The sequence below is a fragment of the Burkholderia sp. 4NA327C6 genome (assembly GCF_005502655.1).
In the GTDB taxonomy this organism is placed as follows: domain Bacteria; phylum Pseudomonadota; class Gammaproteobacteria; order Burkholderiales; family Burkholderiaceae; genus Burkholderia; species Burkholderia contaminans.
Window position 1 is genome coordinate 1 of the sequence record NZ_SCNZ01000001.1, and the last position, 386,265, is coordinate 386,265.

Here is a 386,265-nt window from a genome sequence, read left to right on the forward strand (position 1 = left end):
AGCCCGTGTTCGCGCACCGCAGCGAGCACCTGCGTCATGACGCGATCGCCGCCCGGGTGTTTCAGCAGATGCCGCTGCAGCAGTTGCAGCGGCTGCGGCATCGTGATGAACGGTGCGCCGTTGCGCAGTGCGCCGGGTTTGCGCTCGACCAGCGTGACGTAGTGGCGCCAATCGTAGAAGGTCATGTGCCGCTCGAAGCTGCGTTCGTGGCGTGCGATCTCCTGGGCGTTGGCGACGACGCTGAGATATGCCGGATAGCAGCGCACGCTCACCAACTGGTTCGTGTACTCGGTGGGCACGCTGTAGCGGTTGCGTTGGAAGTGAATCAGGCTGGTCGACGAGACTCGCAGGGTCTGCTCGATGTAGCCGTCGAACGGCCGTGGATTGGGCATCAGCCGGGTACGCTCGTCCTGCAGCACATCCTCGACTGTCAGCTCAGGCCACTGCGGGTGCCGCATGTGCCACGCCTCACGACACTGACCAGCGACCCATTCGTTCAGGATCTCCAGCGTTTCCCAGCGCCGTAGCGCTGCTTCGTGCCAAATCTGACGTCGCCGGTCCTGAACGTTCTTCTCGACGATGCCTTTCTCCCAGCCTGCAGCCCGGTTGCAGAACTCCGGCTCGAACAGGTAGTGACTGCACATCGCTTCGAAGCGCGCGTTGACCGCACGCTCCTTGCCGCGGCCAACCTTGTCCACGGCGGTCTTCATGTTGTCGTAGATGCCGCGCCGCGGCACGCCGCCGAACGCGGCGAACGCGCGGGCGTGCGCATCGAACAGCATCTCGTGACTCTGTGTGGGATAGGCGACGAGCCAGAACGCGCGGCTGGAGTTAAGTTTGACGTGGGCGACCTCCAGGCGTCGCCGCAGCCCGCCAATAAAAGCGTATTCGCAGCTCCAGTCAAACTGGAAGGCTTCGCCGGGTTCGAAGGCGAGCGGCACGAAGGCCTGCCTGCGAGGCGCCTCAGCCTGCTCCTCGTGCCAACGCCTCACGAACGCGCTCACCCGGCCGTAGCTGCCGGCGTAACCCTCGGCGCGGATCGCCTCGAACATGAACCGGGCGGTGCGCCGGTCACGCTTCGGGCGATGACTGTCGGCACGCAGCCAACCTGTCAGCTGTGCGGCCCAGTCGTCGATGACGCTCGGGCTGACGCGCTTCGGATACTTCGGCTCGACGGCATCAGTCTGCCGCAGCCAGCGGCGCACCGTGTTTCGGGACAGGCCCGTACGCCGCGCAATCTCGCGCAACGGGACCTTCTCGCGGAAATACATCCGCCTGATCTTGGCCAATATACCCACCGTGATCACCTTTGTATCCCCTGCTCAAAGATTGAGCAGGGCATTCAATCACGTGGGTCAAAATTCGATGAAAATTTTCAGCTCTAGTGGGTCAGTTCTGTGCGGACATCAACACCCATGGTATTCATCGACGAAATGCAAGACACATCCTGGGACCAAGAATCCTTCCTGAATCGCATTTTCGATGGAAAGTCGGTGATGCAACGGTTCGGAGATATCGACCAGAAAATCCTCCTGGATGAAGAGAATGCAGACCGGCTCACGTTCCCTCGTCAGGGCCACGGATGCATCAGCACGAGCAAAAGATTCGGTGACGCGATTGCGCAAGCTGTGGGCAGCGTTCGCATGAGTGGCGAGGCGGTTATCGGCGAAGGTAACAGCGCACACGCGCCCATCCTGCTTTTGTATGCGACTAATGATGCACCAAAGGTTATCCAACACTTTGGAAAACTTATCATCAGTCGCCTGAGCGAAACCGAGGTCAGCACTCACGACGTGAAGGCTATGTGTGCTCGGAAGTCGGGCGAAGGCGACGTCGACGCTGGACGCCATTTGCGCGATTACTGGCCGGCCTATGGCGTTGGCCTGCCAACTACTGGCATGCGTTCAGAGAACTTCTGGAGCCTTGTCAGGGATACTGGAACCGCTCTTCAAGAGGGAATACTCAGCGCACGCGTTTCAGACGTCCGCCGGAGCTTACTGCTCGTGCTTCGTAATGCCGGCTCACCGCTGGCGAAGGACATTCGAGACGGGCGCGCGCTGCCTCGAGCCGCGAACGCATTTGCGCCCACTGGTCGAATCGAACTGCTGACCCGCAAACTGGCACTTTCTGGCGAGCAGTTCTGTTCACTCGACCAGCGCGCCACGTTTTTCCAGATTTTGTACGAAGAACTCAAGCCATATCTCCCTGAAGAGCTTGAGATTGAAGCGTTCAAGGCGTTGAGCGTGTTCGACGAACCGGCGAACGTCGGGAACGCTGCGACCGCTCCCGCCGTCACCACGTGCCACGCGCTTGACCACGGAAGGTCGATTCAGTTTGACCTTGGTACTGTCGCGAGCATGAAGGGGGAAACGCACTCGGCCTCGCTCGTACTCGAGTCCTACGGTGGCAACAGTCGCAAGTTCGACGTTGCTCTCGGGCTCGAGTACATCGCTGGCATGCCATCTAAGGCGCTGGCGAAGCTTCCGAAGACCCAGCAGGCGCAGATGAGGAACCTCTACGTTGCGATGTCACGTCCAACGACCCTGCTATGCCTTGCGGCAAACGAAAACCGTGTCCCGCAGAAGATACGCGATGCCCTTGCTAAAAAGGGCTGGCACATCCAAACGATGCCTTGATCTCCTCGTCGGACAGGCACATCTTCGGCATGGCCCAGGGGAACCAGTCCGACGCAAAAAGATTCCTCACCCCATCTCTGCCTCCGTTGCACCTCTCACCGCATGGTGAAAAGTCCACGAAGCCGATGCAGCCGTGGTCATGAACCGATCTATTTGCAAAGAACGGACGAATTGGGATCCGCGCGATGCCAACGCGTAAATAGCTTCGATCTATTAATTTCGGAAATCAATATGTGAGAAAAAGCTCACATTCATTGAGAACCTACAAGCCGCCAGTCCCCCTCGCCCCACCATCCAGCCCCAATAAATCTCCTTGACGACCTATCTTTCGATATATATCTTTAGATATGTTTTACGACATATAGGACTCGATCATGCGACACAACCCTTTCCGCGGCCATGCCCGATGCGACGGTCATGGTGCGCATGGCCGCCCTGAGTGGTTCACCGGTCTCTGGTACGCGATCGGCCGCCATCGTCGCGGCCACGATCCGTTCGGTGGCGGCCCGTTCGGCGGCCGTGGCGGGCGCGGCGGCTTTGGCGATTTCGGCGACGACGGCATGCCGCGCGGCCGCCAGTTCAGCTCCGACGATCTCCAGCTGCTGTTGCTCGCGCTGGTCGCCGAGCAACCGAGCCACGGCTACGAGCTGATCAAGGCGCTCGACACGCGTTCGAACGGTTTCTACAGCCCGAGCCCCGGCATGGTGTATCCGGCGCTCACGTATCTCGAAGAAGTCGGCTTCGTCGCATCGCAGGCGGAAGGCAACCGCAAGCGCTATGCGCTGACCGACGCCGGCCGCGCGCATCTCGACGCGCAGCGCGAACGCGTCGATACGCTGTTCGCGCGCCTCACGCACCTCGCGCGCAAGATGGAGTTCATGCGCCGCGCGTTCGCCGGGGAGTCGGCGGGCAACGAAACGCCGGACGAAGCGCAAGCAGGCTGGCTGCCGGAGTTCGTCGAGGCACGTCTCGCACTCAAGCGGGCGCTGCTGCACAAGAGCGCGGCCGACGCCGACGAACAGCGTCGCATCGCGGCCATCATGCGCCGCGCGACGGCTGAAATCGAAGGCGGCACCAGCGCGTAATCCGCGCCGCCCCTGCAAACCCTAAGGAGAACGGATTGATGCAGAACACATCCGAGCGCACCGTGACCCGCGTGCGCCACACCCTCAAGTTCCGCTTGCTGCAAGTCCTGCGCGTACACGCCGTGACGCCGCACCTGCTGCGCGTCACGCTCGGCGGCCCCGATCTCGCGGATTTCGAATCCGCGTCGTTCGACGATCACGTGAAGGTATTTTTCCCGCCGCCCGGCGCTGAACGGCCCGTGCTGCCGACGCTCGGCGCGAATGGCCCCGAGTTTCCGGAAGGCGAGCCGAAGCCGGTCGCGCGCGACTTCACGCCGCGCCGTTTCGACCGCGCCGCCGGCGAACTCGATCTGGAATTCGTGCTGAACCACCCGGGCCCCGCGTCGCAGTGGGCCGCCCAGGCACGTGTCGGCCAATGGCTCGGCATCGGCGGCCCGCGCGGTTCGTTCGTCGTCCCGACCGGTTTCGACTGGCACCTGCTGATCGGCGACGATACGGCGCTGCCGGCGGTCGCGCGGCGTCTCGAGGAATTGCCGGCCGGCGCGCGCGTAGCCGTCGTGATGGAAGTCGCGGATCGTACCGCGCAGATCGCGTTCGACACGCGTGCCGACGTGCATGAAATCTGGCGCTTCCGCGCCGAAGCCGACGCGGCGGACGGCGACGTGCTGCTGAATGCCGTGCGCGAGCTGCCGCTGCCGCCGTCCGGCGACGGCTATGTGTGGGCGGCGGGTGAAGCGCTGTCGATGCGCGCGGTACGCCAGCACCTGACCGGCGAGCGCGGCGTCGACAAGTCGCGCATCCGCGCGGCGGCCTACTGGAAGCGCGGCGCGGCGGCCGTGCACGAAACGCTGGAAGACTGATGGATGCGGGTGCCCGGCAAACGGGTACCCGATCGAGGTTGAGCGCCACGACGACACAATCGTGGCGTCGGCGCACCAGCGGGCTTGGCACCGCTATCGCGACTGGTATATATCTGTGGATGCGACGCCGCTGTCGGGCGACAGCCGCCGCAGCCCGCCCAGGAGCGCCCGGTCATGACAAAAGAAAGCCACGCTTCGCCGTTCCTTCGCAACCTGAAGATCGTCGGCTATTGCGGCCTTGCCGCGGTGGTACTCGCGCTGTTCGTCGCGATGTGCGCGATCCTGAAGGAAAGCGCACTCGAGCGCGACGCCGCGCAACACCCGGCCGATACCCCTGAACTGCACGATGCGGGAGGTGGCCCGTCCGCATCGGCCGAATCGGCCAAGACACCCGGCTGACGGCGTCCTGCCCGACCTCCTGCCGCTTACGGCGCGTGCCGGCGGCCCGTCACTGCGGCATGCACCGAATCGCCGAGCCGTTCGAGCAGTGCGGTCACGCGTTGCCCGTACAGGTGCGCGGCCAGCGCGCCGGCCGTGCCGACCAGCACGCCGCCCGCCATGTCGAACGGCCAGTGCACGCCCGCATAGATCCGCCCCCATGCAATCACCGCGGCCATCGCGGCCATCACGAACCCGGTGAACCGGGTCGTGCCGCCGAGCATCAACCCGACCGCCATGCTCCACGCGAACGTCATGTGATCGCTCGGAAACGAGCTGTCCGGCGCGTGCGGAATCAGCTGCGTGCCGACGCCCGCCATGAACGGGCGCGGCGAGAACCAGAAATGTCCGATGACCTGCGCGAGCGCGAGCGCCACGCACACGCCGAGGCCGGCTTCGATCGCCTGACGCCGCGTCGGGCGCGCGCCGAAGATCCAGGTGAGCAGCAACATCGCGGGCAACGCATAGACGAGCCAGTCGGCGGCGAAGATGGCGAGGCGGGCCACGCCCGGCTGCGGCGCAACCCCGGCGTTGATGGCGGAAAAGAGGGTGAGATTGAGGGTCTGCATGAATCCGGTTGCGTGGGGCGTAAAAATTCGGCCGGTTGCCCGGCCTGATACGAACGATGCTATGGCGCATCCGCTTAAGTGATGCTTAACAAGACGGCCGCGCGCGTGCGGCAAAGCCCGCCGCGACGAACGCACTTAGAGCCTGCACTGCAACACAAGTTCACACAATTGTCATATTCCCGCGCGCCCGTCCCCCGTAAAGGCTCACCCAGCTTCCCGTAAAGACTCACCTTTTTCACATCGCGGCGTCATCGATACGTGCAAATATCGGGACGCCGGATGCCATCCAGGCCGTTTATGCCATTCATCTCAATATTTATGTTGCAACTGCTTCGAAATCGGCAACAATTAATTCCACATGCGGCATCGCACAACGGCAACGCACAGGCATAGGATTACGAGCTTACGAGCACTCATCCACGAAGCGATCAACAACAAGGAGTCCGCATGAAACCCAGCGATGTCCGATCGAAAGCGTTTGCGATGCCGTTGACCAGCCCCGCCTTCCCGATGGGCCCTTACCGTTTCGTCGATCGTGAGTTCCTGATCATCACGTATCGCACCGATCCGGACCGTCTCCGCGAAATCGTCCCCGAGCCGCTGCAGGTCACCGAGCCGCTCGTGCATTACGAATTCATCCGCATGGCCGATTCGACCGGCTTCGGCGACTACACCGAAAGCGGCCAGGTGATTCCCGTCGAATACAACGGCCAGCCGGGCGGCTATACGCTCGCGATGTATCTCGACGATCACCCGCCGATCGCCGGCGGCCGCGAACTGTGGGGCTTCCCGAAGAAACTCGCGTCGCCCACGCTGCACGTGAACACCGACCACCTCCTCGGCACGCTCGACTACGGCAAGGTGCGCGTCGCCACCGGCACGATGGGCTACAAGCACAAGGAACTCGACATCGACGAGCAGACCAGGCGTCTCGCCGGCCCCAATTTCCTGCTGAAGATCATCCCGCACGTCGACGGCACCGCGCGCGTCTGCGAACTGGTGCGCTACTACATGCAGGACATCAAGATGAAGGGTGCATGGACGGGCCCCGCATCGCTCGAGCTGGCGCCGCATGCGCTCGCGCCCGTGGCCGACCTGCCCGTGCTCGAAATCGTCGAAGCCCGCCACATCGTCGCGGATTTGACACTGGGTCTCGGCGAAGTCGTCTACGATTACCTGGCTCAGTAACACGTCCGCAGTCCTTTCTCCCTGTCAATCCTTTCACCACGGGAATTCGAACATGAGCAACCTGAATGGCAAGACCGCAGTCGTCACGGGCGCCGCGAGCGGCATCGGCAAGGAAATCGCACTCGAGCTCGCGAAAGCGGGCGCGGCCGTCGCGATCGCCGACCTGAACCAGGACGGCGCGAACGCGGTCGCCGACGAAATCGTCAAGGCGGGCGGCAAGGCGATCGGCGTCGCGATGGACGTGACGAACGAGGAAGCCGTGAACAGCGGTATCGACAAGGTGGCCGAAACGTTCGGCTCGGTCGACATCCTCGTGTCGAACGCGGGCATCCAGATCGTCAACCCGATCGAGAACTATTCGTTCGCCGACTGGAAGAAGATGCAGGCAATCCACGTCGACGGCGCGTTCCTCACGACCAAGGCGGCGCTCAAGCACATGTACAAGGACGATCGCGGCGGTGTCGTGATCTACATGGGTTCGGTGCACTCGCACGAAGCGTCGCCGCTGAAGTCGGCGTACGTGACGGCCAAGCACGGCCTGCTCGGCCTGGCCCGCGTGCTGGCGAAGGAAGGCGCGAAGCACAACGTGCGCTCGCACGTCGTGTGTCCGGGCTTCGTGCGCACGCCGCTGGTCGACAAGCAGATTCCGGAGCAGGCGAAGGAGCTCGGCATCAGCGAAGAGGAAGTGGTGAAGAAGGTGATGCTCGGCAATACGGTCGACGGCGTGTTCACGACCGTTCAGGACGTCGCGCAGACGGTGCTGTTCCTGTCGGCCTTCCCGAGCGCAGCGCTCACGGGCCAGTCGTTCATCGTCAGCCACGGCTGGTTCATGCAATGAAGCCGCACGCCCGCACCGAAAAGCAGGCCGTCGATGCGGCGGACCTGCATCACGAGGCCGGCGCACCGGCCGCCGCGCGCACGCTGCCGTACGAGACGATCGCGCTCGTGCTGCAAGGCGGCGGCGCGCTCGGCGCGTATCAGGCCGGCGTATTCGAAGGGCTGCACGAGGCGGGCATCCCGCTCGACTGGATCGCGGGCATCTCGATCGGCGCGCTCAACACCGCGCTGATCGCGGGCAATGCGCCCGAGCATCGTGTCGAGCGGCTGCGCGAATTCTGGGAAACGATCTGCAAGCCGGCGTTCTTCCCGACGATTCCGGCCGCATTCGAGTTCGCGCTGTTCAACAGCATCGACCAGGTCCGCACGTTCTTCACCGCGTCGCAGGCCGCGAGCGCGATGATGCAGGGCCAGCAGGGCTTCTTCGTGCCGCGCTTCCCGCCGCCGCTGCCGGGCGTGTCGGATCACCCGGAGAAGATCAGTTGGTACGACACGTCGCAACTGCGCGCGACGCTGCTGAAGCTGTGCGATTTCGACCGGATCAATTCGGGCGAAACGCGCGTGTCGGTCGGCGCGGTCAACGTCGGTACCGGCAACTTCGTGTACTTCGACAACTCGCGCATCCGTCTCGCGCCCGAACACTTCATGGCGTCCGGCGCGCTGCCGCCCGCATTCCCGCCGGTCGAGATTGACGGCGAGTACTACTGGGACGGCGGTGTGGTGTCGAATACGCCGCTGATGGAAGTGCTCCGCGCACGGCCGCGCCGCGACACGCTCGCGTTCCAGGTCGATCTGTGGAGCGCGCGCGGGCCGCTGCCGCGCACGATGGCCGACGTCGCCGAGCGCACGAAGGACGTGCAGTATTCGAGCCGCACGCGTTTCGTCACCGACACGCTGCAGCGCGAACAGCGCTACCGCAACGTGCTGCGCCACGTGCTCGACCAGGTGCCGGAAGAGCAGCGCAAGGCGGATCCGTGGTGCATCGAGGCCGATGCGATGTCGTGCAGCAAGAAGTACAACATCCAGCACCTGATCTACCAGCAGAAGGCGTACGAGCATCACTACAAGGACTATCAGTTCGGTCTGTCGACGATGCGCGACCACTGGTCCGCGGGTCTCGACGACATCCGCAAGACGCTCGCAGTCAAGGACGGCCTCGCGCTGCCCAACAACGACGCGGGCTTCGTGACGCACGACATTCACCGCAAACGGTAATGCCGCGCGCGACGGACTGGCGCGACGCATGCGCCGGTCCGTCCTCTTCTCCGTTCAGACATGCCGATTTTCATTGCACTATTCGCGCTCATCGCTCTCGGATGGGGCGCAGTTCACCTGTTTCACGTCATCGCCGCACAGTTCGGCCAGCCGGTCGCGATCGCGGCCGCCGTGCTCGCCGCCGCGATCCTGATCGCGCTGGTCGCGTGGTGGATCAAACGCCGCCGCGACATCGCACCGAATACGAAGGAAGAAGGCTGGACCCACGTCGTGCATCGCGCGTGGGGCGAGCTGCGCGTGTCCGCGACGCAGGGGTTGCTGTGGCTGTCGCACGACGGCGCGGACGGCCGCTATACGCTGTCGCAGCTCGACGGCTGCCAGGCCGCGCCGATCGGCGGCCGCTGGCATCTCGTCGTGCGCGTGCGCGATGCGGTGCGCAGCGAATGGAAGCTGCCGATGACGGACAAGCGCGATGCGCAACGCTGGGCGCGCGTGCTGACGCTCGCGAAGGACAACCGGCTTTGAAGCGCCAGGCCGCGGATGTGCAGGTACTGCCGGCACGAACGACCGGCCGCACCGACGTTCCCGAATGCCGGCGCGCTATCGTGCCTTCAGCGCCCACAACGCATCGAGCACGTGCTGCGTCGCCCGCTCGACCGCCCCCGCCCGATGGGCGATACCCAGTTCCCGCCACAGCGCCGGGCGCAACGCCCGCATGACGATGCGTGCGTCGGGTAGCGGCGCGCCCGCCTCGTGCGGCAGCAGCGTCGCGCCGTAACCCGCCGCGACCAGGCTCTTGATCGCGTCGTTGTAGTTGAGTTCGATCCGCGGCTCCGGCCGATGGCCGCCCAGCGCGAACCATTCCGTCGTGAGCCGCGACAGGCGGGTGGTCGCATCGTTGAGAATCAGCGGGCGGCCAGCCAGATAGCCGGGCGTCACGCGCGCCGGGAGCGGCCAGTCCGCCGGCAGGAACGCCATCACCGGATCACGCCGCCACGCGCGGATCGACAACCCCGCGACCGCCGTCTGCGGCAGCGCCACCAGTCCGATATCGAGCGTGCCCTGCGCAATGCGCGCCAGCGTATCGTGCGACGTGAGCACCGCGATCTGGACATCGATGTCCGGATGCTGCTCGCGCAGCCCGGCCACCGCCTGCGGCAGCAGGTGCGCGATCGCTCCGGTCGAAGCGCCGAGGCGTACGCGCCCGGTCAACCCCTGCACCTGCCGCTGCACATCGTCCAGCGTGGATTCGACCTCGGCCAGCAGGCGACGCGCCCGCTCCACCAGCACTTCACCGATAGGCGAAGGCCGCACGTTTCCACGCGTGCGGGACAGCAACGGCGCGCCGATCCGGCTTTCCAGTTCGGCAATGTGAAGACTGACGGTCGGCGGCGCGAGATGCAGCCATTGCGCGGCGGCGACAAAGGACCCGTGGTCCGCGATCGCGACCAGCGTGCGCAGGCGGTCCAGGCTGATCTCTCGCATCCTTCACCTCTCGTTCAAGAAAACTGAATCTCGTAGTCAGCAAATTCAACTTTTCCTATTCTAGGTGTTCGGCGGACGATACGGCTTTCCCGACGACCGAACCGAAGGCGCGCGACCATCATGAGCCAGCCCACTGTCTACATCGACGGCGACCAAGGCACGACCGGATTGCTGATCCACGAACGCTTGCGCGGGCGTGACGACCTGCAGCTCGTCACGCTGCCGGACGCCGAGCGCAAGGATCCCGTGCGCCGCGCCGAGGCAATCAACGCAGCCGACATCGCGATCCTGTGCCTGCCCGATGCGGCCGCGCGCGAAGCGGTCGGCTTCATCCGGAATCCGGCGGTGCGCGTGATCGATGCGAGTTCGGCCCATCGCACGCAGCCGGATTGGGTTTACGGCTTTCCCGAAATGGCGAACGGGCATGCGCAGACGATCGCGCACGCGCGGCGCGTCACCAATCCCGGCTGCTATCCGACCGGCGCGATCGCGCTGCTGCGCCCCTTGCAACAGGCCGGCCTGCTGCCGCGCGACTACCCGGTGGCCATCCATGCCGTCTCCGGGTACTCGGGCGGCGGACGGGCTGCCGTCGACGCATTCGAGTCGAACGATGCGTCGCAAGCGAAACCGCTACAGGTCTACGGCCTCGCACTCGCGCACAAGCACGTGCCGGAGATCCAGCTGCACGCCGGTCTGACGAATCGCCCGATGTTCGTGCCGGCCTACGGTGCCTATCGGCAAGGCATCGTGCTCACCGTGCCGATCGAGCTGCGCCTGCTTCCTGCCGGCGTGACCGGTGAGCAGTTGCATGCGTGTCTTGCGCACCATTACGCCGGCGCGCGTCACGTCGACGTCACGCCGCTCGCGGCGACGCAAGCGATCACGCATCTCGATCCGCAAGCGCTGAACGGCACCAATGACCTGCGGCTCGGCGTGTTCGTCAATGCCGATCACGGCCAGGTGCTGCTGTCCGCCGTGTTCGACAATCTCGGCAAAGGGGCATCCGGCGCGGCCGTGCAGAACCTCGACCTGATGCTCGGCGCGGCAGACGTGGCGAAAGCGGCATAAGGCACATGCAGGCGCCATCGTCGGCCGGCCCTGCACATTGCGGCCGCCTATGCGTGGGTGCAAGGTGGACGTTACCGGCTCGCGACGTGATTGCGAGCCGGAACCGAGGGCCTGCCGACGTTCCGCACAGCCCCCCGTAAAAGCTCACCTTTAGGAGGTTTCAGGCCGTCTCGTCACCCGCGGCGGCATTCAAGCCGGCCAGCGTCTCCACCAGGAAATCCACGCACACGCGCACTTTCGCCGACGCCGCGACGCGTTCCGGATACACGGCCCAGATGTTCGCGGGCTGGATTGCCTCCGGCAGCACGCGACACAGTGCGCCGCGTTCGATCAGCGGCGCTGCTTCCCAGATCGAGCGCAACACGATTCCACGCCCGGCCAGTGCCCACTGCACCGCCACCTCGCCATGGTTCGTCGACAGCGCGCCGCCGACCTTCACCGTTGCCGTTTCGCCGCGCACGTTCAGCCGCCACACGCCGAACGGGTGATCGCGCTCCTTGATGGCCAGACAGTCGTGCGACGCGAGATCCGCGAGCGAGCGCGGCGTGCCGCGCCGTGCGAGATAGTCGGGCGATGCACACAGCACGCGGTAGTTCGCGGCGAGGCGGCGCGCGATCAGGTGATCTGCGATCTCGTCGCCGATGCGCACGTCGAGGTCGTAGCCTTCGCCCGCGACATCGACGAGCCGGTCGAACAGATCGAGCCGAACGTTCAGCTGCGGAAAGCGCACGGTGAAGTCGAGCAACGCCGGCGCGACGATGTGCCGGCCGAAGCCGAAGCTGCTCGAAATGCGCAGCGTCCCGCGCGGCACCGTGCGCGTGGTCGACACGTCCTCGACGAGATGATCGACGTCGTCGAGGATCTTCTCGGCGCGCGCGTACACGCGTTCGCCGGCTTCCGTCACCGTCACGCGGCGCGTCGAGCGATGCAGCAGGCGCGTGCCGAGCTGCGCCTCGAGCAGCGCGATGCGCTTGCTGACATAGGCGGGCGATACCGCGAGCTGCTCGGCGGCCGCGCTGAAGCTGGTCAGGCGGACGACCAGGCTGAACACGCGCAGGTCGTCCAGATTCGGCGATTTGTTCACGATTCGTGGAAAGTCGATTAACCTTTCGCACGATTTTAATCTGAATGGAAATAAATAAAATGTCGTAACGCGCCGCTACCGCCCCAGGCAGCCGGCCGCCCAGCCAAGGAGATTTGCATGACCGACAGGACTTACAAGATTGCCGTGATTCCCGGCGACGGCATCGGCCGCGAAGTGATGCCCGAGGGCCTGCGCGCACTCGAGGCCGTGACCGCGCGCTTCGGCGTGCGCTTCGACTTCGTCCAGATCGACTGGGCGAGCTGTGACTACTACGCGCAGCACGGCAAGATGATGCCGGACGACTGGAAGGCGCAGCTGTCGGGCATGGACGCAATCCTGTTCGGTGCGGTCGGCTGGCCGGCGACGGTGCCCGATCACATTTCGCTGTGGGGCTCGTTGCTGAAATTCCGCCGCGAGTTCGACCAGTACATCAACCTGCGGCCCGCACGCCTGTTCGACGGCGTGCCGTCGCCGCTCGCCGGCCGCCGCGCGGGCGACATCGACTTCATGATCGTGCGCGAGAACACCGAGGGCGAGTATTCGTCGGTCGGCGGCACGATGTTCGAAGGCACCGAACGCGAGATCGTGATGCAGCAGTCGATCTTCACGCGTCACGGCACCGAGCGCGTGCTGAAATTCGCGTTCGACCTCGCACAGCGGCGCGCGAAGCGCCTCACCGTCGCGACGAAGAGCAACGGCATCGCGATCAGCATGCCGTGGTGGGACGCGCGCACGGCCGAGATGGCCGAACGCTATCCCGACATCGCCGTCGACAAGCAGCACATCGACATCCTGTGTGCGCGCTTCGTGCTGCAGCCTGACCGCTTCGACGTCGTCGTTGCGTCAAACCTGTTCGGCGACATCCTGTCGGATCTCGGGCCGGCCTGTACGGGCACGATCGGCATCGCACCGTCGGCGAACCTGAACCCCGACCGCAAGTTTCCGTCGCTGTTCGAACCCGTGCACGGCTCCGCGCCCGACATCGCGGGGCAATACATCGCGAACCCCGTTGCGATGATCTGGTCGGCAGCGTTGATGCTCGACTTCCTCGGCAATGGCGCCGGCCGCGAACGCGAAGCGCACGATGCGATCGTCGCCGCGATCGAGGATGTGCTGCGCACGGGGCCGCATTCGCGCGATCTCGGCGGCAATGCGGGCACGCAGGAAGTCGGCGAGGCGATCGCCGCGCGCATCGCGGGCTGACGATCATGCCCGGCGCGTTCGCACGCGCCGGATAGTGACTGCGTGAAGCGGTGAGCGGTGAGCGGTGAGCGACACGCAACGCATTTGCGCACTCGTGCGGATTCCGTCGCCAGCACGGTGACGTCGAGTGATGAACGACACCGCACCGCCACGCGCGCGGCTCCCGCCATCCGTCTTCGAAGTCGTCACGATCGGTGAGCTGCACATCGCGTGCGTGCACACCGATCGTCAATTCACTGCCGGCCCTGTGCGATCGGTGAGATGCATCGCGCAATAAGGCACACCGTTGCGTGCAAACACGTGCATCACGCGATGCCAACGTGTGCGGCACGCCCGGTTTGCCCGATGCGCCGCCGCGTCGAACGGCTCGTTGCACACAGCCTGACGCGACGTTTCACCTCGTCCCGAAAAATCTCACCTTCAGCGCACCGACTCCCGAATTTCCTCACCGTTGCATGCCGGTGACGTGTTCGTCGATCCGTCGAGTCGAGCCGACGCGCGCATCACAGCCCGAGATCGGACAGCCCCGGATGATCGTCCGGACGGCGACCGAGCGGCCAGTGATAGAGACGATCCTGCTCGCGAATCGGCAGGTCGTTGATGCTCGCGTGACGATGTGCCATCAGGCCGTTCTCGTCGAACTCCCAGTTCTCGTTGCCGTACGAACGGAACCAGTTGCCGGCATCGTCATGCCATTCGTATGCAAAGCGCACCGCGATGCGATTGCCGTCGAACGCCCACACCTCCTTGATCAACCGGTAGTCGAGCTCGCGCGCCCACTTGCGCTGCAGCAGCCCGACGATCTCGTCGCGGCCGGTCACGAATTCCGCACGATTGCGCCATCGGCTTTGCGGCGTGTAGGCGAGCGACACGCGCTGCGGGTCGCGCGTGTTCCATCCGTCCTCGGCGGCGCGCACCTTCTGGCGCGCCGTTTCGAGCGTGAAGGGCGGAACGGGCGGACGGACTTCGGGGGAAGCGGACATGGATTGCTCCTGTTCAGGTTCTGGCCGCGGACAATCGCGGCCGGTTCGGGATCGCTGCTTCGACTAGCGGGACACCGCGTCGAGCAGCAGTTCGGCCGTTGCGCGCGCGTCGCGCGCGGCGTTTGCATCGCCGGATACGAGTGCCACGCCGATTGCACCGTCGATCAGCACGAGCCACTGGCGCGCCAGTCGCGCAAGCCCGCGGCGCTCGACGCCGGTTTCGTCGGCATACGCATCGAACCGCTCGCGTACGAATGCCAACAGGCGTGCCTTGTGCTCACGTGCGACGACGCGCACGGGATCATCCGCATCGGGAATCTCACCCGATGCGTTCAGGAACGCGCAGCCGTGGAAGTCGGGCTGCCCGAACCAGTCGCGCAGCACGTCGAACATGCCGAGCAACTGCACGCGCGGCGCCTTGCCGCGCGCCAGCGTTGCATCGACGAACCAGCGCATCCAGCGTTCGTCGCGACGTTCGAGCGCGGCCACGACCAGCGCCTCTTTCGATTCGAAATGCGAATAAAAGCTCTTTCGGGCCGCGCCGGATCGCTTGACGATCGCATCGACGCCGGTTGCATGGATGCCGCCCGAATAGATCAATGCTTCGGCTGCATCGAGCAGCCGGTCGCGAACGCCCAGTTCGGCGGAGGAGTCGTGAGGTGTGTTCATGCGCTTACGGTAGAACGATCGTTCTCCGCCGTCAACTCCCGGATGCAAAAGCCCTGTCGGCGAGAGGGCTGAATCACAGCCTGGACGGGCGACGTGGGCCGCCCCGTTTACGACATTTTTTCTTGAAGCAGATGCGTGACGCTCACTACACTTCGGTCACCCCGTCTGGGCGAAAGGACATCATGCAGCGACCGGAATCCGCGCGCCCCGTGCGCGCCTATGCGGCTTATGCGAAGCGGCTCGACGGCCGCGTCGTCGTGCGGCGCTTCGACCCGTGCAGCGATTCGTACGACACGTTGACCGCGCTGCTGCATCGCGCGTTCGCACCGCTCGGCGCACTGGGCTTCAACTGCCCGGGCGTCGATCAGCCGCCCGCGACGACGCGCGAACGCGTGCTCACCGGCGAGTGCTTCGTCGCGCTCGGCAACGCCCACCTGGTCGCGACGATGACGATGCGGTCGCACGATCCCGATTCCCGCTGCGATCCGTACCGCAGCCGGCACGTCGCGACACTCGGCCAACTGGCCGTCGATCCTGTCTGGCAGGATCGCGGCATCGGCCGTTCGCTGCTCGCGTTCGCGCAGCGGCGGGCCGCCGCGCGCGGCGCGACGCATCTCGCACTCGACGCACCGTATGCGGCAGTCCGGCTCATCGATTTCTATCGACGCGAAGGATTTCAACCGGTCGACGTGATGCGCTTTCCGGGACACAACTACGACAGCACGATCCTGTGCAAATCCGTCAGCGTCGGGAGCGGTCGCATCGTTGCCGGCAATACGGCGCAGTTCGACATCGCGCGGCACGTCGGAGCAGTGTCATGAAACACGATATGCCGAAGCGCGAGGGCAGCGACGATCACACCCGGCTTGACGTCCGGCATGCACGCGTGCGCGCGGCGCAGCGGCTGCGCGGTGTGCTGAAGCTGACGTTTCTCACGATCGCGGTCGCCCAGGCGCTGGCGTTCGCGTTCGAAAGCCTGCTGGTGATGGCCGGCTTCGCGCCGGATGCCGCGACGGTGCTGCTGTTCCGCTTCGTCACGTGTGCGCTCGTCAGCTTCTGGCTGCAGGCGGACGCGTTGCGCGCATATCAATACGCGGCGCAACACGGGTTCGTCACCGTTCCCGGCGCGCACGGCGATCCGGCCGACATCGCGCCACAGTGCCCGAAGCGCTGGCTCGTCGTGTTGAGTCTTCAGCTCGAACCGCGAGGGTTGAATGGTGAACGGATCAAGTAGCGGCCTGCGCACCGGTCGATTTCCATCGATGTCGATCGCTTCACGCATGAGTGAGCCGCAACCACGCATGAAGGCTCACGGTTGACGGTGCGGTTCGGCATGGCATCGCATGGCGTGCGTGGCGAACGATCACGCGGGCAGTCAAGAGGGAAGTGCCTGGAAGAGGGGGAAGTGCCGAACGGCGTGACGGCGGGAAGCGGGACGACTGCCGACAGGTGAAGTGAACGTGCGATTGCAGGTCACCGATGTGCGATCTTGTCGCGATTCGGCGCGCAAACACAGCTCCCGAATAATCTCACCTTGAGCGCAGATTCGCGTGTTTCGACTCGAAAACGCAGACGTCAAACAAACACGGGGCAGGCGGCAAACATGCCGCACCGCCCCTTGTCGGCACTCAGGCCGTCCAGTCGAGAATCACCTTGCCGCTTTCACCAGACAACATCGCGGCGAAGCCTTTCTCGTAATCGTCGGCCGCAAAGCGGTGCGTGATGATCGGCGACAGGTCGAGGCCGCTCTGCAGCATCGCGACCATCTTGTACCAGGTCTCGAACATCTCGCGGCCGTAGATGCCCTTGATCTCGAGCCCCTTGAAGATCACCTGGTTCCAGTCGATCGCCGTCTGCGCGGGTGGAATGCCGAGCAGCGCGACCTTGCCCCCGTGGTTCATCGCCTCGAGCATGCTCGTGAACGCGCTCGGCACACCCGACATTTCGAGGCCGACGTCGAAGCCTTCGGTCATGTGCAGGTCGGACATCACGTCGCGCAGCGACTCGCGCGCGACGTTGACCGCGCGCGTCGCGCCCATCTTGCGCGCGAGTTCGAGCCGGTAGTCGTTGATGTCGGTGATGACGACGTTGCGCGCGCCGACATGCTTCGCGATCGCGACGGCCATGATGCCGATCGGGCCCGCGCCGGTGATCAGCACGTCTTCGCCGACGAGGTTGAACGACAGGGCCGTGTGCGTCGCGTTGCCGAACGGATCGAAGATCGATGCGAGATCGTCGGAGATCTCCGGCGGAATCTTGAATGCGTTGAACGCGGGAATCGCCAGATACTCGGCGAACGCGCCTTCGCGGTTCACGCCGACGCCGACCGTGTTGCGGCACAGATGCCGGCGCCCCGCGCGACAGTTGCGGCAGAAACCGCACGTGATGTGGCCTTCGCCGGACACGCGATCGCCGATCGCGAAGCCGCGCACTTCCTGCCCCATCTCGACGATCTCGCCGACATACTCGTGACCGACGTGCATCGGCACGGGAATCGTCTTCTGCGCCCAGTCGTCCCACTTCCAGATATGGATGTCGGTGCCGCAGATCGCCGTGCGGCGGATCTTGATCAGCACGTCGTTGTGGCCGACTTCGGGGCGCTTCACGCGCGTGAGCGTGAGGCCGGGGCCGCGCTCGAGCTTTGCCAGTGCTTTCATGATCGCGCCTCCGTCAGATGATGCCGAGCGACTTGCCGACGCGCACGAACGCGGCGACCGCCTGGTCGATCTGCTCGGGTGTATGCGCGGCGCTCATCTGCGTACGGATGCGCGCGCGGCCGCGCGGCACGACGGGGAACGAGAAGCCGATCACGTAGACACCTTCGTCGAGCAGCTTGTCAGCCATGTTCGTCGCGAGCTGCGCGTCGCCGAGCATCACCGGAATGATCGGATGTGCACCCGGCACGAGCGTGAAGCCGGCCTCGGTCATCTGCTTGCGGAACCGCGCGCCGTTTTCGCGCACGCGCTCGCGCAGCTTCGCGCCTTCGTCGCTGCCGAGCAGCGCCAGCACCGTCAGCGAGGCCGCGGCGATGCTCGGCGTGAGCGTGTTCGAGAACAGGTACGGGCGCGAGCGTTGGCGCAGGAGTTCGATGACCTCGCGACGCGCGGCGACATAGCCGCCCGATGCACCGCCGAGCGCCTTGCCGAGCGTGCCCGTGATGATGTCGACGCGGCCTTCGACGCCGCAGTGCTCGGGCGTTCCGCGGCCGTGCGTGCCGATGAAGCCGACCGCGTGCGAATCGTCGACCATCACGATCGCGCCGTAACGATCGGCGAGATCGCAGATGCCTTTGAGATCGGCGATGATGCCGTCCATCGAGAACACGCCGTCGGTCGCGATCAGCTTGTGGCGCGCGCCCGCCGCGTCGGCTTCCTTGAGCTTCGCCTCGAGATCGGCCAGGTCGTTGTTCTTGTAGCGGAAGCGCTTCGCCTTGCAGAGGCGAACGCCGTCGATGATGCTTGCGTGGTTCAGTTCGTCGCTGATCACCGCGTCGTTCTCGTCGAGCAGCGTCTCGAACAGCCCGCCGTTCGCGTCGAAGCAGCTCGAATAGAGGATGCTGTCCTCGGTGCCGAGAAACGCGGCCAGCGCGCTTTCCAGTTGCTTGTGCACGGTTTGCGTGCCGCAGATGAAGCGCACCGATGCCATGCCGAAGCCGTCCTGGTCGAGGCCGGCCTTCGCCGCGTCGATCAGGCGCGAATCGTTCGCCAGACCCAGATAGTTGTTTGCGCAGAAATTGAGCACGCCGGCACCACCGGCGAGCCGCACGTCCGCCGCCTGGGGACTCGCGATCTCGCGCTCGGTCTTGTAAAAACCGTCCGCGCGGATCTGGTCCAGCGTCCCGCGCACCTGGGCGAGAAAGGCATCACGCATCGCAAAGCTCCTGACAGGGTTTCGCATTCCGCAACGCGCCACTCGTGGCGGCGGCGCAACGGCCTGCTACTGTTATAGTCGGTCGTTCGGTTGACCGCATTTATCCGATATTCCGAACTAGAATTCGAAATATCGAACAACTCTAAGCGAACGGAATCCAAATGGCAAGTTCCTCCGGTTCGCGGCGCACGCCTGCCAGCGCCGCGCCGCAACAGCCGGCCGCAACGCCGCCGCGTGTTGGCGAGCAGATCCAGCGGCTGCGCAACGAACGCAAGCTGACGCTCGACGACCTGTCGCGCGCGGCCGGCGTATCGAAATCGATGCTCTCCGAGATCGAGCGCGACAAGGCCAACCCGACGATCGCCGTGGCGTGGCGGCTGACGAACGCGCTCGGCATCACGCTCGACGAGCTGTTCTCGCAGCCGAAGGCACCCGAGACCATCCGGGTAGACGGCCCGCACGACATCCCGACGCTCGCCGGCCATGACGGCCGCTACCAGTTGCGTGTGTGGGGCCCGATCGACCTCGCCGGCAAGTTCGAGTGGTACGAGCTCACGCTGCCGGGCGGCGGCGCACTGATATCGAACGCCCACGAGCCCGGCACGCGCGAACACCTCACCGTGCTGCAAGGCGCGATGGAAATCGAAGCCGCGGCAGCCAGCCGGCGCCTGAAGGTGGGCGACACCGCGCGCTACCCGGCCGATGAGCCGCACGCAATCCGCAATCCCGGCAAGGCCGAGGCGCGGGCATTGCTGATCGTGATCCATCGCTGACGGCGCGAACAGCTGGCCAAACGGCCAATTGCAGGCCAGTTGCGGAAAGTACTGTATGTTTGTACAGTATACGGACATTCCGCCATGCATGGGCCGGAGCCGGCGCACCGAGGCGCCTGCCCGGTCGACAGGAGCCTGCAATGACAGAAGAACAAGATTTGGCCGCGCTCAGCTTCAAGGCTGCCGCGCACGACCTCGAGCTGATCGTCCGGCATATCGCCGGGCGCTACATCCACCAGCGCGTTCCGCTGACGTGGCGGCTACTGCACGCCATCGAGGCCGAGGCGCTTGCCGATCTCGGCTTTGCCAGCCGGCACGACGCCGGCATGCGCCAATTGTTCGAACGACAGTTGGACATGACCTTTCCCGAAACGGACGATCCGATCGACTTCGGGCGCTCGAATGCGCTGCCCGCCGTATTTTCGTTTGCGGTTCTCGCCTATGAAGCAGCGTCAACTGCGTCGAACGACACGGCGTCGCACGCGCGCGTTCATCGCCCGTCCAAGGCATGGGGCGACTGACTCCGAGCCCGGGCCGCTGCGTATGGCGGCCTTGATCAGCCTCTTGCTGCCCGAGACGTTGCGGAAAGGGCTACCATATACGCAACTAACGGAATAAATCACATGTCTCTTCCCGCCTCTCCCGACACGCCGGCACGCCCGGAAGAAACAGATCTGTTCGACCGCGGCGCATCCGACTGGATCGTCTCGCCGGAAGCCGCATTCGATGCCTGGCTCGCCATGCAGGACTATCGCCGCTCGTCAGCCGACGTCTACCGCGCGCAATGGGGCGCGTTTCTCACATGGATGCGCGCGCACCAGAAGAATCTGGCCACGGTCGATACCGCAACCATCGCGAATTTCGTCGGCGAACTGCCGATCCGGAAAACCCAGAGAATGCGCTATTTGCGGCTGATCGAGCGCGTGCTCGACCACATCCGGCGCACCGAATACGCGTCGACCAACCCGGCCCGATTCATTGCTCAGGATGGCGAAGCGAACTGGCGCAAGGCGCGCGACAACGAACCGACCGGTTTCCTCACGCCGGCCGAGCGCGCAACATTGCTCGCGTATCTTTTTTCGCCGATCGGCGTATCCGGTTCCGCATACTGGAAAGAGCGGCGCGACCGCGCACTCGTTGCCGCCTTTCTCGGTGCGGGCATCAAAACCGGCGAAGCGCGAGCACTCACGATTAGTTGCATCAATACAAGCGGAACATCACTGCGGATCGAGTCGACGCATCCGGATTTCGCACGCGAAACCCACCTGGCATCGTTCGCGATCGCGCTGCTGGAAGCCTGGCTCACCGAGCGCAAGCGCCAGGAGATTCCGGGAGAGCTCGTGTTCCCCGCATCCCATGCCGGGCGGCCGATGCACAAGGCGACGATGCTGCGCGCGATCGATGCGATCGTCGAATCCGCGGGGCTCACGTCGTCGCGCACCGCGCGCGCGAGCCCGCAAACGCTGCGCAATACCTATGCGGCTGAACTGTTCGAACACGACGTGCCGCCCGAGCGGGTCGGCAAATGGCTGGGCTTCATGCGGCCGATCTCGTCGAACCGCCTGCACCGCGCCTGGAAGAACTGGCGCGATGGTCTGGCCGACAGCAACGGTGACGCGTCCGATAGCGACGAAACTCACTGATCACGAATGGGCTGCTCACGCGAAGCGATCCGTGAGCAGCCTTGTGTGGCGTAGCCTCACCGTTTCACAGCTCCCGAAAAACCTCACCCCAAGCTCCCCGGATCGTCTCACCTGTGCGGCGCGGCTATGCTGGCGTCATGTGTGCGCGAATCGCGAGACCGCTTCGAATCGGGACGGCCAAGCGCCCGAAGCATGCTCGCACTCGGGGCAGGCCACTTCGAAACCTTCTTCGCTGTGTGACAGCTCAGGCTCACCGTCGCAATGCGGACAATGGGCCGGCACCGGAATATCCTGATCCAGCGAGGTGCCGATCGCGGCAAACGCGTCCGCATCCAGTTGCCCGGCATCGGCCAGGCGGCGAATCAGCGCGGCGATTTCCGGATTCATGCCGCGGCTCGCGCGCAGCGAACTCACATCGCGCGTCGCACGTTCCAGTTCATCACCCTGGCTGCGCAACTGTTCTTCGAGCCGGTCGGCACGTGCCTTGGCCGAACTCAGTTGCTGCAGGAAATCGAATTCCTTGCGTTGAACGTCGCGCAAACCACTCTGGTAGGTCGACGCCATGCTGCGCAACGAATCCAGCTCGACCAGCATCGGCTTCACGCGGCGTTCGGCTTCGGCCACGGCATCCTTGATTTGCTGAGCGTAGTGCTCGGTGCGCTGCTGGAGTTCGGCCTGCAGCGCATCGATGCGGTCACGCAGCGTCGCATTTTGCGTCTGCTCGGCTTCGATGCGGCCGGCGGCCGCGGCCAGTTCCTTCTCCAGTCGGGCGACTGTGGTGAGCAACGACGCTTCACTGGCCGAACCGTGCGTCGTTTGCGACGCAAGCTGGACCTCGAGCTCAGTCACGCGAGCCTGCAACTGCTCGTTTTTCGCTTCGCTCCGCGCGAGCGCGCCTTCGAGCGTCTCCTGGCGGATGGTTGCGTCGCGCAGCCGCTGTTCGGCGTCGGCAACGCCGGCGCGAACCTGCTCGCGATCTTCATCGAGACTGTCCCGCGCGGCTTTCAACGCTTCTTCATAGAGTGCGCCGAGCAACGCCCCCGCCTTTTCCTCGACGGCTTTCGGGATTGCGGCGCCGTCGAGCCTGATTTTGGAGGCGGAACGGATGCGCTCCCAGAAATGGTCGATGTCTTTCGGGATATCGCTGGCGCTGCCGGTCTGGGTGAGATCGCGGACGTTAGCAGCCGACGGCCTGATGCCGAGATCGAAGAACAACCGCTTGCACGCGTGCAGCGACAATTCCTGCCGTCGTGCACCGTTTGCACGCAGCGATTCCAGTTCGTCCCGAATGGCTTGGCGTATTTCGTCCAGGGTCATCGCTGTGCTCACAGACATTGAAATGTGGCAATCATAACGAAATACGTATCTATCGATACCTTTTTCGGCTTGTCGTTGTGAATTTACGTCGCTTTGCACAGAAATCGGGCCTGTGAGCCAATCCGGACGATTGTGGTCCAGGATTCCGTGAAACAAAGCGAAGAAAATTAGCCAAGTCCTTGTCTCACAAGCATTTTCCTGCAGGCCCCGAATTTCGGCATTTGTTTCACATGACGGCGGTTCCGATTGCTCGTGGGTGTTCAGGGGTTGGGGTGTCTGTGGAAAACTCGGCAGCCCGATGTCTTGAGAGTATTAGAAGTAAACACCCTTGAACCCTTAGTTAAAAACGTTAACGCCACGGCACAGCCTTATGCTGCAAGGCTTTCCGGCCGACAAGGTGAAGTTTTACGGGAGCCAAGGTGATCTTCTGCGGGAGCTGAAGTGATGGGGTTCAGGGAGCTGCGTGAGCCGTTGCGGGAAAGGTCGTGAGCGGATTCGGGATCACAGTGAAACACGAGATTTACCAAAGGTGAGGCTTTTCGGGGCCTCACAGCCACAGAACCCGCGCGGTGCCTGACTGCACAGTTTTCTGCCTGTGCAGACATAGGTGAGAATTTGCGGGACCTTCTTCGCGCCCCGATTCTGCCCATCTTTTGGGCAGTTTTTTGAAAGGTGAGATTCCACGGGACTCCACGGGTCTTTGGTGTGAGGATTTCCGGGAAACGACCGCCATTTTGCACAGCAAAAGCGCTCATGGGGGCCTGTGAAGCCCCAAAGGTGAGGCTTTTCGGGAGGGAAATCCGGGTTTTCCTGCCCGGATCCCCTTGAGGTGAGATTTTTCGGGGCCCCGATCACAGGCTGTGATTCCGGCCACAGGTGAGACTTTTCGGGAATGGAATTTGCCCGAAAAATGGTCAAAGGTGAGGCTTTTCGGGACCTGTGAACGGCTGAATTCGTCGAAAAGCCCGCCAGGACTGGGAGAAATCTCGTTTTTGCTGTGCCACTTTTTGGCACAGGTGAGATTTTTCGGGGCCCGACACGAGGTTGTCGTATGAAGGATTTCCGTCGAAAGGTGAGGCTTTTCGGGGGCTGTCAGCGACGCACAGCCAAATGCATTCTGTGCATAAGTATCGGAACGCATTGGGATTTTTGATACCGAGGCGGTTACGGTGAGATTTTTCGGGAGTCGTTTCCTTGCCTCGGGACGCACAGCGATTTTTCGGTAAGGTGAGCGTTTTCGGGAGACCTTGATAGCGAATCCCGCGTGTGTCGGGCATTCGCCGATATTCGGACGAATGAAGACTCTGTGCTCAAGGTGAGTATTTTCGGGACCCGATACGGTTTGTGCGCTGTACAATGCGCGCCCGGGCCGGCAAAGCACGGCTGATCGGGTCGCACGGTCCGGTTTCGCAGGCGTCTTTCGGGATGCCGGATCCGATTCCGATCTCTCGGTAAGTCGCGCCTGTACATGCATACAGGCCGATGGAGGGTGATCGGGAGGCACGCCCTCATGGGATCGCAACCCTGTGCCGACTGCACGGCCGCGCAGTCGTAAAATTACGACAAATCGAAAGGTGAGCCGATACGGGAGGTCATTTCGCACGTGTCGCGCACAGGTGAAATTCTGTGAATCGGCGCATCCCGCAGCACGTCTGGACGAGTCCGGAACGCTGCAAATCCGGAGCGGTGAGGGTTTTCGGGAGCGCCTGGGGTGAGTGCCGTTTTGCACGCGCACTTCACCCGCTATGGTGAGCATGTCGTTCTGGACGCACTTCACCGCAGGCGCTATCCTTCCGGAAAACTTCTCCTCCGACCCGACGTATGGCCACGACGAAGCGCGCCAAGAAAACCGATGTGGATGTGGTGAGTGCCAGTTCAGCCGAATTGCGGAAGGCCGTCGAGGCGATCGCAATTCAGCCGAAGAGCGGCAAGATCACGCTCCTCACTCGCAAGCTGTTCAATGTCCTGCTGGCCGTGGCGCAGCAGGCCGACGACTCGGGCGATACGTATCGCGCGCTGCTGTCGGACATCGTCGCCAACTCCGCCTTCGATTCGAACGACACCGCGCTGGTGAAGGAACACCTGCGCCGCATGGTGTCGGTGCAGGTCGAATGGAGCACGGGGACGTCGAGCCAGAAGCCGGGCCGCAAGTGGGGGATCTCGACGCTGATCGCCGACGCGGAAATTCTCGAGGATCCGGCGACCCGCCGCGTGTGGGTCGAATTCTCGTTCGCGCCGAAGATCAAGAAGAAGCTGCTCGACCCGGTCCAGTATGCGCGTCTGAGCCTGCAGTTTCAGAGCCAGCTGCGCAGCAGCGCCGGTCTCGCGCTGTACGAAATCTGCGTGCGCTACCTGACGAACCCGAGCCACCTGACGATGCGCGAGCCGTGGGAATGGTGGCGGCCGATCCTGTCGGGCACGCCCGACACGGAAGCCGGCGACGAGGCGAAGCGCGAGTACAAGTACTTCAAGCGCGACTATCTGCGTCCCGCGATCGCGGAAGTCAATGCGGTCACCAACATCTTCGTCGAGCTGATCGAGCACCGTGAAGGGCGCCGGGTCGCGGAGATCCAGTTCCGCGTGACCGAACGCAAGCAGCCGATGCTCGCGCTCGACGAACACCCGAACGTGTTCGACAGCACGCTGGTCGACCGGATGGTGAAGCTCGGGATCCCGCTGAAGGAAGCGCAGACGCTCTATGCGGATAGCGAGGAGAACCGCATTCGTGCCGCGCTGCAGATGACCGAGCAGCGGATGCGCAGCACGACGCTGCCGCCGGTGCGCAGCGCGCCGGCGTTGTTCAAGGATGCATTGAAGAAGGGTTATGCGCCGCCGGTCGAGTCGGTCGACGCGCTGCCTGCCGGCACGCCGTCCCCGAAGATTGCAGCAGCCCAGCCGGACGATCTGAAGGCACGCCTGCTGAGCGAGTTCGCGGCGTTCCGCCGCAAGGAAGCAAAGGTGCTGTACGAGGAGCAGGGCGACGCGGAGCGCGAAGTGGCCCGCGAGTCGTTCGAATCGGAGGCGCTGCCGACGATGGGCACGCATCTGCGCGATGACTGGCGCAAGCGCGGCCTCGATTCCAAGCTGGCCGAGACGGCCTTTTTCGACTGGCTGGCCCAGAGGACCTGGGGCGAGCCGACGGACGGCGACCTGCTGTCGTTCACGCTGAACCAGTCGCGGGCCGCCTGAGGCCCGCTCAGGCCCGCTGACGGGCCGCCGCCGGCCCCGCCCTCGATTTGGCGGGCCCGGCGTCCTCACCAGGCCCTGCCGGCCGTTTCCATTACTCCGACAACAGCATCCGCTCGAGCTGCTCGAGGATCGCGTCGCGCTTGTCCTTCGGGAGACCGCGCAGGCGCAATTCGATGCGATCTTCGCCATACGACTTCAGGTCGCCGACCGACTTGCCGCCGAGCTTGATCTCGAGACGCTGCGCATAGCGCTGACGGCCCGCGGCCTTCGGCGTTTCCTGCGCCGCGACGCGGCCCTTGACGATGTCCGACACCTGGCGTGTGCTGAGATCGTCCGACACGATCTTGTTGATCAGTCGCAGCGTGGCCTCGGTGCCGCGCGCGTTGTGATAGCGGCCGACCTGATACGCCATGTTCGAACCGAAGCGATCAGGGCGCGCGACCATTTCCTGCATGATCGCTTCCGGCAGCTTGCCGATCGACAGCGCGACGGCCACCGTCGATTCGTCGAGGCCGAGGTGCTCGGAGAGCTCCTTTTGGCTCTGGAAATGCTTGTCGTCGAGGAAGCGGCGCCACACGACGGCGTTGTCGAACACCGTCTGCGAATCGCGCTGGACGTTGAGATCGTAGCCGAGCTTGTAGCTCTGGATGCCGATCGGCACGTCGATCACGATTGCCTTGACGGATTCCTTGTTCGCTTCCTTCAGTGCCCGCACGCGACGGCCGCCGTCGCTGACGAAATACGTGCCCGGGTTCTCGTAGTCCGGAATCACGTGGATCGCCTGCTGCTGACCTTGCTTCGCGAGGTTGACCGCGAGTTCGGCAATCGACGACTTCAGATAGAAGTGCCGCGGATTGAACGGGCTATGCTTGATCGCCTTCAGCGGCAGTTCGATCACCTGCCCCGGCGCATAGCGGTTCTCGAGACGCCACGCGCGATATTGCGCCGATTCATCGATCGACGGATCGAGCGTGAAGTCGGGAGCGGGCGGCGGCGCGATGTCTTTCTTCGCGGATTTGGTCGGCGCCGGCGTGGGCGTCTCGGACTTGACGATGCCGTCGATCGCATTGAGTCGATCGAGCGCAGTGCGCTTCTCGCTCGTCGTGATATCCGGGCGCGCTTGGAATCCTTTGGCGAATTGGGAGGGTTTCATGTGACTCCTTTGTGCGCATAAAGTCAGGGCAGCATGGCGACGATTTCGTCGGCGCATGCGCGAATTTCTGCGGCGGCCAGCTTGCCGCCACGATCGTTCATCTGCAGCACGGTCTGACCGAGCGCCATCGCCTGCTTGTACGCCTCCCGGGTCGGGATCTGCGTTTTCAGCAACGGGAAGCCGAGTTCCTCGAGCGCACGCTTGAGCTCGCGGGTCAGCATGCGCTTCTCTTCGGTCTTGTTCAGCAGGAAGACGGCGCGGAGGTCTTCGTTCATGACCTGCGCCTGCTGGATCAGCTTGACCAGCCCGACGCTCGACCAGTAATCGGCCGGCGACGACGACGTCGGGATCACGGCAATCGATGCGGCCAGCAGGACCACACCCGAAACCTTCTCGGTGATCGACGGCGGGCAGTCCACGACGATGATGTCGTAGTCGTTGATGAACTTCTTGATCTCGCGATGGATCTGGCCATCGGCTTCGGCCAGGTTGACGACCGGAAACGGAATGCCGGTGTCGCTGTCGCCGGATGCGCTCGACCAGTGAACCAGTGTGTTTTGACGGTCTGCGTCGATGACGAGGACGCGCTTCCCTTTTTCATGGAACGCGGCACCGAGGTGCATGGCAATCGTGCTTTTGCCGACGCCACCTTTTTGTTGAGTGACTGCAATGATTTCCGCGGCCAATTTTCACTCCTATTTTGGTCGTTGGAATTCTACAGGACGATATTTGAATTTCAATGAAATTGTCGTTCGACAACTACGCATTGGCCATATGGGCTATCGGTTTATGCGCATAAACGACGCGACGATGGCAGATGACTCGATCGGATGGTGTGGCGGATGCCCGAGCGGTCGGTGCGCGACTCGGTGGCGTCGCGTATGTCGTCGTCGGCGAGGGTAGCGAGTTGTCGCGCGTGCCGCGTGCACTGCCTTATCGTTCGACGGGGGGGGGCGCCTCAGCTGAGAGCTGGAGAGTTTGTGCGCATAAGCTCTCCGCGGAAAGCGTGGCGCGCGATCGTATCGGGGGAGTAGGTGCTTCTGATCGTCGGTTGTGAGTGGTACACCCCGGCTGGGTATGCAGCATCGAAGTATCCCACTTGCCCTGCGTACGTCGATCCAACGCGCTATCCAGGCGCGACGTTTATGCGCATAAACCGTGATCGATCGGGGCGAGTAACGAAGGTCACCTCCCGACCGCCGGAATCCAGTACAGGGCGACCTACTTGCGAGGCAGCATACCGACGCAGCAATCACCCCGGAGCAGGCGTCACACCGACGCGCCGAAGCGTCTGCATTCGCCGCGCCGCGAATCGCGAGGCCCCCGTGATCGGCAATCGCCCGCTTTATGCGCATAAACCAACCGGCCTGCGACGCCACCTGCGGCCCCCTTTGCAGACCAAACCCCATCGTATTGGCCAAGCGCGCGCACCTTCATTCACCGTCCCGTGAAAGAATCCCGCTAGCCTTTATGCGCATAAACCTACCAATTCACTGAAGCGCGGCCCGACCAGCACTCGCCTCTCGCGGTCCATCGCATTGCCTCATTCACCTGCCTCTGCGAAGCAGCGAATCCGCGCCCGATCTCCCGATTCCTCGCCGCTCGCCCCGCCAATCCCCCAATACAGACTGGCTACAATACAGGGCTCTACCCTCCAGGCCTGAATGATGATCACGATCTACCACAACCCCCGATGCTCGAAGTCGCGCGAGACGCTTGCGTTGGTCGAGTCGCTGAATACCACCGGCGCGCCGTTGAATGTCGTCGAGTATCTGAAGACGCCGCCGACGGTCGAGGAACTGGAAGCGCTGCATCGGCAGCTTGGTCGCCCGGTTCGCGACATGCTTCGCGACGGCGAGGAGCCGTACAAGGCGCTGAATCTTGCCCGTGTCGATCTGACTGATGCGGATGCCTATGCGGCAATTGCCGCTCATCCGATTCTGCTGCAGCGGCCCATCGTCGTTTACCGCGGCAAGGCCGCCATCGGCCGGCCGCCCGAATCGGTGCAGGCACTGTTCGAATAATTCTTGTCCGCCGTATTTTTCTGATTGCGTCAGCCTGGCGCAAGCACTCGCACGAGCATCGGCAATCGAAGCCAGCCCGATCACCGGGCAGCATGCGACCACGGCCCTGACGATCGCCGTCAACGCGATCCGGGCCTAGCCTTCCCCGGGCGACGCCCCGTCATCATCCGGGGCAGGCCCCCGCCCCGCCGCCGCTTTCGCGGCCGTCCGCAGCAGCGCGATCTGCCCGCGATAGGCTCTGCAGCCACTGCAGGTCGGCAGGTGTATGCGCACCTGCAGGCGCTCATGCAGGGTCAGATGCCGGTCGAGCGCATCCGACAGCAGTCGCGTCACGTCAGTACATTTCCCCGGCAGCATCTTCGGTCGTCAGTCCTTGTTCGCTCAGGCAGGTTCGCAGGCGCGTGCGCGCCCGGTAAAGCAGCACGCTGCAATGATTCGTCGTCAGCGTCAATTCGCTGCAGATGTCCGTCATTTCGAAGTCGAGGAATTCGCGCATCATGAACACGCGCCCGATCTGCTCCGGCAGGTGATCGAGGCACGCCTCGAACAGCGTCCAGAACTGCTGCTGCTGCAACAGCGTGTCGGGGCGCGGCCACGGTCGCGGCTTCGCATGCGCGGCCCAGTGCCCGTTTTCCTTGAACAGCTCGCGATCGAGTACCGATTCGCCGTCGAGCTCGGCATCGAGCGCGGACAGGCTCACCGTCCGCTGCCGCGCGCGCAGCACGTCGATCAGCTTGTTGCGCAGGATGCCGAACACCCAGGTCTTGTGCGCCGACAGCCCCGCGAAATCGCCCGCATGGGACCAGGCGGCGGCAAGCGCTTCCTGAACGGCGTCCTCGGCCGCGTCGGCATCACGGAGCTGGAGCCGCGCGAAGCGCAGCAGGTCGCGCCGCAGTTGCGCGAGATAAACGGGATCGTCGTAGGCGGACGGCATGGATGGGTTGCAAGTGTCTCGAAGCGATCGCGCGTGCGCCACAGGCGAGCGTATCGCAGTGCCAGCAGCTTACTGGGCGCAGTGCCGGCCTGCAATGCATGTTCCGTCACGAATTCACGAAACCGGCCGACGCGCTGCGCTATGCTTGCCGAACCCTGTGTCGCGTGTCGGCAACGATCCGCGATAGGCAATCTGTAACGTCGGAACATAACGGCCGAGTTATCCACAATTTCTGTGGAAAACCTTGTGGAAAGTCGGCCGTACGGCCCCGTGGGGCGGTTCGCGGGCTGGCTTGCCTATAAACAGAACTTTGTCGCTCGATCGGAAGCAATCGATCCGATTCCTTACTCACCGGAAGGAGAATGCCATGTCCTATCGCATCGCTGTGGTCGTCGGCAGCCTGCGTCGCGCTTCGTCGAACCGCGCGCTCGCACACGCCGTGATCTCGCTCGCCCCCGCGGATTTCTCGTTCGAGTTCGTCGAGATCGGCGAGCTGCCGCTATACAGCCAGGACTATGACGCGGATTTCCCGGAAGTCGCGAAGCGCTTCAAGCAATCGATCGAGGCCGCCGACGCGCTGCTGTTCTTCACGCCCGAGTACAACCGCTCGATTCCGGGCGTGCTGAAGAACGCGCTGGACTGGGGCTCGCGCCCGTGGGGTTCCAACTCGTGGTCGGGCAAGCCGGGTGCCGTGCTCGGCACGTCGCCGGGTGCGACGGGCACCGCGCTCGCGCAGCAGCACCTGCGCAACGTGCTCGCGTATCTCGACGTGAAGACGCTCGGGCAGCCCGAGATGTTCATCAAGCACGATCCGGCGCGCATCGACGACCAGGGCCAGATCGTCAGCGAAGACACCCGCAAGTTCCTGCAGGGCTTCGTCGATCGCTACACGGGCTGGGTGCGCTTGCTGAAGTCGGCCTGAGCGCCACGCCCGATCACGCCGCCGGCACCGGCCCGCTCGCAGCCGGTCACGTGCCGGCGTGCCGCGCGTGTCGAGCATCGCGCGCTTCACGGATGCCCAGCAGGATCTCGTCGAGCAGCGCGATGTCGAACGGCTTCGACAGCACGCGGACGTTGACGGTGCGCGTGCGGTCGAGTTCCTCCGCGTAACCCGTGACGAGTATCACGGGCAGTTTCTCCGGCCGCTGTTCGACCGCTTCGGCGAGGTCGATGCCGTTCAGGCGGCCCGGCATGTGGATATCCGAAATCACCAGGTCGAACGCGTCGTTCGCGGCCGCGCTTTCGATCAGGCGCAATGCGTCGTCGGCGGTGGGCGCGTAGGTCACGCGGTGCCCGAGCAGCGACAGCAGCGCTTCGGTGCCGGCCGCGACTTCGCTGTTGTCCTCGACGAGCAGCACGTGCAGCCCGGCGAGCGCCCCCGCCCCCGCATCGTGCACGGCCGCCGGCGGCCGCGCGACGACATCCTCGACGCGTGCGCGCGGCAGGTAGAGGCGCACCGACGTGCCGGCGCCGACCGCGCTGTCGATCGTCGCGAGGCCGCCCGAGCGTTCGCAGAACGCGAACACCTGCGGCAGGCCGAGCCCCGTCCCCATCCCCTGCGCCTTCGTCGTGAACAGCGGTTCGAACGCGCGCGCGAGCACGTCGGGCGCCATGCCCGAACCCGTATCGTCGAGCGAGATCTGCACGAAATCGCCGGTGAGCGGAAAGCCGTCCTCGCGACGCAGCGTCACGTTGCGCGCGCCGACCGTGAAGCGCCCGCCCGTCACCATCGCGTCGCGCGCGTTGACCGCGAGGTTGATCACCGCGAGTTCGAGCTCCGCGACGTCGACGCGGATCGGCCAGACACCCGGCTCGATCGCGACGACCAGCGACGATTTCGAACCGAGCGAAGTCTTCAGCAGTTCGTGGCACGTGCCGATCCAGTGCCCGACGTCGATCGTTTCGTTGTGCAACGGCTGCTTGCGCGCGACACCGAGGAGCTGGCGCGTGAGCGACTGCCCGTTCTTCAGCGCGCGTTCGATCGCGCCGAGCTCCTTGTCGAGATGCTGGACCCCGCGCCGCCGCGCGATCTGCACGTTGCTCGAGATGATCATCAGCAGGTTGTTGAAGTCGTGCGCGACGCTGCCGACGAGGTTGCCGAGCGCCTGCATCTTGCGCGACTGCCGGTACGCCGATTCGATCGAGCGCCGCATCGACGCTTCGGCCTGCCAGCGGTCCCACGCTTCCTCTTCCGCCTTCAGCCGCTTGAGTGACAGCCAGATCACGGACCACAGCGCGACCGACGGTGCGAACATCGAGATGAACAGCACGCTCAGGTGTTCGTACCATTCATGCCAGATCGCCGACGTGCGGTACGAGCATGTCACGTAGACGGGATAGCTGCCGACCTGGCGATACGCGACGATCTCGCTGCTCGCGCCGTCGTGGCGCACGTGCACGACGCCGGCGCGCGGATCGTTGCGCGCGTCGCCGAACGTGACGGCGCGATCGGTGTGCGCGAGTGCCGGCGGCGGCGGATACGATGCGATCACCGCGCCGTCCGAGCGCGCGAGCGCCATCGTCATCTGCGTGCTCGCGCCGCCGAGCAGGTCTCGGTAGAACGCGTTGAAATACGACGACTTCAGCGCGATCGACACCATCCCGGCGAACGAACCGTCGCTATGGCGCCGCGCGACGCCCGTGTTGAACACGGGAATGTTCTCGAGCTTGAGCGGCCCCATCATCAGCCGCGAGATGTGTTCGATGACCTTGCCGTCGCGGATGCCGGCGAAGTCGTCGCGGTTCGCGATCGACGCATAGGGCGCCGGATAGTAGAGGCTGTTCGCGAGCAGCATCCCGCTCGCGCCGAAGATCGACACGGCAGCCACCTGCGGATAGCCGCCGCCGATCGTGTTCAGCGCTTCGTGGATGTCGGACTCCCGGTTGCGCACGGTCGCGTCGTCCATGTCCTGCACGAGATCGACGATGCGCGCATCGAGCGTCTCGCTCAGGTCGAACACCTTGAGCGCGTGCTCCTCGGCCACCCGCACGGTGCGCATCGTCACGTCGCTCGCGGCGGCCTCGCGCGTCTTCAGGTCGTTGTACGCCATCACCACGACGTAGATGCACGGCAGCACGATCGCCGCGACGAGCAGCACGATCAGCGTCACGCGGCGCACCGCGAAATCGTGCTCGGGCGCACCGGACGCATAGTTGCCGTCGTCCTGCCAGTCGTCGGCAGGTGGGGAGGCGGGAGCGTGGGAGTCGGCAGGCCGGTCGGACGTCATCGAGGAAGCGGGTGAGGCAGAGGTGCCTGCCATCATAAACGAGTTGCGACGGCCCGCCGCACGGCCCCTGACGCCAGCCATCCTGTCGATTTCGACAGGGGGAAATTGTCAGATTGAAAACGCGACGAATCCGGCAGCGCAAACGTACACAAGGAAAAATTTTGCGTGCTTATCTCGAAAATGATCGTGGCTGTTTTCGGAATGGCGCGTGTTCGGATCGATTCTGTTCGAAATGGTGAAAATGGCGAGTTGCATCGCCTCCGGTTTACTCAGAGAATCGCGCCTTGCTTTCCCTATGACAGATATATGCGCCCGCCGGCGTTCGCCGTGCGGTGCGTCGCGCGCACCCGCGTCGCGGCGCCCGCGCGTGGCCGCCAGACGGTTGCCCGCACCCGAACGCATGGCGCCTAAAGAAGTGCGCCGCGCGGTCGTTAACGCGAGAGAGACCATTCCGTATACCGCATCGCCCCATGCCTTTGCCGATTGTAATTGCCGACGATTCGCTGCTCGCTCGCAAACTTCTGACAAAGGCGCTGCCGGGAGGCTGGGACGTCGAAGTCGCGTATGCCGCGAATGGTCGAGAGGCCCTGGCGCTCTATCGTGACGGCAAAGCTTCCGTGATGTTTCTGGACCTGACGATGCCCGACATGAGCGGATATCAGGTGCTCGAGACACTGCGCCACGAAGATCTGAACACGTTCGTGATCGTGGTATCCGCCGATATTCAGCCGCAGGCGCAAGCACGCGTGCGCGAATTGGGCGCGATCGCATTCGTAGCCAAGCCCGTGACGTCGGAGGCATTGCTGCCCATTCTCAAGGAGTATGGGTTGTATGCCTGACTCGGTGTTCACGGCGGAGCAACGCGACGCGTTGCAGGAAATCGCCAACCTCGCTATGGGCCGCGCCGCCGCGCGGCTCGCGTTGTTGCTCGGGCACTTCATCGAGCTGTCGGTGCCGCGCGTGCGGGTCGTGAAAGCGACCGACGCGGGTGACGCGCTGCGCGAGATGACGGGCATTCACGACAACGTGACCGCCGTGCGCCAGGGCTTTCGTTCCGACATCAAGGGCGAAGCGATCGTGTTGTGCCGCACTGCGAGCATCGCGCGGCTCATGTCGGTCGTCGACCGCACGTTCGGCGATGGCGTGTACGGCGGGATGGCGACCCCCGACGAAGTCGTGTTCGACGTCGCGAACGTGCTGATGGGCGCGTGCGTCGCGTCGATCCTCGACGAGCTCGGCCGCAAGCCCGTGTTCTTTCCGCCGGGGCTGCTCGGCGCGAACGTGTCGTTCGACGACGTATTCCAGCCGACCGAGCTGGCATGGAGCGTGGCATTGCTGCTGGAAGTGAACTTCGGGCTCGAGGACCACGCGTTCCGGGCTCATTTCGTGATGCTGATGGCCGAGGATTCGATCCGGCTGATGGGCGACGCGCTCGACGCGTTGCTGTCCGCGCTATGACGGCCGCCACCTCGTCGCTGAGCGACCTCGTGATCGAGCGGGTGGGCTTCGGCCTGTTCGTGCTCGACCGCGCGATGACCGTGCTGATGTGGAATCGCTTCATGCAGGACCACAGCGGCATCCCCGCCGCGGACGTGATCGGCCGCAACCTGTTCGACTGTTTTCCCGACCTGCCGCGCGCGTGGCTGTCGCGCAAGCTCGAGAGCGTGTTCCAGCTCGGCAGCTTCGCGTTCAGCTCGTGGGAGCAGCGGCCCTACCTGTTTCGCTTCGAGCACGACCGGCCGATCACGGGCGGCGTCGACTACATGCAGCAGGACTGCACGTTCATGCCGCTCACGCGCGGCCGCGACGTCGAAGCCGTGTGCGTGACGATCTCGGATGTCACGCACGTGAGCGTGATGCAGCGCGAGCGCGAGGAAGCGGTCGCGAAGCTGCGCGAACATGCGAATCGCGACGGCCTGACCGGCATCGCGAACCGGCGCTTCTTCGAGGCGCGGCTCGGCGACGAATTCGCGCGCTGGCAGCGCTATGGCGGCGACCTGTCGGTGCTGCTGTTCGATCTCGACCACTTCAAGACGATCAACGACCGTTTCGGGCATGCGGCCGGCGATGCCGTGCTGCGCGAGACCGCGCGCCGCGTCGCGTCGATCGTGCGCGCGCAGGATACGTTCGGCCGCTTCGGAGGCGAGGAATTCGCGCTGCTGCTGCCGTGCACGAATCTCGACGAGGCGATGCTGGTGGCCGACAAGGTGCGCGATGCGATCGGCAGCGTGCCGGTCGATGCAGAAGGAGTCAGCGTGCCGGTGACGGCGAGCGTCGGCGGTGCGTGTGCGAAGGCGGGCGCGCCGACCTGCGACGTGCTCGTCAACGAGGCCGACGCCGCGCTCTATCGCGCGAAGCGGCTCGGGCGCGACCGGTCGGTCGCGTATGCATAGGTAGCGCATCCGCCCCGCCGTGCGGGGAGCGGATGCCCTGGGCGCGTGCCGCGCTCAGCTTTTCGCGATGTCCGCCAGCACGCCGGCGAGCACGGCCGGCTGCGACATGAACGGCGAATGGCTGCTGTCGAGCTGATGCACGTGGGTCGGGTTGCCGGGCACGAACGCGTCGGCTTCGTCGATGAAGCGCTGCTGCAGCGCGGGTAGGACCACGCGATCCTGCAGGCACTTGATGTAGTGACGATCGATCGCGCCCCAGCGCGCGGCGGTCGTCGGGATCGCGGTCGCGAACGGCGCGGCCGGCACGTCGCAGCTCATCAGGTTCGCGACGGCCTCGAAGTCGGCCTGCGGCACGTCTTCGTACAGCGCGCGCTTCGCGAGCTCGCGATACGCGGCGTCGCCGCTGCGCGGATCGATGCGCAGCGCACCGGCAACGCGCGGGCTCGCCAGCATCAGCGGGGCGAGCATTTCCCCCTTGTTTTCAGGTGCGCGCACGTAATCGAGGCCCGGCACGCCCGACGCGGGCATGAAGGCCGCGAGATAGACGATCTTCGCGATCTTGTCCGGCGCGCGCTCGGCGGCCGCCGTGATCGCAAGGCCGCCCATGCTGTGCCCGACGAGCACGACCTTGCCGTGGCCGAGCGCGTACGCGTCGTCGACCGCCTGCATCACCTGCGTGGCGTAATCGTCGAGCGTCGTGTTCGCGACCGGCGACGGCTCGGCGCCGAACGCGTCCTTGTCGAGCGGGCGTGCGAAGTAGGAGGCGGGAAAGCGGGCATGGATCCCGTGCGCGGGCAGGTCACGCGCGATCGACAGGTGGCCGCGCGCGGCCAGCGCGGCCGCGACGTGCGCGTAACACCACGCGCCGTGCCAGGCGCCGTGCACGAGCACGAAAACGGGATGATCGGACTGCGGGGTGGCGCTTGCGTTCGTCTCCATGATGTCCGGCTCTTCAGATTTTGGGAAAGGTGTCATCTTAGACGAACCCGTGCGCCCGGACGGGCCGGCTTCGATCTGTCCTCTTGTCTCGTACAGGCCACATTTCGTGCGTATCTGATTTGAATTTATCGCGAACCACGCTAATTTGTTGCTTTGCTTCCGATTGCGCCCCATGAACGTCGACTATCTCTTCTACCGGAGGCCGGACAAGCCGGGCCCCTATTCGCTCGACGATCTCGGCGACATCGCGCCGCCGATCGGCCCGGGCGACCTGGTGCGTGCGGGCATCGCACGCGTGTTCGCGCAGATCGACTGGCACGAATCGCCTGATGTGCCGGGTGCGTGGTTCGGCACGGGCGGCGCGACCTTCCAGTTCACCGCGGAGCCCGACGGCCGCGTGACGAGCTTCATGGGCTCGCGCCTCGAGCGCCGCTCGATGCTGCAGCTCACCCGCGAAATGGGGCTCATTGCGCTCGACCTGCAACGCGACATCGTTTACGGCTGACGCGCGGCCGGCGCCGGGGCCCGCCCGCGCCGGCCGCGCTTGCCGGCCAACGGCTTCCGGCATGCCGCCGCCCGTGGCGCGTGTCCGCCATCGAACTTCAAAGATTGCTATACTTTCGCCCAATTCCGGCTTCCGGCCGGTAATTTGTGCATGTCTGCGTCGATCGTTCGCACATCTCGCATGCATTTGACACCCTGACCATCCCCGCCGGGCATGGCTTCTTCAATCGCCCCGCGTGGGTGTCTCCGTGGAGCTCGTCTTGGCCGTTTCCCATTCCGTCGTGGACGAACAAGAAACCGACGCCGCTGCCGTCACATCGGGCAGTTCTTTCTATCTGGCGATGCGCATCCTGCCGGCCGTGCAGCGCGATGCGATGTTCCAGGTCTACGCGTTTTGCCGCGCGGTCGACGACATCGCCGACAGCGACCTGCCGCGCGCCGAGCGCAACGCGGGCCTCGATCGCTGGCGCGCGGACATCGACGCGTGCTTCGCCGGCCGCCCGCCGCGCCACCTGGCCGCGCTCGACCGCGAGATCCGCGCATTCAACCTGCAGCGCGACGACTTCCACGCGATGATCGACGGGATGGCGATGGATGCAGTCGAAGACATCTGCGCACCCGATGAACCGACGCTCGACCTCTTCTGCGACCGCGTGGCGAGCGCGGCCGGCCGTCTGTCGGTGAGGATTTTCGGGATGCCGGAAGCCGAAGGGATCAAGCTGTCGCATCACCTCGGCCGCGCGCTGCAACTGACGAACATCCTGCGCGACATCGACGACGATGCCGCGATCAACCGTTGCTACCTGCCGCGCGAACTGCTCGCGCGCGAAGGCATCGCGATCACCGACCCGGCGACGATCGTGCGTGATCCGGCGCTGCCGCGCGTGTGCGCGACGCTCGTCGAGCGCGCGCTCGAGCACTTCCGCCAGGCCGATGCGGTGATGGATACCTGCCCGCGTGCGCAGGTGAAGGCGCCGCGCATCATGTCGGGCGCGTATCGCTGCATCCTCGAAGCCGCGATCGCACGCGGCTTTGCCTTCCCGCGCGCGCCGCTGCGCAAGCCGAAAGCGCGCATGCTGATGATCGCGGCGCGCTACGCGCTGTTCTGAGCCGACCGAGTCGATGCCCAGAACCGTCCACGTGATCGGCGCCGGCGTTGCCGGCCTGTCGGCCGCGGTCGAACTGCAACGCCGCGGGCGGCGCATCGTGCTGCACGACGCGCACGCGCACGCGGGCGGCCGCTGCCGCTCCTGGTTCGACGGGACACTGAACACGACGCTCGACAGCGGGCTGCACACGGTGTTCGCGGGACAGCCCGCGACGCAGCGCTACCTGCGCGCGATCGGCGCGGCCGACCAGCTCGCGGGGCCGGCGCTGCCTGAATTCCCGGTCGTCGACGTCGCGTCGCAGCAGCGCTGGACGCTGCGCTTCGGCAACGGGCGCTGGCCGTCGTGGCTGTTCGATGCCGCGTCGCGCGCGCCGGACACGACGCCGCTCGACTACCTCGCGCTCGCCCCGCTCGCGTTCGCGCGCATGGGCCGCTCACTCGCACAGACGATGCGATGCGACGGCATGTTGTGGGAACGTTGGCTGCGGCCGTATTTCCTCGGTGTGCTGAACGTCGAGCCGCGCCATGCGAGCGCCGAACTCGCGCGCGCGGCGCTGTGCAGCACGTTTTCCGCGGGCGGCGCCGCTTGCCGTCCGCTCGTCGCGCGACACGGCCTCGGCAGCGCATTCGTCGAACCCGCGCTGCGGATGCTGCAGCATGGCGGCGCGCAGATCCGGCTGAACTCGCGGCTCGACGCGTTCGAATTCGGCGCGCACGGCAACGCGGTCGATGCGGTTTCGGTCGGCGGCGAGCGGATCGATCTCGCACCGGGCGACGCCGTCGTGCTGGCCGTGCCGCCCGAGGTCGCGCAGCCGCTGGTACCGGAACTCACCGCGCCCGACACGTTCAGCGCGGTCGTGACCGCGTATTTTGCGGCTGAAGCGCCGGCCGGCAATCCGCTGCAGACCACCGTCATCAACGGCGTCGTCGATGCGGTGCGCACCGGCGGCGGCCAGCTCGCGGCGACGATCCGCGACGCGGGCCGCTGGCTCGACACGCCGCGCGATACGCTCGCGCGGCGCATCTGGGAAGACGTCGCGCGCGTGACCGGCGCGAACCCGGAAGCCATCCCCGCGTGGCAGCTCGTCGTCGAGCCGCGCGCGGGCTTTGCGGCGGTGCCGTCGCAGGAAATGAAACGGCCGGCCGTACGTACGCGCTGGACCAATCTTGTGCTGGCGGGCGACTGGATTGCCACCGGCTTGCCCGCCACGATCGAGGGTGCGATCCGCTCCGGCCAGCTGGCCGCGGACGTGCTCCAGACACAGTAAGTAAAAGAGGGACCGATGAACGATCTCACCGAAATGGCTACCCTGTCCGCCGGCGCCGTGCCGGCCGGCGTCGATACGGCCGTCGCGCGTGCGACCGACGCGCTGCTGGCCGCGCAGAACGCGGATGGCCACTGGGTCTACGAACTCGAAGCCGATTCGACGATTCCCGCCGAATACGTGCTGCTCGTCCACTATCTCGGCGAGACGCCGAACCTCGAGCTCGAACAGAAGATCGGCAAGTATCTGCGCCGCATCCAGCAGGCCGACGGCGGCTGGCCGCTGTTCACCGACGGCGCGCCGAACATCAGCGCGAGCGTGAAGGCGTATTTCGCGCTGAAGGTGATCGGCGACGACGAGAACGCCGAGCACATGCAACGTGCGCGCCGTGCCATCCACGCGATGGGCGGCGCCGAGATGTCGAACGTGTTCACGCGCATCCAGCTCGCGCTGTACGGCGCGATTCCGTGGCGCGCGGTGCCGATGATGCCGGTCGAGATCATGCTGCTGCCGCAGTGGTTCCCGTTTCATCTGTCGAAGGTGTCGTACTGGGCGCGCACGGTGATCGTGCCGCTGCTCGTGCTGAACGCGAAGCGCCCGCTCGCGAAGAACCCGCGCGGCGTGCGCATCGACGAACTGTTCATCGATCCGCCCGTCAACGCCGGGCTGCTGCCGCGCCAGGGCCACCAGAGCCCGGGCTGGTTCGCGTTCTTCCGCGTGGTCGACCATGCGCTGCGCGCGGTCGACGGGTTGTTCCCGAACTACACGCGCGAACGCGCGATCCGCCAGGCCGTGTCGTTCGTCGACGAGCGCCTGAATGGCGAGGACGGCCTCGGCGCGATCTATCCGGCGATGGCCAACGCGGTGATGATGTACGACGTGCTCGGCTACGCGGAAGATCACCCGAACCGTGCGATCGCGCGCAAGTCGATCGAGAAGCTGCTTGTCGTGCACGACGACGAAGCGTATTGCCAGCCGTGCCTGTCGCCGGTGTGGGACACGTCGCTCGCCGCGCACGCGCTGCTCGAAACGCGCGAGCCGCGCGCCGAGGATGCCGCGATCCGCGGCCTCGAATGGCTGCGCCCGCTGCAGATCCTCGACGTGCGCGGCGACTGGATTTCGCGCCGCCCGCACGTGCGGCCCGGCGGCTGGGCGTTCCAGTACGCGAACGCGCACTACCCGGACGTCGACGATACGGCGGTGGTCGCGGTGGCGATGGAGCGCGCGCAGCAACTCAAGCAGAACGATGCGTATCGCGATTCGATCGCGCGTGCGCGCGAGTGGGTCGTCGGGATGCAGAGCAGCGACGGCGGCTGGGGCGCGTTCGAACCGGAAAACACGCAGTACTACCTGAACAACATCCCGTTTTCGGATCACGGCGCACTGCTCGATCCGCCGACGGCCGACGTGTCAGGCCGCTGCCTGTCGATGCTGTCGCAGCTCGGCGAGACGCCGCTGAACAGCGAGCCGGCGCGTCGCGCACTCGACTACATGCTCAAGGAGCAGGAACCGGACGGCAGCTGGTATGGCCGCTGGGGGATGAACTACGTGTACGGCACGTGGACGGCCCTGTGCTCGCTGAACGCGGCCGGCCTGACGCCGGACGATCCGCGCATGAAGCGCGGCGCGCAGTGGCTGCTGTCGATCCAGAACAAGGACGGCGGCTGGGGCGAGGACGGCGACAGCTACAAGCTGAACTATCGCGGCTTCGAGCAGGCGCCGAGCACCGCGTCGCAAACCGCGTGGGCGCTGCTCGGCCTGATGGCGGCCGGCGAGGTGAACAACCCGGCGGTGGCGCGCGGTATCGACTACCTGATCGCCGAGCAGAACGAAGAAGGCCTGTGGGACGAGGCGCGCTTCACGGCGACCGGCTTCCCGCGCGTGTTCTATCTGCGCTACCACGGCTATCGCAAGTTCTTCCCGCTGTGGGCGCTGGCCCGCTATCGCAACCTGAAGCGCGACAACACGACGCGCGTGACGGTCGGGCTGTAACGCGTGGCGCCGCAATCCACCGGGTCGTTGCCCGTCATCGCCGTGACGGGGATGGCGTTCGAGGCGCGCATCGCGCGCGGCGACGGCGTCGAAGCCGTTTTTGCCGCACGGGCCGACCGCCTCGAACGCGCGTTGACCGAGGCGACCGCACGCGGTTGCGCGGGCATCGTGAGCTTCGGCACGGCAGGCGGGCTCGCGCCCGACCTGGCACCCGGCGCGCTGGTGGTCGCGAACGCGATCGACGGGCCGTTCGGCCGCGTCGAGACCGACGTGGGCTGGAGCGCACGGCTCGTCGCCGCGCTGCACGACACGCCGGTCTGGGCGCGCGTCACGCGCGGCACGATCGCGGCCGTCGGCGCACCGGTCATCAGCGAACAGGACAAGTCGTCGCTGTATCGCGCGAAGGACGCGCTCGCCGTCGACATGGAGTCGCATATCGCGGCGGCCTTCGCGGCCGCGCGCGGCGTACCGTTCGCGGTGTGCCGCGCGATCGTCGATCCGGCGTGGCGCACGCTCCCGAGCGCGGCGACGGCCGGCCTGCGTGACGACGGCAGCACGGCGATCCTGCCGATCCTGCGCGAACTGCTGAAGCAGCCGTCGCAGCTCGGCCCGCTGCTGCAGGTCGCGAGCGACGCGCGCGCGGCGCGCACGACGCTGATCCAGGCGCGGCATGCGTTCGAGCGTGCCGGCGCGATGCGGATCGCCTGAGCGGCGCGCGCCGCCTGTCTCGCTCTTCTCCCCCGGTCTTCCGTTTCTCGCGGACAAAAAAATAGCGCTGCAGATGCAGCGCTCTTTGTCTTGGCGGCGACGGCCGGTGCAGCGTTACTGCGGCACGGCCGACGCGCTCGCAGGCGTCGCCGGTGCGGCCGCCGATGCCGCCGCCGGCGCAGCGGCCGAAGCAGCGGCAGGCGCGCTCGCCGGCATCGCGTTGTCCGCGCCCGGATCGTCGTACTGCGGCAGCCCCGGCGCGGCCGGCGCGTTGTTCGGCGTAGCGCCCGATGCACCGCCCGACTCGCCCGGATCCTCGTAGTTCGGCAGCCCCGGCACGGCCGGCGTTGCGGCCGGCACGGCGCCCGCTTCACCCGGCTCGTTGTAGGTCGGCAGCGCGGCCGACGACGACTGGCTGCGATACGTCAGCGACTTGCGCTGCTGCAGGTAGGCGTCGCGCACGAACGAATACGGATCGAGCGCGGCCTGCTTCAGCAGGTCGGTCGCACCGAGCAGGTCCGAGCGCGCGCTGATGAACTGCGCGATGTACATCGGGTTGCGCGCGGCCGGCTCGATGTAGTTCAGCAGGTTGAAGCGCACGTCCACCGCGCGGCCGACGCCGTCGCGGATCGTGCTCGGCCCGAACACGGGCAGCACGAGATACGGGCCCGACGGCACGCCCCAGCGCGCCATCGTCAGGCCGAAGTCCTGGTGATGCTTCGGCAGCCCGGCCGGCGTCGCGATGTCGATCAGGCCGGCCACGCCGAACACCGAGTTCATCGCCACGCGCATCAGATCCTCGGTGGCATCGGTGATGCGAAGCTGCAGCAGGTTGTTCGCGATGTTGCCGAGATCGCCGAGGTTCGAGAAGAAGTTGCTGATCGCGGTGCGCACGGGCGTCGGCGTGACCTTCTGGTACCCCTTCGCGATCGGCTGCGCGATGTTCGTGTCGACGGTGTCGTTGAACTTGTACATCGCCCGGTTCATCGGCTCGAGCGGGTCGTTGGGGTTGCGGTCCGGTCCCGTCGCGCAGCCCGACAGCACTGCGCTGGCGGCAACGGTCGCCGCAATGATTCGCACCTTATTCATTGATTCCTTGCGATTGGTTCTTGGCGCGTTTGACGCGCGGTTTGCCCATCAGGACGGGCTGGAACACCACGGCGCCGATCAGCGTGCAGGTCAGGGCCAGCGCGAGCAGCTTGCCCATGCTCGACGTGCCCGGGTGGTGCGACAGCCACAGGCTGCCGAATGCGGTCGCCGTCGTCGCGGCGCTGAACAGGACGGCATGCGTGAGGCTCGAGTGCAGCAACCCGGTTTGCCCCGCGCGCCACGCCATCACGAAATACACCTTGAATGCAACGCCGACGCCGAGCATCAGCGGCAGCGCGATGATGTTCGCGAAGTTGAGCGGCATGCCGAGCACGACGCACAGCTCGAGCGTCACGACGCCCGACACGAGCAGCGGCACCAGCGTGCGCAGCACGTCGCCGAAGCGGCGCAGCGTGACCCACAGCAGGACCGTGATCGAGATGATCGACCACAGCGCCGCATGCAGGAACGCGTTGATGATCGTGTCGGCCGAATGCAGGATCGAGATCGGCCCGCCGGTCGTGCCCGGCTCCGCGGCCTTCACGGTCTTCGCGAAGCGGCGCAGCATCGTGTCGTCGTTCGGGTCGACGCCCTTCGGCACCTTCGGCGAGATCTGCACGAGCGCATGGCCGTCCGGCGCGACCCAGTCGCGCACGAGCTGCGGCGGCAGCGATTCGCGCGTGACGTCCTGCGGCTGCAGCAGCGACGCGAGCTGGTTGAGCGCGATGCGCAGCGTGTCGGAGAACGCACGCTCGGCGCGGTCGCGCGTGGCGGCATCCGCGGCGGCGAGCTTCGCGAGCGACGCCGACAGGTGCTGCGCGGCGGCCGCACCTGGGCCCGGGTGATCCTCGGCCGCGTAGCTCAGCAGGTCCGACACACGCTTGAGCGCGGCGACGCGCTGCGCGTCGGTCGCGGGCGGCGCGGGCGGTTGAGTCAGCGCGGGCAGCAGGTCGCTCGCGGCGGCGGCGATCGCCGCGCGCTTGGCCGGCTGGTCGGCGGGGATGAAGGTCGACAGCGTGGTCGTGCGGCCGACCTCGGGCAGTGCGTCGAGGCGCTTCGCGGCCGCGTCGGCGTCCGCGAGCGTCGGCGCGAGCAGCGTGACGTCGTTGACAGCCGCTTCCGGCGAATCCTTCAGGGCGAGCAGCGTCGCCATCGATTCGCTGTTCGGATCCTTCAGGTGCAGCGGGTTGAAGTCGAAGCGCAGGAACGCGAGCAGCGGCAGCGCGCCGACCACGACCACGAGCGTGCCGATCAGGATCGGCTTGCGATGGCGGTCGAGGTAATCGTCGACCGGCGCGAGCCACGGGAAGCCCGGCGTCTTCGATTCGCCCGGCGGCGCGAACAGGCGCAGCAGCGCGGGCAGCAGCGTGAGCGTGGTGAGCAGCGCGACGAACATCCCGACGCCCGCGATCAGGCCGAGTTCGGACACGCCTCGATAGGCGGTGGGGATGAACGAGAAGAAGCTCGCCGCGACGGCCGCGGTGGCCAGCGCGAGCGGCATGCCCATCGAGTGCGCGGCGCCGATCAGCGCGTGATCGATGCGCGGATCGCGGAAGCGCTCCTCGCGGTACTTCACGCCGTACTGGATCGAGAAATCGACGCCGAGACCGACGAACAGCACCATGAACGCGACCGAGATCATGTTCAGCGAGCCGACCATCGCGAGGCCGAGCGCGGCGGTCACGACGAGGCCGACGAACAGCGTGACGAGCACCGAGCCGATCATCCGCTTCGAGCGCAGCGCGAGCCACAGGATGACGAGCACGGCAAGCAGCGTGAAGACGCCGTTGAGCGCCGCGCCATCCTCGACCGACGCGAATTCGTCGTCGGCGAGCGGCTGTTCGCCGGTCAGGCGCACGACGGCGCCGTAGCGCTTCTCGAGGTCGATCGAACGGGCCGCGTCGCGGATCACCTGGCTGGTTGCCGCGCCGGCCTTCAGCGCGCCGTAGTTGACCACCGGCTGCACGGTGACGAACGCGCGCGCGGGCTGACGCGCGGCATCGTTGTCGACCAGTGCGCGCCACGAGAACGCGGCCGGCTTGCCGGCAAGCACGTCGTCGACCGTCGCGGCGCTGCGGGCGAGCAGCTTCGCCATCGTGGGCAGCTTCACCTGGCCGGTCAGCAGCGGCTGGCCGAGCGTGGTGGACAGCGTCGTGGCGAGCCCGGTGAGGCTGGGGTTCTTCGCGAGTTCGTTGACGAGCGGGCGCGCGCTCGCGAGCTGCGAAGTCGTATCGGTGACTTCCTGCGGCGACAGGAACAGCAGCCCGTTGTGCTCGAAGAACGGCCCGCCGCCGGGCTCGGCGACGTGGCCGATGCGGCCGGCGTCGGCATCCTTCTGCAGCGCGTCGGTCAGCGCCTGCGCGGCGGCGGTCGCGAATTCGGGTGCGGGCGCCTCGACGACCGCGAGGATCGTGCCGTTGCGTTGCGGGAACGCCTTGTCGACGGCCTGGCCGAGCGCGGCGAATTGCGGTTCCGCATCGACGAGCTTGCTGATGTCGGTGTTGATCTTGAAATGCTGCGCGACATAGACGCCGCTGAGCGCGGCGATGACGAGCGACAGCACGACGACCCAGACGGGGCGGCGTACCGACCATGCAACGAGTCGGACGATGAGAGATGTCACCATGTGGCGGTGGGGAGCGGCTGGCAAGGGCAAAGTAGCCAAGTATACCGGCGCAGCGTGGCGGCGGTCGTGACGTTGGGGGTTTCGGGGAGGGAAGGAGATTTGTTCGCGGCGGCGGAATCGATACCGGTGGCCGGCCGGTTTGTAAGGGGATATTTACATAATCGGCGCGGCGCTGCTTCGACGCGCCGCTGCACGCCTGTGACAAAGGAGGCTGAAAGGTAACAGTCGGTCACGTCGGCACACCGAGGCGCCGGGCCCGGTATACTTTGCTTCGTCGGCCGGTGCAATGAACCGGTCGTTTTTTCTCATCGAGCGATATTCGTATGGAACGTCATCTGTTTGCTTTCGTCGCGGCGGCCGCCGTGTCGGTTTCCGCTTTCGCGCAGAGCGCGCCGGTCGACATCGTCCGCAATGCGGTCGAGGGCACCGTCAACGCGATGAAGGCCGATCCGGCCGCACGCGGCGGTGACATGGCGAAGGTCTCGGCAGTCGTCGAGCAGCGCTTCCTGCCCGCGACCAACTTCGAGCGCACGACCCGCATCGCGGTCGGCGACGCGTGGAAGCAGGCCACGCCGCAACAGCAGCAGGAGCTGTACAAACAGTTCAAGCTGCTGATGACGCGCACCTACGCCGCATCGCTCGCGCAGCTCGGCGGCCAGGATGCGAAGTTCTCGTTCAAGGCCGGCGGTGCGTCGGGCGCCGACGCGCTCGTCCAGTCGACGGTCACGACGCCGGGCGACAGCCAGTCGGTCGGCTATCGTCTCGGCAAGGTCGGCAACGACTGGAAGATCTACGACATCGACATGTCGGGCGCGTGGCTGATCCAGGTCTACCAGGGGCAGTTCAAGAGCCAGCTCGCATCGGGCGGGATCGATGGGCTGATCGCGTATCTGCAGAAGCATAATTCGCGGACGAACTGACGGCCGCCGGCAAAGCGGTCGGGATGGACGAAGGGCGCCCTCGGGCGCCCTTTTTCATGGCTGGGCGCCGACGGCGCGTTACGCGCGGGCGCCGAGCATCCGCATGCAAGCGTCGATAACCGCATCGACGCACGCGGCACCATCCGTTTCCGGCCATCCGACGAAGAGCGCATTCTCACCGTTGTTCATTCGATCAAGCTATCGAATGACATATGTACCGATGTACATGAGCATCGTGGGAACTGCCAAGGCCATCAAAGAAGATCCCAATTTTTTTACTGTGACGCGGTGGCGACTGATTCTCCAACCCGCGAAGGCGAATGCAAGTGATGGCCCGATCAGAAACGCAATGAGCAGAATGGTAATCGGCCACGGCGGAGAGCAGAGGTCGATTTCATGGCAAGAATTCCGATCGGAAGGCCACCGCAAACCGGTATGAATGCGCCAGTCGATTCGGCTCCCGATCCAGCATGCAAACCAGGTCGTGATCAGGCCCGCGACCCAGTACGCAAGCGAAAATCCTGCACGTTTCACCTGATCTCCCAGAAAAGGATGGTTTTCGATTTTGCCAGATCGGAGTAGCCGAGATCCGTGAGCGGAATCTGCAGGCTGGATATTCCGATGCGTCGGCCTATCGAGGCGAAGATACCTCTCGTACTGGATATCGGGAGGCGAGAACCGTTCCAGAGGTCGATATGTCCACCGCTAAAGTCGTCGGCAGCGTCGCCCTGTTGTTGCCAGTACCCGAAGAAAAAAATGATGCCGGTGCGATTTCTGACCCGGCTTTCCCAATCGGGGCCGGTCACGTTCTCCGGAGCGGGTAGTCCTGCGATCGGGCGCAGCTTCAACCATTCCGCAAACTCGTATGCGCGTGTAGCCGTCGATTTGCCGTTGAGCATGAGGCGGCCCAGTGTCGGCTTGCCTGGCATTGGCCGGACCCGCTTCTGCGAAAACGACTTCATCTCGATGCCGACGTTGTGCAGCGTTACACTCATCCGGATGGCGCACTGGTTCTGGTACTGTCCGTTTGGGTCAGCGTACGGATTTCCGTGAGCATAGTTGTTCCAGAGTTCGGAAAACGTCACCGACTTCAGCTGGACTTCCTTGTGCGAGTTTTGCACGGTGGTCGTCCTCACGACTGTTTTTGCGTTTGGCATTACGCATCCCCGCTCAGTCGTGCGAGCGCTTCGTCGCCCCAATAGACCGTGTACGTGCCCTCAAGGCTCGTATGAACACGCGGCAGGTATCCGGTGGCATCGAGTCGGCCCGAGTGAACACGCCCGTCCGACGTTTCGATGATGTACGGATAATCCGGCACTGCGCCGTTTCCGACGGCGCGAACGCATTCGTCATAGACGCCCGCGGCTACGGCCGCCATATTGCGTTGCGGATTCGATCCGGAAGAAGCGATGCCTTCCGTTTCCGCTTCATCATCGCACCATGAATTGCCGGAGAGCACCGCGACGATGCGTGGCGGTGTCGGGCACCGGCACAAAACGATGTCGCCATCGACTGCCGTTTCGCCCATGAATTCGATACGCTTCGGTCCGCCGGCCTTGGCAATCTGTCCAGTACTTCCGCATGCTTCGCAGAACGCGAGGCCGCCGATTAGCGCAACCTGATGGGCAGCGTCGCCAAACGTGAATGGCGGCCCTGCATACGCAACGATGTGTCCCCCGGTTTCCAACTCGTCGCCGACAACGGCGATACGGCGCATCATGATTTCGCTCCTCGGCCTGGATCACCGATATCTGCCGGTGATGCCGGTTGCCGCACGACGAGTTCATGCAGGCGTCATGCGAAACACGAGCACGATGCCCGCTCCGGCAAGCGAAAGGATTCCATCGTCCTTGGGGTGAGGTCGATTGGACAAGTATGAAATTGGAAGCTGACCTGCGCGTGACTCGCGCAACCGGGATGGTGCCCTACCTCCGCCGATGCTCGACCGCGAACTTGATCAGCTCCGCCTGCCCTTCGATTTCCAGCTTGCGCTTCAGATTGAGCCGGTGCGTCTCGACCGTGCGCACCGACAGCCCCGTCTGCTGCGCGATCTGCTTGCTCGACAGCCCTTCCGCCAGCGCGTCGAGGATGTCGCGTTCGCGCGGCGTGAGCCGGTCGAGCGGCGACGCGGTCGCGCTCGCTTGGATCATCCGTGCGGCGAGCCCTTCGCTGAAGAACGTCTGGCCGGCCAGCACCGCGCCGATCGCGCGCACGATCTCGCTCGCGGGCGAATCCTTCAGCAGGTACCCGCTCGCACCGGCACGCACGGCCTGCGTCACGTATTCGACGTTGTCGTGCATCGACAGCATCAGCACGCGGATGCCCGGAAAGCGCTCGTGGAACACGCCCGCGAGCGTGATGCCGTTCATCCCGTTCATGCCGACGTCCATCAGCGCGAGATCGGGTTCGAGCGACGCGGCGAGCGCGAGCGCCTCGTCGGCGTTGCCGGCTTCGCCGACCACGGACAGGTCGGCCGCTTCGAGCCGCATCCGCAAGCCGTCGCGCACGAGCGGGTGATCGTCGACGAGCAACAGTCGGGCGACGGGCCGGGCGGTGTCGGGGGCGCTCATGCGTGAAAGGTCTCCTGTTATGGGGCGCGTCATGACGCGGCGCCGGGCAGCGGTACGTGCGCGGCGACGATCGTGTGGCCGACCTGCGACGTGATCGTCAGCATGCCGCCGAGCGCGTCGAGGCGCTCGCGCATGTTGCGCAGGCCGATGCCGCGGCGCGCGTCGGCCTGCGAGCGTTCGGCGTCGAAGCCGCAGCCGTTGTCGGCGATGGTCAGCGTGACGGATTGCGCGCCGACGTCGAGCGTGACGGCCGCGCGCGATGCCTGCGCATGATGCACGATGTTGCTGAGCGCTTCCTGCGCGATCCGGAACAGCGCGGTGTTGACGGCTTCCGGCAGCGGCCGGGTGCCGCTGTGCGCGACCTGCGTATAGCCGATGTCGATGCCGCTTTCGGCGCCGAGCTCGCGCACCAGCTGCTCGAGCGCGGCCGCGAGACCGAGGTCGTCGAGCATGGACGGACGCAGCGCATGCGAGATGCGTCGTACTTCGCGCAGCGTGTCGCCGAGCCGCCCGACGCCCGACGCCAGCGCCTGCTCGGCTTCGGGCATGCGCGCCGAGCCGCGTTCGAAGCGTGCGAGCGCGGATTCGAGCATCAGCTTCGCGGACACCATCATCTGGCTGATCCCGTCATGCAGCTCGCGTGACAGCCTCGCCCGCTCCTGCTCCTGCGATTCGACGACGCGCTGGGCGAGCAGCTTGAGCTTCGCGTCGGCGCTGCGCGACTCGCTGACGTTCAGCACCAGCGCGCACACGGCGATCGCCGCCGCGCCGGTGAGCGCGATCGCGGTGAGCCAGCTCATCGTGCGCTCGATGTTCGCGGACGCGCGTGCGTCGATGCGCTGCAGCGCGGTGTCGACATCGTCGAGATAGATGCCGGTGCCGACCATCCAGCCCCAGCGCTCGAGCGCGACGACGTAGCCGAGCTTCGGCGCGACGCGGCCCGTCGACGGCCGCTGCCATGCGTAGCGCACGTAGCCGCCGCCGCTTGACGCGGCGCCGATCAGCTTCTGGATCGTCAGCGCGCCCTGCGGGTCGCGCATCGACCAGTAGTTGTGGCCGACGCGCTCGGGCTCGCGCGGATGCATCAGCGAATTGCCGTGCAGGTCGTACACGAAGAAATAGCCGTCGGGGCCGAAATCCATCTTCTGCAGCATCGCGAGCGCCTGCGTGCGCAGCATCGCGTCGTCGCGCGCGTTGCGGCCGCTCGCGTCGTAGAGCGGCATGATCGCGCTCGTCGCCAGCTCGACATAGTGCTTGAGCTCGACTTCCTTGCTCGACAGGTACGCGGCCTGGATCGTCGCGTGCTGCGTGCGCGCGAGGGACGTCGCCTGCTGGCGCACGCCGAAGCCGATGCCGGCGATCGCGAGCAGGAACGGCACGATGGCCAGAAGGAAGATCTTTGCCTTGAGTCTCATGGTGGTGCGAAGCAGTCGCGCACCCGCGCGGGCCGCGCCGGGCGCGCCAGCCGTGCGGCGGCGTGTCGAGGCGACATTGTCGGCGATTTTGCGCGCGGGCGGCGACGGCGGCCCGGCGGCTGCCCGGCGGTCGCTCGGCGGCGTGGCGTGTCCGGCCGCTCAGGCCTGCCGCGCCGCGAGGCCGCCGGAAGCGGCCGGGTGCACGACGATGCGGTTGCGCCCGCCTTCCTTCGCGCAATACAGCGCGTCGTCGGCCAGCTTCAGCGCGCCCTGCAAGTCGTCGTCGTGTTCGGGATAGCTGGTCGTCACGCCGATGCTCACCGTCAGGCGGCCGGACGCACCGGCGTCGTGCCGGATGCCGAGATCGAGGATGCCGGTACGGATCGTCTCGGCAATCGACACCGCGCCGTCCGTGTCGACGTCGGGCAGCACGACGACGAACTCTTCGCCGCCGTAGCGTGCCGCATAGTCGGCCGGGCGGCGCAGGCAGCCGGCGATGCAGTGGCCGACCGCGGCAAGCGCGTCGTCCCCGGCCTGGTGCCCTTGCGTGTCGTTGTAGCGCTTGAAGTAATCGACGTCGATGAACAGCAGCGACAGCGCGTGCTGCGAGCGCGCGGCACGGCGCCATTCACGCGCGAGCGTGACGTCGAGCATCCGCCGGTTGTCGAGGCCCGTGAGGCCGTCGGTGCGCGCGAGCGCCTGCAGCTCGGTTTCCGCGCGGTGGCGCTTGCGCAATTGCACGTCGAGCAGCAGCGACAGGCCGACGAAGCCGATCGCGAGCGCGACCATCGCGGAGCCGATCGGAATCGCGCGGTCGTACCACGCGGCGTAGGTATCGGCTTCCGAGCGCGCGACCATGATGATGAGCGGCAGGTGCTCGAGATGCCGGAACACGTACAGGCGCCGCACGCCGTCGATCGACGCGGTGTCGGCGAAGCTGCCTTCATTGGCCGTCATGAACCGCCGGAACGTGCTGGCACGGCTGATGTCGCGGCCGACGATCTTCGGGTCGTACGGCTCGCGCGCGAGCATCCTGCCGTCCGTGTTGATCAGCGCGATCGAGCCGCGATCGCCCAGCGACAGGCGCGAGAACAGGTTCTGGAAATATTCGAGCCGGATCGACATCACGGCGACGCCGCCGAACGAGCCGTCGGGCTTCGTGATCCGCCGGCTGAGCGCGATGCTCGGGGAGCCGCCGCGCAGCCGCGAGTGATACGGGGGGCTGACGTACAGGCCGGCGTCGGGGTGATCGCGGTGCACGACGAAGTACGGCTCGTTGCTGAAGTTGGCCGTGCGCGGCACGTCGCTCTTGCCGTCGACCGCAATGTCGCCCTTCGCGTCGAGCAAGTAGATCCCGCCGAGGTACTTGGCGGTCGTCGCACGGTCGAACAGCACCTGGCGGCGCAACGGCATCGGCAGCTTGACGACGTCGGGGTCGCTCGCGCCTTCGACGACGGCCTGCAGCGACAGCGAATAGATCTCGATGTTGCGCTCGATGTCCCACGACGCCATCAGCGCCAGATTCTGCTGCATCGCGATCGAGCGCTCGCGCGCATCGATGCGGCCTTCGTACAGCACGACCCCGCACAGGAGGAGCAGGACCAGCGCGATCAGCAGCCCGGTGTAGAAGATCAGGTGCGGCAGCAGGAACCGGCGCAGATGTGCGGCGACACGGCTCGTCAGGCCGGATTCGCTGGGCATTGCGTAGTCGGTTTCTGCCATGATCTGTGGATCGGTGGGCATTGCCGCCGGGAGGCGGGCCGATGCGATTGTTCGTATGTCGTGCCGGCGGCGATCCGTGACGCGGCCATTCCGACGCCTTCCTGCCGGCCGGCGGGAAATTGGGCGCCGATTATCGGTAATCGCGGCCAGATATGCCGGTAAATCAAGCATTTACTGGTGACATCTGCACCGATTCAACGATCCGACGAATCAGGCAACGCGAATTCAACGGAGTATAACGCGCGCGTCCACGCACGCGAAAAATGTTGCAGGCGGTTGATCCGGATCAAATTACCGGGTATTGCCATCCTTCCGAATCCCGTGCAAAGCGTTGTGGCGCAAGGCTTCGAGGCACGAAGGGCCGGAGCGGGCGGCATGCCGCTGTCGATTCCAGCCGGTTATCGGCAAACGCATGCGAAAAATGAAGGCGGGCGATATGCGCCGATTATCCGTTTCAACGGCCGGGCGAACTCGAAAATGAAAAACGGGCGGCCGTGGCGGCCGCCCGTTTCGTGAAGCCCGCCGACGCTTAACCGCCGTGCTGCTGCGCCTTGAACGCGAGGCGGAACCGGTGCAGCAGCGGCTCGGTATAGCCGCTCGGCTGCGACGTGCCCTGCAGCGCGAGCGCGCACGCGGCCTTGAACGCGGTCGACTGGTCGTAGCCGGGCGCCATCGGGCGATAGTTCGGGTCACCGGCGTTCTGCTGGTCGACGACGCGCGCCATCCGCTTGAACACGTCGAGCACGAACGCCTCGGTGATCACGCCGTGGCGCAGCCAGTTCGCGATGTGCTGGCTCGAGATGCGCAGCGTCGCGCGGTCTTCCATCAGGCCGACGTCGTGGATGTCGGGCACCTTCGAGCAGCCGACGCCCTGTTCGACCCAGCGCACGACGTAGCCGAGGATGCCCTGTGCGTTGTTCTCGACTTCGCTCAGGATCTCGGCCTCGCTCCACGCGGCGCGCTCGACGACCGGCACGGTCAGCAGGCCTTCGAGCAGCGCGTCGCGTTCGCTTGCGTACGGCGTCTTCTCGAGTTCCTGCTGGACGGCCTGCACGTCGACGAGGTGGTAGTGCAGCGCGTGCAACGTCGCGGCGGTCGGCGACGGCACCCACGCGGTGTTCGCGCCGGCGCGCGGATGCGCGATCTTCTGCTCGAGCATCGCGTGCATCAGGTCCGGCATCGCCCACATGCCCTTGCCGATCTGCGCGCGGCCACGCAGGCCGGCCGACAGGCCCGCGAGCACGTTGTTGCGCTCGTACGACTGGATCCACGCGGACGACTTCATGTCGCCCTTGCGGATCATCGGGCCCGCTTCCATCGCGGTGTGCATCTCGTCGCCAGTGCGGTCGAGGAAGCCGGTGTTGATGAACGCCACGCGAGCGGCAGCCGCGGCGATGCACGCGGCGAGGTTCACGCTGGTGCGGCGCTCCTCGTCCATGATGCCCATCTTCAGCGTGTTGCGCGGCAGGCCGTACAGATCCTCGATGCGCGCGAACAGCGTATCGGCGAATGCGACTTCGGCCGGGCCGTGCATCTTCGGCTTCACGATGTAGATCGAGCCGGTGCGCGAGTTGCGCTTCGCCTTCAGGTCGTGCAGCGAGCACAGCACCGTGACGACGCCGTCGAGGATCCCTTCCGGAATCTCGTTGCCGTCGCGGTCGAGCACCGCGCCGTTGGTCATCAGGTGGCCGACGTTGCGCACGAACAGCAGCGAGCGGCCGTGCAGCGACAGCGTGCCGCCGGCGGGCGTGGTGTACTCGCGATCGGCGTTCAGGCGGCGCGTGAAGGTCTTGCCGCCCTTCGCGACTTCCTCGACCAGCGTGCCCTGCATCAGGCCGAGCCAGTTGCGGTAGAGCTGGACCTTGTCTTCCGCGTCCACCGCCGCGACCGAATCCTCGCAGTCGATGATCGTGCTGACCGCGGCTTCGAGCACGACGTCCTTCACGTTCGCGAGATCGGCGCGGCCGATCGGCGTCGATGCGTCGATCTGGATCTCGAGGTGCAGGCCGTTGTGTTTCAGCAGGATCGCGGACGGCGCGTCGGCCGCGCCCTGGTAGCCGACGAACTGCGCCGGCTGCGCGAGATGCACGACGCCCTTCGCGGTTTCGACGGCGAGCTGGCCGTCCTGCACGCGGTAGCGCAGCGCGTCGCGATGCGAGCCGCTCGCGAGCGGCGCCGCGTTGTCGAGCACGTTGCGCGCGTAGTCGATCACGCGCTGGCCGCGCGTCGGGTTGTAGGCCGTGGTGCGTTCGGCGCCGCCGTCTTCAGGCAGCGCATCGGTGCCGTACAGCGCGTCGTACAGGCTGCCCCAGCGGGCGTTCGCGGCGTTCAGCGCATAGCGCGCATTCGACAGCGGCACGACGAGCTGCGGGCCGGCCTGCGTGGCGATCTCGCTGTCGACGTTCGCGGTGGCTGCCGCGACGCTCGACGGGACCGGCACGAGGTAGCCGATTTGTTCGAGGAAAGCGCGATACGCGGCGTGGTCGCGCACGGGGCCGGGGTGCGCGCGGTGCCAGGTGTCGAGTTCCTGCTGCAGGCGGTCGCGTTCGGCGAGCAGCTCGCGGTTGCGCGGCGCCAGGTCGTGCACCAGGGCCGAGAAACCGCTCCAGAACGCGGCCTTGTCGATGCCGGTGCCCGGCAGCGCTTCGTTTTCAATGAACTGGCTCAGCGCTGGCGCGACTTGCAGTCCTGCTTGGTCGATCATCGTGATTCCTCCCGGGGAATGAAAAACGCGCGCGCGTTGGCTGGCTATGCCACGACGCTTTGTGTACCGGCGCGGGCGATCTGCGCGTCCTGTTCGGACTTTACGCCAGACACGCCGATCGCGCCTGCGATCCGGCCGCCGACCGTGACCGGCACGCCGCCTTCGAGCAACCCCGTCAGCGGCGCGCTCAGGAACGCGGTGCGGCCACCGTTGATCATATCCTCATACGCCTTCGTCTCGCGACGGCCGAGCGCCGCCGCGCGCGCCTTGTCCTGCGCGATGGCGGCGCTGGCCGGCGATGCACCGTCCAGGCGTGCAAAAGCGAGCAGGTGGCCGCCGTCGTCGACGACGGCGATCGACACGGCCCAGCCGTGACGCTCCGCTTCCGCGCGGGCGGCGGCGAGCATGCGGTCGGCATCGGCGAGTTCGAGTTCGGGTTTCGTCTGCATGGCATTCCTCCGGAATCTGGTCAGTTGACGAGGCGGTTGTCGACGAGCTCGATCCAGTGGCGCACAGGCGTGCGGCCCGCGCCGTTCAGGTGAGTCTGGCAGCCGACGTTGGCCGTGACAATCAGGTCCGGCCGCGCGGCTTCGAGTGCGTCGAGCCGGTTGTCGCGCAGTTTCGTCGCGAGTTCGGGCTGTGTCAGCGAATACGTGCCGGCCGAGCCGCAGCACAGATGGCCGTCGGCGACATTCGTCAGATCGAAGCCGAGCTGCGTCAGGATGCGCTCGACCGCGCCGCCGAGGCGCTGTGCGTGCTGCAGCGTGCACGGGCAATGCACCGCGATGCGGCGTGGCGTCGACCCGGCCAGCGCGTCGAGAGGCTCGGCCGCGATCACTTCGGCGAGATCGCGCGCGAGCGCGCTGACGCGTTGCGCTTTCTCCGCATAGACGGGGTCGGAGCGCAGCAGGTCGCCGTATTCCTTGACGAACGCGCCGCAGCCGCTCGCCGTCAGCACGATCGCTTCCGCGCCCGCTTCGATCGCGGGCCACCATGCGTCGATATTGCGGCGTGCACGGGCGAGGCCGGCCTCCTGCGCGTTCAGGTGATATTCGGTCGCGCCGCAGCAGCCGGCTTCGCGCGCCGGACTCACGCTGATGCCGAGCCGGTCGAGCACGCGCGCGGCGGCCGCATTGGTGTTCGGCGACAGCGAAGGCTGCACGCAGCCTTCGAGCATCAGCACGCGCCGAGCGTGGCGCACGGGCGGGCGCGGTGCGGCCGCGGAGACGGCGGCCGGGATCTTGGCCTGCAGCGTGCCGGGCAGCAGCGGGCGCAGCGCGCGGCCGGCCTTCAGCAACGCGGCGAACGTCGCCGGGCGCGGTATGACGTGGCGCAGCCCCGCGCGCAGCAGGCGCTCGCGCGCGGGCCGCTGCACACGCTTCTCGGCTTCCGCGCGGCCGATGTCGAGCAGCGTGTGATAGCGCACGCCGGACGGGCACGTCGTCTCGCAGTTGCGGCACGTGAGGCAGCGGTCGAGATGCTGCTGCGTGCGCTCGCCGCACGGCTCGCCTTCGAGCAGCTGCTTGATCAGGTAGATGCGCCCGCGCGGCCCGTCGAGCTCGTTGCCGAGCACCTGGTAGGTCGGGCAGGTCGCATTGCAGAAGCCGCAGTGCACGCACGCGCGCAGGATCGCTTCCGCTTCGTCGGCCCGGGCGAGGGCCTTGCTTGCTTCGCTGAGATTGGTTTGCATCGGCGGGTCGGGATCGGGTTCGCGTCAGAAGTCGGCGTACAGGCGGCCGGGATTGAAAATCGCGTGCGGGTCGAGCTGCGCCTTGAGCTGCCGGTGCACGCGCAGCAGCGCGGGCGGCAGCGGCTGGAACGGCTCGCGCGTCGCGCCCGGCGTGCAGCAGGTCGCGTGGCCGCCCCATTGCGCGGCGAACCGCTGCACGTCGGCCGGCACCGCGTCGCTCTTTATCCAGCGCTGTGCGCCGCCCCAGTCGGCAAGCAGCGCGCCGGGCAGTGCGTCGAGCGGCGCGGAGGCCGGCACCGATACGCGCCACAGCGGGCGCGGATCGTCGAAGAACGGCAGCGCCAGGTCGCGCAGCCGGGCCCAGAACGCATCGTCGCGATCGTCCATGCGCTCGCCGCCGATCGTGTCGCGCGCGGCTTTCACCGAGCCCTCGCCGCCTTCGATCCGCACGCGCAGCACACCGTCCGCATGGCAGGCGCCCGCGAGCGGCAGCCCTGCGCGTCGCCATGCGGCGACGCGCTGCACGGCTTCGTCCACGGCAAGCTGTAATGCGAGATCGCCCGTCGCGCGCGGCTTCGGCAGCACCTTCAACGACACCTCGGTCACGACGCCGAGACAGCCGAAACTGCCCGCGAGCAGCCGCGATACGTCGTAGCCCGCGACGTTCTTCATCACCTCGCCGCCGAAGCGCAGGTGCTTCGCGTGGCCGGTGATCACGCGGCAGCCGAGCACGAAGTCGCGCACCGCGCCGGCCCACGGGCGGCGCGGGCCCGACAGCGCCGCCGCGAACATGCCGCCGACCGTTGCCGCGCCGCCGAACGTCGGCGGCTCGCACGGCAGCATCTGGCCGGCTGCGTCGAGCATCGCGTCGAGATCGGCGAGCGGCGTGCCCGCGCGCGCGGTGACGACGAGTTCGGTCGGGTCGTACGACACGACGCCGCGATGCGTGCGCACGTCGAGCGTGCGGCCTTCGACGGGGCGGCCGAGGAACGCCTTCGTGCCGGCGCCGCGGATGTGCAGCGGCTGGCGGTCGTGGATCGCCGCGTCGACCTGCGCGACGAGCGCCGCGCTGTCGTCGATCGATTCGATGTCGCGTCGCATCAGAAGCGCTCCAGTTCGGGAAACGGCAGCTTGCCGTGATGGACGTGCATCGCGCCGAATTCGGCGCAGCGGTGCAGCGTCGGGATGTTCTTGCCGGGATTGAGCAGCCCTTGCGGATCGAACGCGGCCTTCACCGCGTGGAAGAACGTGATTTCGTCGGCGTTGAACTGCACGCACATCTGGTTGATCTTCTCGCGGCCGACGCCGTGCTCGCCGGTGATGCTGCCGCCCGCCGCGACGCACAGCTCGAGGATCTTGCCGCCGAGCGCTTCCGCGCGGTCGAGTTCGCCGGGCCGGTTCGCGTCGAAGAGGATCAGCGGGTGCATGTTGCCGTCGCCCGCGTGGAACACGTTCGCGACTGGCAGCCCGTATTCGGCGGACAGCGCGGCAATGCCTTCGAGCACGCGCGGCAGCTCGCGGCGCGGAATCGTGCCGTCCATGCAGTAGTAGTCGGGCGACATGCGGCCGACCGCCGGGAATGCGTTCTTGCGGCCGGCCCAGAAGCGCTGGCGCTCGGCCTCGTCGCGTGCGACGCGGATCTCGGTTGCGCCCGCGTCGCGCAACAGCGCGGCGACGCGTTCGGTGTCTTCGTCGACGTCGGTCGGCGAGCCGTCGAGCTCGCACAGCAGGATTGCCTGCGCGTCGACCGGGTAGCCCGCGTGGATGAAATCCTCCGCCGCGCGGATCGCGAGGTTGTCCATCATCTCGAGGCCGCCGGGGATCACGCCCGCGCCGATGATCCGGGCGACCGCCGCGCCGGCTTCCGCGACGTCGTCGAAACTCGCCATCAGCACTTTCACGCTCGGCGGCTTCGGCAGCAGCTTCACGGTGACTTCCGTGACGATGCCGAGCATTCCTTCCGAGCCGGTGAACAGGGCGAGCAGGTCGAAGCCGGGCGCGTCGAGCGCGTCGGCGCCGAGCGTGAGCGTATCGCCGTCGATCGTCAGGATCTCGACCTTCAGGATGTTGTGCACCGTGAGCCCGTATTTCAGGCAGTGCACGCCGCCCGCGTTCTCGGCGACGTTGCCGCCGATCGAGCACGCGATCTGCGACGACGGATCGGGCGCGTAGTACAGGCCATGCGGCGCGGCCGCCTGCGAGATCGCGAGGTTGCGCACGCCGGGCTGCACGCGCGCGATGCCGGCATCGGGATCGATGTCGAGAATCCTGTTGAACTTCGCCATCACGAGCAGGAGGCCTTTTTCGAGCGGCATCGCGCCGCCCGACAGGCCGGTGCCCGCGCCGCGCGCGACCACCGGCACGCCGAGCGCGGCCGCGACGCGCAGCACCGCGCGCACTTGCTCGACCGTATCGGGCAATACGACCGCGAGCGGCACCGTGCGGTATGCGGCGAGGCCGTCGCATTCGAACGGCTTGAGCGCCTCGCGTTCGTGCAGCACGTCGAGGCCGGGCGCCGCCGCGTGCAGCGCGGCGACGAGTGTGTCGCGGCCGACGGTCGCCAGCGGGCCGTCGATCCGTTCGTCGTAGGTGAAACTCATCGGGGTTGTCTCCACCATGCAGGCGGCTGCGCGAGGCGCGGCACGCCGGAAGGGAGGAATTCTTGGCGGGCGACGCGCGCGTGTCCAGACGTGTCGAGCGTGGTCATACCAGTTTTTGTGAGGCGGCCGGAAAGCAGCTGTGTCGATCGCCATGAAACTGAATGCCTAAAAGGGTTTGTGGGAAAATCGCCGATATCCTTCCGAAGTGGTCATACCAGTATGGGAATGCAGGAACAGGCGGGCCCGGCGCGGAACGTGGCCGACGTCGTTGCAGAGCGCATCGAGCAGCTGATCGTCGACGGCGTGCTGAAGGCCGGGCAGGCATTGCCGTCCGAACGGCGGCTGACCGAGAAGCTCGGCGTGTCGCGCACCGCCGTGCGTGAAGGGATGAAGTTGCTGCGCGCGCGCGGCATCATCGACACCACGCACGGCAAGGGCTCGTTCGTTGCGAGCCTGACCCCGCAACGCGAGATCACGCCGATGATGCATCTGCTCGGCTCGCAGCCGCGCACGCTATACGACCTGTTCGAGGTGCGCGGGATGCTCGAGACGGAGGCCGCGCGGCTCGCGGCGCTGCGCGGCACGCCGGCCGATTTCATCCTGATCAAGCGTCGCTATGAGGAGATGACCGCGGCCGATGCGCAGGATCTCGACCCGGCCGCGCGCGCGAAGCTCGATCACGCGTTTCATCTCGCGATCTGCGAGGCTTCGCATAACCCGGTGCTGGTGAATACGCTGCAGTCGCTGACGGATCTGCTGCTGAGTTCGGTGTTTGCGTCGGTGAACAATCTCTATCACCGCGAGCCATTGAAAAAGCAGATCGACCGGCAGCATGCGCGGCTTTATAACGCGGTGACGGGGCGGTTGCCCGAGCAGGCGCGCAAGGCAGCTAGCGAGCATATTCGCCAGTGTGTCGAGTATCTGCGGGAGATCGAGCAGGAGGAGCAGCGGCTGGTGCGGTCGACGTTGAGGCTTGAAGGGTGGACGTGATGTCGGCTGTGCGTGGCGGTGTGGCTTGAGGTGCATCATGCGCGACGGGCCGCCTGGCAACGCGTGTCACAGGGCTATGTCAGACTTGTGAGCCATTCTTTGTTTGGCCGCGCTGTCGTCTGCGTGATGCGTGGACGCTGTCATGTAGGCAGCGCCTGACGGAACCACGTTGGACGAACCGGTGCGCCACGCTTCCTGAACGGAGGACATCGCATGTCGAACCGGACCCGCGACGACGGGCGCGACGCCCGCCCCGCCACATCGGCGGACGATTACGCCGATGCGCAGCGCGACGCGTTGCTCGCGTTGCTGAATGAGCTGCTGGAAGCCGAGCGCGCAGGTGCGCGGGTTGCATCGGAGACGGCGGCGGAAATCGACGATCCCGAACTTCATCGGCTTGTGGCCGGGATTCGCCAGGATGAGGCGCACTGGTGTGCGGTGCTGGTCGACGCGATTCGGTCGCTCGATGCGGCGCCGACGCATGCTACCGGGGCGTTCTATGAGAAGGCGATGGCGATCGATGAACTGGCCGAGCGGCTGGCGTTTTTGAATCGTGGGCAGCGGTGGGTCGTGCGGAAGCTGCAGGCGTTGCTACCGACGCTCATGCAGCCCGACATGCACCATGCGCTTACGCAGATGCTTGTGGCGCATGAGAAGAACATCGGGTCGGTCGACGCATTGCTGCGGCTCAAGGGCTGCGGCCCGAACTCAGCGTCGCAGTAGCGGCCAGGGGAATCGTTCATCGCAGATTTCCGTGGATGTCGTTTCTCGACCCTGAACGGACTACTGACGTGCCGAATCGTCAATGACTCGTTCCGGGAGAAATGGGACATAGGCGCGGGCGCTAAAGTACTTTGAACTGCTAAACGTAGCTGGACAGAAGCACTCAGCCCATTCGCCATCCTCCATTGACGGCAATAACAGTGCCGGTTACGAAGCTCGCGGCCTCCGAGGCAAGCCAGAGCACCGCAGCGGCCACGTCGTCCGGGGTGCCGGGGCGACCGACAGGCGTTTCTGCGACGATGGCGGTAACGCGTTCTTCGGACCACCCGCCGGTGAATCCCGTCCCGGCGATGAAGCCTGGCGCGATAACGTTAGCAGTGCAGCCGTGTGGCGCCAGTTCTCGCGCGAGCGCAAAGGTAAGGCCGTGTAAGCCCGCCTTCGCTGCGGCATAGGCCAGCCCCCCCGGCCTGTTGCCGCCAGTTTGTGCACCAATCGAACTGATATTGATAACTCGCCCCCCAGGACGGGGCAACAGTGGCGCGACGCAGTGCGCCATCAAAAAGCTGCCTTTGAGGTTGGTTTCGATGACCGCGTCCCAATCCGGCTCGACCTGGTCGAGCGCAGCATCGAGACTCACGGAACGTACGAATCCCGCGGCATTGACCAGCAGATCTACGCGCTCGACGTTCGCGAGTGCGGACTCGACATCCGCGCGCTGGCCTACGTCAGCGCGTTGGCAGGTGGCCGCAGGCCCCAGCTTCGCAACGGCGTCTCGTAACCGTTGGTCGTTTCGACCGACAATTGTCACGCGATAGCCCGCGTTGATGCATGCGCGCGCGATGCCGAAGCCGATGCCGCTCGCGCCACCGGTTACAACTGCATGTTTTTTCTCCGTCAATTTCCGGCTCCACTCGTTTGCGTTGGATGCAGGTTAAAACCGGAAATACGATACGTCTAATACGATTGAACAGCTGTTCTGATACTCTTGTCGTATGGCAACCCTCACTCTTCGGCAGTTCGAACAGTTTCTCGTCGTCGCAGAGACGATGAATTTCCGTCGTGCTGCAGAGCAACTCAACATGGCTCAGCCGCCACTGACGGCGGCGATCCGACAGATCGAATTGCTGTTGGGCGTGCGCTTGCTGGAACGCGGCAATCGCGTGACGTCTTTAACCGCGGCCGGCAAGGTTTTGCGCGAAGAGGCGCGCAGGACACTGGAACAGTCTCAGCGCGCCGTTGAGCTCACCCGGCGTGCGGGCCAGGGGCTTATGGGTTCTCTCAGAGTCGGTTTTGTGGCGAGCGCCACGCGGCACGTCTTGCCTCCTTTGATTGCGCGCTTTCGACAGACGCATCCCGATGTCGCGCTTGACCTGGCTGAGGCGACCACTAGTCAGCAGCTCGCTGCGCTCGACGAAGACCGTCTCGACGTCGCCATTGTCGTGCTGCCCCTTGACGTCAACGTCGACCGGCGCATTGCAAAGCGCAAGCTGTTGAAGAGTCGCATGGTCGCTGTCATGTCTGCGAAGCACGCGCTCGCTACTTCGCCTGGTCGCTCCGTGCCGCTTGCGGCGCTCGCGCGCGAGCCATGGATTCTGTTTCCGCCGACGGAAGGGCCCGGCTTGTACGCGACAATCCTCGACGCGTGTGCTGCGGCCGGATTTGTCCCGCGGGTGGTACAGCACGCAATGCAAATGGACACAATCATCGGACTTGCGGCTGCGAACCTAGGCGTTGGGCTCGTACCGGAACCGCTTGCGTCGAAGGAGGTGTCGGACGTGAAATTCACGCGACTTGCCGGACGAGGGACGCCGGTGCCATATGAAGTCGCGCTTGCGTGGCGGCGTACAGACAGCAATCCAACAGTGGCGGCATTAGTCGATTCGTGCGCGGGTTGAGGGCGTTAATCGACCAGTGCAGCCTTCGGAAGCTAGAGATCGGCACGCATGTCAAAATACTTCGAACGAGCACCAGTCGGGCACAAGCCCTTCGAAGACGAAAAAGTCGTCGATGTATGTCAGCCCAAGCCGCTCCAATGACCTTGTACATTCGTCGGCCGCATCGCCGCCAAAGAACGGGCCAAGCGATATAAGGCTATTGGATTCGTCAAAGTCACAGATGACCTGTACCTCCCCCCGGCCAATCCCCGACAATAAAAAAAGCCCGCCGAAGCGGGCAACCTCACGATGCGGAGGGGGAGATACGAATACGCGAAGCTGCGCGTTCAGCCTTTGGTCGCACCAAACGTCAGCCCCGCCACGAAATGCTTCTGCATCGCGAAGAACATCGCGACGGACGGCAACGCCGCCAGAATCGACCCGGCGGACACGAGATTCCACGACGTCGTCCATTGCCCCTTCAACGCGGCGACGCCCGCCGTGATCGGCGCGGCCTCATCCCCTTGCGTGAGACACAGCGCCCAGAAGTAGTCGTTCCACACGAACGTAAAAACGAGAATCGCCAGCGCGGCCAACGCGGGCCGGATCAACGGCAGCACGATCCGGTAAAACACCGTCCACTCCCCGGCCCCCTCGATCCGCGCCGCCTCGATCAACTCGAACGGCAGCTGCTTGATGAAGTTGCGCAAAAACAGCGTGCAGAACCCCGTCTGGAACGCGACGTGAAAAAGAATCAGCGCCTCGACCGTATTGAACACACCGAGCCTGAGCGACAGATCCCGCACCGGAATCATCAACACCTGCACGGGCACGAAGTTACCGGCAACGAACGTCCCGAACAGCGCCGTACTCCCGCGAAACTTGTAGGTCGCCAGCGCAAAGCCCGCCATTGCCGCCAGCGCAATCGACCCGACAACGGAAGGCACCGTGATCTGCACGCTATTCCAGAAGTAATGCAGCATCGGCGACGTCGTGAGCGCGTCGCGATAGTTCTCGATCATCGAGAAGTGCCGTGGCCAGCCCCAGTAGTGGCCTTCGACCAGTTCCTCGGTCGAGCGCACCGACGTGACGAACACCGCGATCATCGGCAGCAGCCAGATCAGCAGCGCAACCGGCAACGACAGCTTGTACAGCCTGCGCGAGACAGGCTTCCATTGAGCAACGGGAGTCGGAAACATGATGGCCACCGGTCAGGTTATTGCTCGTTGCGCAGAAGGCGGCGCAACTGGAACACGATGTAGACGAGCATGATCGCGAACAGCACGACCGCAATCGACGCGGAATAGCCGAGCCGGTAGTACTTGATCGCCTGGTCGTACATGTAATACGCGAGCACGGTCGAGCTTTCGAACGGGCCGCCGCTCGTCATCACCGAGATCAGGTCGAAGCTGCGCAGCGCGCCGATCACCGTGACGACGATCGCCATGAAGGTGGTCGGCCGCAACTGCGGCAGCACCACGTGCCACAGCAGCGCGAATCCGCGCGCGCCGTCCATCCGGGCGGCTTCGATCTGTTCCGGGTTGAGCGACGTGAGGCCGGTGAGGTACAGGATCATGCAGTACGCGGTCTGCGGCCACAGCGCGGCGAACACGATGCCGAACGTCGCGTAGCGCGCATCGCCGAGCACCGGGATGCCGTGTCCGGCGATCAGCGCGAGCAGGCCGAACGTCGGATCGTAGAACCACGAAAAGATCAGCCCGACGACCACGCCGGACAACACGAACGGCGCGAAGAACAGCGACTTCACGAGCCGGATGCCGGCCACCGCCTGGTTCAGGTACAACGCGAGCGCGAGGCCGAGCGGCGGCGCGAGCATGAAGAGCGCGAGCCAGATCACGTTGTTGCGCAGCGCGGTGTAGAACGTCGGCGCATGCAGCAGCTCCGCGTAGTTCGCGAGACCGACGAAGGTGCGCTCGGTCATTCCGTCCCAGTTGTACAGGCTCAGCCACAGCGTCGACAGGATCGGCCAGATCACATAGACGGCAACCATCGCGCAGGCCGGCGCGAGAAAGAGCCACGCGGCGCGCTGCTGGCGCCGCAAGGCGGGCGACGGGCGACGCGCGGGCAGGGCGGTGGCGGCGGATGCGCCGCGTGGCGGCGGCGCGGCGCCTGCGCCGGCGGGCGGGGGGGACGTGATCGGACTGGACACGGCAAGCCTCCTGAACGGGCACGGCGGCGCGGGGCCGCCGGTTGGGTCACGCGGTTACTTCTTGTAGATGCGCTTGCGGGTCTGTTCGAGTTGCGCGAGCACCGTATCGAGCTGCGCGGGATTCGCGAGGAACTGCTGCATTCCCTTCATCCCCTCGTCCGCCATTTCCTTCGTCATGTCGCGGTCGTAGAACTGCGCGACGCCGCCCTTCGTGTCGGCAAGGATCCGGAACCCGACGCGCGAGATCGGATCGGCCGGCTCGGGCGACTTGCTGTTGGCCGACAGCGAGCCGAGCCCTTCCGCGAGCTTCGCGCCCATCTCGGGCGTTTCGACGAATGCGAGGAACGTGTGCGCGTCGGCCTTGTTCTTCGCCTTCGTCGGGATGTGCAGCGATTCCACCGGGCCGTCCTCGGCGGTCGGCACCTTCGGGTCGATGATCGGGAAGCGGTAGTAGCCCATTTCCGGCTTCACGTTCGGCGGAAAGCCCGCCGCGATGAAGGTGCCCATCAGCATCATCGCGGCCTTGCCCTGGAACAGGAACGGCTGCGCGCCGTCGAGATCGTAGGACAGCGCGTTGTCGATGAAGTAGCCTGCGTCGATCAGCGATTTCCACGTCGTGTAGACCTTCTTCACGCGCGGGTCGGTGTACGGCACGTCGCCGGCCATCAGCTGCTGGTGGAACGCGTTGCCGTTCACGCGCAGGTCGAGATAGTCGAACCAGCCGGCGAGGGTCCACGCGTCGCGGCCGCCGACCGCGATCGGCGTGATGCCGGCCGCCTTCAGCTTCTTGCACGCGTCGAGAAACTGGTCCCACGTCTTCGGCTCGTCGGCGATGCCGACCTTGCGGAACAGGTCCTTGCGATAGAACAGCCCCCACGAGTAGTAGACGGTCGGCGCCGCGTACTGCTTGCCGTTGTACGACGATGCGTCGCGCGTCGACGCATACATCGCGCCCCAGCCGTTCTTCGTCCAGTCGCCGCTCAGGTCCTCGAACAGCCCGCGCTTCGCGTAGTACGCCATCCGTTCGCCCGCGTGCCAGTTCACGACGTCCGGTGCGATGGTCGTGAGCCAGGCGGGGAGCTGCACCTTGTACGCTTCCTCGTCGACGAAGGTCGCCTTCACGTCGATGTCGGGATGCGCCTTGCGGAACGCTTCGAGCGTCGACTGCCAGACCGCGCGCTGGCTGGCGCCCTTGAACGCGATGTTGATCGTCAGCGTGCCGGCATCGGCGGGCGCCGTCATGCCGAGCGATGCCAGTGCGACAGCGGCGGCCGTGGCGAGCCGGGCGGCGGCGCGAAGGGGGCGATGGGTCATACGTGTCTCCAGTTCTGGGTGTCGTTGTACGTGACCGGCGTGTCGTGGCGCCGGTAGCGGGTGCTACGAACGGCTTCGATACACGGCCACGTCTTGCGGCCCGACTTGCGCCGTGCCGAGCACGAACGCCGACGGCGGCACCGCGTCGATCGTGTGCGGCGCGTCGCCGTAGTTGAAAACGTAGGTCAGGCCGCCGCGCCGGCTCACGCGCACGCCGTCGCCGAGCGGGGCGGGCGCGAGGCCGGCTTCGGCCGCGACGTCGGCGAACAGCCGGACGGTAGTCGCGTCGTCGAACAGCGCGGCCCAGTAGTGCAGCATGCCGTGCGACACGCAAGCCGGATGGCCGTCGGCGAAGCGTGCGCGCACGACACTGTGGGTGTCGTCGTGCAGTTCGACGAAGTCGCGCCAGTGGCGTGCGTTGCCGGCGAGCGGCGCGCCGTCGCGCAGCGTGCCGTCGATCTGCTCGGTCACGTTCGGCCGCAGCGATTCGACGCGCCACACGCGCACCGGCAGGATCGACGCAAGCGGGCCGGGCGGCAGCGTCGGCGGGATCTGCAGGTCGACGGTCTTCGAACCGGTGCGCGGGCCGAGCACGACATGCGCGCCGGACGTCGCGAGCCGCGCGGCGAAATCGTCCGGGACGACCGGCAGCGGCGGCACGACGACGAGGCGGTAGCCGTCGAGCGGCGCGTGCGCGGAAACGATGTCGACGTCGAAGCCGAGCGAGCGCAGCGCCGAGTAGTACTCGAACGCGAAGCGCGGGTAATGGAAATCGGCGCCCTGCGGCTGCACTTCGAACAGCCACTTCGCGTCGTAGTCGAAGACCAGTGCAACGGGGGCGCGCACGGTGCCGTCCGCATCCGCGCCGGCGTCGTGCACGGCCGCGATCTCGTTCGCGACGCGTTGCGCCTCGCGGCCGCCTTCGTCGAGTTGGTCGTCGGGGGTGTGCAGGCCCGCATGCATCTGCTCCTGCGCGAACGGCGCCTGCCGCCAGCGGAAATACGACACGCAGCCGGCACCGTGCGCGAACGCTTCCCAGCTCCACAGGCGCACCATGCCCGGCAACGGCGCGGGGTTCCATTGCGCCCAGTTCACGGGGCCCGGCTGCTGCTCCATCACCCAGAACGGCAGTTTCGACATGCCGCGATAGAGGTCGTGATTGAACGACGCGAAATCGGGATGGCCGGTGCGCAGCCAGCGCGCCTTCACGTCGGGTGCGAACCATTGCTCCTCGAGCGCGCCGAGCGGATAGCTGTCCCAGGTCGCGACGTCGAGGTCGCGTGCCACTTTGTAGTGATCGAACTCGGTGAACAGCTGCATGAAGTTGTGCGCGACCGGGCGGCCCGGCGAGTGCGCGCGAATCACGTCGACCTGCATCCGGTGATAGCGCGCAACTTCGTCCGACGCGAAGCGCCGGTAGTCGAGGCGGTGCGACGGGTGAGCCTCGGTCACGGTGCCGACGGGCGCGTCGATCTCGTCGAAATCGCGATATTCCATGCTCCAGAACACGGTGCCCCACGCGCGGTTCAGCGCGTCGATCGTGCCGTAGCGCGCCTTCAGCCACGCACGGAAGCGCACGAGCGCGGCCGGCGAGTAGCTGACGACGGTCTGGTGGCAGCCGAGTTCGTTGTCGGTCTGCCAGTAGCGCACGGCCGGGTGGCGGCCGTAGCGTTCGGCAACCGCCGTGCAGATCTGGCGCGACGCGTCGAGATAGGTCGGCGACGAGAAGTCGTAGTGGCGGCGCGAGCCGAACTTGCGCGGCCGTCCGTCCGCGCCGATCGCGAGGATGTCGGGATGACGGTCGACCAGCCATTTCGGCGGCGTGGCGGTTGGCGTGCACATCACGATCTCGAGGCCGGCCGCACCGAGCACGTCGATCGCGCGATCGAGCCAGCCCCAGTCGTATTCGCCCGGCGACGGCTCGATCCGGCTCCACGCGAATTCGGCGATCCGCACCTGCTCGATGCCAAGCGCTTTCATCCGGCGGGCATCGTCGGCCCACATCGTTTCCGGCCAGTGTTCCGGGTAATAACAGACTCCGAGGCGCATGCCCGATCCTTATGCGTAGTGGTGAACGTGGACGTCGGCGCACGCGGGCACCGCGCGGCCGTCTTCGGTGAAGAGATGGCAGGCCGCGGCCGGCGCATGCACGAGCACGCGCTCGCCGCTGCGCACCTGCGCGTCGCCGGGCACCTTCGCGATGAGCGAGTGGCCGCCGGGCTGCTCGAGATGCACGTAGGTCTGTTCGCCGAGGCGTTCGACAAGTACGACGTCGCGTGCGAGCGACGTCGCGTCGTGCGCGGCGCCGAGCGTCAGGTGTTCGGGGCGAATGCCGAGCGTTACGGTGGCGCCTGCACCGAGCGCCGAGCCGTCGCGTGGCAGTACGAAGGTTTCGCCGGACGGTGTGAGCGTGACGGTCGTGCGATGCGCATCGCAGGCGGTCACGACGGCCGGCAGGAAGTTCATGCGCGGCGAGCCGATGAAGCCTGCGACGAAGCGGCTGGCCGGGTGGTGGTAGAGGTCGAGCGGCGCACCGACCTGCGCGATGCTGCCGTGCTGCGCGGTATCGGCGCCGGCATGCAGCAGCACGATCTTGTCGGCGAGCGTCATCGCTTCGGTCTGGTCGTGCGTCACATAGACGACGCTCGCGCGTTCGAACTGGCGGTGCAGCTTCGCGATTTCGATGCGGGTCTGGCCGCGCAGCGCCGCGTCGAGGTTCGACAGCGGTTCGTCGAACAGGAACACGCCGGGCTCGCGCACGATCGCGCGGCCGATCGCGACGCGCTGCCGTTGCCCGCCCGACAGCGCCTTCGGCTTGCGATCGAGCAGCGTATCGAGTTGCAGGATGCGCGCGGCATCGCGTACCTTCCGGTCGATCTCGGCCCTCGGCACGCGCGCGAGCTTCAGCCCGAACGCCATGTTCTCGTAGACCGTCATGTGCGGAAACAGCGCGTAGCTCTGGAACACCATCGCGACACCGCGCTCGGCGGCGGGCACGTCGTCGACGCGGCGGCCATCGATCGACAGCTCGCCCGCGCTCAGGTCCTCGAGCCCGGCGATCATCCGCAGCAACGTCGACTTGCCGCATCCGGACGGCCCGAGGAACACGCAGAACTCGTGCGCGCCGATCTCCAGATCGACGTCGCGAATGACCGGCGCGTGATCGCCGTAGGCTTTCTGCACGCGCCGCATCGAGATGCTCGCCATTGTCTCCGCTCCATGTTCTAATGCGCTTTCATCAGTGATTAAGCGCTTAATCATCGCGATCAAAAAAAGAGGCGATGCGATCGCGGCCGAGTCGCGCCCGTCGGTCGGGCGGCAGGGTGTGCGGCGATAGTGCGCCGCTTCGGTGAGCGAAGCAAATATTGAATAGACGTCTCATATAGTGAGCAAGTGATGGCAACCCTGGATGAAGTGGCGCGCCGCGCCGGCGTGACGGCCGCAACCGTGTCGAACGTGCTGCGCGATCGCGGCCGGGTGGGCGAGGCGACGCGCGCGCGGGTGCTGGAAGCCGTGGAGGCGCTCGGGTATCGGCCGCATCTCGCCGCGCGGGCGCTGGCGGAGGGGCGCGCGCCGACGGTCGCGCTGATGGTGTCGAGCATCGCGAACCCGTTCTACCCGGAGTTCGCGCTGGCGGTCGAGCGCGCGGTGCGGCGTAACGGGCAGTTCCTGATCGTCTGCAACACGAACGAAGATCCGTTGCAGGGGCGTGCGTATCTCGACCAGATCGCCGGCACGATCTCCGAAGGGATTCTCGTGACGAATGCGAACCTGCATCTGCCGGATCTTCTCGATGTGGCAGCGCGTGGCGTGCCGGTCGTGCTGTGCCTGTGGGAGCGGCCGGAGGCGCCGCCCGATGGATTGCCGTGCGTGGCGGTGGATTTCCGCGAGGCGGGGCGGATCGCGACGCGACATCTGATCGAGCTCGGCCATCGCGAGATCGGCGTGATCGTCGGCGGGTCGGCGAGCGGCGTGCAGGCGGCGCGCTATGACGGCTTCGTCGACGTGATGCGCGAAGCGGGGCTCGATGCGTCGATCGTCGCGGCCGAGCCCGATTCGATCGAAGGCGGCGTGCGCGCGGCGGGGTGGTTGCTCGACGAGCACCCGCAGTTGACCGCGCTGGTCGCGACCAACGACCTGCCGGCGATCGGCGCGATGCATGCGGCGGCCGATCGCGGCCGGCGAGTGCCGGATGATCTGTCGATCGTCGGGATCACCGACATTCACCTGGCGAGCGACACGCGGCCCACGCTGACGACCGTCGCGATCCCGACCGCCGAGGCCGCCAGGTTGGCGGTCGAGCTGCTCAATGCGCTGCGCGAGGCGGGGGGCCAGCGCGACGCGGCGTCGAGCGTGCGTGTCGCGTCGCTACCGAGGCTGGTGGTGCGGGGTACGACTGGCCGCGTGCCGGGCGGGGGCGCGAAGCCGCCGGTTTGATGCGAGGCTGCATCGAGTGCCTCGAGGTTGTCGCCGCAACCGGCGCGACCCGGTTCGGAGCCGCGCGCCGTGTTGAAAGCGGTAATCGCAGCGCGCCGGCCTCACCCGCCTTCGACGAGCCGCATCACGATGCGCCTGGCCGATTCGAGATGCGCGACCGTCATCGAGCGCGCCGCGCGTGCATTGCGTTCGCGGCACGCCTGCAGGATCTCCTCGTGCTCGACCTGGAACGACGGCGTATCGGCGAGCAGCGTGGCCTGCAGGCGCTCGTACCGTTCGACCTGGCTGCGCAGCTCCGCGATCGTCTTCAACTGCCGCGCGTTGCCGCAGCATGAATACAGCAGTGCGTGGAATTCGCGGTTCAGTTCGCCTTGCCGGCGCGGCACGGCCGCATCGCCGAGCAAACGATGGACGAGCTCGGCGCGCGCCAGCGTCTCGTCGTCGAGCCGCTTCACGCTCCGGTAGATCGCGTCGCCTTCGAGCAGCGCGCGCAAGTCGTAGATTTCCTGCACGTCCGATGCACTCAGCATGCGCACGACGGCGCCGCGATTCCTGAAGATGTCCAGCAAGCCTTCGCGCTCGAGGCGTTGAATCGCCTCGCGCATCGGAATCCGGCTGATGCCGAACCGGTCGGCCAGGTCGCGCTCGACGAGCCGTTCGCCGGCTTCCAGCTCGCCGTTGATGATCATGTCCCGCAACGAGGCGGCGACCGCGTCCGCCGTGGAATCGAGTTTGGCTTCCATGCCTGCATGTTCCGTCAGTTTGGAATAATGGTATACCAAATGGGAATCCGGTGCCAAAATGGCGATCGCAGGCGGGCTTCGTCAAACGACATCCGGCCCGGCCGAAGCAACCCACATCCATGGAGAGCGAGATGGCATCTGGCGAACACAAGTATCGCGTCGCAGTAGAGTGGACCGGCAATCGCGGCACCGGCACGTCGGGGTATCGCGAGTACGGCCGGGACCATGTGATCCGGGCCGGTTCCAAGCCGGATATCCCGGGTTCGTCGGACGCGGCGTTTCGCGGCGATGCCGCGCGCTGGAACCCGGAAGACCTGCTGCTGGCGTCGGCATCGGCGTGCCACAAGCTCTGGTACCTGCATCTGTGCTCGGAAGCCGGTATTCGCGTGCTCGCCTATGTCGACAACGCGGAAGGCACGATGCTCGACAGCGCCGATGAAGGCCGCTTCACCGAAATCGTGCTGCGCCCGCATGTGACGATTCAGGCCGGCGACGATCGCGAACGGGCCGCGCATCTGCATCACGATGCGCACGCGAAGTGCTATGTCGCGAATTCGGTCAACTTCCCGATTCGTTGTGAGCCGGTGGTCGAGTATGCCGCCGCGTAGTCGGCCGGAACCGCCGCGACGACGTCACAGCGCGACACCGTAAACCTCCCGCGCCGCCCCACGAATCGCATCGGCCATCATCGCGACGGCCGGCGAATGCAGCCGGTCGGTGCGCGTGATGATCCCGAAATCGTCCATCCGGCAATCCATCTCCAGCGGCAGCACCGTGACGATCCCGTGCCGCGCGTAGTAGCGCGCGACGTCCTCGGCCAGCACCGCGATCATGTCGCTCTGTTCGAGCAGCTGCGTGATGAACAGCAGCGCGGACGTCTCGACGAGGTTCGCCGGCGGCGCGAGGCTCGCGCGCTGGAACACGAGATCGAAGCGGTGGCGCAGCACGCTGCCGGCCGGCGGCACGACCCACGCGGCGCGCTGCACGTCCGCGAGCGACAGCGGCGCGTGCGCGAGCAGCGGATGGCCGGGCCGCACGACGGCGGCCACCGGCTCGCCCGTCAGCGGCTCGTAGCGCAGCCGCAGCTTGTCGTGTTCGGCGGAGAGCCGGCCGATCACGATGTCGATTTTTTCCTGCGCGAGATGTTCGAGCAGCACGTTGCTGGTGTCGATCTCGACCGACACGTGCAGGCCGGCATGCGTGCCCTTCACCGCGGCGACGGCCGGCGGCACGAGCCGCAGGCCCGGTGACGTGATCGCCCCCACCGCCACATGGCCCAGGTGGCCGGCCTTCAGCGCGGCCAGCTCCTCGTGCGCCTGATCGAGGCTGCCGAGCGCCGCGCGCGCATGGCGGATCAGCGCGTCGCCGTAGAGCGTCGGCCGCATCCCGCGCGGCAGGCGCTCGAACAGCACCGCGCCGATCGATTCCTCGAGTTCGCGCAGCAGCTTCGACGCGGCCGGCTGCGTCATGTTCAGCGCGGCCGCCGCGCGGTGAATGCTGCCTTCGTCCGCGAGCGCGACGACCAGCAGAAGCTGGCGCGTCTTCAGGCGGCCACGGTTTCCCCACGGGCTGGCTTCGGTCATCGTACGGGTTTATATCGATATCGGAATCGATATCGTAATCGCCAAAAACGTCATTAGCCAGTTATCAAAATTCTGCCTAGACTGCGCCGGTATCCCGTCACCACAGGACTGACGATGTCGGCAACGAAACCCAGGCTGCGCTCTACCCAATGGTTCGGCACGAACGACAAGAACGGCTTCATGTACCGGAGCTGGATGAAGAACCAGGGCATCCCCGATCACGAGTTCGACGGCCGGCCGATCATCGGCATCTGCAATACGTGGTCCGAACTGACGCCGTGCAACGCGCACTTCCGCAAGCTCGCCGAGCACGTGAAGCGCGGGATCTCCGAGGCGGGCGGCTTCCCGGTCGAGTTCCCGGTGTTCTCGAACGGCGAATCGAATCTGCGGCCGTCGGCGATGCTCACGCGCAACCTCGCGTCGATGGACGTCGAGGAAGCGATCCGCGGCAACCCGATCGACGCGGTCGTGCTGCTCGCCGGCTGCGACAAGACGACGCCCGCGCTGCTGATGGGCGCGGCGAGCTGCGACGTGCCGGCGATCGTCGTGTCCGGCGGCCCGATGCTGAACGGCAAGCTGGAGGGCAAGAACATCGGCTCCGGCACCGCCGTGTGGCAGCTGCATGAAGCGCTGAAAGCCGGCGAGATCGATGTCCATCACTTCCTGTCGGCCGAAGCCGGGATGTCGCGCTCGGCCGGCACCTGCAACACGATGGGCACCGCGTCGACGATGGCGTGCATGGCCGAGGCGCTCGGTGTCGCGCTGCCGCACAACGCGGCGATTCCAGCCGTCGATTCGCGCCGCTACGTGCTCGCGCACATGTCGGGCATCCGCATCGTCGAAATGGCGCTCGAAGGGCTGGTGCTGTCGAAGATCCTGACGCGCGCGGCGTTCGAGAACGCGATCCGCGCGAACGCGGCGATCGGCGGCTCGACCAACGCGGTGATCCACCTGAAGGCGATCGCGGGCCGCATCGGCGTGCCGCTCGAACTGGAAGACTGGATGCGCATCGGCCGCGACACGCCGACGATCGTCGATCTGATGCCGTCAGGGCGCTTCCTGATGGAAGAGTTCTATTACGCAGGCGGCCTGCCGGCGGTGTTGCGCCGGCTCGGCGAAGGCGGGCTGCTGCCGAACCCGGATGCGCTGACGGTGAACGGCAAGTCGCTGTGGGACAACGTGCGCGAAGCGCCGAACTACGACGAAGAAGTAATCCGCCCGCTCGACCGGCCGCTGATCGCGGACGGCGGCATCCGCATCCTGCGCGGCAATCTCGCGCCGCGCGGCGCGGTGCTGAAGCCGTCGGCGGCGAGCCCCGAGTTGCTGAAGCATCGCGGTCGCGCGGTCGTGTTCGAGAACCTTGATCACTACAAGGCGACGATCAACGACGAGGCGCTCGACATCGACGCAAGCTCGGTGATGGTGCTGAAGAACTGCGGGCCGCGCGGTTATCCGGGGATGGCCGAGGTCGGCAACATGGGGCTGCCGCCGAAGCTGTTGCGCCAGGGCGTGAAGGACATGGTGCGGATTTCCGACGCGCGGATGAGCGGCACCGCGTACGGCACGGTCGTGCTGCACGTCGCGCCGGAAGCCGCTGCCGGCGGGCCGCTCGCGGCCGTGCGCAACGGCGACTGGATCGAGCTCGACTGCGAGGCCGGCACACTGCATCTCGACATTACGGATGACGAACTGCAGCGCCGCCTGTCGGACGTCGATCCGACCGCGGCGCCGGGTGTTGCCGGCCAGCTCGGCAAGGGCGGCTACGCACGGCTGTACATCGATCATGTGCTGCAGGCCGACGAGGGGTGCGACCTCGACTTCCTGGTCGGCACGCGCGGCGCTGACGTGCCGAGCCATTCGCATTGAGCGGCTGCGCGGCAGCCGGTCGCGGGCCTTCCGGGCCCGTGCAACGTGAAACCGTAAACGCATGACGGCCGGTCGTGACCGAGGCCGAAGCAGGACGCGAACCATGACATCGAGCAGCACGCCGCGCCATCGCGGCATTTTCCCCGTCGTTCCGACGACGTTTGCCGATACCGGCGAGCTGGACCTTGCAAGCCAGAAGCGCGCGGTCGATTTCATGATCGACGCGGGCTCGGACGGGCTGTGCATTCTCGCGAACTTCTCCGAGCAGTTCGCGATCACCGACGACGAGCGCGACGTGCTCACGCGCACGATCCTCGAGCACGTCGCCGGCCGCGTGCCGGTGATCGTCACGACGTCGCACTACAGCACGCAGGCGTGCGCGGCGCGCAGCCTGCGCGCGCAGCAGCTCGGCGCGGCGATGGTGATGGCGATGCCGCCGTATCACGGCGCGACGTTCCGCGTGCCCGAAGCGCAGATTTTCGAGTTCTATGCGCGCGTGTCCGACGCGATCGCGATTCCGATCATGGTCCAGGACGCGCCCGCGAGCGGCACCGCGCTATCCGCTCCGTTCCTCGCGCGGATGGCGCGCGAGATCGAGCAGGTCGCGTACTTCAAGATCGAGACGCCGGGCGCCGCGAACAAGCTGCGCGAGCTGATCCGGCTCGGCGGCGATGCCATCGAAGGGCCGTGGGACGGCGAGGAGGCGATCACGCTGCTCGCCGATCTGCATGCGGGCGCGACCGGCGCGATGACGGGCGGCGGGTTTCCGGACGGCATCCGGCCGATCCTCGAAGCGTGGCGCGAAGGGCGCCATGACGACGCCTACGCGCGCTACCAGGCATGGCTGCCGCTGATCAACCACGAGAACCGCCAGTCCGGGATCCTCACCGCGAAGGCGCTGATGCGCGAAGGCGGCGTGATCGCGAGCGAGCGGCCGCGGCATCCGATGCCGGAACTGCATCCGGACACGCGCGCGGAACTGCTCGCGATCGCGCGCCGGCTCGATCCGCTCGTGCTGCGCTGGGCGCACTGAACGGTCACCGAACGATTCGCGAAGGAGGCATGCACGATGAGTGATCAGGTTTCGCTGGGTGTCGTCGGCATCGGCAAGATCGCACGCGACCAGCATCTGCCGGCGATCGACGCCGAACCGGGTTTCAAGTTGACCGCGTGCGCGAGCCGTCACGCGGAAGTCACCGGCGTACGCAACTATCGCGACCTGCGCGCGCTGCTGGCCGCCGAGCGCGAGCTCGACGCCGTGTCGCTGTGCGCGCCCCCGCAGGTGCGCTACGCGCAGGCGCGCGCTGCGCTCGAAGCCGGCAAGCACGTGATGCTCGAGAAGCCGCCGGGTGCGACGCTCGGCGAAGTGGCCGTGCTGGAGGCGCTTGCGCGCGAGCGCGGCCTCACGCTGTTCGCGACCTGGCATTCGCGCTGCGCGAGTGCGGTGGAGCCCGCCCGTGAATGGCTCGCGACGCGCGCGATCCGCGCGGTGCAGGTGCGCTGGAAAGAGGATGTGCGGCGCTGGCATCCGGGGCAGCAATGGATCTGGGAGCCGGGTGGCCTCGGCGTGTTCGATCCGGGCATCAACGCGTTGTCGATCGTCACGCGGATCCTGCCGCGTGAGCTCGTGCTGCGCGAGGCGACGCTCATCGTGCCGAGCGACGTGCAGACGCCGATCGCCGCCGAGCTCGATTGCGCGGATACCGACGGCGTGCCGGTGCGTGCGGAATTCGACTGGCGGCACGGCCCGGTCGAGCAATGGGAGATCGCGGTCGACACGGCCGACGGCGTGCTCGCGATCAGCCGCGGCGGCGCGCAGTTGTCGATTGCAGGCGAGCCGGTCGAGCTCGGGCCCGAACGCGAATACCCGGCGCTGTATGCGCACTTCCATGCGCTGATCGCGCGTGGCGAAAGCGACGTCGACGTACGGCCGTTGCGGCTCGTCGCCGATGCATTCCTGTTCGGCCGGCGCGTGCAGACCGACGCGTTCGGCCGCTGATCACGCGGTCGCGCCGAGGCGCGATCGCACACGACGAACCATTACGGCACAAGCCGATATCAAGGAGACACCGCATGAACCGCACGACTCACACGATTCGCCGCCATACCCTGCGCGCGCTGCTGGCCGCACTCTGCATTGCACCGCTCGGCATGCAGGGCGCCGCGCGCGCCGACGCGCCGCTGAAGATCGGCTTCCTGGTGAAGATGCCCGAGCAGGCCTGGTTCATCAACGAGCAGAACGCGGCCTCCGCGCTCGGCCAGAAGGAGAATTTCTCGGTCGTGAAGATCGGCACGCCCGACGGCGAGAAGGTGCTGGCCGCGATCGACAACCTCGGCTCGCAGGGCGCGCAGGGCTTCGTGATCTGCGCGCCGGACGTCCGCCTCGGCCCGGCGATCGCCGCACGCGCGAAGCGCTACAACATGAAGTTCGTGACCGTCGACGACCAGCTCGTCGATTCGACCGGCAAGCCGCTGCCGAACGTGCCGCACCTCGGAATGTCGGCGACCAAGATCGGCAACCAGGTCGGCCAGGCGATTTCCGACGAGATGAAACGGCGCGGCTGGAAGCCCGAGGAAGTTGGCGCGCTGCGGATCACGAACTACGAGCTGCCGACCGCGAAGCTGCGCACCGACGGCGCGACGCAGGCGCTGCTCGCGAACGGCTTCCGAAAGGAGAACATCTTCGACGCGCCGCAGAAGACGACCGACGACGAAGGCGGCTTCAGCGCTGCCGCGCCCGTGCTCGCGCGCCATCCGAACGTGAAGAAGTGGGTGGTCTACGCGCTGAACGAGGAAACCGTGCTCGGCGCGGTGCGCGCGACCGAGCAGCTGCATATCCCGGCGGCCGACGTGATCGGCGTGGGCATCAACGGCGCGGGCGAGGCGTTCGCCGAATTCCAGAAGAAGGAGCCGACCGGCTTCTACGGGACGATTGCGGTCAGCTCGACGAACCACGGCAAGGACAGCACGCAGAACCTCGTCGAATGGATTCGCGACGGCAAGACGCCGCCGGCCGACACGCAGACGAGCGGCAAGCTGATGACGCGCGCGAACTGGCAGGCCGTGCGCGCCGAACTCGGCATCTGAGCGCACGAGGCGAGAACGCGATGACGACGCAGACGATGACGGCCGTATCCGGCAACGATGGCGACACCCGCGGCGATGCCGCCGAGTCGCCGCCGGGCGGCCCGCTGCTCGCGCTCGACGGCATCACGGTGACGTTCCCGGGCGTGCGTGCGCTCGACGCCGTGTCGCTGTCGGTGCGCGCGGGCGAAGTGCACGGGCTGATGGGCGAGAACGGCGCGGGGAAGTCGACGCTGCTGAAGGTGCTGTCCGGCGTGAACCAGCCGCAGGCCGGCACGCTGACGCTGAACGGCACCGAGCAGCGCTTCGCGTCGACGCGCGCGGCGCTCGAGGCCGGCATCGCGATCATCTACCAGGAACTGCATCTGGTGCCCGAGTTGACGGTGGCCGAGAACCTGATGCTCGGGCAGCTGCCGAGCCGGCTCGGCGTGGTCGACGAACGCACGCTTGCCGCGCGCGCGCTCGATGCGCTGGAGCGGCTCGGCGAGCACATCGATCCGGGCATCCCGGTGAAATACTTGTCGATCGGCCAGCGCCAGATGATCGAGATCGGCAAGGCGCTGATGCGCGACGCGCGCGTGATCGCGTTCGACGAGCCGACGAGTTCGCTGTCCGCGCGCGAAACGACGCAATTGTTCCGGATCATCCGGGCGCTGCGCGCGGAAGGCCGCGCGATCATCTACGTCACGCACCGGATGGAGGAAGTGTACGAACTGTGCGACCGCGTGACGGTGTTCCGCGACGGCCGCCGCATCGACACGTTCGATTCCGTCACCGATCTCGACCGCGACCGGTTGATCGGCTGCATGGTCGGACGCTCGATCGAGGACGTGTACGGCTACCGGCCGCGCACGGCCGGCGACGTGCTGATCGAGGCGAAGGGGCTCGCGGGGCCCGGGTTGTCCGAGCCCGTGTCGTTCACCGCGCGGCGCGGCGAGATCGTCGGCTTCTTCGGGCTCGTGGGCGCGGGCCGCTCGGAGTTGATGAAGCTGCTGTACGGCGCCGCGCGCCCGAGCGCGGGGCACGTCGAACTGAACGGCAAGCGCGTGGCGTTCGGGAGCCCGCGCGACGCAGTGCGCGCCGGCCTCGCGCTGTGCCCGGAAGACCGCAAGCAGGAAGGCATCGTCGCGATCGCGTCGGTGGCCGACAACCTGAACATCAGCGCGCGCCGGCATTTCAGCCCGGCGCGGGTGCTGCTCGACGGGCGGCGCGAACGCGAGCTCGCGCAGCGCTACATCGAGCGGCTCGCGATCAAGACCCGCGACGGCGACACGCCGATCGGCGCGCTGTCCGGCGGCAACCAGCAGAAAGTCGTGCTCGCGCGCTGGCTGGCCGAGCGCATCGACGTGTTCCTGATGGACGAACCGACGCGCGGCATCGACGTCGGTGCACGCGCGGAAATCTACAACCTGTTCTACGAACTCGCGGAAGCGGGCCGCACGGTGATCCTCGTGTCGAGCGACCTGGCCGAGGTGATCGGCGTGTCGGACCGGATCATCGTGATGAAGGAAGGGCGGATCGCGGGCGAGGTCGCGAAGGCGCACGCGACGCCCGACGCGCTGATCAAGCTCGCGCTGCCGCGCTAGCGCCCCGCAACGATCAACCGGATGCAAACGACATGAGCCAGGCAATGCAACCCCAACGCACTTCCCCGTCCCCCGATGCCGCCATCGCACCCGCGCGAGCGCGCGGCGGCGTGTGGCAGCTGATCAACCGCTCCGGCATCGTGATGGTGTTTCTCGTGCTGTTCGCGACGCTGTCGCTGACGGTCCCGGACTTCCTCACGCCGCGCAACATCCAGGGCCTGCTGCTGTCGGTCACGCTGATCGGCTCGATCGCGGTGACGATGATGTTCGTGCTCGCGCTCGGCGAGGTCGACCTGTCGGTCGCGTCGATCGTCGCGTTCTCGGGCGTCGTCGCGTCGACGCTGATCACCGCGACGCACAGCGTCGTGCTCGGCATCGCGGGCGGCGTGCTCGCGGGCGGTGCGGTCGGGCTCGTCAACGGCGTGCTGATCGCGCGCTGGCGGATCAACTCGCTGATCGTCACGCTCGCGATGATGGAAGTCGTGCGCGGGCTCGCGTTCATCACGTCGAACGGCGACGCGGTGATGATCTCCGAGGAACGCTTCTTCGATCTCGGTGGCGGCTCGTTCCTCGGCATCTCGTATCCGATCTGGAGCAACATCGTCGGCTTCGTCGTGTTCGGCTTCCTGCTGCGCAAGACGGTGTTCGGCAAGAACGTGCTTGCAGTGGGCGGCAATGGCGAGGCCGCGCTGCTCGCCGGGCTGCCGGTGATGCGCATCAAGATCACCGTGTTCGTGCTGCAGGGGCTCGTGACGGGTTTTGCCGGCGTGATGCTCGCGTCGCGGATGAGCCTTGGCGACCCGAAGACGTCGGTCGGCCTCGAACTCGGCGTGATTTCCGCATGCGTGTTGGGCGGCGTGTCGCTGACGGGCGGCGTCGCGACGATCTCCGGCGTGCTGGTCGGCGTGCTGATCATGGGCTCCGTGCAGGACGCGATGAGCCTGCTGAACGTGCCGACGTTTTACCAATATCTGATACGCGGCGGAATTCTGTTGCTCGCGGTGCTGTTCGACCAGTATCGTCGCAACCAGCGGCGCGCGATGAAGATCTGACCCTGGCGAACGCGCGGCCGCCCGCATAAGCGACAGATATCGGGAGACGGCATGCAACAGATTCATCCGGCCGGGCAGGCGACGCTGCTGGCCGACACCCGCAACACGCTCGGCGAAGGCGCGACGTGGTGCGACAGGACGCGCGCGCTGTATTGGGTGGACATCGAAGGCGCCCAGCTGTGGCGCTGTCGCGCGGATGGCTCCGACCTCACGCCATGGGCGATGCCCGAGCGGCTCGCGTGCTTTGCGCTGACCGACGATCCGGACGTGCTGCTCGTCGGACTCGCGACGCATCTCGCGTTCTTCGACCTGCGCAGCGGCGCGTTCACGCGGATCGTCGAAGTCGAGCCCGACCTGCCGACGCGGCTGAACGACGGGCGCTGCGACGGTTCCGGCGCGTTCGTGTTCGGGATGAAGGACGAAGGCGCCCAGCCGCCGCGCGCGGTCGGCGGGTTCTATCGGCTCAATGCCGATCTCACGCTCGAACGGCTCGCGTTGCCTGCGGCCGCGATTGCGAACAGCATCGGGTTCTCGCCGGATGGCACGAAGATGTACTTTTGCGATTCGCTGGTGCGCGAGATTTTCGTGTGCGATTACCGTGCAGGCGGCGATGTCGCGAACGTGCGGCCGTTCGCGCGCCTGACCGATCCCGACGGCGATCCGGACGGCTCGATCGTCGATCGCGACGGCGGCCTGTGGAATGCGCAGTGGGGCGGCAGGCGGGTGGTGCGCTACGGGCAGGACGGCGTCGAGACGGATCGCGTGGCGGTGCCGACCGCGCAGCCGAGTTGCACGGCGCTCGACGGTGAGGGCCGCCTCTACGTGACGAGCGCGCGCATCGGGTTGAGCGACGATGCGTTGGCCGACGACCCGCATGCGGGCGGCGTGTTCGTCGCGCAGACGCGGCACGCGGGGATGGCGACGGCGCGGTTTGCGGGGACACCGCGCGGCTGATCGCGTACGGGATGCCGTTCATCGGATGTCGCTGACGCAGCGGGTTTCGCGGCCAGGCCGGCAGTTCGCCATGCGCGCGGGAGTGCGCTGCGGCTGCCCGGTATGCCTGGAACCGCCCATTCGCCTCCCGACGTGCTGGTAAGATGGCCCGCAATTCCATCCCGCCCGCACCATGAGTTCCGCACCGACCAAACCCGCGAATCCGAAGAACGCCACGAAGCCCGCCACCCGCGCGACCGGCGACAAGCCGAAGGCGCGCGTGCAGCAGCGCCTGACCTACGTGATCGGCGGTCTCGACCGGCTGCTGCGCCGCCACATGACCGACGCGCTCGCACCGCTTGGCATCACGCTCGCGCAATACACTGCGCTGTCGGTGCTCGAGGCGCGCGGCGCGTCGTCGAACGCGCAACTGGCCGAGCGCTCGTGGATCACGCCGCAATCGGCGAATGAAGTGATGACCGTGATGGCCGCCCGCGGCTTCGTCACGCGTGAAGCGGACCCGTCGCACGGCCGCATCATCCTGCTCAAGCTGACCGACGAAGGCGCGGCGATGCTGCGCGAATGCGAAGCCGTGCTGCGCCCGCTCGAAAAGCGCATGCTCGGCGACATATCCGCCGACGACGCCGCGCACGTGCAGCGCGCGCTCGAACTGTTCTCGCGCAACCTGCGGGGCTGACCCGTTCCGAACCCTCATCACGCGGGCCTGTGCGGCCCGCGTTCGCTCTGCCGGTCGCCTGACCGTTCCCCGATTCCATCGCTTTCACCGCTTTCCGATCCGGGTTTACACCGGCGCTCGTGCCGCTTGCAATATCAGGTAGCCTGATATTAAATGAAGCCGTCCGCAGCAGGAATGCTGCGCACCGAATCGCACAGGAACGAACGACAGGAAACGATATGAGCAAGTACGACAACCGCTGGCAGACCGTTGAAGTGAAGGTGGAGGCCGGCATCGCGTGGGTCACGCTGAACCGCCCCGAGAAGCGCAACGCAATGAGCCCGACGCTGAACCGGGAGATGCTGGAAGTCCTCGATGCGGTCGAGTTCGACGACGAGGCGAAGGTGCTGGTGCTGACCGGCGCGGGCGCGGCATGGACCGCCGGCATGGACCTGAAGGAGTACTTCCGCGAGATCGACGGCGGCTCCGACGCGCTGCAGGAAAAAGTGCGCCGCGACGCATCGGAATGGCAATGGCGCCGCCTGCGGATGTACAACAAGCCGACCATCGCGATGGTGAACGGCTGGTGTTTCGGCGGCGGTTTCTCGCCGCTCGTCGCGTGCGATCTCGCGATCGCGGCCGACGAAGCGGTGTTCGGGCTGTCGGAAATCAACTGGGGGATCCCGCCGGGCAACCTCGTGAGCAAGGCGATGGCGGATACGGTCGGGCACCGCCGCGCGCTGCACTACATCATGACGGGCGATACGTTCACCGGCGTGGAAGCGGCCGAGATGGGCCTCGTGAACAGCAGCGTGCCGCTGGCCGAACTGCGTGACGCGACGATCGCGCTCGCGGGCCGCCTGATGGACAAGAACCCGGTCGTGCTGCGCGCGGCGAAGCATGGCTTCAAGCGCGCGCGTGAACTCACCTGGGAGCAGTGCGAGGATTACCTGTACGCGAAGCTCGACCAGGCGCAGCTGCGCGATCCGGAACGCGGCCGCGAACAGGGGTTGAAGCAGTTCCTCGACGACAAGACGATCAAGCCGGGCCTGCAGGCATACAAGCGCTGATACAAGCGCGGACGCAGCCGCCGGCATCACCGCCGGCGTAATCGCAAGAAACAGGCAAGGCAGGAGACAACATGACCGACAGACGGATGCTGATCGCCGGCGAGTGGTGCACCGCCCGCGATGGGCGCACCTTCGACCGATTCAATCCCGCGACGGGCGCGCTGGCGTCACGCGCGCCGGCGGCCGGCGCAGCCGACGCCGACGCGGCGATCGACGCCGCGCACCGCGCGTTTCCGGCATGGTCGGCGCTTGCGCCGACCGAGCGCCGCCGGCTGCTGCTGAAGGCGGCCGACCTGATGGACGCGCGCATCGACGCGTTCATCGCGACGGGCGTAGCCGAAACCGGCGCGACGCCGGGCTGGATCGGCTTCAACGTGACGCTCGCGGCGAACATGCTGCGCGAGGCCGCGTCGATGACGACGCAGATCGCCGGCGACGTGATCCCGTCCGACGTGCCCGGCAATCTCGCGCTGGCGATGCGCGTGCCGTGCGGCGTCGTGCTCGGCATCGCGCCGTGGAACGCGCCGGTGATCCTCGGCACGCGCGCGCTGGCGATGCCGCTCGCATGCGGCAACACGGTCGTGCTGAAGGCCTCCGAAGCGTGCCCCGGCGTGCATGCGCTGATCGGCGCGGTGCTGGACGAAGCAGGGCTCGGCGCGGGCGTGGTCAACGTGGTCACGCACGCGGCGGCCGACGCACCCGAACTCGTCGAGCGGCTGATCGCGCATCCGCACGTGAAGCGCATCAACTTCACCGGGTCGACGCATGTCGGGCGCATCATCGCGCGCCACGCGGCCGCTCACCTGAAACCGGTGCTGCTCGAACTCGGCGGCAAGGCGCCCGTGCTCGTGCTGGACGATGCCGATCTCGACGCGGCCGTCGACGCGATCGCGTTCGGCGCGTTCTTCAACCAGGGGCAGATCTGTATGTCGACCGAGCGTGTGATCGCCGCGCGGCCGATTGCCGATGCGCTCGTCGAACGCCTTGCAGCGAAGGCGCGCACGCTGGTCGCGGGCGATCCGCTGGCCGGCCATCCGCTCGGCACGATGGTCGACGCGTCGGCCGCCGTGCGTGCGGCGTCGCTGGTCGAGGATGCGCGGGCGCTTGGCGCGCAACTGCCGCTCGGGTGCCGCGTGGAAGGCGCGACGATGCAGCCGGCAATCGTCGATGGCGTGACGCGCGACATGCGGCTGTATCGCGAGGAGTCGTTCGCGCCGGTCGTCGCGATCCTGCGCGCGGACAGCGACGACGAAGCGGTCGCGCTCGCGAACGACAGCGAGTTCGGGCTGTCGGCGAGCGTGTTCAGCCGCGATGTCGCGCGCGCGATGGCGGTCGCGCGCCGGATCGAATCGGGAATCTGCCACATCAACGGGCCGACCGTGCACGACGAGGCGCAGATGCCGTTCGGCGGCACCAAGGCGAGCGGCTACGGCCGCTTCGGCAGCCGTGCGTCGATCGCCGAATTCACCGAGCTGCGCTGGATCACCGTGCAAACCACGCCGCGGCATTACCCCATATGAGCGAGGCGACGATGAATGTAGCGAAGCCTCCGGGCGAGGTCGCACACGACACGGGCGGCGTGCGCTATCGCGCAGCGGCCGTCGCCGTGGGCGCGGCCGAGATTCGTCGCGCGGAAAACGGCGCGTGGTACCTGCGTTCGCGCGAACCGCTCGGCGACTACCCGACGCGCCTGACCGATTGCCTCGTGAACGGCGCGCAAGCACACCCCGACCGCGTGCTGGCCGCGAGGCGCGGCGCCGACGGCCGCTGGGTCGAGATCACCTACGCGCAGATGCTTGAACGTGCGCGTGCAATCGGCCAGGGCCTCGTCGATCTCGGGCTGTCGGTCGAGCGTCCGCTCGCGGTGCTGTCCGGCAACGATCTCGAGCATCTGCAGTTGATGTTCGCGGCGATGCTGGCCGGGGTGCCGTACTCGCCGATCTCGCCCGCGTATTCGCTGGTGTCGACCGACTACGGCAAGCTGCGTCACACGCTCGGCGTGCTGAAGCCGGGTGCGGTGTTCGTCGCCGAACGTGCGCCGTTCGCACGTGCGCTCGACGTCACGTTGCCGGCCGATGCGGCGCTGATCGTCGCACGCGACGACGATGCCGATGCGAACGGGAAGGTCGGCGCGGTGCCGCTGTCGCAGCTTCTTGCGACCGTCCCGCGCACGATCGACGCACTCCACGAAGCGGTCGGCCCCGATCATCTCGCGAAGATCCTGTTCACGTCCGGCTCGACGAAGCAGCCGAAGGCCGTGCCGACCACGCACCGGATGCTGTGCAGCAACCAGCAGATGCTGCGCCAGACGATGCCCGAACTGACGCGCGAGCCGCCGGTGCTGGTCGACTGGCTGCCGTGGAATCACACGTTCGGCGGCAGTCACAACCTCGGCATCGCGCTGTACAACGGCGGCTCGCTGTACATCGACGACGGCCGCCCGGTGCCGGGCCGCTTCGACGAAACCGTGCGCAACCTGCGCGAGATCGCGCCGACGATCTACTTCAACGTGCCGAAGGGCTGGGAAGAGCTGACCGTCGCGCTGGAACGCGATGCCGAGTTGCGCGCGACGTTCTTCTCGCGCGTGAAGCTGTATTTCTTCGGCGGCGCGGGCCTGTCGCAGGCTGCATGGGACCGGCTCGACCGCGTGACCGAAGCGCATTGCGGCGAGCGGATCCGGATCATGGCGGGCCTCGGGATGACGGAGGCGTCGCCGTCGTGCCTGTTCACGACGGGGCCGCTGATGCGCGCCGGCTATATCGGGCTGCCCGCGCCCGGCTGCGACGCGAAGCTCGTGCCGTGCGGCGGCAAGCACGAACTGCGCTTCAAGGGGCCGAACGTGATGCGCGGCTACTGGCATGCGGACGTCGATCCGCGTGACGTATTCGACGACGAAGGCTATTACCGCAGCGGCGATGCGGGGGTCTTTGCCGATCCGCAGCGGCCGGAGCTCGGGCTGCTGTTCGACGGGCGGCTGACCGAGGATTTCAAGCTGAGCAGCGGCACCTTCGTCAGCGTCGGGCCGCTGCGCGCGAACGCGGTGTCGAGCGGTGCGCCGTACGTGCAGGACGTGGTCGTCACCGGGATCAATCGCGACGACATCGGGCTGCTGGTGTTTCCGCGCGTCGACGCGTGCCGTGCGTTGGCGGGGCTCGCCGCCGATGCGTCCGTGACCGACGTGCTGCGCGCGCCGGCCGTGCGTGCGGTGTTCGAGCAATGGCTCGTCGAGCTGAACCGGCATGCGAGCGGCGGTTCGACGTTCGTCGCGCGCATCCGGCTGATCGACACGCCGCCGTCGCTCGACCTCGGTGAAGTGACCGACAAGGGTTCGCTGAACCAGGCGGCCGTGCAGCAGCATCGCGCGGCGACGATCGACGCGCTGTACGACCCGGCGCGACGCGATCCCGACGTGATTTACGCGTAACCGGAAGCGCAGCGCATCAAGCAGACACAACGACCTGCCGGCCACGATACCGGCAGGCATGCTTGCGGCCAGTGAATCAGGTTGCCTGATAAAGGCGGCCGTTCAGACGACACCTTGCGCGCTGCTTCGCCACTGGCCGGCGACGGCGCGCGGCGGCCGTCAGCGGCCGACCGACTACAAGACATGGGACTGGAGACAGGATGAACACTTACGTTGCAGAAAAACCCACGGTCGCGACCACGCTCGCGCTGTGTTTCGCGATTGCTCTCCTCGAGGGGCTCGACCTGCAGTCGGTCGGTGTCGCCGCGCCGCGCATGGCGCGCGAATTCGGGCTGAGCGTGTCGCAGATGGGGATCGCATTCAGCGCGGGCACCTTCGGGCTGCTGCCGGGCGCGATGCTCGGCGGGCGGCTCGCCGACCGGATCGGCCGCAAGCGCGTGCTGATCGCATCGGTCGTGCTGTTCGGGCTGCTGTCGATCGCGACCGCGCAGGTCTCGACGTTCGCGATGCTCGTCGTCGTGCGCGTGCTGACCGGCATCGGCCTCGGCGGCGCGATGCCGAACCTGATCGCGCTGTCGTCCGAAGCGGTCGAGCCGCGCTCGCGCAGCAGCGCGGTGGCGACGATGTACTGCGGCATCCCGTTCGGCGGCGTGATCGCGTCGCTGATCGGCGTGCTGCTGGCCGGCGACACCGAATGGCGACACATCTTCTACGTCGGCGGCGTGGGGCCGCTGCTGCTCGTGCCGCTGCTCGTGTGGTTCCTGCCGGAATCGCGTGCGTATCTCGACGTCGCCGGCACGCAGGCCGCGCGCACGAGCGTCGCACGCACGCTGTTCGGCGACGGCCGCACGACGTCCACGGTCGCGCTGTGGGTCAGCTACTTCTGCACGCTGATCGTCCTCTACTTCCTGCTGAACTGGCTGCCGTCGCTGATGGCCTCGCGCGGGCTCGATCGCGCACACGTCGGCCTCGTGCAGATCGCGTTCAACGTCGGCGCGGGGCTCGGCGCGCTCGGCATCGGCGCGGCGCTCGACCGGATGCGCGCGTCGCGCGTGGTGGGCGGCATGTATATCGGGATCGTGCTGTCGCTCGCCGCGCTCGCGGCCGCGCCCGGTTTCGCGTCGCTCGCGGCGGCTGCGTTCGCGGCCGGGATGTTCGTGGTCGGCGGCCAGTCGGTGCTGTATGCGCTCGCGGCGATCTACTACCCGACCGCGATGCGCGGCACGGGTGTCGGCGCGGCGGTGGCGGTCGGCCGGCTCGGTTCCGTCGTCGGGCCGCTCGCGGCCGCGACGCTGCTGGCCGCGGGCCGCAGCGCGCCGGTCGTGATCGGCGCGAGCATCCCCGTCACGCTCGTCGCGGCCTTCGCTGCTTTCGTGCTGATTCGCCGCCCGCAAGCCGGCGACTGATGGTTCGATTTTTTCAATGCGCGCCGTCAGAGCGCGCTTACTCAAGGTCTGGAGACGCAACGATGAAGACGAAGACAAGGAACGGCCTGCTGGCCGCCGGCGCATGCTGCGCGCTCGCCGCGCCCGGTGCGCATGCGCAGTCGAGCGTGACGCTATACGGGATCATCGATACGGGCGTCGAATACGTGTCGCACGCGAACGCGGCAGGCGACCACGTCGTGCGCATGCCGGGCGTGACGGGCGAACTGCCGTCGCGCTGGGGGCTGCGCGGCACCGAGGATCTCGGCGGCGGCTATCAGGCGGTGTTCACGCTCGAAAGCGGCTTCAACGTGCGCGGCGGCGATCTCGGGCAGGGCGGCCGGTTGTTCGGGCGCCAGGCGTTCGTCGGGCTGAAGAGCGGCTTCGGCACGCTCGCGTTCGGGCGCCAGTACACGATGACTTATCTCGCGCTGCAGGGCGCGGACATCATCGGCCCCGACATCTACGGGCTCGGCTCGTTCGACGCGTACGTGCCGAATGGCCGCGCCGACAACGCGGTGACCTACGTCGGCGCGTATCGCGGCGTGACGTTCGGCGCCGCGTATTCGTTCGGCCGCGACGGCGCGGGCACCGGCAACTCGCCGGGGCAGGGCACGTGCGCGGGGCAGGTGCCGGGCGACGCGGTGCAGTGCCGCAACTGGTCGGTGATGCTCAAGTACGACAGCGCGTACTTCGGTGCGGCGGCCTCGTACGAGGAACAGCGCGGCGGCACCGGCGCGGCCGCGAACTTCTTCGACGGCGTGGCGCCCGTTCCCTTCACCAGCAGCGGCGGCAAGGACGCGCGCACGCACGTGAGCGCGTATGCGCAGGCGGCCGGCGCGAAGATCGGCGCGGGCTGGATCGGGCGGCGCGTGTCGACCGGTTCGCCGGCCGCGCCCGGCGCGCATTCGGACCTGTTCTTCGTCGGCGCGTCGTATGCGGTGAAGCCCGATTTCGTCGTCGACGGCGAAGGCTACCGGATCGTCAACAGCGCGCACGACACGCGCGCGACGATGGCCACGCTGCGCGCGACCTATCTGCTGACCAAGCGCACGGCCGTCTATGCGCAATCGTCGTATCTGTGGAACAGCGCGCATGCGCGCTACTCGGTCAGCGGCGGCGGGCCCGGCACGACACCCGGCGAAGGGATGGGGCAGCTCGGCGCGATGGTCGGCGTGCGGCACATGTTCTGATTCACCGGCGTGACGAACCGAACGGGAGTTATCTTGAACAGGAAATCTGCATTTCTCTGTATTGCGCCGCTGTCCGCCGTCGCCCTGCTCGCCGGTTGCGGCGGCGACGACTCGGTGAATTCAGCACCGACGCACCTGAGCGCCGCGACGCCGGCCGCGATGGCGCAAACCTGCGACGCGCTCGCCGCGAAGCTGGCGTATGCGAACACGTCGTTCACGTCGGTGACGACCGCGGCTGCCGGCGCGCTCACGGTGGCGGGCAAGCCGATCGCCGAGCACTGCGTGATCGCAGGGAAGATGAACGAGCGCGTGAGCACGGTCGACGGCAAGACCTATGCGATCGGCTTCGAGATGCGCTTGCCGAAGGCGTGGAACGGCCGCTTCTTCTACCAGGCGAACGGCGGCCTCGACGGCAATGTCGTGACCGCGACCGGCGAGATCGGCGGCGGCGGGCCGCTGACCGACGCGCTGAACCAGGGCTTCGCGGTGATCAGCTCGGATTCCGGGCACAGCGCCGCGCGGAATCCGCTGTTCGGCCTCGATCCTCAGGCGCGCATCGACTACGGCTACGGCGCGGTCGATGCGCTCACGCCGATGGCGAAGCAGGTGATCCGGCTTGCGTACGGCAAGGCGCCCGACCGCAGCTATTTCGGCGGCTGCTCGAACGGCGGCCGTCATGCGATGGTCACGGCGGTGCGCAACCCGGCCGACTACGACGGCATCATCGCGGGCGATCCGGGTTTTCATCTGCCGAAGGCGGCGATCGGCGAGATGTACGGCGCGCAGCAGTTCGCGAAGATCGCATCGGCGACCGGGTCGAACGGGCTGCCGGATATCCGCAGCGGCTTCACCGACGCGGAGCGGCAGTTCGTCGGCGCGAAGATCCTCGAGAAATGCGATGCGCTCGACGGCGTCGCCGACGGAATGGTGCAGGACGTTGCCGCGTGCCAGGCGCACTTCAGCGTCGACGCGGACATCCCGACCTGCGCGAACGGTACGCGCACGGGCGCGTGCCTGACGCCCGCGCAGAAGACCGCGCTCGGGAACGTGTTCACGGGCGCCCGCAACAGCGCGGGCACGGCGCTCTATGCGGGCTTTCCGTACGATCCGGGCATCGCCGGCGGCGGCTGGGCCGCGTGGAAGCAGTCGAATTCGATCACGCTCGACCCGGCCGCGATGGCGTTCACGTTCATGTCGCCGCCGAAAACCGCCGCGGTGCTCGCGAACCTGCCCGGTTTCGCGCTCGGCTTCGACATGGACAACGACGCGCCGGCGATCTTCGCGACCAGCGGCGTGTACACGCAATCCTCGTGGTCGTTCATGACGCCGCCCGACGAGACCAACCTGTCCGCGCTGAAGGCGCGCGGTGCGAAGCTGCTCGTCTATCACGGCACCGGCGACCCGGTGTTCTCGTTCGACGATACGCGAGACTGGTACGCGCGGGTTGCGCAGGCGAACGGCGGCGATGCGTCGGATTTCGCGCGCTTCTATCCGGTGCCGGGGATGAACCACTGCTCGGGCGGCCCGGCGGCCGATCAGTTCGACCTGCTGACGCCGCTCGTGGCCTGGGTCGAGCAGGGGCAGGCGCCCGGTGCGGTGGTGGCCACCGCGCGCGACGCGACGAACGCGGTGCCGAATGCGGACGTGCCGGCATCGTGGGGCGCGGGACGCACGCGGCCGCTGTGCGCGTATCCGCAGGTGGCGCGCTACAACGGGTCGGGCGACGTGAATTCGGCGGCGAGCTTCAGTTGCCGCTGACGTAGCCGTCGATGGGAGGCGATCGGTGCGTGCATTCGCGCGCCGGTCGCCTCATGTTTGCAACCGCTCACTCACTTACACTCACTCGCCCGGTTCGACCGGCACTTCGAGCCCGACCTTCACGCGGCTCATGCTCACCAGCGTCTTGAACCGCTTCACGTTGTTGTTCGCGAAGAACAGCTCGCGCGTGAGCGCGTTGTACTGATCCATGTTGCGCACCGCGAGGATCAGCACGAAATCCCATTCCCCCGTCACGTAGTAGCACTGCTGGATCTGCGGACAGCGCTCGAAGGTGCGCTTCATCGCGTCGAGCTGGTCGATCTGCTCGCTCTCGACCTCGACGTTGACGACGATCGTCAGCGGATGATCGACCTTGTCCGGCGCGACGACGGCCGTGTAGCGCTCGATCACGCCGTCGTCCGCGAGACGTTTCAGGCGCCGGTTCACGGCCGCGGTCGACAGGTTGACGCGCGCGCCGAGCTCGCTTTGCGGCGTTTGCGCGTCGCGCTGGATTTCCATCAGGAGCTTGCGATCGAACGCATCGAGTGGGGTGGTCATGATGGCGCGTGAAGCCTCGGAAGAATGAGAAATTTTTGCGTGGCGGACGCCGATTTGGCGATTTTATTGACCCGCATGCGCAATATTATTTTTCGAACCGGCGGCGCGCGCAACCCGTGCGCGACCGACCCGAACCGACTCACGGAGTGCTGCCCGCCATGCTGATCGCCAACCCCCGTGCCTCGCGCACCGCCTATCCCCACGCGCTGCGCCGCGTGATGAACATCGCATCGGCCGACGAAAGCGGCGCGTGGCTGTCGCACTGGCCGCTCGTCGGCAACGCGCGCACGCCGTTGCGCGCGCTGCCGGATCTCGCCGCGCGGCTCGGCGTCGCGAGCGTCAGCGTGAAGGACGAGTCGTGCCGCTCGCCGCTCGGCAGCTTCAAGGCGCTGGGCGCACCGATCGCGCTGGTGCGGCTCGTGAAGCGCTTGCGACGCACGCAGGATCTCGATCCTCAAGGGCTCGTCACCGGCCGCTACGCGGCCGAACTGGCCGACCTGACGGTGATCAGCGCGACCGACGGCAATCACGGCCGCGCGCTGGCCGCCGCCGCGCGTGCGATCGGCTGCGGGTGCGTGATCGTGCTGCACGCGAACGTCGAGGCCGAACGCGAACGCGCGATCTCGGCGTACGGCGCGCGGATCGTGCGCATCGAGGGGAACTACGACGAGTCGGTCATTTGCGCGGCGCAGCTCGCGCAGGCGAACGGCTGGTATGTCGTGTCGGATACGTCGTACGACGGCTACGAAGCGATTCCGCGCGACGTGATGCAGGGCTATGGCGTGATCGCCGCCGAGGCCGCCGCGCAGGCGGCCGAGGACGACGGGCGGCCGTTCACGCATGTGCTGCTGCAAGGCGGCGTGGGCGGCCTCGCCGCGGGCATCGCGAGTTACCTGTGGGAGCGCGACGGCGTGCAGCGGCCGCGTTTCATCGTCGTCGAGCCGCGCCAGGCCGACTGCCTGTACCAGAGTGCACTCGCAGGTCGCGCGTCCAGGGCGACCGGCAGTGTCGATTCCGTGATGGCCGGCCTGGCGTGCGGCGAGGCGTCGCCGCTTGCGTGGGACTTCCTCGGGATGTGCATCGACTATTTCATGCTGATCGACGACGAAGACGCGGTGCAGGCGATGTGCAACCTTGCGGCCGGCAGCGAACGCGACGTGCCGCTCGTGGCCGGCGAATCGGGCGCGGCCGGCGTCGCGGGGCTCGACGTGCTGATGCGCGACCCTGCGCTCGCGCGGCAGGTGGGGCTCGATGCGCATTCGCGCGTGCTGGCGATCAATACGGAAGGCGCGACGGCGCCGTCCGTGTACCGGAACTGCGTCGGCGAGACGGCCGACGCCGTGCTCGCGAGGCAGCGCGCCTGGCTGGACCGCGCGGCGGTCGCGGCCTGAACGACATCCCGACCGACGACGACCTACGAGGCCCACGCCATGAACGCAACCGAAGAAAGCACGCTGCAGGGGCAACTGAAGACCTGGCGCCGCCATCTGCACCAGTTTCCGGAGACGGGATTCGAAGAGGTGAACACGTCGGACTACGTCGCGCGCATCCTGACGCCGCTCGGGCTCGACGTGCATCGCGGGATCGGCGGCACGGGGCTCGTCGCGAACCTGACGGCCGGCACCGGCAAGCACGCGATCGGCATCCGCGCCGACATGGACGCGCTGAACATCGCCGAGCATGCGCCGGGCCGCGAACATGCGTCGCGCACGCCCGGCAAGATGCATGCGTGCGGGCACGACGGCCACATGTCGATGGTGCTCGGCGCCGCGCAGCTGCTGGCCGAGCGCAAGGATTTCGACGGCACCGTGCGCTTCATCTTCCAGCCGGCCGAGGAGCATGGCCGCGGCGCGAAGGCGATGATGGCCGACGGGCTGTTCGAGCGCTTTCCGGTGGACGCGATCTTCGGCGCGCACAACATGCCGGGGATGCGCGCGGGCACGTTCGCGACGCGCGCGGGCGGCATCATGGCGAGCGAAGACAATTTCGTGATCCGGATCGACGGGCGCGGCACGCACGCGGCGCGCCCGCACATGGGCATCGATCCGATCGTGATCGGCGCGCAGGTCGTGCTCGCGCTGCAGACGATCGTGTCGCGCAATCTCGATCCGGGCGAGCAGGCCGTGATCTCGTGTACGGAGTTCATCACCGACGGGCTGCGCAACGTGCTGCCGTCGACGGTGACGATCAAGGGCGACACGCGCAGTTATTCGCGTGACGTGCAGGCGCTGCTGGCCACGCGGATGCGCGAGATCAGCGAAGGGATCTGCCGCACGCACGGTGCAACCTGTGCGTTCGAGTACACGCACGAGTTCGCGCCGACGGTGAATTCGCCGGAATGGGTCGACACGGCCGTGCGGGCCGCGGCGCAGGTCGCGGGCGCAGAGAACGTGAACGCGAACGTCCAGCCGATGATGATCTCGGAAGACTTCGGCGCGTTCCTGCAGGCGGTGCCCGGCAACTTCGTCTTCATCGGCAACGGGGAGGCGGCCGGTCGGGGCGGCGTGCCGCTGCACAACGCGGGCTACGACTTCAACGACGAGATCCTGCCGGTGGGGGCGCGGTATTTCGCGGAAGTGGCGCGGCGGGCGTTGAAGGCGGCGGAGCGCATCGCTGCATGATGCGGATGCGACGGGAAACGGCCCGCTGTGCGGCGTTCCGTTTCACCGTCAGGCGACACGAGCGGCGCGGCAGGCCACACATCGTGGCCGCGCTCGCGCGATGTGTGGCCTGCCGCGAATGTCACTGCATCACACCAACTCGCCGAGACACGCGTCGAACTGCGCGACGAGCCGGTCGACATCATCGGCCGTCGTCTGCGGACACACGAGCATCATGTTGTGGAACGGCGTGATCAGCACGCCGCGATTCAGCAGATACAGGTGCACGATGTGTTCGAGTTCGCTGTCGAGCTGCGCGCCGGCGAGCGTGCCGTTGCGCGGCGGCGTGGAGGCGAACTGGAATTCGGTGCGCGCGCCGATGCGCGTCACGCACCACGGCAGCCCGTGTTTTGCGATCGTTTGTTCGAGCCCCGCCGCCAGCCGCGCGGCGAGTTCGAACATGTGCGCATACGCCGCGTCGGTCGCGACTTCGGCGAGCGTTGCACGCATCGCATGCATCGCGAGCATGTTTGCGGTGAGGGTCGTGCCGATCCCCGAATGGCCGGGCGGCGCATTCAGCTTCGCCTGCTTCGCGCGTTCCGCAAATTCCGCGCTGAACCCGTACACCGCGCACGGCACGCCGCCCGCGATCGGTTTGCCGACTACCAGCATGTCCGGCTCGAGATCGTGCGCGACCGCATAGCCGCCCGGGCCGCTGCTGATCGTGTGCGTTTCGTCGATCACGAGCAGCGTGCCGTAGCGGCGCGTCAGTTCGCATGCCGCCTCCCAGAAGCCCGGATCGGGCAGCACCATCCCGATGTTCGTCATCGCGGGCTCCGCGAGCACGCAGGCGACATCGCCGCCTTTCAGCGCCGCTTCGAGCGCGGCGAGGTCGTTGAATTCGACGACGCGGGTGTTCGCGAGCAGGTCGTACGACTGCCCGAGCAGGCTGTCGCGCTGCACGGGGCGGCCATCGACGAGATCGACGAACACGTCGTCGACGGTGCCGTGATAGCAGCCGTTGAACACCACGATCGTCTTGCGGCCGGTAGCCGCGCGCGCCCAGCGCAGCACGAAGCGGTTCGCGTCGCTCGCGCTCAATGCGAATTGCCAGACCGGCAGCCTGAAGCGGCGCGCGAGTTCGCGCGACACCCACGTGGCGTCCTCGCTCGGCAGCATCGTCGTGTAGCCGCGCGTGGCCTGCTCGACGAGTGCGCGCGCGACGGGTTCGGGCGCATGACCGAACATCGCGCCGGTGTCGCCGAGGCAGAAGTCCACGTAGCGATGGCCGTCGACGTCGGTGAACGTCGCGCCGCGCGCCTCTTTCACATACAGCGAGAACGGCGTCGACCAGTCCTGCATCCAGTGCAACGGCACGCCGAACAGCAAGTGCTCGGAGGCTTCCGCGGACAGGGCGCGGGAGACCGGCATGGCTTCGGTGAACGCGTGGCGCTCGCGATCGAACAGCGCGCGGGCGCGGATGAGGTCGACTCCGTGGCGGGAAGGCAAAGGCAGCTCCTGGGCTGTGAAGGTACGGAAACGATAGCGCGGGCGGTGGGGGGATGAACAGGGGCGAAATTACCGAGGCGGATGGGCGCCCGCCAGATCGTCGGGCAATGGGCGAGCGTGTTTTATTTGATTTGGAGATAGCACTGGTAAATGGAAACCGAAAAGAATCGTGAAGGTTTCCATGGATTTTTAATGGGCTTTTCGCGATTGAAGTTTTTGCGCATAAACATACGACAACTTATCTCGTGGGCCATCCATTCGAATGTGAGTGTGCGCACACATACGGGCCGTTGACTCAGTAGGAACGGGGGGCGACAAATGCATGCCTTGCGTCGCTCACCTCTGCACCGGGTTAAGTGGTGCGACGACGTATAAGTTGTGATCCCCGTGCCCGGCGTTCTCGCGGGGATCGAGGCGTGCTGCCCCGAAGGCGGCGGCCGGGTCGTCATGCTGTCCGGCAACGGATATTGCGCCGGGCCGGTCGATCGTGCTGCGGAGCAACGTCACGTTCCGCATTGAGATGTGACGGTCGCCGGGCAAGGCCGTCAACACGACGATCACCGACAAGCGACAATGCGACGCGCAGAGAGGGAAGGTCGTTCGCGCGATCGATCGATGCGCGCGAACGCAGGTTCGAACGCGTTACCCGAGCGTCTTGACCATATGGTGTTCGTCATAGAAGCGGCCATCGACGAACAACGAGCGCGGTTCCGTACCGAACCGCACGAACCCCTGCGACGCATACAGCCGCTCCGCATTGGCATTGACCTCGTTCACGCACAGCATCAGTTGCTTGCAGTCCCATTCCTGCGCCGCGTGCGCGGTCGCGCATTCGAGCAGCGTTTGCGCGATGCCTTGCCCGCGATACGCGGGATCGACGAACACGCCCCAGATCGTCGCCTTGTGCGCGATCTTCACGCGCGCATCGCGGCGTACGCCCGTGATGCCGACGAGCGTATCGCCATCGAACGCGCCGAACACCGCACGTTCGTGAGTCGGCGTGATGCGCGTCGCGAATTCGTCGACGGGCACCTGCGATTCTTCGGCGAGCGTCGGCAGGAAGGAGGTGGGGGCGGTGTCGACCGCACGCAGGCGAACGGTCTGGAAACGGGCGGCGTCGGCCGCATCGAGCAGGCGGGTCGTGATCGTCATCGGGGGCGTTCCGGTTGAAGGTCGTGCATGCCGGCGCGGGCCGCTGGGGCCGCGGGATGCACCGTCCTGATCGTAACGGGAATCCGGTTGTCGGGTGGCGACGTTCGGCACCGCCGCGTGATCGAATGCAGATAGTCTGATCGCGTCGCGCGGCCGCTTTGCATCGCTGTCGACGCAGCATGTGAGCGCCGCGGCATTGGTGTCGCAGAGGCTCAGGTACACGTGCCCGACCGCGCTGTCGAGCTTCGACAGCATCGTGTTCAGCGGCGCGCGCGTGCTGTCGGACATGGCCGGCAATAGCGTCGCACTCGTGTCGGGCGCGGCGTCGGGCGTGTATGGCGGCGAGGCGTCGGGTCGCGGCTGTGAGTGCGGGAGAGCGGTCGTGCGACGGCGTGCGTTGGAGACGGACGCGTGGTGTCGCCGAGATATCGGCGGTGCGTGATGCGCGCCGCGTCGGCATGAAGAATGAGGGCGAGGTGAAACAGGCGCGCGGTCGCGCCGAACCGGCGTCCGACGTCGAACGCACGACGATGCGCCCGATCAGCTCAGGCGCACCGCATCCGAATCAATAACGCGCGAGCTGATTGCCGTTGATCTGCACGCGATCGCCCGGACGCAGGTTGCCCGGCGACTGCACGTCGAACGAGCGCATCGAGCCGTCGCTGACCTGCACGTCGATCCGGTAGCTGCTCGGGCCTTGTGCGGCGCCCATCTGCTGGCCGATCTGGTTGCCGGCCACCGCACCGCCGAGCGCACCGATCACGGTGGCCGCATCGCGGCCGTGACCGCGGCCGAACTGGTTGCCCACCAGGCCGCCGACCAGCGCGCCGACGACGGTGCCGGCGACGCCCGACGGGCCGACCGAGCCGTTGACCGGCTGGATGTTCGAGACCGTGCCGTATTGCGTGCCGTAGCCGTTGCCGTACTGGTTGCCGTATTGCTGCTGATTGCCGTAGGGGTCATACGGCTGCGACCCGTATTGCTGCTGGTTGCCGTACTGATCGTACGGCTGCGGTGCCTGGTTCGGATACGGCTGTTGCTGCTGCACGTAGCCCGGTTGCGAATACGCGGGCTGTGCGTAGCCGGGCGTCGCGTATTGCTGCTGCTGCGGATACCCCGGTTGCGCGCCGTAGTAACCCGGCGCGACGCAGGCGGTCAGCGGAAGCGCCGCGACGGCGACGAGCGAGGCGAACAGAACGGTCTTCGTGGAAGGCATGCGCATCATGGTGATTCCTGCATCGGCAACGGGTTCGCCGACGAATGCCGGAACGGGTGGCGAACTCGGCGTGAGTATAAGGAATGGCCGGAGGCGCGTCCGGTGCGGCCGGGTAACAACGTGTAAAGTCTGTTGCCGCGTAAATCGCCGCGCGGGCGGGGCGTTGGAGCGACGCGCGGCAAGGGCGCGAGACGCCCGCCTTCCGGTGATGCCGATGCTGCGCAGCCCTCGGTTGTTCCGTCGCTGTCCCGCGATCCCGCCCCATCGCGATGCGAGGCCCGGCGGCCGCGCGCGCCGCGCATCGCGAAATCGAATGCGCGGCATCGCGACATTTAATTGGCCTCGGGCGACGGCGTCCGATATCGTGGCCGGATTCCCCTGCCAACGGCACGCGCCGTGCCGGCTGCGGTGCCTTCCCCCGTCCGCGCCGGTGACGTGCCGCGACCGCCCCACATTCCGAGCCATGACCGATCGTATCTTCATCAACGCCGTCGACGCCGGCGGCCAGCCCATCCACCTCGTCGTCCGTGACGGCCGCTTTATCGCGATCGGCGCCGATTGCGCCGCCGCGCCCGGCGCGGAAACGATCGACCTCGACGGCCGCGTCGTGCTGCCCGGCTTCGTCGACGGCCACATCCACCTCGACAAGAGCTTCGTCGGCGATCGCTGGGTGCCGCACGAACCGGTCGGCACGCTGCGCGAGCGGCTCGCGGTCGAGAAGCGCCAGCTCGCGGCCGCGCCGCCGATCGTCGAGCGCGCGAATGCGCTGATCGCGCAGGCCGCCGCATTCGGCACGGTCGCGATGCGCAGCCACGTCGACGTCGATGCAACCACCGGCCTGTCGAACCTGCAGGCCGTGATGGCCGCGCGCGAGCAATGGCGCGGGATCGTCGACATCGAGCTGGTCGCGTTCCCGCAGGCGGGCGTCGTCACCTGCCCGGGCACCGCCGAGATCCTCGATGTAGCCGTGCGCGAAGGCGCGGACGTGGTCGGCGGGATCGACCCGACGACGCTCGACGGCGATGCGGACGGCCAGCTCGACATCGTGTTCGGCATCGCCGAGAGGCGCGGCGCGAAGATCGACATCCACCTGCACGAGCCCGGTGAAACGGGCATCGCGCAGCTGCTGCGGATCGCGGCGCGCACGCGCGCGGCGGGGCTCGGCGGCCGCGTGAACGTGAGCCACGCGTACGCGCTCGGGCAGGTGAGCGATGGCGACTTGCAGCGCACGGCAGCGGCACTGGCCGAGGCCGGCGTGTCGATCCTGACGAATGCGCCGGGGGACTGCGCGTTTCCGCCGGTGCAGGCGTTGCGCGATGCGGGCGTGCACGTGTTCGCCGGCAACGACAACATCCGCGACGCATGGTGGCCGTACGGCAACGGTGACATGCTGCAGCGCGCGATGATGGTCGGCTATCGGTCGGGCTTCTACACCGACGAAGCGCTCGGTATCGCGCTCGACATGGCGACGCACGCCGGCGCGCGCGTGATCGGCAAGGACAACTATGGAATCGCAGTCGGCTGCGATGCGACGTTCGTCGCGGTGCGTGCGCCGAATGCGGCGGCGGCCGTCGCGGGCGTGCCGGCCGAGCGCTGGGTGTTCCGCCTCGGCGAAAGCGACACCGGCGCGCCGTTCGCCCCCGCGCTGCGCTTCACGCGCCGACCGACCTGACCGGCGGCACGGCACGCGCCGTGCCCCCTTCGCACCGAACGTACCGACTGCACTGACCGACCCCACCGGAACCGACATGACGAACCTGCTGATCCGCAACGTCCGCCCGAGCGCCGACGCCGCGCTCGACATCCTGATCGAAGGCGATCGCATCGCGCGCATCGGCCCGTCGCTCGACGCGCCCGCCGGCTGCGCGATCGAGGACGGCGCGGGCGCGCTCGCGTTGCCCGGCCTCGTCGAAGGCCACACGCACCTCGACAAGACGCACTGGGGGATGCCGTGGTATCGCAACCAGGTCGGGCCGCGCCTCGTCGACCGCATCGAGAACGAGCGCCACTATCGCGCGACGAGCGGCCATGACGCGGGCGCCGCGTCGCTCGCACTGGCGCGCGCGTTCCTCGCGGCCGGCACGACGCGCATCCGCACGCACGTCGACATCGACACCGAAGCCGGGCTGCGGCATCTGCACGGCGTGCTCGCGACGCGCGAGACGCTGCGCGGGGAAGTCGACATCCAGATCGTCGCGTTTCCGCAATCGGGCGTGCTCAAGAGGCCGGGCACCGATGTGCTGCTGTCCGACGCGCTCGCAGCAGGCGCCGATCTGCTCGGCGGGCTCGACCCGTGCGCGATCGAAGGCGATCCGGTCGAAGCGGTGGACGTGCTGTTCGCAATCGCCGAGCGCCACGGCCGCGGGCTCGACCTTCACCTGCACGAGCGCGGATCGATGGGCGCGTACTCGCTCGACCTGATCCTGCAGCGCACCGCTACGCACGGCATGCAGGGCAAGGTGACGATCAGCCACGGGTTCTGCCTCGGCGATATCGGCGAACGCGAGCGCGATGCGCTGCTCGCGCGGATGGCCGAACTCGGCGTCGGGCTCGTCACGACCGCGCCGGCGGCGGTGCCGGTGCCGCCGGTGGCCGCGTGCCGCGCGGCGGGCGTGACGGTCATCGGCGGCAACGACGGCGTGCGCGATACGTGGACGCCGTACGGGTCGCCCGACATGCTCGAACGCGCGATGCTGATCGGCATGCGCAACGATTTCCGCCGCGACGATGCGCTCGAAGTCGCGCTCGACTGCGTGACGCACGGCGCGGCCCGCGGTTGCGGCTTTGGCGATTACGGGCTGCAGCCGGGCAGCCGCGCGGATGTCGTGCTGGTCGATGCGCTGACGTTTGCCGAGGCCGTCGTCGCGCGGCCGGTGCGGCGGCTCGTCGTGTCGTCGGGGAAGATCGTTGCGCGCAACGGTGCGCTGGTCTGAATGAAGCGTGAGTGCGACGTCGCCCCCGGTATGATCCGGTTTTCAGCGGGATTTCCCGGGAGACGACGATGCGACGCACGACAGCGGCACGGGCCGCACGATGGATGGCGGCGGCCCTGTTCGCCGTGACCGCCGCGCACGCGGTGGCGGCCGGGCCAACGGACGCACAGCAGGAAGCCAACCGGCGGGCGGTGCTCGCGTTCTACGAAAAAGGCCTGAACGAGAAGGATGCCGACGCCGCGCTCGCCTACGTCGGCGATCGCTACGTGCAGCACAACCCGAACGCAGCCGACGGCCGCGACGGCTTCCGCAAGTTCGTCGCATTCCTGCGCGACAAGTATCCGCAGTCGCACAGCGAGATCAAGCGCTCGTTCGTCGACGGCGACTACGTGATCCTGCACGTGCACGCGGTGCGCGAACCCGGCACGCGCGGCAGCGCGATCGTGGACATCTTCAAGCTCGAGAACGGCAAGATCGTCGAGCACTGGGACGTCAATCAACCCGTGCCCGAGCAGGCCGCGAACGGGAACACGATGTTCTGACGCTTGCCGGGCGCGCGGGCGTGTCGACGCGCCCGCGGTCTCGTCGCAACGGCTGTGCCGCGGCGTCCTTCGCATTGCCGCCGCATCCCGCCTGCTTGCTACTCCTCGAGCTCCAGCATCGTCGCCAGCGCCTTCGTCAGCTCGCTGACCATCGGGTCGGCCGTCGGCCGATGCAGGATCGCGATATCCATGTGCTCGATCGGCGCGAAGCCCTGCTTCGCGGTCAGCACGACGTGCTCGTCCGTCACCACGCGCGCGGGCAATACGCTGATGCCGAGCCCGTCCGCGACGGCGGCCTGAATGCCGCTCAGGCTCGACGTCGTGAAGCTGATCCGCCAGCGGCGGCCGCGTTCCTCGATCGCCTTGATCATGTCGTCGCGATAGAGCCCGCGCGGCGGAAACACGACGATCGGCACCGGGTCGAGGTCGATCGACGGATGTTTCGCGCTGTCGATCCAGCGCAGCTTCTCGGGCCAGCGCACGACGGCCTCGCGGCTGTCGCGCCGCTGCTTGATCAGCACGAGGTCGAGTTCGCCGCGGTCGTACGCGGCGCTGATGTCGCGGCTCAGCCCGCACATCACTTCGAGCTTCACCTGCGGATGCGCGCGCTTGAACGCCGCGAGCGCATGTGTTGTGCGGCCTGCCGCAAAATCGTCGGGCACGCCGAGCCGGATCGTCAGCGCGACCGTGGCGCCCGACAGCGCTTCCAGCATTTCGTCGTTCAGCGCGATCATGCGCCGCGCATAGCTGAGCACCGTCACGCCCGCGTCGGTCGGCCGCACGTCGCGCGTGCCGCGGTCGAGCAGGCGGTGCCCGGCGATTTCCTCGAGTCGGCGCACCTTCTGGCTGACCGTCGACTGCGTCGAATGCAGGCGTGCGGACGCCGTCGTGAAGCTGCCGCAGTCGGCGACCATCACGAGCGCGCGCAGCAGGTCGAGGTCGAACAGGGGTCTATTCATTTTTGCACTTTTGCGGATTCGAGCATTTCATTTCCAAATGCGTGCGACGACTTTTAACATGGCCGGACGGAGCGGGCAATCGCGGTTTCGCCGGACGGGGCATGGCTGGAGACGATGATGCTCGCCCGCGGTCAGGCCCATACCTCCCGATAGAGCTGAAGCTCCTTTGACCACGCGGCCAGGTTCTTCCAGATGGTTCGAAGCGGGGTGCCCGAACGTGCGGCGGCTTCCTCGGCCGCCTGCACGACGACGGGCAGTGGCACCTCGTCGAGGATGACGGCGAACTGCGGTTCGCACCCGTCCGGGATTTGCCCGGAGGCCAACGCTTCGACGAGCAATCGTTCGGTCAATTCGCTCTTGTGGCTTACGTTCGCGCCAATGACGGCCTTGTAAAGACCACGTTGAGCTGGCCGCGGTCGGGTCATGAGTTCGATGCCGAGCAAGGCTAGCAACGGGATCAGTTTGTTGACGCCGAGATCCTTGAGTTTGCCGTTTTCCAGCTGGTTCACGGTGAGGCGAGAGAGTCCAGCAAGCCTGGCCAGTTGAGCTTGCGTGAGGTCGAGTTCCGCTCTACGTTTCGCGACGGCGTGACCTATCTCGTAAAGTTGCATGCGGGCTTCCTGCTAGGGTCGATGGCTCAAAAATGTAAGATAAATCTTACATCGTTGGGTGGGTAGTGCCGCCGACCGACCCTTGTTGCGGTATAGGTTGCATACTCGACATCGCCAAATCCATCAAGGACGCGACTTCGCATTGACCATCTGGATCGACGCTGTTCTCCCGCGAATATCCGTAAGAGCGCGTTCTGTTGCTGAAGTACGTCGTGCAGGTAAACACTGGAGAACCGCGAAAATCACGTTGAGAAGTCGTATTTGAAGCTTCGCTGTGTTTTGCCATCCTGGTTCGGCATCGTACCTGCCCTCCACCCACCCCGCCCCCGTTTCCCCCGCTTGCGCTTGAAATTTGAGCGGTCTAGACTGCAACGCAGTTTCATCGAAGTCCCTGTCTTTCGCGCACCGCGCCGGGTGATCCGGCGTACCGCTCCCCACCGGACGCCGGCGTTCGCCCGCCGCGTCGAGACTTTCAAGGACCCGCCATGAACCGCACTGCAACGCTTCTCGTTACCGCGCTGGCGTTCGCGCCGCTCGCGTCGTTCGCGCAGGACACGTCGACGATCCGCTGGGGCATCGACCCCACGTACCCGCCGTTCGAGGCGAAGCAGCCCGACGGCTCGCTCGCCGGCTTCGACATCGACCTGCGCAATGCGATCTGCGCGCAACTGCATGCGAAGTGCGTGTGGGTCGAGCAGGGCTTCGACGGGATGATTCCGGCGCTGCGCGCGCGCAAGTTCGACGTGATCATGTCCGCGATGACGGCTACCGACGAGCGGCTCAAGCAGATCGACTTCTCGAACAAACTGTATGCGTCGCCGGGCGCGCTCGTCGCGCCGGTCGGCTCGACGCTGCTGCCGACCGCCGCGTCGCTCGCGGGCAAGCGCATCGGGATCGACCAGGGCACGACGCAGGAGGCGTACGCGAAGGCCGAATGGGCGACCAAGGGCGTGACGATCGTCTCGTACCAGAACCAGGACCAGGTGTATCAGGATCTCGTCAACGGCCGCCTCGACGCGACGTTCCAGGACAAGACGCAGGCCGGCTACTCGTTCCTGAAGACGCCGCGCGGCAAGGGCTACGCGTTCGCGGGCCCCGACGTGACCGACGTACGGATCACCGGCTACGGCGTCGCGATGGGCGTCCGCAAGGGCGACGACGCGATGAAGAAGCGGCTGAACGACGCGATCGTCGCGATTCGCGCGAACGGCACCTACCAGAAGATCGCCGCCAAGTATTTCGACTTCGACATCTACGGCGCGAAGCAGCAGCTGACTTCCGCACCGTGAATCCGTGATTCCGTGATTCATTCCATCGACAGGCACACCATGACGAGTATCCAGGATCGCGTCGCGCAAGCCGTGACGCCCGAACTGATCGCCGCGTTCCGCGAGGAAGGGGCGGTCTGCATCAAGGGCATCTTCTCGCCCGACGAAGTCGCCGCGCTGCGCGCCGGCATCGACGCGAATCTCGCGCAGCCGAGCGAGCGCGCGAAAGTCGCGAGCCGGCCCGACGATCCGGGTTGGTTCTTCGAGGATTTCTGCAACTGGCAGCACAACGACGCGTATCGCGACTTCATCGTGCGCTCGCCAGCGCCGTCGGTGGCCGCCGCGCTGATGGGCACCGACAACGTGCGGTTGCATCACGACCACCTGCTCGTGAAGGAGCCCGGCACACGGCAACGCACGCCGTGGCACCAGGACCAGCCGTACTACAACATCGAAGGCGACGACAACGTCAGCATGTGGATTCCGGTCGATCCCGTGCCGCTCGAATCGACGCTGGAATTCGTCGCGGGCTCGCATCTCGGGCCGTGGCTAATGCCGCGCACGTTCATGGACAAGGAAGCGAAGTGGTTCCCCGAAGGCAGCCTGGCGGACCTGCCGGACATCGAAGGCGATCGCGCGGCCTTCCCGATCCGCCGCTGGGCGCTCGAGCCCGGCGACATGGTGTGCTTCCGGATGCTCACGCTGCACGCGTCGGGCGGAACGCAGAACCGGCGGCGCGCGTTCTCGATCCGCTTCGTCGGCGACGATATCCGTCACGCGCCGCGCCGCTGGAAGACGTCGCCCGATTTCCCGGGGCTCGCCGAGCAACTGCCCGACGGTGCGCCGCTCGATCACCCGCTGTTTCCGGTCGTGTGGTCGCGCGGCGCGGGGCAGGTGCGCGCGATCTGACGTGGGCGGGTGGTCATGACGAACGCGGCGGCCGTTTCCTGACGAAACGGCCGCCGCGCGCTTTTGTACTGGGGTAAAAGGATCAGGTCGGGTGGCGTCCGCCGCCCGGCTTGAAGCGCGAGCCGAGCCGGTAGCGGTTGCCCGGATGCAGGAAGTGCACGAACGTGACGGGCTGCCCGTTTGTCCAGGTGCGCCGCGTGAGCGTGAGGCAGGGCTCGTCCGCACGCATGTCGAGCAGCCGCGCCTGCTCGCCGGTCGGCAACGACGCATCGACCACGTGCTCGATCTCCAGTTCGTAGTGCGACACGTTGTTGAACAGGTACTCGGACGGCGGTTCGACCTGGAAATCCTGGTCGATGAAGCCGGGTGCGGCGGCCGGGTTCACGTAGCGATCCTCGAGCTGGATCGGGCGGCCGTTTTCCTCGTGCACGCACACCACATGAAACACCGGCGTGTTGACCGGCAGGCCGAACGCGGCCGCGACGTCGAACGACGCGGGTTCGCTCGACTGGCTCAGCACACGGCAGCGATATTCGTGGCCGCGTGCTCGGATTTCGTCGCGGATGTGCGCGATCATCAGCAGGTTCGACTGGGGCTTCACTTCGGCGACGAAGGTGCCGACGCCCGCGATGCGCTTCAGCACGCCTTCCTCGGTCAGCTCGCGCAGCGCGCGGTTGACCGTCATGCGTGCGACGCCGAACTGCGCGGCGAGATCGAGCTCGGACGGAATGCGGTCCCCGGGGCGCCAGTCGCCCGATTCGACGTTCTGGCGAACGAGTGTCTTGATCTGCTGGAACGGTGCGGTGGCCTTCGTGACCATCGGGGATCCTTGCGCGAAAAGGTGACGATGCTAGTCGTCGTGACTGACGATGACCAGGATCTCCGCCTGCGCGGTGCCGAGGCTGCGCGTGCGGTGCGGGATGAGTGCGTTGAAATAGACTGAATCGCCGGCCTTGAGTTGCACCGTCTCGTTCGGAAATTCGATTTCGACGCGCCCCTTGTGCACGAACAGGAATTCCTCGCCTTCGTGCTCGCGGAACGTCGACGCGACGAATTCGTGCGGCGGATGCACGACGAACGGCAACATCTTCTTCGGCGCGACGCCGGCCGCGATGCTTTCGAAGCGGTGGGCCTGGCTGTCGGCTGCCGCGCCCATCGCCGTGCGCTCGCCGGCGCGCGTGACCGTGATCAGCTCGCGGTTGTGGCTTTCCGAGAACAACTGCTCGACGTCGACATTCAGTGCCTTCGACAGCTTCAGCGCGACCGCGATCGACGGCACGCTCAGGCCGCGCTCGACTTTCGACAGGTAGCTCTTGGTGAGGCCCGTCTCGTCGGCCAGCACGTCGAGCGTCCAGCCCTTCTGTTTTCTGAGCAGCTTCAGGCGAATCGTCATGGGGCGCCAGGTGTCCTTCGAAAAACCGATTGTAACGCATGACACAGAGTGTCCTGTAGTGTATCGTGTGTCATGTTTTCCCGGGAAAGCGGCCGCGGACGGCGCGACCGACCCGATCCATTCAGGAGGCGAACATGGCGGAAACGCTGAATCTGACGAAGGAGGCGCTGGTCGCGCTGGCGGAACGGCGTCTTGACGACGCGGTGGGCGACAGCGGCTGGTCCGCGCGGCAGAAGCTCGCGCTCACGTGCCGGATCCTGTTCGACGCCGGTCACGATTCGGGCCTGGCCGGGCAGATCACCTGCCGCGCGGGCGAAGCCGGCACGTACTACACGCAGCGGCTAGGCCTCGGCTTCGACGAGATATCGGCCGCGAACCTGCTGCGCGTCAACGAGGATCTCGATGTCATCGACGGCGAAGGCATTCCGAATCCGGCCAACCGGTTCCATACGTGGATCTACCGCGAGCGCCCGGACGTGAACTGCATCATTCATACGCATCCGGCGCATGTCGCGGCGCTGTCGATGCTCGAGCAGCCGCTCGTCGTGTCGCACATGGATACCTGCCCGCTGTACGACGATTGCGCGTTCCTGAAGGACTGGCCCGGCGTGCCGGTCGGCAACGAGGAGGGTGAGATCATCTCGAAGGCGCTCGGCAGCAAGCGCGCGATCCTGCTGTCGCATCACGGCCAGCTGGTGGTCGGCAAGACGATCGAGGAAGCCTGCATCCTCGCGCTGCTGATCGAGCGGGCCGCGAAGCTGCAGCTGCTCGCGATGGCGGCCGGCGAGATCAAGCCGGTGCCGTCCGCGCTGGCGCGCGAAGCGCACGACTGGATCTCGAAGCCGAAGCGCGATGCGGTGACGTTCGACTACTACGCACGGCGGGCATTGCGTACGCATCAGGATTGCGTCGCATGAGCGGACGATTCGTCGTTCTCGTTTTCGATCATCATTGAGGAATACCTATCGTGTCAATCCTGCTGAAAGGCATCATTGCCTACCCGGTTACGCCGTTCTCCGCTGACGGCGGCGTCGACCTGAAAACGCTCGACGCGCTGATCGAGCGGCTGATTGCCGATGGCGTCCACGCGATCGCGCCACTGGGCAGTACCGGCGAAAGCGCGTACCTGTCCGACACCGAATGGGAGGCGGTCGCCTCCGCGTCGATTCGCGCGGTGCGCCGACGCGTGCCGACCGTCGTCGGCATTTCCGATCTCACCACCGCGGGCGCGGTGCGTCGCGCGCGCTTCGCCGAACGGGCCGGCGCCGATGCGGTGATGGTGCTGCCGGTGTCGTACTGGAAGCTCGCCAACGACGAGATCGTCGCGCACTATCGCGCGATCGGTGCTGCCATCGGCATCCCGATCATGCTGTACAACAACCCCGCGACGAGCGGCGTCGACATGTCACCGGACCTGATCGCGACGATCTGCCGGACCGTCGACAACGTGACGATGGTGAAGGAGAGCACCGGCGACATCGGGCGGATGCACCGGCTGGCGCAACTGAGCGACGGCGCGATTCCGTTCTACAACGGCAGCAATCCGATGGCGCTTGCCGCGCTTGCAGCGGGCGCGGCCGGATGGTGCACGGCCGCGCCGAACCTGAATGCGGCGTTGCCGCTGGCGCTGTTCGACGCGATGCAGGCGGGCGACCTCGCGCGGGCGAGGTCGGTCTTTCATGCGCAGTTGCCGTTGCTGCAGTTCATCGTCAACGGCGGATTGCCGGTGACCGTGAAGGCCGGGTTGCGCCTGCGCGGCTTCGATGCGGGCGAACCGAGGAAGCCGCTGATGCCGCTCGGCGACGCACGCACGCGCGAGCTCGAACGCCTGCTCGCGGCGCTGCCCGCCGGTGCGGCGATATGAGCGATGCGACACGGCCGCTGATCTCGGCCGCCATCGGCGCGGTACGGGTCGGCAGAAGCCGGCCGCTGGCCGGCACGCCGCACGCCAGCGCGATCGACAAGCAGCCGGCAGGCGCGCGTCTGTGGCTGGGCACGCTCGGCTTCGCCGGCGACGAGCAGGCCGATGCGCGGCATCATGGCGGGCCTGACAAGGCGGTGCACCACTATGCGCACGAACACTATGCGTGGTGGTCGGAGCAGATCGGCGCGCGCGACGTGCTCGCGCAACCGGGCGCGTTCGGCGAGAACCTGTCGACGCACGGCATGACCGAGCACGACGTGTGTCTCGGCGATGCGTTCACGCTGGGCGGTGCCGTGCTTCAGGTGTCGCAGTCGCGGCAGCCGTGCTGGAAGCTCAACGCACGTTTCGATCATCCGCGGATGGCCGCGCTCGTGCAGCAAAGCGGCCGGACCGGCTGGTACTACCGCGTGCTGCGGGAAGGCTGGGTGGAATCGGGTGACGTGCTGACGCTGCATGAGCGCCGCTACCCGCAATGGCCGCTGGCGACAGTGCTCGACGTGCTGTACCGGCGCACGCTCGACATGGCCGCGCTCGATGCGCTGTACGAAGTCCCGAACCTGCCGCCCGGCTGGCGCACGATGCTCGAAAGGCGCCGGACGGAGCGGCAGGTCGAAGACTGGACGAAGCGGCTCGAAGGACGTTGACGGGCCGTGTGTCCGTGTGTCCGTATGTCCTGGTGGCCGCGTAACTCAGTGGCTCGGCAGTTCCCGCACGTCGGCCGTCGGCACCGAGCCGAATGCGTCGCTCAGTGCATAGCCGATCAGCTGTCGCGCGGCTGCTTCGGGCGTCGCGAGCGCGCCGCTCGACTTCAGCTGGTCGAATTTCTCGCGCATCGGGAAGTTGTCTTCGCTGGTCGAGCGGATCGTCGCCTGCATGCCCGTATCGACGACGCCCGGCGCGACGCTGCAGATCCGCAGCGCGCGGTTCGCATCGAGCGCGACTGCGCGCGCATGGTGATCGAGTGCCGCCTTGGTCGCACAGTAGACGCTCCAGCCCGCGTACGCGTTGCGTGCCGCGCCGCTCGACACATGCAGGATCCGGCATTCGGTCGTGGCCGATGCCGCTTGCGCGAGCGCGGCCGACAGCATCAGCGGCGCCGCGACGTTCACGCCGACCGCGCGCGCGACGATCGCCGGGTCTTGTGCAGCGAGCGGGCCGATCGGATCGACGATGCCCGCGTTGTTGAACAGCAGCACGATCGACGCGCCGTCGACGAAGCGGCGCAGCGTGTCGCCCGCCAGCCAGGCCGCGACGGCCGACGTATCCGACAGGTCGAGTTCGATTTCGGCGAAGCGGTCGCCGGCCTGCGACGCGAGCGACGGATGGCGGCTGCGCGACACGCCGAGCACGGCGACGCCTTCCAGCAGCAGTTGTTCGGCGAGCGATGCGCCGAGGCCGCGCGTGTGTCCGGTGACGATGGCGCGTACGTGCGGTGCGGAGGAGGATGCGGTCATGGTGATGAACGGGGCGAAGGGGTGAACGGATGAATGGCGTCGACGAGCGATGCGCATGCGCGGTGGCATGGCGTGCGGGGCGGGCGATGCGTGGTATTGCGTGCGAAGGCGGTCACGCGGCGCCGCAGACGCCGGGATGACGCATATCGTAGCGCCCGCATGCGCGGCGTGCAAACGCCGCCGTGTGCAAGGAGGTGGAGTCCGCCGCGCGGCACCGTCCGGCCGATACGTTGGACGAAACCCTGCTGCGGCAAGTGGGCGCGCCGGCACGTCGCGCGGCGCCGGGCCACGCGACGCGAGCTATCATATGGCTCGCCCGTGCGCGATGCCGGACGGGCCGCGATCGTTTCCCTTCACCTGCTGCACGCTGCGACGCCACCATGAACACCACGCCGGATACGCCCACGCCACGCGCCCTTCGCGAACTCACGCCCCTCGAGGCCCGCATTCTCGGTGTGCTCGTCGAGAAACAGCACACGGTGCCGGACACCTATCCGCTGTCGTTGAATGCGCTGACCGCGGGCTGCAACCAGAAAACCGCGCGCTCGCCGGTGATGAACGTCAGCGAGGATGAGGTCACGACCGCGCTCGACGGGCTGAAGCACCTGAGCATCGTGATGGAAGGCAGCAGCAGCCGCGTGCCGCGTTTCGAGCACAACATGAACCGCGTGCTCGGCATTCCGAGCCAGGCGATCGCGCTGCTGACGATCCTGCTGCTGCGCGGCCCGCAGACGGCCGCCGAACTGCGCCTGAACAGCGCGCGCCTGCACGGCTTCGCCGATATCTCGTCGGTCGAGGCGTTCCTCGACGAACTCGCGGCGCGCGCACAGCCGCTCGTCGTCCGGTTGCCGCGTGCGCCGGGCGCGCGCGAGAACCGCTGGATGCACCTGATGTGCGGCGAAGTGAACATGGCCGATTTCGCGAGCGCGGATGTCGGCGGTGCGGATTCCGTGCCGCCTTCCGAATTCGAAGCGCTGAAGGCCGAACAGAAGCGGCTCGCGGATGAAGTGGCGCGACTGAATGCGCTGGTTCTGCGGATGGCCGGCGAGCTGGGCATCGACGTCGATGCGCAAGGCGACGCGGGCTGATGTAGATGGCCGCGGTGGCCCGCCACTGGATGGCCACGCCGCAGCACCGCCGGGTCGGGGTGCGTTGCGGGGACTACCCGCATCGCGGCGTTACTTCAGCTTGACGCCCGGTACGAGATAGCGCGAACCGCCCGGTTTCAGGATCGGCGCCAGCGCCTCAAATGGCGCATCGAGTTGCGGCCCGAGGCAGGCACCTGCCGCGTGGCCAATCCCGGATACGGCGAACGACAGCTTGCCGGGGGCATCGAGCTCGAACGCCAGGTATTCGGGGAACACGTCGGCGCACGACAGCGAATCGCCTTTGCCGTCCGTCACTTGCAGACCGTGTGTTGTCTTGTCGCGCAATCGCGCAATGAAACCCGCCAGCGCGGGGCTCGTTTCCGGATTGCCGTCCTTGCCCGCCACAGTTGCGTCGATCACGCGGTTCCAGTCGAGGTACGCGCCGCGCAGTAGGTCGAACGTGACAGGATCGTAGTGATTGTCCGGGTACGCGCCGCCGCAGAACAGGCTGCCCGATTCCACGATACCCATCGCCGCACGCGACAGCCAAGTGACCGTCACTTGCTCGTCGTCGTAGCCGCCGAGCGATCCGGATGCCGACCCGTCGTCGCTATAGCGCGTCGATGCGCATTCGAGCGCCGCGAGACTCATCTGCCAGTGCCGTTGTTCCAGCAGATGGTTGACTCGCGCCATCACGGCCGGATCGGGGTATCGGCTCAGCCGCGGATATGCGAGCACCGTGCGCGGGTCGCTCCACATCCGGTATGCGACCGTGCCGTCGCCGATCTCCGGGCCCACCGGCCGTGCATGCCCGGCAAGCTTCAGCGTGGCATACGGCGCGTGCTGCATGTCGATGTCCGCGCTGCACGCGATACCGCTGCCGACACCACTCCCGGACACGGCTGTGATCGCTTCGACGGCGCCGGGCGCGACTGCGTCGGGATCGTATGCGGCGACGCGGCGCAACGCGAAGGTGCGTGACTTGCCAGAGCGCGCATCGGTCCAGCGGCCGCGATAGCCGGCCTTGTCCCGCGTGCCCTGCCAGGTGGCCGCGGCATGATCGAAATTGGCCTGCTCGCGGAATCCCAATGGCGTGCGCGCGTCGTCCGGCAACTGCGTTCGTACGAGTGGCTCGATCAATTCCGCAGGCGTGCCGTGCAGCGGAATGTCGATGCCGTGCTGCGCATAGAAGTAGCGGCCCGAGATCGAACCATCCGCAGCCGGGCGATCGTCGAGTTCCATCACGACGGCGCCGGCGCCTTGCAGCATTCCCTCGTAGACCGTGCGCTGTGCGGCATCCGCGAAGCCCGTGCGCAACGCGATCAGCACCAGGACCATCCGGATCATCGGGCGCATCACCAGCGGCACCCGGTCTGTTCGGACGCGTCGACGTCCAGTACCCTGCCGAACGCTGTCTGCTTGCCGGTGCGCGCGCTGGTATAGGTCATCGAATAGATCATCGCTCCCTGCGACATCATCTCGTACCGTCCATTGATCCTGCCGTCGACCATCTCGACCCAGGTCGTCGTGAACTGGTGCGGGCGGCCCTCGGCGAGCACTTCCTCGTCCACGTGCTCGACCACCAGCGGCAGCGCCATTTTCGCTTTCGCATAGCGGACCATGCCGCCCGACCAGCCGACGGCGTCGTCGTAGTAGGTGCGCATTTCGAAGCGCACCGGTTTGTCGCCGTCCGACTTGAAGCAGTACACCTCGGTGGAGACCTTGGCGAACGCGGGCAGCGACGCGCAGAGCAGCAGGGCGGCATACGGTTGGCGGATGGCACGGAGAAGTTCGGAGACGGTCATCGTGGCGTGTCGGTTGGGCAGGGATCGATCGGTTACGAACAGTCGGTGTGCGGCGCGGCCGGCATCGCACGACGTGGCCTTCGGTACCCGACAGCCGTGATCGTACGGCACTTCGACAAAACGCGGACAGTCGGCCGAACGGCCGGAGCATCCCGCATCGCGCGCCGACGGCTTTAGACGTTTACCTTCAAACAACAGAAAACGCCCATCGCGTGCGTGCTCGTTGTGCTTCAATTCATCCGGTTTGTACTCCTACTAAAACGACGAATTCAGAACAGCCCGGATTGCCAATTCACAGGAGACAGTCGATGGCTCGGAACCGGTTTTGAAGCAGCACACGCGATGGTCTGCAACACCGCGAACTTCCTTCGATGAAAGCAGGTTATTCCAGGGGCCCCAACCATGTCCTCAAGACGTTTCATGATGGCCGCGGCTGCCGTGTCCGCCGCGCTGGCCATCGCCGCACCGCCGGCCACTGCCGCCGCGCCGACCGTATCCGACCCGTTCTACACGTACACCGGCACAACGCCATTGGCATCGATTCCACCGGGCACGGTGCTCAAGACGCGCAACGTCACGTACCACGTGGCTGGCATCCCCACCGCGCTGACCGCGCAGCAGTTGCTGTATCGCACCAATAACGCGCTGAACCAGCCGGTCGTCAACGTGACGTCCGTGATCCGGAGCCAGGTCAGCAACGGCCAGGCCATCTCGTACCAGTCGGCCTACGATTCGCTGAACCCGTACGACGAGCCGTCGCAGGTGATCGCCGGCGACCGCGACGTCACGAAGATCATCAACGTCGGCACGCTGCTCTACAGCGCGGAATCGATTCCGCTGTCGACACTGCTGCTGCTCGGCTACAACGTCATCGTGCCCGATACGGAGGGCCAGACGGCCGACTTTGCTGCCGGTCCCGAATACGGGATGACGACGCTCGATTCGATCCGCGCGGCGCTCAATACGCCGTCCACGGGCCTGAACCCGTCGAGCAAGGTCGCGATGATCGGCTATTCCGGCGGCGCGATCGCGACGAACTGGGCCGCGCAGCTCGCGCCGAGCTATGCGCCCGAGATCAACAAGCAGCTCGTCGGTGCGGCGGAAGGCGGCGTGCTGGTCGACCCCGCGCACAACCTGCGCTACGTCGACGGCAGCATCGTCTGGGGCGGCGTGGCCGCGGCCGCGCTGGCCGGGCTGTCGCGCGGCTACGGCTTCGACCTGACGCCTTATCTCAGCGATACCGGCGTCGCCGTGCTCAAGGACATCCAGAGCCAGTCGCTCGCATACATCCTGCCGAAGTACACGGGGCTGCATTGGGGCACGCTGTTCAAGCCGCAATACGCGAACGACATCAACAGCATTCCCGTGTACGTGACGTACGCGAACAAGGTGAATGCCGGGCTGGCCGCATCGCCGACGATCCCGATGTTCATCGGCCAGGGCACGGCGGGTGCGCTGGACGGCACCTTCAGCAGCCAGGTGGGCGATGGCGTGATGATGGCGTACGACGTGCGCGCGCTGGCGCAGAAGTTCTGTGCCAGCGGCACGCCGGTCACGTACAACGAGTATCCGCTCGAACATGCGGGCGCGATCGTGCCGTGGGTGGCCGGCATGCTGCCGTGGCTCTACGACCGTTTCAACGGAAAAGCGGCGCCGAGCAACTGCTGGCTGACGTCGCTGCTGCCGAGCAATTCGCTGGCGCCCGAGACGCTGCACTAGCCGCCACGCCGCGTGTGATGCGGCGCACGGCCGGGCGACCCTTCGCGGGTCGCCTTTTTCTTTTTGCCTTTTGATCTGCGTCGCGCTGCGGCAAGGCCGCCGCGTCGGTCTCCCCGCCGCAAGCCGCCTCCGTCCCGCCCGGGTGCCATAATCGAGCCTGCCCATCATTCCAGACAGACGTCCCCCGGAGATTCACCATGCAGAACCTCGACAATCCTTCCCACGATCGCGAGGTAGGCAGCGCCGACGCGACGCAGGACACCACGCGCATCGACGACGTCCGCATCGGCGCCGTGCGCCCGCTGATTTCCCCCGCACTGCTACTGGACGAGCTGCCGGTGCCGGCCGCCACGCAGACGCTCGTCGAGGACACGCGCCGCGCGATCGGCGACATCCTGCACGGCCGCGATGACCGGCTGCTGCTCGTCGTCGGCCCGTGCTCGATCCACGATCACGACCAGGCACTCGATTACGCGCGCCGCCTGAAGGCGGCCGCCGATGCGCTGAAGGACGACCTGCTGATCACGATGCGCGTCTACTTCGAGAAGCCGCGCACGACGGTCGGCTGGAAGGGCTACATCAACGATCCGCGCCTCGACGGCAGCTTCCGCATCAACGAAGGGCTGCGCGCCGCGCGGCAACTGCTGCTCGACATCAACGCGCTGGGCCTGCCGGCATCGACCGAATTCCTCGACCTGCTGAGCCCGCAGTACATCGCCGACCTGATCGCGTGGGGTGCGATCGGCGCGCGCACGACCGAGAGCCAGAGCCATCGACAGCTCGCGTCGGGCCTGAGCTGCCCGATCGGCTTCAAGAACGGCACCGACGGCGGCGTGCAGGTCGCGTCCGACGCGATCGTCGCGGCAGCGGCGAGCCATGCGTTCATGGGGATGACGAAGATGGGGATGGCCGCGATCTTCGAGACGCGCGGCAACGACGACGCGCACGTGATCCTGCGCGGCGGCAAGAACGGCCCGAACTACGACGCCGAGCATGTCGAGGCGAGCTGCGCGGTGCTGCGCAAGGCCGGCCTGCGCGAACAGGTGATGGTCGATTGCTCGCATGCGAACTCGAACAAGTCGCACGAGCGGCAGATCGACGTCGCGCAGGATCTCGCGCGGCAGTTGGCGCAGGGCGAGCACCGGATCGTCGGCGTGATGGTCGAGAGCCATCTCGAGGCCGGGCGCCAGGACCTGAAGCCGGGCGTGCCGCTGAAGTACGGTGTGTCGATCACCGATGCGTGCCTGAGCTGGACGCAGACGGAGCCGGTGCTCGACGTGCTGGCGGAGGCGGTGCGGCACCGGCGCGTGTATTCGCGCAACGCGTGACGGCGGCGATGTACGCGATTCGCTGCGGTATCCGTAATGTCGCCATCACAACAGGCGCCTGACGGCGACTGCGTCATCACGTCCAATGCAGCGTTTCGCGAGTGGCGCTAACATGGGCCGGTGTGATGCGTCGTACAGAGGCCTTCTCGTTTCACGCGGCGCATGCACGGAGGCGGCTTGGCCGGCCGCCGACACCGACAACAATTCACCGGAGTGCATAACAGCATGGCTTTCTACAAGACCCTCATCGCAGCAACCGTCCTCGCCTCGAGCGTCAGCGCGCACGCGCAGATCGCGGGCGCGCAGCCGATCAGCGTGACCGTCGAACAATCGCAGGCGCTGCTCGAAGGCTGGAGCGTGAAGAAGAGCGTGCTCGGCAAGGCCGTCTACAACGACGAGAACCAGAAGGTCGGCACCGTGCGCGACCTGATCGTCGCGCCGGACGGCTCGGTATCGGCGGCGATCGTGTCGGCCGGCGGCTTCCTCGGCGTGGCCGCGCACGACGTCGCGGTGCCGATCGCATCGCTCGACGTGCGCAACGGCAACATCTACCTGCCGGGCGCGACGAAGGATGCGCTGAAGGCGACGCCCGCGTTCCAGTACGCGAAGGTGCCGTCGCCGCCGAAGCCGAAGAAGCTCGACGACAAGCACTGAGCCAGCACGGATTGGCACGGCCCGGCGCGCAATGCGCCGGGCTGGGTCCGGTCGGCCGCGCGCCTGCGAGGCGCGTCCGCCGGCCCGGGCCGTCAGGCTCCGGGCGTCTGCTCGCCCAGCCAGTTTCCGCTGAACCCGAACGCGACCGGCCCGCTCAGAAGCACACTGCCGGCACCATCCCAACGCACCGTCACGTCGCCGCCGTCGCATTCGACGCGCACCGACGCATCCAGCAACCCGCGCCGGATGCCGTTGACGACCGCCCCGCACGAACATGATCCCGAACCGAGCGGCACGCCGCCGCCGCGCTCCCAGATGCGCAGGCGAATATGCGTGCGATCGATGACCTGAACGAAGTGCACGTTGGTTTTCTGCGGAAACAGCGGATGCGTTTCGATGGTCGGGCCGAGCGCCGCGACATCGATCGTGCGCAGATCGTCGACGAAGAACGTGCAATGCGGATTGCCCATGTTGCACGCGGCAGGGGCGCCGGGCAGCGGCAACGCGAGCGTGTCGAGTGCCTCCGCGAGCGGCACGTCCCGCCAGCCGGTGAGCGGCCGGCCCATCTCGACGGTGATCAGGCCGTTCGCCTCCGTCGAGCACTCGAGATACCCGCGGCGGGTTCGCAGCACGAGCGATGACAGGCCGGTTTCCCGCATCAGTTGCCACGCGACGCCGCGCGTTGCGCTGCCGCAGGTGTCGAGCGGCGAGCCGTCGGCGTTCCAGAACGCGACGCGGGCTGCTGCGTCGTCGCAATCCGACACGACCGCGAGCTGATTGAAGCCGATGCCGCGCTTGCGATCGCCCATGCGCCGCGCGAGGTTGCCATCGATCGCGTGCGCGTGATCCTGACCGCGCAGGTCGACGATCGCGAAGTCGTCGCCGTTCGCGTGCATTTTCTGAAATCCGATTGGCATGGCGGTTCCTGTATCGAGGCAGGCGACCACTGTACGGTGCGCGCCGGCCGGGATCAATGCCGTTCGGGCACGGCGGGGCGCAGCGCCGGAAGATTCGATCCGCCCCACGCACGGCGGGCTGCCCGATTGACGATCACGTCGTTGCGACGCCGTCCGGACGCGTCACGCGCCGCTAGGGGGACACCCCGATTCCGAATGAAATCGTAAGACATGTAATATAAATGAAAGATAAATTCGGATTTGTCCGTAGTCATGACGCCCGCTCGCTCGCGTAACGGATCCGACCGTCCGCCCACGCGTCATTCGCACCTTCAACAGAAACGCCCCATGGAACAACTCGTCGATTCGCTCAACGGTGTCATCTGGAGCCCTGCGCTCATCTTTCTCTGTCTTGCAGCGGGGCTGTACTTTTCGCTGCGCACGCGCTTCGCGCAGGTTCGCCACTTCATCGAGATGCTGCGCCTGATGCGGGGCAGCAAGGCCTCGGCGGAAGGCGTGTCGTCGTTCCAGGCGCTGGCGATGTCGCTGTCGGGGCGCGTCGGCACGGGCAACATCGCGGGCGTTGCGACGGCCATCACGTTCGGCGGCCCCGGCGCGATGTTCTGGATGTGGCTCGTCGCGTTCCTCGGCGCGAGCACCGCGTTCGTCGAATCGACGCTGTCGCAGATCTACAAGGTGCGGCGCGAAGGGCAGTATCGCGGCGGCCCCGCGTATTACATCGAGAAGGGGCTCGGCATCCGCTGGTATGCGGTGGCGTTCGCGATCGCCACCGTGCTCGCGTGCGGGCTGCTGCTGCCGGGCGTGCAGGCGAACGGGATCTCGTCCGCGATCGAGAATTCCTTCGGCATCGCGAAACCCGTCACCGGGGCGGTGCTCGTGCTGCTGCTCGGCATGATCATCTTCGGCGGCGTGAAGCGGATCGCGCGCGTCGCGGAAATCGTCGTGCCGTTCATGGCGCTCGGCTACATCCTGATCGCGTGCGTCGTGATCGCGCTCGACATCGAGCGTCTGCCGGGTGTCGTCAGGCTGGTATTCGAAAGTGCGTTCGGCGTCGAGGCCGGCTTCGGCGCGGTGCTCGGCATGGCGATCCAGTGGGGCGTGAAGCGGGGTGTCTATTCGAACGAAGCGGGGCAGGGCACGGGCCCGCACGCGTCGGCGGCCGCGGAAGTGACGCACCCGGCGCAGCAGGGGCTCGTGCAGGCGTTCTCGGTCTACGTCGATACGCTGTTCGTCTGTTCGGCGACGGGTTTCATGATCCTGATCACTGGCGCGTACAACGTGGTCGCGCCGGGCGGCCGCGCGCTGTTCTCGGGCGCGGCCGGCATCGAGGCCGGCCCCGGCTACACGCAGATGGCCGTCGAATCGGTGCTGCCGGGCTTCGGTGCGGCGTTCGTCGCGATGGCGCTGTTCTTCTTCGCGTTCACCACGATCCTCGCGTACTACTACATCGCGGAAACCAACGTCGCGTACCTGAGCCGTGCGCGCAGCAGCGCCGCCGGCACGTTCGTGCTGCGTGCGGTGATCCTGCTCGCGACGCTGTACGGCGCGGTGAAGAGCGCGAGCGTCGCATGGGCGCTGGGCGACATCGGCGTCGGGTTGATGGCGTGGCTGAACATCGTCGCGATCCTGTTGCTGCAGAAGCCGGCGCTCAAGGCGCTGCGCGACTACGAGGCGCAGAAGCGCGCGGGACGCGAGCCGACGTTCGATCCGGCCGCGCTCGGCATCGCGAATGCGACGTTCTGGGAGAAGCCGGCGGCGGCAAGCGGCACGCGCGAGGGCCGGGTGGAGCCGGTCGTGGCAGCAGAGCGGCAGTCGTAGCAACGCATCCCGTGGCGCTGCGCCGTCTGCGACGGCCGCGGCGCGCGACGCGGGATGCATTCGTCTCACACCAGCGGCCGGCACATCTGTTGCCGGCCATTTTGCATCGTGCCGCACGGGCGGGCCGATGCGTTTCCAGCCCCTCCCGATGGATTGCATGAAATTTGTGCTTGCCGTGACATGCGATCCCTCAGACCGTAGCGGCTCGCAGGAGCCTGCTGGCAATCGGCGAGGATGTGGGCGGGATCGCGGCCGCAGCCGTCGACGCCGAACTTCTATTGGCAGGTGGGTCGTCGGATTCGAGATGGCGTGCTCCGCCGTGAGCGCGCTACGGACAACAGATCATGCCCACGATCGATGTTGTCTTGTTCTACGGCGGCGCCCAGCCGCTTCGCGCAATCCTCAATCCGTGCATCACCGATGTGACACGTGCGTGTCATTGATGAATATGTTTTTTTTCGCTTGATTACATCCCTATCGTATTGGATAGAATGCTACGCGTTCCTGACGAATACGGAATGGTTCGTACATTTTTGTTGCTTCGACCATAGCTAAAAAACTGGGGATCCAGACATGCGAGACAACGGAGCACCGACGATGCTACCCGAGGAAATCGTCCCACTCGGCGACATCGAAAATATTGCACGACGCCATTTCGTGACGGCGCTCGGCGCAACGCTTCTGGCCGGATGCGGTGGAGACGGAAGCAACGCGGTTACAGGCGGTGAGCGTGCATCGGCAAACGGCACCGGCCAGGCGTCCCGAGGTGCGCCAGCTTCGAATGGTCTCGACGCAGGGGCGACGTCGGCGGGCATTGCCCAGACCCGAGCCTTCACGCATCCCGGTTTGCTGCATACCGAGGCGGATTTCGAACGCATGCGCGCTAAGGTCGGGGCTCACGCTTCCCCGTGGATCGACAGCTGGAACGTGCTCGTCGCCAACGGTCACACGCGCCTCACGAACAAGCCGAACCCGCAGGTCGGCATCTATCGCGGCAATGATCCCACGCATGGCCAGAACTACGGCGCGCTCTACAACGACATCGCCGCCGCCTATGGCGACGCGCTGCGCTGGAAGGTGTCGGACGACACACGCTATGCCGACAAAGCCGTGGAGTATCTGGACCAATGGGCCGCGAAGCTGACGACGCTTGGCGGCAGCGACGTGGCGCTCGCCGCCGGCATCTACGGCTACGAGTTCGCCAACGCAGCCGAAATCATGCGCGGCTACAGCGGCTGGAGTCCGGCCGGACTCGCGGCGTTCCAGGCCATGATGCGCAATGTCTTCTACCCGGTCAGTCACGCTTTCCTGACCCGTATCGACACCGCGATGGACACGCACTACTGGGCCAACTGGGGCCTGGCCAACATCGCGTGCATCCTGGCCATCGGCGTGCTGTGCGACGATGCCGAGCTGGTCAACGAGGCCGTCACCCATTTCAAGACCGGTGGCAGCAACGGCTGTATCCGGCAAGCCGTGTACTACCTGCACCCCGGCAACCTCGGGCAATGGCAGGAAGCCGGCCGTGACCAGGGCCACAGCACGCTCGGCATTGCATTGATGGGCGCCATTTGCGAGATGGCGTGGAATCAGGGTATCGACCTGTACGGCCATGACAACAATCGCTTTCTGGCCGGCGCGGAATACGTGGCCAAGGCCAACCTGAAGCAGGCGGACGGCGCGTTCTACACGGTGCCTTTCGTCACGTACCAGAACAGCGTCGGCGTTACCCAGACGCAGTTCTCCACCGGTGGGCAAGGCGACGCCCTGGGGCGGCCCTGCTGGGCGCTGGTGGCCAACCATTACATCAACCGCAAAGGTCTGGCGGCGCCCTACACGAAGCGCGCTGCCGAGCTTGTGGCACCGGAAGGCGGCGGCGGCAACTACGGCCCCAACAGTGGCGGATTCGACCAGCTTGGCTACGGCACGCTCACCTGTACGCTCGACCCCGGCACCCCTGCCGCAACGCCGACCGGCCTGACCGGCTACGCCGGCGCGGGCAAGGTGGTGTTGTCGTGGTGGGGCAGCAGCAACGCCGTCGGCTACAACGTCAAGCGCGCCACCATTGCCGGCGGACCGTACAGCACCATCCGGAGCGGTATCACCGATCTGCTGACCTTTACCGATATGCCCGCCGGTGCCGGCACGTATTTTTATGTCGTGACGGCGCAAACGATTGCGGGCGAGTCGGCGCCCTCCAACGAAGTGAAAGTGATCACGGCGCAGCAGTTGCTCGCGCACCTCACGTTTGATGAAGGCAGCGGCGTCACGGCCGCCGATAGCTCGGGCAACGGGCGCAATGGCACGCTCAACGGCGCAACGTGGGCAGCGGGGCGCAGCGGCAACGCGGTTTCGCTCAACGGCTCGGGCGCGTATGTGGCGTTGCCCGACGATCTGCTGGCCGATGTGTCGGACTTCACCATCGCCAGCTGGGTGTTCTGGAACGGCGCGCAAACGTGGGCACGCCTGTTCGACTTCGGCACGGGGTTCCACCGCTACATGATGTTCACGCCGCGCGCCCAGTTGCGCAACGGCTGGGCCGGCATGCGCTTCGCGATGACGGCCAACGGCCCCGGTGACGGCCCTCCGGAACAGATCATCGACGCCCCCACCGAGCTGCCGAGCAAGCGATGGGTGCATGTGGCCGTCACGCTATCGGGTTCGACCGGCACGATATACGTGGACGGCACGCCCGTCAGTACCAACACGGCGATGTTTCAGGCGCCGTTCCGCCTTGGCCCTACCACGCAGAACTGGCTGGGCAAATCGCAATACGGTGCCGACGCCACGTTCCGCGGCCTGATCGACGATTTCCGTATCTATCGCGGTGCGCTCAGCGCTGCGCAGATTGCATCGCTCATGACGAATTGATCGCGCAGGGCCCGACCGTGGGCCCTGCGATGGACCTCTTTCCTTAAGGACTTCTGATGACCGTGTTTTCTCAACGATGGATTGCCGCTGCGGCGATGGCGTGTACGTTATGGGGCTGTGATGGCGGATCCGACAGCGCGACAGGCGTGACCAATGCGGGTGCCGATGTCGCCGCCAATCGTAGTCAGATCGGCGGAAATGGCAGCGGCAGCAACCTGCCGGCGGCCGCGGCCAGCTGGACCAGCGTCAAGTGGGGCGGCGGTGGCTACGTCACCGGCCTGATCTACCATCCAGCCAACGCGAGCCTGCTGTACGCACGCACCGACGTTGGCGGCGCGTACCGCTGGAACGCGACCAACTCGACGTGGACACCGATTACCGACGGCATCGGCTTCGGCTCAGGCGAGGGCGATTTCCATGGCGTCGAAAGCCTAGCGCTCGACCCGAACAACGATCAACTCGTCTACATGATGACCGGCATTACCGTGACGCAGGGTCACAACGGCCGCATCTACATCTCGAGCAACCGCGGCGACACCTGGACGCACTACGACCTGCCGTTCCCGGTGGGCGGCAACGACAACGGCCGCGCCACGGGCGAGCGCCTGCAGGTCGACCCGAACAATCCCTCGACGCTGTTCTACGGATCGCGCACGGCCGGCCTGTGGAAGAGTGCCGATTCGGGCCGCACCTGGGCACAGGTCACGGGTCTGTCCTCCACCACGATCAGCGGGGGCGGCTCCCCGATCGGCGTCGAACAGGTGATCTTCGATACGTCGGGCAAGGGTAGTGGCCAGCCGACCTGGATCATGTGGGCCACCGTCGCCCCGGACTACGCCAACGCGGCGGGCCTGACGTCGACCCTGTACAAGTCCACCAACGGCGGCTTCTCCTGGACGCCGGTGCCCGTCCCGCCGACGGTGTCCGGCTACTACATCCCGCACGTCGTGCGCACGTCGGACGGCAACTTCTACGTGGTGTTCAACGCGGGCGTCGGCCAGGGCATCGGTGGTCCGAGCTATCTCTACGAGTTCGGCGGAAGTAACAACGGCAACTGGACGCTGCTCAACCGCTCCAACGGTAACGGCTTTGGCGGCCTGTCCGTCTCCGGTCTGGGCTCGTCCGCCCGCATCGCACTGGGCATGACGGGCTGGAGCGACACCAGCAAGACCATCCAGCTATCCGACGACGGCGGCAGTACGTGGCGCGAAATCGAGGCCGGCATGCCGCACACCGGCACTGCCTCGGGTGGCTGCGCCGGCTGGGTCGAGAGCGTCGCCATCGACCCGGCCAATCGCGATCACGTCATGCACGTCCACGGCGGCGGCATCTGCGAAACCATGAACGCCTCGTCGCCCACGCCAACCTGGCGCCCCAAGGTCGACAACCTCGAGGAAACCGTGACGCTGGCGCTCGTCACGGCGCCGCCCGGTGCGTCGTACAAGTTCATCAACAGCGCCGGCGACATCGGCACGTGGGTCAATACGGATCTCACGACGAGGCCGACGAAAGGCCCGTTGAACACGTGGAGCAGCGGCAATTCGGCCGACATGTCGTGGTCCGATCCGACGTACATCGCCGCCGCGGGCGTCGACAACGCCAACGGCCATGCCACCAAGGGCTTCTGGTCGGGCGACAGCGGCAATACCTGGGCGACGTTCGCGTCGCTGCCTGACGGCGCCGCGGCAAGCCAGAGCAACGTGGGCAACCTGGTCGTCCCGTCGCGCAACAACGTGACCTGGGCACCGCCCGACTCGGTGCCGTCGTACACGACAGACAATGGCGCCAGCTGGACGTCGACCAACCTGCCGGCGTTCAGCGCCAAATGGAACGGCTTCCCGCGTGCCTACCGCCTGGCCGCGGACCGCAAGAACCCGAACAAGGTCTATGCCTACGACTCCGGCGGCGCACCGTGGAGCTGGCAGCGCGGCAGGATCTACGTCTCGAACGACGGCGGCCACACGTTCGCGCTGAGCCAGGGCTCCGTGAACGCGAACCTGGCCTGGAATGCGTGGCGGGATACGTCGATGGCGGTCAATCCGAACGCCGAGGGCGACCTCTGGCTGGCCGACGGCACGGCCGTGTACCACTCGGTGGACTCGGGGGCAACCTGGACGAAGCTCAGCGCCTTTGCGTCGACCAACGACACACCGGGCGCCACCGTGATCGCCTTGGGCAGGGCGCCGACCGGTTCGTCGTACTCGGCCGCGGTCTACGTGGAAGGCACATTGAACGGCGTCTGGGGCATTTACCATTCCGACGACGGTGGTGCAACGTGGGCGCGCTTCAACGATGACGCGCACCAGTTCGGCGACTCCGGCGTGATGGCCGGCGACTGGAACACGTATGGCAGGATTTACGTCAACGGCGCCGCTCGCGGTCTGATCTACAGCAATTGAAGTTGATCGACCGTCAGGGGGCGATTCTCGACGTCTACGTCATGGCGCTTTGACCAAGGAGCATGGGTGCCCACCGATCGGGGAGGTGGGCACCTGTGGCTGACAAGGACGTTGAGTTGATCTTTTGCCACTACGGTACGGTTGGCGCGATGCAACCGAGAAGGGCCAAGGTCAATGTGGTTGCGGCGACAAAACCAGAATCTGCGTGAACTGGGGGAGCAGGGCCGCTTCCCGCCTGCTATCAAGAGCAGGTCGAAGCGAACCGGTCAGATGATGTGCTCGAGAGCATCGAGGCGGAACGGGTGAAAGCATTCAGCGCACCTCCCCGCATCTACGTAATTCTACGTAGCTCCGCATACGTAGTTATCCGCTTGTAAGCCGCCCCCGTCGCGCGGAATACTACGGCCCATCGCCGTGGCCTCTGCGAGGCTGCGGCACGACGCATCGACGTCACGCGGGTTCGGCCCCTCGCCGCATCCACTCAAAAACACATTGGAGACCAGGAGACGCCATGAATCGGGCTTCCAGTACCCTGCTATGGATCGCGGTCGCGCTGCTCGGCGCGTTCGCGTTCGGCACGATCGCACTCGCACACGGCGAGCGCGTCAGTGCCCTCTGGATCGTGATCGCCGCAGTCTGCGTGTATCTGATCGCGTATCGCTTCTACAGCCGTTTCATCGCCAGCAAGGTCATGCAGCTCGACGGGCTGCGGATGACGCCGGCCGTCAAGTACAACGACGGCCTCGACTACGTGCCGACCAACAAGTACGTGCTGTTCGGCCATCACTTCGCCGCGATCGCCGGCGCCGGGCCGCTCGTCGGCCCCGTGCTCGCCGCGCAGATGGGCTACACGCCCGGCATGCTGTGGATCCTGGCCGGCGTCGTGTTCGCCGGCGCGGTGCAGGACTTCATCGTGCTGTTCATCTCGACGCGCCGCGACGGCCGCTCGCTCGGCGATCTCGTCAAGATGGAGCTCGGCACGGTGCCCGGCGTGATCGCGCTGTTCGGCGCGTTCCTGATCATGGTGATCATCCTCGCGGTGCTCGCGCTGATCGTCGTGAAGGCCCTGACGAATTCGCCGTGGGGCACGTTCACCGTCGCCGCGACGATTCCGATCGCGCTGTTCATGGGCGTCTACACGCGCTACATCCGTCCGGGCCGCATCGGCGAAGTGTCGATCATCGGCTTCGTGCTGCTGATGGCATCGATCGCGTTCGGCCAGCACGTGCACGATTCGCCGACGCTCGCCGCGTGGTTCACGTTCACGGGCACGCAGCTCACGTGGATCCTGATCGGCTACGGCTTCGTCGCCTCGGTGCTGCCGGTGTGGCTGCTGCTCGCACCGCGCGACTACCTGTCGACCTTCCTGAAGATCGGCACGATCCTCGGCCTCGCGATCGGCATCCTGGTCGTCGCGCCGGAACTGAAGATGCCCGCGCTGACGAAGTTCGTCGACGGCACGGGCCCGGTGTGGTCGGGCAACCTGTTCCCGTTCCTGTTCATCACGATCGCGTGCGGTGCGGTGTCTGGCTTCCACGCGCTGATCTCGTCCGGCACGACGCCGAAGCTGATCGACAACGAAACCAACGCGCGCTTCATCGGCTACGGCGCGATGCTGATGGAATCGTTCGTCGCGATCATGGCGCTGGTTGCCGCGTGCGTGATCGAACCGGGCATCTACTTCGCGATGAACGCGCCGGCCGCCGTGCTCGGCTCGACGCCTGAGGCGGTGGCCAACACCGTCACGCAATGGGGCTTCGTGCTGACGCCCGACATGCTGACGCAGACCGCGAAGGCCGTCGGCGAAACGACGATCATCGCGCGTGCGGGCGGCGCGCCGACGCTGGCCGTCGGCATGGCGCACATCCTGCACCAGGTGATCGGCGGCGAAGCGATGATGGCGTTCTGGTATCACTTCGCGATCCTGTTCGAGGCGCTGTTCATCCTGACGGCCGTCGACGCCGGCACGCGTGCGGGCCGCTTCATGCTGCAGGATCTGCTCGGCACCTTCCACCCGGCGCTCAAGCGCACCGAGTCGCTGCCCGCGAACCTGGTCGCCACCGCGCTGTGCGTGGCCGCGTGGGGCTACTTCCTGTATCAGGGCGTGGTCGATCCGCTCGGCGGCATCAACACGCTGTGGCCGCTGTTCGGCATCTCGAACCAGATGCTCGCCGCGATCGCGCTGGTGCTCGGCACCGTCGTGCTGTTCAAGATGAAGCGCGAGCGCTACGCATGGGTGACGATCGTGCCGACCGCGTGGCTCCTGATCTGCACGCTGACGGCCGGCTGGCAGAAGATTTTCGACGCGAACCCGAAGGTCAGCTTCCTCGCGCACGCCGCGAAGCTGCAGGCCGCGGTGGACGAAGGCAAGGTGCTCGCGCCGGCGAAGTCGATCGCGCAGATGAAGCGGATCATCTTCAACGACTACATCGATGCGGCGCTGGCCGGGCTGTTCATCTTCGTCGTCGTGGCGATCGCGGTGTACGGCGTGATCGCCGTGCTGCGCGCGCGCCGCGAGTCGAAGCCGACGGTGCGCGAGACGCCGTACGAAGCGATGCCGGCCGCGCAGGCGCTCGGCAGCGGACGTTAAGGGGAGGCCGCGATGTTCAGCGATCTTGGCAGCGACCTGCGCAGCGCGGGGCGTTACCTCGGGCAGGCGTTGCGGCTGATGGTCGGCCTGCCCGACTACGACACCTACGTCGCGCACATGCGTGCGACCCATCCGGACCGCGAGCCGATGACGTATGAGGAATTCTTCCGCGAGCGTCAGAATGCGCGGTACGGGTCGGGAGCGGGGAAGTGCTGTTGAACCGGGCTGCCCAGGCCGTTCGGTAATCGAAAGGGAGGCGCCGCGATGCATGTCGCGGCGCTTTTTTCTTTGGCGGGCCGGCGGCGCGCGTCGCCGTTTGCCTGAGCGCAGCACGGCACATTCCGCCGGCCGGTATCATAGGGTTCCCTCTTTTCCAGATGGACCCGCAGGAGAACACGTCGTGCATGTCGGTGAGCGTTTCAACAGCATTTCCCATCTCGTCGGCGCGGTGCTGTCGGTGGTCGGTCTCGTGGCGCTCGTCACGATGGGCGCGCTCGAAGGCGATCCCTACAAAGTGGTGAGCTTCAGCGTGTATGGCGCGATGCTGATCCTGCTCTACGCAATCTCGACGCTGTACCACAGCGTGCGCAACCCGCGCCTGAAAGCGATCCTGCAGAAGTGCGATCACTCGGCGATCTACCTGCTGATTGCCGGCAGCTACACGCCGTTCACGCTGGTCACGCTGCGGGGCCCGTGGGGCTGGTCGCTATTCGGCGTGAGCTGGGGGCTCGCCGCGTTCGGGATCGTGCAGGAGCTGACGCTCGGGCGGCGCACGCGCCTGTTGTCGATGATCCTGTACGTGGCGATGGGCTGGCTCGCGCTCGTCGCGGTGCGCCCGTTGATCCATGCGCTGCCGCCGGTCGGTACCGCGTGGCTCGTGGCCGGCGGGTTGATCTACAGCGCGGGGATCTACTTTTTCATCAACGACGAGCGCATCCGCCATGGGCACGGCATCTGGCATCTGTTCGTGCTGGCCGGGAGCCTGTGCCAGTTCGTCAGTGTCGCGATGTATGTCGCGTGAGCGACGGGCGGCGTTGACGCAATGGCGGCGCGCCGTGCCGCCGCGCGCGCACCGGCTGGAGCATGCGTCACCGACGCGTGGCGGTTTGTAGCTGCGCAGCCGGTTCGCCGGGTGCCCGTGACGGCCGCGCCGTGATCCACCACGTCGCGGCGGCGAGTGCCGACAAGCCTGTCGCGATGCCGAGCGCCACCCGCATCGCCGCCGGAAACGGCTGCAGCGTCGCGATGCACGCGCCGAAGATCGCCACCCCAAGCGCCGATCCACTTTGCCGCGCCGCGTTCAGCGCGGCCGCCGCCACGCCGGCGCGGCGCCGGTCGACCGTCCCGAGCGCCGGCGATGTCGCGGCCGGCGAGATGAATCCCGATGCGAAGCCGATCGCGAGCATCGGCGCGACGGCGAGCCACGCGGGTGTCGTCGCACCGATGCCCGTCATGCCGAGCGCGCCGCCCGCATAGAGCCCAAACGCCGCGCACATCGTGCCGCGCGCGCCGAAGCGAGCAACCAGCTTGCCCGAACACAGCCCGCCGAGCGCGACCATCGCGGTCATCGGCAGGAACGCGAGCCCCGTATCGAGCGGGCTCGCGCCGCGGACCTGCCGGTAGAACAGGCTGAGCACGAACAGCAAGCCGTAGAACACGAACGCCGACGCCATCGACACGAACGTCGATCCGGCGAACAGCCGGTTGCGGAAGAACGCGAGCGGCAGCATCGGTTCGCGGCGCCGCGCTTCGATCGCGATGAACGCGCTCCACGCGACGACGCTCGTCACCGCGCCGCCGATGATCGGCGCTGAGCGCCAGCCGAGCGACGGGCCTTCGATCAGCGTGCCGATCAGCGCCGCGATCGCGACGATGGCCGTAGCCTGACCGCCCCAGTCGACATGCCGCGATGCGTTGCCCGCGGCAGCGCGCACGACCGAGCGGCCGAGCCGGATGCCGGCCAGCCCGAGCGGCAGGTTCACGAAGAAGAGGCTGCGCCATCCGAACAGATGGATCAGCAGGCCGCCGATCAGCGGGCCCGACGCCATCGCGATGCCGCCGCAGCCCATCCACAGGCTGATCGCCGACGCGCGCGCAGCCGGTTCGGGGAAGGCGCGATTGAGCAGCGCGAGCGAGCAAGGCACCAGCATCGCGCTCCCGACGCCTTGCAGCGCGCGGGCGACTGCGAGCGCCGGGAGGCTCGGCGCGACGCCGCATAGCGCCGACGCGGCGACGAATACCGCGAGCCCGGCGATATAGACGTCGCGATCGCCGAGCCGGTCGCCGAGTGTGCCGCCGGTCATCAGCAGGCTCGCGAACGCGAGCGTGTACGCGTTCACGATCCACTGCAGCCCGGCTACGCGGCTGCCGAACGTATGGGCGATGTCGGTGAGCGCGACGTTGACGATGGACGCGTCGAGCAGCACGAGCGTGTAGCTCACGCAGGTCGCGGCGAGCACGCGGCGGGCCGCGGCGCGGTTCGGTGCGGCGCCCGTCATGCGCGGTCGGGCGCCGGCGTGGCGGCGCGCAGCGCGAGAAAGCCGGCCCATCCCCAGTACACGCGATGATGCGCGATCAGCCCGTCGCGCAGATCCATCACTTCGACGAGATCGACCTGGTCGCCGTCCGGCGTGGCGCGCGGATATTCCCACGTGAGCTGGCGGCCGTTCGAGAAGAACAGCCCGGTGCGATACCAGCGCCCGAGCTTGTTGCCCGGATTGCGCAGGCTCGCCGCGAAGAATGCGCCGATCGCGGCCTTGCCGTGCAGCACGCCGGAGCCGTGATCGGGCAGCGTGACGACGATCAGCGGCGTTTCGAGTATCGCGTCGTCCGCATACAGCGCCATCAGCGCATCGACGTCGCGCGCGACGACGGCCGCGTGCCAGCCTTCGTAAATGTGCCGGGCATCGGCGTGGGCGTGTGACATGGCGGGTTCCGGAAGCGTCGATAACGGAACCCACTGTATGGGCGCGCCGCCGCGGAACGTTTCACGTCGACCCGAAACGTGGATGTGCCGCGGCGCAGGCGGCCGCGTGCCGGCCGTTATCCGGCCAGCGCGTCGAGATTCAGCTGATACGACTTCCCGATCCACACCGCGCAATCGCGATGGTCGCGCAGTTCGTCGTTCGTATTCGGATGCAGGAAGATGTCGAGCGCCCCGTGGTTCAGCACGAGCCACGGCACGATGTCGTCGAAGCGCGCGGCGTCGAACGCGATCTGGTACGACCACGCCGGGTGCGGGCCGACGAGGCGTTCGTGAAAGCGGCCGAGTTCGATGACCGCGCCGAACCGTTCGTCGACGACCTGGCGAAACGCCCAGGCCGCGTCGCGGCTCGCCGCATCGAAATAGACGTGCGCGTGCCAACTCTGGATGGCGGTGATGTCGAGGGCAGCCATGGAAGGACTCGATGAAGATGGGAATGCATGAGGTGCCGTGCGAAACGGCCGATGTGTGATTATCGCGCGTCCTTGCCGTGCGCGTCGTGTCGCTATCCGGCAATCCGGACGCGATGACTTGTCCTGAATCACGAGAAACGTTCGATTCGATCGGGCCGGCGATTGCGGTGTCCGCACGCGCGAGATCACGCCGGAAGCCTTGTCGGCAGGTGCGCCGGTGGTGATCGCATCAGCAACATGTCATTTCCGAAATTGAAAAAGCGCTGCGTGCGCTGCTTCGGATCGTCTGAACAAATGCGATCAGGGCGTTGAATGAAATAAAGAAATTCCTGTTTGGCGGGATTCCCGCATGACGCAGTTTGCGCACCGGGTGTCGACACCGAAAATATCAATTGCGGAATCGGCTATTCATACGGAATGCAGCGCGTCATACGATGGTTTCAACGCATCGTCGAACATGATCGATGCGGGGACAACCACCTGGAGGCCACTATGCGATCCCTCGTTCCCGTTGCGGTACTTTCCTGCGCACTCGCTGCGCTGCCCGCCGTCAGTTTCGCTCAGTCCGCCGTGACGGACGGCGCCTCGAATGCCTCATGGTCGAGCTGGTCGGCGGCGCGTGCCGAAACCGACGCGCAACTGACGCAGATGACGCGCGCCGGCTATCGCGCGACGTCCGCCGGCAACCAGAACTATCCGCTCGCGATGCAGCGTGCGCTCGAACGTGTCCACAACCCCGTGCCGGACCGGTCGCGCGAAGAGCGGGCCGCGATGGAAGCGCGCGCCGCGCGCGATGTGCAGGGCGGCCATCCGGTCAAGGCGTTCTTCGTGAAGACCGCGTACTACCTGAAGGGCGAGAACACGTTCTGATGCAGGAGGCGAACATGGCTTGCACGATCCGATTTAACGGCGTCGTGCGCGCGTCGGCGCCGCGCCGGCTGCCGGACGCGCGAGCGGCGCAGCGGCGCGACGATGGGCACGGCGCGCGGCGTCGTGCGATGTACCTGCGCCACGCGCGCCGCGACGCCGTTGCGTGCCGCCTCGCATGGCCGGCATTCGAGGCGAGCGATGCGCCCGCCGACGGGAGCCCGTCATGAAAGGCTCCCGGAAAAACCGTCGCCACGTGCCGCTGACCCGCGAGTGGCTGCTGCCGCTGCCGCCCGTGCATGCACGCGACATCTCGCTGAAATGCCACATGGCGCTCGTCGCGCTGCGTAGCGGGCATGGCAACGAGGCGCTGCTGATGCGCTTGCGCACGAGTGTCTACCTCGTGTTCCTGGCGCTCGACGATGCGGTAGGCGCGGATGCGGACATCGACCTGTGCGTCGACGCGGAACGTGCGCTCGATGCGGGTGTGGCGCGCGCGGCGCAAAGCGGCGCATGGACGCTGCGCGACGACGAATGCGCAGTACTCGAGCCTGTGCTCGCGGCGAACGACACGTGCGTCACGACGCTCACGCGGCATCGGCTGGCCGAGCTATGGGAGCACGTCTGCGCGTTCGCGTCGAGCGGCCAGCCGGCACTCGTCGCGGGCGCGGCGGAGAAGATGCGCATGCATGCGGCCGAATCGCTGGCCGCGTAGCGTCGCACCGGTTTCGCAGGGAGGATGGAGGAGACAGGGCCGGCCGCACCGGCGCAGCGATACAGTCACGTTGATTCAGCGCATGCGTGACTGTCGCGGCAATCAATACGGTGACGGTGAAACGCGATGCAAAACCGCGGCCCAAAACAAAAGCGCCACGGAGCGGACTCCGTGGCGCTTCATTTTTTCCCGCCGGCGCGAAGGCGTGGCCTCCGCGCGGCGAAACGCACTCAGGCTGCGGCTGCCGGCTTCGCCGCCTTCTGCAGCTTGCCCTTGCCGGCGCGCTGGATTTCCTCGAGCTTGATCTCGACGTGGCGCGAGAACACGTACTCGGCCGGGCGCTGCTTGTCGATCGGAATGTCCGGAGCGAACGGGCCGTCGGTCTTGATGCCCTTGCGGCTGACGGCGAACGCCTTCAGCGGATGCGCCATCGTGTCCATCACGGCAGTTGCCTCGAAGCCGCAGTGGACCATGCAGTCCGCGCACTTCTCGTAGTTGCCGACGCCGTAGTTGTCCCAGTTCGTGTCTTCCATCAGTTCCTTGAAGGTCTTCACGTAACCTTCGCCGACCAGGTAGCACGGCTTCTGCCAGCCGAACACCGTACGCGCCGGGTTGCCCCACGGCGTGCACTTGTACGTCTGGTTGCCGGCCAGGAAGTCGAGGAACAGCGACGACTGGCTGAACGACCAGCGCTTGCCGCCTTCGCCGCGCTTCAGGATTTCGCGGAACAGGTTCTTCGTCTTGTCGCGGTTCAGGAAGTGCTGCTGATCCGGCGCGCGCTCGTACGCGTAGCCCGGCGACACGGTGATGCCGTCGACGCCGATCGGCTTCAACGTATCGAAGAACTTCGCGACGCGCTCGGGGATCGCATCGTTGAACAGCGTGCAGTTGATGTTCACGCGGAAGCCGCGGCGCTTCGCTTCCTTGATGGCCGCGACCGCCTTGTCGTACACGCCTTCCTGCGACACCGAGTGATCGTGCATCTGCGCGTCGCCGTCGAGGTGGACCGACCAGACGAAATACGGGCTCGGCTGGTAGTCGTCCATCTTCTTTTCCATCAGCAGCGCATTCGTGCAGAGGTAGACGAACTTCTTGCGCTTCATGATGCCGCGGACGATTTCCGGCATTTCCTTGTGCAGCAGCGGCTCGCCGCCCGCGATCGACACGATCGGCGCGCCGCATTCGTCGACCGCTTCCAGGCATTCCTGGACGGACAGACGCTGGTTCAGGATGGGGTCCGGATAATCGATCTTGCCGCAGCCGTTGCACGCGAGGTTGCAGCGGAACAGCGGCTCGAGCATCAGCGCGAGCGGATAGCGTTTGTTGCCGGACAGGTGTTGGCGCGTGATGTACGCGCCGACGCGGACTTGCTGGAGCAGCGGAATAGACAAGAGATGTCCTCCTTAAACTTCGCGGGCGACAGCTTGCGTGAGCTTCGCCGGCAGCTTGAATTCGACTTTTTCCTCACGGCCCGCCATCGTCGTGACGTCGACGGGACCCAGCGCGCGCAACGCGCCGATGACATCTTCGACCATCTCCTCGGGCGCGGACGCCCCGGCGGTCAGGCCCACGGTCTTCGCATTCGCGAACCATTCGGCCTTTACTTCCGAACCGTCGGCGACGAGGTAGCTCGGCACACCGCTTTCGGTGCCGATCTCGCGCAGGCGGTTCGAGTTCGAGCTGTTCGTCGCACCGACCACGAGCAGCACGTCAACCTGTTCGCTCAGCTCGCGCACGGCGGCCTGGCGATTTTGCGTCGCGTAGCAGATGTCGCGCGTGTCCGGGCCGACGAGGTCGGTGAACCGGCGCTGCAGCGCTTCGATGATGCCGCGCGTATCGTCCACCGACAGCGTGGTCTGCGTAATGTACGCGACCGGCGTGTCGACGGGCAGCGTCAGCGTATCGACTTCGGCTTCGCTCTGCACGAGGATCACCTCGGCCGGAATCTGGCCGATCGTCCCCTCGACTTCCGGGTGGCCCGCGTGGCCGATCAGGATCAGCCGGCGGCCCGCCGCGACATACTGGCGGCCTTGCACGTGCACTTTCGTGACGAGCGGGCAGGTCGCGTCGAGCACGTCGAGCCCGCGCGTTTCCGCGTCGCGCTCGACCGTCTGGGCGACACCGTGCGCGCTGAAGATCGCGACAGCGCCGTGGGGCACCTCGTCGAGTTCCTCAACGAATCGGGCCCCTTTATTACGCAGATTCTCGACGACATGCCGGTTATGCACGATCTCATGACGCACATAGACCGGCGCACCGTGCTGTTGCAGCGCGCGATCGACGATCTCGATCGCACGGACAACCCCCGCACAAAAGCCGCGGGGCTGGGCAAGGATGACTCGCATAGGTGAGCGAACTCCGACGACAGACGCCGGGGTTCGAGGAGCTGGCACTCGCTCGCTCGCCCCGGCTTGATGTTATGAAGGCAGGAACGAACCGGCCGGCCAGGCCCCGGAACCCCGAATTAATCGCGCATTTTAACCCTATCGGGAACTCCTTGCTCTGGTGCTGTATCCGGCGTGTTGCATTTGCGGGAGAACCGCGTCGGCGCTGGCGCGCGCGGAACCCAGTAAACTACGCGGTTTCGCGGGCAGCCGCTCCGGCTGCCCGGCGTCGCGCTCATTTCAAGGCCATTCGATGACCGTCGATTCTTACGCGTATTGCCCGGCCGCCCGTGCGGTTTCGGGCGTTTTGTTCCCGACCCCTATTGATTTCGCCGTCGCCGGCGTCCGACAGGGGGCGCGCCGATGATGCTGGTTCTTGCATTCCTGGTGTCCGGCCTGTCGCTGATGATCTGGATCGTGCTGCTCGTCGCGCGCGGCGGTTTCTGGCGCGCGGTGCCCGCGCGGCCGCTGCCGCCGGAGGCGCGCGGCGCCGCGGCCGAGGCCGGCTGGCCGGCCGTCGTCGCGGTCGTGCCGGCGCGCAACGAGGCCGACGTGATCGCCCGGGCGGCGACTTCGCTGCTCGAGCAGGATTACCCGGGCGAATTTCATCTGATCATTGTCGATGACCACAGCGACGACGGCACCGCCGACGCGGCGCGCGCGGCGGCGCTCGCGATCAACCGCGCCGACCGGCTGACGGTGCTGGCCGCGAAGCCGCTGCCGGCCGGATGGTCGGGCAAGGTGTGGGCGCAGTCGCAGGGGATTGCCGCGGTGCAGACGCTCGGCCTGCCGGCCGACTACCTGCTGCTGACGGATGCCGACATCGGCCATCCGCCCGACGCCGTCGCGCAGCTCGTCACGCGCGCGCAGGCCGAGAACCGCGATCTCGTGTCGCTGATGGTGCGGCTGCGCTGCGATTCGTTCTGGGAGAAGGCGCTGATCCCGGCGTTCGTGTTCTTCTTCGCGAAGCTCTACCCGTTCTCGTGGATCAACAATCCGCGCAACCGGACGGCCGGCGCCGCGGGCGGCTGCATGCTCGTCAAGCGCACGGCGCTCGAGGAAGCGGGCGGCATCGAGTCGATCCGTGGCGCGCTGATCGACGACTGCAGCCTCGCCGCGCAGATCAAGCATCGCGGCGAAGGCCGCCATCCGATCCGGCTCGACCTGGCCGACCGCAGCGTGTCGTTGCGCCCGTACGACAGCTGGCGCGACATCTGGAACATGATCGCGCGCACCGCGTTCACGCAGCTGCACTATTCGCCGTTGCTGCTGGCCGGCACGCTGCTCGGGATGACGATCATCTATCTCGTGCCGCCCGCCGCGGCGCTCGCGTACGGCGCGCGCGCATGGCCGGCGTGGCTCGCATGGGCGTCGATGTGCGCCGCGTATGCGCCGATGCTGCGCTACTACCGGCGCTCGCCGCTGTGGGCGCCGGCGCTGCCGCTCGTCGCGCTGTTCTACGTCGGCGCGACGTTCGCGTCCGCGTGGCGCTACTGGCGCGGCAAGGGCGGCCAGTGGAAGGCGCGCGTGCAGGCGCCGGTGGAGCGCTGAGTCTTGCCCGGGAGGCGTGCCTCCCGGCAGCCGGAAAGCAAACAGCCCGATCGGTGGAAACCGGTCGGGCTGTTTCGTTTTGGGCGGTGCCTGTTCGGCGGTGCGGCGTGCCGGCGCTCAGCGCTGGGTCAGCATCATGTACATCTGGACCACGACGTCCGGCGAGAACGTGAACGGCACCCAGCCGTAGCCCGTGTGGCGGGCCACCAGCAGGCGGTCGCCGTTCGCCTGCTTCTGCACGGCCATCATCGGGTTCTTCGTCGTCACGAAGCGCCAGCCGGCCGGGATGCCGGGCGGCGGCTCCGGCTGCATCGACGCGCGCGCATGCGCGAGTTCCTCGATCAGCTGGCCCAGCTGCTCCGGATGCAGCGTGATCGATTCGCCGTTGATGGTCAGCGTGAGTTCGTTCTGCGTCGGGCGCGACACGTGCAGCGTCGCTTTGTCGGACGGGGCCGGGGCGACGTCGGCTTCGGCTTCGACTTCAACCGGCGCTTCGGCTTGCGCCGTCGCGACGACGGCCGTTTCGGCGTCGGCCGTCGAATCCACCGTTTCGGCCGCAGCCGGCGCGGGCGCGATCACGGCCGGCTCCGCCGCCGGCGTAGCGGCCGGCGCAGGTTCGACGACTTCGGCTGCAACTGCCGGGGCGGCGACTGCGCTCGTCGCGGCTTCCTTGACGACGGCCTCGACCAGCGCCTCGGCGTCGGCGATGGCCTTCGCGTGGTGCTGCGCAGCCGCTTCGGCTTGTGCGATCGCTTCGGCATGACGCTGCGTGACGGCCTCCGCCTGGGCGGTGGCATCGGCGTGGCGCTGCGCGGCCGCCTCGGCCTGCGCGATCGCTTCGGTATGGCGTTGCGTGACGGCTTCGGCCTCGGCGGTTGCCTCGGCATGACGCTGCGCGGCGGCCTGCGTTTCGGCGATCGCCAGCGTGTGCTGCTGCGCGAGCGCTTCGGCTTCCGCGATTGCAGCCGTGTGGCGTTGGGCGGCGGCTTCGGCCTCGGCGATGGCGGCTGCGTGACGCTGCGTGGCCGCTTCGGCCTCGGCAGTCGCCTCCGCGTGCCGCTTCGCGGCGGCTTCGGCTTCGGCAGTCGCGGCTGCATGGCGCTGCGCGGCCGCTTCGGCTTCGGTGGCTGCCGCGTGATGACGCTGCGCGGCGGCCTCGGCTTCGGCGATCGCTGCCGCGTGGCGCTGCGACGCTGCTTCGGCATCCGCATGACGTTGCGCGAGTGCTTCGGTCAGTGCGGTGGCTTCCGCATGGCGCTGCGACGCGGCTTCGGCTTGCGCGGTGGCATCGGTATGACGCTGGGCGGCGGCTTCGGCCGCGGCGGTCGCGCTGGCGTGGCGCTGCTGCGCAGCCTCGGCGTCGGCGGCTGCTGCCGTGTGGCGTTGTGCGGCGGCTAGCGCTTCGGCTTCCGCGGCGGCGTGACGCTCTGCCGCGGCCCGGGCCTCCGCTGCCGCGGCGCGTGCGAAGGCTTCCGCGCTGCGTGCCGCCTGCTGCGCGGCGTGGTGATCGTGGAGGAGCTGATCGACGCCCGTGGCGAGCGAAGCGATCTGATCGTTCAGGTTCATGCGTGTCTTCTCTGCGTAAGACCCGCGATTTTAACCGCTGCGCCGGTAGCGGGCCGCGCGGGACGTGTAACAAAGTGCGCAAAGCGGCGTGAAGCACGCCGCTTTGTGTTACTTCAGGTAGCCCGCGGAGCCGAACCAGTCGAGCGCATCGCGCAGCCCTTCACGGTACGGGCGCGCCCGGTAGCCGAGCTCGCGCTCGGCCTTCGCGGACGTGAAATACATCTTGTTCTTCGACATCCGCAGCCCGTCCACGGTGACGAACGGCTCCTTCTTCGTGAACTTCGCGACCGCTTCCGCACCGACCGCGAGCGGGTAGAGCGGCCAGCGCGGCAGCGCGATCGTCGGCGCCTTGCGGCCCGTCATCTGCGCGATGTCGGCGAGCATCTGCTGCAGCGGCAGGTTCTCGCCGCCGAGGATGTAGCGCTCGCCGATCCGGCCGCGCTCGAGCGCGAGGAAGTGGCCGTGCGCGACGTCGTCCACGTGCACGAGGTTCAGCCCCGTGTCGACGAACGCGGGAATCTTGCCGAGCGCGGCTTCGACGATGATGCGGCCGGTCGGCGTCGGCTTCACGTCGCGCGGGCCGATCGGCGTCGACGGATTGACGATCACGGCCGGCAGCCCTTCGTCGGCGATCATCCGCTCGACCGCGCGTTCCGCGAGCACCTTGCTGCGCTTGTACACGCCGATCGCCTGCTCGGCCGTGAGCGGCCGGTTTTCGTCGGACGGGTCGCCGGCGCTCGTCACCTTCAGCGTCGCGACGCTGCTCGTGTAGACGATCCGCTCGACGCCTTCCGCGCGCGCCGCGCGCATCGTCGCGACCGCCCCTTCGAGGTTCGCGCGCTCGATCTCGTCGGGATCGGGCGCCCACAGCCGGTAGTCGGCTGCCACGTGCAGCAGGTAGCGCACGCCGCGCAGCGCGGCGCGCATCGACGCTTCATCGCGCATGTCGCCGGTGACGATCTCGGCGTCGAGATCCGCCACGTTCGTGCGCGGGCTGGTCGGGCGCACGAGCACGCGCACCGCATAGCCTTTCTGCTGCGCAATGCGCGCGACGGCCGAGCCGACGAAGCCGGATGCGCCGGTGACGAGAACGAGATCGCGGGAGGTATCAGTCATGCGTTTCCTTCGGGGCCGCGCGCGGGCGGCGCGGCGGTTGAGCATCGGCGAGATTGTACGTGGTCGGCGCGTGCGGCGACGCCGGGCCGTGACGGGGCGAACGGGCTCCGACCCGTGTGCGAAGCGGCCGACGCGACTACAATGCCGGGCTTGAATGCAACGGGAGGGCGACGCGATGAGCCGCAATGAACTGGACGAACGGATCGAGACCTACTACGTGCGGGTGCGCGGCGTCGTGCAGGGCGTCGGCTTCCGTCATGCGACGGTGCGCGAGGCGCATGCGCTGAAGCTGCGCGGCTGGGTCGCGAATCTCGAGGACGGCACCGTCGAGGCGATGATCCAGGGCCCCGGCGCGCAGATCGACCGGATGCTCGCGTGGCTGCGCCACGGGCCGCCGGCCGCGCACGTGACCGAGGTGACGTTCGAGGAACGCCGGACCGAGAAGCGCTTCGAGCGTTTCCAGCAGCAGTAAGCGGCGCGGAACGATCATGACGGGGTATCCGGAGGCCGGGCGCGGCCTCGTGTTGTCGGTGATGGCATCGACGCTGTTCGCGCTGATGTCCGCCTACGCGAAACTGCTCGCGCCGCTCACGGGGCTCGACATCTTCGCGTGGCGCGTGTTGTGGACCGCACCGGGCGCAGTTGCGCTGATCGCGTTGCGCGGCCGCTGGCCGGCGCTCGTCGACCTCGTTCGGCGCAGCGTGCGCGACTGGCGCCTGCTGATTGCGCTGCCCGTGAGCGCCGGGCTGCTCGGCGCGCAGTTGTGGCTGTTCCTGTGGGCGCCGCTGCACGGCCGCATGCTCGAAGTGTCGCTTGGCTATTTCCTGCTGCCGCTGACGATGGTGCTCGTCGGCCGCTTCCACTATCACGAGCGGCTCGATCCGCTGCAATGGGCGGCGGTCGCGTGCGCCGCGCTCGGCGTCGCGCACGAAGTGTGGGCGACGCGCGCGTTCGCGTGGCCGACGCTCGTCGTCGCGCTCGGCTATCCGCCGTATTTCGTGCTGCGCCGGCGGATCAATGCCGATTCGCTCGCCGCGTTCGCGGTCGAGATCGCGCTGCTGTGCCCGGTCGCGTTCGCGATGGTCGCGACGAGCCTGACGCAGGTGGCCGACCATCCGGTGCTGTGGGCCGCGCTGCTGCCGGGCCTCGGCGTGCTCAGCACGCTCGCGCTCGCGAGCTACCTGAAGGCGAGCCGGATGCTGCCGATGGCGCTGTTCGGGATTCTCGGCTACGTCGAACCCGTGCTGCTCGTCGCGGTGTCGCTGCTGCTGCTCGGCGAGACGCTGAGCGTGGCGAAGCTCGCGACGTACGGGCCGATCTGGGTCGCCGTTGCACTGACCGCTTGGCACAGCGCGATGCTGATGCGGCGCCTGCCCACGCGCGGATAAGCGTCGATCGCGATGCGGCCGCTGCATGCCGCGTGCCGTGTCGTGCATCGCAAAACAACCACGCCGCAGCGGTCGAACGCATCGATGCTGGCCGCAAACTGGCGTCGCGCTGACGCGAGTCTGGCGACGCTGCCCGCCTGGCACGACAAGGCTCGCGCGTGTAATCGAACAGAAGATTCGGTTGCACTTTGTTACTTAGGGTCTCCCCGGATCGGCCATTAGACTGGCCTTACTGACTTCCCTACGTATGCAGCTTTTCAATGAACGGTCATCTCCGTGCCTGGCCGGCCGGGTTGGCGCGATGCGGGCATACGCGCATCGCCGCTGATCGCGCTCGCCTTCTTCTCCCCGATCCACCTTCCGGTGCGTGCCGCACCGCCGTCGTGCAGGTGTGCTCATGTCGTTGAGCACGCCGCCTTCCGCCGCGTTTGCACCGTCGCGCAGCGGCCGCCTGGTCGAAGTCGATTTCTTCCGCGGCATCGTGCTGTTGATGATCGTCGTCGATCACATCGGCGCGAGCGTGCTGTCGCGCGTCACGCTGCACGCGTTCGCGCTGTGCGATGCGGCCGAGGTCTTCGTCTTTCTCGGCGGCTTCGCGACCGCGAGCGCCTATGGCGCGATTGCCGAGCGGCACGGCGCGCGCGCCGCGCAAAAGCGCTTCGTGCGCCGTGCGATGCAGATCTACCGCGCGTTTCTCGCGACCTCGACGCTGATGCTCGTCGTGTCGGCCGTGCTTGACCACTTCGGGATCGATGCGCCGAACCTCGCGCTCGACGACGTCAGCGTGATGCTCGCGTCGCCGCTCACCGGTGCAGCCGAGCTGCTGACCTTCCAGCGCCAGCCGTATCTCGCGTCGGTGCTGCCGATGTACGTGCTGTTCGCGCTCGCGTCGCCGGTGCTCGTGCCGTTCGCGCGGCGGCATCCGTGGCTGCTCGTCGCGCTGAGCATCGCGTCATGGCTGACGGCCGGCTGGCTCGGCCCCGAGCTGCTGGATTCCGACGGGTTCCGCTGGAGCTTCAATCCGTTCGCGTGGCAGCTGATGTTCGTCGCCGGCGTGCTCGCGCGCTGCCAGCCGTTCTACCGGCGCGTCGCGCTCGGGCGCTGGGGGGCCGCCGCGACCGGGCTCGCGTGCGCGGTCGTGCTCGGCTGCGCGAGCTACAAGCTGTTCTCGGGGCTGCCGCTGCCGGAAGGCGTGTTCAAGCGCGATCTCGCGCTGCCGCGCGTCGTGAGCTTCGCGGCCATTGCGTGGGTGATGGCCGACTGCGTGCGCTTCGGCTGGATCGCGCGGATCGCGCAGGGCGTGCGGCCCGTCGTGGCCGTGGGCCAGCGCGGGCTGATCTGCTTCGTCGCGGGCGCGGCGATCTCGCTCGTCATCGATTCGTTGCTGCATCCGGTCGTGCGCAGCGCGGATCTGCGGCATGTCGGCGTAGGCCTCGCTGCCGACGCGTGCGCGCTCGGGCTGATGATGGCCGTGGCCGGTTCGGGAACGTGGATCGCGCGGTGGCGCGGCGCGGCCGCGTGAGCGGCGCGGGACGCAGCGCGTGCGGCACGGAGCGCGTGCGGCACGGAGCGTGCTGCGCGGCGTCAGTGAGGTGAGCCGATACGGGAGCGGGGAACGGCGGTGGCGTCGTCGGATTCTGCGTCGTCGCGTTCGTCGGGCGCCGGATCGTCGCGTTCCGCGAGTACCGCGTCGGCTTCGGCCGCGGCGCGCGCGGCCCGTATCGCGGTGCAGCGCTGAGCGTGCCGGATGTCCGACAGTATCCTCAACAGCCGCGTTGCTTTGCTTTTCATCGTCTTCTCCCGCCAGTGCGCATCGCGCGAAGCGGATGCGTTTCCTGCATCCAGTGTAGGACGCGTTCGCGTGCCTGGCGGGAGAATGTGGCGTGCACGCCGCACGCCGAGGGATATTACTTACTGCGCGGCGGCGGCGCCCTGTGCCTGCAGCGCTTCTTCGCGGCGTTCTTCCGCACAACGCTGGTGCTGGCGCGACAGGCGGTTCATCAGCGGCAGCAGCAGCAGCGCGAGCAGCATGCCGATCGCGGCGAGCCAGCCGAGCTTCTCGAACAGCGACAGGTAGAGCGGCAGCGATTCGGTGGCCGGCAGATCGTGCGACGGCATCTGCGCGAAGTTCGCGACGACGCTGCCCAGATACTGCGACACGCCCGTTGCGACGAAGTACGCACCCATCATGAAGCCGCTCATGCGCGCCGGCACGTAGCGGGCGATCATCGCGAGGCCGAGGCCGCTCACCAGCAGTTCGCCGAGCGAGTAGAGGCCGTAGCCCCACACCATGAACCACGACGACACACGGCCGTCGACCGCGTAGCGGCCGCTGATCGTGAACACCAGGTAGCCTGCGGCCACTGCGCCGAAGCCGAGCGCGTACTTCGCGGCGACCGGCAGGTCACGGCCGCCCTTCGCGACGGCGTTGTAGACCCACACGAGCACCGGGCTCAGCAGCATGATCCAGATCGGGTTCAGCGCCTGGAACTGCGCGGCGCTCCACGTGAACAGCGTCGTACCGAACAGCATGAAGCGCGGATCGACGTTGCGCAGCGCGAACAGCGTCAGCGACGTCGACATCTGCACGTAGAAGATGAAGAACAGGATCACCTGGCCGATCAGCACGAGCGCCGCGATCAGGCCCGCGCGCTCCGAGCGCTCCGACTTCGCGATCATGTACGCGAAGATCGCGAGGATCGCGAACGCGGCCGTCCACACGCTGGCGACGGCGAGCTGCTTGTGCTGCAGCACGTACAGCGTGATCAGCGCGAGCCCGACACCGCCCAGCGCGACCGCGCCGAGGCGCTTCCAGCGGATCGGCTGGTCGTCCGGCAGCGAGCCGACGTGCGCGAGCGTGCGATGCATCAGCATGAAGTTGAGGATCGCGAGCAGCATGCCGCCGCAGCAGACCGCGAACGCGGTGTGCCAGCCCCAGTGATCCTTGATCCACGGCGTCGCGAGCATCGACACCGTCGAGCCGATGTTGACCGCCATGTAGTAGATCGTGAACGCGCTGTCGATGCGCGCGTCGTCGCCTTCATAGATGCGGCGCACGAGGTTGGCCGCATTGGCCTTGAACAGGCCGTTGCCGACGACGATCACGCCGAGCGACGCGTACATGTACGTCAGGTGATCGTTCGGTACCGACAGCATCAGGTAGCCGGCGCACAGCACGGACGCGCCGATGATCATCGTGCGACGGGCGCCGAGCACCTTGTCGCCGATCCAGCCGCCGATCGACGGCGCCGCGTAGACGAGTGCGGTGAACGCACCCCAGGTCAGGTTCGCATGGCTGTCGGTGAAACCGAGCCGGTCGACCATGAAGAGGACCAGGAGCGCGGCCATGCCGTAGTAGCCGAAGCGCTCCCACATTTCGATGAGGAAGACCGTCGTGAACGATCGGGTTTGTGAAACAGGTGGTTGCATCATCAATCTCGTTTGAAACGGACGGCACGGATCGCGCGTCGTCTTTTTTGGGGTCGAACTCGCGCCGGTGCACAATGGGGCCGGGTAGGCTTCGTGCTGGCGATGGAACAGTCGGGCGGTTAGCCCGGGCCGGGGTCTGACGCCGCCTGGTGTGGCGGCGAGGGGCCCCGACCGGCGCGCGCATGGTAGCGGCTACCGGTCCGGTGCGTCACGTACCTGCCACCTAGGGAAACTCCTAATGTGGCAGTAGCTTTCAGGAACATTCGTCTCATCATCTATTTGTAAGCTTTCGTGCCGGCTCTCCGAAGATTCCCGGAGAGCCGCTTGCAGCTTGCCTGTGAAGCCGGCGAGTCTGGCAAGATAGCGCGTCGTTTCGCTCGCTTCGTGTCCCGTTTAGTGCACCGGGCTTGACACCGAAGACGGGCGCGAACCCGAAGACTAAGCTATATCGTTCTAACTTAGTTATTTTCCATCAAACATTTTTTGACGATCACTTTTCGGCCTGCTATGGTTCCCCCCACTGAAAACTCGCGGTCCGCAGACGCTGCCGCTCTCGGCAGCAAGATTCGCGCGTTGCGCCAACGACTCAAGCGCACGCTCGACGACACCGCTACCGCCGCGGGGATTTCGAAGCCGTTTCTGTCTCAAGTCGAACGCGGGCTCGCGTCGCCGTCGCTGACATCGTTGGCCGGTATCGCGCACGCGCTCGGTGTGACGGTGCAGTACTTCGTGGATACGCCGAGCGAGGAACGCTCGGTTTGCCGAGGCGAGCAGTTGCGCTTCTTCGGGTTTGCCGATTCGGCGAACCTGTTCGCGAGGCTGACGAACGTATCCGAAGGGCGCCAGCTGGAGGCGATCCTCGTGAGGATGCCGCCGGGGCAGAAGCGGTCTGAGGTGACGACACACGCAGGAGAGGAGTTCCTGTATGTGATTGAAGGGGAAGTGTCGCTGACGCTGGAAGGCAAGACGTTCGTCCTGCAGGCCGGCGATAGCTCGCACTATCAGTCGACGGTCCCGCACAGCTGGGTCAACACCGCGAAGATCGAGTCGGTGGTGGTCTGGGTCGGTACGCCTAGGCTGTTCTAACGCACAGGTATTCCTTCGTTTCGAAGACGGAATGCCTGTCGAAAGAAACGTAAGGAATACTAAAATGCTATACGAGAATCACGGGCCTCCTCAATCGCTGCACCCGTCAGCGTCTCACGCGTAAGCCGCGGCATCCGCCGCGCGACGCTCACCGAACAACCCTTCTCAAGACTGCCACGATGAAATCCTTGCATGCCATGTCGGCCGTGCTGGCCGCGCTCGCCCTGACGCCTGCCGCCCACGCCGTTACCGTTCCGTCGAACGTCGCGCTCGCGCCCCAACAGGACCTGACGCGACAGGTGCCTGCCGAAGTCGAGTCGCTCGACCCCGCGCACATCGAATCGTGGACCGGCAACACGATCGGCCTCGACCTGTTCGAAGGGCTGGCCCGCATCGATGCCGCCGGCCAGGTCGTGCCGGGTGTCGCGCTGTCGTGGGAGCGCAAGTCGCCGACGACGTGGATCTTCAAGCTTCGCCGTGACGCGAAGTGGAGCAACGGCCAGCCGGTGACGGCCGCCGATTTCGTCTATTCGTGGCAGCGCCTCGTCGATCCGAAGACGGGCTCGAAATACACGATCCTCGTCGAGTTCATCAAGAACTCGAAGGACATCATCGCGGGCAAGGCCGCGCCGTCGACGCTCGGCGTGCGCGCGGTCGATCCGTACACGCTCGAAGTGACGACCGACGTGCCCGTCGCGTTCTTCCCCGAGCTGACCGCGATGGCGCCGCTCGTGCCGGTGAACAAGGACGCGGTCGCGAAGTTCGGCGATGCATGGACGCGCCCGGGCAACCTCGTCAGCAACGGCGCATACCAGCTCGTCGACTGGCAGCCGAACAACCGCATCGTGATCTCGAAGGATGCGAAGTACTGGAACGCGCCGAAGGTCGTGATCAACAAGGTCACGTACCTGCCGATCGAAAGCGACGAAACCGCGATGCGCATGTACCAGGCCGGCCAGATCGACTACAGCTACTCGATCCCGTCGGGCATCTTCCAGCAGGTCAGCAAGCAGTTCGGCGGCGAGCTTCGCCAGGGCCTGCAGCTCGCGACGTACTACTACTACCTGAACAACAGCGACGCGGCGCTGAAGGACAAGCGCGTGCGCCAGGCGCTGTCGATGGTGATCGATCGCGACGTGCTCACGTCGAAGCTCACGCAGGCCGGCGAGAAGCCGATGTACGGCCTGATGCCGAACGGTACGAAGGGCGTGCAGCAACCGTTCACGCCGGAATGGGCGTCGTGGCCGATGGCCAAGCGCATCGCGGCCGCGAAGGACCTGCTCAAGCAGGCCGGTTACTCGGACGCGAAGCCGCTGTCGTTCACGCTCACGTACAACACCAACGACCTGCACAAGAAGGTCGCGCTGTTCACGTCATCGGAGTGGCGCACGAAGCTCGGCGTCAACACGAAGCTCGAGAACGTCGAATTCAAGGTGCTGATGAAGCAGCGGCATGACGGCAAGGTGCAGATCGCGCGCGACGGCTGGTTCGCCGACTACAACGACGCGATGACCTTCTTCGACCTGATCCGCTGCGGCAGCGCGCAGAACACCGTCGGCTACTGCAACAAGCAGGTCGACGCGCTCGTCGACGAAGGCAACCAGAAGCTCGACGACCAGGCGCGCGCCGCGCTGCTCACGCAGGCGCACGACACGGCGCTGAACGACACGCCGATGGTGCCGCTGTTCCAGTATTCGGCCGACCGTCTCGTGAAGTCGTACGTGGGCGGCTATTCGCTGAAGAACGTGATCGACATGCGTGCTTCGCAGGACATGTACCTGATCAAGCACTGAGCCCGGAGCGATCATGCTGGCCTACGCATTGAGGCGCACGTTGTGGGCGGTGCCGACGATCCTCGCGGTCGTCACCGTCTGCTACCTGCTCCTGCATTTCACGCCCGGCGGCCCGTTCGATACGGAGAAGCAGCTGTCCGCCGCCACGCTCGCGAACCTGAACGCGAAGTACCACCTCGACGAGCCGCTGTGGAAGCAGTACCTGCTGTACCTGAACGCGCTGCTGCACGGTGATCTCGGCCCGTCGTTCCGCTACGTCGACTGGTCCGTGAACGATCTCGTGAAGAAGGCGCTGCCCGTGAGCCTCGGCGTGGGCGGCGTGTCGATCCCGATCTCGATCGTGTGCGGCGTGCTGCTCGGCACCGTCGCGGCCGTGCGCCGCGACAGTTTCATCGACCGCTTCGTGATGCTGATCGGCAACTTCGGCAACGTCATCCCGCCGTTCGTGCTCGGCCCCGTGCTCGTGTGGATCTTCGCGATCCTGCTGAAGACGTCGTCCGGCAACGGCTGGCTGCCGGCGGGCGGCTGGGGTGACGGCGGCTGGCAGTACCGGCTGCTGCCGATCGTGCTGCTGACCTTCATCAACATGTCGCTGCTCGCACGCGTGATGCGCGGCTCGATGATCGAGACGCTGTCGAGCAACTACATCCGCACCGCGCGCGCGAAGGGCCTGCCGGGCTCGACGATCGTGCTGCGCCATGCGCTCAAACCCGCACTGATGCCGGTCGTGTCGCTGTTCGGCACGGTCTGCATCACGTCGATCACGGCGGCCGTCGTCACCGAATCGGTGTTCGCGCTGCCGGGCCTCGGGCAACTCGTCGTGAACGGCGCGATCAACCGCGATTACACGCTGGTGCTCGGGCTCGTCGTGCTGACGACCGTCTTCGCGGTGCTGTTCAACCTGCTGGTCGACCTCGCGTACGCATGGCTCGATCCGCGCATCCGTTATTGAGCGAGGCACAGCGATGACTCCGACCACTCCCGCCGTCGGCCTGCCCGTGCAGACCGATTCGCCGCCGCGCTCGCGCTCGCCGCTCGAGCTCGCGTTCGCGCGCTTCCTTCACAACCGCGCGGCGCTGTTCAGCCTCGCGCTGCTCGCGCTGATCACGCTCGCCTGTTTCGTCGGCCCGTGGCTGCTCGCGGCCGATCCCGCCGCGAGCGACTGGGGCTCCATCAGCCTGCCGCCGACCTGGGCGAACCAGCACTGGTTCGGCACCGACGAGCTCGGCCGCGACCTGCTCGTGCGCACACTGATCGGCGGCCGCGTGTCGATCGAGGTCGGCCTGCTCGGCACGCTCGTGTCGGGCCTGTTCGGCGTCGCGTGGGGCGCGACCGCGGGCTTCGCGGGCGGCCGCGTCGACTCCGTGATGATGCGCGTCGTCGACATGATGTACGCGATCCCGTACCTGCTGATCGCGATCCTGATGATGACCCTGTTCGGCCGCTCGTTCATGCTGGTCGTGCTGACCATCAGCGCGTTCTCGTGGATCGACATGGCGCGTGTCGTGCGCGGCCAGACGCTGTCGCTGCGCAATCGCGAGTTCGTCGACGCGGCACGTGCGATCGGCGTGACGCCGACGTCGATCGTGCTGCGCCACGTCGTGCCGAACCTGCTCGGCGTGGTCGTCGTGTACGCGACGGTCTCGGTGCCGGGCATCGTGCTGACCGAATCGGTGCTGTCGTTCCTCGGCCTCGGCGTGCAGGAACCGATGACGAGCTGGGGCGTGCTGATCCAGGACGGCGCGCAGAAACTGGAATCGATGCCGTGGCTGCTGCTGGCCCCGGCCGTCATGCTGTGCGTGACGCTTTACTGCGTGAACTTCGTCGGCGATGGCCTGCGTGACGCGCTCGACCCGAAGGATCGCTGAGATGGCTGCACTACTTGAAGTCGATAACCTCGGCGTGCGCTTCACGCGCAAGGATGCGCCGCCGGTCGACGCCGTGAGCGGCGTGTCGTTCTCGCTCGAAGCCGGCAAGACGCTCGGCATCGTCGGCGAATCGGGCTCGGGCAAGAGCCAGACCGTGATGGCGCTGCTCGGCCTGCTGGCCGGCAACGGCACGACGACGGGCGCCGCGCGCTATCGCGGCGACAACCTGCTCGAGATGGATGCGCGCGCGCTGAACAAGGTGCGCGGCGACCGGATCGCGATGATCTTCCAGGATCCGATGACGTCGCTCAATCCGTTCCTGACGATCGAGCGGCAGATGACCGAGACGCTGCAGCTGCATCGCAAGCTGTCGCGCAAGGAAGCCACGAAGCGCGCGATCGAGGCGCTCGAATCGGTGCGGATCCCCGACGCGGCACGCCGCATCCGCATGTATCCGCACGAGTTCTCGGGCGGCATGCGCCAGCGCGTGATGATCGCGATGGCGCTCTTGTCCGAGCCGGAAATCCTGATCGCCGACGAGCCGACCACCGCGCTCGACGTGACCGTGCAGGCACAGATCATCGACCTGCTGCGCGAGCTGAACCGCGAGCGCGGCACCGCGATCGTGCTGATCACGCACGACATGGGCGTGGTCGCCGGCCTCGCGGACGACGTGATGGTCATGTATGCGGGCCGCACCGTCGAATACGCGCCGGCCGAATCGATCTTCGCGGCGCCGTCGCATCCGTACACGATCGGCCTGCTCAACGCGCTGCCGCGCCTGACCGACGCGTACGATGCGCCGCTCGTCGCGATTCCCGGCAATCCGCCGATGCCCGGCACCGCGCCGGCCGGCTGTGCGTTCGCGAAGCGCTGCACGTATGCGGAAGAACGCTGCGGCACGGCGCGCCCCGCGCTCGAAACCTATGGCGCCCCGGGCGCGGTGCGCGCGTGCCACCGCCCCGTGGCCGATCTGACGGGAGGTCTGCGATGAGCGTCGATGAACGCCAGAATGCCGGCGCGACGGACGACACGCTGCTGTCCGTCGACGGTCTGAAAGTGCATTTCCGCGTGCCGCTCGGCGGCTATCCGTGGTCGCCGAAGGGGACGCTGCGCGCCGTCGACGGCGTGTCGTTCGACGTGAAGCGCGGCGAGACGGTCGGGCTCGTCGGCGAATCGGGCTGCGGGAAGTCGACGCTCGCGCGTGCGCTGATCGGCCTCGTGCCGATGACGGCGGGCACGGTGAAATGGCGCGGCGAAGCCGTGGCGCCCGATCACCTGCGCGGCACCACGATGCGGCGCGAAGTGCAGATGATCTTCCAGGATCCGCTCGCGTCGCTCGACCCGCGCATGACGATCGAACAGGTCGTCGCGGAGCCGCTCGTCACGCACCAGGCCGGCCTCGGCCGCACCGAGGTGCGCCGCCGCGTGGTCACGATGCTCGAACGCGTCGGCCTGAACGCGCATCACCTGCTGCGTTATCCGCACGAATTTTCCGGCGGGCAGTGCCAGCGCGTAGGCATCGCACGCGCACTGATCGGCGAGCCGAAGCTCGTGATCTGCGACGAACCCGTCTCGGCGCTCGACGTGTCGATCCAGGCGCAGATCGTGAACCTGCTGCGCGACCTTCAACGCGAACTGTCGTTGTCCTATCTGTTCGTTGCGCACGATCTGGCGGTGGTGAAGGCCATCAGCCAGCGTGTGCTCGTGATGTATCTCGGCCGCGTGATGGAGTTCGGCACGCGGCATGACGTGTACGGCGTGCCGCAGCACCCGTACACGAAGGCGCTGCTCGACGCGGCGCCGACGCCGGAGCCGGCGCGCGAGCGTGCTCGCCGTCCGATGCTGCTGGCGGGCGAGATGCCCTCGCCGCTCAACCCGCCGTCCGGCTGCGCGTTCCGCACGCGCTGCCCGGTTGCGATCGAAGCGTGCGCGCAGGACGTGCCGCTGCCGGAAGTTCGGCAGGGGTCGGCCGCGCGTGTCGCGTGCATCCGCGCGGGTGTGGCGTGAGCTGAAGTGACGCAGCAAACATAACCAAGGCAGGTCAACAGGGGTAGGTGCGGCGCGAACGATCTTCGCGCCGCGGGTACAGGCGCGTCCTTGATCGGGCGCGCCGGGGGGCCGGGCGCGGATCGCAACCGGCGTGGACGATATCAACACAAGACGAGAATTACGATGAAAAAACAGAAGACGATCGGGACGGCATCGAAAATGCTGCTTGCCTGGGGGCTGCCGGCACTCGCCGGTGTTTCGCTGACGGGCGTCGCGCACGCCGACGACGCGGCCCCCGCCCCGCTGACGGTCGCACAGGCCGCACCGGGCACGACCGTTGCGCAGGCAACGACCCCGAACGCCGTCATCAACGCCGAAGCGAACCAGGCCGTCACGCCGCCCGACGAGCCGTCGGCGCAGTCGCAGTCGAAGGGCTTCATCGCCGACAGCCATCTCAACTTCCTGTTCCGCAACTATGCGGACGTGCTCGACGCGAAGGGCGGGCCGCATCGCCACGCGTGGGTCCAGGGCGCGATGGCGAACTTCGAGTCGGGCTATACGACGGGCCTGATCGGTATCGGTTTCGACGCATCGCTGTATGCGGCGCTGAAGCTCGACGGCGGCCAGGGCGCCGGCAGCATGGTGCACATCGCGAAGGGCGGCGGTGGCGGCAACCAGCTCGCGTGGGCCTATCCCGGCATCTACGACGTGAAGGCGCGCATCTCGAACACGGTGGTCAAGTACGGTCTGCAGGCCGTCGACAACCCGTTCATGGAGCAGCACGACAACCGTGCGCTGCCGCCGACGTTTCTCGGTGCGACGCTCGTCAGCAATGAATTCAAGAACGTGATGCTCGAGGCCGGCAGCTTCACGAAGACCGACGCGCGTGGCCATACGACGCTCACCAACCTGACGACGCAATACGGCGGCACGCGCATCAACCGCCTGTCGTACGTCGGCGGCACGTGGGACTACTCGCCGAACGGCGAAATCGCGCTGTACGCGAACCAGGCCGACGACGTGTGGCACCAGTACTACGCGTCGGTGAAGCACAGCATCGGCAGCCCGCAGACGATCAAGTGGACGGGCTTCGGCAACGTCTATTCGACGCACGACACGGGCGATGCACTGCAAGGCAAGATCAACAACAACGCATACAGCCTGTCGCTGGCCGCGCAGCACGGCCCGCACGAGCTGCTGCTCGGCTTCCAGCAGGTGCTCGGCGACCAGTTCTTCGACTACCTGAACGAAACGAACGGCATCTTCCTGACCAACTCGATGGACGTCGACTACAACGCGCCGCACGAAAAGTCGCTGCAGCTGCGTTACACGTTCTACGGCAAGGAAGCGGGCCTGCCGGGCTTCAAGGCGATGGTCTGGGGCGTGACGGGCTGGGGGGCGGACGGCAGCGCGGGCGCGGCGAACGACCCGAGCAAGTCGAGCATCTACTGGAGCAACGGCGCACCGGTGCAGGGCCGTCACCACGAGTTCGGCTTCATCCCGTCGTACACGTTCCAGAGCGGCAAGCTGAAGGACACGAAGGTCACGTTCATCGCAATGTGGCACGCCGGTTCGGCACACTACTCGGACGCGACGAACACCGAGTACCGCCTGGTCGTGAACCTGCCGCTGCACGCGTTCTGATCGCAGGGGGCGCAGGCGCCCCCACCTCGCACGGCCGGCCTTCGATCGAAACGATCAGGCCGGCTTGTGCAGCCCCGCGACCGGGTCGTTCGCCGCGGGCATGTCTTCCACGAGCGACGTGAGCTGGCGGCCCGTATCGCGCCATGCATCGAGGCCGCCGCGCAGCGCGAGCGCATCGGTGAAGCCGGCGTCGAGCAGGCGCTTCGCCATCAGCGCGGCCGTGAACTCGTTCGGGCACGAGCAGTACACGACGAACTTCTGCGAGAACGGATAACGCGAGACGATGTCGCCGATCTGGCGTTCGTCGGCGAACTGCGCGCCGGGAATCGTGAACGGGTCGAGCTTGCGGTGCTCGGGCGAGCGCACGTCGAGGACCACCGGCGCGGACGTATCGCGCAGCATCGCGTCGAGCTCGTCAACACCGACCCGCGCGCTCGCGAGCTGGCGGATCAGCGCGCGGCGGCGCATCCAGCGGATCGCCGCATACACCGCCAGCACCGCGGCGGCCACCAGCAGCGCCGCGCGGCCGAGCTGGCCCGCACCGGCGAACAGCCAGTCGATCTGGCGAGCGAATATCAGCCCGACCATCAGCCCGACGATCGTCCACAGCGCGGCGCCGAGCGCATCGTAGCCGACGAACGTGCGATAGCGCGTGCCGAACGCGCCGGCCATCGGCACCGACACGAGCGACAGCCCCGGAATGAAGCGTGCGACGGCGAGCACCCGCACGCCGTAGCGGCCGAAGAAGCGTTCGGTTTTCTTCACGCAGCTGTCACGCGACAGCGACAGCCGGCAGATCGTCTTCAGCGTCGTGCCGCCGAAGCGCCGGCCGGCGAGGTACCACACGGTGTCGCCGATCAGTGCGCCGAGCACCGACAGCGCGACCACCGTGACCAGTTGCGAGCCGATCATCGCCGGATGCATCGCGGACATCGCGCCGAACAACACGAGCGTCGGCATCGCGGGCACCGGCAGCCCGATGGCCGCCGCGAGCACGTTGGCGAAGACGAGAAGCGGCCCGTATTGGGCGACGAGGTCACGGAGGAGCATGACGGCTGGCCGAAAAGGAAACGCGCGCGGAAAGCACGCAGATGGGCCGATTATCGGCCTTTTTCAAGTCAGCGGCGGGAATAACTCAAAGGGCCTGGCGGCCGCAGGGAGTGCACGGTGAGCCGGCGCTTTGCGCGCGGCTCACCGTTCGAAATCAGGAGGAGGTGCGGGCGAGCGACGCGGCGCCGTGGTTTTCGCCGGGGAGCTCGGCGCCGTGCGAGCGGATCGCCGCGATCAGTTCGGCCGGCGTGATCTCGTAGCGGACTTCGCGGTGGATGCCGGGCTTGCGTTCGTCGATCTCGATCAGCAGCACGCTCTTGCCGTCGCCGGTCGCTTCGAGCCGGAGCGAGCGCAGTTCGCGGCCGTCGGCCGGGTCGTGTTCGGTGAGCAGGGTCATTGCCCCGGATGAGCCGGTAGTGCGCATCGAACCTATCCTCGTATCGTGGATGCCGTGGTGGCGAAGATGTCTTTCTTGAATACAGCTTGGCGCAGTTTAACGCGAACGGGCCGCAATTCGGAGCAATTTCGTTGGGGGGAATTGAGGGCTGAACCACCGATCCTTCAGATGTTTGAGCCGCGCGGGGCGGGCGTTTGCGCCCGATCGGGCGCAGCCGCGGCCGGCGCCTGACCGCCGTTCTCGGCCGGGCCGGCCCGGGCGGCGACACGCGGCGCGGCGCGTGCCGCCGCGGCGGCCTCGGAAGCGGTCGGCGAGCCCCATCGCCGGGTCGCTGACCGAGTGGCGGCCGGTTTCGACGCGGCCGGCGACGCGGCGCGAGAAACTCGCGTCGCTGTCGGCGGTGACGATGAAGTCGTACCCGTGGCCGGTCGAGTCGAGTTTCCAGTGCAGCTCGGCCTGGTCGCCGGCGCGCACCGTCACCGTCCACGTGGTACCGGTGCCGTGGCCATGACCGTAGCTGTTGCCGTTTTCGTTACCCTGGCGATGACCGCGATCGTCATGCGCTCCGCCGCCGGACAGCAGCCCGTGGACCTGATTCGACTTCACGGTGAAGCGCACCGTGCCGCCGTGGTTGCGCAGATTCAGGTGAAGGTTGCCGCTCGCCCCCGCATAGCCGACGCGAACTTCCGGCTGCGGTGCGCGCGCACCGGCCAGGCGGCTGAGGTCGCCCGTGGAGCGGAGGTGATAGCCGTTCGGGACCAGCACCCACAGGTCATATTTACCGCCGTTGTCGGCGCGCGCGGCCCAGTCGCCGTGCAGCGTCTTGCCCGGTTCGACGACGTAGCGCCGCGGCAGGCGGTCGAGATGCAGCTTGTCATAGACGTGCAACACGGCGGCGGCACGGCCCGTGTTCGCGAACTTCAGCGTGAGCGTGCCGTTGCCGGCATCGGCACGCGCGCTCGCATGCGGTTCGTAAGGCAGCGCGCGCGACGGGCGCACGCCGGTCGCCTGGGCGGGCAGCGACGGCGCGGCCGGCGGCAAGATCTTGGGCTCGGCCTGTTGCGCGGCGCTCGGCGCGTCGACCTGGCTTTTCGTCGTATGGCCCGCGAGCGTCGGCACACGCCGGCCCGGCGCATGCCGGGGTGGGCGGCGCCCAGTCCGGGGAGACGCCGTGGCGTCGACGTGATGAAGACGTGGCATCGCATGTCGTGCGCGTGACGTTGCGCGCGCAACGATTGATCGGAGAGCGACGCACGATGGAACGGGTCAGGAATTACCGGCTGCGATGTGAGAGTCGGTCGGATTTTTCCTGTTCGCGATGGCGTGGCGTGATCGCATGTCGTTGCGAGTGCAACGGGATCGCATGGCGCCCGTGTTTCAAATGCGTGAAATCGGATAAGCTCGACGGGTTGCTGCGCAGGTGCGCAGCCCGCGCGACTGGCGCGACTTTTCGGAACCGGCCCACCCATGACCGACATCACGATCCGGCACAGCGAGACGCACGACGTCGACGCGATCCGGCAAATCGCCGCGCATCCCGCGGTGTACGCGAATACGTTGCAGCATCCGTTTCCGTCGCTCGAGAAATGGCAGAAGCGGCTCAACGGCGCGCGCGAGCACGGCGTGAGCCTCGTCGCCGAAATCGACGGCGTGGTGGTCGGCCATCTCGGTCTGCATCCCGAACAGAATCCGCGCCGTCGCCATGCAGCAGGGCTCGGCATGATGGTCGACGCGACGCATCACGGGCGCGGTGTCGGCAGCCGGTTGCTCGCGGCTGCGATCGATCTCGCGGAAAACTGGCTGAACATCACGCGTCTCGAGCTGACCGTGTTCGCCGATAACCGCGCGGCCATCGCGCTCTACGAGAAGCATGGCTTCCGGGTCGAGGGTGAATCGCCGGGCTATGCATTGCGCGACGGCGTGCATGAGTCCGTGTATCACATGGCGCGGATCAAGGCGCGGCAGTGAAGGCTCGGCTGCCACGTATCCGACAGCACGCTCGGCCGCGATGCCGCGCGTCATATTCATTCGAGAATTCGTTCGTTTTCTCCCGGCTGTGCCCGTCGTATCGTCAAAGGATTTGCCGGTCGCCTCGGCCGGCGTGCGCATTTCCGTAACGATCACGCGCGGCGTTGCACGTCGGCAGGCTTCAGCGTCATCGCTTCATGGCTGTAACTTCACAACCATCGCTTCGCGCGCCGCGCCTTCCCGCAACCGTCTCTTTCAACGGACCCGCTTCGATGAAAACCGCTCTCCGGAATCTGACTGCCGCCTGCCTGCTCGCCGCCGCGGGTACGGCGCTTGCCGCTGCCACGCCCACGGGCGCCCCGGTAGCGAGCGCAGCGCCTGATGGCGCGCACCTGCCGCCCGGCATCGCGTGGCAGCACGGCGACGTCGACGCCGCCTTCGCATTGGCGAAGCGCACCGGCAAGCCGCTGCTGCTCTACTGGGGCGCGGTGTGGTGCCCGTCGTGCAACCAGGTGAAATCGACGATCTTCAGCCAGCAGGCATTCAAAGCCCGCTCGTCGTTCTTCGTGCCCGTGTATCTCGACGGCGATACCGAAAGCGCGCAGAAGCTCGGCGAGCGTTTCAAGGTGCACGGTTATCCGACGATGATCCTGTTCCGCCCAGACGGCACCGAAGTGACGCGGCTGCCGGGCGAAGCCGATCTCGATCGCTACATGCAGGCGCTGTCGCTCGGGATGACGGCCGCGCACCCGGTGCGGCAGACGCTCGCGACCGCGCTGAAGAATGGCGCATCGCTGACGCCGGATGAATGGCGCCTGCTGGCCGACTATTCGTGGGATACCGACGGCGCGCTGCCGGTGGCGGCCGATCGCGTCGCCGAGACGCTGCAGACGCTCGCGCAACGCGCGCGCGCCGCGGGCGCGAAGGCCGAATCGGCGCGCTTCGCGCTGAAGTCGGCCGTGGTCGCCGCGTCAGACGATCCGGCGCAGGCCGGCGCACTCGACAAGGCGGCGCTTGCCGATTCGCTGCGCGCGGTGCTGCAGGATCCTGTGTTGTCGCGTGCCGATTCGGACGTGCTGGTCGCTGCGCCCGCGCGCGTGGTCGCGTATCTCGGCGGCGACGACGCGCAGCGTGCGAAATTGCGCGGCGCATATGACACGGCGCTTGCGCGCCTGTCGACCGACACCACGCTGTCGTCGATCGACCGGCTGATGGCACTGCACGGCCGCGTGCTGCTCGCGCGCGGCGATGCAAGCAAGGGTGCACCGCTTGCCGCGCCCGCGCTGGCCGACACGGCGCGCAAGCAGATCGCCGCGTCGGTGCAGGGCGCCGCGAATGCGTACGAGCGCCAGGCGCTCGTCAGCGAAGGCGCGGACACGCTGACCGACGCGGGGCTGTACGACGAGTCGGATGCGTTGCTGAAGGCCGAGCTGCCGCGTTCGGCCACGCCGTACTACTTCATGTCCGGGCTGGCTGCGAATGCGAAGGCGCGCGGCGACAAGGCCGCGGCGCTCGACTGGTACCGCAAGGCCTATGACTCGGCGAGCGGGCCGGCGACGAAGCTGCGCTGGGGCGCGACCTACTTTGCGAATGCGGTCCAGCTGGCGCCGGACGATTCGGCGCGCATCGAAGGGATTGCCGCGAGCGTGCTCGCGCAGGCCGACAAGACGCGCGACGCGTTCTACGGCGCGAACCTGCGCGCGCTGACCAAGGTCGTCACGCAGCTGAACCGCTGGCGCGGCAGCGGCGCACACGATGCATCGGTCAAATCGATCGCGAAGCAGTTCGACGGCATCTGTGGGAAACTGCCCGCCGGCGATCCGCAGGCAAGCGCCTGCGCGCGCCTGATCCAGCCGGTCAAGGCATAGATCCGGTGGCACTGCACGGGCTTTCGGGATGCCTTCCGGCGCTTGCCCCGATACTCACGAGGCCACCGACACCATGCCCCACCTGACGCTCGAATACTCCGCGAACCTCGACGGGTTCGACGCCGGCGCGACCTTGCGCGCGCTCAATGCCGCGCTTGCCGCGTCCGGTCATTTCAGCGAGCTCGACATCAAGAGCCGCGCGCTGCGGTTCGATACGTTCGCGGTCGGCACGTCGCCGGCGCCGCGCGCGTTCGTCCACGCGAAGCTCGCGGTGCTGAGCGGCCGGACGACCGACGTCAAACGTGAATTTTCCGAGCAGGTGCTGGCGGAACTGAAGCGGCACGTCGTTGCGCCGCCCGGCACGCACCTGCAGCTGAGCGCGGAAATACTCGAACTGGAACGCGAGTCCTACGCGAAAGCGAGCATCGAGCCCCGCTGAGCGGACGGTGCGGTGCGTGCTCCGCGAGCCGTGAGCGTGGCGCTGATGCGCGCACGGCCGGCGGCTTCGAAACCGGACTATTGGCCCGTGGAGTACGCGCCGCGATTGCCGTCGCCGGCGCCCGCGGCCCGCGGCGCACCCTGCTGCCGCGCGATCTTCGCCTCGGCGGCCTGAATGCTGGCCGGGTAGAACCAGTCGCTCGGCTGGAAGCCGGCTTTTCTCAGTGCAACCACTTCGGAATGAACTTCGGCGCGCGTGAGCGGCTGGCTGGTTTGCGCCTGCGCGGCGAGGGGCGCGGCGAAGGCGGCAGCGAGGGCGATGGTGCGGATGAGCGGGTTCATGAGCGGATACCTCCAGGTTTTCGACGGTGACGATCGCATGCGATCACCGTCGAAAGCAGTGTAGGCCTCGCCCGACGCGCGAAAAATGCCGCTGCGACCAACGTAGTGTTTTGCTGCGGATAACAATGAGTGAGCCGGCGAGCGCGCCCGGGCGGCATGCGGCAAAAAGGGGGAGGAGCGGAGGAGAAGCCGGCCGCATCGACGCGGCCGGCGGGCGGCGGCCCGGAAACGGGCCGCTGCGGGGTGTTACACGAGCCCGGTCGCGTAGTACACGGCGATCACGAAGAACACCGCGAGTGTCTTGATGATCGTGACCGCGAAGATGTCGCGATACGACTCGCGGTGCGTGAGGCCCGTGACCGCGAGCAGCGTGATCACCGCGCCGTTGTGCGGCAGCGTGTCCATGCCGCCGCTGGCCATCGCGACGACCCGGTGCAGCACGTCCAGGGGGATATTCGCGGCTTGCGCCCCCTTGATGAACAGGTCCGACATCGCGGCGAGCGCGATGCTCATCCCACCCGACGCCGAGCCCGTGATACCGGCGAGCGAGCTGACCGACACGGCCGCGTTAACGAGCGGGTTCGGGATGCTCTTCAGTGCATCGCTGACGACGAGGAAGCCCGGCAGCGCGGCGATCACGCCGCCGAAGCCGTATTCCGACGCGGTGTTCATCGCGGCGAGCAGCGCACCGGCGACGGCGGCCTTCGAGCCGGCCGCGAAGCGCCCGCTCACCCGCTTGAATGCGGTCAGTACGACCAGCACGATGCCGAGCAGCAGTGCAGCCTCGACCGACCAGATCGCGACGACGGTCTTGATCGACGTCGTGACCGGCGCGTGCACGCCGGGCAGCACTTCCGGCGCGACCGTGTACGACGCGGCGCCGTACCACTGCGGAATCAGCTTCGTGAACGCGAAGTTCGACACGCCGACCAGGATCAGCGGCAGGATCGCGAGCGCGGGATGCGGCAGCGACGTGGTCTCGACGCGTTCCGGCTCGTTGACGAGCGACGTGCCGTAGCCTTCGCCCTTCGCCATCGCCGAACGGCGGCGCCATTCGAGATACGTGAGGCCGACGACGATGATGAAAAGCGAGCCGATCGTGCCGAGCACCGGCGCGGCCCAGGCGGTCGTCTTGAAGAACGTGGTCGGGATGATGTTCTGGATCTGCGGCGTGCCGGGCAGCGAATCCATCGTGAACGAGAATGCGCCGAGCGCGATTGCGCCGGGCATCAGCCGTTTCGGGATGTTGCTCTGGCGATAGAGTTCGGCCGCGAACGGATACACCGCGAACACCACGACGAACAGCGATACGCCGCCATAGGTGAGCAGCGCGCACACCGCGACGATCACCGCATTCGCGCGTGAACGGCCGATGTAGCGGATCGCCGCGTGGACGATCGACTCGGAGAATCCGGAGAGTTCGATCACCTTGCCGAACACCGCGCCGAGCATGAACACCGGGAAATACAGTTTGACGAAGCCGACCATCTTCTCCATGAAGATGCCGGAGAAGACCGGTGCGACGGCGGCGGGTTCGGTCAGGAGCACCGCGCCGAGTGCGGCGATCGGCGCGAACAGGATCACGCTGTAGCCGCGATACGCGGCAAACATCAGGAACGCCAGCGCGGCGAGGACGATCACGAAAGACAAGGGAGTCTCCTAATGGCTTTGGTTGTTGTTCGATCGCGGGACGCGCCGCGGACCGGCTCGGGTTCGTGCAGGTTTCGTGCCATCGGCCGGATTGCGCCGCCGGACGCGGGTCCGCCGGAGACTGGCGGGCCCGCGCCGGTCGTTGTCTGAGGATTCTACATAAAACGTCTCGATCTGGAGACGAAATGGCCGTCCGGCCAGCCCGTGGAATCAGGCAGGGCTTTCCTGGACAACGCGTTGCGGCGTGTCTCCAGAGTGAGATAATCCGTCTCGTTCCGGAGACAGCCGGCCCAAGATACACGGAGACGACGACACGATGATGAATGACTGGGTCCGCCTGCCCGTCAACTACGGCGACGTGCTGCGGCGCGCCGCCGAGTCGCTGTTCCGGACCTTCGAGGATTCGAGCGCGGGCACGGTGGTCGTCGATCGCGATGCGCGTGTCGTGTGGATGAACGAGCGGTACGCGGCGCGCTTCGGTTTCGCCGATCCGCAGCAGGCCGTCGGCCTCGACTGCGAGGCCGTGATTCCGAACAGCCTGATGCGCGAGGTCGTGTCGACCGGGCAGCCGATCCTGCTCGACATCATGGAGACGGGCCGCGAGCCGCTCGTCGTCACGCGGCTGCCGCTGAAGAACGAGGCCGGCGAGACGGTCGGCGCGATCGGCTTCGCGCTGTTCGACCAGTTGAAGACGCTCACGCCGATTTTTTCCCGCTACGCCCAGCTTCAGCAGCAGCTGATTGCGACGCAGCGTTCGCTCGCGCAGGCGCGCCGCGCGAAATACACGTTCGCGAGCTTCGTCGGCACGAGCGCCGCGAGCCTCGAGACCAAGCGCCAGGCGCGCCGCGCCGCGCAGGTCGATTCGCCGGTGCTGCTGCTCGGCGAGACGGGCACCGGCAAGGAACTGCTCGCGCACGCGATTCACGCGGCGTCGGCGCGTGCACTCCAGCCGCTCGTGACCGTCAACGTCGCCGCGATTCCCGACACACTGCTCGAAACCGAATTCTTCGGCGCGGCACCCGGCGCGTACACGGGCGCCGATCGCAAGGGGCGCATCGGCAAGTTCGAGCTGGCGGATCGCGGCACGCTGTTTCTCGACGAGATCGGCGACATGCCGCTGCCGCTGCAGGGCAAGCTGCTGCGCGTGCTGCAGGACAAGGAATTCGAGCCGGTCGGCTCGAACCGGATCGTGCGCGCCGACGTCCGGATCATCGCGGCCACGAGCGCCGACCTGCCGGCGCTGGTCGCGGCCGGGCGTTTTCGCGCGGATCTCTATTACCGGTTGAACGTGCTGACGATCCACGCGCCGCCGCTGCGCGAGCGCGCGTCCGACATCGCGGCGCTCGTCTACGCGACGCTCGAGGAGCTGGCCGCGCAGCACGGGCGCGCCGCCCATTGCGAGCTGACCGACGATGCGCTGCGGATGCTGTGTGCGTATCCGTGGCCGGGCAACGTGCGCGAGTTGCGCAATACGCTCGAACGCGCGCTGATGCTGTCGGACCGGTCGGTGATCGATGCGCGCGCGCTCGCGCCGTTCCTTGGGCCGGTGCGCGTATCGACGGACGCGGCCGCACCGGCGCAACCGCTGGCCGCGCCACCGGTCGAACGACGCGCGGGCGAGCGGCCCGCTGCGCCGGCCGCTTCGTATGCCGATGCATTGGCGGCGTGGGAGCGCCAGTTCCTGACCGATGCGCTGGCAGCCTGCGACGGGAAGGTGGTGGAAGCGGCCGCGCGCATCGGAATCGGCCGCGCGACGCTGTACAAGAAACTGGCGGCGCTGGGCATCGACCGGTAAGCCAGACGGCCAGGCCGGCGCGCCCGGACGTGAAGCATCGAACAGGAGATCACGATGAAACGGATCGGCATCGCAGGGTGGCTGACTATTTTGCTGGCGACTTCTGCGTTCGCGCAGTCCGGCGACACCGATGCGCCCGAGGCGCGGCGCAACTGGTACAACGATCCGTTCATCGCGCTGTCGCGTGACGTGGCCGAATGCCCGTTGCCGCTCGGCCCGTGGATGACCCGGGCCGAGATGACCGACGACGCGCATTACCGCGCCGAACGCGGCACCACCTGCTGGCTCGCGCATCGCTGCACGAAGCCGAATTCGTATATGTATGACGCACCGATCGCCGACGCCGTGAAGGCGCACTTCGCCGGCTCCGATCGGCTGCATGGCACGAGCCTGTGGATCACCGTGCAGCGACGTTTCATTTACGTCGAAGGATGTGCGGATACGGCGTTCGATCGGCAGGCGTTGCAGCGCGAACTCGAGGCGCTTCCCGACGTCGAGCAGGTGTTCGTTCGCATCACCGACGATCCACGCAAGCGCTTGCCGTACAAGGCGCGCGGGCAACCCGGCCGTACGCCGGACTGACGGCCGGAGGGCCGCGCATGGCATACTCGCGACATTCAAAAAAAGGTTGACGGGAACAACAATGAAACACATGCTTGCGTCGGTCTGTCGGTGGCCTCGGGCGGCCGTTGTCTTGGCTCTGGTTGCAGGGCTCGGCGGGTGTGGCGGCAGCGCGCCGCTGTTCACTTCGGACGGGCGTCCGACTACCCAGGTGCAATGCACCGGCAGCGACTGGAGCAATTGCACGGACAACGCACGGGCGATCTGCAACGGCGATTTCGAAGTGATTCAGCAATCGAGCGATGACGCCACGCGAAATCTTCTCTTCGCGTGCAAGAAAAAAAGCGGTTATTGATCCCGAGATAACCGGTTGAGGCGCCACGATCGGGCGAAGCGTTTTTCTGTTGGCTGAGAGTCATCTATTTTTCACGAATAACACTCACGGAGTCCCATCCATATGGCGACCTACAGGCAACTGACCGCGCAGCTCGAACGGCTTCAGCAAAAGATCGACAAGGAACGCGAAAAGGCGATTGCCGATGCGATTGCCGATATCCGCGCGAAAATCGAGGAATACGACATTACGCCGGAAGAACTCGGGTTTCGTCCGGTACGCGCGGCCGCTGGCGCAGCCAGGCCGAAACGTGTGTCGCCGCCGAAATATTTGAATCCGAAGACGGGTGAAACCTGGAGTGGCCGCGGGCGCTCGCCGACGTGGCTCGGCAAGAATCGCGAGCGTTTCCTGATCAAGGACTGACTCCCGAAAAACCTCACCTTTCGCGTACTGACTGACGGTGCGAACGGCCATGCGGCCGTCGCACCGTTTTGTTTTCGTGCGTTTCCGGCGCGATTCCCGATCGCGTATTGAACTGCGACGCCGCGCAATTAACGGATCACGTTTTGCGAATTCGCCGCGATTCGACGGGATATCGCGGCGAATTCCGGTAAACAGCCGCGCAATTGCGCAGCACATGCGCATGGGCCTGCGCCAATCTCGCGGTGCACGCGTGCTGCAAATTCCGATCACCTTTCGCGTGTTGGCGCGTGGCGCCGTGCAATTCCCGAAGAGTCTCACCATGGCTCCTGTAAATCCTCACCTTTGACGAAGCGGACGCAGCGTCGTGCTGCACGCCTGTACCGTGTGCGCCGAGCGAATGTGCCCGGACGGCGCGCGGCGATGGCTTCCGTACTGGTGTTGCAGGCCCATGGTGCGAGCGTTGACGTGGGTCGAACAGTCGGCCGTCCGGCATATAGGCAGCCGCATGCGCTTCGCCTATGCTTGGAGTTCGCGTCGATCGGCGTATGGCCTGCCCGTGCCGCATGCCGATCGGGTCGTCTTTCGTTACCGCAGGGAGCCGATGTGACCGTTCGCCATCTCGATGCGTTGTTCCAGCCCAGGTCCGTTGCGGTCGTCGGCGCGTCGTCGCGCGCGGGCAGTATCGGCGCGATGGTGTGGTCGCGCGTGCTCGACGGTGCATTCGAGGGGCCGGTGTGGCCCGTCAATCCGAAGTATCGTGACCTGCACGGGCATCCGGTCGTTGCCGATGTCGACCGGTTGCCCGCGCCGCCGTCGGTGGCCGTGATCTGCACGCCGCCCGCGACCTGGGCCGGCATCGTGCGCAAGCTCGGCGAGCTCGGCACGCGCGTTGCGGTGATCATCGGCGAGGCGCGCACCGATGCCGATCGCGCCGCGCTCGATCGCACGCTGAAGGCGGCGAAGCCGTTCGTGCTCCGTATCGTCGGGCCGGGCAGTCTCGGCGTGCTGTCGCCTGCACGGCACGCGCATTTCGGCGCGCCGGCCTACACGGCGCGATCGGGCGGCGTCGCGTGGGTGTCGCAATCGAATGCGCTGACGAACGCGGTGCTCGGCTGGGCCGATGCACGGGGCCTCGGCTTTTCGCATGTCGTTGCGCTCGGCGCCGAGTCCGACGTCGATGCGGGCGATGTGCTCGACTATCTCGCGAGCGATCCCGGCACGCGTGCGATCCTGCTCGAACTCGATACCGTGCGCGCCGCGCGCAAGTTCATGTCGGCCGCGCGCGCCGCTGCGCGCAACAAGCCGGTGCTCGCCTTGCGCACCGGCCGCGCGGATCCCGGCGACGCGCTCTATACGGCGGCGTTCCAGCGCGCGGGGATGGTGCGTGTGGATGCGCTCGACGATCTGCTCGACGAGATCGAGACGCTCGGCGTCGGCCGCGTCACGGCGCGCGGTGCGGCCACGCTCGTGACGAGCGATGCGGGCGTCGCGAAACTCGCGGTCGATGCGGTGGCCGAGGTGCGCGATGTGCTGGCCGACTGGTCGCCCGCGGCCGCGTCGGCCGTGTCGGCGGCGCTGCCGCATCTCGTATCGCCCGGCAATCCGCTCACGCTGGGCGACGATGCGCGCCCGGAACACTTTGCCGCGGCGGTCAAGGCGCTCGCGCCGTTCCCGCAAACGGGCACGCTGTTCGTCGTCCATTCGACTTCCCACAGCGCGCCGGCCGATGCGGTTGCGCACACGCTGATCGAATCACGGCAGTATGCGCATCGCGGCATCCTCGCGTGTTTCTTCGGCGCGGTCAATGCGGCGACGCGCGATGCGCTGCATGCGAACGGCATTCCGGTGCACACCACGCCGCAGCGGCTCGCGCGCGCCTATGCGCGTCTCGTCGACTACAACCTGGGGCGGCAACTGCTGATGCAAACGCCCGAGGGTACGCCGCTGCAGCCGGCCGAGTGCGTTGCATCCGCGCAGGCGGATGCGCGCCGGATGGTCGAAGCCGGCCAACATGAGCTGGCCGGTGAAGCCGCGCTGCGCTGGCTGTCCCATTTCGGCCTGCAGGGCGAGCCGGCCGTTGAGCCGGCCGGGAAGAAAGTCGTCGATGTCACCGTCGACATGTACGACGATTCGAATTTCGGCCCGGTGTTTCGCTATGCGGTGCCGCCCGCGGACGGCGTATCGGCGCCGTTCGTCGTCTATGGCCTGCCGCCGCTGAACACCGTGCTCGCTCGCGCGGTGATGGAGCGTTCGCCGTATGCGCGCAGTACGCCCATCGAGCCGACGCTCGACGCATTGACGGCGCTGTCGCAGGTCGTCTGCGACGTGCGTGAAGTCGTGGCGATGTCGGTCACGCTGCGCGTGCTGTCCGATCGTGCGCACGTGATCGCGCCACGCGTCACGCTGGCAGCAGGGCGCAGCCGGCTCGCGATCATGCCGTATCCGCGTCACCTCGAGGAGACGCTCGATTGGCGCGGCGAGACGGTGACGATCCGCCCGATCCGTCCGGAAGACGAGGCCGCGCACAACGAACTGCTCGGCGCGATGACGCCGGAGGATCTGCGGATGCGTTTCTTCGGTGCGGTGCGCAGCTTCGATCATTCGCAGGTCGCGCGCATGACGCAGATCGATTACGACCGTGAGATGGCCTTCATCGTGTCGTTCACCGATGTGTCGGGGCGCGACCACACGCTCGCGGTGGCGCGCGCGGTGGCCGATCCCGACAACGAGACCGCGGAGTTCGCGATCGCGGTGCGACCCGATCAGAAGGGCAAGGGGCTTGGCCGGCTGATGATGACCCGCATCATCGACTACGCGCGCTCGCGCGGAACCGCATGGATGATCGGCGAGGCGCTGCGCGAGAACTCGGCGATGATCTCGCTGGCGAAGGCGTGCGGGTTCGAGGTGTCGCCGACGGAGGAGCCGGGTGTCGTGGGCTTCAGGATGAAGCTGCAGCCGTAGCGTGTGTCGGCGGCCCGACGCGCGGCGACGTCGCATGCGGTGGATGTCTTCGGCTTCCCCCCACGTCCGGAATGTTGCCGGTGAGGAATGCAGAGCATTCGAACCGGCTTCGCGAGCGAAGTAACCGAGCAAGTGTCGGCGCCTGTTCGCAGCGGAAATATCGACGCACAAATGGCACCGATCAGGCACTGCGAGACGCGTACCGCTTGTCGCGATATCCGTCCCGCACCGCTGCTTCAGACAAGGTGCCCGCACGCATTTACCGCCGCATTCCATCCTCGAAAATTCGACGTTACCCAAAAGGTGAGACTTTTCGGGAGCTGTCGGTGAGCTTCTCCGGGAAGTGTTGGGGTGAGCCGATACGGGAGCACTTGGTGAGTCGATACGGGAACACTCGGTGAGCCTTCCCGGGAGTGGCCGGTGAGCGTCTGCGGGAGCCGCCGGTGAGCCTTTCCGGGGCACATCGGTGAGGGTCTGCGGGACGTATTGGTGAGCACATCCGGGAGACCTGGGTGAGGGTTTCCAGGAGCCTTGGTGAGCTTTTTCGGGAGGTGTGGGTGAGCGCTTGCGGGATGCAAAGGTGAGTCTTTTCGGGAGCGTCCGGATGCACGTCTCCCGCAAGCGCAGCGCCGGCCTGGGCCGGCGTCATGCGGGGTGCGGGCACGCACGAACCGTGCCCATGACCCCGTTCAGGCAGCGAGTTTCGATGCCGCGTCGTTCACCTGGTCGCGCGAAATCGCGAGTTCCTCGAGGTGCGGATCGGCGTAGACCGCGCCGGTTTCACGCTCGAGGCGGGCGATCGTCAGCGCACAGCGCGCGGTGTCCTTCGGCATCGCGATGAAGCGCTTGACCGATTCGCCGGACGTGAACGCTTCGAACAACGCGCCGCGCACGTCGTCCGGGAGCGTCTTGGTCCACTGGTACGGCTTGCCGTTGAACGTGATCGACGGCGGCAGCGTGCGTTCCTTCTTGGTCGCCGTGATGAGCCCGTAGGTGCGGGCCGCGTCGCCGATCTGCTCGGGCGAGAAGAGTTCGTCGGGCGTGATGTCGAACTGTTCGATGTAGCTCTCGATCGCCTGCATTGCAGCGGTACGATCGTCGCGCTTCTTCTGCGCGCGCGCGACGATATCGCGCAGCTCGTCCGCCTCTTCGGGCGTGATCGTGAAGCTTGCCTGCTTCTGCTGAAGTTCGGAGAAACGCTGGAATTCTTGATCGTTCAGAAGTTTGGCCATGACATCCATCGGACACGACGGCCGCGACAACCGGCCGCCGTAGTTTTTGAGAGGGCCGCTATTTTAGCGTAGCGCCGTGGGCGCACGATATGGCACCGTGTATCGCGCGCCGCAAAGGGGTTGCGCGCGACCGAGGGCGACGCGATGGCGCCGCCCCGGTGCGCTCCGCCGAGCCTGCGCGTCAGCAGGCCTCGTCGCGGCACATCGACAGATGGGCGGCCGTCTCGCGCACCCGTTCGACGACCGTGTCGACGGACGGCGCCATATGCGCATCGATCCGGCGCATGTACGGGCAGGTCAGCACCGCGATCGCATGGCCGGACGGCCCGAGGATCGGCGCGCTCAGGTCGGTCACGCCATACGCCTGGCGGCTGTCCTCGCGCAGGTAGCCGTCCTGCCGGATCGACTGGCACGCATAGGCGAGTTCCTGCTCGTTCAGCGGCGCTTCGCCCTTGACCTTGCGGTGCTCGGCGAGCATGTGCGCGCGCTGCTCGGCGCCCTGGAACGCCAGCATCACGCGTCCCGATGCCGTATCGGCGAGCCCGACGCGCGAGCCGAGCCGGACCGACACGCCCCACGGGCCGGGCCCGTCGACCTGCGCGATCACGAGCAGGTTGCCGCGATCGTAGACGGACAGGTGGCAGGATTGCTCGGAGTAATCGGCGAAACGCTGCATCGGCGGCAACGCCTCGGCGATCAGCCGGTTCATCGGCGGATGGCGGTGCGCGAGCGAGAACAGCTTGAGGCTGAGCGTGTAGCGGTCGCCGCCGGTCGAGCGCATCACGTAGCGGCGCGCGACGAGGCGTTCGAGCATCCGGTAGATCTCGCTCGCGTTGCGGCCGAGTTCTTTCGTGATTTCAGTGCGGGTGAGGCCTTCTTTCTGCTCCGACAGGAGTTCGAGAATGTCGAGACCCTTGTCGAGCGCGGGAGCGCGATAGCGGTCGATTGCGCCCATCGATTCCCGTGCGTCGCAGCCGGGAAGCAGGTCGTTGGTTGTTTGCATTGTCGATGTGAAGTTGGGGGATTGCCGTCGGTCGGTTGGCGACGCACGCTGACCAATTCTGCAACCCGCTTGTGTCGAGCCCTCGTGTGGCACCAAAGGCCACCGTTTGAGCTTAACAACAAACATTTAGTGTGCAATGCAGCGTCTTTTTACCGATCGTTACCGGATAAGAACGGATCAGTTCGCTCTCGGGATGACAGGGAAGCCCCGAATACCCGGTATTCATGACAGGTGGCAAACGTTCAAGGTGTTCGAAAGGAAAGCGGGCAGCGGCTTTGCCCCCGATGCTGCACCGCAGCGTCCGCGGGCGCACCAATAGTCGGTATCCGTCGTGCGTCATTTCCCGCTGCGCGGCCGGTGGTACAAAGGCTGGCGGGCCAGCGACGGTGCGGCCGCGCGTGTAGCCGGCCGGTACGGGCCGGACCATGTCGCGGGTGCCGGGCCGTCGTCGCCGATGCGCAGACCGGCGGCTGCCCGTTCGATGTGCGCCATACTTCCGTGCGGCGCCACGATCGCTGCGCCCGCGCGACCCTCGCGCGTCGACGGCATGCCGGATGCGGCGCCGACGCGCGCCATCGACGATCGACAATCAGTCCGGCGCGCGGTCGTGAAGGGCCGCGTCGGCCGGAATCCTGTCCCATTCGACAACAGAGGTTAAGCACGATGAAACTGCTTCGCTATGGCCCGTCCGGCCAGGAAAAGCCCGGGATTCTCGACGCGGACGGCCGGATTCGCGACCTGTCCGCACATGTGCCGGACCTGTCCGGCGATGTGCTGTCCGACGCGAGTCTCGCGCGGCTGCGCGCGATCGATCCGGCCACGCTGCCGCTGGTGTCGGGCGAGCCGCGCATCGGCGCGTGCGTCGGACATGTCGGTAAATTCATCGGCATCGGCCTGAACTATGCCGATCACGCGGCCGAAGCCGGCATGCCGGTGCCGAAGGAGCCGGTCGTGTTCGGCAAGTGGACGAGCTCGATCTGCGGCCCGAACGACGGCATCGATATCCCGAAGGGCTCCGTCAAGACCGACTGGGAAGTCGAGCTGGGCGTCGTGATCGGCAAGACCTGCAAGGACGTCGACGAAGCGCGCGCGCTCGATTACGTCGCGGGCTACTGCGTCGTCAACGACGTGTCCGAGCGCGAATGGCAGATCGAGCGCGGCGGTCAGTGGGACAAGGGCAAGGGCTTCGACACGTTTGGCCCGGTCGGTCCGTGGCTCGTCACGCGCGACGAGGTGCCCGATCCGCAGCGTCTCGATCTGTGGCTCGAGGTCGACGGCCACCGCTATCAGAACGGCAACACGCGCACGATGGTGTTCACGGTCGCGCAGCTGATCGCCTATCTGTCGCGCTGCATGAGCCTGCAGCCGGGCGACGTGATCACGACCGGCACGCCGCCGGGCGTCGGCATGGGCATCAAGCCGTCGCCGGTGTTCCTGAAGGCCGGGCAAGTGGTGCGCCTCGGGATCGAAGGACTCGGCGAGCAGTTGCAGAGCACGCGCGACGCGCAATGAGTGCTTGAGCGGCGCGGGCTGGCTGGAAGATGCGGCCGCCTGCACGCTGGCCGTGTTGCCCGACACGTCGGCTTGACCGCCGACGGCGACCCACGCGAAAGCGCAGCGAGACAGCCAAAAACCAAGGGCCCGATTCCGCGCGAGGCGGAATCGAGCCCTTGTCGCTTGTTCGCGTCCGTACGGGGCAGATCAGACGACGTTGTCGAGTTCGCAGTGCGCCTCGAGCCGGTAGCCGTCGGGGTCGACGACGAACGCCGCGTAATAGCCGGGGCCGTAGTGCTCGCGTTTGCCGGGGCCGCCGTTGTCCTTGCCGCCGTGCTCGAGCGCGGCGCGGTAGAACGCGTCGACCTCGACCGGCGACGCAGCCTTGAACGACAGGTGCAATCCCGACTCGGGATCGGCGACGACGGGGCGAGCCGCATGCTCCAACCACAGCTCGGGCTCGGTCGTGCCGTATCCGATGGCGCCGTCGTCGCTATACAGACGCTTGTAGCCGAGTGCGCCGAGCGCGCTGTCGTAGAAGGTGCGGCTGCGGTCGATGTGGGCAACGCCGAACGAAAGGTGGTCGATCATTTGTGGCTCCTTGGACTGAGGGGGACGTCAGTGTGGCGAACCTGCTTAGAGACACCATGCCAGCCGCTTGTAGCGAAGCGCGCCAAGCGAGGTGTCGTCGTACATGCGGCTGGCGGCGGTGTGGATAACCCTGAACGAAAGACGATCGATCATCTGTGTCTCCCAGAATTGAAAGGACATCGGTACGGCAAACCGTTTTTAACCACCATGCCGGTTATGTTAGAAATCGCTCGGGCGCTTGTCAACCGGCATGGTGGTTAGATACGATCCGGGCATGAGCGATACGCAACCTTCCGTCACGATGGACTGGCTGATTCCGGCGCCACCCGAAACCCTGAGCATCGACTTCGCGAATACGCTGTATTGGCGCGGCAGCGATCCGCCGACGGAAACCTTCGGCACGATGGACGACCTGCTGGCGTGGTGTCGCGAGCAGGCCGGCGTGCCGGTCGGCCTGGCGGAAACGTGTCGTGCGCTCGGCGAAGAGGCGGGGGAACCGGCGATGCTGGCGCACGCGCTCGCGTTGCGCGAGGCGCTGTATCGGCTCTTTCTTGCGCAGGCCGAACAGCGCGAGCCGCAGGCCGACGATCTCGCGCTGCTCGGCGGCTTCCTGGCGGAAGCGGCGCCGCGCGTCGCGCTGGCACGCATCGATGGCGGTTATGCGTGGCGGATCGCGGAGGGGCGCGCGACGCTGGCGGGGCTGCTGAGCCCGGTGCTGTGGTCGGCGATCGACCTGCTCGGCGGTGCGCGGCTCGCGAAGGTCAAGCGTTGCGCGAACGACGCCTGCCAGTGGCTGTTCATCGACGACAGCAAGAACGGCAGCCGCCGCTGGTGTTCGATGTCGTCGTGCGGCAATCGCGCGAAGGCGTACCGCCACTATCACAAGGCCGACTGACGGTCGGCCCGTTCACGTTCACTGCGCGGCAGCCGCCCTGTTCATTTCGCCGACAACTTCCGCCACAGCGTCGTCTTGCTGATGCCGAGCATCGCGCACGCGCGGTCGCGGTCGCCGCCGCACGCGTCGAGCACCGCGCGGATCTCGTCGGCTTCCGCACGACGTCGGCGGGCGTGCAGTGTCTGCGCATCGTCGCTGTCGGCCGCGTCGGGTGGTGCCGCGAACAGCTCGGGTGCGATCGCCTGCAGCGCGTCGGGATCGAGCGCGCCGCATGCGGCGGCCGGATCGTTTTCATCGGCTTCCTCGGCGAGCTCCACCGCGATCCGCTCGATCACGTTCTGCAGTTCGCGCACGTTGCCGGGCCATCGGTAGCGCGCAAGCACGGCCTGCGTCGCGCCGAGCACGCGCGCGGCGTCGTCGGCATCGCGCAGGCGTTCGGCCAGGCGCGGTTCGCGTCGTGCGGCCTGCACGAGCAGCGTGGCCGCGAGCGCGGGAATGTCGGCGGCGCGCTCGCGCAGCGGCGGCAGGCCGACGTTCAGGATGTTGAGCCGGTAATAGAGATCCGCGCGGAACGTGCCGGCCTCGACGGCCGCGAGCAGCGGACGGTGCGTCGCGGCGATCACGCGCACGTCGATGCGGATCGGCTCGGTCGAGCCGAGGCGGATCACCTCGCGTTCCTGCAGCGCGCGCAGCAGCCGGCTCTGCAGCGACGGCGGCATCTCGCCGATCTCGTCGAGAAACAGCGTGCCGCGGTGAGCGGCTTCGAACAGGCCGGTCTTGCCGCCGCGCCGCGCACCGGTGAATGCGCCTTCCTCATAGCCGAACAGCTCGCTTTCGAGCAGCGCTTCCGGAAACGCGCCGCAATTGACCGCGACGAACGGGTAGCTGCGCCGCGCGGACAGCGCGTGCAGGCTTTGCGCGATCATTTCCTTGCCGGTGCCGCTTTCGCCGAGCACGAGCACGGTCGCGTCGGATTTCGCGTAGCGGCGCACGAGATCGCGCACGCGCGCCATCGGCGCCGATGCGCCGACCACGTCGTCGAGCGCGTAGCGCGCCGCGAACTGCTGCGTGGTGGGCTGCGAACGCAGCGCACGATCGAGCCGTTCGACCGCGCGCGATTCCTGGAACGTCAGCACGCTGCCCGACGTGACGCCGCGATCGACGAGCGGCCCGCGATGCACGACGTAGCGCACGCCGCGCACGGTGGCGAGCGCGTCGCCGTCCTCGCCGCGCAGCGTGCGCAACTCGGGCCGCAGGTCGACGAGCGCGCGGCCGACGGCCGCCGCGGGTTCGACCCCGAGCGCCGACGCGAGCCGCTCGTTGATCGCTTCCACCCGGCCGCGCGCGTCGAGCGCGACCACCCCGTCGCGCAGGTGCTGGAGCAGGTTGTCGAGCCGCTGGCGGCGGAACGCCTCGGCATGCGTCGCGTACGCGACTTCGAGCGCCGTCTCGACGGCCTTGCGTACCGATGCGTGTGAATACAGGAACACCGCGCCCATGCCGGCGCTGGCCGCGAGATCGGTGACGAGGCCGGGGCCGACGATCGTCTCGATGCCGCGGTCGTGCAGGTCGTGCACGCAGGCTTCCGCTTCCTGCGCGGACTGATATGACGCAAACTGCACGTCGAGGCCATACGCGGCGACGAAGCGGCGCACTTCGGGCGGTGTTTCCCCGGCGCTGACGAGCGCGATCCGCGACGCGTCGCGCCGGGCGCGCGCGAGCGCCTGCATCACGTCGAAGCCGGTCGGCGACACGACCACCACCGGCACCTGCGCACGCGTTTTCAGGAAGCCGCCGTTCGAGCCGGCCGCGACGATCACGTCGGGCCGCGCGGTGCCGGCCTCGGCGATTGCGCTGAGCGCATCCTCATAGGCGCGCGTGACGATGCGCACGTCGGCGCGTTCGTCGAATTCGCCGGCGATCTCGCGAAACAGGTCGCGCAGGCGGCTGATACCCATTGCCCAGATGCGCGGGCGCACCGCGCGGTCGGCCGGGCCGACGGGCTTGGTCGAGGAGAGGTCCATGGCGGTCGATTATGCGCGCGTGATTTCATTTTTGAAACATGAAATTGCTGAATTGAAATCGTCGGACAGGGCTTCGCCCCGGCCGGGTGCTTAAGAATCAGTGGGTTAGCGACGTCGCGCGAGCTGGCCCGGTCCTTGCTGTTAATGGTCGTTCCTTCAGGAGGCCGTTCATGAGCAATACGCATCTTCAGAGCGCCGGCGCGAAATTCCGCGCGGCAGTCGCGGCGGAGCAGCCGCTGCAGGTGGTCGGCGCGATCACCGCCTACGCAGCCAAGATGGCGCAGGCCGTCGGCTTCAAGGCCGTGTACCTGTCGGGTGGCGGCGTTGCCGCGAACTCGCTCGGGATCCCCGACCTCGGCATCAGCACGATGGAAGACGTGCTGATCGACGCGAACCGGATCACCAACGCGACCGACCTGCCGCTGCTGGTCGACATCGATACCGGCTGGGGCGGCGCGTTCAACATCGCGCGCACGGTGCGCTCGTTCATCAAGGCCGGCGTCGCGGCCGTGCACCTGGAGGACCAGGTCGGCCAGAAGCGCTGCGGCCACCGTCCGGGCAAGGAAGTCGTGCCGATCGAGGAAATGGTCGATCGCGTCAAGGCGGCGGTCGATGCACGTACCGACGACCAGTTCGTGATCATGGCGCGTACCGACGCCGCCGCCGCCGAAGGGATCGACTCGGCGATCGAGCGCGCGGTGGCCTATGTCGAAGCCGGTGCGGACATGATTTTCCCGGAAGCGATGAAGACGCTCGACGACTACCGCCGCTTCAAGGCCGCCGTGAAGGTGCCGATCCTCGCGAACCTGACCGAATTCGGCTCGACGCCGCTGTTCACGGTCGACGAGCTGCGCGAGGCGAACGTCGACATCGCGCTGTACTGCTGCGGCGCGTATCGCGCGATGAACAAGGCTGCGCTGAACTTCTACGAGACGGTGCGCCGCGACGGTACGCAGAAGGAAGCCGTGCAGACGATGCAGACGCGTGCCGAGCTGTACGACTTCCTCGGCTATCACGAATACGAGCGCAAGCTCGACGAGCTGTTCGCGCAGGGCAAGAAGTAAGCACCCGCGCGCCGGGACACGATTCCGGAGAGCCTTGCATGGGGCCGCACTAAGCGTTAAAGCGCCAAGTCCGGCCGACAGCCCCAGCCCATACCCCAGATACACATTGGAGAGCAGAAACATGAGCGAGACGAAAGACGCAGCAGCACCGGCCGCCGCAGGCGCATTCAAGCCGAAGAAGTCGGTGGCGCTGTCGGGCGTGACGGCCGGCAACACCGCGCTGTGCACGGTCGGCAAGACCGGCAACGACCTGCACTATCGCGGCTACGACATTCTCGACGTCGCCGAATCGTGCGAATTCGAGGAAATCGCGCACCTGCTCGTGCACGGCACGCTGCCGAACCTGACCGAACTGGCCGCATACAAGGCGAAGCTGCGCGCGCTGCGCGGCCTGCCGAACGCGCTGAAGGCGGCGCTCGAGCAGATCCCGGCGTCCGCGCACCCGATGGACGTGATGCGCACGGGCGTGTCGGTGCTCGGCACCGTGCTGCCGGAGAAGGACGACCATAACCTGCCGGGCGCACGCGACATCGCCGACCGCCTGATGGCATCGCTCGGCTCGATGCTGCTGTACTGGTATCACTTCTCGCACAACGGCAAGCGCATCGAGACGGAAACCGACGACGACTCGATCGGCGGCCACTTCCTGCACCTGCTGCACGGCAAGACGCCGTCGAAGTCGTGGGTCGAGGCGATGCACACGTCGCTGATCCTGTACGCGGAGCACGAGTTCAATGCATCGACGTTCACCGGCCGCGTGATCGCGGGCACGGGCTCGGACATCTACTCGGCGATCACCGGCGCGATCGGCGCGCTGCGCGGCCCGAAGCATGGCGGCGCGAACGAAGTCGCGTATGAAATCCAGAGCCGCTACAGCTCGCCGGACGACGCCGAAGCCGACATCCGCCGCCGCGTCGAGAACAAGGAAGTCGTGATCGGCTTCGGGCACCCGGTCTACACGATCTCCGATCCGCGCAACAAGGTGATCAAGGGCGTCGCGCACAAGCTGTCGAAGGAAGCGGGCGACGTGAAGCTGTACAACATCGCCGAGCGCCTCGAATCGGTGATGTGGGAAGCGAAGAAGATGTTCCCGAACCTCGACTGGTTCAGCGCGGTGTCGTATCACATGATGGGCGTGCCGACCGCGATGTTCACGCCGCTGTTCGTGATCTCGCGCACGTCCGGCTGGAGCGCGCACATCATCGAGCAGCGCATCGACAACAAGATCATCCGCCCGAGCGCGAACTACACCGGTCCGGAAGACCTGCAGTTCGTGCCGATCGAGAAGCGCTGATCGTCCGCCGCGCGCGCCGGCGCCCGTGATGCGGGCGGCCGGCGCGCGCGGAACGCCTTACCCCGAATTCCGCCCCACACCATGAATACCGCCAACCGCAAACCCCTGCCCGGCACGTCGCTGGACTATTTCGACGCGCGTGCCGCGGTCGAAGCGATCGCGCCCGGCGCCTACGACACGCTGCCGTACACGTCGCGCGTGCTCGCCGAAAACCTCGTGCGCCGCTGCGATCCGGCGATCCTTGCCGATTCGCTGAAGCAGATCATCGAGCGCAAGCGCGAACGTGATTTCCCGTGGTTCCCGGCGCGCGTCGTGTGCCACGACATCCTCGGGCAGACGGCGCTCGTCGATCTCGCCGGCCTGCGCGACGCGATCGCCGACGGCGGCGGCGACCCGGCCAAGGTGAACCCGGTCGTGCCGGTGCAGCTGATCGTCGACCACTCGCTCGCGGTCGAATGCGGCGGCTTCGATCCGGACGCGTTCGCGAAGAACCGCGCGATCGAGGATCGTCGCAACGAGGATCGCTTCCACTTCATCGAGTGGACGAAGAAGGCGTTCGAGAACGTCGACGTGATCCCGCCGGGCAACGGCATCATGCACCAGATCAACCTCGAGAAGATGTCGCCGGTGATCCAGGCGCAGGATGGCGTGGCGTTCCCGGATACCTGCGTCGGCACCGACAGCCACACGCCGCACGTCGACGCGCTCGGCGTGATCGCGATCGGCGTCGGCGGGCTGGAGGCGGAGAACGTGATGCTCGGCCGCGCGTCGTGGATGCGCCTGCCGGACATCGTCGGCGTCGAGCTGACCGGCAAGCGTCAGCCCGGCATCACCGCGACCGACGTCGTGCTCGCGCTGACCGAGTTCCTGCGCAAGGAAAAGGTGGTCGGCGCGTACCTGGAATTCCGAGGCGAAGGCGCGGCGAGCCTCACGCTCGGCGATCGCGCGACGATCTCGAACATGGCGCCCGAATATGGCGCGACGGCCGCGATGTTCTTCATCGACGGCCAGACGACCGACTACCTGCGCCTCACCGGCCGCAGCGACGAGCAGGTGAAGCTGGTCGAGACCTACGCGAAGGTGGCGGGCCTGTGGGCCGACACGCTGAACAACGCGCAATACGAGCGCACGCTGACGTTCGACCTGTCGAGCGTGGTGCGCAACATGGCCGGCCCGTCGAACCCGCACAAGCGGCTGCCGACGTCGGACCTCGCCGCACGCGGGATCGCCGGCAAGTGGGAAGAGAAGGCGGGCGAGATGCCCGACGGCGCGGTGATCATCGCCGCGATCACGAGCTGCACGAACACCAGCAACCCGCGCAACGTGATCGCCGCGGCCTTGCTCGCCCGCAACGCGAACGCGCGCGGCCTCACGCGCAAGCCGTGGGTGAAGAGCTCGCTCGCGCCCGGCTCGAAGGCGGTCGAGCTGTACCTGGAAGAAGCGAACCTGCTGCCCGAACTCGAGAAGCTCGGCTTCGGCATCGTCGCGTTCGCGTGCACGACCTGCAACGGGATGTCGGGCGCGCTCGACCCGAAGATCCAGCAGGAGATCGTCGATCGCGACCTGTATGCGACGGCCGTGCTGTCCGGCAACCGCAACTTCGACGGCCGCATCCACCCGTATGCGAAGCAGGCGTTCCTCGCGTCGCCGCCGCTGGTCGTCGCGTATGCGATCGCGGGCACGATCCGCTTCGACATCGAGAAGGACGTGCTCGGCCACGACCAGGACGGCAAGCCCGTCACGCTGAAGGACATCTGGCCGACCGACGAGGAGATCGATGCGATCGTCGCGGCGAGCGTGAAGCCCGAGCAGTTCCGCAAGGTCTACGAACCGATGTTCGCGCGTAGCGCGGAGGCTGGCGAGCGCGCGGCGCCGCTGTACGACTGGCGCGCGCAGAGCACGTACATCCGCCGTCCGCCGTACTGGGAAGGCGCACTGGCCGGCGAGCGCACGCTGCAGGGGATGCGCCCGCTCGCGGTGCTCGGCGACAACATCACGACGGACCACCTGTCGCCGTCGAACGCGATCCTGCTGGACAGCGCGGCCGGCGAGTACCTCGCGAAGATGGGCCTGCCGGAAGAAGACTTCAACTCGTACGCGACGCACCGGGGCGACCACCTGACCGCGCAGCGCGCGACCTTCGCGAACCCGACGCTGATCAACGAGATGGCGATCGTCGACGGCGCGGTGAAGAAGGGCTCGCTCGCGCGCGTCGAGCCGGAAGGCAAGGTCATGCGGATGTGGGAAGCGATCGAGACGTACATGAATCGCAAGCAGCCGCTGATCGTCGTGGCCGGCGCCGACTACGGCCAGGGCTCGTCGCGCGACTGGGCCGCGAAGGGCGTGCGGCTCGCGGGTGTCGAGGCGATTGCCGCCGAAGGCTTCGAGCGGATCCACCGCACGAACCTGATCGGGATGGGCGTGCTGCCGCTCGAGTTCAAGCCCGGCACGAACCGGACGACGCTCGGCATCGACGGCACCGAGACCTTCGACGTGATCGGCGAGCGCACGCCGCGCGCCGACCTGACGCTCGTGATTCACCGCAGGAACGGCGAGCGCGTCGAGGTGCCGATGACGTGCCGGCTCGATACGGCCGAGGAAGTGTCGATTTATGAGGCGGGCGGCGTGCTGCAGCGCTTCGCGCAGGACTTCCTCGAATCGTCGCAGGCGGCTTGACCGAGTCACACAGGGATAACGCACACATGGCTCACATTCCTCAAATCAGGATTCCCGCGACCTACATTCGCGGCGGCACCAGCAAGGGCGTGTTCTTCCGGCTGCAGGACCTGCCGGACGCCGCGCAGGCGCCGGGCGCCGCGCGCGACGCGCTGCTGCTGCGCGTGATCGGCAGCCCCGATCCGTACGGCAAGCAGATCGACGGGATGGGCGGCGCGACGTCGTCCACCAGCAAGACGGTGATCGTGTCGAAGAGCGCGCGGCCCGGCCACGACGTCGACTACCTGTTCGGCCAGGTGTCGATCGACAAGGCGTTCGTCGACTGGACCGGCAACTGCGGCAACCTGTCGGCGGCGGTCGGCCCGTTCGCGATCAGCGGCGGGCTCGTCGATCCGGCCCGCGTGCCGCGCGACGGCATCGCGACCGTGCGGATCTGGCAGGCGAACATCGGCAAGACGATCGTCGCGCATGTGCCGGTGACGAACGGTGCGGTGCAGGAGACGGGCGACTTCGAGCTGGATGGCGTCACGTTCCCGGCCGCCGAAGTGCAGCTCGAGTTCATGGACCCGGCCGCCGAGGAAGAGGGCGCGGGCGGGTCGATGTTCCCGACCGGCAACCTCGTCGACGATCTCGCCGTGCCGGGCGTCGGTACGCTGAAGGCGACGATGATCAACGCGGGGATCCCGACGATCTTCGTCGAAGCGGAAGCGATCGGCTATACGGGCACCGAGCTGCAGGACGCGATCAACGGCGATGCGAAGGCGCTCGAGAAGTTCGAGACGATTCGTGCGCACGGCGCGCTGCGGATGGGCCTGATCGACACGCTCGATGAAATCGCGACGCGGCAGCACACGCCGAAGATCGCGTTCGTCGCGAAGCCGGCCGACTACGTTGCATCGAGCGGCAAGCGCGTGAACGCGGGTGACGTCGACCTGCTGGTGCGCGCGATGTCGATGGGCAAGCTGCACCACGCGATGATGGGCACGGCGGCGGTCGCGATCGGCACGGCCGCGGCGATCCCCGGCACGCTCGTCAACCTGGCGGCGGGCGGCGGCGAACGCAACGCGGTGCGCTTCGGGCATCCGTCGGGCACGCTGCGCGTCGGCGCGGAAGCGCAGCTCGAGAACGGCGAGTGGACCGTCACCAAGGCGATCATGAGCCGCAGTGCGCGCGTGTTGATGGAAGGCTGGGTGAGGGTGCCGGGCGACGCGTTCTGAGCGCTGCCGGTTCCGGCAAGGCAGCCGGAATGAGCGCGGCTCACCCCGATCCCTGCGAAGCGGACCCCGCGACGCAGGGATTTTTTCATGTGACGCGTTGACGCCCGCGTGACGGGCGCGATCCGATGCGACGCGCACGGCATCGGAGACCGCCACGCTACGTGACACGGACAGGAGAATCGCATGCCGCTCGATGCGCCGCTTGCCGGCATCCACATCGTCGAATTCGAAGGTCTCGGCCCCGGCCCGCTCGCGGGCTGGATGCTCGCCGGGATGGGCGCGCGGATCACGCTGATCGCCCGCCCGTCCGGCCGCACGAGCGCGCCTGACGCGTTGCAGGCCCGCGACGGCGACCTGCTGCGCGAAGGCAAGACGATCGTCGAACTCGACCTGAAGTCGCCGGCCGGCCGCGACGCCGCGCTCGACCTGATCGCGCAGGCCGATGCGCTGATCGAGGGGCTGCGGCCCGGCGTGATGGAACGGCTCGGCCTCGGGCCTGACGATTGCGCACGCCGCAACCCGACGCTCGTGTACGGGCGGATGACCGGCTGGGGCCAGCACGGCCCGCTCGCGGCCGCGGCCGGACACGACCTGAATTACGTCGCGTTGACGGGGCTATTGTCGCTATCGGCGCCGCGCGACGGCAGGCCGGGGTTGCCGCCGACCGTCGTCGGCGATGCGGGCGGCGCGCTCGGGCTCGCGTTCGGAATCGTCTGCGCGCTGTTCGACGTGCGTGGCGGCGGCCCGGGGCGCGTGGTCGACGGCGCGATCGTCGACATCGTGTCGATGCTCGGTTCGCTCGCGCTGTGGGCGCGCGCGAACGGGCAGCTCGACGGCGCGCAGCCGAGCCTCTTTCACGATGCGCCGTTCTACGACGTGTATCGCTGCGCGGATGGCGAATGCGTGACGATCGGCGCGCTCGAGCCGCCGTTCTATGCGCTGCTGGTCGAACGGCTCGGGCTGACCGACGTCGATCCGGCGTCGCAGTACGACCGCGCGCACTGGCCCGCGTTGAAGGCGCGTTTTGCCGACGTGTTCGCGCAGCAGCCGTCCGCGCACTGGCGCGCGTTGCTCGAAGGCACCGACGCATGTTTCGCGCCGGTGCTGAGCGTGGCCGACGCGGCCGCGCATCCGCACAACGTGGCCCGCGGGATCTATCGGACGGATGAGAACGGCAACGTGCGGGCGCGGGTGGCGCCGCGGTTTTTGCCGTTGGCGGGGGGCGGGGCGGAGTAGCGCAAAGCCGGTTACCGGCCGCTCACGCCGTTTCCTCCGGCGCATCCGGCATCTTGCCGTCGCCGACACGGTTGATCGTGCCCTGCGCGATCGCGACGAGTCGCTCGTGATCGCCGTCGATGACGAACACATGACACTGGCAGGTCGCCTGATGCCGCCCCGCGTAGACGAGCTTCGCGCGGGCGACGAGCGTGCCGTTCACGGCCGGCCGCAGGTAGTTGATCTTGTATTCCGCCGTGATCACGCGCGGGCCGAGCACGAGCGCGCCGGCGAACGTCAGCGCGTTGTCCGCGAGGTAGCTGATGACGCCGCCGTGCACGAAACCGTGCTGCTGCCGCAGTTCTTCGCGCACGGGCAGGCACAGCGACACTTCGTTGTCGCCGATGTGCATCAGCTCCGTGCCCAGCAGCATGCTGAACGGTTGCGCACGCAATGCGCCGCGCGCGTGGTCCGTGATGTCGGTCATCGACTTTCCTCGAAATGAGTGCCCGCTTGCGCTGAACTCTAGGAAGGGGGATGCGGATAAGCAAGGAAATTCGTCCGCATTTCATGCAATTTCCGGCGCGATGCGACGTGATTGTTGCGTCGAATGCCGTGGATTTCCCCGTTTGCGGGCGATTCCGCGGGAATGCGCGGGCAACGCGCATTTCGTCGCCATGCGCACCTAAAGTCCGACGAAGAAATGCCGCTAATGCCGGGGCATTGCCTCATCGTCCGCTTTCCAGGAATCTCCCCATGTTCGGAAAAATCAAGCTCGCGTCGGGTCTGCTCGGCGTGTTGACCGTGTTTTGCCTCTTCCTGTTCGCGATCGAGGCGCTCGGCTTCTGGGCGCTCAAGTCCACGCGCAGCGGCGTCGACGATCTGTCGAACGTCGCGATCACGCAGGTCGAGGCGGCCAGCCAGGCGACCCAGCAGCTGCTCGACGCGCGCATCAACCTGTCGCGCGCCGGCACGCGGATGGTGCGCGGCGGCCCGAAGCCGGAAGACATCATCCGCCATGCCGGCGCGTCGCTCGCGGAAGCCGACAAGGCGTTCGCCGCGCTGACGGCCGCGCAGCCGGTCGACGATGCCAACCGCGCGCGCGTCGCGGCGCTCACCGAGCGCTATCGCGCGCTGCGCGGCGCACTGGGCGAACTCGTGCAGTTCCTCGACGCCGACAACATCCAGGCCTTCCTCGACCAGCCGACGCAGAGCATCCAGGACGCCTATCTCGCCGAGCTGCGCCGCTTCACCGACTATGGCGGCGCTTCGAGCCGCGCGGCGCTCGACACCATCGACGGCGGCATGCTCTGGTTCAAGTCGGTCGGCATCGTGCTGCTGGTGGCGATGCTCGCGGCGAGCGCAGCGATCTACGCGGCCGCACGGCGCGCGGTCGTCGCGCCGCTGGAAGAAGCCGGCCGCCATTTCGAGCGGATCGCACAGGGCCGGCTCGACGAAGTCGTGCGGGCAGGCGGCGTGTTCGAGATCGACCGGATGCTGCGCGGCCTCGCCACGATGCAGACGAGCATCGCGGGCACCGTGCGCACGGTGCGCCAGGCGTCGGATGCGATCCACCTCGGCGCGGGCGAGATCGCGGGCGGCAACGCCGACCTGTCGGCGCGCACCGGCACGCAGGCCGCGTCGCTCGAGGAAACGGCCGCGAGCATGGAGGAGCTGACGGCGACCGTCCGGCAGAACACCGACAGCGCGCGCGCGGCGAGCGCGCTGGCCGACGCGGCGCTCGAGGCGACGAGCCACGGCGGCGGCGTGGTCGACAGCGTGATCGACCGGATGCGCGGCATCGCACAGAGTTCGGGGCGGATCGCGGAGATCATCTCGGTGATCGACGGCATCGCGTTCCAGACCAACATCCTTGCGCTGAACGCGGCCGTGGAAGCCGCACGCGCAGGCGAACAGGGGCGCGGCTTCGCGGTGGTCGCGGGCGAAGTGCGCTCGCTCGCGCAGCGCAGCGCCCAATCGGCGAAGGAGATCAAGGCGCTGATCGAGGATTCGGTCGCGCAGATCAACGGCGGCGCGGAGCTCGTCGAGCGTGCCGGCGACGCGATGCGGACGGTATCGGCGTCGATCACGCGCGTCGTGCAGACGATGTCCGAGATCACCGCGGCGTCGGTCGAGCAGAGCGTCGGGATCGAGCAGGTGAACCAGGCCGTCACGCAGATGGATCAGCTCACGCAGCAGAACGCCGCGCTGGTGGAGGAGGTCGCGGCGGCGGCCGCGTCGCTGAACGACCAGACCGCGCACCTGATGCAGGCGGTGTCGGTGTTCGAACTGGGCGATGGCCGCGCCGCACGCGGCGAGCGCGCGGCGCCGTCGTTCGACGACGCGGGTTACGCGCCGGCAGGCAGCGCCGCGTAGGCGGTCTCGAGGTGGTAGGGCGTCGTCGACGGCATGTCGGCGCGCGCCACCTGCCCGTCCGCCGTCTTGCACTCGAACCAGCCGCGCGGATGCAGGAAGCGCGCGGCGAAGCGTTCGATCTGCCGCGCGAGCGGCGCGGAGGCCGCCGTGCCGCCGTGCGTCGCGAGCGCGCGCAGGTACTCGGTCTGCGCCCAGATCCGCTGCGTGCCGTCGATGCACGCGCCTTGCGCGTCGAGCGCCGCGCAGACGCCGCCCGTCTGCGGATCGACGCCGTATTGCTCCGCGAACACGAACGCGCGCGCCAGCGCGCCGGGGAGCCCGGTCTGCGCGAGCCGCGCGCCGGCCGCATCGACCAGATAGAACCACTCGAACTGATGGCCGGGCTCGAACCGGTTGTCGGCTGCGCCGAGCGGCAGCTCGGCCACGCAGCCGGTTGCCGCGTCGACGAACGTGCGCTCGACGGCCTGCGCGGTGTGCGCGAGCGCGTCATCGAACGCCGCATCGCCGAATGCAGCGGCCGCCGCGAGCCACGCTTCGGTCAGGTGCATCAGCGGATTCTGCAGCGCCCCGCTGCCGGATGACGAGAAATCGGCGTGGCGGGCCGCATCGAGCAGCGCGTCGCCGCGGTGCGGCGCGAAACGGTCCTGAATCAGCGCGGCGGTCTCTTCGGCCGCCTGGCGCGCGGCGACGTCGCCCGACGCCGCATACCACGCCGCACACGCGAACACGATGAAGGCGTGCGTGTAGAGATCCTTGGTCGTGTCGAGCGGTGCGCCCTGCGCATCCACGCTGTAGTGCCAGCCGCCGTGGCGCGGGTCGCGAAAGCGGCGGCCCAGCGCGTCGAACAGCGTGGCCGCGTGCGCGGTGTCGCCGGCCCGTGCGAACACGAACAGTTGCCGTGCACAGGCCATTGCGCGATATCGGGTCACGGGCAGCGGCGCGTGGGTGGCCGGATCGACGGCTTCGAACGGCAACTGTAATGTCTGGTCGAACCCTGAACCCCGCCAGATCGGCAAGACGACGTGCGCGAAATGGTGGCGCAGCTGGGCGGCCTGGGCGGAAGCGGAGTCGGAAACGGACATGACGGGGTTGAGCGCTGGGTTCAAAACGTGTCGGCGCGGCCCGGAGGATCGGCGCGGCCGGGGCCAAGGATAAAACATTCCGCGCGGCCGGCACTAAAAAAGGAGATAAATCGCATGCTGAGCAACCTGGAACTCGTGATGCGGCTCGTCCTCGCGGCGGCGCTGGGCAGCGTCATCGGCTTCGAGCGCGAGCGCCTGTCGTGGGCGGCCGGCCTGCGTACGCACATGCTCGTTTGTGTCGGTTCGACGCTGATCATGATCGTGTCGGCGTTCGGGTTCGCCGACGTACTCGGCAGCAGCGAGCACATCGTGCTCGATCCGTCGCGGATCGCCGCGCAGGTCGTGTCGGGCATCGGCTTCCTCGGCGCGGGCTCGATCCTGCTGCGCGGCGAGATCGTGCGCGGGCTGACGACCGCCGCGAGCCTGTGGTCGGTCGCCGCGATCGGCCTTGCGGTGGGCGGCGGGCTCTACGTCGCGTCGATTTCGGCGACGGTCGTCATCCTGATCATCCTGGCCGGCATCAAGCCGCTGGAGCGGCGCTACTTCACGGTGCGCCAGCGGCGCCAGCTCGCGCTGACGGTCGTGGGCGGCACGCTGAACTTCGATTCGCTGCACGCGGCGCTGGGTCCGGACAGTGCGCGGGTGAAGCAGTTCATCGTGCAGCGCGCCGACGACACGGGCGAGCACGACGAGGTGCGCATCGCGCTCGCACGGGTATCGGAACTCGAATACCGGGCGATCTGCGACAAGCTGCGCGCGCTGAAGGGCGTCACGCGTTTCGAAGAGGGCAACGGGTTGTCGGGCGACGAATAGGCGGAATCGGCGACGGGGCATGCGACAATGGCCGACCACCGATTCCGTTCGACATCCGGTTCCGCGCTTGCGGGCCCAGCCATCCGATTTCCATGACCGAATCCGTTTCCTCGCCTCGCTCCCGCTCCCGTTCCAATCGTTCGTCGGCCCGTTCGCGCCCGCGCTCGGCTGCTGCCGCGGGCAGTACGTCCGCGAGGGCGACGGTGCGGTCCGGCAGTGCGCCGGCCGGCGACGCATCGCGGGACGAACGGACGCTCGACCTGTTCGGCGATCCCGTGCTCGAGCCGGGTGAACGCGTGCCGGCCGCGGCGCGTGACGAAGCGGGCGCGCAAGCCGATGTCGCGGACGATGTGGCGTCCGGGCGGCAGGCTGCGCTGGACGGGTTCAGTGCACCGGAGGCGGTGGCTGCGGCAGGACATGTTGATGCAGCAGAAGGTGCAGTGACGCCTGGAGACGCGACGGTGGCGCATGGCGTTTCGTCGCCTGAAGGCGGTGGTGACGCTAACGTCGACGTCGTGCCGGATTCTGGCGCGGCTGCGATGAGGGCGGTCGATATTCCCCTGGCCGATGGCGTTGCATCGAAAGCCGCCGATGGGCTTGCGGGCGATGGCGCCGCAACGAAGGCCGACGATGTGCCTGCGGGCGATGGCGCCGCAACGGTGGCGACCAAGCTGCAAGCAACCGATGGTGCTGAGTCGAAGGCGACCGGATCTCAAGCGGCTGATGGTGAAGTCGAGAAGGCTGCTGTTGTTGCTGCTACCGCCGTTAAATCCCGCGAAGGGCGGCCCTCGGGTGACGCCGTGAAGGAACGCCGTGCGTCGTCGGGCGGCAAACGCCGGGCGGCTGCCGGTGCAAGCGACGCGACAACGGAGCAATCCGCGCCGGTCGCGACGAGCGTTGGCACGGCGGCGGCCGGGGCGAGCCCGGCGTCGGACTCGGTGACGGTGGTCGAGCCGCAGACTTCGGCGCAGCCTGCCAAGCCGGTGATTGCCGCGAATGCTGCCAACCCGGCCAACCCGGCCAACACGGCCAACACGGCCAACACGGCCAACACGGCCAACCCGGCCAACCCGGCCAACCCGGCCAACACGGCCAACACGGCCAACACGGCCAACACGGCCAACACGGCCAACACGGCCAACACGGCCAACACGGCCAACACGGCCAACACGGCCAACACGGCCAACACGGCCAACGTCGCGAAGGCCCATGACGCCGTGCCACCGGCTTCCGCTGCCTCCCTTGTCACGAAGCCATCGTCGGAGCGCACGCAACCGCCCGCGCCGGTCTTCGATCCGGATACGCACCTGCGTCCGCTGACCGACCGGCTCGCCGCACTGCAGGCCGATGTGGACGGCCTGACGCGCACGGCCGATCGCGAGATGCGTCGCATCAACCGCCTGCTGCTGGCGTTGGCCGTCGTCGTGCTGGCCGGGCTCGTCGCGCTGGTGATGCAGACGCGACAGATTGCGCACCTGAAGCAGGACGTCGCCACGAAGCAGCAGCGGATCGATCGCCTCGCGTCCGATCTGTCGACGCAGCAGGCAACGCTGATGACGCTCGAGGAGCATCACGAGGCGCTTCTGTCGCAAGTCGACCGGCTTCAGCGCAACGCGAACCGCGAGGCGGCCGTCGCGAAGCGCGCTCGCCGCACGCGTTAATCGTTTCGACCCTATCCTGGGGGCCTGACGGAGCAAGGATCGCCGCTATGTATCGGCGATCCGCCGTCGCGCGCCTGCGGCAAACTGATGCGGTGCGCTGGCAGAGTTCAGGGAAAACCCTTAGAATGGAGTCCATCTAAGGGAAAACCCTAGCCACACCTGTCAGGAGTCTCAAATGAGCTTCATCCTCGCCCTGCTGCAAAAGATCGACGACCTTTTCGTGTCCCCGCACCTGCCGCTTGACGCCGAATACTCGTACGCTGCGCGTCGCGCCGAAGCCGAGCGCGTGCGTCGTGCGCACCTCGTGCCGATCGTCCTGTACCGTCGCTGATTCGCTGATTCGCTGATTCGCTGATTCGCTGATTCGCTGATTCGCTGTCAGCGCGGCGCCTGCCGCACCTGCCTTTCCGCTTTCCGCCGCTGCATCGCGCCGGCGCGACCGTCCCGCTACACTGGAAGTCCGATTCCGTTCACGGTGACCGCGCCATGCTGCAGATGCGGGCGATGACGGCCAGCGAATTCCACGCGTACCGCACGCGAGCCATCGACGGCTACGCGAGCGATCTCGTTTCATCCGGACAAAATGCTGTCGAAGACGCGGCCAGCCGGGCGCGCGCCTGTTTCGACACGCTGCTGCCGGACGGCCTGCGCACCTCCGGCCAAACCCTTGTCGTGCTCATCGACGGCACTAGCGGCGACGCGGTGGGTGACCTCTGGTACGCGATCGTGCCTGAAGGGCCGAACCGCACGCTGTTCATCTACGACCTCGACATCGCCCCGTCCCGGCGCCGCCAGGGCTGGGCCACGCGTACGCTCGAGGCGCTCGATGCCGAGGCACGCCGGTACGGCGTCACCGAGATCGGGTTGTCGGTGTTCAATCACAACGCGGCGGCCCGTGCGCTGTATCGTGCGTGCGGCTTCGCGCCGATCACGACGACCTTGATCAAGCCAGTCATTTCGGACTAAAGCCATCGGGCCGGCGCCGCGCCGACGCGCGCTGGCGATTCGACTCGCCATCGGCCAATGCCGGCCGACCTCACGATCCTTTCTGTTCGCCGAACGCCGAACGCCGAACGGCCATCAGGCCGTTCGGCACACGTCACCGGCACACGTCACCGGCACACGTCACCGGCACACGTCACCGGCACACGTCACCGGCACACGTCACCGGCACACGTCACCGGCACACGTCACCGGCACACGTCACCCCGCGCGCCCCTTCCATCTCCGCAACAGCAACGCGTTGGTCACGACGCTGACGCTGGAAAACGCCATCGCCGCGCCCGCGATCACCGGGTTCAGCCAGCCGAGCGCCGCGAGCGGCACGCCGACCAGGTTGTAGACGAACGCCCAGAACAGGTTCTGCTGGATCTTCCGGTACGTGCGCCGGGAGATGTCGATCGCGTCGGCGACGAGCGCCGGGTCGCCGCGCATCAGCGTGATTCCGGCCGTGTGCATCGCGACATCCGTACCGGTCGCCATCGCGATGCCGACGTCGGCCGCCGCGAGCGCGGGCGCATCGTTGATCCCGTCGCCGACCATCGCGACGATCCCGCCGTGCGTGCGCTTCAACTCGGTGACGACGCGCGCCTTGTCGTCGGGCAGCACCTGCGCATGCACCTCGCCGATGCCGAGCGACGCCGCGACGGCGGCCGCGCTGCCGCGGTTGTCGCCCGTCACGAGTACGCTCGCGACACCGCGCGCCGACAGCGCCGCGATCGCGTCGCGGGCCTCCGGCTTCACGGTATCGCCGAAAGCGATCAGCGCGAGCAACGCGCGCGGCGTGTCGGCGCGCATCAGCCACGAGATCGTGTTGCCCGCGCGCTCGAGTTCCGCTGCGCGTGCATCGAGCGCGGGCGGCACCGCGATGCCGAGTTCGTCGCGCCAGCGCGTGCTGCCGAGCGCGAGCAACTGTCCGCCGACACGTGCTTCCACGCCGCGTCCGGCCACCGCACGCGCATCGGCGGCGACGGGCGATGACACCGCACCGCCGCGTGCGGCCAGTTCGGCATCGTGCGCGGCGACCACGGCGCGCGCGAGCGGATGGTCGCTCTGGCGTTGCACCGCCGCTGCGAGCGCGAGCGCTTCGTCATGCGGCGTGCCGACCGCTTCGAACGCCGTCACGGACGGCTTGCCTTCGGTCAGCGTACCGGTCTTGTCGAACGCGATCACGGTCGTGCGCTGTGCGAGTTCGAGCGCCTGTGCATCCTTGATCAGCACGCCGTGCCTGGCCGCGACGCCCGTGCCGGCCATGATCGCGGCGGGCGTCGCGAGGCCGAGCGCGCATGGGCACGCGATGACGAGCACCGCGACCGCGTTGAGGATCGCGGTTTCCGTGCCGGCGCCGGCGATCAGCCAGCCGACCAGCGTCAGCAACGCGATGCCGAGGATCGCCGGCACGAATACCTCGCTCACGCGATCGACGAGCCGCTGGATCGGCGCCTTCTCGGCCTGCGCGGATTCGACGAGGCGGATGATGCGTGCGAGCGTCGTTTCCGCGCCGATCGCGGAGGTTTCGACGACGAGCGCGCCTTCGCCGTTGATCGAGCCGGCCGTGACGGGGTCGCCGTCATCCTTCGGCACGGGCAGGCTTTCACCGGTGATCAGCGATTCGTCGATGTGCGAGCGGCCCGTCACGATCCGGCCGTCGACCGGCACGCGCTCGCCGGGACGGATGCTGACGCGGGTGCCGACGCGCACCTGCGCCAGCGGCACGTCGCGCTCGACGCCGTGCTCGATTACGCGCGCGCGGTCGGGACGCAGCGCGTTCAGCGCGCGGATCGCGTCGGTGGTCTGGCGCTTCGCGCGCGACTCGAGCCACTTGCCGAAGCGCACCAGCGTGACGATGACGGCCGACGCCTCGAAATACAGGTGGCCGGGGTGCAGGGGGGCGCGCAGCAGCATCCACAGGCTCAGCCCGTACGCGGCCGACGTACCGAGCGCGACGAGCAGGTCCATGTTGCCGGTGCGCGCCTTCACCGCATGCCAGGCCGCGCGATAGAAGCGCGCGCCGTAGCCGAACTGGACGATCGATGCGAGCATGAGCTGGAGCCAGCCGGGCAGCATCAGGTCGATGCCGAACGGCGCGACGAGCATCGGTGCGACAAGGGGCGCGCTCAGCACGGCGGACCAGATCACGAGATCGCGTTCACGAATCGCTTCGAATTGCTTGCGGGCGTCGGGGTCTTGCGCGGGGCCGGCCGGTTGCGCGTCCGCCCCGGCGGCGGCACCGGCTGATGATGTGGCCGAGAGCGACGCGCGGTAGCCGGCGGTGGTGACGGCCGCGATCAGCGCCGCGGCGTCGAGCGCACCGGCGCCGTGTACGGAAGCGCGCTCGGTCGCGAGGTTGACGGAAGCGCGCCCGACGCCCGGCACGGCGGCCAGCGCCTTTTCGACGCGGCCGGCGCAGGAGGCGCAGGTCATTCCGCCGATGTCGAGTTCGAGATCGGCGGGGGCGGTGGAGGCTGCCGGCGGGATCGCGGCGCCGGCCACCGGCGTCGCGCCATAACCGGCTTGCTTCACGGCTTCGGCGAGCCGGGCGGCGGTCACGTCGGGCGCGGCATCGACGGTTGCCCGTTCGGTCGCGAGGTTGACCGACGCGCGCGTGACGCCCGGCACCTTCGCGAGCGCCTTTTCGACGCGCGACACGCACGATGCACAGGTCATCCCGTCGATATCGAGTTCGATGATGGTGCTGTCGGCCGGAAGCGGGTGGCGGGCAGTCGAAGCGGCGGCGGCCATCGGCGCGGGCGATGCTTCGACAGGATGGGTATGCGGCGTCGCAGCGTCTTCGGGCAGCGGGTCGCGCACGGCGGCGCGGTAGCCGGCTGTACCGACCGCCTCGACGAGTTGTGCGGCGTCGACCGTATCGTGCGCCGTCACAGCCGCCGTGTGCGTGTCGAGGTCGACCGTCGCCTCGACGACGCCCGGTACCGCGGCCAGCGCCCGTTGCACGCGGCCCGTACAGCCGCCGCAATGCATGCCGTCGATGCCCAGCTCCATCGTATGCAGCGCTGCGGAGGCAAGTGGTTCAGTCATGTCGGATTCCCTGAATGCGCGGCTCATGCCGCCAATGATCCCAGTATCAACATTCCCATGATGGTAAGGTCAAGTAGTGGATGATGCACGCGATGCCAGGCGGGCGGATAGGCTGAGGCCATCCGTGTTCACAGGGTGCCACGACCCGTAAAAAGTGAACGCCCGGCTTCCACGAGGACGGCCGGGCGTCACGTGCTGCACGCAATCGAACGGTTACGCGCAGAGCTTGGCGCTTGCGAGACGGTTCAGGCTGACGCCTTGTTCGGCGGCCTGGATCACCAGCGCACGGTGAGCTTGCGGCGGGATGCGGACCTTGAATTCACCGCTATAGGTTCGGTCGGCGATCGGCTCGGGCACCTAAAGCCAGCCGAAACCGCTTCGATGTCGCCCCAATTATCCTGAAGATCCGGCGAGATCTTTTGGGACCCGTTCGGCCCGCGAATACGCGCCACCCGCTAATCGGCATATTGGGGGATGCCCTGAGGCGCTATGATACCGGCCTGACATCAGCGCCCAGTGTTATGAACCGTCGCGAAACGGTTGCCCGGGCAGGCTGGGGTGCCTTGCTTTCGCCATTTGCAGGTCGAACAAGGCGTTGACTGAAAAGAACGATATTCGGCCAGTAATCGATGATTGAAAACCAGCAGGAATCAGTTTCTCTGCGGCGCGCGTGCGCGTCGCTTGCCCTCGCGGCGTTGCTAGCGGGGTGCGCGTCGCAACCGGACGCAATCCAGCGGAAAACCGGCTGGATGCGGGCGGAAGTCGCCGACTCCTATGTCTACGCGTATCCGCTCGTGCTGATGGACGTCGCGAAGGAAGCGGCAACCGGCGGCGACGGCGCGCAACCGGGGCAGGCGCCGCTCAACACGCTGCGCCATGCGCAGGCACTGCCGCCCGTCGGCGCGGTCAATCCGCCGCTGCCGGGCGTCGACACGCTCGACTCGACCGGCTGGCTCGACGTCGCGACCGAACCCGTGATCGTCACGTTGCCCGACACGCGCGGCCGCTACTGGGATGCGCGCGCACTCGACATGTGGACGAACGTGCTGTGGTCGTCGTCGAGCGTGGCCGCACGCGGGGCACGCGGCGGTGCGCGATCGCAAACGATTGCGTTCGCCGCGAAGGACTGGCAGGGCACGCTGCCGCAGGGCGCGGTCCGGATCGACGTGCCGTCGGCCAACGCGTGGCTCGAAGTCCGGCTGCAGACGAGCGGCGGGCGCGACCTCACGAACGTGAAGAAACTGCAGCGCGCGATCCGCGTGGTGCCGCTGTCCGTCTACACGGGCGCGGCGCGCGGCGCGTCGGTCGCGGTCCATGCGGGCAGTGCGCCGTCCGAAGCCGTGGGCGGCGGAACGCCGGCCGAGCAGGTGGCCGCACTCGATCCGAAGGCGTTCTTCACGCGCTTCGCACAGGCGCTGCAGGACAACCCGGCGCCGGCCGACGATGCGCACGCACAGGAACTGCTCCGCGACATCGGCGTGTCGGCCGGCTATCCGGTGCTGTGGACGGGCGACCGCCTCACGGCCGCGACGGCAGGCGTCGCCGAGGCGCGCGCGCGGCTCTCGACCCCGCCGTCGAACCTGCTGAACGCGAACGGCTGGAGCTGGATCGGCGATACGGCCGGCAAGTACGGCCAGGACTACACGCTGCGCGCGTACGCGGCCTACACGCAGTTCGGCACCGCGACGCGCGACGACGAAACGCTCGCGGTCGTCCGCGTCGACAGCGACGGCCATGCGCTGAACGGCACGAATCGCTATGTGCTGCATTTCGCGCCAGGCGCGCTGCCGCCGGTGCGCGCGTTCTGGACGCTCACGCCCTATACGACCAACGGCGCGCTGCCCGACGTCGGGTCGGCGCGCCGCTCGCTCGGCGATCGCGACCGCCTGCGCCGCAACCACGACGGCTCGATCGACATCGTCGTGTCGGCGTCGCCGGGCGGCACGCAGGCGGCCAACTGGCTGCCGGCGCCGCGCGCCGATTTCGCACTCGCGTTGCGCCTGTACGCGCCGAAGCCGCAGGCGAGCGACGGGTCGTGGATGCCGCCCGTCATCGTCCGGAAATGAACGGATGACCGGTGGCGTTGTCCGACCGGCGGGCGCGACGGCGCCCGAACCCCGTACCGTCACCTCCTGAGCCTATACTTTCGGGATAGCGTGCACGGCCGCCCGGTTCTCCGGCGCGGCCCGGCATTCCATCCCGAGGCATTCAAGCATGGCAAGCGCAGACAAAGAAACCGTACCCTCCACCCTCCATGCCCTCGGTGGCGTTGCACGCTCGCGCCGGGCCCGGCGCATCGGCATCGGCCTGCTGATCTTCATCGTTTTGTTCGGACTGCTCGGGTTCTTCGCGGCGCCGCCGCTGATCCGCCATATCGCCGAACAGCAGTTGAGCAAGCAGCTCGACCGGCCCGCCACGATCCAGCGCATCGCGCTGAACCCGTACACGCTGAACCTCGAAGCCGACGGCATCCATCTCGGCGACAAAGGCGGCCAGGGCGACTTCGTCGACATCGCGAAGCTCGTCGTGCGGCCGTCGTGGTCGTCGCTGTTCCGCGGCGCGCCGATCGTCAATGAAGTTCGCCTCGACTCGCCGCGCTTTCATATCGTCCGCTACGACGCGCAGCGCTTCAACTTCACCGACCTGATCGAGAAGTTCTCGACGCCGTCGCCGAAACCCGAGAGCAAGCCGACGCAGTTCTCGGTGTCGAACATCCAGGTCAACAACGGCCGGATCGATTTCGACGACCGTCTGCTGAACGAAAAGCACGTCGTCGACAACTGGACGCTCGGCATTCCGTACATCGCGACGCTGGCCTCGAAGACCGACATCTTCGTCGAGCCGAAGCTGCGCGCGCGCTTCGACGGCAGCCCGATCGCGATCGACGGCAAGACCAAGCCGTTCGCGCAGTCGCGCGAATCGGAGATCGCGCTGAAATTCGACGGCCTCGACGTGCCGAAGCTGATCTCGTACGTGCCGGCGAAGCTGCCGGTGGCCGTGACGAGCGGCCTCTTGAGCAGCGACCTCTCGGTCAATTTCGTGATGAGCGGCGAGACGCCCGCGCTGCGCGTGTCGGGCACCGTCGACCTGAAGGACGCGAAGGTGACGGACCATGCGTCCGCGCCGCTGTTCGCCGCGCGCGGCGTGCACGTCGCGGCGGCCAGCCTCGAGCCGCTGCGCAACGCGATGCACTTCGACGAGATCCGGATCGACCAGCCGGTCGTCGACCTGTCGCGCGACAAGCAGGGCGTGCTGAACGTCGAGAAGCTCGCCGCGCAGCCGGCAGCCGCATCGAAGGCCGCCGAAGGCAAGCCGGCGGCGTCGGGCACGGCGGCCGCTTCCGCCGCTGCCGAAGCCGCCGCCAGCGGGGCCAAGGCCGAAGCCGGCGCCGGCGCGAAGGAGGCGCCCCCGCTCGACCTGACGATCCGCCATTTCGCGATCGACGGCGGCACGGTCAACGTCGACGACCGCGTGCCGGCGACGCCGACCGCGCTGTCGCTCACGAAGCTCGCCGCGACGCTCGACGGCTTCACGATGCAGGGCAAGACGCCCGCGAAATATACGCTGTCGACGTCGCTGTCGCGCGGCGGCGACGTGAAGGCCGAAGGCTCGTTCAATCTCGCGGAGAAGCAGGTCGAGAGCAAGCTGACGGTCGCCGCGCTCGCGCTGCCGGCGCTGCAGCCGTACCTCGGCGAGGCGACGCGTGCGCGCGTGCTCGACGGCACGCTCGGTGCGACCGTCAACGCGAAGGCCGACTGGGGCAAGACGCCGCTCGCCGCACAGGTTGCCGACAGCACGGTCAGCCTGAAGTCGCTGAAGATCGCGACGCCCGATGCGAAGGCGCCCGCGATCGTGCTGCCCGACGCGAGCGCGAAGATCGCGAAGGTCGACGTCGCCACGCGCATCGCGGAGATCGCGAGCGTCGACGCAAGCGGGCTCGCGCTCGACGTGCAGCGCCTGAAGGACGGCAAGATCGACCTCGCGGCGCTGGCCGAACCTGCCCAGGCGTCGGTGCCGAAGCGCACGGTCGCGCGCAAGGCCGAGGCCGCCGCACCGTCGTGGCATTACCGGATCGACGCGCTGAACGTGAAGGATGCGTCCGCGAACTTCACCGACCTGTCGACGCCGCGCCCGGTGAAGCTGGCGATCAAGCCGCTGGACCTGTCGGTGCAGAAGATCAGCGACGACATGACCAGGCCGCTGCCCGTGCAGATGAAGGCGACGCTGAACCGCAAGGGTTCGCTGAACGTGACGGGCGACGTGACCGCGCAGCCGCTGAAGCTCGGCCTGAAGATCAACGGCAACCGCCTCGACGCGGCCGCGTTCGAGCCGTACTTCGGCAGCGCGCTGAACGCGACGATCGCCAGTGCGCTGCTCAACGCGCAGGGCAACCTGACGTTCGCGCAGGTGAAGGACGCGCCGCGCGCGACCTATCGCGGCGATGTCGCGCTCGTCGACGTGCGGATGCTCGACAAGGCGACGTCCGACCCGTTCGCGGGCTGGCGCTCGCTCGCGCTGACGAACCTGAAGGCGAACTACGACGAGAAGGGCACCGACGTCGATGCCGCGCGCGTGACGTTCTCGAACTTCTACGGCCGCGTGCTGCTCGACGCGCAGGGGCGCTTGAACCTGAAGGACGTGGTCGCGAAGGAAACGGGCCCCGCGCAGTCGCTCACGCGTGACGCGAGCAAGGGCGAGCCGGTGCCGCTGTCGCCGGGCGTGACGCCGCCGGCTGCCGCCCGGGCCGCGTCGGCCGCGGCCGCGCAGCAGGCGTTGGCGCCGGCCGCCGCCTCGGCGACGGTGGTCGTGAAGGCCGCGACGCCGCCGCAGAACCCGGTGCGCATGCATTTCGGCGAGTTGCTGCTGCAGAACGGCCGCGTGACGTATACCGACAACTTCATCAAGCCGAACTACACGGCGAACCTCATTGCGATCAAGGGCACGGTCGGCGCGTTCGGCACGGATTCGACGACGTCCGCGCCGGTCGACGTCGCCGCGAACCTCGCGGGCAACGGGCCGATTTCGATCAAGGGTTCGGTGAACCCGCTGATCGAGAAGCCGGCGCTCGACCTCACCGCGACCGCGCACGACATCGAGCTGACCAACCTGACGCCGTACTCGGCGAAGTACGCGGGCTACCCGATCACGAAGGGCAAGCTCAACGTCGACCTGCATTACGAACTGGCGAACGACCAGCTGAAGGCAAACAACCACATCTTCATCGACCAGCTCACGTTCGGCGACCATGTGGAGAACGACACGGCAACCAGGCTGCCGGTGAAGCTCGCGATCTCGCTGCTGAAGAACACGCGCGGCCAGATCGACGTGAACCTGCCGGTGTCCGGCTCGCTGTCGAATCCGGAGTTCAGCGTCGGCGGGCTGATCTGGCGCGCGGTGCTGAACCTGATCGCGAAGGCCGTCACGTCGCCCTTCTCGCTGCTCGCGCATGCGTTCGGCGGCGGCGGCGAGGATCTCGGCTACGTCGAATTCGCGCCGGGCTCGTACCAGCTCGACGACGCGCAGCAGAAGAAGCTCGACACCGTCGTGAAGATGCTGACCGAGAAGCCGTCTATCCGCCTCGACCTGATCGGCCGCGTCGACCCGGCGAAGGACACGTCGGGGCTCGGCGACGCATACGTCGAGCGGCTCGTGCGCCAGCAGAAGCTGAAGGACGTAATCGGGCAGGGCGAGAGCATCGACCCGATGTCGGTGAAGGTCGAGCCGGCCGAGTACAGCAAGTACCTGACCCGCGCGTACAAAGCCGCCGACTTCAAGAAGCCGCGCAACGTGATCGGCCTGCAGAAGACGCTGCCCGACGCCGACATGAAGAAGGCGCTTGCCGAGCACGCGCCGGCCGACGACAACGCGCTGCGTGCGCTCGCGCAGCAGCGCGCGCAGGCGGTGCGCCAGTATCTCGACGGGAAGATCGATTCGAGCCGCATGTTCATCGTCGCGCCGAAGCTCGATGCGAAGGGCATCGAGGACAAGGGCGCGACCACTCGCGTCGACTTCGGCCTGCAGTAAGCAGGCCATCCGCCGCCGCGCCCGTTCATCCGTTCGGGCGCGGCGGCGCGTTTCCTTCAGCGCTCAGCGCGCGGCGATCGCCGGTTCCTCGCGCTTGCCCAATTCCTTCTTTGCTGCCAGCGGCAGACGCGCGTCGTCCCACTGCGCCAGCCATTCGACTTCCTTCGCAGTGAACACCTGTCCGTAGTTGCGCAACGCGTACTGCAACGCGTCGACGACGTGGTGGCGAATGATCTCGGGGGTGCGTGCATCGTCCAGCACGAACCGGAGGGCTTCCAGGGTCGACATACTCGTGCTCCGGGTCAGGGAAAACCCTTTATCACACGCCAATAGTCGCGCGCCAAGCCGGAAAAAAAATCGTACGACCGATGACGCCGCGGACGAATCGACCGATGCACCGGCGTAGTGCCGGCAGGTGAGCGCGCCTTTCGCAATGTGCGCCAGGTCACATTGCTTTGCGACCGATTCGTGTCACTTGCGATTGGTTACGTTTGATAGAAAACAGAAAGCCCCGCTTCATGCGAGCGACCCACGACGCGCCCATATTCTTGCGCGCCTGATGGCAAGTCACGCAGTTCAACGTCAATCGAAGAGGTGGGGTGATCATGTCTTTCCTTGGTAAGCAGCGGAAGGTGGTGGCGGTGGTGGCGGGCGCACTGGCGCTCGCCGGTGCGGGTGCGCACGCCGCGCAGCAGGACGACGACAGTCGCGGCGAGGGCCGCGACCACGCGAGCCGCGTCGTGAAACACGTGCTGCTGATCAGCGTCGACGGCCTGCACGAGCAGGATCTCGCGCGCTGCATCGGCGCGAACACGTGCCCGAACATCGCGGTGCTCGCGAAGAGCGGCGTGACGTACACGAATGCCTATACGCCGGGCCTGTCGGATTCGTTCCCGGGCCTGGCCGCGCTCGTGACGGGCGGCTCGCCGAAGACGGCCGGCCTGTTCTACGACGTGTCGTACGACCGCAACCTGTACGCGCCGGGCGATACGAGCTGCTCGGGCAAGCAGGGCTGGAACGTCGTGTTCGACGAGACGACCGGCATCGACGCCGAGAACGGCGGCGCGCTCGTCCACCTCGACGGCGGCGGCGCGTTCAACCCGCAGGCGATCCCGAACGCGAAGGTCAACGGCAAGTGCGTGCCGGTCTATCCGCACAACTACGTGAAGACCAACACCGTGTTCGAGGCCGTGAAGGCAGGCATCCCGAACGCGACCACCGCGTGGGCCGACAAGCACGCGTGGGGCTACGACTGGCTGAACGGGCCGTCGGGCACCGGTGTCGACGACCTGATGCGCACCGAGATCAACTCGATCGACCCGGTGACCAAGACGGACTACACGGACGTCTATTCGCATACCGCGCAGTTCGACAACCTGCACGTGCAGGCGCTGATCAACCAGATCAACGGCCGTGATTCGACGGGCACCAAGAGCGCGCCGGTGCCGACGCTGTTCGGCGGCAACTTCCAGACGCTCAGCGTCGCGCAGAAGGCGCCGGTCGCGAAGGGCGGCGGCTATCTCGATGCGAACTTCACGCCGAACGGGCAGGTCGCGAACGCGATCACGTACGTCGACAACTCGATCGGCCATGTCGTCGCGGCGCTGAAGCAGGCGAACCTGTATTCGTCGACGGCCGTGATCGTCACGGCGAAGCACGGCCAGTCGCCGACCGATCACACGAAGCTCGTGAAGAACGGCGACACGCTGACGAAGCTGCTCGAAGCGAACAACTACATCGACCCGAACGGCAACTTCGGCCAGAACAACACGACGACGGGCAACCTGAACGACGGCTCGGGCCTGGTCGGCACCGGTTTCGTGCAGACCGACGACGTCGGCCTGATCTGGCTGCGCGACCGCAACCAGCGCACGGCCGTGGTGCAGACGCTGAAGGCGAACCTCGGCTGCAACGCGCCGGGGATCTGCGCGGACGGCCCGCAGGCGTACGTGCTGTACGGCGCGGCGCTCGCCGAGCGCTTCGGCGATCCGGCCAACGGCCGCACGCCGGACATCGTCGTCCAGCCGAATCCGGGCGTGATCTACACGTCGAGCACGAAGAAGGACGAGGAGCACGGCGGCAACGCGCCGGACGACAGCCACCTCGGCCTGCTCGTGTCGTATCCGGGCCTGCATCGCGCACGCACGGTGACCGACACGGTCGGCACGAAGCAGGTCGCGCCGACGATCCTCGGGCTGCTCGGTGCCGACCCGCGCCTGCTGCATGCGGTGGTGGCCGAGGGCACGGAGGTGCTGCCGGGGCTCGGCATCCGCCGCTGACGGCGACAGCCGGACGCCGCTGCCCGGTGGTGTCCGGTGCGGCGGGGCGCGCGGCCCAGCGCGTCCTGCCGTATGACGAATGCGGGCCGGCTTACGCCGGCGCGCATTCGTCCAGCATCCATTCCCTGAAGTGCCGCAACGCTTCGCTCGTCTCGAGGCGTTCCGGCGCATAGCACAGGTAGTGCCCCTGCGCGTCGACTTCGACGGGTGCATCGAACGGTTCGACGAGCGTGCCGGCCGCGAGATTGTCGGCGATCAGGAAACGCGGCACGAGCGCGAGCCCGAGTCCCGCCTGCGCGGCCTGGATCAGCACCGAATACTGTTCGAAGCGCGGCCCCGCGAGCGCGTTCATCTGCGTCGCACGATGGCGTTCCGCCCACGCAGACCACGCGATTTCCGCCTGCTCGTGCACGAGACGCGGCGCCGTGACGGCGTCGGCGGGCGTGCGCAATGCGTGCCGCTCGCCGAATTCACGCGTACAGACCGGCACGAAGGTTCGCCCGTCCAGGTAATCGCTTCGCACCCCTTCCCAGGCGCCGTCGCCGTAGCGGATCGCCGCGTCGAGCCCGAACGGGAAGATGTCGCCGTGCGCGAGATGGCGGCGAAAGCTCAGCGTGACGCTCGGCGCGACGGCCAGGAAGCGCGAGAGCCGCGGGACGAGCCACTTGGTCGTGAACGTCGGCACGCTGGCGATCGTCAGCAGGTCGTCGTTCTCGCGCGCGCTCAGCAGTTCGATCGACGCGTTGCCGATCTCGCGCAACGGGCCGGCAACACGTGCGTAGTACACCTGCCCGGCACGCGTGAGCACGAGGCTGCGCCCCTCGCGCACGAACAGCTTCACGCCGAACAGCGCCTCGAGATTCGCGATCTGCCGGCTGACCGCACTGGGCGTCAGGCCCAGTTCGCGGGCCGCGTAGGAGAAGTTCAGGGTCTTCGCAGAACAGGTGAATGCGTGCAGTTCCGAGACGTTCGGATACAGGTGCTTCATCGCGACTATTCCTTCGGCGCACAGATCGATGCGGGCTTTGTACGTTTTTTTCATGACGATGCCATGTCGACTCCGCACACTGCGGCCATCCAGAAAACGCGTGACAGCCCCGCCCGGCGGACGTTGCGCGGTGTCTTCGTCTCTTGTCCGCGAGTGTTTTCATGCCTGCGTCTACCGCCCCGGCCCTGGCCGATGGTGTTCCGATTTCGCGTAACAGGCCGGTGCGTCCGCGTGCCGGACGCCTCTTGCTGCACGCGCTCGTCGCGGTGTTCGGGCTCTACCTGTTGCTGCCGATCGCGCTGCTGCTGATCGGCTCGGTGGGCCAGTCGTGGACGAACACGCTGCTGCCGACCGGCTTCACCTGGCACTGGTTCGCCGATCTCGCCGGAAATCGCAGCTTCACCCGCGCATTCGGCGTGAGCCTGACGGTGGCGCTGGCGTGCTGTGCGCTGAACGCCGCGGTCGGCCTGCCGCTCGCGTATGCGCTGCATCACCGTGCGCAGGCCGGGCGCGGCATGGCGACCCGCCTCGTGATGCTGATGCCGGTGGCCGTGCCCGCGCTGACGCTCGGCTTCGGCTATATCGCGATCTTCAGCGGCGACACGCTGCCGTGGCTCGGCACGCTGCCGCTGATGATCGCGGCCCACGCGGTGCTGACGCTGCCGTACCTGCTGCAGACGCTGCTCAGCGATCTGCGCCACCTCGGGCTCGCGCGCCTCGAGGCCTGTGCGGCGACGCTCGGTGCGACGCCTCTGCGCCAGTTCGTCACGATCGTGCTGCCGAACCTGCGGCACAGCCTGTTTTCGGGGCTCGTGATGGTGGCCGCGCTGTCGATCGGCGAATTCCAGATATCGAACCTGATCGCGGGCTTTCGCTACCGCAACTATCCGATCGTGCTGCTGCAGGCGTTCTACGGCGCGTCGGGGATGGCGTGCGCGGCGACCGTCGTGCTGCTCGTCCTCGCCGTGCTCGCGACGCTCGTATCGGTCGGCACCGTGCAACGTATGAAGTGAGTCCGTCATGAGTCTCGAGTTCGAACACGTCAGTTTCCAGTATCCCGGCGCGCGGCACGGCGTCGACGACGTCACGCTGTCCGCCGCGCAAGGCGAGCTGCTCGCGGTGATGGGGCGCAGCGGCTCCGGCAAGTCCACGCTGCTGCGGCTCGCGGCCGGCCTGCTCGACGGCGGCAGCGGCCGCATCGCGATCGGCGGCGCCGACATGGCCGGCGTGCCGGTGTGGCGGCGCGAGGTCGGCATGGTGTTCCAGCATTACGCGCTGTTCCCGAACCTGTCGGTGGCCGACAACGTCGCGTACGGGCTGAAAATGCGCGGCGTCGCGGCCGAGGTTCGGCGGCGTCGCGCGCGTGACATGCTCGAGCGGGTCGGCCTCGCGGCGCATGCAGAACGCGGCATCGCGATGCTGTCCGGCGGGCAGCAGCAGCGTGTCGCGCTGGCGCGCGCGCTCGTGATCGAACCGAAGCTGCTGCTGCTCGACGAGCCGCTGGCGGCGCTCGACGCCGGCATCCGCCATCAGCTGCGCGACGAGATTCGCGCGCTGCAGCGCGCGTGCGGCGCGACGACGCTGCTCGTCACGCACGACCAGGACGAGGCGCTGAGCATGGCCGACCGCGTCGCGATCGTCGACGGCGGGCGGGTGCTGCAGGTGGGCACGCCGCGCGACCTGTACGAGCGGCCCGTGTCCGCGCAGGTCGCGCGCTTCGTCGGGCATTCGACGCTGCTGCGCGGCCGCGTGAGCGCGCACGATACGGTCGACGTGCGGTTCGCGACGCTGCGCGTCGAGACCGGCGGGCACCGGCCGGGCGCCGAGGTCGAGGTGCTGGTGCGGCCGGAGCACGTGGAGGCCGATCCGCCGGCACACGGCGTGAACCGCATCGACGGCGCGCCGGGCGACGTGCGCTACTTCGGCGCGACGCAGCGCTACGACTTCATTCCCGCCGGCTCGGCCGACCCGCTGCTGTGCGAAGGCCGCGTGCCGGCCTCCCGGCGGATCGCGATCGACCCGCGCCATCTGCTCGTGCTGCCGGCCGCGCCGGAGGCGCAATGACCCCTTTCATTCAACGGAGAATCCCGATGCCTGCAGGCCACCCTCTTGTGAAAACCATGCGCGCCGGCGTGCTGGCGCTCTGCGCGTTCGCGGCGCTGGCCGTCGCGCCTGCGCACGCCGCGCCGCTGTATCCGGGCGAGGACGCGCTGTATGCGAAGGCCGCCGACGAAGGGCTCGTCGTGTCGTTCGACACGGGCCCCGAATGGGCCAACTGGAAGGCGCTGTTCGCCGAGTTCCGCAAGCGCTATCCGAAGGTCGAGATCACCTACAACGACATCGGCTCGGCCGCGACCGTGGTGTCGCTCGACAAGTCGCGCCGCCGTCCGCAGGCCGATACCGCGTACTACTTCGCCGCGTCGGCGCTCGACGCCGAAAGCAAGGATGTCGTCGCGCCGTTCAAGCCGGTCAACTTCGACAAGCTGCCGGACGTGTTTCGCTCGGCGGACGGCCGCTGGTTCGCGGTGCACTCGCTGAACATCGCGTTCCTCGTCAACCGCAAGCTCGTGAAGAACGTGCCGCAGCGCTGGTCCGACCTGCTGAAGCCGGAGTATCGCAACGCGGTCGTCTATCTCGACCCGCGTTCGACCGGGCAGGGGCAGGTCGCCGTGTTCGCGGCCGCATATGCGAACGGCGGCAGCGTCGAGAACCCGAAGCCCGGCACGGAATTCTTCGGCAAGCTGAAGCGCGCGGGCAACGTGCTGCGCGTCGAAGGCACGACGCCTTATGCGAAGTTCGTGAAGGGCGAGATTCCGATCCTGATCGGCTACGAGAACGACGGCCTGAAGGCGAAGTACGTCGACGGCATGGGTGACGCGGCCGACGTCGTGATTCCGCAGGACGGCAGCGTATCGGCGCCGTACGCGATGAGCCTCGTGAAGAACGGCCCGAACCCGTCCGCCGCGCAGCTCTGGCTCAACCTGGTGATGAGCGACGTCGGGCAGGCGCTGTTCGCGCAGGGCTTCGTGCGGCCGGCCGTGCCCGGCACGCCGGTCGCGCCGGATGTCGCGGCGAAGCTGCCGAAGGCGCCGCAGGTGCGTCCGCTGGACGTGGCGAAGGCGGCCGCGCGCAAGGCCGAGGTCGACCAGCTCTGGTCGCAGGCGACGCTCGGCCAGTAAGGGGCACACGATGCAGACCTCCCTGGCGGAACGCGGTGCGCTGCGCCGCTTCGGCGCGGTGCCGGCGGCGGTATTGCTGGCGGTGTGCTTCGCGCTGCCGCTCGCCGCGCTCGTCGGCTCGGCGTTCACGGATGGCGGCCGTGCGTTCGGTGCGGTGCTGCGCGACCCGCTCGTCGCCGATGCGATCGCACATTCGCTGGCGCTGGCGGTGGGCGCCGGCACGCTGTCGGTCGGCATCGGTGTGCCGGTCGCATTCGCGCTGGCGGGGCAGTCGCCCGCCCGCCGCCACTGGACGCTCGCGCTGCTCGGCGTGCCGCTCGCGTTCTCCGGGCTGGTGATCGCGTACGGCTTCATCCTCGCGTTCGGCCGCGCCGGCTTCGTCACCACGCTCGCGGCGTCGCTGGGCGCGGACCCGACCGTGCTCGGCGGCGCGATCTACACGATGCCGGGGCTGGCGGTCGCGTATGCGTATTACCTGATCCCGCGGGTCGCGCTGATGATCTACCCGGCGCTCGCGAATCTCGACCGGCGGCCGCTCGAGGCGGCACTGACGCTCGGCGCGCGCCCGTGGCGTGCGTGGCTCGACGTCGCGTGGCGCGAACTGTGGCCGTCGGTCGCGTCCGCGTGGTGCCTCGTCACGGCGATCGCGCTCGGCACCTACGGCACGGCGCTCGCGCTGGCCGGCACGCAGATCAACATCCTGCCGCTGCTGATGTATCTGAAGCTGTCGGACGGGCAAACCGATTTCTCGCAGGCGGCGGTACTGTCGATCGTGCTGACGGCGATCTGCACCTGCGTTCTTGCATTGGGGGAAGGCCTTGTACGGCAACGACGTCATGGATGAGTGGTCGGACGCGGCGTGCGACGCGCTGGCGCAACTCGCGCAGCGGCAGCGCGGCACGCGGCGGCATCGCATGCCGGTCGGCGTGATCGGTCCGCGCGAGGCGACCGACGAACAGATGCGGGTCGCGCAGCGGATCGCACATGCGCTCGCGGCGGCGGGTGTCGCCATCGTCGGCGGCGGCAAGCAGGGCGTGATGGAGGCGGCCGCGCGCGGCGTGCATGCGGCCGGCGGGTGCGCGATCGGGCTGCTGCCGGAAGACGATGCGACGCTCGCGAATCCCTACCTGAGCGTCGCGCTGCCGACCGGGCTCGGCATCACGCGCAACGCGCTGGTCGCGCGTGCGTCGCTGTGCCTGATCGCGGTCGGCGGCGGGCTCGGCACGCTGTCCGAGATCGCGCTCGGGTTGCAGTGGGGCAAGCCGGTGTTCGCGATTTGCGACGCGCCGCGCGTGGCGGGCGCCGAATGCTTCGACGAAGCGGATCCGCTCGTTGCGCGAGTCGCGCGGTGGCTGGCCGATTCGGCGTAGGCCGGCGGCAGGAGGTGCCGGCTGCGCGTCCGGTGTTCGTCTGCGGCGGACTTGAAATGGTGCGGGCAACTCGCCATATTGGCGGTGCATGAACGTTCAATGACGCCTCGAGAGGATTCCGGATGCGCCTTCTGCTTGCCCTGCTGTTGCCGTGGTTCCAGTTTTTCACGATCGGCCGCCCGATCGCCGGGATCATCTGCCTGATCCTGCAAATCACGATCATCGGATGGCTGCCGGCCGCAATCTGGTCGGTGTATGCGCTGAGCCAGTACAAGACCGACCGGAAGATCGAGGCGGCGCTGCGCGAGCAAAAGTAAACGCCGGGCGACTTCCTGAACGTCGAGTCTCGTCCACCTAACGGCAAAGTTTATATTTCGGCGGAAATATATATACTTTATCTGCGACAACCCGGATAATTTATGTAGATTTATGCCGAAATGAACGACTCCTGTACGATTCAACTCCACGCAGACGGTGCCTGGCACGATATCGGTGTTGTCACCTTGTTCGGCACGTCCGACGAAGGCTGGCGCGCGCGCGCCTATACGGGTTATGACGTCGAGTGGGCCGTTCGCCATCAGCTCTCCCGCGATGCGCACGCCATGACGTGCCGATTTCCGGTTGGCCTTGAACCACTGGAGACGCCGCATTGGCCTGTTTTCCTGATCGATCTGTTGCCGCAAGGGTTCGGCCGCGCGGAGTTGCTGCGCCGTCTCGGTTTGCCGGAAACTGCCGAGGAACGGGCCGACTGGCCATTGCTGCGGGCAGGGGCAGCCAATTCGATCGGAAATCTGCGAATCAAGGAGGCCGTGCATTGGCTGGCTGAACGTCAGGGGCCGCAGCAGGGTTTTACCGACGAGGAGGTTGCCGCGCGAGGCGACGCGTTCAGCGAATATCTCGCCACACACGGCTTCTTCGTTGCAGGCTCCTCGGGCGTACAGGGCGAGTGGCCGAAGCTGCTACTGACCCGTGCCGACGACGGTTTGCTCTATCTGGACCACACGCTGCCGGACGAGCGCGCACGCGAGCACTACATCGTCAAGTTCGGGCGCGGAGCGAACGCGCGCCTTGCGCAGATCCTGCGCCACGAGGCGCCCTACATGGCATTGGCGCAGCGTCTCGGCTTGCGCGTGCACGCCCCACTGGCGCTGCGTGATCGCTCGCTGTTCATTCGGCGTTTTGATCGGGTGCATATCGACGGTCGTGTCGTCCGGTTTGCCCAGGAAAGCATCGCTTCGTTGACGGACAAGGCCGGCTTTGGTGTCGTTCCGAGCCACGACGAGGTGTGCTGGCATCTCGTGCGTCAATGCACGGACCCGCAGGCCGAGGTGGCGGAATACCTGTGCCGCGATGTCGCGAATCTCGCGTTGGGCAACAAGGACAATCATGCGAGAAACACCGCGTTGCAACGTGACTTCGATGGACGCGTCGCGCTGACGCCGCTTTACGACTTCGCGCCGATGTATCTGCATCCGGATGGCATTGCGCGGCGCATCCGCTGGGAAGGCAATGATGGGGGGCAGCCGGATTGGGGGCGGGTGTTGGATACCGTCGTTCGAACCAGCGAGCCGCAGGCGGGGGAGGCGCATGTCGCGTTGGATCGCGATGCATTGCGGGCACGGGCGAGCGCGATGTCGCCGAGTTTGCGGGAGATCGCCGATCATGGTGTCGATCTCGGGCTGGAGCACGATGTGCATGCCTTTCTGAAGCCGGGGCTCGAGCGGCTTGCTCGTGAGCTGGATGCGTTGCGCTAGGAAGGGGTGACACGATGGACAAACGCTATAACGCGCTGCCACTTCCCGAGCAGCTTTCGCTTCGACGACAAGCGATCGAAGACGTGCTCGCACATCCTGAATGGTCGTTGCGCGAATCGGTACGTCATCTGAAGAAGACGATGCGACTCACGAGCGCGGAAATGGCCAAGCTCGCCGGCGTGTCGACGAAGACCATTCAGGATATCGAACAAGGTCGCAGCGACGGGACGGTGCAGACGATGAACCGCATCTTCGGTATGCTGGGGTTGAAGCTGGGCGTGGTGCGACAGACCACATAGCTGGCGGTGACAGCGCATCCGTCCGGTCGTCGGTAAGGCAGCCGCTTCGGGCTGTTTCATCGGTTTCCACCCCCTACCCCGCGCCGGCTATCCCGGCGGCGCCCCTTCCAGTTCCTCCGCCCGCGCGAACAGCCAGTCGACGAACGTGCGCAGCGACGGGTCGTCGTCGTCGCGATACAGGCAATGAAACGGCGGCGCTTCCAGGTGGATTTCCGGAAACAGCGCGACGAGCCGCCCTTGCTCGATGTCGTCGCGCACCACTGCACGCGGCGCGAGGCATACGCCAAGCCCGCTCGCGGCGGCCTTGGTCATCAGGAAGAACTCGCGATAGAACGGCCCGCGCAGCGTCTCGGTGACGACCGAGCCCGCCTGGTGGAACCAGTATTGCCATGCCTGCGGCAATCCCGCGTAATGCAGCAGCGGCGCATTGCGCAGGTCGGCCGGCGTGCGCACCTGATCGAGCACCGGGTGGCCGGGCGCGCACACCGGCACCGCGACGGTCGCGAGCAGCGGCCGCGACACGAACCCCTTGCGGCGCAACTCCGGCGTGTAGCGACGAACCACGATGTCGCAGGTTTCGTCGAATTGGTCGCGCTCGTTGTCGGGCGTCGTGACGAGTTGCACGTCGATGTCCGGATGTTCGGCCTGGAACGCAGCCAGTTGCGTCAGCAACCATCCATGCGCGAACGAGACGGACGTGTTGATCCGCACCGGATGGCCGCCGCCGGGTTCGAACATCTGTCCCGTCGCCTGTGCGAGCCGGCCGAGGCAGCTCGCGACGTCGACGAGGTAATGCCGCGCGCGCGGCGTGAGCCGCAACGAGCGTCCGTCGCGCTCGAACAGCTTCTGCCCGAAGAACGATTCGAGCACGCGGATCTGCTGCGCGACCGCGCTCTGGGTCACGTTCAGCTCGTCGGCGGCGAGGGTGAGGCTCTGCAGGCGGCCGGCAGCTTCGAAGCTGCGCAGCGCGTTCAGGGGCGGCAATCGGCGCATCGTGAGATCGCGAAGAAAAGCTACACAGTGGGTCAAAAAATGTCGTTTGTGGCGGTCGGGGCGCGTCCCTATGATGGCGCCGACAGGAGAAAACCGCGATGACGATCATAGCGCCACCCGATTGCCGATCAACCGGAATTCGCCGCCGACTTCGCGCCCGGCGCGCGATGCGCCGCGAGGCAGCGGTGCCGCCGGTGCACGGCCGCGGCGCGCTGGCGCTCGCCTGTGCCGGGCTGCTCGCGGTACTGGCCGGATGTGCGTCGAAGCCGGACAACGAACGCCAGATCGGCAGCGGCGGATCGCTGGTGCGCTACAGCTCCAGCCAGACCGAAGTCGACCTGTCCGAAAGCGAGCAGCAGACGCTGCGCATGATGACCGACCGCCGCTATGCGGGGGCGACGCAGGGGCGCGTACTCGACGCGGTGGCCGGCGTGCTGCGCGCACAGGGTTATGCGCCGGTGACGGTCGATCGCGATTCGGGGCTGATCGAGGGCGGGCGCAGCGATACGCTGATTCCGAAGTGGCGGCAACTGCTGCGCGGCGCGCTGAAGGCGCGCATTGGCGGCTTGCCCGCGAAGCCGGATCACGAGCGGATAGCCGCCGTCGTCACGGTTCGCGTGACGGCGGCGCGCGACGCGATCGTGCGTGCGCGATTCGACCGCACGGTATGGGACAGCAACGGCGACTCGCGGATGAAGACCATCGTCGAGCCCGATTACTACCAGACCTTCTTCGGCGCGATGGACAAGGCGATGTGCACGACGTCGTGCGAGCGGTGATCGGCACGCAGGTGCCGGCGCCGGGGGCGCAAGGGAGGGGCGGGGAACGGTGTGCGCGCGGCCGCCCGGAGAATGGGCGCGGATGCCGGCGCGTCTTCCGCGGCATCGGGGCGACGCTGCAGCCGTCGACGAGAAAACGGCTGCCGGATCGTCGCTCGATCCGGCAGCCGCTTCGTCTACTTCACCGCAAACAGCGTCAGGTTCATGAAGATCTTGAACGCGTAGCCGAGCGTGACGGCGCCAATCACGCCGCCCGCCCACAGGACGACGAACCACATCCAGCCGCGCATGCGCGGCTTCGGCGCATCGGGCTGGTGCTCGGCGGAATCAGTGGTGGTAGTAATGCTGGTCTTCATGGCGCACCTTGCCTCGGAATACCCAGTAACCCATCGTCGTGTAGGCGATGATGATCGGGAGGATAACCGCTGCGCCGACCAGCGTGAAGGTCTGGCTGGAACGCGGCGCCGCCGCTTCCCAGATCGTCATCGTCTGGGGAATCGCATACGGGAACAGCGTGACGAGCAGGCCGACGTAGCCGAGCAGCACGAGCGCCAGCGCGAGCACGAACGGGGTCATGTCATGCCGGGCGCGCACCGCGCGGCGCATCCACACCGCGCAGCCGGCGACCAGGAACGGCACCGGCAGCAGGCGCCAGAACAGCCCCGAATCGAACCAGCGCTGCGCGATGGCCGGATCCTGCAGCGGCGTCCACAGGCTGACGACCGCGATGAAGCCGAGCAGCACGACCGTCAGCGGCCATACGACACGATGCAGGCGCCGTTGCAGGTCGCCTTCCGTCTTCGCGACGAGCCAGCAGCAGCCGAGCAGCGCATAGGTCACGATCAGGCCGAGGCCGGTCAGCAGGCTGAAGGGCGTGAGCCAGTCGAAGGCGTCGCCCGCGAACACGCCGTCCTTCACGTTGATGCCCTGCAGGAACGCGCCGAGCGCGATCCCCTGGAAGAACGTCGCGCCGGCCGAGCCGCCGATGAACGCGAGATCCCACAGCTGCTTCGTGCGCCTCGCCTTCGCGCGGATCTCGAACGATACGCCGCGGAAGATCAGGCACACCAGCATGAAGATCAGCGGCAGGTACAGCGCGGACAGCACGGTCGAATAGACGACCGGGAACACCGCGAACAGCCCCGCGCCGCCGAGCACGAGCCACGTCTCGTTGCCGTCCCACACGGGCGCGACCGTGTTCATCATCAGGTCGCGTTCCTTCTCGTCCGGGAAGAACGGGAAGACGATGCCGATGCCGAGGTCGAAGCCGTCGAGCACGACGTAGATGAAGAGCCCCAATGCGATGATCGCGGCCCAGATTACGGTGACGTCCATAGGTTTTCTCGTATGCGGAAAGGGTGGGCTCAGACGGTCTCGAGCGGCTCGTCGACGGCCGACATCGGGCGGCGCGCGGTGTGGTCGGGGCGCGTGTCCGGGGTGTCGTCGTGCTTCACGTCGGGGAGCGCGGGGCCGGCCTTCATCAGCTTCAGCATGTAGTACACGCCGGTGCCGAACACGAGGAAGTACACGATCACGAACGTCATCATCGACAGGCTGACCTGCTGCACCGACAGCGGCGATACCGCATGCGCGGTACGCATCACGCCATACACGACCCACGGCTGGCGGCCGGCTTCGGTCGTGACCCAGCCCGCGAGCAGCGACACGAAGCCGGTCGGGCCCATCACGAGCGCGAAGCGCTGGAACCACTTCGATTCATACAGGCTGCCGCGGCGGCGCAGCAGCCAGGCGAGCGCGGCGAGACCGATCATCGCGAAGCCGAGGCCGACCATGATCCGGAAGCTCCAGAACACGACTGTCGAGTTCGGGCGGTCTTCCGGCGGGAATTCCTTCAGCCCGCGGATCTCGCCGTCCCAGCTGTGCGTGAGGATCAGGCTGCCGAGGTGCGGCACCTTCACCGCGTAGCGGGTCGTTTCCGCCTTCATGTCCGGAATACCGAACAGGTTCAGCGGCGTGCCGCCCTTCTCGGTTTCCCACAACCCTTCGATCGCCGCGATCTTCGCGGGCTGGTGCTTCAGCGTGTTGATGCCGTGCTGGTCGCCGATCACGGCCTGCAGCGGCGCGAGCACGAGCAGCAACCACAGCGCCATCGAGAACATCTTCTTCACGCCCTTGTCGCGGCGGCCCTTCAGCAGGTGCCAGGCGCCCGTCGCGGCCACCACCAGCGCGGCGACGATGAACGCGGCGATCGCCATGTGGAACAGGCGGTACGGGAACGACGGATTGAAGATGATCGCGAACCAGTCGGTCGGCACGACGCGGCCGTCGACGATCTCGAAGCCCTGCGGCGTCTGCATCCAGCTGTTCGACGCGAGGATCCAGAACGTCGAGATCAGTGTGCCGATCGCGACCATCAGCGTCGCGCCGAAGTGCGCGCGCGGGCTCACGCGGTTCCAGCCGAACAGCATGATGCCGAGGAAGCCGGCTTCGAGGAAGAACGCGGTCATGACCTCGTACATCAGCAGCGGCCCGGTGACGGCGCCCGCGAAGCTCGAGAAGCCCGACCAGTTCGTGCCGAACTGATAGCTCATCACGACGCCGGAGACGACGCCCATCCCGAACGCGACCGCGAAGATCTTCGACCAGAACAGGCAGAGGGTTTTGTAGTACTGCTTGCCGGTTTTCAGCCAGCGATACTCGAGCACGGCGATGAAGCTGGCGAGGCCGATGCTCAGCGCCGGAAAGACGATGTGAAAGGAGACGGTGAACGCGAATTGCAGGCGGGCCAGATCGAGGGCCGAAAGAGCGGTGTCCATACCAGTTGACCGAGGCTGACGATACCCGCCGGCGGGTGCCGACGGACCCCGGCCGATGGGCGTCGGGGTTGGCTGGAGTATGTGCCGCGATGTTGCACCGCGAAATGCGCCAACTCGTCGCAGATGTCCAGCCCGTCGCGCGCGTTTTCGCGGTAAATCGTTGATTCGTATCAAGAAGGATGCGTGCGGCAGGCGCGGCCGCGGCGTGGCGGTCTGACGCACGTGCGGCAATATGGCGCGTCGCGTCATCGGAACGGCTCGATGCGGGCGCAAACCCCCGCGTGACAACGCGCGGCGTCGCGCCCGCGCACGGCCGAACCGTTGCGATGCGTTATCGCGTAACGTGCGCGGTCGTGCCGGCGGGCCGCGGTCGATGGGGTCTGTCACATTGGTAATGCCGCGCAATATTGGCGGGTGTGTCCGTAATGGATGACGGATCGTGCGCGGCGTAGCGTTCCGTATGTCGGGTTCGCATCGACGAACCGCCAGCCGGAGAACGTGACGTGAATCGATTGAAGCTCGCGCTGGGCGCGGTGGCCGCAGTGGCGATCGCGACGGGCGGCGTGGCGCATGCCGCCCGGGTCGGGGTCTATATCGGCCCCGGCTACCCGTATTACTACCCCGTCGTCCCTGCGCCTTACTACTACCCGCCGCCCGTCGTGGCCGTGCCCGTCGATCCGGGGCCGCCGCCCGAGTACGTCGAGAAGGGCCAGCCGCAGGACGAAGGCGACGCGAACCTCTGGTACTACTGCGACGCGTCGAAGCATTACTACCCGTATGTGAAGACCTGCAAGTCGGGCTGGCGATCGGTGCCGGCGCGGCCGCAATGATGGAGGCGCGACGATGAAATCCATATTTCGACCGCTGCGCGTGCCGGCCGCGCTCGCGCTGGCCGGCCTGCTCGGCGCATGCGCGTACATGCCGACCGGGCCGAGCGTGATGGCGTTGCCCGGCACCGGCAAATCGTTCGACCAGTTCCGCGCCGACGATGCGAACTGCCGCCAATACGCGTTCGAGCAATCGGGCGGCGTGAGCGCCGGGCAGGCGTCGACCGCAAGCGCAGTGGGCAGCGCAGCCGTCGGCACCGCACTGGGTGCGGCGGCCGGCGCGGCGTTCAACGGCGGCACGGGGGCGGCAGTCGGCGCGGGCGCGGGATTGCTCGCGGGCAGCGTGGTGGGTGCCGGTGCGGCGCAAGGCTCGGCCTACGACATCCAGCGCCGCTACGACTATGGCTACCTGCAGTGCATGTACGCGACCGGCAACCGCGTGCCGGTGCCGGGCGGGATGAGCGGTGGCGGTGGGTATGGCGGGGGCGGATACGGCGGTGCACCGCGCGCGGCGCCGCCGATGCCGCCGGCGGGCGTTCAACCGCCGCCGCCGCGCTACTGACGACGGCTAGGGCGGCGTCGTACGGCATGGCGCGCACGTGCGCCCGGTGCGCCAGACGCGCCGTGCGTGCCTCGACCGTCGATACACATACGCTGCATGAATTGCGTACACTCTGAGTCTCGTTTCGGCAGGGCCGGGCGCATCGGTTCCGGTCCGCGTTTACCCAGGACTCAGCGATGATCGATTTACGCAGCGATACCGTGACACGTCCGAGCCAGGCAATGCTGGCCGCGATGACTGCCGCCGAAACCGGCGACGACGTATGGGGTGACGACCCGACCGTGCTGCGCCTGCAGGCGGTGACGGCCGAGCGGGCCGGCAAGGAAGCCGGCCTGTTCTTCCCGAGCGGCACGCAGAGCAACCTGGCCGCGCTGATGGCCCATTGCGAGCGTGGCGACGAGTACATCGTCGGCCAGCTCGCGCATACCTACAAGTACGAAGGCGGCGGCGCGGCCGTGCTGGGCAGCATCCAGCCGCAGCCGATCGAGAACGCGCCGGACGGCACGCTGCCGCTCGCGAAGATCGCCGCGGCGATCAAGCCGCTCGACAATCACTTTGCCCGCACGCGCCTGCTCGCGCTCGAAAACACGATCGGTGGGCAGGTTTTGCCGGAAGGCTATGTGCAGGAAGCGACCGCGCTCGCGCGCAGCCGCGGGTTGTCCCTGCACCTCGACGGCGCGCGCGTGTGCAACGCGGCCGTCGCGTCGGGCCGTTCGATCGCCGAACTGGGCGCGCCGTTCGACAGCGTGTCGATCTGCTTCTCGAAAGGGCTCGGCGCACCGGTCGGCTCGGTGCTGGTCGGCAATCGCGCGCTGATCGAGCGCGCGCAGCGCTGGCGCAAGGTGCTCGGCGGCGGCATGCGGCAGTCGGGCATTCTCGCGGCCGCATGCCTGTATGCGCTCGACCACAATGTCGAACGGCTCGCGGACGATCACGCGAATGCAGCGCATCTCGCCGAAGGCCTCGCGCGCATCGACTCCGTGAAGGTGCTGTCGCACGCGACGAACATGGTGTTCGCGCAATTCCCCGAAGCCGATTGCGCGCCGCTCGAGGCGTGGCTCAAGGAACGCGGGATCCTCACGCAGATGCTGTACGCGTCGCGCTTCGTCACGCACTGCGACGTGTCGCGCGCGGACATCGATACGTTCATCGACGCGGTCGGTGCGTATTTCGCGCAACGCCGCGCGTAAGGTGGAATGCGCCGGCCGGCGGGGCCGCCGGCCCGATGTGGCGCGAAGCAGGAGGCGGAGAGGCGACGGGGGCGACGTGGCAACCCGTCTGTCGATATCGGGCGAGCCGGCGGGTCATGCTCGCCGGGGTGCATCCGCGGGCGGTGTGCCGTCGCGGAACAGCGCTTTCAGTTGCGTGCGCAGTTCGGCGCTGTCGGTGTGCTGGTGCACCAGGACCGCATGTTGCACGGCGGCCTCCAGCAGTTCGTTGTCGGAGTCGGCAGAAATCGCTACTGAGCAATTCGTCGCGCTGGGGAACTCGCGGCAATCGATATAGCGGCGAGACATGATGTTCTCCTTGCAGGAAAGGGAACGGCCGGACAGGCGTGATCGGCCGCGCGGGGCGCTCATCAGGCCGATGGAAAAAGTATAGGCGGCGCGGCGGGGATTCTCGTCGCCAGGTGTACCGCGCTGCGCCGCGCATCGCACACGGCACACCGCACGACATACCCCATATGCGGCGTGGGCGGCGCCGCTTGCACGCGTGTCACGGCAGCGGCGCGAGCAGCCGCCGCGCCGCTTCGACGACCCGCTCGGACAAAGACGCCATCGTCGGCGACTGCACGGTCCACGCGTGCCAGTACAGCGTGACGTCGGTCGGATGGGCGGGCGCGAGATCGACGAGCCCCTGCGTGTCGAGCGGTGCGCTGCCGATCAGCGGCTCCGGCACCATCGCGTAGCCGAGCCCGTGCCGCACCGCCGCGAAGTGCGAATGAGTGCCCGGCACGTAGTGGCACGGGTACGCGCCTTCGGGCAACCCGAACTTCTCCTTCAGGAACGACGACTGCAGCGTATCGCGCCGCGAATACGCGACGACGGGCGCCTTGCGCGCGCTCGTCCGGTTCAGCCCGCGCGGAAACCAGCGCACCGCGAACGCGGCGGCGGCGAGCAGCCGGTAGCGCATCGTGCCGAGCGGCGTCGCGAGGCAGCCGCGCATCGGCTTCGGCTCGGTCGTCACGCAGCCCACTGCCATCCCGCTTTCGAGCAACGCGAACGTGTGATCCTGATCTTCGACGATCAGCTCGAACAGGATGCGCTCGCCGGCGAGCACGGACGTCAGCGCCGGCAGAAACCACGTGCCGAGGCTGTCCGAATTGAGCGCGATCGTGACTGAGATCGGCGATTCGCGCTCGGTCGCGAGCGTGCTCTGCAGGTCGGCCTGCAGCAGCGCGACGCGCCGCAGGTGCTGCAGCACGCGCTGCCCGGCCACCGTGGGGCGGCACGGCCGCGTGCGCAGCACGAGCGGCGTGCCGAGGCTCGCTTCCAGCGCGCGGACCCGCTGCGTGACGGCGGATGCGGTCACGTGCAGGCGCACGGCGGCCTGCTCGAAGCTGCCCGTGTCGGCGACGGCCAGCAGCGCGGCGGCCTGCTTCGGATCGATCGTCATCGACATGTCGGTGGAATTCCTGTGAACGTAAGACGAGAACAGCCGGTAGTGTAAGTCAGTGCGTACCGGCGGCCGGGTGCGGCGCACCGTTCCGCTGCACCGCATTCGCCATCGGAATCGGCCGCGATACGCAAGCACGCCGCGTGCTCGATACCGGTGGCGCGCGCATTTTGAACTAGGCTATATGAACGCGCGGACCCCGGCATGTGTCATGCCGGCCCTTCGCGCGCGGACGATCGCGCGTCGCGCGCAAGCCGTGGCGCGGGCGTCTGACGATTCCCCTTTCACGGAGACGAACATGTCGATTCGACTAGGCGAGGACGCGCCCGATTTCACCGCGGAGACCACCGAGGGAACGATCCGCTTTCATGAATGGATCGGCGACCACTGGGCGATCCTGTTTTCCCATCCGAAGGATTTCACGCCGGTGTGCACGACCGAACTCGGCTACATGGCCGGGCTCAAGCCGGAATTCGACAAGCGCAACACGAAGATCATCGGGCTGTCGATCGATCCGGTCAGCGATCACCGGAAGTGGGTGGCGGATATCGCTGAAACGCAGGGGCACGCGGTCAACTATCCGCTGATCGGCGACGACGAGCTGAAGGTCGCGAAGCTGTACGACATGATTCACCCGAATGCGAGCGGCGGCCCGCGCACGGCGGTCGACAACGCGACCGTGCGCTCGGTCTTCATCGTCGGGCCGGACAAGAAGGTCAAGGCGATGCTCGTCTATCCGATGAGCGCGGGGCGCAACTTCGACGAGGTGCTGCGCCTGCTCGACGCGCTGCAGCTCAACGCGAAGCATACGGTGGCGACACCCGTGAACTGGAAGCCCGGCGACGATGTCATCATTCCGACGTCGGTGTCGGACGATGCGGCGAAGCAGAAGTATCCGGACGGCTTCCGGACGCTGAAGCCGTACTTGCGCTACGTGACGCAGCCGCGTTGACACACCGTGCCGGCCGGATGCCGGCCATGCAGGATCACGACGGGGTGGCCCGCGCGACGGCGACCGTCGCGGCGCGGGCCGGACGGCAGCATCCAGCACGCATCAAACAAGCCTCAACCAGCGACGGAGCGACTTCGCGATGATCTTCCGGCAACTCTTCGACCCGCAATCGTCGACGTACACGTACCTGCTTGCCGACAGCGCATCGCGCGAAGCGGTGCTGATCGATCCGGTGTTCGAGCAGGTGCGCCGCGACGCGGCGCTGCTCGACGAGCTCGGGCTGCGGCTCGTCGCGACCGTCGACACGCACGTGCATGCCGATCATGTGACGGGCGCGTGGCTGCTGAAGCAGCGCACGGGCAGCACGATCGCGATCTCGGCCGCGAGCGGCGCGCAAGGCGCCGATCGCTACCTGAACGACGGCGACCGCTGCGCGTTCGGTGCGCGCTACCTGACCGTGCGCGCGACGCCCGGCCACACGAACGGCTGCATCAGCCTCGTGCTCGACGACGAATCGATGGCGTTCACCGGCGATTGCCTGCTGATCCGCGGCACGGGCCGCACCGACTTCCAGCAGGGCGACCCGCGCGCGCTGTATCGCGCGGTACACGGCCGGCTCTTTACGCTGCCGGCCGCGTGCCTGCTGTATCCGGCGCACGATTATCGCGGGCTCACGGTGACGAGCGTCGGCGAGGAGCGGCGCTTCAACCCGCGTCTCGGCGGCGACCTGAGCGAAGACGATTTCGCGGGCTACATGCGCAACCTCGGGCTCGCGCATCCGCGGCAGATCGACGTCGCGGTGCCGGCGAACCTGCAATGCGGCGTCGCGGCGAACGCGCCCGACGTGCAGGCCGCGCCCGACTGGGCGCCGCTCGTCTATACGTTCGCCGGGTTCTGGGAAATCGATCCGCAATGGCTCGAGGATCATCTGCCGGCGGTGCAGGTCGTGGACGTGCGCGAGCCGGACGAATTCACCGGCCCGCTCGGCCATCTGCCCGGCGCGACGCCGATTCCGCTCGGCGAACTGGCCGCGCGCGCCGGCGAGATCGCGCGCGACCGGCCGGTCGTGACCGTGTGCCGGGCCGGCGGGCGATCCGCGCAGGCGACCGTCATTCTGCTGAAGGCCGGCTTCGACGCGGTGGCGAATCTCGGCGGCGGGATGCTGCGCTGGCGTGCCGAAGGGCGCGTCGTGATGGACGGTCGGTCGTAACGCCCCAGGTCGCACGAAAAAAATTCCGACTCGCTGTCGAAATGGCCGCGTGCCGTTCGTCGTCAAGGTATCCGATCACGTGGCGCCGCATCACGCGGCGCCGAAACCCCTGAGAGACCCCACGATGATGCCGACGCTCTACGCCCATCCCTTTTCGTCCTACTGCCAGAAGGTGTTGACCGCGCTGTACGAGAACGGCACGCCGTTCGCGTATCGCGTGCTCGCGCACGACGATCCGAAACCGATGCAGGAGCTGGCCGCGCTGTGGCCGCTGAAGCGTTTTCCGGTGCTCGTCGATGCCGGCCGCACGGTGATCGAGGCGTCGATCATCATCGAGTATCTCGGCCTGAACCATCCGGGCCCCGTGCGCCTGCTGCCCGACGATCCGCACGCGGCGCTCGAGGTGCGCACGATGGATCGTTTCTTCGACAACTACGTGTCGACGCCGCAGCAGAAGGTCGTGTTCGACGCGCTGCGGCCGGAGGCCGAGCGCGATGCGCGCGGGGTGGCCGATGCGCGCGCGATGCTGGAGACGTCGTACGCGTGGCTGGACAAGAAGATGGCCGATCGCGAATGGGCGGCCGGCGACCGCTTCAGCCTCGCCGACTGCGGCGCGGCGCCGTTCCTGTTCTACGCGGACTGGACGCACCGGATCGATCCGTCGTTCGCGAACGTGCTGGCGTACCGCCAGCGTCTGCTGGCGCGGCCGTCGTTCGCGCGCGCGGTCGACGAGGCGCGGCCGTTTCGCCCGTTCTTTCCGCTGGGTGCGCCTGATCGCGACTGATCGGCGTGGGCGACGCGCGGCGCGCCGCCACTGCGCATGGCCGGCAGCGCGTGCCGGGGCGGCGGAACGTAAGCAGCGGCAGCATCGCGGCGTCTCCCCGTCACATCGTGTGGGTGGCCGACTGCGCGAGCGTCAGCAGTTCGTCGAACTGCGTGATCAGCTCGAAGCACAGCAGGAACGCGAGCGTATAGGCCGGCGCGGGAAAGCGCTTGATCATCGCGAGCACCTGCGGTGCGAAGCGCGAGCGGATTGCATCGCGCGTCAGCAGCCACGCGAGCGCGATGCCGATCGCGGCGCCCGCGATCAGGTCGGTCGGATAGTGAAAGCCGAGATACGCGCGCGGCAGGCAGATGAACACCACGGCATACAGCAGCGCGAACACGCCGACGCGGCGCGCGATGATGAAGATGCCGGTGGCGATCGCCATCCACAGCATCGCGTGATCGCTCGGAAACGAACTCCATGCCTGCAGCGTGGCCGCGCGCAGCCCTGCCGACGGAAAGTGCAGGTGCAGGTCGGGGTTGTAGATCGGCCGCACGCGGAACGGCAGCACCTGCGCGAGCAGCCGGCCGATCGCGAGCGCGATGAGCCCGCTCGCGATCGTCGCGACGACCTGCTCGCGCTGCCGCTCGCGGTTCGGGCCCGGCTGGAACCACAGCCAGCACAGCACGGGAATGAGCACGAAGCCCTTGAACGTGTACAGTCCGGCGATCACGCGGATCGCGTGATTCATCAGCGGGCCGAACGTGATGTGGGTGAGGAAGGTCTGGATCGTGGTGTCGAAATCGTTCATGTTCTGTGCGACCCGGGCGGACGCTCAGCGCATGACATGCGGCCGGCAGGATCGGAAAGCGCGCTCGTACCGGAGCGCAACGGGGGGCAAGTATGTCACCCGTTATTTCGAAGAAAATTCGAAAAAATACCGGGAATCCCCTGATAAAACGGGGCTGTGCAACGGGGCCGGATGGGGGAGCGCCGCGTGGCGGGGCGCATCGAATCGTCCGACGTTTTCGCATTGAGGCGCACGGCCGCCGGAAAAATAATCGGTTGAACTGGACATTCGTTCGAAGGGGTGCGGACCGTTCGCGGGATGGGGGCTTTTCGTGCCGAATGCGCACGAATCTGCCAGGCTGCCCGGCGTCATGCGTGCGCCGATCGAAAATAAAAGAAAAGGCGGGCAAGCCCTTGTGGGCCTGCCCGCCAGGTGGGTGCGGACGCGGAAACTCAGCGGCGCCAGATCCGCACGGCGAGCGCGGCGAGCGACGTCACGACGGCCAGCCCGGTCACCGCATTCCAGCCCAGTTGCGCGAGCAACAAACTGCCGATCGCGGCGCCGGCCGCCATCCCGATGAACATGCCGACGAACAGCACCGCGTTGAGGCGGCTGCGCGACGCGGGGTCGATCCGGTAGACGATCGCCTGGTGCGCGATCAGCGTGGCCTGCACGCCGAGATCGAAGCCGATCGTCGCGACCGCGAGCAGCACGAGCTGGGCATGCGTCGACATCAGCGGTGCGGCGGCCATCGACGCGAACGACACCGTCGCGATGCCGATGCCGATGCGCGTGACGCGCTCGGGGCCGTGATGGTCGGCCAGGCGCCCGGCAATCGGCGCGGCCAGCGCACCCGCTGCACCGGCGAGGCCGAATGCGCCCGCGGCTGCACTGCCGAGGTGGAACGGTGCGCCGTGCAGCATCACCGCGAGCGTCGACCAGAACGCGCTGAACCCGATCGCCAGCAACCCTTGCGCGAGCGCGGCACGGCGCAGCGCCGGATGCTGGCGCCACAGCGCGCCGAGCGACCCGATCAGCGCACGATACGGCAGGCGCGTGGTCGGCTCGAAGTGCGGCAGCCCGCGCGCGGCCACGACGCCGATCGCCGCGACGCTGGCGGCCGCGAGCGCGAACATCGCGCGCCAGCCGGCCGTCTCGGCGACGAACCCGGCCACGACCCGCGACAGCAGGATGCCGAGCAGCAGCCCCGTCATCACCGTGCCGACGATGCGGCCGCGATGCGCGTCGTGCGCGAGCGTCGCGGCGGCCGGCACGACGTCCTGCGCCATCGTCGCCGCGAGGCCGATCGCGAAGCTCGCCGCGAGCAGCAGCCCGAGCGACGGCGCGATCGCGGCGAGCAGCAGCGCGACGACCAGCGTCGCGGCCTTGGTCACGATCACGCGGCGGCGGTCGAAACGGTCGCCGAGCGGCGCGAGCAGCAGGATGCCGAGCGCATAGCCGAGCTGCGTGAGCGTCGGCACGAAGCCGATCGCCCGTGCCGACGCGCCGAGATCGGGCCCGAGCGCGCCGAGCATCGGCTGCGCGTAGTAGAGCGGCGCGACCCCGAGGCCAGCGGCGGCCGCGAGCAGCAGCACGAGCCGGCGATCGGGCATCGAACGGGCGGCCGGGTGGGCCGGGGCGTGTGCGGCGCGGGGCGCGGCATCGAGTCGGGACGGGGTGGACATGGCGTGCATCCTGGTTGCGATGAAGGAATGGACGCGAGTGTGGCGGCATGCGGCCGGCCACGGTAGTGCCGCCCCGCGCAGATTTGTTATACGCTCCACGAATGGCCGAAAAATCCCCCTTCTCTCCCGCTCCTGGCGGATCTCCGCGCATTCAGGCGGTGCCGGTGGACGGAGCGGGCTATCGTTTCGAGCTGATGGAAACCTTCGTACGCATAGTCGAAGCCGGCAGCCTGTCGGCCGCGGCCGCGCAACTGCATACGACACAGCCGACGATCAGCCGGCGGCTGCAGGCGCTCGAACGCTCGCTCGGCATGCGGCTGCTGCAGCGAACCACGCACACGATGCGGCTGACCGTCGACGGCGAGCGCTGCTTCAAGCGCGCGAAGGAGCTGCTGGCGAACTGGGCGGCGTTCGAGGCCGATCTGCGCGGTGCGCAGGAGGAGCCGGACGGGCTGTTGCGGGTCGCGGTGCCGCACGCGTTCGGGCAGGAGCGTTTCGTCGAGCCGCTCGCGCGGTTCCTGCGCGACTATCCGCGCGTGTCGGTCGAGTGGCTGCTGCAGGACGAGGTGCGGGATTTCGTCGGCAGCGGCATCGATTGCGCGATCCAGGTGGGCGAGCCGACCGATCCGGCCGTGGTCGCGATCCGGCTCTCGAAGGTGCCGCGCTTCGTGGTCGCCGCGCCGTCCGTGCTGAACGGCGCCGACGTGCCGGCCGATCCCGACGCGCTGGCCGCGCTGCCGTGGCTCGCGCTGCGCACGTACTACCGCACGGAGCTGGCGCTCACGCATTCGGCCACGGGCGAGACGCGGCGCATTGCGATCCGCCCGCGCATCACGACCGCGAACCTTTACGCGCTGCGCAGCGCGGCGTTGCTGGGAGTGGGGGCGTGCGTCGGTTCGTCATGGATGCTGGCCGACCACCTCGCGCGCGGCGAGCTCGTGCACCTCGCGCCCGAGTGGCAGGCCGCGCCGCTGCCCGTCTACCTGACCTACCCGCATGCGCAGTTCTATCCGTCGCGGCTCGTCCGGTTCGCCGCGATGATGCGCGAGGCCGTGCCGGGGCTCGTCGAAGGGCGCGATACCTGACTCCGACGCGGGATGTGCCGCGAGCGCCGGGCGGCCACGGTGGTGTCAGCCGCGCCGGATCCCTTCGGGCAGCGCGCTGATGCGGCGCACCTCGGGCGAATCGAGCCACGCGCGCGACGTCGCGCAGTCGGCGAACATGTCGGTCGCATCCTCGCCCCAGAACAGGTCGCCGTCGAGTGCGAAGGTCGGCACGCCGAATACGCCGTGCGCGATCGCATCGTCGGTGTTCGCACGCAGCGCGTCCTTCACCGGCTGGGTGTCGACGGCCGTCACACCTTCCGGAAAGCCGACTGCTTCGCACAGCGCGGCGAAGCCTTCCGGTGTCGACACGTCCTGGCCGTCGCGCCAGATATGCCTGAAGATCCGCCGGATTGCGTCGGGAGAATTGCCCATCGCGATCGCGAGGCGCAGCGGCTTGATCGGATTGAACGGGTGCGCGGGCGGCATCCGGAACGCGATGCCGAGCTTCTCCGCGCGATATTGCGCGTGACGATAGGTGAAGACGCGTTTCGCCGCGATCTCGGCCGGCGCTTTCTGGCCCCAGTGCGTGAGCAGTGCGCCGAGCACGATGGGCCGAGGCTCGAATGCGGCGGCGGCCGGCAACCGGTCGAATTGTTCCTGCTGCAGATAGGCGAACGGCGAAACGAAATCGAAATACCAGGTGGCGGTGCGCGCGGCGTTCATGGTGGCGGCCCTCAAGCGTGTCCGGTTGGTTGCGGCACGCGCGGCACGCCCGCAGGCGGCGCGCGATGCATGCATCGGCGGCCAGTGTCGCACGCGGCCGCCTTTCGCGCTGTGGCGCGGCCAGGCGCGCGCCGTCGGTTACGGCGCCGCGTCGCCGTGGCCCGCTGCCGATGCGAGTCGCGCGAGGCTGTCACGCACGGCCGCCGCGTCGTAGCGTGCGCCTGAGCCGCCGAGCGCCACGGTCGCCTTCTGCGCGAGCGGCAACAGCATCGCGAGCGCCGCCGCCATGGCCGGCGCGTCGGCGAGCCGCGATTTCGGGCCCGATACGGTCAGCGCGCCGACACACTCGCCGGCTGCGCCGAACACGGGCGCGGATGCCGACGCCGTCTCGGGGTCGCGCTCACCGTACGACGCGGCCCACAGCTGTTCGCGCACGTCGTTCCATCGCGCATCCTGCAGGTCGGTGAACGCCAGGAGCACCTTCCCGGACGCGCCCTGGCGCACCGGAAACTCCTCGCCGACCCGAATCGACACGCGCACCGCACGGGCGGGCTCGACCCGGTACAGCACCGAGCGCATGTCGCCCTGGCGCACGTAGAACGACGCCGTTTCGCCGAGTTCGCGGCTCAGCGTCTCGAGCAGCGGCTCGACCACCGGGCCGACCCGGAACGAACGCTGATACAGCGCGGCGAGCCGCAGCGGCTCGTGCCCGATCGCGTACTGGCCGTCGTCGAGCTTGCGCATGAAGCCGCCATGTTCGAGCGCCGTGAGCAGGCGCAGGATCGTGCTCTTGTACAGCCCGGTGCGGCGCGACAGCTCCGCGAGCGACAGCCGGTCGTCGGTCTGCCCGAACGCACGGAGGATCGCGAACGCGCGATCGAGCACGGCGACGCCGCTGGACGCTTCTTCGACCGGCGAATCGGGCTCGCTGCCGGCGTGATCGGTTTGAGTCTTGGGCACTGCCTGCTTCCTTCTGAGGATGATCGTCCGACTATATCGTTCTGCCTGGCAGAACTCAAGTTCCAGAAAATCGCAATTTCACGGGTATACCCCGCTTACGGCCTGTTCGACGTGTGCATAAAGTTCTGTCAAACAGAACGATGTTCTTTCAGATAGAACGATGGAGTGTCAAATGAGTGTTTCCGAATATCCGAAGGTGCTGGTCAGCGAGGTCGGGCCGCGCGACGGCCTGCAGAGCATCCAGGCCGTGATGCCGACGGCCGGCAAGCTGCGCTGGATCACGGCGCTTGCCGCGGCCGGCCTGCGCGAGATCGAGGTCGGGTCGTTCGTGCCGGCCAGGCTGCTGCCGCAGATGGCCGACGTGCGCGAAGTCGTCGCGCACGCGCTGGCGATTCCCGGGCTGCACGTCGCCGCGCTCGCGCCGAACCTGCGCGGCGCCGAGGGCGCATTCGAGGCCGGCGTGCACAAGCTGACGCTGCCGGTCTCGGTGACGGAAGCGCATTCGCTGGCGAACATCCGCAAGACGCCCGCACAGATGATCGACGAGGTGCGTGCGATCGTCGCGTTGCGCGACGCGCGGTTTCCCTCGGTGCAGATCGAGGCGGGCGTGTCGGTCGCGTTCGGCTGCACGATCGCGGGCGCCGTCAGCGACGACGAGACGATCGCGATGGCGGTGGCGATGGCCGAATGCGGCGTCGACGAGATCGGGCTGTCCGACACGAGCGGCTATGCGAACCCGGCGCAGGTGCGCCGGCTGTTCCTGCGCCTGCAGCGCGAAGTCGGCGGCAAGGCGGGTGGCGCGCATTTCCACAATACGCGCGGGCAGGGGCTCGCGAACGTCGTCGCGGCGCTCGACGCGGGCGTGACGACGATCGACGCGAGCCAGGGCGGCCTCGGCGGTTGCCCGTATGCACCGGGCGCGACCGGCAACATCGTCACCGAGGATCTCGTGTTCCTGCTCGAAGCGATGGGATTCGACACGGGTATCGACGTCGACGCGCTGCTCGCCGCGCGCGCAATCCTGCACGCGGCGCTGCCGGCCGAGGCGCTGTACGGGCATGTGCCGGACGCCGGGTTGCCGAAGGGCTTCCGTTACGCGGACGGCCGCGCACCGAGCGCGGTGCAACCGGAAGGATGCCTGACGGGAGTCGCGCAATGAACGACCATCAACCGGCTTCGGCGCTGCCGTACGCAGGCACGCGCGTGATCGAGATGACGCACATGGTGATGGGCCCGACCTGCGGGATGCTGCTCGCGGATCTCGGCGCGGAAGTCATCAAGATCGAACCGATCGCGGGCGACAGCACGCGCGCGCTGCGCGGTTCCGGCGCGGGCTTCTTCGGGATGTTCAATCGCAACAAGAAGAGCCTTGCCGTCGACGTGAAGGATCCGCGCGGGCTGGAGATCGTGCTGCGGCTCGTCGCGACGGCGGATGTCTTCAGCGAGAACTTCAAGAGCGGCACGATGGACCGGCTCGGCCTCGGCTATCCCGCGCTCTTCTCGCTGAACCCGCGCCTCGTGTACGTATCGCACAAGGGCTTCCTGCCGGGGCCGTACGAGCATCGCACCGCGCTCGACGAAGTGGTGCAGATGATGGGCGGCCTCGCGTACATGACGGGCCCGGAAGGGCGGCCGCTGCGCGCGGGCGCCAGCGTGAACGACATCATGGGCGGCATGTTCGGCGCGATCGGCGCGATGGCCGCGCTCGCGCAGCGCGAACGCACCGGCCGCGGCCAGCAGGTACAGAGCTCGCTGTTCGAGAACAACGTGTTCCTCGTCGCGCAGCACATGATGCAGTTCGCGGTGACCGGGCAGGCCGCATCGCCGATGCCGAGCCGGATTTCCGCGTGGGCCGTCTACGACGTGTTTGCCGTCAAGGATGGCGAACAGATCTTTCTCGCGGTCGTATCGGACACGCAGTGGGCGTTGTTCTGCGATGCGTTCGGCCTGGCCGCGCTGAAGGACGATCCGCGCCTCGCGACCAACAACCTGCGCGTGCAGGCGCGCGAGTGGCTGCTGCCCGAGTTGCGCGCGCGGCTCGCGTCGCATTCGGCTGCGGAGATCGGCGCGATCTTCGAATCGAACGGCCTGCCGTACGCGCCGATCACGAAACCGCAGGACCTGTTCGACGATCCGCACCTGCTCGCCACGGGCGGCCTCGAGGCCGTGACGCTGCCGGCCGACGCGAGCAGCGCCGGGCGGCCGGTCGACACGCGCACCGCGCTGCTGCCGCTGACGCTTGCCGGCGAACGCCTGCGGCTGCGCACGGCTCCGCCCGCACTCGGCCAGGACACGCGCGCGCTGCTCGGCGAGCTCGGCTACACGCCGGACGATGCGCGTGCGCTGATCGAAGCCGGCGTCGTCGCGGGCCGGCATGGCGCGGACGATGCGGCGCCGGGCGGCGCGCCGTCACCGAATGAACTGGCGAGCGCGTAGCGCGGCCGCGATTCACCGAACGAACAAAGGCGTCCCGGCCGTGCCGCGCACGGGCGCGGCCGCCCCATCCACGGAGACAACCATGACATCCGCTTCCCCGGCAATGGCCGACGATCGCGAGACCGACACGTCGATCGAGCAACGGGCCGTGCGCAAGGCCGCGTGGCGTTTCATTCCGCTGCTCGCGCTCGCGTACTTCTTCAACTACCTGGACCGCACGAGCGTCGGCTTCGCGGCGCTCACGATGAACCGCGATCTCGGGCTGACCGCGACGCAGTTCGGCTGGGGCGCGGGGATCATGTTCGCCGGCTACTGCATGTTCGAGGTGCCGAGCAATCTCGCGCTGTACCGCTTCGGCGCGCGGCGCTGGCTCGCCCGCATCATGATCACGTGGGGGCTGATGGCGGCCGCGACCGCGCTGGCGACCGGGTCGACGAGCTTCTACGCGATCCGGCTGCTGCTCGGCATCGGCGAAGCCGGATTCTTTCCGGGCGTGATCTTCTTCCTCGCCGTGTGGTTTCCGGCGAGCTACCGCACGCGCGTGCTGGCGTGGTTCACCGTGTCGACGCCGCTGTCGTCGCTGATCGGCGGTCCGTTGTCGACGTGGCTGCTGCAACTCGACGGCGTGCTCGGGCTTGCCGGATGGAAATGGATGTTCATCGTCGAAGGGCTGCCGGCGTGCGCGCTCGGTTTTCTCGTGCTCAGGCTGCTGTCCGATTCGCCGGCGCATGCCGCGTGGCTGTCCGACGACGAGCGTGCGGCGCTGCAGCGCGCGTTCGAGCGCGACGCCGCGGCCGCCGGCCGCAAGAAGCGCTTCGGCGTTGCGCTGCGCGACGTGCGCGTGTACGTGCTCGCGCTGATCTCGTTCGGCTTCACGATGGGGTCCTACGGGATCGGCATCTGGCTGCCGCAGATGCTGAAGGCGCACGGCATGTCGACGATGCAGACGGGCTGGCTGTCCGCAGTGCCGTACTTCTTCGCGACCATCGCGCTGCTGTGGTGGGCGAAGCGCGTGGACCGGCGCGGCGGCCCGGTCGCGAACCTGGCGATCGGGCTGTTCATCGGCGCGGTGGCGCTCGGCGTGTCGACGCACTTCCTGACGCTCGGGCCGGCGCTCGTCGGCATCACGCTCGCGCTGATCGGCACGATCGCCGGCCGCACGATCTTCTACACGCTGCCGTCGCGCTTCCTGTCCGGCCAGGCCGCGGCCGGCGGGCTCGCGCTGATCAACTCGATCGGCGCGCTCGGCGGCTTCGCGGGCCCTTATCTCGTCGGCTACCTGAAGGACAGCTTCGGCACCTTTACCGCCGGCATGCTCGGCCTCGCGATCGTGCTGGCGATCACGACGCTGCTCACGCTGTCGCTGTATGCGTTCGACCGGAGCGAATGACATGGACACGACGATGTCGATCAAGCGACGCCGGCTGCTCGGCGCGGCCGCCGCATCGCTCGCGCTGCCCGCGTTCACCGGGACGCGCGCGGCCACCCAGGAAGGAGTTTCCCGCATGACGACGCAAAGCAACTATCTCGCGGTCCGGCCCGACTGGCTCGCGTCGGCGCTCGAACCCGCGCTCGAGCCCGACCTGCCGATCGTCGACGCGCATCATCATTTCTATGAACGGCCGGGCTGGATCTACATGCTCGACGACTATCTGCAGGATGCGCGCTCCGGCCACAACATCCAGGCGTCCGTCTACATGCAAGCGCAGACGCGCTATCGCGAATCGGGCCCGGCCGAACTGAAACCGGTGGGCGAGACGGCCTACGTCGCGGGCGTGACCGAGCCGCTGCAGCACGGCTCGGTGGCGGTCGCGAAAGGCATCGTCGGCCACGCGGACCTGCGTCTCGGCGAACGCGTGCGCGAGGTGCTCGAAGCGCATCTCGACGCCGGTCGCGGGCGCTTCCGCGGGGTTCGTCACCTGACGACATGGGACGCCGATCCGACGCTCGCCAATCCGCTGTCGGCAGTGCCGCGCGGGCTGCTGCTCGATCCCGCGTACCGGGCGGGCGTCGCCCAGCTCGCGCCGCTCGGGCTGTCGTATGACGCGTGGCTGTTCTTTCCGCAGTTGCCTGAACTGTTCGAGCTTGCGAAGGCGAACCCCGATACGCGCGTCATCGTCAATCACTGCGGCGGCGTCGTGCGGATCGCCAGTTATGCCGACAAGCGGCCGGAGGTGTTCGAGCGCTGGTCGGCGTCGATGCGTACGCTCGCGCAACTGCCGAACGTGTACGTGAAGGTCGGCGGGCTCGGGATGCGCATCAACGGTTTCGATTTCGAGAAGGGCGAGCGGCCGCCGTCTTCCGTGCAGCTCGCCGATGCGTGGAAGCCGTGGATGATGACCTGCATCGACGCGTTCGGCCCCGGGCGCTGCATGTTCGAGAGCAATTTCCCGGTCGACAAGGGCTCGTATTCGTTCGTGAACGGCTGGAATGCGTTCAAGCGGCTGACCGCGCAGGCGAGCCCGGACGAGCGCGACGCGCTGTTCCGCGGCACGGTCACGCGCGCTTACCGGCTCGGCTGACGCGCGCCGCGGCGGGCCCGGCGCGGCGCTGGCTCACCCGGCTTCCACCAGTGCCGCGAGCCGCGCCAGCGCCATTTGCCAGCCGGTCTCGTTGTCCGCGGCCGGGACGCCGGGCGGCACCCCGTCGTGCACGGCGTCCACGCGCGTGCCGCCCGCTTCGTCGGACAGCGTGATCGTGATCGTCATCGCGCCGCGCAGCATCGGGTCGTCGGTCTCGAACACGTCGATCTCGACGATCTGCTCGTCCGGCACGAGCGTGACGAAGCGTCCGTGATAGGTATCGGTGCGCGCGGTGGTCTTGCCGGTGCCGGCCGACGGCGCGTCGTAGCTCAGCGATACCCGCAGCGCACCGCCTTCGCGCGTGTCGTACGCATGCACGCGGCACGTCATGCCGTCGGGCACCTTCCATTGCTCGACGGCGTGCGGATCGAGGAGTGCGCGGTAGACGCGGCCGCGCGGGGCGTTCAGGTGCCGGCTGACCCGGGTCGAATGCGTGTGCGTGTGCAACATGTGGCCTCCCGCGGAGCGCGCACGACGGTGCACGCCGGCGGCCGGCGTGTCGTCATGCTTCCTTCAGGAATCCTAGGCGCGCGAGAGGCGGCATGCAATGACCGCACACGCGGCCGCGGCCGGCTCAGCGCAATGCGGCCGCGAATTCGTCGAGCTGCGTGATGCAGGTGTTCCAGCCCTCGAAGAAGCCGAGTGCTTCGTGGCGGTCGCGCGTGGCGGCGTCCGGATGCATCACGCGCGCTTCGTAGCGGCTGCCCGCATCGTCGTCGGCCATCGTGATGATCGCGGTGAAGCCCATCCACGGCGCCTGCGGCCGCCAGCCGCCCGTCAGCATCGACGTGAACGCGATGCGCGATTCCGGCACGATTTCGAGGAAGCAGCCGGGATTGTCGCTGGTGCCGCCGTCGGGGCCGCGCATGTACGTGTGGAAGGCGCCGCCCGGACGCAGGTCGAACGCGCGCACTTCGGTGGTCCACGGTTTCGGGCACCACCATTGCTTCAGCAGTTCGGGGTCGGTCCATGCACGCCACAGCGCGTGGCGCGGCGCGCGCAGCGTGCGCGTGATGACGAGATCGTGGGCTTCAACGGGGTCGACGGGGCTGGCGGACATCTTGCTCCTCCTGGTGACGGCGTTCGACGAATTCAACGAGACGATCGGATCGCGCTTCCCACAGCGCGCGCTGCTCGGCGAGCCATGCCTCGGCTTCGGTCAGCCGGCTGCCGACTAGCGTGCAGGTACGCGAGCGGCCGGCTTTCCGGGTCTGGACGAGGCCGCTGCGCTCGAGCACGGCGACGTGCTTCATGAACGACGGCAACGCCATGTCGAACGGCTCGGCCAGCGCGGAGACGGTCCGTTCGCCGTGGCCGAGCATGTTGACGATCGCGCAGCGCGTCGGATCGGCGAGGGCGTGGAAGACGTCGCTGATGCCGGTTTGAAAGTTAGCCATGTGGCTAAGTATAGGAGAGGCGGACGGCGATGCAATGGAATCTTTCGTCGCGTAGGATGATGGGGCGGTAACACGTGCCGACCGGGTGCGGCGTTGCCGCGCGCCTGCCGCCGTTGCGCGAGTCGCGACGGCCGGCCGGTGTTCCTTCCCATCCGGACGCACGCCGAACCCGCGTGTGCGACCCAACAGACTACCGGAGTTGGCATGACCGAATCCGTTACCGTCCGCCGCGTCGACGCGGGCGAAGCGAAGCGCTGTGTCGAAGCACTGGCCGACGTGCTGATCGATTGCGTCGAGGGCGGCGCGTCCGTCAGCTTCATGTTGCCGATCGAGCGGCCGACTGCCGTCGCATTCTGGACCCACGTCGCCGACGGCGTCGCGAACGGCGAGCGCATCCTGCTCGTTGCAGAGGACGCGGCCAGCCGGATCGTCGGCACCGTGCAGGTCGTGACCGCGCAGCCCGAGAACCAGCCGCATCGTGCCGATATCTCGAAGATGCTCGTGTCGCGGCGTGCGCGCCGGCAGGGCATCGCCGCGCGGCTGATGGCGGCGGCCGATGCGGCCGCACGCGACGCGGGCAAGACCGTGCTCGTGCTCGATACCGTGACGGGCGGCGACGCGGAGCGGCTGTACGAGCGGGCCGGCTGGCAGCGCGTCGGCGTCGTGCCGAACTACGCGCTGATGCCCGACGGCACGCTCTGTGCGACGACGTATTTCCACAAGCAACTCGCGTAGCGGCATTCGTCATGCATCCCGTCGCCCCGTTGCTCCTGTTCCTCGCATTCGCGGCGGGTGTCGTGGCGCTGATCGTGCCGGTGTTGCTCGCGGTCGCGTGGCGGCGCCGCACGCAGGTGCCGTTGCGGGTGTTTTTCTACGGGATGCTGACTTTTTTCGTGTTCCAGCCGGTGCTGCGCCTGTCGTGGCAGGCGCCGTTGTTCCACTGGCTCGGGAACGATCCCCGCTGGCACCTGCCGATGCTCGTGTTCGCGGTGCTGACCGCTGGCCTCTTCGAGGAGTGCGGGCGCTGGGTCGCTTTCCGGTATCTGCTGCCGAAGCGACATGACGCGCCGACGGCCGTGATGCTCGGGCTCGGGCACGGCGGGGTGGAGGCGATGCTGCTGGTCGGCGTCGGGTTTCTCGCGCTCGGCACGGGTTATGTGCTCGCGCACGCGGGCGTCGTGGTGCCCGAAGGCGTGCAATCGCTGATCGGCTCGCAGTTCGCGGGCATGACGCTCGCGTCGCCGTTTCTCGCGCTGTTCGAGCGCGCGAGCGCGATGGCCGCGCACGTGGGGTTGTCGCTGATCGTGCTGCAGGCATTCGTCCGGGGTACGAAGCGCTGGCTCGCGTATGCGATCGCGTTTCACTTCCTGTTCGACCTCGCCGTCGTGCTGCTCACGCGGTACTGGCATGTCGATACCGTGCTGGTCGAGGTGCTCCTGTTCGCATGCAGTGTCGTGCTTCTGTGGCTCGGGCTGCGCTGGAGCCGCCGGATGACGGGGGCCGGCGAGGCGAGCACGGGGCATGTGGCCTGATTGGCCGGGCTTCGTCAGGGAATCAAGCAAGGCCGCCGACATTGCCGGTCCGATATAGTCACGCAGGAAGACTTCAGCAGAACGAGACCCCCCCGGAACCACCGCCCCGATGAAACGCTCCCATGTCGCTTTCGCCCTCACAGGCTTGCTCGTCGCGCTGCCGATTGCCGCGTATGCGCTCGTCAAGCCGTTGCGCGTCGTCGCGCCCGCGCTGGTTCCCGGTGTGTCGTGCCCGAGCGCCGATATCTGCACGGACGATGCCGCGAAGCTCGGCGACGCGCAGCAGCTCTATCGCGACGGCTATGCACGCGCCGCGGCGGCCGTCGGTGCCTTCCAGGCGGCGCCGCGCGTGGTGTTCTGCTCGACGCGGGCGTGCGCCGATGCGTTCGGCCTGGGCCAGCGCGCGGCGCTGACGCTCGGGAATTTCGGCGTGGTCGTCGCACCGCGCGGCTGGCAGACCTACTTTCTCGCGCACGAGCTGATCCATCATCGCCAGGCCGAAGTGCTCGGCAACCTGGCCGTCGCGACCCGGCCGCGCTGGCTGATCGAAGGGATGGCGTATTCGCTCAGCGACGATCCGCGCCACCCGCTGGCGGAGCCGTTCGAAGCGTGGCGCACGCGTTTTGCCGCCTGGAATGCGGCGCGCGGTGCACAGCCGCTGTGGGATGCTGCACGGACGGTCGAATAGCGCGGCAACGCGCCGAAACGTCGCCGCGCAAGTAGACCCACTCACACATTGCGCAAGCCGACACGTCACGACGTCATGACGTGGCTACGCCGGCGCGCCCGGATCGTCGCGCCCGGCGGTGAGCGTCTCCCGCCCGGCTGCGAGGATCTCGTCCGCCAGCGCCGGATCGATGCCGGCGATCGCGCGCGACAGCACGAGCGCGCCGACCATCTGGCTGAAGACCGCGACCGCATCGCGACGCGTCTGCGCCGGCGTCGCGTCTTCCGTGGCCACCATCCGTTCCAGCCGATCGAGGTACGTGGCGAGGCCGTGCGCATAGCACGCACGCGCCGCGTCGGTCAGTCGCGGCGCATCGCCCGCGAAACCGGACAGCGGGCATCCGGCCTCGACGTTGTCGCGATGCGCGGCGGACAGATACAACGCCACCTGCGCGTCGAGACTGCCGGCATTCGGCGAATCCGCACGGTCCTGCATCGCCTTTTCCATCACCTCGGCGACCAGCGCGTCCTTCGACTTGAAGTGGTTGTAGAAGCCGCCCTGCGTGAAGCCGGCTTCCTTCATCAGCTCCGTGAGCCCCACCGCGTCGACGCCGCGCGCGCGGAACAGCCGCTCGGCGGCCGCGACGATCGCACTCCGGTTCTCGGCGGCCTGCTGTCTTGATACGCCCATCGATCCCTCCCTGATTTTGTCGATCGCGCCGATTGGAAAACACAATGGCGATCACCATTGACGTGCCCGAATGGCGGGAACACAATGCATCGCAAAGACGATGGTGATCGACATTGACATCAAGTGTAGTCGACTTGGCGGCGAGCACAAAGCCGCTGCCCGAACACCGGATGGCAATCGGTCGGGGTCTTTGGCGCCGCCGGGTCACGGGCAGCGGGCGGCTCGCCGTCTGCCGCCAGGCGGCGCCACGGTTCGACGAGCAACGGCAGGCTGGTTTCCACCGGATCTCACGCGCGCGGCGAGCCGGCGCGCATGCGATTCATCATGCGAAAGGAACGAACATGAAGATCGAAGGTGCAGTGGTGTTCATCACGGGCGCAAACCGCGGGCTCGGGCTCGAGTTTGCGAAGCAGGCGCTCGCGAGAGGGGCGCGCAAGGTCTATGCGGCGGCGCGCGATCCGGCCACCGTGACGCTGCCGGGCGTCGCGCCGGTGAAGCTCGATGTGACCGATGCGGCGGCCGTCGCCGCGGCGGCCGAAGCCGCACGCGACGTCACGCTGCTGATCAACAACGCGGGCATCGCGCGGCTCGGCAGCCTGACGGACGATGGCGCACCCGACGCATTGCGCGATCACTTCGAAACCAACGTGTTCGGGATGCTGGCGATGTCGCGCGCGTTCGCGGGCATCCTCGCCGGCCATGGCGGCGGCGCGATCCTGAACATCCTGTCCGTCGCGAGCTGGGTGAACCGGCCGATCCTGTCGGGCTACGGCGTGTCGAAATCGGCTGCGTGGGCGCTGACCAACGGGCTGCGCCATTCGCTGCGCGAGCAGCACACGCAGGTCGTCGGGCTGCATGCCGGCTTCATCGATACCGACCTGACGGCCGGCCTCGACGTGCCGAAAGCGACGCCGGCCGACGTCGTGCGCCAGGCGTACGAAGCGATCGAGGCGGGAGAGGAGGAAGTGTCGACCGACGAGTTCACGCGGCAGGTGAAGGCCACGCTGTCGTCGGGCGTTTATCTGGAAGAGCCGGCGCCGCGTTGACGTCGCCGGTATCCCGGGCCCGCTGCCCCTGCCGCGCGTGCAGGGGCGGCGGCGGGCCGTACCGTCAGACGGTGGTGTCGATGATGCCCGGGATCTTCACGTCCGGGTTCACGTCCGCGTCGTAGTCGACGCCGGCGATCTCGAAGCCGAACAACCGCAGGAACTCGGTCTTGTAGCCGGTGAAGTCGGTCAGCTCGTACAGGTTTTCGTTCGTCACGTGGTTCCACTGCGCGACGACCTTCGCCTGAACTTGCGGATCGAGCTCCTTGTAGTCCGCGCGCAGGCGGCCTTCCGCGTCGACGTGCGGCGTCGCGCCGTACAGGCTGTCCTTGAACAGGCCGTACACCTGCTCGATGCAGCCTTCGTGCGTGCCGTTTTCCTTCATCGTCTTGAACAGCAGCGACAGGTACAGCGGCATCATCGGGATCGCCGAGCTGGCCTGCGTGACGACGGCCTTCAGCACCGACACGCGCGCGTCGCCGCCGTGCGCGGCGAGCTTGTCGCGGATCGACAGCACCTTCTTGTCGAGATCCTTCTTCGCTTCGCCGATCGAGCCGTTCCAGTAGATGTCGTGCGTGATCTGCTCGCCGAGATACGTGAACGCGGTGGTCTTCGCGCCGTCGGCCAGCACGCCGGCTTCATCGAGCGCGTCGATCCACATCTGCCAGTCCTCGCCGCCCATCACGGCGACGGTGCCGTCGATCTCTTCCTGCGTCGCCGGTTCCAGCGTGACGTCGCGGATCACTTCCTTGTCGGTGTCGAGGCCGCGGAACGTGACCGTCTTGCCGATCGGCTTGAGCGTCGAGCTGATGGTTTCGCCCGTCTTCGGATGCGTGCGGCGCGGCGCCGCGAGGCTGTAGACGACGAGATCGACCTTGCCGAGATCCTGCTTGATCGTGTCGATCGTGACCTGCTTCACCTTGTCGGAGAATGCATCGCCGTTGATGCTGCGCGCATAGCGCCCCTTTTCGGCGGCGAATTTCTCGAACGCGGCGCTGTTGTACCAGCCGGCCGTGCCGGGCTTCGTCTCGCTGCCGGCGCGCTCGAAGAACACGCCGAGCGTGTCCGCGTCGGAGCCGAAGGCGGCCGAGATCCGGGCAGCGAGGCCGTAGCCGGTCGACGCGCCGATCACGAGCACCTTTTTCGGGCCGTTGGCGATCGGGCCGTGCGAAGTCACGTAGTCGATCTGTTCCTTGACGTTGGCTTCGCAGCCGACCGGATGAGTCGTCACGCAGATGAAGCCACGCACGCGCGGTTTGATGATCATGGGAACCTCTAGTCAGAAAGGCTGGGACGGCCTGAATTCGGGAAAATCCCGCGCATTGTAAAGGAAGCGGCCGATCGCGGGCGGGCGCGGCCGGAACCCGGCGGATCGTCCAGTTATTTCTCTCTTGACAGAAATAACTGAAATGCCTAAATTTCACGTCATGGAACTCACACCGATAGCCGAACGATTCATTCTCCACTGGGGCGAAATGGGCTCGCGGTGGGGCGTCAACCGCACCGTCTCGCAGATCCACGCGCTGCTCTATCTGGCCGGCCGGCCGATCGCGGCCGACGAGATCGCCGAGACGCTCAACGTGGCGCGCTCGAACGTCAGCACGAGCCTGAAGGAGCTTCAGGCGTGGCGGCTGGCGAAAGTCGTGCACGTGCTGGGCGACCGCCGCGACCACTTCGAGACGTCGACCGACATCTGGGAACTGTTCAAACTGATCGTCGAAGGGCGGCGGCAGCGCGAGATCGAGCCGACGCTCACGGTGCTGCGCGATTGCCTGACGAATCCCGAGATCGCGAACGAGAGCCGCGAGACCGAGCAGCGCATCCGCGACACGCTGCAGTTCGTCGAGACGCTCACGACCTGGTCGGACGAGATGCTGCGGCTCAAGCCCGATACGCTGATGAAGGCGCTCGGCATCGGCGCGAAGATCAGCCAGACGGTCAGGCGCAAGCCGTCGAAGTAAGCGGTATGTGAAATGCGGGCAGCCAGCCCGCTTTTTTCGGGGTTGTTATTTCTGTCTGTACAGAAATAACTGTAAATAGAGGATGAAAATGGACACCGTCTTGCCGTCGACCCGCCCGCATGGCCGCACCCGGGCGCACAGCATGACCGTTCTCGTGTGCGGTGCGAACGGCTTCATCGGGCGGGCACTGTGCGCACAGCTCGAAGCCGGCGGCCATCGCGTGTTGCGCGGCGTACGTCATGCGACAGGCCCGTCCGACGTCGAGATCGACTTCGCGAAGGACATCGATCCGGACGCGTGGCTCGCACGGCTGGAAGGCGTCGACGTGGTGATCAATGCGGTCGGCATCCTTGCCGATCAGCGCGGCGCGACGCTCGACGCCGTGCATCGCGCCGCGCCGTGCGCGCTCTTCACCGCGTGCTGCCGCGCTGGCGTGCGGCGTGTGATCCAGATCTCGGCGCTCGGCGTCGAGCGCGGCGATACGCGCTACTTCGCCAGCAAGTGCGCTGCCGACCGCTTCCTGCAGACGCTGCCGATCGACTTCCGGATCGTGCGCCCCGCGCTCGTCTACGGCACGGACGGCGCGTCGGCGCGGTTTTTCCGGACGCTCGCGAGCCTGCCGGTGCAGGTCCTGCCGGCCGGTGGCCATCAACGGCTGCGCCCCGTGCACGTCGACGATCTCGCCGAAGTCGTCGCGCGGTGCGTCGATGCGCCGGCGGCGGGCCACGCGGTGATCGATGTGGTCGGCGCCGACGAAGTCGAATACCGCGAGATGCTGGCCCGCTACCGCGCGGCGCTGGGGTTTCCGCCGGCCGCTCGCATCGGATTGCCGGGCCCGCTGGCCGGTATGGCGGCCGTGCTGCTCGGCACGCTGCCGGGCGCGATCTTCACACGCGACACGTGGACGATGCTGCGTGGCGGGAACACCGGCGATCCGGCCGCCGCCACGGCGATGCTCGGCCGGCCGCCACGCGGGATCGACGGCTTCATCGGCGCGGACGCCGCCGCGCTGCGTCGCGATGCGCTCGCGATGTGGCGTCGCCCGCTGTTGCGCGGCGCGCTGGCGATCGTGTGGATCTGGACGGCCATCGCCAGCGCGTTCATCCATCCGCTGCACGCGAGCCTCGCGCTGCTCGCGCCTGCGCACCTGACGGGGCTGCCCGCGCTGATCGCGCTCTATGCGGCCAGCGCGCTGGACTTCGCGTTCGGCATCGCGACCGTCGTCGCGCCGTCGCGCCGCCTGTGGGTCGCGCAAGCCGCGCTGATCGTCGCGTATTCGGCGGTCATCGCGGTCACGATGCCGGGCCTGCTCGCCGAACCGTTCGGCCCCGTGCTCAAGAACGTGCCGATCCTCGCCATCCTGTTGATCCTTTTTTCAGAAGAAGAACAAGCATGAATACCTATCTCGTCATCAAGGCGCTTCACATCCTGTCCTCGGTGCTGCTGGTCGGCACCGGGTTCGGCACCGCGTTCTACCTGTTCTTCGCGAATCGCACGCGCTCGGTGCCTGCCATTGCGGCCGTGTCGCGCCTCGTGGTGCGCGCGGACTGGTGGTTCACGACGCCGGCCGTGATCTTCCAGCCGGCATCGGGGCTCTGGCTCGCGCACACGGCCGGCTGGCCGTGGGATACGCCGTGGCTCGTCGCGTCGATCGTGCTGTATGCGATCGCTGGCGTGTGCTGGTTGCCGGTCGTGTGGCTGCAGCTTGAACTGGCATCGATGGCGAAGCTCGCGCACGCGAACGGCAACGCCGCACTGCCGGAACGGTACTGGCGCTATGCGAAGCGCTGGGAACTGCTCGGCTATCCGGCGTTCTTCGCGATGCTGACCGTCTACTTCCTGATGGTGCTCAAGCCGATGTAAGCGTGCCGCCGCCGCTGCAATGAAGTGGCGGTACGGCATGGAGGAAAGCAGTCGATCGATTCATGAAGCATGCGACAGGTAATAAGAAGGAATGCGAATCATGAGATCAAGTGAACTGGTACTGTACTTCGACGGACGATGTCCGTTATGCGCGGCGGAGATCAAGCGTCTCGGGGCCCGCGACGCGCGACACCAGCTGGCTTTTGTCGATATCGCCAAGCCGGGTTTCGATCCCGCGCCGCTGGGCGTCGACCTGCCCGCGCTGAATCGCGAGCTGCACGCGCGCCTGCCAGACGGACGCATGCTGACCGGCGTGGACAGCATCCTGGCCGCCCAGGCGCTGACCGGGCGCCGCTCGCTCGTCCGGCTGCTTCGCGTGCCGGCCGTGCGCGGTGTGCTGGCGCTGCTGTATCGCCGCTTCGCGCGCAACCGGCATGCGGTATCGCGCTGGCTCGGCTATCGCACCGAAGCGCCTTGCGATGCGGCGGCGTGCGGTAGCGGTAGCGAACGTGCGGCTGAGCCCACGCCAGATCGTCCCGCGGGTGACGCTGCACGCCGCCTCGTCGTGACCTGGATGTACGTCGCGGCGACCGCGCACCTGCTCGTCGGCATGGCCGTTCCGTGGGTTGCCGGCGCGCCGTGGCTCGATGCGTATCACCGCGTCATCGAGCTGCATTTCTGGGCGGGAGCGGCGCCCGACGCGGCGCGTGCACAGCAGGTCTGGTGGATGTCGCTGATGGGCGCGACGGTGCAATGCGCATCGGTCTGGATGCTGGCGCTCGTGCACCTCGGCAACCGCTTGCGGAAACGGGAAGTGTGGGGATGGCTGCTGGCCGGCCTGCTGATCTGGGCGCCGCAGGACATGCTGTTTTCATTGCAGGCCCATGTATCGGGCCACGTGGCGATCGACGCGGCGGCACTCGTCGCGATGGTGCCGCCGCTTGTCTGGCTTTGGAGGAGGGACGCGGTATGAACACCTTGCCTGCTTACGACTGGGCGCTCAACCTGCTGATCGTGCAGGGCGCGATGGGCGCATTCGATACGCTTTATCACCACGAACTCACGCAGGATCTCCCGCACAGCCCGCGTGCGCAGCTCGAGCTGGGAATTCACGCGGTGCGCTCTGTGCTCTACGGTCTCGTGTTCGCATCGATCGCGAACGTCGCCTTCCACGGTGCGTGGGTCGCGGCCATCGCGGCGGTGGTGGTGGTCGAGGTGGTGCTGACGTTGTGGGATTTCGTCGTCGAGGACCAGAGCCGCAAGCTGCCGGCGACCGAGCGCGTGCTGCACACGCTGCTGGCCGTCAACGGCGGCGCGCTGTTCGGGATGATCGCGATGCAACTGGCCGCGTGGGCGCACGAGCCGACCGCGCTGCAGGCGCTCGATCTCGGCTGGCGCGGCTGGGTGCTGAGCCTCTTTGCCGTCGGCGTGACGGTATCGGGAATCCGCGACGGGATCGCGGCCTGCCGGATCGCGCGACGCGCGCCGGTTGCCAATCCGTTCGCGGGGCAGCCGCCGGGGAACGTACTCGTCACGGGCGGGACCGGCTTCATCGGCGAAACCCTCGTGAACCATCTGCTCGATGCGGGGCAGACGGTCACGTTGCTGGCGCGCGATCCGCTGCGCGCGGCCTACCCGTTTCACGGCCGCGTGCGCAGCGTGACGTCCGTCGATCAGCTGCAGCCGCGCGAACGTTTCGACACGGTCATCAATCTCGCGGGCGCGCCGGTGCTCGGTGCACGCTGGAGCAAGCGGCGGCGGGCGGTGCTGCTTGCGAGCCGCGTCGGCGTCACGGAATCGCTGATGCGCTGGGTCGAGACCGCCGAGGTCAAGCCGCGCACGTGGATCCAGGCGTCGGCGATCGGTTATTACGGCGTGCGTCCTGCCGACGAGCGGCTCGACGAGAGCAGCAGCGCCGGCGCCGGCTTCATGTCGGAGCTGTGCCGGCAGTGGGAGCAGTCTGCACGACCGCTCGAGCGTCACGGCGTTCGTTCGGTGGTGCTGCGGCTGGGCGTCGTGTTCGGCCCCGGCGGCGCGCTGCGCCCGATGCTGTTGCCGCATTACTTCGGGATGGGCGGGCGATTCGGCGACGGCGCGCAGGTGATGAGCTGGATCCACCGGGACGACGTGCTGCGGATCATCGCGCGTGCGATGGCGAACCCGGGCATGCACGGCGTCTACAACGCGGTCGCGCCCGCGCCGCTGACCCAGCGTGAGTTCGTGCAGGTCGTGTCGAAGGTGCTCCATCGTCCGGCCTGGCTGCACGTGCCGGCCGCGCCGCTGCGCATCGCGATGGGCGAGATGGCCGAGCTGCTGCTGGACGGGCAGCGCGTGATGCCGGCACGCCTGCATCAGGACGGATTCATGTTCCGGTTCCCGACGGCCGAGCATGCGCTGCGTGACCTGACGAATCGTCCGCATGCGGATTTTCCGTGCATGGCCTGTCGCTTGCCCCGAGGTCGCGTATAAACTCGGCGTGAACGCGTTCGGCACGTGTCGTGCGTCCCGGGCGCTCCGCATCCGACCTCACAAGGAGACTGCATGCTGCACATCCTCGGCAAGATCCCGTCCATCAACGTCCGCAAGGTGCTGTGGCTGTGCACCGAGCTGAACCTGCCGTTCGAACAGGAAGACTGGGGCGCGGGCTTCCGCACGACCAACGATCCGGCCTATCTCGCGCTGAATCCGAACGGTCTCGTGCCCGTCATCAAGGACGACGATTTCGTGCTCTGGGAATCGAACACGATCATCCGCTACCTCGCGAACCGCTATGGCGGCGATGCACTGTATCCGGCCGAGCCGCAGGCGCGCGCGCGGGTCGATCAATGGATCGACTGGCAGGGTGCGGACCTGAACCGCTCGTGGGTCGGCGCGTTCCTCGGCCTCGTGCGCAAATCGCCCGACCATCAGGATCCGGCCGGCATCGCGCAGTCGATCGCGGGCTGGACGAAGCACATGCAGGTGCTGAACACCCAGCTCGAGGCAACCGGCGCGTACGTGGCCGGCAACAGTTTCACGCTCGCGGACATTCCGATCGGCCTGTCGGTGAACCGCTGGTTCGGCACGCCGTTCGAGCATCCGGATTTCCCGGCGGTGTCGCGCTATGTCGAACGCCTCGCGACGCGCGAAGGCTTCCAGAAGTACGCGGGCAGCGCGAACCCGTGACGCGTCGCAGGTAGTGCGCGGCGCGGCGGCGTGGCAAGCGCCGCCGTGTTCGCGTCATGAGCAGTATGCACAACGGGCCTGAGGGCCTGTTGTCACGCGCCGGGCGCCGGCACCGCATCGAGCACGCGCGCGAGAAACGCCTCGTGATTCCACGCGGATTCCGGCCGCGACAGCCCGAGCCGCACGACCACCAGTTGCCGGCTCGGCACCACGCTCACGAACTGGCCTTCATGGCCGACCGCATGAAACGCGTCGGCCGGCATCGCGACCGCATGCGGATCGCGATCGTTGAACGGCTCCGGCACCTTGACCCACAGCTGCGCGCCATACTCCTGGCGCTCCGACTGCGGCGTCGTGCGCGTCAGGTAGCGCACCCAGCCTTCCGGCAGCAGGCGCTGCCCGTCCCACACGCCATCCTGCAGCAGCAGCTGCCCGAAGCGCGCCCAGTCGCGCGCACTCGCATACATGTACGACGGGCTGACGAGCGTGCCGGACGCATCGGGCTCGAACACGGCACTTCGCATCCCGAGCGGCGCGAACAGCGCGCGGCGCGGTAACGCGAGGTAGTCGCCGTCGCTGCCGCCCAGTGCCTCGCGCATCACGCGCGCGAGGATCGCGCTCGTGCCGCTCGAGTAGGACCACCGCGAGCCGGGTGTCGCGGCGAGCGGCTTTTCGGAGGCGAACCGCGCGGTATCGGGCTGCGCGTACAGCATCAATGCGACGTCGGACAGCGGGTCGTCGTAGTCCTCGTTGAATTGCAGGCCGCTCGTCATCCGCAGCAGCGCGTCGAGCGTGATGGCCGCGCGTGGATCGCCGCTGCCGCGCCATTCGGGCAGCAGCGCCGACGCATCGGGCGACAGCTTGTGCTGCGCGACCAGCGTGCCGACCAGTGCTGCCGTGACGGTCTTCGTCATCGACCAGCCGGGCAGCGGCGTGTCGGCGGTGAAGCCGGGCGCATAGCGTTCGGCGATCACCTGGCCGCGCCACATCACGACGACCGCGCGCGTGCGCCGCGGCCGCGCCGGATCGGGTTCGTCGAACGCACGGTCGAGTGCGGTCTGCAGCTTCTGTGCGTCGATGCCGGCCGGCGGCGTGGCCGGTGCCGGCTGTGTGGACGGCGGATCGGGGAGAGGCGGCAGCGCGGCCGGCAACGCGCCGGGCGACGGCCCGAGCGCGAGCGTGCAGCCGAGCCCGGGCCGGAAGTCGGCTTCGCGTTCGGCGAAGCCGGCGAAGGTCGCCGTCGCGCGATGATGGTCGGGATCGATCGACGGGTGCACCAGTTTCAACAGGGGGTGCACGCCCGCCATGATGTCGACGTCGATCACGGACGCGGCCGGGCGGCCCGACACGTACACGCCGGAACACAGCGCCTTCGCCGCATAGCCGGTCGCGATCGGCGCGAGCCGGGACAGCATGTAGCCCGTGTAGCCGACCGCGACGACGACGGCGAGCGCGACGCCGCGCAGGATCAGCTTCTTGAAGGGGATCGTCATGCGCGAGCGTCCTCGATTGTCGGCAGGCAGAACACGAACCGGCAGTGTCGCAGGTTCGGGCCGGCGGTGGCAATCGCGGCTGCGTGCGACGCCGGGCGGCGCCGACGGCGCGCAAGGTGCCCGGCGTGTGTGACGCGTGTGTGTCGATCGTGCAGGGCGAACGGGCCGCGTGCGGCCCGTCCACGTGGCGCGTTACTGCGCGTCGTTGTTGTCGGACCGCAGGGTCCAGACCGTCGCGGTATTCGTGTTGTCGTCGACGGCCGCGAATTCCGGCTGGCCCTTGCTGCCGCGCCCGAACGCGAGGCCGAATGCGGCACCCGGAACGGTGTCGACCTGCATTTGCGCGACGAAGCGCCCGTCCACCGTGAATTCGACGATCTCGCTCGGCTGCTGCGGGTCGGCGTTGACCGCGTCGCCGTTCGCGGTCACGAGATGGCCGTTCGGTGCGAGCGCCAGCGCGAGCGGGCCGTGCAGGTGCGCCGCGTCGAAGTAGATCATCCGTCCGACGCCGCCGTTGCGATTCGTCGACGCCGCGTTCTGGATTGCGAACACCGCGTTGTCGCCGGTGGAGGCGACATACAGCACGTCGATGTTCGGGTCGTAAGCGAGGCCGGTCGGCCCGACGACGAGTGCACTGGGATCGGTTCGATTCACGTAGCCCGACGCGATGACGCGCGAGCCCGGCAGCATCGTGGCGCCGTTGTCACCGATCGCGAGTTCGATGCGCGAGACCGTCCCGTTCAGCACGTTCGACACGAACGCGGTCACGCGCTGGCCGCGATCGATCACGGTCATGTCCCACGGCCCGTCGAGCAGCGCCGCACTGCTGAGTTGCGTGACGAGATGGCCTTGCGGACCGATGACGAGCAGCGAGCCCGGCGGCACGACGGTCTTGCCGTCCGGCGCCGGGACGTTGCCGACCAGCACGAAACCGCTGCGCAGCACCACGAGCGCGGTCGTCAGGCCGAGATTGCTGCCCTGGAAGAAGGCCGCCGGCGTCTTGCCGGGCGACAGCTTCACGATCGTCGTGCCGGTGCCTTGCGTATTCGACGCCGCGTTGAAGTTGGACACGACGACGTCGCCGGGTTTCAGCGTGCTCCAGGGCGGCACGCCGCGCGGCACGAACGCGATGCCGTACGGATTGACATCGCCGTTGGCGGGCACGGTCGACGCGGTGAACGATGGAATCGGCAAGATGATGTCGTTGCCGCCGGCCCATGCGAAAGCCGACGACAACGCGACGAGCCCGGCGCTGCATGCCGCGCGGCATAGCGAGTGCGCAAGCGTGCGCCGGACGCGCGCGGCGACCGGTGGATCAACCGCAAGGACGGGCGGGGCGGGTGAACGACACGAGGGGAGAGGGTCCATGGCATGACTCCGGTTGATGATCGCGAGCAGTCATCCCGGCTGCCGGCCTGCGCAGCCGACGGGTGTCCGGCGCGGGTTCGCGATCGTGCTGTTGCCGCGTGAACCCACGCTCGAAATAAACGGATGGCGACGGCCTGATATTCCGATCCGTTACGCCTGCTGCATGCGAGCCTGTGTCCATTGTTCACCGCAATGGCGACGCGGCCTGACAAGTTGAAATTCGACCCGTCATCGGCCGATAATCGTCCGGCATCGCTTCCCCCTCTCCCAGTCCAACCGTTATCGGAAAACGCCATGTCCTACGACAACAACAACCCGTTCGCCAAAATCCTGCGCGGCGAACTGCCGTGCGTGAAAGTCGCGGAAGACGACGCGACCCTCGCGATCATGGATCTGATGCCGCAGGCCGACGGCCACGTGCTCGTGATCCCGAAGGAGCCGGCCGCGCAGATCTTCGAGTTGTCCGGCGACGCGGCGGCGGCCGGCATCCGCATGACGCAGCGCGTGGCGGCGGCGGTGCGCGCGGCGCTCGAGCCAGACGGCGTGTTCATCGGCCAGTTCAACGGCGCGGCCGCCGGCCAGACGGTGCCGCATGTGCACTTCCACGTGATCCCGCGCTGGGAAGGCGCCGAGCTGCGGATGCATGCACGCGAGATCGCCGACGCGGCGACGCTCGAAGCGCTCGCGCAGCGCATTCGCGCGCGTTTCGTGTAACGCGTCGATTGCACACGTCGATTGCACGTGGCGACGGCACGGCATGACGCATCGGCCAGCCGCCGCGCCAACGCCTGTTTCAGCGGTCATGCGAGGTAACACGTGTAACCGCCGGCGAAACTCGGCCCGGCCCACCCGGCGCTAGACTCCGCGCATTGCTTTACCGAGCGACAGGAAGGGGCGGATCGCCTCTTCGTTCCGGCCGCCGCATCGTGCGGCGGAGCGGCTTTCGCGAGGTGCCATTCGTCTTTCGCGCCGGGAATCGAGCCATGACCAGACTTCTCATCACGCTTGCCCTGATCGGCGGCCTGTCCGGCTGCTACGTTGCGCCGCCATACGGCTACGCGCCCGCGCCGGCCTACTACGGCTATGCGCCGGCGTATTACGCGCCGCCCGTCAGCGTCGGGATCGGCGGCAACTTCCGCATCCGCTGATCGGGCACCGGGCGGCGTTGGCGCCGGCCGCCTCGGTCAGCGCCAACGCGTTGCACTGGATGGCTCACGCGGATTCGCGTAACGCGTGATACCGGTGCGATGCGCGGCGTGCGCGCGGTTCCTATACTTCACAGGAAAGCGCATTCCGCATTCCGGTGAGGCAGCCATGAAAGTCACCTCCAGGGCCGCAGTCGCGTCGTGCATCGCCACGCTCGTCTATCTCGGGCTCGCGGTGCTCGGCAGCGGCGGGTTCGCAGCCTTCTTCTCGCATCCCCAACTGACCGTCGTTGTTGTGGCGACGCTCGCGATGGCCGTCGCCGCATTGTTCACCGAAGGCAACCTGAGCAGCGGCGAGCGCGAGAACCGCGACAACCGCTGGGTGCTCGCGGCGTTCGGGGCAAGCGGGTTCCTGCTCGCTTACCTGCCGGCGCTGACCGACCGGCTCGACTTCTGGACTTTCGACGGCGATGCGGTGCGCTGGATCGGCGTCGTGCTGTACATCGTAGGCGGCGTGCTGCGCATCTGGCCCGTATTCGTGCTCGGCAAGCGCTTCAGCGGGCTCGTCGCGATCCAGCCCGGCCATACGCTCGTGACCGACGGTATCTACAGCCGCATCCGCAATCCGAGCTATCTCGGCCTGGTCGTCAATTCGGTCGGCTGGGCGTTCACATTCCGCTCGGGTGTCGGCTTGCTGCTGGTCGTACTGACGACGGTGCCGCTCGTCGCGCGCATCCGCTCCGAAGAGGCGCTGCTGCGCGCGCAATTCGGCGCCGAATACGACGCGTATTGCGCGCGGACCTGGCGTCTGCTGCCGGGCGTGTACTGACCCCCTTCATTTCCTCCCGGCCGCCGTTTCGGGCCGCGCCCATGATTCGTTCCCGATGTGTTGCCACGTGTGTCGCAAACGTGCGACGCAGCCCACGGCCGGCCTGTCGTTCCGCACGGCCGGACCGTCGGCCGAGCCAATGCTGGCGGGGGTTTGCGGGCATTCCGGTGCGGCCGTTAGAAGTCGCTCATTCGTAAACAACTTGTTACCAGAATGTCCACGGCAAGGACGTGGGACCGGTGCTATTCTTCGCCGCAAGCTCATTGAAATGAATTGGTCCGCGGTTCGGCACAATGCCTGACACGACGTCGATCGATTCAGATCGTCGTACCGAGCGGACCTTCAATAACCAGATTGCGAACAAGGAAGAATACGGGAATGTGGAAGAAAATCGCCCCCGCTCTCGTCGTCGCCGCGTTGACCGGCGCGACTGCACTGCCGGCCATGGCAGGTGACATGAACAACGCGCTTGGCGGCGCGCTCGGCGGGGTAGCCGGCGCAGCGGTCGGCGGTGCGCTCGGCGGCAGCACGGGCTCGGTGATCGGCGGCGCCATCGGCGGCGGCGCGGGTGGCGCGGTGACGTCGAACCGTCACGAGCGCACCGGCGCGATCATCGGCGGCGCCCTCGGCGGCGGCGCAGGTACCGCGGCAGGCAACGCGATGGGCGGCCGCACGGGCGGCCTGCTGGGTGCGGCTGTCGGCGGCGGCGCCGGCGCGGCGCTCGGCGGCAACATGTCGCGCAGCTCGTACGAGCGCGATTACGGCGGTCGCGGTGATCGTGGCTATCGCCACCGCAAGCATCACCACCATCGCGACTGGGACTGATCGCCGCTGGCGCGGCTCGGTGCGCGAATGGCGCACCGGCGCGCCGACGGCGTCGGCACCCGACGCGAGATTCGGCCCGGCGGCTTGCCGGGCCGTCATCGCCGGCCAGACCGGCGAACTCTTTCCGGCTTCCTCAGCCGCAGCCAGACGCCTGATCGACGGGCCGGCCAGTTTCCCTCCTCGTTGTCCTCGTCGTATTTTCCCGTTTCCCGACTACATCGCCACTCGCGACTGAATGCGTCCGACGCGTGCCGAGAGCATTCGCGTGCCGTTCGATTCCCGTTGGCCCGTTCTCCGGCCTGACGACGGCTCATGACTGGCGCGGTGCGGCTTGCTGCCGTGCGCGCGTCGGCGCGATCCGGTCTGCGTGACCGGATGTATCGCGAACCGCGTGCGCACCGGGAATAGCTGCTGTTGTTCGCCGGCGCCCGTTGCGTCCCGGCGAGCGTGCGCGTTGCCAGCCCGCGTCAGGATTTCCCTGATAGCCGGAGCGTCGCGGCACGCTTCCTTACCGCGTATCGCGGCTGCCCGCTGGTAGTGGGAAATCGAATGGAATCCATCGCAACATTTAATTGGTCGATTGCGAACGACTTCGCTATCGTCGGCGATGCTCGCGTACGGCATCGCACCGTGCCGCTGGCCGCGCCTCGCCGCATGATCGCGGGCGCCACGGCCCGGCCGCCGGCCCCACCAGCATGGGCCGCTGCGTCCGAAGAACCGGACGAACCCGTCGCGAAGCCTGGCCGACCGAACGAAGGCGCATGCGCCTTCAAGCCACCCCGGCAACGATGTCCCGCCGCCGCATGCGTGCCCCACGCGCGTACGTGCCGCCCGATGCCGTTGGCACCGGGGCCGGACCAACCCATTGCCTGGATGCACTATGTCTAAGACAACGTATTACGCGCCACATGGCGGCCACCCGCCGCAGACCGATCTGCTGACCGATCGCGCGATGTTCACCGAGGCGTACGCGGTGATCCCGAAGGGTGTGATGCGCGACATCGTCACGAGCTGGCTGCCGTTCTGGACGAACACGCGCCTGTGGGTGATCGCCCGCCCGCTGTCGGGTTTCGCGGAAACCTTCTCGCAGTACATCGTCGAAGTGAACCCGGGCGGCGGCAGCGACAAGCCCGAGCAGGACAAGAACGCCGAAGCGGTGCTGTTCGTCGTCGAAGGCGAAGCCGAGCTGACGCTGCAAGGCACGAAGCACGTGCTGAAGCCGGGCGGCTACGCGTTCATTCCGCCGGGTGCGGACTGGACGCTGCACAACGTCAGCGATGCCGCGGTGCGTTTCCACTGGGTGCGCAAGCACTACCAGGCCGTCGACGGCATTCCGCTGCCGGAAGCCTTCGTGACCAACGAGCAGGACGTCGAGCCGATCCCGATGCCGGGCACCAACGGTGCATGGGTGACGACGCGCTTCGTCGACATGAGCGACATGCGCCACGACATGCACGTGAACATCGTGACGTTCGAGCCGGGCGGCGTGATTCCGTTCGCCGAAACGCACGTGATGGAGCACGGGTTGTATGTGCTCGAAGGGAAGGCGGTTTATCGACTGAACCAGGATTGGGTCGAGGTGGAAGCGGGCGACTTCATGTGGCTGCGCGCGTTCTGCCCGCAGGCATGCTATTCGGGTGGCCCTGGCCGCTTCCGTTACCTGCTGTACAAAGACGTGAACCGTCACATGAACCTGTTGCTGAACCCGGCGCGTTAAGCGTCGAGGAAGCAGTTGGATGTGGAAGCCCGCCGGGGAATGCCGGCGGGCTTTTTTGCGTCGTGGATTTCCGTGGATGTCATGTGCCCGGACCCGAAGCGGACGCTCGCCTGAAACCGAAGCGGCCGTTGACACGCTTGCTCGAGTCGGCTTGTCGCTTTCGCCGACGACGCCTCACTACGCGATGTGTCCTTCGACACAGTCGCTGCCCACTTTGGCCAGCGCATTCAGCAGCCCTGCGCGCAGCATGACCAGCGCGCGGCTCTTTTCGTCGATTTCCGTGAGCTTTGCTTGCAGGCACGCGACCTTTTGCGCAACACCGAATGTCGGACTGTCCCATACATGAATGACGTCGCCAATTTCCGTGAGCGTGAAGCCCAATGCCTTCGCATGGATAATCAGCCGTATCCGCTGTAACGAGCGCTCGGAGTAGTGCTTGTATGTGTTTGTCGCGTGAGGTCGGGTTGCTTTGTCCAGCAGCCCCATTCGCTCGTAGTAGCGCACGGTATCGTGCGAAACGCCCGCCCGCTTGCACAGTTCGCCGATGCGCATGCTGTCTCCATTCAATGTTGTGGACCGTCATTAAGGCTTGACCGTTGCCTATAGTCAACGGTTTACAGTCCGGGTCACCTTCCACTCCATTCGCGGGCTATGAGAGATCGTTTCGATTTTCACGGAAAAACAGCACTCGTCACGGGCGCATCGTCGGGTATCGGGCGCGCGTTTGCCTATGCATTGGCCAAACGTGGTGCGAGACTTCTGCTGGTCGCGCGCTCTCGCGACAAGCTGCACGATCTGGCCGCGGAGCTGCGACGCGACTATGCGTGCGACGCCGATTTCCTGACCGTCGACCTGAGCACGGCCGATGCCGTACACACGATCGATTGCCACTTGAAGGTGACCGGCAAAGTCGTCGACGTACTCGTCAATAATGCGGGCTTTGCGGCTTACGGGCGCTTCGAAACGATTCCGTGGACGCGCCAGCGCGACGAAGTGCTGGTGAACTGCATGGCTGCAATCGAGCTGACTCATCTTCTGCTGCCGGGGATGCAGGCGCGTTCCGCTGGCGCGGTCATCAACGTCGCGTCGACAGCCGCATTCCAGCCCGATCCTTATATGGCCGTCTACGGCGCAACCAAGGCCTTTCTGTTGTCATTTTCAGAAGCCGTTTGGGCCGAGAACCGGCATCGCGGCATCCGGGTCGTCGCGTTATGTCCCGGGGCGACGCAAACCGCGTTTTTCGATGTCGTTGGCGCGCAGGAGGCGGCCGTCGGCACGCCGATGCCTGTCGCGAGTGTGGTGGAGGATGCCTTGTGGGCGCTGGATCGCAATCGGAGCCATCGGATTGTCGGAACCCGGAACCGGCTGCTTGCCAATTTGCAGAGACTGTTGAGCCGCGAGACGTCGGCACGGCTGGTTGAGAAAATCCTTCGGCCGAGAGGCGGTCAGGACCCGGTGACGCGAGAGACCAACGCGTAGGGCGTGGCCGCTATCCGCCCGACGTTGCGCTCCATGAGCGGCTTCCGATGGCCATATCGGGCGGATGATGCGTATTCCTACAAGCCGAGTGCAGCCGCCGCGAGCGTCGCGACCTGCAATCGCGTATCGGGCAGCAGCCCGTCCTCGATCAGCCATACCGCCGACAAGCCCGACCACGCGAGTATCCACTGCAGCAGCCGGCGCCTGTCGAGCTGCGCGGTGCTGGCCACGAGCGTGACGCGCTGCGCGAACCGCACCGGATCGACCGCAACGTCGTGTGAAGGATTGCAGAACAGGTTCGCGTAGTCGAACGCGCGATCGCCGCGCAGCCCCTTCGGATCGATCGCACGCCAGCCGCGATCACCGAAATGGAGAATGTTGCCGTGATGGATGTCGCCGTGCAGGACAACTTCATCGACGGGCGGCCCGGCGAGCAGCTGGCGCGCGACCGTTGCGCAGCGATGAAGCACGACACTGGCTGAAGCGCCAGACAGCAGCGCCTGAAACCACGCATGCAGCGGTACGACCGAAGGCGGCTCCGAAGCACGATGCGCATGCAGCCGCGCAACGACGTCGCACGCGATGCGCATCGCGTCGTCGTCATGCCCCGATGCCGAAAAACCGGCCAGCGTCGGTTCCGGCTGCGCCCGTTCGAGCAGAATCGCATCGCCGTCGTGCAGCCACACCTGCGCGGCGCCTTGCCCATTCCACCACGTCATCAGCGCATTGCCGCGACGCTCCTCGTCGCAGGTAGCGACCTTCAACATCGCCGGCCGCGATTGCCAGACGACGGGCAGCAGGCCGCCGCTCGCGGTCAGGAGCGGGCCGCCATCGGGAACGAGGCCCCACAGGCCGAGATATCGATCGAACATCACGCGATGCTACCGCCGAACCGGATCGCGCGCAGCGCGGTTCGCCCGACGCATGCGTCACGCGGTCGCAGATACGACATGAACGGCCCTCACGCACTTTCCTAAATAAAATTTAGCCAGCCAAACTTTGGCTAAAGAATGTTCCGGTTTCTCGCCATCCCTTCGACAATGCGCGCCTTTCGTGACCCGTCGGTGCCGCTTGCGCACCGGCCGTCGCAGCATCGAAGAAGGAGCCCGACATGACCGACCACACCGCAGCCCCGCCACCACCACCCGCGTCGCCGCCACGCCGCCGCCGCGTGTGGCGCACGCTCGCGGGCGCGCTGCTCGGCCTGACGGTCGCCTGCGCGGGCATCGGCGCATGGACGATCCAGCGCATCTGGACGCAGTTGCCGTCCGTCGAGCACCTCGCTGTCTATCGTCCTGCGCTGCCGTTGCGGATCTTCTCGCGCGACGGCGATCTGCTGGCCGAATACGGCGTCGAGCGACGCGAGTTCGTGCCGCTCGAACGCATCCCGCCGCTGATGCGGCAGGCGCTGCTCGCGGCCGAGGACGCGAAGTTCTACCAGCACGGCGCGGTCGATTTCGGCGGCCTCGCGCGCGCGACGTTCGCGAACGTCGTGACGGGGCAGCCGGGGCAGGGCGGCAGCACGATCACGATGCAGGTCGCGCGCAACTTCTACCTGACGCGCGACAAGGTGCTGAGCCGCAAGCTCGCCGAGATCCTGATGGCCGCCAAGCTCGAACGCGAATACAGCAAGGACAAGCTTCTCGAGCTGTACATGAACGAGATCTATCTGGGCGAGCGCGCGTACGGTTTCGCGGCGGCCGCGAACGTCTATTTCGGCAAGCCGCTCGATGCGCTGAGCGCGGGCGAGGCAGCCGTGCTCGCGGGGCTGCCGAAGGCGCCGTCCGCGTTCAACCCGGTCGTCAATCCGGCACGCGCGACCGCGCGGCGCAACTACGTGCTCGGCCGGATGCATGCGCTCGGCCAGCTCGACGACGCGACGTACCACGCGGCCGTCGACGCCCCCATCGCGCTGGCCACCACGCCGCCGCCGGGGATCATCGCGGCGCCGTACGTCGCCGAACGCGCGCGCCGGATGATGGTCGAGCGTTTCCATGACGATGCCTATACGCTCGGCCTCGACGTGACGACGACGATCTCGATGCGCGACCAGCGCGCGGCCGAATCGTCGCTCGCACGCACGCTGAGCCGCCAGACGCGCGCGAAGCGCGATGCGCGCAACGGGCTCGAAGGCGCACTGGTGTCGCTCGATGCGGCAACCGGCGACATGCTCGCGCTCGTCGGCGGCGCGGATTTCAACCGCAACGTGTTCGACCATGCGCTGCAGGCGTATCGCCAGCCGGGCTCGAGCTTCAAGCCGTTCGTCTATTCGGCCGCGCTGGAAAAGGGCTACTTCCCGGGCGTGCTCGTCGACGACACGCAGCGCACGCTCACGCATGAGGAAACCGGCGCACGGCCGTGGCGCCCGCGCAATTTCGCCAACAACTACGAGGGCTTCATCCCGGTGCGGCGCGGGCTGATGCGCTCGAAGAACCTGGTGGCGGTCAGCCTGATGCAGGCCACCGACGCGCGCTACGTGCAGCAGCATGCGGTGCATTTCGGCTTCGACGCGCAGCGCAATCCGGCGTCGCTGCCGCTCGCGCTCGGCGCAGGCGCCGTGACGCCGCTCGAACTGGCGAGCGCGTATAGCGTGTTCGCGAACGGGGGCACGCGGATGGAGCCGCGCCTGATCCTGTCGGTGAAACAGCGTCATGGCGGCGCGATGTACGAGGCGACGTCGCCGGCGGGCGAGCGCGTCGTGTCGGCGCGCAACGCGTTCGTGATGGACAGCATGCTGCGCGACGTCGTGAAGTCCGGCACCGCGCGCGGCGCGCTCGCGCTGCGCCGCGACGACGCGGCCGGCAAGACGGGCACATCGAACGGGTCGAAGGATGTCTGGTTCGCCGGCTACTCGTCGGGCATCGTCGCGGTCGCTTGGCTCGGCTACGACACGCCGCGCCCGATGGGGCGTGCGACCGGCGCATCGCTTGCGCTGCCGGTCTGGCTCGACTACATGAAGACGGCCGTCGACGGGCGTACGCCGGTCGAGGCGACGCCGCCGCAGGACGTCGCGCTCGTCGATGGCGACTTCGTCTATGCGGAATACACGCGCGGCACGTGCACGGCCGACGTGCCCTCGTACATCCGCAGCCGCTTCTCGTGCGGCGGGGCGTCGGCAGCGGCCGGTGCGTCCGATGCGCCGGGCAACAACGGCAAGCCTGCCGAATCGCCGCCTGCCGCGGTTGATGCGGCCGAGCGCGAACGCGTGCTCGACCTGTTCCGGACGGATGACTGACGTTCGCCATGCATACGCTTTATCTGATTGCAATCGTCGCGGAAGCGATGTCGGGGGCGCTGATGGGCATGCGCCGCGGGATGGACCGTTTCGGGCTCGCGCTCGTCGGCGCGGTGACGGCGCTCGGCGGCGGCACCGTGCGCGACGTGCTGCTTGGCCACTATCCGCTCGGCTGGATCGCGCATCCCGAGTATCTGGTGATCACGCTCGTCGCGGCGACCGTCGCGTCGTGGGTCGCACGGCATGTCGCGCGGATGAAGACGCTGTTCGTGACCGTCGATGCGATCGGCCTCGCGGCGTTCACGATCATCGGGTGCGACATCGGTGCGTCGACGGGCAGCGCGCCGATCATCGTCGTGCTGGCCGGCGCGATCACGGGTGTCGGCGGCGGGATGCTGCGCGATCTGCTGTGCAACGAGATGCCGCTGATCTTGCGCGAGGAACTGTATGCGAGCGTCGCGTTCGTCACGGGCGGGCTCTATGTCGGGATGCAGCATCTGGGGGTCGATGCGGGCATCGCGACGGTGGCCGCGCTGGCGGCCGGATTCTCGATGCGGATGCTCGCCGTGCGGCTCGGGTGGAAGATGCGGACGTTCGGTGCGGCGGATCTCGAGCATTGAGCCTGGAGGCGCGCCGTCCGCGCAGTGCAGGACGAGGGTGGCGCCGGCCTGGGCGTTTGAGTGAACGCCCGGGCCGAGCGAAAAGTCAGTCGGCCTGCATCACCTGGAAGACGTTGCCTTCCGGATCGATGCCGTCGTACATCGTGTACGCGAACCCGTCATGGCGCTTGAGATCGCGTACCGTCACGCCGCTGCCGGCCAGCCGGTGGCGATGCAGGCCGATGTCGTGGCCGATCGAGAACACGAGTTTCACGTGGCTGGTTTCCGCGCGCTCTTCCGCGTGAGCGGGCGCCGCGTGGCGGAACGCCGGGCCGGCGAGATGCAGCGCGAGCTCGATAGTGCCTGTGCCGAGCACGACCCATTCGTTTTCGATTTCCTCGACGACGGGCAGATCGAAATACTGCTGGTAGAACGCCTTGAGCGATGCGACGTCCTGGACGTACAGGATGATGCGGGTCATCGGAAGCGGCACGTGACTCTCCTTGAAGGGATGCGCGAAGCGCGAATGATGCGTCGTGAAAATCGTTGCCATCGATCATGCATGACATCGCGCAGTGCAATGCCCACGCGACACGCGCCCGCGCTACGCAGGCACCATCACCGGCGGCGCGCCGTCGCCGGTTTCCACCATCTTCACCGCGAATCCGTAGCACTGCGCGATATGGGACGGCGTCATCACGTCGCGCGGCGTGCCGTGCGCGACGATCGTGCCGTCGGCGAGCAGCGCGATCGTATCCGCATGCCGTGCGGCGAGGTTCGGATCGTGCACGATCGCGAGCACGCCGAGCTGCCATTCGCGTGCAACGGCGCGTACGGTTTCGAGCAGGCGGTGCTGATGCGACAGATCGAGCGCGGCGGTCGGCTCGTCGAGCAGCAGGTAGCGCGGGCCGCTTTCCGTCGCTTCGTCATCGGGCCACAGCTGCGCGAGCACGCGGGCGAACTGCACGCGCGCGAGTTCGCCGCCCGACAACGTCGTCACGTCACGGCCGACGAGCCCATCCGCGCCCGCGCGTTCGAGCGCGCACCACGCGATGTCGCGATCGCGATGCGACGTCGCGCCGCTGCGCCGCGCATGCGGATAGCGGCCGAGCAGCACGATTTCGTCGACGCTGAACGGGAACGCCGGCTGCGCGGCCTGCGGCAGCACCGCGCGCAGGCACGCGAGCCGCGGCGCGTCGATGCGTGCGAGCGGCTCGCCGTTCAGCGTGATGTCGCCGGTCACGCGCACGCCGTTCGGCGCGACGTTGCCGGTCAGCTCGCCGGCGAAAGTCTTCAGCAGCGTGCTCTTGCCCGCGCCGTTGCGGCCGAGCAGCGCGGTCACGCGGCCGGGTTCGATCGACAGCGACAGGTCGCGCAGGATCGCGTGGTGTCGACGGGCGACGTCGAGGTGATGGGCGGTCAGCATGGTCGTCGTGAGGGAAGGGTTAGCCGCCGAGCGCGCCGCGGCTCTTCCACAGCAGCGCGAGAAAGAACGGTGCGCCGAGCAGCGCGGTCAGCACGCCGAGCGGAATTTCCGCGGGTGCGGCAACGGTGCGCGCGGCGAGATCGGCGGCGAGCGTCAGCAGCGCGCCGAGCAGCGCGGCGCCCGGTAGCACGATGCGTTGATCGGGGCCGCACACGAGACGCACGCAATGCGGCGCGACGAGCCCGATGAAGCCGATGATGCCCGCGCACGACACCAGCGCGCCGACCGCGAGTGCGACCGCGACGAGCACGCGCCGCTTCAATCGCTGCACGGGCACGCCGAGATGCAGCGCCTCGGTTTCGCCGAGCTGCAATGCATTCAGCGCGTCGCGTTCGCGCGCGAGCAGCGCACCGCCGATCGCGACGCACGGCGCGACGGCCGCCAGCGCGGACCATTGCGCGCTGCCGAGGCTGCCGAGGCTCCAGAAGGTCAGCGAGCGCAATTGCGCGTCGTCGGCGATGAACGTGAGGAGCCCGATCGCCGCGCCGACCAGCGCGTTGATCGCGATGCCGGCGAGCAGCAGCAGCGGCAGCGCGAGCCGGCCGCGCGACGCGGCGAGCCGGTAGACGAGGGCCGCGACCGCAAGCGCGCCCGCGAACGCGGCGGCAGGCAACGCGGCCGCGCTCACCTGTGCGGCAAAGAGTGCGGGGCCGAGCACGATCATCGTCGTCGCGCCGAGCGCGGCGCCGCTCGACACGCCGACGAGCCCCGGATCGGCGAGCGGATTGCGGAACAGCGCCTGCATCGCGGCGCCGGTCGCGCCGAAGCCGCCGCCGACCAGCAGCGCGAGCGCGACGCGCGGCGCGCGGATGTCGAACAGCACCGCGCGCGCCTGCTGTGCGGCCGCGTCGCCGGTCAGCGCGGCCCAGGCTTCCGCGAGCGGAATGCGATAGGCGCCGACGCACAGCGCGACGACGGACATCGCGCACACGAGGCAGGCGAGCGCGGCCAGCGCGAACGGCGCAAAGCGACGCGACGTGCCGATGCGTGCGGCGCCGGAGCGCGATGCGGACGACGAGGCGGGGAAAGGCGAAGCGTGAGCGGGCATCGGGGCAATCCGGAATCAGGCGAGCGCATCCGACAGGCGTCGGTGCAGGGTCGTGACGGCGAGCGGCAGGCGCGGGCCGAAGCCGAGCAGGAACAGCGCGTCGAGTGAGACCACGCGCTGCGCGCGGCCGGCCGGCGTCGCGCCGAAGCCGGGCGTCGCGAGCAGCGCGGCGCGGCCGCCGACGGCCGCGAGCCCTTCGTCGGAGATCAGCACGACGTCGGGCGCGGCGGCTGCCAGCGCCTCGGTGGTCAGCGGCTTGTAGTGATCGAAGCCCTGCATCGCGTTGCGCGCGCCCGCGTAGCGGATCATCGCGTCGGCGGCCGTGCGCTGGCCAGCGACGAGCGCCTGGTTGCCGGTATGGTTCAGCACGAACAGCACGCGCGGCGGCGCATCGCCGCGCGCACGGGCAGCGACCGCGTCGCGCGCGGCCTGCCAGTCGCGGTCGAAACGTTGCAGCAGCGCGGCGCCCGCATCGCGCACGTCGAGCGACTGCGCGACGCCCGTGATCTTCGCGCGCACCGATTCGACGTCGTGGCGTTCATCGAACGTCGTTACTGCGACGCCGGCGTTCTTGACTTGCGCGATCGCGGTGGGCGGGCCGGCTTCCGCCGATGCGAGCACGAGATCGGGCCGCAGCGACAGCAGCCCCTCGGCCGACAGCGCGCGCTGGTAGCCGACCTTGGGCAGACGCTTCGCGGCGTCGGGGTACGTGCAGGTGGTGTCGGCGCCGACGAGCCGGTAGCGCGGCGTTTCCGCGCCGCCGAGCGCGAACGCGGTTTCCGCGAGCGCGCCGCCGATCACGACCACGCGTTTCGGCGTGGCCTGCGCACCCTGGGCGAGCACGCTGCCGGGCAGCGCGCCCGCGAGCGCGCCGGCCGCCGCGCTCGCCAGCAGCGCGCGGCGGCGCGGATCGAACGGCCGCGCGCTCACCGCGCGCCCCCGCGCGCCGCGGCCGGCAGCGTCGCGACGAGCGCGCGCCAGTCGTCACGTTCGACCTGGCCGGGTTTGCGTTCGCCGAACAGCAGTGCGACGTGGTCGCCTTGCCGATCGAACAGCTCGAGCGACGTGACGATGCCGTCGCTCGTCGGCTTCTTCACGACCCACGCGGCGGCGATCAGGTCCTCGCGCACATGCAGGTTGAAGCCCGGGTCGAGCACGTTGATCCACGCACCGACCTCGCGCACGTTCGCGACGGGGCCCGTATGAATCTGGATCATCCCGGCGTTGCCGACGAACACCATGATCGGCTGGCCGCTTTCCGCCGCGTGCTGAAGCACGTGACGCAGCGCATGCGCGGTTTCGACCGGATACGCGTATTGCGGATCGGCGAGCCGCAGCGCCTGCATGCGGCTCACGCCGAAGCGTTGCGTGATGCCGAAGAACTGGTGCGTGTCGGTCATCGCGTCCCAAGCGGCACGGAAGCCCGCGACGTCGATCTCGGTATCGGCGCGCTCGGGCGTTTTCGGCGCGGCGGGCGCGACCTCGAGGCCCGGCTCCTGCGACGGCGCACGCCAGCGCTCGACGAACGCGTCGTACGCGGCATGGTCGCTGTGCGCGCGCAGGTAGACCTTGTGGATCGCATGGCCCTGCGCGTCGAAGAACTGCAGGCTCTTCAGCGGACCGTGCGCGGTCTCGTCGCGCACCGCGAACGCCGACACCCAGTGACGATAGAAGATGCGCAGGTCGATATCGCCGAGCGCGAGGCCGACGGGGCCGTCGTGGCTCATCTGCGCGTATTCGCCGTCCTTCTCGTGGACGGCCGTGTCGTTGCGCGTGAGCGCCATCACGCGGCCGAGGCGCGGCATTTCCTCGAACATCGCCGGAAAGCGCGCGTCGAGCCGCACGACGTGCTCGCCGACGAACGCGGCGAGCGCCTCGCCTTCGCTGACGCCGAGCGCCTGCGCGACGTCACGGTTGCGCAGCTGACGCTCGGTCTTGAGCTTGATGAACGCGTCGCGCAGCGCGGCAGCGGCGCGGGCCGGCGTGGCCGGTTGACCGGGAAGGGCGGATTGCATCATGTCGGACTCCTTCAAGTAACGGTTGGTTTGGCAGCGCGGGCGGCGCGCATCAGAAATCCACTTTCATGCTGACGGCGACCGTGCGTCCGGACGACGTATACGCATCGAGCACCTGCGAATCGGCTGCGATGCCGCGCACGTCCGACCAGTTCCAGTACTTGCGGTCGAACAGGTTGCGGATGCCGATCGTCGCGCTCACGTGCTTGTTGAAGCGGTAGCCGCCGCGCAGGTCGACGACGAACGACGACGGCGGCGCGAAGCACGCCTTGTTCGAGCAGTCGGACTTGTCGATGTCCTTGTCGCGTTTCGCGGCCTGGAACAGCAGGTCGGTCTGTACGTACCAGCGTTCGGTCGGTTCGTAGCGCACGCCGAACACGGCCGAGAACGGGTTGACGGTGTTCAGCGGCTGGCTGGCCGCGCCGTCGTTCTGTGTCGAGCCTTTCGTGAACGCCATTGCCGTCTTCAGCGTGATGCCGTTCGGCATCACCCATTCCGCGCGGCCTTCGAGGCCGTGAATGCGCGCGTCGGCGAAGTTCACGTACTGGAACACGAACGGGTCGGTTGGCCGGCCGCTGCCGGCGATCGTCGTGCGCGAGATGAAGTTGCGGTAGCGGCCCGTGAACGCGGCGGCGCTGTAGCGTACGACGCCGTAACCGGTGCCGGCCTTGCCGCGCAAGCCGGCTTCGAACGTATCGCTCGTCTCGGGCTTCAGGTTCGGATTGCCGATCGACGTGTAGCCATATACCGGGTTCGAAAAGCTGCTGTTCACCTGGTCGGGCGTCGGCGCGCGGAAGCCGTGCGCATACTGCACGTACGGGATGACCGCGGGCGTGATCTCGTAGAGCACGGCGACGCGTGGCGACAGTTCGTTCGCGCTCGTCGACACGGCCTTGCCGGTGAACAGCGGATCGTTCGCGGTCGGGCTCAGCCGGTACGTGTCGAAGCGCAGGCCCGGCGTGACGAGCAGGCGGCCGTAGCCGATCTGGTCCTGCACGAACGCGCCGAACAGCGTGTAGTCGGTGTCGGGGAACGCCTTGTTCGGGAACGCCTCGCCGACGCCCGGCACCGTGCCGTCGCGCATGTTCGTCACGCGCGACACGCTGCCGTCGATGCCATACAGCAGCTTGTGCGCGAACGGGCCGGTCGCGAAGCCGCTTTCGGCGAACGCGGCGCCGCCGAACGTGCGCTCCTTGTACTGGTTGTCGCGCGAACGTGAAGCCGCCCGGCCGCGCGTCTCGAACGCGTACTGGTCCTGCTTCGCGTCCTGGTAGTAGAACTGCACGTGCGTGGTCTGGAACCAGCGGAACGCGTCGTCGTGGAAGTCGTAGTCGACGCTGAAGCGGTTGCGCTCGAGCCGGTCGTAGGTCGTGAGGCCGAGCGTGGTCGGCGGGCTGATCGCCGACAGCACGTCGGTGCTCACGCGGCGCTGCACCGTTTCGGCGGTGAACTTGATCGTGTCGCGCGTGGTGGGCGTCAGCACGAGCTTGCCGAGCAGCGATTCCGAATAGACGTCCTGCGGGTTCGACGTGGTGCGCAGCGTGCTCGCCGAGTTGTTGCTGCCGCGCGTGTCGACCTCGTGGCCGCGCCGGCCGTCGGCGATGATCATCCCCTGCACGCGATCGTTGCCGCCCGCGGCCGACACGGTCGCGCCGATGCTGCGGTCGGCCGAGTCGTAGCTCGGCCGGAACGAGAAGTAATAGGGCTTGTTGTAGATCGACAGCAGGTCGCGCGGATCCTTCGTGATGAAGTTCACCGCGCCGGTCAGGCCGTCGCTGCCGTACAGCGCCGAGGCCGGCCCGCGCAGGATCTCGATGCGCTTGAGCGTGTCGAGATCGGCGTAGTCGCCGCGCCCGGCTTCGAGCGGGCCGAACGAAAACGCATTCGGCAGGCGGATGCCGTCTTCCATCAGCAGCACGCGATTGCCTTCGAGGCCGCGGATGTTGATGCTCGAATCGCCGTCGCGGCCGCCGCCGAGCGCGGCGCTGCCGGGTCGGTACGCGGTGCGGCGCACGGTGACGCCCGGCTCGTAGCGCAGCGCGTCCTTGATGTTGGTGGCCTGCTGTTCTTCCAGATCCTCGTCGGTGATCACCGACACGGACGCCGCCGTGCGACTCGCGGCCGTGGCGGTGCGGTTGGCCGTGACGGTGACGGGATCGAGCAGCGCCGCGTCGCCGCGCGCTGACGCGGCGACGAGGAGGGTGGAAGGCGGGGTGGCGCCTTGCGGCGTCGAATCGGCGTGAGCCGTGGCGGCGGACAGGCCGAACGCGCCGAACAGCGCGGCACAGATCGGCCGCCGCGCCAGCGTATAGCAATGCACAGGTGGTCTCCCATTGATGATGACAAGCCCGAAGGCTGGCTGGGTGACGCGTTCACCTGGCTGGCCCGCCCGCACACGGAAGGCGGCGAGCGGCGAATTGAAAGGCAACTGATAACTTTACCAGTGTAAATGAGAATTATTATCAATACAAGAACGGATAGCGGCTCGCGTGGGTGAGCGCTTACCTGCGCGGCTCGCGCGAGCCACGGCGGGAAATTCGGGAAAATGCGGGCTTAGGGCCTGTTCACGCTAATAACGGGCTTGCGCTGGCCACCAGAAGGGCCGAGCGCAAGGATTGCGACGAAGCGAATACTCGATGTATTCGCGAGGAGCATGACGCGGCGATCGGCCCTTCTGGTGGCCAGCCCCACGAATGAATTTTCCCGAACAAGGGAACGCGTCTTGCCGGCCGTATTGCGGCGTCGCTCGTCGCTTGTTTGGCAAGGCCAAACGGCGCTCCTCACCCCTTGCACTACGACCGGCAACGCACGTTCGCAAGCCCGTTATTAGCGTGAACAGGCCCTACGCCAGCGCTTCGATGCGGATCAGCAGGTTGCGAGCATGCGTGATGAACGCGTCGTGCGTCGCGCGATCGCCGTGGCCTTCGAGGCCGGCCTGCTCGGCGAACGCGATCTGTTCGGTGTAGAGGTCGACGAGCGCACGGCGCGTGTCAGGGGGAAGCGCGCGGATCATCGACACGATCAGCAGTTCCTGCGCGCGAAGCGTGCCGGACAGCGTCTGGACGTTCATGCTGGCCTCCATCGGACGATGCGGCGGCGAGCCGCTCTTTCCATACTAGGCGGTCGGCGTGCGCAGCGCAGGCGCGGTGTTGGCGACGAGGAGGTGGAATGCGATTCGACGGGGTAATCGACGGTGCCGTTGCGCGGCGCGAAACGCGCCACGCGTGCCTGGCGCACCGCGAATCGAAGCGTGCAGGGAGGCGAACGGAATCAGCCGGCCGCTTTCGCAGCTTGCGCATCGCGCACGACTTGCGCGACGCGTTCGACGAACTCGACGTCGACGCTCGACAGCGCTTCGCGCTTGCCGTCGGGCATTTCGACCATCAGGCGATACGTGACGTCCTGGGTGGCCCATGAGAGATAGCCGACGACGCCGAGCATCACGCCGACGACGAGCGCGGCGCTCGATGCGGCGATGCCGCCTGCGACGGCGGTGGCCGCGCCGGTCAGCGAGATCAGCGACGGCACGAGGCGGTTCTTCGGAATCTTGACGACGTCGACCTGGCGGATGTCACGGAGTGGGAATACCTGCCCGGCGGCCGACAGGCCGTTGCGCGTGATCATCACGCCACGTTCGTTGAATGCGTTTTCCATCGTGTGTTGCGTGGACGAAAACGCGCAGCGTAGCAGGTTTCGTTGCGGCATCAAACGAGACCGACTGCCGCACGATGCGTGCGGCGCGGGTGAAACCAGGGAAGCGGATGGAGCGGGAAGGCGTTCAGAACTGCAGGCGGCCGTCGCCGTAAAGCCGGCCCGGCACGTGCGAGGCGACGACCTCGGCGATCTCTTCGTCAGTCGATTCGGCCGGCACGATCTGGCGCCGCGCGGGCGCGTCGAGATGCATCGTCCATTCGACGAGACGATACGGCCGTCCCCACGGACGCTGCATTTCGACCGATACGCGGCAGCTCTGCACCGGCATCGAGTGTTGGCACGTCAGAATCGCGTGCAGATGGCTGAAAACGGTATCTTCGATCATCATGGCCTCCGATCCTGTCTCGTCTTGTGGGCAATCGATGGCGGCGCCGTCGGCGGTTCAAAAAAAAAGCCGCCGATGTTCAGGCGGCCAACAGGGGGGGTGAGAGCATCCTCTCAGCCCAGAATTAAGCGAAACTTAAAAGCACATAAAAAAGCGCCCCGCGTGGAGCGGGGCGCTTCTTGCCGTCGTGATCCGCGAGTTAAGCGGATGCTTTAGAACTTGTGACGGATGCCGACGCGAGCCGCGAGCTGGTTCGACGAACCCGTCCCCGACGTGCTGAAGTAGCTCGTGCTCGAGCCGATCTGCGCTTGCACGTTGTTGCCCGACGCCTTCTGGTAGATCACCAGGCCGTACACGTCCGTACGCTTGCTGAGTGCGTAGTCGAGCCCCAGGTTGCCCTGGTTCCAGTGCGCCGAGCTGCCGCTCTGCGTTGCGTTCGTGTACGTGTAGCCTGCTGCTGCCGACAGGGCCGGCGTGAGTGCGTACTTCAGGCCTGCTTCGTATGCGTTGTAGAACGTGCCCGATGCGCCTGCAGCGATCGGGGTGAACTGCGTGCGCGTCCACAGTGCCCATGCCGTTGCCGGGCCGAAGACGTAGCGGCCGCCGACGCCGTACGTGCGCAGGTCGCGGATGTTGGTCAGTGCGATGTTCGCGATCGACGTCGAGAACGCCGGCGTCGACTGGCTCGGGAAGCGGATGTCCGTGTACGCGGCGCCCAGCGAGAACGGGCCGTTCGCGTAGTTCAGGCCGAAGCTGTAAGCGCGCGACGAGCCGCCGGTGTTTGCGGCGCCCGTGCCGTTTGCGCCGGCGAAGTCCGTCGAGTTCGAGAAGCCGTACAACGCGCCGAACGTGAAGCCCGAGTAGTTCGCGCTCTGGAACTTCACCGAGTTGTTGATGCGGCTCGACGTCAGCTGGTCGATGTCGTTCACGTGGTAAGCGTAGTTACCCGCGACCGTGTTGCCGCCCGTCGAATAGTTCGAGCCGAGGATGTCGGTCGAGAACGAGTACTGGCGGCCGAACGTGACCGTGCCGTATTGCGTCTGGCTCAGGCCGACATAAGCCTGGCGGCCGAAGATCGCGCCACCCTGGCCGAGCGTGCCGTTGCCGCTGTTGAAGCCGTTTTCGAGCACGAAGATCGCCTTCAGGCCGCCACCGAGGTCTTCGGTGCCGCGCAGGCCCCAACGGCTGCCCTGGGCCACGCCGTCGTCGTACTTGAACAACTTGCCGCTGCCGGTAGCGGTCTTGCTGTGGTTCACGTAGCTGATACCGGCATCGATGACGCCGTAAAGGGTCACGCTGCTTTGTGCGTGAGCTGCGCCGGTCGTTGCTGCCAGGACGGCGATGGTCAACAGTTTCTTGTTCAAAGGATTCTCCGAGCGAATAAATGGCGTGTCCAGTTGCGGTTCCGGCGCTCTCTATGGGCGCTTTCACGGACCGGCGGCAACTTTATCGAGGGGCCACGTAATGAATATGACAGCGACTGTCATATGAAGAATGTGTGGCGTCGATGCGACACCGAATTCTGCCCGCTTGTATAGCCGGTGGTTATACCGATTCAGACTGAGATTCGATCGGAAGCAGGAATATGCACATGAAATAAGCTTGGTTGGTGGCGTTCGGGCCCCATGCCACGATCCGTGTTCCAACAAACGACACGGGACAAGAGGTCACCATGCGACGTTCATTCCTGACCGGCCTCGGCGCACTCGCCGCCGCGCTGGCATTCGCGGCGCCCGGCGCGCACGCCGACTCGCAAACGCTCAAGATCGGTACGATGAGCGGCCCCGACGCGCAGATCTGGACCGAGGTGACGAAGGTCGCCGCACGCGAAGGCCTTGCGATCAAGGTCATCGAATTCAACGACTACGTGCAGCCGAACGCGGCGCTCGATGCCGGCGATCTCGACGCGAACGGCTTCCAGCACCAGCCGTTCCTCGACAGCCAGATCAAGCAGCGCGGCTACAAGATCGTCAACGTCGGGCTCACGTACACGGCGCCGATGGGTTTCTACTCGAAAAAGCTCAAGTCGCTGAAGGACTTGCCGGTGGGGGCGAAGGTCGGGATCCAGAACGATCCGTCGAACGGCAACCGCGCGCTGTTGCTGCTGCAGAAGTACGGGGTGATCAAGCTGAAGCCGGGCGTCGGCGCGAACGGCGTGAACGCGACGCCGCTCGACATCGCCGAGAACCCGAAGAAGATCAAGATCGTCGAGCTTGATTCCGCGCAGCTGCCGCGCGCGCTGCCCGACGTCGATGCCGCGTCGATCAACACCGACTACGCGGTGAAGGCCGGGCTCACGCCGGTGAAGGATGCGATCGCGATCGAGGATCTGCGCGGGCCGTATGCGAACCTGATCGCGGTGCGCGCGCAGGACAAGGACAAGCCGTGGGTGAAGAAGCTCGTCGCGGCCTATGAATCGGACGACGTGCGCAAGTTCATCGACCAGAAGTTCGGCGGCGCGATCGTACCGGCGTTCTGAACGTTTTCACGTACCGGATGGCCGGATCTCGACGATCCGGAAAGCAAATCGCCCGCGCAAGCGGGCGATTTCGTTGGTGCGGGCGGGTGAACGCGATGCGCGCCGTGCTCCGGCGCGCGGGCCGGCCGCTCAGGCCGACAGCAGCGAACCGGTGCGGATCGCAGTCGCGCCGGCAATCCGCGCGACTTCCATGCCGGCCGTCGCGAAGCGCACGATCTGGCGCGCGTACAGCACGCCCGACACGCTGCTCTTCAGCGTGACGACGCGATCGGTCAGCGGATCGATGATGTCGGCCACGGCCTGGCCGGCCTCGATCATCACGCCGACCGGCGTGCGGAACACGATCACGCCCGACACCGGCGCGACGAGCGGATCGGTGCCCGCGAGCGGCGTGGCCGGATGGGCAAGCGGCGGCAGCGGCGCCGGCGTGCCGTCGACGACACCGCGCTCGGTCAGGTATTCGACGATCGCCTGGGCGTCCTTTTCGGCGAACTCGTACGACACGTCGCGCTCGCTGCGCAGTTCGATCGTGACGGAAATCGCGCCGTTCGGGATCGGGAAGCGGTCGCCGAAGCGGTTGCGCAGGTCCGACCAGCAGAAGCTGTGGATTTCGTCGAACGGGTTGCCGACCGAATTCAGCGCGAGCAGCGACGCCTGTGCGTCGAGGTAGCGCGACAGCGGCTCGACGTCCGGCCACAGATCGGGATTCGTGTAGAGGTGCATCACCGCATCGCTGTCGCAGTGCAGGTCGAGCACGATGTCGGCGTCGAACGACAGCTTCTGCAGTGCGAGGCGCTGCGAGTCGAGCTCGGTGCGCGGCTTCTGCTCGTCGAGCGCTTCGCGCATCGCGGCGCGCACGGCGACGAGGTTGTGCTGCGCGTCGTTCGTCAGGCGGTGTTCGACACGCGGCAGCACGAGCGCCGCGAGATCGTAGAAATTGCGGTTGAAGTTCTGCATCGAGCCGAGCTCGAAGCGGCCGAGGTGATCGCCGAACACGTGTTGCGACAGGCCGATCGGGTTCGGCACGGGCACGATGACGACTTCGCCGCGCAGCTTGCCGGCCGTCTCGAGCGCGGCGATCTTGCGGCGCAGCAGCGTGGCGACCAGCATGCCGGGCAGTTCGTCCGCGTGCAGCGACGACTGGATATAGACCTTCTTGCCGCCGCGCGGGCCGTAGTGAAAGCTCGTGATCTGGCGTTCGGTACCGACGGCGGGGGAAATCAGCGGATGGGTCTGCGTTTGCATGATGGGGGAGTGCGGCGCAGCCGCGAATGATCCGGTGTGCGTGGAAGATCGATTGTACGTTGCCTTCCTCGCCGCCATCAAACCGGCGCCAGAACACGCCGATTCTCGTTGAGAATCATCAGGTTGGGGCGGAAAAAATAACGCTGCCGGTGCCGCGGGCGAAAAAAAACGGGCTCCTTGCGGAGCCCGTTCGTGCCGGAGCGAAGCGTGCGCTTGTCAGGCGGATTACTTGCCGTAGACGTCGAAATCGAAGTACTTCTTCGCGATCTTGTCGTACGTGCCGTCCTTGCGCATGCCGGCGATCGCGCCGTCGATCTTCGCCTTCAGGTCGGTGTCTTCCTTGCGCAGGCCGATGCCGGCGCCGTTGCCGAGCGTCTTCGGATCGTCGATGTCCTTGCCGGCGAAATCGAAGTTCGCGCCGCGCGGCGTCTTCAGGAAGCCGATCTCAGCCTGCACCGCGTCCTGCAGCGCGCCGTCCAGACGGCCCGAGATCAGGTCGGCGTAGACCTGGTCCTGGTTCTGGTAAGGCACGACGTTCACGCCCTTCGACGCCCAGTACGTCTTCGCATAGGTTTCCTGGATCGTGCCCTGCTCGACGCCCACCGACTTGCCCTTCAGCGATTCGGCCGTCGGCTGCAGGCCGGTGCCCTTCTTCGTGACGAGGCGCGTCGGCGTGTTGAACAGCTTCGCCGAGAAGGCGATCTGTTCCTGACGCGCCGGCGTCATCGACATCGACGACAGCACGCCGTCGAACTTGCGGGCCTTCAGTGCCGGAATCATCCCGTCGAAGTCGTTTTCGATCCACACGCACTTCGCGTTCATGCGGCGGCAGATTTCGTTGCCGAGGTCGACGTCGAACCCGACCACCTTGCCGTCAGCGCCTTTCGATTCGAAAGGCGGGTAGCTTGCGTCGACGCCGAACCGCACGGTCGTCCAGTCCTTCGCATACGCGGTGCCTGCCGATACGGCCAGCAGGGCTACGGTCACAGCCGCAAGAATCTTTTTCACTCGGTGACTCCTCGTTTTGTTCGATGGGTGCGCGGTTGTGCCGCGCCGTAAGCCTTCGGCCCGGCGCGGCTTCGCGACAGGCTGTCCGTTTCGCCCGCCCGATGCGGGCGCGCGACGTGCGGAAGATTATCAAGACAAAATACCGGCAGGGCGCCTAGGACAAGCCCCGATACCGGGCCCGGCGGCGGCGCGCGACGGGCGCCGCCGTTTCAGACACAGGAACGATTCAGCCGAGCGTTTCGTTGACCGCGCGCTGCAGGCACGTGACGAATTGCGTGACGGCGGGCGTGGGCAGCAGGTCGCGCCGCGCGATGATCGACAGGTCGAAGCGCGGCATGCTTTCGTCGAGTTCGGCCGTGCGGATGCCCAGCGGCGCGACCATCTCGGCGAGCGGGCGCGTGAAGCAGCCGATCACGTCCGAGCGCGCGACGAGCCCGAGCGTCACCGCGAACGACATCGGCGAGCGCAGCAGGCGCTTCGGCAGCGGCAGCCCGTGCGCCTCGAACATCCCGATCATCACACTGTGCGGAAACTGCTCGGCGCCCACGGTGACGATCCACTCGGCATCGAGCAATTCCTCTAACCGGCGCGCATGCGCAAGCGGGTGGCCGTCGCGCATCACGACGGTGAATTCGGTCGACAGCAGCGGCAATTGCGTGAAATCGCGGTCGAGCGCCGGCACGTGGTGCATCGCAGCGATGTCGAGCGTGCCGTTGCGCAACTGCGCGAGCGCGTCGGGCACAGTCATTTCCTCGAGATGCAGGCTCACGTTCGGCATCGACCGGCGGAACGCCGTCACCGCGCGCGGCAGCGCGGTCAGCGCGATCGACGGCATCGTGCCGACCGCCACGCGCCCCGACATCTCGCCTTTCACCTGCTCGACGGCCTCGACCGTGCGGCGGATGTCGCCGAGCAGTTGCTCGGCGCGCGGCAGCAGCGCATGGCCGCACACGGTCAGCTCGACGCCGCGTACGCTGCGCGCGAGCAGCTCCGCGTTGAGCGCCGTTTCGAGCTCGCGGATCGTATGCGTGATCGCGGGCTGCGTGACACCGAGTTCGCGCGCGGCAGCGCGCAGGCTCTTGTGATGCGCGGCGGAGACGAACGCCTGGAGCTGCGCGAGGTTCAGGGGGTTGCGGATGCGGGTCATCGATCGGGTCCGGTTGGCGCGATGCTGGGGCGGGCGATGGGGTGTGGCGGCATTCGGTAGCGATCCTGACGGTTGCGTGCGCAGGGTTTTATGTCGACAGGGCGAGGTATGGCGAGCCGCGACGGCGATCGTCGTCGGGCTCGTCGTGATCAAACCGTTTCGACGCGGATAGCCCGCGCGTGCCGCAATGGCAGGTGCGGCGAGGCCCTACGCCAGCGCCATTTCGACAGCCGTCAGCGTGCGGCGCCGAATCCAGCCGCTCGCCATCCGGATTGCGAGCCAGTACGGCATGAACAGCAGCCGCGTGCGGGCGGTCGGGCAATGCACGAAGGTTTCGGTGCGCAGCAGGTGCGCACCCGACGCGAGCCCGACGACTTCGAAGCGGAGCACGAGCTTCGCATCGCGCGGGTCGTCGTGCTGCACGAATGCGGCTGCGTCGGCGATCTTCAGCACGCCGAGGTCAGGGCGCCAGAAGCGGCCGATCAGGCCGAGCGACACTGATGTTTCGTCGCGATGCAGCGGCGTGAACGCGTGGAGGCCGAAGCGTTCGCATTCGCCGCGCGGGGTGCCATGGCGCAGCGACGCGGCAACGGCCGTCGGGAATTCGCGGACGTTGAGCAGGGCGTCGACGATCGGATCCGTGCGCATGTCGAGCGTGGTGACCGTGTCGATGATGCGTGCCGGCGCGGCCTCGATCGGCTTCGATTCGTGCACTTCGTGGAAGCCGAACGACGGGATGAACGGCGGCTTGTGCGCCGACGTTCGGGTGCTCGATTCGGAGACGATGCCGAGCGCGTTCATGGGGGCTCCTGAAGGCAAAGCCCGATCGTAGCACCGGGGGCGGATTCGCGCCGCGCCGTTTCCGTGATACGCGCCGCACTGCGCCGCATCGACAAAAAAAGCCTGGAAACTCGCGTTCCCAGGCCCGGAGACCATCGACGATGATGGTGGAGGAGACGATGTCGTCCCGATGCGCGCCGTCCTTCTGCCGGCGACGTCGCACACGATTCGCGGTCAGATCGCCCAGCCGCCGAGATAGAACGTGACGAGCACGGCTGCGATGAGCACGGTGCCGACGTTGAGCTTGCGGAATTCGCCGCTGGCGATGCGGCCGATCACGAGCGTCGAGAAGCCGAGCATGATGCCCGTCACGATGTTCGCGGTCAGCACGATGAACACCGCGCACACGAGGCCCGACATCGCGTCGACCATGTCGTCCATGTGCAGCTTGCTCACGCTGCCCAGCATCAGCAGGCCGACGTACATCAGCGCCGGTGCGGTGGCGTACGACGGCACGAGGCCCGCGAGCGGCGAGAAGAACATCACGACGAGGAACAGCAGGCCGACCACGGCAGCCGCGAGGCCCGTCTTCGCGCCGGCGGCCACGCCGACGCTCGACTCGATGTAGGCCGCCGCCGGTGCACCGCCAAGGAAGCCGGAGAAGATCGAGCTGAGCGAATCGGCGGTCAGCGCACGGCCGCCGTTGATGATGCGGCCGTTCTCGTCGAGCTGGCCTGCCTGGCCCGCCACGGCGCGGATCGTGCCGGTCGCGTCGAACACCGCGGTCATCACCAGCGCCAGCACGCTCGGCAGCACGGCCATCGACAGCGCGCCCTTGATGTCCATCGCGCCGATCAGCGACGCATGGCCCGGTGCGCTCAGCGACGGCAGTGCGAAGATGCCGTGGTACTTCACGCCCGGATCGAAGATCAGGCCGAAGATCGAGATCGCGATCACGACGAGCAGGATGCCGCCCGGCACGCGACGCTTTTCGAGGCCGAAGATCGCGGCGAGGCCGATGACCGACATGATGACCGGGAACGCGGTGATCTGACCGAGCGAGACCGGCAGGCCGGCGCCCGGGTTCTTGATCACGAGGCCGACGTCGTTCGATGCGATCAGCAGCAGGAACAGGCCGATGCCGATCCCGGTGCCGTGCGCGACGCCCGCGGGCAGGTTGCGCAGGATCCACGAACGCACGCCGGTGACGGAAATGCCGGTGAACACGAGGCCCATCAGGAACACGGCGCCGAGCGCGACCGTCGGCGACAGCCCCTTGCCGAGCACGAGGCCGAACGCGGTGAACGCGGTCAGCGAGATCGCGCAGCCGATCGCGATCGGCAGCTTCGCCCACAGGCCCATCAGCAGCGAGCCGAACGCGGTCGTGAGGCAGACCGCGACGAACACGGCGCTCGTGTCGAAGCCGGCCTTGCCGAACATGCCGGGCACGACGAACACGGAATAGACCATCGCGAGGAAGGTCGTGACGCCGGCAATGATCTCGCGGCGCTGCGTGCTGCCGCGCGACGAAATGCCGAAGTACCGGTCGATGACTCCCTTGGTGCCAAAGTCAGTTTCTTCCGCGCCGACGCCGACCGTCGGCTGCACCGGGGTATCACTCATGAGCTTGCTCCTTTATCAGCATGCTGAAACGGCCCGTAGCGAACCGTCGTCAGGGTGTCTCGTATCTAGTTGGGATTGTCGGCAACGTCGTGGGGACGAATGACGCGTGATCCGTGTCGTTACGTGTGAATCGAAACGATCGCGAAGGTGTCGCGTCGTGCGACGCGTTGTGGTGTCGACCCCGTCACGTGTGCTTTGCCGTAGCGAAGGTTAGGCGAACGGCCCATCACGTCCCATTGGGGGAAGAGCATGCAGCGCATGTCTCAGCGCTTATATCGGCGTGCAACCGGGCTTCGTCGTGTCGACACGCGTGTATACGCCTAGTTCGAATCCGTTAAGGCGATTATTTGAATGCGGAGTCGACGGGCAGGGGGGAGCGGGAGATGCATCGAAAATTACAAGTGTCTTTCATGATGGCCGGCCAGGCCGGTGGAAACAGGGGCCGGTGGCGGGGGGGCGCCGTCGCGCGCAACCTGCATTCGGACGATGGCGCGATCGCGCAGGGGCGGTTTTCGTCGTCGCCCCGGCCTCAATTGTGCGCGAGACGGTCGAGATAGGCGCGGAACATGTCGGCCATCGCGTTCGAATACGCGTCGATTTCATCGGGCGAGCGCTCGCTTTCCGAGAACGCCTTGCCGGCCGCGGTGAGCGTGGTGGTGATCAGGTCGCATGCCAGTTCGCGCGTGGCGTCCGGTGCATCGGGCAGCGCCTCGCGCATGAACGCCTGAAAGATGCGGTTGCCGGCGGCCTTCGCTTCGTGTGCCTCGGGCGCGTTGCGATAGAGCGGCGCGGCGTCGTCGAGTGCGATGCGCATCCGCGCCTCGTCGCATTCCGAACGGATGAACGCGTGAACGGCCGTGCGCAGCCGCTCGGGCGGGGTCCGGTTCACGTCCTCCAGCATCCCGCGCAGCATCTCGGCCGTCTGCCGCCACTCGTCATGCTGCAGCCGGAACAGCACGGCCGCCTTGTTCGGGAAGTACTGGTACAGCGAGCCGACGCTCACGCCGGCGCGCTCGGCAACCCGCGCCATCGTGAAGCGCTGCGCGCCTTCGCTCGCCAAAACCTGAACAGCGGCCTGCAGGACGTCCTCGACGAGCTGGGTCGAGCGAGCCTGCTGAGGCTGTTTGCGCGTGGCAATCCGGGCGTTCGGGCGGTCGGTCATGAGCGGCTGGCCAATGCGAATAGTAAAACCTGAATAGTTCGTCATATTCTAGCCAGGTGCAACGACGCACTCAACCTGAACCCGGAGATTCGCATGACCACCCTGACGCTCGACCCGCTGGCCTCGCTGCTGGCACGCCTGTTCGACGAGGCCGACGCTTCGTCGCCTGCCACGAGCCCGGACTTCGCCGGCCTGTCGCGCGACGAGCAGGCGCGGCTGATGCGCAGCAAGACCGAATACGCCGATCTGTATGCGCGCCTGAAGGACTATCCGCTCGCCGTGTCGCGCGAGACGGGCACGCTGTTGTACATGCTCGCGCGCAGCGGCGGCGCGCGGTCGATCGTCGAATTCGGCACGTCGTTCGGCATTTCGACGCTGCACCTCGCGGCCGCGCTGCGCGACAACGGCGGCGGCCGGCTGGTCACGAGCGAATTCGAGCCGTCGAAGGTCGTGCGGGCGCGGGCGAACCTGGCAGCGGCCGGGCTGGCCGATCTCGTCGAGATCCGCGAGGGCGATGCGCTGCGCACGTTGGCCGCCGATCTGCCGGATTCGGTCGACCTGCTGCTGCTCGACGGCGCGAAGGCGCTGTATCCGGAGGTGCTTGCACGCGTCGAACACCGGTTGCGGCCCGGCGCGTTCGTCGTTGCAGACAATGCCGATTTCAACCCCGACTATCTCGCGTACGTGCGCGCGCCGGAGAACGGCTATCTGTCGGTGCCGTTCGGCGGCGATGTCGAGTTGTCGATGCGGATCGGCTGAGCTCTGCGGTACCTGATGACGGCACGCATCCGGCCGTAAAGGAGAGGACAACTGATCAATGCGATGCGGGCAGTGGACGAAGCCGCGGCGGCGCCCGGTGGTTCGGGCGCCGTCGTGCGTCATTTCAGGAACACGTAGCGCGCGAAATACGGGAAGCGGCCGACCGCATGCTCGGTCGAGCACGCCGCATCCGGCGGCATGCCGCCCGCGGTATCGAGCCGCTGCACGAAGCGCACGCCGGCGAGCGTGCCGGCCGTGGCCTTCGCGTCCGTTGCGGCCGGTGTCGCCGCGAGCAGGAGTTGCGGAATGCTGCCGGTGCGCGCGCTCGGCGCTTCCGCGAGTTTCTTGCCGGTAATGCGGCTGCCGTCGAGCGCTTCCCATGATGGCCCGGCACCGTGCCGAACGACGAGCGTGCCGCTCGCGTCGAACAGCATCGCCTCCGGATGCTGGAACACCCACGCGAGCTTGTGTCCGGCATCGTAGTCGCACGTGTAGACCTGTATGCCGGCCGCAGTCGTCGACAGCACGGGCGTGGCCGGCTGGGGCGGCGCGATGCCGGCGGAGTCGTCGGCGCGGGCGGACGACGCGCAGAAGGCGAATGCGACGCAGGCCACGGCGGCCGGTAGCAGGGGGCGTTTCGGGAAGCGGCTTCGCATGGCGAGGCATCCTTTCGGGTGGGATGACGGGTATACGTCGACGAACCCGTAAACGCTAGACGCCAATTGCACCGGCTGCAATGCGCAAATGGCAATCGTGGCGATAGTCGTGGCATTTACGCGCGGCCCGGGATACGCGGCCGTTGGTTGATGCGGCCGCGCCTGCCCGATTCAACCTCGATCCGCGCCCACCGGCGTCGGTGCCTGCTCGGCAATCAGGCGTTCGGCCTTCAGCGTATTCCACAGTTCGGCAGGGATCGACGCCGCCGCGAGACGCAGGTTGTCGTCGATGCGATCGGGCCGGCTAGCGCCGGGGATCGCGGCCGCGACGGCCGGGTGCGCGAGCGAGAATTGCAGTGCCACCGCGCGGACATCGACGCCGAATCGTTCGCAGATCCGGCGGATGCGCGCGACGCGGTCGAGCATGGCCTGCGTGGCCGGCTGATACTCGTAGTGGGTGCCGCCCGCCAGCACGCCCGAGTTGTACGGGCCGCCGACGATGATCCCGAGCCCGCGCGCGGCGCTTTCCGGCATCAGCCGTTCGAGCGCGCCCGCATGGTCGAGCAGCGTATAGCGCCCGGCGAGCAGAAAGCCGTCGGGGTCCGCGCGTTCGAGCGCGAGTTCGCACGGCTCGACGCGGTTCACGCCGAGGCCCCAGCCCTGGATCACCTTCTCGTCGCGCAGTCGCGTGAGCGCCCTGGCCGCGCCCGACATCGCGATGTCGAACACGTCGCGCCACGCGTCGCCGTGAAAGTCGACGGCCGGGTCGTGAATCCACACGGTGTCGAGCCGGTCGGTGCGCAGCCGCCTGAGGCTCGCGTCGATCGAGCGCAGCGTGCCGTCCTCGGTGTAGTCGTAGACGATCCGGTTCGGCAGCCCGTGGCGAAACAGGCCGCCTTTTTCGCCGAGATCGCGTTGCGATGCGTCCTCGTGCTCGTCGAGGACGAGCCGGCCGACCTTGGTGCCGAGCGAATACGCGTCGCGCGGGCGCCGTGCGAGCGCTTCGCCGAGGCGCAGCTCGGCGAGGCCGGCGCCATACAGCGGCGCGGCGTCGAAGTAGCGGATACCGCTGTCCCACGCTGCGTCGACCGTGGCCAGCGCTTCTTCGTGCGGGATGTCCCGGTACATGTTGCCCAGCGGCGCGGTGCCGAAACCCAGGCGGGAAGGGAGCGAGATTCTCATGAGCAGTCCCGGGTATGCCGGCTCAGGCCGCGGCCTGGGCCAGCGTCGGATAGTCGGTCAGCCCGCGCTCGCCGCCGCCGAACAGCGTGTTGCGGTCGTGCGGCGCGAGCGCGGCACCGGTGCGCAGCCGCTCGGGCAGGTCGGGGTTCGCGACGAACGGGCGGCCGAACCCGACGAGGTCGGCCCAACCGGCGGCGATCGCTTCGCGTGCGCGCTCGGCGGTGTACGCGCCGGCGTAGATCAGCACGCCGGGGAACGCGGCGCGCAGCTGCCGCTTGAATTCGACCGGCATCAACGGTGCATCGTCCCAGTCGGCTTCCGCGATGTGCAGGTAGCCGACGCCGAGTTTGCCGAGCAGCTTTGCGGCGGCGAGGTAGGTCGTTTCCGGATCGTCGTCGACGCAGCCGTTCAGCGTCGTCAGCGGCGCGAGGCGGATGCCGACGCGCGATGCGTCGCCCGTGCCGTCGATCAGCGCCTGCGTGACTTCGCGCAGGAAGCGCAGCCGGTTGTCGAGCGAACCGCCGTACGCATCGGTGCGCGTGTTGGCGTTCGAATCGATGAACTGGTTCACGAGATAGCCGTTCGCGCCGTGCAGCTCGACACCGTCGAAGCCGGCCTCGATCGCATGGCGCGCGGCGGCGCGGTATTGATCGACGATCTCGCGGATCTCGTCGATCGTCAGCGCGCGCGGCTCGGACGCTTGCACGAAGCCCGGCGTGCTGCCGTCTTCACCGGCGATGAACACGTTCACGCCTTTCGCCTGGAGCGGCGACGACGATACGGGCTGCCGGCCACCGAGCAGGCTCGTGTGGCTCAGCCGGCCGACGTGCCACAGCTGCGCGAAGATCCGGCCGTGCGCGGCATGCACGGCGTCCGTCACCTTGCGCCAGCCGGCCACCTGCGACGGCGTGTGAATGCCGGGCGTCCACGCGTAGCCCTTGCCGAGCGGCGCGATATAGGTGCCTTCGCTGACGATCAGGCCCGCGCTCGCGCGCTGCGCGTAATACGCGGCCATCAGTTCGTTGGCTTCGTCGCCGGGCTGGCTGGCGCGCGAGCGCGTCATCGGCGGCATCACGATGCGGTTCGGCAGCGTCAGCGCGCCGAGTTGCAGCGGTTGAAAAAGCGGGTCCTGGGTCATGGAGTTGTCCTGTCGGTGCCGCGGCCTGCGGGCCGCGGCGAATCAAATGTGAGTGGCGGGTGGTGCGGTCAGTCCCACTTCGGCGCGAGGCCGGCCGGGTCGACTTCGCGGCCGTTGCGTTCGAGCGCGGCGATCTGCGCCATGTCTTCGTCGGTCAGGCGCAGCGTCTGCGCGAGCAGGTTGCTCGCGAGGTTCTCGCGCTTCGTCGACGACGGGATCACCGAGTAGCCGAGCCGCAACGCCCATGCGAGCGCGACCTGCGCGGGCGTCGCGTCGTGACGCTGCGCGATCGCACCGATCACCGGATCGCCGAGCACCTTGCCGTACGCGAGCGTCATGTACGACGTGACGTGGATGCCTTCGGCGTTCAGGAACTCGACGAGCTTGCGGTTCTGCAGGTACGGGCTCAGCTCGATCTGGTTCGTCGCGATGGCGTCCTTGCCGACGGCCGCGATCGCTTCCTTCGTCAGTGCGATGTTGAAGTTCGAGATGCCGATCCGGCGCGTGAGGCCCTGCGCCTTCGCGTCGGCGAGCGCGGTCATGAACGTGTCGAGCGCGACGCCGTTGTCGGGGGCCGGCCAGTGGATCAGCGTCAGGTCGACGTGGTCGGTGCGCAGCTTGCGCAGGCTTTCCTCGAGGCTCGGCACGAGCTTGCCCGGCGCGTAGTTGTCGACCCAGATCTTGGTCGTGAGGAACAGGTCGTCGCGGTGCACGCCCGACGCGGCGATCGCTTCGCCGACTTCGGCCTCGTTGCCGTAGATCTGCGCGGTGTCGATCGCGCGGTAGCCGACTTCGAGGCCGTTGCGCACCGAGTCGATGACGGTCTGGCCTTGCAGGCGGAACGTACCGAGGCCGAAGGCGGGAATCTTGCTCATCAGGTGCTCCTGGGAAAGTGGAACGGGTTCGATATGGGTGTCATTGTGGCGTTCGGGATTGGTGAGATAAACGCCGTCTCAGGTCAAAAATATTTGATCTGAAATCAAGTATCGGAAGTGGATTTCGGCGGCGTCATGCAACGCGCGGCCGTGCGTTTTCAACCGCGTGGAACACCGGCAGCACCTCTGCCGCGATCTCGGCCATCGTCTCGTCGAGCGGCCGCCGGTTGCGGCGGAAATGCAGGCCGATGTGCTGCACGCCTGCGTCGCGCATGTCCGCCAGCTCCTCGATGAGCGCGAGACGCCCGGCGCGGGCGCCGAAGCGGTGCCGCTGCAGCGGTTCGCGCGGATCTTCCGCGAGGTCGAGGTGGATGAAGCTCACGTACGGTTTGTTGCCGGCCACCGCGCGCCAGTTCGCGGCGCGCTGCCGGTGGTCGTCCGGCGTGCCCGGATACGCGAGGCAGCCGTCCATGTGTTCGCCGATCCACGCGGGTGTCTGCTGCGCGAGGCCCGCGACGAGCAGCGGCAGCGGGGTGCGGGCGGCGGGCAGCACGTCGAGGCCGGGCGGCAGATGCCCGCGCGCGCCGTCGCGCAGCAGCGCGATCTGGTCGCGGAAATTCGCGCCGCGTGACGCGAAGTCGCGGCCGAACAGCGGATATTCGACGGGGCGGTCGCCGCTGGCCACGCCGAGCAGCAAGCGGCCGCCGCTCAGTTCCTGGATCGTCGCGGCCGATTTCAGCGTGAGCAGCGGCTCGCGCAGCGGCAGCACGACGGCCGCCGTGCCGAGCAGGATGTCGTTCGTGATGCCGGCGAGGTAGCCGAGATACGAGAAGGTTTCGAACACTTGCGCGGCGTCGCCGAACGCGGGGTCGTACACCGGCACGTCGCGCACCCAGAGCGCGCGGAAGCCGAGCGTATCGGCCCGCTGCGCGAGCGTCGCGTGGCGCGCGAGGTCGGGTACGCCGGGGTAGCGACGGTCGTGCTGGCGCTTCGCGTTGCCGGCCGGCGACCAGTCGTTGTCGAGCGGCAGTTCGAGGCCGATGCTGAAGCTGCCGTCTGCGAGTGTGTCGAGTGCCGTGAGTGAAGTGGACATGGTCGGGCTCCGTTCAGTGAGCGAGCTGGACGGGTTCCGCCGTGCGTTCCGGCAGGCCCGCGCTGCGGTCGAGCCGGCCGCTCAGTGCGGTGAGTGCGAATGCGCCGAGCGTGACGGCCGCCGCGATCCACGGCGTATGGCCGAGGCCCACGTGCGCGACGATCACGCCGCCGAGCGCCGAGCCGCCCGCGACGCCGAGGTTGAATGCGGCGATGTTGAAGCCGGATGCGACGTCGGTCGCGTCGGGCGCGAAGTGGCGCGCCTGCTTGACGACGTACACCTGCAGCCCCGGCACGTTGCCGAACGCCACCGCACCCCACGCGAGCATCGTCAGCACGGCGAGCCATTTGACGTGAATCGTGAAGGTGAGCGCGAGCAGCACGATCGCGAGCAGCAGGAAGATCCGCTTGAGCGCTTTCACGGGGCCGACGGCGTCCGCGAGCTTGCCGCCCCACACGTTGCCGAACGCGACCGACACGCCGTAGCCGACGAGCACGAGGCTGACCTGGGACGGCGTGAAGCCGGCGATCTGCTCGAGCAGCGGGGCCATGTACGTGAACGCGATCAGCGAACCGCCGTAGCCGACGGCCGTCATTGCATAGACCAGCAGGAGGCGAGGCTGCGCGAGCACGCGGAACTGGCGGGCGAGCGGCGCGGGCGCCGTTTGCGGCAATCCGCGCGGCATGAAGGCCACCGCGCCGACGAACGCGACGAGGCCGAACAGCGCGACGACCAGGAACGTCGCGCGCCAGCCGAAGTGCTGGCCGATGAAGGTGCCGAGCGGAATGCCGGCGACGAACGCGACGGTCATCCCGCTGAACATCGTCGCGATCGCGCTGGCGGCCTTCTCCTTCGGCACGAGCGTGGTCGCGATGATCGAGCCGACCGAGAAGAACACGCCGTGCGCGAGGCCGGTGAGGATGCGCGCGACGATCAGCGATTCATAGCCGGGCGCTTGCCAGGCCACGAGATTGCCGACGGTGAACAACGCCATCAGCGCGGCGAGCAGGGTCTTGCGCGGCACGCGGCCGGTGAGCGCGGTGAGGAGCGGCGCGCCGATCGCGACGCTCAGTGCGTAAAGGCTGACGAGCAGGCCGGCGGACGGCAGGCTGACGCCGAGGTCGGCGCCGATCGTCGGGATCAGCCCGACGATCACGAATTCGGTGGTACCGATGGCAAATGCGCTGATGGTCAGCGCAAGCAGGGCGAGTGGCATGATGGGTGCTCCAGGGTCCGGTGAGGATGGAGCGCAGTGTGCCGCCTTTACTTTTGCCGAAAAACAGGCTTATAAACCAAATTGTTTTGATTTGAAATCAAGAATGCTGCGATGAAGATTACGCTCGACGAACTCCAGGCCTTTGCCGCCGTGGTCGACTCCGGTTCGATCACGGCGGCCGCGCAGCAGCTCGACCTCACGGTGTCGGCAACGAGCCGCACGCTCGGGCGGCTCGAGGAAAAGCTGAAGACCACGCTGCTGCGCCGGACCACGCGCCGGCTCGAACTGACCGAGGAAGGGCGCGCATTCCTGCAGGACGCGCGCGCGATCATCGAATCGGTCGAGACGGCGGAAGAGCAGATGCTCGCACGCCGCGAGATGCCGTCGGGGCGGCTGCGCGTGGATGCGGCGACGCCGTTCATGCTGCACGTGATCGTGCCGCTCGTGCGTGGCTACCGTGAACGCTTCCCGCAAGTCGAGCTGGAGCTGAACAGCAACGAGGGCATCATCGACCTGCTGGAGCGGCGCACCGACGTCGCGTTCCGGATCGGCCGGCTGAAGGATTCGACGCTGCACAGCCGGCGCATCGGCACCAGCCGGATCCGCATGCTCGCGAGTCCCGCGTACGTGGCGGCGCACGGCCAGCCGCGCAAGGTGGAGGATCTCGGCAAGCACACGCTGCTCGGCTTCACGCAGCCTGAATCGCTGAACGTGTGGCCGATCCTCGGCACCGACGGCGAGCCGTGCCGCATCGAGCCGGGCATCCGCTCGTCGAGCGGCGAGACGCTGCGGCAGCTCGCGCTCGACGGTGCGGGCGTGGTCTGCCTGTCGGATTTCATGACTGCGCAGGACCGCGACGCGGGCCGGCTCGTGCAGGTGCTTGCGCGCCAGACGCTCGAGGTCGAGCAGCCGATCCACGCGGTGTACTACCGCAATACCGCGATCTCGTCGCGGATCGCGTCATTCGTCGATTACCTGATCGAAGCGCTGGGCGGCAGCGGCAATGATGCGCCGGGGCGGCGCAAGGCGGCGTCGTGGATGGAGCCGCGGTAACGGCGGCCGGGACGACGGGGCAGGTTACGCCCCGTGCGGTTTGATGCGGGATTTGACGTGCGATCCGGCGTGCCGTATTCCGGCACGCCGTCGCGTGGCGGTTACGCCTCTTCGGACCACGACATCCCGTCGCGCGCGAGCAGCGCGGACGAAGCCGCGGGCCCGAACGTGCCGGCCGTGTACAGGCGCGGCCGGTCGCCGAGCTCCTTCCAGCCGTCGAGGATCGGCTCGACCCACGACCACGCGGCTTCGAGCTCGTCGCGGCGCATGAAGTGCGTGAGGCGGCCGCGGATCACGTCGATCAGCAAACGCTCGTACGCTTCCGCGCGCCGCTCCGGAATCGCCTGCTGCAGGTCGAGGTTCAGGCTCACGGGCACCATGTTCATCCCGCTGCCCGGTTCCTTCGCGAGCATCTGCAGCTGGATCGACTCTTCCGGCTGGAGCTGGATCACGAGTCGGTTGCTGTAGTGGCGCGGGCCGGTCGGGATGATCGAGAACGGCATGTCCGCGAACTCGATCACGATTTCCGACTGGCGGCGCTGCAGCCGCTTGCCGGTGCGCAGGAAGAACGGCACGTTGGCCCAGCGCCAGTTGTTGATGTGCGCGCGCAGCGCGACGAAGGTTTCCGCGCGGCTGTCCGCCGGCACGTTGTCTTCCTCGAGATAGCCCTTCACCGGCTGGCCGTCGACCGCGCCGGCCGTGTACTGGCCGCGCACCGTGTCGCGCGCGACGTCCGCCACCGCCATCGGCCGCAGCGAGCGCAGCACCTTCAGCTTCTCGTCGCGCACCGCGTCCGGGTCGAGCGACACCGGCGGCTCCATCGCGACGATGCACAGCAGTTGCAGCAGGTGGTTCTGCACCATGTCGCGCAGCGCGCCGGTATGGTCGTAGAAGCCCGCGCGGCTGCCGACCCCCACCGTCTCCGCCACCGTGATCTGCACGCTGCGGATGCTCGGCGCCTGCCACAGCGGCCCGAAGATCGGGTTGCCGAAGCGCAGCACCATCAGGTTCTGCACGGTTTCCTTGCCGAGATAGTGGTCGATCCGATAGATCTGTGATTCCTCGAAGTGCTTGCCGACCGCATCGTTGATCGCCTTCGCGGACGCGAGATCGTGGCCGAGCGGCTTTTCGAGGACGACGCGCGAGTGCTTGTCGACGAGGTGCGCGGCCGACAGGTTGTCGCAGATGGTGGTGAACAGCTCCGGCGACGTCGACAGGTAGAACACGCGGATCGCGTCGCCGCGCGCCGCTTCCGCGAGCCGCAGGTAGTCGTCCGGTGCGTTCACGTCGATCAGCACGTACTTGAACAGGTCGAGGAAGCGGCTCCAGGCCGCGGGATCGAACGCCTTTTCGTCGATGAACGGGCGCGACTGCTCGTCCATGAACTTGCGATAGCCGTCGATGCCCCAGTCGCGGCGGCCGACCGCGATGATGCGCGTCTCGGGCGGAAGGTTGCAGTGCAGGTGCGCCATGTACAGCGCGGGCAACAGCTTGCGGGCGGCCAGGTCGCCGCCGCCACCGAAGATGATCATGTCGACGGGCCGGTCGGCCGCGGTCTGGGTAGGCTGATTCGTCATGGGAGGTTCGCGGTTTGAAACGGGGAACGTGAAACGAACGTCGAGGCGTCGGGCGCCGGTACGGCAAAACCCTAATAGTGCACGCTTTTGATGGATTGCGCGTGGGTCCGTTGATTGTCGCGAAGCGGCCGGGCGGCGTATTGCCGTGGAAGGTACAGGAGTGAGCGCTGACATCGGGTTGGCTCGCCGGGAGCGGCGAGCGGCCGTTCGGCCCAGCGCGTGAGGGCCGGCGCCGACCGTGTGCTGCGATCGTGCGCGAAGCGCGTGGAGAGGCTGTCAGTGCTGCGGGGGCTGGCGGTGATCAGCAGGATGCGGCTCGTGAGCGTTCCGAGCGTTCCTCAAGGGATAAGATGAGAGCCTGGTAACTTTTGATGACTGAGTTACCGAAAAGCATGTGGAATGCCAGGGTTCGCGTGCGCTCAACGCCCCATCGAGTAAAACTCCGCGTTCGGCCGCATGTTCGTCACGTTCGCGATGCGGTTGGACATCCCGAAGAACGCCGAGATCGCCATGATGTCCCACACGTCTTCTTCGATGAAACCATGCGACTCGAGCGTGTCGAAGTCCGTTTCTCCCACCAGATGCGCGGTCTGCGACACCTTCATCGCGAAGTCCAGCATCGCCTTCTGCCGGGCAGTGAGGTCGGCCTTGCGGTAGTTCGTGGCGACCTGGTCGGCGATCAGCGGGTCCTTCGCGCGAATCCGCAGGATCGCCCCGTGCGCGATCACGCAGTACTGACACTGGTTCACGGCGCTGGTGGCCACGACGATCATTTCACGTTCGGCCTTGCTCAGATTGCCGGGCTTGTCCATCAGCGCGTCGTGGTACGCCATGAACGCGCGAAACTCGTCCGGGCGATGCGCCAGCGTCAGGAACACGTTCGGGATGAAGCCCGACTTTTCCTGGACGGCTGTGATGCGTTCGCGAATGTCCTCGGGCAAGTCTTCGAGCGCGGGCACGGGAAAGCGGCTGATGGGTGCGGTGTTTGCGGCGGTCATGAGGTCTCCTGGATAACGTGGCGCGGGCGTACTCGACGCGCGAGCCGCCGTCCGATTGAAGCGGCGCGGGTGGTCGTCAGCGGCGTCACGCGTTCACGTCGACGACGATGCGGCCGCGCACCTTGCCGTCGATCAATTCCCCTGCAAGCGGGATGAGGTCGCCCAGGCCGACCTGGTGGCTGATCGCGCCCAGCTTCTCGACGTCGAGATCGGACGCGAGCCGGCGCCACGCCTCCAGCCGCTCGGCGCGCGGGCACATCACGCTGTCGATTCCGACGAGCGTGACGCCGCGCAGGATGAACGGCGCGACGGTCGCGGGGAAATCCATGCCGGCGGCGAGGCCGCAGGCCGTCACGACGCCGCGGTAGCGCGTGGTCGCGCACACGTTGGCGAGCACGTGGCTGCCCGCCACGTCGACGGCGCCGGCCCAGCGTTCCTTGCCGAGCGGCTTGCCGGGCTCGCTGAATTGCGATCGCTCCAGGATCTCCGCCGCGCCGAGCTGCCGCAGGTAGTCGGCATCGGCGGGGCGGCCCGTTACCGCGACGACGCGGTATCCCAGCCTGGCGAGGATAGCGGTGGCGACGCTGCCCACGCCGCCGGCCGCGCCGGTCACCACGATCTCGCCGTCATCCGGGCGCACGCCGTGCCGCTCGAGTGCCATCACGCACAGCATCGCGGTGTAGCCGGCCGTGCCGATGGCCATCGCCTGTTGCGGCGAAAACGCGGACGGCAGCGGCACCAGCCAGTCGCCGTCGACCCGCGCCTTCTGCGCGAGGCCGCCCCAGTGCGTTTCGCCGACGCCCCAGCCGTTGAGCACGACTTGATCGCCGGGGCGGTAATCCGCGTGCGTGCTCGCTTCGACTTCGCCGACCAGATCGATGCCCGGCACCATCGGGAACTTGCGCACGACCGGGCTCTTGCCGGTGATGGCCAGCCCGTCCTTGTAGTTCAGCGTCGAATAGCCCACGCGGATCGTCACGTTGCCGGCGGGCAACTGCGCGTCGTCCAGCATTTGCAGCCGCGCGTGCTGGCCGGTTTCGTCCTTGTCGATCACGATGCCCTGGAACATGCGTCCTCCTTTTTAGACCGATCGTCTAATAAATGGTAAAAAAATTCAGCGGCGAGGCAATCCATTGAAGAAAAACTGCGCGAACAGCACGAGCGGCCCATCGCTGCGTTCGAGCTTCGCGCGCAGCACCGCGCCTTCCCAGCCGATCCAGAAGAACGCGGCCAGCTCGGCGGGGTCGGCCGAATCCGCCAGCTCGCCCGCCTGCTGCGCGGCGCGCAGGCATTCGGCCAGACGGTGCTGCCAGTCTTCGAACGTCGCACGCAGACGTGCGCGGAAGCTTTCCGGCAGCGTGCCCATTTCCTGTCCGAGGTTGCCGATCAGGCAGCCGCGGCTGTATGCATGGCGGGCCATGCCGTCGCGGGCGTCGTCGACGAACGCGCGCACGCGCGCCAGCGGCGAGCGTTCTGGCTGGCTGAGATGGCGGTCGAGCTTGCGGGCGAAGAATTCGGCGTAGCGGTCGATCAGTTCGAGCCCGAACGCTTCCTTGCTGTCGAAGTAGTGATAGAAGGAGCCCTTCGGCACGCCGGCGCGCCCGAGGATCTCGTCGAGCCCGGTGGCGGAAAAGCCCTTTTCGGTGAGGATCTCGAGCCCGGTGCGCAACAGCATGTCACGCGTGGCGACGAGGTCGTCGTGCTGCTTGGGCGGCCTGCCGCGGCGGCGAGGCGGATCGATTCGAGCGTCCATGGCGGAATAATAGACCGTTCGTCTCAAAAATCAATGGCCCGTGTGCCGGGCCGGTCGGACGCGCCGCCGCGTCGGTGCTGCATTGCAGGTGTCGCGCCCCGACCCGCGCGTGGCGTCGTGCGAACGTGTCCGCGGGCAGGCGACGAACGGCGCGTCCACCTGAACCCGGCCTTTGCCGAAGCGGCGATCAGCTGCCGTACATGTGCTCGCAGAGCGCGACACTCGCGCCCAGCTTCCGCGATAGATCGGCGGCGGCATCCAGCTGCGGTCGATCCAGCTCGCCCGACTCGTGCGCGACACTGAGGCGGGATGCGGGACCGGAAAGCGTCAGCGCCGCCATGAACTTGTCGCCGGCGCCGAAAACCGGCACCGCGAACGCTGCCGTGTGTACATCGCGCGCACCCGCGGTGAAGAGGGGCAGTGCCGGCGGCTTGTCATAGATCGGTTCGCCGAGTCCCCAGAAACGGATCACCTGGCTGATGGCCGTGTCATCGAGCGGCAGCATCGTCCCCGCGAGCCGCGTTTCACGCAGGCCTTCGGACGGCTCGACCCGAAACAGGCAGAGCCGGTGCCCGCTGTCGTGCACGTAGTACGATGCGCTTTCCTTCGTCAGCGCGGCCAGCGCATGCAGCGCCGGTTCGACCACCGTGGACAGATGGAAGGACTGCTCGTACAGCTTGCCGAGGTACAGCACGCGGTGCCCAAGCGAATAGTTGCCGGACTGCGCGCGCACGACATAGCCCATTCGCTCCAGCGAGTTCATCAGCCGATAGACCGTCGTCTTGTGCATGCCGGATGCCTGCGACAGCGTCGCGAGCGATTGCGATTCGGCGCCGGGCTTGAAGCAGTCCAGCAGCGAAAGCGCCTTTTCCACGGCAACGACACCGTCGTTTCCCATTCCTTTTCTCCGGTCGACATTCACCTGGAATTGTACAGAGTAAAACGCTGGTTTACCACGTAAAAGGGTAAACGCCAGTGCCATGACACGTCTCCTCTGGTTATATTGATTTCACCATGTACACCGGTGTTGTACAGAGTACAACGCACAACCTGAGGTCGAATCATGAGCAACCCATCCGCCAGCCCTTCGCCGATCACCCGCGACATCGAACGCGTCTCGCCGGAACTCGTTCAGGCTGCCGCGCGCTACCAGGCCGCGATCCTCGCCGACGTCGCGGGCCGCCGCGGCACGGTGCATGGCCGTGTGCGGCCGTTGTCGCCGAAGATGAAGGTCGCCGGCCCGGCGGTCACGGTCGAAGTCCGCGCGGGCGACAACCTGGCGATCCATGCGGCGCTCGCCGTCGCGAAACCGGGCGACGTCGTCGTGGTCGACGGCAAGGGCGACATCTCGTGCGCGCTGCTCGGCGAAATCATGGCGGCGCAGGCGAAGGCGAGCGGCATCGCCGGCATCGTCATCGACGGCGCTGTGCGCGACGCGCACGAACTGGCCAACGGCGACTATCCGGTCTTCGCGGCCGGCCTCAATCCGTGCGGCCCGACCAAAAGCGTCGCGGGGCGCGTGAATGCGCCGATCTCGCTGGGCGGCACGGCAGTGAATCCGGGCGACCTGGTGGTCGGCGACGCCGACGGCGTCGTCGTCATTGCGCGCGCCGACGTCGCGCGTATCGTCGATCTGGCGCAGAAAAAGCTCGACTTCGAAACCGCGCGTATCGCAGCGATCCACAAGGGCGACCTTCGTCCGGGCTGGATCGAGAAGGAGCTGCGCGCAGCCGGCATGCTGGCCGAAGGCGAGGCACTCTGATGCAGATCGCTTCGCACAAGCCCGTGGTCCTCGTGACCGCCGCCGACCTTGCGCCGCAAGCGCTCGAGATGCTCGCGCAGTTCGACGTCGTGTTCGCCGGCAAGCAACCGACCGAGGACGACATCGTGGCGCTCTGCGCCCAGCACAAGCCGGTCGCGATCATTGTCCGGTACGGCAAGGTCAACGGCCGCATCATGGACGCCGCCGAAAACCTGCAGGTGATTTCGAAGCACGGCAGCGGCATCGACGTGATCGATCAGGACGCAGCTGCCGCGCGCGGCATCGCGGTGCGCGCCGCGGTCGGCGCGAATGCGGCCGCCGTCGCCGAGCACGCGTGGGCGCTGCTGCTTGCGTGCGCGAAGTCGGTTCCGCAACTCGACATCCGCATGCGCGAAGGCCATTGGGACAAGTCGACGCACAAGTCCGTCGAACTCGACGGGCGCACGCTCGGCCTCGTCGGGCTCGGTGCGATCGGCCGGCGCGTGGCCGCGATCGGCACGGCGTTCGGCATGAAGGTGCTCGCGTTCGATCCGTTCGCGAAGGAAGCGCCCGCCGGCGTGAAGCTCGTGCCGCTCGACACGCTGTACGCGGCGTCGGACATCGTGTCGCTGCATTGTCCGTTGACGGCCGACAACCGCCGGATGCTCGACCGCGACACGCTCTCGCGTTTCAAGCGCGGGGCGATTCTCGTCAATACCGCGCGCGGCGGCCTGATCGACGAAGCCGCGCTGGCCGACGCGCTGGCGAGCGGCCACTTGCGTGCGGCCGGGCTCGACAGCTTCGACGTCGAGCCGATGACGGTGCCGCACCCGTTCCAGCAGATCCCCAACGTGATTCTGTCGCCGCATGTCGGCGGCGTGAGCGATGCCGCGTACGTGAACATGGGCAAGGGTGCGGCGGCCAACGTCCTCGCGGTGCTCGACGAACGCGCGCACAGCGCGGCTTGAACCCTGGACATCGAGGTACGCATGTTTTATCTGACGAACCCCGACGTGCGCGAGGCCGACGTGTTCACGCGCATGCCGGAGAAGTTTCGCAAGCCGGACGTCCGCACGGAATGGGCACGCGCGAATCGCGGCGGCATGGTCACCGATTCGTTTCTCGAAGGGCCGGTGTGGGATCCCGCCGGCTATCTGTTCGTGACCGACATTCCGCACGGGCGCATCTTCCGCATTTCGCCGTCGGGCGACTGGGATCTCGTCGTCGAATACGACGGCGAGCCCAACGGAATGAAGCGCTTCGACGCAGCGCACCTGATCATCACCGACTACCGGAACGGCCTGATGCTGCTCGATATCGAGCGCGGTGAAATTCGCCCGTATCTCGAGCGCCGCAACACCGAGCGCTTCAAGGGCGTGAACGACCTGACGTTCGACTCGGCCGGCAACATTTATTTCACCGACCAGGGGCAGACCGGGCTGCACGATCCGACGGGCCGCGTGTATCGGCTCTCGCCGGACGGCAAGCTCGACATGCTGCTCGGCACCTGCCCGAGCCCGAACGGGCTCGTGCTGTCGCACGACGAGAAGGTGCTGTTCGTCGCGATGACGCGCGGCAATGCGGTGTGGCGCATGCCGCTGCAGGCCGACGGATCGGTCACCAAGGTCAGCCAGTTCTTCACGTCCTACGGGCCGAGCGGCCCCGACGGCCTCACCGTCGATCTCGAAGGCCGCCTGTTCGTCGCGAATCCGGGGCTCGGCCGCGTGTGGGTGCTCAACCACTGCGCGGAGCCCGTCGAGATCCTGACCGGGCCGAAAGGGGCGTCGCTCACGAGCGTGTGCTTCGGCGGCGCCGACATGAAGACGCTCTTCATCACCGAATCGACATCCGGTTCGGTCCTGAAAGCGGACATGAGCATTGCCGGCCCGCTGCCGAAACAGGCAGCGAAGAAGGACTGACACCCGCGAACCGGGAAGCCGCTTGCCGGTTTCCCGCCCGTATGCCGAAAGATCGCGCCGCCAGTCGCGCGACGAAGGAGACAAGCATGACCATTTCGCACGCGCTGCGTGGCGGCGATGACGCACCGCGCGCCGACGCATCGCCCGCGGAGCGCCTGGCCGGCGACGATTACGCGGCCAGCGAGCGCACGCTCGCGAAGGCGTTCCGGCGCATTCTGCCGTTCATCTTCGTCTGCTACGTGATCAGCTATCTCGACAGGACCAACGTCGGTTTTGCCGCGCTCACGATGAACCGGGATCTCGGTCTGACGGCCGAGCAGTTCGGTGTCGGTGCCGGCCTGTTCTTCATCGGCTACTTCCTGTTCGAGATTCCGAGCAACCTGATCATGCAGAAGGTCGGCGCGCGCGTGTGGATCGCGAGAATCATGATCACGTGGGGCCTGTTCTCGATGGCGACGGCGTTCGTCGTCGGACCGAAAAGCTTTGCGGCGGCGCGCTTTCTGCTCGGGCTTGCCGAGGCGGGGTTCACGCCCGGCATCTACCTGTATTTCACGCACTGGTTTCCCGGCAAGTGGCGCGCGAAGGTGACGGCCGCCTTCCTCGTCGGCATCCCCGTCGCGAACATGATCGGCTCGCCGATTTCCGGTGCGCTGCTCGAACTGGGCGGCCTGCACGGGCTGCGCAGTTGGCAGTGGCTGCTGCTGATCGAAGGCGTCCCTGCGGTGATGCTCGGCATCGCGTGCCTGTTCGTGCTGGCCGACCGTCCCGAGAAAGCCGCGTGGCTCAGTGACGAAGAGAAGGCGTCGCTCGCGAAGCGCCTCGCGTTCGAGCAGCGCGACATCGGCGCGAAGCACGGCAGCAAACTGCGCGACGCGATGACGAACTGGCGCGTGTTCGTGCTCGCGTTCGTCAACTTCTGCGGGATCGTCGGCTCGCTCGGCGTCGGCTTGTGGATGCCGCAGATCATCAAGCAGTTCGGCGTCGAACACGCGGTGGTCGGCTGGCTGACGGCCATTCCGTATGCGATCGGCGCCGTCGTGATGCTCTGGTGGGCGCGTCTCGCCAACCGCGCGACCCACCGCATTCCGTATGTCGCAGGCGCACTGGCTGTCGCCGCCGTGGCGTTGTGTGCGAGCGCCTTCATTCATGCGCCGGTTTTCAAGCTGATCGCGCTGTGCATCACGGTGAGCGGGATCCTCGCGTTCCAGGCGACGTACTGGGCCATCCCGTCAGGATTCCTCACCGGCCGCGCTGCCGCGGGCGGGCTCGCGCTGATCGTGTCGGTCGGCAATCTCGGCGGCTTCGTCGGGCCGTCGCTGATCGGCGCGCTCAAGCAATTCTCCGGCGGCTTCACCGCGCCGCTCATCGCCGTGTCGGGTGTGCTGCTGCTCGGCGCATTGACCATCGCGTGGCTCGGCGATCCGGGCTCGGGCGCCGGCGAAGCGCCTGTCGCCCGCGAGCCGTGAATTTTCCTTCATCCGACCCACCCATAAAAAACAGTTTGGAGACTCCATGTTGTCGAATCAGGCCAGCCGCAATACCCGCCCGACCTCCCGCTTCGTGCTCGGCGCCATCACCGTCGCGAGCGCGACCTCGTGGTGCGGTGCCGCCCAGGCAGAAAGCAGCGTCACGCTGTACGGTATTGCCGACGTCGGCATCGAGCACATCAACAACACGAGTACCGGCGGCGCGCAGACGCGCGAAGCGTCGGGCAACCTGTCCGGTTCGCGCTGGGGATTGAAGGGCGTCGAGGATCTCGGCGCCGGCATGAAAGCCATTTTCCAGCTGGAAGACGGCTTCAACATCAATGACGGCACGACCGCGCAGTCGACGAAAGGCCTCGGTTCGAATGCCGCCACGACGTCGCGAATTTTCGGCCGCCAGGCGTGGGTCGGGCTGGCGTACCGCGGCCAGCAGTTGACGTTCGGCCGCCAGAATTCGCTCTTCTACGAACAGGCCGTGGCCTTCGACCCGATGGGCGCGTCGTCGCGGTATTCGTTGCTGTCGCTCGACTACGCGGCGGCCGCGCGTATCGACAATTCGGCGAAGTACACCGGCGTGTTCGGCCCGCTGACGGCGCAGGCCATGTATAGCACCCGCTACGACACCGGATACGGCGCCGAAGTGCCGGGCGCGCAACTCACCGGCCGCTTCTTCAGCGGGGCGTTGACTTTCGCGCAAGGGCCGCTCGCCGCGAGCGTGTCGTACGAGCAGCGCAACAGCAACACCGTCGCGACGAACACGGGCACCGAGCGACGCGCGACGGCCGCCGCATCGTATGCGATCGGACCGGTGAAGGGATTCGCCGGTTATCGCTATCTTCAGGCGTCGAACGCGTTCCTGCCGGCGAACCCGATCCGTCTCGCGAACGGTTCCGAAGCCAGCGCGGCGAACCTGTACTGGGCCGGCGCGCAATACGCGGTGTCGCCGGCGTTCGTGGTCACGGCAACGGCCTATTACCAGGACGTGCATTCGACGAGTGCCGACCCGTGGCTCGCCGTGCTGTGCGCGGACTATCTGCTGTCGAAGCGCACCGATATCTACGCGACGGCGGGTTTCGCGCGCAACAAGGGCGGCTCCGCGCTCGGCGTGAACGGCTATGGCACGGTCGCGCCCGATCACAACCAGACGGGCGTGGTGATCGGCATGCGCCAGAAGTTCTGAGGCGCGTGCGATGCAGACCGTTCACGCGCCCCATCTGCCCGTCCGGCCCGAGTGGCTGGCCTTGCGCGACGAGCCGGTGCTGGAACCCGAGCTTGCCATCGTCGACGCCCATCACCACCTGTGGGACCGCCAGACCGGTCGCTATCTCGCGGACGAGTTCGGTGCGGACGTGCGCAGCGGACATCGGGTCGTGTCGACGGTCTACGTGCAGTGTCGATCGATGTTGCGTGCAAGCGGGCCCGAGGCATTCAAGCCGGTGGGCGAAGTGGCGTTCGCGAGCGGCGTCGCCGCGATGTTCGACAGCGGCGCATACGGCCCCACGCGGTGCTGCGAGGCCATCGTCGGCGGCGCCGATCTGTCGCTCGGCGCGGAACTCGATGCGGTGCTCGACACGATGCTGCAGGTGTCCGGCGGGCGACTGCGCGGGATTCGCAATCCGCTCGCGTGGCATGCGAGCCCCGACGTGCGATCGAGCCCGGTGACGCCGCCGCGCGACCGGATGTCGGATCCGGCTTTCCGGCGGGGCGTGGCGACGCTCGGCCGCTATGGGCTGTCGCTCGACGCGTGGGTCTATCACACGCAGCTCGACGACCTGTACGAACTCGCGCGCGCATGCGAGCACGTCACCGTCGTCATCGACCATTTCGGCGGTCCGCTCGGCGTGGGGCCGCATGCCGGCCAACGCGCGGAAGTCCATGCGCAATGGACACGGCAACTCGCGCGTCTCGCCGCGCTGCCGAACACGCGCATGAAGCTCGGTGGCGCGGGCATGAGCGTATTCGGCTTCGACTTCGCCACGCGCGACCTGCCGCCGTCGTCGCAGGAACTGGCGGCCGCGTGGCAGCCGTATTTCGACACCTGCGTCGACCTCTTCGGCGTCGAACGCTGCATGTTCGAGAGCAACTTCCCCGTCGACAAGGGGATGTTCGGCTATCGCGTGCTGTGGAACGCCTTCAAACGACTCGCGTCCGCGATGTCGGCCGATGAAAAGGCCGCGCTGTTCAGCCGGACGGCCGCATCGACGTATCGCGTCGCGATTCCCGGAGACAACCGATGAAGACGAGTGCAACCGTGGCCACGCAGGACATCGATTCCGCAGCCGCGGAGAAAGGGTTCACGCGCGTGACCGGTATCGAGTGGCGTTCGCTGTCGCTCGCGGGGCTCGGCTGGACGTTCGAGAGCTACGATTCGTTCCTGCTGTCGCTGCTGCTGCCGACGCTCGCGCTGCAGTTCGGGCTGAGCAAGGCGCAGCTCGGCATGTTCACGAGCGTCACGGCGGCCGGACAGATCGTCGGCGGCATTCTGTTCGGCTTCGTGTCGGACCGGATCGGGCGCGTGCGCACCGCGCTGCTCTGCGTCGGCATCTACTCGCTGTTCTCTGGCCTGATCGCATTTGCGCCCGACGCGCATTCGTTCGCCGCGCTGCGCTTTTTCGGCGCGCTCGGCATGGGCGGAACCTGGACCGCCGGCGCGGCGCTCATCGCGGAAACCTGGCATCCGAGCCGGCGCGGCAAGGGCGGCGCGCTGATGCAGATGGGCTTGCCGATCGGCGCGATTCTCGCGATCGCGATCTCGGGCATCGTCGGCGCCGCGCATGGCGGATTGGCCGGCGACAGCTGGCGTGTGCTGTTCCTGATCGGTGCGTCGCCGTTCTTCATTCTGTTCTGGGTCGCGCGCAAGACGCCGGAATCGCCGATCTGGCTCGAACGCAGGCACGCGAAGTCGCAGGCCCGCACGCTCGACACGGCAAGCCGCGAGAAGCTGAACGTGCGCGGCCTGCTCACCGCTTTCTGCTTCATCTTCTTTCTGCAGTACCTGTACTGGGGCGTATTCACGTGGACGCCGACGTTCCTCATCACGGTGAAGCACCTCGACTTCGTGCATAGCCTGAAGTTCGTGCTGGCGCTGCAGTTCGGCGCGATCGCCGGATTCCTGCTGTTCTCGGCATGGGTCGACCGGCTCGGCCGGCGGCCGATGTTCCTGGCCTACCTGCTGGTCGGCGCGATGGCGGTCGGCGTGTATATCGTGTCGGCGAATCCGTTGCTGCTGATGGCCGCGATCTTTCTGACCGGATTCAGCGTGAACGGCATCTTCGCGGGTGCCGGCCCGTTCCTCGCGGAGATTATCGGCAACACCGCCTCGCGCGGCTTCTTCATGGGCCTCGCGTACAACGGTGGCCGGCTCGGCGGTTTCATCGCGCCGTTGGTCATCGGTTCGCTGGCGTCGACGTCGGGCGGCTTCGTGCTCGGACTCGCGACGACGATCGTCGCGTTCGTCGCCGCGGCCGCGGTCGTGCTGGTCGCGCCCGAAACGCGCGGGAAGGCGCTGTCATGAACGTGGCAACGCAAGCGGGATGGGTGAACAGGCTGTTTCCCGCATTGACCGAGGCGTCGCTGCGGCGCTACCTGAGCGGGCAGGTCGCATCGGTGCTCGGCAGCTGGACGCAGAACGTCACGCTGAACCTGCTGATCTATCACCTGTCCGGCTCGGCGGCGATCCTCGCGCTGCTCAACTTCCTGCTGTACGGGCCGCAGTTGATCGTCGCGCCGGTGGCGGGCTCCCGCATCGGCTCGGCCAACGCGCGGCGCGTGACGCTCTGCGTGCTGGCGGCGTCGTTGGTGTTGACGAGCAGCCTCTTCACGTTGTCGCTGCTCGGCCTGCTCGGCGTGAAGCTGATCCTCGCGCATGCGCTGGCGATCGGCGTGTCGAGCGCGGTGGAAACGCCGGCGCGGCAGGTGCTGCTGCTGACGAGCCTTCAGGATGCGACCCACACCTCCAACGCGGTCGCGATGAACACGATGGTCTACAACGTCGGGCGCATGGTCGGCCCGACCATCGCCGGCTTCGTCTATCCGACGCTCGGGCCCCGGACGTCGTTTGCGATCTATGCGCTCGCGCTGTGCTTCATGGCGGCATGCGTGCGGTCGATCCGGACTGCGGCGGCGGGCCGCCCGTCGCGCGCGGACAGCGGCCTGCGCGACGCGGTCGGCTACGTGCTGTCCGATGCGTTCTCGGCCCGCTATCTGCCGATTCTCGCGTGCATCGGCCTGTTCGCCGGCAGCTACCAGACACTGGTGCCGCTGCTCGCGGACCAGGGCTTTCACGACGCCGCGCGCTTTACCGGCGTGTTCTTCGCGTGCGCCGGCGCCGGCTCGTTGAGCGCGGCGGTGCTGCTGTCGTCGGCGTTCGGGCCGCGCGCGTCGCACCGGTTCATCGCGTATGCGCCGTGGACGGCCGTCGGCGCGCTGGCCGTGCTGGCCGCGACGACCGATGCGGCCGGATCGATCCCCGCATTCTATGCACTCGGCTTCAGCCTCACGTTCGCGGCCACGTCGACGAACGCGACCATTCAGCGCCAGTGTCCGGATCACGTGCGAGGCGGGCTCGTCGGGATGTACGGCATGGCCTACAACGGCACGATGCCGTTCGGTTATCTGCTCGTCGGCAGCGCATCCGAGGCGCTCGGCGTGCGACACACCTTCGCCGCCATGGCCGCCGTGCTCGCGTGCGGCGTCATCGCGGTCATCGCGTGGCAACGGTTCACAGGAACGCGCTCAGGCGCACAATAAACGGAGACAACATGCAAACCGGTTTCATGGACGCGTCCGCGATCGAGCGCCGGACCATACGGAAGGTCGTCTGGCGGCTCATTCCCTTTTTGATGATCTGCTACCTGCTTGCCTTCATCGACCGGGGCAACGTGGGGATGGCGTCGCTGCAGATGAACCATGACCTCGGGATGTCGGCGCAGGTGTTCGGGTTCGGCAGCAGCCTGTTCTTCATTTCGTACTTCTTTTGCGAAGTACCGAGCAATCTCGCGCTGCAGAAATACGGCGCGCGGATCTGGATCGCCCGGATCATGATCACGTGGGGCATCGTGTCGGCGGCGACCGCGCTCGTGCACAACGCGACGACGTTCTACGTGCTGCGTTTCCTGCTGGGTGCGGCCGAGGCGGGCTTTTTCCCCGGCGTGCTGCTTTATCTGTCGTACTGGATTCCCGCGCAGTATCGTGCGCGGATCGTCGCGACGTTCATGGTCGCGATTCCGGCCGCGAGCTTCATCGGCTCGCCGATCTCCGCGCTGCTGTTGCAGATGGACGGCGTGTGGGGCCTGCGCGGATGGCACTGGCTGTTCATCCTCGAAGGCGTTCCGACCGTGCTGCTCGGCATCGCGTGCCTGTTCGTGCTGACGAACAAGCCGGACGACGCGAGGTGGCTCGACGACGACGAGCGCGCATGGCTCACGACCGCGCTCGCCGCCGGCCACAAGACGCGCAAGAAGGTGCCGTCGCTGCCGCTCACGCAGCTGTTCCGCAACCGCTACGTGCTGTGCCTCGCGCTCGTCGACACGTGCGCTTCCGCGGCAGGCAGCACGCTGTCCGTGTGGCAGCCGCAGTTGCTGAAGTCGTTCGGCTTGAGCGTCATGGAGACCGGCCTGCTGAATTCGGTGCCTTACGCGGTGGCTTCCGTCCTGATGGTCTACTGGGGCCGTCGCTCGGACCGCGTCGGCGAACGGCGCTGGCACACGGTCGTGCCGATGCTGCTGATCGGCGTGGGCCTGTTCGCGACGTCGCTGAGCGGATCGCTGCTGCCGACGGTCTGCATGCTCTGCGCGGTGCTGGTCGGCGCGTATTCGTTCAAGGGCCCGTTCTGGGCGCTTGCGACCGACATGCTGTCCAACAGCACCGTGGCGGCGGGGCTCGCGACGGTCAACGCGATCGCGAACCTGCTCGGCGGCGGGCTGATGGTGAACGTGTACGGGTGGGTGAAGGCGGCGACGGGCAGCTACGCGCTCGCGTTGATGCCGCTCGCGATCCTCACGCTCGTGAGCGTCGCGACGCTGCTGCTGCTCACGCGCAATCATGCGTCGGGCAAGCTGGTCGGCAAGACGGGGACCATCTGATCATGGCGCGCATCGCGAGACGCGAATTCCTCCGGATCGCCGGCGCGACGCTGGCTTCGGCTGCATTGCCGCTGGCCGCGGCCGACGAAACGTGGTCGAGCGGCATCGGGCGGCCGGCGTTCCAGCTGCCCGACGGGGCGATCGACTGCCACATGCACATCTACGACGACCGGTTCCCGGTCGCGCCGGGCACGACGCTGCGCCCGCCGAATGCGACCGTCGCGCAATACCGGGGCGTGCAGACGCGGACCGGCGTGAAGCGCAACGTGGTCGTGACGCCGTCGACGTACGGGACGGACAACCGCTGCACGCTGGCGGCGCTCGCGCAGTTCGGCGACGCCGCGCGCGGCGTGGCCGTCGTCGACGGCACCGTGAGCGACGACGAACTTCTGGCGCTCGATCGCGGCGGCGTCCGTGCGATCCGGTTCAACCTGAGCTATCCGGGCGCGACGACGCTCGACATGCTGGCGCCGCTCGCCGCGCGCATCGCGAACCTCGGCTGGCATATCGAGCTGGTGGTGCAGGGCGCGCGGCTGCCGGAGCTCGAGCGTCATCTTGCGGTGCTGCCGTGTCCGCTCGTCATCGACCATATCGCGCATGTGCCGCAGCCCGACGGGCTCTCGTCGGCCGCGTTTCGCACCGCGCAACGCCTCGTCGACAAGGGCCATACGTGGATCACGTTGTCGGGGCCGTACGTCGACAGCAAGACGGGCGCGCCTGCCTACGACGACGTCGCGCCGGTCGCGAAGGCGCTGATCGACATGGCGCCGGAGCGCATGCTGTGGGGTACCGACTGGCCGCACCCGACGCAGAAGACGGACAAGCCGGACGATGCAAGCTTGCTGGACGTGATCGCCGGCTGGATCGGGCGTGCGGACTGGCAGCAACGGATATTCGTCACGAACCCGGCGAAGCTGTACGGATTTGCGTAGCTCGGGGAGGATGTCGCGAGGCGCTTCCGCGAACAGGTGTCGTTTTTGAACCCATGTCCGGAATCATTGCTTATTCGACATGGTGAGGGCGGCGAGCCGGGTGCCAGAATCGGCTGACGGTATCCGGACAGGCCGATGCCGCACGCGTTCGATCAATCACCCGGAATCCTGAATACCATGCCCTATCTGCAACTGGACGTGAACGACCATTATTCGGTGGAAACCAAGCAGTCGCTCGCCGCCAAAATGAGCGAGACCTATGCGCGGATGATGTCGGTCGATATTCGGCGTATCAGCGTCGCGATCCGCGAGCTGGGTCAAGGCGGTGTCTGGCGTATCGCCGAGGCCGGCGAAGCGCCTGTCCCGGTCGCCGTGATGATGCTGGATATCCGACGGGGCCGCCCGCCCGGGCAGCGCATGGAGGTGGCGCAGGCACTTTGCGCGCATTGCGTGGAGATTCTCGGCTTGCATGAGGATCGGCTCAATGTCGAATTCACGCAGCATTCCGGCGATGAAATGTACCACCCGGCGCTTGGCGGCTATAGCCCTGAGTGGGCGCCCGGCGAGCAGTAGATTTTCCGCCTGGACCGGTAGCTGCCTGCAGCCCTGGCACCTCGTTGACGGAGACCCACGCGTCATTCGCGATGGACGAAGCGAGTGCTCACGGCTTGGGCAAGCAAGACTGCGCGTACCTGTCCGCCTATTGGTTCAACAAGTCCTGGTTCGTGAGCGGCGCAACTCCGGAGGCGCGCTGGATGGTCTGCGGGGGTTGCCCGAACGCGCGCAGAAATGCCTGGCGCATGCGCTCGCGGTCGCCGAAGCCGGTTTCTCTCGCAATGATTTCGATCGGGTGGCGCGACGTTTCCATCATCAGGCGAGCGGCTTCGACGCGCAGCCGCTCAACCGCCTTGGCGGGGGATTGCCCCGTCTCCTCCCGGAACACGCGGCTGAACTGGCGTGGGCTCAGACGTGCCGCCTCTGCCAGGCGTTCCACCGACAGATTGCTCGCCAGGTTTTCGCTCGCGTAGGTCAGCGCCATTTGCACGCGGTCCGATCGCGCGTTCAGTTCCAGCAAGGTCGAGAATTGCGACTGACCACCGCCGCGCCGTTGGTATAGCACGAGCTTGCGCGCGACCATGCGCGCCGTTTCCAGCCCGAAATCGCTTTCGACGATCGCGAGGGCGAGATCCACCCCGGCGCTCATGCCGGCCGACGTCCAGACCTGGCCGTCTACGACGAAGATGCGATCTTCGTCGAGCTGCACGTTCGGATATTGCTTCTTGAAGTCCCGCGCGTGATACCAGTGCGTCGTGGCCCGTTTCCCGTCGAGGAGCCCGGCGGCCGCGAGGACGAAGGCTCCCGTACATATCGACGCAATGCGCCGCGAATGGACGGGCGCGCGATGCAGGAAGTCCACCAGCGTCGCCGATGGAAGCCGGCATTCGTTGTCGCCGGAGACGATCAGCGTGTCATATCCCTCTTTGGCCAGCGGTTCGGTGTTGACCGAAAAGCCCTGCGACGACACGACCGCGCCGCCGTGCTCGGACACGATCCGGAACTGGTACACCTCCTCGCCGCGCAGCAGGTTCGCGTACTCGAACACGCTCGCCACCGCGAGCGCGAGCGACTGGAAATTTGGGTAAACAACGAGCCCCACGGTGTGCATGACGTCCGCCATGTGTGTGTCCTGATCAATTGAATCTAGCATAAAACGGACATCGTCACGGGCTGCGGCAGCGTGTCATTGGATGGCGTTGCGCGCGGTCGTCTTCAGGAGGCAAGGCGCCGGGCGGAGCCAGCTACGGAACCGATTTTGGGTAATCGGGCGCCTGTCTCAAAGGACGAATCCGCAAGGTTTCCGGTCAGCGCGCGGATGGCATGAATCATTGCATATATGACATTGAGGATGAGTTCAGTCGAAGCCAGAATTCTTTCCACGAACCGACACCCGGTCGGCTCAATTCACGGAAAGGAAAAATCATGACCACTTCCACGAAAGGCACCGCGCTGATCACCGGCGCATCGGCTGGCATTGGTGCGATTTACGCAGACCGCCTTGCGAAACGCGGCTACGACCTCGTCCTGGTGGCGCGTAACCAGGACCGTCTGAACACGCTCGCGCGCCGCCTCATGGCCGAAACCGGCCGCTCGGTCGAGACCGTCGCCGCCGATCTGAACGACAAGGCCGCGCTCGCGAAGATCGAAGGCATCCTGCGCGAGAACAGCAACATCACGATGCTGGTGAACAACGCGGGCATCGGCTCGGTCGCATCGATTCTCAACGGCGACGTCGACACGATGGAGTCGATGATCAATCTGAACATCACCGCGCTCACGCGCCTGACTTATGCCGTCGCACCGGTGTTCGCCAGCAAGGGCACGGGCACCATCATCAACATCAGCTCGGTCGTTGGTATCGCGGTCGAACTGCTCAACGGCGTGTACAGCGCATCGAAGTCGTATGTGCTGAGTTTCGGTCACACCCTTCAGCGCGACCTGGCGGACAAGGGCGTGCGCGTGCAGACCGTGCTGCCTGCAGCGACGGCGACCGAGTTCTGGGATGTGGCCGGCTACGCGAAGCAGAAGGAGGCCGCCAGCACGATGACGGCCGACGACCTGGTGGATGCCGCGCTCGCGGGCCTCGATCAGGGCGAGCTCGTGACGATCCCGACGCTGCACGACGGCGACGGCTGGACGCAATGGGAAGCGGCTCGCCGCGCACTCACTCCCCAGTTCGCCAACGCCAAGGCCGCTCCGCGCTACATCGCGGATGCCGGGACCGGCGCTTGAACCGGCTCACTTATTTTTTCGGAAGGGATTGATGATGAACATCCTCAAGATCGGTGCTGCGGTACTTGCCACGGCGACCGCGTTCGCATTGCCGGTGGGCGCGTCGGCGCAATCGCGCGGCAAGGTGCTGGTTGTCATGTCGAGCGCTCACGAGCTCGATTTGCGCGACGGCAAGAAATATTCGACGGGTTATTACCTCAACGAATTCGTCGTTCCATATCGCAAGCTTGTCGAGGCTGGCTACGAGCCCGTGATCGCCAATCCGAACGGCGACATGCCGATGATGGACGCGAATTCGAACGACAAGCTGTTTTTCGGTGGCGACGATGCAGCGCGCGCGGATGCACTGAAGTACGCGCAAGGCATCGCGCAACTGAAGCATCCGAAGACGCTGGCCTCCGTTGTCGCGGAGGGGACCGGCGGTTATGTCGGCCTGTTTATCCCGGGTGGCCATGCGCCGATGGTCGACCTGCTCAAGGACCGGAATCTTGGCAAGATCCTGGTCAGCTTCCACGACAGCGGGCGCCCCACCGGGATCATCTGTCACGGGCCGATCGTGTTGCTGTCCACGGTGCGCGACCCGAATGCCTTCGTTGCATCGATGGCCGCCAACGACGGTAACGCGAATTCCCTGGCGGCTGGCTGGCCGTATGCCGGTTACCGGATGACCGTTTTCTCGACGGGCGAGGAGCAGCAGCTCGAAGGTCCGCACGGGCTGGGCGGCAACGTGCAGTTCTATCCGGTGAACGCGTTGGCCGAAGCCGGCGCTCACGTCGACACGGTGGCGAACTGGCACAGCAACGTGGTCGTTGATCGCGAACTGATCACGGGGCAGCAGCCGATGTCGGCACCGGAATTCGGCGACGTCCTCGTGGCGAAACTGAAGGCCCGTACGAACTGAGTTCGTCTGCGATGGCAGCGGCCGGCCGCGTCGTGCCCGGCCGCTCCGACTTCGTTGCCGATGATCGGGCGGCCATGACGATTCGACATGGACCGGGCAAAGCGCGGTATTCAACTTGGGTGCGAAGTATCCGGCGCGGAGGGAAGGGGCGCTCGACCGCACGATTATGCGATCAACTGCGCCAGGACGCGCCAGGTGGCGGTCATGCTGCGCTTGACGACGGAAGTCCGGCTCACGCGTTCGGCAACGTGCAGCTCGCGCTGACGACGCTGGTGGTCGACAGAAGCGGAATATCCTGATGCGGTACGTGGGACCGCCGGCTTTCGCCAAGCCCGATGACGTTATCGGGCAGGCGTTGAATAAGCGCCGCAATGGAATCTGCGCCAGCATTGCAGTGCCCGCCCGGTTCCCGGTGCCGAAATGGCGTACTCGATCCCCAGGGGGCACATCGGGAATACCGTTCGCGTCGAAAGCGACAGCCTCCCCGTCACATAGTATTAACCCTGATTAACAAACCTTATCACGGTGAAAAATTCCGCATCTTATTGAACCGATATCGGCTGGATATAGTGGCTCGCTTTCCCGCACGCACCCGTTGCATGCGCAGACAAACAGCCGGAGCCCCTTGATGTCCACCGATACCCGATTCACCGAAGTCGAGGATCTGATGCCCGCCGCCGGCGGGTTGCGCGAGATCCGTCATCACATCCACCACCACCCCGAACTCGCGTACGAGGAGCACGACACGGCCGCGCTCGTCGCAGAGAAGCTCGAACAGTGGGGCTGGCAGGTGACGCGCGGGGTCGGCAAGACAGGCGTGGTCGGCACGCTGCGCGTGGGCGACGGCACGCGCAGCATCGGTATTCGCGCCGACATGGATGCGTTGCCGATCATCGAGGCGACGGGGCTGCCCTACGCGAGCGGCACGCACGGCAAGATGCACGCGTGCGGCCACGACGGCCACACGACGATGCTGCTCGGCGCCGCGCAGCATCTCGCGAAGACACGCAATTTCTCCGGCACCGTGCACCTGTATTTCCAGCCGGCGGAAGAGCACGGCGTCGACAGCGGCGCGAAGAAGATGATCGACGACGGCCTGTTCGAGCGCTTCCCGTGCGATGCCGTGTTCGGCATGCACAACCATCCGGGCGCGGCACCCGGCGTGTTCCTCACGCGGCGCGGCCCGTTCATGTCGGCCGGCGACAAGGCGATCATCACGATCGAAGGCGTCGGCGGCCACGCGGCGCGGCCGCACCTGACGGTCGACCCGGTGGTCGTGGCGGCGAGCATCGTGATGGCGCTGCAGACGATCGTCGCGCGCAACGTCGACCCCGCACAGCCGGCGGTCGTCACGGTCGGCTCGATGCATGCGGGCACCGCGAACAACGTGATCCCGAACGGCGCGCGTCTCGAACTCAGCGTGCGCTCGTTCAGCCCGGACGTGCGCGCGCTGCTCAAGCGCCGCATCACCGAGCTGGCCGAAACGCAGGCCGCGAGCTACGGCGCGAGCGCGAACGTCGAATACATCGAAGGCTATCCGGTCGTCGTCAATACGGATGCCGAAACGGATTTCGCCGCGCAAGTGGCGCGCGAACTCGTGGGCGACGCGCATGTGGTCGAGCAGACCGACCTGCTGATGGGCAGCGAGGATTTCGCGTTCATGCTGCAACAGCGGCCGGGCTCGTTCGTGCGGCTCGGCAACGGCGAAGGCGAGGACGGCTGCATGGTGCACAACCCGAAATACGACTTCAACGATCGCAACCTGCCGATCGGTGCGGCGTACTGGACGCGTCTGGTGGAGCGTTACCTCGGGCAGTAAAGCCGGTGGCGGGGCGAGCGGCCGGCGGTTCCGGCCGCATTCAGAGTAGAGGATAGCGATGCAGAAAGACCATCTCGCGCTGCACCCCGGCCCGGCCGAAGCCACCGTCACCGACACGCGCAGCACGCCTGCCGTCACGCGGCGCGGTGCGATTGCGGCGGCCGTGATCGGCAACTGGCTGGAATTCTTCGATTTCACCGTGTACGGCTTCTTCGCGGTGCTGATCGGCAAGCTGTTCTTCCCGTCGAGCGACCCGACCACGTCGCTGCTGCTATCGGTCGCGACGTTCGCCGCCGGCTTCTTCACGCGGCCGCTCGGCAGCGTCGTGCTCGGCGTCTATGCGGACCGCAAGGGGCGCAAGGCCGCGCTGAATCTGACGATCATGCTGATGGCGCTCGGCACGGGCCTGATCGCGATCGCGCCGACCTATGCGCAGGTCGGCGTGGCCGCGCCGCTGCTGGTCGTGTTCGCGCGCTTGCTGCAGGGCTTCTCGCAGGGCGGCGAATTCGGCGCGGCGACATCGACGCTGCTCGAACAGGGCGGCACGTCGCGCCGCGCGTTCCGCGCGAGCTGGCAGCTCGCGACGCAGGGCGGCGCCGCGCTGATGGGCTCGGGCTTCGCGGCGCTGTTGTCGAACACGATGACGAAGGACGCGCTGGAAGGCTGGGGCTGGCGGTTACCGTTTCTCGTCGGCGTGCTGATCGCGCCGGTCGGGATGTTCTTGCGCCGGCGGCTCGCGGACGACGCGCCCGGCGACCGCCATCACGGCATCGAACGCGGCGTGCTGCACGAGCTGTTCTCGAAGCACACGCGCACGGTGCTGCTGCTGATGCTCACGGTGATGGGCGGCACGGTGTCGACCTACATCCTGACGTTCTACATGCCGACCTATGCGATCCACACGCTCGGCCTGCCGATGAAGCTGTCGATGTTCGTCGGCGTCGCATCGGGCTGCGTGATGCTGGTCACGTGCCCGCTGTTCGGCTGGCTGTCGGACAGGCTCGGCAGCCGGCGCCTGCCGATCTTCGTCGGCCGCGGCGTGCTGGTCGCGCTGCTGTTCCCGGCGTTCTGGCTGATGAACCATCACCCGACGCTGTCGGTGATCCTGCCGCTGACCGCGCTGATGCTGCTGTTCTATTCGCTCGGCTCGGCGTCGGAAATGGCGCTGATGTGCGAGTCGCTGCCGCGCCACGTGCGCGCGACCGGCATCTCGATCGCGTATGCGCTCGCGGTGACGATCTTCGGCGGCACCGCGCAGCTGATTGCGACCTGGCTCGTGAAGACGACCGGCAGCAAGCTCGCGCCGGCCGGCTACGTGGCCGCATGCGTGGTGCTGTCGCTGATCGCGGTGGCGATGCTGCGCGAGACGGCGCGGGATTCGATGGACTGACGCGCAGCGCGGCGCAGCATGACGGTCGGCAAACGGTCATACGCGCTTACCGCCCGCGCACCACCCTCAGGTACGACGCGAGCATCGTCGCGAGTTCCTGCGCGGCCGGCGTGAGCGGCACGGCCGCGCGTTGCAGCAGGCAGATGTCCTGCGATTCGGCTTGTTCACGCACCGGCACCTTCGCAAGCGCGCCGGCAAACGGCCCGTGCCGCGTCACGGCTTCTGTTTCGAGCGACAGGCAATCGGTCTGCGTGACGAGCTGCAGCGTCTCGAACATCCCTTCGACGGTGGCGAGGATCTTCGGCGGCGGCAGGCCGTGCACGTCGAAGTACGCGAGCAGCCGGTTGACGACGGGGTCCGCGCTCAGGTTCGGCGAGCGCGTCGACACCCACGCGTAGTCGGCCAGCTCGGCGAGCGATTTCGCGTGCATTGCCGGATGCCCGTGGCGGCACACGACCACCGGTGCGGACGAGCGCAGCGGCGTGACCGCGAGATCGGTCGTGTCGGTCTGCTTCGCGACGAGCGCGATCGCGAAATCCACCGCGCTTTCCCGCAGCCAGCCGATCATCATCCGCGACGTGCCGGTGCGCAGATGCACGTCGACCTTGTCGAAGCGCGCGCGGAACGCGCTCAGCACCGGCGCGAACGCATCGATCAGCGGCTCGGCCACGAGGCCGAGCGTAACGGTGCCTTCGTACGCGCCGCTCAACTGACGGATTTCCCGCTCGACCTGCTCGCATTCGCCGAGGATCGAACCGGAGCGCGCGAGCAGCCGCTGGCCGACGGCCGTCGGCACGATCCCGCGATTGGTGCGCGTGACCAGCGTCGCGCCGAGCGTTGCCTCGAGGCTCTGCAACTGCTGCGTGACGCCGCTCTGCGCGAGGTCGAGCGCGCGTGCGGCCGCGCGCAGGCTGCCGTGCTCGACGACGGCCTGGAAGATGCGGAGCTGGGAGAGCGTGAACGCCATGGGCGAGCGCGGGGCCGGTGATCGGGAAAAGTGATCATGATAAGGCAGCGGGCGATTCCGGCGGCGGCGCGTGCGCACTACGATCGCAGGCAGTCCGGCTCGTGCCGTTTGCCCATCGTCCCGCCCTTCGTCGACCATGAAACGTACTCTCCTTCCGCTCGTTTCCCTGTGCCTTGCGTTCGCGGCCGGCGCCGCACACGCACTCGATGCGCGCCCCGTGCGCCTCGGCATCGACCCGACTTATCCGCCGATGGATTCGAAGGCGCCCGACGGCAGCCTGAAGGGCTTCGACGTCGATCTGGGCAACGAGATCTGCCGCCGCGCGCAGTTGCGCTGCCAGTGGGTCGAGCTCGAATTCTCCGGGATGATTCCCGCGCTGCAGGCGCGCAAGATCGACGCGATCCTGTCGTCGATGGCGATCACCGGGAAGCGCGAGAAGCAGATCCTGTTCTCGTCGAAGCTGTTCCGTTTCAAGTCGCGGCTCGTCGCGCGGCCCGGCAGCGGCGTCGACAGCACGACCGCGTCGCTTGCGGGCAAGCGCGTCGGCGTGCAGTCGGGCACGCAGTTCGAATCGTGGGCGCTCGCGCACTGGGCGCCGGCCGGCGTCAGCGTGGTGCCGTACAAGAGCCAGGACGACGTGTTCGCCGATCTCGTCAACGGCCGCCTCGATGCGGCGCTGCTGGGCACCGTGGAAGCCGACTACGGCTTCCTGCGCACGCCGAAGGGCAACGGTTTCGCGTTCGTCGGTGCGCCGCTCGACATGGGCGATCGCGGTGTGGGCATCGGCATGCGGCAGTCGGATACGGCGCTCAAGGCGTCGATCGACGGCGCGATCGCGTCGATGCTGAAGGACGGCACGTACGACCGGATCGCGAAGAAGTATTTCGACTTCAACCCGTACGGCGATTGAGCGCCGTGCGACCTTGACGTTTCACCCGCTTCTTCGTTTTCATTTCGTTCGAGACCATCGATGCAGATTCGCACCACGCCGCTCCTGTCGCCGTCGATCGGCACGCAGCGCACGCTGACGAGCTTTCATTTCGGGCCGGCCGACACCGGCCGCAAGATCTACCTGCAGGCCGCGCTGCACGCGGACGAGACGCCCGCGATGCTCGCGGCGTTCGTGCTGAAGCAGCGTCTCGCGCAGCTCGATGCCGAGGGTCGGCTCGCGGCCGAGATCGTGCTCGTGCCGGTCGCGAATCCGGTCGGCCTCAATCATCACCTGCTCGGGCAGTTCATCGGCCGTTTCGATCTGGCGAGCGGCCGCAACTTCAATCGCGGCTTCCTGCCGCTCGCGGAAATCGCCGCGCGTGCGCGTGACCGGCTAGGCGACGACGGCGAACGCAATCGCGCGATCGTGCGCGAATGCGTCGGCGCGGCGCTCGACGAGATCGCGCCGCGGACGGAGTTCGATTCACTGCAGCTGGCGCTGCTGAAGCTGTCGCTCGACGCCGATGTGGTGATCGACCTGCATTGTTCGCTCGAAGCGGTGATGCACGTGTACACGAGCGATACCGCATGGCCGGAAGTCGAGCCGCTCGCGCGTTATCTCGGCTCGGAGGTGTCGCTGCTCGCCGAGGATTCGGGCGGGCATGCGTTCGACGATGCGCATCACCTGCTGTGGACGCAGTTGCGGCAGCACTTGCCGGCGGGCACGCCGATGGCGGCCGGCACCGTGGCCGTGACGGTCGAGTGCCGTGGCCAGCGCGACGTGACGTACGACCATGCGGAACGCGATGCCGATGCGCTCGTCGACTATCTCGTATGGCGCGGCGCGGTGCAGGGCGAACGCAAGCCGCTGCTGCCGCTCGCCGCGCCGGCCACGCCGCTGGCAGGCAGCGAGCAGTTCCATGCGCCGGTGAGCGGGATCCTCGTACACCGCGCGGCGATCGGCGCGACGATCCGCGCCGGCGATCCGCTGTTCGACATCGTCGATCCGCTGACGGACAAGATCACGACGATCTCGAGCGCGACCGACGGCGTGTTCTATATGCGCCGCGCGATCCGCTTCGTGACGGCCGGCGCGCCGCTTGGCCGCGTGACGGGCACGGTGCCGGTGCGCAAGGGGATGTTGCTCGGCGCGTGAGCGGTGCGCCGTCCTACCGGTGCGCGGCGCAATTTCGTTCTTGTCAAATTGACCGTATTTCCGCGCGTCACTAAATTGTGCGGCGCGGAGCTTGCTCCGTGTTCCGTGAGAAGAACGTTGCAATCACGTGGAGTTGATACGGGCAGCCCTGGGCTGCCCGTTTTTTTGCTCGATTGTCGTATCAGTGATATGACAATCGAGCCGGACGCGTCGTTGCATCGGTTTTTCGGGAAGCCGTACGTCGTGACGGCCCCGCCCGTTACTCACCCCCGCCGCGCCACCAGCTCCGACACCGTCTGCGCGGCCTGCTGCAGCGGCCCGAGAAACTCCTTCACCATCTGCTTCGCGGTATGCCGCTGCGCGTTGCCGCTGATGTTCATTGCCGCGATGATTTGCCCACGCCGGTTGCGGATCGGCGCGGACAACGACATCAGGCCCACTTCGAGTTCCTGGTCGACCACGGCCCAGCCCTGCTGGCGCACCTGCGCGATCGCCGCCTTCAGTTCGCCGAGGTCGGTGATCGTGCGCGGCGTATGCGCGCGGATGCCGCTTTGCGCGAGCGTCTCGTCGAGCTCGGCGTCGTCGAGCGCGGACAGCAGCACGCGGCCCATCGACGTGCAGTACGCGGGCAGCCGGCTGCCGATCGACAGGTTGATCGTCATGATCTTGCGGGTCGGCACGCGCAGCACGTAGACGATCTCGGTGCGGTCGAGCACGGCTGCCGAGCAGCTTTCGTGGATCTGCGCCGACAACTGCTCCATCACGGGATCGGCGAGATTCCAGAACGGCATCGACGTGAGGTATGCGAAGCCGAGCTCGAGGATCTTCGGCGTGAGCCGGAACAGCCGGCCGTCGGCCTCGACGTAGCCGAGCGTCTGCAGCGTGAGCAGGATCCGGCGCGCGCCCGCGCGCGTGAGCCCGGTGGCCGACGCGACCTCGGTGAGCGTCTGCTCCGGGCGGGCCGCGTCGAATGCGCGGATCACCGCGAGGCCGCGCGCGAACGACTGGACATAGGAGTCGCCGGGTTTCGTCTGAGTGTCTTCGGTTGTCATGAGCGCCTGGAATATCGTGCAGCCGAGAAGATAGCGCATGGGGCCTGACACGCCAACCGCGCGGCGGACCGCGCGCTTGACAGGTCGTCCCCGCACTCCCTATGATGCGTTGAACGTTCGATACACGATCTTATGTTCGTATATAGAACATTTAAGCGCATCCCGACGGGCAATGCAAGGGGCGCGCCCTGTTCATTCCCCCAGCCTGTCCTGGGACCGGAGACACTGATGACCGAAGCTTTTCTGTGTGATGCGATCCGTACGCCGATCGGGCGTTACGGCGGTGCACTGTCCGGCGTGCGCGCCGACGACCTGGGCGCGGTGCCGCTCAAGGCGCTCGTCGAGCGCAACCGCGACGTCGACTGGACGGCGATCGACGACGTGATCTACGGCTGCGCGAACCAGGCCGGCGAGGACAACCGTAACGTCGCGCGCATGTCGGCGCTGCTCGCAGGGCTGCCGCAGGGTGTGCCGGGTTCGACGATCAACCGCCTGTGCGGTTCCGGCATGGATGCGGTCGGCGTGGCCGCGCGTGCGATCAAGTCCGGCGAGGCCGCGCTGATGGTCGCGGGCGGCGTCGAGAGCATGACGCGTGCGCCGTTCGTGATGGGCAAGGCCGCGAGCGCGTTCGCGCGCCAGGCCGACATCTACGATACGACGATCGGCTGGCGCTTCGTCAATCCGCTGATGAAACAGCTGCACGGCGTCGATTCGATGCCGGAGACGGCCGAGAACGTCGCGGTCGACTACAACATCAGCCGCGCCGACCAGGACCTGTTCGCACTGCGCAGCCAGCAGAAGGCCGCGCGCGCGCAGCAGGACGGCACGCTCGCCGAGGAAATCGTCGCGGTCACGATTGCGCAGAAGAAGGGCGATCCGCTGGTCGTGTCGCGCGACGAGCATCCGCGCGAAACATCGCTCGAAACGCTGGCGAAGCTGAAGGGCGTCGTGCGCCCGGACGGCTCGGTGACGGCCGGCAACGCGTCGGGCGTCAACGACGGCGCTGCGGCGCTGCTGCTCGCGAACGAAGAAACCGCGAAGCGCTTCGGCCTGACGCCGCGCGCACGCGTGCTGGGTATCGCGACGGCCGGCGTCGCGCCGCGCGTGATGGGCATCGGGCCCGCGCCGGCCACGCAGAAGCTGCTCGCCCGGCTCGGGATGACGATCGACCAGTTCGACGTGATCGAGCTGAACGAGGCGTTCGCGTCGCAAGGTCTCGCGGTGCTGCGCATGCTCGGCGTGGCCGACGACGATCCCCGCGTGAACCCGAACGGCGGCGCGATCGCGCTGGGCCATCCGCTCGGCGCGTCGGGCGCGCGTCTCGTGACGACCGCGATGTACCAGCTGCATCGCACGAACGGCCGCTTTGCGCTGTGCACGATGTGCATCGGCGTCGGCCAGGGCATCGCGATCGCAATCGAACGCGTCTGACCTGCGTCACACGGCGAAGCGGCAGGTTACCGCTTCGCGCTGTCCGAAACGATGCGCGGCACGAGGGTTCTCGTGCCGCGCATCGTCGTTAACCGGCCCGCGACAACTGCTTGAGGCGCGCATCGAGCGCATCGATCTCGGTGTCCGCGAACACTTCGATGCCATGCTCGCGCAGCAACGCCGCCGTGACACCGGCGCCCGCGTGCCGCCGGTTCTCGAAGCTCCCGTCATGGATGAACGTGCTGCCGCACGACGGACTGCCGTCGGCGAGGATCGCGAAGCGGCAATCATGCGCGCGCGCGAGGGCCAGCGCGGTATGCGCGCCGGCTACGAACGGTGCGGTCACGTCGGCGCCGTTGACATCGACGATGCGCGCGGCGCCCGCCAGCACCCGCTGCCCCGATTCGCCGTCGGCGATTTCGGCGGGCGGGCGCGGCACGCTGAAGCCGCCGGCCAGTTCGGGGCAGACCGGCACGAGGCGCCCTTCGCGCTGCCACCGTTCGAGCGCCTCGTGTGCGGCGGTCTTGGCCGAGCCGTTGTAACGGACCGGATGACCGACCACGCACATGCTGACGAGGATCTTCGGCATGGCTTGCGGCTGCGCTTCATTCTGCAATTTTGCTCTCCGTGATGCCGCGATGCCGTGATGCCGATGGAGGCCGCGGCAAAGCGGGAAATTCTACGTTTCACCCGTGCGCCGGTGCGTCAGGCCGTCGGCGCTTCCAGATGAATGTCTTCCGGCTCGAGCGCGTACAGTGCCGGGTCGGGCGATGCGCTGACCGTGAAGCCGAGCCGCAGGTAGAAGTCGATCGTGTTCCGCGACGGCGTCGCGGACACGTACAGGCGCGCAGCACCCATCGCGCGCGCCTGCTCGCGGGCCGCGCGGTAGAGCTGCTCGCCGAGCCCGCAGCCGCGCCAGTCGTGGCTCACGTGCAGGAACTTCAACTGCAGCATGTCGCCGCGCGGGCCGAGCGGCTGGCTGTCGACGAAGACCGCCGCGACGAGCCGCGCGCCGTCGAACATGCCGACGCACCAGCCGCCGCGATCGTGGCAGTCGAGCAGGATCGGCGTGTAGTGGTCGGCCTCGCCGTCGGGCCAGCCCGCGACGTCGTAAAAGTCGGGAACGAGATGCAGCGCACCGTCGCGCAGCACGTACAGGTGCTCGATGATCTCGCGCCGGTCGATGGTCCACACGAGCGGCACGTCGTCGCGCGTGAGCCGGCGGGCGACCAGTGCGTCGCGTTCGGCGGCGGTGCGGCGCGTCATGCGGCCTCCCGATGCGCGGCGATCGCAAACATCAGCGGCAGGCGCGGCATGCCGTCGGGCGGCACCATCCGGCGGCCGTCCAGCTCGCGCATGTCGTCGAAGCCTTTCCAGCCGTTCGCATACGGATATTCGGTCAGGCGGTCGATCACGAGCCCGGCCGATACGAGCGCGTTCACGACTTCGCCGATGCCCCACATGAACTCGTAGCTCGGATGCGGGTTCGCGAAATCGACGACGCCCGGATGGTCGTGCTGCGCGCCGAGCCCCGTGCCGGATGCGGCAACATAATCGCCGACACCTGCCGGCTCCTCGGTCGCATCGCCTTTGAAATAGTCGTAGTGCGGCTTCCAGTGTTCGTCGAAATACAGCGCGAACGGATGGAACTCGACCATCGCGAAACGGCCGCCGGGCGCGAGCAGCGCGGCGATCCCGCGTGCCCACGCGTTCAGGTCGGACAGCCAGCAGATCGCGCCGTACGACGTGAACACGCGAGCGAAGCGCTCGCCGCGCGCGGCGGCCTCGGGCATCCAGTCGAGCACGTCGGCGCGCTCGAAGCGTGCGGGCAGGCCCGCGTCGGCCGACAGTTGTCGTGCAAAGGCGATCGCTTCGTCGGAGATGTCGACGCCCGTCGCGTCCGCACCGGCGCGCACGAGGCTCAGCGTGTCCTGTCCCGCGTTGCACTGCAGGTGCAGGAGCCGCAGCCCGCTGACGTCGCCGAGCAGTTCGCGTTCTTCCGGAAAGAGCGTCGAGCCGCCTGCGCGGAAAAATGCGGCCTGATCCCCTTTATGGCTGTTATGCGCGACTGTCGCCGTATTCCAGGACAGCCGATTCAGTTCGTGCAATGCCTTTTTCATCGAATTCGAATGCTGGTTGAATGGAGCAGGATAGATGGAATCGTTTCGCCGAGTGTAACGGCCGACCGCATTGACCTGCCTCGCGGCTTGGCCGGGCGGCGCGGCGTGGCATATGAATGAACGCGCGTGGCGAATATTGCCGGATTATTTGATCGAAATCATGGTGGCCGCCGAATTGAATATTTTATGCGAAGAAAGGGTAAGGTTTTTCCCCAATATGCCGACAGTCTGATGAAGACCGTCGTAAAGCGATAAACCGTTTTTCGGCTACTGAGCGTGAAGTCAGCGCGACGCGGACGTCAGATCCGCTTTTCGGAGCCTTGCATGCGCAATAACCAGCCCGTTACCCAACAGGAATTCGATTTTCCCGACGACGTCACGCTGATGTCGACGACCGACGCAGACAGCATCATCACCTATGCCAACACGACGTTCGCACAGGTGAGCGGCTTCACGAACGAGGAACTCGTCGGCCAGCCGCACAACGTGGTGCGCCACCCGGACATGCCGCGCGAAGCGTTTGCCGACATGTGGGCGACGCTCAGGCGCGGCGAGCCGTGGACCGCGCTCGTGAAGAACCGCCGCAGGAACGGCGATCACTACTGGGTGCGTGCGAACGCGATTCCCGTGATGCGCAACGGCGAGCCGCAAGGCTACATGTCGGTGCGCACGAAGGCGCCGCACGACGAGTCCGAGGCTGCCGATGCGCTGTATCGTGCGTTCCGCGAAGGCAAGGCCGGCCAGCGCCGGTTCCACAAGGGGCTGGTGATCCGCACGGGGCTGATGCGCATCGCGTCGCTGTCGCAGACGATGTCGGTGCGCGCGCGTGTGCACTCGGCGCTGTGCGTGCTTGCGCCGGCGGTCGTTGGCGCGGGCTGGGCATGCGGGCTGGCGGGCGGCGGGCTCGCGGCGTTTGCCGGCGTGACGGTCGGCGTGACGGCGGCGGCCGGCCTGTGGCTTGATGCGCAGATCGTGCGTCCGCTGAAGCGGCTGCGCGACCAGGCGCTGAACGTCGCGACCGGTGAAAGCCGGCGCGGCGTGCGGATGAACCGTGTCGACGAGATCGGCATGACGCTGCGCACGATCAACCAGCTCGCGCTGATGTTCCGCTGGCTCGTCGACGACGTCAGCGAGCAGGTGCACAACGTGCAGCGTGCGAGCAACGAGATCGCGCAGGGCAACAACGATCTGAGCGCGCGCACCGAGCAGGCGGCGTCGAGCGTGCAGGAGACGGCCGCGTCGATGGCCGAGATGACGGCGACCGTCGACAGCAACGCGGAGACCGCGCTGCAGGCGAACCGGCTCGCGATGTCGGCCAGCGAGGCGGCCGGGCGTGGCGGACAGGCGGTGGGCGAGGTCGTCACGACGATGAGCGACATCACGGCCAGTTCTCGCAAGATTGCCGACATCATCGGCGTGATCGACGGCATCGCGTTCCAGACCAACATCCTTGCGCTGAACGCGGCCGTGGAAGCGGCACGCGCGGGCGAGCAGGGGCGCGGCTTCGCGGTGGTCGCGGGCGAGGTGCGGGCACTCGCGCAGCGCAGCGCGAATGCGGCGAAGGAGATCAAGACGCTGATCGGCGCGAGCGTCGAGCGCGTCGAATCGGGCGTGCGGCGTGTGGACGAGGCAGGCAAGACGATGGAGGACATCGTCACGCAGGTGAAGCGCGTGTCGGACCTCATTGCGGAGATCAGTTCGTCGACGGCCGAGCAGAGCACGGGAGTTGCGCAGGTCGACCAGGCAGTCGTGCATCTGGACAACATCACGCAGCAGAACGCAGCGCTGGTCGAGCAGAGCACGGCAGCGTCGGAGAGCCTGAAGCAGCAGGCAACGCGTCTCGTGGATGCGGTGAACGTGTTCCGGTGATCGTCGGGGCGCGCACGTGATGTGCGCGCCAAATCAATACATCAGGGTTGACGCGCGCAATGCGCGTTCAGGGTTTTTGATTTATTTGAAATGCGCCAAACGAGAAATATTCGTATTCAAATTTCACGTTTTTGATTTGGATCAATTTTGGCGAATTGCATTAAATCGTAAGACGAATATCCGCCAAACCGTTGCCTGTATTGGTGTTTAGTTTCATATGTAAACAAGATGTTTGGTAAAGGAAAGATGATGCGTTTCTAATGCATATTTTCCCGAATACACCATAATGTTTTCGTGGAATTTGCCGAAAGCGCAGGAGCAGGACCAACGTGCATGCGGATAAGCCGCAATGCGCGGGGTCTCGAATCAATCGACGAGCGGACGCAAGATCCGTCACCCGGAGCTCCACACCATGCGCAACAACCAGCCCGTCACGCAACGCGAATTCGATTTTCCCGATGACGCGACGCTGATGTCGACCACCGACGCGAACAGCTACATCACCTACGCGAACGCGGCCTTCATGCAGGTCAGCGGATTTTCCCCCGAAGAGATCGAAGGCCAGCCGCACAACGTCGTGCGGCATCCGGACATGCCGCAGGAGGCGTTCGCCGACATGTGGGCGACGCTCAAGGGCGGCGAGCCTTGGACCGCGCTCGTGAAGAACCGCCGCAAGAACGGCGATCACTACTGGGTGCGCGCGAATGCGATTCCGGTGATGCGTAACGGCCAGCCGAAGGGATACATGTCGGTGCGCACGAAGGCGACGCGCGACGAGATCGCGGCTGCGGAGGCGCTCTACAAGGAATTCCGCGAAGGGCGGGCCGGCAACCGGCATTTTCACAAGGGGCTGATCGTCCGCAAGGGCGTGGCCGGATTCACGTCGCTGTTCCAGACGATGTCGGTGCGTGCGCGGCTCCATGCGTCGCTGTGCGTACTCGCGCCGGTCGTGGTGGCCGGCGGCTGGGCGTGCGGGCTGGCCGGCGGCGGGCTCGCCGCGTTCGCGGCGGTGACGGTCGGTGCGGCTGCTGCTGCGGGGCTGTGGCTCGATGCGCAGATTGCGCGCCCGCTCATGCAGTTGCGCGACGAGGCGCTGCGCGTGGCGACCGGCGAAAGCCGCAGCGGCGTGCGGATGAACCGCGTCGACGAGATCGGCATGACGCTGCGCACGATCAACCAGCTCGGGCTGATGTTCCGCTGGCTCGTCGACGACGTCAGCGAGCAGGTGCTGAACGTGCAGCGCGCGAGCAACGAGATCGCGCAGGGCAACAACGACCTGAGCGCGCGCACCGAGCAGGCGTCGACGAGCGTGCAGCAGACTGCCGCGTCGATGGCCGAGATGACGGCGACCGTGTCGAGCAATGCGGAGACGGCGCTGCAGGCGAATCAATTGTCGGTATCGGCGAGCGACGCGGCCGAGCGCGGCGGGCAGGCGGTGAGCGAGGTGGTCGCGACGATGAACGACATCACGGCCAGCTCGCGGAAGATCTCGGACATCATCGGCGTGATCGACGGCATCGCGTTCCAGACCAACATCCTTGCGCTGAACGCGGCGGTGGAGGCCGCGCGGGCCGGCGATCAGGGGCGTGGTTTCGCGGTGGTCGCGGGCGAGGTGCGGGCGCTTGCGCAACGCAGCGCGAATGCGGCGAAGGAGATCAAGACGCTGATCGGCGCGAGCGTCGAGCGGGTCGAATCGGGTGCACGGATCGTCGATGGCGCGGGCAAGACGATGGAGGACATCGTCACGCAGGTGAAGCGCGTGTCGGACCTCATTGCGGAGATCAGTTCGTCGACGGCCGAGCAGAGCACCGGTGTCGCGCAGGTTGACCAAGCGGTGGTGCATCTGGACAACATCACGCAGCAGAACGCGGCGCTCGTCGAGCAGAGCACGGCGGCGTCGGAGAGCCTGAAGCAGCAGGCGACGCGGCTGGTGGAGGCGGTGAACGTGTTTCGGTGATGAGCGGTGGAAGAAGTGACGCGGGCACGGCGGCGAGGGGTACCGGCCCGCGTCGGACCGCCCGGTTCCGGCCGGGCGGTCAGGGCCTGTCACCGAAGCGGCGCCAGGCCCCGAACCGTCAGACGGCGAGGCAGAGGTACTTGATCACGACGTAGTCGTCGATGCCGTAGTGCGAGCCTTCGCGCCCGAGGCCCGACTGCTTCACGCCGCCGAACGGCGCGACTTCGTTCGAGATCAGGCCCGTGTTCACGCCGACCATCCCGTATTCGAGCGCTTCCGCCACCTTCCACACGCGGCCGATGTCGCGGCTGTAGAAGTACGCGGCCAGGCCGAACTCGGTGTCGTTCGCGAGGCGGATCACTTCGTCGTCGCTGCCGAACTTGAACAGCGGCGCGAGCGGCCCGAACGTCTCTTCCTTCGCGACCTTCATCGCCGGCGTGACGCCCGTCAGCACGGTCGGCTCGAAGAAGCCGTGGCCGAGCGCGTGGCGCTTGCCGCCCGTCACGACGGTCGCGCCCTTCGCGAGCGCGTCCTCGATGTGTGCCTCGACCTTCAGCACCGCGGCTTCGTTGATCAGCGGACCTTGCGTGACGCCCGGCTCCGTGCCGCGGCCCACCTTCAGCTGGCCGACGGCCGCCGCGAGCTTCTGCGCGAACTGGTCGTACACGGCTTCATGCACGTAGAAACGGTTCGTGCACACGCAGGTCTGGCCGCTATTGCGGTACTTCGACGCGATCGCGCCCTGCACGGCCGCATCGAGATCGGCGTCGTCGAACACGATGAACGGCGCGTTGCCGCCGAGTTCCAGCGACACCTTCTTGACCGTCGCCGCGCATTGCGACATCAGCAGGCGGCCGACCGGCGTCGAGCCGGTGAACGACAGCTTGCGCACGATCGGGTTCGACGTCAGCTCCCCGCCGATCGCCTTCGGGTCGCCCGTGACGACGCTGAACACGCCCGCCGGCACGCCCGCGCGCTCGGCCAGCACAGCCATCGCGAGCGCCGAGAACGGCGTCGCTTCAGCCGGCTTCACGACGATCGGGCAGCCTGCGGCAAGCGCCGGGCCGACCTTGCGCGTGATCATCGCCGCCGGGAAGTTCCACGGCGTGATCGCCGCGCACACGCCGATCGCTTCCTTCGTCACGACGATGCGCTTGTCGCTCGCCGGCGTCGGGATCGTGTCGCCGTACACGCGCTTGCCTTCTTCCGCGAACCATTCGAGGAACGATGCGGCATAGCCGATCTCGCCCTTCGCTTCGGCCAGCGACTTGCCTTGCTCGGTGGTCAGGATCAGCGCGAGGTCGTCGGCGTTTTCCATCATCAGGTCGTGCCACTTGCGCAGGACGACCGCACGTTCCTTTGCCGTCTTCTTGCGCCACGCCGGCCAAGCGGCGTTCGCGGCTTCGATCGCGTGACGCGTCTCGGCCGTGCCCATCGCCGGCACCGTGCCGAGCAGGCCGCCCGTCGCCGGGTTGCGGACTTCGAACGTCTCGCCGTTCGTCGCGCCTTGCCATTCGCCGTTGACGTACGCCTGCTGGCGGAACAGCGACGGGTCTTTCAGTGCCAGGGTTTCCTGAACCGTGCTCATATGAATCACCTGCTTCGAATAGGACGGATGAAACGGCCGCCGCCGTCACGAAGACGGCGGCGGCGCAATCAGTTGATGAAGTCGACGGACACTCAGGCCGGCACGCCGACCGTTTCCTTCAGCACTTCCTCGAGGATCACGAGCGCTTCGTCGAACACGGCTTGCGGGATCGTCAGCGGGAACAGGAAGCGCACGACGTTCGAGTACACGCCGCACACGAGCAGCAGCAGGCCGCGCTCGAGCGCACGCGTCTGCACGCGCTTCGTGAATTCCGCATCCGGCTCGCCCGAGCCCGGCTTCAGGAACTCGACCGCGATCATCGCGCCCGGGCCGCGCACGTCGGCGATCTGCGGCACGTCGGCCTGCAGTGCGTTCAGCTTCGCCTTCAGCACGTCGCCCAGTTGCGTTGCGCGCTCGCACAGCTTCTCTTCGTCGATGATCTCGAGCACCGCGTGTGCCGATGCGACGGCCAGCGGGTTGCCCGCGTACGTGCCGCCGAGGCCGCCGGGCGCTGCCGCGTCCATCACGTCCGCACGGCCGACGACGCCCGACAGCGGCATGCCGCCTGCAAGGCTCTTCGCCATCGTGATCAGGTCGGCCAGCACGTCGTAGTGCTGCATCGCGAACAGCTTGCCGGTACGCGCGAAGCCCGTCTGCACTTCGTCGGCGATCAGCAGGATGCCGTGCTCGTTACAGATCTTGCGCAGCGCGCGCACGAACTCGGCCGGCGCCGGGTTGAAGCCGCCTTCGCCCTGGACCGGTTCGAAGATGATCGCGGCGACGCGCTTCGGATCGATGTCGGCCTTGAACAGCATCTCGATCGCCTTGATCGAGTCGGCGGTCGTCACGCCGTGCACGGCGTTCGGGTACGGCGCGTGGAACACGTCGCCCGGGAACGGGCCGAAGTTCAGCTTGTACGGGGCGACCTTGCCGGTCAGCGCCATGCCCATCATCGTGCGGCCGTGGAAACCGCCCGAGAACGCGATGACGCCCGGACGGCCGGTCGCTGCGCGCGCGATCTTGATCGCGTTCTCGACGGCTTCCGCGCCGGTCGTGAAGAACGCGGTCTTCTTCGGGAAATCGCCCGGCGCGCGGTCGTTGATCTTTTCAGCCAGCTCGACGTACGACGCGTACGGGACGATCTGGTAAGCGGTGTGCGTGAAGTTGTTCAGCTGATCCGCGATCGCCTTGACGATCTTCGGGTGGCGGTGGCCGGTGTTCAGCACCGCGATGCCGGCGGCGAAATCGATGAAGCGGCGGCCTTCGACATCCCACAGTTCCGCGTTCTCGGCGCGGGCTGCGTAGAAATCGCACATCACGCCAACGCCGCGCGGGGTGGCGGCGTTCTTGCGGGCCTGCAGGTCGGCATTCTTCACGGTCATCTCCTTGATGTTCTGTCCGGTGGGATAAAAAACGGCCGCGTTGGCAGCCCATGGAGGCGACTATAATCACATTTGGCTCTGGCAATCAGAGCCATTTCAATAAATATTCAGGAGCCAATCATGCGCGCGAGCGTGTTGTCGGACTGGCTGGCGCAGCGCCTCGTGCGCGGCGGCGAACAGCCGATCTACCGGCAGCTTCACCGGCTGCTGCAACAGGCGATCCTGTCGCGCGAACTGCCGGCCGGCACGCGCGTGCCGTCGTCGCGGCTCCTGGCCGCTGAGCTCGGGATCGCGCGCAACACGGTCACGCAGGTTTACGAACAGCTTGCGCTCGAAGGCTACGTGAACTCGGCAACCGGCCGCGGCACGTTCGTCGCCGACAGCGCGCCGGACGAGATCGTCGGTGCGCCGACCGACGCGGCGGCTGCGCGCCCGGCGCTCGTGCAGGCTTCCGTGCGGCGGCTGTCCGCGCGCGGCACGCGGCTCGTCGAAGGCGCCGGTGTATCGAAACGGCAGGGCGGCGCGTTCATGCCGGGCGTGCCCGATGTGTCGCGATTTCCGGCGCGCGTGTGGACGCGGCTGCACAACAAGTACTGGCGGCGCCTGCGCCCCGACCTGCTGACCTACGCGCCGGGCGGCGGGCTCGCGCTGCTGCGCGAGGCGCTGGCCGACTACCTGCGCACGTCGCGCTCGGTGCGCTGCACGCCCGAGCAGATCGTGATCACGACCGGCATTCACCAGTCGATCGACCTCGCGGTGCGGCTGCTGACCGATCCGGGCGACGCGATCTGGACCGAGGATCCGTGCTACTGGGGCGTGCGCAGCGTGCTGAACGTGTCGGGGCTGACGACGCGGCCGATTCCGGTCGACGACGAAGGCATCGCGCCGTCGGCCGCCGATCTCGCCGAACCGCCGAAGCTGATGCTCGTCACGCCGTCGCACCAGTATCCGCTCGGGATGGTGATGAGCCTCGCGCGGCGGCGGATGCTGCTCGAATACGCGCGCCAGCACGGCTGCTGGATCATCGAGGACGACTACGACAGCGAATTCCGCTACGGCAGCCGGCCGCTCGCGTCGCTGCAGGGTCTCGATACGGCCGGGCAGGTGATCTATGTCGGCAGCTTCGGCAAGACGCTGTTCCCGGGGCTGCGGGTCGGCTACCTGGTCGCGCCGGAGCCGCTCGCGGAAAGTTTCGCGACCGCCAGCGCCGAGCTGTATCGCGAAGGGCAGTTGCTGCAGCAGGCGGTGCTGGCCGAATTCATCGCGGAAGGGCACTTCGTGTCGCATATCCGCAAGATGCGCACGTTGTATGGGCAGCGGCGCGAGGTGCTGCTCGACGCGGTCGCGCGGCGCTACGGCAACACGCTGCACGCGCTCGGCAGCGATGCCGGGCTGCATTTGGTCACGCAGTTGCCGGAAGGCGTCGACGATCGCGCGGTCGCGCAGGCCGCGCTCGAACGCAATATCGTCGTGCGGCCGTTGTCGGGATATTACGCGGACCGCGAACGTGCGGCGCCGGGGTTGCTGCTCGGCTACGCGTGCGTGCCGGAGGACGAGATCGCGATCGCGTTCGCGACGCTCGCCGAGGCGATCGACGAGCGGGCGTTTGGTCGGGTGGTCGAGGTGGCTTGAGCGGCGCATGCGGTGGCGGTATCGCGTTGCGATGCCTGCCGCGTCCATCGATACCGGACGGCGGCGAGCGCTTCGCACCGCGAAGAGCACGTGCGCGCTGCAGACCCTACCGCGAACCTCAATACCCGATCCACACCGCGAACGTCAGCACGACGCACGACAGCGCGAGCAGCGTCAGGAACAGCGGCAGCACGAAGCGGATCCACGCGCCGAAATCGACGCGCGCGGTGGCCAGATACGCGAGCAGCATCCCGGACGTCGGCGTGACGAGGTTCGTCAGCCCGCCGCCGAGCACGAATGCGAGCACCGACGTCTGGCCGCTCACGCCCGAGAGCTGCGCGATCGGCCCGATGATCGGCATGCTGACCGCCGCCTTGCCGGACACCGATGGAATGAACACGTCGAGCACCATCTGCACCGCCATCAGCCCGTTCGCGACCCACACCGGCGACTGACCATCCGCGAGCCGCGTGAAGAAGTTGATCAGCGTGTCGAGCACGAGGCTGTTCTGCAGCAGCAGTTCGACGGAAGCGGCGAGCCCCATCAACAGCGCCGCGAGGATCATGTTCTTCATCCCGTCGACGAACGCGTCCGCCGCACTGCGCGAATCGAGCCCGCCGATCACGGCCGTCGCGATGCTCACGAACGTATAGAACGCCGCCAGCTCGACGTTGCCCCACTTCAGTTCGCGCGTGCCGTAGATCAGCATCGCGACCGCCGCCGCGAACACGACCAGTGTCGCCTTGTGGCGCAGCGACAGCTTCGCGGTTGCTTGTGCTACATGGCCGGTTGCGGTTTGCCCGGCGCGATAGCCGGTGCTGCGCACGTAGCGCAGCAGGTACAGGATGCCGATCGTCAGGAAGACGACGAACACGGCCGCGCGCAGCGCGACGCCGCTGAACAGCGGCACGCCGACCAGCGGCTGCGCGACGGCCAGCGCGAGCGGGTTCGTGACCGACGCGATATAGCCGATCTTCGCGGCAAGCGCGACCAGTGCGACCGCGAACAGGTCGGAGAGACCCAGGCGCCGCGCCATCACGACCACCATCGGAATGATCACGAGGTACTCGGAGATGAAGCCGAGCAGCGTGCTGCCGAGCCCGATCAGGATCATCAGCATCGGTGTGAGCAGGTACGCATTGTTGCCGGTGAGCTGCAGCAGCCGGTCGATGCCCGCGTCGACCACGCCGGTGCGGCGCATCACGCCGAACATCCCGCCGACGAACATCACCATCACGATCAGCGGCGCGTTCTTCAGCAATCCTTCCGGTATCGCGACGAATGCCGAGACGAGGCTCGCGGGCATCGCATGCGTGGGCGTGCTGTGGCTCACTGCCGGTGCAACGAGCGTCGTGAGCGCGGTGGTCTTCGGCACCACGTGATAGGTGCCCGGCACGACGAGCCGGCCGTTGCGCTCGAAGCGGCCGGAATCGACGATCCAGGTGAGTGCGATCGCGACGGCCAGCACCCACAGCATCATCACGACCGGATGCAGCATCTTGCCGTGCGGATGCGGCGCGCGGCCGGCGTGGGCCGATGCGTCGCCGGGCGCATTGCCGGCCGCGTCGTGGGTCGCTGCATCAGCCGGTGCCGCGAGCGGGGTGGCGTCGGCGGCGCGTGCGCCGGCCGGGTTCGGGGAAGAGGCGGACATCGGATCCTCGTCGAAGAAGGAGCGGGCCGTCAGGCCGGTTGCAGCGCGGCGCGCGCCGGGACGTAGCCGAGTTCGGCGGAAATGGCGAGGCTGCACGCCTGCAGGCGCTCGAGATAGTCGGGGATGTCGGCGTGGCTCACGCGCACCTCGGGCCCCGTCACGCTGACCGACGCGACCGTTGCGCCGGTCAGGTCGCGCACCGGCACCGCGATCCCGACCGCGCCGGGCGTCACCTCGCCGCTGCTCACCGCGTAGCCCTTGCGGGCGACCGCGTCGAGTTCGCCGGCGAGCTTCGCCGGATCGTCGGCGTGCCCGTTTCGGCGCAGTTGCGCGAGGTATTCGTCGCGCACCGGATCGGGCGCGAAGGCGAGCAGCACCTTGCCCGATGCGCCGAAATTGATCGGCCGGCGGTTGCCGACCGCACCGACGGTGCGCACCGCATGCGTCGTTTCGCAGCGCGCGACGCACACCGATTCGAGCCCTTCGCGCACGCGCAGCACGATGGTCTCGTTGATCGCCTGGTTGAGCGCGAGCATGTGCCGGTGCGCGGCGCGCACGAGCGCGTTCTGCTGCGACGCGGCCACGCCGATCACGAACGCCTGCGGGCCGAGCGCATAGGTGGACGTGCGCGGGTCCTGCACGACGAAGCGGTGCAGTTCCAGCGTGCACAGCATCCGGTAGGTGCGCGACTTGTTGATGCCGAGCTGCGATGCGAGCTCGGTCACGCCGAGGTTCGGGTGTTCGGCGACGTAGGTCAGCAGCTTCAGCGCGCTGTCGACGGCGTCGACGATATAGGTCGTCATGCGATTTCTCCCTGCGGCGCGATGCGCGCGCGGACGTAATCGGCGAGCGCGTCGAGATAGGCGTCGACCGAGCGCTTCAGCGTCGCAAATCCTGCGTGTTTCGCGAACGCGGCCTCGTCCATGTACAGCGCGCGATTGAATTCGATCTGGATGCTGTGGCGCTGCCGCGCGGGATCGGCGAGCGCGGTCAGCAGATCACCACCCTGGTACGGGTCGTTGACCTGCACGCGATAGCCGGCCTCGGCGAACCACTGCGCGGTCCACGCGGTGAAGGCCGGGTCGGCGGTCGTGCCGCGCCGGTCGCTGACGACGACGTCCGGCCGCAATGCGCCCGCGTCGACGTTCATCGCGTTGCCGCGTGACTTCATCGAATGGCAGTCGATATGCCAAAGCGCGCCGTGCGCGGCGTGCAGCGGCTCGGCGATGGCGGCGAGCGCGCGGCGGTACGGCAGGTAGTACGCGTCGATCCGGTGGCGCACTGCGTCGAGCGACAGCTTGCGGTCGTACAGCGGCACGCCGGGCAGCGCGTCGCGCCGGATCAGCCCCATCCCGCGCTGCGTGTACGGCTGAGGCGACAGCGGCTCGGGCCACGGCTCGGCGAGCAGCGTCGCGTCGATGTCGGTTTCCGCGCGGTTCGGGTCGATGTATGCGCGCGGAAACGTCGCGCCGAGCAGCGTGCCGCCGCGCGCGGGCGCGCCGGCCCACAGTTCGTCGATGTACGCGTCCCACGTCGTGCGGATCGCGTCATCGGGCGCGACGGTGGCGAAGTCCGGCGGATACGCGATGCCGCTGTGCGGCGAGTCGACGACGATCGGCAGGGCCGGCACCGTCGGCGTCGCGACGAAATACGCAGGCGATGCGCCGGCAGTCGCGTTGTTGCAATTAAACGTCAGCATGGGGATCAGGTTCTTTACCTAGTTTTTCAGAATGTCTCGTGCGTTTGTTTTAATCGTTAAAACAGCGTATCAATATTTCACAACGACTGAAAATCGCGGTCAAGGGCTTTTTGCGATACCGGGATTACGCGTCGCGATCTGGCTGTAATGCCCGTAGATATTGGGCTTGTTTCATTCTTTGAAACGCCTGGCGATTCAGAGGTATTCGACTCCCGTGTGCGATTTTTGGCATCGCTTGACGCTTCAAATCGCCGAATTCGACAATGAATAAGACGATGTTTTATTCAATAAAACACGTTTCGAGTGAAATAAATCGCTCCCCATATTCAATCGACAAAAGGGGTCGGAGATGAAGCGGAAAGGAATGGCGGTCGCGCTGGCGGGTATCGCAACGGCGGCGGGTGCGATGCACGCGCATGCGCAGTCGAGCGTGACGCTGTACGGCGTGGTCGATTCGGGGATCACGTACACGAACAACCAGAACGGGCATGCCGCGTGGCAGGCGACCGGCGGCAACGAGCAGGGCACGCGCTTCGGGCTGCTCGGCAAGGAAGACCTCGGCGGCGGCACGCGCGCGGTGTTCCGCCTCGAGAACGGCTTCAACATCGAGAGCGGCGCCGCGAGCCAGGGCGGCCGGCTGTTCGGGCGCCGCGCATACGTCGGACTGGAGAACGACCGCTGGGGCACGCTGACGATGGGCCGCCAGTACAACGCGGCGCAGGAAGTGCTGGAGCCGCTGCAGATCGGCGCGACCACCGCGCTCACGCAGTACGCGCTGCATCCGTTCGATACCGACGACCTGAACAACACGTTCCGCACCAACAACTCGGTGCAGTACCAGACGCCCACGTGGTACGGGCTGCACGCGGTCGGCCTGTATGGCTTCTCGAATTCGACGTCGTTCGCGCAAAACCGCGTGTGGAGCATCGGAACGAGCTACGAGAACGGGCCGCTGCAACTCGGTGCGGCGTACGTGCGCGTCGATCATCCGGCGCTCGACACCGCCGGCGCGGCGGCGTCCGACAACTACTACACGTTCATCAAGGGCGTGACACGCCAGCAGATCTGGGGCGCGGGCGGCGCGTACGCGTGGGGCGCTGCGACGTTCGGGCTGCTGTACACGAGCTCGCTGTTCAACCTGCAGACGGGCGGCGCGATGCGTTTCAACAACTACGAGGGCAGCGTGCGCTACCTGATGACGCCCGCGCTGCAGTTCGCGCTCGGCGAAACCTACACGCAGGTGCTCGCATCGCAGGGGCCGAAGCCGAGCTCGCACTACCTGCAGACGAGCGTCGGTGCGCAGTATTTCCTGTCGAAGCGTACCGATATCTACGTGAACGCGTTCTACCAGCGTGCGTCGTCGAACACGGTGGCCGCGATCGAAGGAATCTCGAATCCGTCGAGCACGCGCACGCAGATCGTCGCGGTGACCGGCATCCGGCACAAGTTCTGACGCGGCGGCAGGCTGCGGCGTCAGAACTTGCTGCTTACAGCCGGATCAGCGCCGCGCCCGCCACCACCAACGCGCACGCGGCGAGCCGCTGCGCGCCGGGCCGCTCGCGCATCACGAGCCAGCCGATCGCGACCGCGAAGATCGAGCTCGTTTCGCGCAGCGCCGATACCGTCCCGACCGGCAAGTACCGGTACGCGAGGATCACGATGCCGTACGCGGCGAGCGAAATGGTGCCGGCGATCGTGCCCTGCGTGAGTGCGGTGCGCGGGCCGAGCACCGCGCACGGGCCGCCTCGCACCGCGCACACGAGCACGAACTGCGGCACGCTCCACAGCACGTACACCCATGCGATGTAGCCGAGCGCGCTGCCGGACACGCGCGAGCCGATGCCGTCGCAGATCGAGTACGCGGCGATGAACACGCCCGTGAGCAGCGCAAACGGCACGCCTTCGCCGGAGAACCGGAAGCCGCGCCGCAGTGCGAGCGACATGATGCCGAACGACACGAGTGCGATGCCCGCGAAGCCGAACGGCGTCGGCCGCTCGTGCAGAATCGCGAGCGCGAGTACCGACACGAGCAGCGGCGAAATCCCGCGTGCGATCGGGTAGATCTGCCCGAATTCGCCGCTGCGGTACGCCCGCGCCAGCGTGAAGCAGTACGCGACCTCGAGCACGGCCGACCCGGCGATATACGGCCACGCGGCAGGCGCCGGCGCGGGCAGCAGCGCGGCGCCGGCGACGCCGAACACGAAATACGGCAGCGACATCGTGCCGAGCTGGACGAGCCGGTCTTCGCTGACGTGGAGGAAGGCATTCCAGATCGCGTGCAGCAACGCGGAGCACAGCACGAGGCCGATGAAGAGGTGGTCCATGAACGAACGGGCGGACAGGCGCGCGAGCGGAGGGGGGCGCGGTCATTATGTGGGTATCGGGCGCACTCGCAAGGAATTGTCGATAATGGCGTGTTGTTATTCACCGGATGCCGACCATGACCGAAGCCACCCAAGCCCAGCCTGCCGTTCCGCGCCTCACGAGCCTGTCACATGGCGGCGGCTGCGGCTGCAAGATTGCGCCGGGCGTGCTGTCCGAGCTGCTGAAGCGCGCGACGCCGCCCGCGCTGTTCCCGGATCTGCTGGTCGGCACCGAGACGTCCGACGACGCGGCCGTCTACCGCCTCAACGACGAGCAGGCGATCGTCGCGACCACCGACTTCTTCATGCCGATCGTCGACGATCCGTTCGACTTCGGCCGCATCGCCGCGACCAACGCGCTGTCCGACGTCTATGCGATGGGCGGCAAGCCGATCCTCGCGCTCGCGCTGGTCGGCATGCCGATCAACGTGCTCCCGCACGAGACGATCGCGGCCGTGCTGCGCGGCGGCGAATCGGTGTGCGCGGACGCCGGCATCCCGGTCGCGGGCGGCCACTCGATCGATTCGGTCGAGCCGATCTACGGGCTCGCGGCGATCGGCGTCGTGCACCCGTCGCGCGTGAAGCGCAATGCGGCCGCGCGCGCGGGCGATGTGCTCGTGCTCGGCAAGCCGCTCGGCGTTGGCGTGTTGTCCGCCGCGCTGAAAAAGAACCAGCTCGATGCCGATGGCTATGCGCAGATGGTCGCGACGACCACCAAGCTGAACCGGCCGGGCGCCGAACTTGCCGCGCTGCCGGGCGTGCATGCGCTGACCGACGTCACGGGCTTCGGGCTGCTCGGCCATACGCTCGAGCTGGCGCGCGGCGCGCACCTCACCGCGCGCGTGCACTATGCGTCGCTGCCGTGGCTCGCGGGCGTCGAGGCGTTCGTCGCCGATGGCGTGTTCACCGGTGCGTCGGGTCGCAACTGGGCCGCGTACGGCGCGGACGTGCAACTGGCCGCTACGCTGCCGCCCGTCGCGCAGGCGCTGCTGACCGACCCGCAGACGTCGGGCGGCTTGCTGGTCGCGTGCACGCCGGAGGCCGTCGACGACGTGCTCGCATGCTTCCGTGCCGACGGCTTCGACCGCGCGGGCGTGATCGGCGAGATGGTGGACGGGCCTGCGCGCGTCGACGTCGCGTGACGCTCGAGCGGCACACCGGTTTTTCTGCGGTCGCTAGAATCGATGCCTTCCATCGAGAAGGCATCGACGACCGATGAACGACTTCCTGTTCGGGCTGATGATCGCGCTGTCGGTCGGGCCCGTTGCGCTGATGATCGCGAACTACGGGATGCGCGCCGGCACCGCAAGCGGCGTGCGCGCGGCGGTGGGCGTCGCGACGGCCGACGGCTGTTATGCGGTTATCGCGTTCACGCTCGGTGCGATGCTCGCGAGCACGCTCGCCGCGCATCTGTTGCTGTTTCGGCTGGTCGGCGCGCTCGTGCTGCTCGCGATGGGCGCGCGGATGCTGTGGCAGGCGCTGCGGGATCGCCGCCGCGCGCTCGACGGTGATGCACGGCCGCCGGGCAGCCGCCCGTTTTCATCGATGTTCTTCGTCACGCTGGCGAACCCGCTCACGATCCTGTTGTTCTATGGCTATGCAACGGCTGCCGCCGGGGCGCACCGGCACTGGCTGCTGGGTGCCGCGTGCGTGTTTGCCGGCAGCCTGGCGGGGCAGCTCGTGTTCGCATTCGGCGGCAGCGTGATCGGCCGGATCGTGAAGTCACCGGGGCTGCTCGCCGCGAGCCATGTGGTCGCGGCGCTTGTCGTGCTGGGTTACGGCGTGGCGGGGCTGGCGCGGTTGTAGCGGTTCGCCGCCGGGTTGCACGCTTGCAAATGCGATCGACGTGCCGGTGTCGGGCAACCGGATAGTATTCCTGATGGTGTGTCGACGCACGAAGACCATTTGCTTCGTGATTCCCGCGCGTTCCAGACCCGCACCGACGCACCGTCGCCGTTTCGTAGTCGGGTTCCGCATCGGGCACGCGCGTTTTATACTCCGACGCGCAGTCTACGAGAGCCGTTCTCACCCAACATCATCGAAACAAGGAACGCCGATGCTGACTCGCTCCATTCTTTCCGCCGCTGCATTCTCGCTCGCAGCCTGTGCGACCGCGCCGTCGATTGCGCAGGATAGCCAGGGCAACAACGCGGGCAACAATGCATTCGCCGAGACCGGTGCACAGGGCCGCCCGGTCAAGGTCATGATCATCACGATGTTCGGTCCGGAGGGCCAGGCCTGGCTCGACCGGATCGGCCCGTGGCGCGACATCGCCGTGCCCGGCCTGTCGCCCGACTATCCGAACGTGCATTGCAACAAGCAGGACGTCTGCGTGGTCACGACCGGCATGGGCTATGCGAACGCGTCGGCAACGATCATGGCGCTCACGTTTTCGCAGCGCTTCGATTTGCGCCGCACGTACTTCCTGATCTCGGGCATCGCGGGTGTCGATCCTGCGCAAGGCACGGTCGGTTCGGCCGCGTGGTCGAAATACCTCGTCGATTTCAGCCTGCAGTGGGAGCTCGATGCACGTGAGATTCCGGCCGGCTGGAATACGGGCTTCCTCGGCATCAACACGAAGAGCCCGAACGACAAGCCGCCGCTCGACTATCGCACCGAGGTGTTCCAGCTCAACCCGCAGCTGACCGATGCCGCCGTCGCACTGTCGCGCAACGTCGTGCTGGCGGACAGCGCGCAGGCGCAGGCCGCACGCGCGAAGTTCAACTACGCGCCGGCGAACCGGCCGCCGACGGTGATCCAGTGCGACACGTCATCGGGCAACACGTGGTTCTCGGGCACGCTGATCGGCGAGCGCGCGCGCCAGTGGACGAAGATCCTGACCGACGGCAAGGGCACGTACTGCATGACCGCGCAGGAAGACAACGCGACGTATGAAGCGCTCAAGCGCGCGGCGAGCGTGAAGCGGGTCGACCTGTCGCGCGTCGCGGTGCTGCGCACCGGGTCCGATTTCGACCGGCCGTATGCAGGGCAGACGAGTGCCGACAACCTGCTGAACTACGCGGACCAGGGCGGCTTCGCCCCGGCGACCGAAAACCTGTATCGAGCGGGCAATCCGCTTGTACAGGACATCGTGACGCACTGGGGCGAATGGCGTGATGGGGTGCCGCGCCGGTAAAGGCCGGGTGACGATTCGGCCGATTCGGCCGGCTATCAGTGCGAATGCGGGGCCGAACGGAATGGCGTCCACACCGGCGTGGTGTCGTCCCAGTGATCGAGCGGCGAAGGGAGTTGATCGTTCATCATGTCCTCCTGCAACTAACTATCTAGCTGACTGACTCGGCGAGTCGTCGATGGATGATTCGAAACGCTGCGCGCGGGGCAACCCGTTGCGCGGCGTTGCGCATTTACCGGCCTCCGCCGGCGAGCTGGTTGCTTTCCGGCATCGAGCGATACGGGCCTTGCGCCAGTTCGAGCCCTTGCGGATACGAAGTCGCCTTGCGCAGGTACGCGAGCGTGCCGTCCTTGCGCGCTTGCTCGACTTCCGCGCTCACTTCGGCGCGCGTGCGCGGGCCGTTGTGCTGCGAGTACCACGACGTGTTGCCGTAGTCGCCGGCGTGCGGGGTGCCGGAATCGGCGAAGGCCGGTGCGGACACGGCGAGCGTGAGGGCGAGGGCGGAGAGAAGATGGCGGCGGTTCATGGCGAGACTCCTGGAATTTCGGAGCTGGCGCTGGAGCGCTTACTCCGGTCCCATCAAGCGGGATCTGTTCGATGCGCAACGAGGTGCGCGACAGGGTTTACTCTAGGTATCTGTTCCGTCGCGATAAATGCGGCAGATGCGAATTGAATTGTCGTGTCAGTGGAACAATCGACATCCGTACACCCGGCAGGGTTATGCGGAAATCGCTCGAACCCGCCTGCAGCGGGCCTCGCACGGGAGCGACGACGGCGCGCGGCGATGCCCGCGGACGATTGCGTCGCGTGGCACAAAGGTTTGCTGCGGATTCGGGAAGGATCGGGTGCGCCGGGCGGGAAATGGGGCGCGGAGGCGGGGCGACACGCGGGCCTGGCGGCCCGCGTGTGCGGTTCGGTTGCTCAGTTCAGGCGCTTATGCGACCCACTCGTTGATGACCGGCGTGTCGAGCGCCGGCGCGCGTTCGGCTTCCTCGAACGTGCGCTTGCTGCACGTCGCGTCGAGGCTGCCCTTGCCGCTCAGCAGCGGGCAGCGGTCGAACACCTCGGCGATCCAGTCGACGAACACGCGCACTTTCGGTGACAGATGGCGGCTGTGCGGATACACGACCGAGATCGGCATCGGCAGCGGCTTGACGCCCGGCAGCACTTCCTTGAGCCGGCCCTCGCGCAGATGCGGCAGCACCATGAAGAGCGGCGGCTGGATCAGCCCGAAGCCTTCGATCCCGCAGGTCACGTACGCATCGGCGTCGTTGACCGACACGATGCCTTCCATCTTCATCTCGACTTCCTTGCCGTCGGTCAGGAACGTCCAGTCGATCGTGCGGCCAGTGCGGCTCGAGAAGTAGTTGACGGCCTTGTGCTGGCTCAGGTCGTCGATCGTCTGCGGCTCGCCGTGGCGCTCGAGATAGTCGGGCGACGCGACCGTCACGCATTCGAACAGGCCGACCCGGCGTGCGACGAGCGACGAGTCCTGCAGCGCACCGACGCGGATCACGCAATCGACCCCTTCCTGCAGCAGGTCGACCGGCCGGTCGGACAGGCCGAGTTGCAGGTCGATGTCCGGATAGCGCGTATGGAATTCGCACAGCGACGGAATTACGAGCAGCCGCCCGATCGAACCCGGCATGTCGATACGCAACTTTCCGTGCGGCTTCCGGTTGTTTGCCTGGAAGCTTGCCTCGGTTTCCTCGACGTCCGCGAGGATCCGCACGCATCGTTCGTAGTACGCGGCGCCGTCCGGCGTGAGCGACAGCCGGCGGGTGGTCCGGTGCATCAGCCGCACACCGAGGAACGCTTCGAGATTCTGGATGATCGTCGTGACGGACGCTCGCGGCAAGCTGAGCGTTTCTGCCGCCTTGGTGAAGCTGCTTGTATCGACGACGCGAGTAAACACCTGCATGGCCTGAAGCCGGTCCATCACAACCTCCGCAATCTAATGAGCCTCCGGAACAAGAAGGCTGCGCTACCTCGTGGGTAAACGCAGCCTCGGATTGTTCGGGGGCGTTGAATTGTGTTGCCGGATTATAGGCATTTATCCCAATGTCTGCCGGACCCAGAATTCGTTCCATCTCGAAATGGATGCTGCATCGTCATGGACGCTTCTGAATTCAGCAAATTCCTGAAGGCCGCGTTGCCCGTGCAAGCCACGGCAGGCGCGGCGCTGACGGTCGCTGAAGTCGAAATTCCCGGCTACGCGCAGGACATCGTGCTGCGCCTCTACCGCCGCCCGGACAAGACCGGGTTGCCAGTAGTGCTTTATTTCCACGGCGGCGGCTTCGTGCGCGGTTCGCTCGAAGACGCCGATTTCGCCGCGCGTTTTTTAGCAGAACGCTTACCAGCGCTCGTAGTGTCGGTCGATTATTCGCTCGCACCGGCCTTTCCCTTTCCGGCCGCGCCGGAGGATGCGTATCGCGCCGCCGTGTGGGCCGCGACGCGCGCCCGTGCGTTCGGCGGCAACCCGAAGAAGATCGGCGTCGCGGGGCATGACGCGGGCGGCCAGCTCGCGAACTGCCTCGCGTTCATCGCGCGCGATCGCGGCGAAGTGCAGATCGTCGCGCAAGCGCTGTTCGGGCCGATGCTCGACCCCAGCATGACGCGCATCGGCGACGCCGATCGCCTCGCCTCCGACATCACCCCGCGCGAATGCGCGGCCTGTTATCGCGCGTATCTGCCGCAGGCCGCGCAACGCATGCACCCGTACGCGGCGCCGCTCGAATCGGTGCGCCTCGCGGGGCTGCCGCCGACGCTCGTCGTCACCGCGCAGAACGACGTGCTGCACGTCGAGGCGGAGAAATATGCGGGCTGCCTGATCTCGTCGGGCGTGCTCACGCAGGTGATCCGCTATCCGGACATCACGCACGCCGCGCTCGCGACGCACGAAGCCGCCTTCGAGGAAGCCGTGCGCTTCTTCCAGTGCCGCTTCCAGGCGCGCCAGCCGAACCGTTCCGAATAACCAAAACCAATCCACGTTTACTGGAGATCCACATGGCCATCCTACGCACCTCCCGTTCCCGAATCGCGACAGCGGCGATCGTGACGCTCGCCGTCGTCGGCCTCGGAACATTCGGCGCGATGCGCGTGAACGCAAACGCGCCCGAGAAAGCAGCCGCACCGCTGCCCGAAGTCGACGTCGCGACCGTCGTGCCGCAGACCGTGACCGACTGGCAGAGTTATTCGGGCCGCCTCGAAGCGGTCGAGAAAGTCGACGTGCGCCCGCAGGTGTCGGGCACGATCGTCGCGGTGAACTTCAAGGACGGCGCGCTCGTGAAGAAGGGCGACGTGCTGTTCGTGATCGATCCGCGCCCGTACCAGGCCGAAACCGACCGTGCGGCCGCGCAGCTCGCGGCCGCGCAGGCGCGCAACGGCTACGCGCAGACCGACTGGCAGCGCGCGCAGCGGCTGATCGGCGACAACGCGATCGCGAAGCGCGACTACGACGAGAAGCAGAATGCGGCCCGCGAGGCGACGGCGAACCTGAAAGCCGCCGAAGCCGCGCTGGAAACGGCGCGCATCAACCTCGGCTATACGCGCATCACCGCGCCCGTGTCGGGCCGCGTGTCGCGTGCGGAAATCACGCTCGGCAACGTCGTGTCGGCCGGCGCATCGGCCGCGCCGCTGACGACGCTGGTGTCGGTGTCGCCGATCTACGCATCGTTCGACGCGGACGAGCAGACCTACCTGCAATACATCAACGGCGCGCGCAACGGCCGCAAGGTGCCGGTCGAGCTCGGCCTCGCGAACGAAACCGGCTACTCGCGCAGCGGCGAGATCGATTCGGTCGACAACCGGCTCGACACGTCGTCCGGCACGATCCGCGTGCGCGCGCGCTTCGACAACGCCGACGGCGCGCTCGTCCCGGGCCTCTACGCGCGCGTGAAGGTGGGCGGCGGCGCGCCGCACGAGGCACTGCTCGTCGACGACGCGGCGATCAACACCGACCAGGACAAGAAGTTCGTGTTCGTCGTCGACCAGCAAGGCCGCGTGTCGTACCGCGAAGTGCAGCAGGGGATGCAGCACGGCAACCGGCGCGTGATCGTGAGCGGGCTCTCCGCCGGCGATCGCGTGATCGTGAACGGTACGCAGCGCGTGCGCCCCGGCGAACAGGTGAAGCCGCACATGGTCCCGATGACGGGCGGTGACGCGCCGTCCGCGCCTTTGGCGGGCAACGCGAAGCCGGCCGCCCCGGCGAAGGCGGATTCGTAAGCGGCTCGCCGCTTCGTATCCGCGTTCAACCAGACAGAGCCACACATGAACATTTCAAAATTCTTTATCGACCGGCCGATCTTTGCAGGAGTCCTATCGGTGATCATCCTGCTCGGCGGGGTGATCGCGATGTTCCTGCTGCCGATCTCCGAGTATCCGGAAGTCGTGCCGCCTTCCGTGATCGTGAAGGCGCAGTACCCGGGTGCGAACCCGAAAGTGATCGCCGAGACGGTCGCGTCGCCGCTCGAGGAGCAGATCAACGGCGTCGAGGACATGCTGTACATGCAGTCGCAGGCGAACAGCGACGGCAACATGACGATCACCGTCACGTTCAAGCTCGGCACCGATCCGGACAAGGCCACGCAGCTCGTGCAGAACCGCGTGAACCAGGCGCTGCCGCGCCTGCCGGAAGACGTGCAGCGGCTCGGCATCACGACGGTGAAGAGCTCGCCGACGCTGACGATGGTGGTCCACCTGATCTCGCCGGACAACCGCTACGACATGACCTACCTGCGCAACTACGCGCTGATCAACGTGAAGGATCGCCTGTCGCGGATCCAGGGCGTCGGCCAGGTGCAGCTGTGGGGTTCGGGCGACTACGCGATGCGCGTGTGGCTCGATCCGCAGAAGGTCGCGCAGCGCGGGCTGTCGGCCGAGGACGTCGTGCAGGCGATCCGCGAGCAGAACGTGCAGGTCGCGGCCGGCGTGATCGGCGCATCGCCGTCGCTGCCGGGCACGCCGCTGCAGTTGTCGGTGAACGCGCGCGGCCGCTTGCAGACGGAAGACGAGTTCGGCGACATCGTCGTGAAGACGACGCCGGACGGCGGCGTCACGCACCTGCGCGACATCGCGCGGATCCAGCTCGACGCGTCCGAATACGGGCTGCGCTCGCTGCTCGACAACAAGCCGGCCGTCGCGATGGCGATCAACCAGTCGCCGGGCGCGAACTCGCTGCAGATCTCGGACGAAGTGCGCAAGACGATGGCCGAGCTGAAGCAGGACATGCCGGCGGGCGTCGACTACAAGATCGTCTATGACCCGACGCAGTTCGTGCGTTCGTCGATCAAGGCCGTCGTGCACACGCTGCTCGAAGCGATCGCGCTGGTCGTGATCGTCGTGATCGTGTTCCTGCAGACCTGGCGCGCGTCGCTGATTCCGCTGATCGCGGTGCCGGTGTCGATCATCGGCACGTTCTCGCTGCTGCTCGCGTTCGGGTATTCGATCAACGCGTTGTCATTGTTCGGGATGGTGCTCGCGATCGGGATCGTGGTCGACGATGCGATCGTGGTGGTCGAGAACGTCGAGCGGAACATCGAGAGCGGGATGAACGCACGGGCGGCGACCTACAAGGCGATGCAGGAAGTGAGCGGGCCGATCATCGCGATCGCGCTGACGCTCGTCGCCGTGTTCGTGCCGCTCGCGTTCATGTCGGGCCTGACCGGCCAGTTCTACAAGCAGTTCGCGATGACCATCGCGATCTCGACGGTGATCTCGGCGTTCAACTCGCTGACGCTGTCGCCGGCGCTGTCCGCGATCCTGCTGAAGGGCCATGGCGACAAGGAAGACTGGCTCACGCGCGTGATGAACCGCGTGCTCGGCGGCTTCTTCCGCGGCTTCAACAAGGTGTTCCATCGCGGCGCGGAGAACTACGGCCGCGGCGTGCGCGGCGTGCTGTCGCGCAAGACGCTGATGCTCGGCGTGTACCTCGTGCTGGTGGGTGCGACCGTGCTCGTGTCGAAGGTCGTGCCGGGTGGCTTCGTGCCCGCGCAGGACAAGGAATACCTGATCGCGTTCGCGCAGCTGCCGAACGGTGCATCGCTCGACCGCACCGAGAAGGTGATTCGCGACATGGGCTCGATCGCGCTGAAGCAGCCGGGCGTCGAGAGCGCGGTGGCGTTCCCGGGGCTGTCGGTGAACGGCTTCACGAACAGCTCGAGTGCGGGCATCGTGTTCGTCACGCTGAAGCCCTTCTCGGAGCGGCACGGCAAGGCGCTGTCGGCCGGCGCGATCGCGGGTGCGCTGAACCAGAAGTACGGCGCGATGAAGGACTCGTTCGTCGCGGTGTTCCCGCCGCCGCCGGTGCTGGGCCTCGGTACGCTGGGCGGGTTCAAGATGCAGGTGGAAGACCGCGGCGCGGTCGGCTATGCGCGGCTCGCGGATGCGACCAACGACTTCATCAAGCGCGCGCAGCAGGCACCTGAGCTTGGCCCGTTGTTCACGAGCTACCAGATCAACGTGCCGCAGCTCAACGTCGATCTCGATCGCGTGAAGGCGAAGCAGTTGGGTGTGCCGGTGACCGACGTGTTCAACACGATGCAGGTGTTTCTCGGCTCGCTGTACGTGAACGACTTCAACCGCTTCGGCCGTGTGTACCAGGTGCGCGTGCAGGCCGATGCACCGTTCCGCCAGCGCGCGGACGACATCCTGCAGTTGAAGACCCGCAACGACCGTGGCGAGATGGTGCCGCTGTCGTCGCTGGTGACGGTGACGCCCACGTTCGGCCCGGAAATGGTCGTGCGCTACAACGGCTACACGGCGGCCGACATCAACGGCGGCCCGGCGCCGGGCTTCTCGTCGGGCCAGGCGCAGGCCGCGATCGAGCGTATCGCGCATGAAACGCTGCCGCGCGGCGTGCGGTTCGAATGGACCGACCTCACGTACCAGCAGATTCTTGCGGGCGATTCGGCGATGTACGTGTTCCCGATCAGCGTGCTGCTCGTGTTCCTCGTGCTCGCGGCGCTGTATGAAAGCCTGACGCTGCCGCTCGCTGTGATCCTGATCGTGCCGATGAGCATTCTGTCGGCGCTCACGGGCGTGTGGCTCACGCAGGGCGACAACAACATCTTCACGCAGATCGGCTTGATGGTGCTGGTGGGGCTGTCGGCGAAGAACGCGATCCTGATCGTCGAGTTCGCGCGCGAACTGGAGCATGACGGCAGGACGCCGCTCGAGGCCGCGATCGAGGCGAGCCGGCTGCGTCTGCGCCCGATCCTGATGACGTCGATCGCTTTCATCATGGGTGTGGTGCCGCTCGTCACGTCGACGGGTGCCGGTTCGGAAATGCGCCATGCGATGGGGGTCGCGGTGTTCTTCGGGATGCTCGGCGTGACGCTGTTCGGGCTGATGCTGACGCCGGTGTTCTACGTCGTGCTGCGCACGCTCGCGGGCGGCAAGATTCACGTCGCCGGGAAGGACTCGGCCGGCTACGGTGTGCCGTCCCAGCGCGTACCGGCTGCGGGCGTGCCGGCTTCGGATGCTTGAGGACAGGAAGATGAATAACTTGCACAACACGAACGGCCTGATGCGCTTCGCGAAGGTGGCGGCCGCGAGCACCCTGCTCGCGACGCTGCTCGCCGCGTGCGCGGTGGGGCCTGACTACAAGCGCCCGGATGTGTCGACGCCGACGGCGTTCAAGGAAGCGCCGACGCTCGCCGCCGGCGAGCAGGCCGGCACGTGGAAGACGGCCGAGCCGGCGGACGGCGCGCATCGCGGCGAATGGTGGAAGGTGTTCGGCGACCCGGTGCTCGATTCGCTCGAGACGCAGGCGCTCGCCGCGAACCAGAACCTGAAGGCCGCGGCCGCGCGGGTCGAGGAAGCGCGGGCAGCGACCCGGACCGCGCGCTCGCAGTGGTTCCCGCAGATCGGCGCCGGCTTCGGGCCGACGCGCGAGGGGCTGTCGTCGGCGTCGCAGTTCCAGCCGCAGGGCACGGGCCCGACCAATGCGACGCTGTGGCGTGCGCAGGGTACGGTGTCGTATGAAGCCGACCTGTTCGGCCGCGTCGGCCGCAACGTCGAGGCATCGCGTGCCGACCAGGCGCAGAGCGAGGCGCTGTTCCGTTCGGTGCAGCTCGCGCTGCAGGCGGACGTCGCGCAGAACTACTTCGAGCTGCGTCAGCTCGATTCCGACCAGGACCTGTACCGCCGCACGGTGGAGCTGCGCGAGCAGGCACTGAAGCTCGTGCAGCGCCGCTTCAACGAAGGCGACATCAGCGAGCTCGACGTGTCGCGCGCGAAGAACGAGCTGGCGACCGCGCAGGCCGATGCAGTTGGCGTCGCGCGCCGGCGCGCGGCGTCCGAGCATGCGCTCGCGATCCTGCTCGGCAAGGCGCCTGCGGATTTCGCGTTCAAGGAAACGCCGATCGTGCCGGTCGCGGTGAAGGTGCCGCCGGGCCTGCCGTCCGCGCTGCTCGAACGGCGCCCGGACGTGTCGGCGGCCGAGCGCGCGATGGCGGCCGCGAACGCGCGGATCGGCCTCGCGAAGTCGGCGTACTTCCCGAAGCTCGATATCACGGGTGCGTTCGGGTATGAAGCGTCGACGCTCGGCAACCTGTTCCTGTGGTCGAGCCGCACGTTCCTGCTCGGCCCGTTCGCCGGCACCGCGCTGACGCTGCCGCTGTTCGACGGTGGGCGTCGTGCGGCGGGCGTGCAGCAGGCGCGCGCGCAGTACGACGAGCAGGTCGCGAACTACCGGCAGCAGGTGCTCGTCGCGTTCCGCGAGGTCGAGGACAATCTCGCCGACCTGCGCCTGCTCGACGACCAGATCCGCGCGCAGGATGCGGCCGTCAACGCGTCGCGGCGCGCGGCGACGCTGTCGCGCACGCAGTACCAGGAAGGCGAGGTCGCGTATCTCGACGTGATCGACAGCGAGCGCTCGGTGCTGCAGTCGCAGTTGCAGTCGAACCAGTTGACCGGCGCGCAGGCCGTGTCGACCGTGAACCTGATCCGCGCGCTGGGCGGCGGATGGGGGCCGGCACCGACGGCGGTGGGCGATGCGGCGCCCGTCAAGGCGGAAGTGGCTGCGCGGTGAGCGCGAACGGCGAGTGGTTCGTCGCTCGCCGGCCGTGAAGCAGAAAACCCCGGCATGCAGGCTTGGCTCTGCATGCCGGGGTTTTTCCATGGTTCGTCGTCAATGGCCGCGGACCGGCCGCACCGACAGCCGCAAGCGCCCGAATCCCGGTCCTGATCGGCGCAGCGCCCGTCAGATCGTGGAGTAGTATTCCCTCACGTCCACGTTATTTCACGGCCTCTACGCCGCACGGCCGACCGGCCGGTGACGACGGCATTGATGGGAATGCATCATGTCCACCGAGTGGAAGCTCCGCGTCAGATTGTTTGTCCAGCGCTTCTGGCAGCCGACCAGTGCGTGCATGACCTGCATGCCGGGGAGCTGGGGAAATATCGCGAGCCTCGCCCACTGGACTATCGCATTCCATACGGGCCTGCTGACGGGACTCCTGGCTGTGCTCCTGACGTTCACGCCTGTCGCGAAACTTTACGTGCATCGATACGGGAATGCGCTGATCGTTGGCGTGCTGACCACGGTCGGCGACGCGTACTCGCACACGAGTCACTACCGTATTCCTTATGTCGAGCACGTCGTCACGGGAGCCATTTCAGGCCTGTTGGCGCTTGCCGCGTCATATCTGTTCGAAGACCGCGCGCGACGTCTGCGGGCGGTGTGGGCGCGGGTGGTGGGACAGCCTGTCCGCTGACTTTTCGAGCAATGGGTCGATGAATGATCACTCCGGGCCGGCTACAGCCGAACGCCTTGGGCGACGTCCGGCCAACTCCCGCCATGCAGGGAAAATCCTATTTGGATTGCAGATAGACCGCCACTGCCTTGGCCTGTGCGTCATCCAAGGTATGCGCTACCGCGCTCATCACGGGTGCATTGCCACGCGTACCGTTTTTGAAAACCTCGATCTGACGCAACAGATACTCTTTATGTTGCCCGGCCAGTCGCGGGAATGTGCCGGCCCCCTGGGCCTCTGCGCCGTGACATGATGCGCAAGCTGGTACGCCCTTGTCCGGCACGCCACGTTCGAAGATTTCCTGCCCTCTGGCCGTCAAGGTGGCATCTCCCGTCGCGCCGCGCGTTGCCGGCTGGTGCGAGAAATAGTCGGCCAGCGATTTGACGGCGCCGGCGTCCAGCAGCGCGGCCATGCCCCACATGTAATCGCGGGCGGCGTTTTCGCCGCGCGCGTGCTCGCGGAATCCCTTCAATTGGGCTTCGATGTATTCGGACGTCTGCGCATTCAGCTTCGGAAACATTGGCGATTCGCTACGCCCGCCTGCACCGTGGCAGCCGGAACAAATCTGCATGGCTATGCGGGCGCCATCCTGGCTTTGTGCGAGGGCTGACGTCGAGGTGAGGCCAACGGCGGCAAGCAACGCGATCAAGAGCGTTCGTGGACCGAGCATCATCTTTTCTCAGCCTTGTCTGCGAGTCGAGCGGATGGAAGAGAACATCCCCTCTAGTCAGCATATGATTTTTCCGAACTCAACGCATAGGGAAAATTGAAGCGGCACGCGTTTTGTCGCATAGGCGAACGGTACGCGTTGGTTGTCACGAGCAGCGGCGCTCGAGTGGCAAATCTCGAGCGTCTCGATCACGATCGAGTCGGTTCGTGGAGCGCTTCGGCATGACCCTTCCCGCCAAACAGGCTCGGATTGTTCATTTTGGCGGTGCAGCGAAAATTGCCAGGCCGTCTCATGTGTGCTCAGCGGACGTTCGCGAACCTCAACTGAGTCGCTCTTGTGGGTCCGTACCCTGTACGACGCGGTGCTGATCGTGTTCTTCCCGATCTTCACGTTCACGTACAACCGGGCGTTCGACAGCGTGTTCGGATTGCAGGACGCGGTCACGCGCAAGGCCGACGCGGCCGTGTAACGCAGCGGGTGGTTGCACGAGAAACGATGCGGGGTAACCCGTGTCGCTTCATGCGGGAAAGAGAAGGGGAACAACGGGCGGCGCGCATGCCGCCCGCGAGCCGCGCGCGAGCGTTACGCGGTGACGAACTCGTGCACGAAGCGGTTGAACACGGCGGGGCTCGCCGCATTCATCCCGTGCGATGCGCCGGCAACCGTCTGCCGTTGCGCATTCCCGATCCACTGCGACAGCGTATCGACGTTGTTGCGGAACATTTTCGGGCTGCGCTGGCCGTCGATCAGCAGCGTGCGGCATGCGATATCGCCGGCCGCGTGCTGCGAATACGCGGGCAGCGGGTCGCGCAATTGCTTAGGCAGCGTGCTTGCGTTGTCGATCGCCATCGTGCGGAAGCGCGACGTGCTCTTCTTCCACGCGCCCGGCAGGCTCACGGAATCGACGAACATCTCGAGGCCCGCTTCGACCTGGCCCTGATCGATCAGGCTCACGGCCTGCGTGCGCAGCGCGATCGCAGCGGCCGGCAGCGCGGCTTCGCGCACGCCCGGCTGTTGCAGCGGGCCGCCCGGATCGGCGAGCGTCAGCGATTCGACGAGGTGCGGATGCTGGCGCGCGACGTTGAACGCGACGCTGCCGCCGCGCGAGTGGCCGACCAGATGCACGGGGCCGAGATCGAGCGCGTCGATGAATTCGGCGAGCTCGTCGACGTGGTTCTGCCAGCTGAACTCGTCCTGGATGCCTGCTTCGACGGCCGGCCAGTAGTGGCTGAGGCTCGGCGCGATGCAGCGGTAGTGGGCCGACAGCGCGGCGAGCTGCGGATCCCAGTAGCGGTAGTCGCACAGCGAGCCGTGCACGAACACCATCGGCGCGCCGCTGCCCCGCTCGACATACGGCAGGCTGATGCCTGACGAAAGCGTCGCAAATTGCAGGTCGGGGTTCGCGAGCACCGAAGGCTCGATTCGCATGTTCATGACTGAAAGACTCAAAGGTGCGTCAACACGACGCAACTATGCATCACGGCGACCTGCAAGGAAAACGCATAATTTTCATCGTGACGATCAATTTTATTGATGGCTCGGCCGCAAAGCCTTGTCGGAAGGGGATGGGTGTCGATGCTTTCAATCGTCTAACGATTGGTCGCGGCGCCCGAAAGGCCGGAAAAGGGCGTGCGGCGGCCTGCGCAACCGCGCATCGAAACCAGGGAAAAGGAAGGCCGTGAGCCGCCGCGAAAGCGGCCCGCGCGTCAGCGCACCGCCAGCGCGGGCGCGGTCTGAAGCGCGACGGGGAGGTCGTTGTCGGCCGCGAACTGCATCGCGAAATCGAATGCGTCCGCGCATACGCTGCGCAATTCGTCCGACACGAACAGGCATTTGACGTTGCCGTCGACGACGGGCATCGCGAGCCGCGACAGCGCGCACGGATAGCCGGGCCGCCGTTCGCCGACGAACAGCGTGATGACGCCCGCGAGGCGCTCGGGCCAGTCGCTCGGACGGAAGGTTTTCTGCGCGTGCGTGACGCCGCGGATCAGGTGGCCGGTAATGCGGCCCTGTTCGGTGACTTCGATGCGATCCATGCCGTGCGTGTCCTCGTTCGCGTCATTCGCCGCCATCGGCAGCCGCATCGCCGCGCGCGGGAATCCGCAGATTGCGCAGCTTGTGATAGAGCGTTTTCTTCGGCATCCCGAGCGCTTCGCTTGCGTCCGCGACGTTGCCGTTGTGACGCTGCAGCATGTCCTCGATCAGCATCCGCTCGAAATACGCGAGCTGCTCCGCGAGCGTGCCGCCCGCGGCCGGCGTGCCGCCGGACGACAGCAGGCTGTCGCCGGTCAGCCCGAGCACGAAGCGGTCGGCCACGTTCTGCAGCTCGCGAACGTTGCCGGGCCACGCATGCGTCATCAGTTCGGACACCTGCGCAGCCGTGACGACCGGCGCCGGCTGCCCGAAGCGGCGCGCGGCCGCGAGCACGAAGTGTTCGAACAGCAGCGGCACGTCCTCGCGCCGCTCGCGCAGCGGCGGCAGTTCGATCTGCGCGACGTTGAGGCGATACAGCAAGTCCGCGCGAAAGCGGCCGTCGGCCGCGAGCTCGGCGAGATCGGCCTTCGACGCGGCGACCACGCGGCAGTCCACCGGAATCAGCTCGTTCGCGCCGAGCCGCTCGACCACGCGCTCCTGCAGCACGCGCAGCATCTTGACCTGCAGCGGGATCGGCATCGTCTCGATCTCGTCGAGGAACAGCGTGCCGCCGTCCGCCCATTCGATCTTGCCGATGCGCTTCTTGATCGCGCCGGTGAACGCACCGGCTTCGTGGCCGAACAGTTCGCTCTCGAAGACCTGTTCCGGCAGGCCGCCGCAGTTCAGCGCAACGAAATGCGCGTCGCGCCGGCCGCCGAAGTCGTGCAGGCTGCGCGCGATCAGCTCCTTGCCGGTGCCCGTCTCGCCGGTGATCAGCACCGACACCGACGTATCGGCGAGGCGCAGGATCTTCTTGCGCACGTCGGCCATCGCGGGCGACTTGCCGAGCACGAACGCCTCGATGCCCTGCCAGTTGTTCAGCGCCGCGCGCAGCCCCTGCACCTCGAGCGTCAGGCGGCGCTTCTCGACCGCGCGCGCGACGCGCCCCGCGATCACGTCCGACGAAAACGGCTTCTCGATGAAGTCGTACGCGCCGACCTGCATCGCGCCGACGGCCGTCGAAATGTCGGCATGGCCGCTGATCAGCACGACCGGGATCTGCGCGTCGATGGCCATCACGCGATCGAGCAGCTGCAACCCGTCGATGCCCGGCATCCGAACGTCCGACACGATCACGACCGGCGCGCCGGGCGCGACGTGATGCAGCGCGTCGGCGGCCGCCGCGAACGCATCGACCGCGAAGCCGGCAAGCGCTACCGCCTGCTCGACGCCGATCCGGACGTTTTCATCATCCTCGACGACCAGCACCCGAATCTCATCTTCCATGCTCTGTCCTTTGCAGCGTGGCCGCCGCGAATTCGATACTGAACTGCGCGCCGCCTTCGTCGCGGTTCGTCGCGGCGATCTTCGCGCCGAACGCCTCGACGATGCGCGACGTGATCGCGAGGCCGAGCCCGAGGCCCTGGCCGCGCGGCTTGGTCGTGACGAACGGCTCGAACAGGTGCGGCAGCACGTCGGGCGCGATGCCCGCGCCGCTGTCGGCCACCGTGAAGCGCACGCGGCCGGCATCGTCCGGCCCGGCGGCCTCGATGACGATGCGGCGCACGGGCGCATCGTGCACCGCGTCGAGCGCGTTGCCGAGCAGGTTCACGATCACCTGCTGCAACTGGCTCGACTCGGCCGACACGGCGGTGCCGGGCGCGATGTTCACGTCGAGCTGCACGCCTTCGTCGCGGATCCGCGCATCGTAGATGAGCCGCGCGTGCGCGACGGCCTCGTTCAGCGACACCGCGACGCGCTCGACGTCGGGCTTGCGCGCGAAGGTCTTCAGCTCGCCGGTGAGCACCGCCATGCTGTCGACGAGCTTGCCGATCCGTTCGAGATTGGCGAACGCCGGCGCAGGCTGGCCGCGCTCGAAGAACGTGCGCGCGTTGTCGCACAGCGTGCGGATCGCGACGAGCGGCTGGTTCAGCTCGTGCGTGAGGCCGGCGGCCATTTGCCCGAGCACCGCAAGCTTGCCCGCATGCACGACTTCCTGCTGCGATGCGCGCAGCCGCTGCTCGGTGCGCTCGCGCTCGACGATCTCGCGCTGCATCCGTTCGTTCGCGGCCGTCAGCGCGGCCGTGCGCTGCGCGACGGTCAGCTCGAGCTGGTCGTTCGCGCGCCGCAGCGCGTCCTGCGCGTTCAGCCGCGCGACGATCGCCCGGCGTCGCTGGATCGCGTAGCCGGCCAGCAGCGCGGCGATCAGGAACGCGCCGGTGACGAACACGAAGGCCGTCTGCTGCTGGCGCCGCGCGCCCGCGATGTCGAGCAGCACCATCAGCGAATCGCCGGCCTGCGGCGCGGGGCGCGACATCACGAGATAGCGCGTGGTGCGGCCGCTGTGGCGCGTATCGGGGAAGGTGCCGAACCACGCGGCCGCGCTGCGGTCGCCGATATGGCGGTACGGCAGCACGTCGACCGTGCGGCCCGCGTATTGCCGCGACGCCTGGATGTCGTGCTGCTGCTGCGCGGTGATCGGGCGCAGTGCGGTGAATTTCCATGCGGGTTCGGTCGAGATCACGACCACGCCGTTGCGGTCGACGACCATCGCGGCGACGCCCGGCGCGCGCCACGCCGATTCGAGCGGATCGACGCTGATCTTCACGGCGGCCACGCCGATCGGCACGCCCGCGTCGCGCACCGCGCTGGCGAAGTAGACGCCTGGCACGCCGGTGTTGGTGCCGATGCCGAAGAAGCGGCCGCTGCCGCGCGCGAGCGCGTCCTTGAAGTACGGCCGGTATGACACGTTGGTGCCGACGAAGCTGAGCGTCTCGTTCCAGTTGCTGGCGGCGATCACGTCGCCCTGCAGGTCGATCACGTCGACCGCGCCGCTGCCTGCGTCGCGGTTCACCGCTTCGAGGTAGGTGTTGACCGTGTGCACGAGCGCGGGGGCGTCGTGCGACGCGGCTTTCAGCATCGTGCGCACGCCGTCCTGCCGCGCGACCAGGCCGGGCAGGATCTCGAAGCGGCCGAGCTCGCTCTTCAGGCTCGACGCATACAGGTCGAGCCGGTGCGCGCCGGCTTCCTCGAGCGCGTCGATCGCGCGTTCCCACGCGAAATCGACGGCCGCGGCCGCCACGCACACATACAGCACGCCGGCCGATGCCCAGCCCCACCACGGGATTCCCTTGAAGCTCTTCTGCACGTTCGCCCTCATCGAAGCCCGCAATCGTCCGCACGGCACGACGTCCGAAACGACGCCCCGAACGACGCGCGCCGCGCGCCGGCTGGGCCGGCGGCGGCGCGTGCAAAGCGGCCTGCGCGACGGTGCGCGCGGCGGCGCGTCATCCGAAGTGGGCGACCAGGATCAGCGTGACCGTGACGACGATCGCGCCGCCGATACGCGTCGCGATCTGCGCGAACGGCATCAGCTGCATCCGGTTCGCGGCGGTCAGGATCGCGACGTCGCCGGTGCCGCCTTGCCCGCTGTGGCAGGCGTTCACGATTGCGGTGTCGATAGGGTACATCTTCATCAGGCGGCCGACCACGAAACCGGTGCCCATCAGCGTCGCGACGGTCGACACGATCGTGACGACGTTGACGATCGTGAACGCGGCGGTCAGCTTGTCCCACGGCGTCATCGCGACGCCGATCGCGAACAGCAGCGGATACGTGACGGCGGTCGAGAAGAACTTGTAGACGACGAACGCGCCTTCCTGCAGCGGCGGCGACACCGCACGTGCGAGCTTCACGAGCACCGCGAGGAACAGCATCGCGACCGGCGCGGGCAGGCCGAACAGCTTGTGCGCCATCAGGCCGACCAGGTACAGCGTGATGGCCGTGATGCCGGCGCCCGCGATGTGCGAGACGTCGACGTGGCCGCGGATTTCCTCGTTCTCGGGCGTCATGTCGCCCGATTCGCCGACCTGCAGGCGGCCGTTGCCGGTCAGGTGCGGGAAGCGCTTGCCGATCATGTCGAGCGCGCCCGACAGGATGATCGCGGTCAGGCTGCCGAGCATCACCGGCGGCAGCACCATCGCGAACATCTCGCCTTGCGGCAGGTGCATCAGTTCCGAATAGCCGATCGACAGCGGAATCGCACCTTCGCCGACACCGCCCGCCATGATCGGCACGACGATGTACAGCAGCGTGTGGCGCGCGCCGAGGCCGAGCGCGGTGCCGACCGCCGTGCCGACGATCGCGGCCGCGACCGAGCCGGCCGCGAGCGGGATGAAGATCTTCACGAAGCCCTGGATCAGCACGCGGCGATCCATGCTCAGGATGCTGCCGACGATGATCGACGCGATGAACAGGTACAGGAAGTTGGTCGACTTCGTGAATTCGACGGTCAGGTTCAGCACCGGTTTCGGCAGCACGTGGTAGTACGTGAGCGCCGACGGCACGAAGGTCGCGAAGATCGCGGCCGCGCCGATGTTGCGCAAGAGCGGCAGGCGCTTGCCCAGTTCCGCGCAGGTGAAGCCGAAGAACGCGAGCACCGCGATCGCCATCGAGATCTCGCCGGGTACCTTGCCGGTCACCGAGAAGCCGACGATCAGCGCGAGCAGGATGAAGTAGACGGGCAGCGGAATGATGCCGATGCGGATTTCCATCAGTTTCCACCAGCCTTCCGGCCAGAAGCGCTCGCGCGGGGCGGCGACGGCGTCGGAAACCGGCTCCGGATGGGACGGGGTATGGATAGAGGTCTGCAAGACGTGTCTCCTGATGTTGGTATGCCTGCATGGCTTCGCGGCATCGTGTGCCGTCTATTACGCAACCCCCGTGCCAGAAATCCGGCCTGCCGGAATATTTTTAATTCATTGATTCATAAGGGGTTTGTTTCGTCTGCTGAAAGATCGGCCCGACGGGCTGGCCGAGATTTCGGAATTCGCCCGCCGCCCAGGCCGAGATTTCGGCCAGCAGGCCGGCCGGGCGCCCGGGCGCGCCCTCGATCCCGCATGGCCACCCGCCATATCGCCGCGCGCGATTTTCTTCGCACAAACGCTTCGTAGACCGCCCCCGCGCCGCTCTCTATCATCGGCTGATCTTTTCCGATTCGATGACCCCTGTCCGGAGAACGCCCGCGCGTTCGCCGCGGCGTCGCTCATCCATCGATACCGTCTTTGGACAGGAGAGTGGTTTCCATGCTGCATGCCGTTTTTTCCGCCCGCTTTTCCGCCGGCCGCGTCGCGCGCCTGCTGGCCGCCGCCGTGCTTGGCGTCGCATTGCTCAATGGCGCGCACGCCGACACCGCGCCGCTGAAGGTCGGCATCTCGACCAGCCCGCAGATCGAAGCGCTGAAGGTCGCCGCGAAGGAGGCGAAGGCGCAGGGGCTCGACGTGAAGATCGTCGAGTTCACCGACTGGAATACGCCGAACGCGGCGCTCGCGAACAAGGACATCGACGTCAACTACTTCCAGCACATCCCGTTCCTCGAGAACGCGAACAAGCAGGGCGGCTACAACTTCGTGTCGATCGCGCCCGGAACGATCATGAAGATCGGCCTCTATTCGAAGAAGGTGAAAAGCTTCAGCGAGCTGAAGGACGGCGCGAAAGTCGCGATCGCGAACGATCCGGTGAACGGCGGGCGCGGGCTGTTGCTGCTGCAGCGCGCGGGGCTCATCACGCTGACGCCGGGCGCCGACTACCGCGCGACGACGCACGACATCGTGTCGAACCCGAAGCACCTGAAGATCATCCCGCTCGAAGCGTCGCAGCTCGCGCGCTCGCTCGACGACGTCGATCTCGCGCAGGGCTACCCGAGCTTCATCAAGCTCGCCGGCACGACCGACCCGAACAGCGCGCTGCTGTTCGACGGCACCGAGAACAAGATCTTCGCGATCCAGTGGGTCGTGCGGCCGGACAGCGTGAATGATCCGCGCATCCGCAAGTTCATCTCGATCTACCAGCACTCGCCGGCGGTGCGCAAGGCGCTCGACAACGCGTTCGGCTCGCTGTACGCGATCGCGTGGTAACGGAGGCGGCATGACGACGGCGAACCGCAAGAAGATCCTGCTCAACGCGTTCAACATGAACTGCGTCGGGCACATCAACCACGGGCTGTGGACGCATCCGCGCGACCGCTCCGCGCACTACACCGATCTCGACTACTGGGCCGACCTCGCGAAGACGCTCGAACGCGGCAAGTTCGACGGGATCTTCCTCGCGGACATCGTCGGCGTGTACGACGTGTTCGGCGGCGGGCCCGACACCGCGCTGCGCGAATCGGTGCAGGTGCCCGTCAACGATCCGTTGCTGCTGGTGCCCGCGATGGCGCAGGTCACGCGGCACCTCGGCTTCGGCGTGACCGCGAACCTCACCTACGAGCCGCCTTACCTGTTCGCGCGCCGCATGTCGACGCTCGATCACCTGACGAAAGGGCGCGTGGGCTGGAACATCGTCACCGGCTATCTCGACAGCGCCGCGCGCGGCATGGGCCTCGCGCAGCAGATCGGCCACGACGACCGCTACGAGCGCGCGGACGACTACATGGACGTCGTCTACAAGCTGTGGGAACAGAGCTGGGACGACGATGCGGTGATCCGCGATGCGAAGGCGCGCGTGTTCGCGCAGCCGGGCAAGGTGCGGCGCGTGAAGCACGACGGGCCGTTCTATTCGATCGACGCGATTCATCTGAGCGAGCCGTCGCTGCAGCGCACGCCGGTGCTGTACCAGGCCGGTTCGTCCGCGCGCGGCGTCGAGTTCGCGGGGCGTCACGCGGAATGCGTGTTCGTGAACGGGCAAAGCAAGGCCGCTGCGCGCGCGGCGACACTCGACATTCGCGCGGCCGCTGCACGGCAGGGCCGCGACCCGGCGTCGATCAAGATCTTTGCCGGCGTGAGCGTCGTGACGGCGGAAACCGAACTTCTGGCACGCGAGAAATTCGACGAATACCGGCGCTACGCGAGCGCCGAAGCCGGCCTCGCGCATTTCGCGAGCTCGACCGGCATCGACTTCGCGAAGTACGGCCTCGATGAGCCGATCTCGTACGTGAAGACCGATTCGATCCAGTCGGCCGTCGACGCGATCTCGCGCAAGAGCACGACCGGCACGTGGACCGTGCGCCGCATGCTCGAACAGATGTCGCTCGGCGGCCGCTATGCGCCGATCGTCGGCTCGCCGTCGCAGGTCGCGGACGAACTGCAGTCGTGGATTGACGAGACCGGCATCGATGGCTTCAACCTGACGCGCACCGTGATGCCCGAGTCGTTCGAGGATTTCGTCGACTGGGTCGTGCCCGAGCTGCAGAACCGCGGCGTCTACAAGGAAGACTACGATCCCGCGCCCACGCTGCGCGAGAAGCTGTTCGGCGCGGGCCCGCGCCTGCCCGCGTGGCACACGGGCGCGCAGCACCGGCCGGCCGCCGTGGCCGAGCCCGCGCATCCCGCGCATGCGTGAACGTGACGGAGCGAAGCGATGACGCAATTGTTCGATACGCTGGGTTTCATCGATACGTCGGCCGTGCGCGCCGGCACCGCTGCCGCGACGCATGACGCAGCGGTTGCGTCGGCCGAATCGGCTGAATCGGCCGGCGGCGCCGCCGTGTCGCTGGAGCAGGTCGGCAAGGTGTTCGCGACGCCGCGCGGCCACGCCGCCGCGCTGCGCGACGTGACGCTCGACGTGCGGCGCGGCGAGGTCTTCGGGATCATCGGCCGCAGCGGCGCAGGGAAGTCGACGCTGCTGCGGCTCGTGAACGGCCTCGAACGGCCGAGCTCAGGCCGCGTGCGCGTGCAGGGCGTCGATGTCGGCGCGCTCGACGAGGACGGGCTCGTCGCGCTGCGGCGCCGCACCGGCATGGTGTTCCAGCATTTCAACCTGCTGTCCGCGAAGACGGTGTTCGAGAACGTCGCGCTGCCGCTGAAGATCGCCGGCGTGCCGAAGGCCGAGCGCGTGCGCAAGGTCGAGGCGCTGCTCGAGCTCGTCGGGCTTGCCGCGAAGCGCGACGCGTATCCGGCCAGCCTGTCGGGCGGGCAGAAGCAGCGCGTCGGCATTGCCCGCGCGCTCGTGCACGATCCCGAGGTGCTGCTGTGCGACGAGGCGACGTCGGCGCTCGATCCCGAGACGACCCAGTCGATCCTCGCGCTGCTCGCCGACATCAACCGCCGCCTCGGGCTGACGATCGTGCTGATCACGCACGAGATGGAAGTGATCCGCGCTGTGTGCGACACGGTCGCGGTGATCGAGCAGGGCGAAGTCGTCGAAACCGGCCCCGTGTGGCGCGTGTTCGGCGATCCGCGCCACGGCGCGACGCGCGCGCTGCTCAGCACGCTCGTGCACGACCTGCCGGCCGAACTGGCGGCGCGCGTGCAGCCGCTGCCCGAGCAGGCCGCGTTGCCCGACGGCGCGCAGGTCGTGCTCGACGTCCGCTATACGGGCGAGAGCGGCGGCGAGCCGGATGTCGGCGCGCTTGCGGCGGCACTCGGCGGCTCGGTACGGTTCCTGCACGGCGGGATCGAGCGTATCCAGGGGCATGCGCAGGGGCGGCTCGTGATCGCGGCAGCGCCGCACGCGGACGACGCCGGCCAGCCGGCGTCGCGCGGCGGTGCGGTTGCCGCGCTGCTCGAACGCGCGCGCCGCCACGCGAATCACGCGGAGGTGCTCGGCTATGTTTGACCTCTGGTGGCCCGAACTGCTCGATGCGATCCGCGACACGCTGTCGATGGTCGCCGCGTCGGCCGCGATTGCCGCGCTGATCGGCATCCCGCTCGCGGTGATCCTCGTGACGACCGCGCCCGGCGGCATCTACGAGCGGCGTGGCGTGAACGCGGTGCTCGGCGCGCTCGTCAACGTGTTCCGCTCGACGCCGTTCATCATCCTGCTCGTCGCGCTGCTGCCGTTCACGCGCGTGCTGATCGGCACGACGATCGGCGTCTGGGCGGCCGTCGTGCCGCTGTCGATCGCCGCGATCCCGTTCTTCGCGCGGATCGCCGAGGTGAGCCTGCGCGAAGTCGACCGCGGGCTGATCGAGGCCGCGCTCGCGATGGGCGCGAAGCGCCGCCACATCGTGTGGCACGTGCTGCTGCCCGAAGCGCTGCCGGGCATGCTCGGCGGCTTCACCATTACCGTCGTCGCGCTGATCGGCTCGACGGCGATGGCGGGCGCCGTCGGCGCGGGCGGCCTCGGCGATCTCGCGATCCGCTACGGCTACCAGCGTTTCGACACCACCGTCATGGCGACCGTGATCGTGATCCTGATCGCGCTCGTCTCGGCCGTGCAAATCACGGGCGACCGCCTGGTCCGACGTGTGACCCGGCGTACCTGAGCGACGCCACAAGCGTCTGCTCGCTTCATTCATGATCCTGAGAGAAAGAACCTATGACCTTGCCCATCGGCGCGCCGCGCGAATGGAACGGACAATTCGAGGAAGCGCTGTTTCTCGACGTGGCGCGACGCCATCGTCCTGACTTCCCGGCCAAGCTCGCCACGCCGCCGCGCGAGCCGCACAACGACGACGAGCTGGCTGCCGTCGCCGACTACTACACGAAGATGGCGTCGCACGACCTGTTCATCGTGCAGGTCGTCGCAAAGGCGATCGACACGCTGTTCCGCGACGATCCGCATTTCCAGCTGATCCTGTCGCGCCAGCTCGGCGACGACGGCGCGCACGCGGTGATTGGCCGCGAACGCGTGACCGAACTGACGGGGCGTGATCCGCTGCAGGAAGTCGACCGGCTCGTCGCCGCGCACTGGGCGCGCATCGGCGACATCGCGGTGCGCGACATCGCCGGCTTTCTCGCGTTCGAGTGGCATTACGAGCTGCACATCCTCGCGAAGCTGTGGATCCAGCGCAAGACCGGCCGCATCGGCGATTCCGCGATGCGCGAGCACGGCGAGAACCGGATCCGGCCGGACGAGGAATGGCATCGCGTGCAGATCGTCCAGTGGTGGTTCGACACGTTGAAGGCGCTGCCGGCGGCCGAGCGTGACGCGCTGATCGATCGCGTGATCGCGGCCGACGAGGAAACGCAGGCGCGGCTCGACGGTTACCTGCACGACGAGTACGCGCATACCGCGCACGTGTTCGGCGCGGATATCGCCGAATACCGCGCGATCTACGACGACTGGCGGCGCGAGATCCTGTCGCGGCTGACCGGCCGCCCGCTCGACGCGCTCGTCCCGCTGTCGGGTGAAGCGGTTGCGCAGGAAGCCGTCGCATGAACGATCCACGCGGCCCGGCGACCTTCGCGCCCGATACCGATACGCCCGCCTTCGACCCCGCCGCGCTGGCGCGGGCGATCGACGCGTTGCGCACCACAGCCGCCGCGCGCGACCGCGCGGGTGGTCATGCGGCGCAGGAGAAGCAGTGGCTCGCCGATGCGGGCCTGCTGACGCTCGCGGTGCCGCGTGCGTTCGGCGGACGGGAAGCCGCTTGGCCCGAGATATACGATGCGATCCGGCAGATCGCGCGCGTCGACAGCGCGCTCGCGCATCTCGTCGGGTTCCAGTGCCTGCAGGTGGTGAGCGTCGACGTGTGGGGCAATGCCGCGCAGCGCGAGCGTTACCTGCGCGGCACGGTCGAGCAGCAATGGTGGTGGGGCAATGCGGTCAATCCGCTCGACACGCGGCTCGTGGCCACGGCGACGCCCGACGGCGGCTACCGGCTCGATGGCGTGAAGGGCTTCTGTTCGGGCACGCGCGGCTCGCAGCGGATGACGGTGTCCGCGCACGATCCGGACACGGGCCGCACCGTGTTCGGCGTGGTGCCGACCGATCGCGCGGGGATCACGGTCAACGAAGACTGGGATCCGATCGGCCAGCGCCAGACCGACAGCGGCAGCGTGCGCTTCGACGGCGTGACGCTCGCGCCGGACGAGGTGCTGCATCGTTCCGAGGCGCCGCCGACGCCGCGCGCGACGCTGCGCACGCTCGTGTCGCAACTGGTGCTGACCAACCTGTTCGTCGGGCTCGCGGAAGGCGCACTGGCGGAAGCGCGCGACTACGTGCTGAAGCATGGCCGCCCGTGGATCCAGTCGGAGGTCGCGCAGGCGAGCGACGATCCGTACACGCTGCAGCGCTTCGGCGACATGCGGGTGCGGGCGATCGCCGCGGCGGCGCTGGCCGATCGCGCGGCCGCCGCGTTGCAGCGAGCATGGGCGCGGCAGGATGCGCTGACGGCGGACGAGCGCGCCGAGGTGGCGCTCGCGGTATCGGAGGCGAAGATCGTCGCGCAGCGCGCGGCGCTCGAGAACGGCGAGGCGCTGTTCGACGCCTGCGGCGCGCGCGCGACGGCCGCGTCGCTCGGCCTCGACCGCTTCTGGCGGAACGCGCGAACGCATACGCTGCACGACCCGCTCGACTACCGGCTGCGCGACGTGGGCCGGTTTGCACTGGCCGGGGAGTGGCCGCCGGCGTCGCTCTATACCTGAAGGACCGACACCGGAGCGGGCGGGGCCCGCTCCGGACAAAACCCGACCGGCCTGCTGGACGCCCAAAATGATATGTTATATCGTTGCGATACAATATATCATTCTCTTTCCAACGTCCTCGACCGGAATCGCCCGATGAGCCCCGCACTTCCCCCGTCCACGCGGCTTCCCGTGACCGTCCTGTCCGGCTTCCTCGGCGCCGGCAAGACGACGCTGCTCAACCACATCCTCAACAATCGCGAGGGCCGGCGCGTCGCGGTCATCGTCAACGACATGTCCGAGGTGAACATCGACGCCGCGCTCGTGCGCGACGGCGGCGCGGGGTTGTCGCGCACCGACGAGAAGCTGGTCGAGATGAGCAACGGCTGCATCTGCTGCACGCTGCGCGAGGATCTGCTCATCGAGGTCGACCGGCTCGCGCGCGAAGGGCGGTTCGACCAGCTCGTGATCGAATCGACCGGCATCTCGGAGCCGCTGCCGGTAGCCGAGACGTTCACGTTCGAAGGCGAGGACGGCCGCAGCCTCGGCGAAGTCGCGCGGCTCGACACGATGGTGACGGTGGTCGATGCGTTCAATTTCCTGCGCGACTACGCGTCGCGCGACAGCCTGCAGTCGCGCGGCGAATCGATGGGCGAGGAGGATGCGCGCACGGTCGTCGATCTGCTGATCGACCAGATCGAGTTCTGCGACGTGATCGTAATCAACAAGATCGACCTGATCGACGCAAACGCACGCGAGCGGCTGGTCGCGCTGCTGCGCGGCTTGAACCCGCGCGCACGGATCGAGATCGCCGAATTCGGCAAGGTGCCGCTCGAACGTGTGCTCGACACGGGCCTGTTCGACTTCGACGAAGCCTCGCGCGCGCCGGGCTGGCTGCAGGAGATGCGCGGCACGCACACGCCCGAGACCGACGCGTACGGCATCCGCAGCTTCGTCTATCGCGCGCGTCGGCCGTTCCATCCGCAGCGTTTCTTCGATCTCGTCGAAAGCGAATGGCCGGGCGTCGTGCGCTCGAAGGGATTCTTCTGGCTCGCCACGCACCCGACCGTCGCCGGTTCGTGGTCGCAGGCCGGCGCGGTCGCGCGGCACGGGCCGGCCGGCTACTGGTGGGCGGCCATGCCGCCCGAACGCTGGCCGCAGGACCCGGAAGCCGTCGCGCAGATCCGCGCGCGCTGGGACGAGCACGTCGGCGATGCACGGCAGGAACTCGTGCTGATCGGCATGGACATGGACGAGCCCGCGCTGCGCGCGCGTTTCGACGCGTGTCTGCTGACCGACGCCGAGATGGCCACCGGCCCCGAGCACTGGACCACGTGGGACAACCCGTTTCGCGACTGGCCCTGACTTGACCGCGCTTCCTGCATCGATCCGGATGGAGAAGGCGCTCCACCGGATTCCGAGCATGAACGCACCCCTTCCCGATATTTCCCTGACTGATGCCGCACCGGGCGGCCGCCCGCTCGAATGGGTCGGCATGCAGGGCATCGACCTGCCCGTTGCGGTGGCCGAGCCCGGCTGCCGGCGCGACGTGCATGCGCGCGCCGACGTGCAGGTCGATCTGCCTGCGCCGCACGTGAAGGGCATCCACATGTCGCGGCTGTACCGTCTGCTCGACGGGCTCGGCGACGGCGCGGCACTGTCGCCGGCCGGCCTTCAGCGTGTGCTGCATGCGATGGTCGACAGCCATCGCGACTGCGATACGCGCCGTGCGCGGCTACGGCTGCGCTTCGACTTGCTGGCACGCCGCGCCGCGCTGGTGACGGACGGGCTGGCCGGATGGAAAGGCTATCCGGTCCGGATCGACGCGACGCTGACCGGCTCCCGGTTCGAACTGCGCGCGCAGGTGACGGTCGCCTATTCGTCGACGTGCCCGTGCTCCGCGGCGCTGTCGCGGCACTGGGTCGAGCAGGCGTTCCTGGCGGCATTCGGCCGCGACGATCGCGTGGCGCCGGCGGCGGTCGCCGCGTGGCTGAAACGGCACGCGACGGCGGCCACGCCGCACAGCCAGCGCAGCGAAGCCGTCGTCAGCGTGGCGCTGCCTGCCGATCGCGCGACGCTGGGGCTGATCGACCTGATCGATCGTATCGAGCACGCGCTCGGCACGCCGGTGCAGACGGCCGTCAAGCGTGCGGACGAGCAGGCGTTCGCGGTGCTGAACGGCGGGAACCTGATGTTCGTCGAGGATGCCGCCCGCCGCGTCCGGGCCGCGCTGGATGACTTCGGCCACGATGCGACCCCGCACGTGCACGTGCGCCATCTGGAAAGCCTGCATCCGCACGATGCGGTGGCCTGGGCCGCGCCGGTGCGCGAAGGCGCCGACGCATGCTGATCCGCAAATTGTTCCGCTTCGAGAACGCGCACGTCGTGCGCGGTTGCAGCACGCGGCGCTGCTCGCATTCGATCCACGGCCATTCGTACCGCGTCGAGCTGCTGCTGGAGGCGCACGCGCTGGATCGCGGGCAGATGATCTACGACTTCGGGCTGCTCAAGGGCGACGTGCGCGACCTGATCGACGCGTTCGATCACGCAGTGACGTTGTGGGCGGAGGATGACCCGTGCTACGTCGAGAGCATGCGCAGGCATTCCGAGCGTTGGGTGCTGCTGCCCGTGTCGCCGAGCGCCGAGCAGTTCTCGCGCGTGTTCTTTCGCCTCGTCGATGCGGCGCTGTCCTGCACCCGCATGGCGAACGGCGAAGCCGACGTGCGGCTGCATTCGATCATCGTTCACGAAACCGACACCGGTTACGCGCAGTGCTTTCGCGACGATGCGTTCAACCCGCGCATGGGCCGCATCGACCTGGACGACATCGTGTTCGCGCCGGCCATCGCCGGACAGTGGCGCGATCCGGGCCTGTTCGAGCGGATCAAGCGCGGCCGCCCCATTTCAAGGCAGGAATCCTGATGATCAGAAAGAACCCGCGCGGCGACCTGCCGCAGATTCACCCGAGCGCCTTCGTCGATCCGACCGCCATTCTGTGCGGGCTCGTGATCGTCGAGGAGAACGTGTTCATCGGCCCGTACGCGGTGATCCGCGCGGACGAAACGGATGCCGGCGGCCGGATCGCACCGATCGTGATCGGTGCGCATTCGAACATCCAGGACGGCGTGGTGATTCATTCGAAATCGGGTGCGAGCGTCACCATCGGCCGGCATACGTCGATCGCGCATCGCGCGATCGTCCACGGGCCGTGCAAGGTCGGTAACGGCGTGTTCGTCGGCTTCAACAGCGTGCTGTTCAACTGCACCATCGACGATGGCTGCGTGGTGCGCTACAACGCGGTCGTCGACGGCTGCCACCTGCCGCCGGGTTTCTACGTGCGTTCGACCGAGCGCATCGGGCCGGAAACCGATCTCGCGGCCATGCCGCAGGTGACGGCCGACGCGAGCGACTTCTCCGAGGACGTCGCACGCACGAACAATGCGCTGGTGCTGGGCTACAAGCACATCCAGAACGAGTTCTGAATCATGGACGAGCGCAACCGACATGAAGGCGGCGCGAGCGACGCGCTGAAGCGACGTCACGCCGACCTGCTCGTGCACGGCGGCACGGCGATGACGCCCAACGGGGCCGAGCGCATCGACATTGCGTGCGTGGACGGCCGTGTCGTTGCGCTGGGTGCGTTGCGCGGCACGTGGCGCGCCGACGTCGTGCTGGATGCCGCCGGCCTGCACGTGCTGCCGGGCGTCGTCGACAGCCAGGTGCATTTCCGCGAACCGGGCCTCACGCACAAGGAGACCCTCGAGGCCGGCACGCGCGGCGCGGTGCTCGGCGGCGTCACGACGATCTTCGAGATGCCCAACACGCATCCGCTGACGCTGACCGCGCAGGATCTGCAGGCCAAGCTGGATCTCGCGCGCGGCCGTGCGTGGTGCGACTACGCGTTCTATATCGGCGGCTCGGCCGCGAACGCCGAACGGCTGCCGGTACTTGAAAACCTGCCGGGCTGCGCGGGCGTGAAGGTCTTCATGGGCAGTTCGTTCGGCGATCTGCTGGCCGATGACGAAGCCGTGTTGCGCCGGATCGTGCGCAACGGGCGGCGGCGCATGGCCGTGCACGCGGAGGACGAGGCGCGGCTGCGCGAACGCCGGGCGCTGGTGGAAGCGAGCGGCGACGTGCGTGATCATCCTCGCTGGCGCGACGAGGAAAGCGCGCTGGCGGCGACGCGGCGCATCATCGGGCTGGCTGCCGAGACGGGCCGCCGGCTGCATGTGCTGCACGTGTCCACCGCCGCGGAAATGGCGTTCCTCGCGCGGCACCGGCATCGCGTGACCGTCGAGGTCACGCCGCATCACCTGAGCCTGCACGCGCCCGATTGCTACGCGCGGCTCGGCACGTTCGCGCAGATGAATCCGCCGGTGCGCGAGCGGCATCATCAGGACGCGCTGTGGCAGGCCGTTCGCGACGGCGTGGTCGACGTGATCGGCAGCGATCACGCGCCGCATACGCGTGATGAAAAGCGCAGGCCCTATCCGCAGTCGCCGAGCGGGATGACCGGCGTCCAGACACTGCTGCCGCTCATGCTCGATCACGTGCAGGCGGGCCGCCTGAGCCTCGCGCGGCTGGTCGACCTGACCAGCGCCGGGCCGGCGCGCATCTTCGGCATCGCGGGGAAAGGGCGCATTGCGGCGGGCTACGACGCCGATTTCAGCATCGTCGACTTGCGTGCGCGTCGCACCATCCGGGACGAATGGATCGCCAGCGTGAGCGGCTGGACACCCTATGACGGGCGCACGGTCACAGGCTGGCCCGTGCATACGGTCGTGCGCGGGCAGGTCGTGGTGCGCGATGGCGAGCTGAACGGGGAGCCGGCCGGGCAGGCCATGACGTTTCTGGATGCGGCGGGTTAGCCGCGCATTACGCCGGCAACGCGTCCGCCAGCGCCCGCATCGCCTCCACCGTCTCCGGGTTCGCCGGAAAGAACGCCTCGATCGCGAGTTCCGACAGCGTCACGTCGACCGGCGTACCGAACACGGTCGTCGTGCTGAAGAACGTCAGTTCGCCGGCGGCCGTGCGCAGCCGCAGCGGCACGGCGATATCCGCGAAGTCGGCGCGCGCATGCGTGTCGTCGGGCTGGCCGGCCGGCGCCGGATACGCGGCGAGTTCGTCGCGCAGCGTGTGCAGCGCGCGGTCGCCGCTCGCATCGATCTGCCGCTGCAACCGATGCAGGATATGCGTGCGCCATTCGTGCCAGTTGACGATCTGCGACGCGAGCCCGTCCGGATGCAGGCTCAGTCGCAGCACGTTGACGGGCGGCCGCAGCAGTGCCGGATCGGCCTGCGCGACCAGCGCGCCGAGCATCCGGTTCGCGGCGAGCAGCGTCCAGTGGCGGTCCACGGCGAGCGCCGGGTAGGGCTCGTGGCCGCGCAGCACGGCTTCGACCGCATGGCGTGCGGCATCCAGTTGCGGATCCGAAAACGGCCGTTCGCGAAACAGCGGCGCGAAACCGGCCGCGACGAGCAGCGCATTGCGCTCGCGCAGCGGCACGTCGAGACGCTCGGCGAGATGCAGCACCATCTCGCGGCTCGGCTGCGCGCGGCCCGATTCGACGAAGCTCAGGTGGCGCGCGGAGACTTCCGCGTCGAGCGCGAGCGCCATCTGGCTGAGGCGCCGGCGTTGCCGCCACGTGCGCAGCAGCGGGCCGATGCCGGGCGTGCGGCCGGCGGACGGGGAGGGCGAATGAAGGGCGGCGGTCGGGTTCATGGTGCTGATGATAGGCAATCCCGCGCACCCTGGACATTACCTGCGACGTAAGCATCTCGCCGTTCCCCGGGCGTGTCGCTGCGCTGCGTTACCATAGCCCCCGTGCCAACTGAGAGACGACGCCGGACCCGCGATTGAAAGCGCCTGGGCCGGTGCCGTGCATATTTACGACAAGGCATTCCAGGGGAATCCAACAATGAAAAAACTTGCCGTCCGGCTCGCCTGCGTGGCGACGCTTGCATTCGCCGCGACCACCGGCCACGCGCAGACCGAAGCTGCGCAGGTGGAAATGAGGGCCGCCGCCGCAGCCGCCAACGACGCGGTCGTGAAGGGCCCGACCGACATCGACGTGAAACACGAAGCCGTGCTGAAACTGAAAGCCGGCGAATCGTTCGTGCCGGCCGCCGAAGCCGGCCGCTACCTGCGCTCGATGGGCAACTCGATCGACGAATCCAGGCTGGTCGGCCTCGTGCTGCCCGACGATCCCGATGCCGACTGGATCTCGGTCGTGTCGTTCGAGCCGAGCGGTTATATCCGCGACGACGACGCGAAGGACTGGAAGCCCGACGAGCTGCTGAAGAGCCTGCAGTCCGGCACCGAGGAAGACAACCCGGGGCGCAAGGAGCGCGGCCTGCCGGAAACCGAGGTGGTCGGCTGGGCGAAGGCGCCCGCATACGACGCGGCCACGCACCGGCTCGTGTGGTCCGCGATCATCCGCGACAAGGGCGCGGCACCGAATGCCGAGAACGACGGCGTGAATTACCGGACGCTCGTGCTCGGCCGTGACGGCTACCTGTCGCTGACGATGGCGTCGACGCTCGCCGATCTGCCGAAATACAAGGCGTCGGCCGACGAGTTGCTGTCGAACATCAGCTTCAACGACGGCAAGCGCTACGCCGATTTCAACAAGTCGACCGACCACGTCGCCGAGTACGGCCTCGCGGCGCTGATCGTCGGCGTCGGCGCGAAGAAGCTCGGCCTGCTCGCGCTGATCGGCGCGTTCGCGGTGAAGTTCTTCAAGATCGGCGCGGTCGCGCTGCTGGCCGGCGGCGCGGCGCTGAAGCGCTTCTTCGGGCGCAAGCCGAAGGCGGCTGCGGTGCCGGCCGTCGCCGATGCATCCGGCGTATCCGACGTGTCCGGCACGGAGCGCAAGGAATGACGAAGCTGTTGCTGCTGATCTTCGGCGGCCTCAAGCTCGGCAAGGTGCTCGTGTCGGCGGGCACGATGCTGGCGTCGATCGCGGTCTACGCGCTGTTCTACGGCTGGCGGTTCGCGGCCGGTTTCGTGGCGCTACTGCTGGTGCACGAGGCCGGCCACTACATCGCCGCGCAGCGGCGCGGGCTCGACGTCGGGCTGCCGACCTTCATCCCGTTCGTCGGCGCGTGGATCCAGCTGAAGGAGATGCCGCACGACGCGGAAACCGAGGCGTACGTCGGGCTCGCCGGGCCGTTCGTCGGCACGCTCGGTGCGCTGGCCTGCTACGCGGCCGCGCGCCACTACGACAGCAACCTGCTGCTCGCGCTGTCTTATACGGGCTTCTTCCTGAACCTGTTCAACATGATTCCGCTGTCGCCGTTCGACGGCGGGCGGATCACCGCGGTGCTGTCGCCGCGCATCTGGTTCGCGGGCGTGCCGGTGCTGATCGCGCTGTTCGCGTATCGCCCGAGCCCGTTGCTGATCGTGATGGCGATCCTCGCGCTGCCGCAATTGAAGCGTGCTTGGCGCTACGATCCCGACGCGCCGGAGAACCGCGTGTACTACGCGACGTCGATCGAGACGAAGACGACGTACGCGCTCTGCTACGTGGGTCTGCTCGCATTCCTCGCGCTGATGACGTCCGGCGTGCACGACATGCTGCGCGTCGCACATTCGTCGGTCTGACAGCGGATACCTGGGGTCGAATGCAACAACGGCGGCCGTTTTCATGCGGCCGCCGTTGTTTTGCTTTGAAGCCGAACGTCAGGCGTCGCGATGACGCAGTTCGACGTGCCCGATGCCCTTCACGATCACGAGACAGCTGAACACGGTGACGAGTGCGTTCGGCCCGACGAACACGCGTGCGCCGGTGATCGACAGCGTTGCGCGGTCCGCATGGTCGAGCGTCGTGGCGACGAACAGCATCGCCAGGATCCAGTAGCGCACGGCGGTCCGGCGCGCGGTCGGGCGGAAAATCGCGAGGGGAGGTCTGGTTGCTCGCTTTAAACGTACGTCGTCGTATGACGTGGCCAAAAGTTTGTTGAGGATGCTCGAATTCGGAAACCTCGGGTTTTTCCCCTCGAAGATCGGCATCACAGTGTGGGAGTGTCATGATTCTCTGGCTCGGCAAGGCCTTAGGATGTATCGTCGTTGCCTTCACAGGTGGCGAGAATGACGCTGCGTCGTCGGCAGACATCGTATCTGTTGAGCTACAATGAACGATCTATTCCCGAACCACGGAGCACACCCCATGCAACTGACTGGAGAGATGCTGATCGGCGCCGAAGCGGTCGCCGGCTCGGCCGGTACCTTGCGCGCGTTCGACCCGTCGAAGGGCGAGCCGATCGATGCGCCGGTGTTCGGCGTCGCGGCGCAGGCCGACGTCGAGCGCGCATGCGAACTCGCGCGCGATGCGTTCGACGCGTACCGCGCGCAGCCGCTCGCGGCCCGCGCAGCGTTTCTCGAAGCGATCGCGGATGAAATCGTCGCGCTCGGCGACGCGCTGATCGAGCGTGCGCATGCCGAAACGGGCCTGCCCGTCGCGCGGCTGCAGGGCGAGCGCGGCCGCACCGTCGGCCAGCTCCGGCTGTTCGCGCGCGTCGTGCGTGACGGGCGCTTCCTCGCCGCGTCGATCGATCCCGCGCAGCCGGCGCGCACGCCGCCGCCGCGTTCGGACCTGCGGCTGCAGAAAGTCGGGCTCGGGCCCGTCGTCGTGTTCGGGGCGAGCAACTTCCCGCTGGCGTTCTCGGTGGCCGGCGGCGATACGGCGTCGGCGCTCGCGGCCGGCTGCCCGGTGATCGTGAAGGCGCACGAGGCGCATCTCGGCACGTCCGAGCTGGTCGGCCGCGCGATCCGCGCCGCTGTCGCCAAAACCGGGATGCCGGCCGGTGTGTTCTCGCTGCTGGTCGGCCCCGGCCGCGTGATCGGTGGGGCGCTCATCAGCCATCCGGCGGTCCAGGCGGTCGGCTTCACGGGGTCGCGGCAGGGCGGCATGGCGCTCGTGCAGATCGCGAACGCGCGCCCGCAGCCGATTCCCGTCTACGCGGAAATGAGCAGCATCAACCCCGTCGTGCTGTTCCCGGCGGCGCTTGCCGCGCGCGGCGACGCGATCGCGACGGGCTTCGTCGATTCGCTGACGCTCGGCGTCGGCCAGTTCTGTACCAACCCGGGCCTCGTGCTCGCGATCGACGGCCCCGATCTCGACCGCTTCGAAACCGTCGCCGCGCAGGCGCTCGCGAAGAAGCCGGCCGGCGTGATGCTCACGCAGGGTATCGCCGATGCGTATCGCAACGGCCGCGGCAAGCTGGCCGAACTGCCGGGCGTGCGCGAAATCGGCGCGGGCGAGGCGGCGCAGACCGATTGCCAGGCCGGCGGCGCGCTGTACGAAGTCGGTGCGCAGGCGTTCCTCGCCGAGCCGGCGTTCAGCCACGAGGTGTTCGGGCCGGCGTCGCTGATCGTGCGTTGCCGTGATCTCGACGAAGTCGCGCGCGTGCTCGAAGCACTCGAAGGCCAGCTGACGGCCACGCTGCAGATGGATGCCGACGACAAGCCGCTCGCGCGCCGGCTGCTGCCGGTCCTCGAACGCAAGGCCGGCCGCCTGCTGGTCAACGGCTACCCGACCGGCGTCGAGGTGTGTGACGCGATGGTGCACGGCGGGCCGTTCCCGGCCACGTCGAACCCGGCCGTCACGTCGGTCGGCGCGACGGCGATCGAGCGCTTCCTGCGGCCCGTGTGCTACCAGGATTTCCCGGACGATCTGCTCCCGGAAGGGTTGCAGGAAAGCAATCCGCTCGCGATTCCGCGGCTGCGGGACGGGAAGGCCGAGTGATGACGCACCTCGATTGAGGGGGGCAATCGGCTGCGACCGGCGAGCCTGAGTGCGCGCCGGTCGCCAAAAACGAAAAGGCGGAAGTGGCCAATGAGCCGCTTTCGCCTTTTTGCATGGCAGGTTTGCGTGGCGTCGATCTTGCAGCGTCAGTGGGCGGGATGCGCGGCGAGCCCCAGGCGGTCTGCTGCGCCCGGCAGGCGCCGGTCGCGCGTCCACAGCTTGCTTCCACCGGTCAGTCGGACCGAAGCGAGGAGGTGCGCATTCGTGCCGAGGCGGCATGGAGGGGCCGGTGTCCGGGGCGAGCGCCGTTGCCGCCGTGTGGGCAAAAGCGGTCGTTGATCCTGCCGGCTTTCCTGCCGCCCGCTTTTCTCCTACAGTACCGGAGCCCCGGGTCGACCGACCTGCGGGCGAAACCTGAGAGATCCAGAAAAAGACCAAGAGGGAACGGCATCATGAACATCAACAAACGTGGCGACCACCTGTTCGCGGCCGGATTGTGGAAAGCGATCGGCGACGTCGCGAAATCCGTGCGAACGCAGATCGGCGAGTACAGCGAAGGACGCGTGCTCGCGAATGCGCTGCTGGAATTCCAGCGCGACCTGGGCGGCAGCGAATTCGACATCACGATCAACCAGGGGCGGCTCGTCACGGGCTCCGACGCGCATTCGCTCGTGTTCGGTCAAGCCGTTCGCCGTTTCCGGCAGGACATGGAGGCGCTGGTGTTCGCGCTCCAGTACCGGCGCGGTATCGATGAACGCGATCCGGGCCTGCGTACCGAAGCGTTGATGCAGGCGAACAGCCAACTTGCGACCGCGAAGCAGTCGGCGACGATCACGGTCGGTCGGTTCTTCGACGCGGTCGTTGACCGCGACGTACTCGGGCAGATCCTTGGCAGCGAATCGAATGCGCGCGCGCGATCGGGTGCGCAGGACCAGATCGAGGCGACACGCGTCAAGCTGGGGAACGTGCGTTACCGGATCGTCGGGGTCATCGCGCAGATGTGACGGCGGCGACACGCATCGCGGCGGATGCGTGCGTCATCGCGGAAAGCGCGCAAAAGGTCGCGGCCGGCGAATGCCGGCCACGATGCAGAACTGGCGGCGCGGCGCCAATGAAGGCGTGCGCCGCCGACGAACGCCGCTTATTGCGGCCCCATCTTCTTGATCAGCACGTCGAGCTCCGCCACTTCTTCGTCGGTGAGGTCGACGAGCGGCGCACGCACCGGGCCTGCGTCATGGCCGACGAGTTTCGCGCCCGCCTTCACGATGCTGACCGCATAGCCCGCGCGGCGATTGCGGATCTTCAGGTACGGCAGGAAGAATTCGTCGATCAGGCGGCCGACCGTGGCGTGGTCGTCCTTCGCGATCGCTTCGTAGAATGCCATCGCCGTCTTCGGGATGAAGTTGAACACGGCCGACGAATACACCGGCACGCCGAGCGCCTTGTACGCGGCCGCATAGACTTCGGCCGTCGGCAGGCCGCCGAGGTAGGCGAAACGGTCGCCGAGGCGGCGGCGGATCGTCACCATGCTTTCGATTTCGCCCACGCCGTCCTTGAAGCCGATCAGGTTCGGGCAACGATCGGCGAGGCGCTCGAGCATGTCGGCGTTCAGCTTCGAATTCGCGCGGTTGTACACCACCACGCCGATCTTCAGCGCACGGCACACCTGCTCGACGTGGTCGGCGATCCCTTCCTGGCTGGCTTCGGTCAGGTAATGCGGCATCAGCAGCACACCGCTCGCGCCGAGGCGCTCGGCCTCCTGCGCATATTCGATCGCGACGCGCGTCGCGCCGCCCGCGCCGGCGAGGATCGGCACCTTGCCCTTGCAGGTTTCCGTCGCGACACGGATCACGTCCGAATACTCGCGCTGCGTGAGCGAGAAGAATTCACCGGTGCCGCCGGCCGCGAACAGCGCGCTCGCACCGTACGGCGCGAGCCATTCCAGGCGCTCGGCGTAGGTGGACGGGCGGAAGCTGCCGTCGGTGTCGAAGTCCGTCAGCGGAAACGACAGCAGGCCGTGGGAAATGATCTGTTTGAGTTCTTGCGGTGAGGTCATGGTTGGGTCGTCCGTCTAGCGCGAGTGCTGGGTTCGTCGGGAACGGCATACGAGCCACATTGGCGATGTCGTTGTATGTCATCGTACAACGAGGGGAGGCGTGACGCAAGCGGTTTGCCGGTCGATAAATAGTAGGGTCTTTCCGGGTAAGGGTTTACGCAGCATCGCCGATCCCGGTTGAATGTCGTATGATGACTAACGATATGGCCGATAGCCTCCTGGAATTCCGATGACTGCTTCCCCGCTCTATATCCGTGTGCATCCGGACGACAACGTCGCGATCGTCGTCAACGACGGCGGCTTGCCGGAGGGCGCGACGTTCGCCGATGGGCTGACGCTGCGCGAAGGCGTGCCGCAGGGGCACAAGGTTGCGCTGGTCGACCTCGCGGCCGGCGACCCGATCGTCCGCTACAACGTGGTGATCGGCTACGCGCTGGTCGAGTTGCGCCGCGGCAGCTGGGTCAACGAACGCACGATGCGCATGCCCGAGCCGCCGGGGCTTGACGACCTGCCGCTCGCAACACGCGCCGCGCCGCCGCTGCCGCCGCTCGAAGGCTATACGTTCGAGGGCTTCCGCAATGCCGACGGCTCGGTCGGCACGCGCAACATCCTCGCGATCACGACGACCGTGCAGTGCGTGTCGGGCGTCGTCGAGCACGCGGTGAAGCGGATCAAGGCCGAGCTGCTGCCGCGCTATCCGAACGTCGACGACGTGGTCGGGCTCGAGCACACGTACGGCTGCGGCGTGGCGATCGATGCGCCCGACGCCGACATCCCGATCCGCACGCTGCGCAACATCAGCCTGAATCCGAATTTCGGCGGCGAGGTGATGACCGTGAGCCTCGGCTGCGAGAAGCTGCAGCCCGAGCGCCTGCTGCCGCCCGGCACGATTCCGGTCGCGGCCGACGGCGCGACCGGCAACGGCGGCGTGGTGTGCCTGCAGGACGCCGCGCACGTCGGCTTCAACTCGATGATCGACTCGATCATGAAGATGGCCGAATCGCACCTCGAGCGGCTCGACCGCCGCCGCCGCGAGACGTGCCCGGCATCGGATCTCGTCGTCGGCGTGCAGTGCGGCGGCAGCGACGCGTTCTCGGGGCTCACCGCGAACCCGGCCGTCGGCTTCGCGGCCGACCTGCTGGTGCGCGCGGGCGCGACGATCATGTTCTCCGAGGTGACGGAAGTGCGCGACGGCGTCGCGCAGCTCACGTCGCGCGCGGCGAACGAGGACGTGGCGCGCGAAATCATCCGCGAGATGGACTGGTACGACCGCTACCTGCAGCGCGGTCGCGTCGACCGCAGCGCGAACACGACGCCCGGCAACAAGAAGGGCGGCCTGTCGAACATCGTCGAGAAGGCGATGGGCTCGATCGTGAAGTCGGGCAGCGCGCCGATTGCCGGCGTCGTGCGCCCCGGCGATCGAGCGAAGCAGAAGGGGCTGCTGTACGCGGCGACGCCCGCGAGCGACTTCATCTGCGGCACGCTGCAGCTCGCGGCCGGGATGAACCTGCACATTTTCACGACCGGCCGCGGCACGCCGTACGGCCTTGCACAGGTGCCGGTGATCAAGGTCGCGACGCGCAGCGATCTCGCGCGCCGCTGGCACGACCTGATGGATCTCGACGCGGGGCAGATCGCGACCGGCGCGGCCACGATCGAGGACACCGGCTGGGCACTGTTCCGGCTGATGCTCGACGTCGCGAGCGGCAAGCGCCGCACGTGGGCCGAGCAATGGAAGCTCGCGAATGCGCTGACCCTGTTCAATCCGGCGCCGGTGACCTGACGCGAGCGGCCGTTGCCGCCGAAAGATGCGGGCGCCTTCGGGCGCCCGTTGACATTGCGGCGGCGAATTCACGATCCGGCGCACGCAGCACCTGTTGCGCGGACGGCGCGAATTCCTTACCTGTCACGTAATCGACCGCCCGCACGAGGCCGGCGACGATGTCTGCACGCGAACACGCAACACGCCACGTTCGCGACATCGTCCTCTCATCGACACAAGGAGCCTCGCCATGAACACCGCCCCGTCCGCCTCGTCTGTTTACGCCGACCTGATCGACCGCTACATCGACGCGTGGAACGAACCCGACGTCGCGCGCCGCCGTGCGCTGATCGATGCGACCTACGCGGTCGACGCGGCCTATCGCGATCCGCTGATGGCCGGCGACGGCCACGCGGGCATCGACGCGATGATCGCGGCCGTGCAGCAACGCTTCCCCGCCTACCGCTTCCGCCGCACGACCGACGTCGACGGCTTCGGCCAGCACCTGCGGTTCTCGTGGGCGCTCGTGTCGCCCGACGGCGCGGCGATCGTGAAGGGTTCGGACTTCGGCACCGTCGACGCGTCGGGCCGCCTCGTGTCGGTCACGGGTTTCATCGACGAAATGCCGGCCGCGGCGTCGTGACGTGAGCGATGCATGCGCAGCGGCCGCCGGGATCGGGTAACGTTATGCGATTCGTTCCTGATCCCGGAGACTAGCCGACATGCTGAAGAATCTCGACCCGCTGCTGCACGCCGACATCCTGCACACGCTGCGCGCGATGGGCCACGGTGACGAAATCGCGATCTGCGATGCGAATTTCCCGGCGGAATCCGTCGCGGAGCACACGGTGGTCGGCCGCGCGTTGCGGATCGACGGCGCCGATTCGGCGCGCGTCGTGCGCGCGGTGCTGTCCGTGCTGCCGCTCGACACGTTCGTCGACACGCCCGCATGGCGGATGGAAGTCGTCGGCGATGCGGCGGCGGTGCCGCCCGTGCAGCGCGAAGTGCAGGCCGAGATCGATCGCGCGGAAGGGCGCGCGGTGCCGCTGACCGGCGTCGAACGTTTCGCGTTCTACGAGCGCGCGCAGCAGACGTATGCGGTGATCGTCACCGGCGAGCTGCGCGGCTACGGCTGCTTCATCTTCAAGAAGGGCGTGTTGTTGAGCGACGCGGGCTAAACGCTTTTCGTCCCGCCGCCTTCGCGGCCGCGCGGCCGCCGTCGTGTAAAGATTTGCTACAACCTTTTTCTTGGACACGGCCGAAACTCTGTCTATGCTGGCCCATTTGCCGCGGGCCCCGCAGGGTCGCGCGGCGCCGAACCGCCCGGGCGCGCCCCGCGCGGGCGGCCGAATTGCATACGAGGAGAGAGGCATGACGCGTTCCGTCGATTCCGGCGTCATTTTTTTCGCGCGCCTGGCGCTGGCGGCGTTGTTTCTGTGGGGCGGCGTGATGAAGCTGCTCGGCTACGGCGATTTCATCGGCTACCTGCATGGGCTGAACGTGCCGTATCCGCAGGTGATCGGGCCGATCGTCGTCGCGATCGAAGGGCTCGGCGGGCTGCTGCTGATCGTCGGCTACAAGGTCAGACCGCTCGCACTGCTGATGGCGTTCTATACGGTCGCGACCGCGATGGTCGGGCACAATTTCTGGGACGCGACGGACGCCGCGGTCCAGCACGAGATGGTGATCCATTTCTGGAAGAACATCGCGATCGCCGGCGGCTTCCTGCTGCTGTTCGTCACCGGCGCCGGCGGCGCGAGCATCGACGGCCTGCGCCGGCCGAGCACGACGTACGGCAGCCTGCGCTGATCGCACATACTCGCGCCGTTGCCGTTGCCGTTGCGCTGAAGCAAAACAAAAGGGCCGAATCCCGCGGGATTCGGCCCTTTGTTCATTGAGCGCGCGGGCGCGCCGGCGCTCAGTGCGCAGCCTTCACGTCCTTCGCATCCTTCGAGAACTGCACGGCGATCGCGCCGAGCACGCAGATCGCCGCAACGTACACCACCGGTGCGAGCGGATTCGACTTCATCATCAGCGACACGATCACCGGCGTGAGGCCGCCGAAGATCGCGTACGCGACGTTGTACGAGAACGAGATGCCCGAGAACCGCACGACGGCCGGGAAGCTCTTGACCATCACGAACGGCACCGCGCCGATCGTGCCGACCATGAAGCCCGCGATTCCGTAGTAGAGCGGCAGCGTCGACGCGTCGGCCGCGACCTGCACGAACAGCAGGTAGTAGCACGCGGCCAGCCCGATGCCGCCGATGCCGAGCACGCGCTTCGCGCCGATCCGGCCCGCGAGCGAACCCGCGGTGATGCAGCCGGCCGTCAGGCACAGCGTCGCGATGCTGTTCGCGAACAGCGTGGTCGCGGGCGCGAGGTGGAACTGCTTCTGCAGCAGCGCGGGCGTCATCAGGATCACGACGACGATCGCGGCCGACAGCATCCACGTGAGCAGCATCGACACGATCACCGCGCGGCCGTGGTCGCGCAGCACGGCCTTCAGCGGAATCTCGGCCGCGAGTGCCTTCTTCGCCTTCATCTCGGCGAACACCGGCGTTTCATGCAGCCAGCGGCGCAGGTACACGGAGAACAGGCCGAACACGCCGCCGAGCAGGAACGGGATGCGCCACGCGAACGCGCCGACTTCGGCCGTCGAGTAACGGCTGTTGATGCCGGCCGCGACGAGCGAGCCGAGCAGGATGCCGGCCGTCAGGCCCGCGGTCAGCGTGCCGCACGCATAGCCGATGTGGCGGGACGGCACGTGCTCGGACACGAACACCCATGCGCCCGGCACTTCACCGCCGACGGCCGCGCCCTGCAGCACGCGGAACAGCAGCAGCAACACCGGCGCGAGGATGCCGATCGTGTCGTAGGTGGGCAGCAGGCCCATCAGCAGCGTCGGCACGGACATCATCAGCACGCTCAGCGTGAACATCCGCTTGCGGCCGAACAGGTCGCCGAAGTGCGCCATGATCACGCCGCCGAGCGGGCGCGCGAGATAGCCGGCCGCGAAGATGCCGAACGTCTGCAACTGGCGCAGCCAGTCGGGGATGTCGTGCGGGAAGAACAGTTGCCCAATCGCCGGCGCGAAGAACACGAAGATGATGAAGTCGTAGAACTCGAGGGCGCCGCCGAGTGCGGCGAGGCCAAGGGTCTTGTAGTCGCTGCGCGTGAGCGCGCGTTCGGCGGCGCGAGGCACGCCGCTCAATTCGGAAGCTTGCATGGTCAGGACGATCGGTTTTGGAATTTAGTTGTCGGTGCTGCGTCTCCAGGGCCCGCTTTTCGGCATGGACTGACAAGGCGCGGCTTGCGTCGTCGAAGCGTGCCGCGTGCGGGGTGAGGCACGAAACACGCACCGCCGCACCGGGATGGGGCGCGGCGAGGACGAAGCGTCAAAGCGGGTGGGGGGATTCTACAGGAGCGCGAAATGAGCGCGCGTGGGCGCGCGCCGAGGAACGGTTCGGATCGCGAAGCCGAAGCCGAAGCAAGCGCAACGGCGCGCGCGGCCGGTGAGCCGCTGGCGCGCCGCGCGGGGCAGGGTTTGCGTATCAGTTGCCGGCGATCGTATCGACCGGCTTGAACGCACCGTGCTCGACCTTGTAGATCGTCACCGGCGCATCCCTCAGGTCGCCCTTCGTGTCGTACGCGATGCTGGGGGCCGACACGCCCTTGACCGACACCTTGCCGAGATACGGCGTGTACACCTTCGGGTCGGTCGAGTTCGCGTCCTTCATCGCCGTGAGCAGCGCGATCGTGCCGTCGTACGAGTATGGCGAGTAGGTGATCACGTCTTCGTTGAAGCGCGCCTTGTAGCGTGCCGCGTAGCCGGCGAAGCCCGGCATCTTCTCCTTCGGCAGCCCGCCCATGTAGACGATCGCGCCTTCGGCCGCATCGCCGCCGACTTTCAGGAACGTCGGCGAACGCGACATCTCGCCCGTCACGAACGCCGACTTCATCCCGAGCTGTCGCATCTTGCGGATCATCGGCGACGATTGCGCATCGCCGCCGCCGTAGAAGATCGCGTCCGGGTTCATCCCCTTGAGGTTGGTCAGGATCGCGGAGAAATCGAGCGCCTTGTCGTTCGTGAAGTCGCGCTTGATGATCGTGCCGCCCGCCGCTTCGACGGCCTTCGCGAATTCGTCGGCAATGCCCTGGCCGTAGGCCGTGCGGTCGTCGATGATCGCGATGCGCTTGAAGCGCAGCGTCTTCACCGCGTACGTGCCGACGATGCGGCCCGCCTGTGCGTCGCTCGTCAGCAGCCGGTAGGTGGTCTTGTAGCCGCGCGCGGTGTATTGCGGCGACGTGGCCATCGAGATCTGCGGCAGCCCCGCGCGATCGTACAGGTCGGACGCGGGAATGCTCGTGCCCGAGTTGAAGTGCCCGATGATTCCGCGGACGTTGTCGTCGATCAGCCGCTGCGCGACGGTCGTGCCCGTGCGCGGGTCGGCCTGGTCGTCCTGCGAATCGAGCTGGAACGTGACGGGCTTGCCGCCGATCGTCGGACGCGTCGCATTGAAATCGGCGATCGCGAGTTGCACGCCCTTCTGCATGTCCGTGCCGTAGTTCGACTGCGGGCCGGTCAGCGGTGCGGCGAAACCGATCTTGACGACGTCGGCGGCCATGGCGTGCGCGCCCGACAGTGCGCAGGCAGCGGCCAGCGCGACGTGCGATACCTTCAGCTTCACTTTCACTTCCCCTTGATGGCGTGGTTGGGCCGCCGCCGGCTGGCGGGCCGGCGCCGGTAAACCGGGCGAGACGGTTCGGTCGGCAGGCCGATGCGAGGGCCGTGCGTGCATGCCGCATGCTGCTCGAGCTGTGCCGAAATCGGCGCACCTGGTGGCCGATACCGCAGGCCACGCGTGCCGATTGCTGCCGCGGCGTGAGGTCGTCTCGTGACCGTGAAGCGAAGTCTAGTTAGCGAAAATGCGCGCGTCTTGCGCGTTCGATGCGCGGCCGGCGACGATATCGGCATATCGTCGATAACCCTGATATATGCCGAAATCGTCATGCCGAATGCGCAAACGCGCCAAGACGCTGCACGTTCGCATTTCTATGCTGGCGAGTCCGAGCGTGCGGTGCCGGTGCGCGAATGCGCTAGCCCGCGCGCGACATGTCGGCCCCGGCGCACGCGTGGTTGTGGCGTCGACGCGCGCGGACTCGCGGTCGGCCACCGCACGCTCGGCACAGTGGTTGCGCACGCAACGTATGCCGCGTGACGATGCCGCCGACCGGCGGCGCGTCGCGTCGGCCGCCGCCACCTTGCCCGCCTTTGCGATCGGCGCGACGCGATCGAAGGGGCGCTTCTATAATCGACGCCATCTGCCACTCGCATTGCGGTTGCCGGGATGACGCCCTTGCTTGCCGTACCGACCATGAGCCTGTCAGAACCGTTGCGCTACCAGCCAGACAACGCCGATTTCGGCGCGATGCTTGCGCACTTCCGCCTGCTCGAACCGGTGTTCGACGCGCTGCCGGACGTCGCATTCTTCGTGAAGGATGCGAGCGGCCGCTACGCGATCGTCAATCGCACGCTGGCGATGCGCTGCGGCTACAAGGACAAGCGCGACCTGCTCGGCAAGACGGCCGACGAGGTGTTTCCGCGCCGCTTCGGCCGCAGCTATTTCGAGCAGGACATGGCGACGATCAACGCCGGCCAGCAACTGATGGACCAGCTCGAACTGCACCTGTATCCCGGCCGTCAGCCGGGCTGGTGCCTGACCTGCAAGGAGCCGCTGCGCGACGCCGCGGGCAGGGTGGTCGGCCTCGCGGGCATCTCGCGCGACCTGAAGGCGCACGAGGGATCGCACCCGGCATACAGCCGGCTCGCCGATGTCGTCCAGCACATCCAGGATCACTACGTGCAGCCGCTGAACCTGAAGCATCTCGCACAGATGGCGGGGATGTCGGTCGCGCAGCTCGAACGCTACTTCCACAAGGTGTTCCACCTGACGCCGCGCCAGGTGCTGCTGAAGACGCGGCTCGATGCGGCCACCGCGCTGCTCGTCACGCACGACAAGGTGACCGACGTCGCGGCGCTATGCGGCTATACGGATCACAGTGCGTTCACGCGCCAGTTCAAGGCGACGGTCGGCGTCACGCCGACGGAATACCGGTTGATGCTGCAGGAGCGGGCAGGGTGACGCGACACGCCGACAGGGCCGGCGGGTCGCCGGGAATCGGGAAAGGGATGAAGACGTCGGCTCAGCGGTAGCCGAGCCCTTTCAGGACGGCGGTGCCGTCTTCGGTCAGCCGGAAGCTGGGTGCCGTTTCGGTGTCGAGCTTGACCATCTCGACGAGACCGGCTTCCTGCAGCGCAGGCAGTTCGGGTTTGGCATTGGCGCCGATCGGTGCGTGCAGCAGCACGAGCAGCGTCGCGATTTCATGATGACTGAGCAGGCGGCGCAGCATCGTCTTCTTTGCAGGGGGCGCGGCCGGGCGGCCCGCGGGTGCTTCTACGGCGCTCATCGCTTTCCTCCTTTTCGAGATAACCATCGGGTACTGGTTGCGGATGGTGCCGTCGAAGACTTAAGCGATTCTTAAAACCGCAGTGGGCGACGCGATGCTGCGCTGCGGTACGGGTTACCGGATGTAACGCCACATGGAATGCGGTTTCCGGCTTGATCGCGGCCAGCCGCGCGGGCGGGCGCGCGGCCGCGTGATTCACCACGATGGTGCGCGCGGGATACGGCCCTTCGAAGCAGCCGCGTCCCGCGAAGGTGATTTGCCCCTTAAATCTGTGTCAGCTTCCTTCCCTTATTTCCTGCGCTGGGCCTGTGCGGCGAGCCGCACGGCCGCATTCGTCGCGCCGTAGCCGTCGTATCCGCCGCGCCGCTCGACGATCTCGAGCGAGAAGCGGTTGTCGACCAGTTCTGTATACGCGTGCAGGAATTCGCCGCCGTGCTCGTCGCGGTCATACAGCAGGTGATGCGTGCTCAGCGTGTCGATCAGGTCGTCCGGCAGCGCGTAGCGTGCGGCGAGATCGTCGTAGTAGTTCGGCGGAATGCGCAGGAACGGAATGCCGTCGGCCGCGAATGCGGCGATCGTCTTCACGATGTCGTCGGTACGGAACGCGACGTGGTTCAGCCCCGTGCCGTGGTAGCGGTCGAGCGATTCGGCAACCGCCGTGTGACGGTCGACCGACGCGTTCAGCGCGATCCGCACCGAGCCGTCCGCGCTGCGCACCGCGCGGCTGCGCATCAGCCCGTACGGATCGGGCACGAGCCAGCTGCGCTCGGCCTCGAAGCCGAATGCCGTCTTGAAGAACAGGATCCACGTATCGAGCGCGTCGGCCGGCAGCGCAAGGCACACGTGGTCGATGCCGGTCAGCGGGCCGACTTCGCTCGGGCCGTCGATGTCGGTCAGCACGAAGTCCGATTCGTACAGCGTCGGCGCGTTCGGCGCTTCGTCGACGAAGTACTCGAGGCTGCCGTCCGGCGCCTGCACGCTCGGCAGCACGCGTTCGTTCGGCCCGACACGGCCGGAGAATGGCGCATAGCCGAAGCCGGCGGCGCGTTCGAACGCCACTTTGGCGTCGTCGACGCGGAATGCCGATGCACACAGCGACAGCCCGTGCTGCTGGAAGAACGCGTCGGCGAACGAGTCGCGCTCGGCGTTCAGCACGATCGACGCGGCGCCGTGCTGGAACAGCGTCACGTCCTTCGACCGATGGCGGCCCGCGAGCCGGAAGCACATCCGGCCGAGCCATTCGCCGACGGTCGCCGCCGCCTGCGCGTCGACCGCGAATTCGATGAACTGAAACCCGACGTGCGCGGGCGGCGCGGGCGGCGCGAACAGCGGCTGGGTGGCGGCCGGCGCGCGGCCGTCCTGCGCGAGCCGCTCGCGCGTCAGTTCTTCCAGGTAGAGCAGCGAGCGATGGCCGTCGGCGGCCGTGATCGCGGTCGGCGCCGCGCGGAAGCCGTCGTTGAAGATCTCGAGCGACAGCGGCCCCGTATAGCCCGACTCGATCACGCGCGCGGTGAAGCGTGCGAGGTCGAAGTCGCCCTGGCCCGGGAACGAGCGGAAATGGCGGCTCCATTCGAGCACGTCCATCACGAGCTTCGGCGCATCGGCGATCTGCACGAACGCGATCCGGTCGCCCGGGATGTCGGCGATCGCGTCCGGCGAATCGTCGAGCGACAGCGTGTGGAAGCTGTCGAGCGCCAGGCCGAGATGCGGGCTGTTCACGGCATTCACGAGCTTCCACGCGTGGCCGTACCGCTTCACGACGCGGCCCCACGCGAGCGCTTCGTACGCGGCGACCACGCCGGCCTGCCGCGCGGCTTCGGCAAGCGCGCCGAGCTGGTCGACGAGCAACCCGTCGTCCGCGATCGTGTCGGCCGACACGTTGCTGCACACGAGGATGCGGTCGGTGCCGAGCGCGTGCATCACGTCGAACTTGCGCTTGATCCGGTCGAGGTTGCGGGCAAGCTGGGCCGGGCTCACCCCCTCGAAGTCGCGAAACGGCTGGAACAGCACGATGTCGAGGCCCAGATCGGCGGCCATGCGCCGGACGTCGGCGGGCGATCCATCGAAGTAGACGAGGTCGTTTTCGAAGATTTCGACGCCGTCGAAGCCAGCGGCCTGGACGGCGGCGAGTTTCTCGGCGAGCGTGCCGGACAGTGACACGGTGGCGATCGAGCGCTGCATGGGCGATTCCTGAGGATGAGCGGGCGTGGCGTCGGCCGAACCGACCCTGAATGAACCAGTCGTTGAGTTCCTGGCGGACGCCATATCCCGAATTTACTAGGCTAGTGATGCATATTGTACAAACTAACTAGGTGGTACAAATTAGCGAAAACCCGAAAAGACAGCCCGCTTGCACGAGCGCACACTAGCGCCACATTCCGATGTCTTCGGGGCGGCGCCGATCGTGGTCTGCCCCTGTTTCAGGAGCAGAAACACGATGAGCAAGCACAAGGTGCTCGTGCTGAACGGCCCGAACCTGAATTTGTTGGGCACACGCGAGCCCCATATCTACGGCGCGGAAACGCTCGCCGATGTCGAGCAGCGCTGCCGTACGGCGGGCGAGGCGCTCGGGCTGGAAATCGAGTTCCGCCAGTCGAACGCCGAGCACCAGCTGATCGACTGGCTGCATGCCGCGCGTCACGACACGCACGGCATCGTGATCAACCCGGCCGCCTATACGCATACGTCGGTGGCGCTGGCCGACGCGCTTTCCGCGATCGCGAAGCCGGTGATCGAAGTGCATATCTCCAACGTCCATCGCCGCGAGGCGTTCCGCCACCATTCCTATGTGTCGGCGCTCGCCGAAGCCGTGATCTGCGGCTGCGGCACCGAAGGCTACGTGTTCGCGCTGCAGCGTCTGGCGACGCTGTTCGCGCAGGGGGCCGCACGATGAGCCGCCCGTCGTTTCTGATCGGCCTGATTGGCCAGGGCATCGGCGGTTCGCTGTCGCCCGCGATGCACGAGGAAGAGGGGTTCCGCCAGGGCTTCGGCTATGTCTACCGGCGCATCGATCTCGACGTGCTCGGCGTGACCGTCGACGCACTGCCGCAACTGCTCGATGCCGCGCAGCGGATGGGCTACAACGGCCTGAACATCACGCACCCGTGCAAGCAGCGCGTGATCGAGCACCTTGATGAACTGTCGGACGACGCGCGTGCGCTCGGCGCGGTGAACACCGTGCTGTTCAAGGACGGCAAGCGGATCGGCCACAACACCGACTGGTCGGGTTTCGCGAAATCGTTCCGCCGCGGGTTGCCCGGCGCGTCGCTCGAACGCGTCGTCCAGCTGGGCGCGGGCGGCGCGGGCGCGGCCGTCGCGCATGCGGCGCTGCAGATGGGCGCGGCCGAACTGACGATTTTCGACGTCGACGGCACGCGCGCCACCGCGCTCGCGGCCGAATTGCAGCAGCGCTTCCCTGCCGCCCGGGTCACGCCGGGCAGCGATCTCGCGGCCGCGATGCGCGCGGCGACCGGCCTGATCCACTGCACGCCGACCGGCATGGCCAAGCATCCGGGCCTGCCGTTGCCGGCCGACCTGCTGCATGCGGGCATGTGGGTGGCCGACATCGTGTACTTCCCGCTCGAAACCGAACTGATCCACGCGGCGCGCGCGGCCGGCTGCGCCACGCTGCCGGGTGGCGGGATGGCCGTCTACCAGGCGGTCGACGCGTTCGAGATCTTCACCGGACGCACGCCCGACGCCGAGCGGATGTTCGAACACTTTCAGTCGCTCGTCGCGCGCTGACCCCCTTACAGACACAGAAAGAGACCAGGAGACGACCATGCAGCACACTACCCACACGAGCGCCGCGCCGGCGCAGGCGTCCGGCACCGTCCGGCGCACTTCGGCGCGCTACAAGATTCTCGCGCTGCTCGCGATCGGCACGATGATCAACTATCTCGACCGCACCGTGCTGGGGGTGGCTGCGCCGCAGCTCACCAAGGAGCTCGGCATCAACGCGGCCGTGATGGGCATCATGTTTTCCGCGTTTTCGTGGACGTATGTCGCGATGCAGGTTCCCGGCGGCCTGTTCCTCGACCGCTTCGGCAGCAAGATCACCTATTACTGGTCGATGACGCTGTGGTCGCTGTGCACGTTCCTGCAAGGCTTCGTGCCGGGCGTCGCGACGCTGCTCGCTTGCCGGCTCGGTCTCGGCGTGACGGAAGCGCCATGCTTCCCGACCAACAGCCGCGTCGTCGCGACGTGGTTCCCGCAGAACGAGCGTGCGATGGCGACGGGTACCTACACCGTCGGCGAGTACATCGGCCTCGCGTTCTTCAGCCCGGTGCTGTTCGCGCTGATGGGTGCGTTCGGCTGGCGCTCGCTGTTCTGGGTCGTCGGCGCGGTGGGTATCGTGTTCGGCCTGGTATGGTGGAAGTTCTATCACGAACCGCGCAACCATCCGGGTGCGAATTCGGAGGAGCTGGCCTATATCGAGGCGGGCGGCGGTCTCGTGCACGGTGCGCGCAAGAGCGGTGACAAGGGCGACAAGCCGGCGCAGGCCAAGTTCAGCTGGTCGATGGTCGGCCAACTGGTGAAGAAGCGCCAGCTCGCGGGCATCTGCCTCGGCCAGTTCGCCGGCAACTCGACGCTCGTGTTCTTCCTGACCTGGTTCCCGACCTACCTCGCCACCGAACGCCACATGGGCTGGCTGAAGATCGGCTTCTTCGCGGTGATGCCGTTCATCGCCGCGTCGGTCGGCGTGATGTTCGGCGGGATCTTCTCCGACTGGCTGCTGCGTCGCGGCAAGTCCGCCAACCTCGCGCGCAAGCTGCCGATCATCGCGGGCCTGCTGCTCGCATCGACGATCATTCTCGCGAACTACGTGCAGAGCAACGAGGCCGTGATCGCGATCATGTCGGTCGCATTCTTCGCGCAGGGGATGGCCGCACTCGGCTGGACGCTCGTGTCGGACATCGCACCGGACGGCCTGCTCGGCGTCACGGGCGGCATCTTCAACTTCGCGGCGAACCTCGCGGGGATCGTGACGCCGCTCGTGGTCGGCTTCATCGTCGCATCGACCGGGTCGTTCGTCGGCGCGCTCGTGTTCATCGGCGTGATCGCGCTGGTCGGCGCGGCGTCGTACATCTTCGTCGTTGGCGACATCAAGCGAATCGAGCTGTAAGCACCTGCTCCACGCAGATCCTGTGCGTTAGCCCGGCAGCCGCAAGGCCGCCGGGCTTTTTTGCATGCGCCAGCCGGCGGCTCCGCCGGCTGGCGTGGCACGGCGCTTACGCGCGCTGCACCGCGATGCCGAGCGATTCGACCGCCTGCGCAATGGCCGCGACCGCGCGACGGATATCGTTCGAGTCGATTGCGCCGATGCAGCCGACGCGGAACGTTTCGAGCTGCGTGAGCTTGCCCGGATACAGGATGAAGCCCGCGTCGCGCACCGCGTCGTAGAAGCGGCGGAAATCGTAGGCCGGGTGGTCGGGCGCGTGGAACGTGACGATCACCGGCGCCTGCACGCGCGCATCGAGGAACGGCGTGAAGCCGAGCGCGTGCATTGACTCGACCAGCGTCCGGCAGTTGTCCACATAGCGCGCGCCGCGTGCCGGCTGGCCGCCTTCGGCGAGATACTGGTCGAGCGCGGCGCGCAGCGCGGCGATCACGTGTGTCGGCGGCGTGAAGCGCCACTGGCCCGTCTTGCGCAGGTACGCGTACTGATCGTGGAGATCGAGCGCGAGCGACGGCGAGTTGCCTTCGCTCGCGTCGAGCGCGTCGCGCCGCACGATCGCGAATCCCATCCCCGGCACGCCTTCCAGGCATTTGCCGCTCGCCGAGATCAGCGCATCGATGCCGCTGCCGGCCAGCGTGATCGGCAGCGCGCCGAACGAGCTCATCGCGTCGACGATCAGCCGCTTGCCGTGGCGTCGGCACACGGCGGCGATGTCGTCGAGCGGGTTCAGGATGCCGGCGCTCGTCTCCAGGTGCACCTGCGCGACGTGCGTGATGCGCGGCTCGCGCACGAACGCGGCTTCGATCGCGGCCGGATCGACGGCCGCGTCCTCGCCGAACGGCAACGCGATTGCTTCGACACCGAGCCGGCCGAGGATCTTCAGGATGCGCGCGCAGTACGCGCCGTTGTCGGGCACCAGCACGACGCCGTCACGCGGCACCAGTGTGCCGAGCGCGGCTTCCACCGAGAACGTGCCGCTGCCCTGCATCGGCACGCACACGTACTCGTCGCCGCCGTGCGCGATCGCGACGAGGTCCGCACAGACGCTGGCCGTCAGTTGGTTGAAAGCGGCATCCCACGAGCCCCAGTCATGTTGCATTGCGTGGCGTGTTGTGGCGGACGTGGTGAGCGGGCCAGGCGTAAGAAGAATCGGATCGGACATGGTTTTCCTCTGCAAAGGTCGGAAGAAACGCCGGAAAGCATTTCTGAATGACTTGCATGATATTGGCAAAATGTGTCATTTTTTGGAAATTGCCGCATTCGTCACGGGTTTGTCATCGAACGCTGTGATCCTTCGCTTGCCGCGCGAAACCTCACCTCGGCGCGGTAGCGAGGCGGGCCGTCGATCGGCCTCGCCCGGAGATAACAGGAGAGCCGGATCGTGCCCCGGCCATTTGGTGTTCCGCCTACGGAGAAGTCAGATGACACTGCAGAAACCCTCGCGCACCGCTGCCGGTGCGTTCCGCAAGCTTGCGCTGGCCGCCAGCGTCGCCGGTCTGATGGGCGCCGCGCTGCCCGCCCATGCGGCGAGCGCGGTCGTGCTGTATACGGCAGACGGTCTCGAGAACCTCTATCGCGATGTGCTGCCGGCTTTCGAGAAGAAGGAAGGCGTCAAGGTCAACATCGTGACGGCGGGCAGCGGTGAAGTCGTCAACCGCGCGAACATCGAGAAGAATTCCCCGAAGGCCGACGTGATCGTCACGCTGCCGCCGTTCATTCAGCAAGCTGGCCAGATGGGCCTGCTGCAGCCGTACCAGAGCGTCAACTACAAGAACGTACCGGCCATCGCGAAGGCTGAAGACGGCACGTGGGCGACGTTCGTGAACAACTACTTCTCGTTCGCGATCAACCCGGACGTCGTGAAGAACCAGCCGAAGACGTTCGCCGATCTGCTCGCTCCGGCCTATGCCGGCAAGGTCGCGTACTCGAACCCGGCCACCGCCGGCGACGGGATGGCCGTGCTGATCCTGACGACGTCGCTGATGGGCGAGGACAAGGCGTTCGACTATCTCGCGAAGCTGTCGCAGAGCGTGAAGTTCCACACGAAGGGCACGGGCTACCTGAACGTGCTGCTGTCGCGTAACGAAATCAGCGTCGCGAACGGCGACCTGCAGATGGACCTCGACGATGCCGAACACGGCGCGCTGTCCGTCAAGCCGATCTTCCTGGCCGCGAAGGAAGGCGACCAGCCGACCACGTTCCAGCTCCCGTACGGCATTGGCCTGATCAAGAGCGGCCCGAACCAGGACGCCGGCAAGAAGCTGATCGACTACCTGATGTCGACGGAAGTGCAGTCGAAGGTGCCGGACATGTACGGCATCCCGGGCCGCACGGACGTGCCGCTGGCCGGCAAGAACGGCGAAGCGGTCAAGAAGGCGATCGCGGGCGTGAAGCTGATCCCGGTCGACTGGGCCCAGGTGATGGCGAAGAAGCCGGTATGGATCGAGCGCTGGAAGAAGGACGTGATCGGCAGCTCGGGCAAGCAGCTCGACGTCGTCAAGCCGAAGTGATCGGCGCACGCCGCCTGTATTTGTGAGCAAGAGGATGAACCCGGTGGAAACCACCCTGACCCATCCCGGCGCATTCGGCGCCGCCGAACCGCAGGCAACGCTGCGGTCCGGCGCGCCGGGCGGCGTGCAGATCGAGCACCTGAGCGTGCGCTACGGCGCACGCACGGTGCTGGAAGATCTGTCGCTGTCGATCGGTGCCGGTGAATTTCTGACCGTGCTCGGCAAGAGCGGTTGCGGCAAGACCACGCTGCTGCGCTTCATCGCCGGGTTCGTGAAGGCCGACGGCCTGACCGGCACGCTGACCGTTGCCGGACGCGACCTGACCTATGCGCCGCCGCACAAGCGCAATCTCGGTCTGCTGTTCCAGAATTACGCGCTGTTCCCGCACCTGTCGGTGTTCGAGAACGTCGCATTCGGGCTGCGCGCACGCGGCATGGCGTCGTCGGAAGTGACGCGCCGCGTCGCCGACGCGCTGAAGCTCGTGCAGCTCGGCGATGCGGGCCATCATCTTCCCGCGCAACTGTCGGGCGGGATGCAGCAGCGCGTCGCGCTGGCCCGGGCACTCGTGATCGAGCCGGACGTGCTGCTGCTCGACGAGCCGCTGTCGGCGCTCGACGCCAACCTGCGCGCGTCGGTGCGCAGCGAACTGAAGGCGCTGCACGAGCGCCTGCCGAACCTGACCGTCGTCTGCGTGACGCACGACCGCGACGACGCACTCGTGCTGTCCGATCGCGCGCTGCTGATGCGCGACGGCCACATTGCGCAGCTCGGTACGCCGCAGCAGCTGTACGACGCGCCGCAGGACGGCTACGTCGCACGCTATCTCGGCCCGGCGAACCTGCTGCCGCCGCACGTGATCTTCCCGCTCGGCGATCCGCGCCACGAAGTGCGCGGCAAGGTGGCCTGTGTGCGCCCCGAGCGCCTGACCCTGATGCCGCTGGCCGCGGGCGGGCTGCACGGCACGGTGTCGTCCGTCGAATGGCAGGGCGCGGACCTGTCGATCGCGGTCACGATCGATGCAGCCCCCGACGAGCCCGTGCGCGTCACGATGCAACGCGGCCGCGGCGCGGCTCCCGAGCGCGGTGCGCGCGTTTCCCTGCATTGCGAGGCAGACGATGTCGTCCTTATCGAGCCCTGAAGCCGGCCTGCCGCCGCACGTGCTCGCGTCGGCCGCCGCGCACGCCGCCGCCGCGCGGCGCCGCAAGCGCATGGGCGACCTGCACCTGGCCGCGCTCGCGATCATCCTGCTGGGCCCGCTCGTCGTCTATCCGCTGGTGCGGCTCGTGCTGCTGAGCGTGTCGGGCGACCACGGGCTGAGTTTCGCGGCGTACCGCACGTTCTTCGGCAACCCCGATACCCGCGGCGTGCTGCTGACCACGCTCGGCGTGCTGTTCGCGAGCGCCGGCACCGCGTCGGTGCTCGGCGTGCTTCTGGCCGCGCTGCTGTTCTTCAAGCCGTTTCCCGGCGCATCGCTCGTCACGCGTTTCCTGGAACTGTACGTCGCGTTCCCGTCGTTCCTCGTCGCGTTCACGCTGATCTTCCTGTACGGCTCGCAAGGCTCGATCAGCATCGCGCTGCAGCACCTGTTTCATCTGGAGGAGCCGCCGCTGAACTTCCTGTTCGGCATAGGCGGCGTGATCCTCGCGCAGACCGTGTTCTACACGCCGTTCGTCGTGCGGCCGACGCTCGCGTCGTTCGCGACGCTCGACCTGCGGCTGATCGAAGCCGCGCGCAGCCTCGGCGCGTCCGGCTGGATGCTGGCGCGCCGTGTCGTGCTGCCGATCGCGTGGCCGGGCATCGCCGCCGGCACCGTGCTGTGCTTCCTGCTGACATTGAACGAATTCGGGATTCTGCTGGTGCTCGGCAGCGCACGGCTCGTGACGCTGCCGGTTGCGATCTACAGCAGCGCGACGGTCGACCTCGACCTGCCGACCGCGTCGGCCGGCGCTGTCGTGATGCTCGCGCTGTCGCTGGCGCTGTATGCGGTTTATCGCCGGGTAAACCGGCGTGCGACGGGAGGAAACGATGTCCGCTGAATTTCGTATCGGGCAAGCGGTGCCGCGCCACCAGATCGGCTGGAGTGACACGGTGCTCAAGCATGCGTCGCGCGTGGCGCTCGCGCTGGCCGCGTTCGCGTGCTTCTGGCTGTTCGTGTTGCCCGTCATCGTTGTCGCGCTGTCGAGCGTGTCGACGCAGTGGTCGGGCACGATTCTGCCGGCCGGCTACAGCCTGCGCTGGTTCGAGCGGCTCGGGTCGCCGGAATACGACGCGCTGCTGACGAGCCTGGAAATCGGCTTCGGCGTGTCGGCGGTCGGCACGATCCTCGGACTGTGGCTTGCGCTGGCGCTCGAAGGGCGCGACCGGCGCGGCCTCGGCGCGGTGGTCGACGCGCTCGTGATGGTGCCGAACGGTGTGCCGAGCGTCGTGCTCGGGCTCGCGGTGCTGATCGCGTATCACCAGAAGCCGGTCGACCTGTCGAGTTCGGCGGCGATCGTCGTGCTCGTGCAGCTCGCGCTGATTTTGCCGTTCTGCTATCGCTGCGCGGCCGCCGCGCTGCGTCCGGAACTGACCGTGCTGCGCGAAGCGGCGGCAAGCCTCGGCGCGCCGCCCGCGATGGTGCTGCGCCGCGTGCTGTTGCCGCAGCTCGTGCCGGCGCTGCGCGCGAGCCTCGCGCTCGGTTTCGCGCTGTCGCTCGGCGAGCTCGGCGCAACGCTCACGGTTTATCCGCCGGGCTTCGCGACCGTGCCGATCGTCGTGATCGGCCAGGTGGAGCGCGGGTATTACCTTCCGGCATCGGCACTGTCGCTGCTGATGCTCGGCGCGTCGCTCGCGGCGCTGCTGCTGATCGCTGCGCGCGTACCGCGCGGCAAGCGGGTGGCATCATGAACGCCGCGTTCGCATTGCGCCAGCCGGGTGAAGCGTCGGCAGCCGGCACGTCGACGGGTCTCGCGGGACGTTCCGTCGACGTCAACGGCCGGCACTACCGGCTGCCGGCCGAACCGACCGTCGTCGTCTGCGTCGACGGCTGCGAGTACGACTATCTCGAACGGGCGGTGGAAGCGGGCGTCGCGCCGTTCATCGGCCGGATGATCGCGGAAGGCACGGCCTGGCGCGCAGATTGCATCGTGCCGACCTTCACCAACCCGAACAACCTGTCGATCGTCTGCGGCGTGCCGCCGTCGGTCCACGGGATCTGCGGCAACTATTTCTGGGATCCGGCCGCCGACGGCGGGCGTGGCGCCGAAGTCATGATGAACGACCCGGCCTACCTGCGGGCCGGCACGCTGCTCGCGGCGGCGTCCGACGCCGGTGCGCGGGTCGCTGTCGTGACGGCGAAGGACAAGCTGCGCCGGCTGCTCGGCTGGCAACTGAACGGCATCTGCTTTTCGGCCGAGAAGGCCGCGCAGGCGAATCTCGCCGAAAACGGGATCGTCGACGTGCTCGACTGGGTTGGCCTGCCGTCGCCGGACGTCTACAGCGCGGCGTTGTCCGAATTCGTGTTCGCAGCCGGCGTGCGGCTTGCGCAGACGCGCCAGGTCGACCTGATGTACCTGTCGACCACCGATTACGTGCAGCACAAGTGCGAGCCGGGCAGTGCCGGCGCGAACGCGTTCTACGCGATGATGGACGGCTACCTTGCGCAGCTCGACGCGCTCGGTTGGGTGATCGGCCTCACGGCCGACCACGGGATGAACGCAAAGCACGATCCCGTGACGGGCCGGCCGAATGTCATCTATCTGCAGGACGCATTCGACGGCTGGTACGGCGCGCAGGCCGCGCGCGTGATCCTGCCGATCACGGATCCGTACGTCGTGCACCACGGTGCGCTTGGGTCGTTTGCGACCATCTATCTGGCGCCGGGCGTCGACCGGGCCGAGGCGATGTGGCGCGTCGGCGGCCTCGACGGCGTCGAGCTCGTGCTCGACAACGCGGAAGCCGCTGCGCGTTTCGAACTGCCGGCCGACCGGATCGGCGATCTCGTCGTAATCGGCCGCCGCGACATGACGCTCGGCACGCGCGAGCGCGAACACGATCTGTCGGGCCTCACGGTGCCGCTGCGTTCGCACGGCGGCGTGTCGGAGCAGGAAGTACCTTTGCTGTTCAATCGCCGTATCGAGCCGGACGATCCTGCGCGTCGCCCGCGCAACTTCGACGTGTTCGATTTCGTGCTGAACCGGGTCGCGACATGATGGCTCATCCCCGACACGATCACCCGGCGTTTCGCGCTGAGGCGCTGCGCTGGTGCGGCACGCGCGCGATGCGGGAACGCACGCTCGACGTGATGGACCCCTATACGGGCACGCGTGTCGGGACGGCGCCGCTGGCGAGCGTCGACGATGTGCGCGTGGCATTCGACTACGCGATGGCGTACCGGCCGACGCTCACGCGGTACGAGCGTTCGCAGATCCTCGAGCGTGCGGCCGCGCTGCTGCGCGAGCGCACCGAGGAAGCGTCCGACCTGATCACGCTCGAATCGGGGTTGTCGAAACAGGACTCGCGTTACGAAATCGGCCGCGTGGCCGACGTGTTGAAGTTTGCGGCGGTCGAGGTGTTGCGCGACGATGCGCAAAGTTTCTCGTGCGACCTGACGCCCCACGGCAAGGCGCGCCGCGTGTTCTCGCAGCGCCAGCCGCTCGACGGTGTGATCGTCGCGATCACGCCGTTCAATCATCCGATGAACCAGGTGGCGCACAAGATCGCGCCGGCGATCGCGACCAACAACCGCGTGATCGTGAAGCCTTCGGAGAAGGTGCCGCTGTCGGCGTTCTACCTGGCCGACCTGCTTTACGAGGCCGGTTTGCCGGAGCCGATGCTGCAGGTGCTGACCGGCGATCCGCGCGAGATCGCGGACGAGCTCGTCACGCACCCGCATGCGTCGCTGATTACCTTCACGGGCGGCGTGGCGATCGGCAAGGCGATTGCCGCGCGGGCCGGCTACCGCCGCATCGTGCTGGAGCTGGGCGGAAACGATCCGCTGATCGTCCTCGACGATGCCGATCTCGAACGCGCGGCGTCGCTGGCCGTGCTCGGCTCGTACCGGAATTCGGGCCAGCGCTGCACGGCCGTCAAGCGGATGCTGGTGCAGCGTTCGATCGCGCCGGCGTTCACCGAATTGCTCGTCGAGAAGACGCGCGCATGGAAGTACGGCGATCCGTTCGATCCCGCCAACGAAATGGGCACGGTGATCGACGAGGAAGCGGCGCGGCTGTTCGAGGCGCGAGTGGCAGAGGCGGTCGCGCAGGGCGCGCGCCTGCTGACCGGCAACGTGCGGCGCGGCGCGCTGTATGCGCCGACCGTGCTCGACAACGTCGATCCATCGATGACGATCGTGCGCGAGGAGACCTTCGGCCCGGTGTCGCCGGTGATCACGTTCGACACGATCGACGACGCGATCCGGATCAGCAACGGAACGGCGTTCGGGCTGTCGTCGGGCGTCTGTACGGACAGCACGGCGGCGGTCGTGCGGTTCGTGAACGAGCTGAACGTCGGCACAGTGAATGTATGGGAAGTGCCCGGATACCGGATCGAGCTTTCGCCGTTCGGCGGGATCAAGGATTCGGGGCTCGGTTACAAGGAAGGCGTACAGGAGGCGATGAAGAGCTTCACGAACCTGAAGACGTTTTCGCTGCCTTGGGAGTGAATGAATGGCATTGACGGTGGAAGAGATCCACGGGCTGTATCGTGAGCATGGCCATGTGGCCTATAGCGGCGAGCCGGTCACGCAGCTCGAGCATGCATTGCAGAGCGGATTGCTGGCCGAAGAGGCGGGGGCTGACGAAGCGCTGGTCGCGGCGGCGTTCCTGCATGACCTCGGGCATCTGCTGAATCGCCAGGGCGAGACGCCGAGCGCGCGCGGGATCGACGATCTGCATCAGTATTACGTGCTGCCGTTCCTGCGGCCGCTGTTTTCCGACGCGGTACTGGAGCCGATCCGGCTGCACGTCGACGCGAAGCGCTGCCTGTGCCGCACGGACGCCGGCTACTTCGAGAGCCTGTCGCCGGACTCGGTGCGCAGCCTCGCGCTGCAGGGCGGCATCTTCAGTGACGAGGAGACGGTGGCGTTCCTGCAGCGCCCGTTCGCGGAGGACGCACTGCGTCTGCGCCGCTGGGACGATACGGCGAAGGAGGAAGGCAAGGTGACGCCGGATCTCGATCACTATATGGAGATCGTCGCGCGCCAGGTGCGCGCAGCCTGACGGTTCGGCTGCTTCTATTTAAGGCCCCGCACGCGGCAGCGGGCGGGACCTTATATTTTTTGAGAAACCCCTTGCGCAGATCGAAGCGGGTGCCTACAATCACGCCTCTTTCGCGCTAACGGAAACGCGGCGCGGGAGAAGGGAAGCAGGGTGGGCGGTGTGCTGGAGTCTGTAGCGCGCAGCTGGCCTGGAAGTTGAGCCCCGCAGTCGCAACGATGTAGTGTAAAAAGTTGTTGACGAACTGCGAAACACGGTTCATAATCTCGCTTCTCTGCTGCTGAAAACGCGGTGCTGCCGGGAAACACGAAGTTCCTCGCAGAATGCTCTTTAAAAATTAACAGCCGATAAGTGTGGGCGCTTGATGGAAGCGAGCTGATCCTCGGATCAGATAGCGAAAGTATCAAGAGTCTCACACTAAAGTAAGTCAGGTTTATGAAGTGATTCATATTCCTGTCAGCTTTGAGTGAGCGACCGGTTCTTAACTGAACCGAAAACAGTAACAGG

Annotated in this window: 348 protein-coding genes and 4 pseudogenes; 206 read left to right on the top strand and 146 right to left on the bottom strand. The window is 67.2% G+C overall.

Translation table 11 applies throughout. The features are described 5' to 3' along the window. Nucleotides 1–1,298: IS21 family transposase (istA, locus tag FFS49_RS00005; RefSeq protein ID WP_137950990.1), on the bottom strand; the 1,298-nt coding region annotated here is incomplete at its 3' end. Between the two features lie 117 nt (nucleotides 1,299–1,415). Between istA and FFS49_RS00010 the strand changes: the two genes are divergently transcribed. The 4 genes from FFS49_RS00010 (at nucleotide 1,416) to FFS49_RS00025 (ending at nucleotide 4,980) form a co-directional block, all read left to right on the top strand. After that, the gene (locus tag FFS49_RS00010) at nucleotides 1,416–2,636 is read left to right on the top strand and encodes a hypothetical protein (protein ID WP_105815942.1); all 1,221 of its coding nucleotides are present in this window, start codon (nucleotides 1,416–1,418) and stop codon (nucleotides 2,634–2,636) included. A 374-nt stretch (nucleotides 2,637–3,010) separates the two neighbouring features. Beyond that, nucleotides 3,011–3,721 carry a PadR family transcriptional regulator gene (locus FFS49_RS00015; protein ID WP_071333516.1) on the top strand — a complete coding sequence of 237 codons (711 nt, stop codon included), beginning with the start codon at nucleotides 3,011–3,013 and terminating at the stop codon, nucleotides 3,719–3,721. Between the two features lie 38 nt (nucleotides 3,722–3,759). After that, on the top strand, nucleotides 3,760–4,581 hold the full coding sequence (locus tag FFS49_RS00020) for a siderophore-interacting protein (RefSeq protein WP_171026701.1): 822 nt from the start codon (nucleotides 3,760–3,762) through the stop codon (nucleotides 4,579–4,581). Between the two features lie 174 nt (nucleotides 4,582–4,755). Then, on the top strand, nucleotides 4,756–4,980 hold the full coding sequence (locus FFS49_RS00025; RefSeq protein WP_039344569.1) for a hypothetical protein: 225 nt from the start codon (nucleotides 4,756–4,758) through the stop codon (nucleotides 4,978–4,980). 26 nt (nucleotides 4,981–5,006) lie between these two features. On the opposite strand, the gene FFS49_RS00030 is transcribed toward FFS49_RS00025, so the two are convergent. After that, nucleotides 5,007–5,588: an undecaprenyl-diphosphatase gene (locus FFS49_RS00030; RefSeq protein ID WP_105815940.1), complete on the bottom strand. Its 582-nt coding sequence runs from the start codon at nucleotides 5,586–5,588 to the stop codon at nucleotides 5,007–5,009. A gap of 447 nt (nucleotides 5,589–6,035) precedes the next feature. On the opposite strand from FFS49_RS00030, the gene FFS49_RS00040 reads away from it, so the two are divergent. From FFS49_RS00040 to FFS49_RS00055, 4 genes are read left to right on the top strand one after another with little or no spacing between them, the layout of a single operon-like run. After that, nucleotides 6,036–6,776 (top strand): acetoacetate decarboxylase, encoded by a 741-nt coding sequence (locus FFS49_RS00040; RefSeq protein WP_039344575.1) that lies wholly within the window; start codon nucleotides 6,036–6,038, stop codon nucleotides 6,774–6,776. A 52-nt stretch (nucleotides 6,777–6,828) separates the two neighbouring features. Next, a complete protein-coding gene (locus tag FFS49_RS00045; protein ID WP_039344578.1) occupies nucleotides 6,829–7,614 on the top strand; it encodes a 3-hydroxybutyrate dehydrogenase in 786 nt (261 codons plus the stop codon). Beyond that, entirely contained in the window at nucleotides 7,611–8,828 is a 1,218-nt protein-coding gene (locus FFS49_RS00050; protein WP_039344582.1) for a patatin-like phospholipase family protein, read from the top strand. Before FFS49_RS00045 ends, FFS49_RS00050 begins: the two co-directional genes overlap by 4 nt. Before the next feature lie 60 nt (nucleotides 8,829–8,888). Next, the gene (locus FFS49_RS00055; RefSeq protein WP_039344585.1) at nucleotides 8,889–9,353 is read left to right on the top strand and encodes a hypothetical protein; all 465 of its coding nucleotides are present in this window, start codon (nucleotides 8,889–8,891) and stop codon (nucleotides 9,351–9,353) included. Between the two features lie 75 nt (nucleotides 9,354–9,428). On the opposite strand, the gene FFS49_RS00060 is transcribed toward FFS49_RS00055, so the two are convergent. Next, nucleotides 9,429–10,313: a LysR family transcriptional regulator gene (locus tag FFS49_RS00060; RefSeq protein WP_105816258.1), complete on the bottom strand. Its 885-nt coding sequence runs from the start codon at nucleotides 10,311–10,313 to the stop codon at nucleotides 9,429–9,431. Nucleotides 10,314–10,433: 120 nt separating this feature from the next. Between FFS49_RS00060 and argC the strand changes: the two genes are divergently transcribed. After that, the gene (gene argC / locus FFS49_RS00065; RefSeq protein WP_105816259.1) at nucleotides 10,434–11,381 is read left to right on the top strand and encodes an N-acetyl-gamma-glutamyl-phosphate reductase; all 948 of its coding nucleotides are present in this window, start codon (nucleotides 10,434–10,436) and stop codon (nucleotides 11,379–11,381) included. 160 nt (nucleotides 11,382–11,541) lie between these two features. Here argC and FFS49_RS00070 read toward each other — a convergent pair whose 3' ends face one another. Continuing rightward, the gene (locus FFS49_RS00070; RefSeq protein ID WP_039344594.1) at nucleotides 11,542–12,465 is read right to left on the bottom strand and encodes a LysR substrate-binding domain-containing protein; all 924 of its coding nucleotides are present in this window, start codon (nucleotides 12,463–12,465) and stop codon (nucleotides 11,542–11,544) included. Nucleotides 12,466–12,582: 117 nt separating this feature from the next. On the opposite strand from FFS49_RS00070, the gene FFS49_RS00075 reads away from it, so the two are divergent. Then, complete coding sequence (locus FFS49_RS00075; RefSeq protein ID WP_039344597.1) at nucleotides 12,583–13,668, top strand: tartrate dehydrogenase; 1,086 nt, start codon at nucleotides 12,583–12,585, stop codon at nucleotides 13,666–13,668. 503 nt (nucleotides 13,669–14,171) lie between these two features. Here the strand turns inward: FFS49_RS00075 and FFS49_RS00085 are convergent. Together FFS49_RS00085 and FFS49_RS00090 are read right to left on the bottom strand one after the other, a co-directional pair. After that, nucleotides 14,172–14,651, bottom strand: a complete 480-nt coding sequence (locus FFS49_RS00085; RefSeq protein ID WP_105816260.1) for a nuclear transport factor 2 family protein — start codon at nucleotides 14,649–14,651, stop codon at nucleotides 14,172–14,174. 63 nt (nucleotides 14,652–14,714) lie between these two features. Then, the gene (locus FFS49_RS00090) at nucleotides 14,715–15,320 is read right to left on the bottom strand and encodes a TetR/AcrR family transcriptional regulator (RefSeq protein WP_105816261.1); all 606 of its coding nucleotides are present in this window, start codon (nucleotides 15,318–15,320) and stop codon (nucleotides 14,715–14,717) included. A 182-nt stretch (nucleotides 15,321–15,502) separates the two neighbouring features. On the opposite strand from FFS49_RS00090, the gene FFS49_RS00095 reads away from it, so the two are divergent. Then, complete coding sequence (locus FFS49_RS00095) at nucleotides 15,503–16,141, top strand: GNAT family N-acetyltransferase (RefSeq protein WP_039344607.1); 639 nt, start codon at nucleotides 15,503–15,505, stop codon at nucleotides 16,139–16,141. Beyond that, entirely contained in the window at nucleotides 16,138–16,554 is a 417-nt protein-coding gene (locus FFS49_RS00100) for a hypothetical protein (RefSeq protein WP_105816262.1), read from the top strand. The genes FFS49_RS00095 and FFS49_RS00100 overlap by 4 nt, the downstream gene beginning before the upstream one ends. Before the next feature lie 394 nt (nucleotides 16,555–16,948). Here FFS49_RS00100 and tdh read toward each other — a convergent pair whose 3' ends face one another. Together tdh and FFS49_RS00110 are read right to left on the bottom strand one after the other, a co-directional pair. Continuing rightward, the gene (tdh, locus tag FFS49_RS00105; RefSeq protein ID WP_011356765.1) at nucleotides 16,949–17,977 is read right to left on the bottom strand and encodes an L-threonine 3-dehydrogenase; all 1,029 of its coding nucleotides are present in this window, start codon (nucleotides 17,975–17,977) and stop codon (nucleotides 16,949–16,951) included. A 13-nt stretch (nucleotides 17,978–17,990) separates the two neighbouring features. After that, the gene (locus FFS49_RS00110; protein ID WP_047851416.1) at nucleotides 17,991–19,190 is read right to left on the bottom strand and encodes a glycine C-acetyltransferase; all 1,200 of its coding nucleotides are present in this window, start codon (nucleotides 19,188–19,190) and stop codon (nucleotides 17,991–17,993) included. A gap of 161 nt (nucleotides 19,191–19,351) precedes the next feature. On the opposite strand from FFS49_RS00110, the gene FFS49_RS00115 reads away from it, so the two are divergent. From FFS49_RS00115 to FFS49_RS00125, 3 genes are all read left to right on the top strand, one after another. Further along, nucleotides 19,352–19,963, top strand: coding sequence for an XRE family transcriptional regulator (locus FFS49_RS00115; RefSeq protein WP_039344617.1), 612 nt, complete (start codon nucleotides 19,352–19,354; stop codon nucleotides 19,961–19,963). Between the two features lie 140 nt (nucleotides 19,964–20,103). After that, the gene (locus tag FFS49_RS00120) at nucleotides 20,104–20,484 is read left to right on the top strand and encodes a DUF2471 family protein (RefSeq protein ID WP_039344620.1); all 381 of its coding nucleotides are present in this window, start codon (nucleotides 20,104–20,106) and stop codon (nucleotides 20,482–20,484) included. A gap of 102 nt (nucleotides 20,485–20,586) precedes the next feature. Continuing rightward, nucleotides 20,587–21,606 (top strand): tyrosine-type recombinase/integrase, encoded by a 1,020-nt coding sequence (locus FFS49_RS00125; protein ID WP_039344623.1) that lies wholly within the window; start codon nucleotides 20,587–20,589, stop codon nucleotides 21,604–21,606. Nucleotides 21,607–21,741: 135 nt separating this feature from the next. Here the strand turns inward: FFS49_RS00125 and FFS49_RS00130 are convergent, their stop codons facing one another. Beyond that, complete coding sequence (locus tag FFS49_RS00130; RefSeq protein WP_105816263.1) at nucleotides 21,742–22,923, bottom strand: DNA-binding protein; 1,182 nt, start codon at nucleotides 22,921–22,923, stop codon at nucleotides 21,742–21,744. 1,821 nt (nucleotides 22,924–24,744) lie between these two features. Here FFS49_RS00130 and FFS49_RS00140 point away from each other — a divergent pair. After that, entirely contained in the window at nucleotides 24,745–26,112 is a 1,368-nt protein-coding gene (locus FFS49_RS00140; protein WP_011353619.1) for a replication initiation protein, read from the top strand. 91 nt (nucleotides 26,113–26,203) lie between these two features. Here the strand turns inward: FFS49_RS00140 and FFS49_RS00145 are convergent, their stop codons facing one another. Together FFS49_RS00145 and parA are read right to left on the bottom strand one after the other, a co-directional pair. Further along, nucleotides 26,204–27,265 carry a ParB/RepB/Spo0J family partition protein gene (locus FFS49_RS00145; protein ID WP_039344630.1) on the bottom strand — a complete coding sequence of 354 codons (1,062 nt, stop codon included), beginning with the start codon at nucleotides 27,263–27,265 and terminating at the stop codon, nucleotides 26,204–26,206. 23 nt (nucleotides 27,266–27,288) lie between these two features. After that, nucleotides 27,289–27,951 carry a ParA family partition ATPase gene (gene parA, locus FFS49_RS00150; protein ID WP_011353621.1) on the bottom strand — a complete coding sequence of 221 codons (663 nt, stop codon included), beginning with the start codon at nucleotides 27,949–27,951 and terminating at the stop codon, nucleotides 27,289–27,291. Nucleotides 27,952–28,929: 978 nt separating this feature from the next. On the opposite strand from parA, the gene arsC reads away from it, so the two are divergent. Next, nucleotides 28,930–29,289: an arsenate reductase (glutaredoxin) gene (gene arsC / locus FFS49_RS00155; RefSeq protein WP_071333749.1), complete on the top strand. Its 360-nt coding sequence runs from the start codon at nucleotides 28,930–28,932 to the stop codon at nucleotides 29,287–29,289. A gap of 135 nt (nucleotides 29,290–29,424) precedes the next feature. Here the strand turns inward: arsC and FFS49_RS00160 are convergent, their stop codons facing one another. Beyond that, nucleotides 29,425–29,646, bottom strand: a complete 222-nt coding sequence (locus tag FFS49_RS00160; RefSeq protein WP_039344636.1) for a zf-HC2 domain-containing protein — start codon at nucleotides 29,644–29,646, stop codon at nucleotides 29,425–29,427. Continuing rightward, on the bottom strand, nucleotides 29,624–30,223 hold the full coding sequence (locus tag FFS49_RS00165; protein WP_039344639.1) for an RNA polymerase factor sigma-70: 600 nt from the start codon (nucleotides 30,221–30,223) through the stop codon (nucleotides 29,624–29,626). Before FFS49_RS00165 ends, FFS49_RS00160 begins: the two co-directional genes overlap by 23 nt. A gap of 367 nt (nucleotides 30,224–30,590) precedes the next feature. Here FFS49_RS00165 and FFS49_RS00170 point away from each other — a divergent pair, with 367 nt between their 5' ends. Continuing rightward, the gene (locus tag FFS49_RS00170) at nucleotides 30,591–31,145 is read left to right on the top strand and encodes an NAD(P)H-dependent oxidoreductase (protein WP_039344642.1); all 555 of its coding nucleotides are present in this window, start codon (nucleotides 30,591–30,593) and stop codon (nucleotides 31,143–31,145) included. Nucleotides 31,146–31,191: 46 nt separating this feature from the next. Here the strand turns inward: FFS49_RS00170 and FFS49_RS00175 are convergent, their stop codons facing one another. Next, entirely contained in the window at nucleotides 31,192–33,450 is a 2,259-nt protein-coding gene (locus tag FFS49_RS00175; protein WP_105816264.1) for a hybrid sensor histidine kinase/response regulator, read from the bottom strand. A gap of 108 nt (nucleotides 33,451–33,558) precedes the next feature. Further along, nucleotides 33,559–33,900: a hypothetical protein gene (locus tag FFS49_RS00180; RefSeq protein WP_082139541.1), complete on the bottom strand. Its 342-nt coding sequence runs from the start codon at nucleotides 33,898–33,900 to the stop codon at nucleotides 33,559–33,561. A gap of 20 nt (nucleotides 33,901–33,920) precedes the next feature. Between FFS49_RS00180 and FFS49_RS00185 the strand changes: the two genes are divergently transcribed. The 3 genes from FFS49_RS00185 to FFS49_RS00195 are packed head-to-tail and all read left to right on the top strand — an operon-like array spanning nucleotide 33,921 to nucleotide 35,843. Next, nucleotides 33,921–34,289, top strand: a complete 369-nt coding sequence (locus FFS49_RS00185) for a response regulator (RefSeq protein WP_039344648.1) — start codon at nucleotides 33,921–33,923, stop codon at nucleotides 34,287–34,289. Continuing rightward, nucleotides 34,282–34,908: a chemotaxis protein CheC gene (locus FFS49_RS00190; protein WP_039344650.1), complete on the top strand. Its 627-nt coding sequence runs from the start codon at nucleotides 34,282–34,284 to the stop codon at nucleotides 34,906–34,908. Before FFS49_RS00185 ends, FFS49_RS00190 begins: the two co-directional genes overlap by 8 nt. Further along, nucleotides 34,905–35,843 (top strand): diguanylate cyclase, encoded by a 939-nt coding sequence (locus FFS49_RS00195; protein ID WP_039344653.1) that lies wholly within the window; start codon nucleotides 34,905–34,907, stop codon nucleotides 35,841–35,843. Before FFS49_RS00190 ends, FFS49_RS00195 begins: the two co-directional genes overlap by 4 nt. 54 nt (nucleotides 35,844–35,897) lie before the next feature. Here FFS49_RS00195 and FFS49_RS00200 read toward each other — a convergent pair whose 3' ends face one another. Next, nucleotides 35,898–36,782: an alpha/beta fold hydrolase gene (locus FFS49_RS00200; RefSeq protein ID WP_105816265.1), complete on the bottom strand. Its 885-nt coding sequence runs from the start codon at nucleotides 36,780–36,782 to the stop codon at nucleotides 35,898–35,900. 172 nt (nucleotides 36,783–36,954) lie between these two features. Here FFS49_RS00200 and FFS49_RS00205 point away from each other — a divergent pair, with 172 nt between their 5' ends. The 5 genes from FFS49_RS00205 (at nucleotide 36,955) to FFS49_RS00225 (ending at nucleotide 42,359) form a co-directional block, all read left to right on the top strand. Then, a complete protein-coding gene (locus tag FFS49_RS00205; protein ID WP_039344657.1) occupies nucleotides 36,955–37,287 on the top strand; it encodes a hypothetical protein in 333 nt (110 codons plus the stop codon). A gap of 259 nt (nucleotides 37,288–37,546) precedes the next feature. Then, nucleotides 37,547–38,395 carry a presqualene diphosphate synthase HpnD gene (gene hpnD, locus FFS49_RS00210; RefSeq protein WP_105816266.1) on the top strand — a complete coding sequence of 283 codons (849 nt, stop codon included), beginning with the start codon at nucleotides 37,547–37,549 and terminating at the stop codon, nucleotides 38,393–38,395. 13 nt (nucleotides 38,396–38,408) lie between these two features. Further along, nucleotides 38,409–39,662 (top strand): hydroxysqualene dehydroxylase HpnE, encoded by a 1,254-nt coding sequence (gene hpnE, locus FFS49_RS00215; protein ID WP_105816267.1) that lies wholly within the window; start codon nucleotides 38,409–38,411, stop codon nucleotides 39,660–39,662. A gap of 15 nt (nucleotides 39,663–39,677) precedes the next feature. Then, nucleotides 39,678–41,651 (top strand): squalene--hopene cyclase, encoded by a 1,974-nt coding sequence (gene shc, locus FFS49_RS00220; RefSeq protein WP_105816268.1) that lies wholly within the window; start codon nucleotides 39,678–39,680, stop codon nucleotides 41,649–41,651. Between the two features lie 51 nt (nucleotides 41,652–41,702). Continuing rightward, nucleotides 41,703–42,359 carry a phosphorylase gene (locus FFS49_RS00225; RefSeq protein ID WP_220497403.1) on the top strand — a complete coding sequence of 219 codons (657 nt, stop codon included), beginning with the start codon at nucleotides 41,703–41,705 and terminating at the stop codon, nucleotides 42,357–42,359. Between the two features lie 114 nt (nucleotides 42,360–42,473). Here FFS49_RS00225 and FFS49_RS00230 read toward each other — a convergent pair whose 3' ends face one another. Both FFS49_RS00230 and FFS49_RS00235 read right to left on the bottom strand, forming a co-directional pair. Continuing rightward, the gene (locus FFS49_RS00230) at nucleotides 42,474–43,448 is read right to left on the bottom strand and encodes a VacJ family lipoprotein (protein ID WP_071333757.1); all 975 of its coding nucleotides are present in this window, start codon (nucleotides 43,446–43,448) and stop codon (nucleotides 42,474–42,476) included. Beyond that, entirely contained in the window at nucleotides 43,441–46,074 is a 2,634-nt protein-coding gene (locus FFS49_RS00235; protein ID WP_105816269.1) for an MMPL family transporter, read from the bottom strand. Before FFS49_RS00235 ends, FFS49_RS00230 begins: the two co-directional genes overlap by 8 nt. Nucleotides 46,075–46,397: 323 nt before the next feature. Between FFS49_RS00235 and FFS49_RS00240 the strand changes: the two genes are divergently transcribed. Then, a complete protein-coding gene (locus FFS49_RS00240) occupies nucleotides 46,398–46,994 on the top strand; it encodes an ABC transporter substrate-binding protein (protein WP_105816270.1) in 597 nt (198 codons plus the stop codon). A 530-nt stretch (nucleotides 46,995–47,524) separates the two neighbouring features. On the opposite strand, the gene FFS49_RS00245 is transcribed toward FFS49_RS00240, so the two are convergent. From FFS49_RS00245 to FFS49_RS00265, 5 genes are all read right to left on the bottom strand, one after another. Further along, entirely contained in the window at nucleotides 47,525–48,151 is a 627-nt protein-coding gene (locus FFS49_RS00245; protein ID WP_137910212.1) for a type VI secretion system amidase effector protein Tae4, read from the bottom strand. Then, complete coding sequence (locus tag FFS49_RS00250) at nucleotides 48,151–48,714, bottom strand: PAAR domain-containing protein (RefSeq protein WP_105818363.1); 564 nt, start codon at nucleotides 48,712–48,714, stop codon at nucleotides 48,151–48,153. The genes FFS49_RS00245 and FFS49_RS00250 overlap by 1 nt, the downstream gene beginning before the upstream one ends. 205 nt (nucleotides 48,715–48,919) lie before the next feature. Further along, nucleotides 48,920–49,564 (bottom strand): response regulator transcription factor, encoded by a 645-nt coding sequence (locus FFS49_RS00255; protein WP_105818362.1) that lies wholly within the window; start codon nucleotides 49,562–49,564, stop codon nucleotides 48,920–48,922. A gap of 29 nt (nucleotides 49,565–49,593) precedes the next feature. Then, a complete protein-coding gene (locus FFS49_RS00260; protein ID WP_105818361.1) occupies nucleotides 49,594–50,979 on the bottom strand; it encodes a cache domain-containing protein in 1,386 nt (461 codons plus the stop codon). Nucleotides 50,980–51,138: 159 nt separating this feature from the next. After that, nucleotides 51,139–52,701 carry a sensor domain-containing diguanylate cyclase gene (locus tag FFS49_RS00265; RefSeq protein ID WP_105818360.1) on the bottom strand — a complete coding sequence of 521 codons (1,563 nt, stop codon included), beginning with the start codon at nucleotides 52,699–52,701 and terminating at the stop codon, nucleotides 51,139–51,141. A gap of 375 nt (nucleotides 52,702–53,076) precedes the next feature. Here FFS49_RS00265 and FFS49_RS41810 point away from each other — a divergent pair, with 375 nt between their 5' ends. Continuing rightward, nucleotides 53,077–53,217: a hypothetical protein gene (locus FFS49_RS41810; RefSeq protein WP_171026702.1), complete on the top strand. Its 141-nt coding sequence runs from the start codon at nucleotides 53,077–53,079 to the stop codon at nucleotides 53,215–53,217. A gap of 13 nt (nucleotides 53,218–53,230) precedes the next feature. Here FFS49_RS41810 and FFS49_RS00270 read toward each other — a convergent pair whose 3' ends face one another. Genes FFS49_RS00270 through glcD form a run of 5 tightly spaced genes read right to left on the bottom strand, consistent with a single transcriptional unit; the run spans nucleotide 53,231 to nucleotide 59,695 of the window. Beyond that, nucleotides 53,231–55,405 carry a malate synthase G gene (locus tag FFS49_RS00270; protein WP_105818359.1) on the bottom strand — a complete coding sequence of 725 codons (2,175 nt, stop codon included), beginning with the start codon at nucleotides 55,403–55,405 and terminating at the stop codon, nucleotides 53,231–53,233. Nucleotides 55,406–55,449: 44 nt separating this feature from the next. After that, entirely contained in the window at nucleotides 55,450–55,854 is a 405-nt protein-coding gene (locus FFS49_RS00275) for a heme-binding protein (protein WP_046548803.1), read from the bottom strand. Between the two features lie 20 nt (nucleotides 55,855–55,874). After that, nucleotides 55,875–57,095 (bottom strand): glycolate oxidase subunit GlcF, encoded by a 1,221-nt coding sequence (glcF, locus tag FFS49_RS00280; RefSeq protein ID WP_071333761.1) that lies wholly within the window; start codon nucleotides 57,093–57,095, stop codon nucleotides 55,875–55,877. A 24-nt stretch (nucleotides 57,096–57,119) separates the two neighbouring features. After that, nucleotides 57,120–58,196, bottom strand: a complete 1,077-nt coding sequence (gene glcE / locus FFS49_RS00285; protein WP_071333762.1) for a glycolate oxidase subunit GlcE — start codon at nucleotides 58,194–58,196, stop codon at nucleotides 57,120–57,122. Next, entirely contained in the window at nucleotides 58,196–59,695 is a 1,500-nt protein-coding gene (glcD, locus tag FFS49_RS00290; protein WP_047851402.1) for a glycolate oxidase subunit GlcD, read from the bottom strand. The genes glcE and glcD overlap by 1 nt, the downstream gene beginning before the upstream one ends. A gap of 219 nt (nucleotides 59,696–59,914) precedes the next feature. On the opposite strand from glcD, the gene glcC reads away from it, so the two are divergent. Then, a complete protein-coding gene (gene glcC / locus FFS49_RS00295) occupies nucleotides 59,915–60,685 on the top strand; it encodes a transcriptional regulator GlcC (protein WP_105818358.1) in 771 nt (256 codons plus the stop codon). 276 nt (nucleotides 60,686–60,961) lie between these two features. Further along, nucleotides 60,962–61,408: pseudogene (locus tag FFS49_RS00300) on the top strand (DUF6306 domain-containing protein); the annotation flags it as partial. A gap of 163 nt (nucleotides 61,409–61,571) precedes the next feature. On the opposite strand, the gene FFS49_RS00305 reads toward FFS49_RS00300, so the two are convergent. Then, complete coding sequence (locus FFS49_RS00305) at nucleotides 61,572–62,306, bottom strand: SDR family NAD(P)-dependent oxidoreductase (RefSeq protein ID WP_105818356.1); 735 nt, start codon at nucleotides 62,304–62,306, stop codon at nucleotides 61,572–61,574. 94 nt (nucleotides 62,307–62,400) lie between these two features. Here FFS49_RS00305 and FFS49_RS00310 point away from each other — a divergent pair, with 94 nt between their 5' ends. After that, nucleotides 62,401–63,303 (top strand): LysR family transcriptional regulator, encoded by a 903-nt coding sequence (locus FFS49_RS00310; RefSeq protein ID WP_039340347.1) that lies wholly within the window; start codon nucleotides 62,401–62,403, stop codon nucleotides 63,301–63,303. A 326-nt stretch (nucleotides 63,304–63,629) separates the two neighbouring features. On the opposite strand, the gene FFS49_RS00315 is transcribed toward FFS49_RS00310, so the two are convergent. From FFS49_RS00315 to ugpC, 5 genes are all read right to left on the bottom strand, one after another. Next, nucleotides 63,630–64,481 carry a carbohydrate ABC transporter permease gene (locus tag FFS49_RS00315; protein ID WP_046548796.1) on the bottom strand — a complete coding sequence of 284 codons (852 nt, stop codon included), beginning with the start codon at nucleotides 64,479–64,481 and terminating at the stop codon, nucleotides 63,630–63,632. A 17-nt stretch (nucleotides 64,482–64,498) separates the two neighbouring features. Beyond that, nucleotides 64,499–65,452: a sugar ABC transporter permease gene (locus tag FFS49_RS00320; RefSeq protein WP_105818355.1), complete on the bottom strand. Its 954-nt coding sequence runs from the start codon at nucleotides 65,450–65,452 to the stop codon at nucleotides 64,499–64,501. Between the two features lie 54 nt (nucleotides 65,453–65,506). After that, the gene (locus FFS49_RS00325; RefSeq protein ID WP_039340351.1) at nucleotides 65,507–66,766 is read right to left on the bottom strand and encodes an extracellular solute-binding protein; all 1,260 of its coding nucleotides are present in this window, start codon (nucleotides 66,764–66,766) and stop codon (nucleotides 65,507–65,509) included. Nucleotides 66,767–66,829: 63 nt separating this feature from the next. Next, entirely contained in the window at nucleotides 66,830–68,815 is a 1,986-nt protein-coding gene (locus FFS49_RS00330) for a beta-galactosidase (protein ID WP_105818354.1), read from the bottom strand. 9 nt (nucleotides 68,816–68,824) lie between these two features. Then, on the bottom strand, nucleotides 68,825–69,973 hold the full coding sequence (ugpC, locus tag FFS49_RS00335) for a sn-glycerol-3-phosphate ABC transporter ATP-binding protein UgpC (RefSeq protein WP_105818353.1): 1,149 nt from the start codon (nucleotides 69,971–69,973) through the stop codon (nucleotides 68,825–68,827). Nucleotides 69,974–70,162: 189 nt separating this feature from the next. Here ugpC and FFS49_RS00340 point away from each other — a divergent pair, with 189 nt between their 5' ends. Continuing rightward, entirely contained in the window at nucleotides 70,163–71,203 is a 1,041-nt protein-coding gene (locus FFS49_RS00340; protein ID WP_105818352.1) for a LacI family DNA-binding transcriptional regulator, read from the top strand. A gap of 101 nt (nucleotides 71,204–71,304) precedes the next feature. Here FFS49_RS00340 and FFS49_RS00345 read toward each other — a convergent pair whose 3' ends face one another. Next, nucleotides 71,305–71,946, bottom strand: a complete 642-nt coding sequence (locus FFS49_RS00345) for a GntR family transcriptional regulator (protein ID WP_046548790.1) — start codon at nucleotides 71,944–71,946, stop codon at nucleotides 71,305–71,307. A 131-nt stretch (nucleotides 71,947–72,077) separates the two neighbouring features. Between FFS49_RS00345 and FFS49_RS00350 the strand changes: the two genes are divergently transcribed. Then, nucleotides 72,078–72,554, top strand: coding sequence for an OsmC family protein (locus FFS49_RS00350; protein WP_039340361.1), 477 nt, complete (start codon nucleotides 72,078–72,080; stop codon nucleotides 72,552–72,554). A 24-nt stretch (nucleotides 72,555–72,578) separates the two neighbouring features. Here the strand turns inward: FFS49_RS00350 and FFS49_RS00355 are convergent, their stop codons facing one another. Further along, nucleotides 72,579–73,529: a LysR family transcriptional regulator gene (locus FFS49_RS00355; RefSeq protein WP_039340363.1), complete on the bottom strand. Its 951-nt coding sequence runs from the start codon at nucleotides 73,527–73,529 to the stop codon at nucleotides 72,579–72,581. Between the two features lie 114 nt (nucleotides 73,530–73,643). On the opposite strand from FFS49_RS00355, the gene FFS49_RS00360 reads away from it, so the two are divergent. The 14 genes from FFS49_RS00360 to FFS49_RS00425 all read left to right on the top strand — a co-directional run bounded on the left by FFS49_RS00360 (nucleotide 73,644) and on the right by FFS49_RS00425 (nucleotide 91,595). Beyond that, entirely contained in the window at nucleotides 73,644–75,395 is a 1,752-nt protein-coding gene (locus FFS49_RS00360; RefSeq protein WP_105818351.1) for an IlvD/Edd family dehydratase, read from the top strand. Nucleotides 75,396–75,498: 103 nt separating this feature from the next. Continuing rightward, the gene (locus FFS49_RS00365) at nucleotides 75,499–76,428 is read left to right on the top strand and encodes a dihydrodipicolinate synthase family protein (RefSeq protein ID WP_105818350.1); all 930 of its coding nucleotides are present in this window, start codon (nucleotides 75,499–75,501) and stop codon (nucleotides 76,426–76,428) included. A gap of 36 nt (nucleotides 76,429–76,464) precedes the next feature. Then, on the top strand, nucleotides 76,465–77,394 hold the full coding sequence (locus tag FFS49_RS00370) for a Gfo/Idh/MocA family oxidoreductase (protein WP_039340374.1): 930 nt from the start codon (nucleotides 76,465–76,467) through the stop codon (nucleotides 77,392–77,394). A gap of 74 nt (nucleotides 77,395–77,468) precedes the next feature. Then, complete coding sequence (locus FFS49_RS00375; RefSeq protein ID WP_046548784.1) at nucleotides 77,469–78,482, top strand: arabinose ABC transporter substrate-binding protein; 1,014 nt, start codon at nucleotides 77,469–77,471, stop codon at nucleotides 78,480–78,482. A gap of 20 nt (nucleotides 78,483–78,502) precedes the next feature. Next, nucleotides 78,503–80,065 carry an L-arabinose ABC transporter ATP-binding protein AraG gene (araG, locus tag FFS49_RS00380; RefSeq protein ID WP_105818349.1) on the top strand — a complete coding sequence of 521 codons (1,563 nt, stop codon included), beginning with the start codon at nucleotides 78,503–78,505 and terminating at the stop codon, nucleotides 80,063–80,065. Between the two features lie 32 nt (nucleotides 80,066–80,097). Continuing rightward, nucleotides 80,098–81,117 carry an L-arabinose ABC transporter permease AraH gene (gene araH, locus FFS49_RS00385; protein ID WP_039340382.1) on the top strand — a complete coding sequence of 340 codons (1,020 nt, stop codon included), beginning with the start codon at nucleotides 80,098–80,100 and terminating at the stop codon, nucleotides 81,115–81,117. Nucleotides 81,118–81,168: 51 nt separating this feature from the next. Beyond that, entirely contained in the window at nucleotides 81,169–82,071 is a 903-nt protein-coding gene (locus FFS49_RS00390) for an SMP-30/gluconolactonase/LRE family protein (RefSeq protein ID WP_105818348.1), read from the top strand. A 172-nt stretch (nucleotides 82,072–82,243) separates the two neighbouring features. Further along, nucleotides 82,244–82,747, top strand: a complete 504-nt coding sequence (locus FFS49_RS00395) for a MarR family winged helix-turn-helix transcriptional regulator (protein WP_105818347.1) — start codon at nucleotides 82,244–82,246, stop codon at nucleotides 82,745–82,747. A 218-nt stretch (nucleotides 82,748–82,965) separates the two neighbouring features. Next, nucleotides 82,966–83,796: a p-hydroxycinnamoyl CoA hydratase/lyase gene (locus tag FFS49_RS00400; RefSeq protein ID WP_105818346.1), complete on the top strand. Its 831-nt coding sequence runs from the start codon at nucleotides 82,966–82,968 to the stop codon at nucleotides 83,794–83,796. 71 nt (nucleotides 83,797–83,867) lie between these two features. Then, a complete protein-coding gene (locus FFS49_RS00405) occupies nucleotides 83,868–85,316 on the top strand; it encodes an aldehyde dehydrogenase (protein WP_039340392.1) in 1,449 nt (482 codons plus the stop codon). An 11-nt stretch (nucleotides 85,317–85,327) separates the two neighbouring features. Further along, entirely contained in the window at nucleotides 85,328–87,220 is a 1,893-nt protein-coding gene (locus FFS49_RS00410) for a feruloyl-CoA synthase (protein WP_105818396.1), read from the top strand. A gap of 200 nt (nucleotides 87,221–87,420) precedes the next feature. Further along, nucleotides 87,421–88,626 (top strand): 3-(3-hydroxy-phenyl)propionate transporter MhpT, encoded by a 1,206-nt coding sequence (gene mhpT, locus FFS49_RS00415; protein ID WP_039340395.1) that lies wholly within the window; start codon nucleotides 87,421–87,423, stop codon nucleotides 88,624–88,626. Nucleotides 88,627–88,688: 62 nt separating this feature from the next. Then, the gene (locus tag FFS49_RS00420; protein ID WP_085038132.1) at nucleotides 88,689–89,837 is read left to right on the top strand and encodes a porin; all 1,149 of its coding nucleotides are present in this window, start codon (nucleotides 88,689–88,691) and stop codon (nucleotides 89,835–89,837) included. A gap of 33 nt (nucleotides 89,838–89,870) precedes the next feature. Then, on the top strand, nucleotides 89,871–91,595 hold the full coding sequence (locus FFS49_RS00425) for a tannase/feruloyl esterase family alpha/beta hydrolase (protein WP_105818345.1): 1,725 nt from the start codon (nucleotides 89,871–89,873) through the stop codon (nucleotides 91,593–91,595). Between the two features lie 81 nt (nucleotides 91,596–91,676). Here the strand turns inward: FFS49_RS00425 and FFS49_RS00430 are convergent, their stop codons facing one another. After that, complete coding sequence (locus FFS49_RS00430; RefSeq protein ID WP_039340400.1) at nucleotides 91,677–92,153, bottom strand: Lrp/AsnC family transcriptional regulator; 477 nt, start codon at nucleotides 92,151–92,153, stop codon at nucleotides 91,677–91,679. 158 nt (nucleotides 92,154–92,311) lie between these two features. On the opposite strand from FFS49_RS00430, the gene FFS49_RS00435 reads away from it, so the two are divergent. Continuing rightward, on the top strand, nucleotides 92,312–93,544 hold the full coding sequence (locus FFS49_RS00435; protein ID WP_105818344.1) for a diaminopropionate ammonia-lyase: 1,233 nt from the start codon (nucleotides 92,312–92,314) through the stop codon (nucleotides 93,542–93,544). A 39-nt stretch (nucleotides 93,545–93,583) separates the two neighbouring features. Further along, nucleotides 93,584–94,774 carry a M20 aminoacylase family protein gene (locus FFS49_RS00440; protein WP_105818343.1) on the top strand — a complete coding sequence of 397 codons (1,191 nt, stop codon included), beginning with the start codon at nucleotides 93,584–93,586 and terminating at the stop codon, nucleotides 94,772–94,774. Between the two features lie 129 nt (nucleotides 94,775–94,903). Here FFS49_RS00440 and FFS49_RS00445 read toward each other — a convergent pair whose 3' ends face one another. From FFS49_RS00445 to FFS49_RS00460, 3 genes are all read right to left on the bottom strand, one after another. Beyond that, entirely contained in the window at nucleotides 94,904–96,262 is a 1,359-nt protein-coding gene (locus FFS49_RS00445; protein WP_105818342.1) for an aspartate aminotransferase family protein, read from the bottom strand. Nucleotides 96,263–96,904: 642 nt separating this feature from the next. Next, a complete protein-coding gene (locus FFS49_RS00450; RefSeq protein WP_071333872.1) occupies nucleotides 96,905–97,414 on the bottom strand; it encodes a GNAT family N-acetyltransferase in 510 nt (169 codons plus the stop codon). 565 nt (nucleotides 97,415–97,979) lie between these two features. Next, a complete protein-coding gene (locus tag FFS49_RS00460) occupies nucleotides 97,980–98,639 on the bottom strand; it encodes a glycine zipper 2TM domain-containing protein (RefSeq protein WP_105818339.1) in 660 nt (219 codons plus the stop codon). Nucleotides 98,640–99,093: 454 nt separating this feature from the next. Between FFS49_RS00460 and FFS49_RS00470 the strand changes: the two genes are divergently transcribed. From FFS49_RS00470 to FFS49_RS00480, 3 genes are all read left to right on the top strand, one after another. Further along, nucleotides 99,094–100,302: an amidohydrolase family protein gene (locus tag FFS49_RS00470; RefSeq protein ID WP_105818338.1), complete on the top strand. Its 1,209-nt coding sequence runs from the start codon at nucleotides 99,094–99,096 to the stop codon at nucleotides 100,300–100,302. A gap of 76 nt (nucleotides 100,303–100,378) precedes the next feature. Continuing rightward, nucleotides 100,379–101,563 carry an amidohydrolase family protein gene (locus FFS49_RS00475; protein ID WP_039340412.1) on the top strand — a complete coding sequence of 395 codons (1,185 nt, stop codon included), beginning with the start codon at nucleotides 100,379–100,381 and terminating at the stop codon, nucleotides 101,561–101,563. A gap of 68 nt (nucleotides 101,564–101,631) precedes the next feature. Continuing rightward, nucleotides 101,632–102,105, top strand: coding sequence for a nuclear transport factor 2 family protein (locus FFS49_RS00480; protein WP_105818337.1), 474 nt, complete (start codon nucleotides 101,632–101,634; stop codon nucleotides 102,103–102,105). A gap of 98 nt (nucleotides 102,106–102,203) precedes the next feature. On the opposite strand, the gene FFS49_RS00485 is transcribed toward FFS49_RS00480, so the two are convergent. Both FFS49_RS00485 and FFS49_RS00490 read right to left on the bottom strand, forming a co-directional pair. Continuing rightward, a complete protein-coding gene (locus FFS49_RS00485) occupies nucleotides 102,204–103,064 on the bottom strand; it encodes a LysR family transcriptional regulator (RefSeq protein WP_046548765.1) in 861 nt (286 codons plus the stop codon). A gap of 131 nt (nucleotides 103,065–103,195) precedes the next feature. Further along, nucleotides 103,196–103,675, bottom strand: a complete 480-nt coding sequence (locus FFS49_RS00490) for a helix-turn-helix domain-containing protein (RefSeq protein ID WP_046548764.1) — start codon at nucleotides 103,673–103,675, stop codon at nucleotides 103,196–103,198. 485 nt (nucleotides 103,676–104,160) lie between these two features. Here FFS49_RS00490 and FFS49_RS00495 point away from each other — a divergent pair, with 485 nt between their 5' ends. After that, nucleotides 104,161–104,964 (top strand): ABC transporter substrate-binding protein, encoded by an 804-nt coding sequence (locus FFS49_RS00495; protein WP_105818336.1) that lies wholly within the window; start codon nucleotides 104,161–104,163, stop codon nucleotides 104,962–104,964. A gap of 39 nt (nucleotides 104,965–105,003) precedes the next feature. Next, nucleotides 105,004–105,852: a phytanoyl-CoA dioxygenase family protein gene (locus FFS49_RS00500; protein WP_105818335.1), complete on the top strand. Its 849-nt coding sequence runs from the start codon at nucleotides 105,004–105,006 to the stop codon at nucleotides 105,850–105,852. An 82-nt stretch (nucleotides 105,853–105,934) separates the two neighbouring features. On the opposite strand, the gene hutC is transcribed toward FFS49_RS00500, so the two are convergent. Next, nucleotides 105,935–106,672, bottom strand: coding sequence for a histidine utilization repressor (gene hutC / locus FFS49_RS00505; RefSeq protein WP_105818334.1), 738 nt, complete (start codon nucleotides 106,670–106,672; stop codon nucleotides 105,935–105,937). Nucleotides 106,673–106,702: 30 nt separating this feature from the next. Beyond that, nucleotides 106,703–107,245, bottom strand: coding sequence for an XRE family transcriptional regulator (locus FFS49_RS00510; protein ID WP_039340426.1), 543 nt, complete (start codon nucleotides 107,243–107,245; stop codon nucleotides 106,703–106,705). Between the two features lie 134 nt (nucleotides 107,246–107,379). Here FFS49_RS00510 and FFS49_RS00515 point away from each other — a divergent pair, with 134 nt between their 5' ends. Genes FFS49_RS00515 through FFS49_RS00525 form a run of 3 tightly spaced genes read left to right on the top strand, consistent with a single transcriptional unit; the run spans nucleotide 107,380 to nucleotide 109,813 of the window. Beyond that, entirely contained in the window at nucleotides 107,380–108,162 is a 783-nt protein-coding gene (locus FFS49_RS00515; protein WP_105818333.1) for an aldolase, read from the top strand. A gap of 50 nt (nucleotides 108,163–108,212) precedes the next feature. Further along, nucleotides 108,213–109,109, top strand: coding sequence for a dihydrodipicolinate synthase family protein (locus FFS49_RS00520; protein ID WP_105818332.1), 897 nt, complete (start codon nucleotides 108,213–108,215; stop codon nucleotides 109,107–109,109). Further along, a complete protein-coding gene (locus tag FFS49_RS00525; protein ID WP_105818331.1) occupies nucleotides 109,106–109,813 on the top strand; it encodes an MOSC domain-containing protein in 708 nt (235 codons plus the stop codon). Before FFS49_RS00520 ends, FFS49_RS00525 begins: the two co-directional genes overlap by 4 nt. Nucleotides 109,814–109,858: 45 nt before the next feature. Here the strand turns inward: FFS49_RS00525 and FFS49_RS00530 are convergent, their stop codons facing one another. Further along, on the bottom strand, nucleotides 109,859–110,623 hold the full coding sequence (locus FFS49_RS00530; protein ID WP_105818330.1) for an SDR family oxidoreductase: 765 nt from the start codon (nucleotides 110,621–110,623) through the stop codon (nucleotides 109,859–109,861). A gap of 380 nt (nucleotides 110,624–111,003) precedes the next feature. On the opposite strand from FFS49_RS00530, the gene FFS49_RS00535 reads away from it, so the two are divergent. Continuing rightward, entirely contained in the window at nucleotides 111,004–111,711 is a 708-nt protein-coding gene (locus tag FFS49_RS00535; protein WP_105818329.1) for a YceH family protein, read from the top strand. 90 nt (nucleotides 111,712–111,801) lie between these two features. On the opposite strand, the gene FFS49_RS00540 is transcribed toward FFS49_RS00535, so the two are convergent. Both FFS49_RS00540 and FFS49_RS42455 read right to left on the bottom strand, forming a co-directional pair. Then, nucleotides 111,802–113,067: a hypothetical protein gene (locus tag FFS49_RS00540; protein WP_105818395.1), complete on the bottom strand. Its 1,266-nt coding sequence runs from the start codon at nucleotides 113,065–113,067 to the stop codon at nucleotides 111,802–111,804. After that, a complete protein-coding gene (locus tag FFS49_RS42455; RefSeq protein ID WP_224755802.1) occupies nucleotides 113,067–113,750 on the bottom strand; it encodes a hypothetical protein in 684 nt (227 codons plus the stop codon). Before FFS49_RS42455 ends, FFS49_RS00540 begins: the two co-directional genes overlap by 1 nt. A gap of 168 nt (nucleotides 113,751–113,918) precedes the next feature. Between FFS49_RS42455 and FFS49_RS00550 the strand changes: the two genes are divergently transcribed. From FFS49_RS00550 to FFS49_RS00560, 3 genes are all read left to right on the top strand, one after another. Then, entirely contained in the window at nucleotides 113,919–115,235 is a 1,317-nt protein-coding gene (locus FFS49_RS00550) for a lipase family protein (RefSeq protein ID WP_105818328.1), read from the top strand. Between the two features lie 197 nt (nucleotides 115,236–115,432). Beyond that, nucleotides 115,433–116,563 carry a 3-deoxy-7-phosphoheptulonate synthase gene (locus tag FFS49_RS00555; RefSeq protein ID WP_039340441.1) on the top strand — a complete coding sequence of 377 codons (1,131 nt, stop codon included), beginning with the start codon at nucleotides 115,433–115,435 and terminating at the stop codon, nucleotides 116,561–116,563. Nucleotides 116,564–116,788: 225 nt separating this feature from the next. Continuing rightward, the gene (locus FFS49_RS00560; protein WP_046548755.1) at nucleotides 116,789–117,217 is read left to right on the top strand and encodes a PRC-barrel domain-containing protein; all 429 of its coding nucleotides are present in this window, start codon (nucleotides 116,789–116,791) and stop codon (nucleotides 117,215–117,217) included. Nucleotides 117,218–117,309: 92 nt separating this feature from the next. Here FFS49_RS00560 and dapF read toward each other — a convergent pair whose 3' ends face one another. Then, nucleotides 117,310–118,134: a diaminopimelate epimerase gene (gene dapF, locus FFS49_RS00565; RefSeq protein ID WP_105818326.1), complete on the bottom strand. Its 825-nt coding sequence runs from the start codon at nucleotides 118,132–118,134 to the stop codon at nucleotides 117,310–117,312. A 327-nt stretch (nucleotides 118,135–118,461) separates the two neighbouring features. Here dapF and FFS49_RS00570 point away from each other — a divergent pair, with 327 nt between their 5' ends. The 6 genes from FFS49_RS00570 (at nucleotide 118,462) to FFS49_RS00595 (ending at nucleotide 128,833) form a co-directional block, all read left to right on the top strand. Continuing rightward, a complete protein-coding gene (locus FFS49_RS00570; protein WP_105818325.1) occupies nucleotides 118,462–119,952 on the top strand; it encodes an alanine/glycine:cation symporter family protein in 1,491 nt (496 codons plus the stop codon). 597 nt (nucleotides 119,953–120,549) lie between these two features. Further along, entirely contained in the window at nucleotides 120,550–122,823 is a 2,274-nt protein-coding gene (locus FFS49_RS00575; protein WP_105818324.1) for a LamG-like jellyroll fold domain-containing protein, read from the top strand. Nucleotides 122,824–122,879: 56 nt separating this feature from the next. Then, entirely contained in the window at nucleotides 122,880–125,222 is a 2,343-nt protein-coding gene (locus FFS49_RS00580) for a dockerin (RefSeq protein WP_105818323.1), read from the top strand. Between the two features lie 511 nt (nucleotides 125,223–125,733). Then, nucleotides 125,734–127,812: a carbon starvation CstA family protein gene (locus FFS49_RS00585; protein WP_039349522.1), complete on the top strand. Its 2,079-nt coding sequence runs from the start codon at nucleotides 125,734–125,736 to the stop codon at nucleotides 127,810–127,812. A 12-nt stretch (nucleotides 127,813–127,824) separates the two neighbouring features. Then, entirely contained in the window at nucleotides 127,825–128,031 is a 207-nt protein-coding gene (locus FFS49_RS00590; protein ID WP_011353713.1) for a YbdD/YjiX family protein, read from the top strand. 181 nt (nucleotides 128,032–128,212) lie between these two features. After that, the gene (locus FFS49_RS00595; protein WP_105818322.1) at nucleotides 128,213–128,833 is read left to right on the top strand and encodes a hemolysin III family protein; all 621 of its coding nucleotides are present in this window, start codon (nucleotides 128,213–128,215) and stop codon (nucleotides 128,831–128,833) included. Between the two features lie 67 nt (nucleotides 128,834–128,900). On the opposite strand, the gene FFS49_RS00600 is transcribed toward FFS49_RS00595, so the two are convergent. The 3 genes from FFS49_RS00600 to FFS49_RS00610 all read right to left on the bottom strand — a co-directional run bounded on the left by FFS49_RS00600 (nucleotide 128,901) and on the right by FFS49_RS00610 (nucleotide 131,208). Further along, entirely contained in the window at nucleotides 128,901–130,310 is a 1,410-nt protein-coding gene (locus FFS49_RS00600; RefSeq protein WP_105818321.1) for an MFS transporter, read from the bottom strand. Continuing rightward, nucleotides 130,307–130,738 carry a nuclear transport factor 2 family protein gene (locus FFS49_RS00605; protein ID WP_105818320.1) on the bottom strand — a complete coding sequence of 144 codons (432 nt, stop codon included), beginning with the start codon at nucleotides 130,736–130,738 and terminating at the stop codon, nucleotides 130,307–130,309. The genes FFS49_RS00600 and FFS49_RS00605 overlap by 4 nt, the downstream gene beginning before the upstream one ends. 116 nt (nucleotides 130,739–130,854) lie before the next feature. Then, the gene (locus tag FFS49_RS00610; protein WP_105818319.1) at nucleotides 130,855–131,208 is read right to left on the bottom strand and encodes a DOPA 4,5-dioxygenase family protein; all 354 of its coding nucleotides are present in this window, start codon (nucleotides 131,206–131,208) and stop codon (nucleotides 130,855–130,857) included. 492 nt (nucleotides 131,209–131,700) lie between these two features. Here FFS49_RS00610 and FFS49_RS00615 point away from each other — a divergent pair, with 492 nt between their 5' ends. The 3 genes from FFS49_RS00615 to FFS49_RS00625 are packed head-to-tail and all read left to right on the top strand — an operon-like array spanning nucleotide 131,701 to nucleotide 132,790. Then, a complete protein-coding gene (locus FFS49_RS00615; RefSeq protein ID WP_039349533.1) occupies nucleotides 131,701–132,078 on the top strand; it encodes a hypothetical protein in 378 nt (125 codons plus the stop codon). 14 nt (nucleotides 132,079–132,092) lie between these two features. Further along, complete coding sequence (locus FFS49_RS00620) at nucleotides 132,093–132,305, top strand: hypothetical protein (protein WP_105818393.1); 213 nt, start codon at nucleotides 132,093–132,095, stop codon at nucleotides 132,303–132,305. Next, entirely contained in the window at nucleotides 132,302–132,790 is a 489-nt protein-coding gene (locus FFS49_RS00625) for a hypothetical protein (RefSeq protein WP_039349537.1), read from the top strand. The genes FFS49_RS00620 and FFS49_RS00625 overlap by 4 nt, the downstream gene beginning before the upstream one ends. 230 nt (nucleotides 132,791–133,020) lie before the next feature. Here FFS49_RS00625 and hpnH read toward each other — a convergent pair whose 3' ends face one another. After that, nucleotides 133,021–134,181: an adenosyl-hopene transferase HpnH gene (gene hpnH, locus FFS49_RS00630; RefSeq protein WP_039349540.1), complete on the bottom strand. Its 1,161-nt coding sequence runs from the start codon at nucleotides 134,179–134,181 to the stop codon at nucleotides 133,021–133,023. Between the two features lie 12 nt (nucleotides 134,182–134,193). Further along, nucleotides 134,194–135,135, bottom strand: a complete 942-nt coding sequence (gene ispH / locus FFS49_RS00635) for a 4-hydroxy-3-methylbut-2-enyl diphosphate reductase (protein WP_039349543.1) — start codon at nucleotides 135,133–135,135, stop codon at nucleotides 134,194–134,196. Between the two features lie 402 nt (nucleotides 135,136–135,537). On the opposite strand from ispH, the gene FFS49_RS00645 reads away from it, so the two are divergent. Then, the gene (locus tag FFS49_RS00645) at nucleotides 135,538–136,725 is read left to right on the top strand and encodes a glycosyltransferase (RefSeq protein WP_039349546.1); all 1,188 of its coding nucleotides are present in this window, start codon (nucleotides 135,538–135,540) and stop codon (nucleotides 136,723–136,725) included. A gap of 117 nt (nucleotides 136,726–136,842) precedes the next feature. Here FFS49_RS00645 and FFS49_RS00650 read toward each other — a convergent pair whose 3' ends face one another. Both FFS49_RS00650 and hpnA read right to left on the bottom strand, forming a co-directional pair. Then, on the bottom strand, nucleotides 136,843–138,291 hold the full coding sequence (locus FFS49_RS00650; protein ID WP_105818317.1) for a phage tail protein: 1,449 nt from the start codon (nucleotides 138,289–138,291) through the stop codon (nucleotides 136,843–136,845). A gap of 108 nt (nucleotides 138,292–138,399) precedes the next feature. Further along, the gene (gene hpnA / locus FFS49_RS00655; RefSeq protein ID WP_011353724.1) at nucleotides 138,400–139,407 is read right to left on the bottom strand and encodes a hopanoid-associated sugar epimerase; all 1,008 of its coding nucleotides are present in this window, start codon (nucleotides 139,405–139,407) and stop codon (nucleotides 138,400–138,402) included. A 175-nt stretch (nucleotides 139,408–139,582) separates the two neighbouring features. Between hpnA and FFS49_RS00665 the strand changes: the two genes are divergently transcribed. The 3 genes from FFS49_RS00665 (at nucleotide 139,583) to FFS49_RS00675 (ending at nucleotide 142,317) form a co-directional block, all read left to right on the top strand. Next, complete coding sequence (locus FFS49_RS00665) at nucleotides 139,583–139,879, top strand: acylphosphatase (protein ID WP_039349555.1); 297 nt, start codon at nucleotides 139,583–139,585, stop codon at nucleotides 139,877–139,879. 16 nt (nucleotides 139,880–139,895) lie between these two features. Continuing rightward, the gene (rarD, locus tag FFS49_RS00670; RefSeq protein ID WP_105818316.1) at nucleotides 139,896–140,795 is read left to right on the top strand and encodes an EamA family transporter RarD; all 900 of its coding nucleotides are present in this window, start codon (nucleotides 139,896–139,898) and stop codon (nucleotides 140,793–140,795) included. A 397-nt stretch (nucleotides 140,796–141,192) separates the two neighbouring features. Then, on the top strand, nucleotides 141,193–142,317 hold the full coding sequence (locus FFS49_RS00675) for an OpgC domain-containing protein (protein ID WP_105818315.1): 1,125 nt from the start codon (nucleotides 141,193–141,195) through the stop codon (nucleotides 142,315–142,317). 62 nt (nucleotides 142,318–142,379) lie between these two features. Here FFS49_RS00675 and FFS49_RS00680 read toward each other — a convergent pair whose 3' ends face one another. Together FFS49_RS00680 and FFS49_RS00685 are read right to left on the bottom strand one after the other, a co-directional pair. Next, a complete protein-coding gene (locus FFS49_RS00680; RefSeq protein ID WP_105818314.1) occupies nucleotides 142,380–142,586 on the bottom strand; it encodes a hypothetical protein in 207 nt (68 codons plus the stop codon). Between the two features lie 120 nt (nucleotides 142,587–142,706). After that, a complete protein-coding gene (locus FFS49_RS00685) occupies nucleotides 142,707–144,227 on the bottom strand; it encodes an oligopeptide:H+ symporter (RefSeq protein ID WP_039349566.1) in 1,521 nt (506 codons plus the stop codon). Between the two features lie 504 nt (nucleotides 144,228–144,731). Between FFS49_RS00685 and FFS49_RS00695 the strand changes: the two genes are divergently transcribed. The 7 genes from FFS49_RS00695 to FFS49_RS00725 all read left to right on the top strand — a co-directional run bounded on the left by FFS49_RS00695 (nucleotide 144,732) and on the right by FFS49_RS00725 (nucleotide 152,607). Beyond that, entirely contained in the window at nucleotides 144,732–145,310 is a 579-nt protein-coding gene (locus tag FFS49_RS00695) for a cupin domain-containing protein (protein WP_039349569.1), read from the top strand. A 179-nt stretch (nucleotides 145,311–145,489) separates the two neighbouring features. Then, nucleotides 145,490–147,103, top strand: a complete 1,614-nt coding sequence (locus tag FFS49_RS00700; protein WP_071333840.1) for a peptide ABC transporter substrate-binding protein — start codon at nucleotides 145,490–145,492, stop codon at nucleotides 147,101–147,103. A gap of 13 nt (nucleotides 147,104–147,116) precedes the next feature. After that, nucleotides 147,117–148,055 (top strand): ABC transporter permease subunit, encoded by a 939-nt coding sequence (locus FFS49_RS00705; protein ID WP_039349576.1) that lies wholly within the window; start codon nucleotides 147,117–147,119, stop codon nucleotides 148,053–148,055. A gap of 13 nt (nucleotides 148,056–148,068) precedes the next feature. Continuing rightward, complete coding sequence (locus FFS49_RS00710; RefSeq protein ID WP_039349583.1) at nucleotides 148,069–148,971, top strand: ABC transporter permease subunit; 903 nt, start codon at nucleotides 148,069–148,071, stop codon at nucleotides 148,969–148,971. Nucleotide 148,972: 1 nt separating this feature from the next. Continuing rightward, nucleotides 148,973–149,965, top strand: a complete 993-nt coding sequence (locus tag FFS49_RS00715; protein WP_105818312.1) for an ABC transporter ATP-binding protein — start codon at nucleotides 148,973–148,975, stop codon at nucleotides 149,963–149,965. Continuing rightward, nucleotides 149,962–150,981, top strand: a complete 1,020-nt coding sequence (locus tag FFS49_RS00720) for an oligopeptide/dipeptide ABC transporter ATP-binding protein (protein WP_039349587.1) — start codon at nucleotides 149,962–149,964, stop codon at nucleotides 150,979–150,981. Before FFS49_RS00715 ends, FFS49_RS00720 begins: the two co-directional genes overlap by 4 nt. Nucleotides 150,982–151,146: 165 nt before the next feature. Further along, nucleotides 151,147–152,607: an OprD family porin gene (locus FFS49_RS00725; protein WP_039349592.1), complete on the top strand. Its 1,461-nt coding sequence runs from the start codon at nucleotides 151,147–151,149 to the stop codon at nucleotides 152,605–152,607. Between the two features lie 54 nt (nucleotides 152,608–152,661). On the opposite strand, the gene FFS49_RS00730 is transcribed toward FFS49_RS00725, so the two are convergent. The 3 genes and pseudogenes from FFS49_RS00730 to FFS49_RS00745 form a co-directional block, all read right to left on the bottom strand. Then, entirely contained in the window at nucleotides 152,662–153,657 is a 996-nt protein-coding gene (locus tag FFS49_RS00730) for a DedA family protein/thiosulfate sulfurtransferase GlpE (protein WP_039349594.1), read from the bottom strand. Nucleotides 153,658–153,811: 154 nt separating this feature from the next. Then, the gene (locus FFS49_RS00740) at nucleotides 153,812–154,081 is read right to left on the bottom strand and encodes a hypothetical protein (protein WP_011353737.1); all 270 of its coding nucleotides are present in this window, start codon (nucleotides 154,079–154,081) and stop codon (nucleotides 153,812–153,814) included. A 273-nt stretch (nucleotides 154,082–154,354) separates the two neighbouring features. After that, a pseudogene (locus FFS49_RS00745) lies at nucleotides 154,355–155,173 on the bottom strand (phospholipase domain-containing protein); the annotation flags it as partial. 348 nt (nucleotides 155,174–155,521) lie between these two features. On the opposite strand from FFS49_RS00745, the gene FFS49_RS00750 reads away from it, so the two are divergent. From FFS49_RS00750 to FFS49_RS00760, 3 genes are all read left to right on the top strand, one after another. Further along, nucleotides 155,522–156,022 (top strand): GNAT family N-acetyltransferase, encoded by a 501-nt coding sequence (locus FFS49_RS00750; RefSeq protein WP_105818310.1) that lies wholly within the window; start codon nucleotides 155,522–155,524, stop codon nucleotides 156,020–156,022. 272 nt (nucleotides 156,023–156,294) lie between these two features. After that, nucleotides 156,295–157,890, top strand: a complete 1,596-nt coding sequence (locus FFS49_RS00755; protein WP_105818309.1) for a thioredoxin family protein — start codon at nucleotides 156,295–156,297, stop codon at nucleotides 157,888–157,890. 73 nt (nucleotides 157,891–157,963) lie between these two features. Continuing rightward, nucleotides 157,964–158,329, top strand: a complete 366-nt coding sequence (locus FFS49_RS00760; RefSeq protein WP_105818308.1) for a 5-carboxymethyl-2-hydroxymuconate Delta-isomerase — start codon at nucleotides 157,964–157,966, stop codon at nucleotides 158,327–158,329. Nucleotides 158,330–158,406: 77 nt separating this feature from the next. On the opposite strand, the gene FFS49_RS00765 is transcribed toward FFS49_RS00760, so the two are convergent. Then, nucleotides 158,407–158,670, bottom strand: coding sequence for a DUF4148 domain-containing protein (locus FFS49_RS00765; protein ID WP_039349606.1), 264 nt, complete (start codon nucleotides 158,668–158,670; stop codon nucleotides 158,407–158,409). 246 nt (nucleotides 158,671–158,916) lie between these two features. Continuing rightward, nucleotides 158,917–160,320, bottom strand: coding sequence for a GntP family permease (locus FFS49_RS00770; protein WP_039349609.1), 1,404 nt, complete (start codon nucleotides 160,318–160,320; stop codon nucleotides 158,917–158,919). Nucleotides 160,321–160,636: 316 nt separating this feature from the next. On the opposite strand from FFS49_RS00770, the gene FFS49_RS00775 reads away from it, so the two are divergent. From FFS49_RS00775 to FFS49_RS00795, 5 genes are all read left to right on the top strand, one after another. After that, nucleotides 160,637–162,115: a sigma 54-interacting transcriptional regulator gene (locus FFS49_RS00775; RefSeq protein ID WP_105818307.1), complete on the top strand. Its 1,479-nt coding sequence runs from the start codon at nucleotides 160,637–160,639 to the stop codon at nucleotides 162,113–162,115. Nucleotides 162,116–162,169: 54 nt separating this feature from the next. Continuing rightward, the gene (locus tag FFS49_RS00780) at nucleotides 162,170–162,697 is read left to right on the top strand and encodes a BON domain-containing protein (protein ID WP_105818306.1); all 528 of its coding nucleotides are present in this window, start codon (nucleotides 162,170–162,172) and stop codon (nucleotides 162,695–162,697) included. Between the two features lie 61 nt (nucleotides 162,698–162,758). Beyond that, nucleotides 162,759–163,031 (top strand): hypothetical protein, encoded by a 273-nt coding sequence (locus FFS49_RS00785; protein WP_081421152.1) that lies wholly within the window; start codon nucleotides 162,759–162,761, stop codon nucleotides 163,029–163,031. Between the two features lie 102 nt (nucleotides 163,032–163,133). Continuing rightward, entirely contained in the window at nucleotides 163,134–163,433 is a 300-nt protein-coding gene (locus FFS49_RS00790) for an H-NS histone family protein (RefSeq protein WP_105818305.1), read from the top strand. A 603-nt stretch (nucleotides 163,434–164,036) separates the two neighbouring features. Continuing rightward, the gene (locus FFS49_RS00795) at nucleotides 164,037–166,394 is read left to right on the top strand and encodes a GNAT family N-acetyltransferase (RefSeq protein ID WP_105818304.1); all 2,358 of its coding nucleotides are present in this window, start codon (nucleotides 164,037–164,039) and stop codon (nucleotides 166,392–166,394) included. A 689-nt stretch (nucleotides 166,395–167,083) separates the two neighbouring features. Here the strand turns inward: FFS49_RS00795 and FFS49_RS00800 are convergent. Both FFS49_RS00800 and FFS49_RS00805 read right to left on the bottom strand, forming a co-directional pair. After that, a complete protein-coding gene (locus FFS49_RS00800; protein WP_039349620.1) occupies nucleotides 167,084–167,635 on the bottom strand; it encodes a hypothetical protein in 552 nt (183 codons plus the stop codon). A gap of 172 nt (nucleotides 167,636–167,807) precedes the next feature. Beyond that, nucleotides 167,808–168,629, bottom strand: coding sequence for an IclR family transcriptional regulator (locus tag FFS49_RS00805; RefSeq protein WP_105818303.1), 822 nt, complete (start codon nucleotides 168,627–168,629; stop codon nucleotides 167,808–167,810). A 663-nt stretch (nucleotides 168,630–169,292) separates the two neighbouring features. Between FFS49_RS00805 and FFS49_RS00815 the strand changes: the two genes are divergently transcribed. Next, nucleotides 169,293–170,141, top strand: a complete 849-nt coding sequence (locus FFS49_RS00815; protein WP_046548718.1) for an ureidoglycolate lyase — start codon at nucleotides 169,293–169,295, stop codon at nucleotides 170,139–170,141. 189 nt (nucleotides 170,142–170,330) lie between these two features. Here the strand turns inward: FFS49_RS00815 and FFS49_RS00820 are convergent, their stop codons facing one another. After that, complete coding sequence (locus FFS49_RS00820) at nucleotides 170,331–170,714, bottom strand: VOC family protein (protein ID WP_105818302.1); 384 nt, start codon at nucleotides 170,712–170,714, stop codon at nucleotides 170,331–170,333. 250 nt (nucleotides 170,715–170,964) lie between these two features. Between FFS49_RS00820 and FFS49_RS00825 the strand changes: the two genes are divergently transcribed. Further along, entirely contained in the window at nucleotides 170,965–171,609 is a 645-nt protein-coding gene (locus FFS49_RS00825) for an ABATE domain-containing protein (protein WP_105818301.1), read from the top strand. A gap of 41 nt (nucleotides 171,610–171,650) precedes the next feature. Here FFS49_RS00825 and prpR read toward each other — a convergent pair whose 3' ends face one another. Beyond that, a complete protein-coding gene (prpR, locus tag FFS49_RS00830) occupies nucleotides 171,651–173,633 on the bottom strand; it encodes a propionate catabolism operon regulatory protein PrpR (RefSeq protein ID WP_105818300.1) in 1,983 nt (660 codons plus the stop codon). A 170-nt stretch (nucleotides 173,634–173,803) separates the two neighbouring features. Here prpR and prpB point away from each other — a divergent pair, with 170 nt between their 5' ends. The 5 genes from prpB (at nucleotide 173,804) to FFS49_RS00855 (ending at nucleotide 181,120) form a co-directional block, all read left to right on the top strand. Continuing rightward, complete coding sequence (gene prpB / locus FFS49_RS00835) at nucleotides 173,804–174,697, top strand: methylisocitrate lyase (RefSeq protein ID WP_039349639.1); 894 nt, start codon at nucleotides 173,804–173,806, stop codon at nucleotides 174,695–174,697. Nucleotides 174,698–174,818: 121 nt separating this feature from the next. Continuing rightward, on the top strand, nucleotides 174,819–175,991 hold the full coding sequence (prpC, locus tag FFS49_RS00840) for a 2-methylcitrate synthase (protein WP_105818299.1): 1,173 nt from the start codon (nucleotides 174,819–174,821) through the stop codon (nucleotides 175,989–175,991). Between the two features lie 81 nt (nucleotides 175,992–176,072). Then, nucleotides 176,073–178,667, top strand: coding sequence for a Fe/S-dependent 2-methylisocitrate dehydratase AcnD (gene acnD / locus FFS49_RS00845; RefSeq protein ID WP_105818298.1), 2,595 nt, complete (start codon nucleotides 176,073–176,075; stop codon nucleotides 178,665–178,667). Between the two features lie 26 nt (nucleotides 178,668–178,693). Then, on the top strand, nucleotides 178,694–179,884 hold the full coding sequence (prpF, locus tag FFS49_RS00850) for a 2-methylaconitate cis-trans isomerase PrpF (protein WP_105818297.1): 1,191 nt from the start codon (nucleotides 178,694–178,696) through the stop codon (nucleotides 179,882–179,884). A 183-nt stretch (nucleotides 179,885–180,067) separates the two neighbouring features. Further along, complete coding sequence (locus tag FFS49_RS00855; RefSeq protein WP_105818296.1) at nucleotides 180,068–181,120, top strand: CaiB/BaiF CoA-transferase family protein; 1,053 nt, start codon at nucleotides 180,068–180,070, stop codon at nucleotides 181,118–181,120. A 22-nt stretch (nucleotides 181,121–181,142) separates the two neighbouring features. Here FFS49_RS00855 and FFS49_RS00860 read toward each other — a convergent pair whose 3' ends face one another. After that, the gene (locus FFS49_RS00860; protein WP_011353771.1) at nucleotides 181,143–181,586 is read right to left on the bottom strand and encodes a PaaI family thioesterase; all 444 of its coding nucleotides are present in this window, start codon (nucleotides 181,584–181,586) and stop codon (nucleotides 181,143–181,145) included. A 269-nt stretch (nucleotides 181,587–181,855) separates the two neighbouring features. Here FFS49_RS00860 and FFS49_RS00865 point away from each other — a divergent pair, with 269 nt between their 5' ends. Further along, nucleotides 181,856–183,475: a methyl-accepting chemotaxis protein gene (locus tag FFS49_RS00865; RefSeq protein ID WP_071333855.1), complete on the top strand. Its 1,620-nt coding sequence runs from the start codon at nucleotides 181,856–181,858 to the stop codon at nucleotides 183,473–183,475. Here the strand turns inward: FFS49_RS00865 and FFS49_RS00870 are convergent. Continuing rightward, entirely contained in the window at nucleotides 183,448–184,557 is a 1,110-nt protein-coding gene (locus tag FFS49_RS00870) for an AGE family epimerase/isomerase (protein WP_071333856.1), read from the bottom strand. The two genes, FFS49_RS00865 and FFS49_RS00870, sit on opposite strands and share 28 nt — an antisense overlap. 114 nt (nucleotides 184,558–184,671) lie before the next feature. Here FFS49_RS00870 and FFS49_RS00875 point away from each other — a divergent pair, with 114 nt between their 5' ends. The 4 genes from FFS49_RS00875 to FFS49_RS00885 all read left to right on the top strand — a co-directional run bounded on the left by FFS49_RS00875 (nucleotide 184,672) and on the right by FFS49_RS00885 (nucleotide 187,997). Then, complete coding sequence (locus tag FFS49_RS00875) at nucleotides 184,672–185,370, top strand: MgtC/SapB family protein (RefSeq protein ID WP_105818295.1); 699 nt, start codon at nucleotides 184,672–184,674, stop codon at nucleotides 185,368–185,370. A gap of 92 nt (nucleotides 185,371–185,462) precedes the next feature. Further along, on the top strand, nucleotides 185,463–187,031 hold the full coding sequence (locus FFS49_RS41820) for a flagellar hook-length control protein FliK (RefSeq protein WP_171026703.1): 1,569 nt from the start codon (nucleotides 185,463–185,465) through the stop codon (nucleotides 187,029–187,031). Nucleotides 187,032–187,206: 175 nt separating this feature from the next. Continuing rightward, a complete protein-coding gene (locus tag FFS49_RS41825; RefSeq protein ID WP_006481665.1) occupies nucleotides 187,207–187,362 on the top strand; it encodes a hypothetical protein in 156 nt (51 codons plus the stop codon). Between the two features lie 155 nt (nucleotides 187,363–187,517). Next, the gene (locus tag FFS49_RS00885) at nucleotides 187,518–187,997 is read left to right on the top strand and encodes a GNAT family N-acetyltransferase (RefSeq protein ID WP_105818294.1); all 480 of its coding nucleotides are present in this window, start codon (nucleotides 187,518–187,520) and stop codon (nucleotides 187,995–187,997) included. A gap of 237 nt (nucleotides 187,998–188,234) precedes the next feature. On the opposite strand, the gene FFS49_RS00890 is transcribed toward FFS49_RS00885, so the two are convergent. Both FFS49_RS00890 and FFS49_RS00895 read right to left on the bottom strand, forming a co-directional pair. After that, nucleotides 188,235–191,069, bottom strand: coding sequence for a heavy metal translocating P-type ATPase (locus FFS49_RS00890; protein ID WP_105818293.1), 2,835 nt, complete (start codon nucleotides 191,067–191,069; stop codon nucleotides 188,235–188,237). A gap of 213 nt (nucleotides 191,070–191,282) precedes the next feature. Beyond that, nucleotides 191,283–191,426, bottom strand: a pseudogene (locus FFS49_RS00895) (toxin-antitoxin system HicB family antitoxin); the annotation flags it as partial. 272 nt (nucleotides 191,427–191,698) lie between these two features. On the opposite strand from FFS49_RS00895, the gene FFS49_RS00900 reads away from it, so the two are divergent. Next, complete coding sequence (locus tag FFS49_RS00900) at nucleotides 191,699–193,135, top strand: DUF1254 domain-containing protein (protein ID WP_105818292.1); 1,437 nt, start codon at nucleotides 191,699–191,701, stop codon at nucleotides 193,133–193,135. A 148-nt stretch (nucleotides 193,136–193,283) separates the two neighbouring features. Further along, nucleotides 193,284–197,093 (top strand): DUF748 domain-containing protein, encoded by a 3,810-nt coding sequence (locus tag FFS49_RS00905; RefSeq protein ID WP_105818291.1) that lies wholly within the window; start codon nucleotides 193,284–193,286, stop codon nucleotides 197,091–197,093. A gap of 63 nt (nucleotides 197,094–197,156) precedes the next feature. Here the strand turns inward: FFS49_RS00905 and FFS49_RS00910 are convergent, their stop codons facing one another. Continuing rightward, entirely contained in the window at nucleotides 197,157–197,381 is a 225-nt protein-coding gene (locus FFS49_RS00910; protein WP_027790361.1) for a hypothetical protein, read from the bottom strand. Nucleotides 197,382–197,692: 311 nt separating this feature from the next. Here FFS49_RS00910 and FFS49_RS00920 point away from each other — a divergent pair, with 311 nt between their 5' ends. Further along, the gene (locus tag FFS49_RS00920; protein ID WP_105818290.1) at nucleotides 197,693–199,372 is read left to right on the top strand and encodes an alkaline phosphatase family protein; all 1,680 of its coding nucleotides are present in this window, start codon (nucleotides 197,693–197,695) and stop codon (nucleotides 199,370–199,372) included. A 91-nt stretch (nucleotides 199,373–199,463) separates the two neighbouring features. Here the strand turns inward: FFS49_RS00920 and FFS49_RS00925 are convergent, their stop codons facing one another. Continuing rightward, the gene (locus FFS49_RS00925) at nucleotides 199,464–200,360 is read right to left on the bottom strand and encodes a LysR substrate-binding domain-containing protein (protein WP_105818289.1); all 897 of its coding nucleotides are present in this window, start codon (nucleotides 200,358–200,360) and stop codon (nucleotides 199,464–199,466) included. Nucleotides 200,361–200,521: 161 nt separating this feature from the next. Between FFS49_RS00925 and FFS49_RS00930 the strand changes: the two genes are divergently transcribed. From FFS49_RS00930 to FFS49_RS00965, 8 genes are all read left to right on the top strand, one after another. Then, nucleotides 200,522–201,373, top strand: coding sequence for an ABC transporter permease subunit (locus tag FFS49_RS00930; RefSeq protein WP_046548694.1), 852 nt, complete (start codon nucleotides 200,522–200,524; stop codon nucleotides 201,371–201,373). Between the two features lie 7 nt (nucleotides 201,374–201,380). Continuing rightward, entirely contained in the window at nucleotides 201,381–202,424 is a 1,044-nt protein-coding gene (locus FFS49_RS00935) for an ABC transporter ATP-binding protein (protein ID WP_105818288.1), read from the top strand. Nucleotides 202,425–202,450: 26 nt separating this feature from the next. After that, nucleotides 202,451–203,539: an extracellular solute-binding protein gene (locus FFS49_RS00940; RefSeq protein ID WP_071333866.1), complete on the top strand. Its 1,089-nt coding sequence runs from the start codon at nucleotides 202,451–202,453 to the stop codon at nucleotides 203,537–203,539. Nucleotides 203,540–203,549: 10 nt separating this feature from the next. Further along, entirely contained in the window at nucleotides 203,550–204,383 is an 834-nt protein-coding gene (locus FFS49_RS00945; protein WP_089441446.1) for an ABC transporter permease subunit, read from the top strand. Next, entirely contained in the window at nucleotides 204,376–204,909 is a 534-nt protein-coding gene (locus tag FFS49_RS00950) for a TIGR00725 family protein (RefSeq protein WP_039349685.1), read from the top strand. The genes FFS49_RS00945 and FFS49_RS00950 overlap by 8 nt, the downstream gene beginning before the upstream one ends. 122 nt (nucleotides 204,910–205,031) lie before the next feature. Beyond that, a complete protein-coding gene (locus FFS49_RS00955) occupies nucleotides 205,032–205,226 on the top strand; it encodes a YqaE/Pmp3 family membrane protein (protein ID WP_105818287.1) in 195 nt (64 codons plus the stop codon). A 120-nt stretch (nucleotides 205,227–205,346) separates the two neighbouring features. Continuing rightward, nucleotides 205,347–206,663 carry a HipA domain-containing protein gene (locus tag FFS49_RS00960; protein ID WP_105818286.1) on the top strand — a complete coding sequence of 439 codons (1,317 nt, stop codon included), beginning with the start codon at nucleotides 205,347–205,349 and terminating at the stop codon, nucleotides 206,661–206,663. Nucleotides 206,664–206,677: 14 nt separating this feature from the next. Beyond that, nucleotides 206,678–206,962 carry a helix-turn-helix domain-containing protein gene (locus tag FFS49_RS00965; protein ID WP_047851321.1) on the top strand — a complete coding sequence of 95 codons (285 nt, stop codon included), beginning with the start codon at nucleotides 206,678–206,680 and terminating at the stop codon, nucleotides 206,960–206,962. Between the two features lie 87 nt (nucleotides 206,963–207,049). Here FFS49_RS00965 and FFS49_RS00970 read toward each other — a convergent pair whose 3' ends face one another. Continuing rightward, the gene (locus FFS49_RS00970) at nucleotides 207,050–207,955 is read right to left on the bottom strand and encodes a LysR substrate-binding domain-containing protein (RefSeq protein WP_039349691.1); all 906 of its coding nucleotides are present in this window, start codon (nucleotides 207,953–207,955) and stop codon (nucleotides 207,050–207,052) included. A gap of 167 nt (nucleotides 207,956–208,122) precedes the next feature. Here FFS49_RS00970 and FFS49_RS00975 point away from each other — a divergent pair, with 167 nt between their 5' ends. Beyond that, nucleotides 208,123–208,734, top strand: coding sequence for a hypothetical protein (locus FFS49_RS00975; RefSeq protein WP_223274445.1), 612 nt, complete (start codon nucleotides 208,123–208,125; stop codon nucleotides 208,732–208,734). A gap of 176 nt (nucleotides 208,735–208,910) precedes the next feature. Here FFS49_RS00975 and FFS49_RS00980 read toward each other — a convergent pair whose 3' ends face one another. From FFS49_RS00980 to FFS49_RS00990, 3 genes are read right to left on the bottom strand one after another with little or no spacing between them, the layout of a single operon-like run. Beyond that, a complete protein-coding gene (locus tag FFS49_RS00980; RefSeq protein WP_046548686.1) occupies nucleotides 208,911–209,090 on the bottom strand; it encodes a hypothetical protein in 180 nt (59 codons plus the stop codon). Beyond that, nucleotides 209,062–210,069, bottom strand: a complete 1,008-nt coding sequence (gene cydB, locus FFS49_RS00985; protein WP_105818285.1) for a cytochrome d ubiquinol oxidase subunit II — start codon at nucleotides 210,067–210,069, stop codon at nucleotides 209,062–209,064. The genes FFS49_RS00980 and cydB overlap by 29 nt, the downstream gene beginning before the upstream one ends. 29 nt (nucleotides 210,070–210,098) lie before the next feature. Further along, the gene (locus tag FFS49_RS00990) at nucleotides 210,099–211,511 is read right to left on the bottom strand and encodes a cytochrome ubiquinol oxidase subunit I (RefSeq protein WP_047851316.1); all 1,413 of its coding nucleotides are present in this window, start codon (nucleotides 211,509–211,511) and stop codon (nucleotides 210,099–210,101) included. A gap of 503 nt (nucleotides 211,512–212,014) precedes the next feature. On the opposite strand from FFS49_RS00990, the gene FFS49_RS00995 reads away from it, so the two are divergent. The 3 genes from FFS49_RS00995 to ltaE all read left to right on the top strand — a co-directional run bounded on the left by FFS49_RS00995 (nucleotide 212,015) and on the right by ltaE (nucleotide 214,090). Then, the gene (locus FFS49_RS00995) at nucleotides 212,015–212,341 is read left to right on the top strand and encodes a hypothetical protein (protein WP_046548683.1); all 327 of its coding nucleotides are present in this window, start codon (nucleotides 212,015–212,017) and stop codon (nucleotides 212,339–212,341) included. Nucleotides 212,342–212,354: 13 nt separating this feature from the next. After that, on the top strand, nucleotides 212,355–212,900 hold the full coding sequence (locus FFS49_RS01000) for a YMGG-like glycine zipper-containing protein (RefSeq protein WP_105818284.1): 546 nt from the start codon (nucleotides 212,355–212,357) through the stop codon (nucleotides 212,898–212,900). Between the two features lie 176 nt (nucleotides 212,901–213,076). Then, entirely contained in the window at nucleotides 213,077–214,090 is a 1,014-nt protein-coding gene (gene ltaE, locus FFS49_RS01005) for a low-specificity L-threonine aldolase (protein WP_046548681.1), read from the top strand. 114 nt (nucleotides 214,091–214,204) lie between these two features. Here ltaE and FFS49_RS01010 read toward each other — a convergent pair whose 3' ends face one another. Continuing rightward, entirely contained in the window at nucleotides 214,205–214,417 is a 213-nt protein-coding gene (locus FFS49_RS01010; RefSeq protein WP_105818283.1) for a DUF1059 domain-containing protein, read from the bottom strand. A gap of 199 nt (nucleotides 214,418–214,616) precedes the next feature. Next, nucleotides 214,617–215,522: an HTH-type transcriptional regulator ArgP gene (locus FFS49_RS01015; protein ID WP_046548680.1), complete on the bottom strand. Its 906-nt coding sequence runs from the start codon at nucleotides 215,520–215,522 to the stop codon at nucleotides 214,617–214,619. Nucleotides 215,523–215,814: 292 nt separating this feature from the next. On the opposite strand from FFS49_RS01015, the gene FFS49_RS01020 reads away from it, so the two are divergent. The 3 genes from FFS49_RS01020 to FFS49_RS01030 all read left to right on the top strand — a co-directional run bounded on the left by FFS49_RS01020 (nucleotide 215,815) and on the right by FFS49_RS01030 (nucleotide 218,462). Next, nucleotides 215,815–216,468, top strand: coding sequence for a peroxiredoxin (locus FFS49_RS01020; protein ID WP_046549473.1), 654 nt, complete (start codon nucleotides 215,815–215,817; stop codon nucleotides 216,466–216,468). 139 nt (nucleotides 216,469–216,607) lie between these two features. Beyond that, nucleotides 216,608–217,678: an MBL fold metallo-hydrolase gene (locus FFS49_RS01025; RefSeq protein WP_047851307.1), complete on the top strand. Its 1,071-nt coding sequence runs from the start codon at nucleotides 216,608–216,610 to the stop codon at nucleotides 217,676–217,678. Nucleotides 217,679–217,802: 124 nt separating this feature from the next. Next, nucleotides 217,803–218,462, top strand: coding sequence for a glutathione S-transferase family protein (locus tag FFS49_RS01030; RefSeq protein WP_046549472.1), 660 nt, complete (start codon nucleotides 217,803–217,805; stop codon nucleotides 218,460–218,462). A 100-nt stretch (nucleotides 218,463–218,562) separates the two neighbouring features. On the opposite strand, the gene FFS49_RS01035 is transcribed toward FFS49_RS01030, so the two are convergent. Both FFS49_RS01035 and FFS49_RS01040 read right to left on the bottom strand, forming a co-directional pair. Continuing rightward, nucleotides 218,563–219,255 carry a phosphatase PAP2 family protein gene (locus tag FFS49_RS01035; protein ID WP_046548678.1) on the bottom strand — a complete coding sequence of 231 codons (693 nt, stop codon included), beginning with the start codon at nucleotides 219,253–219,255 and terminating at the stop codon, nucleotides 218,563–218,565. A 431-nt stretch (nucleotides 219,256–219,686) separates the two neighbouring features. Next, complete coding sequence (locus FFS49_RS01040; RefSeq protein WP_105818282.1) at nucleotides 219,687–220,919, bottom strand: MFS transporter; 1,233 nt, start codon at nucleotides 220,917–220,919, stop codon at nucleotides 219,687–219,689. Nucleotides 220,920–221,020: 101 nt separating this feature from the next. Here FFS49_RS01040 and FFS49_RS01045 point away from each other — a divergent pair, with 101 nt between their 5' ends. Next, nucleotides 221,021–222,004 carry a LysR family transcriptional regulator gene (locus tag FFS49_RS01045; protein ID WP_105818281.1) on the top strand — a complete coding sequence of 328 codons (984 nt, stop codon included), beginning with the start codon at nucleotides 221,021–221,023 and terminating at the stop codon, nucleotides 222,002–222,004. A gap of 45 nt (nucleotides 222,005–222,049) precedes the next feature. Here the strand turns inward: FFS49_RS01045 and FFS49_RS01050 are convergent, their stop codons facing one another. Together FFS49_RS01050 and FFS49_RS01055 are read right to left on the bottom strand one after the other, a co-directional pair. Then, nucleotides 222,050–222,688 carry a 2-hydroxychromene-2-carboxylate isomerase gene (locus FFS49_RS01050; protein WP_105818280.1) on the bottom strand — a complete coding sequence of 213 codons (639 nt, stop codon included), beginning with the start codon at nucleotides 222,686–222,688 and terminating at the stop codon, nucleotides 222,050–222,052. 138 nt (nucleotides 222,689–222,826) lie between these two features. After that, nucleotides 222,827–223,648 (bottom strand): IclR family transcriptional regulator, encoded by an 822-nt coding sequence (locus FFS49_RS01055; RefSeq protein ID WP_105818278.1) that lies wholly within the window; start codon nucleotides 223,646–223,648, stop codon nucleotides 222,827–222,829. Nucleotides 223,649–223,820: 172 nt separating this feature from the next. Here FFS49_RS01055 and FFS49_RS01060 point away from each other — a divergent pair, with 172 nt between their 5' ends. From FFS49_RS01060 to FFS49_RS01075, 4 genes are all read left to right on the top strand, one after another. Further along, the gene (locus FFS49_RS01060; RefSeq protein WP_046548673.1) at nucleotides 223,821–224,807 is read left to right on the top strand and encodes a hydroxymethylglutaryl-CoA lyase; all 987 of its coding nucleotides are present in this window, start codon (nucleotides 223,821–223,823) and stop codon (nucleotides 224,805–224,807) included. After that, complete coding sequence (locus FFS49_RS01065; RefSeq protein ID WP_047851299.1) at nucleotides 224,804–226,084, top strand: CaiB/BaiF CoA-transferase family protein; 1,281 nt, start codon at nucleotides 224,804–224,806, stop codon at nucleotides 226,082–226,084. The genes FFS49_RS01060 and FFS49_RS01065 overlap by 4 nt, the downstream gene beginning before the upstream one ends. An 82-nt stretch (nucleotides 226,085–226,166) precedes the next feature. After that, on the top strand, nucleotides 226,167–227,474 hold the full coding sequence (locus tag FFS49_RS01070; protein WP_105818277.1) for an MFS transporter: 1,308 nt from the start codon (nucleotides 226,167–226,169) through the stop codon (nucleotides 227,472–227,474). Nucleotide 227,475: 1 nt separating this feature from the next. Beyond that, the gene (locus tag FFS49_RS01075) at nucleotides 227,476–228,606 is read left to right on the top strand and encodes an amidohydrolase family protein (RefSeq protein ID WP_105818276.1); all 1,131 of its coding nucleotides are present in this window, start codon (nucleotides 227,476–227,478) and stop codon (nucleotides 228,604–228,606) included. A 33-nt stretch (nucleotides 228,607–228,639) separates the two neighbouring features. Here the strand turns inward: FFS49_RS01075 and FFS49_RS01080 are convergent, their stop codons facing one another. The 3 genes from FFS49_RS01080 to FFS49_RS01090 form a co-directional block, all read right to left on the bottom strand. Beyond that, nucleotides 228,640–229,116, bottom strand: coding sequence for an SRPBCC family protein (locus FFS49_RS01080; RefSeq protein ID WP_069252656.1), 477 nt, complete (start codon nucleotides 229,114–229,116; stop codon nucleotides 228,640–228,642). Nucleotides 229,117–229,240: 124 nt separating this feature from the next. Continuing rightward, nucleotides 229,241–229,726: an SRPBCC family protein gene (locus tag FFS49_RS01085; RefSeq protein ID WP_039349758.1), complete on the bottom strand. Its 486-nt coding sequence runs from the start codon at nucleotides 229,724–229,726 to the stop codon at nucleotides 229,241–229,243. Next, nucleotides 229,698–230,063 carry a metalloregulator ArsR/SmtB family transcription factor gene (locus FFS49_RS01090; RefSeq protein WP_105818275.1) on the bottom strand — a complete coding sequence of 122 codons (366 nt, stop codon included), beginning with the start codon at nucleotides 230,061–230,063 and terminating at the stop codon, nucleotides 229,698–229,700. Before FFS49_RS01090 ends, FFS49_RS01085 begins: the two co-directional genes overlap by 29 nt. Nucleotides 230,064–230,267: 204 nt before the next feature. Between FFS49_RS01090 and FFS49_RS01095 the strand changes: the two genes are divergently transcribed. The 3 genes from FFS49_RS01095 (at nucleotide 230,268) to FFS49_RS01105 (ending at nucleotide 232,283) form a co-directional block, all read left to right on the top strand. Then, nucleotides 230,268–230,798 carry a GNAT family N-acetyltransferase gene (locus tag FFS49_RS01095; protein WP_047851295.1) on the top strand — a complete coding sequence of 177 codons (531 nt, stop codon included), beginning with the start codon at nucleotides 230,268–230,270 and terminating at the stop codon, nucleotides 230,796–230,798. Between the two features lie 11 nt (nucleotides 230,799–230,809). Continuing rightward, nucleotides 230,810–231,595, top strand: coding sequence for a YhfC family glutamic-type intramembrane protease (locus tag FFS49_RS01100; RefSeq protein ID WP_105818274.1), 786 nt, complete (start codon nucleotides 230,810–230,812; stop codon nucleotides 231,593–231,595). A 109-nt stretch (nucleotides 231,596–231,704) separates the two neighbouring features. After that, on the top strand, nucleotides 231,705–232,283 hold the full coding sequence (locus FFS49_RS01105) for a hypothetical protein (protein WP_105818273.1): 579 nt from the start codon (nucleotides 231,705–231,707) through the stop codon (nucleotides 232,281–232,283). An 84-nt stretch (nucleotides 232,284–232,367) separates the two neighbouring features. Here FFS49_RS01105 and FFS49_RS01110 read toward each other — a convergent pair whose 3' ends face one another. After that, nucleotides 232,368–232,952 (bottom strand): TetR family transcriptional regulator, encoded by a 585-nt coding sequence (locus tag FFS49_RS01110; protein WP_105818272.1) that lies wholly within the window; start codon nucleotides 232,950–232,952, stop codon nucleotides 232,368–232,370. Nucleotides 232,953–233,293: 341 nt separating this feature from the next. Here FFS49_RS01110 and FFS49_RS01115 point away from each other — a divergent pair, with 341 nt between their 5' ends. Then, nucleotides 233,294–233,998 carry an SDR family oxidoreductase gene (locus tag FFS49_RS01115; RefSeq protein ID WP_105818271.1) on the top strand — a complete coding sequence of 235 codons (705 nt, stop codon included), beginning with the start codon at nucleotides 233,294–233,296 and terminating at the stop codon, nucleotides 233,996–233,998. Between the two features lie 64 nt (nucleotides 233,999–234,062). On the opposite strand, the gene fabV is transcribed toward FFS49_RS01115, so the two are convergent. Then, nucleotides 234,063–235,265: an enoyl-ACP reductase FabV gene (gene fabV / locus FFS49_RS01120; RefSeq protein ID WP_046548661.1), complete on the bottom strand. Its 1,203-nt coding sequence runs from the start codon at nucleotides 235,263–235,265 to the stop codon at nucleotides 234,063–234,065. Between the two features lie 160 nt (nucleotides 235,266–235,425). Here fabV and FFS49_RS01125 point away from each other — a divergent pair, with 160 nt between their 5' ends. The 6 genes from FFS49_RS01125 (at nucleotide 235,426) to FFS49_RS01150 (ending at nucleotide 240,987) form a co-directional block, all read left to right on the top strand. Beyond that, entirely contained in the window at nucleotides 235,426–235,959 is a 534-nt protein-coding gene (locus FFS49_RS01125; protein ID WP_011353812.1) for a MarR family transcriptional regulator, read from the top strand. Nucleotides 235,960–236,047: 88 nt separating this feature from the next. Next, nucleotides 236,048–237,355: an SDR family oxidoreductase gene (locus tag FFS49_RS01130; RefSeq protein ID WP_105818270.1), complete on the top strand. Its 1,308-nt coding sequence runs from the start codon at nucleotides 236,048–236,050 to the stop codon at nucleotides 237,353–237,355. Then, the gene (locus tag FFS49_RS01135) at nucleotides 237,352–237,822 is read left to right on the top strand and encodes a DUF2269 domain-containing protein (RefSeq protein WP_039349799.1); all 471 of its coding nucleotides are present in this window, start codon (nucleotides 237,352–237,354) and stop codon (nucleotides 237,820–237,822) included. The genes FFS49_RS01130 and FFS49_RS01135 overlap by 4 nt, the downstream gene beginning before the upstream one ends. Nucleotides 237,823–237,922: 100 nt before the next feature. Then, on the top strand, nucleotides 237,923–238,795 hold the full coding sequence (locus tag FFS49_RS01140) for a DUF393 domain-containing protein (RefSeq protein ID WP_105818269.1): 873 nt from the start codon (nucleotides 237,923–237,925) through the stop codon (nucleotides 238,793–238,795). Further along, the gene (locus tag FFS49_RS01145; protein ID WP_105818268.1) at nucleotides 238,792–240,291 is read left to right on the top strand and encodes a TIGR01777 family oxidoreductase; all 1,500 of its coding nucleotides are present in this window, start codon (nucleotides 238,792–238,794) and stop codon (nucleotides 240,289–240,291) included. The genes FFS49_RS01140 and FFS49_RS01145 overlap by 4 nt, the downstream gene beginning before the upstream one ends. A 72-nt stretch (nucleotides 240,292–240,363) precedes the next feature. After that, nucleotides 240,364–240,987, top strand: a complete 624-nt coding sequence (locus FFS49_RS01150) for a glutathione S-transferase (protein ID WP_105818267.1) — start codon at nucleotides 240,364–240,366, stop codon at nucleotides 240,985–240,987. A 92-nt stretch (nucleotides 240,988–241,079) separates the two neighbouring features. Here the strand turns inward: FFS49_RS01150 and FFS49_RS01155 are convergent, their stop codons facing one another. Then, nucleotides 241,080–242,480: a serine hydrolase gene (locus FFS49_RS01155; RefSeq protein WP_105818266.1), complete on the bottom strand. Its 1,401-nt coding sequence runs from the start codon at nucleotides 242,478–242,480 to the stop codon at nucleotides 241,080–241,082. A 192-nt stretch (nucleotides 242,481–242,672) separates the two neighbouring features. After that, on the bottom strand, nucleotides 242,673–243,848 hold the full coding sequence (locus FFS49_RS01160) for a hypothetical protein (RefSeq protein WP_171026704.1): 1,176 nt from the start codon (nucleotides 243,846–243,848) through the stop codon (nucleotides 242,673–242,675). Nucleotides 243,849–244,142: 294 nt separating this feature from the next. Here FFS49_RS01160 and FFS49_RS01165 point away from each other — a divergent pair, with 294 nt between their 5' ends. The 5 genes from FFS49_RS01165 (at nucleotide 244,143) to FFS49_RS01180 (ending at nucleotide 248,364) form a co-directional block, all read left to right on the top strand. Then, the gene (locus FFS49_RS01165; RefSeq protein ID WP_043181059.1) at nucleotides 244,143–244,562 is read left to right on the top strand and encodes an HIT domain-containing protein; all 420 of its coding nucleotides are present in this window, start codon (nucleotides 244,143–244,145) and stop codon (nucleotides 244,560–244,562) included. Nucleotides 244,563–244,831: 269 nt separating this feature from the next. After that, a complete protein-coding gene (locus FFS49_RS41830; RefSeq protein WP_011353821.1) occupies nucleotides 244,832–244,996 on the top strand; it encodes a hypothetical protein in 165 nt (54 codons plus the stop codon). Nucleotides 244,997–245,162: 166 nt separating this feature from the next. Next, complete coding sequence (locus FFS49_RS01170; protein ID WP_105818265.1) at nucleotides 245,163–245,822, top strand: isoprenylcysteine carboxylmethyltransferase family protein; 660 nt, start codon at nucleotides 245,163–245,165, stop codon at nucleotides 245,820–245,822. Nucleotides 245,823–246,200: 378 nt separating this feature from the next. Then, entirely contained in the window at nucleotides 246,201–246,647 is a 447-nt protein-coding gene (locus tag FFS49_RS01175; RefSeq protein ID WP_039349867.1) for a hypothetical protein, read from the top strand. 880 nt (nucleotides 246,648–247,527) lie between these two features. Further along, on the top strand, nucleotides 247,528–248,364 hold the full coding sequence (locus tag FFS49_RS01180) for a bifunctional allantoicase/(S)-ureidoglycine aminohydrolase (RefSeq protein ID WP_039349877.1): 837 nt from the start codon (nucleotides 247,528–247,530) through the stop codon (nucleotides 248,362–248,364). Nucleotides 248,365–248,541: 177 nt separating this feature from the next. Here FFS49_RS01180 and FFS49_RS01185 read toward each other — a convergent pair whose 3' ends face one another. Next, the gene (locus FFS49_RS01185; protein WP_039349878.1) at nucleotides 248,542–248,916 is read right to left on the bottom strand and encodes a heavy metal-responsive transcriptional regulator; all 375 of its coding nucleotides are present in this window, start codon (nucleotides 248,914–248,916) and stop codon (nucleotides 248,542–248,544) included. A gap of 99 nt (nucleotides 248,917–249,015) precedes the next feature. Here FFS49_RS01185 and FFS49_RS01190 point away from each other — a divergent pair, with 99 nt between their 5' ends. After that, the gene (locus FFS49_RS01190) at nucleotides 249,016–249,843 is read left to right on the top strand and encodes an SDR family oxidoreductase (protein ID WP_039349879.1); all 828 of its coding nucleotides are present in this window, start codon (nucleotides 249,016–249,018) and stop codon (nucleotides 249,841–249,843) included. A 77-nt stretch (nucleotides 249,844–249,920) separates the two neighbouring features. Here the strand turns inward: FFS49_RS01190 and FFS49_RS01195 are convergent, their stop codons facing one another. Continuing rightward, the gene (locus FFS49_RS01195) at nucleotides 249,921–250,715 is read right to left on the bottom strand and encodes an aminoglycoside phosphotransferase family protein (RefSeq protein WP_071331864.1); all 795 of its coding nucleotides are present in this window, start codon (nucleotides 250,713–250,715) and stop codon (nucleotides 249,921–249,923) included. A 239-nt stretch (nucleotides 250,716–250,954) separates the two neighbouring features. Between FFS49_RS01195 and FFS49_RS01200 the strand changes: the two genes are divergently transcribed. Together FFS49_RS01200 and FFS49_RS01205 are read left to right on the top strand one after the other, a co-directional pair. Then, on the top strand, nucleotides 250,955–253,078 hold the full coding sequence (locus FFS49_RS01200; RefSeq protein ID WP_105818264.1) for a PBP1A family penicillin-binding protein: 2,124 nt from the start codon (nucleotides 250,955–250,957) through the stop codon (nucleotides 253,076–253,078). A gap of 8 nt (nucleotides 253,079–253,086) precedes the next feature. Further along, the gene (locus FFS49_RS01205) at nucleotides 253,087–253,698 is read left to right on the top strand and encodes a trimeric intracellular cation channel family protein (RefSeq protein ID WP_105818263.1); all 612 of its coding nucleotides are present in this window, start codon (nucleotides 253,087–253,089) and stop codon (nucleotides 253,696–253,698) included. Between the two features lie 85 nt (nucleotides 253,699–253,783). Here FFS49_RS01205 and FFS49_RS01210 read toward each other — a convergent pair whose 3' ends face one another. The 10 genes from FFS49_RS01210 to FFS49_RS01260 all read right to left on the bottom strand — a co-directional run bounded on the left by FFS49_RS01210 (nucleotide 253,784) and on the right by FFS49_RS01260 (nucleotide 263,629). Further along, nucleotides 253,784–254,170, bottom strand: a complete 387-nt coding sequence (locus tag FFS49_RS01210; RefSeq protein ID WP_105818390.1) for a VOC family protein — start codon at nucleotides 254,168–254,170, stop codon at nucleotides 253,784–253,786. 111 nt (nucleotides 254,171–254,281) lie between these two features. Continuing rightward, nucleotides 254,282–255,103, bottom strand: a complete 822-nt coding sequence (locus FFS49_RS01215) for a heme ABC transporter ATP-binding protein (protein ID WP_105818262.1) — start codon at nucleotides 255,101–255,103, stop codon at nucleotides 254,282–254,284. Between the two features lie 19 nt (nucleotides 255,104–255,122). Continuing rightward, complete coding sequence (locus FFS49_RS01220; RefSeq protein ID WP_105818261.1) at nucleotides 255,123–256,211, bottom strand: iron ABC transporter permease; 1,089 nt, start codon at nucleotides 256,209–256,211, stop codon at nucleotides 255,123–255,125. A gap of 15 nt (nucleotides 256,212–256,226) precedes the next feature. After that, on the bottom strand, nucleotides 256,227–257,141 hold the full coding sequence (locus FFS49_RS01225) for a helical backbone metal receptor (protein WP_105818260.1): 915 nt from the start codon (nucleotides 257,139–257,141) through the stop codon (nucleotides 256,227–256,229). After that, entirely contained in the window at nucleotides 257,138–258,229 is a 1,092-nt protein-coding gene (locus FFS49_RS01230; RefSeq protein WP_039349897.1) for a hemin-degrading factor, read from the bottom strand. Before FFS49_RS01230 ends, FFS49_RS01225 begins: the two co-directional genes overlap by 4 nt. A 49-nt stretch (nucleotides 258,230–258,278) precedes the next feature. Beyond that, nucleotides 258,279–260,546: a TonB-dependent hemoglobin/transferrin/lactoferrin family receptor gene (locus tag FFS49_RS01235; RefSeq protein ID WP_105818259.1), complete on the bottom strand. Its 2,268-nt coding sequence runs from the start codon at nucleotides 260,544–260,546 to the stop codon at nucleotides 258,279–258,281. 522 nt (nucleotides 260,547–261,068) lie between these two features. Further along, on the bottom strand, nucleotides 261,069–261,296 hold the full coding sequence (locus tag FFS49_RS01245) for a hypothetical protein (protein WP_039350095.1): 228 nt from the start codon (nucleotides 261,294–261,296) through the stop codon (nucleotides 261,069–261,071). Nucleotides 261,297–261,496: 200 nt separating this feature from the next. Beyond that, entirely contained in the window at nucleotides 261,497–261,880 is a 384-nt protein-coding gene (locus tag FFS49_RS01250; RefSeq protein ID WP_105818258.1) for a DUF6232 family protein, read from the bottom strand. A 124-nt stretch (nucleotides 261,881–262,004) separates the two neighbouring features. Further along, the gene (locus FFS49_RS01255; RefSeq protein WP_011353838.1) at nucleotides 262,005–262,265 is read right to left on the bottom strand and encodes a DUF2866 domain-containing protein; all 261 of its coding nucleotides are present in this window, start codon (nucleotides 262,263–262,265) and stop codon (nucleotides 262,005–262,007) included. A gap of 212 nt (nucleotides 262,266–262,477) precedes the next feature. Further along, on the bottom strand, nucleotides 262,478–263,629 hold the full coding sequence (locus FFS49_RS01260) for a porin (protein ID WP_105818257.1): 1,152 nt from the start codon (nucleotides 263,627–263,629) through the stop codon (nucleotides 262,478–262,480). 308 nt (nucleotides 263,630–263,937) lie between these two features. On the opposite strand from FFS49_RS01260, the gene FFS49_RS01265 reads away from it, so the two are divergent. Further along, a complete protein-coding gene (locus FFS49_RS01265) occupies nucleotides 263,938–264,744 on the top strand; it encodes a MetQ/NlpA family lipoprotein (protein WP_105818256.1) in 807 nt (268 codons plus the stop codon). A gap of 129 nt (nucleotides 264,745–264,873) precedes the next feature. On the opposite strand, the gene FFS49_RS01270 is transcribed toward FFS49_RS01265, so the two are convergent. The 6 genes from FFS49_RS01270 to FFS49_RS01295 all read right to left on the bottom strand — a co-directional run bounded on the left by FFS49_RS01270 (nucleotide 264,874) and on the right by FFS49_RS01295 (nucleotide 271,709). Continuing rightward, nucleotides 264,874–265,989: a succinylglutamate desuccinylase/aspartoacylase family protein gene (locus FFS49_RS01270; protein ID WP_105818255.1), complete on the bottom strand. Its 1,116-nt coding sequence runs from the start codon at nucleotides 265,987–265,989 to the stop codon at nucleotides 264,874–264,876. A 225-nt stretch (nucleotides 265,990–266,214) separates the two neighbouring features. Continuing rightward, a complete protein-coding gene (locus tag FFS49_RS01275) occupies nucleotides 266,215–266,997 on the bottom strand; it encodes an ABC transporter substrate-binding protein (protein WP_046548643.1) in 783 nt (260 codons plus the stop codon). 226 nt (nucleotides 266,998–267,223) lie between these two features. Continuing rightward, on the bottom strand, nucleotides 267,224–268,144 hold the full coding sequence (locus tag FFS49_RS01280) for a LysR substrate-binding domain-containing protein (RefSeq protein ID WP_171026705.1): 921 nt from the start codon (nucleotides 268,142–268,144) through the stop codon (nucleotides 267,224–267,226). 207 nt (nucleotides 268,145–268,351) lie between these two features. Further along, nucleotides 268,352–268,945 carry a hypothetical protein gene (locus FFS49_RS01285; RefSeq protein WP_105818254.1) on the bottom strand — a complete coding sequence of 198 codons (594 nt, stop codon included), beginning with the start codon at nucleotides 268,943–268,945 and terminating at the stop codon, nucleotides 268,352–268,354. Between the two features lie 213 nt (nucleotides 268,946–269,158). Next, nucleotides 269,159–270,547, bottom strand: coding sequence for an NCS2 family permease (locus FFS49_RS01290; protein WP_039349927.1), 1,389 nt, complete (start codon nucleotides 270,545–270,547; stop codon nucleotides 269,159–269,161). 529 nt (nucleotides 270,548–271,076) lie between these two features. After that, nucleotides 271,077–271,709, bottom strand: a complete 633-nt coding sequence (locus FFS49_RS01295) for a TetR family transcriptional regulator (RefSeq protein WP_223274446.1) — start codon at nucleotides 271,707–271,709, stop codon at nucleotides 271,077–271,079. Nucleotides 271,710–271,802: 93 nt separating this feature from the next. Here FFS49_RS01295 and FFS49_RS01300 point away from each other — a divergent pair, with 93 nt between their 5' ends. Beyond that, nucleotides 271,803–272,468, top strand: coding sequence for an O-methyltransferase (locus tag FFS49_RS01300; protein ID WP_071331877.1), 666 nt, complete (start codon nucleotides 271,803–271,805; stop codon nucleotides 272,466–272,468). Nucleotides 272,469–272,587: 119 nt separating this feature from the next. On the opposite strand, the gene FFS49_RS01305 is transcribed toward FFS49_RS01300, so the two are convergent. The 6 genes from FFS49_RS01305 to FFS49_RS01330 form a co-directional block, all read right to left on the bottom strand. Then, nucleotides 272,588–273,124: a DUF3455 domain-containing protein gene (locus FFS49_RS01305; RefSeq protein ID WP_105818253.1), complete on the bottom strand. Its 537-nt coding sequence runs from the start codon at nucleotides 273,122–273,124 to the stop codon at nucleotides 272,588–272,590. Nucleotides 273,125–273,295: 171 nt separating this feature from the next. Beyond that, nucleotides 273,296–274,306, bottom strand: a complete 1,011-nt coding sequence (locus tag FFS49_RS01310) for an aldo/keto reductase (RefSeq protein ID WP_105818252.1) — start codon at nucleotides 274,304–274,306, stop codon at nucleotides 273,296–273,298. A 22-nt stretch (nucleotides 274,307–274,328) separates the two neighbouring features. After that, nucleotides 274,329–275,444 (bottom strand): alkene reductase, encoded by a 1,116-nt coding sequence (locus FFS49_RS01315; RefSeq protein ID WP_105818251.1) that lies wholly within the window; start codon nucleotides 275,442–275,444, stop codon nucleotides 274,329–274,331. Between the two features lie 68 nt (nucleotides 275,445–275,512). After that, nucleotides 275,513–276,319, bottom strand: a complete 807-nt coding sequence (gene dkgB, locus FFS49_RS01320; protein ID WP_071331881.1) for a 2,5-didehydrogluconate reductase DkgB — start codon at nucleotides 276,317–276,319, stop codon at nucleotides 275,513–275,515. Between the two features lie 133 nt (nucleotides 276,320–276,452). Further along, nucleotides 276,453–277,412: an LLM class oxidoreductase gene (locus FFS49_RS01325; protein WP_105818250.1), complete on the bottom strand. Its 960-nt coding sequence runs from the start codon at nucleotides 277,410–277,412 to the stop codon at nucleotides 276,453–276,455. 13 nt (nucleotides 277,413–277,425) lie between these two features. After that, the gene (locus FFS49_RS01330) at nucleotides 277,426–278,628 is read right to left on the bottom strand and encodes an MFS transporter (protein WP_105818249.1); all 1,203 of its coding nucleotides are present in this window, start codon (nucleotides 278,626–278,628) and stop codon (nucleotides 277,426–277,428) included. Between the two features lie 111 nt (nucleotides 278,629–278,739). On the opposite strand from FFS49_RS01330, the gene FFS49_RS01335 reads away from it, so the two are divergent. Beyond that, entirely contained in the window at nucleotides 278,740–279,681 is a 942-nt protein-coding gene (locus FFS49_RS01335; protein ID WP_071331884.1) for a LysR family transcriptional regulator, read from the top strand. Nucleotides 279,682–279,782: 101 nt separating this feature from the next. Here the strand turns inward: FFS49_RS01335 and zwf are convergent, their stop codons facing one another. The 5 genes from zwf to FFS49_RS01365 form a co-directional block, all read right to left on the bottom strand. After that, complete coding sequence (gene zwf / locus FFS49_RS01340) at nucleotides 279,783–281,258, bottom strand: glucose-6-phosphate dehydrogenase (protein WP_071331885.1); 1,476 nt, start codon at nucleotides 281,256–281,258, stop codon at nucleotides 279,783–279,785. A gap of 419 nt (nucleotides 281,259–281,677) precedes the next feature. Next, entirely contained in the window at nucleotides 281,678–282,256 is a 579-nt protein-coding gene (locus tag FFS49_RS01350) for a peroxidase-related enzyme (RefSeq protein ID WP_105818248.1), read from the bottom strand. Nucleotides 282,257–282,341: 85 nt separating this feature from the next. After that, the gene (locus tag FFS49_RS01355) at nucleotides 282,342–283,325 is read right to left on the bottom strand and encodes an MDR family oxidoreductase (RefSeq protein WP_105818247.1); all 984 of its coding nucleotides are present in this window, start codon (nucleotides 283,323–283,325) and stop codon (nucleotides 282,342–282,344) included. A 45-nt stretch (nucleotides 283,326–283,370) separates the two neighbouring features. After that, complete coding sequence (locus FFS49_RS01360) at nucleotides 283,371–284,009, bottom strand: TetR/AcrR family transcriptional regulator (RefSeq protein ID WP_105818246.1); 639 nt, start codon at nucleotides 284,007–284,009, stop codon at nucleotides 283,371–283,373. 187 nt (nucleotides 284,010–284,196) lie between these two features. Then, on the bottom strand, nucleotides 284,197–284,907 hold the full coding sequence (locus FFS49_RS01365; protein WP_039349972.1) for an IclR family transcriptional regulator: 711 nt from the start codon (nucleotides 284,905–284,907) through the stop codon (nucleotides 284,197–284,199). Nucleotides 284,908–285,072: 165 nt separating this feature from the next. Here FFS49_RS01365 and FFS49_RS01370 point away from each other — a divergent pair, with 165 nt between their 5' ends. From FFS49_RS01370 to FFS49_RS01420, 11 genes are all read left to right on the top strand, one after another. After that, the gene (locus tag FFS49_RS01370; protein WP_039349976.1) at nucleotides 285,073–285,771 is read left to right on the top strand and encodes a diguanylate cyclase; all 699 of its coding nucleotides are present in this window, start codon (nucleotides 285,073–285,075) and stop codon (nucleotides 285,769–285,771) included. Then, nucleotides 285,771–286,718 carry an NAD(P)-dependent oxidoreductase gene (locus tag FFS49_RS01375; RefSeq protein ID WP_105818245.1) on the top strand — a complete coding sequence of 316 codons (948 nt, stop codon included), beginning with the start codon at nucleotides 285,771–285,773 and terminating at the stop codon, nucleotides 286,716–286,718. The genes FFS49_RS01370 and FFS49_RS01375 overlap by 1 nt, the downstream gene beginning before the upstream one ends. A gap of 21 nt (nucleotides 286,719–286,739) precedes the next feature. Then, complete coding sequence (locus tag FFS49_RS01380) at nucleotides 286,740–287,669, top strand: SMP-30/gluconolactonase/LRE family protein (protein WP_105818244.1); 930 nt, start codon at nucleotides 286,740–286,742, stop codon at nucleotides 287,667–287,669. Between the two features lie 86 nt (nucleotides 287,670–287,755). Continuing rightward, entirely contained in the window at nucleotides 287,756–289,135 is a 1,380-nt protein-coding gene (locus FFS49_RS01385; protein WP_105818243.1) for an MFS transporter, read from the top strand. Between the two features lie 46 nt (nucleotides 289,136–289,181). Next, entirely contained in the window at nucleotides 289,182–290,333 is a 1,152-nt protein-coding gene (locus FFS49_RS01390; RefSeq protein ID WP_105818242.1) for a porin, read from the top strand. Nucleotides 290,334–290,343: 10 nt separating this feature from the next. Continuing rightward, nucleotides 290,344–291,390: an amidohydrolase family protein gene (locus FFS49_RS01395; RefSeq protein ID WP_105818241.1), complete on the top strand. Its 1,047-nt coding sequence runs from the start codon at nucleotides 290,344–290,346 to the stop codon at nucleotides 291,388–291,390. After that, a complete protein-coding gene (locus FFS49_RS01400) occupies nucleotides 291,387–292,667 on the top strand; it encodes an MFS transporter (RefSeq protein WP_071331893.1) in 1,281 nt (426 codons plus the stop codon). The genes FFS49_RS01395 and FFS49_RS01400 overlap by 4 nt, the downstream gene beginning before the upstream one ends. Further along, nucleotides 292,664–293,902, top strand: coding sequence for an MFS transporter (locus FFS49_RS01405; RefSeq protein WP_105818240.1), 1,239 nt, complete (start codon nucleotides 292,664–292,666; stop codon nucleotides 293,900–293,902). Before FFS49_RS01400 ends, FFS49_RS01405 begins: the two co-directional genes overlap by 4 nt. Before the next feature lie 11 nt (nucleotides 293,903–293,913). Further along, nucleotides 293,914–295,236 carry an MFS transporter gene (locus FFS49_RS01410; protein WP_039350001.1) on the top strand — a complete coding sequence of 441 codons (1,323 nt, stop codon included), beginning with the start codon at nucleotides 293,914–293,916 and terminating at the stop codon, nucleotides 295,234–295,236. 2 nt (nucleotides 295,237–295,238) lie between these two features. Continuing rightward, the gene (locus FFS49_RS01415) at nucleotides 295,239–296,168 is read left to right on the top strand and encodes an amidohydrolase family protein (protein ID WP_105818239.1); all 930 of its coding nucleotides are present in this window, start codon (nucleotides 295,239–295,241) and stop codon (nucleotides 296,166–296,168) included. A gap of 177 nt (nucleotides 296,169–296,345) precedes the next feature. Continuing rightward, on the top strand, nucleotides 296,346–296,741 hold the full coding sequence (locus FFS49_RS01420; protein ID WP_105818388.1) for a tautomerase: 396 nt from the start codon (nucleotides 296,346–296,348) through the stop codon (nucleotides 296,739–296,741). A gap of 127 nt (nucleotides 296,742–296,868) precedes the next feature. On the opposite strand, the gene FFS49_RS01425 is transcribed toward FFS49_RS01420, so the two are convergent. Next, nucleotides 296,869–297,834, bottom strand: a complete 966-nt coding sequence (locus FFS49_RS01425; RefSeq protein ID WP_105818387.1) for a GlxA family transcriptional regulator — start codon at nucleotides 297,832–297,834, stop codon at nucleotides 296,869–296,871. A gap of 314 nt (nucleotides 297,835–298,148) precedes the next feature. Here FFS49_RS01425 and FFS49_RS01430 point away from each other — a divergent pair, with 314 nt between their 5' ends. The 4 genes from FFS49_RS01430 (at nucleotide 298,149) to FFS49_RS01445 (ending at nucleotide 303,068) form a co-directional block, all read left to right on the top strand. Continuing rightward, the gene (locus FFS49_RS01430) at nucleotides 298,149–298,958 is read left to right on the top strand and encodes an SDR family oxidoreductase (protein WP_105818238.1); all 810 of its coding nucleotides are present in this window, start codon (nucleotides 298,149–298,151) and stop codon (nucleotides 298,956–298,958) included. A gap of 31 nt (nucleotides 298,959–298,989) precedes the next feature. Further along, nucleotides 298,990–299,859, top strand: a complete 870-nt coding sequence (locus tag FFS49_RS01435) for a type 1 glutamine amidotransferase domain-containing protein (protein WP_224755876.1) — start codon at nucleotides 298,990–298,992, stop codon at nucleotides 299,857–299,859. Nucleotides 299,860–300,487: 628 nt separating this feature from the next. Then, nucleotides 300,488–301,678, top strand: coding sequence for a M20 aminoacylase family protein (locus FFS49_RS01440; protein WP_046546200.1), 1,191 nt, complete (start codon nucleotides 300,488–300,490; stop codon nucleotides 301,676–301,678). Nucleotides 301,679–301,736: 58 nt separating this feature from the next. Further along, nucleotides 301,737–303,068: an MFS transporter gene (locus FFS49_RS01445; RefSeq protein WP_039367931.1), complete on the top strand. Its 1,332-nt coding sequence runs from the start codon at nucleotides 301,737–301,739 to the stop codon at nucleotides 303,066–303,068. Nucleotides 303,069–303,114: 46 nt separating this feature from the next. Here FFS49_RS01445 and FFS49_RS01450 read toward each other — a convergent pair whose 3' ends face one another. Next, complete coding sequence (locus FFS49_RS01450; protein WP_137909884.1) at nucleotides 303,115–304,035, bottom strand: LysR substrate-binding domain-containing protein; 921 nt, start codon at nucleotides 304,033–304,035, stop codon at nucleotides 303,115–303,117. Nucleotides 304,036–304,171: 136 nt separating this feature from the next. On the opposite strand from FFS49_RS01450, the gene FFS49_RS01455 reads away from it, so the two are divergent. Together FFS49_RS01455 and FFS49_RS01460 are read left to right on the top strand one after the other, a co-directional pair. Beyond that, nucleotides 304,172–304,945, top strand: coding sequence for a transporter substrate-binding domain-containing protein (locus FFS49_RS01455; RefSeq protein WP_131931533.1), 774 nt, complete (start codon nucleotides 304,172–304,174; stop codon nucleotides 304,943–304,945). 60 nt (nucleotides 304,946–305,005) lie between these two features. Next, nucleotides 305,006–306,121, top strand: a complete 1,116-nt coding sequence (locus FFS49_RS01460; protein ID WP_137909883.1) for a succinylglutamate desuccinylase/aspartoacylase family protein — start codon at nucleotides 305,006–305,008, stop codon at nucleotides 306,119–306,121. Nucleotides 306,122–306,384: 263 nt separating this feature from the next. On the opposite strand, the gene FFS49_RS01465 is transcribed toward FFS49_RS01460, so the two are convergent. Next, entirely contained in the window at nucleotides 306,385–307,173 is a 789-nt protein-coding gene (locus FFS49_RS01465; protein WP_039367952.1) for an IclR family transcriptional regulator, read from the bottom strand. 228 nt (nucleotides 307,174–307,401) lie between these two features. On the opposite strand from FFS49_RS01465, the gene pcaF reads away from it, so the two are divergent. Then, complete coding sequence (gene pcaF, locus FFS49_RS01470) at nucleotides 307,402–308,604, top strand: 3-oxoadipyl-CoA thiolase (RefSeq protein WP_071331902.1); 1,203 nt, start codon at nucleotides 307,402–307,404, stop codon at nucleotides 308,602–308,604. A gap of 88 nt (nucleotides 308,605–308,692) precedes the next feature. Here pcaF and FFS49_RS01475 read toward each other — a convergent pair whose 3' ends face one another. The 3 genes from FFS49_RS01475 to FFS49_RS01485 all read right to left on the bottom strand — a co-directional run bounded on the left by FFS49_RS01475 (nucleotide 308,693) and on the right by FFS49_RS01485 (nucleotide 310,724). After that, nucleotides 308,693–309,220, bottom strand: coding sequence for a DUF523 domain-containing protein (locus tag FFS49_RS01475; protein ID WP_137909882.1), 528 nt, complete (start codon nucleotides 309,218–309,220; stop codon nucleotides 308,693–308,695). Between the two features lie 89 nt (nucleotides 309,221–309,309). After that, the gene (locus FFS49_RS01480) at nucleotides 309,310–309,870 is read right to left on the bottom strand and encodes an N-acetyltransferase (RefSeq protein ID WP_039367917.1); all 561 of its coding nucleotides are present in this window, start codon (nucleotides 309,868–309,870) and stop codon (nucleotides 309,310–309,312) included. Further along, a complete protein-coding gene (locus FFS49_RS01485; RefSeq protein WP_071331905.1) occupies nucleotides 309,867–310,724 on the bottom strand; it encodes a class I SAM-dependent methyltransferase in 858 nt (285 codons plus the stop codon). The genes FFS49_RS01480 and FFS49_RS01485 overlap by 4 nt, the downstream gene beginning before the upstream one ends. A gap of 324 nt (nucleotides 310,725–311,048) precedes the next feature. Here FFS49_RS01485 and FFS49_RS01490 point away from each other — a divergent pair, with 324 nt between their 5' ends. Further along, the gene (locus FFS49_RS01490) at nucleotides 311,049–312,593 is read left to right on the top strand and encodes a PAS domain-containing methyl-accepting chemotaxis protein (RefSeq protein ID WP_137909881.1); all 1,545 of its coding nucleotides are present in this window, start codon (nucleotides 311,049–311,051) and stop codon (nucleotides 312,591–312,593) included. A 412-nt stretch (nucleotides 312,594–313,005) separates the two neighbouring features. Continuing rightward, nucleotides 313,006–314,550, top strand: a complete 1,545-nt coding sequence (locus tag FFS49_RS01495) for a PAS domain-containing methyl-accepting chemotaxis protein (RefSeq protein WP_137909880.1) — start codon at nucleotides 313,006–313,008, stop codon at nucleotides 314,548–314,550. Nucleotides 314,551–314,668: 118 nt separating this feature from the next. Here the strand turns inward: FFS49_RS01495 and gabD are convergent, their stop codons facing one another. Beyond that, entirely contained in the window at nucleotides 314,669–316,138 is a 1,470-nt protein-coding gene (gene gabD, locus FFS49_RS01500; protein WP_021156413.1) for an NADP-dependent succinate-semialdehyde dehydrogenase, read from the bottom strand. A gap of 92 nt (nucleotides 316,139–316,230) precedes the next feature. Further along, complete coding sequence (locus FFS49_RS01505; protein WP_083266220.1) at nucleotides 316,231–317,514, bottom strand: 4-aminobutyrate--2-oxoglutarate transaminase; 1,284 nt, start codon at nucleotides 317,512–317,514, stop codon at nucleotides 316,231–316,233. A 126-nt stretch (nucleotides 317,515–317,640) separates the two neighbouring features. Here FFS49_RS01505 and FFS49_RS01510 point away from each other — a divergent pair, with 126 nt between their 5' ends. Continuing rightward, complete coding sequence (locus tag FFS49_RS01510) at nucleotides 317,641–319,152, top strand: PLP-dependent aminotransferase family protein (protein WP_137909879.1); 1,512 nt, start codon at nucleotides 317,641–317,643, stop codon at nucleotides 319,150–319,152. Nucleotides 319,153–319,270: 118 nt separating this feature from the next. Here FFS49_RS01510 and FFS49_RS01515 read toward each other — a convergent pair whose 3' ends face one another. The 3 genes from FFS49_RS01515 to FFS49_RS01525 are packed head-to-tail and all read right to left on the bottom strand — an operon-like array spanning nucleotide 319,271 to nucleotide 322,502. Next, on the bottom strand, nucleotides 319,271–320,803 hold the full coding sequence (locus FFS49_RS01515; RefSeq protein ID WP_137909878.1) for a YfcC family protein: 1,533 nt from the start codon (nucleotides 320,801–320,803) through the stop codon (nucleotides 319,271–319,273). 29 nt (nucleotides 320,804–320,832) lie between these two features. Next, a complete protein-coding gene (locus FFS49_RS01520) occupies nucleotides 320,833–321,606 on the bottom strand; it encodes an IclR family transcriptional regulator (protein ID WP_071331909.1) in 774 nt (257 codons plus the stop codon). After that, nucleotides 321,603–322,502 carry an N-formylglutamate amidohydrolase gene (locus tag FFS49_RS01525; protein ID WP_137909877.1) on the bottom strand — a complete coding sequence of 300 codons (900 nt, stop codon included), beginning with the start codon at nucleotides 322,500–322,502 and terminating at the stop codon, nucleotides 321,603–321,605. Before FFS49_RS01525 ends, FFS49_RS01520 begins: the two co-directional genes overlap by 4 nt. Nucleotides 322,503–322,851: 349 nt before the next feature. On the opposite strand from FFS49_RS01525, the gene FFS49_RS01530 reads away from it, so the two are divergent. Beyond that, a complete protein-coding gene (locus tag FFS49_RS01530; protein WP_171026706.1) occupies nucleotides 322,852–323,955 on the top strand; it encodes a porin in 1,104 nt (367 codons plus the stop codon). A gap of 34 nt (nucleotides 323,956–323,989) precedes the next feature. Here the strand turns inward: FFS49_RS01530 and FFS49_RS01535 are convergent, their stop codons facing one another. Continuing rightward, nucleotides 323,990–324,826: a DMT family transporter gene (locus FFS49_RS01535; RefSeq protein WP_137909876.1), complete on the bottom strand. Its 837-nt coding sequence runs from the start codon at nucleotides 324,824–324,826 to the stop codon at nucleotides 323,990–323,992. 116 nt (nucleotides 324,827–324,942) lie between these two features. Here FFS49_RS01535 and selD point away from each other — a divergent pair, with 116 nt between their 5' ends. From selD to FFS49_RS01550, 3 genes are all read left to right on the top strand, one after another. After that, nucleotides 324,943–326,007, top strand: coding sequence for a selenide, water dikinase SelD (gene selD / locus FFS49_RS01540; protein WP_137909875.1), 1,065 nt, complete (start codon nucleotides 324,943–324,945; stop codon nucleotides 326,005–326,007). Nucleotides 326,008–326,080: 73 nt separating this feature from the next. Continuing rightward, nucleotides 326,081–326,671, top strand: a complete 591-nt coding sequence (locus FFS49_RS01545; RefSeq protein WP_071331912.1) for a LysE family transporter — start codon at nucleotides 326,081–326,083, stop codon at nucleotides 326,669–326,671. A 250-nt stretch (nucleotides 326,672–326,921) separates the two neighbouring features. Continuing rightward, entirely contained in the window at nucleotides 326,922–328,001 is a 1,080-nt protein-coding gene (locus FFS49_RS01550) for a purine nucleoside permease (RefSeq protein WP_039367894.1), read from the top strand. 229 nt (nucleotides 328,002–328,230) lie between these two features. Here FFS49_RS01550 and FFS49_RS01555 read toward each other — a convergent pair whose 3' ends face one another. Continuing rightward, nucleotides 328,231–328,524: a DUF4148 domain-containing protein gene (locus FFS49_RS01555; RefSeq protein WP_039367886.1), complete on the bottom strand. Its 294-nt coding sequence runs from the start codon at nucleotides 328,522–328,524 to the stop codon at nucleotides 328,231–328,233. 408 nt (nucleotides 328,525–328,932) lie between these two features. Beyond that, entirely contained in the window at nucleotides 328,933–329,937 is a 1,005-nt protein-coding gene (gene ceoR / locus FFS49_RS01560) for a putative multidrug efflux transcriptional regulator CeoR (RefSeq protein ID WP_089441543.1), read from the bottom strand. A 174-nt stretch (nucleotides 329,938–330,111) separates the two neighbouring features. On the opposite strand from ceoR, the gene FFS49_RS01565 reads away from it, so the two are divergent. The 5 genes from FFS49_RS01565 (at nucleotide 330,112) to FFS49_RS01585 (ending at nucleotide 337,714) form a co-directional block, all read left to right on the top strand. Then, nucleotides 330,112–330,972 (top strand): alpha/beta hydrolase, encoded by an 861-nt coding sequence (locus FFS49_RS01565; RefSeq protein ID WP_039367881.1) that lies wholly within the window; start codon nucleotides 330,112–330,114, stop codon nucleotides 330,970–330,972. A 32-nt stretch (nucleotides 330,973–331,004) separates the two neighbouring features. Beyond that, the gene (gene ceoA / locus FFS49_RS01570; protein ID WP_137909874.1) at nucleotides 331,005–332,222 is read left to right on the top strand and encodes a multidrug efflux RND transporter periplasmic adaptor subunit CeoA; all 1,218 of its coding nucleotides are present in this window, start codon (nucleotides 331,005–331,007) and stop codon (nucleotides 332,220–332,222) included. A 45-nt stretch (nucleotides 332,223–332,267) separates the two neighbouring features. After that, nucleotides 332,268–335,483: a multidrug efflux RND transporter permease subunit CeoB gene (gene ceoB / locus FFS49_RS01575; protein WP_137909873.1), complete on the top strand. Its 3,216-nt coding sequence runs from the start codon at nucleotides 332,268–332,270 to the stop codon at nucleotides 335,481–335,483. Nucleotides 335,484–335,493: 10 nt separating this feature from the next. Then, nucleotides 335,494–337,029 carry a multidrug efflux transporter outer membrane subunit OpcM gene (gene opcM / locus FFS49_RS01580; RefSeq protein WP_137909872.1) on the top strand — a complete coding sequence of 512 codons (1,536 nt, stop codon included), beginning with the start codon at nucleotides 335,494–335,496 and terminating at the stop codon, nucleotides 337,027–337,029. A 271-nt stretch (nucleotides 337,030–337,300) separates the two neighbouring features. Then, nucleotides 337,301–337,714, top strand: a complete 414-nt coding sequence (locus FFS49_RS01585) for a hypothetical protein (RefSeq protein WP_137909871.1) — start codon at nucleotides 337,301–337,303, stop codon at nucleotides 337,712–337,714. Nucleotides 337,715–337,811: 97 nt separating this feature from the next. Here the strand turns inward: FFS49_RS01585 and FFS49_RS01590 are convergent, their stop codons facing one another. Continuing rightward, nucleotides 337,812–338,426, bottom strand: a complete 615-nt coding sequence (locus FFS49_RS01590; RefSeq protein ID WP_137909870.1) for a c-type cytochrome — start codon at nucleotides 338,424–338,426, stop codon at nucleotides 337,812–337,814. 331 nt (nucleotides 338,427–338,757) lie between these two features. Between FFS49_RS01590 and FFS49_RS42885 the strand changes: the two genes are divergently transcribed. Further along, a complete protein-coding gene (locus FFS49_RS42885; protein WP_263089131.1) occupies nucleotides 338,758–338,892 on the top strand; it encodes a hypothetical protein in 135 nt (44 codons plus the stop codon). Between the two features lie 113 nt (nucleotides 338,893–339,005). Here FFS49_RS42885 and FFS49_RS01595 read toward each other — a convergent pair whose 3' ends face one another. The 5 genes from FFS49_RS01595 to FFS49_RS01615 form a co-directional block, all read right to left on the bottom strand. Continuing rightward, nucleotides 339,006–339,857, bottom strand: a complete 852-nt coding sequence (locus FFS49_RS01595) for an alpha/beta hydrolase (RefSeq protein WP_071331915.1) — start codon at nucleotides 339,855–339,857, stop codon at nucleotides 339,006–339,008. Between the two features lie 272 nt (nucleotides 339,858–340,129). Further along, a complete protein-coding gene (locus tag FFS49_RS01600; RefSeq protein WP_137909869.1) occupies nucleotides 340,130–340,459 on the bottom strand; it encodes a DUF3579 domain-containing protein in 330 nt (109 codons plus the stop codon). A gap of 22 nt (nucleotides 340,460–340,481) precedes the next feature. Continuing rightward, nucleotides 340,482–341,843 (bottom strand): sigma-54 dependent transcriptional regulator, encoded by a 1,362-nt coding sequence (locus tag FFS49_RS01605; protein ID WP_137909868.1) that lies wholly within the window; start codon nucleotides 341,841–341,843, stop codon nucleotides 340,482–340,484. Then, nucleotides 341,833–343,716 (bottom strand): ATP-binding protein, encoded by a 1,884-nt coding sequence (locus FFS49_RS01610; RefSeq protein WP_137909867.1) that lies wholly within the window; start codon nucleotides 343,714–343,716, stop codon nucleotides 341,833–341,835. Before FFS49_RS01610 ends, FFS49_RS01605 begins: the two co-directional genes overlap by 11 nt. Before the next feature lie 127 nt (nucleotides 343,717–343,843). After that, nucleotides 343,844–345,208, bottom strand: coding sequence for a 2-hydroxycarboxylate transporter family protein (locus FFS49_RS01615; RefSeq protein WP_137909866.1), 1,365 nt, complete (start codon nucleotides 345,206–345,208; stop codon nucleotides 343,844–343,846). A 432-nt stretch (nucleotides 345,209–345,640) separates the two neighbouring features. Between FFS49_RS01615 and FFS49_RS01625 the strand changes: the two genes are divergently transcribed. The 11 genes from FFS49_RS01625 (at nucleotide 345,641) to FFS49_RS01675 (ending at nucleotide 356,709) form a co-directional block, all read left to right on the top strand. Beyond that, on the top strand, nucleotides 345,641–346,471 hold the full coding sequence (locus tag FFS49_RS01625) for a MetQ/NlpA family ABC transporter substrate-binding protein (protein ID WP_039367858.1): 831 nt from the start codon (nucleotides 345,641–345,643) through the stop codon (nucleotides 346,469–346,471). Nucleotides 346,472–346,481: 10 nt separating this feature from the next. Continuing rightward, complete coding sequence (locus tag FFS49_RS01630) at nucleotides 346,482–347,894, top strand: LLM class flavin-dependent oxidoreductase (protein WP_039367857.1); 1,413 nt, start codon at nucleotides 346,482–346,484, stop codon at nucleotides 347,892–347,894. An 18-nt stretch (nucleotides 347,895–347,912) separates the two neighbouring features. After that, on the top strand, nucleotides 347,913–349,109 hold the full coding sequence (locus FFS49_RS01635; RefSeq protein WP_039367855.1) for an ATP-binding cassette domain-containing protein: 1,197 nt from the start codon (nucleotides 347,913–347,915) through the stop codon (nucleotides 349,107–349,109). Continuing rightward, on the top strand, nucleotides 349,102–349,758 hold the full coding sequence (locus FFS49_RS01640) for a methionine ABC transporter permease (RefSeq protein WP_011353926.1): 657 nt from the start codon (nucleotides 349,102–349,104) through the stop codon (nucleotides 349,756–349,758). Before FFS49_RS01635 ends, FFS49_RS01640 begins: the two co-directional genes overlap by 8 nt. Nucleotides 349,759–349,811: 53 nt before the next feature. After that, entirely contained in the window at nucleotides 349,812–350,654 is an 843-nt protein-coding gene (locus FFS49_RS01645) for a hypothetical protein (RefSeq protein ID WP_039367853.1), read from the top strand. Next, nucleotides 350,651–351,862: an acyl-CoA dehydrogenase family protein gene (locus FFS49_RS01650; protein WP_039367850.1), complete on the top strand. Its 1,212-nt coding sequence runs from the start codon at nucleotides 350,651–350,653 to the stop codon at nucleotides 351,860–351,862. The genes FFS49_RS01645 and FFS49_RS01650 overlap by 4 nt, the downstream gene beginning before the upstream one ends. A 135-nt stretch (nucleotides 351,863–351,997) precedes the next feature. Next, on the top strand, nucleotides 351,998–353,206 hold the full coding sequence (gene zigA, locus FFS49_RS01655; RefSeq protein WP_171026707.1) for a zinc metallochaperone GTPase ZigA: 1,209 nt from the start codon (nucleotides 351,998–352,000) through the stop codon (nucleotides 353,204–353,206). A 58-nt stretch (nucleotides 353,207–353,264) separates the two neighbouring features. Continuing rightward, nucleotides 353,265–354,191: a GTP cyclohydrolase FolE2 gene (gene folE2 / locus FFS49_RS01660; protein ID WP_171026708.1), complete on the top strand. Its 927-nt coding sequence runs from the start codon at nucleotides 353,265–353,267 to the stop codon at nucleotides 354,189–354,191. Next, complete coding sequence (locus FFS49_RS01665) at nucleotides 354,185–354,763, top strand: 6-carboxytetrahydropterin synthase (protein ID WP_137909863.1); 579 nt, start codon at nucleotides 354,185–354,187, stop codon at nucleotides 354,761–354,763. The genes folE2 and FFS49_RS01665 overlap by 7 nt, the downstream gene beginning before the upstream one ends. Continuing rightward, nucleotides 354,763–355,323 (top strand): carbonate dehydratase, encoded by a 561-nt coding sequence (locus FFS49_RS01670; protein ID WP_039367838.1) that lies wholly within the window; start codon nucleotides 354,763–354,765, stop codon nucleotides 355,321–355,323. Before FFS49_RS01665 ends, FFS49_RS01670 begins: the two co-directional genes overlap by 1 nt. A gap of 3 nt (nucleotides 355,324–355,326) precedes the next feature. Next, a complete protein-coding gene (locus FFS49_RS01675) occupies nucleotides 355,327–356,709 on the top strand; it encodes a dihydroorotase (protein WP_137909862.1) in 1,383 nt (460 codons plus the stop codon). Between the two features lie 7 nt (nucleotides 356,710–356,716). Here FFS49_RS01675 and FFS49_RS01680 read toward each other — a convergent pair whose 3' ends face one another. Next, nucleotides 356,717–357,562 (bottom strand): helix-turn-helix transcriptional regulator, encoded by an 846-nt coding sequence (locus FFS49_RS01680; protein ID WP_137909861.1) that lies wholly within the window; start codon nucleotides 357,560–357,562, stop codon nucleotides 356,717–356,719. Between the two features lie 196 nt (nucleotides 357,563–357,758). On the opposite strand from FFS49_RS01680, the gene FFS49_RS01685 reads away from it, so the two are divergent. Both FFS49_RS01685 and FFS49_RS01690 read left to right on the top strand, forming a co-directional pair. Beyond that, nucleotides 357,759–358,721, top strand: coding sequence for a DUF2167 domain-containing protein (locus tag FFS49_RS01685; RefSeq protein ID WP_039367830.1), 963 nt, complete (start codon nucleotides 357,759–357,761; stop codon nucleotides 358,719–358,721). Continuing rightward, on the top strand, nucleotides 358,718–359,443 hold the full coding sequence (locus tag FFS49_RS01690; RefSeq protein WP_137909860.1) for a site-2 protease family protein: 726 nt from the start codon (nucleotides 358,718–358,720) through the stop codon (nucleotides 359,441–359,443). Before FFS49_RS01685 ends, FFS49_RS01690 begins: the two co-directional genes overlap by 4 nt. A gap of 180 nt (nucleotides 359,444–359,623) precedes the next feature. Here FFS49_RS01690 and FFS49_RS42460 read toward each other — a convergent pair. Continuing rightward, nucleotides 359,624–359,814 (bottom strand): annotated as a pseudogene (locus FFS49_RS42460) (MFS transporter); the annotation flags it as partial. A 194-nt stretch (nucleotides 359,815–360,008) separates the two neighbouring features. On the opposite strand from FFS49_RS42460, the gene FFS49_RS01700 reads away from it, so the two are divergent. Both FFS49_RS01700 and FFS49_RS01710 read left to right on the top strand, forming a co-directional pair. Continuing rightward, the gene (locus tag FFS49_RS01700; protein ID WP_137909859.1) at nucleotides 360,009–361,586 is read left to right on the top strand and encodes an aldehyde dehydrogenase (NADP(+)); all 1,578 of its coding nucleotides are present in this window, start codon (nucleotides 360,009–360,011) and stop codon (nucleotides 361,584–361,586) included. Between the two features lie 452 nt (nucleotides 361,587–362,038). Further along, complete coding sequence (locus FFS49_RS01710) at nucleotides 362,039–362,590, top strand: hypothetical protein (RefSeq protein WP_137909858.1); 552 nt, start codon at nucleotides 362,039–362,041, stop codon at nucleotides 362,588–362,590. A gap of 137 nt (nucleotides 362,591–362,727) precedes the next feature. On the opposite strand, the gene kdgD is transcribed toward FFS49_RS01710, so the two are convergent. After that, a complete protein-coding gene (gene kdgD / locus FFS49_RS01715; protein WP_039367815.1) occupies nucleotides 362,728–363,642 on the bottom strand; it encodes a 5-dehydro-4-deoxyglucarate dehydratase in 915 nt (304 codons plus the stop codon). A gap of 229 nt (nucleotides 363,643–363,871) precedes the next feature. On the opposite strand from kdgD, the gene garD reads away from it, so the two are divergent. The 4 genes from garD (at nucleotide 363,872) to FFS49_RS01735 (ending at nucleotide 367,213) form a co-directional block, all read left to right on the top strand. After that, on the top strand, nucleotides 363,872–365,425 hold the full coding sequence (gene garD, locus FFS49_RS01720; protein WP_071331927.1) for a galactarate dehydratase: 1,554 nt from the start codon (nucleotides 363,872–363,874) through the stop codon (nucleotides 365,423–365,425). Between the two features lie 229 nt (nucleotides 365,426–365,654). Then, the gene (locus FFS49_RS01725) at nucleotides 365,655–366,047 is read left to right on the top strand and encodes a nuclear transport factor 2 family protein (RefSeq protein WP_137909857.1); all 393 of its coding nucleotides are present in this window, start codon (nucleotides 365,655–365,657) and stop codon (nucleotides 366,045–366,047) included. Nucleotides 366,048–366,126: 79 nt separating this feature from the next. After that, entirely contained in the window at nucleotides 366,127–366,582 is a 456-nt protein-coding gene (locus FFS49_RS01730; RefSeq protein ID WP_034187820.1) for an RbsD/FucU family protein, read from the top strand. A gap of 193 nt (nucleotides 366,583–366,775) precedes the next feature. Then, complete coding sequence (locus tag FFS49_RS01735) at nucleotides 366,776–367,213, top strand: DoxX family protein (protein WP_039367803.1); 438 nt, start codon at nucleotides 366,776–366,778, stop codon at nucleotides 367,211–367,213. A 109-nt stretch (nucleotides 367,214–367,322) separates the two neighbouring features. Here the strand turns inward: FFS49_RS01735 and FFS49_RS01740 are convergent, their stop codons facing one another. Next, nucleotides 367,323–368,633 (bottom strand): MFS transporter, encoded by a 1,311-nt coding sequence (locus FFS49_RS01740; RefSeq protein ID WP_137909856.1) that lies wholly within the window; start codon nucleotides 368,631–368,633, stop codon nucleotides 367,323–367,325. Between the two features lie 325 nt (nucleotides 368,634–368,958). After that, nucleotides 368,959–370,095 (bottom strand): branched-chain amino acid ABC transporter substrate-binding protein, encoded by a 1,137-nt coding sequence (locus FFS49_RS01745; RefSeq protein WP_046546380.1) that lies wholly within the window; start codon nucleotides 370,093–370,095, stop codon nucleotides 368,959–368,961. A gap of 660 nt (nucleotides 370,096–370,755) precedes the next feature. On the opposite strand from FFS49_RS01745, the gene FFS49_RS01755 reads away from it, so the two are divergent. Further along, the gene (locus FFS49_RS01755; protein WP_039367798.1) at nucleotides 370,756–371,550 is read left to right on the top strand and encodes an AraC family transcriptional regulator; all 795 of its coding nucleotides are present in this window, start codon (nucleotides 370,756–370,758) and stop codon (nucleotides 371,548–371,550) included. A 61-nt stretch (nucleotides 371,551–371,611) separates the two neighbouring features. Here the strand turns inward: FFS49_RS01755 and FFS49_RS01760 are convergent, their stop codons facing one another. After that, nucleotides 371,612–371,875 (bottom strand): hypothetical protein, encoded by a 264-nt coding sequence (locus tag FFS49_RS01760; protein WP_039367795.1) that lies wholly within the window; start codon nucleotides 371,873–371,875, stop codon nucleotides 371,612–371,614. Nucleotides 371,876–372,163: 288 nt separating this feature from the next. Continuing rightward, complete coding sequence (locus tag FFS49_RS01765; protein WP_137909854.1) at nucleotides 372,164–374,056, bottom strand: sugar phosphate isomerase/epimerase and 4-hydroxyphenylpyruvate domain-containing protein; 1,893 nt, start codon at nucleotides 374,054–374,056, stop codon at nucleotides 372,164–372,166. A 256-nt stretch (nucleotides 374,057–374,312) separates the two neighbouring features. Here FFS49_RS01765 and aroQ point away from each other — a divergent pair, with 256 nt between their 5' ends. Genes aroQ through FFS49_RS01780 form a run of 3 tightly spaced genes read left to right on the top strand, consistent with a single transcriptional unit; the run spans nucleotide 374,313 to nucleotide 377,000 of the window. After that, nucleotides 374,313–374,768: a type II 3-dehydroquinate dehydratase gene (aroQ, locus tag FFS49_RS01770; protein ID WP_039339247.1), complete on the top strand. Its 456-nt coding sequence runs from the start codon at nucleotides 374,313–374,315 to the stop codon at nucleotides 374,766–374,768. Beyond that, entirely contained in the window at nucleotides 374,765–375,619 is an 855-nt protein-coding gene (locus FFS49_RS01775; RefSeq protein WP_039339246.1) for a shikimate dehydrogenase, read from the top strand. The genes aroQ and FFS49_RS01775 overlap by 4 nt, the downstream gene beginning before the upstream one ends. A gap of 37 nt (nucleotides 375,620–375,656) precedes the next feature. After that, a complete protein-coding gene (locus FFS49_RS01780; RefSeq protein ID WP_039339244.1) occupies nucleotides 375,657–377,000 on the top strand; it encodes an MFS transporter in 1,344 nt (447 codons plus the stop codon). A gap of 106 nt (nucleotides 377,001–377,106) precedes the next feature. Here FFS49_RS01780 and FFS49_RS01785 read toward each other — a convergent pair whose 3' ends face one another. Then, a complete protein-coding gene (locus FFS49_RS01785) occupies nucleotides 377,107–378,216 on the bottom strand; it encodes a 2-aminoethylphosphonate--pyruvate transaminase (protein WP_137909853.1) in 1,110 nt (369 codons plus the stop codon). 259 nt (nucleotides 378,217–378,475) lie between these two features. Here FFS49_RS01785 and phnS point away from each other — a divergent pair, with 259 nt between their 5' ends. The 7 genes from phnS to FFS49_RS01820 are packed head-to-tail and all read left to right on the top strand — an operon-like array spanning nucleotide 378,476 to nucleotide 385,761. Next, nucleotides 378,476–379,564: a 2-aminoethylphosphonate ABC transporter substrate-binding protein gene (phnS, locus tag FFS49_RS01790; protein ID WP_039339485.1), complete on the top strand. Its 1,089-nt coding sequence runs from the start codon at nucleotides 378,476–378,478 to the stop codon at nucleotides 379,562–379,564. Nucleotides 379,565–379,598: 34 nt separating this feature from the next. Then, nucleotides 379,599–380,702: a 2-aminoethylphosphonate ABC transport system ATP-binding subunit PhnT gene (gene phnT, locus FFS49_RS01795; protein ID WP_071331933.1), complete on the top strand. Its 1,104-nt coding sequence runs from the start codon at nucleotides 379,599–379,601 to the stop codon at nucleotides 380,700–380,702. Next, nucleotides 380,680–381,600, top strand: a complete 921-nt coding sequence (locus tag FFS49_RS01800) for a 2-aminoethylphosphonate ABC transporter permease subunit (protein ID WP_039339481.1) — start codon at nucleotides 380,680–380,682, stop codon at nucleotides 381,598–381,600. Before phnT ends, FFS49_RS01800 begins: the two co-directional genes overlap by 23 nt. Further along, the gene (gene phnV / locus FFS49_RS01805; protein WP_039339479.1) at nucleotides 381,590–382,450 is read left to right on the top strand and encodes a 2-aminoethylphosphonate ABC transport system, membrane component PhnV; all 861 of its coding nucleotides are present in this window, start codon (nucleotides 381,590–381,592) and stop codon (nucleotides 382,448–382,450) included. The genes FFS49_RS01800 and phnV overlap by 11 nt, the downstream gene beginning before the upstream one ends. Beyond that, on the top strand, nucleotides 382,447–383,754 hold the full coding sequence (phnA, locus tag FFS49_RS01810; RefSeq protein ID WP_137909852.1) for a phosphonoacetate hydrolase: 1,308 nt from the start codon (nucleotides 382,447–382,449) through the stop codon (nucleotides 383,752–383,754). Before phnV ends, phnA begins: the two co-directional genes overlap by 4 nt. Next, nucleotides 383,751–385,205, top strand: a complete 1,455-nt coding sequence (gene phnY / locus FFS49_RS01815; protein WP_137909851.1) for a phosphonoacetaldehyde dehydrogenase — start codon at nucleotides 383,751–383,753, stop codon at nucleotides 385,203–385,205. The genes phnA and phnY overlap by 4 nt, the downstream gene beginning before the upstream one ends. A gap of 4 nt (nucleotides 385,206–385,209) precedes the next feature. Further along, nucleotides 385,210–385,761: a phosphonate degradation HD-domain oxygenase gene (locus FFS49_RS01820; RefSeq protein ID WP_071331937.1), complete on the top strand. Its 552-nt coding sequence runs from the start codon at nucleotides 385,210–385,212 to the stop codon at nucleotides 385,759–385,761. Nucleotides 385,762–386,265: the final 504 nt, after the last annotated feature.

What these genes read in the sequence shown, in the direction of transcription:
- FFS49_RS01335 (WP_071331884.1), top strand. Translation starts at nt 278,740, where the DNA reads ATGAAGATTACGCTCGACGAACTCCAGGCCTTTGCCGCCGTGGTCGAC.
- FFS49_RS00975 (WP_223274445.1), top strand. Translation starts at nt 208,123, where the DNA reads ATGCGCCGCGAGGCAGCGGTGCCGCCGGTGCACGGCCGCGGCGCGCTG.
- FFS49_RS01510 (WP_137909879.1), top strand. Translation starts at nt 317,641, where the DNA reads ATGCGCGCGAGCGTGTTGTCGGACTGGCTGGCGCAGCGCCTCGTGCGC.
- FFS49_RS00045 (WP_039344578.1), top strand. Translation starts at nt 6,829, where the DNA reads ATGAGCAACCTGAATGGCAAGACCGCAGTCGTCACGGGCGCCGCGAGC.
- FFS49_RS01140 (WP_105818269.1), top strand. Translation starts at nt 237,923, where the DNA reads ATGAGATCAAGTGAACTGGTACTGTACTTCGACGGACGATGTCCGTTA.
- hpnA (WP_011353724.1), bottom strand. Translation starts at nt 139,407, where the DNA reads ATGACTGATACCTCCCGCGATCTCGTTCTCGTCACCGGCGCATCCGGC.
- araH (WP_039340382.1), top strand. Translation starts at nt 80,098, where the DNA reads ATGAGCCAGGCAATGCAACCCCAACGCACTTCCCCGTCCCCCGATGCC.
- FFS49_RS01015 (WP_046548680.1), bottom strand. Translation starts at nt 215,522, where the DNA reads ATGTCGATGACGATCGATCCGAAGCAGGCCGCCGCGCTGCTGGCCGTC.
- aroQ (WP_039339247.1), top strand. Translation starts at nt 374,313, where the DNA reads ATGAGCAAGCACAAGGTGCTCGTGCTGAACGGCCCGAACCTGAATTTG.
- FFS49_RS41825 (WP_006481665.1), top strand. Translation starts at nt 187,207, where the DNA reads ATGAGCTTCATCCTCGCCCTGCTGCAAAAGATCGACGACCTTTTCGTG.
- FFS49_RS00275 (WP_046548803.1), bottom strand. Translation starts at nt 55,854, where the DNA reads ATGCAGACGAAACCCGAACTCGAACTCGCCGATGCCGACCGCATGCTC.
- FFS49_RS00160 (WP_039344636.1), bottom strand. Translation starts at nt 29,646, where the DNA reads ATGCTGCCGGGGAAATGTACTGACGTGACGCGACTGCTGTCGGATGCG.
- FFS49_RS01295 (WP_223274446.1), bottom strand. Translation starts at nt 271,709, where the DNA reads ATGACCGACCGCCCGAACGCCCGGATTGCCACGCGCAAACAGCCTCAG.
- FFS49_RS00530 (WP_105818330.1), bottom strand. Translation starts at nt 110,623, where the DNA reads ATGACCGCATCCTCCTCCGCACCGCACGTACGCGCCATCGTCACCGGA.
- FFS49_RS01255 (WP_011353838.1), bottom strand. Translation starts at nt 262,265, where the DNA reads ATGATCGAAGATACCGTTTTCAGCCATCTGCACGCGATTCTGACGTGC.
- phnV (WP_039339479.1), top strand. Translation starts at nt 381,590, where the DNA reads ATGTCCGCTGAATTTCGTATCGGGCAAGCGGTGCCGCGCCACCAGATC.
- FFS49_RS00025 (WP_039344569.1), top strand. Translation starts at nt 4,756, where the DNA reads ATGACAAAAGAAAGCCACGCTTCGCCGTTCCTTCGCAACCTGAAGATC.
- selD (WP_137909875.1), top strand. Translation starts at nt 324,943, where the DNA reads ATGACCGAAGCCACCCAAGCCCAGCCTGCCGTTCCGCGCCTCACGAGC.
- FFS49_RS01550 (WP_039367894.1), top strand. Translation starts at nt 326,922, where the DNA reads ATGCTGACTCGCTCCATTCTTTCCGCCGCTGCATTCTCGCTCGCAGCC.
- glcE (WP_071333762.1), bottom strand. Translation starts at nt 58,196, where the DNA reads ATGCGACGCGACATCGAATCGATCGACGACAGCGCGGCGCTCGTCGCG.
- prpR (WP_105818300.1), bottom strand. Translation starts at nt 173,633, where the DNA reads ATGGACCTCTCCTCGACCAAGCCCGTCGGCCCGGCCGACCGCGCGGTG.
- FFS49_RS00325 (WP_039340351.1), bottom strand. Translation starts at nt 66,766, where the DNA reads ATGACCCATCGCCCCCTTCGCGCCGCCGCCCGGCTCGCCACGGCCGCC.
- FFS49_RS00205 (WP_039344657.1), top strand. Translation starts at nt 36,955, where the DNA reads ATGAACGTCGACTATCTCTTCTACCGGAGGCCGGACAAGCCGGGCCCC.
- FFS49_RS01355 (WP_105818247.1), bottom strand. Translation starts at nt 283,325, where the DNA reads ATGTTCCAGGGCATCGTGATCGACAAGGACGAAACCGGCCAGCACGCG.
- FFS49_RS00765 (WP_039349606.1), bottom strand. Translation starts at nt 158,670, where the DNA reads ATGAACCCGCTCATCCGCACCATCGCCCTCGCTGCCGCCTTCGCCGCG.
- tdh (WP_011356765.1), bottom strand. Translation starts at nt 17,977, where the DNA reads ATGAAAGCACTGGCAAAGCTCGAGCGCGGCCCCGGCCTCACGCTCACG.
- FFS49_RS01490 (WP_137909881.1), top strand. Translation starts at nt 311,049, where the DNA reads ATGCGCAATAACCAGCCCGTTACCCAACAGGAATTCGATTTTCCCGAC.
- araG (WP_105818349.1), top strand. Translation starts at nt 78,503, where the DNA reads ATGACGACGCAGACGATGACGGCCGTATCCGGCAACGATGGCGACACC.
- FFS49_RS01350 (WP_105818248.1), bottom strand. Translation starts at nt 282,256, where the DNA reads ATGACCGCCGCAAACACCGCACCCATCAGCCGCTTTCCCGTGCCCGCG.
- pcaF (WP_071331902.1), top strand. Translation starts at nt 307,402, where the DNA reads ATGACCGAAGCTTTTCTGTGTGATGCGATCCGTACGCCGATCGGGCGT.
- FFS49_RS01045 (WP_105818281.1), top strand. Translation starts at nt 221,021, where the DNA reads ATGGCCGAAAAATCCCCCTTCTCTCCCGCTCCTGGCGGATCTCCGCGC.
- FFS49_RS01765 (WP_137909854.1), bottom strand. Translation starts at nt 374,056, where the DNA reads ATGCAGCGCTCGATCGCCACCGTGTCACTGTCCGGCACGCTCGCCGAG.
- FFS49_RS00720 (WP_039349587.1), top strand. Translation starts at nt 149,962, where the DNA reads ATGAGCGTCGATGAACGCCAGAATGCCGGCGCGACGGACGACACGCTG.
- FFS49_RS01310 (WP_105818252.1), bottom strand. Translation starts at nt 274,306, where the DNA reads ATGAGAATCTCGCTCCCTTCCCGCCTGGGTTTCGGCACCGCGCCGCTG.
- phnT (WP_071331933.1), top strand. Translation starts at nt 379,599, where the DNA reads ATGAACCCGGTGGAAACCACCCTGACCCATCCCGGCGCATTCGGCGCC.
- FFS49_RS01420 (WP_105818388.1), top strand. Translation starts at nt 296,346, where the DNA reads ATGCCCTATCTGCAACTGGACGTGAACGACCATTATTCGGTGGAAACC.
- acnD (WP_105818298.1), top strand. Translation starts at nt 176,073, where the DNA reads ATGAATACCGCCAACCGCAAACCCCTGCCCGGCACGTCGCTGGACTAT.
- FFS49_RS00195 (WP_039344653.1), top strand. Translation starts at nt 34,905, where the DNA reads ATGACGGCCGCCACCTCGTCGCTGAGCGACCTCGTGATCGAGCGGGTG.
- FFS49_RS01190 (WP_039349879.1), top strand. Translation starts at nt 249,016, where the DNA reads ATGAGAGATCGTTTCGATTTTCACGGAAAAACAGCACTCGTCACGGGC.
- FFS49_RS00790 (WP_105818305.1), top strand. Translation starts at nt 163,134, where the DNA reads ATGGCGACCTACAGGCAACTGACCGCGCAGCTCGAACGGCTTCAGCAA.
- FFS49_RS00865 (WP_071333855.1), top strand. Translation starts at nt 181,856, where the DNA reads ATGTTCGGAAAAATCAAGCTCGCGTCGGGTCTGCTCGGCGTGTTGACC.
- FFS49_RS01590 (WP_137909870.1), bottom strand. Translation starts at nt 338,426, where the DNA reads ATGATGCTCGGTCCACGAACGCTCTTGATCGCGTTGCTTGCCGCCGTT.
- FFS49_RS01530 (WP_171026706.1), top strand. Translation starts at nt 322,852, where the DNA reads ATGAAGCGGAAAGGAATGGCGGTCGCGCTGGCGGGTATCGCAACGGCG.
- FFS49_RS00935 (WP_105818288.1), top strand. Translation starts at nt 201,381, where the DNA reads ATGAGTCTCGAGTTCGAACACGTCAGTTTCCAGTATCCCGGCGCGCGG.
- FFS49_RS01085 (WP_039349758.1), bottom strand. Translation starts at nt 229,726, where the DNA reads ATGTCCGCCAGCCCCGTCGACCCCGTTGAAGCCCACGATCTCGTCATC.
- FFS49_RS01095 (WP_047851295.1), top strand. Translation starts at nt 230,268, where the DNA reads ATGACCGAATCCGTTACCGTCCGCCGCGTCGACGCGGGCGAAGCGAAG.
- FFS49_RS00100 (WP_105816262.1), top strand. Translation starts at nt 16,138, where the DNA reads ATGAAACACGATATGCCGAAGCGCGAGGGCAGCGACGATCACACCCGG.
- FFS49_RS01535 (WP_137909876.1), bottom strand. Translation starts at nt 324,826, where the DNA reads ATGGACCACCTCTTCATCGGCCTCGTGCTGTGCTCCGCGTTGCTGCAC.
- FFS49_RS01365 (WP_039349972.1), bottom strand. Translation starts at nt 284,907, where the DNA reads ATGGGAAACGACGGTGTCGTTGCCGTGGAAAAGGCGCTTTCGCTGCTG.
- FFS49_RS00030 (WP_105815940.1), bottom strand. Translation starts at nt 5,588, where the DNA reads ATGCAGACCCTCAATCTCACCCTCTTTTCCGCCATCAACGCCGGGGTT.
- prpF (WP_105818297.1), top strand. Translation starts at nt 178,694, where the DNA reads ATGGCTCACATTCCTCAAATCAGGATTCCCGCGACCTACATTCGCGGC.
- FFS49_RS01195 (WP_071331864.1), bottom strand. Translation starts at nt 250,715, where the DNA reads ATGTTCGATCGATATCTCGGCCTGTGGGGCCTCGTTCCCGATGGCGGC.
- FFS49_RS01520 (WP_071331909.1), bottom strand. Translation starts at nt 321,606, where the DNA reads ATGACGACCTATATCGTCGACGCCGTCGACAGCGCGCTGAAGCTGCTG.
- FFS49_RS41830 (WP_011353821.1), top strand. Translation starts at nt 244,832, where the DNA reads ATGACCAGACTTCTCATCACGCTTGCCCTGATCGGCGGCCTGTCCGGC.
- FFS49_RS01445 (WP_039367931.1), top strand. Translation starts at nt 301,737, where the DNA reads ATGCAGAAAGACCATCTCGCGCTGCACCCCGGCCCGGCCGAAGCCACC.
- FFS49_RS00240 (WP_105816270.1), top strand. Translation starts at nt 46,398, where the DNA reads ATGGAACGTCATCTGTTTGCTTTCGTCGCGGCGGCCGCCGTGTCGGTT.
- FFS49_RS01370 (WP_039349976.1), top strand. Translation starts at nt 285,073, where the DNA reads ATGAGCAACCCATCCGCCAGCCCTTCGCCGATCACCCGCGACATCGAA.
- FFS49_RS01485 (WP_071331905.1), bottom strand. Translation starts at nt 310,724, where the DNA reads ATGAAAAAGGCATTGCACGAACTGAATCGGCTGTCCTGGAATACGGCG.
- FFS49_RS00680 (WP_105818314.1), bottom strand. Translation starts at nt 142,586, where the DNA reads ATGAAAAGCAAAGCAACGCGGCTGTTGAGGATACTGTCGGACATCCGG.
- FFS49_RS41820 (WP_171026703.1), top strand. Translation starts at nt 185,463, where the DNA reads ATGACCGAATCCGTTTCCTCGCCTCGCTCCCGCTCCCGTTCCAATCGT.
- FFS49_RS01775 (WP_039339246.1), top strand. Translation starts at nt 374,765, where the DNA reads ATGAGCCGCCCGTCGTTTCTGATCGGCCTGATTGGCCAGGGCATCGGC.
- FFS49_RS00755 (WP_105818309.1), top strand. Translation starts at nt 156,295, where the DNA reads ATGAAAACCGCTCTCCGGAATCTGACTGCCGCCTGCCTGCTCGCCGCC.
- ceoR (WP_089441543.1), bottom strand. Translation starts at nt 329,937, where the DNA reads ATGGACCGGCTTCAGGCCATGCAGGTGTTTACTCGCGTCGTCGATACA.
- FFS49_RS00525 (WP_105818331.1), top strand. Translation starts at nt 109,106, where the DNA reads ATGAGCGATGCGACACGGCCGCTGATCTCGGCCGCCATCGGCGCGGTA.
- FFS49_RS01135 (WP_039349799.1), top strand. Translation starts at nt 237,352, where the DNA reads ATGAATACCTATCTCGTCATCAAGGCGCTTCACATCCTGTCCTCGGTG.
- FFS49_RS00925 (WP_105818289.1), bottom strand. Translation starts at nt 200,360, where the DNA reads ATGAAGCACCTGTATCCGAACGTCTCGGAACTGCACGCATTCACCTGT.
- FFS49_RS00675 (WP_105818315.1), top strand. Translation starts at nt 141,193, where the DNA reads ATGTCGTTGAGCACGCCGCCTTCCGCCGCGTTTGCACCGTCGCGCAGC.
- FFS49_RS01480 (WP_039367917.1), bottom strand. Translation starts at nt 309,870, where the DNA reads ATGACGCGCCGCACCGCCGCCGAACGCGACGCACTGGTCGCCCGCCGG.
- glcD (WP_047851402.1), bottom strand. Translation starts at nt 59,695, where the DNA reads ATGAGTTTCACCTACGACGAACGGATCGACGGCCCGCTGGCGACCGTC.
- folE2 (WP_171026708.1), top strand. Translation starts at nt 353,265, where the DNA reads ATGAACGCACCCCTTCCCGATATTTCCCTGACTGATGCCGCACCGGGC.
- FFS49_RS00665 (WP_039349555.1), top strand. Translation starts at nt 139,583, where the DNA reads ATGAGCCGCAATGAACTGGACGAACGGATCGAGACCTACTACGTGCGG.
- FFS49_RS00090 (WP_105816261.1), bottom strand. Translation starts at nt 15,320, where the DNA reads ATGAACACACCTCACGACTCCTCCGCCGAACTGGGCGTTCGCGACCGG.
- FFS49_RS00650 (WP_105818317.1), bottom strand. Translation starts at nt 138,291, where the DNA reads ATGAACCTGAACGATCAGATCGCTTCGCTCGCCACGGGCGTCGATCAG.
- prpC (WP_105818299.1), top strand. Translation starts at nt 174,819, where the DNA reads ATGAGCGAGACGAAAGACGCAGCAGCACCGGCCGCCGCAGGCGCATTC.
- FFS49_RS00870 (WP_071333856.1), bottom strand. Translation starts at nt 184,557, where the DNA reads ATGTCCGTTTCCGACTCCGCTTCCGCCCAGGCCGCCCAGCTGCGCCAC.
- FFS49_RS01010 (WP_105818283.1), bottom strand. Translation starts at nt 214,417, where the DNA reads ATGTCTCGCCGCTATATCGATTGCCGCGAGTTCCCCAGCGCGACGAAT.
- FFS49_RS01435 (WP_224755876.1), top strand. Translation starts at nt 298,990, where the DNA reads ATGATGAACATCCTCAAGATCGGTGCTGCGGTACTTGCCACGGCGACC.
- ltaE (WP_046548681.1), top strand. Translation starts at nt 213,077, where the DNA reads ATGATCGATTTACGCAGCGATACCGTGACACGTCCGAGCCAGGCAATG.
- FFS49_RS01645 (WP_039367853.1), top strand. Translation starts at nt 349,812, where the DNA reads ATGACCTTGCCCATCGGCGCGCCGCGCGAATGGAACGGACAATTCGAG.
- FFS49_RS00015 (WP_071333516.1), top strand. Translation starts at nt 3,011, where the DNA reads ATGCGACACAACCCTTTCCGCGGCCATGCCCGATGCGACGGTCATGGT.
- FFS49_RS01555 (WP_039367886.1), bottom strand. Translation starts at nt 328,524, where the DNA reads ATGAACCGCCGCCATCTTCTCTCCGCCCTCGCCCTCACGCTCGCCGTG.
- FFS49_RS00140 (WP_011353619.1), top strand. Translation starts at nt 24,745, where the DNA reads ATGGCCACGACGAAGCGCGCCAAGAAAACCGATGTGGATGTGGTGAGT.
- FFS49_RS00450 (WP_071333872.1), bottom strand. Translation starts at nt 97,414, where the DNA reads ATGACGATCACGACCCGCCTGCTCGATGCGGCCGACGCCGCCCGTTTC.
- FFS49_RS01670 (WP_039367838.1), top strand. Translation starts at nt 354,763, where the DNA reads ATGATCAGAAAGAACCCGCGCGGCGACCTGCCGCAGATTCACCCGAGC.
- FFS49_RS01635 (WP_039367855.1), top strand. Translation starts at nt 347,913, where the DNA reads ATGACGCAATTGTTCGATACGCTGGGTTTCATCGATACGTCGGCCGTG.
- FFS49_RS01180 (WP_039349877.1), top strand. Translation starts at nt 247,528, where the DNA reads ATGTCTAAGACAACGTATTACGCGCCACATGGCGGCCACCCGCCGCAG.
- FFS49_RS00960 (WP_105818286.1), top strand. Translation starts at nt 205,347, where the DNA reads ATGAACGACTCCTGTACGATTCAACTCCACGCAGACGGTGCCTGGCAC.
- zigA (WP_171026707.1), top strand. Translation starts at nt 351,998, where the DNA reads ATGAGCCCCGCACTTCCCCCGTCCACGCGGCTTCCCGTGACCGTCCTG.
- FFS49_RS00860 (WP_011353771.1), bottom strand. Translation starts at nt 181,586, where the DNA reads ATGACCGACATCACGGACCACGCGCGCGGCGCATTGCGTGCGCAACCG.
- FFS49_RS00760 (WP_105818308.1), top strand. Translation starts at nt 157,964, where the DNA reads ATGCCCCACCTGACGCTCGAATACTCCGCGAACCTCGACGGGTTCGAC.
- FFS49_RS00855 (WP_105818296.1), top strand. Translation starts at nt 180,068, where the DNA reads ATGCCGCTCGATGCGCCGCTTGCCGGCATCCACATCGTCGAATTCGAA.
- FFS49_RS01700 (WP_137909859.1), top strand. Translation starts at nt 360,009, where the DNA reads ATGCAACTGACTGGAGAGATGCTGATCGGCGCCGAAGCGGTCGCCGGC.
- FFS49_RS01130 (WP_105818270.1), top strand. Translation starts at nt 236,048, where the DNA reads ATGGACACCGTCTTGCCGTCGACCCGCCCGCATGGCCGCACCCGGGCG.
- FFS49_RS01610 (WP_137909867.1), bottom strand. Translation starts at nt 343,716, where the DNA reads ATGAGGGCGAACGTGCAGAAGAGCTTCAAGGGAATCCCGTGGTGGGGC.
- FFS49_RS01650 (WP_039367850.1), top strand. Translation starts at nt 350,651, where the DNA reads ATGAACGATCCACGCGGCCCGGCGACCTTCGCGCCCGATACCGATACG.
- rarD (WP_105818316.1), top strand. Translation starts at nt 139,896, where the DNA reads ATGACGGGGTATCCGGAGGCCGGGCGCGGCCTCGTGTTGTCGGTGATG.
- FFS49_RS00440 (WP_105818343.1), top strand. Translation starts at nt 93,584, where the DNA reads ATGAACGCAACCGAAGAAAGCACGCTGCAGGGGCAACTGAAGACCTGG.
- kdgD (WP_039367815.1), bottom strand. Translation starts at nt 363,642, where the DNA reads ATGACCTCACCGCAAGAACTCAAACAGATCATTTCCCACGGCCTGCTG.
- opcM (WP_137909872.1), top strand. Translation starts at nt 335,494, where the DNA reads ATGAATAACTTGCACAACACGAACGGCCTGATGCGCTTCGCGAAGGTG.
- FFS49_RS00405 (WP_039340392.1), top strand. Translation starts at nt 83,868, where the DNA reads ATGACCGACAGACGGATGCTGATCGCCGGCGAGTGGTGCACCGCCCGC.
- phnA (WP_137909852.1), top strand. Translation starts at nt 382,447, where the DNA reads ATGAACGCCGCGTTCGCATTGCGCCAGCCGGGTGAAGCGTCGGCAGCC.
- FFS49_RS00805 (WP_105818303.1), bottom strand. Translation starts at nt 168,629, where the DNA reads ATGCAAACAACCAACGACCTGCTTCCCGGCTGCGACGCACGGGAATCG.
- FFS49_RS00190 (WP_039344650.1), top strand. Translation starts at nt 34,282, where the DNA reads ATGCCTGACTCGGTGTTCACGGCGGAGCAACGCGACGCGTTGCAGGAA.
- FFS49_RS00400 (WP_105818346.1), top strand. Translation starts at nt 82,966, where the DNA reads ATGAGCAAGTACGACAACCGCTGGCAGACCGTTGAAGTGAAGGTGGAG.
- FFS49_RS00905 (WP_105818291.1), top strand. Translation starts at nt 193,284, where the DNA reads ATGGCAAGCGCAGACAAAGAAACCGTACCCTCCACCCTCCATGCCCTC.
- FFS49_RS01285 (WP_105818254.1), bottom strand. Translation starts at nt 268,945, where the DNA reads ATGAACGCGCTCGGCATCGTCTCCGAATCGAGCACCCGAACGTCGGCG.
- FFS49_RS01710 (WP_137909858.1), top strand. Translation starts at nt 362,039, where the DNA reads ATGAACATCAACAAACGTGGCGACCACCTGTTCGCGGCCGGATTGTGG.
- FFS49_RS00885 (WP_105818294.1), top strand. Translation starts at nt 187,518, where the DNA reads ATGCTGCAGATGCGGGCGATGACGGCCAGCGAATTCCACGCGTACCGC.
- FFS49_RS00350 (WP_039340361.1), top strand. Translation starts at nt 72,078, where the DNA reads ATGGCATCTGGCGAACACAAGTATCGCGTCGCAGTAGAGTGGACCGGC.
- arsC (WP_071333749.1), top strand. Translation starts at nt 28,930, where the DNA reads ATGATGATCACGATCTACCACAACCCCCGATGCTCGAAGTCGCGCGAG.
- FFS49_RS00230 (WP_071333757.1), bottom strand. Translation starts at nt 43,448, where the DNA reads ATGAATAAGGTGCGAATCATTGCGGCGACCGTTGCCGCCAGCGCAGTG.
- FFS49_RS00555 (WP_039340441.1), top strand. Translation starts at nt 115,433, where the DNA reads ATGCAGAACCTCGACAATCCTTCCCACGATCGCGAGGTAGGCAGCGCC.
- FFS49_RS00050 (WP_039344582.1), top strand. Translation starts at nt 7,611, where the DNA reads ATGAAGCCGCACGCCCGCACCGAAAAGCAGGCCGTCGATGCGGCGGAC.
- FFS49_RS00695 (WP_039349569.1), top strand. Translation starts at nt 144,732, where the DNA reads ATGGTTCCCCCCACTGAAAACTCGCGGTCCGCAGACGCTGCCGCTCTC.
- FFS49_RS01665 (WP_137909863.1), top strand. Translation starts at nt 354,185, where the DNA reads ATGCTGATCCGCAAATTGTTCCGCTTCGAGAACGCGCACGTCGTGCGC.
- glcC (WP_105818358.1), top strand. Translation starts at nt 59,915, where the DNA reads ATGGGAATGCAGGAACAGGCGGGCCCGGCGCGGAACGTGGCCGACGTC.
- FFS49_RS01360 (WP_105818246.1), bottom strand. Translation starts at nt 284,009, where the DNA reads ATGGACGCTCGAATCGATCCGCCTCGCCGCCGCGGCAGGCCGCCCAAG.
- FFS49_RS01640 (WP_011353926.1), top strand. Translation starts at nt 349,102, where the DNA reads ATGTTTGACCTCTGGTGGCCCGAACTGCTCGATGCGATCCGCGACACG.
- FFS49_RS00420 (WP_085038132.1), top strand. Translation starts at nt 88,689, where the DNA reads ATGAAGACGAAGACAAGGAACGGCCTGCTGGCCGCCGGCGCATGCTGC.
- ceoA (WP_137909874.1), top strand. Translation starts at nt 331,005, where the DNA reads ATGGCCATCCTACGCACCTCCCGTTCCCGAATCGCGACAGCGGCGATC.
- FFS49_RS01430 (WP_105818238.1), top strand. Translation starts at nt 298,149, where the DNA reads ATGACCACTTCCACGAAAGGCACCGCGCTGATCACCGGCGCATCGGCT.
- FFS49_RS00180 (WP_082139541.1), bottom strand. Translation starts at nt 33,900, where the DNA reads ATGGTCTCTCTCGCGTTAACGACCGCGCGGCGCACTTCTTTAGGCGCC.
- FFS49_RS00170 (WP_039344642.1), top strand. Translation starts at nt 30,591, where the DNA reads ATGTCCTATCGCATCGCTGTGGTCGTCGGCAGCCTGCGTCGCGCTTCG.
- FFS49_RS01070 (WP_105818277.1), top strand. Translation starts at nt 226,167, where the DNA reads ATGACATCCGCTTCCCCGGCAATGGCCGACGATCGCGAGACCGACACG.
- FFS49_RS01450 (WP_137909884.1), bottom strand. Translation starts at nt 304,035, where the DNA reads ATGGCGTTCACGCTCTCCCAGCTCCGCATCTTCCAGGCCGTCGTCGAG.
- FFS49_RS01400 (WP_071331893.1), top strand. Translation starts at nt 291,387, where the DNA reads ATGAAGACGAGTGCAACCGTGGCCACGCAGGACATCGATTCCGCAGCC.
- FFS49_RS01690 (WP_137909860.1), top strand. Translation starts at nt 358,718, where the DNA reads ATGACGAAGCTGTTGCTGCTGATCTTCGGCGGCCTCAAGCTCGGCAAG.
- FFS49_RS01410 (WP_039350001.1), top strand. Translation starts at nt 293,914, where the DNA reads ATGCAAACCGGTTTCATGGACGCGTCCGCGATCGAGCGCCGGACCATA.
- FFS49_RS01215 (WP_105818262.1), bottom strand. Translation starts at nt 255,103, where the DNA reads ATGCTGACCGCCCATCACCTCGACGTCGCCCGTCGACACCACGCGATC.
- FFS49_RS00560 (WP_046548755.1), top strand. Translation starts at nt 116,789, where the DNA reads ATGGCTTTCTACAAGACCCTCATCGCAGCAACCGTCCTCGCCTCGAGC.
- FFS49_RS00225 (WP_220497403.1), top strand. Translation starts at nt 41,703, where the DNA reads ATGGCGTTCGAGGCGCGCATCGCGCGCGGCGACGGCGTCGAAGCCGTT.
- FFS49_RS00580 (WP_105818323.1), top strand. Translation starts at nt 122,880, where the DNA reads ATGACCGTGTTTTCTCAACGATGGATTGCCGCTGCGGCGATGGCGTGT.
- FFS49_RS00330 (WP_105818354.1), bottom strand. Translation starts at nt 68,815, where the DNA reads ATGCGCCTCGGAGTCTGTTATTACCCGGAACACTGGCCGGAAACGATG.
- FFS49_RS00460 (WP_105818339.1), bottom strand. Translation starts at nt 98,639, where the DNA reads ATGATGCGCATGCCTTCCACGAAGACCGTTCTGTTCGCCTCGCTCGTC.
- FFS49_RS01685 (WP_039367830.1), top strand. Translation starts at nt 357,759, where the DNA reads ATGAAAAAACTTGCCGTCCGGCTCGCCTGCGTGGCGACGCTTGCATTC.
- FFS49_RS00395 (WP_105818347.1), top strand. Translation starts at nt 82,244, where the DNA reads ATGAGTTCCGCACCGACCAAACCCGCGAATCCGAAGAACGCCACGAAG.
- FFS49_RS00645 (WP_039349546.1), top strand. Translation starts at nt 135,538, where the DNA reads ATGATGCTGGTTCTTGCATTCCTGGTGTCCGGCCTGTCGCTGATGATC.
- FFS49_RS01330 (WP_105818249.1), bottom strand. Translation starts at nt 278,628, where the DNA reads ATGCCACTCGCCCTGCTTGCGCTGACCATCAGCGCATTTGCCATCGGT.
- FFS49_RS01245 (WP_039350095.1), bottom strand. Translation starts at nt 261,296, where the DNA reads ATGAACGTCCAGACGCTGTCCGGCACGCTTCGCGCGCAGGAACTGCTG.
- FFS49_RS41810 (WP_171026702.1), top strand. Translation starts at nt 53,077, where the DNA reads ATGCCGCTGTCGATTCCAGCCGGTTATCGGCAAACGCATGCGAAAAAT.
- FFS49_RS00815 (WP_046548718.1), top strand. Translation starts at nt 169,293, where the DNA reads ATGAAACTGCTTCGCTATGGCCCGTCCGGCCAGGAAAAGCCCGGGATT.
- gabD (WP_021156413.1), bottom strand. Translation starts at nt 316,138, where the DNA reads ATGAGCACGGTTCAGGAAACCCTGGCACTGAAAGACCCGTCGCTGTTC.
- FFS49_RS01585 (WP_137909871.1), top strand. Translation starts at nt 337,301, where the DNA reads ATGTCCACCGAGTGGAAGCTCCGCGTCAGATTGTTTGTCCAGCGCTTC.
- FFS49_RS00365 (WP_105818350.1), top strand. Translation starts at nt 75,499, where the DNA reads ATGACATCGAGCAGCACGCCGCGCCATCGCGGCATTTTCCCCGTCGTT.
- FFS49_RS01755 (WP_039367798.1), top strand. Translation starts at nt 370,756, where the DNA reads ATGACGCCCTTGCTTGCCGTACCGACCATGAGCCTGTCAGAACCGTTG.
- phnS (WP_039339485.1), top strand. Translation starts at nt 378,476, where the DNA reads ATGACACTGCAGAAACCCTCGCGCACCGCTGCCGGTGCGTTCCGCAAG.
- FFS49_RS01155 (WP_105818266.1), bottom strand. Translation starts at nt 242,480, where the DNA reads ATGACGATCCCCTTCAAGAAGCTGATCCTGCGCGGCGTCGCGCTCGCC.
- FFS49_RS00875 (WP_105818295.1), top strand. Translation starts at nt 184,672, where the DNA reads ATGCTGAGCAACCTGGAACTCGTGATGCGGCTCGTCCTCGCGGCGGCG.
- FFS49_RS00550 (WP_105818328.1), top strand. Translation starts at nt 113,919, where the DNA reads ATGTCCTCAAGACGTTTCATGATGGCCGCGGCTGCCGTGTCCGCCGCG.
- FFS49_RS00820 (WP_105818302.1), bottom strand. Translation starts at nt 170,714, where the DNA reads ATGATCGACCACCTTTCGTTCGGCGTTGCCCACATCGACCGCAGCCGC.
- FFS49_RS00780 (WP_105818306.1), top strand. Translation starts at nt 162,170, where the DNA reads ATGAAACGGATCGGCATCGCAGGGTGGCTGACTATTTTGCTGGCGACT.
- FFS49_RS01265 (WP_105818256.1), top strand. Translation starts at nt 263,938, where the DNA reads ATGCGACGTTCATTCCTGACCGGCCTCGGCGCACTCGCCGCCGCGCTG.
- FFS49_RS00315 (WP_046548796.1), bottom strand. Translation starts at nt 64,481, where the DNA reads ATGTTTCCGACTCCCGTTGCTCAATGGAAGCCTGTCTCGCGCAGGCTG.
- FFS49_RS00145 (WP_039344630.1), bottom strand. Translation starts at nt 27,265, where the DNA reads ATGAAACCCTCCCAATTCGCCAAAGGATTCCAAGCGCGCCCGGATATC.
- FFS49_RS00775 (WP_105818307.1), top strand. Translation starts at nt 160,637, where the DNA reads ATGATGAATGACTGGGTCCGCCTGCCCGTCAACTACGGCGACGTGCTG.
- FFS49_RS00945 (WP_089441446.1), top strand. Translation starts at nt 203,550, where the DNA reads ATGCAGACCTCCCTGGCGGAACGCGGTGCGCTGCGCCGCTTCGGCGCG.
- fabV (WP_046548661.1), bottom strand. Translation starts at nt 235,265, where the DNA reads ATGATCATCAAACCGCGCGTGCGTGGCTTCATCTGCGTGACGACTCAT.
- FFS49_RS01405 (WP_105818240.1), top strand. Translation starts at nt 292,664, where the DNA reads ATGAACGTGGCAACGCAAGCGGGATGGGTGAACAGGCTGTTTCCCGCA.
- FFS49_RS00115 (WP_039344617.1), top strand. Translation starts at nt 19,352, where the DNA reads ATGGCAAGTTCCTCCGGTTCGCGGCGCACGCCTGCCAGCGCCGCGCCG.
- FFS49_RS00390 (WP_105818348.1), top strand. Translation starts at nt 81,169, where the DNA reads ATGCAACAGATTCATCCGGCCGGGCAGGCGACGCTGCTGGCCGACACC.
- FFS49_RS01145 (WP_105818268.1), top strand. Translation starts at nt 238,792, where the DNA reads ATGAACACCTTGCCTGCTTACGACTGGGCGCTCAACCTGCTGATCGTG.
- FFS49_RS00360 (WP_105818351.1), top strand. Translation starts at nt 73,644, where the DNA reads ATGTCGGCAACGAAACCCAGGCTGCGCTCTACCCAATGGTTCGGCACG.
- FFS49_RS00475 (WP_039340412.1), top strand. Translation starts at nt 100,379, where the DNA reads ATGACGAACCTGCTGATCCGCAACGTCCGCCCGAGCGCCGACGCCGCG.
- FFS49_RS00185 (WP_039344648.1), top strand. Translation starts at nt 33,921, where the DNA reads ATGCCTTTGCCGATTGTAATTGCCGACGATTCGCTGCTCGCTCGCAAA.
- FFS49_RS01800 (WP_039339481.1), top strand. Translation starts at nt 380,680, where the DNA reads ATGTCGTCCTTATCGAGCCCTGAAGCCGGCCTGCCGCCGCACGTGCTC.
- mhpT (WP_039340395.1), top strand. Translation starts at nt 87,421, where the DNA reads ATGAACACTTACGTTGCAGAAAAACCCACGGTCGCGACCACGCTCGCG.
- FFS49_RS00370 (WP_039340374.1), top strand. Translation starts at nt 76,465, where the DNA reads ATGAGTGATCAGGTTTCGCTGGGTGTCGTCGGCATCGGCAAGATCGCA.
- FFS49_RS00010 (WP_105815942.1), top strand. Translation starts at nt 1,416, where the DNA reads ATGGTATTCATCGACGAAATGCAAGACACATCCTGGGACCAAGAATCC.
- FFS49_RS00470 (WP_105818338.1), top strand. Translation starts at nt 99,094, where the DNA reads ATGACCGATCGTATCTTCATCAACGCCGTCGACGCCGGCGGCCAGCCC.
- FFS49_RS00340 (WP_105818352.1), top strand. Translation starts at nt 70,163, where the DNA reads ATGGCAACCCTGGATGAAGTGGCGCGCCGCGCCGGCGTGACGGCCGCA.
- FFS49_RS00495 (WP_105818336.1), top strand. Translation starts at nt 104,161, where the DNA reads ATGAACCGCACTGCAACGCTTCTCGTTACCGCGCTGGCGTTCGCGCCG.
- prpB (WP_039349639.1), top strand. Translation starts at nt 173,804, where the DNA reads ATGAGCAATACGCATCTTCAGAGCGCCGGCGCGAAATTCCGCGCGGCA.
- FFS49_RS01080 (WP_069252656.1), bottom strand. Translation starts at nt 229,116, where the DNA reads ATGTTGCACACGCACACGCATTCGACCCGGGTCAGCCGGCACCTGAAC.
- FFS49_RS00480 (WP_105818337.1), top strand. Translation starts at nt 101,632, where the DNA reads ATGCGACGCACGACAGCGGCACGGGCCGCACGATGGATGGCGGCGGCC.
- FFS49_RS00710 (WP_039349583.1), top strand. Translation starts at nt 148,069, where the DNA reads ATGACTCCGACCACTCCCGCCGTCGGCCTGCCCGTGCAGACCGATTCG.
- FFS49_RS00600 (WP_105818321.1), bottom strand. Translation starts at nt 130,310, where the DNA reads ATGACGGGCGCCGCACCGAACCGCGCCGCGGCCCGCCGCGTGCTCGCC.
- cydB (WP_105818285.1), bottom strand. Translation starts at nt 210,069, where the DNA reads ATGGACGTCACCGTAATCTGGGCCGCGATCATCGCATTGGGGCTCTTC.
- FFS49_RS00910 (WP_027790361.1), bottom strand. Translation starts at nt 197,381, where the DNA reads ATGTCGACCCTGGAAGCCCTCCGGTTCGTGCTGGACGATGCACGCACC.
- FFS49_RS01440 (WP_046546200.1), top strand. Translation starts at nt 300,488, where the DNA reads ATGTCCACCGATACCCGATTCACCGAAGTCGAGGATCTGATGCCCGCC.
- FFS49_RS00500 (WP_105818335.1), top strand. Translation starts at nt 105,004, where the DNA reads ATGACGAGTATCCAGGATCGCGTCGCGCAAGCCGTGACGCCCGAACTG.
- FFS49_RS01020 (WP_046549473.1), top strand. Translation starts at nt 215,815, where the DNA reads ATGTCGATTCGACTAGGCGAGGACGCGCCCGATTTCACCGCGGAGACC.
- FFS49_RS01740 (WP_137909856.1), bottom strand. Translation starts at nt 368,633, where the DNA reads ATGCAAGCTTCCGAATTGAGCGGCGTGCCTCGCGCCGCCGAACGCGCG.
- FFS49_RS00430 (WP_039340400.1), bottom strand. Translation starts at nt 92,153, where the DNA reads ATGACCACCCCACTCGATGCGTTCGATCGCAAGCTCCTGATGGAAATC.
- FFS49_RS01110 (WP_105818272.1), bottom strand. Translation starts at nt 232,952, where the DNA reads ATGGGCGTATCAAGACAGCAGGCCGCCGAGAACCGGAGTGCGATCGTC.
- FFS49_RS00990 (WP_047851316.1), bottom strand. Translation starts at nt 211,511, where the DNA reads ATGGACACCGCTCTTTCGGCCCTCGATCTGGCCCGCCTGCAATTCGCG.
- FFS49_RS00270 (WP_105818359.1), bottom strand. Translation starts at nt 55,405, where the DNA reads ATGATCGACCAAGCAGGACTGCAAGTCGCGCCAGCGCTGAGCCAGTTC.
- shc (WP_105816268.1), top strand. Translation starts at nt 39,678, where the DNA reads ATGAACGATCTCACCGAAATGGCTACCCTGTCCGCCGGCGCCGTGCCG.
- FFS49_RS00890 (WP_105818293.1), bottom strand. Translation starts at nt 191,069, where the DNA reads ATGACTGAACCACTTGCCTCCGCAGCGCTGCATACGATGGAGCTGGGC.
- FFS49_RS01730 (WP_034187820.1), top strand. Translation starts at nt 366,127, where the DNA reads ATGCTGAAGAATCTCGACCCGCTGCTGCACGCCGACATCCTGCACACG.
- FFS49_RS01160 (WP_171026704.1), bottom strand. Translation starts at nt 243,848, where the DNA reads ATGGACCCTCTCCCCTCGTGTCGTTCACCCGCCCCGCCCGTCCTTGCG.
- FFS49_RS00020 (WP_171026701.1), top strand. Translation starts at nt 3,760, where the DNA reads ATGCAGAACACATCCGAGCGCACCGTGACCCGCGTGCGCCACACCCTC.
- FFS49_RS01125 (WP_011353812.1), top strand. Translation starts at nt 235,426, where the DNA reads ATGGAACTCACACCGATAGCCGAACGATTCATTCTCCACTGGGGCGAA.
- dkgB (WP_071331881.1), bottom strand. Translation starts at nt 276,319, where the DNA reads ATGAGCAAGATTCCCGCCTTCGGCCTCGGTACGTTCCGCCTGCAAGGC.
- FFS49_RS01000 (WP_105818284.1), top strand. Translation starts at nt 212,355, where the DNA reads ATGAAATCCATATTTCGACCGCTGCGCGTGCCGGCCGCGCTCGCGCTG.
- glcF (WP_071333761.1), bottom strand. Translation starts at nt 57,095, where the DNA reads ATGCAAACCAATCTCAGCGAAGCAAGCAAGGCCCTCGCCCGGGCCGAC.
- FFS49_RS01220 (WP_105818261.1), bottom strand. Translation starts at nt 256,211, where the DNA reads ATGCCCGCTCACGCTTCGCCTTTCCCCGCCTCGTCGTCCGCATCGCGC.
- FFS49_RS00085 (WP_105816260.1), bottom strand. Translation starts at nt 14,651, where the DNA reads ATGTCCGCTTCCCCCGAAGTCCGTCCGCCCGTTCCGCCCTTCACGCTC.
- FFS49_RS00130 (WP_105816263.1), bottom strand. Translation starts at nt 22,923, where the DNA reads ATGACCCTGGACGAAATACGCCAAGCCATTCGGGACGAACTGGAATCG.
- phnY (WP_137909851.1), top strand. Translation starts at nt 383,751, where the DNA reads ATGATGGCTCATCCCCGACACGATCACCCGGCGTTTCGCGCTGAGGCG.
- FFS49_RS01565 (WP_039367881.1), top strand. Translation starts at nt 330,112, where the DNA reads ATGGACGCTTCTGAATTCAGCAAATTCCTGAAGGCCGCGTTGCCCGTG.
- FFS49_RS01035 (WP_046548678.1), bottom strand. Translation starts at nt 219,255, where the DNA reads ATGAACGATTTCGACACCACGATCCAGACCTTCCTCACCCACATCACG.
- FFS49_RS00540 (WP_105818395.1), bottom strand. Translation starts at nt 113,067, where the DNA reads ATGCGCCCGATGATCCGGATGGTCCTGGTGCTGATCGCGTTGCGCACG.
- FFS49_RS00615 (WP_039349533.1), top strand. Translation starts at nt 131,701, where the DNA reads ATGCGATCCCTCGTTCCCGTTGCGGTACTTTCCTGCGCACTCGCTGCG.
- FFS49_RS00740 (WP_011353737.1), bottom strand. Translation starts at nt 154,081, where the DNA reads ATGCGCACTACCGGCTCATCCGGGGCAATGACCCTGCTCACCGAACAC.
- FFS49_RS00585 (WP_039349522.1), top strand. Translation starts at nt 125,734, where the DNA reads ATGAATCGGGCTTCCAGTACCCTGCTATGGATCGCGGTCGCGCTGCTC.
- FFS49_RS01725 (WP_137909857.1), top strand. Translation starts at nt 365,655, where the DNA reads ATGAACACCGCCCCGTCCGCCTCGTCTGTTTACGCCGACCTGATCGAC.
- FFS49_RS00165 (WP_039344639.1), bottom strand. Translation starts at nt 30,223, where the DNA reads ATGCCGTCCGCCTACGACGATCCCGTTTATCTCGCGCAACTGCGGCGC.
- FFS49_RS01680 (WP_137909861.1), bottom strand. Translation starts at nt 357,562, where the DNA reads ATGAACCCGACCGCCGCCCTTCATTCGCCCTCCCCGTCCGCCGGCCGC.
- FFS49_RS01205 (WP_105818263.1), top strand. Translation starts at nt 253,087, where the DNA reads ATGCATACGCTTTATCTGATTGCAATCGTCGCGGAAGCGATGTCGGGG.
- FFS49_RS00265 (WP_105818360.1), bottom strand. Translation starts at nt 52,701, where the DNA reads ATGGCAGAAACCGACTACGCAATGCCCAGCGAATCCGGCCTGACGAGC.
- FFS49_RS01025 (WP_047851307.1), top strand. Translation starts at nt 216,608, where the DNA reads ATGATCTTCCGGCAACTCTTCGACCCGCAATCGTCGACGTACACGTAC.
- hutC (WP_105818334.1), bottom strand. Translation starts at nt 106,672, where the DNA reads ATGGTCACGAAGGCCACCGCACCGTTCCAGCAGATCAAGACACTCGTT.
- FFS49_RS00125 (WP_039344623.1), top strand. Translation starts at nt 20,587, where the DNA reads ATGTCTCTTCCCGCCTCTCCCGACACGCCGGCACGCCCGGAAGAAACA.
- FFS49_RS00785 (WP_081421152.1), top strand. Translation starts at nt 162,759, where the DNA reads ATGAAACACATGCTTGCGTCGGTCTGTCGGTGGCCTCGGGCGGCCGTT.
- FFS49_RS00800 (WP_039349620.1), bottom strand. Translation starts at nt 167,635, where the DNA reads ATGGATGTCATGGCCAAACTTCTGAACGATCAAGAATTCCAGCGTTTC.
- FFS49_RS00730 (WP_039349594.1), bottom strand. Translation starts at nt 153,657, where the DNA reads ATGCTCCTCCGTGACCTCGTCGCCCAATACGGGCCGCTTCTCGTCTTC.
- FFS49_RS00235 (WP_105816269.1), bottom strand. Translation starts at nt 46,074, where the DNA reads ATGGTGACATCTCTCATCGTCCGACTCGTTGCATGGTCGGTACGCCGC.
- FFS49_RS00175 (WP_105816264.1), bottom strand. Translation starts at nt 33,450, where the DNA reads ATGACGTCCGACCGGCCTGCCGACTCCCACGCTCCCGCCTCCCCACCT.
- FFS49_RS00570 (WP_105818325.1), top strand. Translation starts at nt 118,462, where the DNA reads ATGGAACAACTCGTCGATTCGCTCAACGGTGTCATCTGGAGCCCTGCG.
- FFS49_RS00095 (WP_039344607.1), top strand. Translation starts at nt 15,503, where the DNA reads ATGCAGCGACCGGAATCCGCGCGCCCCGTGCGCGCCTATGCGGCTTAT.
- FFS49_RS00375 (WP_046548784.1), top strand. Translation starts at nt 77,469, where the DNA reads ATGAACCGCACGACTCACACGATTCGCCGCCATACCCTGCGCGCGCTG.
- FFS49_RS00260 (WP_105818361.1), bottom strand. Translation starts at nt 50,979, where the DNA reads ATGAGACTCAAGGCAAAGATCTTCCTTCTGGCCATCGTGCCGTTCCTG.
- FFS49_RS00970 (WP_039349691.1), bottom strand. Translation starts at nt 207,955, where the DNA reads ATGCGCCGATTGCCGCCCCTGAACGCGCTGCGCAGCTTCGAAGCTGCC.
- FFS49_RS01150 (WP_105818267.1), top strand. Translation starts at nt 240,364, where the DNA reads ATGCTGCACATCCTCGGCAAGATCCCGTCCATCAACGTCCGCAAGGTG.
- FFS49_RS01630 (WP_039367857.1), top strand. Translation starts at nt 346,482, where the DNA reads ATGACGACGGCGAACCGCAAGAAGATCCTGCTCAACGCGTTCAACATG.
- FFS49_RS01050 (WP_105818280.1), bottom strand. Translation starts at nt 222,688, where the DNA reads ATGAACGCCGCGCGCACCGCCACCTGGTATTTCGATTTCGTTTCGCCG.
- FFS49_RS00200 (WP_105816265.1), bottom strand. Translation starts at nt 36,782, where the DNA reads ATGGAGACGAACGCAAGCGCCACCCCGCAGTCCGATCATCCCGTTTTC.
- FFS49_RS01030 (WP_046549472.1), top strand. Translation starts at nt 217,803, where the DNA reads ATGATGCCGACGCTCTACGCCCATCCCTTTTCGTCCTACTGCCAGAAG.
- FFS49_RS01390 (WP_105818242.1), top strand. Translation starts at nt 289,182, where the DNA reads ATGTTGTCGAATCAGGCCAGCCGCAATACCCGCCCGACCTCCCGCTTC.
- FFS49_RS01600 (WP_137909869.1), bottom strand. Translation starts at nt 340,459, where the DNA reads ATGGATCGCATCGAAGTCACCGAACAGGGCCGCATTACCGGCCACCTG.
- FFS49_RS00590 (WP_011353713.1), top strand. Translation starts at nt 127,825, where the DNA reads ATGTTCAGCGATCTTGGCAGCGACCTGCGCAGCGCGGGGCGTTACCTC.
- FFS49_RS00490 (WP_046548764.1), bottom strand. Translation starts at nt 103,675, where the DNA reads ATGCAACTTTACGAGATAGGTCACGCCGTCGCGAAACGTAGAGCGGAA.
- FFS49_RS00940 (WP_071333866.1), top strand. Translation starts at nt 202,451, where the DNA reads ATGCCTGCAGGCCACCCTCTTGTGAAAACCATGCGCGCCGGCGTGCTG.
- FFS49_RS01425 (WP_105818387.1), bottom strand. Translation starts at nt 297,834, where the DNA reads ATGCACACCGTGGGGCTCGTTGTTTACCCAAATTTCCAGTCGCTCGCG.
- FFS49_RS01065 (WP_047851299.1), top strand. Translation starts at nt 224,804, where the DNA reads ATGAACGACCATCAACCGGCTTCGGCGCTGCCGTACGCAGGCACGCGC.
- FFS49_RS01525 (WP_137909877.1), bottom strand. Translation starts at nt 322,502, where the DNA reads ATGCTGACGTTTAATTGCAACAACGCGACTGCCGGCGCATCGCCTGCG.
- FFS49_RS01100 (WP_105818274.1), top strand. Translation starts at nt 230,810, where the DNA reads ATGCATCCCGTCGCCCCGTTGCTCCTGTTCCTCGCATTCGCGGCGGGT.
- FFS49_RS00355 (WP_039340363.1), bottom strand. Translation starts at nt 73,529, where the DNA reads ATGACCGAAGCCAGCCCGTGGGGAAACCGTGGCCGCCTGAAGACGCGC.
- FFS49_RS01495 (WP_137909880.1), top strand. Translation starts at nt 313,006, where the DNA reads ATGCGCAACAACCAGCCCGTCACGCAACGCGAATTCGATTTTCCCGAT.
- FFS49_RS00625 (WP_039349537.1), top strand. Translation starts at nt 132,302, where the DNA reads ATGAAAGGCTCCCGGAAAAACCGTCGCCACGTGCCGCTGACCCGCGAG.
- FFS49_RS01780 (WP_039339244.1), top strand. Translation starts at nt 375,657, where the DNA reads ATGCAGCACACTACCCACACGAGCGCCGCGCCGGCGCAGGCGTCCGGC.
- FFS49_RS01415 (WP_105818239.1), top strand. Translation starts at nt 295,239, where the DNA reads ATGGCGCGCATCGCGAGACGCGAATTCCTCCGGATCGCCGGCGCGACG.
- FFS49_RS01115 (WP_105818271.1), top strand. Translation starts at nt 233,294, where the DNA reads ATGAAGATCGAAGGTGCAGTGGTGTTCATCACGGGCGCAAACCGCGGG.
- FFS49_RS00930 (WP_046548694.1), top strand. Translation starts at nt 200,522, where the DNA reads ATGCCTGCGTCTACCGCCCCGGCCCTGGCCGATGGTGTTCCGATTTCG.
- FFS49_RS00575 (WP_105818324.1), top strand. Translation starts at nt 120,550, where the DNA reads ATGCTACCCGAGGAAATCGTCCCACTCGGCGACATCGAAAATATTGCA.
- FFS49_RS00345 (WP_046548790.1), bottom strand. Translation starts at nt 71,946, where the DNA reads ATGGAAGCCAAACTCGATTCCACGGCGGACGCGGTCGCCGCCTCGTTG.
- FFS49_RS00620 (WP_105818393.1), top strand. Translation starts at nt 132,093, where the DNA reads ATGGCTTGCACGATCCGATTTAACGGCGTCGTGCGCGCGTCGGCGCCG.
- FFS49_RS01175 (WP_039349867.1), top strand. Translation starts at nt 246,201, where the DNA reads ATGTGGAAGAAAATCGCCCCCGCTCTCGTCGTCGCCGCGTTGACCGGC.
- FFS49_RS01375 (WP_105818245.1), top strand. Translation starts at nt 285,771, where the DNA reads ATGCAGATCGCTTCGCACAAGCCCGTGGTCCTCGTGACCGCCGCCGAC.
- FFS49_RS01625 (WP_039367858.1), top strand. Translation starts at nt 345,641, where the DNA reads ATGCTGCATGCCGTTTTTTCCGCCCGCTTTTCCGCCGGCCGCGTCGCG.
- FFS49_RS01315 (WP_105818251.1), bottom strand. Translation starts at nt 275,444, where the DNA reads ATGACCCAGGACCCGCTTTTTCAACCGCTGCAACTCGGCGCGCTGACG.
- hpnE (WP_105816267.1), top strand. Translation starts at nt 38,409, where the DNA reads ATGCCCAGAACCGTCCACGTGATCGGCGCCGGCGTTGCCGGCCTGTCG.
- FFS49_RS00060 (WP_105816258.1), bottom strand. Translation starts at nt 10,313, where the DNA reads ATGCGAGAGATCAGCCTGGACCGCCTGCGCACGCTGGTCGCGATCGCG.
- FFS49_RS00110 (WP_047851416.1), bottom strand. Translation starts at nt 19,190, where the DNA reads ATGCGTGATGCCTTTCTCGCCCAGGTGCGCGGGACGCTGGACCAGATC.
- FFS49_RS00725 (WP_039349592.1), top strand. Translation starts at nt 151,147, where the DNA reads ATGAAAAAACAGAAGACGATCGGGACGGCATCGAAAATGCTGCTTGCC.
- FFS49_RS01820 (WP_071331937.1), top strand. Translation starts at nt 385,210, where the DNA reads ATGGCATTGACGGTGGAAGAGATCCACGGGCTGTATCGTGAGCATGGC.
- FFS49_RS01605 (WP_137909868.1), bottom strand. Translation starts at nt 341,843, where the DNA reads ATGGAAGATGAGATTCGGGTGCTGGTCGTCGAGGATGATGAAAACGTC.
- FFS49_RS01465 (WP_039367952.1), bottom strand. Translation starts at nt 307,173, where the DNA reads ATGACAACCGAAGACACTCAGACGAAACCCGGCGACTCCTATGTCCAG.
- FFS49_RS01300 (WP_071331877.1), top strand. Translation starts at nt 271,803, where the DNA reads ATGACCACCCTGACGCTCGACCCGCTGGCCTCGCTGCTGGCACGCCTG.
- FFS49_RS01060 (WP_046548673.1), top strand. Translation starts at nt 223,821, where the DNA reads ATGAGTGTTTCCGAATATCCGAAGGTGCTGGTCAGCGAGGTCGGGCCG.
- FFS49_RS00715 (WP_105818312.1), top strand. Translation starts at nt 148,973, where the DNA reads ATGGCTGCACTACTTGAAGTCGATAACCTCGGCGTGCGCTTCACGCGC.
- FFS49_RS01455 (WP_131931533.1), top strand. Translation starts at nt 304,172, where the DNA reads ATGAAACGTACTCTCCTTCCGCTCGTTTCCCTGTGCCTTGCGTTCGCG.
- FFS49_RS01075 (WP_105818276.1), top strand. Translation starts at nt 227,476, where the DNA reads ATGGACACGACGATGTCGATCAAGCGACGCCGGCTGCTCGGCGCGGCC.
- zwf (WP_071331885.1), bottom strand. Translation starts at nt 281,258, where the DNA reads ATGACGAATCAGCCTACCCAGACCGCGGCCGACCGGCCCGTCGACATG.
- FFS49_RS01040 (WP_105818282.1), bottom strand. Translation starts at nt 220,919, where the DNA reads ATGTCCACCCCGTCCCGACTCGATGCCGCGCCCCGCGCCGCACACGCC.
- FFS49_RS00825 (WP_105818301.1), top strand. Translation starts at nt 170,965, where the DNA reads ATGGTGGTTAGATACGATCCGGGCATGAGCGATACGCAACCTTCCGTC.
- FFS49_RS00250 (WP_105818363.1), bottom strand. Translation starts at nt 48,714, where the DNA reads ATGATGCGCCGTATCGCCGTTGTCGGCGACGAGTTGGAAACCGGGGGA.
- FFS49_RS00040 (WP_039344575.1), top strand. Translation starts at nt 6,036, where the DNA reads ATGAAACCCAGCGATGTCCGATCGAAAGCGTTTGCGATGCCGTTGACC.
- FFS49_RS00055 (WP_039344585.1), top strand. Translation starts at nt 8,889, where the DNA reads ATGCCGATTTTCATTGCACTATTCGCGCTCATCGCTCTCGGATGGGGC.
- ugpC (WP_105818353.1), bottom strand. Translation starts at nt 69,973, where the DNA reads ATGGCGAGCATCTCGATGCGGCGCGTGCAGAAAGCCTACGGCGATCAC.
- ispH (WP_039349543.1), bottom strand. Translation starts at nt 135,135, where the DNA reads ATGCGAGTCATCCTTGCCCAGCCCCGCGGCTTTTGTGCGGGGGTTGTC.
- FFS49_RS01290 (WP_039349927.1), bottom strand. Translation starts at nt 270,547, where the DNA reads ATGAGTGATACCCCGGTGCAGCCGACGGTCGGCGTCGGCGCGGAAGAA.
- FFS49_RS01460 (WP_137909883.1), top strand. Translation starts at nt 305,006, where the DNA reads ATGCAGATTCGCACCACGCCGCTCCTGTCGCCGTCGATCGGCACGCAG.
- FFS49_RS00700 (WP_071333840.1), top strand. Translation starts at nt 145,490, where the DNA reads ATGAAATCCTTGCATGCCATGTCGGCCGTGCTGGCCGCGCTCGCCCTG.
- FFS49_RS01675 (WP_137909862.1), top strand. Translation starts at nt 355,327, where the DNA reads ATGGACGAGCGCAACCGACATGAAGGCGGCGCGAGCGACGCGCTGAAG.
- FFS49_RS01735 (WP_039367803.1), top strand. Translation starts at nt 366,776, where the DNA reads ATGACGCGTTCCGTCGATTCCGGCGTCATTTTTTTCGCGCGCCTGGCG.
- FFS49_RS00255 (WP_105818362.1), bottom strand. Translation starts at nt 49,564, where the DNA reads ATGAGCGCCCCCGACACCGCCCGGCCCGTCGCCCGACTGTTGCTCGTC.
- FFS49_RS00980 (WP_046548686.1), bottom strand. Translation starts at nt 209,090, where the DNA reads ATGAAGACCAGCATTACTACCACCACTGATTCCGCCGAGCACCAGCCC.
- FFS49_RS00965 (WP_047851321.1), top strand. Translation starts at nt 206,678, where the DNA reads ATGGACAAACGCTATAACGCGCTGCCACTTCCCGAGCAGCTTTCGCTT.
- FFS49_RS01380 (WP_105818244.1), top strand. Translation starts at nt 286,740, where the DNA reads ATGTTTTATCTGACGAACCCCGACGTGCGCGAGGCCGACGTGTTCACG.
- FFS49_RS00510 (WP_039340426.1), bottom strand. Translation starts at nt 107,245, where the DNA reads ATGACGATTCGCCTGAAGCTGCTCAGAAAACAGAAGGGCTGGACGCTC.
- FFS49_RS00900 (WP_105818292.1), top strand. Translation starts at nt 191,699, where the DNA reads ATGATTGAAAACCAGCAGGAATCAGTTTCTCTGCGGCGCGCGTGCGCG.
- FFS49_RS01250 (WP_105818258.1), bottom strand. Translation starts at nt 261,880, where the DNA reads ATGGAAAACGCATTCAACGAACGTGGCGTGATGATCACGCGCAACGGC.
- FFS49_RS01230 (WP_039349897.1), bottom strand. Translation starts at nt 258,229, where the DNA reads ATGATGCAATCCGCCCTTCCCGGTCAACCGGCCACGCCGGCCCGCGCC.
- FFS49_RS01595 (WP_071331915.1), bottom strand. Translation starts at nt 339,857, where the DNA reads ATGAACATGCGAATCGAGCCTTCGGTGCTCGCGAACCCCGACCTGCAA.
- FFS49_RS01090 (WP_105818275.1), bottom strand. Translation starts at nt 230,063, where the DNA reads ATGGCTAACTTTCAAACCGGCATCAGCGACGTCTTCCACGCCCTCGCC.
- FFS49_RS00310 (WP_039340347.1), top strand. Translation starts at nt 62,401, where the DNA reads ATGGCAACCCTCACTCTTCGGCAGTTCGAACAGTTTCTCGTCGTCGCA.
- FFS49_RS01170 (WP_105818265.1), top strand. Translation starts at nt 245,163, where the DNA reads ATGAAAGTCACCTCCAGGGCCGCAGTCGCGTCGTGCATCGCCACGCTC.
- FFS49_RS01105 (WP_105818273.1), top strand. Translation starts at nt 231,705, where the DNA reads ATGAAACGCTCCCATGTCGCTTTCGCCCTCACAGGCTTGCTCGTCGCG.
- FFS49_RS00410 (WP_105818396.1), top strand. Translation starts at nt 85,328, where the DNA reads ATGAATGTAGCGAAGCCTCCGGGCGAGGTCGCACACGACACGGGCGGC.
- FFS49_RS00245 (WP_137910212.1), bottom strand. Translation starts at nt 48,151, where the DNA reads ATGCCAAACGCAAAAACAGTCGTGAGGACGACCACCGTGCAAAACTCG.
- FFS49_RS00705 (WP_039349576.1), top strand. Translation starts at nt 147,117, where the DNA reads ATGCTGGCCTACGCATTGAGGCGCACGTTGTGGGCGGTGCCGACGATC.
- FFS49_RS00610 (WP_105818319.1), bottom strand. Translation starts at nt 131,208, where the DNA reads ATGGCTGCCCTCGACATCACCGCCATCCAGAGTTGGCACGCGCACGTC.
- dapF (WP_105818326.1), bottom strand. Translation starts at nt 118,134, where the DNA reads ATGCCAATCGGATTTCAGAAAATGCACGCGAACGGCGACGACTTCGCG.
- FFS49_RS01280 (WP_171026705.1), bottom strand. Translation starts at nt 268,144, where the DNA reads ATGACCCGCATCCGCAACCCCCTGAACCTCGCGCAGCTCCAGGCGTTC.
- FFS49_RS00485 (WP_046548765.1), bottom strand. Translation starts at nt 103,064, where the DNA reads ATGAATAGACCCCTGTTCGACCTCGACCTGCTGCGCGCGCTCGTGATG.
- FFS49_RS01785 (WP_137909853.1), bottom strand. Translation starts at nt 378,216, where the DNA reads ATGTCCGATCCGATTCTTCTTACGCCTGGCCCGCTCACCACGTCCGCC.
- FFS49_RS00535 (WP_105818329.1), top strand. Translation starts at nt 111,004, where the DNA reads ATGAACACCACGCCGGATACGCCCACGCCACGCGCCCTTCGCGAACTC.
- FFS49_RS01385 (WP_105818243.1), top strand. Translation starts at nt 287,756, where the DNA reads ATGACCATTTCGCACGCGCTGCGTGGCGGCGATGACGCACCGCGCGCC.
- FFS49_RS01515 (WP_137909878.1), bottom strand. Translation starts at nt 320,803, where the DNA reads ATGTCCGCCTCTTCCCCGAACCCGGCCGGCGCACGCGCCGCCGACGCC.
- FFS49_RS01270 (WP_105818255.1), bottom strand. Translation starts at nt 265,989, where the DNA reads ATGCAAACGCAGACCCATCCGCTGATTTCCCCCGCCGTCGGTACCGAA.
- ceoB (WP_137909873.1), top strand. Translation starts at nt 332,268, where the DNA reads ATGAACATTTCAAAATTCTTTATCGACCGGCCGATCTTTGCAGGAGTC.
- FFS49_RS01395 (WP_105818241.1), top strand. Translation starts at nt 290,344, where the DNA reads ATGCAGACCGTTCACGCGCCCCATCTGCCCGTCCGGCCCGAGTGGCTG.
- FFS49_RS00120 (WP_039344620.1), top strand. Translation starts at nt 20,104, where the DNA reads ATGACAGAAGAACAAGATTTGGCCGCGCTCAGCTTCAAGGCTGCCGCG.
- FFS49_RS01165 (WP_043181059.1), top strand. Translation starts at nt 244,143, where the DNA reads ATGTCCTACGACAACAACAACCCGTTCGCCAAAATCCTGCGCGGCGAA.
- FFS49_RS00750 (WP_105818310.1), top strand. Translation starts at nt 155,522, where the DNA reads ATGACCGACATCACGATCCGGCACAGCGAGACGCACGACGTCGACGCG.
- FFS49_RS01305 (WP_105818253.1), bottom strand. Translation starts at nt 273,124, where the DNA reads ATGCGAAGCCGCTTCCCGAAACGCCCCCTGCTACCGGCCGCCGTGGCC.
- FFS49_RS01325 (WP_105818250.1), bottom strand. Translation starts at nt 277,412, where the DNA reads ATGTCCACTTCACTCACGGCACTCGACACACTCGCAGACGGCAGCTTC.
- FFS49_RS00435 (WP_105818344.1), top strand. Translation starts at nt 92,312, where the DNA reads ATGCTGATCGCCAACCCCCGTGCCTCGCGCACCGCCTATCCCCACGCG.
- FFS49_RS01200 (WP_105818264.1), top strand. Translation starts at nt 250,955, where the DNA reads ATGACCGACCACACCGCAGCCCCGCCACCACCACCCGCGTCGCCGCCA.
- FFS49_RS00515 (WP_105818333.1), top strand. Translation starts at nt 107,380, where the DNA reads ATGGCGGAAACGCTGAATCTGACGAAGGAGGCGCTGGTCGCGCTGGCG.
- FFS49_RS00075 (WP_039344597.1), top strand. Translation starts at nt 12,583, where the DNA reads ATGACCGACAGGACTTACAAGATTGCCGTGATTCCCGGCGACGGCATC.
- FFS49_RS00605 (WP_105818320.1), bottom strand. Translation starts at nt 130,738, where the DNA reads ATGTCACACGCCCACGCCGATGCCCGGCACATTTACGAAGGCTGGCAC.
- FFS49_RS00685 (WP_039349566.1), bottom strand. Translation starts at nt 144,227, where the DNA reads ATGATGCAACCACCTGTTTCACAAACCCGATCGTTCACGACGGTCTTC.
- FFS49_RS01760 (WP_039367795.1), bottom strand. Translation starts at nt 371,875, where the DNA reads ATGAGCGCCGTAGAAGCACCCGCGGGCCGCCCGGCCGCGCCCCCTGCA.
- FFS49_RS01185 (WP_039349878.1), bottom strand. Translation starts at nt 248,916, where the DNA reads ATGCGCATCGGCGAACTGTGCAAGCGGGCGGGCGTTTCGCACGATACC.
- argC (WP_105816259.1), top strand. Translation starts at nt 10,434, where the DNA reads ATGAGCCAGCCCACTGTCTACATCGACGGCGACCAAGGCACGACCGGA.
- FFS49_RS01545 (WP_071331912.1), top strand. Translation starts at nt 326,081, where the DNA reads ATGAACGACTTCCTGTTCGGGCTGATGATCGCGCTGTCGGTCGGGCCC.
- FFS49_RS00950 (WP_039349685.1), top strand. Translation starts at nt 204,376, where the DNA reads ATGGATGAGTGGTCGGACGCGGCGTGCGACGCGCTGGCGCAACTCGCG.
- FFS49_RS00955 (WP_105818287.1), top strand. Translation starts at nt 205,032, where the DNA reads ATGCGCCTTCTGCTTGCCCTGCTGTTGCCGTGGTTCCAGTTTTTCACG.
- garD (WP_071331927.1), top strand. Translation starts at nt 363,872, where the DNA reads ATGACTGCTTCCCCGCTCTATATCCGTGTGCATCCGGACGACAACGTC.